Here is a 459957-nt window from a genome sequence, read left to right on the forward strand (position 1 = left end):
TTACCCCCGGATCTTGGACACGGGGTGTGATTACGCGGCGGTTGGCAGCGTAGCGGCCCGGCGGGCCTCGTAGGTGGACGGGGAGAGGTAGCCGCACCAGCTGTGACGGCGGCGGGTGTTGTAGCGGACGAGCCATCTGAAGACCTGCCGGCGGCAGGTCAGCTCGTCGGGCCAGCAGGCGGTGTCTTGGAGGACCTCGCGCTTCATCGTGGCGTTGAACGACTCCGCGAGTGCGTTGTCGGCCGACGAGCCGACGGCGCCCATCGACTGGGTGACGCCGAACTTCTTGCAGAGCTGGGCGTAGGCCTTGGAGCAGTAGACCGACCCGTGGTCGCTGTGGAAGATCGCGCCCTTGAGGCTGTCTCGGGTCGCGGCCGCGACGTTCAACGCTTCCTCGACGAGTTCGGTGCGCATGTGGTCGGCGATCGCCCAGCCGGCGAGCCGTCGGGAGTAGCAGTCGATCACGGTCGCCAGGTACAGATTCGTCCCGTCCGCGAGCGGGAGGTAGGTGATGTCGCCGACGTAGCGCCGGTTGGGGCGCTCGGCGGTGAAGTCGCGCTGGAGCAGGTCGGGGTACTTCTGCCCCGACGGCTCGGGGATCGTGGTCCGCACCCGCCGCCTCTTCACATAGCCACGGATGCCCTCGGCCCGCATCACCCGCGCGACGCGCTTGTGGTTGACCCGCTCACCGGCAGGGGTGTTGTCGTTGAGCTCGGCGGTGACCCGCGGCGCACCGCAAGTGTTGTCCTCGGCGTGGACGGCCCTGATCCGCTCCGCGAGCTCGGCATCGGCCCGAGCTCGCTCTTCGCGTGCCGGGGCTGCCTTGAGCCAGGCGTAGTAGGAGGAGCGCTCGATCTCGACGAGCTCGCACAGTCGCTTCACCTCGAAGGTGGCGCGGAGTTGTCGGCGACGAACTGGAAGCGACTCACCAGCGCGTCTCCCCGGCGAAATACTTGGCCGCCCGCTGCAGGATCTCCCGCTCGGTGGTGAGCTTGGTGGTCTCGGCCCGCAGCGCCGCGTTCTCGGCCTCCAGTCGGTCGATCTTCTGCTCCGGCGTCTCACCTTCGGGCGCCGAGGAGTTCTTCCTCGACGGCCTGGACTGCAGTGGGCTGGAGGTCAACGTCCCGTCAGCAGCGGTCTTCTTGCCGGTCCCGTAGACCTCGAGCCAACCCCGCAGCGTGCCACGCACGATGCCGAGGTCCTCGGCGATGCCGCGGACCGTGGCACCCGGGGTGGACTCGTACAAGTCGACGGCCTGACGACGGAACTCCTCGGAATAGTTCTTCCTAGCCATGATTCTCGGATCATCTCGCTTCCCCAGCACCACGTGCTGGATTCAGCGTGTCCAAGAACCGGGGTCAGGCCCCGTCCCAGGCGAGCCCTGATCTGATGCGGCTGCTCACCACGTTCGTCAACGCACTGCTCTCCGCCCAGGCCGACGCGGTGTGCGGCGCCGGCTACAACGAGCGGAGCCCGGAGCGGGTCAACTCCCGCAACGGCTACCGCCACCGCGACCTCGACACCCGGGTCGGGACTCTCGACGTCGCAGTGCCCAAGCTCCGCCAGTCAAGCCTGTATCCGGAGTGGCTGCTCGAACGCAGGAAGCGTGCCGAACGAGCACTGACCAGTGTGGTGGCGACCTGCTACCTGCTCGGGGTCTCGACCCGGCGGATGGACAAGCTGGTGGCGACCCTCGGCATCACCGGGTTGTCGAAGTCCCAGGTCTCGGTGATGGCCAAGGAGCTCGACGAGCAGGTCGAGCAGTTCCGTACCCGTCGGCTCGAAGAGGCCGGGCCGTTCACGTTCGTCGCCGCCGACGCGCTCGTGCTCAAGGTCCGCGAAGGTGGGCGGGTGGTGCCGGTGCACGTGCTGGTAGCCACCGGCGTGAACGCTGGTGGGCACCGCGAGATCCTTGGCGTGCAGGTCACCACCAGCGAGGACGGCGCCGGCTGGCTCGCGTTCTTCCGCGACCTCACAGCCCGCGGCCTGGCCGGCGTCAAGCTCGTCACGTCCGACGCGCACGCCGGGCTCGTGAGCGCGATCGCCGCGACCATCCCGGGCGCTGCCTGGCAGCGCTGCCGCACCCACTACGCAGCGAACCTGATGTCCGCGACCCCAAAGTCGTCCTGGCCATGGGTCAAGGCGTTGCTGCACTCGATCTACGACCAGCCCGACGCCGACGCCGTCCACGCCCAGTTCGACCGTGTCGTCGACGCCCTGGCCGAGAAGCTTCCCGACGTCGCCGAACATCTCGAGGACGCTCGTGCCGACATCCTCGCGTTCACGCCGTTCCCAAAGGAGGTCTGGCGTCAGATCTGGTCGAACAACCCCAACGAACGGCTCAACCGCGAGATCCGCCGACGCACCGACGTGGTCGGGATCTTCCCCGACCGCGCATCCATCATCCGGCTCGTCGGCGCCGTCCTGGCCGAGCAGCACGACGAGTGGGCCGAAGGCCGCCGCTACCTCGGGCTCGACGTCCTCGCCCGCGCCCAAGCCATCGACACCGATCACGCCGAGGAGGTGAGCACCGACCTCGAACTTCAGGCCCTCACGGACTGACCGACACGCCCAACCGAGGGATCAACCTCGTACACCACCCCAGCGGACTTGACCCCCAGGTGGGCTGGTTTGACCTCACTGAACCGGTTCGGTCATCGCAAGCAAGAATGCACTGAACCGGTTCGGTTGGCAAGAGGTCCGGATCGGTTGCTGGCTCAGCCCACCGTCGTGGCGCGCGGGACGAGCACGCTCGGGGCGGTCCGGCGGTGCGGGAGCACCACGCCAGGCTGCGCGATCTGGTCGAGGATCGTCCGGGCCGCCAGGGCGCCCAGCGCGCCAGGTGCGCGGTCCAGGGCGGTGACCGGGGGGTCTACGAGCTGGCAGAGGAAGGAGTCGTCCCAGGCCGCGATCGCGAGGTCCCCCGGGGAGGTGAGCCGGCGGGCGCGCACGGCGTGCACGGCCCCTACCGCCATGAGGTCGTTGCCGGTGATGATCGCGGTCGGGGCGTCGGGTCGATCGAGCAGCTCGCCGACGGCGCGCTGGCCGTCCGCCTTGGAGTAGTCGGCGCCGACGTAGGTCAGCCGCAGGCCGCGACGACGCGCGGCAGCGGCCACGGTGTCGTGACGAATTCGCTCGTGGGAGAGCGCGATCGGCCCGCCGACGTGCCCGAGGTGGCGGTGGCCGAGGTCGGCCAGGTGGCCCACCAGCGTCTCGGAGTCCTCGGCCTCGGGCGAGAGGACGTGTGGCTGGGAGGGGTCCGTGGACGGGGCGCCGACGAACACCGCGGGGGCGCCGAGCGACGTCAGCAGCCGCGGCCGGGGGTCGTCGACGTGCTGGTCGAGGCAGATGAACCCCGCGACCCGGTCCGAGCGCCACCACTGCCGGTAGATCGCCCGCTCGCGCTCGGGGTCGTCGGTGATCCGCAGCAGCAGCGCTCCGTCGGCGCGCTCCAGCTCGGCCTCCATGCCGGCGAGGACCCGCACGAAAAACGGCTCGGTGGAAAGCATCTCGGGGTCGCGCCGCACCACGAGGCCGATCGTGTCGGACCGCTTGTTGGAGAGCGCGCGGGCCGAGCTGCTGGGGTGCCAGTCGAGCTCGTCGGCGAGGTCGAGCACGCGGCGGCGCGTCTCGTCGCTCACGCCGGGGCGGTCGTTGAGGGCGTAGGACACCGACGACTTCGACAGCCCCAGGCGGTCCGCGAGGTCGGCGATGGTCACGCGTTTCACGGTGGGTCTCTTCTGTTGCTGGCTGTAGTCATCGCAGGATACGCAGCGCGACCGTCGCTCTGGATCGGGTTCCGCACTTCACCGCGGCAGGCCGCAAAGGTCGGAGTCGAGGGCGGCGCGGGTGCTGCCCGGCCGGCTGCGGCCGCACCTCTGGTCGTTGGTCGACGGGTCCTCGAGCCCAGCTCGATCCGGGTGCACGATGAGACATGCGGCCGCCGGGCGCCTGAGGAATGGATGGCTCCCCTTCCACATGGACTGTTGAGCATCCATACGGCGACGTGGATCTCTCGCACTCCCTGAGCACGCACGCCCCACTCCAAGAACGTCCAGGGGTTCGACACCGAGTCCGCTCATGGCCGCGTGGACGGGAGTCGACGTACACCTACCGCCCACCCAGAGCAACGCGGGTGCCGCGACCCGGGTGGCGACCCGACAAGACCGACTACTCGACGGTGTGGCCGAAGCTTCGGCCGCACCGACAAAACAGAAGATCCGGACCAGATGGGATGTGGTGGCGATGCCGACGAGTGACGGTAGCGCCAACACTATTGACTCTCCGCATCGGGACCACCACAGTGTGTGCATGTCAGCGGAGACCACCTCGCCTGCCGTCCGCCTCCCGCAGAGCCTGCTCCCGGGCGGCGAGGAACGAGTGGAGTCCAGCAGAGTGGTGTACGACGGACCTGAGTGAGCGCGTGCCTCCAACGTAGGCGCGGCCACCAGGTGGATCCTTCGAGTGATCTCTCACAACCGACTCGAAGAAGGACACCTTGATGACCGCTGTGCCCAGTATCGACCCTGCCCAGTTCCTGAACGAGCAGCTGTCCCAGGCGAGCCCCGACCTGATGCGGGACTTGCTCACCACTTTCGTCAACGCGTTGCTGTCCGCGCAGGCCGACGCGGTGTGCGGCGCGGGCTTCAACCAGCGAAGCCCGGAGCGGGTCAACTCCCGCAACGGCTACCGCCACCGTGACCTCGACACCCGGGTCGGCACCCTCGACGTCGCTGTCCCGAAGCTGCGTCAGGGCAGCCTGTACCCGGAGTGGCTGCTCGAACGAAGGAAGCGGGCTGAGAGGGCCCTGACCTCGGTGGTGGCGACCTGCTACCTGCTCGGGGTCAGCACGCGCCGGATGGACAAGCTGGTCCAGACCCTCGGCATCACCGGACTGTCCAAGAGCCAGGTCTCGGTGATGGCCAAGGAACTCGACGAGCACGTCGAACAGTTCCGCACCCGGCGCCTGGAGGACGGCGGACCGTTCACATTCGTCGCTGCCGACGCGCTCGTGCTCAAGGTCCGCGAAGGCGGCCGGGTGGTGCCCGTGCATGCGCTGGTCGCGACCGGCGTCAACGCCGATGGGCACCGCGAGATCCTCGGCGTGCAGGTCACCACCAGCGAGGACGGCGCCGGCTGGCTCGCCTTCTTCCGCGACCTGACTGCCCGCGGCTTGTCCGGGGTCAAGCTGGTCACCAGCGATGCTCACGCTGGCCTAGTGAACGCGATCGCGGCCACCATCCCCGGCGCCGCGTGGCAGCGCTGCCGCACCCACTACGCGGCGAACCTCATGTCCGCGACACCGAAGTCGTCGTGGCCATGGGTCAAGGCGCTGCTGCACTCGATCTACGACCAGCCCGACGCCGAAGCGGTACACGCCCAGTTCGACAGGGTCATCCACGCCCTTCACGAGAAGCTCCCCGCCGTGGCCGAGCACCTCGAGATCGCTCGCGCCGACATCCTCGCGTTCACGCCGTTCCCGAAGGAGGTCTGGCGCCAGATCTGGTCGAACAACCCCAACGAGCGGCTCAACCGCGAGATCCGCAGGCGCACCGACGTTGTTGGGATCTTCCCCGACCGGGCCAGCATCATCCGGCTCGTCGGTGCCGTGCTGGCCGAGCAGCACGACGAGTGGGCCGAAGGCCGCCGCTACCTCGGACTCGACGTCCTCGCCCGAGCCCAGGCCGTCGACACCAACCACGTCGAGGAGGTGACCGACCTAGAACCCCAGGCCCTCACAGCCTGACCGACACACCCAACCGAGGGATCAACCTCGTACACCACCCCAGCGGACTTGACCGAGGAACGCGCCGTGAGGGTACTGCAGGCCTACTTCACCCCTCTGTCGGGACGTGACACCGGGTTCACGGGCGGAGCATGGGACACCTTCGACCCGTCGGGCACCCGGGCCACCAGCCGCGACGTGTTCACGGCCGACGATCTGCTGTCGTGCTCACTCCTATCGACCCCGATCCCCGGTCGGGCGGCGATGGAGCTCCTGGTCCGGCAGCCCGCCACGTTCACTCAGATGCTGAGCGCGATTCCGGACGACCGCGAATTCGCGGATGTCCCTGACACGCATGGTCCGGAGTTCCAGCCGGTCCGCGTGCTGTATGCAGCACTGAGAGAGCTGCCGAGGCTCGGTCCGACCCGGGCCACCAAGCTTCTCGCGCGCAAGCGCCCGCGACTCGTCCCGATCGTCGACAGCGTGGTGCGATCGGCCATGCCGCCACGCACTACTTCCCACTGGGCACTGCTGCATGCGGCGCTCACCAACGACGGTGGCGCACTCCAGGAGCGCCTCCTCGACCTGCGGAGCAAAGCCGGCCTCTCCGACGATGTCAGCGCCCTGCGCGTCTTCGATGTGCTGGTCTGGATGGATGGGTCAGGCAACGCCGACAGAGTGCTGCGGGGACAGGAGATCCGGTCAGTCGAGTCGAACACTGACGAGTAGCCCACCCCACTCCACAGAAGGGGGCGTCGACGTTGACCCGTGTCAGCGGTCGCTCATCGCCGATCCCGAGAGCCGATCTGGTGCTTGTCGGCGGCTCGGGTTAGTTTCGGTTCAGGCCGAACTGAAGTGATAGGAGCTTGTTCTTCCAGTAGGACTCGCTCTTCTCGATGGTTTCATCGGGCGTGTTTTGGTCGACCACTTCCAGGACCGAGACATGGTAGTTCCTATATCCGCTTCGAGCTGCAGCCTTGAGAGCGACATCCCCGCCGTCACCGCCGTTCGCGTAGTCGGCCCAGCGCCCGAAGAGGCCGCCAGCGCCCTTGGCTGAGCCCACGAGTTGCTTCCCCGAGTCGCGGTCGACCAGCAGGTATATACCCTTGACGCTGCGGAGCACTTGTTGCCACGAGTTGGGCAGGGTCGGGATTTCGTCAATCGGACGGAGGAAGGTGCGGAACCCTGGGAAGGGCGGTTCGTACTGCTGTGTGATCTCGATGACCGGCTTCGGCTGATTCGCTGCGAGCTGGACCCAAGTCCGCGTCCCGCGGCCCCAGTCGATCACGACCTTGTCCTGGTAGTTCGCCAACGCATCGAGCAGCCGCAGCTCGTATTTGTAATGACCAGAGACGTCCTCGTTCAACAGCAGGTCAGTGCTCCCCGGCGGGCAGGTTCCCAGCCCGTCGACCTGGTACATGCCTACGAACACCGTCTTGCGGTTCTCGGTGACGACGAAGCTGGCCAACAGGCCGCCGACCCCCGGGAAGGCTTCCCCGCGCTGAACACTCTGATACTACTCGAAAGCAGCGCGATCGTTGCGCCAGGCCTCATATAAACGTCCCGATCCAAGCCGGCCGTCCTGGTGCCGGACCAGTCGAACCTGAGCGGTGTCGATCCCCTCAATGGTCACCAGATCGTTGAACGTCAGCATCACTAGCTCCCAGACAGCGCGGTCGGATCGGTGGCAGCGAGGCTATCGACAGAAGAACACTTGGAGGGATCGGTTGACGAAACGCAACAATTATCCCAAATGTCGATGCGCTGCGAATCTGGGACGCGCAACCGCTCGCCGGACTTACACCAGTCAGCCACTCAGCGTGATGCGCTCCGCTACAGTGAGTGAATGGTCGAGCACGAGCAGCACCTGGAGACAGACCCCGAGGGGCATGTGGCACAAACGGCGAAGGCTGTGACGGACAAGATCCTCACCGCCGGCATCGGGGGTGCCGGTCCCTTCAAGGGCGCCATTCCTCTCGCCGAGGAGTACGCAGGACAGCACATCGACACCGAGAAGGCGATCGAGCGGCTCATCGCCGCACACGTCTACACCACGGCAGCGAGCGGCTTCGTGAGCGGTCTTGGCGGGCTGGCCACGTTGCCCATTGCGCTACCGGCGGACCTGACCACACTGTGGATTCAACAGGCGCGGCTGGTGGCGGCCATCGCGCATCTGCGCGGCTACAACGTCAGGTCGGACGAGGTGCGCAGCGTTGTCCTGCTGACTCTCCTCGGCTCCAGCGGTACGGAAGCCATGGCCAAGGCGGGCGTGACCGTCGGTCAGAAGGGCTTCGTGTCGGCGATCGGCAAGGTGTCGGGCAAGACCCTGCAGGCGATCAACAAGGCGGTCGGCTTCCGTCTCGTCACCAAGGCCGGCACCAAGGGCGTGGTCAACCTAACGAAGTTCGTGCCAGTCGCCGGCGGGCTGGTCGGTGGCGGCGTCAACGGAGTCAGCACCAAGACGGTGGGCGCTTGGGCGAAGAAGAACTTCCCAGTCGTCGAACTCACCATGCCCGCAGCCTCACCCAGCTGAGGCTGCGGCAAGCGCGACTGGGACGCCGCCCGGGGGCCTCAACAGATGTCTCGCCGGGCGCCACCACGTCCAAGACAGGGGGTAAGGTTCACGCTCGATTTCACAGCCATCGATTTCGAGACCGCGAACTCGTACAGGGGGTCGCCCTGCGCCGTCGGACTCGTCCGCGTACGTGACGGTGAGCCTGTCGATGAGCGTCTCTGGTTGATTCGACCGCCCGAAGCGGTTGACCATTTCGACCGCTTTAATACGAGGCTCCACGGTCTCGACTCCGCGGCCGTCGTAGACGCACCGAGGTGGCGTGAGGTTCTGCCCGCGATCCTGGACTACGTCGGCGAGGACGTAGTCGTGGCACACAATGCCGGTTTCGACATCGGGGTTGTGCGCTACGCATGTGCAGCGGACAACATCGCGTGGCCCGAGATGCACTTCCTGTGCACGATGGTGATGGCTCGACGCGCGCTCAGCCTCCCCTCCTACCGGCTGCCGTACGTCGTGGAGTCGCTTGGTGCCGAGATGGGAGCCCATCACGATCCGCTCTCCGACGCCCACGGTGTCGTAGCAGTTGTGAGGGCTCTAGCCGACAGAGCTGGGGTCTGCACCCTCGCCGACCTGGCGGCCAGCCAGGGCCTGTCCATCGGACACATGAGCAGCGACCACTACATCGGCACCGTTACCAACGGCTCGGGGGGCCGAAACTTCACACCCATCGAAGTCAACATGGACGCCGACCCCAGCGGGTATCTCTACGGAAGAGTCGTTGTTTTCACCGGCGCCCTGATGTCCATGACGCGGGACACTGCCCGGCAGGAGTGCGCACGTGTGGGTGCTACGCCGGACCCGAACACCACCCAGCGGACCAACGTGCTTGTGGTGGGGGACATCAACCCGGCAAGCCTGCGTCCCGGCAGCAAGGTGACCGGCAAGGCTCGCAAGGCATTCGCACTACAAGGCAAGGGCCAAGCCATCGAAGTTATGACTGAAGACGACTTCGTGCGTTGCCTGGCGGGCCAACGCCTCGATGCTTCGGTCGGTTACTGACCATGCTCCACCGGTTTACTCACCGTGCCTACATCTCCGCCACAACGCAAGGCCTCGTGGGATGTCGTCACTCGCGGCGGCGAGCAGGCCGGGGTCCACGCCCTCGTCGGCCAGGACGTCCACGAGTTGCTGAAGTGCCAGCGGCGGCGCTGGGCTGTTGGGCTGGCGTCATGCCCGGCTGGTGGAGCAGCTGATACGCGGTGATCTCCACCTGCGCTCCGCGCTCGGCCAGTGACTCGATCAGCGCGAGCGGCATGTCTGGGACCGTGTAGGACGGGTGAGTGAGCAGGAACCGGCCGATGCCCCTGGTCTGCGCCTCGTCGAGGAGCCAGCGGCACTCGTCCAGACTCACGTGACCGGTGCAGAGCAACGCGTCATAGTCGGCGATCAGGTCCAGCACCAGACGCGCTCGGTGCGTCGCGTCGAGAGTTCGGTCGACTGGGGGGACGGCGTAGGTCGTGCGGGGCAGTCGCGCGTCCTGGTCACTGAGCCGTGGCAGACAGGCCGCGGCCTGGGTGTGCGAGTCGGCAGTGGGGAACCACACGACTCGACCGCCGCTGGCCAGCGCGCTGCGAACGGTAGCCGGATTCACCCCGCCTGTGTGCTGATTGAGCGCGATGCCGCCGATGACGTCGAGGGGGGTCGCTCGACTGCCTGATCCTGGACGAGGCCCACCGCTTCGCGAGACGTCTGCCAACCGCTTCACCCGCAAGGAGAAGAGGACGGGACGTCCCCAGATCGACGAACTCCTGAGCACCGCACGGGTCCCCGTGTTCCTGCTGGACCAGGACCAAGTGGTGCGCCCTGGCGAGCTCGGCACCGTGGCAGACATCGAGGTCGCCGCTCGTGAGCGCGGGATCGACGTGATGAAGATCAACCTCGACGCTCAGTTTCGCTGCGGTAGGTCTCTCGCCTTCGTGCACTGGACACAAAGCCTGCTCGGTCTGACGGACGGCCCGGTAGAGCACTGGGGTGGCGACGACGACTTCGAGGTCAATGTCATGGCGTCCCCGACCGAGCTCGAGCAGTGGCTCGTGGCTCACCAGGAGGGCGGGTACACGGCACGCATGGCCGCGGGCTACTGCTGGTCGTGGAGCGACCCGCGTCCGGACGGCACGCTCGTCGACGACGTGCAGATCGGCTCGTGGTCGCGCCCCTGGAACCTCAAGGCTGACCGCGGCGTGGGCGGTGCGCCGCCGTCAGCGCTGTGAGCAACTGATCCCGCCGGCTGCAACCAGGTCGGGTGCGTCTACACGGCCCAAGGATTCGAGTACGACTACGCCGGCGTCATCATGGGGCCCGACCTCGTGTGGCGCACCGACCGCTGGGTGACCGACCGTGCGGGAAGCAAGGACCCGAAGCTCAAGTCTCGTCAGATCAGCGACGTCGGCTTCGACCGCCTGGTGCGCAACGTCTACAAGGTGCTGTTTACGCGCGGCATGCGGGGGCTCGGCATCTATTCCACAGACACCGAGACTCGCGAGTACTTGGCGGCGCTGGTCTGACACAGATCACCGGGACCAAACTCAACGATCGATGTCCTTGGGACGCAGGCGCTCGAAGCTGTCGGCTTAAAACGCCACCTACACCCTTGATTGCGAAGATCCACTACTTTCCACCTTGCTGTACACTCGCGAGAAAGGCGAGCACTGCCTGCGACGGTTCGTGTTGAAGATCGTTCAGCCCGAATCCAAGACTGCCAAGGCGGCTCAACTCGAGGCGATATATCTGACCATCGCGAACAACTGCTCCGCGTTCAATCAGCGCGGACAGGATTGCTTGCCTCCCCGTACGACCACGAACGATTAGAAGATCCATTTTATCTGCGTGGCAAGCCTGACCGCTGGCAACGCTTGAACGAAAGTTCCGCAAGATTGCGCGAAGGTCCATAAATGAATCAAAAGGTATGTGAGTCAGGCCGGGTTCTATGCGAACTACGTGTCTGTGCAAAATAGGAGAGTATGCTGCGGATATGATTTTAAGTCCGTCAGGATCGCCCGAGACCCTCTTGAGAGTATCTGCAGCAACTTGATTGGATAAGAGGATTACTGCAGTTCTTGCATTCGCCCGGACTTCTAATGTCGCACCACGCATATCGATGCTGTCCGCCGCAATCATGACACGTGGGCCGAAGCGCATATGGCCGGTCGCTGGTATCACCGCCTGGCCGTCGATGGACAGCATGCAGTCGCGAAGCTCAGACGGCAACGCGACTGGCTGATCTCCCGATCCAAACTGAACCCTGAGGTGGTCCCCGGTCTTCGAGTCAACTTCTAGGAATGAGCCATTCGAACCGATGTCCGCAAAAAGAAGATCGTCATAAGCCGAGAGCCAGTCACGCTCCAAGAGAAGTGAGTCCATGACATTCATAATGATCGACCGCGGGAGGTCTTCATCTGACCCATCTTCCTCTGATTCATTTGACTCACCTGAACGCGGAATAATGCTCAGGAATCTGCCAAAGAACGGACCGGGCCGCGCGGTTTTTTGCTGCACCTCACCTAACAACATGAGATCGTCAGGATCTAGAATAGCCAGCGATGCCTTTATATAATCCTCGAATACGAGGCTGGCGAACCCACCTTCTTGGTAAAAAGGATGGTCGTCGAAAAATTCTTGAACCTTACGCTCATATTCCTCCCGCACCGCACCGGGAAGTCCAGCGGGGAGCGCTTCGTACATCGGAGTATTTAATGACCGCTCCGCCAGGCGGAAAATCTGTTCTTGCGGGCTGTAGATCTGTTCCAATGAACCGAGGTCTAGCTGAGCAGGAACCTTCGCTTTCAATTGCGCTAGAAGCGAATCCCGGACCTTCCGTGCCTCTCGGTCGAGGATTGACGAGCAGATTGCGAGCAGGACGCCCGCGCGACCATTGGCGGTGAGTCGCCCTGCCGTAGACGGGTTTGGAACCGCCACAAGAGGTGCAAGTGCGCTCAAGACGGGCGGGTAGCCCAACATACCCTTGAGCTGTGCCCAATCCACGGACACATCCGCCTGCTCTCCGATGAGGCTCTGGGCCGCTTCAGCGAGCCGATGGTCTAGGAGTTCCTTGTAGGGGGAGGTGAAAGGGGTTGGAACCTTTGCATATCGTCGACCCTTTTTGTCGTGCTCCACTACCTTTTCGACGAATTCTCGAGCCTTGTCAAGAGAGAAGAAGTCTAAAGTCGCGCGCCCAAAGGGGACCCCTTCTCCCTCTAGGAAGTTGCATATGACTTCTGCGCAATCGCGTCTGGCGAGTGCGATCACCCTTACACCTTGGGGGCCAGAACTCTGGCGATAGATTTCTTTGAGATCGTTTAAGCATGACAGAAAGTTGTCCTGACCTGCCCGCAACTGAGCCTCGTCCAGCGCATCGATAATCAATCCGCTTACGCCGTCTACGACTGCTTTCATGGGGGCATTGTCAAAGCCAGCAGCAGAGGTTATCAACCCCTGGATCGAGTAGACGCCGACCTGCATGGTATGACCATTAACGAGTGGCCATTTGAGATCAGCCGCCAGCGCCCGCGCGAGCGCCGATTTTCCTGTAGCTGCTGAGGCCTCGATGACCAGCGTGCTGGCATCCTGCGGCCAAGAAGAGATCGTGAGTGTCGGCTCGACGTAACCCGGAGCCCGAGAGCAAACGGGAACCAAGTCATCTCTGTCGGCTCTGAGTGCGTGCATATACGACTTCGCATGGGTGAGATCATCCAGAAGGGCCGCATACTCCATCTGCTCCATGCTGACCAGCATGCCACAGAAGCACCTTCTTAGCTGACCGACGCGCTTGGGGCGAGGTGCTGGAGGGGCTTTCGCTCAGAGGTGGAGTTGAGTCCCCGATAGTGGTGTAGCGCGGTCGCCGTGATCGTCGCCGGCGTGTACGCCGGACGTAGACGCGGCCACCGCGTGATCCTTCGAGTTCACCTCCTACAGCTCACTCGAACGGAGTCATCACGATGACCGCACCACACATTGTCGACCCTGCACGCCTGCTCGGCGAAGCTCTCGCCGAAGCGTCGCCGGATCTGATGCGCCAGTTGTTGCAGACGATGATCAATGCCCTGCTGTCCGCGGATGCCGATGCTGTCGTGGGCGCTGAGTACGGCCGCCCCGCCCGGGCCGGACCGCGCAGCGCAACGGCTACCGCCACCGCGACCTGGACACCCGCGTCGGGACCCTCGAGGTGGCGATCCCCAAGCTGCGCAAGGGCACCTACTTCCCCGAGTGGCTCCTCGAGCGCCGCAAGCGTGCCGAGACCGCTCTCATCACCGTCGTGGCCGACTGCTACCTCGCCGGCGTGTCCACGCGGCGGATGGACAAGCTGGTCAAGACCCTCGGCATCGACTCACTGTCCAAGTCGCAGGTCTCAAGGATGGCCGCTGAGCTCGACGAGCACGTCGAGCAGTTCCGCCACCGGCCGTTGGACGCAGCTGGGCCGTTCACGTTCGTCGCCGCGGACGCGTTGACCATGAAGCTCCGCGAAGGCGGGCGGGTGATCAACGCCGTCGTGCTGCTGGCCACCGGCGTGAACGGCGACGGGCACCGCGAGGTCCTCGGTATGCGAGTGGCCACCGCTGAGACCGGCCCAGTCTGGAACGAGTTCTTCGCCGACCTGGTTGCCCGCGGCCTGACCGGGGTCCGTCTGGTCACCAGCGATGCGCACGCCGGCCTGGTCGAGGCGATCGCAGCCAACCTACCCGGAGCCTCGTGGCAGCGCTGCCGCACCCACTACGCCGCCAACCTCATGTCGGTGACCCCGAAGTCGATGTGGCCCGCGGTCAAGGCGATGCTGCACAGCGTGTACGACCAGCCCGACCGACCCGCGGTCCACGCCCAGTTCGACCGACTCCTGGACTACGTCGCCGACAAGCTGCCCGAGGTCCACGACCACCTCGACGGCGCCCGCGCCGACATCTTGGCCTTCACCGGCTTCCCCAAAGACGTGTGGACCCAGATCTGGTCCAACAACCCCGCTGAACGCCTCAACCGCGAGATCCGGCGCCGCACCGACGCCGTCGGGATCTTCCCGACCCGCCCAGCGATCGTGCGGCTCGTCGGAGCCGTCCTGGCCGAGCAGACCGACGAATGGGCCGAAGGCCGCCGCTACCTCGGACTTGAGGCACTCGCCCGCTGCCGCGTCAACATCGTTCCCACCACCCAACCCGAGATCGGAGCCGATGACCTACCAGCCTTGACCGCCTGACCAATCCAGAGGGAGAACGCAGCGCTACACCACTACCCGGGACTTGACCAGAGGTGGTCGTCCGGGATGAGGCCGTGGGACGCGGTCGAGTCTGGAAAGTTGGGGGTGCAACCGAGCGGCTGGCGACGCGGATCGTTCACGCCGCGGCGGTCTGAGCTGGGAGTAGATGAATGGAAATGCTGTCCGGCTACGAGACGCTTGGATCACCACCTCTCAAGTCCTCGGGCGGGAAGGCACTCCGTAGTCCGTAGGTCACTCATAGCGCGTGGTCGGCTGGCCTCGTGGTGCTGGGGTGGTCGTCTACGCGGGCGCGGTCTCCGCGCGCATGCTGGTGGACAAGGTCGGCTTAGCCGGGCACCTTTCGACAGCGCTGGTCCGACGGAACTTCGTCCCGGTCCACGACCGCGGGAAGGTCATCGTGGTTTTCGGGACGGTGCCTTCGATGGAGGTGAGACGATCGACGATGGCAACGTCCTGCGCCAACAGGACGGGGTGCTGCTGCCGGTAGCATCGGCGCCGACGGCGCGTCGGCGCCTGCATGCGGTCAGGGGTGGCCAGCTGGAAGATCGTCGCCTCCGAGCATCAACCTCAATGAGGTTTCGCCGGCAGACCGACTCATCTCCGCAGGGCTGCTGCTCTCCATGACGTTGTTGTTCACACTCTCGTCCGGATCGACGCATGGCACATTTTTGCAGACGACCCGAGCCGTGGCGGATCCACCTCGGCCAGACCGTTGGCGACCGACGGCACACAAGCACCCAGACTGGGAGTCGGGGCAAACGAAGCAGCGAGTTACCAGCTTCGCCATCGCCGCCCGCACAGCGCTGAACCCGGCCCGGGCTGCTTGGAAACGGCCACTGGACGGCGCCGCGGGCCATCGGCGCACGAAGTGCAAACACACTATCGGCAACGCTTGAAAGTGAGGCCGTTCCGACGCTCGAAAACGGGCTCTTCCGGGACTATCCGATTATCGGTGTAAGTGGCATTTTCGTTACTGGTGGGTGCTGGCCGCGGGCATGCGGTCAGCGAAGGTGACGGCGAACGCGTTCAACGCTGGCTTCCAGCGCATCCCCCAGCGGGTCTGGCCGGTGCCCTTGGGGTCCAACGATCTCACGGTCAGGTAGAGCGTCTTCAACGCGGCCTGCTCGTTCGGGAAGTGACCGCGGGCCCTCACCGCCCTGCGGAACCTGGCATTGAGACTCTCGATCGCGTTCGTGGAACAGAGGACTTTGCGGATCTCGACGTCGTAGTCCAGGAACGGGATGAACTCGGTCCAGGCGTTGCGCCAGAGCCTGATCATCGCGGGGTAGGCCTTGCCCCACTTCTCGGCGAACTGTTCGAACGCCCGCTCCGCATCGGCCGGGGTGGATGCTTCGTAAACGGGCCTGAGGTTGGCGGCGATCTCGGGCCAGTGCCGCTTCGAGGCATAGCTGAAGCTGTTGCGCAGCAGGTGGATGATGCAGGTCTGGACCTTCGCGGCGGGGAACACGGACCCGATGCTGTCGGGCAGGCCCTTCAACCCGTCGCAGACCATGAAGAACACGTCCTTGACGCCTCGGTTCTTCAACTCGGTCAGGCAGGCAAACCAGAACTTCGCCGACTCCCCATCGCCCTGCCCGGGCCAGATCCCCAGAATGTCCTTGTGCCCGTCGAGGTCGACACCGATCGCGGCGTAGTAGGGCTGGTTACGGACCTGCCCATCCCTGACCTTGACCACGATCGCGTCGATGAAGACCGCCGCGTAGATCGGCTCCAACGGGCGGGCCATCCACGTGTTCATCTCGTCGACGACGCGGTCGGTGATCCGGCTGATCGTGTCCTTCGACACCGAGGTCCCGTAGACCTCCGCGAAGTGGGCAGCGATCTCCCCAGTCGTCAGGCCCTTCGCGAACAGCGACAGCACCATGGCGTCCATGTCCGACAACCGGCGTTGGCGCTTGGTGACCAACTGTGGCTCGAACGTGCCATTGCGATCCCGCGGCACCCGGATGTTGACGGCACCGACGTTGTCGGTGATCACCGTCTTCGAGCGGGTGCCGTTGCGGGAGTTGCCCGACCCGCGACCGACGGGATCATGCTTGTCATAGCCCAGGTGCTCGTTGAGTTCTTCGTCGAGGGCTGCTTCGACGATCTGCGCCGTGAGGGTCTTGAGGAGGCCGTCGGGGCCGGTCAGGGCGATACCGGCGTCCTTGGCCTGGCGCACCATCTGCGCGACGGCTTCACGCTGAGCCTTGTCCAGCTCGGCCGGCTCATCCTGCGGTGGTGGTGGGTTTGGGGTCACAGTCTCCAGTCTGGCCGACTCCACGGCCTCCGCACTGCTGCTGGTGGTGGTTGTCTCGGTCATCATGACTCCTCCTGCCCTTGCGGGCGATGGAGCCACTTACACCGTTTCTCGGATACTCCCGCTCTTCCTACCTGAGCGTGGGTTGAGCAGGGCGGCGCGCTGATCGGGGCTGGTGGTTGGTAGGGGTCGAGGTCCACCTGTCCCAGGCGGGCACTCACCTACGGCGTGTCCGAAGCGACCGTGTCCAGTTGAGGCTCAGTCGACGACGTCGGGAAGTGCGGCCCTGGGAAGTCATCCACCCGCACGACGTGGTCGAGGATGTCCGGGACGGCGCCCGGGATGGTTGCCTCTACAACCGCAGCGTCTGCCTTGCGACGCTTGGCCCGCCAAGCGTCGTATTCAAAGTCGTCGAGCCGCTGAGACACCGACTTCCCCCTACGAGGGGCTGAGGGGACATGCGCCGATCCCGTGTTGTACGGAGAGACCTCGATGACCTCCCCGTACGCCTCGACCAGCGACCGAGTGTCGACCGTGAGCACCACCTGGGGTGTAGTTCGGTACATCCGCCCTCGCAGCAAGCGCCCGAGTCGCTCTGCGGTCGCCCAAAAGAAGACTCGACTATCGAGCAGGTGCAGGAACTCCTCGCGGGTGGTGCCTTCCTCCAGAACGTCATCGAGGAACTTCAACGGCTTCTGGTCGCGGATGACAACGACGTGACCGTCCGCCCCCTCCGTGGTCAGGACTTGCGAGCGGAGGCGTCGCTCTCCTGGCCCGGAGCCCGAACCGCCGACAGCGTCCACCAGCAGGTCCTTCGCTGGTAGAAGCCCGCGAGACTGGATCGATGCCCACGCCCGGGCATCCGCCGTGTGAAACACCTGTGGGTGGTAGGCGATCAGTTCATCGGCTTTCATAGGCAGGATCGTAGGCGTCAGGTGGCAGCACCGCCTGTGCGATGGCAGACCTGGCGCGTGCTGCCAGGACAGTCCAGCATCGACTCCCCAGAGGTGGACCCCGTCCTCTCGTTGGAACGCAGGCGGTCGACACCAGCCCCGACAACGGCGAAGCTCCCGGCCGGATCGCCTCAGGCCGGGAGTTTCGGGAAACCGAAACGGGTAGTTCAGGGAACTACCCCACGGTTGGTAGTTCCCGAAACCCGTTGACCTGCAGAGACACGTACGCGAGTCAGGGGCCAGGCACAGCAGGGTGCACCCAGCAGGCACACACCCAGCGCCATCGGGAGTGGGTGCCGACGAGCGTCATGGGCTTCCACCGTTGCCTATCGTCGGCCCGCTGCCTTCTTGGCTGCACGACGAGGGGCCCCCGCTCCAAGGACCTTTCTCGCCATAGATTCCCAGGCTGGCTGATCGACGCCGCTGCTGTCGTCGCTCCACATCAAGACACCACGATCACCCGGGGCCTCGGGATCGTCGTACGGCCGGTATCCCTGCGCTATGTACCAGACCTTCTTGGCTTCCCAGTCGGCCGCGTACTTGGGGTTGCTCATCATGCCCAGGTGCTCCCAGATCACCTCATCCCCTGAGGGAGTCTCAATCATGAAGTCGGGATACTTCGTCACCCCGTCGATCGACAGCGGGCGCTCATAGGACCATCGGTCAGGTGCCAGACTTTGCAGGATCGAAGCGACGATCACCTCGTTCTTGCTGCGTACGAGCACCCCTCCGGGAGCCACGTGGATGAGGTTCGCGTCGAACTTCCGCATCGCGTCACCGACCGTAAGTTCCCGGGGTGCGGGCTTGCGGAACAGATCAGTCATGCGGCGAGCCGTTTCGGACAGCGCCGGCGAGGCGAGCTCAAACAGCTGATCGACGGTGCCTTCGTGGAGGATGACCACCTTGCGTGTTTGACGCGTCAGTGCGGTGTAGAGGAGCTCCCGGCTCACTACGACTCCCGCGGGCAGGACCAGGAAGGTGACTCCAAACTCTGAGCCTTGGGACTTGTGGACTGTCACGGCCCAAGCCAGTTCCAGCGGCGGGTCATCGGACGTGGATGGCCGGTAGCCGTAAGTAGCGCCCACTTGGGATGAGAACTCGACGTTGGCAAAGTTTGGCGATTTGCTTGCACGTCCGACAACGACACCGATCTCGCCGTTCGCCACGTAGTTCATTCCAGCGCCGTCGGGGTACGCCTTGGCACGGCTGTCGTTGCGCGTCTGCATGACCTTGTCGCCCATCACGATGCGCTCTGGACCGATCGGCTTCGGCGGACGATAGTTCCAGCGGTTTTCAGCCCACTGAAGATCACTGGACCGGTACCGCTGCTTGATCATCCGGTTCAGCTCGACGGTCCCGAAAACCCTCGACCTGGTCGGCGAAAGGACCTGCCAGTCTTCGCAGCGGTCGCCAGCGCCGCCGTCTCCGGTGCTCCAGTTGACCCACTTTCCATCATCGGAAAGGTGAGCTCCGTAGGTCAGCTTGAAGGCTGGCTCCAGGTCGGCCGCATCCTCGAGTCCCAGTTCCGCCTCGATCGCCTGGATGAGCGTCGGCACGACACCCTCGTCCATCCACGTCCGATAGGCGAGGGTTTCCGACGGGGTTCCGAGTCGGAGCTTCTGCCAGATCTCGTCGGCGGCACTGGGGAGGTCCTCGCCGCCGAACCATCGCGCGAGCGCAAGGTCATCTCGCTCCCCCTCCTCGCCCTTCTGACGCCGGAACACCGTCAGCTCCACATACCCGGCGGCAACGCGCGCTGCGCCGGTGAACGCATCGGGTTTCAGCCATTCGACGAGGTCGACGAACGGCCGACCGGGGCCGATTGGCGGCAGTTGCCGATGGTCGCCGACCAGAATCAAGCGCTTCACACCTTCGAGTCCGCTGAGTGTCGCCGCGAGCATCTCCTCGGTCAGCATCGAGGCTTCGTCGATGACGACGAGTCCAACCTTGGAGCGCTTGGCGCGGTCGACCCTTTGATAGCGGCCAGTGTCGGGATCGTAGCCGCCCTTCTTCACCAAGAAGCTTGCGAGGGTCTGTGCCTCGAAGTTGACCTTCGATTGCAGTTGCACACGGGCCTTTCCGGTGGGCGCGAGCAGCAGCACTCCGTCCTGCTGGATGTCCGGCCGGGCCACAAGGGTCTGCAGCAGGGTTGTCTTACCCGTTCCGGCCGGCCCCACGAGGACAGACAGCCGCGAGGCAAACAATTCGCCGAGGCCGGCCGCCTTCTCGGTGCGCGCTAGTTCTTCTTCTGCGTCGCTGGGGTCCGCGGGCCCGAACGCAGCCTCGATGGCGGCACGGGGATCGAATGGAACGTTGAATCTGCGGGCATTGCGCCGCTCGTTCATGTGATCGGTGATATCGAGCCCGACCTCCCGCAGATGCGCGAGTTTGTACGCGGGCTCGCCACCGGCCAGCTCCGCGGCCGTGAGCGGTGTCCATCGCCCGTAGTCGTCCAGGTCATTTGCGTTCAACCGGTACGTGTTGAGCAGTGGTCGCGATATCGGGCACGGGCGGGTTGCGGTGATGCTCGACGCAGCGCTGAGGACATCGCTCTCGCCGGCGACGGTGTCGCCATCCTCCGCCATGCGCTCCAGAGCGTCGACCATGAAGGCTTCAAGCCGACGTGGGTCTCCCGGATCACTGAGCGCGCTGATTGGTTCGATCAGGTTCACCCACTGAACATGTGCGGCCGGGAAGCATGCCTGGTCAACGGTGGAGAGAGGAATCGGGTGGCGAGACCTGTAGGAGCAGGTGGCCGCGTAATACGGGTTGTCGACGAGTTCAGGCGGTGTCACCTCCCATGTCGTCCGACCACTCATCAGGGCAGTCACCTGCTCACGCTGGACATCCATCGCGGAGAGGACCTTGAGGGCGTGCTGCTCGTCCGCTCCGAGCCCCCTCCATGTGTGGCCGATGGACGGCGGCAGCGCGTGTACTAGCTCGTCGGCGAGGGGACTCTTCGGATCAAGCGCACATTCAACGACGTCCCAGGGCGCGCCCTGCCAGTCGGGCTCTGTGATGAACCGGCGCACCACGGCATGCGCGGACTCCACTCCGAGGTACCCGAGAACCGCACTGAGCCCGGGTGCCGGGCCACGCAACTGCCAGAGGCGCTCGATCTGATCGTCCCCCCAGTCTGTGGCCGACTTGGCGACCTCGACTCCGAGTAGTCGCAGCCCATCGGCTGCTGAACGGAGTGAGCTGAGGGCAGCGATCGCCGTGTCGTCGGAAACATGCTCCGTCACGTACGAGAACTCAACGTCCGCACCCTCGGGCGCCCAGGCAAGCGCACCTGTCAGGTCGGCGCCAGCTTCAAGCAGCGGAACAAGCTCCTGGTAGGGCAGCAGGATCCCTTGCTTCTGGTCCGGCCGCAGCGAGTGCCCCACGACGGTCTCCCACATGGACGAGTCGAACGGCTGGCCGCCCGACTGATTCCACATGGGTGGCGGAACCACAGCCGTTACGGCCGCGGCCCCAACCAGCAATCGCCGGGTCGATTCCTCTTGGAAGGGCGAGTGCTTGAGGTAAACCAGCACCAGGCTCTGCTCGGGAATGACATCAACAAAGAAGCGGTCCATCACCGCGCGTTGGTTGCGGCCGTCCATCAGCCAGCCCGGCTTGAACCCCAGCACTCTGTGGGCGTCGTCCTCACGCTCCGGCCTGTAATCGTCGACTTCGAGCCACAACTCCTGATCAACCGTCTCCCGACTCAGCCAGCGGAAGGGCACGGCTTCGAAGGCGTACGCGGGTACAGACACCGTCGTGGGACTAAGGTGCCCTTTCAACGCCTTGTTGAAGCGGTATGGGTGCTCCTTGACCAAGGCATAACCGTGCGGCGACATGAAGGCCCCACGTTCGGACAGGCATGGCAGCCGACCTAGATCGTTGAGCTCCGTGAACGATCGGCCGGCCACCTCGGCCTCCCATGCGTCGTCGCGCTTGTCGCCGATGTTCTTGAGTAGCAGGCATGAACTGTTGTCGAGCGGGCTCCCGCAGACCTTGTCGTTCCAGGGTTGGTCTCGCCATGGAACTCGCATGGAGATGTGCTGCACGACTGCCATGTGTCTATCCCGTCACTAGGTCCATCAGTTCGGAGTAGTTGGTCACCACGTCGTACTTGACGTCGCTCTTGCCTAGCGAGCTAAAGAACTTTCGGGCGCACTCGATCTTGGCGTTCTCGACCCCCTTGAGCTGCAGGGTCGACATCGAGCCCTTGGTCTCGGCGACGAAGTAGACGTGCTTGATCTTGGTGGTGTCGTCGCGGAAGGCAATGACCCAGTCGGGGTTGTAGTCGCCGACGGGAGTGGGGATGGAGAACCCGCGCGGTAGCTTCGAGTAGACGACGACCTCGTCGCTGACGTCGAGCTTCTCCACGAACTTCCGTTCCACCTTGGAGTCGGTCACGACATACTCGTAGACGCTCTTCTTCAGCTTCTCGCCAGCCTTCGACAGGTCCTGAGCGGTCTGGTTCTCGGTGAAGATCGAGGAGTCGTAGCGGTTGTCGAGTGGGTCGTATGTCAAGTGCTCGACGATGACTGTCGCCTTCTGTTCGTTGATGAGGCGGGCAGCCTCCGTGATGAACTGCTCGGGGTTCTGCTTGAACTTGGCGAACGTGCCCGGATTGATGCCGGTGAGGATCGCCGCACACGTCCGGCGCGTGAGTTGCGTCTTCTCCGCGATCTCGCCGAGCAGGTCGTACTTGACCGTCGAGCCTGCCGAGACGGCCGAGTGCTCGACCTTCGTTTCTGACACCTTGAAGCCGGTGCCGGCTTCGAGCTGTTGCACCTCCAGTCCGACGACCTGCTTGCCGGCTTCAACGAGGTACTGCATGACGGTCACGTTGAGCGACTTGTCGAGGGTGCGGATGCAGTTCTTGATCAGCTCTTCGGAGTCGAACTCGACCTGGTAGACGGCCTTGTGGTTGATGCGGCTCCAGAGCTCCTGGAACTCCCGCTTCTTGAAGTTCGCCTCGTTGAACGGGATCTTCTTCGGCTTGCGGCCATCGGTTGGCTTGGGCAGGTCGAGGTACAACGCATCGACCAACGGCCACACGAAGTCGATCACCGGTTTGAGCATCTCGGCTGTCGGGGCGGCGAGAGTCCCGTCTGCGCGGCCGTCCTTGTACGCCTGGGTCACCAGGCCGTCGTCGTCGATGTAGTCGTGACGGATCAGGTGGTTGTAAAGGGCCTGAGCGATCGACTTTTCCAGGACGCTCGTCGTGCCGTCCGCGAGCTTGATCTGCTTGCCGGTGAAATAGTCGACGCTGGCCTTGCGTGGACGGGCCGACAGGGACTCGATGATCTCCTTCTGCAGGGCTGTGACGAAGTCGGTGTACGACTCGTCGGTGACGACGGTCAGTTCGTTGATGTCATGGACCGTGACCGGGTTGTCCATTCGCTCCCCGTGCTGGTCGACCGACAGGCGCAGGCCGCGGCCGATCTCCTGCCGCCGGGTGGTGGTGTTGTCGCTCTTCTTGAGCATGCCCATCACGAACACGTTCGGGTTGTCCCACCCCTCACGCAGCGCCGAGTGCGACCAGATGAATCGCACGGGCTCCTCGAACGACAGCAGCCGCTCCTTGTCCTTCAGGATCAGGTCGTACGCGTCGACGTCATCCGACTGCCCCGCGAAGTCACCGCGCGCAGCGATCTTGCCGTCGACGGATCGGCCGGTCCTCTTGTCGATCGAGAAGTATCCCTCGTGCGTCGAGCGCACAGGAATGGCTTCGACATGCTTGCGATAGCGCTCGGCCGCGTCGTCGAGGTCCAACTGGCCGAGGAAGTCGGCGAGCACTGCCTCGTACTCCTCCTCAAATACGCGGGCGTACTCGCCGAGAGTGTCTTCGCGGTCGTAGTCGCGGTAATTGGCGACTTCGTCGATGAAGAAGAGCGACAGTGCCTTGATGCCCTGCGCGAACAGCTGGCGCTCCTTGTCGAGGTGGGCGCGGATGACCTCGCGGATCTGGATTCGGCGCTTCTGGTCCTCGGCAACGTCCTGGGTCACCTCGCCGGCGCCAATCATGTCGCCGTTGCTCAGCTCGACGATGTCGCGGTTCGCGTCGACATCGCGGATGAAGAGGCCCTTGTATGCCTCGATGCCGCCGGAGATGTCGTGCAGGTTCATCCCCTGGCTCAGCCGCTTCACCTGCCGCTTGATGCCCTGAGCGGTTTGCACCTCAAGTTCGACGCGTGCCTTCGGGAAGTCCGCACCCTTGCCTATCTCCAGTCCGTCGACATACAGGTACGCCGAGCTCCCGGCCAAGTGCTTCACGGTGATGCCGCGCACGGCGATCTTCTTGACGAGCTTCTGGTTGTAGGCATCGATCGCGTCGAGACGGTGCACCTTGGTGCGCTCGATCTTGTGGGTGGCCGAGTAGCGCAGCGCGAACAACGCGTTGAACCCCCCAAGGGCCTCCAGCGACTTGGACGGCTTCTTCGCGTCACCTTCGATCTTCTGCGGCTCGTCGATGATGAGGATCGGCCGGTTCGCGGCGATGACGTCGATGGGCTTCCGCGACTGGAAGTCGTCCAGAACCTGGCCGATGCGGCGGGCGTCCTTGCCGGTGGCGTTGAAGGCCTGAATGTTGATGATCATCACCTGCACGCCGGCGTCGGACGAGAAGCGCTCCACTTCGTGCAGACGCGATGAGTTGTAGATGAACGTCCGCGGCTTCGTGCCGTACAACTGCTGGAAGTGCTCCGCGGTAACGTCGAAGGACTTCTTCACGCCCTCGCGGATCGCGATGGACGGCACGACCACGATGTACTTCGACCAACCGTACCGCTTGTGCAGCTCCATGATCGTCTTGATGTAGACGTAGGTCTTCCCTGTGCCGGTCTCCATCTCGATGTCGAGGTTGATCGGCGCCGCCGATTTCTTGACGGGATCCTTGAGGTCCTTCACGGGCTTCAGTCCCCGCGTCCGCTGAACCGCGTGCACGTTCGTCAGGAGTTGCGCCGGCGTCAGCGCGATCTCGGCGTTGCGGAGACCAGCGTCATCCAACAACGTCGGAGCGGCGTTCTTGCCCGGGTCGATGCGGTACTTCACACCGTCCGCATAGGGCTGACCAGAGAAGGCCTCGACCACCGCATCGACCGCGTCGGTCTGATACGGCTGGACCTTGAACTGAAGCTTCATGGGTCAGATCGCCCTAACCTCGGTCTCGGGCGACTCCTCGCGGAAGATCTGCTCGGCATTGATTCGAGCGGCGTCGCTCGCGAAGCCCGCGTCGAGGAACACGGCGCGCAGTGGCTGTCGGCTCGCGATCTCCTTCACGACCGCTTCCGTGACCTCGCCAGAGAAGCACGCAACGAGCGAGCCGTCCGCAACCGAGAGTATTCGGCGGTCTGCAACCTCCTCGACCGCGAGTGGCTCTGCGAGATCCAATCCCCAGTCGAGCATCACCTGGAACAGCAAGTCTTCGTCGGTGCCGTCGGGCTTCACGCTGGCGACTGCGTCAGGGAGCGCGAGCTGCTCGAGATCATCAGCGGTCACTAGCGTATCGGCCATGTTGGTCGTGGCAACCTGCAGCGAACGGAAGCCAACGTCGAGCTCAGCGCTTAGCAGTCCGGCCGACTGTCGTGCTTGTACTCCGGCCCTCCGAAGCCGCTCTCGGGCCATGCTGGCAATGGTGTCGTATTGCGGATGATCAACTGGCTCGTCTAGCTGGATGAGGATGTAGCGGCGATGTCCGCCGTCTGTCGAGTTGAGATCCATGACGGCGTGAGCAGTCGAACCAGAACCCGCGAAGAAGTCGAGAATGATAGCGTCCTTCGCTGCCTCGGTGACCAGACGGATCCAACGCGCCAGGACGCGCCGGTCCTTCGGGCTTTCGAAGACGATCTCGCCCATGAGGTTGCGCATATCCGTGCTCGCGGCCTTGCGGTCCTGCTCGAAAACCGAGATCGCGACCTGCTCGCTGGTCTCGTCGAGAAACGAGATCCCGCGAGGAATCGCGGTCTCATATTGGCCGAACCAGATTTGGCCAGCCGTGATCCGGCGATCCATCTCGTCCTCTTGAAATCGCCAGCCGGTCTTCGGAAGCGTTACGGGTTTGCGCGTGACCGGATGGAGAACCTCGTACGTGGGCCCCCCTCGGCCGGGCCAGGTGATGTTGCCGTAGGTGTTCATCGGCCGCCCAGTTGCGGGCTGAAGCTGGTCATACCGCGCCACTGAGTCCGTGATTTCTCCCGCAGCCTTCATGCTCTTGAGCCAAGCCTTCCAGCGGGCGGACGCATCGTCGTCGCTCTGTCGGGTCGACCAAATCGACGCGGCCTTCGCCATCGCCGTTTCCAGGCCAACCTTCGGTTCTCGCCACCGCACACCGAGTTCACTCAGGCGCGTTTCGTTCTTCGCATAGATCAGCATGTAATCCGCCCCGTTGGAGACGTAGCGGGAGTCGTTCTTCCGACCGCCCTGCCAGACGACATCGGAGATGAAGTTCTCGGCGCCGAAGACCTGATCGAGTAGCCGGCGGATGTTGGCATGCTCATCGTCGCCGATCGCGACGATGATCACGCCGTCGTCGGTCAGTAGACCTCGCGCCAACTTGAGACGCGGGTACATCATGCTCAGCCAGTCGGAGTGGAAGCGGCCGTTCGCCTCGGTGTTGGCAACGAGACGGGCGCCGGTCTCCGAGTGCTGCCCTGAGCGGGTGAGATAGTCGGCAGCCGATTCGGCGAAGTCGTCTTCATAGACGAAGTCGTTACCCGTGTTGTAGGGCGGGTCGATGTAGATCAGCTTGACCTTGCCAAGGTAGGACTCCTGGAGCAGCTTGAGCGCGTCGAGGTTGTCGCCCTCGATGAAGAGGTTCTTGGTCGTGTCGAAGTCGACTGACTCCTCACGGACGGGTCGCAGCGTTTTGGCGATGGGTGCGTTCGCCGCGAAGGCTGCAGCGCGCTTCCCGGGCCAGTCAAGCTGATAGCGCTCTTGAGGGCCCTCGACGACGTGGTCGGACAACTCCTGGCGGAGGAGGTCGAAGTCCACGGCGCGCACCGGGTTCCCGTCGGCGTCTACCGACTCGGTGATCACAGTGGGGAACAGATCTGCAAGCTTCTCGACATTGGCTGCCGTCAGGTCGGGTGAGGTCATGCGCAACTTTTCCACTAGGAGTTCCTCAGCTCTTCGTCGTGGGTCGAGGCGTGTGCCGGGTTCGTCAGGTCAGCGAGGCTGGCCTGCTGTGTCTTGAGAGCCTGGCGCAACAGCACCTTGCGATTGAGTTGCGGCTCTGCCTTGAGCTTTCGGGTCAACGCGGAGATGTCGCGCTCGAGGCGCGACATCTCCGCAAGCCGAGCAGCTATGTCGGACACCTGCTCATCGGGACGTATCGCGTTGGGCAGCAGCGGGTCGAGCAGCGCGGCATACAGATTGGGGAGTGTGATGCTGGGAGGCAACGGTTGTCGACGGTCGCCTTGGCCCCACTCGGTGGAGTAGTACCGCCCACCGGGGACCCCCGCTTTGAGGGTCGCGGTCATGCGGGTCCCTTGAGTGGATACGACCTCGAAGATGACGGGCTGCTTGATGGCCTTGTCGATCGTCGTCAACACCGAGTTGTCAACGTCCGCCCCCTTGGCCTTGACGACGAACACCTGAATCTCCGGGACTTCTTCGCTCGGCGGCAGGTTGATAGTCGACTCCGCCAGCTTGTAGGCCCATGTGATGCCGTCGACCTCGGCGACGAACCGCGCACGAACGGCCGGAGTCACCACTACTCGTTCGTAGAACTTAGTCTTGGGGATGGACTTTCCGAACCTTGCAGCTTCAGGCCAGCGATAAAGGACGTCCGTCATGCCATGCCCCCCGCAGGGTCAACGACGGCGATGAAGGCCGTTAGTTCGAAGTCCTCGAGACCCGCGATCGACTGGGTCAGTGCCGTGGTGGGTCCATCGGTGAAGAGGCTGTCGACGTCCTGCTCGTCCGTGACGTCGATCATGGTGCGGATGGCGGTGGTGAGGAGGGCGGAGTATTTCCCCATCTTTGCGCCGTCCTTGGTGTCCGCGTTGAAGGTGCGCGCGACGTCGCTGACCGGCTCGTCGTAAGGGCGGCACCCGGCACGCAGCAGGTCGAGGAGTTGCTTGGCTTCCGTATGGTCAGCAACGAGATTGCCGGCGTCGTCGAGGTAGATGAGGTAGTGCGGGTGGAGCCGGTTGCCCCGGTTGATGTGCTCATCGGCGTTGACGTTCCGGAGGGCAAAGATGACGCCAGGAACGAGGCCCTTGGCCCGGTCGGCTGGGACGACTGCGTGGAGTCCCTTGGGCGATGCGGCGATGCCGTCGTTCACCTTCATGTAGCCGAGGAGGTCCATGCGGAAGTCGTTGAGGCCGAGGTCGGTGATGGAGACGCCAGTCCGCACGTCTTCCAGTTCGATGACCTCGTCCTGGAGCTTGCGGAGCTGCTCCTTGCGGAAGGCGGCCTCGCTTCCTTCGAGGGTGAGCACGTTGTCGTCGGCTGTGCCGGCAAGGTCGGCGATGACCATGCGGTTCTCGACGCGTTCCTTGAGGTTGATGTATTCGTCCAGGCTGATGTCGGGCCAAAAGTTGACCATCTGGATCTGTGCGTTGGTTGACCCGATGCGATCGATGCGCCCGAAGCGCTGGATGATGCGGACCGGGTTCCAGTGGATGTCGTAGTTGACGAGGAAGTCGCCGTCCTGGAGGTTCTGGCCCTCGCTGATGACGTCCGTGCCGATGAGGATGTCCAGCTCGGCGGTCTCCTTGGGCATGGTCAGATGTCGCTGCTTGGACTTCGGTGAGAACAGCGTCAGCACCTGTTGGAAGTCGTAGCCGGTTCCGAGCGTCGTCTTGGATGCATGGCTGCCGCCGGTGACAATCGCGCTGGCCAACCCTTTTCGCTCGAAGTCTGGGGCGAGCTCGCGGTAGAGGTAGTTGGCGGTGTCTGCGAACGCAGAGAAGATCAGAGACTTCTTATTGCCGGGGTTGATCGGCTGGGCCACCTTGGCGAGTACCAGGCGCTTCAGTTCCTGGAGCTTCTGGTCGTGCTCGGGGGTGATCTTGCGCATTTCGTCGAGCAGCTCGCGGAGCGTCTCGCGGTCGTGCCAGAGGTCGCGCTGCCAGGACTCGATGTCGACGTCCGCCAGGTCGACCTTGATCTTCGCACCGAAGGAGAGTGCCTCGACGTTGGCGTCTTCCGCGTCGTCGACGTCGAAGTCCATGTCAGTCAGGTAGACGTCGATCTCGGACAGGGCGCCGGAATGCATCTCGAGCCGCGTCAGCGTGTGGTTGACGGCCCCTTCGATCTTGTCGAGCGTGATCCGGAAGGCCTCGACTGAGCTCTCCAGTCGCTTGAGCAGGTTGACCGTCATCAGCTTCTTCAGGCCCTGCTCGCGTCCGAACTGGCCGAGGTTGTCCCGCGCGGTGCCGCCCTTGACGTTGTAGAGGTCTTCGTACTTCTCCCGGCGGCTCGGAAAGACGTAGGCCAGTGGCGTGTACACAGCAAGGGTGAGCACTTGGAGTTGCGCGAAAATCTCGTTAAAGCTCGGCACGCTCGGCAAGTCCGACAACGGCATACGCACCGACAGCGGGGCAAGCCGCTCGGGAAAGGCGCCGATCTCCGAAGTGTCGTAGAAGGCCTGGATGTGCTTGCGGGAGCGGGCGATAGTGACCGAGTCGAGCAGCTCGAAGAAGTCGAAGTCGAGCATCTTCAGGATGCGGTCGGTGGTGCGTTCCTCTGGGTCGAGCTTAGACCACTCGTTGAAGACCTTCTGCGCATCACGGAAGACCTGTTCGACAGTGCTCGAGATGTTTAGGTGCTGCGCAAGGTTCTCGGACTCGCCCTCGTAGGCGAGTTGCAGCTGGTTCTTCAGGTCGTTGAAGCGGTTGTTGACCGGTGTGGCCGAGAGCATCAGAACCTTGGTCTTGACCCCTTCCTTGATGACCTGGCGCATGAGTCGCTGGTAGCGCGACTCCTTCTCCTCGGCGTAGTCGGCGTTGCGGAAGTTGTGGGACTCGTCGATGACGACGAGGTCGTAGTTGCCCCAGTTGATGCGGTCGAGGCGAAGGCCCATTGACTCTCCTCGCGTGCGTGAGAGGTCGGTGTGGGCGAGGACGTCGTAGTTGAACCGGTCACTGGCGAAGATGTTCGTGGTCAGGTTGGCGTTGTAGTTCGTCCAGTTCTCCGCCAGCTTCTTCGGCGTGAGGACCAAGACCGCCTTGTTGCGCAGCTCGTAGTACTTGATCACGGCCAGTGCCGTAAAGGTCTTTCCGAGGCCGACGCTGTCGGCGAGGATGCAGCCGCTGTATGTCTCCAGCTTGTTGATGATGCCGACGGCGGCGTCGCGCTGGAAGTTGTACAGGCTCTGCCAGACCTTGGTCTCCTGGTAGCCCGTCCGGTCGTTGGGCAGCACGTCCTCGCTGATGTCCTCGAGGAACTCGCTGAACAGGTTATAGAGGATCAGGAAGTAGATGCGGGCCGGAGAGTTCTCCGCGTAGATGCTGGCGATGTGGTCGTGAACTGCCTGGGTCACGTCCTGGACCTGCGCAGAGTTATCCCATATCTGGTCGAACAGTACGAGGAACTGCGATGCCATGGGTGCGTCGATCTTCTGCACCACGTTGGAGACGGCATTCCCCGGCTCGTGGCCAAGGTCGGCCGTCGTGAAACCCTGCAGCGGAATGTACGCGGCGCGGTCGTCGACGACGGCGAACTGCTGCATCGGATTGCCGGTCGCATTGGATCGGAAGGTGACCTTGTCACGGATCCACGCAGCGCACTCCCTAGCGATGGCGCGCTGAGTGAGCTTGTTGCGGAGCCGGATCTCGAACTCCGAGCCGTACAGGCTCGACTCGGCGCGAGCACCAGCGGCAATGAAGAACTGTCGACGTTCCTTGCGGAGCCTATCCGTTGACTGCCCGTTGACGAAAGAGGGAGCCGTGAAGAGAAACTCTAATTCGTCTACCTGCTCCAACTCCCTGCGCAGGGCCTCGAAGGCGAAGATCGAGAAGGTGGACGCTGCGATGCGAACCTTGACGCCTGGGCTCAGCTCGTCCCTGATGTCGTCTCCGAGAGTGTCATTGACGTTGTCGATGATCTTCACGAGGCGCTGTCCCGCGTCGGCTTCGCCTCGTGCCCCCGCGGCAGGCGGCCAGAGAGGACGAACGCATCCTCTTCGGCGGTCAGCTGCGGGTGGGACATCAAAGGCTCCTGGCTCCTGGTTGCGGCCGAGCCTAACCCGGTAGTCCACAGCTGGCCTGTTAAGAGCGAAGCTCTGGGGTTGTGTCGCGCAGTCCGGGTCAGGTGGACAATCTGCAGATATCACGACACTGCAGCACCACACAGAAGGCCTCGGTCAGAGTTCTCTGACCGAGGCCTTTGTGGTGCAGGGCCCGAGACTCGGGACCGTCGCCATGGTGCGCAAGGGGGGACTTGAACCCCCACGTCCTTGCGGACACTGGCACCTGAAGCCAGCGCGTCTGCCGTTCCGCCACTTGCGCGTGGACTGCCTAGTGTGCCGCATCCGGCCACGAGACACCAAACCGAGACCTGAGCTGCCAGGCGGCCTCCACCAGGGGCCCAGGGTGCGCCGCTACCATCGGACTCGACCGAAGCCAGGAGGGAGGCCCCGTGGGACTGTTCGACCGTCTCGAGCGCAAGATCGAGACCGCCGTCAACGGCGCCTTCGCCAAGGCGTTCAAGTCCAGCGTGCAGCCGGTCGAGATCGCGAGCGCGATCCGGCGGGCCATGGACGACAAGGCCGCGGTGGCGAGCGCGGGGCGCACGCTCGTGCCCAACCTCTACACGGTCGAGCTCAGCACCACCGACTACGACTCCCTCACGCAGTACTCCGACGACCTCACCGACGAGATCATCGCGAGCGCGGAGGAGCACGCCGACTCTCAGCGCTACTCGCCGGCGGGTCCGCTGCGGGTCATCTTCTCCGAGAACACCGAGCTCGAGACGGGCGTCTTCGCCCTCCGTCCGGCCAGCGCCAAGGACCCCTACGCCGTCGGCCCCCGCGCTCGCGTAGACCGTGCTGCACGCCCGCGCGGCTCCGTCGAGTTCGCGCCCGCGGCCCACGCACCGCACGAGCTGCCCGTGCCGGGCAGCCGGCCACATCGCGGCGGAGGCCGCCAGCAGGACCAGGTCGAGGGCTACCGCGCACGCCGTGGCCTGGCGCCGGGCGAGGTCGAGCCGGGCCAGTACGACGAGCCTGACCACGACGACCGGCACGACGAGCTCGACGACCCGCGCCGCAGCGACGCGCGACCCCTGCCGGTCGCGGAGCGGGACGAGCCCCGCCACAACGGCAACGCCAACCAGCCAGCCGACGACCCGGACGCAGCCACGGCGGCCTACGTCCCGCCGCACGTCGACGAGCCCGTCGTCCGCACCAGCCCGATCCGCCGGCCCTGGCTGGACATCGACGGCGACCGGTATCCCTTGCTCGGGGCGATCACGACCATCGGCCGCGACGCGACGGCCGACATCGTGCTCGACGACCCGGGCATCAGCCGCACCCACGCCGAGATCCGGGTGACCAACGACGGCCCGCGCTACGTCGCGACGATCCGCGACCTCGGGTCGACCAACGGCACCTTCGTCAACGGCGACCGCGCCACCAGCAACCGCATCGACGACGGCGACCGCGTCACGATCGGTCGCACCTCCTTCCTCTTCCGGATCGGCAAGCGCTAGCGAGCAGCGCTGAAAGGGGATCTGCATGAGCGAGCTCACCCTCACGGTCCTTCGGCTCGGGCTGCTGGCCCTGCTGTGGTTCTTCGTCATCAGCGTCGTCGGCGTGCTCCGCGGCGACCTCTACGGCACCCGGCTGACCTCGCGCGCCTCCCGCAAGGAGCGCGGCCGCGGTCGCGCCTGGCGGTCGGCTGCCCCGGCCCCGGCCCCGGCAGCGGCCGGCAACGGCAACGGCGCGGGCGGCGTCGGCGGATCAGGAGCCGGCGCAGCAGCAGCGGGCGGTGCGGCGGCCGCGGGCGCCGCCGGGGGGTCTACCGGAAACACGCCGCCGCAGGGCATGCGACGCCTCGGCCGGGGCAACCGCAACGCCCCCACCAAGCTCGTGGTCACCGAGGGGTCGCTGCGCGGCACCAGCCTCAACCTGCGCCCCGGCACCCAGGTGCTGATCGGCCGCAACCCCGAGTGCACGCTGATCCTCGAGGACGACTTCGCGAGCGGCCGGCACGCGCGCATCGTCTACGACGACGGCCAGTGGACCATCGAGGACCTCGGCTCGACCAACGGCACCTACCTCGACGACTTCCGGCTCACCGCCCCCGCGCCGCTCGAGCCCGATTCCCGCCTGCGCATCGGTCGCACCGTCCTCGAGCCTCGAAAGTAGCCGATGCCCCTCGCGTTCCGCTTCGCCGCCCGGTCTCACGTAGGCCTGGTGCGCACCTCCAACCAGGACTCCGGCTACGCCGGTCCGCACCTGCTCGTGGTCGCCGACGGGATGGGCGGGCACGCGGGCGGTGACATCGCGAGCAGCCTCGCGATCGGCGCGATGGTGCACCTCGACGACGACACCGTCGGGTCGCGCGCGCTCGAGGGCCTCGAGGACGCCATCGCCGACGCCAACCTGCGGATCCGCCAGGCCGCCGAGGCCGACCCGGCGCTCGAAGGCATGGGCACGACGGTCACCGCGCTGCTGCGCACCGACCGGCGCCTCGCGCTCGCGCACATCGGCGACTCCCGCGCCTACCTGCTGCGCGGCGGCACCATGCAGCACCTCACGACCGACCACACCTTCGTGCAGAGCCTGGTCGACGAAGGCCGGATCACCCCCGACGAGGCCGAGTCGCACCCGCAGCGGCACATGGTCACCCGCGTCCTCACCGGCCAGCCCAGCGACGAGCCCGACCTCGCCTGGCGCGAGATCCAGCACGGCGACCGCTACCTGCTGTGCTCCGACGGCATCAGCGGCTTCGTCGCCCAGGACACCATCGCCGAGGTCCTCGCCGACGTCGACAGCCCCGGCCTCGCCGCCGACCGGCTCATCGACCTCGCCCTGCGCAGCGGCGGCCCCGACAACGCCACCGCGATCGTCGCCCACGCCGTGCGCCTCGGCGACGGGCCCGACCCCAACGTCGCCCCCCAGGTCGTCGGCGCCGCCGCAGTCCGTAGACCTCGTGGCGCGGTCCCCGAGCCCCGCACCCCCGCCGAGAAGGCGGCTGCCCTCACCCGCAGCGCCACCGGCCAGGGAGCCGGCGACGACGACCTGCAGCTGGCCGAGGAGGGCCCGCCGTCCCTGCTCGGCAAGGTCGGTCGCTGGGTCGGCGCGCTCGCCGTGCTGGCCGTGCTGCTCGCCGGACTGGGCTACGCGGGGTGGCAGTGGACCCAGCGCCAGTTCTACGTGGGCGTCGACGGGGCCAACGTCGCGATCTACCGCGGGATCCACCAGACCCTCGGGCCGGTCGTGCTCAACTCCGTCCTCGAGCCCACCGACGTGCCGATCGCCGACCTGCCCGACTTCTACCGCAGCAAGGTCGACTCCACCGTCACCACCCGCTCGCTCGGCGACGCTCGCTCGGTCGTCGCCGACCTGCGCACCCAGGCCGACGCGTGCAAGGCCGCCAAGGCCGCCGGGCGCACCTGCGGCACGCCCGCCACCGCGCCGACCCCGACGCCCACGGCCCCGACCACCAACCCCACGCTGACGCCGACCACGCCCGGCGCCACGCCGCCCGCAGCAACCACCAACCCCACGGGAGGCACAGCGTGACGACCGTGTCGAGCTACCGTCCGAACACCGGGCGCACCGTCGAGCTGCTGCTGCTCGTCCTCGTGACCGGCATCATCATGCTGGCCTACGCCAACGTCGGGCTCGCCCAGACGGGGGCGCTGCCGACCGACATGGTGACCTACGCGGCGGGGCTGCTCGGGATCGGTCTGGCGTTCCACATCGCGCTGCGCTGGCGGGCGAAGTACGCCGACCCGCTGCTGCTGCCCATCGCGCTGCTGCTCAACGGCCTCGGCCTGGTGATGATCCACCGGATCGACTTCGAGAACACCTACGAAGGCGTCCAGGCCCCCCGCCAGCTGGTGTGGTCGGCCCTGTCGGTCGTCTTCGCGATCGTCGTGCTGGTCGTGCTGCGCGACCACCGCCGGCTGCGGCGCTACACCTACACCTTCATGGTCGGCGGTGTGGTGCTCCTGCTGCTGCCCCTGCTGCCGTTCATCGGCGACCCGCACTACGGCTCGCGGATCTGGATCAAGCTCGGGCCGTTCAGCTTCCAGCCCGGTGAGATCGCCAAGATCCTGCTCGCCGTGTTCTTCGCCGGCTACCTCGTGCAGAAGCGCGACGTGCTCTCCCTCGTCGGCCGGCGCTTCCTCGGCTTCCCGCTGCCGCGGATGCGCGACCTCGGGCCGATCCTCGTGGCCTGGGCGTTCAGCCTCGCCGTCCTCGTCTTCGAGAAGGACCTCGGCTCCTCGCTGCTGTTCTTCGGCCTGTTCGTCGCGATGCTCTACGTCGCCACCGAGCGGGTCTCCTGGATCGCCATCGGCCTGCTGATGTTCGTCGGCGGCGCGTACGTCGCCTGGCTGCTCTTCCCCCACCTGCAGCAGCGCGTGCAGCTGTGGCTCGACCCGTTCGCCACGGGCATCAACCAGGTCAGCATGGGGCTGATGGGCATGGCGTCCGGCGGCCTGTTCGGCACCGGGCTGGGCTCTGGCCACCCCGAGATCACGCCGTTCGCGAAGTCCGACTACATCGTCGCCAGCCTCGCCGAGGAGCTCGGCCTGTTCGGCCTGTTCGCAATCCTGCTGATGTTCGTGCTGATCGTAGAGCGGGGGCTGCGGACCGCGATCGGCGTCCGGGACGGCTTCGGCAAGCTGCTCGCCGCGGGCCTCGCGTTCTCGGTGGCGCTGCAGGTCTTCGTCGTCGCCGGCGGCATCACCCGAGTCATCCCGCTCACCGGTCTGACCACGCCGTTCATGTCCGCCGGTGGGTCCAGCCTGATCGCCAACTGGACCGTCATCGCGCTGCTGCTGCGCATCTCCGACCAGGCCCGCCGCCCGCTCGCCGAGGTCGACGAGGAGGAGCAGGCCGCCGCCGGCGCGGCCGCCACCCAGGTGGTGAAGCTGCGATGAACAGCCCCATCCGTCGCCTCGGCCTGGTCGCCGCGCTGCTGTTCTTCAGCGTGTTCGCGTCGTCGACCTACATCATGTTCTTCCAGGCCAAGGAGCTCTACAACCACCAGGGCAACCGGCGCACGCTGCTCGCGTCCTACGACCGCGAGCGCGGCCAGATCCTCGTCGGTGGGGACGCGGTAGCCCGGTCCACGGCCACCAAGGACGACCTCAAGTGGGAGCGCACGTATCCCCAGGGCGAGCTCTACGCACCGCTGACGGGGTACTTCTCGTTCATCTACGGCGCCGGTGGGGGTCTGGAGTCCGCCGACGACGACCTGCTGTCGGGCACCTCGGACAAATTGTTCTACCGCAGGATCAGCGAGCTGATCAGCGGCCGGCAGCCCGCGGGCGCGAGCCTGGACCTGACCATCAACCCGGACGCGCAGAAGGCCGCCTACGACGCCCTCGGCGACCAGAAGGGCGCGGTCGTCGCGCTCGACCCGCGCACCGGCGCGATCCTCGCGATGGTGAGCAAGCCGAGCTACGACCCCAACACGCTGACCAGCCACAACCTCAACTCGGTCACCGCCGCCTGGAAGCAGCTCAACGCCGACGCCAACAAGCCGATGGTCAACCGCGCGATCGCGGGGAACCTGTATCCCCCCGGCTCCGTCTTCAAGATCGTGACCTCCGCCGCCGCCCTGGAGTCGGGCAAGTACACCGCCGACGGGCTCGTGGACGCACCCCGTGAGCTGCCGCTCCCGCTGTCGAGCAAGGCGCTCACCAACTGGCAGAACGGCGCCTGCGTCTCCGGCAAGACCCGGATCACGCTCACCCAGGCGCTCGAGACGTCGTGCAACTCGGCGTTCGGCGGCATCGGCATCGCGCTTGGCGGAGACGCGCTGAAGAGCCAGGCCGAGAAGTTCGGCTTCGGCGACACGCTGCGGATCCCGATGCGCGCCACCGCGTCCTCGGTGCCCGCCGGCATGGACAAGGCGCAGTCGGCGCAGGCCGCGATCGGTCAGTACGACGTGCGCGTCACCCCGCTGCAGGTGGCGATGACCAGCGCCGCGATCGCCAACAACGGCATCGTGATGCGGCCCTACCTGGTCAGCCGGGTCCTCGACGACTCGCTCGGCGTGCTCGACCAGACCCAGCCCGAGCAGCTGTCGAAGGCCACCTCGTCCGAGACCGCGAGCACCGTCGCGCGGATGATGCAGTCCGTCGTCGAGAACGGCACCGGCTCCAACGCGCGGATTTCCGGGGTCGCCGTCGCCGGCAAGACCGGCACCGCCCAGCAGGGCAACGGCCGGCCGCCGCACGCCTGGTTCACCGCGTTCGCGCCCGTCGGGGCGAGCGCCGACCAGAAGCAGGTCGCCGTCGCGGTCGTCGTCGAGGACGGCGGCTCCGCAGGTCAGGAGGCTGGCGGCAACAAGACCGCGGCGCCCATCGCGCGCAAGGTGATCCAGGCGGTGCTGGGCTGATGGGCCGGCTGATGGGTGGCCGGTACGAGATCGGCGAGGAGATCGGGCGGGGCGGCATGGCCCGCGTCCACCGCGGCTACGACAACCGGCTCGGGCGGCCGGTCGCCATCAAGGTGCTGCACTCGACCCGGGTCGGCGACCGCACCTTCCAGAGCCGATTCCGTAGAGAGGCCACGGCGGCTGCGTCGCTCACGCACCCCAACATCGTGGCCGTCTTCGACAGCGGCGAGGACATCGTCACCGCCGGGCTGGACCACCAGGAGTCCATCCCCTACATCGTCATGGAGCTGATCGAGGGCGACACCCTCAGCCAGCGGCTGCACGACAACGGGCCGTTCGAGATGCACACCGCCGCCAAGATCGCGGCCTGCGTGCTGTCGGCGCTGGAGTACAGCCACGAGCACGGCGTCGTCCACCGCGACATCAAGCCCGGCAACGTGATGATCACCGACGACGGCGACGTGAAGGTCATGGACTTCGGCATCGCCCGCGGCGGCGCCGGCGACTCGACCGCCACGATGACCCAGACCCAGGCCGTCGTCGGCACCGCGCAGTACCTCTCGCCCGAGCAGGCTCGCGGGCTCGAGGTCGACGGCCGGTCCGACATCTACTCCACCGGCTGTCTGCTGTTCGAGCTGGTCACCGGCCGGCCACCGTTCGTCGGCGACTCGCCCTTGGCGATCGCCTATCAGCACGTCGGTGAGGACCCGTCGACCCCCTCGACGTTCAACCCCGACGTGCCTGCTGACCTCGACGCCGTCGTCCTGCACGCGCTGATCAAGGACCGCGAGCGGCGGTATCAGCGGGCCGAGGACATGGCCGACGACCTGACGGCGCTGGTCGACGGCCGGGAGATCTCTGCCGCTGCTCGTGGCACCGCGGCTGCTGCTTTCGCGCCGACCGAGACGTTGCCGGTGCGTGGGGGCGTGACGGCTTCGGGAGCCGCTGCTGGGGCTGCCGGGCTGGTGGGGGCCGGCGTGGGCGGGCCTGGGGCTTCGGGTGGTGTCGCGTCCGGTGGCGCTGCCGATGGTGGCGCTGCAGGGCGTGGCGGTGCGGGTGGCGCATCGGGCGGGCCTTCTGCCGGAGCCACGGCTGGTGGTTCGGGCGCTGCGGGAGCTGTCGCCGCGGGAGGCGACGCGGGCCGCTCCGGTGGGGGTGGGTCTACGGGATCGCGGGGGACGACGACGCTGGAGGACGGGCCGGGGCGCGACGGCCACCACACGTCGAGCCTGCCGCCCGTCGGGGAGCGGGCGCGCGGGAGCCGGTGGTTCCGGGGCTTCGTGGTGCTGGCGATGCTGGTGCTGCTGGGGCTGGTGGGGTGGGGGACCTACAAGCTGACGCTGCCGCCGCCGCAGTCGACCGTGCCGCAGCTCGTCGGGATGAACGAAGCCACCGCGCGGGCCGCACTGGACTCGGCGCACCTGCAGGGTGACTTCCACAGCCAGAACAACGACAAGCCGGCCGGGACGGTGTTCGGGCAGTTCCCGCAGGCAGGGACGCTGCAGGACCGCGACACGTCGGTGACCGTGCAGGTGTCGCTCGGGCCGACGTCGGTGAAGGTGCCGCAGCTGGCGCGCTTCAGCCTGCTGACCGCCCAGGGCAAGCTGCGCAGCGGCTCGCTGGTGCCGGGCGACGTGCTGAACGTCGACACGACCGACGTGCCCAAGGGCAACGTCGTGCGCACCGACCCCGCCGCCGGCACGACGGTCGACGTGAACACGCGGGTCAACCTCTACGTCTCGACCGGCAAGGTGAAGGTGCCCGACCTGACCGGCCAGCAGAGCCGCGACGTCCAGGACCAGCTGACCGCGCTCGGGCTGGTGCCGGAGGTGACGTACGTGTACTCGTCGCAGCCGCGCGGCACGGTGCTCTCGATGGACCCGGTCAATGTCGCCGTCGACCCGGGCAGCAAGGTGACCCTGACGGTGGTGGCGCGGCGGCCCACACCGACCGCCACGTCGACCACTCCGCCGTCCACGACGACGCCGCAGTCGCCCAACACCAGCAGCCCGAGCCCGTCGACGCCGGCGCCCTCGGCTCCGCCGACCACCCCTGCCCCCGCGCCCAGCACGCCCGCCCCCGTTGCGCCGTCCACGCCTGCGCCCGCCACGCCAGCCGGGCCCTGACCTGACCTGGGCTGGGTGCCCTGGCCGGCCCCGACTGTCCACGCCAGGACAGGCCAGCCGTCAGTGCGCGGCGACCCGGGCCAGGCCGTCCTGGTCGCGGACGAGCGGCGACAGGCCTTCGCTGCGCTGGACGGCGCCCTCGAGGCCGCAGACCTCGAGCCAGTTGGCGAGGATGCGGTGGCCACCGACGGTGAGCACCGACTCGGGGTGGAACTGCACGCCGTAGAGCGGCTGGTCGCGGTGCTGCGCCGCCATGATCAGCCCCGACTCGGTCCGGCCGGTCGCCACGAGCTCGCTCGGCACGGTGTCGGGCTCGATGGTCAGCGAGTGGTAGCGGGTCGCCGTGAACGGCGACGGCACCCCGGCCAGCACACCGGTGCCGTCGTGGAAGACCTGCGAGGTCTTGCCGTGCAGCAGCTCGGGCGCTCGCGACACGGTGGCACCGACGACGACGCCGAGCGCCTGGTGGCCGAGGCACACGCCGAGCATCGGGCGACCCTGCTCGCCGCACGCCCGGATCATCTCGACCGAGACGCCGGCCTCCTCTGGCGTGCCGGGGCCGGGGCTGATCAGCACACCGTCGTAGCCCTCGGCGTCCGCCACGGTCACCTCGTCGTTGCGCACCACGTCGCACTCGGCGCCCAGCTGCTCGAGGTAGCCGACGATCGTGAACACGAAGCTGTCGTAGTTGTCCACGACGAGGATGCGCGTCGGGCGCGAGGTGGCTGGGGAGGTCATCGAACGACCCCTTTCGAGGCGAGGCGGAGCCTCAGCCTACTGAGCGCACCGAGCTGGGCGCCTCGACCGTCTGCTCGTTGAACGGCACGACGTCGGCCACCCATGGAAACAGCCACTGCACGCACACGGCCAGCACGAGCACCACCAGCACCAGCATGAGCAGCGCACGCACCCACGTCGGGCCAGGCAGGTGGCGCCACAAGGCGGCATACATCAGCGGCCCGCCTTGGTGGTCGGGGTCGTGGTCGGGGCGGTGGTCGCCTTGCCGGACGCTGTCGGACCGGCCGGCAGCCCGAGCTGACGGGCGAGGTCGGCGGGCAGCCCCTGCGAGCGCGGATACGTGTGCGCCAGGGTGCCGTGGACGATCATCCGGTAGGTCGAGGCGTACTTGGGGTGGCAGGCCGTGAGGGTGATGGAAGCCTTCGTCGGCGCGACGCCGGGCTGCTCGGGAGTCGGCTCGAGGGCTACGAAATGGTCTGGGCTGGTGATGTAGGACGGGCCCAGCCGATACACCGCGTAACCGGCCACCGTCTCGACGACGGCGAGGTCGCCGGCGCGCAGCTCCTCCATCATCCGGAACGGCCCGCCGTAGGTCATCCGGTGGCCCGCGACCGCGAAGTTGCCGATCTCGCCGGGGAGCGCCGTCCCGCGGTAGTGCCCGACCCCCTGGGTGAGCGTGCGCTTGTCCGTGCCCTCGTAGACCGGGGTGGCGTAGCCCGTGCCGAGCCGCGGCAGGCGCAGGACGGCGAACGCCTCACCCGGCTTCGGCGTGGGGATGCGCGCGAGCGGCTGATCGGCGGGCTGGTCGGCGAAGGTGCGCTCGAGCCCGGTCACCGCCTCGCGCTGGGACGCGTTGGCCGCGACGTCGGTCCACCAGAGCTGCCACGCCACGAAGGCGAGCACCAAGGCACCGAGGGTGAGCAGCAGCTCACCGAAGACGCCGACCAGGCGACTGAGTGGGGTCACTTCACCACTGTGGCATGACGGAGCGTGATCGACCCGGCGTACGCGGGGAACGTCGTCTGCGTCGCCTGCGCCACATCGAGGCCGAGCCCGACGGCGGCGACGTACTCACGGAAGACCGCGACCTGCGAGTCCGCGTCGAGGGCCGCCTGCAGCTTGGTCGGGTCGCCCATCGCGGTGATCGTGAACGGCGGCGAGTAGACCCGTCCCTGCAGGTAGAGCGTGTTGCCGACGCAGCGCACCGCGCTGGTGGAGATGACCCGCTGGTCCTGGATCATCATCGCCTCGGCACCCCCGGCCCACAACGCGTTGACGAAGGCCTGCACGTCCTGCTGGTGGATCACCAGGTCGTTGGCCGTGTAGGCGCCGTTGAACGAGCTGACCGGGCGATCGGAGTCGCGCAGCGTGACTTTCACGGCGGGGCCCTGGACCGCCTCGAGGCCGGCCGCCGGAGCCATGGCGTCGATCTTCGTCTGCAAGGCCTGGACCTGCGCACGGGCCGGACCCTGCTGCGGCGTGAGGGTGGCTACCTCGTTCTGCAGGCGCGTGAGCGCTGCCTCCCGCTCGGACAGGGTGCGCTCCTGCTCGCGCACCAGGCCGACGAGGTCGCCGCCGCTCGAGCGGATGTTGCGGCCCTGGGCCACGTTGGCGCTGGTCGCGAAGATCAGCCCCGCAAGCACGAAGGTCAGCGGCACCAGCACGTGCCACAGGGTCGGCCGGCCACCGAAGAGCAGGCGCATCCAGCGCGGACTCTCCTTGGGGGCGTCCTGGTCAACCACGGGGTGTCCGCCTTCTCGAGGGTGCTGGCCTACGCTGGGGTCAACTCGAACGTTTCCCCGACAGCGAGCATAGAGGAGTCTCCAGTGCCCGAGTCCAAGGGCCGGGCCAAGCCCGCCTACACCCCGCCCGCCAAGACCGGCACGACCAAGGTCACGCCGAGCCCCAGCTGGTGGGCGCCCACGATGGTCACCCTGATGGTCATCGGGCTGGTGTGGGTCGTCGTCTACTACCTGTCGCAGGCGGCCTACCCGATCCCGGGCATCACCTGGTGGAACCTCGTCATCGGCTTCGCGGTCATGCTGGCCGGCTTCTTGATGACCACCCGCTGGCGGTAGGCCTCTCTGGGGTCGTGGCTGTGGGTGGTCGCGCGGCCGGCTGACGTCCCCCACCCCCACCGCCGAGACGGCAGTTGCCGACCGACACGGCGGTTGCGCACACCTAGACCGCCGACACGGCACTTCGCCACCGAGACGGCTGGTACAGCGGACATCCCAGTGCCTCACCGCCATCTCGACGCGCCGGGCGAGCCTAACTGCCGTCTCGGCGCTCGTCGTCCACAACAGGGGCGCGGCGATCCACCGCCCGTCCACGCGTTCTCCACATGTCGAGGGCCAGTTGTCCACATTTTCTGTGGATAACTAGGTCGATCTGGGTCTTACACGGATGTAATTCATCCCCAGCTGGGGACATCCCTGTGGATAACTGACGGGGCTGGTGGGGACGGCCTCCAGGGGTGCCGAACGCAGCAGACCCCGCGCGCCGGGGTGGGCGAGCGGGGTCTTGGGGCGGCAGATCCATGTGCCGGATGGGCGACGCGGGTCGAGGCTCAGGCCCCGAGCACCGGCACCGAGGAGACGGATGCGTACTTCACGACGGTGGCGGCCACGAGCAGCGCCGCAATGGCGGCCAGGCCGAGCCATTGCAGGCTTCGACCACGGGCGGCGCCGCGGTCGGCGAGCAGGACGACACCGGCACAGGCGGCACCGGTGATCAGGCCACCGAGATGGGCCTGCCAGGCGACGTTGGGCAGGATGAAGCCGAGCGCGCCGTTGAGGGCGAGAAACACCAGCAGCCCGCGGATGTCGGAGCCCGCCTTGAGGGCCAGCACGATCATCGCACCGAACAACCCGAAAACCGCGCCGGAGGCACCGACGACGGGGGTGTACCAGCTCGACGTGGGTTGCGAGGCCGTCACCACGGGCGACGACAGCAGCAGGTAGCCGACCGAGCCGCCCAGCGCACTGATGAGGTAGACCGTGAGGTAGCGCCAGTGACCGAGGGCACGTTCGAGCGCATCACCGAACTGGTAGAGGCACAGCATGTTGAAGCCGATGTGCACCAACGAGCCGTGCGCGAAGGCGGCGGTGATGAACCGCCACGGCTGCGACTCGCCGATCACCGGGGCGAAGAGCACCTGGCGGTCCAGCCCTGGCACCAGCATCTGCCCGAGGTAGACCACCACACAGGTGGCGATGAGCGCGTAGGTGACGGTGGGGCGCTCTACGACCGCACCGCCGTAGGGCGACTGCGGCCGGCGGACGTTCTTGGCGCTCTCGCGCACGCAGTCGACGCACTGGATGCCTACTGGCGCCTGGCGCTGGCAGGTGGGGCAGGTGGGTCGTCCGCAACGGGCGCAGCGGACGTAGGAGATGACGTCGGGGTGCCGCGGACAGGTGGGGACGACCTGGTCGTCCCCACCTGGCGCGGTGAGATCACTCATGCAAACGGGTCCGGCAACGTCACTTGGTGACGGTGACCGACTCGATCGTGACGGGCTCTACGGGCTTGTCGTTGGCGCCGGTGCGGACCGCGGCGATCTTGTCGACGACCTCGCGCGAGGGCTGGTCGGAGACCTCGCCGAAGATGGTGTGCTTGCCCTGCAGCCAGGTGGTCGGGCCCACCGTGATGAAGAACTGCGAACCGTTGGTGCCGCGACCCATCCGCTTGCCGGCGTTGGCCATGGCGAGCATGTAGGGCTTGGTGAAGTCCTTGTCAGGGCTGATCTCGTCGTCGAACGCGAACCCGGGGCCGCCCATGCCGACGCCCAGCGGGCAGCCGCCCTGGATCATGAAGCCCGGGATGATGCGGTGGAAGCTCAGGCCGTCGTAGAACGGGGTGGGGTTCGTGCGACCGGCATCGTCCTTGTAGTCCTTGGTGCCCTCGGCCAGGCCGACGAAGTTGTCGACGGTCTTGGGAGCGGCGTTGGGGAACAGCTCGAGGTTGATGTCTCCGTAGTTGGTGTGCAGCGTGACGTTCATGGGCGACAGTCTGGCACGGGGCACTGACAGACACCTGCGCGAGCGCCGTGCAGCCTGGGCGTGGGCCGGTCGCAGGCTGAGAATCATCGTGGCATTCGTCCCACCCTGGGGGAAGGCGTGCATGGGCACCGCGTTTAAGGGCAAGATGAGGGGGAAAGCAGCGCATGAGCGTCGTCTGTGCCCCCCACACCTTGGGCCGCACGGACGGACCCGCCCCAGGCTTGGCCCGCAGGTCCTGGCGACGCAAGACGGCGCCCAGATGCTCTCTACGAGGAGGACGCGTGATCCGCACGAAGTACAAGATCGTCAAGAAGAGCCCAGTCGAGCTCGCCACGGAGGACGCGTCGGCCAAGGTCAGCGCATTCGCTGACGACGCCAAGACCAAGGCTGCCGGGTTCGTCGCCTCGGCCCAGGAGGCTGTCGCGTCGGCGCAGGAGCAGGCCGGCCCGCGCCTCGAGGCCGCTCGCGAGGAGGCCTCGCACCGGGTCGAGGCTGCCAAGGACGCCGCGGCGCCCAAGGTCGAGTCCGCCCGCCAGACCATCAGCGACGAGGTCCTGCCCCGCGTGCTGCAGGCCATCTCCGGAGTTGCTGCCGCCGGTGCCGCGGCCAAGGCCACCGCCTCGGCCAACGCCGAGGACCGGACCGCCGAGCTGCAGGGTCAGGCCGCGAAGTTCGCCGACCAGTTCGAGGACGCCTCGAAGGACTACCGCAAGAAGGCCAAGAAGGTCTCCAAGAAGGCGGCCAAGAAGGCCGACGCGCGCAAGCACCAGCTGCTGGTCAAGGCCGGCGTCGAGCAGGAGAAGAAGGGCGGCAAGGGTCTGATCTTCCTCGGGCTCGTGGCCGCCGCTGCGGCTGTCGCGCTCACGGTCTACAAGCGGACGGCGCCGAAGGACGACCCGTGGGCGACCCCGCTGGCCGACCCCTACGTCGGCACCACCGGCACCACGGGTGCGGCCTACGTCGAGACCCCCGTGGAGGCTGCCGAGGGTGGCACCACGCCGGTCGTGATGGAGCCGGTCGACAACACCTACGCCGCGTCGACGCCGACCACGTCGGACAAGGACGGCTACGACGAGGTCGGTGACGGCCAGGGCGCGCTGCTCGAGGACGAGACCGACCCCTCGCGCGACCACCGCACGATCACCCCGGACACCAAGAACGACCCCATCAACTGATGGCTCATCTCTGAGTCCACCGAGGGCGCCCCTGGCCGGTTGGTCAGGGGCGCCCTCGTGTCTCGGGCGTTGGGGATGCGCCCAGGCGGGTGTGCCAGGGTGGGAGCACCGACCTCGACCGAAAGGGCACACATGCTCACCCGGCTCTACTGGATGGCCGTCGCCTACACCACGCTCGGGCTGCTCGCCGGCCTCGGCTACCGCGAGCTCACCAAGGCCCACGACTTCACCGGCAAGACCCAGCTGTCGGTGCTGCACACGCACCTCCTGGCGCTCGGCCTGCTCATGGCGCTGATCCTGCTCGCGCTCGAGCACACGCTGCGGCTGAGCCGGGACAACCGGTTCTGGACCGCCGTGGTGGTCTACAACGTCGGGGTGCTGCTGTCGTCGATCATGATGACGATCATCGGCACCCAGCAGGTCCTGCACGCCGGGTGGCAGACCCCCGCGTCGATCGCCGGCATCGCGGGGCTCGGGCACATCACCCTCACGCTCGGCCTGGTCCTGCTGCTGATGTCGTTGAAGAAGGCGGTCAACCGAGCCGAGGCTGATCGGGCCGAGACCGGGGAGCTCACGGCGCAGGGTACGTGACCTGGCCATCGCGCACCGACGCGCCAGGCGTCAGTGTCGCGGGCACGATCGTCTCCATGATGTGCTCTACCGGATCGCCTTGTGCGAGAAGGTGATCCGCGATGATCCGACGGTGGCACCGCCACCAGACGGCTTCGGAGCACAGGAGGGCCGGGGCCGCGGCGGCGGCTTCGCGGACCCGGGCGAGCCCCGCCGCGAACTCGTCCGACAGCGCATAGTCCGCGTAGTTGTGGAAGCTCTGGTTGCGCCACAACGCGTTGACCTCCGCCGGCACGTCGGGCTGGCGGGGGCGCCGGCCGGTGAGGGCGACCTCGTGGACGTAGTCGATCCCCACCTCCCGCAGCGCCGGCGCCAGCTGCTCCTGGTCGAACCACGGGCACGCGCGCGACCCCGGCAGCCGCCGCACGTCGACCACCAGCCCGACCCCCGCGTCCCCCAGCATCGTGAGGAACTCCTCGAGGGGGCGGTTCGAGTGCCCCACGGTGTAGAACGTCACGCGGCCTCCTCGTGTCATGTCTCCCAGCAGGCGCTCGTGGCGATCCTCCCGGTCTCTGGCGAGACTGGCCACCGGAGCGGCCCTGGGTCAAATGCCGCGCACCGAGCTCCCGCCGGCTTGCTAGGCGTACCGTTCGGACTGACTCACGGGCGTTTGAACGATCCATTGCCGGTCGATCGGGTATGAATCAGTCCGAACGGTACGCCGTGGGGTGCCCAGAGGGCGGGACGGCGCGAGAGCTCTACTGGCACAGGCACCAGGGACGAGACCAGCCCCTCTCCGCACGGGGAGATGGGCTGGACGAAGCGGTGGTGGAGCCTAGGGGACTCGAACCCCTAACCCCCTGCTTGCAAAGCAGGTGCGCTACCAATTGCGCCAAGGCCCCGTGCAGGTTGCCCTGCTGGGAGTGTCGTGCCCGGTCAGCGAGTGACCTGGTCGGTGGCCTCTGCCCACAGGTCCTGCTCGGCCTGCTTGGCTCGGATCCGCTGGGCGGCCGCGACGAGGGCGGCAGCGAGGACTCCGGAGACAATCGCGCGCTTGATCATGGGATCTCCCTCGAGCGATGGGGGTGCGGATGGTGGGCCTAGGAGGACTTGAACCTCCGACCTCTTCCTTATCAGGGAAGCGCTCTAACCGCCTGAGCTATAGGCCCGCTGCCCTGCCGGGCGCGAGGCACAACGTTACCGTAGACCCCGGCCCGCGACCAAAATGGCCGCGGGCCGGGATCGGGTCGGCTGGGCCGACGCCCTGACAACCGCCGTCAGTCGTCGGTCAGCGTCGTGTGCATCCCGCCCACCAGGCTGGCGCAGACGTTGTAGAGGAATGCGGCGAGCGTGGCGAGGGCGGTGAGGAACAGGGTGTTGAGGATGGCCAGCATGACGCCCATCGAGATGACCCGGGTGAAGCCGACGTAGTCCATCAGGTTGAACTTCTTGCCGGCGTCGCCGAGCAGGTCCGGGATGGTGTCCTGGATGGTCGAGAAGACGCCCATGCCGTTGAGGATCATCCAGAGCACTGCGACCATGACCACCCAGGCGATGCCGAGGGCTACCGAGACGAGGAACGACAGCTTCAGCACCGACAGCGGGTCGACGCGCTGCACCCGCAGCTTGACCCGACGCACCGGCGCGGTCGAGGCGGCCGACGAGGCGGCAGCGGCCCTCGAGGACGTGGCGGACGTGCTCCTGTCGCTCGCCACCGCACCGGACGAGCCCTGGCCACGGTTGTCGGTCGTGGCCACGGGTGAGGTGCTGTCCGCGCTACTCACTGTCGGTCTCCTCGGAAGGCTGGTCGGTGCTCTCGGCGGTGTCGTCGCCATCGGAGTCCACGCTAACGCCATCGGGCTCGGAGGGGTCGCTAGCAGCGCCGGAGACCTCGCGTGCCGCGTCGTCAACCGTCTGCTCAGCCGCGCCGTTCTCAGCCGCGCCTTCCTCGACCCCGCCCTCAGCCGCGCCCTCCACCGCCTCGTCCTCGATCTCGCGCTCGACGTTGCGGGCGACGGCGACGATCGTGTCGTTCTTGCCCGGGTTGGCGAACAGGACGCCCTGGGTGTTGCGCCCGCTGTAGCGGACCTCGTCGACGCGGCTGCGCACGATCCGGCCCTTCTCCATGACGATCATGACCTCGTCGTCGGGGCTCACCACGAGCGCACCGGCGAGGTCGCCACCGCGCTCGGACTGCTTGGCGACCAGGACGCCGAGGGTCGCGCGCCCCTTGACGGGGTACTCCGAGGCGAGCGTGCGCTTGGCCAGGCCGTTCTCGAACACCACGAACACGTCGGGGTCGGTCTCGTCCTGGACGACGTTCATCGCGAGGAGCCGGTCGTCGCCGCGGAACTTCATGCCTGTCACGCCACTCGTAGACCGTCCGGTCGGCCGCAGCACGTCGTCGCCGGCCGTGAACCGCACCGACTGGCCGTGCAGCGACACGAGCAGCAGGTCGTCGGCCGACGAGGCGAGCGAGGCGCCGACGAGCTCGTCACCGTCGCGCAGGTTGATCGCGATCAGACCACCGGACCGGTTGGAGTCGTACTCGTCCAGCCGTGTCTTCTTGACCAGCCCGTTGCGGGTCGCGAGCACGAGGTAGGGCACGTGGATGTAGTCGCGGATCGCCAGCACCTGCGCGATCTGCTCCCCGGGCTGGAAGGCCATCAGGTTCGCTACGTGCTGGCCCTTGCTGTCGCGGCTGCCCTCGGGCAGCTCGTAGGCCTTCGCGCGGTAGACCCTGCCGAGGTTGGTGAAGAAGAGCAGCCAGTGGTGGGTCGTGGTCGTGAAGAAGTGCTCGACGATGTCGTCGCCGCGCAGCTGGGCGCCCTTGACGCCCTTGCCGCCGCGGTGCTGGCTGCGGTAGGCGTCGGTGCGGGTGCGCTTGGCGTAGCCCCCGCGCGTGATCGTGACGACCACGTCCTCCTCGGGGATCAGGTCCTCCATCGACATGTCGCCGTCGAACGCCACGATGTCGGTGCGGCGGTCGTCACCGAACCGGTCCACCAGCTCGGCCAGCTCGGTCGAGATGATGTCCCGCTGCCGCTCGGGGCGGGCCAGGATGTCGTTGTAGTCATCGATCTTGGCCTGCAGCTCGTCGTGCTCGTCGATGAGCTTCTGCCGCTCCAGGGCGGCGAGCCGGCGCAGCTGCATGTCGAGGATCGCGCGGGCCTGGATCTCGTCGATCTGGAGCAGCTCGATCAGCCCGTCGCGCGCGACCTCCACGGTGGCGCTGCGGCGGATCAGGGCGATGACCTCGTCGAGCGCGTCGAGGGCCTTCAGCAGACCGCGCAGGATGTGGATGCGCTCCTCGGCCTGACGCAGGCGGAACTTCGTGCGCCGCACGATGACGTCGATCTGGTGCTCGACCCAGTAGCGGATGAACGCGCTCACCGGCAGCGTGCGCGGCACCCCATCGACCAGGGCGAGCATGTTGGCGCCGAAGCTCTGCTGCAGCTGGGTGTGCTTGTAGAGGTTGTTGAGCACGACCTTCGCGACAGCGTCGCGCTTGAGCACGATGACCAGGCGCTGACCGGTGCGACCCGAGGTCTCGTCGCGGATGTCCGCGATCCCCTGGATCCGGCCCTCCTTGACCAGCTCGGCGATCTTCTGCGCGAGCGAGTCGGGGTTGACCTGGTAGGGCAGCTCGGTCACGACCAGGCACTGCCGGCCGAGGATCTCCTCGACCTCGACGACCGCGCGCATGACGATCGAGCCGCGCCCGGTGCGGTAGGCGTCCTCAATGCCCTTGCGGCCCATGATGAGCGCACCGGTGGGGAAGTCCGGGCCCTTGATGATGCCGAGGCACGCCTCGAGCAGCTGGTCCTTGTCGGCCTCGGGGTGCGCGAGCAACCACTGCACCGCCTCGGAGACCTCGCGCAGGTTGTGCGGCGGGATCTGAGTGGCCATGCCGACGGCGATGCCGGCGGAGCCGTTGACGAGCAGGTTCGGGAAGCGAGCCGGCAGCACCTCGGGCTCGAGGTTCTTGCCGTCGTAGTTGGGCCGGAAGTCCACGGTCTCCTCGTGGATGTCGCGGACCATCTCCATCGCGAGCGGCGCCATCCGGCACTCGGTGTATCGCGGTGCGGCGGCGGGGTCGTCACCCGGGGAGCCGAAGTTGCCCTGGCCCTGCACCAGCGGGTAGCGAAGCGACCAGTCCTGCACCAGGCGCACCAGGGCGTCGTAGATCGCCGAGTCACCGTGCGGGTGGTACTGACCCATGACGTCACCGACGACGCGCGAGCACTTGTTGAAGCCGCGATCGGGCCGGTAGCCCCCGTCGTACATCGCGTAGAGGATGCGCCGGTGCACCGGCTTCAGGCCGTCGCGCACGTCGGGCAGCGCGCGGCTCACGATGACGCTCATGGCGTACTCGATGTAGCTGCGCTGCATCTCGGTGTTGAGGTCGACGGCCTCGACTCGGTCGGTCTGCGCCAGCAGACCCTCGGGGTCGGTAGACCCGATGGTCAGCTCGACGTCGTTGCCGTCGGTGGCGTCACCGCCATCGGTGGCTTCGGTGCCGTCGGTGGCTTCGGTGCCGTCGGTGGCCGGCGTCTCGGGGTCGAGGCCTTCGGGGTCGACGCCCTCGGGGTTCTGGCCGTCATTGGTGGGTGGCTGCTCGCTCACGAATATCCCTAACTAGTCGAGCACTTCACGCTGGTGGTGCACTGTGGAAGCGGCCGGTCTACGCAATCGTGCGCGGAGCCAACCGAACTCGCGGATCAGATGTCGAGGAACCGCACGTCGCGGGCGTTGCGCTGGATGAATCCCCTTCGGGACTCGACGTCTTCGCCCATCAGGATCGCGAAGATCTGGTCCGCGGCGGCCGCGTCGGCGAGCGTGACCTGCAGCAGGGTGCGCTGGTCGGGATCCATCGTGGTCTCCCACAGCTCGCTGTAGTCCATCTCGCCCAGACCCTTGTAGCGCTGGATCGGGTTGTCCTTGGGCAGCCGCTTGCCGTGGGCCTGCCCGTCGGCGATCATCGCGTCGCGCTCGCGGTCACTGAACGAGAACTCGTGGGTCGCGTTCGACCACTTCAACCGGTAGAGCGGGGGCTGGGCGAGGTAGACGTAGCCCGCCTCGATCAGCGGCCGCATGAACCGGAAGAGCAGGGTCAGCAGCAGGGTGCGGATGTGCATGCCGTCGACGTCGGCGTCGGCCATCAGCACGATCTTGTGGTAGCGCGCCTTGCTGATATCGAACTCCTCGCCGACGCCCGTGCCGAACGCGGAGATGAGCGCCTGGACCTCGGTGTTGGCGAGGACCTTGTCGATGCGGGCCTTCTCGACGTTGAGGATCTTGCCGCGGATCGGCAGGATCGCCTGGGTCTGCGGGTTGCGACCGCGCACGGCCGAGCCGCCCGCCGAGTCGCCCTCGACGATGAAGACCTCGCTCAGCTCGGGGTTGCGGGACTGGCAGTCGCGCAGCTTGCCGGGCAGCGAGCCGGAGTCGAGCAGGCCCTTGCGGCGGGTGGCCTCGCGAGCCTTGCGGGCCGCCATGCGCGCGGCCGCGGCCTGGATCGACTTGCGGACGATCTCCTTGCCCGAGGAGGGGTTGCGGTCGAGCCAGTCGTTGAGCTCCTCGGTCATCGCGCGCTGCACGAAGCCCTTGACCTCGGAGTTGCCGAGCTTGGTCTTGGTCTGACCCTCGAACTGCGGGTCGGCGAGCTTGACCGAGATGACGGCGGTGAGACCCTCACGGACGTCGTCGCCGGTGAGGTTCTCGTCCTTGTCCTTGAGCAGGTTCTGCCGGCGCGCGAAGTCGTTGATCAGCTTGGTGAGCGCCGCGCGGAAGCCCTCCTCGTGGGTGCCGCCCTCGTGGGTGTTGATGGTGTTGGCGTAGGTGTGCACCGACTCGGAGTAGGCGGTGGTCCACTGCATCGCCACCTCGAGCGAGAGCCCCTTGCCCTCGTCCTCCAGCTCGAAGCTGATGATGTCGTCGTTGACCTTCTCGGCGCGCTTGGTCGCGTTGAGGTGGTTGACGTAGTCGACCAGGCCGCCGTCGTAGCGGTAGGTGATGGTCTTGCCCTTGACCTTGCCGGCGGCGTCCTTAGCGACCGACTCCTTGCCGTCGGTCGTCTCGCCTGGGGTGCTGGCGTCGGCGTCGGTGTCGGTGCTCGCGTCGTCGCGAGCCTGGCCCGGCTCGTCGACCGCGCCGGCCTCCTCGGCCTCGACGTCGGCGTCGGCCTGCGCCTGCGGGCGCTCGTCGGTCAGCGAGATGGTCAGGCCCTTGTTGAGGAAGGCCATCTGCTGGAACCGGGCGCGGATCGTCTCGAAGTCGTAGACCGTGGTCTCGAAGATCTCGGGGCTGGCCCAGAACGTGATGGTCGTGCCGGTGTCGTCGGCCGCCTCCTCCTGGCGCAGCGGCCCGGTCGGCACACCGTGCTCGAACTCCATCCGGAAGACGTGGCCCTTCTGGTGGACCTCGGCCTCGAGGCGCGTGGACAGCGCGTTGACCACCGAGGAGCCCACGCCGTGCAGGCCGCCGGACACCTTGTAGCCCCCGCCGCCGAACTTGCCGCCGGCGTGCAGCTGGGTGAGCACGAGCTCTACGGCAGAGACCTGCTCGATCGGGTGGATGTCGGTGGGGATGCCGCGACCGTTGTCGGTGACCCGGACGCCGCCGTCGGCGAGGAGGGTGACCTGGACGTGGTCGGCGTAGCCCGCGAGCGCCTCGTCGACCGAGTTGTCCACGATCTCCCAGACCAGGTGGTGCAGGCCGCGCTCACCCGTCGAGCCGATGTACATACCCGGGCGCTTGCGGACCGCCTCGAGACCCTCGAGCACCGTGATCGCTGCGGCGTCGTACTCCGGCAGGTCGGGACGGGGTGCTGCAGGGGGCTGAGCTGCCGGCTGAGCCGGCGTGGTCGCGTCGGGCGGGGTGGGCTGGTCGACGTCGGACACAGGTCTCCTCAAGAGGTCGCGCGCGCGTGGTCGACGACGCCGCTCCGCGAAGGGGCACGTGCTGTCCGCTCCGGTAGGCCGATGGGCCTCGCCGCCACGATCCCGGACAAGCGCCGGAACCCTCCTAGTCTACCGGTCCGCGAGGGGTGAGCTCGGCCATTGAGGGCCCCGAACGGCCCGTTTCGCGGTTTCCAGCGGCCGCTCTGGTGTCCCCCCATGCACCTCGGTCTGAAAGTGGCGCAGACGGGCGCCGCCGGGTCCCCCGGGACGAACGCCTCGACGGGTGACAAGAAGGGGGACAAAACGACGCAACCGCCCCCGGTAGGCAGTCGTCCAGGAGGGTCGCATACTAAGGAAACCTGTCAATCAACCTCCGCCCCACCGTCTCGCCCCCTGAGGAGTGTCATGACCAGCAACGCCGCTCGCCGCCTGACCACCCAGCTCACGATGACCGCGCTCGCCCTGCCCCTCGGCGTGGCGTCGCTGGCCGGGGTCGCCTCCGCCGCACCCGCGCCGGCGCAGTCCATCTCGGCACCCGCCACGTCCACGTCCGCCCGCACCTTCGCGGCCACCACCAGCACGAACCCCGTAGACCGTCACCTCACCGGCACGCTGCCGGACGGCTCGACCTGGCAGATCGACGTGCCCGCCGGCTGGAACGGCAAGCTCGTGCTGTTCAGCCACGGGTTCCGCACCGGCACCGACAACCCCTCGTTCGACGCGGGCTGGGCGCCGACCTCGGCGGCGCTGCAGGAGCGAGGCTGGGCGGTCGCGCAGTCGTCCTACGCACGGACCGGATGGGCTCTCGGCTCCGCGGTCGACGACCAGATCGGCACGCTGAGCGAGTTCAAGCGCCTGGTGGGGGAGCCGACCCGCACCGTCGCGGTGGGCCGGTCGATGGGTGGTCTGGTCTCGAGCCTGCTGGCCGAGCGACCCGACGCGGACATCGACGGCGCCGTCTCGACCTGCGGCCTGCTCGGCGGCGGTCTGAACCTCAACAACTACCAGCTCGACGGCGCCCAGGCGATCGCCTCGCTGCTGCTGCCGGGCGAGCCGATCAAGCTCACCAAGTTCAGCTCCGTGAGCGAGGCCGCGGCGAGCGCCCAGCGTCTCGGCGACGCCGTCACGGCCGCCATGGCGACCCCCGCCGGCCGAGCCCGGGTCTCGCTGGCGGCGACCTTGATGAACATGGCGCGCTGGGCCACCGGTGACATGCCGCCGGCGCCGCGGGACGCCGAGGCCATCCTCAAGGCGCAGGTCAGCTACCTGCCCGGGACGCTCATAATGGCCATGACCCGCCGGGTCGACATCCAGCAGGTGTCGGGCGGGGACAGCGGGTGGACCAAGGGCGTCGACTACGCCCGGTTGCTGGCGCGGTCCGGGCAGCGCGCGAACGTCGCCACGCTCTACCGTGCTGCGGGGCTGGACCTGCGCAAGGACCTGGACACGATCACCGCGACGGCCGACGTGACCGCCGACCGGGCGGCGATCCGCTGGATGCTGCGCACGTCCGTCCCGACCGGCAAGCTGCGGGTCCCCGTGCTGACCACGCACACGCTGGCGGACCCGGCCGCGCCGGTGGAGTACCAGTCGGAGTACGCCGCGAAGGTCAAGCGCGCGGGACGGTCGTCGCTGCTCAAGCAGGCCTACGTCCAGCGCGTCGGGCACTGCACGTTCACCGTCGCCGAGAACCTCGCTGCCGTGGGCGCCATGGATGCCCGCCTGACGACCGGTCGGTGGGGCCGCGTGGCCACCACCCGGGGCCTGCAGGAAGCCGCGCTCGCGACCGGCACGACCACCGCGGCCTTCGTGGACGACCGGCCCGAGCCCTTCGTCAACGACCGGGCCGACCGGATGACCCGCTGGGGTGGCCGGCACGGGCACTGATCGCCCTCGTCACCGGTCCCGCGCCCGCCACCAGCTGATCACCGACCGGATCGCCAGCACGTCCGCGGTGATCTCCCCGGCCGGGCGCGGGGAGGTGACGGGGGTGGCCGTGATGCGGCGCAGCGGCACCTGGGCCTGCTCGAACAGCTCGCGCGAGGCCCGCGCGGTCGGGTGCCAGCAGGCGCCGAGGACGAGGTACCCGAGGGTCATCACCTCCTGCTCCATCGCCTGGTAGGGGGTGACGGCCCTCGGCTCGTCGGCGGCCGCGCGACGGGTGACCTGGTCGGCCTCGAGCAGCTCGTAGTAGAGGTGGCGGCGGTTCGCCCGGGCGGCCGCGGTGAACACCCGGCCGCTGGCGAGGTCCTGCAGCACCGCACCGATGCCCTCGATCACGCGCCGCCCGTGCGAGCGCACGTGCAGCACCGAGCGACCCCAGCCGGTCGCCCAGAGCACCGCGAGGGACACGACGACCGCGACCACGGTGTCTACGGCACGGTCGGTGACGTTGTGCCACGGGTCGAGACCGGGCGCGGCGGCCGAGGCGATGCTGAGCGCGAGCGGCGTGATGAACAGGACGGCGGCGGCGTAGTTGCGCACGACCAGCAGCTCGATCAGCAGCTGCAGCACCACCAGGATGACGACCACGGCCCAGCCGGTCGGGTGGACCTGGACGAGCACGGCGAAGAGCAGCAGACCACCGAGCGTGCCGACCAGGCGCTGCAGGCCGCGGGTCGTCTGCGCGGCGCGGGTCCCGCCCTGGTGCAGCACGAGGGCGCTGAACGCCACGGCCCAGTAGCCATGCCCGAGCCCGAGTGCCACGCTCAGCGCTCCGGCGATCGCCGTCGCCAGGCCGACGCGGAGCACCGACAGCAGGATCTCGCTCGGGCGCCGGGCAGCGGCCCGCAGCAGGTAGCCCGCGTCCGGGCGGCCGAGGGAGGACTCGCGCAGCTGCTCGAGGTCCACCTCGTCCTCGCGCCGCTCCGAGAGCTGGCGAGCCTGGGCGACGCTGGTGAGCTCGAGCCGGCGCGCGTCGGTGGTCTGCACCGACCCCCACGGCTCGGGGTCGATCCCGAGGGCGTGGGCGGACACCCGCGCCGACACGGCGGCGTAGCGCTCGGCCACCTCGCCCAGCCGGCGGGTCAGCAGCTGCAGCTCCGGGCCGCCGCCACCGCGTCCGCCGCCGTCGCGCAGGGCGGTCCAGGCGGCGTGGAGCGCGGTCGACGCCGCACCCCGCGCGGCGACGGCCTGCTGGGGTCCGCGGGTCGCCTCGAAGGTGTCGACCGCACGTTCGGCCTGGTCCACGGCTCGTCGCTCCGGTCCGTGCCGGTCGAGCGTCAGGTCGCTGAGCCCCACCACGAAGGCGATCGCGGCACCGGCCGCGACGAGCGCCATGATCTTTGCGACGGGGGCGCCGTGCTGGGCCATGAGGTTGGCCACGCCGACCACCAGGATGAAGAAGAAGGCCCCCGGCGGCCCGATCTTGAGCGCCTGGCACGCGAACGTCGCCACCATCGCCACCAGCACCATGGCGGCGATCCCCAGCACGGGCTGCCCCGCGGTGAGGGCGCCGAGGGTGGCGGCGGCGACCAGACCGACGCCCACGACGGCCATCAGTCGCGCCCGGAAGCGGCCTGGGCTGCTCGGCGCGTAGAGCGCGGTGAACGCACCCAGGGTCGAGATCAGCCCGAGCGACTGCTCACCGAGCGCGGTGGCGACCGACAGCGGGATCGCCAGGCTGATCGCGGCCTTCAGCGCGACCGGCCAGCGTCGGACTCCTCGGTTGACCGCAAAGACGTCTCGCACCACACCCACGGGTCCTACTGTGCCGCAGTGTCCCCGGCACTGTTCGGACTGTCCGGGTGTGGGTCAGGCGGTGCGGGTGCGGGTCAGGCGGAGCGGCCGGTCCGCGCGAGCACCCGCGCCTGTCGACCGGCCTCGGCCGGGACCTCGACGGGTCGCGCGAAGATGCCCGGGGCGTACGCGTGCTCGCCGAAACCGTCCACCGCGTGGTCGATCTCGTCGATCTCGGCGTCGGTGAGGACCTCGTCCCGACCCTGCGAGCGCGCCAGGTCCCAGCGGTGCACCAGCAGGTCGAACCCGTAGAACCGGGCGAGGGTCGCGCCGATCGTCGTGCGTCCGAAGGCCCCGTCGTACTCCCGGGCCCCGACGCTCGGGTCGGCCAGCGCCGCTCGGACGGTCGCCTCGTGGGAGCGCCACCGCTCGGCCGGGTCGGACCCGGTGGCGTCGTCGCGCAGCTCGACGTCCTGCCCGGCGAGGAAGTCCCGCTCGGTCGAGATGACGTGCTCGACGACGTCCGCGGCGGTCCACCCCGCGCAGGGGCTGGCGGCGCTCCAGTCGCCGACCTGGTCGACGACGGCGGTGAACGGGTCCGCGTGCCGGCCCCAGGACTCCAGGTCGGTGCTGATCTCGGACTGGGAGCTGGGCTGAGCGGTGTCGTGGGCGGTGTCGTGGGCGGTGTCGTGGGTCGCCATGGTTCCTCCTCGGGTGGGGGTGCGCCGACCGGTCGACGGCCGGCGCCGGGTGAGGATCTCGACACTAGGCTCGGCCAGGTGGCGGGTCTTGAGGATTCCCGACAGGTCCGGCCGAGCACGGCTCGCGCCCGGGACGACATCGAGCGCGCCCACCTGCGCGACCCCGCGGACCGCACGTTCGAGATCTACCGCTATGCGCCGCCGGAGGAGCTGAGCTGCTGGATCCGGCGCTACTGGATCCCCGTGTGGGACGTGCCGGAGCCGGCAGGCCGCGAGCAGAAGGTGCTGCAGTATCCCGTGACGCTCGCGGTGGTGTCCTCGACGTACGCGCACTTCATCGGGCCGCAGCGGGGCCTGTCGACGAACGTGCTGGCGGGCCGCGGCTGGGCGTTCGGCGTCATGCTCGCGCCCGCCGCCGGTGCGCTGCTGCTCGGGACGTCGGTGTCCGAGCTGACCGATCGGCGGGTGCCGCTCGAGACGATCGCGGCGCTGGCCGAGCTGCCGGATCGACTCCGGCAGATCATGAGCGAGGACCCATCCGCGGTGGCCGCGCACGAGGCCGGCCGCCGGCTCGTCGAGGAGCGGCTGCGCACGCTGGGGGACCCCGATCAGGAGTCGCGGCTGGTCAACGCGCTGGTCACGGCCGTCGAGGACGACCCGGGGCTGACGTCGGTGGGTCAGCTGTGCGAGCGGTTCGGCCTGACCGAGCGGACGGTGCAGCGGCTGACCGCTCGCCGGCTGGGGCTCAGCCCGCTGTGGTTGATCCGGCGTCGACGGCTGCACGAGGCGGCCGAGCGCCTGCGCGAGCGACCCCGCAACCTCGCCGACGTCGCCGCCGAGCTGGGATATGCCGACCAGGCGCACTTCTCCCGCGACTTCCGGACGGCGACGGGGATGACGCCGGGGGAGTTCGCCCGGCTGCAGGCCGCAGGGTCAGCGACCTGACCCGACGGTGCGGTCCAGGAAGGCGAGGATCTCGGCCGTCACCTCGTCGCGGTTGGTCTCGTTGAGCAGCTCGTGCCGGGCCTCGGGGTAGATCGTCACGGTCACGTCGGTGAGCCCCGCCTCGCGGTAGCGCTCGCCGACGACCTCGATCGCGCGCCCGCCGTCCGCCAGCGGGTCGGCGTCGCCCGAGACGAGCAGGATCGGCAGGTCGGGGCGCAGCTCGCGCAGCCGCTCGGGGTCGGCCGCGGCCGCCAGCGTCCCCATCCCGCGGAAGGCCTCCGACTCGAAGCCGCACCCCTCGTCGGCGACGTAGCGGTCGACCTCGGCCTCGTCCCGGCTCAGCCACTCGAAACCGGTGCGCTGCTCGAACCCGGCGTTGAAGGCGCTGAGGTCGGCGGGCTCGGGCGAGTCCAGCATGCCCGAGATGGACCCGGCCTCGGCCGTGCCGGAGAGCACCACGGCGTCGACGTCGGCGCTGTGGTCGAGCAGGTACTGCTGGGTCGCGAACGACCCCAGGCTGTGCCCGAACAGCGCCAGCGGCAGATCCGGCTCGTCCTCGCGGATGCGCTGCCGCACCCGGTCCACGTCGTCGATCCACCCCAGCCACGAGTCCGGCCCCCACTGTCCGTAGCGCCCCTGCGCGGTGCGGCCCGAGCCGCGCGCATCGGGCGCGTAGACCAGGTAGCCGGCACCGGCCAGCGCTCCGGCGAAGCGCCGGTAGCGCCCCGCGTGCTCGCCGAGACCGTGCTGCACCTGCACGACCGCTCGCGGCCGGCCCTGCGGGGCGAAGCGATAGACCTGCAGCTCGATGCCGTCGGCGGTGGGGACAGTGATGGTCGACTCGTCCATGACCACACCTTCGCAGCAGCGCGTCGTTGCTGCACCCCGAGAGGGCCGGTGAACTGGTGGTCGTGTTGGCTGGCTGGTCGTGTGTGGGCTGGTCGTCGTGGGTGGAGGGAAAGCCCGGCGGCTGGTCTAGCCGTAGGTGTCGCGCGGCCCCCGACCCTGGGCGGCCCGTCGGCCGTAGCGCCAGGTCGGGGTCGCCGGTCCTACGACGCGCAGCTCGACCACCGTGTCGGCACCGAGCTCGGCATTCATCCGGCCGAGGACCTGGCTGGTGAGGTAGCGGATCTGGGTGGCCCACGCGGTCGAGCTGGCGCGCACGGTGAGCACCCCGTCGATGAACGACACCGGCTCGCTGTGCTGCGCGACGTCCCCACCCACGATCTGGTCCCAGCGTCCGAGCACCGAGCCGACCGCCACCTCGGTCTGCCAGCCCCGCTCACCGAGCAGGTGGTCCAGCGAGTCGGCGATGGCGAGCGGGTCGCGGTCGTCCTTGCCCGCGCCGGTGCGGCGCACCTCGTTGACCTCGTTGCGGAGACGCGGCTTGGGCTTCATCCCGGGACGAAGTCCCTTGGCCTTGGCCGCTGCTCGCGCCCGCGCGAGGGCGGCCGCAGCCGCGGTCGCCGCGTTGTCGGGGTCGGCCCGCGGGTCGGGCTTGGCCGCCAGCCGGTCGCGCTCGAGGTCGGCCACGGGCACGTCGCTGGGCGCAGGGTCCGTAAGGTCGGTGCCGTCAGGCGGATTCGTCGCCGGGCTCATGGCTCACCTCCCCACGTTTCACGTGGAACGTCGTAGCCCCCGGGCCTCGCAGCGCCGCTGGCACGTCCTCGCCGACGGCCGCGGTGACGATCACCTGCTCGGCATCACCGATCCGGGCGGCGAGCCGCTCCCGCCGAACGGAGTCGAGCTCGGCGAACACGTCGTCGAGGATGAGCACGGGGTCGTCACGCAGGTCGACACGCAGCAGCGCGAAGGCGGCGAGGCGCAGCCCGAGCGCGAACGACCAGGACTCGCCGTGCGACGCGTAGCCCTTGGCGGGCAGCTCGCCGAGCCCCAGCACCACGTCGTCGCGATGCGGTCCGACGAGGGTGAGCCCGCGCTCTACCTCCTGCTGGCGCACGAGCGCGAGCGAGCTGCGCATCGCCTCGGCGAGCTCCGCGATCTCGGGGACCTCGCCGTCGGCGAGCGCGGTGGCTACCTCCTCGCGCAGCGACGAGCGGTAGGTGAGCCGCGCGTCCGACTGCGAGTCGCTGACCGCGTCGTAGGCCTCCGCGAGGTGCGGACCGAGGTCGCGCAGCAGCCGCAGCCGGGCGTAGAGCAGGTGCGAGCCGACCTCGGACAGGTGGCTGTCCCACACGTCGAGGGTGTGCAGGGCGGCGTCGCGCTGCTCCTCCAGCGACGGCCCGCCCGCAGCACCGGCCGACGCCGACGAGCGACCACGGCGGGCGCCTGCGGGCCGCAGGATCGCCGCACCCTGTTTGAGCAGGGCGTTGCGCTGCTTGAGGATCCGGTCGTAGTCGGCCCGCACCCCGGCCCAGCGCGGCTGCCGGGCGACGAGCAGGTCGTCGACGAACCGGCGCCGCTCGCTCGGGTCACCCTTGACCAGCGCCAGGTCCTCGGGGGCGAACAGCACGGTGCGCAGCGTGCCCAGGATCTCGCGCGGTCGGGGGACCGGCGTGCGGTTGAGCTGGGCCCGGTTGGAGCGCCCGGGGATGATCTCGAGCTCGACCAGGGTCTCGCGGCCGTCGCGCACGACGACCCCGCGCACGACCGCGCTCTCGGCGCCGAAGCGCACGAGCGGGGCGTCCTGGGCGACGCGGTGCGAGCCCAGGGTGGCGAGGTAGCCGATCGCCTCGACGAGGTTGGTCTTGCCCTGGCCGTTCAGCCCGACGAGCGTCGTCACCCCAGGCCCGAGCGGCAGCTCCGCGGTCTCATAGCTGCGGAAGTTGCCGACCGAGAGGTGACGGACGTGCACCTGGCTCGGTCAGGCCTGGCCGGACGACTTCGCGTCGGCCTTGGCCGCCGACTCCTTGGCACCGGTCGTGTCCTCCTTGGGCTCGGCGCCCTGGTGGACGTCGGCCATGGGGGTGCCCTCGAGCATCTTGACGGCGTGCCCGCCGAACTGGCCGCGCAGCGCGGCGACCGCCTGCATCGCGGGCGAGTTCTCCTGGCGGGAGGCGAACCGGGCGAAGAGCGAGGCGGCGAGGACGGGCATCGGCACGGCGTTCTCGATGCCCTCCTCGAGGGTCCAACGGCCCTCGCCGGAGTCGGTGGTGAACTCGCTGATGCCCTCGAGGTCGGGGTGCTCGTCGAGCGCCTTCACCATCAGGTCGAGCAGCCAGGAGCGCACGACGGTGCCCCGGGTCCAGGCCTTGAAGCAGCCGTGCACGTCCTCGACGATGTCCTTGGCGAGCAGCAGCTCGAAGCCCTCGGCGTAGGCGTGCATCAGGCCGTACTCGATGCCGTTGTGCACCATCTTGGCGTAGTGGCCCGCACCGAGCTTGCCCGCGTGGACGAAGCCCTCGTCGCGGGGACCCTCGGGCCGCAGCGCGTCGAAGATCGGCATCGCCCGCTCGACGTCGGCTTCCTGCCCGCCGCACATCAGGCCGTAGCCGTACTCCTTGCCCCAGATGCCCCCGGACACGCCCACGTCCATGTAGTGCACACCCTTGGGCTCCAGCAGCGCGCCGTTGACGATGTCGTCGGTCCACTTGCTGTTGCCGCCGTCGATGACCAGGTCACCCTCCTCGAGGAGGTCGCCGAGGGCCGTGACGGTCTCGCGGGTCGGGTCGCCGGCGGGGACCATCACCCACACGACGCGGGGTGCCGACAGCTTGCCGACGAGGTCCTCGAGCGAGCTGGCGTCGCTCAGGTCGGGGTTGCGGTCGTAACCGACGACGTCGTGACCGGCCGCGCGCAACCGGTCCCGCATGTTGCCGCCCATCTTGCCGAGGCCGATGAGTCCGAGCTGCATGGTGGGTGCCTTTCGGTGGGGTGATGGTGCGTCAGGCCGGGAAACGCACCGGCATGAGGACGTAGCGGTAACGCAGGTCAGGCGCAGCGCCGGGCTCCGACTGCCCACAGAGTACGGCGGGACGGCTCGGCTGGGTGAACTGCAGCCGGGTCAGTGGCGTGCCGACCGCGCCGAGACCGTCCAGCAGGAAGTGCGGGTTGAAGCCGATCTCGATCTCCGGACCGGTGAGCGTGCACTCGACGGCCTCGCTGGCCTGGGCGTCGTCACCGGCGCCGGCCTCGATGGAGACCTGGCCGTCGGTGAAGCGCAGCCGGACCGGGGTGTTGCGCTCGGCGACCAGGGAGACGCGCTTGACCGCCTCGACCAGCGCCGCGGTGTCGACCACGGCTTCGGTCTCGACCGACGTCGGGAAGATGGAGGTGACCTTGGGGTACTCGCCGTCGAGCAGGCGGGTGGTCGTGCGCCGCGAGCCGGCCTCGAAGCCGACCAGACCGTCACCGCCGGCCGCCGAGCCGAGGGCGATCTCGACCGAGCCGGAGGCACCGAGCGACTTGGCGGTGTCGGAGAGCAGTCGGGCGGGGACCAGCGCGACGTGGTTGGCGTCGGTGGCCTGCGGCGACCAGGTCAGCTCGCGCATCGCCAGCCGGTAGCGGTCGGTGGCCAGCAGCGTCATGGTGTCGCCCTCGATCTCGACCCGGACGCCGGTGAGGATCGGCAGGGTGTCACCGCGGTCCGCAGCCACCGCCACCTGGGCGACGGCCTGGGTGAACGTCGTGCCGTCGATGGTGCCGCTGCCCTCGGGCGAGATCGGCAGCGTGGGGTAGTCGTCGGCGGGCATCTGCAGCAGCGCGAACCGGCTCGACCCGCAGGTGACCTGGACCTTGTGCCCGTCGGCCGCCAGCTCGATCGGGCGGTTGGGCAGGTTGCGGCAGATGTCGGCGAGCAGCCGGCCGAGGACGAGCACGGTGCCGGCCTCGCTCACCTCGGCGGCGATGGTCAGCCGGGCCGAGATCTCGTAGTCATAGGCCGACAAGGTCACGGTGTCGTCGTCACCGGCCTCGATGAGCAGTCCGGCAAGGACCGGGACCGGAGCCCTGTTGGGCAGCGCACGCGCCACCCACGTCACGGCCTCGGCGAGGACCTCACGCTCGACACGGAACTTCACCGTTGCCCACCTTTCGTGCTTGCTCGTGGCTCGACAGTAGTGCACCACGAGCGGGTGTCGTAGCCCAGTCCGGTAGTTCGTGCAGCCGTCATCCCCAGCCCTCGTCCCCAAGTTCGTGGGGCGGATCAGATCCAGGTGGTGGAACTCATCGTTGTCATAGGTCCTGTGCATCCTGTGGAGGACCATCATCGCCGCTGGTGAGGTCGGCGTGGCCGGTGTTGACGGGGTGTGGACGGCGCTGGGGTCGCGCTACCCCTCCTTGTGGACGACGAGGAGTTGTCCACAGGCCGAAGCATTCATCCCCACCCCATCCCCAGCATTGAACGGTCAAATTGTCCGCTAGTCCACGAGTTGCCCACATGCGTGCGGCGGGCTGGAAGCAGGAAAAGGGGCCCAAAACGCCCCGTCGGTCGAGGTGGAGCGCTGTCCACACGGTTATCCACAACTGGGGACACACCCAGGCAGGTGAAACTCTCCGTAGTTAGTATTGACTGAAAGTAGCCACCTGTGGGAATGGCGTCACGGCGACGAGAGCGGTGGAGATGGGATCAGTCTCGTGACGCTCTGGAGCCGGCGCCCGCAGGTGCTGGAGCGAGTCAGGCGGGGTTGGACTTGATCCGGTTGGTCAGCTCGGTGACCTGGTTGTAGATCGCCCGGCGCTCGCCCATCAGCTCGCGGATCTTGCGGTCGGCGTGCATCACGGTGGTGTGGTCCCGACCGCCGAACTGCTGACCGATCTTCGGCAGCGACAGGTCGGTCAGCTCGCGGCACAGGTACATCGCGATCTGGCGGGCCTGGACGAGCACCCGCGAGCGCGACGAGCCGCACAGGTCGTCGATGGTCAGCCCGAAGTACGCAGCGGTCTGGCCCATGATCGTGGCGGCCGTGATCTGGGTGGGCTGGTCGGCCGGGATCAGGTCCTTGAGGACGATCTCGGTCAGCCCCATGTCGACGCCCTGGTGGTTGAGGCTGGCGAAGGCCGTGACGCGGATCAGCGCGCCCTCGAGCTCGCGGATGTTGGTCGAGATCTTGCTGGCGATGAACTCCAGCACGTCGTCGGGCGCGGTCATCCGCTCCTGGACGGCCTTCTTGCGCAGGATCGCGATGCGGGTCTCGAGGTCGGGCGGCTGCACATCGGTGAGCAGGCCCCACTCGAACCGGCTGCGCATCCGCTCCTCGAAGCCGGACAGCGCCTTCGGCGGCACGTCGCTCGTGATGACGACCTGCTTGTTGGCGTTGTGCAAGGTGTTGAAGGTGTGGAAGAACTCCTCCTGCGTCTGCACCTTGCCCTGCAGGAACTGGATGTCGTCGATGAGCAGGAAGTCGACGTCGCGATACCGGCGCTGGAAGTTCGTCGCCTGGTCGTCGCGGATCGAGTTGATGAAGTCGTTGGTGAACTCCTCGGAGTTCACGTACTTCACCCGGGTGTTCGGGTAGATCTGCCGGGCATAGTGCCCGATGGCGTGCAGCAGGTGGGTCTTGCCCAGCCCGGACCCGCCGTAGATGAACAGCGGGTTGTAGGCCTTCGCCGGCGCCTCGGCCACGGCGACCGCCGCCGCGTGGGCGAACCGGTTGCTCGAGCCGATGACGAACGTGTCGAAGGTGTACTTCGGGTTGAGCGCGCTGTCCGTGGACTCCTGCGGCACCGACCTGCGGTAGCCCCCGACCCCGGACCCGGTGCCCAGCTCGGTCGGACCCGACACGGGGACGCCGGCGCGGATGCCTGCCTCGCCCCCGAGGTCGAGGCGGTGGTCGGGATGGTGGTCAGGACGATGATCGGCGCGGTGGTCGGGGATGCGGTCTGCGAGGTGCGTGCTGGGCTCGGCGGGAGCGGGCGACTCGGCGCCGTCGATCGGCTCGGCCGCACTCTCCTCGAGGCTCGGGTCGACGGTGACCGCCAGGCGGATGTCGCGACCCAGCTGCTCGGTGAGGGAGTCGATCAGCTCGGCTCGGACGCGCTTCTCGACGATGTCCCGGGTGTAGTCGTTGGGGACGGCGATCAAGGCGGTGCCCTCGAGGACGCCCATCAGCCGGGCGAGCCGCAGGAAGCCTCGCGTGCCGGGGGCGACCCCGCGCTGCTCGAGGGAGCGCAACGTGTCGCGCCACACCCGCGCCACATCTACCTGGGCGTCCATCACGTGCTCTCCCGATCGCATCGTCGACCCTGCGGGGTCCTTGCTCTGTCGTCGCTGTCGTCGTCCGGGGTCCAGGCGGCCTCCGGCCCCACGGTTCGTAGCCCACCGCACGCGGCCGGATGAGCCATCCTGGTGAAGAGTTCTACGAAACGTGGTCAAGTGTGACCCGAAATGCCCTCAATGCACACCATTATCCACAGGCTGTGGAGGATGAGGGTCCATTCGCAACCATCGGCCGGTCCGAAAACGATCCAGCGTCGACCGGCGTGTCGGTGGGCACCCGGCTCCAGGGTCAGCGAATATACGCTGCGCGTCGGGCGCGTGGTCAATTGGGCTGCCCAGGTTTGACCCGTGCGAGCGGGTGCCAGTACCGTGGAGGGTGGTCGGTTCGCGCCGACCCGTTTTGCGTGCCTGCTGATCAACGCGCGTGCGTCGCCGGCCCCTCCCGAGTCCCGCTGCTCGACTGGCCCTGCGTGCGCGGTGCGGTGTTCTGCAGGTGCAGCAGCACCGCCGCCCGCCCGGACACCGCTCGGTGTCCACGATGTCCCCGGAGAATGCCGTGAGCAAGCGCACCTTCCAGCCCAACAACCGTCGCCGTGCCAAGGTGCACGGGTTCCGCGCCCGCATGCGCACCCGCGCCGGCCGCGCGATCCTCGCCGCCCGTCGCACCAAGGGCCGCACCGAGCTGTCGGCCTGAGGCCACGCCGTGCTGCCGGCCCGGCACCGTCTGCGTGAGAGCGCGGACTTTGCTGCGGCTGTGCGCGGCAGCGGCCGAGCCCGCAGCGGCTCCGGCCTGCTGGTGGTCCACGCCCGCCGAGCCGACGCGAGGTCGGAGCACCCGACCCGCGTCGGCTTCGTCGTGTCCAAGGCCGTGGGCAACGCGGTGATCCGCAACCGCACCAAGCGGCGGCTGCGCCACCTGATGGCCGACCGCCTGCCCGCTCTGCAGCCCGGGACCGACGTGGTCGTGCGCGCCAACCCGGCGGCGGCGACGGCCACCTACGCAGCCCTCGGCGCCGAGCTCGACCGGTTGCTTGCCCGGGTGAAGGCCCTCGCATGAGCGAGACCGGCCGCACCTGGCGCACCGAGCTGCGACGACGCCCGCTGGCGGGGATCGCGATGGCCCTCATCCGGTTCTACCAGATGTGGATCTCGCCGGCGTTCCCGCCCAGCTGCCGGTTCTATCCCAGCTGTTCGGCCTACGCGATGACCGCGGTGCAGCGCTTCGGACCGCTCAAGGGGATCCGGCTCGCGGCCTGGCGGCTGCTGCGCTGCAACCCGTGGAACCCTGGCGGTGTCGACCACGTTCCTGCCGTGGTGGGCTCTCGCTCTCCCCAGACTCTGTAGAACCCCGCACCGCCCGGTCTGCTCCGACCCGGCGATGACCCGAAGGACGAGATGGACTTCCTCAACACGCTGCTCAGCCCGATCGAGTTCGTGGTCGCCTGGATCATGTACGGCTGGCACCAGGCGTTCACCGCGATCGGCATGGACCCCGAGGGAGGTCTCACCTGGGGCCTGTCCGTCGTCGGCCTCGTGTGCGTCATCCGCGCGCTGATCACGCCGCTGTTCATCCGTCAGCTGCACGCCTCGCGCAAGATGCAGATGCTGCAGCCCGAGCTGCAGAAGATCCAGGCCAAGTACAAGGGCAAGACCGACCCGGACTCCCGTCAGGCGATGACGCAGGAGACGATGGAGCTCTACAAGGCCCACGGGACGAACCCGCTGTCGTCGTGCATGCCGATCCTGCTCCAGATGCCGATCTTCTTCGCGCTGTTCAACGTGCTCAACGGCGTGGGCAACATCGCGAACGCCAGACGCGGTGCGGTGGGCCCGATCACCCAGTCCGTGGCCCAGCAGATCGAGGCGTCCACCCTGTTCGGCGTGCGGATGTCCGACACCTTCATGAACGCGTGGCGCACGGGACACGCGGCGCCGATCGTCGTGACCCTCGCCCTGATCGTGATCATGTCCATCTCGACGTTCACGTCGCAGCACATGGCGATGACCAAGAACATGCCGGCGTCCGCGCTGGACAACCCGATGTTCAAGCAGCAGCGGATCCTGCTCTACATCACGCCGTTCTTCTTCTTCATCTCCGGGCCTAACTTCCCCATCGGTGTGCTGATCTACTGGGTTGTCTCGAACATCTGGTCGATGCTGCAGCAGTTCTACACGATTCGTCAGATGCCGACCCCGGGGTCGCCGGCCTACGCCGAGTACGAGAAGCGTCAGCGGGCCAAGGGCAAGGCGGTCGTCGACCCGCGCGGCACCGTGGTGGGCGAGCTCGCTGGTGACGGGGCTCCGGCCGTGCGTCAGTCCGGTCAGCGCCAGCAGCCCAAGCGCAAGGGACGTAAGGGCAGCGGTAGCCCGTCCGCAGGCTCGGGCGGTGCGTCCAGCTCACGTCCTGCATCCTCGGACGACGACGTAGACCACTCCGGCGGGGGCAGCAGCACCCGTTCGTGATCTTTCGGTCGCCGGACTCCCGTCCGGCGACCGACCCCTATCCCGGCGCCTGCGGGAACGACTCGAGATCCCAGCGCCCCCACCCCAGGAAGGATGCACATGAGCGAGCAGCACACGACCGAGGCCGACGCGGGCCAGGCCGGCGCCGGCGAGGTCACGACCGTCGAGGTCACCACCGAGCCGGGCGTCGACGGGCTCGTCGACGCGGTCCACAGCACGAACGGTGAGGTCAACGAGAGCGACCTGGCCGGCCAGGGCGAGCACGATCACGGCGCCGCTGCCGAGGGCGAGGTCGACGGTGCCGTCGATGGCTCGCTGGACGGTGCCGGTGCCGGCGACGACGATGGCGATGGCGATGGCGACCCTGAGGGCGACGACGACGCGGACGGCGTCGAGTCCGAGGAGGACGACGACGACACCGCCGACGGTGCGGCCCAGGCCAAGCCAGCCGGCCGCAGCGCCCGGATGGACCTGCTCGAGCGCGAGGGTGAGGTCGCCGCGGACTTCCTCGAGACGCTGCTGGACATCGCCGACCTCGACGGTGACCTGGACGTGGACGTCGACGGCGACCGGGCGTCGGTGTCGCTGGTGGACTCCGACGAGGGTCGCGTGCCGCGTCGGCTCGTCGGCCCCGGCGGCAAGGTGCTCGACGCGCTCCAGGAGCTGACCCGGCTGGCCGTGCAGGCCGAGACCGGTGAGCGCAGCCGGCTGATGCTGGACATCGCGGGCCACCGCGCCGAGCGGCGTGCCGCGCTCGTGGCGGAGGCGCGCACCGTCATCGCCTCCGTGAAGCAGAGCGGCCAGTCGCAGGCGATGGACCCGATGACCGCCTTCGAGCGCAAGGTCGTCCACGACGAGGTGCTGGCCGCCGGGCTGGCCTCGGAGTCCGAGGGCGCCGACCCGCACCGCCACGTCGTGGTGCTGCCGGGCGCCAACGCGTAGTGAACGCACCAGAGCACGACCCACGCGAGGACGTTCAGGTGCCCGCCGCCCCGGAGGCGGCGGGCACCGTCTTTGGTGACCGCCTGCCGTTGGCCGTGGCCTTCTGCGAGCAGCTCGCCACGACGGGTGTGTCGCACGGCTTGATCGGCCCCCGCGAGGTGCCGCGACTGTGGGAGCGGCACATCCTCAACTGCGCGGTCGTGGCCGAGCTCATCCCTGCTGCCACCGGCGACGGTGGGGTGGGCGCCGGGGCGAGCTCCGGCGAGACGCGTCTCTCGGTGATCGACGTGGGTTCCGGCGCCGGGCTTCCCGGCCTCGCGCTGGCCATCGCGCGGCCCGACCTGCACCTGCACCTGGTGGAGCCGATGCTGCGGCGCACCACCTGGCTGCAGAGCGTCGTCGACGAGCTGGCGCTGGACAACGTCACCGTCCACCGCGGACGCGCCGAGGAATTCGCGGGACGGCTGAGTGCGCCCGTCGTCACCGCGCGCGCGGTAGCCCGGATCGATCGGCTGGCTGCCTGGTGCCTGCCGCTGCTGGACCCGGCGGGGGTCCTGCTCGCGCTGAAGGGATCGAGCGCCCAGGAGGAGCTCGACGAGGAAGCCGGTGCGCTTGCTCGCCTCGGCGCCACCTCGTTCGACGTGGTGGGGTGTGGCGACGGCCTGGTCGAGCCTGCGACGGTCGTGGCGCGCGTTGCCGTGAGTCCCGAGCATCGACCTGGAGTCGTTTCTGGAGGCGCAGGGGCGGGTTCGGCTGGTGGCCGCGCGCGCGACGCGCGCAAGGCTCGGTCCGGGAAGTCTGCGAAGTCCGGACGTGCTGAGCGACCTGGGCAGGGACGCCGACGTTCCACGTGAAACACGCAGTTCTGCTGCGGGGGCTCGAGCGGCATGATGGGTCTACCCGAGCAGGAGGACGTCATGAGGCTGACGCTTGAGCTGGACCTGTCCACGGCCGCCGAAGATCCCGCCGGTGAACCTGGCCGCATTCTGCGCTACTGGGCCGGTACCCTGCGGCAGATCGACCTCACCGCGCCGGCGGAGTTTCCCGTGATGGACTCGTCCTACAGCACCCGGGTGGGGACGTTGCGGGTGGAGTCGGCGGACGACTGAGGGGCCCCCGAGGGCCCTCGGCGGGGTTTGCGGTGATCTGTTCCCACGTTTCACGTGAAACGCGCTCTCACAGTCGTGGAGAGGGCCGCGTGCTGCGCTGGGAAGTTGCCCATCGTCGCGTCCACGCTGAGCCGGGCAGCGGCGAGGTGCTCGACGGACTGTTCGGTGACGGCGCTAGGTGGCGAGCCAAGGGCGACGACCACGTCAGACGGGCTCATCATGGACAGACCCTTGTCGGCCTGGCGGGTCCGCCACCACTCGCCCAGCGGGAAGGCTTCGACGGGCTGCCATCCCGATCGTTGTGTGGCGAGGGCCGGCCCGGACCACAGCTGAATGGCGATCGCTTGGTGGGTGACAGGCAGCGTGGGTGTGACGACATCCTGAATTCGTCGCAGGTTCTCGGCTCCGCAATCGTGACCGATCGTCAGGTGGGGGTGGATGTCTTCGAACTGGCCACCGTAGATGGGGTATTCGGGAAGGCCGCTTCCACCTGTCGGGTCAGGTCGATGATCGGTGCCGAGTCCTCCGGCACGAGGAAGAGCACGTCGTCGCCGAACCAGCCCGTGGTGCGCAGCTCGACGGTGAAGCGGATAGCTGAGCGGAACACCGTGCGCAGTCGGCCTAGGTCATCGGCGCTGAGAGCGTCGACCGGCTCGATGGGGTAGATCACGGTGAGGTGGGCTGGGACACCGACACGGGCAGCACGCTCGAACTGGGCCCGGTGCTCGTGAACGATTGGCTCAGCCTCGGGTACGACCAGCAGCAGCGCTGACTCCATCGGGGTCGCAGTATCGATGGCCCGACTAGACCGGAGCAGACGGGTGGGGTCAAGCCCGGGTGCGACGTGTTTCACGTGAAACACGTCGCTCACCCCAGGTTTCACGTGAAACGGCGCTGTGCCTGCGCCGGTGTGTCAGTGCCGACCTCTAGGGTGGCGGTGAGATTCTTGGAGGTACGGAAATGAGAACCAGCGGCCTTGGATGGCCTGCCTACCCAGGCACCGGCGCATCGGTCGGCACCGGCCTGGGGTGGCCCAGTGACGGGCGTTCCGGCGCGGTGGCGATGGCGGAGCGAGTCGGCCCGGCCGATGTGTCGATCACGGACGCGCTTGCGACCGATGGGAACGTCGCCACCGACGGAATGGCCACTGGGGCCGCCGAGGTGGCGACCCCCACGGAGGTCGACTCGGTGTCACCGGCCCGCATCGGCGATGACTCGCGGCAACAGCTCGAGCCCAGCCCAGCGCACCCTGCGGGGAGGGCTGACGAGGATTCTGCCCCAGCTCCACGTGTCGCGGGGAGTCCCGCCGGCGACACCATCGAGCGCGCGCCGGGTGCGCCGGTGGACGTCGACGGCGAAGCCCACACCGAATCCGTGACGGCAGGTCACCCCGAGGCTGAGAGCCACGACCACGACGGGTCCGGCTCCCCGGTAGAACCGCGAGACGAGCTGCGTGTTTCACGTGAAACGCTGCTGGCCCAGTCCGGCGTGCCCGGACCGGTACTTGAGATCACCCTTCCCCGAGCCGATGGGCCCGAGGTGACCGAACGACCCACCACACCGCCCCGGTCGGATGACGGCCGCGCTCACGAGGCGGCTCCGCCGAGCGTCCAGTCGCCACCGACGACGAGCGGGGCAGCTCCCCAGGCCCAGGCTGTTGCTTCACCCCAGCCGAGCGTCACGGGCGCCCCGATCGGAGTCCTGGAGCGGGGGAGCCTGACCGAGCCGGCGTCGGCAGGACAGGTCGACACCGACGATCAGGCCCTCGACGGGCGGGGTATCGACGAGCAGCGCACCGGCGGGCAGGACCCGGACGAAACGCCACTGGCCGACCAGGATGACCCGACACCGGTGGCTGCCGGCGCCAAGGCCGGGGCGTCACCGCTGCCAGCCCCGGTCCGCACCCGCGTGCTGACGGTGGCCAATCAGAAGGGTGGCGTCGGCAAGACCACCACGGCCGTCAACATCGCGGCCGCGCTGGCCCAGTCCGGTCTACGGGTGCTGGTGCTCGACCTCGACCCTCAGGGGAACGCGTCGACGGCGCTCGGAATCCCGCACCACGCCGAGGTGCCCAGCATCTACGACGTGCTGGTGGACGGGAAGCCACTGGGCGAGGTCGTCCAGGAGTGCCCGGACCTGCCTGGACTGCTTTGCGCGCCGGCCACCATCGACCTTGCCGGTGCGGAGATCGAGCTGGTCTCCCTTGTCGCACGGGAGATGCGTCTCGGCCGGGCGGTGACGAGCTACCTGCGTGAGCGGGAGGACGCGGGCGAGCGGATCGACTACGTGCTGATCGACTGCCCGCCCAGCCTGGGCCTGCTCACGATCAATGCGTTCGTCGCAGCCGACGAGGTGTTCATCCCGATCCAGTGCGAGTACTACGCGCTCGAGGGACTGTCGCAGCTTCTCAAGAACATCGAGCTGATCAAGGCGCACCTCAACCCGGCGCTGCACGTCTCGACCATCTTGCTCACCATGTACGACGGGCGGACCCGCCTGTCGGCACAGGTCGCCGACGAGGTGCGGCGCCACTTCGGCCAGCAGGTCATCCGCTCGATGGTCCCGCGCTCGGTCCGCATCTCCGAGGCGCCGAGCCACGGCCAGACCGTCATCACCTACGACCCGAACAGCAGCGGGGCGCTGTCCTACACGGCCGCCGCCGCAGAGATCGCCCACGCGGGCAGTGTGCAAGGAGGCACCCGATGAGTGACAAGCGCCGAGGACTGGGTCGAGGACTGGGAGCACTCATCCCGACCGGGCCGAGCCCGGCCACTTCTCGTCCGGTTGACGTCTTCTTCCCGGGGGGTGGTACGGCGACCGCGGTCGTCGACGACGTCCCCAGTGCGTTCCGCGCGGCCCCCGGTCCCGACGAGGAGCGCGCCGACCACGGCCACCGCTCCTCGACGCACAAGACGGACGAGCGCCAGAGCTTCGATGAGACGGCGAATCTCATGGATCGTGTTTCGGAGGGACGTGAGGTCGCGCCCGGGGACACCGGTTCCGAGGACCTCGATGCCGCAGACGTCGCCTCGCGAGAAGGCGCTTCCACCGACATCGGGTCCGACGGCACCGGGTCGCACGACGTGGGGTCGAGCGGTGTCGGGTCGGGCGTCGCGCAGCCCGTCGACGCCGTGCCGCAAGATGCCCAGCCCGGTTCAACGGGGCCGGCTCAGGGTCAGGACGTCGACGGTCTACGGGTCGTGCCCGGCGCGAGCTATGCAGAGCTCCCGGTCGCCGAGATCGCCCCTAATGCCCGGCAGCCGCGGTCGGTGTTCGACGACGACGACATGGCCGAGCTGGTCGGAAGCATCAGCGCGCTCGGTGTCCTGCAGCCGATCGTCGTGCGCCCTATCGCCCCCAGCTCCGGCCACACGGACGCGCAGGACGGCGTGCGTTACGAGCTCATCATGGGCGAGCGGCGCTGGCGGGCGACCCAACAGGCGGGTCTAACGGTCATCCCGGCAATCATCCGTGAGACCGACGACGACGACATGTTGCGTCAGGCCCTGATGGAGAATCTGCACCGCAGCCAGCTCAACCCCCTCGAGGAGGCGGCGGCCTACCAGCAGCTGCTCGACGACTTCGGCTGCACGCATGACGAGCTCGCCACGCGTTTGAGCCGCTCGCGCCCGCAGATCTCCAACACCCTTCGGCTACTGCGCCTGCCCCCGCTCGTCGGGCGTCGCGTCGCCGCCGGTGTGCTCTCCGCCGGTCACGCCCGCGCCCTGCTCGGTCTCTCGGACGCGGCAGCGATGGAGCGGCTGGCCCAGCGGATCGTGGCCGAGGGATTGTCGGTGCGCTCGGTCGAGGAGATCGTGGCCCTCGGCGAGGACGAGCGTCCCGGCCGCACCCGTGCGACGCGACGGGGAGCCACCGCAGTGGGATTCGAGGACGTCGCCGCGTCGCTGGCGGACCGGCTCGACACACGCGTCCAGATCACGATGGGCGCGCGCAAGGGCAAGATGACGGTGGAGTTCGCAACGCCCGAGGACCTCCAGCGGATCCTTGGCCTGCTCGGTCAGCAGTAGCGCGGGTGCGCCTTCGGCTGGCCTCAACCGGCCCACAGTCGTCGGACCTCTGAGCGCGTAGCATCCGAGCATGGGCCGATCGGTGGAGCTGCTCGACGTCGAAAACCTCGTCGAGCTGCCCCTGCCGTGCGGTCGCTGCGTCCAGTGGCTGATGGACCCGGTCGAGGCGGTTCTGCCCGGCTCGGACCCGTGCGGTCACACCGCTGCGGCCCAGGAACGCAAGGCCGACTGGGTCCGCGACGTCACCCGCGAGTGGGGACCACCAGGAGTCGTGCTCCGGGAGGACGGTGTGGTGGTCGGGCACCTGGGCTACGCCCCGCCTGCCCACGTAGAGCGTGCCGCAGCGTTCCCGACCGCGCCCATCTCTCGCGACGCGGTGCTCCTGCTCGGCACGGTGGCGCCTGAGGCGCCTCAGGCGCGGAGACTGATCCAGGGCGCCGCGGCCGATCTGGTGAGACGCCGCGTGCCGGCCATCGAGGCGTTCGGCGGTCCCGACGGGGTGCCTGGCTGTCGCACCCAGCCTGGTGAGCACCTGGACGCTGCCTGCCGACTGCCCACCCACTGGCTCGAGGAGCTCGGTTTCCGCGTGGTTCGGACTCACCAGACCACGCCGCGGCTGCGGCTGGACCTGAGCACCGCGCTCCGCCTGCACCAACGCGTCCTGCTAGGGGTGCTGGGTCAGGTCCGACGCAAGGTCCGGGTGGTCGAGCCGGCCCCGGCTCCCGGACTGGGCTCTCGCCTCGGGACTGTCGTGGACCAACCGCCGCGAAAGCGGTAGATCCCATCGGCGAGGACGCCTGCGCAGCCTGTCCGTGTCGTGGCGCGATCGGTGGGTGGCCGCCCACATCAGGGTTCACTGGCCCCATGTCAGCCAACCTCGAGGTCCCCCGAGCGCCCGAGGACGCCGTGTGGCGGTTCCGGTCCCTGACCATCCACGACGGCCCTGCTCTCGCCGAGGTTCGTGCGGCCGCGATGCGTCCGTCGCTGGAGCGGCTGGGGCGGTACGACGATACCCGGGTCCGGCAGCGATTCCTCGATGCCTTCGACCCCACCTGCGCCTGGGGTATGGAGCGGGATGGCCGGCTCATCGGCTGCGTGGCGCTGCGGCCCGAGGGTGACGAGTACTGGCTGGAGCACTTTCTGCTGCTCCCGGAGCACCAAGGGCAGGGGATCGGTAGCCAGGTGTTGGCCATCATGCTGCAGCGGGCCGGGGGTGCGACCGTGCGCCTCGACGTCCTGCAGCGCAGTGAGGCTCGGGCGCTCTACGACCGCTTCGGTTTCGAGGTCGATCACGAGGACCCGGTCGACGTCTTCATGGTCCGAGCTGCAGCCGTAGGTGGAGGTCACCCAACCCCTCGCAGACGATGTCGGCATCCATAGCACCGCCGACGGCGGCGACGATCGTGTCTGCAGCTCACGCGGCCTGAAGGCCGGGGCGGGCGAGGGCGCCCCCGGCGGAAACGCGGCCGGGCCGGGGCCGCAGCAGTCGAGACCGGGCCGAGGCCGGGGCTCCGCGCAGCAGAACGCCGGGCCGCAGCGTGATGCTGCGACCCGGCGTTCGTTGAGCTGAGCGAAAACCCTTGATGAGTCGAGTGATTCAGCCGATGTAGTCGGCCAGCTCCTTGAGCAGGCGCGGCTTGGGCTGGGCGCCCACGATGGTCTTGACGACCTCGCCGTTGACGTAGACGTTGAGCGTCGGCAGACCGGTCACGCCGTAGCGCGCGGTGACAGCCGGGTTCTCGTCCGCGTTCAGCTTCACGACATCGATCTTGTCGGCGTACTTGCCGGCGATCTCGTCGAGGACCGGGGCGATCTGGCGGCACGGACCGCACCAGGAGGCCCAGAAGTCCACGATGACCGGCTTGTCGGCCTCGAGCACGTCCTGCTGGAACGTCGCGTCGGTGGTGTCCTTGGTGTTCGCGCCCATGAGGGCTCCTTTCGATCGGTGCGGTGCCGTCGGGGTGACGGCCGGTGCGCCAGGGGGTAGGTGGGATGGAGGGTCAGTGGCCAATCGTGTCGGCCAGGTAGCGCTCGGCGTCCAGCGAGGCCGCACAGCCGGAGCCGGCCGCGGTGATCGCCTGCCGGTAGGTGTGGTCGACCAGGTCGCCGCAGGCAAAGACGCCCGGCACGTTGGTGCGCGTAGACCGACCCTGGACCAGGACGTAACCCTCGGCGTCCAGCTCGACCTGGTCCCCGTCGGCGGTGCGCAGCAGCTCGTTGCGCGGCTCGTGGCCGATGGCGACGAAGACGGCGGACGTCTCGAGCAGTCGCTCCTCGCCGGTCTGGGTGTCGCGCAGGGTGACCGACTCGACCTTGTCGGTGCCGTTGATGGCGACGACCTGGCTGTTCCACGCGAAGTCGATCTTGTCGTTGGCGAACGCGCGCTCGGCCATGATCTTGGAGGCGCGCAGCTCGTCGCGGCGGTGCACGATGGTGACGCGGTCGCCGAACCGGGTGAGGAAGGTCGCCTCCTCGACGGCCGAGTCACCGCCGCCGACGACCACGATCGGCTTGTTGCGGAAGAACGCGCCGTCGCAGGTGGCGCACCAGGAGACGCCGCGGCCGGACAGCCGCTTCTCGTCGGGCAGCCCGATCTCGCGGTAGGCCGACCCCATCGCGAGGATGACGGCGTGGGCGCGGTGCTCGTTGCCCTCGCCATCCGTGACCACCTTGAGGTCGCCCGACAGGTCGAGGGCGGTGACGTCGTCGTAGAGCAGCTCGGCCCCGAAGCGCTCGGCCTGCTCCCGCATCTGGTCCATCAGCTCGGGGCCCATGATGCCGTCGCGGAAGCCGGGGAAGTTCTCGACCTCGGTCGTGTTCATCAGCGCGCCGCCGGCCGTGACCGATCCCATGAACACCATCGGCGACAGGTTGGCTCGGGCGGCATAGATCGCCGCGGTGTAGCCGGCGGGGCCGGAGCCGATGATGATGACGTTGCGCACGTCGGCGGTCATGAAGGGTCCTTCGCAGCTGGTGACGGCTAGGTCGCGAGCTCCACTGTCCCAGATCGCGACGGATCAGCGTCAACGGCGTCCGCGGCGTGTTTGTTCCGGCCGTCCGAGGCCCGGGTGGGGGGTCCCGACCGGGACCCCAGCAGGGAGGGCTACGGGGTGAGGACGGCGACGGGCGCGAGCAGCCGGTAGGAGTCGGCGGTGCACGCGCGATCCAGGGCGAAGACCCGCTTGGTGCCGTCGGTGTAACCCACGGCAGCGACCAGCGCGGGCTTGCTGTCGTAGCGCGCCAGCTCGGCCGCGACCTTGGTGACCGTCGGTGCGTCCTGGACCTCCTTGGCGCTGACCGCGCGCAGGCAGTCGGTCAGCCCGCGCACCGTGGCGAGCGGACCGGCGGCAGCAGCCTCGGCGTTGTGCGGGAGCGGTGGCGTCCAGGTCGCGGCCAGGTTGGCGGAGCCGCGCGACCCGAGCGTGGCGGCGCTGTAGTCGGCGTCGGAGAGATGGATCTGGACGCTGGAGTCCGCGGGCCCGGCGAAGGCCAGGGCGGAGGGCTTGAACTGGGCGGCGATGCTCGAGTTGCCACCGTCGGTGCGGTGCAGGGCGGTGTCGGCGATGACGGCGAACGCACTCACCGCGGCCGCAGCGCCGACGACCAGGCCGAAGACCGCTCGACCGCGCGGTTTGGGGCGCACCGCGCGGGAGATGGGGATCACCAGACCCCCTTGCTGGGCACCGGTCCGGGCCTGTTGCTCGGCGGCGAGGCTGGCCTGGATGCGAGCGACCAGGTCGTCGGGCATGGGGCCCGGCTCCGGGAGGCCACCAAGCAGGGCCCGCATGCCCGTGGGGTCGTCGCCGTCCCGTGGTGGGTCGGTCAGCCACGACGGCTTGGTCATCGTGCGGTCACCTCATCGGTCGAGCGAGCAGGGCAGTGCGGTACAGCGGTGGCGAGTGGTCGGCCCTGCAGCAGATCCTCCGAGAGGAGATCCTGCAGGCGGTGCGAGACCCGGGAGGTGGTCGGCACACCGGCCGCTGCCATCACGCTTAGGACGAGCGCGGTGGCGAGTTGGTTCCCTCGGTGTCACCGCCGAGGATGGCGGCGAGGGCGCTACGACCTCGGGCGCAGCGGGACTTGATGGTGCCTTCAGCGCAGTCCAGGATCTGCGCCGCCTCGGCCACGCTCACGCCGTGCATGTCGACGAGCACGAGCGCGAGTCGCTGGCCCTCGGGCAGCTGTTGCAGCGCCGCGTGGACCGCCATCCGGGTGACCACGTCGGAGTGCTCGTCGCGGCCGTCGGCGAGGTCGAGCTCAGGCAGCTCCGCCGTCGGCCGCGTGCGGCGCAGCCGGTCCAGGCAGGCGTTGACGACGATCCGGTGCAGCCAGGTCGTCACGGCGGACTCGCCGCGGAACGATCCCGCCCGGCGGAACGCCGCGATGAACGCCTCCTGCACCGCGTCCGCGGCCATCTCGCGGTCGCCGCAGGTGCGCATCGCCACCGCCCACAGCCGGTCGCGGTGACGGCGGTAGATCTCGCCGAACGCGTCCGGGTCACCGGCCAGGTGAGCGGCCAGCAGCTCGGCGTCGGACGCGGACGGGTGACCGCTCTCGTCGACGGCGAGCGGCCCGCGCTCCTTGGACATCATGGGTCGATGGTGTCAGACGCACCGGCGCGGGTGGCGTCCAGCGAGGTCACGAGAGCGAGACCTCGTTGAGGCCGACCCGGTAGGCACCGTCGAACTGGGCGAGCGAGGTGAACCACACGATGACGTACTGGTGCGCCCCCTTGCCGGCCGGCACGGTCACGCTGACCGGTCCGGAGCCTCCCTTGACCGTGCCGAGGACCGTCGCCCCGTCGATCGAGGCCGAGTCCGCACCGTAGACCGTGAGGTCGATCCCGCTGGACTGCGGCAGCACCAGGTCGACCTTGTGGACCTCGGTGGCCGAGCCGAGGTCGAGCAGGATGCCGACCCCCTGCTTGTTGTAGGCCGCGAAGGTGGGGTTCTTGTACTGCACCGAGCGCCAGTAGGTGGCCGGGTCCTTGTCGAACGCCTTGCTGGCCTCGCCGTCGTTCTCGTTGCCGTTGCCCTGCGGGTCCAGGGCCTGACCGCCGACGATCGGGATCGGGGCGGCGGAGGTGGGGGCAGCGGCGGCGGGGGTGCTGGCGGTCGGCGAGGGCGTGGCTCCCGAGGTGACGGTGACCGGCGGTGCGGTGACCGTCACGGTGTTGGCGACGGCCGGGGAGTTCACGGTGTCCTGGATGTTGTTGATCATCGACAGCACGCCCAGGACGCCCGCGACCAGCGCGATCGTCATGAAGGCCACCATGAAGGAGAGCACGAAGCGCACCTGGGCGGGCCCGGGCGTCCCGGTGGGCACGTCCTTGGCGAGGATCGGCACGACCGGCTCGTCGGGCTCGTCCTCCTGACGGCGCGCGACCTCGGGCAGGGAGGTGCGCGACCGCTGCTCGGCCTCCTTGCGGGCGGCCTGCTGCTCGCGCAGGTCGGCAGCCACGACGCTGGCACGCTCGGCGGCTCGACCCGCCGCGGTGCGTGCGGCTCCTGCAGCGGCGGCGCCGAGGGCGGTGGCCTTGCTGGCCGCGGCGGCTGCGGCAGCGCCGGTGGCGCCCACAGCTCCGGCAGCGCCGGCGGCAACCCCCGCCGCGACAGCCCCGGCGGTGGCTCCGGTGGCCCCGGTGGAGCGGGACCCCTTGGCCGGCTTCCGAGCCGCACCCCGGTCCTGCTCGGCGGTCGGGTCCACCGTCGGCTCGATCGGGTCGGCGGTCGGGTCGGCGTGCTCGACGACCGGCTCCGAGACGGGCTCGACCGGCTCAGGCACCGGCTCAGGCTCGGGCGGCGCGACCAGGTCCGCCGGCACGACGTTGGCGCCTGCCCCTGCGCCTGCCCCGGCACCCGCACCGGTGCCCACCCCGGTGCCCACCCCGGCGGCTGCGCCGGCGCTGAACGGACGCGGCTCCCACGGCGCCAGCCGCTCGGCGACGGCACCGGGGGTGCGCGGGCCGGAGGCCTGGTCGAGGCTGCGGGTCAGCTGGTCGAGGTCGGTGGGGACGGCCGGCACCAGCTCGGAGGGTGGCGCGAAGCCGTGGCCGATCCGGGGCGCCCGCGCGAGTCCGGAGGCGCTGCCCAGCGGCCAGAGCCCGGTGAGCCCGGCGTACAGCAGGGCGGTGAGGGCGTTGGCGTCGGCCTTGGAGGCGGCCTTGGACGGGGTGTGGTCGAGGCCGGCGAGGGCGGCGGCGACGGCGAGCCCGCGGACCTTGACGGTGCCGTCGGGCGCCCGCACGACCGAGCTCGGCGTGAGCGCCTGGTGGTGCAGCCCGCGCTGGCGGGCCCGCTCGAGCGCGGTGGCCGTCTCACCCACGAGGCGGCGGGCCTCGGCGGCGCGGAGCGGCCCGTCGTCGAGGAGCTGCTCGAGGGTCTGGCCACCCTCGACCTGCTCCTCGACGACGTACGACTGACCGTCCTGGGTGCCGACGTCGACGACCCGCACCAGGCGGGGGTCCTCGATGACGCTGGCCTGACGGGCGGCGTCGAGCAGGGCCTTGGCCTGCGGGTCGGTCGAGGGCAGCAACGTGACGAGCACCCGCCGCCCGAGCGAACGGTCTTCGGCCTCCCACCACTCGCTGCGGTCCGTGTGCCCGCCCCTGGTGCGCAGGACGTACCGTCCGCCCAGGGAGGTGCCGGGTCCTACCCGCGGCAGCCAGTCTCCTCATCGTCGGTCCGGGACCATCCAGGGCAGCCTCGCCACCCGAGGTCCCGTCCGCATCCTAGGCGTCCGGGGCGGCCGGAGACCGGCGACGCAGCCGACGAACGAGCGGAGAAAGCAGGTCGTCGACCTCGGTGATGCGGAACACCCGCGCTAGGGCAACGAAGCACAGCAGGAACGCCGTGCCCGCGACCGCGAGCACCAGCACGTGCACGATCCAGCGCGGCGCGAGGAACCCGTAGAGCACGTGGGCGAGGATCCCGGCCACGACCGCGCCGCCGACGGAGGCGATCGCGAGGCGGACGTAGAGCCGGGTGACGTGATAGAGCGAGAGGCCACCGACGCGCCGGTGCGCGTTCGCGACGAAGGCGAGCGCCGCGACGGTGTTGGCGAGGGTCTGGGCGAAGGCCACGATGGCTACCGCGTAGTGCGGGGTCCCCACGAGGGCTACCAGACAGACGACGATCTGCACCCCGGTGAGCAGGACCTGCAGCTTCAGGTTGGTGCGACCGTCCTCGACCGCGAAGTAGAACCGCTGCTGCAAGGTGGTGATGCCGAAGGCCAGGAGACCGATCGACATGATGGCCGTGACCAGCGCGATGTCCCGCACGACCCCGAGCGGCTGGCCCGGGAACATGGCCCCGACCGTCGGCACCGCCAGCACGACCAGCGCGAAGGTGGCCGGGATGATCGCGACGGCGGGCAGGGTGAGGCCCTGCACGAGGTTGCGGCGCAGCTCGGGGACGTCGTGGTCGTTGGCGGCCCGGGCCATCCGCGGGAACAGCGCGGTGATGATCGAGGTCGTGATCAGGCCGTGCGGCAGCATGAAGATCATGAACGCCAGCTGCTGGGTCGTGAGGCCGGGGACGTCCGGGTGGTTCGCACGCACCGCGAACATCACCTGCGTCGCGGCGATGCCGCCGATCTGGGAGACGACCAGGGCGGCGAACGCCCAGCCCGCCATCTTGGAGGCGGCGCGCAGGCCGTAGCCGCGCAGACCCAGCTTGGGGCGGTAGTGGAAGCCGCCGCGCAGCAGCGGGATGAACAGCACCAGCCCCTGCGCCGCCACGCCGAGGGTGTAGGCCCCGCCGAACAGCCAGACCATCGGCTGGGTCCACGAGGCTGGGTCGGGCTGGCGGTGGTAGACCAGCACGAAGACGCCCATGCCGATGATCTGCACGACGTTGGCGAGCACCGGGCTCCACATGAACGCGGCGAACTGGTCCCGCGCGTTCAGCACCTGGCCGAGCACGGCGTTGATGCCGTAGAAGAACAGCTGCGGCACGCAGACGTAGGCGAACAGCAGCGCCAGGTCGTAGCTGCGGCCCGACAGGCTGGCGGCGAAGACCCGCAGCAGCAGGGGCGAGGCGATGGTCGCGACGGCGGTCGCGAGCGCCAGCATGCCGAAGCAGGCGGTGAGCAGCCGGTCGACGAACTCCTGGCCGCCGTCGGCGTGCTGCTTCATCGCCTTGGTGATCTGCGGGACGAGGATCGCGTTGAGCAACCCCGCGGACAGCAGCAGGTAGATGTAGTTGGGCACGGTGTTGGCGACGTTGAACGCGTCGGCGGCCAGGGCGGTGCCGATGACGTAGGCCATCAGCATGTTGCGGACCAGGCCGAGGACGCGGGACACCATGGACCCGGACGCCATGAGCAGGCTCGAGCGGGCCAGGCTGGGAGCCTGCCGCGGAGCGGGGGTGGTGCTAGACATGCGGGTCCTTCGCGGCGGCGTCGGTGCTGGGGTCTGGTCTGGGGCCAGTGCTGGGGGCTGGGCTGGGAGGTGCGCTGGTAGCCGGGCCGGGCTCGGTGGCGGGGTGGTAGCCCAGGTCGCGCTCGGCGCGGGTGGGCTGGCGTCGGACCGAGCGGATCAGGCCGAGGACGACGACCAGGGCGAGGACCGCGGCGATGCCGACGAACACCCCCACGCCGGTGGGGCGGACGTTCATTGACACGGTGGCCGGTTGTCCGAGGGGGGCGCCCGACGGGGTCGCGAGCCGGGCGACGACGGGCACGGTACCCGACCCGTAGGCCTCGACGTTGACCGTGACGGTGGCCTGGCTGTTGCCGGCGACGGTCACCGAGGGCGGGTCCTCGACGCGGAGCTTGGCGCTGGACGTCTCGAGCAGCACGTCGATCCCGCTGAGCGTGTAGGGCAGCCGGTTGACGATGGTCAGCTGGATGGCACCCCGGTCGGTGAGGAAGTTGATGGTGCTCGGGGCGACCTGCACCCCGTCGCGCAGAGCGGTGAGAGACCTGCTGAGCGCGCTCCGGGTGGCGTCCCAGGCGCCGGGGTGACCCCGCCACCGGGTCGAGGCCAGCTGGGTGACCACGCTGGTCCAGGTGGGGGCGTAGGCCGGGTTGCTGCGGCTCAGCACCTCGGCCATGCCGTGCACGGTCTGCTGCGCGCGGTCGAGGTCGGCGACCGCGTCCCCGGTCAGCAGGGCCGGGTCGGAGCCGGCCGGCGGGGTGCTGGCGAGCGGGGTCTGCGGGGCGTTCGCGGTGAGCAGCGGCTGCGTGGATCCCACGGTCAACCACGGGGTGGTGGACACGGCGGTGAGCAGCTGGCCGAGGGTCGCAGGGTCCGTGCGCATCGCTCGGTCGAACGCCACCAGCACGGTGCGCCGCGTGCCCTCGCGCTGCCCGAGCAGCACCAGGGACTCGCCGAGGAACTCCTGCACGAGCGCCTGGCCGCTGCGCCCCCGGCTGCCGCTGGCGATGGCGCTGAGGTTGGCGTCGTAGGCGAGCAGCCGGTTGCCCGCCGTCGAGGCCACGGCCTGGGCGGTCAACCCGTTGGCGGGGGCGAGCGAGTCGGTCGACACGAGGGCGTCGTGGCTCGGGTAGCCCCCTGAGGCGGCGCGCAGGTCCTCGGCCCGCTCGGCGCTCCACCGGCCGTCGGCCGGCCAGGTGACCCCACGGTCTACGGAGGTGCCGAGGGCGGAGTCGAGCGGCGAGGGGTCCGTGGCGAACAGCTGGGTGGCGAGGGCCATGCTCGGGCGGTGCGTCGCGAGCGCCGCGACGTCGGGGTCCGCCGTCGGCAGCGCCCACACGGGGTGCTGGGAGCCACGGTTCTTCAGCCGCTCGGCGAGGGAGTCGGTGAGCCCTTGGATCTCGGTGAGGTTGGGGTCCGGCGCAGCGTTCGTCGGTGCCGGCGCCGGCGGGCTGGCCGTGGCGGCACCGGTGCCAGGGCTCGTTGCCGGGTTGGGGGTGGCTGCCGGCGAGGCGGCGGCCCCGGGCGTCGTCGTGCCGGTGGGAGTCGGCAGGGTGGGGGTGGTGGTCGGCGAGCTGGAGGCGTCCTGGCGGGCCCGGTTGCCGGCCGTCTGCGGACCGCCGAGGACCGCGGGATCCACCATCCAGGTGACCGGGTGGCCGGTGGTGGCGCCCAGGCGTTGGACCAGCTCGGAATCGGGGCCGATGGCGCTGGTCCAGGCCTTCGCCTGCTCCGCCGTCGTGCCCGTGAAGAGGGTCGGTGTGGCCGGCAGGGTGACCGGCAGCACCATCGAGAGGTCGAGCTTTTCGTACTGCTGGTCCCGCGCGACCCAGGGCAGGATCGTGCGCTGCCCGGCACGGGGGGTGCCTGCGACGAGGGTCTCGATCGTGAGCGGCAGCGCGGCGAACGGCCGTCCGCTGTCGAGCTGCCCGTGCGGGATGGTCAGGCTGAGGGTGGTCGAGGCCTTGGGGGCGATGGTCAGTCCGGTCGCCGCCGGCGTGGCCCCTGGGGTAGACCCTGGGCTGGACGCAGGGGTAGACCCTGGAGCCGGTTGCGTGGCCGGCTGCGGGGCGGTGGCCACGACCCGTCCGGCGGCGGGGACGGTGGGTGACGCGCCGAGCCACTGGGAGATGGCGCCGCGCTCGCTGAACCGCTTGGTCCCGAGGACCGCCTGGACCGTCACGCCGGTGATCGGGGTGCTGGCGGCGGAGGTGATGGTGACGGACACGGTGGTGTCAGCGGCCGGGGAGGCGACGGCGGGGGCTACCGACTGGAGCGAGACCACGAGCTGCACGGGAGCCGCGCCCGGGGCACTCCCAGTGCTCACCCCGGCCGCTGCGGCGGCAGGCACGCGCGGCCCAGCCGCCGCGACGGTCGGGGCCAGCCCGGGAGCGAGGAGCGCCGTCAGCAGCACCAGGGCGGCCGAGCAGGCGCGCGCGAGCTCGATCACGGGTCCCCCGCCAGGCGTTGCCAGGCCGCCTGGGCGATGCGTCTCTCGTTGGGGAAGGTGAGCTCGGACGTGTGCGCGCACAGCGGCACCCAGGCGACGTCGATGGCCTCGTGGTCGGGGTCGTTCTCGATGGTGAGCTCGCCCCCCGTCGCCTCGAGCAGGTAGTGGTGCACGACCTTGTGCACGCGGGCGCTGGACGTAGTGAACCAGTAGTCGATCGAGCCCAGCCGGGTGAGCACCCGGCCCTCGATGCCGGTCTCCTCGGCGACCTCGCGCACGGCGGTCTGCTCCAAGGTCTCGGTGCCCTCGATGTGACCCTTGGGCAGGCACCACTCGACCCGGCCGGCCCGGTTGTGGCGGGCGATGATGGCCAGCTCGGCCCGGCCCTGCTCGACCCGGATGATGACACCCCCGGCCGACACCTCCTCCACCGCAGGCAGCCGACGCGCGGAGCGCGGCGGCGGCATGGAGGGCAGGGGCATGGTCATTGCGTCACTCTAACGATCACGGCTGGAAGCTGCCGCCCGCCACTCCCGCACCACCGGTCCCCTACCCGTCCCCTACCCTGGAGGATCGAGCGACCGCACCCGCAGACCCGAAGGAACTCCCGCGTGACCACCGCACCCGACCAGGCCGAGCTCCTCGCGACCGCGGCCCGCCAGCTCGCGCCGGTGATCCCTCTGCTCACCGAGCTCGGCGAGCGGTTCGCCGCCGCCGGCCACGAGCTGGCCCTCGTCGGCGGCCCGGTCCGCGACGCCTTCCTCGCCCGCACGTCGCCGGATCTCGACCTCACCACCGACGCTCGGCCTGAGCAGACCGAAGCGCTGCTGCGCGGTTGGGCCGACGGCATCTGGGACGTGGGTCGGGCGTTCGGCACCATCGGTGCCCGCAAGGGCGAGCTGACGCTGGAGCTCACGACCTACCGCACCGACGCCTACGACCGCACCAGCCGCAAGCCCGAGGTCGCGTTCGGCGAGACGCTCGAGGACGACCTGGTGCGCCGCGACTTCACCATCAACGCGATCGCCCTGCGCCTCCCGGTGCTCGAGCTCGTCGACCCGCACCACGGCGTCGAGGATCTCGCCGCTCGGCTGCTGCGGACCCCGTCCACGCCCGAGGAGTCCTTCGCGGACGACCCGTTGCGGATGATGCGGGCGGCCCGGTTCGTCGCCCAGCTCGGCGTCGACCTCGCCCCAGAGGTAGAGCACGCCATGACCGAGCGCGCGGCCTCCATCACGATGGTCTCGGCCGAGCGGGTGCGCGACGAGCTGATCAAGATGCTGCTCGCGCCCGACCCCCGAGCCGGCCTGTCCGTGCTGGTGCGCACCGGGCTGGCGGAGCACGTGCTGCCCGAGCTGCCCGCTCTACGGCTGGAGCGCGACGAGCACCACCACCACAAGGACGTCTACGAGCACACCCTGACGGTGCTGGAGCAGGCGATCGACCTGGAGACCGACGGGCCGGACCTGGTGCTGCGCCTCGCGGCGCTGCTGCACGACATCGGCAAGCCGGCGACCCGCCGCTTCGAGGACGGCGGCGGCGTGTCGTTCCACCACCACGAGCTCGTCGGTGCGCGGCTCGCCGCGAAGCGGCTCAAGGCGCTGCGCTTCGACAACGACACCGTCAAGGCGGTCTCCCGGCTCACCGAGCTGCACCTGCGCTTCCACGGCTACGGCGACGGGGAGTGGACCGACTCGGCGGTGCGGCGCTACGTCACCGACGCCGGCCCGCTGCTCACCCGGCTGCACCGGCTGACCCGGGCCGACTGCACGACCCGCAACCGCAAGAAGGCCGCCCGGCTGTCCCGCGCCTACGACTCGCTCGAGGAGCGGATCGCGCGGCTGCAGGAGCAGGAGGAGCTCGACGCGGTGCGCCCCGAGCTCGACGGCAACGAGATCGGCGCGGTCCTCGGCATCAAGCCCGGGCCGGTCCTCGGCCGCGCCTACAAGCACCTGCTCGCCGTGCGCCTCGACGAGGGCCCGGTCGGCAAGGAGCGGGCCGCCGATCTGCTCCGGGCGTGGTGGGCCGAGCAGCCCGAGTCGGCCGACGACTAGCCTGCCCTTCAACGCCCGACACCAGCCGACCTCCGGAAGGATCACCCATGGCCGACGCCACGAAGCCGAGCAGCACACAGACCACGATGGACGCCGACGCGAAGGCCGAGGTCAAGAAGGCGCTGCTCGCCGCGGCGCGGGCCCAGCTGCGCGCGTCCGAGGGTGGTGCGGACGCCGAGGAGTCGGCCGCCGAGCTCGACCAGGACTCGTCGTTCTCGGTCGACGAACAGTCGCAGGCCGACGAGGCCGGAGCGGTGACGCGCCTGTTCGAGGCCGTGAGCGACCGGCAGCAGGACGACGTCGTCGCCATCGAGACCCTGGACGTGGCGCCGACCGACGTCGTGCGGCCGGGTGCCATCGTGGGCTTCGGCGGGGCGCGCTACGTCGTCGGCGTGGTCTCGACCGCGGTCCGGTGCGGCGGCGAGAGCTACGAGGGATTGTCGACCGACTCCCCGATCTACGCCGAGATCGAGGGCCTGCACCTGGGCGACTCGTTCACCTTCCGGGACACGAAGCAGACCATCGACTTCCTCGCCTGAGCTGCCGTCCGGCCGTCGTGCTCAGCGGGTGACCAGGGTGTCGACCGCGGCGAGCACAGCCCCGCACGGACCGTCCGGGTCGGTGAGGGCACGGACCTCGCGGGCCCGTGCCAGCACCGTGTCCTCGGCGGCGGTGTGCTCGGACGCTGCGTCGGACCCAGAGTCGGGCACCACCTCGGGCATCGCGACGAACAGCGTCCGGGTCGCCTCCAGCAGGCCGATCAGGTGCCGCGCGCGGTCGTCGGGCGCCGCGCCGTGCAGCAGCACGTCGGCGATGTGCGAGCGCACGGCCTTCTCGTGGCTGGCGTCGACGGTCTTCCAGGTGGTCTGGGGGAACATCGAGCTCTGCGGGGCCGGCGCGTCCCGCGTGACGACGCCGGCCGACTGCAGGGTGCGGTGCAGCGTCGGGTAGAGCGCCCGCCCCATGATCGGGAGCACGTTCGTCAGCTTGCGGCCCTGCATGCCGCGGAAGACCTCGAGGGTCTGGTCCAGCACCGCGCTCTTGGGCGGGGTCACGTCGGGATCGATGGCCAGCCGTCCTGGCGCGACCGGCTCCCCGAAGGAGCCCGGGATGGTCTCGCCGTCCTTGACCACCCGCACGACCTCGTAGGCGCCGAGCTCGCTGAGCGCTCCACCGGCGACCGCGATGTCGAGCAGCCGCTCGGGCACGCTCATCCGGCCCGTCTGGTCGTCGGTGAGCAGGAGCAGGAGTTCCTCGGCGAGCTGCATGGCTCTACGGTAGGGCCCCGCCGGTCAGCGTGAGAAGGCGCGGTCCCCCGAGCGGACCGCGGTCGCCGTCAGCGCGGCTCGTCGCCCGCGATGAAGGCCTCCAGCCTGGCGCGGCCGATGTCGTCGGGGCGCTGCTCGGGCGGGGACTTCATCAGGTAGGCGGCGGGCGACAGCAGCGGGCCGCCGATGCCCCGGTCGAGGGCGATCTTGGCCGCGCGGATGGCGTCGATGATGATGCCGGCGGAGTTGGGGGAGTCCCAGACCTCGAGCTTGTACTCCAGGTTCAGCGGCACGTCACCGAACGCGCGACCCTCGAGGCGCACGTAGGCCCACTTGCGGTCGTCGAGCCACTGCACGTAGTCCGACGGGCCGATGTGAACGTTGCGGTCGGAGATCTTGCCGGCCAGCTCGCCTTGAAGGTTGGAGGTGACGGCCTGGGTCTTCGACACCTTCTTGGACTCGAGGCGATCGCGCTCGAGCATGTTCTTGAAGTCCATGTTGCCGCCGACGTTGAGCTGGTAGGTGCGGTCCAGCGCGACGCCGCGGTCCTCGAACAGCTTGGCCATCACGCGGTGCGTGATCGTGGCGCCCACCTGGGACTTGATGTCGTCACCGATGATCGGCACGCCCGCGGCCTCGAACTTCGCGGCCCACTCGGGGTCGGAGGCGATGAAGACCGGCAGTGCGTTGACGAAGGCCACGCCCGCGTCGATCGCGCACTGCGCGTAGAACGTGGCGGCCTCCTCCGAGCCCACCGGCAGGTAGCAGACCAGCACGTCGGCCTGTGCCTCCCGCAGCGCGGCCACCACGTCGACCGGCTCCTTGGCCGACTCGTGGATCGTCTCGCGGTAGTAGCGGCCGAGGCCGTCAAGGGTGTGCCCGCGCTGCACCTCGACGCCGAGGGTGGGCACCTCGCAGATCGTGATGGTGTTGTTCTCGGAGGCGTTGATGGCCTCCGACAGGTCCTTGCCGACCTTCACGTCGTCGACGTCGAACGCCGCCACGAACTCCACGTCGTCCACGTGGTAGGGCCCGAGCTCGACGTGCATCAGGCCGGGCACGGTCGTCGTCGGGTCGGCGTCGGCGTAGTAGTGCACGCCCTGCACGAGCGAGCTGGCGCAGTTGCCGACGCCGACGATCGCCACGCGGATCGGGTGGGTGCCGCGCTGGTCGCTCCGGCGCCCCTGCGGGCGTGAGGTGGTGGTCGTCATCGCGGGTCTCCTGTGGGTGGGGGCGCACGAGCGAGCGATGCCGTGCCTGACAAAATCCGTCTTTGTTCTACAGGACAAAGGCGGGTCTTGTCACCTCACCCCGGGGCGTGAGGGGCCCGAGCAGGGGGATCGAACGGGAGTACTCAGGCGACGATGAGCGACAGGGCCAGAACGAGCTGGTGATCGAACAGCGCCGCACCGACCAGCTGAGGGCCCTGCTGCTCGAACACCTCGGAGCTGACCGCCCCGACCAGCAGGGTCCAGGCCGCGAGGCCGGCGAGCACCAGGGCGGGCGGCAGTTGCTGCTCGTCGAGGCCCAGCTGGCCCAGCACGGTCCGCGCCAGCTGCTCCGCCTCGTCGGCGGGCTCGGCCCGGTGTGGGGTCGCCGCGCGGCCGGACCCGGCGATGTCCACGAGCAGACCGATCAGCAGCGAGGTGACGCGGGTCCCCGCGGGGCCGGTCTTCTCCGCCGGTGCGTCGTAGCCCGGCACCGGCGTCCCGTAGAGCAGGGCCCAGTCGTGCGGGTGGGCCAGCGCCCAGCGGCGCAGGGTCGTCCCGACCGCGTGCCACCGACCCGCGAGGTCGCTGCGGTCGACCACGGCCTCGGCCTCCTCGACGGCCTGCCCGAGCGAGTCGTAGGACTCGACGATCAGCCGGGTGAGCAGGGCGTCCCGGCTCGGCACGTAGCGGTAGACCGCACTCGAGGCCATGCCGAGCTCGCGGGCGACCGCGCGCAGCGACAGGGCGGCGGGGCCCACCTCGGCCAGCTGGGCCCGCCCGAGCCGGACGATCTCGGCCTCCAGGCGCTCACGGTTCTCGGCGCGGACGCCGCGCGTGGTCGACATGGCGTGATCGTTACACAACCCGATCGTCGACTCATCAGCCCGATGTCAGACGGCACCGTCATAATCAGCAGGGGATCATCACGATGGGCACGACCGGAGCGGACAAGAGGATCGACGAGTGAGCGCAGCGAGCAGCGGGCGGGGCGGTGTCTCGGCAGCACGAGGGCGAGGAGCAACCGGTCGAGGGGTCGGCACACCACCGCGACGGCGTCGCCGCTGGTGGCTGATCATCCTGCTCACCCTGCTGGGTCTGCTCGTCCTGCTGGCAGCGGCGATCGGGATCGCCTACGCGCGCACCGAGATCCCGGACCCCAAGGCGGCCGCCGAGGCGCAGGTCTCGATCGTCTACTTCAGTGACGGCAAGACCGAGATGGGTCGCATCAACAGCGCGTCCAACCGCGAGTCGGTGCCGCTCTCGAAGGTCCCCAAGAAGGTCCAGCAGGCCTTCCTCGCGGCCGAGGACCGCACGTTCTACACCAACAACGGGGTGTCGGTCAGCGGCATCGCGCGCGCCATCAAGGTCTCCCTCGAGGGCGGTGAGACCCAGGGCGGCTCGACGATCACCCAGCAGTACGTCAAGAACACCTTCCTCACCTCCGACCAGACGATGACCCGCAAGATCAAGGAGATCCTCATCTCCATCAAGCTGGACCAGCAGGAGAGCAAGGACCAGATCCTCGAGAACTACCTCAACACGATCTACTTCGGGCGCGGCGCGTTCGGCATCCAGACGGCGGCGCACGCCTACTTCGACAAGGACGTCTCCGCCCTCACGCCCTCCGAGGGCGCGGTCCTCGCGTCGGTCATCCGCGGGCCGAGCATCTACGATCCGGCCGAGGGCAAGAACAACGCCGCGCGGCTGACCCAGCGCATCGACTACATCCGCGACGGGATGGTCAAGATGGGCTGGCTCACCACGGCCGAGGCCGCCCAGATCAAGCTGCCGACCTTCACGACCAAGAAGCTCCAGTCCACCGTCGGCGGCACCAACGGCTATCTCGTAGCCATGGCCAAGGCCGAGATCTCGTCCTCCCTCGGGCTCGACGAGGGTCAGCTCGCCGTCGGCGGCCTGCGGGTCACCACGACGATCGACCAGAGCGACCAGGCGGCCATGGTCCGAGCGGTGCAGCGCTATCTGCCCGACGTCAGCGGCGTGCAGGTCGGTCTCGCGGCCGTCGAGCCCGGCACCGGTGCGATCAAGGCGATCTACGGCGGCGAGGACTACCTCAAGCGGCAGCTCAACAACGCCTCGCAGGCCACCATGCAGGGCGGCTCGACGTTCAAGGCGTTCACGCTCGCGGCCGCCGTCGAGCAGGGGATCAGCACCAAGAGCTACATCAGCGGGGCGTCCCCCGTCGAGGCCGGCGGGGCGACGATCCCCAACGAGTTCGACCAGCAGTTCGGCATGATCCCGCTGCGCTACGCGCTCGCGAAGTCGGTCAACACCGCCTTCGTCCGGCTCAACGAGCGGATCGGTCCGGAGGCCACCAAGAAGGCTGCGATCGCCGCGGGCATCCCCGACACCAAGGCGGTCAACCTCGAGGACAACGTCGCCAACACGCTGGGCACCGCGACCCCACACGTGCTGGACGAGGCCAACGCCTACGCCACCTTCGCCGCGGAGGGCAAGCGCGCGACGCCGCACATCGTCGCCAAGGCCACCAGCGTCGACGGCGCCGTCGACTACATCGCCAGCACCAAGACCACGCAGGCGTTCTCCGCCGACGTCGCGGCCGACGTGACCGAGGCGCTCACCCACGTCGTGACCGAGGGCACCGGCACCCGGGCGCAGCGGCTCGGTCGGCCGGTCGCGGGCAAGACGGGCACCACCGACGAGAACAAGTCGGTGTGGTTCACCGGCTTCGTCCCGCAGCTGGCGACGTCCTGCGGCATGTACCGCGAGGACGACAAGGGCAACCCGATCCAGATCGCCTCGGGCGCCGCGGGCAGCACCTACTGCCTGCCCATCTGGACGAACTTCATGATCAACGCCCTGGAGAACGTCGAGGTCAAGGACTTCCCGCAGCGCGCAGGCATCGGTGACAACTCGGTCTACGTCCCCCGCAGCGCGCGCACGCAGACCGCGGCGCCCACCGGCGGCGGGACCGCAGGCACCGGCAGCACGTCGAGTCCGACGAGCGGGGGCGGCACCCCGACCGGCGGCGCCACGACCACCACCTCGGCCCCGGCGCCGACGACCCCGCCCGCCCAGACCCAGCAGCCCACGCCGACCCAGCAGGGCAACGGGGGCGGCGCCGGCAACGGGGGCACGTCCAACGCTCTCGCCCCGGCCGCGAAGGCCACCGATCAGGCCAAGGCCGCCGCCCAGGGCAACACTCAGCCCACCGGCAACGGCACCGGCTGATGAGCTCGTCGACCCGTGCACCCCGGCGCGTCGTCGACCCGACCCGCCCCCGGGTGCCCTCGCGCGAGGACGGCGTGGTCGCCTGGATGTCCGAGGTCGCCGGTGGCCGGGTGGGGGACTACGCCGCGATCGGCCGGGCCTCGCTGCCGACGATCCTGTGGTTCCTCAGCACCGCGGTCACCGCCATGGTCGCCGGCTCGGTGCTGCTTCGCGGCCACTGCGTCAACCAGGGGTGGACCTCGCCGGACCAGTTCTGGCACGCCTGCTACTCCGACGTCCCGGTCGTCTACCAGTCGTCCGGGCTGGCCGCCGGGGGCTGGCCCTACGGCGCGGACGTCTCGCTGAACCAGCCCGTGGTCACCGGTCTCGCGGCCTGGGCGGTGGGGCAGCTGGTGCCGCCCACGTCGCCGGCGACCGCGGCGACCGCCTACTTCGGCCTCTGGTCGGGGCTGACCGTCGTGCTGCTCGTCGTCCTGGTCTGCGCGCTCGCGACCACCCGCCCCCGCACCCCGTGGGTCACGGCCCACCTCGCCCTGTCGCCGGTCCTGCTGCCGGCGGCGCTCGCGTCCTTCGAGATCGTCGCGGTGGCGCTGGCCGGCTTCGGTCTGGTCGCGTGGGCCCGGCGCCGGCCCATGCTCGCGGGGGTGCTCTTCGGGCTCGCGACGCTGGGGCGGCTCTACGCGCTGTTCCTGGTGCTCGCCATCATCGCGACGTCGCTGCGCACCGGCCGCACCCAGGCGCTCACGCGGATGCTGCTCGCCCTCACGCTCACTGCGGTCGTGGTGCTGGGCGCCTCGATGCTGCTCGCCGGCGGTAGCCCCCTCCAGGCCTACGCGTCCTGGCTCGACAGCGGCGCGGGCTACGGCTCGCTGTGGCAGCTGCTGTCGATCATCGGGGTGAACCCGCCCGCGCTGGTCTGGACCGTGGTGGCCGTCATCGGCTGGCTCGCCGCCGTCGTCGTCGGCACCCTGTTCGCGCTGTCGACCGACCGGCGGCCCGCGATCGCCGAGGTCGCCCTCGTGATGCTGGTCGTCTCGAGCCTGCTCGCCAAGGCGCTGCCCATCCAGACCTCGCTGTGGCTGTGCCTGCTGCTCGGACTGGTCGGTGTGCGGTGGCGCTACCACCTGATCTGGGCGGCCACCGAGCTGGCCTACTACGTGGGCGTGTGGCTCTACATCGGTCTGCAGTCCGACGCCAACCGCGGGCTGCCCGGGCCGTGGTACGCCGTGCTCGTGCTCGCCCGGCTCGCCGCCTGGGCCATGCTCGCCGTCGTCGTGGTCCGCACCGCCCGCGCTCGGCCCCCCGTGCGGGCCGTCGCACCCGACCCGATCGTCGCCCTCACGACCGTGGGGGCGCGGCCGGCGCCGGGTCTCGACGCCTCGACGGTCGACCCCGACGAGCTCGCCGGTCCGCTGCGCGGGGCCCCCGACCACGTGGTCGTGCGCCTCGTCTGAGGCGTCCGCAGGGCTGTGGACACGGCCGGTCGGCCCGGCCCCGGCTGGTAGACTCGACGGGTTCGTGCCCACTCGCCCCGGCCCTCGAGCCGACCAACGATCGGGCACGCGACGTCTGCAACCCTCCTGTCACGGAGAGACCGTGACCGCCAAGACCGAAGGAGGTGGGTTATCGCATGCGTCAGTACGAACTGATGATCATCCTCGACCCCGAGCTCGAGGAGCGCACGATCGTCCCGTCGCTCGAGAAGTTCCTCACCGTCGTCACCAAGGACGGCGGCAGCGTGGACAACCTCGACTTCTGGGGCCGTCGTCGCCTGGCCTACGACATCAAGAAGAAGTCCGAGGGCTACTACGCCGTCGTGACCCTGAACGCCGAGCCGGCCACCGCCGCCGAGCTCGACCGTCAGCTGGGCCTCAACGAGTCCATCCTGCGGACCAAGCTCCTGCGCCCCGGCGCCTGAGCCAGCACGGCACCTAACGAGATCGAGGAGCAGTCATGGCCGGCGAGACCGTCATCACCGTCATCGGCAACCTGACCCAGGACCCCGAGCTTCGCTTCACCCCCTCCGGTGCGGCCGTCGCCAACTTCACGGTGGCGAGCACCCCGCGCACCTTCGACCGTCAGTCCAACGAGTGGAAGGACGGCGAGACGCTGTTCCTGCGCTGCTCGGTGTGGCGCGAGGCGGCCGAGAACGTCGCGGAGTCGCTCACGCGCGGCACCCGGGTCATCGTGTCCGGGCGACTGAAGTCGCGCAGCTACGAGACAAAGGAGGGCGAAAAGCGCACCGTCATCGAGATGGACGTCGATGAGGTGGGTCCCTCGCTCCGCTACGCCACGGCCAAGGTCACCCGCACCCAGCGTGGGGGCGGCGGCGGTTTCGGTGGTCAGCAGGGCGGCCAGGGTGGCAACTCCGGCTTCGGCTCCGGCGGCAACTCGGGCGGCTTCGGCGGCCAGGGCGGCTCCGGCCAGAACCAGGACGACCCGTGGGCCACGCCCGCCGGTGGTCAGGGCGGCAACGCCGGCGGTGGCAACACCGGTGGCGGCCAGGGTGGCTGGGGCGGCGGCGCGCCGTCCTACGACGAGCCCCCCTTCTGACCGACCTCGATCCCACACCGCGGTCACCGTGCCGCTCGGTCGCTCGCGACCGGCAGCCGGTGAGCCGCATCCCTCGAAAGCAAGACCCCGCTATCCCGGCCACCCGGCCGGGCTCTCAACCCAAAGGAGAGCACCACGATGGCCAAGCCCGTTGTGCGCAAGCCCAAGAAGAAGGCGAACCCGCTCAAGGTCGCCAAGATCGAGAACATCGACTACAAGGACACCGCGCTGCTGCGCAAGTTCATCTCCGACCGCGGCAAGATCCGCGCCCGCCGCGTGACCGGCGTCTCCGTCCAGGAGCAGCGCCTCATCGCCAAGGCCGTCAAGAACGCCCGTGAGATGGCGCTGCTGCCCTACTCCAGCTCGGCTCGCTGAGCCGCTGGCGTCACGAGAAGGAGATAGTCCATGAAGTCCATGAAGCTCATCCTCACGCACGAGGTCACCGGTCTCGGTGAGCCCGGCGACGTCGTCGAGGTCAAGCCCGGCTACGGCCGCAACTACCTCGTCCCCCGCGACCTGGCCACCCCCTGGAGCAAGGGCGGCGAGAAGCAGGTCGAGGCGATCAAGAAGGCCCGTGAGGCCCGCGCGGTGAAGTCTCTCGACGAGGCCAAGAACATCAAGGCCCAGCTCGAGAACAAGCCGGTCAAGGTCAAGGTCAAGTCCGGTGCGGGCGGCCGCCTGTTCGGCTCGGTCAGCACCACCACGATCGTCGACGCGTTCGACAAGGCGGGTCTGCCGTCGGTCGACCGTCGCCGCATCGAGGTCACCAGCCCGATCAAGGCGCTCGGCGCCCACTCGGTCGTCGTGCGCGTGCACCCCGAGGTGGCCGCCACGGTCCGCCTCGACGTCATCGCCGACTGACGACTCCTCGGTCGAGACGCGTCTCGCACCACACCGCAGGGCCGGTTCACGTTCTCGTGGGCCGGCCCTGTCGTCGTGCGGGGGCCAGGGTCAGACCGTGACCGAGAAGGTGTACTGGTCGCCGCGGTAGCAGTGCTCGCCGTACTCCACTGGGGTGCCGGCGGCGTCCACGGTGTGCCGCAGCATCAGCAGGACCGCGTCGGCGCGGGTGATGTGCAGCAGGCGCCGCTGCTCACCGGTGGGGATCCGGGCGCGGATCAGCTGGCGGCCGCGGACCGGCTCGTGGCCGCGGGCCCGCAGGCTGTCGTAGAGCCCCCGCTCGCCGAGCTCGGTGTCCGTCAGGTCCGCGAACTGCGGCGGCAGCCAGTTGACCAGGTGCGCGAGGGGGTCACCGTCGGCGTAGCGGATCCGCTCGAGGTAGACCAGCCTGGTGGTCGCCGGGAGGCCGAGCGTCTCCGCGGCCCGAGGGTGGGTCACGCCGGTCTCGTGCCGCAGGACGGCCGTCCGCGGTGAACGGCCGGCGCGCGCCAGGTCGTCCCAGAGACTCGTCACCTCGTCACCGGGCTGCATCACCTGGTTGGCGACCCGGGTGCCGACACCGCGACGACGCACGAGGAGCCCCTGCGCGGTGAGGTCGCCGATGGCTCGACGCACTGTCGGGCGGGAGACGCGCAGCCGGGTGGCGAGGGCCAGCTCGTTCTCGACCGGGTCACCCGGACGCAGCGCACCGGTGGTGATCGCCTCGCGCAGCTGGTCGGCCAGCTGCTGGTAGAGCGGCCGGTCGTCGGTGCGGTCGAGGACCACGGGCAGGGGTGCGGCAACCGGCATGGGCTCAGCCTACGATGCCGACGGCCGGGCCTCATGGCAAAATGTTAGGACAATACGTTGACAGGGCTTCCGCGGTCCCCCAAGAATGGGAGGAGAAGCCCGATCCACCCCTTGACGCGGAGGCCAGCATGACGACCACGACCACCCCGACGCCGCTGTCCACCATGACGGCTCTCGGCACGACGGCGCTGTGGAACGACTCGGCCGACCCCAAGGAGCTCACCCAGTCGATCGCCTGGGGCGCCGTCGGTGCGACCTGCAACCCGGTGATCGCGGTGACCTGCATCAAGGCCGACCTGCCGCGCTGGACCGCGCGGATCCGGGAGCTTGCCGAGGAGATGCCCGACGCGAGTGAGTCCGAGATCGGCTGGAAGGTCGTCGAGGAGCTCAGCCTCGAGGCCGCGGAGCTGCTCAAGCCCGCGTTCGAGGCTCATCACGGCCGCAACGGCCGGCTGTCGATGCAGACCGACCCCCGCCTCGCGCGCAGCGCCAAGGCGCTCGCCGACCAGGCCGAGCACTTCGCCGGTCTCGCGGACAACATCATCGTCAAGATCCCGGCCACCAAGAAGGGGATCCAGGCGATCGAGGAGGCGACCTACCGCGGCGTCACCATGAACGTCACCGTGTCGTTCACCGTCTCGCAGGCCGTCGCCGCCGGCGAGGCGATCGAGCGCGGCCTCAAGCGCCGCGAGGCCGAGGGCAAGGACGTCTCGGACATGGGTCCGGTGGTCACCCTCATGTGCGGCCGGCTCGACGACTGGCTCAAGGAGACGGTGCAGCGCGACGACATCGACATCGACCCGGAGTACCTCGAGTGGGCCGGCATCGCGGCCTTCAAGAAGGCCTACGCCATCTTCCGCGAGCGCGGGCTGCGCTCGCGGATGTTGTCCGCGGCGTTCCGCAACACCAAGCAGGCGACCGAGCTCATTGGCGGTGACGTCGTCATCTCCCCGCCGTTCGCGTGGCAGGAGAAGATCCAGGCGCTCGCCGCCGAGCTGACCCCGCGCATGGATGCGCCGGTCGACCCCGCGATCGTCGACGAGCTCTACGCGAAGCTGCCGGACTTCCGTCGCGCCTACGACGTGGACGGCATGACCCCTGACGAGTTCGACAGCTTCGGTGCGACCCGCAAGACGTTGCGTCAGTTCCTCGCGGCCGACGAGGAGCTCGACCAGATGGTCCGTGACATCCTCGTCCCAGCCCCGTAGAACCACCCACACCTGACCGCACCGCAGCCCGATCGAGCGAGGAGAGACGATGACGTCGACGTACCCCTATGGCAACGCCGAGACCGTGCGGCTGACCGTGGGACAGGCGGTGGTGCGGTTCCTGGCCAACCAGTGGTCCGAGCGCGACGGTGTCGAGCAGCGGCTGATCGCAGGCTGTTTCGGCATCTTCGGGCACGGCAACGTCGCCGGCATCGGTCAGGCGCTGCTGCAGAACGACGTCGACGTGGATGCCGACCCCTCGACGCCGGACCTGCCCTACTTCCTCGCGCGCAACGAGCAGGGCGCGGTGCACGCCGCGGCCGGTTACGCCAAGACGACCAACCGGCTGCAGACCCTCGCGGTCACCACGTCGATCGGCCCGGGCGCCCTCAACATGGTGACCGGCGCTGCGCTCGCGACGACGAATCGCCTTCCGGTGCTGCTGTTTCCGTCCGACCAGTTCGCCACGCGCTACCCCGACCCGGTGCTGCAGCAGCTCGAGGACCCACGCAGCCTGGACGTGTCGGTCAACGACGCGTTCAAGCCGGTCTCACGTTTCTGGGACCGGATCAACCGGCCCGAGCAGCTGATCCCCAGCCTGATCGCCGCGATGCGGGTGCTGACCGACCCCGCCGAGACCGGTGCGGTCACGATCTGCCTGCCGCAGGACGTGCAGGCCGAGGCGTTCGACTGGCCGGTCGAGCTCTTCGCCAAGCGGGTCTGGCATGTAGCCCGTCCGGTGCCGGAGCCCGTCGCCCTGCGTCGTGTGGTGGACGCCATCAAGGCGGCGAAGCGCCCGCTCATCGTCGCCGGTGGCGGTGTGATCTACTCCGGCGCCTCGGCGGCGCTGCGTGAGTTCGCCACGGCCACAGGCATTCCCGTCGCGGACACGCAGGCAGGCAAGGGCGCGATCAACTGGGACCACCCGCTCGCCGTCGGCGGCGTGGGCTCGACCGGCAACTCGGCGGCCAACACGCTGGCCGCGGAGGCCGACCTGGTGATCGGCATCGGCACCCGCTACTCGGACTTCACCACGGCCTCGCACACGGTGTTCGCCGCGCCGGACGTCGCCTTCGCCAACATCAACGTCCTGGCGTTCGACGCCGCCAAGCACTCCGCGACCATGCTCGTGGCAGACGCCCGGGAGGCCCTCGAGGCGCTGCGCGGTGAGCTGGCCGGCTGGAGCACCGACGAGGGCTACCAGCAGCGCGCCGGGCAGCTGTGGGACGAGTGGAACGCCGTCATCGACGAGTGCTTCCACCGCGACAACCAGCCGCTGCCGGCCCAGACCGAGGTCTTCGGCGCGCTCAACGAGCTCATGGGTGACCAGGACGTCGTCATCAACGCCGCCGGCTCCATGCCCGGTGACCTCCAGGCCCTCTGGCGCGCCCGCACCCCGGAGCAGTACCACCTCGAGTACGCCTTCTCCTGCATGGGATACGAGATCCCGGCCGCCATGGGCGTGCGGATGGCGCTCGACGCGGAGGGTCACGCTGACCGTCAGGTGGTCGCCATCGTCGGTGACGGCACCTACCAGATGCTCCCGATGGAGCTCGCCACGATCGTGTCCGAGGGGCTCAAGGTCATCATCGTGCTGCTGCAGAACCACGGCTACGCCTCGATCGGCGCGCTGTCGGAGTCGCGCGGCTCCCAGCGCTTCGGCACCCGCTACCGCATGCGCGACGCGGAGTCCGGGCGGCTCGACGGCGAGCTGGTCCCGTTCGACCTCGCCGCCAACGCTGCGAGCTGGGGCGCAGACGTGCTGCGCTGCAACGGGATCGAGGAGTTCCGCGACAACTACGCGAAGGCCGCCGCCTCGCCCCGGGCCACCGTGCTCTACATCGAGACCAACCTCTACGGCCCCAACCCGCCCGGCTGCGCCTGGTGGGACGTGCCGGTCAGCGAGGCCTCGACGCTCGAGTCGACCCAGCAGGCCTTCGAGGAGTACGCCACCGAGAAGCGCGGCCAGCGCCACTACCTCTGAGGTGGGCGACAGCATCGGGGCCTGGCTCCTGCTCGCGCTCGGCGGCGTCTGCGCGGGATTCTCCAAGACGGCCGTCGCCGGCGCCGCGACGCTGGCCGTCGCGATCTTCGCGCTGATCCTGCCCGCGCGCGAGTCGACCGGGGTGCTGCTCCTGCTGCTGATCGTCGGCGACCTGGTGTCCATCAGCATCTATCGCCGCGACGCCCGGTGGGACATCATCGTCCGGCTCATCGGGCCGGTGCTCGTCGGCATCGGCCTGGGGGCTGTCTTCCTGTCGCGCGTCGACGGTGTCGTCATGCGGCGCACCATCGGGTGGATCCTGCTGGCACTCACCGGGTTCCAGCTCTACCTCGGGTGGCGGCAACGTCGGTCGTTGCGCCGGCGTCGTGACGTGCCGACCGAGCCCGAGGGGTCCGACGGGTCTGATGTGCGCGACGTCTCCGGCGCAACCGCACACTCGGGCCGCGTCTTCGGGTTCCTCGCCGGGTTCACCACCATGGTCGCCAACGCGGGCGGCCCGCCGATGAGCCTCTACCTGCTGCGCAGCAACCTGTCGGTCATCAACTTCGTCGGCACCCTGTCCTGGTTCTTCTTCGCGGTCAACCTCACCAAGCTGCCCATCAGCGTCGGCCTCGGCCTCGTCCGGCCGGCGCGAATCACGTTGTGCCTCACGCTGATCCCCGCCGTGCTGCTGGGGGCCTATCTCGGCCACCAGCTCGAGCGGCGCATCGACCGCGTCGCCTTCGACCGCCTGGTCATCGGGTTCGTGGTGGTCTCCAGCGCCTACCTGGCGTTGCGTTGAGGCGCCCCGGGCTCGACGGCCCGGGGCGACCCGTGCCGGTGCCTGAGCTCTGGTGGCCTCCAGTCAGCCGTCCGTGCCGTCGACGCGTGCCGCGGCCGCGAGCAGCGTCTGGGCCGCGAGGGTCAGGCCCTCCATCGTGGACATGGCCGCGTCCTCGTGCTCGATGTTGATCGCGCAGTCGGGGTTGACCTCCTGGAGCGCGGTGAGCACCTCGACCCAGTAGTCCACGTCGTGGCCGACCCCCACCGCGACGAAGCGCCACGCCGGGTCGTCCGGCCACTGCGCGCACCAGTGCTGGTAGCCGACCGGCACCTTGCCCGCGGCATCGGCGGGGACGGGCACGAAGTCGACGTCGAGCACGCCCTTGGTCCTGACCCCGTCGAACAGCGCGACGTCCTTCGCCGCGGCGATGTAGACCCGGTCGCCCAGGGCCCGGATCACGGTCGGGACGTCCATCTGCTGCCACATCAGGTGCGAGGTGTCCATCTCCACACCGATGTTCGTCGCTCCGGTCTCCTCGATCAGGCGCTGGAAGGTGGTGGTGTTGAAGACCAGGTTGCGGGGGTGCAGCTCGAGCGCGACGCGCACGTCGTTGTCCCGGGCCACCCGGTCGATCTCCTTCCAGAACCGCACGGCGACCGGCCACTGGTAGGCGAGAATCTCCTGGTCCTGGCCGTGCCAGGCGTTGACGACCCACGTCGGGAGGGTCGCGGCCGCGTCCGCCCCCGGGAGGCCGGACATCGTGATGACGTTCTTGACGCCGAGCAGGCCGGCGAGCTCGATGCTCGTGCGCACGTCGTGCGCATGCTTGGGTCCGTCGGAGGCGTTGGGGGACAACGGGTTCCCGTTGCAGTTGAGGGCGGTGAGCGTCATCCCGCGGTCCTCGTAGAGCGCGAGGTAGTCCGCGCGGGCGGCCTCGCTCGCGAGCAGCGAGTCCACCGGCAGGTGCGGCGCCGGGATGAAGCCACCGGAGTTCACCTCCACGGAGGTGAGGCCGAGCCCCTTGAGCGTGTCGAGCATCTGGGGGATGGACCGGTCGCTGAGGCACGCCGTGTAGGCGCCGTACTGGAGAGCCATGGTGTTCCTTTCGGGGAGTGCGGGATTCGCAGGCTCAGGCCTGCGCCGGAGCGGGGATCTCGACGGCCGCGCCGCCCTGGGCTTCGGAGCGCACCACGGCGTCCATGACGAGCATCACGCGGTAGGCGTCGGTGAAGGTCGCGTTGGGCGGGATCTTGCCCTTGACACCGCAGACCTGGTCGAGGAAGGCGCGACACTGGTAGGCGAACATCTCGGCGTTCCCGCCACCGTTGCCGGGCGCCTGCATCGGGTAGCCGCCGGTGAGGTAGGGCAGGTTCGGGCCGGCGATGATCCGGCGCTCGCCGCGGGTGATCGCGGGGCGAGCGCGTCGTCGTAGAGGTACTCGGCCGGCCGGTGCCAGTCGACCGACGCGCGACCCTGCAACCCGTAGACGTCGAACGCCAGGCCGTTGGGCATGCCGAACGCCGTGCGGGAGACGGCGAAGGTGCCGCTGGAGCCGTTGGCGAAGCGGACCGTCCACGCCGCGGTGTCCTCGTTGGTCACCTCTCCGGTCTCGTCGCTGACCGGGGCCGCGCCGTGCCCGACGACGAAGCCGAGCGGCTTGGGCCGCTGCGCGATCGAGATGGTGAGCTGACCGCCGGCGACGGAGGCGATCGGGCCGTTGACGAACTCGGCCAGGTCGATCAGGTGCGCCCCGATGTCGGCGAGGGCTCCGCTGCCCTTGGGGCCGGTGTAGCGCCATGCCAGCGCGCCGCCCGGGTCGCACGCGTAGTCGCAGTTGTAGCGCCCCTGGAACAGCGTGACCGGGCCGAGGTCGCCGGCGGTGACGTGCTGGGACACGGCCGCCATGGCGGGGTTGCGCCGGTAGGTGAAGCCGACGCCGGTCACGACCGACGCGTCCTGCTCGAGGTCGGCCATCGCCTTGCCGTCCTCGAGCGTGCCGGCCAGCGGCTTCTCGCACAGGACGTGCTTGCCGGCCTTGACCAGCGCCTCGGCGATCGGGCGGTGCAGGTCGTTGCCGACGACGATGCTGACGACGTGGATGTCGGGGTCGTCGACGATCTCCTCCCAGGACGTCACGGCCTTGTCGTAGCCGTAGCGCTTCGCGGCGTCATCGGCGAGCGGTCCGTTGGCATCGGCGACAGCCGCGAGCCGGACCGGCGGGAGATCCTCGACGTCGAACATGGTGGTGGCCATCCGCCACCCGTTGGCGTGGCTGCGACCGGCCATGCCGGCTCCGATGACCGCGACGGACAGGGGTGTCGTCATGACGGATGCCTCTCTGCATCGTGGGGTGGGGACGGATCTACCGGAACGTTCCGGTATTATCAAACCTAGAACGTTCCGGTTAGGGTGTCAATGGCCCATCGACAGTGCAGCGACAGGTATCGACCCAGACAGGAGCACCGTGGCGGACGGACGCGTGACCATCGTCGACCTAGCCCGCGAGACGGGGGTGTCGGTGTCGTCGGTGTCGGTGGCGCTGCGCGGTGACCCGGGTGTCTCGGAGGCGACCCGCAGCAGGGTGCTCGCGGCGGCCGAGCGGCTGGGCTACCGGGCGGACCGGCGCGCCCGGGGGTTGCGCGAGCAGCGGCCGCGAGTGATCGGCGTGACCTTCTGGCTGCACCAGACGTTCCACGCGGCGCTCGTCGACGAGCTCTACGCCGCGGCGCGGCCCAGTGGCTACGATTTGGTGCTGAGCGGCACGACGGCGGACCGCCCGGTGGCCGAGGCCGTCGAGAGCCTGCAGCACGAGCGCTGCGGCGCAATGATCCTCATCAGCCCTGACATCACGCGAAACCGCTTGGCGCGGCTAAGAGGTCACCTGCCCACCGTGGTCGTCGGTTCCGACGTCAAGGCCCGAGGCGTCGACCTGGTCCGCGCCGACGACGACCTCGGCATGGACCTGCTGGTGCGCCACCTGGTCGAGCTGGGCCACGAGCGCATCGCGTTCGTCGACGGCGGGGACGCCGTGATGAGCGGGTCCCGGCGGACGGGCTACGAGCGCGCGATGGCGGCGCACGGGCTCACCGACGGCATCGACCTGGTCGGGGGCTACCCGACCGAGGACGCCGGGGTGCGCGCCGCGCACGAGCTGGTCGCCCGCCCGAGGCGCCGCCGACCCACCGCAGTCCTGATGCACAACGACATGGCCGCGGTCGGCATGCTGCTCACCCTGCGTGGGCTGGGGGTGGACGTGCCGGGCGAGATGTCCGTGGCGGGCTACGACGACACGCGCATCGCGGGCCTCGCCACCATCGCCCTCACGACCGTGTCGCAGGACCCAAGGACGCTCGCCACCGAGTCGCTGGGCCGGGCCGTCGCCCGGATCGAGGGATCGGCCGCGGACCCGCGCCCGCTGGTCGTCGCGCCACGGCTCGTGGTGCGATCGACGACGGGTCCTAGCCCTCGTGGACGGTGATGTCGAAGGCGTACTGGTCGGCGCGGTAGCAGTGGTCGCCGAACTCGACCGGCGTGCCGGCCGAGTCGAACGCGCGGCGGGTCATCGTGAGCAGCGGGTCGCCGGTCGCCATGCCGAGCAGCTTGCGCTCCTGCGCCGTCGGCCGGCGTGCGCCGATCGTCTGGTGCGCCACGACCGGGTGCAGGCCGCGCGCCCGCAGCAGCGCGTAGAGCCCCTCCTCGGCGAGGTCGTCGGTCGTCAGGTCGGCGAAGGTCGGGGACAGCCAGTTGTGCAGGATCGCCATGGGCGCGGCGTCGGCGAGCCGCAGCCGGCGGATCGAGACGAGCGGGGTGTCCGAGGGCACGCCGAAGAACTCGGCCGCGCGGTCGTCGTAGGCCTCGGTGTCGAGCCCCAGCACCTCGGTGCGCGGCGTGCGCCCGCTCCGCTCGAGATCCTCGTAGAGGCTGGTCAGCTCGTCGCGCCGGTGGATGACCTCGTTGGCCACCGTGGTGCCGATGCCGCGGCGCCGCACCAGCAGGCCGCGCTGCACCAGCTCGGCGATCGCGCGGCGCACGGTGGGGCGGGAGAGGTCAAGCCGCTCGGCGAGGGCCAGCTCGTTCTCGAACGGGTCACCCGGCTTGAGCGTGCCGTCCTTGATGGCGGCGGTGAGCTGCTCGGACAGCTGGTGGTAGAGCGGCACGGGGGAGTTCCGGTCGATCACCACAGGGAGCGTCACAGCCATGGACCGACTATAGGCCCACTTTGACTCATTGTGGCGAAGATCAAATGTACTTACAAAGTCTTGACACCCGACTCGCGCTGGGGCAGGCTGGACAGGTCGGTGACCCGCCGAGCTGATGAGTGAGGAGCGCAGTGGCCCAGCACAACCCGGACCCGCAGACCGGCCCCCCGGTCGACGTGGTGAGCATCGGTCGCGTCGGCGTCGACATCTACCCCATGCAGTCCGGGGTCGGCCTCGAGGACGTCGAGACGTTCGGCAAGTTCCTCGGCGGCAGCGCCGGCAACGTGGCGGTGGCCTGCGCGCGCTACGGGCACTCCGTCGCGATGGTGTCGCGGACCGGTGACGACCCGTTCGGTCGGTTCGTGCGTCGCAGCCTCGGCGAGTTCGGGGTGGACGCCACCCACGTGACGACGACCGACGAGCTGCCCACCCCGGTCACCTTCTGCGAGATCTTCCCGCCCGACGACTTCCCGCTCTACTTCTACCGGTTCCCGCAGGCGCCGGACCTCACGCTCGACGTCGAGCAGCTGCCGCTGGACCTGATCCGCGACGCCCGGGTCTACTGGTCCACCGTCACGGGGCTCTCCCACGAGCCCAGCCGAGTCGCGCACCAGGCGGCGTGGCAGGCGCGCGGTCGGCGGCGGCACACCATCCTCGACCTCGACTACCGCCCCATGTTCTGGGACTCGCCGCAGGAGGCCACCGAGCAGGTCGGCGCAGCGCTGGAGCACGTCACGGTCGCCGTCGGCAACCGTGAGGAGTGCGAGATCGCCGTGGGCGAGACCGAGCCGCAGCGCGCGGCCGACGCGCTGCTCGACCGGGGTGTCGAGCTGGCCATCGTGAAGCAGGGTCCGCGTGGGGTCCTCGCGGTCACCCGCGACGAGCGCGTCGAGGTGCCACCGGTTTTCGTTGACGTGGTCAACGGCCTCGGTGCCGGCGACGCCTTCGGCGGGGCTCTCGTGCACGGTCTGCTCGAGGGATGGCCGCTCGAGCGGGTGGTCCGCTTCGCCAACGGTGCCGGCGCGTATGTCGCTGCGCGACTGGAGTGCTCGAGCGCCATGCCCGACCAGGCCGCCGTCGAGGCCCTGCTCGCCGAGAAGGGGCAGGCATGAGTGCCATCGGCGTTCGTGACCTCACCCGGGTGCGGCGCGAGTCCCCCGAGTCCGTAGACCGTGCCTGGGCGGAGCGGGGCCGCCGCACCCTTGGCACGGGGCAGCTGCTCGTCGTCGCGGCCGACCACCCGGCCCGGGGCGCGCTCGGGGTGCGCCAGGACGCGATGGCGATGGCGTCGCGGAGCGACCTGCTCGAGCGGATGGCCGTCGCCCTCTCGCGGCCCGGCGTGGACGGCGTGCTCGGCACGGCCGACATCCTCGAGGACCTGCTCCTGATGGGGCTGCTGGAGGACAAGCTCGTCTTCGGCTCGATGAATCGTGGTGGCCTGCAAGGCGCTTCGTTCGAGCTGGACGACCGCTTCACGGGCTACGACCCCGACCAGATCGTCGCCAAGGGGCTCGACGGGGGCAAGATGCTCACCCGCATCGGGCTCGACGACGACGGCACCGCCGAGACGCTGGAGGCGTCGGCGCAGGCGATCAGCGCGCTCAACGACGCCCGGCTGGTCGCGATGTGCGAGCCGTTCTGGTCGGTGCGGTCAGGGTCGGGCCGGGTCGCGAACCTGCTCGACCCGGACTCGGTGATCAAGTCGATCCACGTGGCCGCCGGGCTCGGCAGCTCGAGCGCCTACACCTGGCTGAAGCTGCCCGTCGTCGAGGAGATGGAGCGCGTCCTCGACGCCACCACCTTGCCGTGCCTGCTCCTCGGCGGTGACCCCCGGGTCAGCCCCGAGGAGACCTACGCCTCGTGGGGTGCGGCGCTGGCCGCCCCCGCAGCCGCCGGGCTCGTCGTCGGGCGCGCCCTGCTCTACCCGCAGGACGGGGACGTCGCCGCAGCGGTCGACGTCGCCGCCGACCTCGTGCGAAGGAGTCGCTGATGAACGACTGGATCAAGCCCGCCGGGTCCACCGGTGACGACGACTACGACGTCCGCATCACGCCGGGCGAGACGGCCGGCTGGGCGCACACCGGGCTGCTCGTGACCGACCTCGACGCGGGGGAGAGCCGCACCGTCGCCACGGGTGACTGCGAGTGGATCGTGCTGCCGCTCAGCGGTGCAGACCTCACGGTCCGCTCCGGCGACGACGAGGTCACCCTCGGCGGCCGGGCCAGCGTCTTCGACGGGGCCACCGACATCGCCTACGTCGGGCGGGACAGCGAGTTCACCATCACGGCGACCTCCCCGGTGCGCGTCGCGCTGCCGTCGGCCAAGGCCGCGACCGCGAAGCCGTTCGCGGTAGTGCGGGCCGCCGACGTGCCGGTCGAGATGCGCGGCGCCGGCTCCTGCTCGCGCCAGGTGCAGAACTTCGGCACCCCCGACACGCTCGACGCCGACTCGATCATCGCGTGCGAGGTCATCACCCCCGCCGGCAACTGGTCGTCCTACCCGCCGCACAAGCACGACGTCGACCGGCCGGGCGAGGAGACCAGCCTCGAGGAGATCTACTACTTCGAGGTGCGCACCCAGCCGGGCGGCGCCGGCACCGACCCGGTCGCGTGGCAGGCCGCCTACGGCACCGAGGACCGACCGCTGGAGATCAACACCGCCGTCCGCCCTGGCGACACGGTGCTGATCCCGCACGGTTGGCACGGACCGTCGATGGCCGCCCCGGGCTACGACCTGTACTACCTCAACGTCATGGCCGGTCCGGGCGACGAGCGGATCTGGCTGATCTGCGACGACCCCGCCCACACCTGGGTGCGCAGCACCTGGGAGGACCAGCCCGTCGACGCTCGACTTCCCTTCCCCGCCAAGTGATCTCGCCCGTCCCACCTTCGACCCACCTCGCCCACCTCTGAAAGGCACACCGACGTGAGCACACCCACCCGCATCACCCACCTGATCGGCCACACCTCGTGGGACGGCACCGCCGAGCGCACGAGCGAGGTCTACAACCCTGCGACCGGTGAGGTCACCGGCACCCTCGACCTCGCGAGCAAGGAGCTCGTCGACGAGGTCGTCGCGAAAGCCGCTGCCGCGCAGAAGGAGTGGGGCCAGACCTCCATCGCCAAGCGCACCCGCATCCTGTTCGCGTTCCGTGAGCTGCTCGAGGCGCGCAAGGGCGAGATCGCCAAGACCATCGTCGCCGAGCACGGCAAGACCTACCCCGACGCGGTCGGCGAGATCAACCGCGGTCTCGAGGTCGCCGAATTCGCTTGCGGCATCGGCACTCTCCTCAAGGGCGGCTTCTCCGAGAACGTCTCGACCAACATCGACGCGTACTCCATCCTGCAGCCGCTCGGCGTCGTCGGCGTCATCAGCCCCTTCAACTTCCCCGCGATGGTGCCGCTGTGGTTCGTGCCCGTCGCCATCGCGACCGGCAACGCCGTCGTCATCAAGCCGTCCGAGAAGGACCCGACCGCCGTCAACCTGATCGCCGACCTGTGGCGCGAGGCGGGCCTGCCCGACCACGTCATGAACGTCGTGCACGGCGACAAGGAGGCCGTCGACGCCCTCCTCGACAACCCCGAGGTCAAGTCGATCTCGTTCGTCGGCTCCACCCCGATCGCCCGCTACGTCTACGAGCGCGGCGTCACCGCCGGCAAGCGGGTGCAGGCCCTCGGTGGCGCGAAGAACCACATGCTCGTCCTCCCCGACGCCGACCTCGACCTCGCCGCCGACGCGGCCGTCAACGCCGGCTTCGGCGCGGCCGGCGAGCGCTGCATGGCCATCTCCGCCCTGCTCGTGGTCGACTCCGTCGCCGACGAGCTGGTCGCCAAGATCAAGGAGCGGATGGCCACGCTCACCACTGGCGAGGGCAACGTCGACGGGGTGGACATGGGCCCCCTCGTCACGAAGGCCCACCTGGAGAAGGTGACCGGCTACGTCGACGCCGGCGAGTCCGAGGGCGCCGACCTGGTCGTCGACGGCCGCGGCCAGGAGTGGGTCGGTGGCACCAAGGACGGCTTCTTCCTGCTGCCCACCCTGTTCGACAAGGTCGACCCGCAGATGTCGATCTACCGCGACGAGATCTTCGGCCCGGTGCTGTCGGTCGTCCGCGTCAAGACCTACGACGAGGGCCTGCAGCTGATCAACGACAACCCGTTCGGCAACGGCACCACGATCTTCACCAACGACGGCGGCGCCGCCCGGCGCTTCCAGAACGAGGTGCAGGTCGGCATGGTCGGCATCAACGTCCCGATCCCGACCCCCATGGCCTACTACTCGTTCGGCGGCTGGAAGAACTCGCTCTTCGGCGACACCCACGCCCATGGCATGGAGGGCGTGCACTTCTTCACCAAGACCAAGGCCGTCACCGCCCGCTGGCTCGACCCCTCGCACGGCGGCCTCAACCTGGGCTTCCCCCAGAACGACTGACCCGTAGAGCCACTCGGCCGGGCCGCTCCCTCTGGGCGGGGGACTGTCGCAGGAACGGTGTAAGCGGCCCGTTGCCCGGTAGGGCAGGAAGGGGCCGATGATGGCCGAGACACTGGTGGGCGTGAGCCCGACCGAACCGCAGATGCAGGACCCGCAGGAGCCGGGACTGGACGCCGTCGCCGACAGCGAGGACGCGACTTCGCCTGACGAGCCGGCGCAGCCGGTGGCGCCGGTGTCGGGGCGTGCTGCGTCGAAGCAGGACCTGGCCGCGTTGCAGCGTCTGGTCCGTCAGGCCCAGGAGGACGGCGTCGCGTTGACCGGCCCGGACGGGCTGTTGAAGATGCTGACCAAGACGGTGATCGAGGTCGCCTTGGATGAGGAGATGTCCTCCCACCTGGGGTACGACAAGCACGCCGTCGAAGGACGCGGGAGCGGGAACTCGCGCAACGGGGTCCGCTCGAAGACCGTGATCACCGACAACGCGGGCCCGGTCGAGATCGACGTGCCGCGAGACCGGGCGGGCACGTTCGAGCCGCAGCTGGTGAAGAAGCGTCAGCGCCGGTTGACGGACCTGGACGCGATGGTGCTGTCGTTGTACGCCAAGGGCCTGACGACCGGGGAGATCTCTGCTCACCTGGGCGAGGTATACGGGGCGTCGGTGTCCAAGGACACGATCAGCCGGATCACCGACCGGGTGGTCGAGGAGATGCAGGCCTGGTGGGCGCGGCCGTTGGAGAAGGTCTACGCCGCGATCTTCATCGATGCGATCGTCGTGAAGGTCCGTGACGGACAGGTCCGTAACCGGCCGTTCTACGCCGCGATCGGCGTGGACCTGGACGGGCACAAGGACGTGCTGGGGATGTGGGCCGGGGACGGTGACGGGGAGTCCGCGAAGTACTGGCTCGCGGTGCTGACCGAGCTGCGCAACCGGGGCGTCAAGGACGTGTTCTTCGTCGTGTGCGACGGGCTCAAGGGCCTGCCGGACAGCGTGAGCGCGGCGTTCCCGCAGGCCATCGTGCAGACGTGCATCATCCACCTGATCCGTAACACCTTCCGGTACGCGAGCAGGAAGTACTGGGACCAGATCGCCAAGGACCTCAAGCCGATCTACACCGCACCGACCCCCGCGGCGGCGCGGGAGCGGTACGAGGAGTTCGCCGCGAAGTGGGGCAAGGCCTACCCGGCGATCACGACGCTGTGGGACAACGCCTGGGAGGACTTCATCCCGTTCCTGGACTACGACGTCGAGATCCGCCGGGTGATCTGCTCGACGAACGCGATCGAGAGCCTGAACGCCCGCTACCGGCGCGCCGTCCGCGCGCGTGGGCACTTCCCGAACGAGCAGGCCGCGCTGAAGGTGCTGTACCTCGTCACGAGGAGCCTGGACCCCAAGGGCACCGGTCAGACACGATGGGTCACACGCTGGAAGCCCGCGCTGAACGCGTTCGCCATCACCTTCGCCGACCGCATGCCGGCCGCCGAGGACCGCTGAAAATGAAACCGCCGCTTACACCGTTCATCGGACAGTCCCCTGGGCGGCCCGGCCGAGTGGTTGTCCTCGCCTGGCGAGGGCGGCGGGGCGATGGGTGCCGGTTTCTACGGGCGTGGCTGCCCTGGTGCTGTGGTGGGTGGGGCTGGTGGTGTTGGAGGGGTCTACGGGGTGGCGCTTGGGGTGTGAGTACGCGCAGGAACTCGGGTGGCGCCTAGGAAGCCGTGGTTTGCCGGGGCCCGGACCCTGCGCGTGACACGGGTTCGGCGGCGGATTACGGGTTCGTGCGCGGCGCCGCGGGGGTCAGCGCTGCTCGTCGGAGCGGGCGGTGAGGAACAGCGTGGTGAAGGTGATGACGCCCAGGGCCCAGACCGGCTGGTTCAGGTTGGCGGCGACGTCGCCGCCCTGGACGAACGTGGTGGCCACCGAGGCGACGAGGGCGATGGCCCAGGTGAGCAGGACGGCCCAGGCGAGGCGGGTCTTGGCGTCGGCGGTCAGGGAGAGGGTGGCGGTGCGGGTGGTGGCCTTGGCGGACATCTGCGTCTCCTTCGTTCTTCCGAATTCTCCCGGACCTTCCGCCGGCCCTGGTGGCCGGCTCGTTGAGACCACTCTGCTCCCGCGCCGTCTCATCGCAGATCAGTCGTGCGACGGATCTTTGCGGCTCCCCCGCCAGGAGGAGGTCGGCGGCACGTGACGGCGAGGCTCGATCGACCGGAGAGCGCGGACCCCGGCCCGAAGGGGCCGTGGGGGGCCTGGCGGGAGGCGCGAGCGTGCGAGTGCCGGATGGTAGGCCCCGCAGGGCCGGGGCCCGCGCGACGCGACCGGCTCGCAACGCACCCGGCCGACACCACGGGCTTTGACCTATTGACAGGACATATTCGACTTACTAGCGTTGAGCGCGGCGCCTCGGCGCCTCCTGTCACCGCAGACATCGGGCCGCCCCCGGAGAGGAATCCCCATGGCCGACAACGCCGCCGCCACCTTGACCGTCGACAAGTCGCGCAACACCGACGACGAGCGCTACAGCAAGCTGACCATCGGCGTGTGTCCGGACCAGTGGGGGGTGTGGTTCCCGGGGGACCCGGTGCAGGTGCCGTGGCGGACGGCGCTGAGGGAGATGCAGCAGGCGGGGTTCTCGGTGATGGAGACCGGCCCGTTCGGCTACTTCCCGACCGACCCGAAGCAGCTCAAGGACGTGATGGACGAGCACGGTTTCCGGGTCGTGGCCGGCACCGGCTGGGGCATCCTGCACAAGGCGGAGGCGTGGGCCGAGACCGAGGCGTTCTTCCGTCGGATCGGTGAGACGCACGCGGCTGTCGGCGCCGAGTACGTCGTGCACCTGCCCCCGATGTTCCGCGACGAGAAGTCCGGCGAGTACACCGACGACCGGGTGCTGTCGACGGAGGCGTGGAATCTCTACATCAAGAACGCCGACAAGCTCGGCCGGATCATGAAGCAGGACTACGGCCTGACGATGGTCCTGCACCCGCACGGCGACTCGCACATCGAGACCCCGCAGGACATCGACCGGATCTTCCAGGCGACCGACCCCGACTACGTCGGCTTCTGTCTCGACACCGGCCACATCGTCTACGGCGACGGCGACCCGATGGAGCTATGTCGCAAGTACCCCGAGCGGATCTCCTACGTGCACATCAAGGCGATGGACCCGGGGCTGGTCAAGCAGGCGCACGACGAGGACTGGCCGTTCGTGAAGGCGGTCAAGGCCGGCTGCTCCGTAGCCCCGCCGGCCGGCCTTCCCGACATGCACGACCTCATCGAGGCGCTCGCGGACCTCGACAAGGAGCTCTACGTGGTGTGCGAGCAGGACATGTACGGCTGCCCGAAGGACGCGCCGCTGCCCATCGCCATCCAGACTCGAGAGTTCCTGGCGAGCCAGGGTCTCGGCCTCGCCTGACGTCGCCTGAACGCGTTCTACCGCAAAGGAACTCACCATGACTGTACGCATCGGCATGATCGGCCCCGGCGGCATGGGCCAGGCGCACCTCGACCGGATCCGCACCGTGATCGCCGGCGGCGAGCTCGTCGGCGTCAGCGACATCGACCCGGGCAACGCGAAGAGGGTCGCCGAGAAGTACGGCGTCACGGCCTTCGACTCCTCGGCCGACCTGATCAACGATCCCGACGTCGACGCCGTGATGATCTGCAGCTACGGCCCGGCGCACGAGGCGGACGTGATCGCCAGCATCAAGGCGGGCAAGCGCGTCTTCTGCGAGAAGCCGCTCGCGCCGACGGCGGACGCGTGCGAGCGGATCATGGCCGCCGAGCAGGAGGCCGGACGCAAGTTGGTGACGGTCGGCTTCATGCGCCGCTTCGACGAGTCCTACCGGCAGATGAAGGCCATCCTCGACAGCGGCGAGATCGGTGAGGCCCTGATGGTCCACTGCGCCCACCGCAACCCGACCGTGCCCGAGCACTACACCTGGGACGCGGCGATCAACGACACCGCGATCCACGAGATCGACACGATGCGCTGGCTGCTCGGCGAAGAGTTCGTGTCGGCGCGAGTCGACAAGCCCAAAAAGACGTCTCAGCGGTTCGAGCACCTGCAGGACCCGCTCGTCCTGGTCCTCACGACGCAGTCCGGCACGCGGGTGGACGACGAGGTGTTCGTCAACTGCCAGTACGGCTACGACATCCGGTGCGAGCTCGTGGGGGAGACGGGTGTCGTGTCGCTCGGCGACCAGAACCAGGTGGTCCGGCGTGACTCGGTCGGGCAGCACAACAAGATCACGATGGACCACAACGAGCGCTTCTGGGGCGCGTTCGTCGCCGAGGTCCAGCAGTGGCTTGACGCCGTCGCGCGCGACGAGCACACCGGGCCGTCGGCGTGGGACGGCTACGCCGCCGCGTGCGTCTGCGACGCCGGCGTCAGGGCGCTGAGTGCCGACGGTGTCGTGGCCGTCGAGATGATGGACAAGCCCGCGCTCTACGCCTGAGCGAGGCCGCCTGATCCCACCCGACACCGTCCGACCGCACGGAAGAAGCAGCCCATGGTGAAGATCCTGCTCGACCCCTCCATGTACCACCCCCACCTCAGCGTGGCCAAGGAGTGCCGCAAGGCCGCCGACCTGGGCTACGAATACATCGAGCTGTCACCGCGATTCGACTTCCACGAGTGGCACCACTACCCGAAGGTCGACGACGCCGAGATCGCCACGGTCAAGAAGGCCATGGCCGAGACCGGCGTGAAGATCTGGACCTTCAACCCGGTGTTCAACTGGGCCTCGCCGGACGAGCAGGAGCGGCAGGCGCAGGTCCGCAACTTCCGCCGGCTGCTGCAGATCGCCGAGGAGCTGGAGGTGCCGCTGATCGCGACCGAGCTCTCCGGGGACCCGAACGAGCCGCTCAAGAGCGAGCACCAGTTCTACCGCTCGATCGAGGAGCTGACCCCGGACTTCGAGAAGCGGGGGATCGAGTGCACCATCGAGGCGCACCCCTACGACTTCGTCGAGACGAACGAGCGCGCGGTCGGCATCGTGCGAGGCGTCAACAAGGCGTGGTTCAACTACGAGTTCTGCCTCCCGCACATGTTCCACCTGTCCGAGGGCAAGGGTGACCCTCGGGCGATGATGGAGTACGCCGGGCCGCGCCTCAAGCACCTGCACCTCGCCGACGTCTACAACCACCTCGCCAACGTGGGGAACCGCTACATCATCAACCCCCCTGGGGTCGACGCGCGGATCCACCAGCACAACGAGATCGGCAACGGTGAGGTCCCCTGGGACGACGTGTTCGGCTACCTTCGGGAGATCGACTACGACGGGCCGGTGTCGGTCTGCGTGTTCGGCTGGGAGGAAGACATGGACGCCATCCACGTGCGGATGCGGGAGCGGATCGAGCGGGAGCTCGGCGCGTGAGCAACGGTGCAGCACAACGGAAGTCGCTCGGAGTCGGCGTCATCAGCCTCGGCTGGATGGGTCGGCTCCACACGCGGTCCTACAAGTCGTTGGCGGAGCGCTACCCGGACCTTGCCGCCGATCTGCGTCTGGTGGCCGCCGCTGATCCTGTAGACAGTGCGCGCGAGTTCGCCACGACGGCAGCCGGTTTCGAGCGGGCCTACGCGGACTATCGCGACCTGCTTGCCGATCCGGACGTCGACATCGTCTCGATCTGCTCGCCGAACTTCCTGCACCGTGAGATCGCGCTCGCCGCGGTCGAGGCGGGCAAGCCGTTCTGGATCGAGAAGCCCATGGGCGTCGGCGCCCACGAGTCTCGCGAGATCGCCGAGGCCGCTGAGCGAGCCGGTCTGGTGACGGGGGTGGGCTTCAACTACCGGCACGCGCCGGCCGTCGCGCACCTGCGTCAGCTCGCGCGCTCCGGTGCGCTCGGGCGGGTGACGAACGTGCGCGTCTGGCTCATCGCGGACTACGCCTCGTCGCCGCAGGGTCCGCTCACCTGGCGCTACGACCGCGCCCGCGCTGGTGCCGGCGTGGTCGGGGACCTCATGTCGCACGGGGTTGACCTCGCGCAGTACGTCGTGGGTCGGATCAGCGAGGTCACGGCACTGACCAGCACGTTCATCGCTGACCGGCCCTACCCGCTCGGTCAGGGCGTGGGCCACGCAGCCGTCGCGGTGTCCGACGAGCGCGGTCCGGTGGAGAACGAGGACTACGTCAGCGTGCTCGCTCGGTTCGACTCCGGTGTCGTCGGGACGCTGGAGTCCTCGCGCGTCAGCGTCGGCCCGCGCTCGGAGTACGTCATCGAGGTCTACGGGACCTTGGGGTCGGCCCGCTGGAACTTCGAGGACCTGTCCCGGCTCGAGGTGTGCCTCGGCGACGGAGGTCTCAACCATGGCTACACGACCGTGCTGGCGGGGCCTGGGCACGGTGAGTTCTCGCGTTTCCAGCCCGGGCCCGGGATCCCGATGAGCTTCGACGACCTCAAGGCGGTCGAGGCCAAGCTCTTCGTCGAGTCTGTTCTCACGGGCGAGCAGCTCGCCCCGTCCGCCGCGGACGGGTGGTGCGCGGCCGAGATCGACGAGGCGATCGTCGCCTCCGCCGAGGATGGCCGCTGGCACACCGTAGAGCCGGTGGCCGGTCGCACGACGTTCGACGCCTGAGCGACGGGGTCCGTCCGCACGAACGACGGCTATCACGGTTGTGCAAATGTTCTGACAATCCATTGACACGCGGCTGTCTGGTCGGGCAGGCTCTCCCCAGAGATCCCAGTGCCGGGGTCCACCTTTGTGAGGAAGGGGCTGACATGACACATACTCACCCTTTGTCACCATCCACCGCCGCTCAACGTCGAGAGCGGGATCGAAAGGGAAACACCATGAACCGCACCCGCACCCTCTCTGGGGCCGCGGCCCTGGCCGCCGTCGCCGTCGTCGGACTGAGCGCTTGCAGCTCCTCCGGTGGCAAGCCGACCGAGACCGCTGCCGGGGGTGGTGGCGGTGCCGTCGCCAACACCCCGAAGATGACCGTCGCGATGATCACCCACGCGGCTCCGGGCGACACCTTCTGGGACCAGGTCCGCAAGGGCGCTGAGGACGCGGCGGCCAAGGACAACGTCACGCTGCAGTACACCGCCGACCCCGACGGGGCCAAGCAGGCCACCCTGGTGAAGCAGGCCGTCGACAAGAAGGTGGACGGCATCGCGGTCACGCTGGCCAAGCCCGACGCGATGAAGTCCGACGTCGAGGCGGCCCTGAAGGCCGGCGTCCCGGTGGTGGCCCTCAACGGCGGCCTCGAGGACTGGAAGGCCATGGGCGTCCTCGCCTACTTCGGGCAGGACGAGAAGATCGCCGGAGAGGCGGCCGGTGAGCAGCTCACCAAGGACGGTGCCAAGAAGACGCTGTGCGTGATCCAGGAGCAGGGTCACGTCGGGCTCGAGGCGCGCTGTGCGGGCACCGCCGAGAAGTTCCCCGCCACCGAGAAGATCTACGTCAAGGGCACGGACATGACCAACGTGCAGTCGACGATCACGGCAAAGCTCCAGCAGGACAAGACGATCGACCGCGTGCTCACGCTCGGTGCCCCCTTCGCCATGACCGCGCTCAAGTCCGTCTCCGAGGCGGGGAGCGCCGCCAAGGTGGTCACCTTCGACCTCAACACCGAGGCCAAGGCCGCTATCAAGGACGGGAAGATCGAGTGGGCTGTCGACCAGCAGCCCTACGTGCAGGGCTACATGGCGGTCGATTCGCTGTGGCTCAACGTCCAGAAGGGCGCCTCCATCGGTGGCGGTCAGGCGGTGCTGACCGGGCCCGCGTTCGTGACCAAGGCCAACGTCGACAAGCTGAAGTGACGTCATGAGCTTCGTAGACACCTCGGCCGCACCACCCGCGACCCCGCCGGCTCAGGCCAAGGACGACCGGGTCCAGCAACGATCGTTCACCGGGCTGCTGTTCAGCCGCCCGGAAATCGGTGCCCTCGTGGGTGCGATCGTCGTCGCCGCGCTGTTCTTGGCGGTGGCCCCGGCGTTCCGCAGCGTCAACAACGTCGGCACGATCCTCTACTCCTCGGCAGCGATCGGCATCGTCGCCGTTGCCGTGTCGATGCTCATGATCGGTGGAGAGTTCGACCTCTCGGCGGGTGTGGCGGCGACGACGTCAGGCATCACGGCTGCGCTGTCCGCGTGGAACCTGGGCCTCAACGTCTGGGTGGGCGTGCTGATCGCGCTGATCGTCTCGCTCGCCATCGGTGCCTTCAACGGGTGGTTGCTGATGCGCACCGGGCTGCCGAGCTTCCTCGTCACCCTGGGCACCTTCTTCGTGCTGCAGGGCGTCAACCTCGGCGTGACCCGGCTCATCACCGGCACCGTCGCCACCGCGAGGATCAACGACATGGACGGGTTCAACTCTGCGGCAGCCGTCTTCGGGTCGGAGTTCACCATCGACTTCCGCATGTTGTCGCTCCACATCGGTCCGATCCAGGTCAAGTCGCTGGTCATCTTCTGGATCGTCCTGACGATCATCACGGCCTACGTGCTGCAGCGGACCAAGATCGGCAACTGGGTCTACGCGGTCGGTGGCGACGCCGACGCGGCCCGCGCCGTCGGTGTCCCCGTCAAGGCGACGAAGATCGGCCTGTTCATGTTCGTCGGGTTCTGCTGCTGGGTGCTCGGCATGCACCTGCTGTTCGAGTACTCCGTCGTGCAGTCCGGCGAGGGCGTCGGCAAGGAGTTCATCTTCATCATCGCGGCCGTCGTCGGTGGCTGCCTGATGACGGGTGGTTACGGCTCGGTGATCGGTGCCGCACTCGGTGCGCTGATCTTCGGCATGACTCAGCTCGGCATCAACTACGCCGGCTGGAACGTCGACTGGTTCTACAGCTTCCTCGGCGTGATGCTGATCGGCGCCGTCCTGGTCAACATGTACGTCAAGAAGAAGGCGGATGCGCGATGAGTACCGCAGTGGCACACGAGCACGGTCAGGCCGCCGGCGACCAGCCCGCCCTGCTCCAGCTCGTTGACGTCGGCAAGTCCTACGGCAACGTCCACGCCCTGCGCGGGGTGAGCCTGCACGTCCGTCAGGGCGAGGTCACCTGCGTCCTCGGGGACAACGGCGCGGGCAAGTCCACCCTGATCAAGATCATGGCGGGCCTGCATAAGCACACCGACGGAGTCATGACGATCGGCGGCCAGGAGACCGTGTTCGGCTCTCCCCGCGAGGCGCAGGCGGCGGGCATCGCGACGGTCTATCAGCACCTGGCCCTCGCTCCGCTCATGTCGGTGTGGCGAAACTTCTTCCTGGGCAACGAGATCACCCGAGGCTTCGGCACGATGGACATCGCCTCGATGAAGCGCATCGCCGACGAGGAGCTGCGCAAGATGGGCATCGAGATCGGCGATCTCGACCGCCCGGTCGGAGGCCTGTCGGGTGGCCAGCGTCAGTGCATCGCGATCGCCCGCGCGATCTACTTCGGTGCGAAGGTGATCATCCTCGACGAGCCGACAGCAGCCCTCGGCGTCAAGCAGTCCGGTGTCGTGCTGAAGTACATCATCAAGGCCCGCGACGCCGGCCTCGGCGTCATCTTCATCACGCACAACCCGCACCACGCGTTCCTCGTCGGCAACCACTTCGTCATCCTCAAGCTCGGTCGAGTCGTCCTCGACGCGCACCGGGACGAGCTGACGCTGGACGAGCTGACCGGGCAGATGGCTGGTGGGCAGGAGCTCGAGGAGCTGTCGCACGAGCTGCGCTCCGCCGACCCCGGCAAGGTCGTCGACGCCCACACCGTCGAGCACGGCGAGATCGAGGCGCCGACGCTCGACCATCCGGCCGTGAAGCCGTAGCTCGTGCCGTCACCCGAGCTGTCACACGAGTTGTCTCACAACCGATCTCGATGAGGTAGGGCGAGGACGCCATGCAGACGCGCACGCTGGGCCGCACCGGCCTCGATGTCACCACGGTGTCGTTCGGCACCGCACCGATCGGCGGCCTGTTCGGCGACGTGAGCGAGGCCGACGCCATCCGGGTCGTGCACGAGGCCATCGACGCCGGCGTCACCTTCATCGACACCTCGCCGTACTACGGGTCCGCCGAGGAGCGCCTCGGGAAGGCGCTCACCGGCGGACTCCGCGACCGGATCGTGCTGGGCACCAAGGCCGGTCGTTATGGCGTGGACAGCTTCGACTTCTCCGCGAAGGGGATTCGGGCCAGCGTAGAGCGCAGCTTGCGTCTGCTCGGCACCGATCACGTCGACATCCTGCAGCTCCACGACATCGAGTTCGTCGACCTGCAGCCGGTGATCGACGAGGGCTACCCCGAGCTGCTGCGGCTGCGCGACGAAGGCAAGTGCCGCTTCATCGGCATGACGGGCTATCCGATCTCGGTGTTCGAGCGGGTCGTGCGCGAGTGCGACCTGGACGTGGTGCTGACCTACGCCCACGGCACCCTGCTCGACGACTCGATCGCCACCCGCCTCGGGCCGATCGCGGACGAGCGCGGGACGGGTCTGATCAACGCGGCCGCCGTAGCGCTCGGGCTGCTGACACCGCGTGGCCCCGCCGCCGGCGACGGCCACCCCGCCACGCCGGTCATCCGGGAGGCGGCGGATCGGATGCGGGCCGTCTGCGCCGAGGCGGGAGTCGACATCGCCTTCCTCGCCAACCAGTACGCCATCCAGCGCGCCGGCTGCCCGACCACCCTTGTGGGCACCGCCAAGTCGGCTCACCTGCGCTCCGCCCTCGAGGCGGCGGACGCGCCCATCGACGAGGATCTGCTCGCTGCGGTGCTCGCCTGCCGCCCCGACCCCGCCGAGGCGTCCTGGCCGTCGGGCCTGGTCGACTGATCGTCAGCGGCCTGCCAGCGGATAGGCCTCAGCGGACCCGTGATCAGCGGGTCTGCTGACGGTCCTCCAGGCCGGCGAGCGTCTTGCCGAGCTGCTCGGAGGTCATCCGCTGGGCAAGCGCGTCGCGCACGAGATCGGCCTGGGTAGGCGGAGCCATCCCGTCGACCGGCTGGTCGCGGTCCAGGTTGGTCGGGAAGGCGTAGCCCTCCGCGCTCGCGGCGACCACCCGGTCTACGCGCTCCTGGGTGAGGCCGGACTCGAGCCGGTCCAGCAGCGTGGGGTAGAGCGCCTCGGACATGCGCCGACGGTCTACGGTCTCCATCGCGCGACCGAAGGGTGAGGACACCTGCAGCAGGTTCGCCATGCGACGAATGTCGTTGGTGCGGTTGGTGCCCGCCGCGTGGAAGAGCGCGGGGTTGAAGAAGACGGCGTCGCCCTTGGCCAGCGGCAGCTGGATGTGGTGGGCGACGAAGTAGTCCTGGAACTCCGGCCGCCAGTAGGCGAGGTAACCCAGCTCGTACTTCTGCGAGTGCGGGAGGTAGAGCGTGGGGCCGGACTCCACGGGCATGTCGACGTGCGCGACCGCTCCCTGCAGCGTGAGCATGGCGCTCATCTTGTGGATCGGCGACGCGAACTGCGAGGACACATCAGGGGATTGGAAGCCCAGGTGGTAGTCGCGGTGCACGGTCTGGCCGGCGCCCCCGGGGTTGACGACGTTGAGCTGGCTGGTGACCTGGTAACCGGGGCCGAGCCAGGACGTGGCGGCCAGCGCAAGCATGTCGTTGTCGTAGTAGTCGACGAACACGTCGGGGTGCTCGACAGCGAGCTTCTCGAGCGCGTTCCACACGCGGTCGTTGGCGCCCGGCTTGGCGAAGTGGTCGCCGCTCTTGATGCCGTCCTCGCGCTGCTGGAGGATCAGGTCGTTGAACGCATCCGTCGCGCGATCGACCACGTCGTCCTCGAATGCACCGGTGAGCACGACGATCCCGGGGCCGTCCGCCAAGGCGCGGTAGATCTCCTCCTGGATCTCGCCCCCACGGCCGGCCGCGAGTGCCTCACGGACAGAGCCGGAGTCGTAGACCACGACCTCCTGCTCGATGCGCGCGGCGGTCGGGTAGTCGGAGGGATCGGTGTGATCGTCCAGCACCCGGAGCAGGTCGTCCAGGTTGCAGTCCTCAGTCTTCAGCCAGTGCTGACGGGTCATCGCACACCTCTCGCCACATCGCGGAATTTGTGCTGTCATTCTGTCATGACCTTTCCCACGACGCTACCCCCGGCGCGCACCCCGGATCGACGGTCGGCTCCCGCTCTGCGGTGGGGTCTGCTGGGCACCGGGTGGATCGCCGACAAGTTCGCCACCGCCCTGCACGAGCACACCGATCAGGTGGTGCAGGCCGTGGGTTCGCGCTCGCAGGGCAGCGCCGACCGGTTCGCGAGCGGCTATGGCGTGACCACGGCGCATGGCAGCTACGAGGCGCTGGTCGACGACCCGGACGTGGACGTCGTCTATGTCGCGACACCGCACCCGCAGCACGTCGAGCACGCGCTGCTGGCCATCGAGGCGGGCAAGCCCGTGCTGGTCGAGAAGCCGATGGCGATCAACGCGGCGGGAGCCGAGCAGATTGCGGCCGCCGCGCGCGCCCAGGGCGTCTTCGCGATGGAGGCCATGTGGACCTTGGCCCTGCCCAAGATGGACGTCGTGCGTCAGCTCCTCGACGACGGCGCCCTGGGTGAGCTCTACCTCGCCACAGCGGATCTCGGGGAGTACTTCGACCCGTCCCATCGGATCTACGACCCTCAGCTGGCGGGCGGGGCGATGCTCGATCTCGCGACCTACCCGATCACCTTCGCCACCTGGGCGCTGGGCGAGGTGACCGACGTCAGCGCGTCGGGGATGCGGGCCCCCACCGGAGTCATGGGTCAGGTGGGCGTGACCCTGACGCACCGCGTTGGCGGGCCGGGCGGGCAGAGCGGCCAGGGCGCATACGGCGGACACCCGGCCCAGTCCGTGCTCTACGCCAGCATGCTCGCGCAGACGCCCACCACGGCCACGGTCGCCGGCGCAGATGGCTACCTGGCGATCGACGGATTCTTCTTCAAGCCAGGGGGATTCACGCTGACCTCCCGCGGGGGACAAGTCCTGCGCTACGACGAGCCGACGATCGGCAACGGTGGGCTCTCGTTCGAGGGGTGCGACGCCTCTCGCTGCATCGGGGAGGGGCTGCTCGAGTCGCCGCGGCGACCGCTGGACGCCACCATCGACACGCTACGCGTGATGGACCGGGTGCGCGCAGCCACCGGAGACCGCTTCGTCATGGAGGCCTAGCCGACCGGCTGGGCAGCGCACGTCCTAGGTGCGGGGAGCACTCGCTTCATCGAAGCAGGCGAGGGCCGTGTCCCGGGCGCGAATCAGCGCGTCGCGCAACGGGAGAGCGCGGTGCTCGATCGAGAGGATCTCGACCCCCCACGGTCCGCCGAAGCCGACCTCGCGCATGGTGCGGATGAAGCCGGCCACGTCCTGATCGCCCTCGCCGCAGTACCGCCGGTGGTCGCGGGTGTCAGGGAAGAGCTCGGTGCCCTGCATCTCGCGGTCTGCGTCGCACAGCTCGACCGCGACGACGATCTCCGGGCTCAGACACGCGGCGAGCTCGGTCAGAGAGGTGTTGGCGCGAAACACGTGCCAGTAGTCGACCGCCAGCCCGCAGGCCGGGTGATCGACCGCCCGCACCAGCTCGGCACCCTGCGGCATCGAGGCGATGTGCGCAAACGGCAACGGCTCCAAGGCAACTCGCGTGCCCACCGCCGCGGCCCGCTCGGCCAGCCGTCGCAGGGGCGCGACGAGGGGGCCGATGTCGTCGACAGCCGGACCGATGCCCGGACCCACCTTGATGAACGGCGCACCCAGCGCGGCGGTCGCCTCGAGCAGCAGCTCGGCGCGGCGACCCGCGTCGGTCTGGCCGTCCTCGAAGCCGGGCAGCCACCAGTCCTGCACGAGCTCTACCTCGATGTGGTGAAGGCCGTTGTCCTGCAGCAGGGCTCGCAGACCGTCGAAGCCAATGGTGTCGCGGCCCGCGACCAGGTCGTCCGCTACGAGACCCATGCCGACCCATCCGGTCTGCGCCACCTCGCGCACCCGGTCCTCGAGCGTGAACGTGCTGCGCTGGTCCGCTGCACCCGGGACGGCCCCGCCCGCGCTCGTCCAGCACGTGGCGACGAGCTCCGGCATCAGACCGACAGGTCGACGTCGATGACCCGCCGCTCCTTGGCGGACCGGGCGGCGGCATCGGCGAGCACCAGTGCGGCCCAGCCGTCGTGGAAGGTCGGGCTCGTGGACGGCTCGCCGCGCACGGCGTGCAGGAAGGCGACGAGCTCGAGCTGATACGCCACGGCGTAGCGCTCGAGGAAGGAGTTCTGGTAGGGCTCGCGAGCCTCCACCTGGTCGGCGCCCCACCGTCGGACCAGGGTGTCGGTCACGTTGCTGACCTCCAGCAGACCCTCGGAGCCGAACGCCTCGGCGCGCTGGTCGTAGCCGTAGGCGGCGTGCCGCGAGTTGGTGACGACGACCTGCTGCCCCGAGCTCGAGGTCATGGTCACGATCACGGAGTCGTAGTCGTCGATGCTCTTGATCTCGTCGCTGAACTGGGCCACGCCGCAGGCGGATACGGAGACGATGTCGGGGACGAAGTTCCGCGCCATGTCGAAGTCGTGGATCGTCATGTCGCGGAAGATGCCGCCGGACGACGCGAGGTACTCGATGGGCGCCGGCGCGGGGTCGCGGCTGACGATGCTCAGCTGCTCGAGGGTGCCGATCTCTCCCGCCTGCACCCGACGGTGCAGCTCGGCGAAGTGCGGGTCGAAGCGGCGGTTGAAGCCGAGGACGATCGGGATGGACGCTGCGGTTGCCTTGGGACGCAACGACTCCACTCGCTCGATGTCCAGATCGATGGGCTTCTCGCAGAGCACCGGCTTGTCCGCGTCGATGCAGGCGTCGATGAGGTCGACGTGCGTGGGGGTGGGGGAGGCGATGATCACCGCGTCGACCTGGTCGGAGGTGATCAGCTCCTCCGGCGTCCCGTAGACCGTGCTGCCGAACCGCGCGGCAGTCGCCTCCGCGGCGGTCGGGACGGCGTCGACGACGCCGGCGAGCTCGGCACCGGGCGTCGCGACGATGCTGAGGGCGTGGACCTGGCCGATGCGGCCGCAGCCGATCAGGCCGATGCGGACCGGGGCGGGGGACATGGCGACTCCTTCGTGCGCTGGCTGTGGGGTGCTGACCTCTCATTTGTCAGAACGATCTGACAATAGCGGTCGCGGTCCCGACCCGCCAGAGGCGACACCCCGCCAGAGCCGAGCCGTAGGCTGGGCCCATGCGGCACCACGACCTGGTCATCATCGGCACGGGCTCCGGCAACTCCGTCATCACTCCTGAGCTGGCCCACCTCGACATCGCGATCATCGAGCGGGGACGCTTCGGGGGTACCTGCCTCAACGTCGGATGCATCCCGACCAAGATGTTCGTCTACCCCGCCGACGTCATCGTCTCGGCGCTGGCGCTGGACCGGCTCGGGGCGCACTTCGAGAGCCCGAGCGCTCGCTGGCGCGAGGCGCGGGACCGCGTGTTCGCGCGCGTCGACGCGATCGCCGACGGGGGCGAGGCCTACCGTCGCAGCGATCCCAACGTCACGGTCTACGACGAGACGGCGCGGTTCGTGGGGGAGCGCACCCTGGACACGGGGACCGGAGAGATCGTGACCGGCGACCAGGTCGTCGTCGCCGCCGGCGGGCGACCGCGGATGCCCGACGTGGACGGGCTCCGCGAGGCCGACCCGGGGCGCGGCGTGCACACGTCCGACACGATCATGCGCATCGACGAGGTGCCGGCGCGGATCGCGATCGTGGGTGGCGGGTTCATCGCCAGCGAGTTCGCCCACGTGCTGGGCGCATTCGGGTCCGACGTCACGTGGATCCAGCGCAGCCCGACGCTGCTCACCAAGGACGACGAGGACATCCAGATCGCCTTCACCCGCGAGCAGGCCAAGCGGTTCGACCTGCGGCTGTCGACGATCGTCACCGGCGCCACGCGGGAGGGCGGCGTCTGGTCGCTGGATCTGCAAGGGCCGCAAGGCCACTCACGAGTCGAGGTCGACGCGGTGCTGGTGGCGTTGGGCCGCATCCCCAACACCGACATCCTGGACGTGGCGGCCGGCGGGCTCGCGACGCACCACGACGGACGACTGGTGGTCGACGACTACCAGCGGGCGACGGTCGAGGGCGTCTGGGGGCTTGGCGACATCAGCAGCCCCTACCAGCTCAAGCACGTCGCCAACCACGAAGCCCGTGTCGTGGCACACAATCTCGCGTTCCCCGACGACCTGATCAAGAGCGACCACCGGTTCGTCCCCGCGGCGACGTTCGGCTACCCGCAGGTCGCCTCGTTCGGTCCGACCGAGCGGCAGCTGAAGGTCGAGGGCCGTGACTACGTTGTGAAGGTGCAGCAGTACGGCGACACCGCGTACGGCTGGGCGATGGAGGACACCGTCGGGTTCGTCAAGGTGCTCGCCGACCCGCACTCCAAGCGCCTGATCGCCGCGCACCTCATGGGCTACCAGGCCTCGAACCTGATCCAGCCGCTGATCCAGATGGCCTCGCTCGGCAACACCGTCCCGGAGGTCGCCCGCGGTCAGTACTGGATCCACCCGGCGTCGATGGAGGTCGTCGAGAACGCGCTCCTGGGGCTGGAGCTGACATGAGCGATCCCCTCGAGACCCGTGAGCCGCGCGGTCCGTGGCTGGGCCTGTCGCCGTGGGCGTGGCTCGGTCGCGTCGGCGTCGCCATCCTGTTCCTGGTGCTGGCTTCTCGGCTGAATCGCAGCGGTCTCAGCCTGCTGCTGGCGGTGCTGCTCGTGCTGTCCGCGGCGATCCTCGTCGTGCAACCGGTGGTGGACCACATCACCCGGACACAGGGTCTACGCCTGCGCCGGTGACCATCCAGCGTGACGTGTGCGAGCGCAGCCAGAGCAGCGCACCGCGCCCGATCATGAACGTGGAGAACGCGATCCACAGCCACACCGCACCGTGCACCGCGGCTTCGACGGGGCTCGCCCCGACCCAGGACGGTGGCCCCAGCCACCGCACGAGCGCGATGACCGGCAGATAGCCGACGAGCACCGCGAGCTGCGCGCGGGCGAGCCAGGGTCCGTCCCCCGCGCCGATCAGCACGCCGTCGAGGACGAAGACGATCCCGGCGACCGGCTGGATGATCGCCACGACGACCAACGCGCCCGAGATCGCGGCGCGCGTCGCCTCGTCCCCGGTGAAAAGCGTTGGCAGCACGGTGTGCACGGCCAGCACCAGCACCCCCACGACAAATCCGTAGACCGCACCCCACCGCACCATGAGGCTGGTCGTGGCGCGCGTGGCGGCTCGGTCGCCGGCACCGAGGGAGCGACCGGTGAGTGCCTGCGCGGCGATAGCGAGGGCGTCGAGGGAGAACGCGAGGAAGGTCCAGACGGTCGAAGTCACTTGGTATGCAGCGAGAGTCGCGTCGCCGAAGCCGGCCGCCGTCCACGTGGTGAGGAGCAGCACGGCGCGCAGCGCCAGGGTGCGCACCAGCAGCGGCACCCCCTCGCGACCGGCCGCGAGCACGCGCGTGGGGTGCGGGTGCAGCGAGGCGTTCTTGCGCCGGGCCTCACCCACCACGACGACCAGGAGGGCTACCGCCATCAGCCACTGGGCGATGACGGTGCCGAGCGCGGAGCCGGCGACGCCGAGGTGCACGCCGTAGACCAGGACGTAGTTGAGCGCGACGTTGAGGGTGAAGCCGGCCACCGAGACGACGAGCGGGGTGCGCGTGTCGAGCATGCCGCGCAGGATGCCGGTCGCGGCCAGCACCACGAGCATGGCCGGTAGACCGATGGCCGAGAACCGCAGGTAGCTCACCGCGTGCGGCAGCGCGTCCGCGCTCGCCCCGAGGGCGCGACAGATGTCGGTGGCGCCCACCGCGACCACGACCGCGGTGAGCGCGCCGAGGACGACCGAGAGCCAGACGCCATCGATGCCGACGGCCAACGCCTGGTCCTCGCGGCCCGCGCCGAGGCGTCGGGCGACCGCGCTGGTCGTGCCGTATGCGAGGAAGACGAAGACGTTCGCGGCCGTCAGCAGGGCCGCGCTGGCCACGCCGAGGCCGGCGAGCTGGGCGACGCCGAGGTGACCGACGATGGCGGAGTCGGCGAGCAGGAAGAGAGGCTCGGCCACGAGGGCCAGGAAGGCCGGGACGGCGAGGCGCAGGACCTCGCGCGCGGGGTTCTCCGGGAGTGTTGCGCTGGTGCGGGGAGACGTGTCGGGCACCCGGCCACCCTAGGCCCGAGCGCGTTCGTGCAGGCGAGGGGCGTAGATCGGTCCATCGACCTGCGTCGATCACGGTGCGTGATATTCACCCTCCTTCGGCCGAACGGCCGCGTAGCACGGATCCGTCGCGGAGAGAGACTCATGGTCCATCTTTTCCACACCGCCGCAGACTTGACCCGAATGGGCTAATGAGGACAACTTTCTTGCCGTACACATGGCGTTCACCTCGTTCGCGCAGGTCAGCGGCCTGGGGAAGCGTAGATCACGGGAAAGTCACACCCTGTCCCCAGGGTTATCCACAGGTTCCACCGGCGACGCGCCGCCGTTGTCCCCACGTTATCCACAGGGGGATAATTCGGACGTTTGATGGGGCCGGGCTGGCGACTTAGCGTGTCCGTGTTGCCTCCGTCGGAGTGCGCGGCCCGGCCCCTCACCAGGGCGGGGAGCCGAGCGCTGACCTGGGCGGCGGGCTCGTCGATCTCGTGCACGCGCGCCCGCGCCCTGGCCAACGCCCGGAGCCGTCCGGCCTCTCGGCCCGACACCCGGTCCCCCTTGGGGGGGTCTGTCAGTGGTCGGTGCTGTAGTGGTCGGAGCAGTTGATGAACGTGTTCCGGAAGGGGGCCTGCGGTGACGATCTCCGAGCTCAGTGGTCGGCGAGGTCGCTCTGGCGGCGACAGCTACGACGACGGCTATGGCGAGGAGTCGCAGCTCGACCGCACCCCACCCCAGGACGTCGACGCCGAGCGTTCGGTCCTCGGGTCGATGATGCTCAGCAAGGACGCCATCGCCGACTGTGTCGAGGCGCTGCGCGGCAAGGACTTCTACCGCCCCGCCCACGAGTCGATCTTCGAGGCGATCCTCGACCTCTACGGCCGCGGCGAGCCCGCCGACGCGATCACCGTGGCCGACGAGCTCACCAAGCGTGGCGACATCCAGCGCATCGGCGGTCAGGCCTACCTCCACCAGCTGATCCAGGCGGTCCCCACGGCCGCCAACGCGGGCTACTACGCCGAGATCGTCCAGGAGCGCGCCGTCCTGCGTCGCCTGGTCGAGGCCGGCACGCGTATCGTGCAGATGGGCTACGGCCATGCCGGCGACGTCGAGGACATCGTCAACCAGGCCCAGGCCGAGGTCTACGGTGTCGCCGACAAGCGAGCCGCCGAGGACTACGTCATCATCGGCGACATCCTTGAGGCTACCGTCGACGAGATCGAGCACGCTGCCGGCTCCACCGGCGAGATGCTCGGCGTCCCCACCGGCTTCACCGAGCTGGATTCTTTGACCAACGGTCTGCACCCCGGACAGATGATTGTCATTGCGGCGCGGCCGGCAATGGGCAAATCGACCCTGGCACTTGATATTGCCCGTTCTGCGGCTATTCATCACAACAAGGCGACCGTCTTCTTCAGCCTCGAGATGAGCAAGAACGAGATCACCACCCGCCTGCTCTCGGCCGAGGCGTCGCTGCAGCTGCAGAAGCTCCGCAAGGGCCAGGTGGACGACCAGGACTGGACTAAGATCGCGCGCACCGTCGGCCGGCTCTCGGACGCGCCGCTGTTCATCGACGACAGCCCCAACATGTCGCTCATGGAGATCCGGGCGAAGTGTCGGCGCCTCAAGATGAGCCACAACCTCAAGCTCGTCGTCATCGACTACCTGCAGCTGATGAGCTCCGGCAAGCGCGTCGAGTCGCGCCAGCAGGAGGTCTCGGAGTTCTCCCGAGCCCTCAAGCTCTTGGCCAAGGAGATCGAGGTCCCGGTCATCGCGCTCTCTCAGCTGAACCGTGGTCCTGAGCAGCGAACGGACAAGAAGCCCCAGGTCAGCGACCTTCGTGAGTCTGGCTGCCTGACAGCCGACTCGCGGGTGCTGCGCGCCGACACGGGTGCCGAGACCACGATGGGCGAGCTCTTCGAGTCCGGCGCTCGCGACGTCCCGGTGTGGTCGCTCGACGAGTCGCTGCGGTACGTGACGCGTCACCTGACCCACGTCTTCTCCACCGGGATCAAGCCCGTGTTCCGGCTGACTCTCGCCTCGGGCAAGACGATCCGAGCGACCGAGAACCACCCATTCCTCACCTATGGCGGCTGGCGGGCCCTGGGCGACATTCATGCGGGGGACGCGGTCGCTGTGCCTCAGCACGTGCCGGCCCCTCGTGAGTGCCAGCCTGTGACTCAGGACGCGATCGACAACTGGATCGCGGCGGCGTCCCGGGGAGTTGAACTGCCTGACGAGGTCTTCTACGCACCAAAGCAGACGATCCGTGATGTGGTAGCGACGCTCTGGACTACTCACCACAGAGTGGAGTTGGACGAGGACGGATGTCGTGCGGTGCTGCGGACGGCGCTGACGGGGGACGCCGTTGCGCAGCAGGTCAGCCGCCTGCTTCTGCGGTTTGGCATCTCGGTCAGGTCGGTCGCCGGGGACGGTCGCCTGGTCATCGCAGACCCGGACAGCCAGCGTCGTTTCCTGCAGGAGGTGTGGTGTGAGGGTGAAGCCGCCGCCAATCTCCTAGCCATGGTGCGCAACCGCTCGACGCCCGAGATACCGACGGCATCGTCTGAGGCCTGGGGCGCTGTGTCGGAGGTGCTCGCAGAATCTGACAGCGAGGAGGGAAGCCTCGGCACGCTGACTCACGTCCTTGACGAGATCGACCTCGAGCTGATGGCCGTCAACGATGTGCTCTGGGACGAGGTGAGTGAGATCGAGTTGGTCGGAATGGAAGAGGTCTTCGACGCCACCGTGCTCGGCGGTCACAACTTCATCGCCAATGGCATCGCCGTCCACAACAGCATCGAGCAGGACGCGGATATGGTGATGCTTTTGCATCGCGAATCGGTCTACGAGAAAGAATCGCCCCGCGAAGGTGAGGCCGACATCATCGTTGCCAAGCACCGTAACGGACCAACTGGCACGATCGTGGTTGCCTTCCAGGGGCACTACAGCCGCTTCACGAACATGGCGAACAACTTCTAGGCACCTGTCGAGAGGCGGCGAACCCTCCACGAAGGGCTGTCGAGATGCAGCTGTCGAGATGCAGTGAGTCTTGTAAGAACGGCCCTTCATTCTAAGAATTAGCTGACGTTATGCATCTCGGGCGCGTCTCGCGCTCTGGGTTATGGGGCTGGCTCGGAGTGAGCGCGCCGAGACGAGCGGTCAACGGCTTGCGCGAGCGGCCTCCCACTCGCGGCGTAGCAGGCCGAACGTCCAGTCGTGGGATACCTCCCCGTCGACGATGACATTCTCCCGCAGGGTGCCTTCAAGGGTGAACCCAAGCTTCTCAAGGACCCGCCCGGACGCGCGGTTGCGCGTGTCCGCCTGCGCCGAGACGCGATTGAGGTTCATGGCCGGGAAGGCCCAGTCGAGCAGCGCCTGGCCGGCCTCGGTGGCATACCCGTGCCCCCACGCGTCCTCGGCTAGTACGTAGCCCAAGTTGGCCTTGCGGCTGACTGGGTCCCACCGCTGCAAGCCAATCCACCCGAGAAAGGCGGCATCCTCTCGACGGTCCACGGCAACGCGGGCGCCGGAGGCTTCTTCGGCGAGGGCACGGCACCGAGCGAGGAAGCGATCGGCCTGGGCCATCTCGGTCCACGGGCTCGAGTCCCAGTACTGCATCACCGGCGCACTCGCGTGCAAGAGGTAAACCGCGTTACGGTCGTCATCCCTGAAGGGGCGCAGGACGAGGCGGGCTGTCGTCAGGGTCGGGGTTGGAAGCACCACGAACGTCATCATGGTGGCATTAGGCGGGTGCCGCCACAGCAATAGGCGCCACTAGGGGATCGACGCCGTCCAAGCCAGGTGCGAGTGGACTTCGAACGGCCCAAGCCGGAGGCCGCGATCCGTTGGCGGATCGTCCAGCGTGCCCTCACGTATCTTGCGCGACTCCTCGCTATCCGGCCGACCGCGCAAGATGCAACGCCTGCGGTCGCGCAGTCTTGGCTGCATCTCGACAAACGGCTGGCGATTCTAAGAATTAGCCGATGTTATGCATCTCGGGCGTGTCCGCCGGCCCGTGTTATGGACGGGTCTGCAAGCGGTTAACGCGGGTCTTGCCCGTTCCGCGGGCTGGGCTTCTCAACGTGTGTGTCGATAAGGAACCCCGCCACGGCGAAGCCCGAGTTCACGGCAAGCTTGGCGTGGCGTGGAGCCGGTCGAACGGCTCCTTTCCCCCGGCCGTGTGCGTCGCTGAGTGAGTTCCGCAGGGACCCGATGCCGGCGACGACCGTCGTGACTCCAGACAAGATCTGTTTGATCACTTGTTCACTGTGCTGATCGGGGGCGATCTCCATGGCAGCGGCAGCGGCCTTATAGAGCCGACTCAGATCCCAGCCATTCTCGTAGGGCACTCCACGCTCGTCGCAGATGTGCTTGCAGGTGCTCTCCAGAAGAGTCCGGGTCGCCGTGATCGCGCCCTCAGGATCGGAGTGGATCTTGTCGAGAGCCTGGCGCCAGGAGTCCTGAACCGCTTTCCAGTCGGGAAGCGCCGCAAGTCGAATGGCAGCGGCATCCGCTCCAGGTGCACTCTGGCCCAGAAGGAGTCCGCGCAGCTTCGCGATGTCCTCGTCCGCCGGTCGGCCATGCTTGATGTAGCCGTCGTACTCACAGAGGTCGAGGAGGAAGCGCACCTGCTGGTCGCGAGTGAGGAGCCGAAGACCACGCTGGAATGTCTGCCAGCGTGACTCGGCTCCTCCTCCCCACCCGGTGTACTCGCCAAGATCGTCGGTGTACTCGGCGTATAGACGGTGAAGCTCGGGTCCGGAGAATCCCGTTTCCCGGGCGAACATGGTGGTCGCTAGCTCGACCACCCGGACGGGTAATTGGTCTCTAGCTTTGGGGGGGCACTGCCGCCGCCCTTTCTCGGGCCGTTTGAGAACAGGCCCGAGTTGGCGGCGGCAAACCACTCGAAGAGAACCTCCTGCCTTTCCACTTCTGAGGCTCTGGGCGCCTCGTTGGAACAGGCGATCGAGCGATATGTCCGAACCGGAGAACTGCGGACCTTCTTCAACCAGATCGACGACATCGAGCCATACGGACCCTCCGACCGCACCGGACCTGGCGTTGCCGACCTCGACGGCAGCACCAGCGGCCAGCACACGGTCGACGTCCTCATCTGGCCGAGCGGCACGTACGGCGAAGCTCAACGGCGAACCAGCATCGTCGAGCAGATCGTGGGCCAAAATGGCGGCCGGGTGCTACTTCGATCAGTCTCGGCCAGGCGTAGCTATTTGAGGGTAAGCGTCTCTTCCGCCGGGCTCGACGACCTTCTGAACAACTCAGTGGTCGAGTTGGCGCGGACGCCACCGGTCCCGTTCTTGGACTTCCGAGACTGGAGGGATCTCGACATTTCGACGATCTCTCGGTCGGAGGTCGCGAGCGAGGTAGTTGGAGTGCTTGACGACTCGCCCGAGTCAGCACATCCGCTGCTCCGCGGACTGGTTGTGTCGGACGAGTCACTAGGGCCGCCTACCTACCCATGGCAGCAGCGCGGAACCCACGGCACGGAAGTCGTCGGACGCGTCCTCTTCCCAGCACTCCACGAAGAGCTTCGGGACGCCCTGCCGATTTCGGCAATCGGGAGTGTCCGGGTCGTTCGGATCCTTGAGCCCGACCCCGCGCGCCCAGACGGCGCGCCACGGTTCGCGACCTACGCTCCTCCGCACGTTCTGGTCGAGGAAGCCATCCGTCACCTCCACGGCACTCATGGGGTGAGGATCTTCAACCTGTCCATCGGCTACGCAGAGCCGTTCAACGACCTCCACCTCGGGCCACTCACGGAGACTATCGACGACCTGGTTCGTGAGCTAGGCCTCGTCGTCGTTCTGCCGACGGGGAACGCTCCTGCCGACCTCTCGGCCCGAACTCCAAGCGGGCACCACATCATCGCTGACAAGCCGGACTTCTTCTTCGCCCACGAGCATCGACTGTCGGAACCCGGTCCGGCTGCTCTGGCCGTGACCGTCGGAGCGCTCGCTCTGAGCGGCGCACCCGCCGAACTTCCTGGCCGTGTCGGTTGGCAGGCGGCTGCCGACGCCGACGAGGCTGCACCTTTTAGCAGAACTGGGCCTGGCCTAGGGACCAATTCGAGACGCGCCAACAAGCCCGACGTTACGCACTATGGCGGCAACCTCGTGGTATCCGACACCGGAAACGTCGTGCATAACGATCTAGGTGCCTCGCTCATCAGCACATCTACACGCGGTTCCGGTGGCCAGATTTTCGCGACGGTGAACGGGACCAGCTATGCCGCCCCAGCCGTGGCCAGAGTGGCGGCCGACATCGCGTACGCCTATCCCGACGCCTCAGGAAACCTCGTCAGGGCTCTCTTGGCTGCGGGTTCAGCGCCGACCCCTCCCGCGGCCGCCCTGGCCGAACTGCACCGCCGAAACCGCGTCTACGGCTTGGGCCTCCCCGACGTCGACAGGGCGACGACAAGCGATGCCAGACGAGTGACCATGACTTACGACGGCGAAATGCCAGTCGACACCGTCCAGATTCACCCCCTGCCGATCCCCGAAGCCTTCCGTCAAGGGAGCCGACGTGATCGCGTTGTCAGCATCGCCCTCGCGTTCGACCCACCTGTTCGGCGCCAGCGACGGGAGTACCTCGCCGGGACCATGAAGTTCAACGTGTATCGGGACATCGATCCTGACGAACTTGCCGAGATTCTGAAGCGACAAGACCCCGACGATCCGGCTGATCTGATCAACGACCGGCGGAAGCTCAAGCTGCAGCCGGGCGTCAACACTTACACGCACAGCACATTGCAACTTCGCAGTTGGGTCGGGCGGGACTCGTTCGTGAACGATGACGAGACCTTCCTCATCGCCGTCACTCACAAGGCGCAGACATGGGCCCGGAATGACCCGACCTATGAGCATCAGGGCTATGCCCTCGCAGCAACGCTGGAAGACCGTGAACTGGCGACTGCTGATCTGCACCAGACCTTGCGGCAACAGCTACGTTTGCCGAGCCGCGTGCGCCTCCGCGCATAATCCGGTGCTCGCCAGGAAGGCCGGTCTCGCGCTGGGTCGCGAGACCCAGCCGTGCCATCGTCGCGGCGTCTGGACAACATGCTGATCACCCATGCCCACGACGACCGCGACCCACAGCAGAGCCACGGGATCATGCATCGGCCCCAGAACAACGAGGACCTCGTCGACACGGATAGCTCAGGAGCCCGGCGCTTCCTCCTCGAGAGTGCCACAATCGCGTATGCCATCCCTGCCTCCCGGAGCCTTCCGTGCTGTGCCCGCTGCTCTGTTCGGCGTCGGCACTGTGGCCGGCGCGGTGGGCTCAGGTCTGGGAGCCATGGGTGCGCGGGACCTCGTTGCTGCACATGAGCGGCAGGCCGCGGCGAAGCAACAGTATGAGTCCCGGGCTGCCGTGTCTGAGGATCTGCGCGAGGTCGCCAACCAGCGCCTGATCGACTTTTCGGCTCTGCAGCGAGAAGCGTTCACTGGAGTCGTGCAGCGCATGGTTGTTTGGCTTCGCTCCCACGCCAAGCAAGTGCGGGAGAGCGACAGGCTCCTCGTCGACGGACTCGAGGTTTCACTTTCCCTGATGCCCCCCACTGTCGGCCGCGAAGAGGCCGTCGCCGGCTGGCTGACGGGAGCCTCGAACACGGCACTCGCTGGCTTGGGCACTGCCGGTGCCGTCACCACGGCAGTGGAGAAGTACGGCGTGGCTGGGACTGGGTCAAAGGTCTCCGATCTTGCGGGCGCCGCGAAACAGAAGGCTGCAGCGGCCTTTCGTGGCGGCGGACCGCTCAAGAACGGCGGCGGTGGGATCGCCTTGGGCAACCTGGCAACCAAGACTGCTGTCGGTGGGATCACCTTGCTTGCAGCCGGCTCTACCTGCAAGGTCCAAGGCATCAAGGCACTGACCCGTGCCGAGGAGTTCGCGACCCACATCCAGGTTGCGTGCGCTGAAATGGACCTTCAGGACGCGAAACTGCGCGCGGTTGTCCAGCGCGCCGACGAGCTCACGGACGTGCTGACGCGACTCGAACGACAGGCCACAGTCGCCATGGACAGGCTAGAAGCCCTCACGTTCGACCCGACCGAGCATATGGCTGCCCTCAGCGAGACGATCGAGTTGGTGAGGGGCGTGCAGGGCGTCGCACAAGCTCGGCTGATCAACGAGCGGGGGGACTTGTCCGAGCAATCTGAGATCCTCAGGGTCCGGTACCGAGAGATGAACGAGGACAACAGCGATGGCTGACGAGATGCCGATCCAGGGGAAGGTGATGGACATGAAGACTGTCGTCGCCGCTCCTGAGGCGTTCGATGCGCTCACGCGCCTGGTGGACACGGCGGGAAAGTACGTCGCGATCCACGCGGAGGAGTCGCGCAAGCGTGAGGCGCTCCGCACCTATCGTGATACCGAGATCGCCACCATTAGAGCCGCGGAGGTGACACTGCAGCGCTACTTCGACGAGGCGTTCCTTGAGCGTCGTGAGGTCTTCCAGAGCCTCTTTCGGGCGATGGATCATGCCCTGGAGACCGGAGACACTCAAGGGCTGAACACCGTCGTGAGCGGGATAGTCGATGTAGCGAAGGACTCGCCGCTAGCCGCTGCAGGGGATCTGGCAAAGTTGCGGGCCGCCTTCGATGACCCCAATCAAGTCTGGTCGTTCTAGGGAGTCGTCCGAGGTGAACTGAAGTTTTCAGTCGGTCCACCTGGAGGGTCATTCGTGCAATCTCCGGCGCACGTCGTCGTGCAGTCTTGAATGCATCTCGACATCATTGCAGCAATAACGCAGGTTGAGGGTGGAGGTACTGATCCCAACGCGCAGTTATGTGAAGTACGGCGGTGTGGGGCAGTGCGTCGCCTGCGGCCCAGGCCTCGGTAAGGGCGACTTCCTCGGCCTCGCTTCCGCTGCCGGACCACCGGTGATCGGCAGAGGGTCACTCGCCGAGGTGTGTCAGCTCGGGGGTGCTGGTCGCGTCGCCAGGCTATGCGTGGCGTCGGGGCAGGGTGACCACGAAGCTCGACCCTTGTCCGGGGCCGGGGCTCGCCGCCTTGATGGTCCCTTGGTGGGCGTCGATGATGGCTTTGCTGATGGTCAGTCCGATGCCGGATCCGGAGTTGTCGCGGCTTCGCGCGGCGTCGCCGCGATAGAACCGTTCGAAGACGTGGGGTAGGTGCTCTGGCGCGATGCCTTCCCCCGTGTCGGTGACGGTGATGTCGATCTCGTCGTCCACCTGACGGGCGGAGACGGTGACGATGCCACCGGCGGGCGTGTGCCGCAGCGCGTTGGTGAGGAGGTTGCTCAGGACCTGCCCGAGGCGTTGCCGGTCGACGGTGACAGTGAGTCCCGCTGCGCCGTCGGTGTCGACGGCGAGGTTGACGCCGGCGTCGCGGTAGCGGTCCCTGACGGCTTCGCCAGCGTTCCACAACAGGTCCGAGACCGCGACCGCTTCGGGCAGCAGGCTGAGGCGTCCTTCTTCGGCGGTGGAGACCTCGTCGATGTCCTCGGCGAGGCGGGCGAGGCGGTCGGTCTGTTCGGTGAGGGCGGCCTGGGAGTCGGCACCGAGCTGGACGACCCCGTCATGCAGACCGTCGTGGTACGCGGTCAGGGTGGTGATGGGGGTGCGCAGCTCGTGGGCGAGGTCAGCGAGCATGCGACGCCGGGTGTCTTCGATCCCTTCGAGGCGGGCGGCCATGACGTTGAAGGCGCCGGCGAGGGTCTCGAGCTCGGTCCCTGTCCCGACATCTGGGACCCTGGCGGCGTAGTGGCCGCGGGAGAGCTCGCGGGCGGCGATCGTGAGCTCTCCCAGCGGTCGGCGCAGGCGGCGGGAGAGGAACCAGGTGACCCCGAGGGCCGAGAGGAGGGCGATGAGAAGGCCCAGCCCGAGGGATATCAGCGAGGCGTCCCGGTAGGCCATCTCGATGTGGACCATCTCGGGGGAGTTCTCGCTGTGCCCGGCCTCGAGCAGGTGCTGGTGGAAGATCGACGGACCGAGCAGGGTTGCCACCAACGCAGCCGTCAGGGCGCCGGCGAGCAGGACGATGCTCTGCCCGGCGAGCAACCGCGTCGCCAGCCCGCGAGGTCGCCCGAGCCCGGCCGTCTGCGCGTTCATCCCTTGCCCATCCGGTAGCCGACGCCCCGCACGGTGGTGACGTAGCGGGCGGTGTCGGGGTCGTCGCCGAGCTTGCGACGCAGGTGCGCGACGTGGACATCGACGAGGTGCTCGTCACCGACCCAGCCGCCCCCCCACACCTCGTCGATGAGCTGGCGGCGGCTGAAGGCCATCGCGGGCCGGGCCGCGAGGGTGATGAGCAGGTCCCGCTCGGTCGGCGTCAAGGCGACCGGCTCGCCGTCGAGGTGGACCTCGTGGCCGACGGGGTCCACCCGCAGGCTCCCGAAACTCCACGTGGCCGTCTCTTGGTGGGCGCGGGCCCGGTCCCCCGTGCGCGGCCGACGGAGCACCGCCTGAACTCGGGCGGTGAGCTCGCGGACGCTGAACGGTTTGGTCAGGTAGTCATCGGCGCCCACCGAGAGCCCGATGAGGGTGTCGACCTCCTCCTTGCGGGCGGTGGTGATGATGACGTAGCAGTCGGAGAAGGTGCGGACCTGGCGGCATACCTCGATGCCGTCCATCCCGGGAAGGCCCAGGTCGAGGATGACGACGTCGGGATGGCCTTCCCGGACGGCGGCGACGGCGGCGGTGCCGGTGTGGACCACGTCGGTCTCGAACCCGGCCCGGGACAGGTATGCCGCGACCATGCCGGCCAGGGTGCGCTCGTCCTCCACGACGAGGACCCGGCCCAACGGTCCAGTTGCCTCAGCTGTGCTCACCGGCCCAGTGTCCCTGCCAGGACGGTGCGAGGCGCCATGTCCCCGGCCTTCCGGGCCCGATCTTCGTCAAACCTCAACGTGACCATGACGACATGCACAGCCACCGCGACGAGCGTGGAAGGTGCCGGGCCGTCCTGGCCCGGCCAGAGGTCTGCGAGAGAAGGAGTTCACGATGATGGGAAACGGCTACGGCATGGGTTGGGCGATGTGGCTGCTCATGGGTGGCGCGGCGCTGGCGTTCTGGATCGTGGTGGTCCTCCAGTGGAGTCCAGCAGAGTGGTGTACGACGGACCTGAGTGAGCGCGTGCCTCCAACGTAGGCGCGGCCACCAGGTGGATCCTTCGAGTGATCTCTCACAACCGACTCGAAGAAGGACACCTTGATGACCGCTGTGCCCAGTATCGACCCTGCCCAGTTCCTGAACGAGCAGCTGTCCCAGGCGAGCCCCGACCTGATGCGGGACTTGCTCACCACTTTCGTCAACGCGTTGCTGTCCGCGCAGGCCGACGCGGTGTGCGGCGCGGGCTTCAACCAGCGAAGCCCGGAGCGGGTCAACTCCCGCAACGGCTACCGCCACCGTGACCTCGACACCCGGGTCGGCACCCTCGACGTCGCTGTCCCGAAGCTGCGTCAGGGCAGCCTGTACCCGGAGTGGCTGCTCGAACGAAGGAAGCGGGCTGAGAGGGCCCTGACCTCGGTGGTGGCGACCTGCTACCTGCTCGGGGTCAGCACGCGCCGGATGGACAAGCTGGTCCAGACCCTCGGCATCACCGGACTGTCCAAGAGCCAGGTCTCGGTGATGGCCAAGGAACTCGACGAGCACGTCGAACAGTTCCGCACCCGGCGCCTGGAGGACGGCGGACCGTTCACATTCGTCGCTGCCGACGCGCTCGTGCTCAAGGTCCGCGAAGGCGGCCGGGTGGTGCCCGTGCATGCGCTGGTCGCGACCGGCGTCAACGCCGATGGGCACCGCGAGATCCTCGGCGTGCAGGTCACCACCAGCGAGGACGGCGCCGGCTGGCTCGCCTTCTTCCGCGACCTGACTGCCCGCGGCTTGTCCGGGGTCAAGCTGGTCACCAGCGATGCTCACGCTGGCCTAGTGAACGCGATCGCGGCCACCATCCCCGGCGCCGCGTGGCAGCGCTGCCGCACCCACTACGCGGCGAACCTCATGTCCGCGACACCGAAGTCGTCGTGGCCATGGGTCAAGGCGCTGCTGCACTCGATCTACGACCAGCCCGACGCCGAAGCGGTACACGCCCAGTTCGACAGGGTCATCCACGCCCTTCACGAGAAGCTCCCCGCCGTGGCCGAGCACCTCGAGATCGCTCGCGCCGACATCCTCGCGTTCACGCCGTTCCCGAAGGAGGTCTGGCGCCAGATCTGGTCGAACAACCCCAACGAGCGGCTCAACCGCGAGATCCGCAGGCGCACCGACGTTGTTGGGATCTTCCCCGACCGGGCCAGCATCATCCGGCTCGTCGGTGCCGTGCTGGCCGAGCAGCACGACGAGTGGGCCGAAGGCCGCCGCTACCTCGGACTCGACGTCCTCGCCCGAGCCCAGGCCGTCGACACCAACCACGTCGAGGAGGTGACCGACCTAGAACCCCAGGCCCTCACAGCCTGACCGACACACCCAACCGAGGGATCAACCTCGTACACCACCCCAGCGGACTTGACCGGTCCTCCTGGTCCGCTCCCTACTGCCGAGTCGCCGCACTCAGGGACCCATCGACTCCCGGCCGGACCCGTTGACGTTGCTCAAGGAGGGCTTGGCCCGCGGTGAGCTCTCCCTCGAGGAGTTCGAGCAGCGCCGTCGCCTCATCGCCGAAACCCATTGACCCCGATCGATCCACAGGGAGACCCTCTCGTGACCGACTCTGCCCTGACCCGCCGGACCCTGCTGCTCGGGGGCCTTGGCGTGGCCTCCGTCGCCACCCTCGCCGCGTGCAGCGGCGCCTCTGGCACGACAGGCGGGCGTATGCCGTCCCGCACCTTCGGTGCGCCCGTCCCGGTCTCGCCGTCGCCGGGTCAGAAGACCGTGACAGCGACGTTGACCGCCAAGCCGGCCACCCTCGACCTGGGCGGCCGCACCGTGAGCACATGGGCCTACGGCGACACCGCGCCCGGGCCCGTCGTGCGTGCCACGGCCGGTGACTTCCTGCGCCTCACCCTGGACAACCAGCTGCCCGCGGACACCACGGTCCACTGGCACGGCATCCGGCTGCGCAACGCAGCCGACGGCGTCCCCGGCATGACGCAGGACCCGGTCAAGCCCGGCACGAGGTTCGTCTACGAGTTCACCGCCCCCGACCCCGGCACCTACTTCTTCCACCCGCACGTCGGTGTCCAGCTCGACCGCGGCCTGTACGCACCGCTGGTCATCCAGGACCCCGACGAGCCGGGAGGCTACGACGCCGAGTGGATCGTCGTCCTCGATGACTGGGTCGACGGCACCGGCACCACCCCCGACGACGTGCTCAAGAAGCTCATCGCCGACGGCGGTCCCGCCAGCTCCGGTGGCATGGGCGGCATGGGTGGCATGGGCGGCATGGACCACGGCTCGATGGGCGGCATGGGCGGGATGTCGATGGGCAGCCCCCCGTGGGGCGACGCCGGCGACGTCACCTACCCCTTCTTCCTCATCAACGGAAAACCCCCGACCGACCCCGACGTCCTGACCGCCAAACCCGGCCAGAAGGTGCGGCTGCGGGTCATCAACGCCGCCTCCGACACCATCTTCACCCTCGCCCTCGGCGGACACCGGATGACGATCACCCACACGGACGGGCACGCCGTGCAACCCACCGAGGTCGACGCCTTCTACATCGGCATGGGCGAACGCTACGACGCCGTGGTCACCCTCGCCGATGGCGTCTTCCCCCTCGTCGCCCGCCCGTTCGGTAAGACCAGCGGAGGTCAGGCCATGGCGCTGATCCGCACCGGGCCGGGTGCCGCACCCACGGCCGGGGTCAACCCCGCCGAGCTGTCCGGGCAGGTGCTCATCGGCTCCCAACTGCAGCCCGCCGCGTCCGCCCGCCTGCCGGACAGGAAGCCCGACGCCACTGCACGCCTTGATCTTCAAGGCTCGATGAAGCCCTACCAGTGGGGCATCAACGGCGCCCCCTTCGGCAGCAACGAGCCGCTGACCGTCAAGGCCGGGCAGCGGCTGCGGATCACCGCGACGAACATGACGATGATGACCCACCCCCTCCACCTGCACGGGCACACCTTCGCGCTGCCCTCCGGGCTGCGCAAGGACACCGTCCTGATGGCCCCGATGGAATCCCTCTCGATCGACCTGGACGCCGACAATGCCGGCGACTGGATGATCCACTGCCACAACATCTACCACGCGGAGGCCGGCATGATGATCGCCCTCAACTACGTCGCATGAGCACGCCACGACGCAAGGTGCTCCTCGCCAGCACCGCCCTCGCTGCAAGCGCGGTCCTGGCAGCCTGTGGGACAGCGGCGACCCCCGCCGGCTCCGCCTCCCCGGCCGGCCAAGCTGCCTCGTCGTCCACCGTGACACCGCCCAGCACGTCGGCGACTGCCGCGCCGAGCGACAGCCCGGCACCCGTGGCCATCACCCACATCCACGCCATCGCCCGCGACCCCAGCGACAGGACGCTGCTCCTGGCCACCCACGAAGGGCTCTACGCCAAGGAAGCCGGCGGCCTGACCCTGCGCGGACCCGTCATGGACCTCATGGGGTTCACCGTCAGCCGCGACGGGACCTTCTACGCCTCCGGGCACCCGGGCGTCGCGGTCCGCGACCTTCCGCAGCCGCTCGGGCTGATCCGCTCGACTGACCGGGGCCGGACCTGGCAGGTCATCTCCCGCGGCGGACAATCGGACTTCCACGCCCTGACTGCCGGCCCCCAGCTGGTCGTCGGCTTCGACGGCGCCCTGCGCACCACGAGCGACGCCACGCAATGGGCTGATCGCGGCATACCCGCTCCACCTCGGTCCCTGGCCGCCTCACCCACCACCGGCACCCTGGTCGCCACCACCGAGAAGGGACTGCTCCGCAGCACCGACCACGGCGCCACTTGGCAGACCCTGGACACTCCGGCTCTGTCCGTCCTGGCGGCGTGGGCCGACGAGTCCACCCTCGTCGTCGCCACGACCGACGGAAGGCTCGCCACCAGCACCGACCGGGGAGCCACCTGGACCCTCGGCACTCGCGTCGTGGGACCCGTCGAAGCACTCTGGGCCGGGCGCACCAGCAGTGGCGAGGTCGAGGTGGTCATCGCGCTGCACGACCAGGTCCTGCGCACCACCGACAACGGCGCGACCACCAGCGACGCCCTTGCCTGACCGGGAGTCTTGACCAGATCGACACGGGACCAAACCGTCACCGCCACACCCGCGCTCAACGCTGAAGACACGGAAACGAACCCGCGTCTCCGCCACCCACCCAAGGAGCCGACGATGACCCAGCACCCCACCAACCACGACTACGCGGACTTCACAAACCAGGAGCCCTCGGCACCAACAGCGCACCCCGCAGCCCACGACCACGGACGTGGCCACGGCTGGCTCATGTGGCTGATGTGCCTACCCATGCTCATCCTCGTCGGCGTCCTGATCGCCACCGGCACCCTCAGGACTGGCGCCGTCCTGTATGCCGTGGGCTGCCTGGCCATGATGGCCGCCATGATGGCCTGGATGAACCACGCCGACCGCTCCCGCTGATCGACCTTGACCAAACCTCAACACAAGGACAGTCTCGCGACAACCCGGGGACCGAAGGCTGCGTAGGAGGTGTCCGCCGACACCTCGACGCACGCCACATCCCAGGAGCCTGTTATGCGCCAGCCCGTCCGACGCACCCTCGCCGTGGTCGCCGCCGCACTGACCGCCGCCACCCTTGCCGCCTGCTCGAGCACTTCGAACGACTCAGGCATGACCGGCATGGACCACAGCGCGAGTCCGATGCCCAGCGGGAGTTCGCCCACGGTCGCGGGTAGTTCCGACGCGCGCACGGGCGACGTCATGTTCGCGCAAATGATGATCCCGCACCACCAGCAGGCCATCGAGATGGCCGACCTGGCCCTGAAGAACTCCACGACCTCTGCCGAGGTCCGCACGCTGGCCACCGACATCAAGAACGCCCAAGACCCTGAGATCGCGACCATGCGCGGCTGGCTGTCCAGCTGGGGCACGGCCCCGAGCGCAAGCGGCCACATGGACCACGGCACCGGCATGATGAGCGACGCGGACATGAACAAACTCGAGACCGCCCAAGGGGCCGAGTTCGACCGGATGTGGCTGACCATGATGGTCGAGCACCACCGAGGCGCCGTCACCATGGCCCAGCAGGTCCTCACCACGACCAAGGACCCCGAGGTGAAACAACTCGCCGAGGCGATCATCAAGGCCCAGAACGCCGAGATCACCACCATGCAGGGACTGCTCTGACCCGCTCTGCCCCCTGAGCATCCCTCGCCACCGCCGAGACCTCCGACACCGGAAGGCTGCCATGTCGACCCACGAACACCCACCAACATCTGCCCCCACCGCGGCCGTGACCGACCCCGTCTGCGGGATGACCGTCGACCCGTTCACGGCACTCACCCTCAAGCAGGATGGGCATCAGGTCCACTTCTGCTCCGAGCATTGCCGCGACCGGTTCATCGCCGACCCGGCGAAGTTCCTCCACAGCGATGCCAAGGGCGACTCCCACGTGGTCGACGAGGGCACCCATGACGAGGGCACCCATGATGAGTCGATCGCCAGTGAGTGGACCTGCCCGATGCATCCGGAGATCCGCCGGCCGGGCCCCGGATCGTGCCCCATCTGTGGCATGGCCCTCGAACCGGTGGACGTCAGCGCACAGACCGGTCCCAGCCCCGAGCTGACCGACATGACGCGGCGCTTCTGGGTCGGCGTCGCGCTCACCATCCCCATCGTCATCCTCGAGATGGGCCGTCACTTCATCCCGTGGCTGCACGACGCCATCCCTGGCCCGGTCGCCATCTGGGCCCAGCTCGTGCTTGCCACGCCGGTGGTGTTGTGGGCAGGCTGGCCCTTCTTCGTCCGCGGCTGGGAGTCGGTCCGCAGCCGCAACCTCAACATGTTCACCCTCATCGCGATGGGCACCGGCGTCGCCTGGCTCTTCAGCGTCGTCGCCACCCTCGCCCCCGGCATCTTCCCCGACTCGTTCCGGGCCGCCGACGGCACGGTGGACGTCTACTTTGAAGCAGCCGCCGTCATCACCACGCTCGTCCTGCTCGGCCAGGTCCTCGAGCTCCGTGCCCGCGAGCAAACCTCCGGCGCCATCAAGGCACTCCTCGACCTCAGCCCCAAGACCGCACGACGGCTGGCCGCGGACGGGACCGAAGAGGGTCCCGCTCGAGGACGTCCACCTGGGAGACCGGCTCCGGGTCCGGCCCGGCGAAGCCGTCCCCGTTGACGGCACCGTGGAGGAAGGACGCTCCGCCGTCGACGAGTCACTGGTCACCGGCGAGTCCATGCCCGTAACCAAGACGACCGGCGACCCCGTCATCGGCGGCACCATCAACGGCAGCGGCGGGCTGGTCATGCGCGCCGAGAAGGTCGGCCGCGACACGATGCTGGCGCGCATCGTCGCCATGGTCGCCGACGCTCAACGCTCCCGCGCACCCATCCAGCGCATGGCCGACAAGGTCTCGGGCATCTTCGTCCCGATCGTCATCGTCGTGGCCATCGTCGCGTTCATCGTCTGGGCCCTGGTCGGACCCGACCCCAAGCTTGCTCACGCACTCGTCGTCGCGGTCGCCGTCCTCATCATCGCCTGCCCCTGCGCCCTCGGACTCGCCACGCCCATGTCGATCATGGTCGGCGTCGGCCGCGGCGCCGGCCTCGGCGTCCTGATCAAGAACGCCGAAGCCCTCGAACGGATGGAGAAGGTCGACACCATCGTCCTCGACAAGACCGGCACCCTCACCGAAGGCCGACCCACCGTCACCGCCACCGAACCGGTCGGCAACCGCACCCCCGACGAGCTGCTCCGTATCGCGGCCGCAGTCGAACGGGCCTCCGAGCATCCCCTGGCGCATGCCATTGTCGAGGCCGCCACGGACAAGGGCCTGGAGATCCCCCCGGTCGCCGATTTCGACTCCCCGGTCGGCAAGGGCGTCACCGGCACGGTGGACGGGCACCCGGTCACCCTCGGCAGCGCCGACTTCCTCACCTCCCAAGGCATCGACACCACCGCCTCCCACGCTCGCGCCGACGAGTTGCGCGGCGACGGAGCGACCGTCATCCACATCGGCATCGACGGCCAGGCCGCCGGCCTGTTCGCCATCGCCGACCCGATCAAGGAATCCACCCCAGCCGCGCTGAAGGCGCTGCGCGAGGACGGCATACGAGTCGTCATGCTCACCGGGGACAACCGCGTCACCGCCCAGGCCGTCGCCCGCACCCTCGGCATCGACCAGGTCGAGGCCGAGGTCCTGCCCGACCACAAGGCCGACGTCGTCACCCGACTGCGCAGCCAGGGATGCGTCGTGGCCATGGCCGGCGACGGCATCAACGACGCACCGGCACTCGCCGCTGCCGACGTCGGCATCGCCATGGGCTCCGGCACGGACGTCGCCATGGAAAGCGCCGGCATTACTCTCGTCAAGGGCGACCTCACCGGCATCGTGCGCGCCCGCCGCCTGTCCGAGAAGACGATGCGCAACATCCGCCAGAACTTGGTCTTCGCCTTCATGTACAACGCCGCCGGTATCCCCATCGCCGCGGGCGTCCTCTACCCCTTCTTTGGGTTGCTTCTCTCGCCGATCATCGCCGCCGCCGCCATGGCCCTCTCCAGCGTCAGCGTCATCGGCAACGCACTACGCCTCCGCACCCAAGACATCGCGTGACTGTTGGGGCGCTGCATGTCCGCCGGGTTCGACGTCCGACTGTGAAGGCAGACTCGCGGGTGATGGATGTAGGCGCCGAACCTCTGCAAGTCAGTGATCGGGTGCCAGGAGGGCGCGCACGACCTCGGGGGCGTGGAAGCGACGGTCGTAGCTGCGGTGCCCGTACTCAGTGAGGACGCCCAGCTCTAATAGGTTGTCGACGAGCTTCTTTGCGCCCGCGCGTTGCATGCCGAGGGATTCGGCGACTTGGCGGACGGTGAAGGTGGGGTGGGCAACGGCCAGGTCGACCAGGAGCGGGGCGTTCGTTGTGCGTAGACGAGACGCGCGGACCTGTTCCTTGAGGGTGTCCTGGATCTCGGTGAGCCTCAGCATCAGCGCCCGGGCGTTTGTCGCGGACGTGGCCAACCCCTCGGCAAACATCGCCACCCAGGTCGACCAGTCCCCGGTCGTGGAGACGCCCAGCAGCGCGTCGTAGTAGCGCTGCCTCCGCGTCTCGAACCAGGGGGACACGGTGATGGAGGGCTCGGTGAGCAGGCCGAGCCGGTGAAGCTGCATCACGAGCTGCGCGTCGGGCTGCCCGCGCCCCGATCGGTGGCCGAATCGCAGGAGCGGCACGTGCGCATGATGCGGCTCATCGGCTCCACGGAGTCCCGTTCGACGAGGTCGCCGAGCGCGCGTGGGCCGAGCGTGCCTGGGAGCGTGGCGGCGGGCGCTCGCGGTTCGCCGGGGTCTCCCGGCAGATCGACGCCATCGCGCGGTCGGGGGACCGGACCGCGTCGTTGTCCCGAATCACCGCACCGACGCTCGTCGTCCATGGCGATGTAGACCTCATGGTCCACCCCTCCGGTGGGCGAGCCACGGTCGACGCCATCCCGGGGGCGCACCAGGTGACCATCGACGGCATGCGGCACCACCTCGCGCCCGGCCTGACCGAACGGCTCGTGAGCCTGATCGCCGAGAATGCCCTGAAAACCACTGACAGCAAAGGACTTTCCCGATGACTACTCGTCAACCCATCGTAGCGGCGATCACCGGTGCGGGCTCCGGCATCGGCCGGGCCGTGGCTCTCGAGCTCGCCGGCAAGGGCGTGCGGCTCGCCCTCAGTGACGTGGACGAGGCGTCCCTCGACACGACCCGGGTGCGCGCCGAGGCCCGTGGCGCCGAGACTCGCACCCGCGTCGTCGACGTCGCCGACCGCGCGTCGGTCGCTGCCTGGGCGCAGGACACCGTCGGTCACTTCGGGGTGGTGAATCAGCTCTACAACATCGCGGGCGTCGCGGGTGGCGGACGCCGGCTCGTCGACGTCACCTACGAGGACATTGAGCGGGTCCTCGACATCAACCTGTGGGGAGTCATCCACGGCACGAAGGAGTTCCTGCCGCACCTCATCGCGTCGTGCAAGGGCACGCTCGTCAACGTCAGCAGCCTCAACGGCTTCCTCGCCCAGCCGAGTCTCGCGCCCTACTGCGCCTCGAAGTTCGCGGTGCGGACGAGGTTCTACAACGAGAAGCTGTTTCGCACGACGGCCGAGCAGGCGGCGCGGACGATCGTCGACGGGGTGGCGGCGGGCCAGGCCCGCATCCTCGTCGGCTCCGACGCTAAGCAGGTCGACGCCATCGTGCGGCTTGCACCCGCCCGCGCGATCCGACGGGCCGTCTCGTTCGAGCGGTTGATGACCCAACGACGAGGGTGACGTCATCTGGTTGACCCGGGTCACTTAGGGTCCTAAGGTTTTGTCGTGGCTGACCTGGCTGCCCTGCTCCACCGTGTCGTCCACGAGCTCGACCGCGCGGCCGACGTGGCCCTGCGACGGGAGCTCGGCCTGTCGAACCGCCGGGCTGTCCTGCTGCAGGTCCTCGCGGAGAACCCGGGGGTCGCCCAGCGCCAGCTGGCGACACTGCTGGGCCACACGGAAGCGTCGGTCAGCGCGCTCGTCCGCTCGCTGGCCGACGACGGTCTGGTCGAGATCGGCTCCGCGGACGGCCGGACCAAGTCGCTGCGCGTCAGCGGTGAGGGCGCCCGCCTCCTGAGGCGGGCCCGCGCCCTGATGGACCCCAGGTTCGCTCGCCTCCTCGAGCAGGCGGACGTCGACGGCGACGAGCTCGAGCAGGCGTTGACTCGCCTGCTCGCCCACCTCGAGGCGCGGGCATGACCTCGCCGCTCGTCGCGCTGGCCCAGCGGCTGGTCCGACGCCGACGCAACGCCAAGGTTCTCGCGGCGCCCTACCCCCACGGCGTCAACGAGTCTCGCTGGGTCACGCTCGGCGGGCAGGAGCAGTGGGTGACCGTGCGCGGGGCCGACGTCGCCACCCGGTCCTCGTCGTCGTTCACGGCGGTCCGGCCTCCTCGTCCATCCCCTTCAACCCCCAGCTGCGGGACTGGGAGGCTCACTTCATCGTCGTCCAGTGGGACCAGCGCGGTGCCGGGGTGACCTACTTGCGTCATGGGGCCGACGACCGGCTGACCGTAGACCGGTTGGTCGCCGACGGGCAGGACCTGCTCGCCTGGACAGCCTCGCGATTCTCCCAGTGCCCGGTCGTCCTGCTCGGCAGCTCGGTCGGCTCGGTCGTCGCGACCCGGATGGCCGATCGGTCTCCGGACCTCGTCGACGGGCTCGTCCTGGCCAACGCCCTCGGGCCCGGGGCCCGGGCCGAGAGCTGGCGGCTGACCCGCGACGCTCTCCTCGCGCGCGGACGGACCAAGGACGTCGCCACCCTCGACGGCGTCGGCCCCGACCCCGCCGGGTGGTTCCCCGAGCAGGCCGAGACCGTCAGCAAGCTGGCGATCGAGGCGAATCCCGCTGTGCCACACATGATCTACGACCTGATGCTGCCGGCGCTGATGTACTGCCCGGACTACTCGCTGTCGGACCTGCGGGCCTTGGAGGCGAGCATGGCGCTGGCCCGCGACCGGCTCTACCCCGAGCTGTGTGATCCCGACCTGTGCGACGCCGCGCTCGTCATGCCGGTCCTCGTCGTCCAGGGGGAGGGTGACCTGGTCAACCCCGTCCCGAGCGCACGTCGGCTCGCCGAGAGTCTCGACGCCCAGCTCGTGACCGTCCCCGACGTCGGCCACCTCGTGGAGCTCGCCCAGCCCCGGGCCGTACTCGACGCGTTGCTCGCCTTCCGGAGCAGCAGCCCCAACCGCGGCTGAACGGGCGGCGGGGGCTGGGACGGACCGGGACCGTCCCAGCCTTGGCATACTCGGCGACGTGATCGGGGACAACTGGGGCACCAGTGCCGAGGAGCGATCGCTGGTGTATGCCTGCGACACCTTCGTGGCAAACCCGCGCCTCGAGGCGTGGCGCGCCGCGACCGTGGCGGCGCCCCTGGCAGCCACCTGGGCGTGGGTCGGGCAGATCCGCGCCGCCCCGTACTCCTACGACCGGATCGACAACGCGGGGAAGCGATCCCCGCGTCAGCTGCTCGAGTGGCCCGAACCCGTCGTGGGGGAGCCGTTCACCAGGGTGGGTGGACGCCCCTGCGGCCGCATCGTCGACGTGCGGCCGCTGAGCTCTCTCACCGGCACGATCATGGGTGGCTACCTGACCTATGCGCTGACCGCGGAGTCGCCCACGACGGCTCGTCTGGTCCTGAAGGTCGTCGCCGATCCGCCCCCGCTGGTGGCTGGGCTCCACTGCCTGGGAGACCCCGTCATGGCCCGCCGTCAGCTGCTGAATCTGCAGGCTCACGCGGAGGGCTCCTCATCAGCGCAGGACTGACGCTGGGCCTCCCCGGCTTTGGGCTGTCGGGCAGAGGATGGGTGACATGAACGCGAGCTATGAGACGCAGATCGTGCTGCCGATGGGCGGCAACAACACGGGCATCGAGGTGCCCGCCGAGGTCCTCGCTGAGCTGGGGCCGAGCAAGAAGCCCCGGGTGCGGGTCACGCTGAACGGGGACTACTCGTTCGAGACGACGGTCGCGAGCCGGGGAGAGAAGTACCTCATCGCCTTCTCCAAGGCGCGACGCGACGAGACCGGCCTGCAGGCTGGTGTGACGTGAGCGTGCAGCTCGACGTCACGTAGCCGCCGCGCGCGATGGCACGTAGGGCCACAGGGCAGGCCAGTCGGCTCACCCGGTGGACGCGGAGGTGCCGTCGACGGTGAGGTCACCACCCTGGGCGACCCGGGCCAGCGGGCCGGAGCAGAGCGTGACGACGGCGACCGTCACGAGGGCGCCGAGGAGGAGGGCCGTGTCCTCACCGCCACCGAGCACGCCCAGCTGGGTGCCCATCGTCGCGGCGGCCACGGGCACGCCGAGCTGCGCACTCGTGGCGACCGCCACCGGCCACGGCTGGCGGGTCAGGGTGCCGAGCGCGTGCAACGCGACCGCGCAGACGCCGAGGGCGAGCCCCAGACCGATCGCGGACGGGTGGGCGAGCAGGTCGCGCAGGTCGAGCGACGAGCCGAGCCACACGAAGAAGATCGGCCCGAAGAAGCCTTCGGTCAGCGCGAACACCTGGCGCGCCAGTCGCCGTGGCTCGCCTACCGCGGCGTAGGCGAGCCCCATCGTGAAGCCGGCCAGCATGATCGAGACGTGCGTGGCGACCGCGAGCGCGGCGAGTCCGAAGAGGATCGAGAGCGAGACGCGCAGCTCGATCGCGAGGTCACGGTCCTCCGACACGTGATGCACCCGTTTGCGCCACCCGCTGGACTCCGCCCAGCGCAACGCCAGGAAGACGACGAACGCGGCCGCGATCACGGCGAGGGCGCCGAGCGCGGTCCTCGTGACCCTGGACGGGTCGATGGCCAGCGGCAGCAGCACGATGCAGGCCGCGTCCGCAACCGCGAGCTGCGGCAGCATGGCGACGATCGAGGGCGCGGTGAGAGGTAGACCGGCCAGCGCGGGCATCACGAGCGACGCCGACGACGAGGCCAGCAGCACCGCGTAGAGCACACCGTGGCCAGTCCCGAAGACGTGCGCGATGCCGAGCCCAGCCGGCACGGCGAGCACGCCGATGGCTACGGCTCGGGCCAGTCCGACCGGCGCCCTCGACCGCAGCGCGGGCTCACGCATCGGCACGTGGCTGCCGGCCACGAACATGATGAGCCCGAACCCGATCTGGGCCAGGAAGGCGAACGTCGGGTCGCCGGGGTGGAACAGTCGCGCGCCGGTGTCACCGAGGACCAGACCGACCAGCAGCTCGCCGATGATGACCGGCACGTGCACCCCGCGCGGCAGCGACAGCAGCGGGCCGCTGATGGCGACGAGGCAGATGAGCGCGAGGGCGCCGAACCCCACCACTCACCGCCTGTCCGCTGGGACGGCGCTCGCCGGCACGACGCCCGCCGACAGCGCCACGATCCGCACCGGCACGTCGGTGTTCTCGTCGGTGTGATAGCTCGCGCACACCCGGTGGTAGCCGTCGGCGATCAGCGCTGGGCGTCCCGCCGCGGCGTCGCCGCGCACCAGCAGGACCGGTGACAGGGCGACGCCGCGGTGGACCTTGCGCAGGCCCGAGGCGACGTGCGGGTTGTCGATCGGCAGCAGGGCCAGTCCCGCCGCCCGCAGGATGTCCTTGGCCTTGAAGTGGGCCGACTGGGCCACCCGGAAGGCGGCCACGGTCGCCTCGACGACGCCGTCGTCCGCCAGCAGGGACAGATACGACGCCGCCGCCGGGTAGTCGTGCTCCTCCGGGGTGTCCTGCCAGTCGACGCGGGCCGCGTCGGCGTCGTCCGGCGTCGCGTCGGACGACGCCTTCTTGTCGGGATCGGGATTCTTCTTCGGGCTCATGGCTCGCCCCTCTCGGTGCTCGGACCGGCTCGATGAGCCGGGCACCGGCGCATCATAGGTCCCGGGCGCTGAGCGCGCCCGGGACCCGAAGCCGTCCCGTCTCCCGTCACCCGGCCAGCGACGTGAGCGGGTGGTTCTGGCGAGCCCCGAGAGCGGCCTCGGCACCGAAGTTGAAGGTCACGCCGGCGTCGGGGTCCCGGCGGTAGCCGAACGGCGTCGGGTCGTAGCCCGCCACCGCGTCGTTCAGCAGGTCGATGACGCGGGCGAAGTCGTCCTCGTTGCCGAACGGCTGGGTGACGAAGTGCGCCGAGGTCTGCGCGGGGAGCTCGACGAGCTCGTAGCCGTCCGGGACCGGACCGGACCAGCCGGCGGGGAGCTCTACCCCGGCCGCGGTCGCGGACGTCCCGGGGCGGCGCAGGGCCGGCGGCAAGGTGACCAGGGCCGGGTCGCTGAGCCGCTCGGGGATGCTGGCCAGCAGCCCCTCCCAGTCGCAGCCCTTCTCCTCGCAGTAGCTCCAGTACTCCGTGGCGTGCTGGGAGCGCTGCACGAGCAGGCGTCCGGCCGGGTGGTCGACGATGGTGACGGTGCAGGTGATGGTGGACATGGTCGTCTCCTGGTTCTGGTCGAGATAGCTGTAGTAGTGCCGCACCGGGCTGGCGACGAACCACGCGATCGGGGTCCGCTCCCGCCGGTACCGGGAGGGGTTGATGCCGAACTGCCGAGCGAAGGCGCGGGTGAACCCGTCGGGGGTGTCGTAGCCCGCGCCGATGGCGGCGTCGAGCACCGAACCCTCGCGCTCGGCGAGCGCCTGCGCCGCGCTGGTCAGCCGCAGCCGCCGCAGGTAGTCACTCGGCGTGACTCCCACGAGCGCCAGGAACAGCCGGCGCCCGTGCCGCTCGGAGTAGCCCAGTGCGGCGCACATGGTGGTGGCGTCGTACTCGGGCTCGTCGCGGTGAGCGTGCAGGTGGTCCTGCATCCGTTGCACCGCATTGATCTGGTCCCAGCTCGGCATCTCGTCCTCCTGAGATCCACGATGGCGTAGACCCCTTGCCCCGCTCTCGACCTTTCCGGACAGGTTCCACAGGGGTTGCGTGTGGCGACGGCGAGGCGCCGCGCGGGTACCGCACCCCGCCTCGAGGGAATGAAGTGAACGCCGTCAACATTGTCCAGGGTGTCGCCGTGATCGCGATCAGCGGTCAACCGCGGCAGCAGGACTCACGCCACTGACCACCTCTTGGGTCTTGGAGAACCCCATGCAGACCATCCTCGGCGCCAACGGCCCCATCGGTGAGGAGCTCGCGCGAGAGCTCTACCGGCACTTCACGCACGACATCCGCATCGTCAGCCGCGCGCCGGCGAAGGTGAACGACACGGACGAGCTCGTCGCTGCGGACCTGACCGATCCGGAGGCGACCGACCGCGCGGTTGCGGGCAGCGACATCGCCTACCTCACGGTGGGTCTGCCGATGGACTCCGACCTGTGGGAGCGCCAGTTCCCGACGATGATGCGCAACGTCATCGACGCCTGCGCCACGCACGGCACCCGGCTGGTGTTCTTCGACAACACCTACATGTATCCCGGCACCACCGCCCCGCAGACCGAGGCGACCCGGTTCGCCCCGAACGGCCGCAAGGGGCGGGTGCGGGCGCAGCTCGCGACGATGCTGCAGGAGGCGATGGACCAGGGTCGGGTCGAGGCGATGATCTGCCGCGCGCCGGAGTTCTACGGCCCGGGCAAGACCAAGAGCCTGACGAACTCGCTGGTCTTCGACCGCATCAAGGCCGGCAAGCGGCCGCTGGTGCCGATCAGCGACCGCGTCGTGCGCTCGCTGATCTGGACGCCGGACGCGAGCCGGGCGATGGCGCTGCTCGGCAACACGCCGGACGCCTACGGCCGCACCTGGCACCTGCCGATCGACCCTCAGCGGTTCCCCGACTTCCCGATCACGTCCTACCGCGATGGCATCGCCGAGATCCTGCGCGGCTGAACCACTTTGACCAACAAGCTGCGCGAGACCGGCGTTGACGTCATCGACGTCATCAGACGTCCTCATCTGCCGATGGGGTCATCGCGAGGATGTGGGCAGCCGCTTCGGTGGACAGCGGCGCCGACCAGACCACTTGGCCAAGTCCAGGCTGGAGGTCCGCGATCCCGCCGGGCTCTGGCGCCCAGTCCCCAGGGTCTACGCCGGGTAGCGAAGCCATCATGACGGCGAGGACCTTGGGGTCGTAGACGCCCTCGGCTATGAAGGCGACGAACTGCTCGGGACCGTCCGCTCGGATGACGACGCCCATTGAGAACCGTGAAAACTGGGCGGTCGCAACCTTCCCGCACCTAAGACTTCGGGCGGCGGCCTCCACCATCACGTTCTCGAAGATTCTTACCTGCGCGAATGTCTGTTCCGCCTGGAGCCGGCGATGGTCCCAGGTCTGGGGGAGCAGGCGGCGACTGTCTATCCGATCAGGGGTGGCCGGAGACCATGTGGAGGTGCAGATCGTCACGAGATTCGCATAGAAGTCGTCGCCGCTGCCGTCCTCACGCCTGCCCACCGCGCCGAGCCACCACCGGTTCGCGGCCAGAAGGGTCAGGTGTGCCTGTGAGTCGGCGCGGGGTTCGCAACTACAGGGCTGCTCGGCCAAGTCCCGATCTGTGAGGCGGGTGACCGCTCCGCGCCAACGCCCCGTTTTCAACTTGAACCAAACACGGTCCTTGATGCTGACGATGCGAGACAGTCCCCCGGCGTCGTACACCTCCGGGAACGATTGAGCCGCCGGGATGGGGTCCGCCTCCAGTCGATGCAGAGGTTCATCCAACGCAGGTGGTGAAATGCCGAGATCGTCCAGGCACCTCTTCGTTGGCCGTACCCCCTGGGTCCCTGTCATGCGCGTGATCGTAGACACCGGCACCGACAGACCCCTGTGCACCGGAGATCGTTAGGAGGGAAGTCCTCCGAGGTCGTCCAGCTCGGCTGGCGTCATCCCGGTGAGGGCGGCCACGGCTGTCGCGGTCGACCCGTCGAGGGTCGCCAGAGCCTGGCGGACGCCGGCGTTGATCTCATCGCGGTGCCGGTCGATGTACTCGAGCACGGCGAGCTCCACCACGTCCTTCTTGGACGACCCGGTGAAGTGCGCAACATGGGAGATGAGTTCGTCTGTCGCTGCGGAAACCTTGATGGGTGCGACGGTGGTAGCCATTGCGTTCAGCCTCCGTGGTCGGGGTCGGCGGTCACCGATCGAGGTCGTGGTTGCCCTCGTGCGAGAGTGACCAACTCTACCAGCAAAGGATAGAAGTACCAAAGGATACCAGCGGCCGCTCTCCGGGCCGCCTGAGGGTCAGGCCGTGGGAGACAGTGCCTCGACGATGGTCGTCGCCAGCTCGCAGGCCGACTGCGGGTTCTGGCCGGTGTGGAGGTTGCCGTCGACGACGACGTGCGAGCGCAAGGGGATGAGCGCCTTGTCGTAGTCGACGCCGACCTCCTCCATCTCGTCCTGCAGCAGCCACTTCGCCTTGCGGGCGAATGTGTTGAGGTGCTCCTCGACGTTCGACAGGCCGGTCATCGTGCGACCCGCGAAGGGGTTGCTGCCGTCGGGCTCGCGGGGTGCCAGGATCGCGGCGGGCGCGTGGCAGAGCAGGGCGAGCGGCCGGTCGGCGTGCACACGCCGGGTCAGCAGCGCCCCGGACACCTCGTCGACGGCGAGGTCCTCCATCGGGCCGTGGCCGCCGGGGTAGAACACCAGGTCGTAGTCGTCCTCGTCGACCTCGTCCAGCCGCAGCGGGTGGTTCAACCGGTCGGCAATCGAGTCCAGGTAGGCGCGAATCTTCTTGCGGGTGCTGGGCATTCCACCCATCACGCCCAGGCTCAGCTCGTCGACCGTCGGGGTGACGCCGCCCGGGGTGGCGATGTCGATGTCCCACCCGGCCTCGCTGAAGATCCGGTGCGGCTCGGCCAGCTCCTCGGCCCAGTAGCCCGTCGGGTGGACCGTGCCGTCGTCGAGCGTCCATCCCTTCGCCGCCGAGACCACGAACAGCACCCGCGTCATGTCAGACCTCCTGGAATCGCTTGGTATCGCTTGGTTTAACTGGTAGCCCGCGATGTCGAGGACGTCATGCCCCGTCCGGTCGTGCGCCAGTGGGGTCGTGCACAGTCGACTCAGCGCGGCCTGGCCGCCAGCGTGGTCAGGGTGATCGTCCGGACCTGTTCCTCGAGGCCCTCGGGGTCCTCCGGCTCCCACGCGAGCTTGCCGTCGAGGTAGAGGAACGCCAGGCCGTGGACCAGCGCCCACAGGCCGGTCGCGGTCGTCGCGAGGTCGTCGGTCGCCAAGGTCCGCTCCACCGCGGCGCCGAGGTAGTCGTGGATGGCCGCCACCGCGTCGACCCGCTCCGGGCTCGCGCGGTCGCACCCCTCGACGAACATCACCCGGAACAGGCCCGGTCTACGCACCGCGAACTGGACGTAGCCCACGGCCACGTCCGCGAGGTCTACGGCGGTCGACGGCTCGGGCTGGCGGGCGACCAGATCGTTCAGCAGCTCGCGATAGCCCACGGCGGCGATCGCCGACATCAGCGAGGCCCGGTTGGGGAAGTGCCGGTAGGGCGCGGCGGGGGAGACGCCCGTGGCCCGGGCGATGGCGCGCAGGGACAGGTCGGCGTCGGGGTCGTCCTGGAGCAGGTCCACGGCCGACCGCACCAGCGCTGCCGGGAGGTCTCCGTGGTGGTAGCTCGGCTCGCTCACGGTCCATCTCTCTCTTGTGGCCATCGCCCTCGGGTGCTGCGGCCGTGGTGAGCCCAGTGTGCCCCTGCGGCGCCGCCGGCCACGAACAAGAGCGCTGCTCTTGGCAAAGCGAGAGCAGCGCTCTATCTTTGAGTGAAGCGAGAGCGCCGCTCTCACATCTCGATGGAAGGACTGTCATGCGCACGCTCAACCGGCACCTCGACTCGACCTCCACCTCTCCCATCTCTCCCACCGCTGTGGTGGCACCGCTGGTCGCGACCGGGGTGCTGATGGCGGCCTACCTCGTGCTGCGGCCCTACGGCGACGTGAACGGCGGCGCCACGCCGGTGGCAGCGCAGGCCTTCGCCTCGTGGCAGTGGATCGCCGCGCACCTGTGCGGGGCGGCGTCGCTGGCGTCCTTCGGCCGGTTCACACTGCGCCTGAAAGAGCTGCTGCCTGGCCTGCGCACCCGCATCGCGCGGACCACGGGCTTGCTGGGCTCCGTGGCCGTGTTGCCGTACTACGGGGCAGAGATGTTCGGTCTGCACGCGTTGGGCCGTGCCGCGCTCAAGGGCGACCCGGGCGTGCTGCGGCTGGTCGAGCAGATCCGCAACCAGCCCGTCGCGCTCGCCACCTTCGGGGCCGGGCTGATCCTGCTGGCCATCAGCGGCATCGCTGCTGCTCTCGCGTGGTCAGCCGAGCGCGGGTCGGCGGCGGCCTGGCCCCTCGGCGTCCTGGTCGCGCTGGTGCTGCCGCAGTACTACCTGCCTCCGGTCGGTCGTATGGCCTTCGGCGTGGCCTACGCGCTGGCCGCGTTCTACCTCGCCTGGGACGTGCTGCGGTCGCGGCGCTGAGCGGCCTGTCCGTAGATCGTGGGTCGGGTCTTCCGTGGGCGGACCGGATGGCGTGGGCGGACCAGATGGGGTGCGATAGGTCCATGGCACCGCCGCGACCACCCCGACCGATCGCCACGACACTCGTGCTGGCGGCCTGTCTGGCCGTCGCCGGGTGTGCGGAGTCCGGCGCCCCGGGGGGCGATCGGTCCACCGGGCATCCGCGCCGACCGGGGGGTCTACGACATCCGACGCGGCTGCAACAACGACGCCGGCCACGACGACAACCGCCACGACAACGCCGCCCTCGGCCGCACCAGGAGCCTCGATGCCCACCCTCCAGCTGACCGTCGCGGGCCAAGACCTGCGGGCCGAGCTCACGGCCAGCGCGCCCGCGCGGGACCTGGTCCAGCAGCCGCTGACGTTGTCGTTCCGGGACTTCGGCGGCCAGGAGAAGGTGGCGCCGCTGCCCCAGCCGCTCTCCATGACGGGTGTGCCCGCTCGATCGGGTGCCCAGGCTGGTGACCTCGGGTACTACCAACCCGACAACGTGCGCTCTCGCGACGCTCGGGACTACTCATTCGTCGACTGGATCTTCGGCCCCACGGCACTGACCCCCGACGAGGAGCGGGCGATGTTCCAGCCGATCCCGCTCGAGCAGGTCCCTACCCCGGCCTAGACCCACACGAGAGGCGCTCCGCCGCAACACTGTTGCGGTCGGAGCGCCTCTCGCTGTCTGGATGGTCAGTGGTTAGTTCGCCACGGTGAACCGGACGCCGCGGTGAGCAGGCTTCTCCAGCTCGTCCACCAGGGCCACGGCGAAGTCCTCGGCGCTGATCGAGTCGCCGGCGGGGGTGTCCAGCTCGACCTGGTACTTCCCGGTGCGCTCGCCGGGGGCGATGACCGGGGCCGGAGCCAGCATCGTCCAGTCCAGCCCGTCGGCGGCCCGGTAGAGCTCGAGCACGTCAGCGAACGTGTCGGACTCGGCCTTGTACTCGGCGGGGAACCCCGGCGTGTTGCGCAGCTGGGTGTCCCCGGCCTGGAGTGCGCCCGCGCCGCCGACGACGAGGAGGCGGCCCTCGGGCTGGGCCGCGATGAGGGCGCGGTGCGCGGCCAGCGTCGGCTCGTGACTGCTGCCGTCGCGGGCCGGGGGCACCGAGAGGACGGTCGCGTCGCTGCTCGCCATCTGGTCGGCGACCGCGGCGGTGTCGGCCAGGTCGATGGCGAGGGACTGAGCGCCCTCGACGGGGGTGCCGCGACGGGAGCCGGCGACGACCTCGTGGCCGCGCGAGAGGGCCTCGGCCACGACGCGCTGTCCGACCATGCCCGTGGCACCGATGACGGTGATCTTCATGTCTGCCTCCTGTGATGTGGTCCGGTATCTCCGATAGTATGCATTGGAAACCGAGTACCTCAAGGTAACCGAAAGAGAGGATGAGCCGGTGGACGGCATGCAGCCTTTCGACGTCCTGAACCCAGCCTGCCCGTCGCGCACCGTGCTGCGGCACCTGACCGATCGGTGGACCCCGCTCGTGGTCGGGGTGCTCGCCGCCGGACCAGCGCGGTTCGGCGAGCTGCGCGACCAGGTGGGCGGCGTGACCGCGAAGGTGCTGACCCAGACGCTCCGCTCGATGGAGCGCGACGGTCTCGTCGTCCGCCGGGCCCTGGCCACCATGCCGCCGCGGGTGGACTACGAGCTCACTGCGCTCGGGCGCACGCTGGTCGAGCCGCTCGACGCGTTGCGCGGCTGGGCCGAGCAGCACGCCGGTGAGGTGCTGGAGGCGCGCTCGTCCTACGACGAGGCAACGCTGTGACGCCAGCTGGGCGGCAGGTTTGCCGGGGTCTCGCGTGTCGGCGTGGCAAGCTCGCGTCATGTCGAGGGGACTGCCGGAGGGCATCTACGAGCACCTGATCACGGGTGACGTGCAGGAGCGCATCGAGCAGGCCGTCGCGACTGGCCTGCTGGCCGAGACGGGGGATCTCGACGCGGCCGAGCTGCCTGACGTCCTGTCCTGGCACGTGCGCGAGCGGCTCCGACCGGTGCTGGGGAGCCTGAAGCCGGCAGATCAGCTGAGTCTCGTGAGCGCCCTTCTCGCCCGCGCCGACGACGCCTCCGGCGAGGTCGTAGACCCACCCCGCCAGCTCCGATCCATCTCGTCCCCGTCGGAGCGTGGCGCACCGCCTTCCTGGACCCGGCCGAGCTCGCCGCTCAGCGCCGCGGACCTGATGACCAATGCTCCAGGGGAGCCGTCGCTCGGGGCGGAGATCAGGGCGGAGGTCGCGTCGGCCGATCGGATCGACCTGCTGTGCGCGTTCGTGAAGTGGCACGGCTTGCGCTTCCTGGACGAGTCGTTGGGCCTGGCCGCCGCACGCGGTGTGCCCATCCGCGTGATCACCACGACCTATGTGGGGGCGACCGAGCGCAAGGCCCTCGACATCCTGGTCCGCAAGTTCGGAGCCGACGTGCGCGTCCACTACGACACGCTGCGCACCCGTCTCCACGCGAAAGCGTGGATGTTTCACCGCGCCAGTGGATTCCACACGGGCTACGTCGGCTCGTCGAACCTGTCGGTGGCCGCCCTGCTCGACGGCGTCGAGTGGAACGTGCGGCTGTCGCAGGTCGCGACGCCGGCCCTGCTGGAGAAGTTCCGAGCCACGTTCGACGCCTACTGGAGCGACCCGTCGTACGAACCGTACGACCCCGCTCGAGACGCAGACCGGTTGGACGACGCACTGATCGCAGCGCGCGGCGGTGTCCGTGATCGGGTCACGCTCACGCTGTCCGGGCTCGAGGTCCGACCCTATCCCTACCAGCAGGCGATGCTGGAGGACCTGCAGGTCGCCCGTGAGGTGCATGGGCGCCACCGCAATCTCGTGGTGGCGGCGACGGGGACGGGCAAGACGGTCCTCGCCGCACTCGACTACCGCAGCCTTGTCACGGACGGCGTCCGGCCCCGTCTGCTCTTCGTGGCTCATCGCCAGGAGATCCTCGAGCAGTCTCTGCGCACGTACCGAGAGGTGCTGGCGGACGGCAACTTTGGCGAGCTCTACGTCGGCGGGGCGAGGCCCGAGCGCTGGGAGCACGTCTTCGCCTCGGTCCAGTCGCTCACGAGCTACGGCATCGACCGGATCCCGGCGGAGCACTTCGACATCGTTGTGGTGGACGAGTTTCACCACGCGGAGGCCTCGTCCTACATCAAGCTCCTCACCCACCTGCGACCGACGGAGCTCCTCGGGCTGACCGCCACTCCTGAGCGCTCCGACGGCTTCGACGTGCGGCGTCACTTCGGCGACCGCGCCGCGACCGAGCTGCGTCTGTGGCACGCGCTGGAGGCCGAGCTGCTGACACCATTCCACTACTTCGGAATCGCGGACAACACCGATCTCGCGAGCCTGACCTGGAAGCGCGGGCAGTACGACACCGCCGAGCTCGAGAATGTCTACACCGGCAACGACGCACGAGTCCTGCTGATCCTCAAGGAGCTTCGGGCCAGAGTCCTCGACCTCGGCGCCATCCGGGCGCTGGGCTTCTGTGTCTCGGTGAAGCACGCGGAATACATGGCTGACGCGTTCAACCGCGCGGGGATCCCAGCCCGCGCGGTGACCGGCCGGACGCCGGACGCAGCCCGCAGGCAGGCCGTGGCCGACCTCAGGTCGAGGCAGATCAACGTCCTCTTCACCGTCGACCTGTTCAATGAGGGGGTCGACATCCCCGAGGTCGACACCGTGCTCTTCCTGCGTCCGACGGAGAGTGCCACCGTGTTCCTCCAGCAGCTCGGGCGTGGCCTGCGGCGGATCCAGGACAAGGCCGTGCTCACGGTGCTGGACCTCGTCGGGCACCAGCACAGCGAGTTCCGCTTCGACGCCAAGTACCGCGCGTTGACGGGTGCCACGCGCAAGGGGCTGCTCAAGGCGATCGCGGACGGTTTCCCCTTCCTGCCCTCCGGGTGCCAGATCGACCTGGACCGGGTGACCCAGCAGACGGTGACCAGCAGCATCCGGGCACAGCTCAACCGGCTCCAGTGGAAGAACCTCGTGGCCGACCTGCGGGCCCACCCCACCGACGACCTCGCGACCTTCCTCGACGAGAGCGGCGCTGACCTCGGCGCCGTGTATGCCGTCTCGCACCGAGGGTGGACGGTGCTTCGCCGCGAGGCGGGGCTACCCACGCTCACCGGTGGCGCGCACGAGGCGGCGCTCCTCAAGCGAGCCCGCGCCTTCGCGCACGTCGACGACCCCGACCGGTTCCAGGCCTACCGCGAGCTGCTCGCAGGCTCGGTCGACTACGACCGGCTCCCACCCAGAGCAGCATCGTTTGCCCGCATGCTCTTCTTCACGTTGTGGCCCGACGGCGGTGGATTCCGCTCCTATCAAGAGGGATTCGACGCACTGGCGCAGGAAGCAGCCGTGCGCGACGAGCTGGACCAGGTCATCGCCTGGGCGTTCGAGCACGCCCCGCAGGTGACCCATCGGCTGGAGGGCAACCTCGACTGGTGCCCACTGCGCACGCACGCGCGCTACTCGCGCGAAGAGCTCTTGGCCGCAACGGACTACGCCAACCTGTCGCGCACACCGCGCTCGGTGATGCAGGGCGTCGCCTTCGCCGCGGACCGAGGGGTCGACAACCTCATGGTGACGCTGCACAAGTCGGAGCGGGACTACTCCCCGACGACGATGTACCAGGACTACGCCCTGAGCCCCACGCTCTTCCACTGGGAGACCCAGTCGAGCACCACGACCGAGTCTCCGACCGGTCGGCGCTATCTCGGGCACGAGGCGGCCGGCGGGCACCTGCTTCTCTACGCGCGCGAGCGCAAGGCCTCGGACCTGGGCGCGGCGCCCTACGTCTTCCTCGGCCCCGCGCACTACGTGAGCCACCGCGGTGAGCGGCCGGTCAGGATCACCATGCGCCTCGACCACCCCATGCCGTCTGACACGTTCACCGCCGCTCGCGCGGTGGCCGGCTGAGCGATCGCCGGAGTCAGCGGCGAAGCGCGACGCCCGTGTGCGCGGCCAGCTGGTCGATCAGCTCGTCCTGGAACGGCGCGTCCTCGACGGCCGGAGCGGGGCGCTGCACCCGCTGGTGGTGCCAGTAGCGACCGCTGACCTGGGCCTGCGGATCGTCGCTCGTGGTGAGCCAGCACTGCGTGACGTGCGCCAGCGCGAGGTCGTCGCTCGCGCCCGGGCCGCCCATCCTCGTCGGCACCCAGCCCGGGTCCACCGCGTTGGCCAGCACGTCCGGCCACCTGCGTGCCACCGCGGCCATGAGCGCGGTGACGTAGAGCTTGCTGTCGGAGTACGACCGCGAGCCGCCGCTCCAGTCGATGCCGGAGAGATCGGCCGACCCGCCGCGGTGCATGCCGCTGCTCAGGTAGACCACCCGCGCGGCCGGGATGCCTGCGGTGAGCACGTAGGGAGCGACCACGTTGACGGGCAGCACGGCGCTGCCGTCCATCGTCCCCGCGTTGTGGATGACCGCGTCGAACGGTCCGAGGGCGTTGGCCTGCTCGACCAGGTCATGGACCTCGTCGAGGATCCCGAGATCTCCGACGACCGCTTCAGCACCACCGTCGAGCAGCTCCTGCACGGCAGCGAGCCGCGACTGCGTGCGAGCGTGCACCACGACGTGATGACCGGAGTCGAGCAGCTCCCGTGCGGTCGCCAGCCCGACACCGTCCGTCGAGCCAGTGACCAGGATCTTCCCCGTGTCCGCGTTCTTCGCCATGTTCGTGTTCCTCCTAGCGTGTGGGCACCGAGCCGACCGCGTCGACGACGGCCGCGGTGAAGTCGGCGGTGCCGAGCGTGCCGCCGAGGTCGCGGGTGCGCGTGGCGGGGTCGTCGAGCACCCGCTCGACGGCACGGTCTACGAGATCTGCTGCGGTGGTGAGGGTTTCGTCGGCTCGACGCTCGCCGAGCCAGCGCAGCAGCATCGCGGTCGACAGGATCAGCGAGGTGGGGTTGGCGATGCCTTGGCCCGCGATGTCCGGCGCCGAGCCGTGCTGCGCCTGGGCGACCGCGACGTCGTCACCGGCGTTGAGCGAGCCGCCGAGACCGAGGCTGCCGGAGAGCTCGGCCGCCTCGTCGGAGAGGATGTCACCAAACATGTTGGTCGTGACGATGACGTCGAACGAGTCCGGCCGGCGCACCAGGGCAGCGGCGGCCGCGTCCACGATGAGCTCCTCCAGCTCGACGTCGGGGTAGTCGGCGGCGACCTCGCGGACGCACCGCAGGAAGAGGCCCTCGGACACCTTCACGACGTTGGCCTTGTGCACCGCCGTGACCTTCTGGCGCCGCCCCTGCGCCAGCGCGAACGCCGTGCGCGCGACCCGGCGCGACGCCCTCGCGGTGATCTTGCGCAGGCTGATCGCGGTCTCGGGGTCCGGCATGAACTCGCCCGGACCGAGGAACATGTTGCGGTCCGAGTAGAACCCCTCGGTGTTCTCCCGGACGATGACGAGGTCCATGTCCGTGCGCAGGATGGACAGGTCGCGACGCGAGCGGCACGGGCGGATGTTGGACCCCAGCTCGAACTGCACGCGCAGCTCGGCTGACGGGTTCAGCCCGCCCTCGGCCCGCGGTGGGTAGTCGTAGTGCGACACCGGCCCGAGGATCACCCCGTCGACCTCGGGGACCCGGCGCAGGACCGCGTCGGGCAGCGTGGTGCCCTGCGTGGCGAGGCTCGCGAGACCGATGTCGGCGATCTCGACCTCGATCGGCTCGAGGCCGAGCCGCTCCTCGACGGCCCGCAGCACCTCCAGCGTCGCCGGGGTGATCTCGGGGCCGATGCCGTCACCGGGCAGGACGAGCAGGGTGAGGGTCATAGCAGGTCCTCTCTCGCTCCGACCACAGTAGCAACGCGGCGGTCAGGGGGTCGGTGGGCCGGGCGGCGGCCGCGTCAGTACTCGCCCTTGATGACGAAGTACGACCCCCGGATCGTGCCCGCCAGCTTGGACCTCTGCCGGGCGAACTTGAACGCGCCGAGCTCCTCGGGGACCTCCATCCCGTCCGACAGCTTGAACCCCACCGCGCGCTTGCCGCCCGCCTCGAGCGTGTAGAGCACGTTGATCGCCAGCCCCGACTCGTAGAACACGTGCACCCAGTGGATGCCCTCGACGTCGCAGACGGCGACCTCGAGCGGGCGGGAGCCGATGACGATCCCACGCTCCTCGCGCAGGATCCGGGCCACCCACTCCACCGTCTCGATGGCCTGCTCGGCGGGCTCCACCGTGAAGACGTGGTCGTACTTGTTCTTGAAGTAGCGAGCCTCGTTGGCCCGCAGCCCCGCGAGCGCGTCCGCGACCGGTGAGCTCTCGACCCCCTCGGTGGAGACGTTGACGAAATCGACAACCTGACCCATGAGACCTCCCGGCTGGGCTGCACGACGGCACGCCCGCGAACGACAGCGTTGGTCCGCACGCTACCGGTCGAGCCGAGCCCCGTGTCTGACCTTGCTCAACCTTGCTTGACCTTGACCCCGGGTGAAGGCTGCACGCTCGTGCCATGACCAGCACAGAAGCCATCCGCGTCGCGGGGCTGACCAGGTCCTACGGCGATCATCGCGTGCTCACCGGCGTCGACCTGAGCGTGCCAGCAGGGGCTCTCGTGGCGCTGCTCGGCTCCAACGGTGCGGGGAAGACCACGGTCGTCCGCATCCTCGCCACCCTCCTCAAGCCCGACGGCGGCACGGCCACCGTCAACGGTTACGACGTGGTGTCGCAGCCCGGCGAGGTGCGCGAATCCATCAGCCTGACAAGACAGTTCGCCGCCGTCGACGAGATCCTCACCGGTCGCGAGAACCTGGTGCTGGTGGCCCGGCTGCGTCGCCTGAAGCGCCCCGGTGACGTCGCCGACGAGCTGCTCGCGCGGTTCGACCTCACCGACGCGGGCGGCCGTCGCGCCGCGACCTACTCGGGCGGCATGCGGCGTCGTCTCGACATCGCCATGAGCCTGATCGGCGACCCGCCGGTGCTCTTCCTCGACGAGCCCACGACGGGACTGGACCCGCAGTCTCGACGCGAGGTGTGGTCTACGGTCCGAGAGCTCGCGGGTCGGGGCACCACCGTGCTGCTGACAACGCAGTACCTCGAGGAGGCCGAGCACCTCGCCGACCGGATCGCGATCCTGCACGAGGGGCGAATCCTGGTCGACGGCACCCTCGCCGAGCTCACCCAGCTCTTCCCACCCACCACCCGCGAGCTCGTAGAGCGCCAGCCGAGTCTCGAGGAGATCTTCCTCGCGCTCGTGAGCCCGGCTCGCACCACCGCCTGAGGACCCACCATGCGCACCCACGTCCTGGACGACACATCCACCCTCTTCGCCCGGTCGATGCGCCACATCCTGCGCAGCCCCGACACCATCATCACGACGGCGGTCACGCCGATCGCGATGCTGCTGCTGTTCGTCTACGTCTTCGGCGGGGCGATCAGCGCGGGCGGGGGCAGCTACGTCAACCATCTGCTGCCGGGGATTCTGCTCATCACCGTGGCGTCGGGCATCGCCTACACAGCGTTCCGGCTGTTCACCGATGTCTCGACGGGCATCTTCGAGCGCTTCCAGTCGATGCCGATCGCCCGCTCCGCGCTGCTGTGGAGCCACGTGCTCACCTCGCTCGTCGCGAACCTCGCCGTCGTCGGACTCGTGGTCCTCGTAGCCTTCGCGATGGGATTCCGCTCGGGCGCAGGGCTGCTCGCGTGGCTGGCCGTGCTCGGGATCCTCGTGCTGTTCACCCTCGCGCGACCTGGCTCGCGGTGATCCCGGGTCTCACGGCCAAGACCGTCGACGGCGTCTCGGGGTTCTCCTACCCGCTGATCTTCCTGCCCTTCATCAGCTCGGCGTTCGTCCCCACCGCCGGGATGCCAGCCCCGGTGCGGTGGTTCGCCGAGCACCAGCCGGTCACCTCGATCGTGGACGTCATCCGCCGGCTCTACGCCCAGGAGCCCGTGGGCAGCGCCGGGTGGGTGTCCGTGACCTGGTGCGTCGGGTTGCTGCTCGTCGCCTACGCCCTCGCGATGCGGACGTACCGCGCCAAGATGGGCTGACCGGGCGGGGGCCACAATGGGGAGCATGCTGACGATCAGCCAGCTCGCGGCCTACGCGGGGGTGACCGTGCGGGCGGTGCGTCACTACCACCGCGTCGGGCTGCTGGCCGAGCCGGAGCGCGACCACTCGGGCTACCGGGTCTACGGAGCGGGGGACGTGGTGCGGCTCATCCGGATCCGCACCCTCGCCGAGGCCGGCGTGCCGCTGGCGCGGGTCCGCGAGCTGCTGGATGCCGACCCGGAGACGTTCGCCACGGCGTTGGACGAGATCGACCGGCGGCTGCGGGTGCAGATCCGAGCGCTGCAGCAGCACCGGCGGCAGATCCGGTTGCTCGAGTCCAGCGAGACGCTGGTGGACGCGTTCGCCGAGGACGCGCACCCGGTCGTCGGCCGGTTGCGCGACAGGTTGGCCGAGCGGGGCTGGAGCGGGTGGACCCGCGTCAAGAAGCGTTCTCCCCGAACCCTGGTCAGGGAGGCGGATCAGCCGACGGTGGTCAGCTGTCCGACTCGATGTCCACGTCGTGCTTGCGTGCGGCGGCCTTGATGCGGTCGCGGATCCGCTCGACCTCCGTAGCGGTGTACTTCGCCGCGTTCGCCTTCTTGCTGATGTAGCTCCAGGCGGCCCGAACGTGCTCCGCGGTGTCGATGGGGTACTTGTTGTTGACCGGGTCGGCGAACTCGACGTCGCCGTACTTGCGTTCGCCCTCGTCGGGGTTGACGTCGTCACGGTGGTGGATCGGCTTGCTCATGGCTCATCCTCACACGGGCTCGCCGGCTGCGGTAGAGCTCGCGCGTCCCGCGTGGCAACCGGCGGCAATTGCCAGGAACCGGGTCTAGCGTCGATCAGGTGGAGACCACGCAGGTCAGGGCGCAGGGCACGCCAAGCGGTCGGCTCGAGCCGGCCGGACTGGGTGCGGTCGTCGGCCTGGCGACCGGGGCCGTCACGGTGGGAGCAGCTGAGCTCCTCGCCGGGCTGGGGCAGCGAGCCGGCTGGGCGAGTGGCACGCCGTCGCCGATCGACGCCGTTGGTGCTGCGTTCATCGATCGAGCTCCACCGTGGCTCAAGGACTTTGCGGTCTCTACGTTCGGGACGAACGACAAGATGGCTCTCTACGTCGGCATCACTCTGGTCCTCGTCCTGCTGAGCTGTGCCATGGGCGTAACTGCCGTCCGCTCGAGGCGTGCCGGCGTGGCCGTCCTGCTGCTGCTCGGGACTGTTGCGGCCGCCGCCGTGCTGTCGCGGCCGCACGCGTCATCGACCGACCTGGTGCCGCTGCTCATCGGTGTGGTCGCCGGATGGTGGCTGCTGACTCGCTGGACCGGCCGGTTCGTCCAGCGGCCTGCGCGGACTGGCTCCTCCGGATCGACCGTTGCGAGCAGAGAGGTTGCGGCACAAGGCCGTTCGCCGCGGGAGGCTCGCTCCGTGTCGTCGGTGTCGTCGGTGTCGCGTCGCGTGGTGCTGGGCTCCGGCCTGGCCGCGGTGGCGGCCGGCGCGGTCGGCGTCCTCGTCGGTCGGGTGGTCGCCGGGAGCGTGCGCGCCGCGTCGGTGGCCCGCGACGCGTTCCGCGTGCCGCCGGTGGCCAGGCGCGTCACGGTGCCCGCGGGGGCCGACCTCGGGATCCGCGGGGTGACGCCGTTCATCGTGCCCAACGCCGAGTTCTACCGCATCGACACCGCTCTCGTGGTGCCGCAGGTCGACCCCGCGACCTGGTCGCTGCGGGTGACCGGGATGGTCGAGCGGGAGATCACTCTCGACTGGGCAACCCTGCTGAGCAAGCCGATGCAGGAGGCGATGGTCACCCTGATGTGCGTCTCGAACGAGGTCGGCGGGACGCTCAACGGCAACGCGGTGTGGACCGGGTGGCCGGTACGAGAGCTGTTGAAGGAAGCGGGAGTTCGCCCGGGTGCGGACATGGTGCTGTCGACCAGCGTGGACGGCTTCACCGCCGGGACGCCGCTCGAGGCGATGACCGACGACCGCAGCACGCTGCTCGTGGTGGCGCAGAACGGTGAGGCGTTGTTGCCCGAGCACGGCTTCCCGGTGCGGCTGGTCGTGCCCGGCCTGTACGGCTACGTGAGCGCCACCAAGTGGGTGAGCGAGCTGAAGGTGACGACGTTCGCCGACGACATGGGCTACTGGACCCCGCGCGGCTGGTCGGCGCTCGGGCCGGTCAAGACCCAGTCGCGCATCGACGTGCCGCGCGACGGTGACACCGTGGCCGCGGGCACCGTCGCGGTGGCCGGGGTCGCCTGGGCGCAGCACCGTGGCATCAGCGGCGTGCAGGTGCGCGTCGACTCCGGGCCGTGGGAGCAGGCCCGACTGGGCACGGACGCGACGATCGACGCCTGGCGCCAATGGGTCTACGAGTGGCCGGCGACGAGCGGACGGCACACCCTCACCATCCGCGCGATCGACGCCGACGGCCGACCCGAGACCGACAAGGTCGCGCCGCCCGCCCCCGACGGGGCCAGCGGCTACCACTCGATCCAGGTGACGGTCTCGTAGCGTCGGGATCTGGCGGCTCCAGATCGTGTGGCTTCGGCGCCGTTTGGGCGCCGGAGAGGGGTGTCGTACGCGTCCGTTCATGTCCGGATGGCGGTGAGATGCGGGCGAACCGAGGCAACTCTGAGACAACTGCCCCAGAACCCGCCGGCCAACAGGTTCGCGCGGCACTGGTGACGCCATCAGCGGTCACCCTCTCTCGGAACCTCACGAAAGGTGGACATCATCTTGGGCTGGGGCATTCTCGGTTGGATCATCTTCGGCGGCATCGCCGGATGGATCGCCAGCAAGATCATGAGCACGGACGCGCAGCAGGGCATCGGCCTGAACATCGTGGTCGGCATCATCGGCGGTCTGCTCGGCGGCTGGGTGCTGTCGTTGCTCGGCGTCGACGTGGCCGGCGGCGGGCTCATCTTCAGCATGCTGACCGCCATCCTGGGCGCATGCATCCTGCTCTTCGCCGTCAAGGCGATCAGCGGCCGCCGCTGACCCGGCGCGCCACTCCCAGGAAGGGGAGGTCACCGTTGCGGTGACCTCCCCTTCCTGCGTCTGAGCCTGGTGGGAGGGGGTTGCGGCCGGGTCGAGACGGGGGTTGGCGACTGAGACGGCGGTTGGTGACGTCGGCGGGGTGGGGGTGACTAACTGCCGTCTCGGTGTCGGGACGCCGTCTCGCCATCGGTGGTCGGGCGGTCGGTGAGCTCACGTGACTCGGCGGGGTCACGGTCTACGGAGTGCTGGTCCTTGGCGGCCGGAGCGCCCTCGACCTCGGCGCCCGCAGCATCGGCGGGCTCGGACGCGTCCTCGTCATCCGCACCCTCGACCGCAGCGGCGTCACCCGCACCGGCGTGCCAGCCCTTGACGGCTGCGGTGACGATCCCGGCGAGCGGCACGGCGAGGAACAGGCCGACGATGCCGTAGGCCGTGCCACCGACGGCGGCGAGCAGCAGGGTGACGATCGGGTTGAACTCCATCGCCCGCGACAGCAGCAGCGGCGACAGGACGTTGCCCTCGATCTGCTGCACGGCCAGCACGATCAGCAGGGCCCAGAGGGCGGTGATCGGGCCGCCGAAGAAGAGCGCCACGATCACGGCGACCGCCCCGGCGAGGGTGGCGCCGACCATGGGGACGTACCCGAGGACGAAGGTCAGCGCACCGATCGGCAGGGCGAGCGGGACGCCGAGGATCCACAGGCCGAGGCCGATGAACAGGCCGTCGACCAGGCCGGTCACGGTCGAGGCGAACATCCAGCCCCGGGCCGTGCGGACGGTCCCGCGGAAGGCCGAGTCGGTCTGGCTGCGGCGCTGGACAGGCACGACCGAGCGGATCGAGTTCCACAGCTTGTCGCCGGAGGTCAGCCCGAAGATCGTGAGGAAGATCGCGAGCACCACCACCGTCAGCAGCGTCCCGAGGCTGGTCAGGGTCGTGACCGCGGCCGTGCCCACGCCGGAGGCGATGCCACCGATCCGCTCACGCAGATGCGTCTCGAGCGAGTCGAGCAGCCCGGACGGCAGCTCGATGCCGCTGCGGGTCGCCCAGTCGCCGGCGGCCTGGATGCCGCCGAGGGCGGCGGAGGCGAGCTCGTCCCAGTCGCCCAGGACCCGCACGCCGATGAACCAGAACAGGGCGAGGAACGCTCCGAGGTAGACCGTGACGCACAGCAGCGCGGCCACGACGCTCGGCATCACCCGTCGCAGGCGCCGCGCGACCGGCCACAGCAGCGCGGTCTGGGTGAAACCCAGGAAGGCGCCGACGAAGACGGTCGTCACCTGCATCAGCAGGTAGATCGCGCCAAGCCCGACCAGCGTCAGCACGGCGAGCCGGCCGGCGATGGCTGCTTCCTTGGCGAGCCACTCGTCGCGGTCCTGCCGGGGAGGGTCGGGGACGGGTGCGGTGCGGCTCACAAGATGACCTCTCGAGGGGCTGGACCGGCGGGCTACCGGGGCAGTGTCGCTGCGGGGGACGTGATCGTGCAGTCACTCTGTCACCTGGCCGGTCGGCGGCCGGGGGACGTGACCGACTGATGGTCCCGCCAGGCGCCACGCCGACCCGGTGTCTCTGCGTCCAGCGTCGTGTGCGAGGGTCGAGGGACCACCCGAACGAAGGAGACAGTGCCATGACCCCCTTGCGGCTCCGCAGCTCGATGCTGGTCGCCACCGCTCTCGTGGTGGGCGGCCTCACCGCCTGCGCGAGCGACTCCGACAGCTCGCACGACGGGGCGCACGGCTCCGCCCATGCCACGACCTCGCCGAGCACCACCTCGTCGCCGGCAACCACGAACACCATGGGATCCACAAGCACCCCGAGCGCGGCCGGCAGCGCCGACGCCTCCCGGGAGGGTGACATCAGCTTCGCGCAGATGATGATCCCGCACCACGAGCAGGCCGTGGAGATGTCCGACCTCGCCCTGGCCAAGCCCGGCGCGTCCGCTCAGGTGCGCGACCTCGCTACCCAGATCAAGAAGGCGCAGGACCCAGAGATCGCCACGATGCGTGGGTGGCTCGCGAGCTGGGGAGCGCCGAGCGCCGCGCCGACCGGGATGGGTCACGACCACGGGGACGGGATGATGAGCGCGAGGGAGATGGCCCAGCTCGAGGCCGCCACCGGCGCCGACTTCGACCGACGCTGGTTGAGCATGATGATCGCCCATCACGAGGGTGCCGTCACCATGTCGGAGCAGGTGCTCGGCACCACGAAGGATCCGGCCGTCCGCACGCTCGCCGAGTCGATCATCTCGGGTCAGAAGGCGGAGATCTCCACGATGCGTGGTCTGCTCTGACGCGTCACAGACCGACGGCGCTCATCCCGGCGTCGTTGTAGCGGTTGCCCTGCACGCCGATCCGCGCGGCGAGGGCGTCCAGGTCCGACATCTCGTCCGCCGACAGAGCCACGGTCGTCGACCCGGCGTTCTCGTCCAGGCGCTCGCGGCGCCGGGTGCCGGGGATCGGGACGATCCACGGCTGCTGGGCGAGCAGCCACGCAAGGACGACCTGGCCCGGGCTGCACCCCTCACGAGCTCACCGACGGTCCCGGCGACCTCCTCGATCGGCACGTCGGGGTCGACGCGGTGCTGGTAGAAGAGGTCGATCACGTCGATGCCCAACCGCTTGACCGACTCGTCGGCGACCCGGCGGATCTGCTCGGGGCGCGAGTTGGTGCCGACGGAGCGGTTGTCCTGGATGTGTCGAAGAAGGTGATGCCGGCCTCCTCGACGGCGTACCGCAGGACGGCGATCATGTCGTCGCGATCGCCCGGGTTCGGGCCGTAGCTCTGCGACATCCCCATGCAGCCGAGGCCGATCGCGGAGACCTCGAGTCCCTGTCCAAGCGTGCGAGTGTGCATGTGAGTCCGCCTGTGGTCGAACGGATTTCGTGGGTGCGGGTGATCAGGGGTGCGCGTGATCAGGGCCTCAGCGGCCCGTAGAACCAGGACGCGGTGACGCCGCCGTCCATGAGGATGTCGGACCCGGTGATGAAGGCGCCCGCCGGGCTCATGAGCAGCTCGCCGACCGTCGCCACCTCGTCAGGAGTTCCGGCGCGACCCACGGGGCAGCCCTCGAGCATGGCGCGGTAGCCCTCACCGCGTGGGCCGGTCAGCTCGTCGCGGGCGAGCGGCGTGATGATGATCCCCGGGCTGATGCAGTTGTTCCGCGCACCCCGCTCACCCCAGGTGACGGCAGCAGCCTTGACCCGCAACGCATTTGCGCGCTTCGACACCTGATAAGCGTGCAGGGGGTCGCTCACGTCGGCGAGCAGTGGCAGGTCGAGCAGCTCGTCGGTCGGCGTCATCGCGAGGGCCTCGTCCTCCTCGGTGGTGAGTGCCGGGAGGCGGTGCCCCGACTGCGACGCGATGACGACACCGGAGCCACCGGGGGCGATCAGCTCACCGAAGACCTCCAGCACCAACGCCGTCCCGTAGAGGTCTACGCGCAGGATGGTGTCCGGGCTCGCCTGCGAGGGCGACACGCCCGCGGCGTGGATGACCCCGACGATCGGACCGTGCGCGGCCGCTCGCTGGGCCAGATCGGTCACCGACTCGCGCGACGAGACGTCGACGACCGCAGTCGACACGTCGAAGCCGGCGTCCAGCAGGGGTCTGCGCGGCCGCCTCGGCGTTCGCCTCGACCAGGTCAGCGACGATCACGTGCCGGCCGGCACTCACCCGCCGGGTGATGGCCTGACCGATCGAGCCGCTGCCGATCACCACGACGACGTCGGTCTGGTCGTCCGCGCTGGTAGGGGCCGCGCTGGTGGGGGGCGACGGGGTGGTCATGGGGCGGTCCCTCCAGGTCTCGGGGTTGGCGGGGTTGACGGGGGTGGCCAGCGCGGTGGCCGGCCGGGGTCCACACCCACCACGCTACGAGCCCGGTGGAGAGCGAGGGAGGGTCTGGCATTGCCACCCGACGCGATCGACGGTCGCCGTCGTCCGGGTGGATTGCCACCCGAGGTCTGGACCGCACCTGCCTGCGGTGCGAGCCTGGACCCCATGCAGGAGCGGCGGCTGCACCCGGGACTGGCCGGGCTGGTCCACCGCGTCGTGGGTTACGACTACCGGGTCGATCCACGGGCGGTGCACCACGGCGTGCCGGGGCCGGGCGTGACGGTCATCATCAGCTTCGACGAGCCGCTGGACCTCCAGTGGCACGGTGAGCCGTCGACCCGCGAGCAGCACTGGTTGCTGGCCAGCGGGCTGCACACGCGACCGGTCCTGATCTACACCCATGGTGTGCAGCGCGGGGTGCAGCTGGACCTCACCCCAGCCGGCTGCCGAGCGCTGCTCGGGGTGCCCGCTGCCGCCATCGCCCGCGGGTTGGCTCCGCACGCCGAGCTGCCCCGCGGCGTCACCCCCGAGCTGCACGAGCGGCTCTGGGCCTCGACGTGGCACGAGCGGTTCCGGCTGCTGGAGGAGCACCTCCTCGCCCTGCGGGCCGACGCCGGCGACGCCGGCGGCGAGGTCCCAGCCGACCTGGCGCGCGCCTGGCGGCTGCTGGAGCGCCACCACGGTCGGCTGGGCGTGGCCGAGCTCGCGCGCGAGGTGGGGTGGTCGCGGCGGCACCTGTCGACCCGTTTCGCGGCGGAGTTCGGCATGACCCCGCAGGACGTGCGGCGGCTGCACCGCTTCGGCGCCGCCATAGCGCTCGCGCGGACCGGCCGGGCCTGGGCCGACGTGGCGAGCGCGGCGGGCTACGCGGACCAGGCGCACCTGAGCCGCGACTTCCACGAGCTGTCCGGGCAGACGCCGACCCAGTGGCGGCGCGAGGTGTTCCCCATCCTTCAAGACGAACCCGCTTGAGGCGCAGGAGGCTTGAGCCATGACTACACCAACTCTGTTTCACAGCATCCACTTCGACGACGCGGACGCCGGGCTCGCCTTCCTGCGCGCGATCGGCTTCGAGGAGCGGGGGGTTCATCGGGACCCGGCGGACCCCAGCGTCGTCGTGCACGCCCAGCTCTCCTGGGGTGGCGCCGGTGGGGTGATGTGCGGCTCGGCGCAGCGCTCTGCTCCGGCCGCCGCCGGCAGCTACCAGCGGCGCGTCGGCGTCGGCTCGTGCTACCTGGTCGTCCCCTCGGACGAGGCCGTCGACGAGGTCTACGAGAAGGCGCTGGCCGCGGGCGGCAGCTCGGTGATGGAGCCGGAGGACCAGGACTACGGCGGACGCTCTGCGACGGTGCGCGACGCTGAGGGCAACCAGTACTCGATCGGTTCCTACGCGGGGGAGTAGCCCCTCGCTCGACCCGCCGGGTCCCGCCGAGACGGCAGATCCCGGACAGGTCTGCGGCGTGTCGTGTCCGACATCTGCAGGTTCGGTGGCTCGGACGCGTTGTCAGGGGCTGTGGAGGCTGGCCGGATAGCCTGCCGGCATGAGCCAAGACCGGATCCGCCAGCTCGTCGTGACCGTCAGCGGGGTGGTCTGTGTCTTCGGCACGCTGCTCGGGACGGGGGTGATCGGGACCCGGGTCGCCGAGTCGTCCGGAGGGACGCTGGCCGCCGACGCCACCTTGATCGCGCCGGCGAGCACGGCGTTCTCGATCTGGTCGGTGATCTATCTCGGGCTGCTCGCCTACGTGATCTGGCAGTGGCTGCCGGCGCATCGCCGTGACGATCGGCTGCGCGCCACCGGCTATCTCGGGGCGGCGAGCATGGTCCTCAACGCCGCCTGGTTGATGGTGACCCAGGTGGGCTGGCTCTGGGTCAGCGTCGCCGTGATGATCGCGCTGCTGGTCACGCTGGGTCGGCTGGTGGATCACCTGGCCCGGCGGCCGGCCACGTCGACCGTAGAGCGAGTGGCCGTGGACGGGACGTTCGGGCTCTACCTCGGGTGGGTCTGCGTCGCCACCTGCGCCAACATCGCCGCGACCTTGGTGGCCTCGGGGGTGCCCGCCACCGGTGGGCCGTCCGAGGGGGCGACGGTGGTCGTGATCGCGGTGGTCGTCGGCCTCGCCGCGTTCCTCGCGCGCCGGCTGCCGGCTCAGTACGCCGTCGGCGTCGGCATCACCTGGGGGCTCGTGTGGGTGGCGGTCGCCCGGTTCACCGACCAGCCGCAGTCGACCGCCGTGGGGGTCGTTGCCGCCGCGGCTGCGCTCGCCACGGTTGCGCTCTATCTCCGATCCCGCGCCGCCACCACCGCCACCTCTGCCACCGCCCGGGAGCTCCCGGCACGCTGACCGATCACCCGCTCGACCATCCATCAGGCACGACCGATCGAAGGAGAATCCGATGTCCACGATCTACACCGCCGAAGCCATCTCCACCGGCGCCGGCCGCAACGGCCGCACCCGCACGGACGACGGGCGCATCGACCTGCAGCTCGCCATGCCCAAGGAGATGGGTGGGTCCGGCGACGGCACCAACCCCGAGCAGCTGTTCGCCGCGGGCTACGCCGCCTGCTTCCACTCGGCGCTGCAGGCCGTCGCGCGGGCCGCGAAGGCGGACCTCGGTGACTCCAGCGTGGGCGCCCGGGTGGGCATCGGCCCCAACGACTCCGGTGGCTTCGCGCTCGAGGTGGCCCTCGAGGTCGTCATCCCCAACCTGCCGCACGACGAGGCGCAGCAGCTCGCCGACAAGGCTCACCAGATGTGCCCCTACAGCAACGCCACCCGCGGCAACATCCCCGTCACCGTCACGGTCACCGACGACTGACGGCGATCGCCTGATCTCCTCCGCTGCCGGCGGCTCGGGCCCAGGCTCTCGCCGGGGTCTGCTTGACCGAGGTCTACTTGTCCGAGGACTTGGCCCACAGGTTGATGCCGGAGTCGACGGCGTGCTCGTCGATGCGGGCCAGCTCGGCGTCGGTGAAGTCGAGGTTGCGCACCGCGCCGACGTTGTCCTCGAGCTGCTTGACCGAGGAGGCTCCGGCGACCACGGAGGTGACCCGCTTGTCCCGCAGCACCCAGGCGAGCGCCATCTGCGCGAGCGACTGACCGCGCTCCTCGGCGATCTCGTTGAGCGCGCGGATGTGGCTCAGCGCCTCGTCGGTGATCAGGTCCTTGTCCAGCGACTTGCCTTGTGCCGCACGGGAGTCGGCAGGCACGCCTTTGAGGTACTTGTTGGTCAGCATCCCCTGCGCGAGCGGTGAGAACGCGATGCAGCCGATGCCCTCCTCGCCAAGCACGTCGAGCAGACCCTCGTTCTCGACCCAGCGGTTGAGCATGGAGTAGGACGGCTGGTGGATCACCAGCGGGGTGCCCATCGAGCGCAGGATGTCGTGGGCCTCCTTGGTGCGCTCTGCGGAGTACGACGACACCCCCACGTAGAGCGCGCGGCCGGATCGCACGGCCGTGTCCAGCGCGCCCATGGTCTCCTCGAGCGGTGTCGTCTCGTCGAAGCGGTGCGAGTAGAAGATGTCGACGTAGTCGAGACCCATCCGCTCCAGCGACTGGTCCAGCGAGGCGAGGACGTACTTGCGCGAGCCCCCACCCTGGCCGTAGGGACCCGGCCACATGTCGTAGCCCGCCTTGGACGAGATGATCAGCTCGTCCCGGTAGCGCCCGAGGTCGCGCTTGAGGTGGCGGCCGAAGTTGCGCTCGGCGGAGCCGTACTCCGGGCCGTAGTTGTTGGCCAGGTCGAAGTGCGTGACCCCGAGATCGAAGGCGCGGCAGAGGATCTCGCGCTGGCGCTCGAGCGGGGTGTCGTCGCCGAAGTTGTGCCACAGGCCGAGCGAGACGGCGGGCAGGTCGAGCCCGCTGCGCCCCGAGCGGCGGTAGGGCATCGACTCGTAGCGGTCGCTCGCGGCCTGGTAGTGGTCTACCTCGAAGGTCATGGCTGGGTCCTCTCGCGACGGGGCTGGGTCGGTGTCGGTATGCCACCGACGATAGCGAGCACCGGCCGGGCGAGCGCAAGCAGAGGACCGGCCGATGCAACCACGTCTGCGGGCGCGGAGTACGGGTAGGGGGTGAGAAGGACACTCACCGCTTCCTCAACCGCTAAGGAGAGTCATGTCCTCCCAGGACAAGAAGCAGAACGGCGCGACGCAGAACGCCGACCAGACCACGACCGACCAGCTCGTCTTCCAGGACCCCACCAAGCGCTACCCGGTCATCAGCCCGCCGGCGAAGGCGTTGCCGGGCACCGGGCTCGACTCCGAGATGACTCCGAAGGCCGACCTCGGCGAGAAGTCCTACCGCGGCACGGGCCGGCTCGAGGGCCGCAAGGCGCTCATCACCGGCGGTGACTCCGGCATCGGTGCCGCCACGGCGATCGCCTTCTCGCGCGAGGGCGCCGACGTCGTGATCACCTACCTCCCCGAGGAGGAGAGCGACGCCCAGGAGGTGGCCGAGGTCATCCGCGCCGACGGCCGCACCGTCGAGACGATCGCTGGTGACCTGCGCGACAAGGCGTTCGCCAAGAGTCTGGTCGAGCAGGCCGTGAAGGCGCTCGGCGGCCTCGACATCCTCGTCAACAACGGTGGCAAGCAGGTGGCGACCGAGTCGTTCGACGACATCGACGACGAGCAGCTGGAAGCCACCTACGACATCAACATCCTGGCGATGTTCCGCCTGGTGCGCGCCGCCCTGCCGCACCTGAAGCCCGGCTCGACGATCATCAACACCACGTCGATCCAGGCCTACTCGCCGTCCCCGACCCTCATCGACTACGCGTCGACGAAGGCGGCCATCAACAACTTCACCAAGGGCCTGTCGGAGGCGCTCGCGGAGAAGGGCATCCGCGTGAATGCCGTTGCGCCGGGACCGATCTGGACGCCGCTGCAGCCGTCGGGCGGGCAGCTGCCGGAGGCCCTTCCCGAGTTCGGGCAGAGCACGGCGCTCGGTCGTGCGGGGCAGCCGACCGAGCTGGCACCCGCCTACGTGTTCCTCGCGTCGCCCGAGTCCAGCTACGTCGTCGGCGAGACGCTCAACGTCAACGGCGGCATGCCGACCCCGTAGACCGTCCCCTGCTGGGAGGTCTACGCTCGGACGATGGGCGGTGGCTCCCCACGCGGGAGCCAGCAGCGGGTCCGGTTCTGTCGGTCCATCGACGGCACCACGATCGCCTATGCCGTGCACGGCGCCGGTCCGCCGCTGGTGCTGGACAGCTGTTGGCTCAGCCACCTGGAATTCGACTGGCAGTCACCGGTGTGGCGGCACTACCTCGTCGAGCTCGGGCGCGACCACACGGTCGTGCGGTTCGACGAGCGCGGCCACGGTCTGTCCCAGCGGGACGTGACGGACTTCAGCCTCGAGCGACGCATCGATGACCTGACGCAGGTGGTCGACGACCTCGGGCTCGGCCGGTTCGCCCTGATGGCCATGGCGCAGGGCGGGCCGGTCGCGCTTCACTACACGGTGCGGCACCCCGAGCGGGTGTCGCACCTGGTGTGTGCCAGCACCTACGCGGGGGTGGGCAACCACGTCACCGACGACGACCGGGAGCTCGAAGCGGCCTTCGAGGCGATGATCCGGGCGGGCTGGGACCGCAAGGACCCGCTGTTCCGACGCGTCTTCACCACCATGATGATTCCCGGAGCGACCGAGCAGCAGATGCGCTGGGTCGACGACCTGCAGCAGCGTGCGGTCTCGGCGCGCACGGCCTACGCGGCCCGGCGCCAGCGCGGCGAGGCAGACGCCCTCGACGTGCTGGCGCAGGTCACCGCGCCGACACTGATCCTGCACTCGCGCCACGAGCGGATGAATGCGTTCGAGCACTCTCTCCTGCTCGCGCACGGCATCCCGGGCGCCCGGCTGGTCGTCCTCGACAGCGCCAACCACATCCTGCTGGCGGACGAGCCCGCGTGGCAGGTCTTCATCACCGAGGTTCGTGCCTTCCTTGCCACGCCCGACGTCGACGGGCGACCGGCCACCGAGGGTGGCCAGGACGGGGGGCGGCCGCTGGACGAGGTGCTGAGCCGGCGCGAGGCGGAGGTGCTGGGCCTCGCCGCGCAAGGTCTCACCAACGGCGCCATCGCGACGGCCCTCACCCTGAGCGTGCGCACCGTGGAGCGGCACCTGCAGAACGTCTACACCAAGCTCGGTGTCGGCGGGCCGACCGCTCGGGCCGTCGCCGTCGTGCGGTGGGTCCGCGACCGCTGAGTCGGCTCGTCCCTTGCTCGTCGGGTGGGTGGCGGCGACTACGTAGCCGGTCCAACGGTGGGTCGAACGTTGGGTGGCCACGCGGATGTGGTCGCAGACCCGACTTCGTAGCGTCGAGGTGTCGGGTCGCCCGGACCCGTCAGTGCGAGGGGAGTCGCCATGAGCAAGGCCGCCATCAGTCTCACCACCGGTCTGGAGGACCCGGAGAAGGTCACCGTCGCGTTCCTGGTTGCCGTCGCCGCAGCCGAGGCCGGCCGGGAGACGACGATGTTTCTCACCAAGGAGGCCGTCCGCCTCGCCGTCTCCGGCGTAGCCCGTGGGGTCGCTTGTGAGGGCTGCCCACCGTTGCCGACCCTGCTGTCCCGCTACGCAGCGGCTGGTGGCTCGATGCTCGTCTGCGGCATCTGCGTGGACGCCAAGGGCCTCGATCCGTCGACCTTCGTCGACAACGCCACCAAGGGCGGGACCGTCCAGCTGTGGCAGTGGATCGGTGACGACAGCTGCACGACCTTTAGCTACTGAGGGCGCCCGAAGGATGGTGGCAGTCTGCTGGTCAGATCTGACGTGCAGACTGCCACTGTGTTGGGCGGGGGCGCTGAGGGCGCGGGCCCTACGCCCCGACGTAGGCGGCCAGGTGCTGGCCGGTGAGCGTGGAGCGGTCGGCGACCAGGTCGGCGGGGGTGCCCTCGAAGACGACCGTGCCGCCGTCGTGGCCCGCGCCCGGGCCGAGGTCGATGATCCAGTCGGCGTGTGCCATGACCGCCTGGTGGTGCTCGATGACGATGACCGACGTGCCGGAGTCGACGAGCCGGTCCAGCAGGGCGAGGAGCTGCTCGACGTCGGCGAGGTGCAGGCCGGTGGTCGGCTCGTCGAGGATGTAGATCCCACCCTTCTCGGCCATGCGCGTGGCCAGCTTCAGCCGCTGCCGCTCGCCGCCGGACAGCGTGGTGAGGGGCTGACCGAGGCTGAGGTAGCCCAGCCCGACGTCGGAGAGCCGGCGCAGGATCTTGTGCGCCGCCGGAACTCGTGACTCGCCGGCCTCGAAGAACGCCGTCGCCTCGTCGACCGACATCGCGAGCACCTCGCTGATGTCCTTGCCGCCGAGGGTGTAGTCGAGCACGGCCGCCTGGAACCGCTTGCCCTGGCACTCCTCGCACACGGTGGTCACCGTGTCCATGAACCCCAGCTCGGTGTAGATCACGCCGGCACCGTTGCAGGTGGGGCAGGCGCCCTCCGAGTTGGCGCTGAACAGAGCGGGTTTGACGCCGTTGGCCTTCGCGAACGCCTTGCGGATCGGCTCGAGCAGACCGGTATAGGTGGCCGGGTTGCTGCGCCGCGACCCCTTGATGGCGCCCTGGTCGATCGCCACGACGCCCTCGCGCTTGGCGACCGAGCCGTGGATGAGCGAGCTCTTGCCCGACCCTGCGACCCCGGTGACGACGACGAGGACCCCGAGCGGGAGGTCTACGTCGACGTCCTGGAGGTTGTTCTCGTCCGCCCCGCGGATCTCCAGCGCCTCGGTCGAGGTGCGCACCTCGTCCTTGAGCCGGGCGCGGTCGTCCAGGTGCCGCCCGGTGAGGGTGCCGCTCGCCCGCAGGCCGTCGACCGTCCCCTCGAAGACGATCTCGCCGCCGGCCGTGCCGGCGCCCGGGCCGAGGTCGACGACGTGGTCGGCGATCGCGATGGCTTCCGGCTTGTGCTCGACGACGAGGACGGTGTTGCCCTTGTCGCGCAGCCGCAGCAGCAGCTCGTTCATCCGCTGGATGTCGTGCGGGTGTAGCCCGATCGTCGGCTCGTCGAAGACGTAGGTGACGTCGGTCAGCGAGGACCCCAGGTGGCGAATCATCTTGACCCGCTGGGACTCTCCACCGGACAGCGTGCCGGAGGGTCGCTCGAGCGACAGGTAGCCGAGGCCGATCTCGACGAACGAGTCGAGCAGGTGCTGCAGCCCGACGAGCAGCGGTGCGACCGAGGGCTCCTCGAGCCCGCGCACCCACTCGGCGAGGTCGCTGATCTGCATGGCGCAGGCGTCGGCGATGCTCACGCCGTCGATCTTCGACGAGCGCGCCTCGGCGGTGAGCCGGGTGCCGTCGCACTCGGGGCAGGTCGTGAAGGTGATCGCCCGCTCGACGAAGGCGCGGATGTGCGGCTGCAGCGCCTCGACGTCCTTGGACAGCATGGACTTCGAGATCTTGGGGATCAGCCCCTCGTAGGTGAGGTTGATGCCCTCGACCTTGATCTTGGTGGGCTCCTTGTAGAGCAGGTCGTGCAGCTGCCGCTTGGTGAACTTCTTGATCGGCTTGTCCGGGTCGAAAAAGCCTGAGCCAGGGTAGATCCGGCCGTACCACCCGTCCATCGAGTAGCCCGGGATCGTCAGCGCTCCCTCGTTGAGCGAGAGGTCCTCGTCGTAGAGCGCGGTGAGGTCGAAGTCGCTGACCGAGCCCCGGCCCTCGCAGCGCGGGCACATGCCGCCGAGCTGGTGGTAGGTGGCCTTCTGGGCGATCGTCTTGTCGCCGCGCTGCACGGTGAACGCGCCACCGCCCGACACGGTGGGGACGTTGAAGGAGTACGCGTTCGGCGAGCCGACGTGCGGGTCGCCGAGCCGGCTGAACAGCATGCGCAGCATCGCGTTGGCGTCGGTGACCGTGCCGACCGTCGAGCGCGGGTTGGCGCCCATCCGCTCCTGGCCGACGATGATCGCCGTGGTCAGCCCGTCGAGCAGGTCCACGTCCGGTCGCGACAGGCTGGGCATGAACCCTTGGAGGAAGGTGCTGTAGGTCTCGTTGATCATCCGCCGCGACTCGGCGGCGATGGTCGCGAACACCAGCGAGCTCTTGCCCGACCCGGACACGCCGGTGAACGCCGTCAGCCGGCGCTTGGGCAGGTCCAGGCTGACGTCCTTGAGGTTGTTCTCCCGGGCCCCCTGCACCCGGATCAGGTCGTGCGTGTCGGCGACGTGCGCGTCTCCGCGGTCGGTCGCGGCGGCTGGGGCAGCTGGTGCGGCTGGTGCGGCGGCCTTCGGTCGCGTCGCCATCAGGGTCTCCCGTGCTGTCCGGACGATGGGGTCGTGCCTACCGTAGACCCCCCGCGGCCGGATCAGACCGCGTCCAGCAACCGCTCGCGAGCCAGTGCGACGGCTCGCGCCCGTGCGCCGAGGAACGGCGCGTCCCGCCGCACGACGGCGGACTCGAGGCGCACCGGGTAGGGGGCGAGCGGGTCGAGGGCCTCGGTCAGTGCGTCGACCAGCCCGGGTGCGTCGGACCACGGCCCGCCGAGCACCACCAGGCCGGGGTCGAGCAGGCTGACGCAGGACGCGAGGGCGCCCCCGACGGCCTCGCCCACGCGCCGTCGGGTGGCCTCGTCGACCAGGCGCTCGCGCAGCAGCACGGGGTCGAGGCTCGTCGTGCCGGGCAGCGCGACGTCGAGTTCACAAAGGGCGTCGAGCAGTCGGGTCGCCCGACCGTCGGCGCCCTGGGTGAGGACGTAGGCGATCTCGCCCCCCAGCCCACGCCGGCCGGTCACGAGCCGCCCCTCGTCGACGACTGCCGCCCCCAGCCCCGCACCGAGGTAGACGTAGAGGAAGTTGTCCACCGGATCGCCCGCGTCGGCTCGAGCTGCCCTCTCCGCCAACGCAGCCCAGTGCACGTCGTTGTCGAGGACGCCGGCGTCACCGATCACGTCACGCAGCGATCCCTCGTCCAGGACGAAGGGCGAGCCCTCGAGCAGGACGAGGCGCCCGTGCGCGGAGTCCACCGGGTCCGCGACGCTGAGCACCCGGTCTACGGGGAGGGGGCCGTGGGCGGCCTCGACCTCGCCGAGCAGCGTGTGCAGGGCCGTCGTCAGCTCGGCCACGGTGGTCGTGGACCCGATCGGGTGCCGGTGCACCCGGTCCGCGGCGGGGCTCTCGTCGGGTCCCGCGGCCGCGTCGACGACCTCGGCCACGACCTCGCCGGGGCCCGCGTGCGCGACGAGGGCCCGACCGGCACCGGGCACCACCCGGCAGTAGGTCCCGGACCGGCCACGGGCTCCCTGCTGACGTCCCGCCTCCTCGACCAGGCCGGCGTCGGCGAGCCGCCGCACGCTCTCCGACGCGGTCGGCCGGGAGATCCCGACCCGCTGGGCGAGCTCGGCGCGGGTCAGCTGCCCGGCGTCGAGCAGGGCCGCGAGCACCAGGCGATCGGTCGTGCGGCGGAGCAGATCGGCGTCCATGAGGTTCTTTCGTTAAGCCTCTTTACAAAAACGCGAGAGGCGAGGCACCATTGGTTAGGAGAACTTACCAAACCAGCCCGGCCCGCGACCGAAGGAGCTCGTCATGACCACCAGCACCACGACGGCCAGCACCACCACGGCCACCACCACGGCCACCACCACGGCCACCAGCGCGACCACCAGCGCGACCACCACGACGACCCCGCCGCTCCCGCACTGGGAGGAGGCACCGGAGGACCTCGGCACCGCCATCCGCGAGATCAAGGCAGCCATCCGCACCCGCATCGAGGCGTCCGGGTCGACCGTCGAGGAGGTCTTCGCGAAGGTGGAGGCCAAGGTCCGTGCCGAGGTCGAGGACATCAAGGCCGCCAAGGCGCGGGGCGAGTCCGTCTGGCCCGAGGTCGATTTCGCCGACGTCGAGGCGGGCACGGTCTCCTACGAGACGCTCGCCCTGCTGCGCCGACGGGGCTGCGTCGTCATCCGCGGGCACTTCCCCCGGGAGCAGGCGCAGGGGTGGGACCGCGACATCCTCGACTACGTCGAGCGCAACCACTTCTTCGAGAGCTACCGGGGGCCCGGTGACGACTTCTTCGGGACGGTCGGCTCCAAGCCCGAGATCTACCCGGTCTACTGGTCGCCGACGCAGATGGAGGCGCGTCAGCACCCGCGGATGGCCAGGGCGCAGGCGTTCCTCAACGGGCTGTGGAAGAGCGAGTCCGAGGGTGTCCGGTGGTTCGACCCCGAGCGCGACTCGCTCTACCCCGACCGGATCCGGCGGCGCCCGCCGGGCGCGACCTCCGCCGGGCTCGGCTCGCACCTGGACCCCGGCACGCTGGACCTGTGGATGACCCAGGGCTACCAGCAGCACTTCCGGCACCTGTTCGACGGCAACGTCGACGCGTACGACCCCTGGGACGCGGCCTACCGCACCGACGCTGCGCAGTACCCCGGCTCCACGATGTGCTCGGTCTTCCGCACCTTCCAAGGCTGGACGGCGCTGTCGGAGATGGACCACGACCAGGGCGTGCTCTACACCGTGCCGATCCCGCACGCCATGGCCTACCTGATGCTGCGCCCGCTCCTGCCGGACGTGCCCGAGGACGAGATGTGCGGGGTGACCGTCAACCAGGTCTTCCCGGCCAACGAGCAGTGGCACCCGTTGCTCCTCGAGGCGACCGCAGGCATCCCCGACGTCCAGCCGGGGGACTCGGTGTGGTGGCACTGCGACATGATCCACGGCGTGGAACCCGTTGAGGATCAGAAGGGTTGGGGCAACGTGATGTACATCCCGGCCGCCCCCTGGTGCGCCAAGAACGCCGCCTACGCCGAGCTGGTCCTCAAGGCCTTCCGCGCCGGTGAGAGCCCGGCGGACTTCCCCGAGGAGCACTACGAGGTCGAGTGGGCCGACCGCTACCGCGAGGACCAGCTGAACGACACCGGTCGCCGCGGTCTCGGGCTCACCGGCTGAGGCTCGCGTCGATCACGGCGTCGGTCACCGCCACGATCACAGCCTCGATGAGCGACGATGACCTGACGACGCCCGCGACGACGACAGGAGGGGCGCATGGCGCCGAGGTCTGGACCCAAGCTGCCGATGAGTGCCGCCAACCGGTTCACCGTGGCCGTGCTGGTGGGCCTCATCGCGGGGGCCATCAGCGTCCCGTTGTCCGACCTGCCGCTCGGCGCGCTCATCGGGATCACGGCGCTGCACGCGGTGTTCGTCGCGTCCGGCTGGATCAGCCTGTGGCCGCTGGACGCGACGCTCACCAGTGACAACGCTCGACGCGAGGACTTCAACCCTGCGGTCGAGGAGCTGTTGGTCGTCGCCATCTCGCTGTGCGGGCTGTTCGGCATCGGCATCCTCGTGGTGCTGGGCGGCTCGGCGGAGGGCAAGACCGCGGCGGCGCTGGCGCTGCTCGCCGTGTTCCTCGCCTGGGGCAGCGTCCACCTGATGTACGCCGGCCGCTACGCCTACCTCTACTACCACGAGGGCACCGGTGGCGGGATCGACTTCAACTCCAAGCAGCCGCCCGCCTATCGCGACTTCTTCTACTTCAGCTACAACCTCGGCATGACCTATCAGGTCTCGGACACCTCGGTGTCCAGCACCGAGATCCGCTCGGTCGCGCTGCGGCACTGCCTGCTCGCCTACGTCTTCGGCGTCGTCGTGCTGGCCAGCACGATCAACCTCGTCACCAGCATCGCGACCGGTTGAGCTGGGTGCGATGAGCGACGGTGCGATGGGCGAGGGCGCGATGAGCGACGCGGACCACCGGGCGCGGCTGCTCGCCGACCGGGCCGAGGCGGTCGAGCGGATGCGCGACCTCGGCACCAGCTTCGACGACATCGTCGACGCCGCGCGGGACAGCAACCTGGACGACGAGCACGATCCCGAGGGCAGCACGATCGCGGCCGAGCGCTCGCTGGTCAGCTCGCTCGCGCGCGGCACGGCCCGCCAGGTCGCGCAGATCGACGCGGCGCTCGCGCGCCTCGACGCCGGCACCTACGGCGTCTGCACGAGCTGCGGTAGACCCATCGGGGCCGCCCGGCTCGAGGCCCGTGCCGCTGCGGCCCGGTGCATCGACTGCGCCTGACCCGCCGGTGCGCCCCGCGTCGGCCGCGTCGGCCGCGTCGGGAAGGATGGGGTGGGCGTGCTGATCTGGGCCGAGCTGATCGGCCCCAGTCGACCAGAGAGGGTGAACGATGCCGGAGCTCGTGGCACTGGTGCAGTCGTTGGTGGACGGCCACACCGCCGAGGGCGAGGAGCGCGAGCTCCTCGCGCTGCTGGAGGCGGCGAGCCCCGAGGAGCTGAACGACGCGCTGACCGGCGGCGTCGCACGCCCGCTCATGACCAGCGTCGACAACCGCGTCTTCGGCCCAGACCTGCGCAGCGAGCTGATCGACCTGCTCGCCCGGCGGCGGCGTGCGGACCTGTCGATCGAGGCCCAGGCCGCCCTGATCCACGCCATGCAGGAGGGCCACACCACCGCAGAGATGGAGCGGGCGATCCTCGACCTCTTCCTGGCGCTGCGCGGGGACGAGCTGACGGCGCTGAAGAACCAGGTCAACCAGCGCACGGACCACCACGACCTCGAGGGCCTGGTGTTCGTCGACATCGACGACGACGAGGTGCGCACCCGGCTGGTCGAGCACTTCCAGTCGCAGGCCGGTGCGGCGACGGTGCGCGAGGCCAAGGTGCTCTCGGACATCGACGACACGGCGTTCTCCCGGATCCACGAGACGCGGTATCCCAAGGGCACGCTCATCCCGGGGGTACTCGCGCTCTACGAGGCGCTGGACCAGGGACCCGACGACGCGCCTCGGTCCACGGGTGACCTGACGTTCGTGACCGCGCGACCGATGGACGCGCTCGGGCTGATCGAGAACCACACGCGAGACTCGTTGCGCAAGGCCGGGATCGGCACCTCGTCGGTGCTCTCCGGGGGCTTCCTCAGCCTGCACGCCAAGGATGCGATGGCCGGCAAGAAGCTGCAGAACATCGAGCACTACAACGCGATCTACCCGGAGTACGACCTGGTCTTCATCGGCGACTCCGGGCAGGGTGACGTGCTCGTCGGCGAGCGGATGTACGAGGCGCACGGGCGGGTCGTCAAGGCCGTCTTCATCCACGACGTCGTCGCCACACCTCCCGAGGAGCGCGCCCGGCACACCGAGGGCGGCATCCACTTCGTCGACACCTACGTGGGCGCGGGCGTGATCGCGCGCCGCCTCGGCCTGATCTCTGCCGCCGGACTCGAGCGGATCGTCGCGGAGTCGCGCTCGGGGTTCGACCAGGTGCCGTGGGACTCACCCGAGCAGGAGGCCGCCATGCGGGAGCTGCTGGACCGGGACGTCGCGCTCGCCGAGGGACAGCCGGTGTCGCCCAAATCCCGGTGAGCGGTCACGCTCTGTAGCACACTGGACCCCGGGGACAGGGGGAGTGCCATGGGGTGTGGTCGAGGACGGGTCGTGACAGGGCTGCTGGCCCTGGCGGTCGGGGTGAGCGCCTGCGGGCCGCAGAGCGAGGCGTTGGCGCCGCAGCCGCCGACCTCGTCTCGGTCGATCGTGGCGGAGGCGGGGACCGAGGGCACCCCGTGTCGCGGCTACGTCGCGCTGACCTTCGACGACGGTCCGAGCGTGGACACCCCGCGACTGCTCAGGACGCTGGACGAGCTCCACCTCAGGGCGACGTTCTTCACCATGGGCTACATGGTGAAGACGTTCCCGGACCACGTGCGGCAGATGGTGGCGGACGGGCACGAGGTCGGCAACCACACGGCCAACCACCCGCACCTGACGACGAAGTCCGAGGCGGAGGTGCGCAGCGAGATCGTCGGCCAGCGGGACATCGAGCGGTCGCTGGGCATCACCGACGTGCGCCTCTTCCGGCCGCCGCACGGTGAGACCAACCCGACCGTGGGCCGGGTCGCCAAGGAGCTCGGGCTGCTCGAGGTGCTCTGGTCCACGGACACCAAGGACTGGACCAAGAACAGCGCCCACGAGATCACGGACCTGGCCCTGCAGGTGCAGGCGGGCGGGATCATCGACCTGCACGACCAGGGTGGGCTGCATGCGATCGAGGCGCTCCCGGCCATCGCTGCCGGGTTGAAGGCGCGGGGACTGTGTGCCGGCCGAGTGGTCGCCACGAGCCAGGTGCAGACCTCGCAGTATCTCCGGCTCCCCTACCGCGCGGTCGCCGGTCCCTGGTGAGTCGAGGCGGCCAGGCGCGCTAGTCGCCCGACCCCGGCGAGGGCGGTGTCGCGGGCGCGCTGACCGCGAGCAGCGAGTGCCAGAGCCATGACTCGCCCCGCCAGGACCCGGGCGCCCTGGGTGAGCGGGAGCCGCCGAGCCTGCCAGGCGAGCAGCGAGCCGCCGGCGTTGAGGGTCTCGCCGAGCGTCACCGCGTCGAGGATCGCGTCGCACGCGCCGCGACCGAGGTTGGGCAGGGACGCATGCGCGGCGTCACCCATCACCACGTACCGGCCGTGCACGTAGCGGCGCATCGGCGGCGCCACCCACAGCCGGGTCGCGAGCGTGCCGGCCGCGCTCCCCGCAGACTGCAGGGTGGTGCGGGCGATGGGCGCCGCGTCCGCGAACACCGCCTGCGCCTCGGCCACGACGGCGTCCACGTCCAGCGGCTCCGGGCCGAGGGCGCTGCGATGCGTCGCGAACCAGTAGCACCGTTCGCCCGCCAGCGGCACCAGGCCGAAAAGCCTTCCCGGGCCCCAGTACTCGCCGAACGGCAGCGTGTCGAACGGCTGCGTGTCGGAGGGCATCGTGTCGAACGGCTGCGTGTCGAGCGGCCCGAGGCGCGCGGCGGGCACGATGCCACGCAACGCGACGTAGGGCGTCTCCACCCGGTCTACGGCGTGGGGGGCGACGAGACCGCGCACCCGACTGCGCACGCCGTCGGCGCCGACCACGAGGTCCCCCGGGAGCGCAGCGGCGTCGACGACCTCACGGGTCTCCAGCGCGACCGAGTCGGGCACGGCTGCGCGCAGCGCCGCCATCAGCCGACCGCGCTCCACGAGCTGCAGGTCGGGTCCCGGGGCGGCGACGAGCTCGCGCCCCGCACTGTCGTAGAGCGATCCCACCGCAGGGGTCGGCGGCGCAGCGTCGTCGAGCATCTCGGCAACCCCGATGCGCCGCAACGCCTTTCGCGCTGCGGGCCACATGCCGAGAGCACTGCCGGAGGCGTGCCGACCCGGCTGGCCCTCGAGCAGCGAGACGTCGAAGCGGCGCGGGTCCAGCGTGGCGGCCAGCGCCAGCCCGGCAATGCCGCCCCCGACGATGGTGACCTCTCGACCCATGACCTCTCGGCGCGTGTCCACAGGCCCGAGTCTAGGATCGGCGCAGGAGCGCCGCAGGCGACGGCGGGGGAGGCGGAGACAGTCATGAGCACGGGGACGACGGGCCGGCCGCCGCGCAAGGTGATCGCGCCGGGCCACCGACACCTGCTGCGGCTGAGCGTCGTCGAGAACGCGTTCTTCGTCGCGGCCACGGCGTTCGCGTTCTACTTCGCCTACGTCATCGTGCGGTCCGGCGGCAACCTCCTCCAGCACGTCCTGGCGCTGCTGCTCTTCTGGGCCGTGCTCGCCTATCTGGCGCTGCCTCGGCTCAACCAGATCCTCAGCGCGATCTACGTGCCCGACTACTTCATGGGGCGCACGCGAGCCGGGGACGGGGTGCTGGGCGACGCGGTCAACGTCGCGCTGCGCGGCACCGAGGACCAGGTGCACACCACGATGCGGCAGGCCGGGTGGTCGATGGCCGACCCGGTGACGCTGCGCTCCAGCTGGGACATCATCGTGAGCGCGGTGGCCAAGCGCAGCTATCCCACGGCACCGGTCAGCCCGCTGTTCCTCTTCGGCGCGATGGAGACCTTCGCCTACGAGCAACAGGTCGGTGGCAACGCCTCGCAGCGCCACCACGTGCGCTTCTGGCGCACGCCGACCGGGTGGCTGCTGCCCGGCGGGCACCAGGTCGACTGGCTGGCGGCCGCGAGCTTTGATCGCGCTGTAGGACTTTCGTTGTTCACCCTGCAGGTCACGCACAAGATCGACGGCGACATCGACGTCGAGCGCGACCACGTCGTCGACACCGTCACCACGGCGGAGCCGGCCGTCTCCGTCCACGTCATCGAGGACTTCTCCACCGGCTACCACTCGCGCAACGGCGGCGGCGACGTCATCCACACCGACGGCAACCTGCCCGTGCTCGACCTCGCCGCCGTGACCGCCACCGCTCCCGTAGACCCCTCGCAGCCAGACGTCTCGGGTCCGGATCGCTCGCGGACAGACGGCTCACGGCCGGGCTCCTCCAGTCGTCGAGGCGGCGACGTCGCGTCTCGGCCCCCGACGGTCCTGCTCGCCGCCGTCCTGGCGCTCGTGTCCACGCTCGCTGGGAGCGGCCGACGGCTCTACGACCTGCTGACGCTGGACCCCCGCGTGTCGACGGGCCTCGCGGACGCGGCGCAGGCGGCGACTGCCCGCACGGTCTCCGCGACGCTGCTCACCGCGCTCGGCGTCGGCATGCTGGTCCTCGCGTTCGAGACCTACCGCGGCCGCTCCTGGGCGCGCGTCGGGCTGCTCGGCGTCGCCGCCGCCACCCTCGCGAGCCACGTCGGCATCGGCTCGCAGGGCATCGGCACGCTCGCCGACTTCGCCGTCGACCTGGCCATCATGTACACCCTCACCACCACCACGGCCCGCAGCTGGACCGGGGACGTGCGCCGGCGGCCGGTGTCGTAGCCGCTCAGTCGTCGAGCGAGCGGGTGACCTCGGCGGTGGTGACCCGGAGCATCCGCAGCACCGCCGCATCGAGGTCGGCCAGCGCCTCCCACGCGGCGTCCTCGCCGGCGACCGGCGGCGTGACCGCGTCGGCCCGGTCGGCCAGGACCGTCTCCACGTCCTGCGCCCCCTCACCGCGGTAGTAGGCGTCCAGGCGGTGCGCCCGCTCCAACGCCTCCTCGAGCCAGGCCACCGTCTCGTCGAGGCGGGTGGTGTCGGCCTCGACCTGCTCCAGCAGGGCCTGGGCCTCGGCCAGGGACTTCTGCGCTTGCTCGACGCTCGTCATGGTTCGGAGCCTAGCCGGGGGTGCTGCGTGCCGGCTGGGCCGGCTGACACCTCCCGCCAGCCGTTCTACGGGCTGCTCGACGACCGCTCCCGGACCCTTCGACGACCGAGCATGGCGCCGCAGCGGGTAGAATTGGTGCCGGAGCCTGCTTCGTTCTGCCTCTGGCTCCCTTTTCTCTTGTCGACGCCGTTGCGCCGCGAACACGGGGAACTCAGATCCCGTCGCGCCGGGCAGAACCGACAGCACCCCTTCCTTACGGAGCCTCTCATCTCTGTGTCCACCGACACCTTCGGCACGCTCGGCGTGCCCGCCAACCTCGTGAATCTCCTTGCTGCGCAGGGCATCACGACCCCTACTCCCATCCAGGCCGCCACGTTGCCGGACTCCCTCGCCGGGCGCGACGTGCTCGGCCGCGGCCGCACCGGCTCGGGCAAGACCTACGCGTTCCTGCTGCCCATGGTGGCGCGCCTCGCGCAGCGCAAGGCACCCCGCCGCGCCGGTCACCCGCGTGCCCTGATCCTCGCGCCGACGCGTGAGCTGGTCACCCAGATCGACACCGCGCTCGCCCCGCTCGCGCAGGCGGCCGGCCTGACCTCGCGCACCGTCTTCGGTGGCGTGGGTCAGGGCCCGCAGGTCACCGCGCTGCGCCATGGCGTAGACATCGTGGTCGCCTGCCCCGGACGTCTCGAGGACCTCATCGGGCAGGGGCACGTGAGCCTGGCCGACATCGAGATCACCATCCTCGACGAGGCCGACCACATGGCCGACCTCGGCTTCCTGCCCGGCGTGAAGCGGCTGCTCGACAAGACCCCGCGGGGCGGTCAGCGGATGCTCTTCAGCGCCACCCTCGACTCCGGCATCGACCAGCTGGTCCGTCGCTACCTCGTGAAGCCCGTGAAGCACGAAGCGGACTCGCCCCAGTCGCCCGTCGCGACGATGAGCCACCACGTGCTCCACGTCACCGACGACGCGTACCTCCCGGTGCTGCTGGATCTCGCCGCGGCCCCTGGGCGCACGGTGATCTTCACCCGCACCAAGCACCGCGCGAAGAAGCTGGCCCGCCAGCTGACGGCCTCGCACGTGCCGGCCGTGGAGCTGCACGGCAACCTCAGCCAGAGCGCGCGCACCCGCACGATGGAGGCGTTCCACTCCGGCGAGGTGGAGACCCTGGTCGCCACCGACATCGCCGCGCGTGGCATCCACGTCGACGACGTGGGCCTGGTCATCCACGCCGACCCGCCGGTCGAGCACAAGGCATACCTGCACCGCTCGGGTCGCACGGCCCGCGCCGGCGCGTCGGGCACCGTCGTCACGATGATGACCGACGACCAGGTGCGCGACGTGCGCGACCTCACCCGCAAGGCCGGCATCCGGCCGACCACGACGCGCGTCACCGCCGAGCACCCGCTGCTGCGCGAGCTCGCCCCCGGTGAGCGCGAGTTCCGCGCGCCCGCGCCGGTCTCGGCCCAGGTGGCCTCGGGTGGCAACGGTCGCTCCGGTGGGCAGGGTCGCTCTGGCGGCAGCGGCCGCTCGGGCGGTCAGGGTCGCTCCGGTGGTCAGGGTCGCTCCGGCGGCAACGGCCGCTCGGGTGGTCAGGCCGGCGGTCGGTCCGGCGGTCAGGCCGGCGCCCGCTCGGGTGGCAGCGGTCGCTCGGGTGGCCAGCCCGGCGGTCGCTCCAGATCGCCTCGCCGCACCGAGGGCGGTCGTCCCCGCAGTGGCGGCGCCGCCGCGTTCTCGGCCGGCACCCGCGCCGGCCGGCGCGGCTGACCGTCCCCGAACGGAGCGGCTGACCGAACCGCCGCGGACGGTCTACGACCGTCTGCAGGAAATCTCCACCGCGGACGCATTCTTCGGCCCCGGAACGTGCAAGCATCAGGTGCAAGCATGAGGTGACGGCGGTGGGCTCTACCAGCCCGCCGCCCTCACCTCAGCAACCCACCGACGAAGGAGACCCAGCGTGGACATCTGCGAGATCATCCAGCACCAGCACGACGAGCAGCGGCGCCAGTTCGCCGAGCTGGAGCAGTGGCCGCGCGACGACACCGAGGGCCTGAGCGCGGTCTGGGACCGGCTGGCCATCCTGCTGGAGACGCACGCAGAGGCCGAGGAGCGCTTCTTCTACCCGCCGCTGCTGGCGCTCGGCACGGGCGCCGCGGACGCCCCGAGCGCCGACGAAGAGGTCGAGGACGCCGTGGGCGACCACAACAAGATTCGCGACGCCGTGCGCCGCGCGGGCGAGGAGAAGGTCGGCACCGACGCGTGGTGGACCGCCGTCGTCGACGCCAACGTCGCCAACAGCAAGCACATGGGCGAGGAGGAGCGCCAGGACCTGGCCGACTTCAGGCAGCAGGCCTCGCTCGAGCTGCGCCACGAGGTGGCGATCGACTTCCAGCGGTTCATGGCGCAGAAGGCCGCCGAGGGGATCACCCCGCGCAACAAGAACCCCGAGAAGTACGTCGACCGTGAGTCCGGTGAGAAGGTCACGGCCGCCGACCGCTCCGCCGGTCCCAAGGAGCCCTCGCACACTGCTTCCGAGCAGGAATGACCCAGGGGCGCGCATGACCCAGGGGCAGGAATGACCTTGGGGCGCAACGAGTCCCGGGCCGGCGTCGGTCCCGATCCCGAGCGCGACGCCGGCCCCGTGGGCGAGCACCGGCTGCCACCCGTCATCGCGACGCTGGTGGCAGTCGTGCTCTATGCCCTGCTGCCCGATTCGTTGCTGCTCGGTCCGCGGGTGGTCATCCCCGTCATCGAGGTAGCCCTCCTGGTCGCCCTGGTCGCGACGAACCCCTGGCGGATGGCCCGGCAGAGCCGCTGGTCCCGGATCGCAGCCCTCGCGCTCGCCGTGCTCGTCATCGTCAGCAACCTCGTGTCCCTCGGCCTGCTGGTCACCCAGCTGGGCAGCGACGCCGACGGCATGGCGATGCTGCGTGGGGCGATGCAGGTGTGGGGCACCAACGTGATCGGCTTCGCCCTGGTCTACTGGGAGCTCGACCGCGGTGGGCCTGTGGCGCGAAGGATGTTGCCGCGCAACAAGATTCCGCGGGCCGATTGGCGCTTCTCGCAGGACGAGAACCACGGCGCCGTGGACGAGGTGCGCGCCAGCTCGAGCGAGGACTCCGACTGGAGGCCGGTGTTCGCCGACTACCTCTATCTGTCGGTGACCAACTCCAGCGCGTTCAGCCCCACCGACACCATGCCGCTCAGCTCGCGCGCGAAGCTCCTGATGGCGACCCAGGCCACCGCAGCCCTGCTCACCTCGCTGCTCGTGGTGGCGCGGGCCGTGGGCTCGCTCACGGGCGGGTGACGTGGGGCAGACTGGCGCCATGGACGCCGAGAACGCTGCTGCCGAGTCCGCCACCACCGAGTCCGTCACCACCGAGTCCGACACCACCGTTGACGTCGTCGTCATCGGTGGTGGTCCCGCGGGGGAGAACGCCGCGCAGTACGCCATCGAGGGCAGCGACCGGACGGCCCTGATCGTGGAGGGCGAGCTGCTCGGCGGCGAGTGCTCCTACTACGCCTGTATGCCGAGCAAGGCGCTGCTGCGGCCGCTCGAGGTGGCCGACGTCGCCGCGCACCTGCCGGGGCTGGCTCGTCCCACGCTCGACCGCGACGCGCTCCTCGCACGGCGGGACACCTGGGTGTCGCACTACGACGACGCCGGCCAGGTGAGCTGGGCGCAGTCGGCGGGCATCGAGGTGATGCGCGGGCACGGCCGGCTGGTGGGTGAGCGCCGCGTCACCGTGAGCGGGCCCGAGGGCGAGCACACGGTCTACGCGCGCGAGGCGGTGGTGCTGGCGGGAGGCAGCAGCGCGACCGTGCCCGAGGTCTACGCGAATGCCTGTCCGTGGGGCTCGCGCGACGCCACCGGGGTGGTCGACGTGCCGGGCCGGCTGGCCATCGTCGGCGGTGGCGTGGTCGCGTGCGAGGCAGCGACATGGATGGCCGGGCTCGGCTCTGCGGTGACCCTGATCGTGCGCGGGAAGCGGCTGCTGCCGAAGCTCGAGGCGTTCGCCGCCGACCTGGTCCTGGACTCGCTGAGGGACGCCGGCGTCACGGTGCTGCTCGAGACGACCGTCACCGAGGTGGTCCGTCCCGACGCCGAGGACACCGGGCTCGGCCGCGTGCACGGCGGTCCCGTAGAGCTCACCACCTCCGGCGGCACGATCCGGGCCGACGAGGTCCTGGTGGCCGTCGGCCGGCATCCCCGCCTAGGCGACGTGGGCCTCGACGCCGTGGGCTTGACCGAGGATGACGTGCTCCAGCGTCCCGATGCGCTGCCGGTCTGGCTGCACGCCGTCGGCGACGCGAGCGGGGAGGCGCCGCTGACGCACTGGGGGAAGTACCGCGCCCGCGTCGTCGGCGAGGCCATCGCCGCCCGCGCCGAGGGGCGTGAGCCGCTGCCCAGCCCGCCCGTGGTGCCGGTGCCGCAGGCCGTCTTCACCAACCCGCAGATCGGCAGCGTCGGCCAGACCGAGCAGCAGGCGCGCGACGCCGGTGTCGAGGTCGTCGTCGCGAGCGTGCCCTTCTCGGCCGCGGCCGGCGCGGGCCTGCTGCGCGACGACCTGGTGGGCGAGGCCCGGCTGGTCGTGGATCGGCGTGCCGGGACGCTGGTGGGGGCGACCTTCGTCGGGCCCGAGGCCGGGGAGCTCGTCCACGCCGCCACCATCGCCATCGTCGGCCAGGTGCCGGTGTCGGTGCTGCGCCACGCCGTGCCCAGCTATCCGACCGCCAGCGAGCTGTGGCTACGGCTGCTCGAGTCGCTCCCGCGCGAGCTGCGCTGAGTTTTTGCGCACGAACCCGGGAGAACTCACCGAACCCGAGATCCGCGCAGGGTCGGGAGGGCGGCGCCTCACGGGTTCGTGTGCGCCTCACGCGTTCCTGCGCGGATTCGGGCCGTCGGCGGCCTCAGTCGGCGCTCGGGTGGGTCATGTCCATCGGGACCACCCACCGGTCGAAGTCCTCGGCGGTCACGTCGCCCGAGGCCACCGCGGCCTCCTTGAGGGTCGAGCCGCTGTGGTGTGCCGCCTTGGCGATCTTGGCCGCCTTGTCGTAGCCGATGTGCCGGTTGAGCGCCGTGACGAGCATCAGGTTGCTGGCCAGGTTCGCCTCGATCCGCTCGTGGTTGGGCTCGATGCCCTCGGCGCAGTGGTGGGTGAAGGACAGGCAGCCGTCGTGCAGCAGCCGGATGCTCTCGAGCACCGCGTGCGCCATCACCGGCTTGTAGACGTTGAGCTCGAAGTTGCCCTGGCTGCCGGCGAACCCGACGGTGACGTCGTTGCCGTAGACCCGGGTGACGACCATCGTCAGCGCCTCGCACTGGGTCGGGTTGACCTTGCCCGGCATGATGCTCGAACCCGGCTCGTTCTCCGGGATGGTGATCTCGCCGATGCCGTTGCGGGGGCCCGAGGCGAGCCACCGCACGTCGTTGGCGATCTTCATCAGCGCGGCGGCGAGGGTGCGCAGCGACCCGCTCAGCGCGACCAGCGCGTCGTGGGCGGCCAGCGCGGCGAAGGTGTTGTCAGCCGGGCGGAACGCCAGCCCGGTCTCCTTCGCGATGTGCTCCGCGGCCTTGGCGCCGAAGTCGGGGTGGGCGTTGAGGCCGGTACCGACGGCGGTGCCGCCGATGGCGAGCTGCAGGACGCCCTGCTGCGCGTGCTCCACGTCGGCGAGGGCGAAGTCGAGCTGGGCGACCCAGCCACCGATCTCCTGCCCGAGGGTGATGGGGGTGGCGTCCTGCAGGTGGGTGCGCCCGACCTTGACGACGTCCGCGAACGCCTCGGCCTTGGCGTGCAGCGCGTCGCGCAGGGTCGTGACGGCGGGCACCAGCTGCTCGGACACCTCGAGGCCGACGGCGATGTGCATGGCGGTCGGGAAGGTGTCGTTGCTCGACTGGCCGCGGTTGACGTGGTCGTTGGGGTGGATCGGCTTCTTGGTGCCCATCGTGCCGCCGAGGATCTCGATGGCGCGGTTGGCGATGACCTCGTTGGCGTTCATGTTGGACTGCGTGCCGCTACCGGTCTGGAAGACGACCAGCGGGAAGTGCTCGTCGAGAGCGCCGGACTCGACCTCGTCGGCGGCCTGCACGATCGCCTTGACCTGGTCGTCGTCGAGCGCCAGCTGACCGAGGTCGGCGTTGGCGAGCGCGGCCGACTTCTTCAAGATGCCGAGGGCCCGGATGATCGGCCGTCCCCACACGAAGGTGTCGCGCCCGATGTCGAAGTGCTCGATGCTGCGGGCGGTCTGCGCGCCCCAGTAGCGGTCGGCGGGCACCTCCATGGTGCCCATGCTGTCGGTCTCGGTGCGTGTCGTCGGCGTCATGCCTGTCACGCTAGGCCGATCCGGTGGGGTGGACAAGGCCACCCGCCTCCCCACCCGGCTCACCTCCGGCCTCGGGCAGCGGGACCGTGCCGGTGCCCATGGCGTGACGGTGCCGCTTGCGGCGATACATCCGCTGGTCGGCAGTCGAGATCGCGGCGACCAGCTCCTCGTCGACCGGGCGCCAGTGCGCGGTCCCGACGCTCGCACCGGCGTGCGCGATGCGAGTGTCGCTGCAGCCGGCGAGCGCCTGGTCCAGGCTCTCGCCGATGGTGATGGTGCGGTCCATCGCGGTGGTGCCGTCGGCGGGGGCGATGACGACGAACTCGTCGCCGGAAACGCGTCCCAGCGACCAGTCCGTGGCGGCCAGCGCCTGCAGCCCGCGGGCCACGGCGTCCAGCAGCGCGTCCCCGGCCGGGTGGCCGAAGGAGTCGTTGACCCCCTTGAGGCCGTCGACGTCGAGCACCGTCACGAGCCAGTCCTCGTCGGCGCGGGCGCCGGTGGCGACCCGGTCGGCGACCTCGAACAGCCCACGGCGGTTCATCAGGCCCGTCAGCGAGTCCTGCCGGGCCGAGGCGCTCAGCGCCTGAATCGCCTCGTGCTCGTGCGTCCAGTCCTCGATGACGACCATCACCAGCCGGTCACCGTCGAGGTCTACGGCAGCCTTGCGGACGCGCGCGTGGATGAGGGAGCCGTCGCGGTGCACGAGCCGACGCTCGACGCTGAGCGCGGACGTCTGGCCGGAGACCAGTCGCGCCGCGTCACGGTCCCGCTCGGCCTGGTCAGCAGGGTGGATGACGTCCGTCGAGCTGAGCCCGCGGGTCTCGGCGAGGTCGTATCCCAGCATGTCCGCGAACTGCTGGTTGGCCTCGACGACGTAGCCGTCGGCACCGTGGACGACGATCCCGAGCGGCAGGGTGTCGAGGAGCAGTCGGTAGGTCGCAGCGTCGTAGACCGGGGTCGCCTTCTGCGTCGCCCCGTGGTCCGGCGTCCCTGCTACCTGCTCCATCACGCCTAGGAGTATGCGCCAGCGATCGGTCTGCGGAAGCGTTACGGTCCGGCATTCACTCTCGCTCACCTGCTCGATCATCCGCGGGCCACACCGGGGAGCGCCCGGATCGCCACGCGCGGGTAGAACCCGCCGGAGCCGTTCCCGGGGTAGATCCAGGTGCGGCCCGTGCGCGCCTCCCGGGCCCCGAGGTCTACCTTGCCGTCGCCGTCGCAGACGCCCTGGACGACGTTCATGACGTTCCAGCCCGCGCCGATGCGTACGCTGCCGGTCCAGCCTCCCGCGCCGTTGCCGCGGTAGAGCCAGAGGGAGCCGTCCGGGCGTCGACCCACCAGGTCCTGGCGTCCGTCGCGGTCGAAGTCACCGACCGCCGTCACGGCCGTCATGCCGTGCCAGCCGGAGCCGGTGCGCACGGGGCGAGCAGTCCGCCCACGCCGTTGCTGCGGTAGTACCACGAGCTGCCGTCCTTCTTGGTCACCATCAGGTCGGTGACCCCGTCGCTGCCGAAGTCGTTGGTGCCGATCAGCCGGGTGACATCGCGCATCGTCGTGACCGTGCGCTCGTCGTAGACCGTCGACCTCCACCGCAGCGTCCCGCCCGCGTCGAGCGTCCAGAACTGGGGGTGGCTGAAGTCGGTGGTCGTGACCGCGTTGCCGGCCGAGGTCGAGAGGCCGGGCGCGGTCCGGAGCGCCGACACCGTGAGGCCCCAGCCCTGGCCCGGCCAGCAGTTGCCGTTCAGGCAGCTCTTCCCGCCGGGCCCGTAGACGATCGAGGTGGCGCCCCGCCAGGTGATGAAACCTCCGATGCGCTGCCACAGCTGGGGGTAGTACGGCTGCGCGCGCACCGCCGCCATGGTCCCCGCGGTGGTGCGACAGCGCGGTGCCGAGGCCGTGACCTTGAGGGAGATGTCGTGTATCAGGTCGTCCAGACCGATCCGGTAGGGCGTGCCGGTCGCGCCGGCGACCGGTCGCCCGTCACGCAACCACTGGCGGGTCGTGGTCGGGCTGGTGCCGGCCTCGCAGGAGACGTAGACCGTGGGGCTGAGGACCGCACCGAGCGGTATCCCGCCGCCGTAGCCTCCGGCCGGGGCGTTGCTGTAGATCGAGATCGGCATCGCCCCGAGCGGGACGGCGTAGGACGCTGGTGAGGTCGGCACGTCGACGACGAACCGCAGACCCCCCGTCCGCGGTGATCGCACGCTACGCCGCGGTGTGCGGCCGTCACCGTCGGTCGAGGTCCCGGTCACCCGCTTGGTCCTGGCGACACCCGGACGGCATGCTGGGGCGATGGTCGCCGACGAGCTGGTCAACGCGCCGGCGCAGCACCGGCCTGTCGTCCTCATCCACGGCACCAACGACCGGCCGAGCACCCTGGTGCCGCTCGCCGAGGCGTTGCGCGCGACCGGTCGGCCGGTGCACCTGCTGCACTACGGGCGCGACCGGGTGAGCGTGCGCGGGCGGCTGCTCGGCACCGGTGGGCTGGGTGATCTCGCGGCCTCGACCGCCGAGATCCTCGCCGCGGTCGACGACCTGTGCGCCGCCACCCCCCTGCGGGTAGACCTCGTGGGCCACTCCCAGGGCGGCCTCCACGCGCTGGCGGTCGCCCGAGCCCGACCCGAACGGGTCGCTCACGTGGTGCTGCTCGGCGCCCCGGTGCTCGGGGTCGCTCCGCTCGGTGCTGCGTCGGTGGTTGCGCACGGCCGAGGGGTGCGCACGGCGCTCGACCTGATCCTCGGCGCGGCCGCCCGGGGGCAGGTGGTGGGCAGCGGGCAGCTGCCCGACCTCGGTGCCGGCGGGGCGCTCGCGGAGGGGGTGCGCTACCTGCTCGTGGCCAGCCGCGGTGACCGGATGATCCGGCCGGCCGACCTCGCGCGGGCGCCGCTGCCGCCGGGTCTGCAGGTGACCTGGGTGCAGACCCACGAACCGCGGGCCCGGGTCACCCACGCGGGCCTGCCGGCGAGCCCTGTGGTGCAGCGGCTGGTGCTCGCGGAGCTGGCGACCGAGCCCGAGGATCGCTGACAACCGGTGCCGCGCACCGGGTCTACCGGATGCTCTGCTACTTGCGCCCGACGGCGTCGATGATCTTGTCGAGCTGGGCGGGGGTGCGGTCGGTGATGTCGAGGACCGCCGCCCAGGTCGGCACCATCTCGGCGCCGTAGTACCGGTGCCCGAACCCGCCGGGCACGTTGTTGGACACCAGCATGTCGGCGGTCACCTGCCAGAAGGTCACGAGCGGGGTCCAGCTCATCTGCGCCATCGGGGTGCCCTCGCGCGACTCGTTGAGCCACTTCGGCGAGGAGAAGAGCAGGTCGGGTGACCAGAACGAGACCGGGTCCGACGGGTGTTGCAGGTAGACGATCCGCGGGAACGCCCAGGTGCCGAGCGGCCGGTCGTACTCGTCGGCCGTGAGCTCGGCCGGGTTGCCGGCGAAGCGCACGTGCTGGCCGCGGTCGATGACCGGGACGATCGTGGTGGACCCCGGATCGCGGCCGGCGGTCAGCTCGGCCCGGTTGGTGGCGAAGGTCGGGGTGCCGCTCCAGACGGCGCCGTCGACCTCGCGCAGCGCGTCGGCGATCGAGGCGAACCCGCTGTCGCTGCCGTAGGCACCGAGCGACTCACCCGAGACGTAGAGCCCCGCGCGCTGGGCCGCGGGGATGGTGTCGAGCCGAGCCCGCACCGCGTCGAGCAGCGCCCGCGCTGCCTTCGGCGGGTCCTCGCGGGCGGTGAGCAGGCCGAAGGCGGACGGCAGGTCCGAGTACGCCATCGAGGCGATCGCGGTGTCGCCGTCGAGGAGATACTCGAACGACGCTGCGCCCCAACGGTTCAGGTAGCCCGTGCTGGTGGCCGTGTCGACCATGATCGCCTTGCGCTCGAAGGCCTTGGTGCGCTCCAGCTCGCCCATGACCTTCGTGACCGTCGTGGCGATGGGATCGCCCACACCGACGAAGACGCGGATCGGCTCCTGGGCCGGGCGGCCGGTCGCGGCCGTGATCGCCTGTGCGTCCGGGCCGCTCGCGACGAAGGTGGCTCCGTCCTGGCCGAGGCTCTTCCACGAGTAGGGCGAGCCGGGGCCACCGCTGCGCAGCGGGGACGTCGGCGCGTCCCGACCCGACGGCGTGGTGCGGTTGACCCGGTCGGCGCTGCGGTCGACGGCGGCGAGCACCGCCGGACGGACGGCGTAGCTGATGACCAGCACGACGACGAGGACGGTGAGGACGGAGGCGACCAGCCGGGCTACCGTCTCGCGGACGATGCGCGAGCTGACCTTCGCGAGGATCCAGTCCGCGAGGTCGGCGACCAGGCGCCACAACGTGATCCAGGCAGCGAAGACGACGACCGCGACCGCCGAGGACCCGAGCGGATAACCCAGGCCCGGGGGCTCCTGACCGACGTAGGTGGAGATCCAGCGCTGCCAGTCGATGGTCATGAAGGGGAACGCCAGCGCCAGCAGCACGATCGCCGCGATCAGTAGACCCTGCAGCAGTCGGGCCCGGCTGTGGTCGACGGTCACCCGCAGCCCGAGCCAGCGGCGCACGAGGTTGCCGATCCCACCGAGGGTGAGGCCGACGACGTAGCCGCAGATGGCGCAGATCGCCGCGATCAGGCCCTGCAGCCACCACGGCCGGGGGAGCAGCGAGGGCGTGTTGGCGGCGATGAGCCACAGCGATGCCACGAACAGGCCCGTCCGCGACAGGCCACCCAGCCGGTCGCGCCAGGTCAGGACCCGATCGAGCACACGGGGGGTCATCGGCGCAGCGCCGGGATCAGCCCCATCAGGCCCGCCAGGACCATCTGGACGGCGATGGCGGCGAGGATCATGCCCATCAGCCGCGTCATCATGACCCGCAACGTCTCCGACAGGTGCCGGCCGATTTTGGGGGCGAACCACAGCACGAGCAGCAGCAGCGCGATGACGACGAGCAGGCTGAGGACGACGGCCAGGTTGCCGCTCACACCCTGGGCCTGCCCGGCGAAGACGATGATGGTGGTGATCGTCCCCGGCCCGAGGATCATCGGGAAGGTCAGCGGATAGAACGACACGTCGGACTCGGCGGCCTGCTTGCTCTGCTGGGCCTGCTCGCTCTTGGTGCCGGTGTGGGACGAGCTGCCGCCGTGCAGCATCCCGAGCGCGATGGACATGAGCACGATGCCGCCCGCGACCCGGAAGTCGTTGACCCCGACGCCGAAGAAGGTCAGGATCGCCGTCCCGCTCACCATGATCACCAGCCCCATCACGGTGCTGTAGAGCGCCACCCGCAGGGCCGTGGTCCGCTGCCGCTTCAGGTCGTAGCCCGCCGTGAGGGTGAGGAACATCGGGAGGGCGACGAACGGGTTCATGATGGCGAAGAAGCCGCCGAACGCCTTGACGAGCAGCGCGGTGTCCATGCGTCGATTATCTCTATCGTCGAGGGCGACCGCGAAGGCGCTAGATCCGTTGAGGAGGGCTCATGGCCGTCACGGTCAGCAAAGCACGCAAGAACCTGTTCCGGCTGATCCAGCAGGTCAATGAGGACCGCGCACCCGTCGATATCACGTCCCGCAACGGCGACGCGGTCCTCATGTCCCGCGCCGACTATGACGCTCTGGAGGAGACCGCACACCTGCTGCGGGTCCCCGCGAACGCACGGCACCTGCTCGAGAGCCTGCAGCAGGCCCGAGCCGGGAAGCGCGCCGAGCACGACCTGATGCAATGAGGCTCGCCTTCACCCCGATCGGGTGGGCGGACTACACCTACTGGCTGGCCGCAGACCGGCAGAACCTCAAGCGCATCAACCGGCTCATCGACGATTCCCTACGCGATCCCACGCTGGGGATTGGGAAGCCCGAACCGTTGCCCGTCAGCGACTTGCGCCTGGGGACCCACTGGTGAGCCGTCTCCGGGGTCGTGACACCGGAGTCTCCGGCCATCCCGGGGCTGTTCAGGAAGTCTCAGGGCCGCTGATGTGGAACAGTGTCAAGATGCCCATGGCCGTGAGTCGTCGATGCGAGATCCCTGGGTCCGGCACCTGGAATCGGCGACGCGTGTGAGGGTAGTCCTGGTCGCGGTCGGCAGCCGCGGCGACGCGGTCCCGTTCAGGGCGTTGGCGAGGCGTCTCGTCCGCGATGGCCACGAGGCCGTCCTGGTCACCCACGCACGGTTCATCGGTGAGGTCTCGGACGGCGTCGTCGAGGTTCCCGTCCACAGTGACCCGGACGAGCTTCTGCAGGGCCCCGCTGCGCAGGCTCTGCGTCGCGGTGACTTGCGAGGGCTCAACCGCAGCCGCGACCTCTTCGCGGCCTTCCTCGAGGCGTGCGCCGCACCGGCGACGGCCGTACTGCCCGGGGCGGACGTGCTGGTGGCATCAACGTTCGCGATGGCGGCTGCCGACGAGGCGTTGAGACGGTCGGTGCCAGTGGTGCGCGCACACTTGTGGCCGGAAGGCTCAGGTGCCACCGGGACGCTGCCACTGCTGCCCTACAGTTGGGTACTCCCTGGGGCGGGGCGTCGGGTCGGACGGCGCGCCCAGTCGTTCATCGAGCCTCTGCTGGCCGGAATGGACGGGTGGTGGGAGCGGGGCCGGCTTCACGTGGTGCCGCGTCGCCGGGTCGGCTTCACGACTAACACGGCCGGCACGATGCTTGCCGTTAGTCCCACCGTAGTGGCGTGGCAGGGGAGCGATGCGGCTGTCACCGGCTGGTGGGTCGATGCGGATCGCCGGACGGTCACCGCCCCCGTGGCGGCAACGATGGCAGATGGGCACGACTGGCTGTACGTCGGTTTCGGGTCGATGCCCCAAGCCAGCCAGGAGCGCTTGGCAGAGATGGTGGACTGGGTGTGCTCACGGCTCGGGGTCAAAGCGGTGCTGCAGATCCCCGGTGCCAGGTTGTCGAGCTCTGAGTCGGTGATGCTGATCGGACATGAGCCGCACCAAGATCTGTTCCCGCGGGTCCGCGCTGCCGTGCATCACGGCGGTTCCGGCACGACGGCTGCGGTCGTACGGGCCGGCGTGCCGTCGGTGGTCGTGCCGCATGTCGCTGACCAATTCTACTGGGGTCATCGTCTGCACGTGCTTGGGGCGGCGCCGCGGCCACTCCCGCGGCCGGTGCTGACGAGACTATCCCTGTTGCGGGCGCTACAGCAGGCGCTGACGTCCCAGATGGCAACCTGCGCTGGCCGGCTCGGGGCCCAGGTCCGCGACGAGGACGGCACGGGTGCGGCGGTCTCCTTCGTCGAGCGGGCGGTTCGTGGATGACGGGGTGCCCGCGAGCAGGGGAGGCCCGCGGCCTCCTGCGAGTTTCCTGGTTGCCCGCGGCGATGGTGCTCGTCGTGCTGTTGCTCGCCTCCCCCTGGTGGGGACCTCACGGCGACGAGCTGTATTTCCGGATGCTGCCGGCGCAGTGGTGGTATGAGGATCAGCCGCCGCTGACTGTGTGGCTATCCGGGCTGGCGGCCCACGCCAGCGATCAGTTGTGGGTGCAACGCATCCCGGCCGCCGTGTCGGCGTCGCTCGGGGCGGTCGTTGGCGCGTGGGGTGCGCAGACGTTGGGAGGCTCGTCGCGAAGTCAGCGACTGGCAGCCTGGTCCAGTGCCTTCACAGTATATCCGCTTCTGATCGGCCACGTTTTCGTGACGGCCACCCTCGACCTGTTGGCCTGGCAGGTGGTCATCGTCCTGTCTTTGCGGGCGCTACGGGAGAGTCCGACCTGGTGGGTCGCGGTCGGTGCTGTGGCGGGTGTCTCGTGCTGGAACAAGCTCTTGGTCCTGGTCCTGCTCGCCGCCGTCGCCATCGCTGCGGTCCTGATCAGCCCGCGGGCCCTCATGAACAGGTGGGCGTTGTCCGGGGCGGCGGTGGTGGGCCTCATTGGGGGCCCGCAACTGCTGGCCCAGGCGGTTCATGGGTTCCCGATGTCCGTGGTCGCCAGGACTTTGGCCGGCGAACATGCGGCATCGGTCCGGCTTTTGGTGCTACCCATGCTGGTGGTGCTGGTCGGGCCCGGGTTGTTCGCCGTCTGGCGCACGGGATTGGTGCAACCGTGGTCGCGTCCAGGTAATGAGGAGATGCGTCTGGTCAGTCTCGTCGTGATCGTGATGCTCGTGTGGACCGTCGTCATTCCCTCCCAGCTGTACTACCCAGCCGGAGCAGCACTGCCGGGCCTATGGGTGGGGTGGGTGCTCCTGGATCGTGCGTGGCAGCAGGGCGCGAAGCCGTGGCGTCCCCGTCGTACCCGGGCCCGGGTGGTGGCCAACGGCGTTGCCTCGGTCATGATCTGTCTCCCCGTGCTCCCGACATCGGCGGTGGTGACGCGATTGGTTTCCCGGGTCAACCCGATGGTGTCCGACCAGCTCGGGTGGGCCGATACCGCGCAGATTGTCGACCTTGCTCGGGGATCGGAGACGACGGTGGTCACCGACTCCTACCCGGTCGCCGGAGCCGTCGACTACTACCTGCGTGGCAAAGGGGTCCGCGTCTATTCAGGGCACAACGCGTTGTGGTCCCTCGGTCCGCCGGCCTCGCAGCGCGTGGTGCTGGTGGGGCCGATTGCGCGAACGATGACGGATTGGTTCGTCAGTTGCCAGCCGGTCTCGGCGCCGCCTGCGATGTCCGGGCGATCGCCGGTGATGATGGCCATCTGCGACACCCCACGCCGAGGCTGGGCCCGAACATGGCCACAGTTTCGCCGCTTGGGGTGATCAGCCGGCGCGGTCGCGGCCCGTGGACCGGGGCAGTGTGGCCGTGACCATGGCGTGCAAGACGGCGATGTCGCAGGCTAGGGCGAGCAGCAGCAGGAGCACGGCCATCATCTCGGCGGGACCGTAGGCGATGACCTCACCGCCTGGGACAAGATGTTCGGCGCATAGCACGAGGCACCCGCTGGTCAGGATGACGCGGGGCCATCGGCCACGTTGTTCGGCGTGCGTCCGCGGGCGGATGCCGGTGATCAGCAGCCCCAGCGCTGGGACGGGCAGCGCGACGACAGCGGCCATCATGTGCAGCGGGTGGTTGAGGTTGTTCGGGGTGACGCCGAGAAGGATCAGTCCGAGTCCGAGGACGGCCACCCCCCCGGCCAAACGGCGTCCCCAGCCATCACGGAGGGTCCAGGCGGCGGTGATGGTGGCCGACCCGGCCACGATGCATCCCATGTTGAAGACGAGCCATCCCGGTGAGCAAACCCATCGCTCGTTCCAGGTGCGGCAGGACCCATCCCCTAGGTCGCTGATCATGTTGGTGCCCCACACGAAGGTTGCGCCGGGTTGCCGGATGCCGTAGACGAAAGAACCGATCAGCGCGAGGAGCGCGACGAGCAGCAGGGCGGATCCGGTGTTGACGGCGGCTCGAGCCGGCTGTGCCGACCTTGCTGCGGGGTCGTCGATCACGGCGTCCGGTAGGCCGACAAGGCCTGGGCTTGGTGTTGCAAGGCCGGGCCGAGGTGGCCGGTGACGGATCGTTCGATGGCCCCAGCGAGGATCGGCACGTCCGCGACGACGGTGATGGTGTAGCTCAGCGTGCTCGTCCGTGGACCGGTCGGTGTCAAAGCGGCGTCGCCCCAGGCGCGACCCGGGGCGAGGTGCAGCTGCACCGATTGGGTGCCGGCGGCCTTGTCAAGATCCCAGGTTTCGACGCGGTCGATGCGCACCGGCGAGCTGATGAGTGCGGACTGGACGACCGCCGGCAGCCATGCCGCCGGTAGGACGCTGCGGTTGCGGATGATGAGGGTGGACCGGTCCAGGCAGTGGGAGATCAGTCGTTCGCTCAGACCGGGCGTGAATTGCCCTCGCCACCGAATGAATTCAGGGTCGGCCAGGAGCGCCAGGGCCTGCGGGACGCCCACGGCGACGTCCAGGTCAACGGCGAGGCGAGCGGTCACGACGTCGAGCCTGCGCGGGCCGGAGGCGACGGACCGCCGCCAGGATGTTGTGTCCGAGCCGGGTCGCCCCGGCGGGGGCCCGGTCCTGGTAGTGACCGCCGACACCGATGGGCGTGTCGGGTACCGCCAGTTGGAGCTCGGCGACAGTGGTGGCCACGGGGTCTATGTCGGCTTCGGTCGGCATGGCGATGATGACCCACATCGGGCGCCGTGACAGGGCGGCATCGACGTAGGACGCCGGCGGGGTGTCGGCGCCCAGATAAGTCGTCGTAAACCCCGCGCGGCGCGCGAGTACCGCGAACGACAGCAGGCCCATCTCGTGGAAACAGCCTGAAGGCAGGCCGAGCACGAGCTCACCGATGGGGTCAATCGGAGAAGCGTCGATGTAGGCCGCTGCCAGGCGTTGCCGCACCCCGGTCGAGACGAGATTCGCTGCGGCGACCCCGATCGTGCCGTCCTTGCATTCGTCCCCGATGCGAAGCACCGCAGGCATCAGCCAGGAGTCGATGCTGTCCTCCAGACTGCTGGGGCGCAGCGCGTGGTCAAGGCAGCGTTCGACGGTCATCACGTCCATCCCACGGGCCGCCTCGAGCAGGTCCTCGACCGACGGGCGGTCCGTGCCTCGGTGGTGCAATGCCAGGATCTCCGATTCGAGGGACGCGGCCGCGTTCGACGGGCTCCAGCCCGTGTCGAGCAGATGCGCCATGCGACGCAGGATGTCGATCGCGGCGGGGCTGTAGAGCCGGTAGCCCTTGGGGGTCCGGGTCGTCAGGATCATGCCGTACCGCTTCTCCCAGGCGCGCAGAGTAGCTGCCGGGATGCCGGTCATCTGAGCGGCTTTGCTGATCGTGAACATGTCTGACCCCTGACCGAGCTGGCGTCTCACGCCAAGGCTTCGCGGCGTCTCTTGACCGTTGTCGCACGCCAGTCTAGGGTTTAGACAATCCTTCGACAAGGGTAGCGCGCGATTGCTTGTGCGCCTTGCAGCGGATCGACGTCATTCCGATGACCCGCTTGAGTGAGTGTCGCTGGGTGCTGAATGTGCTGACCGACAACGGTATTGAGGACGTGCTGTCCATGTGCAGCAGAGACGAGTCGCCGACCATGACGCAGGGATCCGTACAGCACGACGGGAGTGCCATCATCTGCGATACGGCGGACGTCGTGGTCCTGGTCGACGACTTCGCGCAACCCGTCGGGACCGCCCCGCGCGCCGGCGTGCACACCACGACAACACCGCTGCACCTGGCGTTCTCGGTCTATTTGATCGACGGCGACGGGCGCGTACTGCTGACGCGTCGAGCCCTGTCGAAGGCGACCTGGCCTGGGGTGTGGACGAATTCGTGTTGTGGGCACCTTCGCCCCGGGGAATCGGCGGTCGAGGCCATTCATCGTCGAGTCCCTGAAGAGCTCGGCGTCGACGTGACCGGGCTGCGTCCCCTGCTGCCGGACTTCCGGTATCGCGCCATCGACGCCAGTGGGGTCGTCGAGAACGAGATCTGTCCGGTCTTCATCGGGCAGATCAATGGGACCGTGACGGTGGACCCCGACGAGGTGATGGAGACGACGTGGGTCACCTGGGAGGAGTTGGCGACGATCGCTGCCTCCACACCCAGGCTGCTCAGCCCGTGGTGTGCCGCCCAGGTGGCCTCCTTGGGGGACCTCCGGTCGGTGACGGCATCGTGGGATCCCAAGGTGGGCGTGCCGATGCTGGCTGACACCTTGAGCGCGGTCGACGACCAGTTGCGTGAGGCTTGCGCGCAGGTCGAGCAGACCTGGAGCGCGGTCCTGGCCGGGCACAGCGACCCGATCTTGCAGGGGGAGGACCTGCCGTCCTGGCTGGGTCGTCTGGTGATCGGTCACGGCAAGCGGATCCGTCCCAGCATGTGCCACTGGGGGTTTGTGGCCGGCGGCGGTCGTGCAGGCACCCGGGGCGCCGGCGACATGGTGTCAGCGGCGGCCGCGTTGGAGACGTTGCACTGCTTCGCGCTGATCCATGACGACATCATGGATGAGTCGGATCTGCGCCGCGGTGAGCCCAGCGTCCACGCTCTGGCCGGTCGCCGGCACCGACAGAACTCAGGAGTCGGTTCGTCGGATCAATACGGTCTGAGCATCGCCATCCTGCTCGGCGACCTCGCCCACCATGTCAGCGAGCACCTTGCGGCCACGCTGCCGCCGGCGCTGCGCGCCGTCTGGCAGGACCTGACCATCGAGCTGATCGCCGGTCAGCGCGAGGATATCTGCGCATCTGCCAGCACCGATCTGGACGCCCGACGGGCCGCCCGGATCGCGGCCATCAAATCCGGGGCGTACACGATCGCCCGGCCCCTGCAGCTTGGCGCAACCGCCGCCGGCGCGTCCGAGGAGGTCCACCGCGCGCTGGCTTCGTACGGCCATCAACTGGGGCTGGCGTTCGCCCTGCGAGACGATGTCCTGGGGCTGTGGGGTGACCCTATGCTGACCGGTAAGCCGGTCGGCATCGACTTGGCGCAACGCAAGCCGACGGTGCTGTGGGAGTACGCCACCGAGAACCTGACCGGCACCCCGGCTGATCTGCTTCGTCTCGTCGGTTCCCCTGAGTCCACCCAGGCCGACCGTGACGAATTGCTGGTCAGATTCGACGACATCGGGGTTCGTGCGTGGGCGGAGAACCAGATCGCCGAGCACGTCGATCAGGCGTTGGCCAAGCTGGACGCCGTCCCGTTGCCGGGTGACGCCCATCGGGGTCTGGTCGACATGGCGGGTGTCATCGCGTGGCGGCAGGCATGAGTCGGGTCATCGTCATCGGGGCCGGGCTGTCCGGGTTAGCAGCTGCCTGCCATCTGACCAAGGCCGGACACCAGGTCACAGTGATCGAACGGGAGGCCCATCCTGGGGGCAGGTGCGCCCACGCCCGCATCGACGGCTTCAGCTTCGACACCGGCGCCACCGTCCTGACGATGCCGGATCTGATCGACGAGCCGCTGCGCGCCGTGGGCAGCAGCGTCGCTGAGGCGCTGACGCTGACCCGGCTTGACCCGGCCTACCGTGCCGTCTTCGCGGACGGGTCGCAGCTGATGGTCCGCCACGGTCGCGACGCCATGCGCGAGGAGATCGCGCGCGAGTGCGGCCCCGCAGACGCGGCGTCCTTCGACGACTTCGTCGACTGGCTCGCTGCGTTGTACCGCACCGAGATGCCGAACTTCGTCGATGTGAACTACGACTCGGTGATCGGGTTGGCCCGGCACCCGGCCGCCATGGCGAATCTTGTTCGTCTGCGAGGGTTCTCACGGTTGGGTACCCAGGTCAGGCGGTGGTTCTCCGACGACCGGCTGCACCGGTTGTTCTCTTTCCAGGCCATGTACGCCGGGTTGGCCCCCTCCGATGCGCTGGCCATCTACGCCGTCATCACCTACATGGACAGCATCGAGGGCGTCTGGGCGCCGGCGGGCGGGATGACGGCCGTCCCGGCAGCACTCGCCGACGCCGCGGCTGCGGCGGGCGCATCGTTCCATTACGGACAGACCGTCACCGGGTTGGTGCGCCGCAGCGACGGCCGGGTGGCTGGTGTCCGGATCGACGACGACCGCCAGCTCATGGCCGATGCCGTGGTGTGCACGATGGACCTACCTGAGGCCTACCGCATCCTTCTGCCAGACGCCCAGCCGCCACGGGCGTTGACGCACGGACTGTTCTCCCCGTCGGCGGTGGTCTGGCACGTCGGGGTGCGCGGAGTCCCGCGGCAGGCGCACCATCACAACATCCACTTCGGTCAGGCCTGGGATGAGTCGTTCGACGACCTGCTGCGGCACGGCACGCTGATGCGTGACCCGTCGCGACTGGTCAGCGTCCCGTCACTGACCGATCCCTCGGTCGCCCCGCAAGGGTCATCGAGCCTGTACGTTCTGGAGCCGGTGCCGAACCTGCAGGTCGGCACCATCGATTGGGAGCGACACACTGACGTCATGCGCGAGGGGCTCTTGGCCTTCCTCGACCAGGCCGGGTATCCGACCGACATCGTCACCGAGTCCCTGGACACGCCGGAGACGTGGCGAGACCTCGGCCTCGAATACGGCACCCCTTTCGCGCTGGCCCACACCTTCACCCAGTCGGGTCCGTTCCGGCCCGCCAACCACACCCCGTCGGCCCCCGGGCTGTTCTTCGCCGGCTCCTCAACGGTCCCTGGCGTCGGGGTGCCGATGGTGCTCATCAGCGGCAAGCTCGCCGCCCAACGCGTCGGAGGCTACCTGTCATGACCGCTGAAACCGCGTCGAATGATGTTCTGGCCCAAGGTTATCGGCGGGCTCGAGCGATCACACGTCAGCATGCCACCACCTACTTCTGGGGTACGCAGCTACTGGACAGTGCCAAGCGTCCTCACGTCTACGCCGTCTACGCCTTGTGTCGTCTGGCCGACGACATCGTGGACAACCCGCCGACGCCGGGCATCGACGCCGCCACGGCTTTACGTGACTTCCACGAACGGTTCATGGAGCATGTGCGGGGGCAGGACGCCACCGACCCGGTCCTGGCGGCCGCCGCGAACACGGTTGATGTGACCGGCATTCCGCTGGCCTGCTTTGATCGCTTCTTCGCGGCGATGACGCTGGACCTGACTCAGACGACGTGGGACTCCTGGGAGCATCTGCGCGATGAGTACATGGAGGGATCGGCCGCGGTCATCGGGGAGATGATGCTGCCCGTCCTGCGGCCGCTGACACCGCAGGCGCTGCACCCGGCGCGCAACCTCGGGCTTGCTTTCCAGCTGACCAATTTCCTGCGGGACGTCGGTGAGGACCTCGACCGCGGCCGGTTGTACCTGCCGGCTGACGAGCTCGCCGCGTTCGGCGTTGACCCCTGGGCTCGGTCCGTTACGCCGCAATGGAAAGCCTTCCTCGCCAAACAGATTCAGCGCAACCGCGCCCTCTACGCCGACGCCGAGACCGGAGTGGCGATGCTGCCGCCGGACGCCGCCCGCTGCGTCGGTGCCGCGATCGCCATGTATCGACGGATCCTCGTGGAGATCGAAGACGCCGACTACGACGTGTTCACCCGCCGCGTTCGAGTCCCCGGTGCCCGAAAGACCGCGCTGGTCACGACGAGGCTGGCCCGCAGCGCCCTACCCGACATCGACTCCCCGCTACGAGTCAGTCACCAGCCCCCGCCACAGCAACTGGAGTCGACGTGGCGTGAGGCGATGATCCCCCGGATCGAGGAGGCGCTGCGCCGAAGCCAGCAACGCGATCCCGGCGGCTGGCACGTCATCGGCGCCAGCACCGACATCGGCCGAGCTCGTAGTGAGCTGCGCGTCATCTCCGGGCGGGAGATCACCGTGTGGCGCGACGGCGCCGGCGCGCTGCGCGCGGGCCCGGGCGCCTGTCCGCACATGGGTGCCGCGCTGCAGCACTGCCCGGTCGCCGGGGATCAGATCCTGTGCCGCTGGCACGGGCTCGCGCTGCCCCATCGGGGGTTGGGCTGGCAACCGATCCCGGCCTACGACGACGGGGTGCTGGTCTGGGTGAACCTGCCGACGCCCGGCGAGGTGACGACCTCGGCCCCGGTGGTGGCGGCACGGCCGCCCCTGGACAGGTCGGTGATCGCTGTGGTGGCTCGGCCCGCCGTGTGCGAGCCCCAGGACATCGTGGCCAACCGGCTCGACCCCTGGCACGGGTCCTGGCTGCACCCGCAGGCCTTCAGCCACCTGCGGGTCGACGAAGCGGCCAGCACCCCCGACCGGCTGGTGACCGAGGTAACCTTCCGGCTCGGGCATCGCTTCGGTGTGCCGGTCGTCGCGGAGTTCTCCTGCCCCGACGCGCGGACGATCGCCATGCATATCACCGACGGCGAAGGCACCGGCAGCGTCGTCGAGACCCACGCCACGGCGCTGGGAACGGCCCACGACGGGCTGCCGCGGACCATGATGACCGAGGCGACGATCGCGTATTCGCCGCGCCGCGGATTCCAGGCGTCCCGGCCGGCAGCGCCGCTCATCGCCGCTGGGATGCGGCAGGTGGCGCGTCGTCTGTGGGACGACGACCTGGCCTACGCGCAGCGCCGGTATCTCATCCGACGCTCAGCCGATTTCTGAGGCGGGGCAGGACGCCCGTCAGCGGCACCGTCCACAGGTCGTGACCGGCCAGCCCCCACTGGCTCAACAGTTCGTTCGCAGCCATGAAGCCGGTCGTCGCGGCCCGCTCCATGAGGGCGACCGGCAGCTCACAGCGCACCCAATCCCCGGCCAGGACGATCCGTCGGTCGGGGGTGCGGACACCGGGCCGGTCCCGCCACGGCGACGGGTCGATCAACGGGCAGTCGGCTGCGATGATGAGCTCGCGGTCGAGCACCGTCATCGACGACGTCTCGGGAAAAACCTGTTCGAGATCGCGACGCAGCAGCGCCGCCACGTTGTCGGGGTCGCCCGCCTCGGGGCGGCGCGCGCTGTCCAAGGCGTAGGCGTGAAGCTCAAGCACCGACCCGCCGTGGTCGGCGGCCCACCTGGCCGCCCCGGCTTCGAACCGCTCGAGGACGGTGACGTTGTCCAGGACCTGGAAACCGCCGGTCCCGGTGAAGGCGGGCCGGTCGGGGTGAACCGGCTGATCGCACCACAGCCGGAGCACGGCGAACGGTGGGGAGGTGCGCAAACGGTCGACGCGCTGTGCCCACGGGGTGTCGGCGGCCGGGGTGGTGGTGACCAATCGGCGGGTCGTGGCCGGGTCGGCAGCCAGGACCACGGCGTCACCGACGAGGTCCTGCCCGTGATCGAGGTGGATGGTGACCGGTCCCTCGACGTCGATCCCGGTCACTGACTCACCGGTCCTGATCGTGACGCCCAACCCGCTCAGGTAGGACCCCAGCGGCGCCCACAGGGTCCTGTCGTAGTCGTCGATCGGCACGTCGAACAGCAGGCCTTCGGCGGACCCGGTGAAGTACGTGTGGAACATCGCCACCAGTTCACCGGCGGCGAAGTCGTCGGGGTGGGCGAAGAACGACCGAGAGAACACCTCCAGAGCCAGGTGCCTGGCGCCGGGCGGGAAATTGAGCCGGTCAAGGTAGCCGGCGGCGCTCTGCCCGTCATACCGGGACCAGGTCTGCGGAAAGTCACAATCAACGAGATCCAACGCGGCACGCAGGTCGACCGCCGTCAACGCGGTGAGGGGGAAGGACGGGCTGCGCCGGACGAAGTCGATGATGCTCCACGGCGGAGTCGCCGCAATCTTGGAGAAGGAGTCCACGGTGCCGTCCGCGTGCACGAGGGGGTAGTCGGCGACAGCCCGGAGCCGGTGCAGCCCGGGGTCGGTCCGTCGCAGCAAGGACCTGAGGTTGTAGTACTGGCGGAAGAACGCGTGGAAGCCGCGGCTCATCGTCCGCGCGCCGTCGATGGGCCAGGACCGGACACGACCGCCGAGCTGGTGCTCACGCTCGACAATGGTGACCTGCACCCCGCGCTCGGCGAGTCCGCACGCGGCGGCCAAGCCCGCGATGCCGCCACCGACCACGATCACACGCCGGGGCGCCTCATCACTCCAGTGACCCGGGCTGCCGGGCAGGCGGCGGGCGGCGTGATCCCGGCCGGGCCGCCACGGCCGACTCATCGAGGCCGCCGGGCGACGACGGTGTGCAGCACCCCGCGGGTCCACCCCCGCGTCGGGTAGATCTGCACCTCGACGAAGCGGGCCTGGTGCAGCCGCCAGGTAACGGTGTCCAGGGTGTCGAAGTCCAGCACGCTGCGCCAGAGGTAGCGGTACAACCCGAAACCGCCTCCGGTCAGAGTCCCCAACGGGATGACGACCAGCCAACACACGATGCCCCAGATCGCGATCGCGGCGGGACGACCGGCCACCGAGTACTCATGCAGCACGCACCACCCGCCCGGGCGCAGCTGATCGAACACACTGCGCAGCAGCGAATCCCGCTCACTGTCAGGCACATTTCGCAGCAGGTAGGCCATGAACACTCCGTCGACCTCCTGGGTGGCACCGGTCAGCGCAGGCAGGTCCTGTGCTCGCCCCTGCCGGAACCGCACCCCCGCCGGCCAGGTCTTGGACACCGCCCGATCGAGCATGCCCTGGGAGGCGTCAATGCCGGTGATCGTGCCGATCCCCGGCCCCAAAGCCTGCACCAGCGCCTTGGTCGACGCGCCGGTCCCGCATCCGAGGTCGATGACGTCGGGGCCGGCGCCCAGGCCGCGCAGCCGGTTGGCCAGCTGCCGCGCGGCCGCGGCCAGGCTCGCGTGATAGCCGGGGTTCGAGGCGACCAGGACGTCGTAGCGGCCCGCCCCCGCATCGAAAGCGCGTGTCACATCGATGTGGTCAGCCACGGTCCGACGTCCTTTCGTCCTGCCGAGGGTCAGCGGGTGCCGTCAGGTGCACCCAGAGCACAATCGTGGCGGTCACCATGGAAAATCCGAAGGCGAAGTCCTCCACCGGGATGTCCCATGGTGCTCGAAGGCCGAGCATGTGGGACGGGGAGTATTCGACGATCGGGGCGGTCAGCTTCGTCAACCAGCCGTCGACGAGGCATTGGAAGAACGCGACGATCGCCATGGCCGACCAGAACTGTCGTCGGGAGGTGACTCGGGTCCGCAGGATCCGCCGGTCCAGCACCAGCACGACGCCGACGCTGAGGATTGACAGCACGGTGTATTCAGGCATGTGGGCGTCGCTCCCGGCGTCGGGCGAGCCGGCGACCGACCGAGCCCACAGCCTCGTAGGTCAGCAGACCGCAGATCGGGATGACGATGAAGAAGACCAGCTCCTCCACCGGCATCAGGCCGATCCGCCATCCGGTCACGAATTGCGGGTTGTACGACCAGTGCTGGCGGATGATGCCGACGACGTCCCAGACAACGAAGACGATGACGACCGGTGTTAGGGCGGCGAGCAGCGCCACCGGACGTCGGTAGACCCGGGCGCCGAGCACCCACTCCAGGGGCAACGTGATCAGGACGCAACCGCCCATGAGCAGCAGGTATTGGAAACGGTCATCCATAGGACAGTCTCCGCACGTCCGGGGTCCTCTGACAATCGCAGGCCCAGGGCACAAGCTCCGCAACGACTCGCACGGACCCGACCACGCGCCTCCCGACAGAGCCAGAGCAGGGCGCCCAGACACCTAACGTGACGGTATGCCAGTGCGAGTCATGTGGTTCTGGCGAGATCTTCGGCTGCGCGATCTCCCGGCATTGATACGTGCCGGCGAAAACGCTGACGTGGTGCCGTTGTTCGTGCTCGACCCTCGGCTGCTGCGCAACGGCGAACCGACAAGCGTGGTGGCCGAGCTCGTGCGCGAGGTTCGTGCCGACGAGGTGCACATCAGCACGGAGACGACCCCGTACGGACGCCGACGTGACGACGCCGTCGCCGCGTCGTTGTCGGCGGCCGGGGCGCGCCTCATCGCCACCGGATCTCCGTACGCCATCGGCCCGGGCACCTTGTCGACCAAGGCCGGCCCCTATCGGGTCTTCACCCCGTTCTCCCGGTCCTGGCGAGACCACGGGTGGCCGGCCCCGGCGCACGGGGCACAGCCGACATGGTTCACCGGCCCACGCAGCGACGCCCTGCCGACGCCGCCGGCGACCGAGGTCCCCGTGCCGGAGTGCTCGGAGTCGGCTGCACTGCACCGCTGGGCCGGCTTCCTCGAGGGCGGACCACGTTTGATGCTGGCCTCCTACGGCACCGCGCGGAATCGTCCGGACCGGCCGGGCGCCTCCCATATGTCGACGGGCCTGAAGTACGGGACAATCCATCCGCGCACGATGCTGTTCGACATCGCACGCCACGAGGCCGCCCACAGTGCCGGCGCCGAGCGCTACATCACAGAGTTGTGCTGGCGGGAGTTCTACGCCGATGTCCAGTGGCACCACCCGGCGTCCGCGGGGAGCGACTACCGGCCGTTGCCGGGGATGCAGTACGACGACCTGACCGGTGACACCGCGGTCCTGGTCGAGGCGTGGTGGGCGGGCCGCACCCGGTTCCCCCTCGTGGACGCGGGCATGCGACAGCTGCTGACCGAAGGGTGGATGCACTACCGAGTCCGCATGGTCACCGCGTCCTTCCTGGTCAAAGACCTGCACGTATGGTGGCCCGCCGGGGCACGCCACTTCCTGGCTCACCTGCGTGACGGCGACATCGCTTCGAACAACCACGGGTGGCAGTGGTGCGCCGGCACCGGCACGGACGCCGCGCCGTACTTCCGCTTCTTCAACCCGGTCGCCCAGGGCAAACGCTTTGACCCGAACGGGGATTACGTGCGCCGGTACATCCCCGAACTGAGGCACGTGCCCGGTGCCGCGGTGCACGAACCGTGGGCGATCCTCGACGGCTGCCCGCACGTTTACCCCGAACCAATCGTCGACCGCGCCAAACAACGACGCGAAACCCTGGCCCGCTTTGAGGAGGGCGGCGGCCGGTGACACCGGGGCACCGTCACCGGCGCCCGGCATTACGCCGCCAGACCTCGGCGCTCAATGCGGTGGAGAAGACGCACCACGCGGCGTACGGCGTCAACGCGCGACGGTGGCTGGGGCCCGCTTTCCCCGCCGCTCGGGCCAGGTCGATCGAGCTACCGGCGAGGGCAGTGGCCCAGCCGGTCGCGGCAGGCAGGCTCTTGGCCCGGAAGAACACCCAACTCCACCCGGTGTTCAACGCCAGATTGACCCCCAACCGGGTCCAGTAGTCCGTCGCACGGTGTGAGTCCTCCGGCGTGTCGCGATCGATAAAGGTGGTCACCGCCGAGGCGGACGTCCCAGCGATCGAGGCGTACAACCCGGTCCACACGACCGGAAACACCACGCCCGGCGGTTGCCACGACGGCAGGTCCAACGACCGATACCAGCGCGATGTCGGGTCTGAAGCGATCGACCCCGCGACGGCAGCGGCCGCAACCGCGGCACCGGCGACGGCAAGGTTTCCCGGCCCGGTGGACGGCTCGGCCGTCGCCATGGCCCGGTGGACGGCATCGTCGAAACCGGTTGGCCCGCCCGGCAGTTCAGGGACAAACCGATCGATGTCGTGTTCCTTGCACACCACCTCATGGACCAGGCTCCCGACCAGCGGGCGGGCCACACCCGCCGACACCGGCGTGACCAGGCCGATCCAGAGCCCGGCCAGCCCGGGCGTCAGAACCGGCACGGTAACCACGACACGGGGTCGCATCTCCATGACCGTCGCGAAGCGCTTGATCATCTGGGCGTAGGTCAGTACGTCCGGGCCGCCGATGTCGAAGGTGCGATTCACCTCGCGGGGCAGCGTGGCCGCCCCGACCAGGTAGTGAAGGGCGTCGTCGATCGCGATCGGCTGGATGCGGTTGTTCAACCACGCCGGGGCGATCATCGCCGGGAGCCGCTCGGTGAGGAAGCGCAGCATCCGGAAGGACACCGATCCCTCGCCGAGGACGACTGCCGCCTGCAGCACCGCGGACGGCACCTCCGACGCCAAGAAGATCTCGCCGACCTCCACACGTGAGGCCAGGTGCTCGGACAGTTCACCGGAGGGGTGCAGGCCGGACAGGTAGACCAGTCGGGACGCGTCGGCCCGCTCAGCGGCGCTGGCGAAACGGGCGGCCAAATCACGATCGCGGGCCCGGAAGTCCCCCTTGCCGTCCATCGAGTGCAGCAGGTAGTAGGCGACATCCACACCGTCCAGGGCGCGGTAGAGGTCGTCGTCCTCACCGGCGTCGCCCGTGACGATGTCGACAGCGTCGTGCCAGGGCCGGTTCTCCAGTTTGCTGGCGTCGCGGGTGAGCACCCGCACCCGCCAGCCCGCGTCGAGCAACGGCTGCACCAGCAGGCCCCCGATGTAACCGGTGACCCCGGTCACGAGAGCCAGCCCGTGCTCGGGCATAGAAGACGGATCGGTCATGCGACTCACCTCAGTGCGTCAAGGATGGCGGGCAGAAGGAACAACATGGACCCCGACCAGCCGATGTGCAGCACGATCGGGCCGAGGATGCCGCCGGTGACGCGGCGCTGCAGGCCGGTCAGCAGTCCGAGCACGGCAGCGGCGAGCACCAGCAGCGGGACACCCGCCCCGATGGTGGTCAGGGTGTAGATGATCGTCGACAGGATGACGGCGTAGCGGCGCCCCAAGGCGGCGAACAGCGCCCCTCGAAAGTACAACTCTTCACCGATCCCGTTGACGACGACGATCAGGAAGACGACCAGCAGCGAACCGTAGCGCGCATGGTTGAGCAAGCTATCAACCGGCTCACGCAGGGCCGGGATTCGTGAGATCGCGACAGCGCCCGCGCAGAACACGACGACCAGTAGGGTCGCCAGGGCCAACGCCTGAACGACGGGTCGGGCATTGGAGCGACCCGACCGGGTCCAGGCGCTGCCTAGGTGCAGCGGCCCTGAGATAAGAGCCCCGCAGATCCACACCCCGGCCAGCCCGAACGTTGCCCAGTAGAACAATGGATCACCGGCGGGAATGGGGCCTTACCCCCGGATCTTGGACACGGGGTGTGATTACGCGGCGGTTGGCAGCGTAGCGGCCCGGCGGGCCTCGTAGGTGGACGGGGAGAGGTAGCCGCACCAGCTGTGACGGCGGCGGGTGTTGTAGCGGACGAGCCATCTGAAGACCTGCCGGCGGCAGGTCAGCTCGTCGGGCCAGCAGGCGGTGTCTTGGAGGACCTCGCGCTTCATCGTGGCGTTGAACGACTCCGCGAGTGCGTTGTCGGCCGACGAGCCGACGGCGCCCATCGACTGGGTGACGCCGAACTTCTTGCAGAGCTGGGCGTAGGCCTTGGAGCAGTAGACCGACCCGTGGTCGCTGTGGAAGATCGCGCCCTTGAGGCTGTCTCGGGTCGCGGCCGCGACGTTCAACGCTTCCTCGACGAGTTCGGTGCGCATGTGGTCGGCGATCGCCCAGCCGGCGAGCCGTCGGGAGTAGCAGTCGATCACGGTCGCCAGGTACAGATTCGTCCCGTCCGCGAGCGGGAGGTAGGTGATGTCGCCGACGTAGCGCCGGTTGGGGCGCTCGGCGGTGAAGTCGCGCTGGAGCAGGTCGGGGTACTTCTGCCCCGACGGCTCGGGGATCGTGGTCCGCACCCGCCGCCTCTTCACATAGCCACGGATGCCCTCGGCCCGCATCACCCGCGCGACGCGCTTGTGGTTGACCCGCTCACCGGCAGGGGTGTTGTCGTTGAGCTCGGCGGTGACCCGCGGCGCACCGCAAGTGTTGTCCTCGGCGTGGACGGCCCTGATCCGCTCCGCGAGCTCGGCATCGGCCCGAGCTCGCTCTTCGCGTGCCGGGGCTGCCTTGAGCCAGGCGTAGTAGGAGGAGCGCTCGATCTCGACGAGCTCGCACAGTCGCTTCACCTCGAAGGTGGCGGAGTTGTCGGCGACGAACTGGAAGCGACTCACCAGCGCGTCTCCCCGGCGAAATACTTGGCCGCCCGCTGCAGGATCTCCCGCTCGGTGGTGAGCTTGGTGGTCTCGGCCCGCAGCGCCGCGTTCTCGGCCTCCAGTCGGTCGATCTTCTGCTCCGGCGTCTCACCTTCGGGCGCCGAGGAGTTCTTCCTCGACGGCCTGGACTGCAGTGGGCTGGAGGTCAACGTCCCGTCAGCAGCGGTCTTCTTGCCGGTCCCGTAGACCTCGAGCCAACCCCGCAGCGTGCCACGCACGATGCCGAGGTCCTCGGCGATGCCGCGGACCGTGGCACCCGGGGTGGACTCGTACAAGTCGACGGCCTGACGACGGAACTCCTCGGAATAGTTCTTCCTAGCCATGATTCTCGGATCATCTCGCTTCCCCAGCACCACGTGCTGGATTCAGCGTGTCCAAGAACCGGGGTCAGGCCCCGTCGCCGTCCTCGGCATCGGCGACCGGCTCGGTCACCGCCCGAGCGAGCTCTCCGGCGGCCAGCAGCAGCGGGTCGCCGTGGCGCGGGCACTGGTGACCCGGCCGGACGTGATCTTCGCGGACGAGCCGACGGGTGCGCTCGACTCGGTCTCGGGCCAAGAGCTGCTCTCCTTCTTGCGGCGGTGCGTGGACGAGCTCGGTCAGACCGTCGTCATGGTCACCCACGACCCGGCCGCCGCGGCGCACGCCGACCGGGTGGTCCTGCTGGCGGACGGCCAGGTGGCGGGCGAGCTGGCCGACCCCACCGTCGACTCGGTGCTCGAAGCCCTGCGCGGACTGGGAGCCTGACCATGGGTTCTACTGTGCAGCTTGCTGTTTCGTCCGTCCGCGGGCAGGGCCGGCGGCTCGTGAGCGCGCTCGTGGCCGTCGTCCTCGCCGTGGCCTTCGTGGCTGTCACCCTGCTGACCGGGGCCACGCTGGAGCACAGCCTCACCCGGGTGGTCACCGACGAGGTGGGTGACGCGTCCGTCGTGGTCACTGCCGCTGACGGATCCCGAGGCGCCGGTGCGCGGGTCCCGCTGTCCTCCGTAGACCGCATCGACGCACTGCCCGGGGTCGAGACCGTCTCGGGGGCGGTCGCGTCGCTCGTGCAGGCGCGCCTGTCGGGGCAGGACGTCGTGATCATGGCGCGCACCCCGCGCCCCGACGACGGAGCGCTGACCTCCGGTCGTCGTCCCGCGGCCACCGGTGAGGTCGCCGTCTCGAGCCGGCTGGCCGAGGAGGGCAAGCTCTCGGTCGGCAGCACCCTGACCCTCGTGCCACCCGCGCCGGACCAGCCCGCACCCACCGCCCGCGTGGTCGGCGTGATCGAGCCGTCGGGTCTGGTAGCGATGCCGCAGACGGTGTACGCCGGTGCGGTGGACATCGGTCGGTGGACGGGGCAGCCGGGCTACAGCGAGCTCCTGGTCAAGGGGACCGGCGACCCGGGGGCGCTGCGCGAGCAGGTCAGGGCGCTGCCCGGGCTCATCGGCAACGGCACCACCGTGCGCACCGGGTCCGACGAGATCGCTTCGCGCATCAGCGATCTCGGGGCGAGTACCCGCGTCCTCACGCTGCTGCTGCTGGGCTTCGCGGGGATCGCGGTGCTCGTGTCGAGCATGGTCATCGCCAACACGTTCGGCATCCTGCTCGCCCAGCGCACCCGTGAGCTGGCCCTGCTGCGCTGCGTCGGCGCGCGTCGACGCCAGGTGTTCGGCTCCGTCGTCGTCGAGGCGCTGTTGCTCGGGCTGCTCGGATCGCTCGTGGGGCTGGCCGCCGGCCTGGGACTGGCCCAGGTGCTGATCCGGTCGACGCGCGGGACGGCCGTCGAGCTGGGCTCGCTGCACGTCACCCCCACCGCGCTGCTCGTCCCCGTGCTCGTGGGCGTGGTGGTGACCGTGCTGGCCTCGGTCGTCCCGGCTCGTCGGGCCACCCGGGTGGCACCGCTGGCTGCGTTGCGGCCCACGGGTGCGGTCGCTGCCCGGCGGCTCGGGCGGGTGCGGCTCGGCGTCGGGCTGGTCCTGGCGGCGGTCGGGGGAGCCCTGCTGGTGCTCGGCGCGTCGGGCCCCTCGCTCCCGCTCGGCCTGGCCGGAGGCGTGCTCAGCTTCGTCGGCGTGCTGCTGCTGTCGGTGGTGCTCGTGCCCGCGCTGGCCCGTGCGGTCGGCGGGGTGGCCGGCCGGTTGACCGGGGTGCCGGGCGAGCTCGCGGCGGACAACACGGCGCGCAACCCGCAGCGGGCCGCGACCACGGCGTCGGCCCTGCTCGTGGGCGTCGCCCTGATCACGATGATGAGCGTGGGCGCGGCCACGGCCCAGCGCGGGGTCGACGACGAGATCGACCGCCGGTCCCCGGTCGACGTCGCGCTGCACCTCGACACGGCGTCCGTGCCGCCGGCCCTCACGAGCGCGCTCGCCGCCGACCGGGACGTGCGCGCCTCCGGCACCGTCTGGTCGCCCCGGGCGGAGGTGCCCCTCACCCTCGCGGGCTCGGCGGGTGGCTCGACTGGTGGCTCGGCCGCTGGTTCGTCGGACGGCTCGGCCGCCGACGCCGGTCGCCCCCTGTCGATGTCGGTGCAGGCGGTGAGCCCGGAGGCGGCGCGCGCGAGCCGCTACCCGGCCTACTTCGTCGGCCTGGCGCCGGGGACCGTGCTGCTGCCGGCGTCGCTGGACGTCGCGGACGGTGCGTCGGTCGTCGTCGGGCAGGGCGCGAAGGCCGTGACCCTGCGGGCCTCGGTGTCGCCGGACCGGATGGACGCCGCCGTCGTCACGCCGGAGACGCTGCGCCGCCTCGACCCCGCTGCCACCAGCGCGGTCTGGGTGCGCCTCGCCGACGGCGTCGACACCTCCGCCGCGGTCGGCCGGGTCGGCGAGACGGCCCAGCGGGTCGTCCCCGGCGTCCAGGTCGACCCCCTCGCCCTGTCCCGCCAGGAGGTGCAGGACCAGGTGCAGATCGTGCTGCTCGTCGTCACCGGGCTGCTCGCCGTCGCCGTGCTCATCTCGCTGGTGGGCATCGGCAACACCGTCAGCCTGTCCGTGCTCGAGCGCAACCAGGAGTCCGGCCTGCTGCGCGCCCTCGGGCTCACGCGGCGTCAGCTGCGGCGGACGTTCGGCCTCGAGGCGATCCTGCTCGCGCTGGTGGGGGTGCTGCTCGGGCTCGGTCTTGGGTTGGTCTACGGGTGGGCGGGGGCGCACGCGCTGCTGAGCGGCGAGGTGACCCACGTCGGTCTCGTCGTCCCCTGGGAGCGGCTGGCGCTGGTCGCGGTGATCGCCGTCGGTGCCGGCTGGCTCGCGTCGGTGCTGCCCGCCCGACGGGCCGCACGGGTCAGCCCGGCAGCAGCGCTGGCAGCGGAGTAGCCCACGGCTCGTGGCAGTGCTCCGTAGTCCCGCAGCACGGCCGAGACGGCGGTCGCGGACCGAGGTGGCTGGTCTACCAGCCGGTTTCGGTCACCGACCGCCGTCTCGGCGAGTGGTGCTGCTGTGGTGGTGCTGTGTGAGGTGGGGTGGTGCTGCTCAGTCGGCCTTGTTCGACATGGCGTCGAGCTTCTGGTCGAAGTGGTCGGTCACGTGCTCGTCACGCTCGAGGGCGTGCATGTAGTAGCCCGCGGCCTTGCGCTGGGTGAGCAGCTTGGCGATGCCGACGACGAGCCCGGAGAGCGCGGCGAAGGCGATCGCCTCCTTCCAGTCGACCTCGGGGTTTGTCGGGTCGGAGGGGGCCTCCTTGCCGGTGGCCTTCTGCCAGCCCTGCGTGACGACCTTGTTGGCCACCGTTCCGACGAGCACCGCCGCGGCGGTGCCGATGATCTTCCACACTTGCGGTCCCATGACTGGAGTCTCACACGATTTCCGGTGTAGCGTCACGTTTTGCACGACAGGGGAGCGCAGCGAGCGCTGAGAGTGTGGCAGGACGCCACAGACCCTCGAACCTGATCCGGTTAGTACCGGCGAAGGGAGTCGGGATCTTCTGCATCCATCCGGATGCCCCCTCTGTGAACGGGTCGGCACCGTGCCGCCCCGCATGGAGACAGGACACGCATCATGAATCCTCGGACGGACACCAGCACGCGCTCCGGGCGCACTGCCTCCGGGCGCTCGCTCTTCGCCTGGCGCGGCATCGACTTCGTGGTCGGTGCGATGCTCGCCGTAGGCCTCGGGGTCGCGTTCTGGGGCTTCGACACCTTTCTCTACCCCGTGCTCAACGGCGCCACGGCGGGCTACCCCCCGATCGGGGGCCTGATGCTCGGCATCTGGCTGCTCCCCGCCGTCGCGGGAGCCCTGCTGATCCGCCGCCCCGGTGCCGCGATCTACGTCGAGATCATCGCCGCCGTGGTGGAGGCGCTGCTCGGAAACCGTTGGGGCGCAGCGGTCCTCGTGTCCGGCTTCCTGCAGGGGCTGGGCGTGTCGGTGGCCTTCGGGCTGCTGCGGTGGCGCCGCTTCGACGTGTCCGCCGCGATGCTCGGTGGTGTGCTGGCCGCGGTCTTCGAGATCGCGGCGTACGAGTGGTGGTCCTACTACCCCGACTTCAGCTGGACGCAGAAGCTCGTCTACCTCGGCTGCGGCATGCTCTCCGGCGCCGTGATCGCCGGCCTCGGCGGGTTCGCGCTGGTGCGTGCCCTCGCCCGCGCCGGTGCCGTCAACGCCTTCCCGGTCGCCCAGGAGGCCCGCGAGAACGCGCTGCGGTGAGTCTCGACCGCACGCAGGGGGCTGCTGCTGGTGGCGTGGGAGTGGGCGTGGGCGTTGGTGTGGGCCTGACGGCGGGCGCGGGTGTGTCGGCTGGCGCGCGCTCCTCGGGGGCCCTGGAGGGCGACCACGAGCTCGTCGTCCGTGACCTCACCTGGCGCCCGTTCGGCCGGCGCGACCCGATCCTGGACCACCTCGACCTGGACCTCGCGCCGGGGGAGCGGGTGCTCCTCGCGGGACCGTCGGGATCGGGCAAGTCGACCCTGCTGCGCGCGCTCGCGGGGGTGCTGACGAGCACCGACTCGGGCGAGCTGAGCGGCTCGGTCGCCCTGGGTGGCCACCCGGTGCTGGACCACCCGACCGGTGAGGTCGGTCTGCTGCTGCAGGACCCTGCCGACGCCATGGTGGCCGGCACGGTCGGGCGCGAGGTCGCGTTCGGCCCCGAGAACGCCGGACTGGCGCGCGAGCAGATCTGGGAGCGGGTCGAGGAGTCGCTGCGGCTCGTCGGGTTCCCCTACGGCATCGACCACGAGGTGCGCGCGCTCTCCGGCGGGGAGGCGCAACGGCTCGCGCTGGCCGGGGTGCTCGCGCTGCGTCCGGCCGTCCTGCTGCTGGACGAGCCGTGCTCGATGCTCGACCCGGCCTCGGCCGCCACCGTGCGCGACGCGGTCGCCGGCGCCGTGGCCCAGAGCGGTGCCACCCTCGTCGTCGTCGAGCACCAGCTCTCGCACTGGACCGACCTCGTCGACCGCCTCGTCGTGCTGGACTATCAGGGCCACGTCGTCGCCGACGGTCCGGTCGCCGACGTGCTCACCGCCGAGCGTGACCGCCTGCTCGAGCTCGGTGTCTGGGTCCCGGGCGCCGAGGCGCCCGCCCCGCTCCCGGTAGACCCCTCCCTCGCCGAGCCTGCCCCCGGAGCCGGTGGCGTCTTGGTCCGCGCCGAGGACGTCGGCGTGGTGCGCACGGTGCCGCCGGGCCTGTCCTCGTGGCAGGTCGTGCACGACCCCGTCGTCGCGCTGGCCGGCGCTGACGCCGAGGTCAGGGCCGGGTCCGTGCTCGCGCTGCGCGGCGCGAGCGGTGCCGGCAAGTCGACCCTCGCCGCCGTGCTCGCGGGCCTGCTCGAGCCGACGTCGGGGATGGTGACCCGCATGCGCGTGGGTGACGCTGGTGCTGGTGCTGGTGCTGGTGCTGGTGCTGGTGGGGGTTCTGGCGGCGCGGCAGGTGCTGGCGGCGCCTCGGGCGACTCGGCGGGACTGGCTGCGGGGACCGGGTGGTGCCCGCAGAATCCCGAGATCGGGATGGTCGGGCGCACGGTCCGCGACGACGTATGCACCACCGGGCGAGCGCTCGGCCTGGACGAGGCCTGGCTCGAACGCCGCGCGCAGGGGTTGCTCGGGGCGCTCGGGCTGGGCCCGGAGCTGTGGGAGCGCGACCCGCACACCCTCTCGGGGGGCGAGCAGCGCCGCCTCGCCCTGGCGTCCTCGATCGCCCACGGCCCCGGCCTGCTGGCCCTCGACGAGCCCACCGTCGGGCAGGACCGATCGACCTGGAGCGCGGTGCGCGGGGTCATCACGGCCGCGCGGGACGGTGGCACGGCGGTCGTGCTGGCCACCCACGACGCGCAGCTCGCGGAGGTCGCCGACGACCAGGTGGTGCTGGAGCGGCAGCCGGCCGGTGGGTCTACGCGAGCCGGGGGGGCTACCGACGCAGAGGGACGTGCCCCGCGGGAGCCGGCCGGGGGGTCTACCCGGCCAGGGAGGCGCGTGACCTCGGGGCTCGCAGCGCGCAGCGGACCGCTCGCCGTCCTGCTGGCGAGCGTGATCCCGATGGCCGGGGCGCCGTTCCTGCGCGACTGGCGGACGGCGGCGTTCGGGCTGGTGGCGTTCCTGGTCGTGTCGCCACTCGTCCTGGGGCGCCGCTGGCCGCAGCCGCTCCACCGCCTCACGCCCGTGCTGATCGGGGTGCTGTCGCTGCTGTTCTCCAACTGTTGGCTCTCGCCCGACCGTGATCTCGCGTCGGCGGCGCTGCCGGCGTTGCGGCTGGGCTTCTTCGCGGCACCCGCGGTGCTGCTGATGGCGTATCTCGAGCCGTTTCCGCTCGGCGACCACCTGGGGCAACGGCTGCGGGTGCCCGGACGTCCGCTGCTCGCGGGGGTAGCGGCCCTGCAGCGGTTCGACTCGCTGGTGGCGACCTACGCCGAGCTGCGGGTGGTGCGACGGGTGCGCGGCATCGCACCGCCGCGCCGATCAGTGGTCGGTCAGGTCCGCGAAGCCGCGTCGCTGACCTTTGCGCTCCTGGTCCACGGGTTGCGGCAGGCCGCACGGATGGCGGTGGCGATGGAGGCGCGGGGATTCTCGATGCCGGTCGCCACCGGCCGCCGCCGCACGTGGGCCCAGCCGGCACCTTGGCGCGGCACTGACACCGCCCTCGTCGGCGTGATTCTCCTGGTCACCGCCCTCACGATCGGTGTCGGAGTGGCACCATGGTGATCGTCGCCGAGGTGGGCGACCGGGGCCGCAGGAGGGGGCATGACCAGCGAGTTGCAGGGCGGATCGGCGACCTCTCAGGACGCCCGGCGCCCGCTTCTCGCCTCGTCGATGCGGCGCCGCATCCTCGACGCCCTGCTTGCCGTGCAGGACGAGAGCGACGCCCTCACGGACCTGCGCCGCGGGGTCGGCCCCGCGGGACGGCACGGGCTGTCGGCGCCTGAGCTGGCGGAGACCTTCGACCTGCACGTCACCACCGTGCGCCACCACCTGGACGCGCTCGAGGCGGCAGGGGTGGTGGTCGGATTCGCCGAGCAGCGGCGTTCGGTCGGGCGTCCGCGCAAGCTCTACGCCGTCCAGCGCCGGGCCATCCCACCCGGCCGCGACACCGCGTCGTTCCAATCCCTCTCAGAGCTCGTCAGCGGATTGTGGCGGGCCGAGTCCCCCGACGTGCTCGCCGCCGAGTCGGCAGCCCAGGCCTGGGCCCGTGCGGAGCTCGCCCGGGAGGGTGTCGCGCCGCTCGTCACCGGGCTGCCGGTCACGGTGGGCGCCTTCCTCGACACGGTCGTGCGGCTGGAGAGCCAGCTGGAGGCGTGGGGCTTCGTCGGCCGGATCCACCTGGTCGACGGCGGCCGCCAGATCGACCTGGACGCCGTCGAGTGCCCGTTCCGAGCGATCGCCCGCAGCCACCCCGACCTGGTCGCCGCGGTCTACCGAGGTCTGGTCGCCGGCACCCTCGCCACCCTCGGTCTGCACGAGGCCATGATCGACGCCGCCCCGCCCCTCGAGGACCGCCCCGGTTCCATGCGCATCACCGCAGCCCTCGACCCCGACGTCTGGATCGGCGTGCGCTCCCTGCGGTAGATCCGTCTGGTTCAGCGCCGGGTCGGTGGCGAGGTGCCGTGTCGGCCGGCGCCGGGTGTGGGCGAGCGCCGTCTCGGTGGGTAACCCGCGTCTCGGCACCGACGCGATGCCCCCAGCCGGCTTGGGGACTCCGTGCGGCGGGCGGGAAGGCTTCGGCTGCAGGGTTTGCGGGGTCCGGCGCGTTGAGTCTGCAGATGTCGGACACGACACGCCGTGATCGTGTCCGACATCTGCAGGTTCGATGGGTCTGGGGTCGCTGGGTGACGTCGGCGATGGGGTCCGGGGTGTGGTGCTGGCCGCCGAGATGGCGGTTGGTGACCGAGACGGTGGTTGGAGACGCCAGGCGTGTCGAGATGGCTGTCGGGCACCGAGATGTCTGTTGTGCCAGCCGTTTCGGTGGCTAGGTGCCGTGTCGACGGTGGGGGCGTGGCTAGGTGCCGTCTCGGTGGCCAACAGCCGTCTGGGCGGTAGAGCCGTCTGGTTCAGCGCCGGGTCGGCGGCCAACTGCCGTGTCGACGGTGGGGGCGTGGGGGGTGTGGCTAGCTGCCGTCTCGGTGGCTGACTGCCGTGTCGCCGGCGGTCGACGGGGGAGCCGGAGGGGTGGTCTCCGCCGCGGCTACGCCAGTCTCGACGGCAGACCCAGTGCCCACCGCGGGCCCGGTCGAGGCCCCGGTGTCTACAGCAGGCCCACCGTCTACAGCAGGCACAGTGTCTACAGCGTCCCCAGTCTCGACAGCAGTCTCAGCCTCGGCCTCGTCGTCGGCAGGGCGCTCGAGGCCGACCACGATCTGGGCGACCTGCCAGACGGCGAGGCAGACGAGCGGGCCGGCGAGGACCCACAGGGCCAGCGCCAGCTTCTGCGGCGTCAGGCCAAGACTCAAGCCATCACCCAAGCCACCCAGCCCACGACCCAGCAGGACCGAGGCGACAGGGAGGGCAGGCGAGCCAGGCACGGGTGCTTCCTTCACGGGGCGCAGAGGGGTGTCGCGACCGGTGCCGGCGGCCGGTCGTCCGGGAGGCGGACGGGCCGACGACGGCTACGCGGTGCGACGTGCTGACACCATGTGTAACGAAGGCCCGGGTCGCTGGTTACGGGAACCAGTCGACCCGGGCCTGTTGTCACCCGGATGGTCTGCTCAGCTGGGCTTGGGGGCTCCGGGGCGGGCGTAGCGCATCCAGACGATGACCGCGCACATGACGGCCCAGGCGACGCCGACCCAGTAGAACAGGGTCGCGCCGAGCATGCCGACACCGAGGCTGAAGAAGAACGGACCGAAGGCCGCGATGGCCGCCGTCCACCCGATCACGCCGCCGGCCTGGCGCCGCTCGAAGATCATCGGCATCTGCTTGAAGGTCGAGGCGTTGCCGATGCCGGAGAACAAGAAGATCGCGAGCATGCCCCAGAGGAACCGGGTGAAGCCGCCCTGGAGCGCCGCGGCCGAGGAGGTGTCCGGCGTCAGCGCCGGGATCGTGTAGATGATCGAGGCGATCAGTCCCAGCGCCGAGACGAGCGACCACCTGGCGCCACCCATCCGGTCGGTGAGCGGCGAGAACAGCACGCGCGCACCGGCGCCGACGAGCGGGCCGAGGAAGACGAAGGCCGCCGGGTCGGGGATGGAATAGCCGCTGACCAGGATCCGCGCGGAGGCGCCGGACCCGGCGACGATGTCGGTGTTGCCGGACCCGTAGAGGTTGCCCATCAGCAGGCCGAACTGGGCGGACAGGCCCGAGAAGGTGCCGAAGGTCATGATGTAGATGAGCGTCATCCACCAGGTGTCCTGGTTGGAGAAGATGTCGAACTGCTGGCGGATGTTGGCCTTGACCGGCACCGACTTCAGCGCGAACCACGCCCAGGCGGCGCCGATGAGGATCAGCGGGATCCAGACGAACGCGGCGTTCTGGTACCACACCTCCTTGGGGGCCTTGCCGGCGATCTTCATCGACTGGCTGTGCCCGAGGAAGCCGAGCATCGAGAAGCCGATCAGCCACGGCGTGAGCAGCTGCACCAGCGAGACGCCGAAGTTGCCGATGCCGGCCTGCAGGCCGAGCGCAGTGCCCTGCATCTTGCGCGGGAAGAAGTAGGACGTCGACGGCATGAAGCCCGAGAACGCGCCACCACCGATGCCGGCGAGGAACGCGAGGACCATGAGCTCCCAGTAGGGCGCGGTCGGGTTGATGACCCGCACGCCCCAGCCGAGGACGGGGAAGACGAGCAGCAGCGTGGTGAGGGACACCATCTTGCGGGTCCCCATGATGGGCGGCAGCACCATCCACACGATGCGCAGCAGGCCGGCGGCGAGGCCGGGCATCGCCGCCATCCAGTAGAGCTGGTCCTTGGTGAACGTGTAGCCCAGGGCGTTGAGCTTGGGGATGATCGCGCTCGGCAGGAACCATGCGACGAAGCACATGGTGAGCGTGAACGTGGTGATCCACAGGGTCTTCCAGGCCAAGGCCTTGTCCCAGGTCTCCTCGTTCTCGGGGTCCCAGGACTGGAGCCACTCCCCGCCGGAGCGGGGTGTCGTAGTGGTGCTCATGCGGTTGCCTCCACGGCGGGTTCGGTGCGGGTGGGGATCGAGGCGTTCGGCGCCTCGAAGTGGTCGGACAGCTCCGGGGAGCTGCGGTGCAGCATGTGGACGACGGTCCAGTGCATCCAGGCGAAGCAGACGAGGGTGAGCAGGAACAGGACGAAGAACGTGCTGGACGGGAAGCCCGACCAGACCTTCGTGTAGGCGAACAGCGGCGGCAGGAAGAAGCCGCCGAGGCCGCCGAGCATCCCGACGAGACCGCCGACGGAGCCGACGTTGTCGGGGAAGTACTCCGGGATGTGCTTGTAGACCGCGGCCTTGCCGACGCCCATCGCGCACCCGAGCAGGAACAGCACGATGGTGAACGGCACGACGCCCATCGAGTAGGCGAGGTGCTCGCTCTGCGACCCGTCGGGCTGGTGGATGACGACGTGCCCGTTGGGCATCATCAGGATGCCGGAGGTGACGGCCATGACGACGAACGTGCCGTACATCGCCTTGCGCGCGCCGAAGCGGTCGGAGAACCAGCCGCCCACCGGCCGCAGCAGCGACGCCGGGAAGATGAACAGGGCGGTGAGCAGCCCGGCCTCGGTGAGCGAGACGCCGAAGTTGTCCTGGTAGTACGTGGGCAGGGTGCCGGACAGCGCGACGTAGGCGCCGAACACGGCGACGTAGTAGAGGCTGAAGCGCCAGACCCGCAGCTCGCGCAGCGGGGCGAGCATCTCGCTCATCGGCTTGCTCGAGCCGGGCTTGCGGTCGTGGCGCGGGGTGATCAGCAGGGTGAGGACGGCGAGCAGCACGAGCAGCGCGGCGTAGATCACGGGGACCAGTCGCCAGCCGCCCTGCAGGAAACCGAAGTAGGACGCCCCGGTGGTGCCGACGATCAGCGGCGGCCCGATGAACTTGGTGACCGAGGCGCCGACGTTGCCGGCGCCGAACACGCCGAGGGCGAAGCCCTGCTGGCGGCGGGCGGTCCAGGCGGCGTTCCACGCGATGCCCACGCTGAACGAGTTGCCGGCGAAGCCGACGAGGAATGCGAGGACCAGGAGGGCTGCGTAGGAGTGGGCCACCGACACGAGGTAGGCCGGGACGGCGGTCGCCGCCAGCATCACCACCATGACCTTGCGGCCACCGATCCGGTCGGTGAGCATGCCGGCCGGCAGCCGCCACATCGATCCGTTGAGGATCGCGGCGGCGAGGATCCAGCTGTACTCGGCCTCCGACAGGTGCAGCTCGGCACGGATCGGCTTGGCGAGGATCCCGAACATCGTCCACACCGCGAACATCACGGTGAAGGCGATCGTCGAGACCGTGAGGACGCGCCCGGCACCAGGGGGTGACTGGTCGGACGCGGTGGCCTGGTGGGCCATGAGGTCTCCTCGGAGGTTTTAAAGGACGAATGTTGAGATTGGCAGTGTAGAACCCACCATCCGACCACGCAGCAGCGGGTCGGGTAAAACGACCCTCGGCGTGTCGGATCCGCATCCATGCAGGTCCAAGCCTTGGCAAAGATCGTAGAGCGCGACCCGGCCACCCCTTCGTGGCGCGCCGGGCGACTGCATGGTTAGATGGGCCAAGTCCTCTAAATAGGGGATCGAGACCTCTTCCGCCAGGGGGTCCGGACCGTTGTGCCGAGTCGAGTCGAGGTGAGTCCCGTGAGCGTCGCTGCTGTGGGCGGCCCGCTGCTCGCGTCGTCGATGCGGCGCCAGATCCTGGAGGTCCTGCTCGACCGTGGCACGCCGCTGTCGGCCGCCGAGGTCGGCGACCTGGTGGACCTGCACGTCACCACGGCGCGCTTCCACCTGGACACGCTGGTCGCCGCAGGGGTGGTGGAGGCGAGCCGCGAGGACCGCCACCGCGTCGGGCGCCCGCGCAAGCTCTACGGCGTGGTGCCGCAGGCCGTGCTGGGACAGGCGGGCCGCCGACCGCGAGCCGCCCACGCCCTCGACGACCTCCCCGGGCGGGTCTGGCGCCACCGGGCCGCCCTGGACCCGCGCACCAAGGTGACCCGGCTCAACGCGTTCGACCGCACCGACGAGCCAGACAGCACAGACCCGCCAGACCGCACAGACCGCACCGTCCCGTCCGCACCCCACGAGGAGCACCCATGAGCACCGCTGCCGGTCATACGCACCGCCGATCCGGGCTCGACGGCCCGTTGAGCGAGGCCCTCGTGGGCACCCGGCGCTTCTTCACCAAGGGCACGGTGTCACCCGACCGGCGCACGCTCACCGAGGTGGGTGGCCGCTCGGGCGACGCGTTCTACCGTGACCGTTGGGCGCACGACAAGGTGGTGCGCTCGACGCACGGCGTCAACTGCACCGGGTCCTGCTCGTGGAAGGTCTACGTCAAGGACGGGATCATCACCTGGGAGGCGCAGCAGACCGACTACCCGAGCCCGGGGGCGGACCGGCCGGACTACGAGCCCCGCGGCTGCCCGCGCGGCGCGGCCTTCTCGTGGTACACCTACTCGCCCACGCGCGTGCGCTACCCCTACATCCGCGGGGTGCTGCTCGAGATGTTCCGCGAGGCCAAGCGGCGCTACGGCGGCGACCCCGTGCTCGCCTGGGCGTCGATCGTGCAGGATCCCGAGCTGCGCGAGCGCTACCAGTCCGCGCGCGGCAAGGGCGGTCTCGTGCGCGCGTCGTGGGGCGAGGCGTGCGAGATCGTCGCTGCCGCAAACGTCTACACCATCAAGCGCTGGGGCCCGGACCGGATCGCGGGCTTCTCGCCGATCCCCGCGATGTCGATGGTGTCGTACGCGTCCGGCGCGCGCTTCACCGAGCTCATCGGCGGGGCCATGCTCTCGTTCTACGACTGGTACGCCGACCTGCCCGTCGCGTCGCCGCAGATGTTCGGCGACCAGACCGACGTGCCGGAGTCCGGCGACTGGTGGGACGCGGCCTACCTGATGATGTGGGGCTCCAACGTCCCGCTGACGCGCACCCCCGACGCGCACTGGATGACCGAGGCCCGCTACCGCGGCCAGAAGGTCGTCGTCGTGTCGCCCGACTACGCCGAGAACGTCAAGTTCGCCGACGAGTGGCTCGCGGCCGCGCCCGGCACCGACGCGGCGCTCGCGATGGCGATGGGTCACGTCATCCTCAAGGAGTTCTTCGTAGACCGTGAGGTCGAGTTCTTCCGCGACTACGTCACCACGTTCACGGACCTTCCGTACCTCATCACGCTGGACCGTCAGGACGACGGGACCTACACCCCTGGCAAGAACCTCGTGGCCGGCGACTTCGACTGTGCCGAGAAGGAATCCGAGAACGCCATGTGGAAGCCCGCGCTCGTCGACGACGTGACCGGGGAGGTGGTCATCCCGCGCGGCTCGCTCGGCCACCGCTTCGGCGAGGAGGGCGTCGGGCAGTGGAACCTCGACCTCGGCGACGTCCGTCCGCGGCTGTCCCTGCACGGCGACGGGGTGGCGTCGGTCGAGGTGCGGCTGCCGCGCTTCGACGCGCTCGACGGCAAGGCGGTCATGACGCCGCGCGGCGTGCCCGTCGCGCAGATCGGGGACCAGCTCGTGACCACGGTCTTCGACCTGCTGCTCGCGCAGTACGGCGTGGCGCGACCGGGCCTTCCGGGCCAGTGGCCGACCGGCTACGACGATGTCGACGCGCCCTACACGCCGGCGTGGCAGGAGGACATCACGTCCGTGCCGGCCGAGGCGGTGGCCCGCATCGCGCGCGAGTTCGCGCAGAACGCCGCTGACACGCAAGGGCGTTCGATGATCCTGATGGGTGCCGGCACCAACCACTGGTACCACTCGGACCTCATCTACCGCGCCATGCTGATGCTGACGACGATCACCGGGTGCCAGGGCCGCAACGGCGGCGGCTGGGCGCACTACGTCGGCCAGGAGAAGATCCGGCCGCTGACCGGCTTCCAGCACACGGCGTTCGCGCTCGACTGGCAGCGGCCGCCGCGGCACATGGCGCAGACGGCCTACTGGTACCTCAACACCAGCCAGTACCGCTACGACACCTACGACACCGACGACATCGGTGCCGGGCTCGGTGCGTTCGAGGGGCGCGCGGTCGCCGACCTCGTCGCGCAGTCCGCCCGGCTCGGCTGGCTGCCGTCCTACCCGACCTTCAACCGCAGCTCGATCGCGCTGCCGGACGAGGCCGCGCAGGCCGGCATGGAGGTGCCCGCCTACGTCGTCGACCAGCTCAAGAAGGGCGAGCTGCGTTTTGCTGCAGAGGATCCCGAGGCCGAGGAGAACTGGCCGCGCATCCTGATGATGTGGCGCGCCAACCTGTTCGGGTCGTCCGCCAAGGGTGACGAGTACTTCCTCAAGCACCTGCTCGGCACCGACAACGCCGTGCACGCCGAGCAGGCGCCCGAGAGCAAGCGCCCCCGCGACGTCGTCTGGCGCGAGCAGATCCCCGAGGGCAAGCTCGACCTGCTGATGACGATCGACTTCCGGATGACGAGCTCCACGATCCTGTCCGACGTCGTGCTGCCGGCCGCCACCTGGTACGAGAAGCACGACATCAACACGACCGACATGCACCCGTTCATCCACTCGTTCAACCCGGCGATCTCCCCGCCGTGGCAGTCCAAGACCGACTGGGACGCGTTCAAGGAGATCGCCAAGGTCTTCAGCCGGCTGGCCGAGGACCACCTCGGGACGCGCACGGACGTCGTCGCCAAGCCGCTGTGGCACGACACCCCCGAGGCGATGGCCACGGTGCACGGGCGGGTCCTGGACTGGAAGGCCGGCGAGTGCGAGCCGGTGCCGGGCAAGACCTTGCCGGTGCTGGCGGTCGTCCAGCGCGACTACACCGCGGTCTACGACAAGATGACGGCGATCGGGCCGCTGTTCGACACCCTCGGCACGACGACCAAGGGCATCACCTGCGATGTCAAGCGCGAGATCGACTACCTCAAGACGCGCAACGGCGTCGTCCACGGCGGGGTCGCCGACGGCCGGCCCAAGCTCGAGACCGACATCCAGGTCGCCGAGACGATCATGACGCTGTCCGGCACGACCAACGGGCACCTGGCGACCCAGGGGTTCAAGGTCCTCGAGAAGCGCACGGGCACCGAGCTGCACGACCTGTCCGCCGAGCACGAGGGCAAGCTGGTCACCTTCCCCGACACCCAGGCGGCGCCCGTCCCGGTCATCACCTCGCCGGAGTGGTCCGGCTCGGAGACCGGGGGCCGGCGCTACAGCCCGTTCACGATCAACATCGAGCGGCTCAAGCCCTTCCACACGCTGACCGGGCGCCAGCACCTCTACCTCGACCACGACTGGATGCAGAAGATGGGCGAGTCGCTGCCCACCTACCGGCCGCCGCTCAACATGACCCGCCTGTTCGGCGAGAAGCCGCTCGGCGAGACCGGCGAGCTGGGCGTGTCCGTGCGGTATCTCACGCCGCACAACAAGTGGTCGATCCACTCGGAGTACCAGGACAACCTGTTCATGCTGTCGCTGTCCCGCGGTGGTCAGGGCATCTGGATGAGCGACCAGGACGCCGCGAAGATCGGTGTGCGAGACAACGACTGGGTCGAGGCGGTCAACCGCAACGGCGTCGTCGTCGCGCGCGCGGTGGTGAGCCACCGGATGCCGGAGGGCACGGTCTACATGCACCACGCGCAGGACCGGCTCATCGACGTGCCCCTCACCGAGACCGACGGCAAGCGCGGCGGGATCCACAACTCGATGACGCGCATCATGGTCAAGCCGAGCCACGTCATCGGGGGCTACGCCCAGCTCGCCTACTTCTTCAACTACATCGGCCCGACGGGCAACAACCGCGACGAGGTGACGATGATCCGCAAGCGTTCCCAGACCGTCGAGTACTGAACAAGCCGAGAGAGGAAGGAGATTCGCTATGCGTGTCATGGCTCAGATGGCGATGGTCATGAACCTCGACAAGTGCATCGGGTGCCACACCTGCTCGGTCACCTGCAAGCAGGCGTGGACCAACCGTCCCGGCACGGAGTACGTCTGGTTCAACAACGTGGAGACCCGGCCCGGCCTCGGCTACCCGCGCCGCTACGAGGACCAGGACGAGTGGGAGGGCGGCTGGGTGCTCAACCGGCGCGGCAACCTCACGCTGCGCGCCGGCGGCCGGCTGAAGAAGCTCGCCAACATCTTCGTCAACCCCAAGATGCCGTCGATCCAGGACTACTACGAGCCCTGGACCTACGACTACGAGACGCTGCTGAACGCCCCTGCGCAGCAACACTTCCCGGTCGCCCGGCCCTTCTCGCTCATCAGCGGCAAGCAGATGAACGTCTCCTGGTCGGCCAACTGGGACGACGACCTCGGCGGCTCCAAGGAGACCGCTCACCAGGACGTCATGCTCAAGGGGATCTCGGACAAGGTGAAGTTCGAGTTCGAGCAGACCTTCATGTTCTACCTGCCGCGCATCTGCGAGCACTGCCTCAACCCGTCGTGCGCCGCGTCCTGCCCGTCGGGGGCGATCTACAAGCGCAGCGAGGACGGCATCGTCCTGGTCGACCAGGACAAGTGCCGGGGCTGGCGGATGTGCATCAGCGGCTGCCCCTACAAGAAGGTCTACTTCAACCACAAGACCGGCAAGGCCGAGAAGTGCACCTTCTGCTTCCCGCGCATCGAGGTCGGCATCCCCACGGTCTGCTCCGAGACCTGCGTCGGCCGGCTGCGCTACATCGGGCTCATGCTCTACGACGCAGACCGGGTGCTCGAGGCCGCGTCGACGCCGGACGACGAGGACCTCTACGAGGCCCAGCGGTCGGTCTTCCTCGACCCGCACGACCCGGCGGTCGTCCGCGAGGCCGAGCGGGCCGGCATCCCCGGTGACTGGATCACGGCCGCGCAGCGCTCCCCGGTCTACAAGCTCATCAACGACTACCGCGTCGCGCTGCCGCTGCACCCGGAGTACCGCACCATGCCGATGGTCTGGTACATCCCGCCGCTCTCGCCGGTGGTCGACATCATCAAGGACACCGGTCACGACGGCGAGGACCGCGACAACCTGTTCGCGGCCATCGACACGCTCCGGATCCCGGTCGAGTACCTCGCGAACCTGTTCACCGCAGGCGACCCGAAGCCGGTCACCGGGGTGCTGCGCAAGCTCGCCGCGATGCGGTCCTACATGCGCGACATCAACCTCGGCCGCGACCCCGACGAGTCGATCCCCGAGGGCGTCGGCATGGACCCGGAGGCGATGTACGAGATGTATCGCCTGCTGGCGCTCGCGAAGTACGCCGAGCGCTATGTCATCCCGACCGCGCACAGCGAGGACGCGCACCGGCTCGAGGAGCTCGCCACCGACTGCGCGGTCGGCGACTACTCCGACGACATGGGCGCGTTCGGCGAAGGCTCCGGGGTGCTGCCGACAGTGGCGCAGGAGAACTTCGCGATGCTGAAGGCCCGCCAGACCGCCGACACCCTCGTCGGTGGCGGCTCGAAGTCCGGCCGGGTCAACCTGCTGAACTGGGACGGCAAGGGCATGCCCGAGGGCATGTTCCCCGGCGCCGGCTCCGCCGACGTGTCGCCCACGGACGAGGCGGCCCAGATCCGCGACCCGCAGCCCGGGGCCGACCTCGGTGACCCGCGATGATCTCGCTCCCGCTGCTGCGGCGGCACAGGTCGGCGGCCCTGCCGCTCACGACCGACCAGACCCAGGCCGCGTGGCAGTGCGTGTCGCTGCTGCTCGGCTATCCGGACGACGAGCTGCATGGTCGGCTGCCGGCGATCCGGTCGGTCGCCGAGCAGCTGCCCGAGGCCGTGGGGGCACCCATCCTGCGGCTCGTGGGGGCGCTCGAGGAGGAGGACCCGGAGCGGCTGCGGGTGGTCTACGTGGAGACGTTCGACTACACCCGCCGGTGCGCGCCCTACCTGACCTACTTCGCGCACGGCGACACCCGCAAGCGCGGGCTGGCGCTGGTGCAGATCAAGCAGGCCTACCGGCGCGCAGGGGTAGAGCTCGCGGACGGTGAGCTGCCCGACCACCTCAGCGTCGTGCTCGAGTTCGGCGCCACCGCCAGCCTCGAGGGCGGGATGCGCCTCCTCCTCGACCACCGAGCCGGGGTCGAGGTGCTGCGGATGGCCCTGCAGGACAAGGGTTCTCGCTGGGCTGACGCCTTGGTCGCCCTGTCAGCCACGCTGCCCCCGCTCGACGGTGACGAGAAGGAAGCAGTCGCCCGACTGATCGCCGCCGGGCCGCCGGAGGAAGAGGTCGGTCTCGACCCCTACTCCATCGACCCGACGCTCGACGCCCACCTCAACCCCCGGCCCTCGGCCGACGCCGACCTCGACGAGCTCCTCTCGAGACAAGGAAACCGCTCATGAACATGTTGCTGTGGGTCGTCTTCCCCTACATCTGCCTCACGATCTTCGTCGTCGGCCACTACTGGCGCTACAAGTACGACAAGTTCGGCTGGACCACCCGCTCGTCCCAGCTCTACGAGGACCGGCTGCTGCGGTGGGGGAGCCCGATGTTCCACTTCGGCATCCTGTTCGTCGTGCTCGGGCACGTCATGGGTCTGCTGGTGCCGAAGTCGTGGACCGACGCCGTAGGGATCAGCCAGGAGGCCTACCACTTCATGGCGATCTCGGTCGGTCTGCTGGCCGGCTTCCTCACCCTCGCCGGCATCGCGATCCTGATCTACCGCCGGCGCACCACGGGCCCGGTCTTCTCGGCGACCACGCCGATGGACAAGGTGATGTATGCCCTGCTCGTCGTCGTCATCCTGCTCGGGCTGGCCAACACCCTCGGGTGGCACGCCGCCGGCATCGGCAACACCGGGCCGGTCCCCGAGCACTACAACTACCGCGAGGGCGTGTCGATCTGGTTCCGCCAGTTCCTCACCTTCCACCCCGACGCCGACCTGATGGCGCAGGCGCCGCTCGGCTTCCAGCTGCACCTGCTGTCGGCCTGCGTGCTGTTCGCGCTGTGGCCGTTCACCCGGCTGGTGCACGTCTTCAGCGCGCCGGTCGGCTACGTCACCCGGCCGTACGTGGTCTACCGCAGCCGCGACGAGCGCCCCGGAGCCGGCGTCGGCAGCCGGGCCCCGCAGCGCGGCTGGGAGCGCTGACCCGGGCGGTCAGTCGCCGGAGAGCCGGGCGAGCAGCCAGGCCACGCCACCGACGAAGAACAGGCAGAACCCGACGGTCGCGATGCCCTGCCAGTGCAGCAGGGTGCCGACCAGGCAGATCAGCGCGCCACCGAGGATCAGGATGAGGTGGTCACGGGTCGTGCCGAGGTGCTTCTTCACCGGGCCACCGTATCCCGCTCGGCTGCACGCGCTTTGTCGGTCGGCTCGGTCCGCTCGTCCGCCGTGCACTGCGCGCAGGTTCCGAACACCTCGAGCGTGTGCGTCACCTGGCTGAAGCCGTGCTCCGCGGCCACCCGGTCGGCCCACGTCTCGACGGTCGGACCCTCGATCTCGAGGGTGCGTCCGCAGCTGCGGCACACCAGGTGGTGGTGATGGCCGCTCGACGCGCACAGCCGGTAGCGCGCCTCACCGTCGTCGGTGCGCAGCACGTCCACGACACCGTCGTCGGCCATCGCGTTGAGATTCCGGTAGACCGTGGCCAGCCCGATGCTGTCCCCGTCGGCCCGCAGCCGGGCGTGCAGGGTTTGCGCCGACGTGAAGTCGTCGGTCTCGGCGAGCAGCTCGTGCACCGCCCGACGCTGCCGCGTCGTCCTGCGCTCGACCTCAGCCACCCTGGCCCCCCGTGCTCGTTGCCGTCGTCGCCGAGCTCTGCTCGTCGTGCTCGTCAAAACCGTCCTTGTCGGGCTCGGCTCCTTGGTCCTCCGGGCCTCCCTCGCCAGGGCTCGGTCGTGTCCTCGGACGCATCGTCGCCGAGCCGTGCTCGTGGTAGTGACCCCCATGCGCCGCATGCCGGTGCCCGTCGTGCAGGTAGTCCACGTGGTCGCCGTGGGGGAGGGCGGGGTGGCCGCAGTCGCGACCGTGCTCGTGCTCGTGCGCCTCGGTGAGGCGACTGCGGCGCGCGGTGGCGCGGTGGCAGACGGCGACCAGGATGGCTACCAGGATGAAGACCGCGATCGCGAGCAGCACGATCGTGCCGCCGGACGGGGTGTCCAGCCAGAAGCTGGTGGTGACGCCGCCCACGCTGCAGAGGATCCCGATGGCGACGGCCAGTCCCATCGCGGCCTTGAAGCTGCGGCAGACGAGCTGGCTGGTGGCGTTGGGCACGATCATGAGCGCGCTGATCAGCAGCAGGCCGACGACCCGCATCGACACGACCACGGTGGTGGCCGTGAGGACGGCGAGGGTGATGTTGAGCGCCATCACGGGCAGGCCCGCCGCGCGGGCGTACTCCTCGTCGTTGGCGACCGCGAACAGGCGCGGCCGCAGCACCAGCGTCGTCGCCATGACGATGCCGGCGAGCACCGCGAACGCGACGATGTCCTGAGAGGTCGTCGTGGTGATCGACCCGAACAGGTAGGAGTTGAGGGAGCGTCCGCCCGACGTCGACCGGGACATCAGGACCACGCCGAGCGCGATCCCGCCGTAGAACATGACGGCGAGGGCTACGTCCGCGCTGGTGCGCCCCCGGGCGCGGACCACCTCGATGACGACCGCGGCGATCACGGCGAGGACGAGCGCGGTGAGCACCGGGGCCTGACCGGTGAGGACGCCGATCGCCACACCGGCGAGGGCCATGTGCCCCATGCCGTCACCGATCAGCGCGAGCCGGCGCTGCACGAGGAAGACGCCGACCATGGGCGCAGCGGCCCCGACGAGCAGGGCGGCCAGCAGGGCCCGTTGCATGAAGTCGTAGCTCAGCAGGTCAAGCACGGTGGCCTCCTCGACCGAGCGGCTCGTCGAGCCCGAGGTGCCGGTGCCCCAGGGCGTGGGCATGGGGGTCGGGGTCGTCGTCGTGGTGGTGGTCGTGGCCGGTCAGCAGCGCGACGGCGCGGGCGTCGTAGGCGGCGAGCGACCCGTCGAAGGTCACCGTGCCGCCACTCATCGCGACGACCCGGGTGAGGGCGGGGCGCAGCGCGTCGATCTCGTGGGTGACGATCAGCTGGGCGACGCCCTGGTCGCGCAACCCGATGATCACGTCGGTGAGCAACCGCTGGTTGGTCAGGTCCACCCCGGCGGTCGGCTCGTCCATGACCAGGACCCGCGGCTCGGCGGCGAGGGCCCGCGCGACGAGGACGCGTCGCTGCTGCCCGCCCGAGAGGGTGCTGACCTCCTCGCGCGCGTGGCCCTCGAGACCGACGACCTCGAGCGACGAGGCGATGATCTGCCGGTCGACGGGACGCAACCGCGCGAGCAGGCCCTGGTGGGGCAGCCGACCGATGGCGACCACCTCCTGGACCGTGGAGGCTACCGAGGTGGAGAGGGTGTGCCGCTGGGGGACGTAGCCGACGAGCGAGCGGTCCTTGAACGACGCGAGGGGGGTGCCGAACAGCTCGACCGACCCGCCGAGCTGGTCGTTGAGGCCGAGCAGGCCCTTGACGAGGGTGGACTTGCCGCAGCCGTTCGCGCCGACGATGGCGATCGTCTCGCCGGGGCGCACGGTCAGCGAGACGTCGTGGACGACCACGCGGTCGGCGTACCCGAAGGCCGCCGACCTCAGTGCGATGACGGGGCTGTCGTTCACGAGCATCCTTGTCCCTGGCGCAAGGTCGCGAGGTTGGCCTTCATGATGCCAACGTAGTCCTGCGCCGCGGAGGACTTCGAGAGCCCCTCGATCGGGTCGAGCACGGCGGTCTTGGCGCCCGTCTCGGAGGCGATGGTCTGCGCGACCGCGGGGCTCGCGAGCGTCTCGGTGTAGATCGTCGTCACGTGGTGCGTGCGGGTGTAGTCCGCGAGGGCCGCGAGCTTGGCGGCGTCCGGCTCCTCGTCCGGGGAGATGCCCGCGATGCCGACCTGGGTGAGGCCGTAGCGGTTCGCGAGATAGCCGAACGCGCTGTGCGAGGTGACCATGGTGCGGTTCGCGCAGGTCTTCAGGCCGGCCGCCAGCTGGGTGTCCAGGGTGTGCAGCGTGCTGGTGAACCTCGCCAGGTTGGCCTCGTAGGTGGACGCGTGGTCGGGGTCGATGCTCTTGAGCTGGCCCGCGATGGCCTTGGCCACCTCGGCGTAGCGCACCGGGTCGAGCCAGAAGTGCGGGTCCGTCGTGCCGTGGGCGTCGCCCTGGGCCTCGCTCGACTCCCCGCCGATCGTGCTGCCCACCTTGAGGGTGAGGTCGGCCGACCCGGTCACGTCGAGCACGTGCGGCGGCGGCTGGTCAGCGACGGCGTCGTCCACGGCCGGCTGCAGGCCCTTCTCGTAGACCGCCAGCTGGGACTTGCTCACGGTGGCCACGTCGGCGGGCGTCAGCTCCACGTCGTGCGGCTCGGCCCCGGACTTCGTCAGGTTGGTGACCTGGACGTGGTCCCCGCCGATCTGCTGCGTGGCGTAGGCCAGCGGGTAGAACCCCACGACGACGTCCAGCGCCCCGTCCTTCCCGCCGGTGCCGCTCGCGCCTTGGCCGCAGCCCGCGAGCGCGGTGCCGAGCAGCAGTGCTGCGGTGGTGACAGCGGCGGCCGGGGTGAGCGGGCGGAGAGAGCGGTGTTTGCGGTCGCGGGACGAGGCTGACATGGCCGTCACGGTAGATCTAAACGGGAATCATTGTCAAAAACTCACATGCCGACGACGCCGGGGTCGTCCGCCTTGGGCTCGAGCAGGCTCGGGATCCGGCGCAGCACCAGCGCGAGCACCAGGGCCAGGGCCACCAGGGTCACGGTCAGGGCGTCGACGAGCGGCCACCGGCCGCGGGACCACGCCATCCCGGCGACCGTGCCGGCGACCGAGGAGCCGAGGTAGTAGCCGAACAGGTAGAGCGAGCCCGCCTGCCCGGCCCCCGGCCCGCCCACGGCCGCTCGGGCGGCCACCCAGCCGCTCGCCACCCCGTGGCAGGCGAAGAAGCCGGTCGTCAGCACGGCCAGCCCGAGAACGACCACGGGGAGCGGGGTCGCGAGGGTGAGCAGCAGGCCGACCAGCATCACGACGATCGCCACCGGCACCACCGTCCGATAGCCCACCCGGTCGGCCTGCCGACCGGCGTAGGTCGAGCTCACCGAACCGAGCGCATAGACGACGAACACCAGCCCGGCCACGCCCACCGACAGGTGGTAGGGGTCGCCGGCCAGGCGAAAGCCCATGGCGTTGTACGTCCCGACGAACGCACCCATGGTCAGGAAGGCGATGGCGTAGAGCGCGAGCAGGGCAGGGTCTACGAGGACGCGACGGGTCATGGCGGTGAGGTCCGCGGGCCGCAGCGGCACCGGCTCGAAGTGCCGCGACGCCGGCACCAGCACCCGCACTGCGAGCGCGCAGGCGAGGGCGAGAGCGCCGATCCCGCCCACCGCGAGCCGCCAGCCGCCGACGTCGGCGAGCACCCCTGACACCAGCCGGCCGAGCATCCCGCCGATCGCGGTGCCACCGATGTAGAGCCCGGTGGCCTGGGCGCGGGCGCCGGGCGCGATCTCCTCGCGCAGGTAGGCGACCGCCACGGCCGGCAGCCCGGCGACGGTCAGGCCGAGCAGCGCGCGCAGGACGAGCAGCACGGTCCAGGTGGGCGCGACCGCGGTGAGCAGCGTCACCACGGCCGAGCCGAACAGGGAGACGTGCATGATCGTCACCCGGCCATACGCCTCCGAGAGGGGCCCGAGCAGCAGCAGCGCGGCCCCGAGCGCCAGCGTCGTCGCCGACACCGACAGCGCGCTCGTCGCCGGGCTGACCGCGAACGTGTCGGCGAGCAGCGGCAGCAACGGCTGGGTGCAGTAGATCGTCGCGAAGGTCGCGAGCCCGGCGAGGAACAGCGCCCGCGACACCCGTCGATACTCGGCACTGCCGGGCAGGTAGCCCGCGTCGGACGGGCTGGCGCTGGCGGGGTTCGGCACGCCGCCCAGGGTAGTCGCCCTTCCGCGCGGACCTGTGCGGGCGGTCTGCGGGTGGTCTACGGGGTCGGCATGAGGGCGGGGACGTGAGGGCGGGGACACGACAGCGGGGGCCCGCCCGGCGTGCCGGACGAGCCCCCGCAAGGTGCGGTGGAGCGGGACTAGTGGTCGATCGCGCCGCCGGCGCCGTGGCCGGAGAGCGAGCGGACCTCCATCTCGGCCCACTTGGCCTCGTTCGGCTTCTCCTTGTCGAGCTTGGAGCCGAGGAAGCCGAGCAGGAACGCGAGGGGGATCGAGATGATGCCCGGGTTCTCCAGCGGGAACCAGTGGAAGTTGATCGACGGGTCGGTGATCATCGACGGCGACAGGCCGGTCTTGGGGTCGGCCGGCTTGCCGGAAACCACCGGGCTGAAGATGATCAGCACCAGCGACGAGATCAGACCGCCGTAGATCGACCAGAGGGCACCGCGGGTGGTGAAGTTCTTCCAGAACAGCGAGTAGAGGATGGTCGGCAGGTTCGCCGAGGCGGCCACCGCGAACGCCAGCGCCACGAGGAACGCGATGTTCTGACCGTTGGCGAGGATGCCACCGAGGATCGCGATGATCGATCCGCCGACGGCGGCGAACCGGGCCATCTTGACCTCCTCCTCCTGGGTCGCCGTGCCCCGCTTGATCACCATGTTGTAGATGTCGTGGGCGAAGGTCGCCGACGTGGTGATGGTGAGGCCGGCGACCACCGCGAGGATGGTCGCGAACGCGATGGCGGCGATGATGCCGAGCATGACCGAGCCACCGAGGTGGAAGGCCAGCAGCGGTGCCGCGGCGTTGGCCTTGCCCGGGGCGCTGTTGATGGCGGTCGGGCCGACGAGGGCGCCCGCGCCGTAACCGATGACCAGGGTGAACAGGTAGAACAGCCCGATCAGCCAGATAGCCCACTCCACCGACTTGCGTGCCTCTTTGGAGGTGGGGACGGTGTAGAAGCGCATCAGCACGTGCGGCAGGCCCGCGGTGCCGAGGACGAGTGCCATCGACAGCGAGATGAAGTCGATCTTGGTGGTGAGGTCCTTGCCGTAGCGCAGGCCCGGGTCGAGGAGCTTCTGGGGGTCGAACTTCACCTTCTCGGCGGCCGCGGTGTCCACGGCGCCCTGCATGACCGAGGAAAGATTGAAGCCGAACTTCCCGAGCGTCCACAGCGTGATGAGGCCGGCGCCGGTGATGAGCAGGCACGCCTTGATGATCTGCACCCAGGTGGTGCCCTTCATGCCACCGATGAGCACGTAGAGCATCATCAGCAGACCGACGACCGCAATGACGATCGACTGGCCGAACTGCGAGTTGATGCCGAGCAGCAGGGCGACCAGGCCACCCGCGCCGGCCATCTGGGCGAGCAGGTAGAAGAACGAGACGGCGAGCGTGGAGGTGGCCGCCGCAAGGCGCACCGGGCGCTGGCGCAGGCGGAACGACAGCACGTCGGCCATCGTGAACCGGCCGGTGTTGCGCAGCAGCTCGGCGACGAGCAGCAGCGCAACGAGCCACGCGACGAGGAAGCCGATGGAGTAGAGGAAGCCGTCGTAGCCCTGCAGGGCGATGGCCCCGGCGATGCCCAGGAAGGACGCCGCCGACAGGTAGTCGCCGGCGATGGCGATGCCGTTCTGCTTGCCGGAGAACGCGGCACCGCCGGTGTAGTACTCGCCGGCGGACTTCTTGCCGTGGGCGGAGACGCGGATGACGACGATGAGCGTCACGACGACGAAGGCCGCGAAGATGCCGATGTTGATGAGCGGGTTGCCGACGTTGGACGCGGCGGGGAGCACGGGGAGTGCCGGCACGAGAGTCTGGGGGAGAGCCATCAGTAGTCGCCGCCGATCTCACGCTCGACCATGGTGTGGATCTCGGCCGCCCGCGGGTCGAACTGGCGGTCGGCCCACCGGATGTAGGCGATGGTGATCGCGAACGTCGTGACGAACTGCAGCAGCCCGAAGATCAGACCGATGTTGATGTTGCCCACCACGCGGGTGCTCATGAAGCCGGGCGCGAAGGCGGCCAGCAGGACGTAGAGGAAGTACCACGCCAGGAAGAAGGCAGTGGTGGGGAACACGAAGCGGTGCAGCTTGGACCGCAGCTCGGTGAACTCGGGTGACCGTTGCACCGCGGCGTACGCGGCGGCCCGGTCGGCCGGTGGTCGGGTGGCGCTCACAGGGATCTCCTTCGAATCGGGGGCGTCGTCGGCCCCAATCGGCTGGGAAGACTCTCGCGACCTCCGGGCGCACCGGCAAGGAGGCGCGGGTGCGTCCTTCGCTCAAAGGTAGAAAGGGCGCGGCGAGCGGTCGTGTCGGCACGCGTGAACGGTCTACTCGTGACCGGATCGGTACATTCGCGCAGGTCAGGAGGGATTGACCAGGAGCTCCTCGGGGGTGTGCAGGCGCACCATGGTGCGGGCGGTGTCGCGGGGCACCGACCCGGGCGTCGCCAGGCTCGCCACGATCATCGTGGCCGCCGCCAGCGGGGCGCTCCAGAGGGCGGGCTGGCTGAGCAGGACCCCCGGCCAGCCGGTGAGCGTGGGCCCGAGGACGGTCCATGCGGCCGCCGCGCCCGAGGTCAGGGCCCCGACCGCCAGCCCGGCCAGTGCACCGGTCGTGGACAGCCTCGGCCACCAGCAGCCGAGGACGAGCAGCGGGGCGAAGGTCGACGCGGTGACCGAGAAGGCGAGCCCGACCTGGGTGGCGATGCTGACGCCGTGGAACAGCTGGGCGGCGACGAGCGGGACGAGTACGGCCAGGGCGACGCCGACCCGGAAGCGCCCGGCGACGGCCAGCCGCTGGCGCCGGGCGCGGGGGACGATGCGCGGCACCGTGTCCTGGTCGAGGACGCCGGCGACCGACATCACCAGGCCGCTGGACGTCGACAGGAACGCGATGAACGCGCCGAGCGTGATGGTCGCGGTGAGCAGGTCCGCGCCCGTCGCAGCCCCGGCGCCGACCACGGCCGCGGGCAGGTGCAGCATCATCGTGTCCGGCGCCGCCCCGGCCGGCAGCTCCTGCAGGTAGATCCGGCCGAGCACGCCGTAGGTCGGCACCAGCACGTAGAACGCGGCGAGCAGGACGACGACGAGCACCGTCGTGCGGCGGGCGGCTCTGCCGTCGCGGTTGGTGTAGTAGCGCACCACCACGTGCGGCAGGCCCATCGTCCCGAGGGACAGCGCGAGCATCGTGGAGTACGTCCAGTAGAGCGAGTGCTCGCGTCCGCCGAAGCCGGCCAGCGGGGTGGCCCACTCGCGCAGCCGGTCGGGCGGCATGGGGGAGGGGCGGGCGCCGTCGTGCAGGAGCCACCAGCCGAGCAGCACGAGGGCCGGCACGGCCAGGGCGATGTACTTGACCCAGAACTGGGTGGCCTGCACCGAGGTCACCGACCGCATCCCACCCGCGCCGACGACCGTCGCGACCACGGCGGCGACCAGCGCGCCCCCGACGAGCGGCGGCGCCCCGGTCATGGTGCGCAGGACGAGACCGGCCCCCTGCATCTGGGGCACGAGATACATCCAGCCTACGGCGACCACGAGCACCGAGCAGAGCGCTCGCACCCGGCGGCTCTCGAGCCGGCTCTCGGCGAAGTCGGCGAGCGTGTAGGCGCCCGACCGCCGCATCGGCGCCGCGACCAGCACGAGCAGCATGACGAACCCGACGGTGTAGCCGACGGGCAGCCACAGCATGTCGGCGCCGTTGGCCCAGAGCATGGCGGCCACTCCGAGGAACGAAGCGGCAGAGAGGTATTCGCCGCCGATCGCGGCTGCGTTGCGCCGCGGGCTGACGGTCCGCGAGGCGACGAAGAAGTCGCTGGTGGTCCGGGTGCCGGGCGGCCCGTGCAGCCCGAGGAGCACCGTGGCGAGGCACGCGATCGCGACGGCTGCGATGACCAAGGCCGTCGTCAACGGCCCTCCTCGAGCGGCTGGCGCTCGTCCACCTCGCGACCGAGCTGCGCCTCCAGGCGCTCGCTCGCGCGGACGAAGTAGACGCAGGCGCCCACGATCATCGGGTAGGTGAGGCCGCCCACGATGATCCACGTCGCCGCGAACCCGGCGAGGTGCAGCTCGCGCAGCCCGGGGAGGGCCCAGAGCAGCAGCGGCACGCTGCCGGGGAACAGCGCCATCGCGAGCAGCACCTGGGCGAGCAGCCGACGCTGGGCGGACACCAGCTCGTGCACGTAGACCTCGCCGAGGCCCGATCCCTGCTCGATCTCGCGCATCGTGCTGCGCGACGGGATCCGTTGTGCTGCATCGGTGTACGGCGACGTGATGCGCACCTTCGCGGGAAGTGCGGTGGGTGGGGGCTCGGGGTGCTGCGGGTGCTCCGGGTGGTCCTGGTGCTCCGCCTGCTCCGGGGGGTTGTGGGAGTCGTGGGGCGGCCGCGGTGGGACGGAGGACGACATGGTGGCTACAGCTCGCCGCGTCGACGACCGGCGGGTGCGAGCCCGGTGCGACCCAGCCGGTCGCGCAGGGCGCGGGTGTGCCGGCGACTCACCTGCAGCTCCACGTCATCGAGCAGGACCGAGCAGTGGCCCTGGTGGACGCGGACGTGCGTGACCCGAGCGAGATTGACCAGGGTCGAGCGGTGGATGCGCGCGAATCCCGCCTCCTGCCAACGCTCTTCGAGCAGCGTGAGCGAGACGCGCACGAGGTGGGCGCCGTCGTCGGTGTGCAGCCGCGCATAGTCTCCCTGAGCCTGCGCATAGATCACCTGGGACCGCCGCACGAAGGTCGTGACCCCGCCGAGCTCTACCGCGATCGTCTCGTCCTCGGGCTCGGGTGCCGTTGTGGGAGAGGCAGACTCGGCGGCGCGGGCCCCCACGACCCGTCGCACCGCCTCGCTCAGCCGCTCGGCCCGGACCGGCTTCAGGACGTAGTCGAGCGCACGCACCTCGAAGGCGTCGACCGCGTGCTGCTCGTGCGCCGTGATGAAGACCAGCGGACGGCGGGGACGGCATCCGCGCGAGGGTGCGCGCGACGTCCATCCCGCTGAGGCCAGGCATGTTGATGTCGCAGAAGACCACGTCGAACGGCTGCTGGGCGAGCGCCGACAGCGCCTCGGCACCGCTGCCGACGGGCGTGACCTCGGTGATGCGGGCGTCGAGGCGCAGCAGGTACGCGAGCTCGGCCAGAGCCGGGAGCTCGTCGTCCACGAGGAGCGCACGCATGGGTCAGAGACTACTTTCCGCGGGGTGCCGCGTGGACGCCGGGCGCGTACCGAGGGACGCGGAAGGTCACCGTGGTGCCCGCCCCGACCTGGGTCTCCACGACCAGACCGTGGGCGTCTCCGTAGACCTGTCGCAGACGCGCGTCGACGTTGCCGAGGCCGACGTTGTCCCCGCCATGGTCCCCGGACAGGACGCTCCGCACGCGCGCCGGGTCGGCGCCCACGCCGTCGTCCTCGACCGTGATCTCCACCTCGTTGCCACGGCTGCGCGCCGTCAGGGTCACCAGACCGGGACCGACCTTGGGCTCCAGGCCGTGCCGCACGGCGTTCTCCACGAGCGGCTGGATCGCGAGGTAGGGGACGACGACCGACAGCACCTCCTGCTCGATGTCCAGGGTCAGCGCGAGCCGCGGCCCGAACCTGGCCTGCTCCAGCGCGAGGTAGCGCTCGACGTTGGTCAGCTCTTCGGCGAGAGTCGTGAACGCACCCCCGCGACGGAAGGAGTAGCGGGTGAAGTCCGCGAACTCCAGCAGCAGCTCGCGGGCTCGGTCGGGATCGGTGCGCACGAACGACGCGATCGCCGCGAGGGAGTTGTAGACGAAGTGCGGCGAGATCTGAGCCCGTAGAGCGCGCAGCTCGGCCTCCATGGTGCGCGTGCGCTGGCGGCCCAGCTCGGCGAGCTCAACGTGCGTGGACACCCAGCCGGCCAGCTCACGGGTGGCGCGCACCAGCCCGACGCCGGCTCGAGGGGCGTAGGCCGTGAGCGTGCCGACCACCCGGTCACCCGACACGATGGGTGCGCACACGGCCCCGCGGATCGGGCAGCCGTCGTCGGCGCAGCGCACGTCGCGGGCGCGCAGCACGACCACTCGACCGGTGTGGAGCACCTCGCTGACCTGCTCCATCGTCGCGTCCTGGTGGTGGTCGGCGGGGCCGTCCCAGGCCAGCACCACGCTGGTGTCGGTGAGGGCGAGCGCCGGCACCCCGAGGAGCTGGCGCAGCGGACGGGCCGCGCGGGGTGCGCCCTCAGGCGTGAGCCCGTCCCGCAGGTGCGGGGTCGCGAGACCGGCGGTGTGCAGGGCCCGGTAGGTCGCCTGCTCCTCGATCGACCCGAGCCCGCGCCGGGGCCGCAGCGCGCGCAGCACCACCGTGGCGGCGACGGCCAGCGCGGCGAGCAGGCCCACGAGCGCGAGCATCGTGGTCTGGTCGCCGGTGGAGAGCACGGCGTCAGCCTAGCGATCGGGTGCCTCTACGCTGGGCCGCATGACTGCCTGCGACCTGTCGAGCCCGCTGCTCGACCTCCTCGATCTGCCCGGGGTGCGCGAGGGGGTGGAGCAGGCTCGCGAGGCGTGCACCCAGCTGCGCTGGCACCAGGCGCTGCGCCGACGCATCCCCGAGGCCGCCGCCGAGTCCCGCGTGCGCGGTGCCTGGTCGTCGGCGGACCTGGACGGCGCCCGGCTGCCCGTCGCCTCGGTGCGCGACGTCGTCCGCGGGGCGCTGAGCTGGCCGGAGCAGCCGGACCCGGCCGAGCGGGTCGCCCGGTCGGCCGTGCTGGCCACCCTCGAGGCCGAGCACCTCGTGCGCTCCGGGGTGCCCGCTCGCCAGCTGCTCGCCCGGCTGCACACGGCTGCGGCGGGCGCGGGCGGTGGTGCTGGCGGTGCTGCGGCTGGTGCTGGTGCTGGTGATGCCCGTGCAGACGCCCAGGACGGTGTGGGGCGGCCGCGCAGCGGCGACCAGGCGTGCCTGGAGCTGACCGACCTCGGGCCGGTGCCGACCGGCCCTGGAGACCCGGCTGGCGGGTCTGGTCGAGCTGATGGAGGCGCCGCCGGAGGTGCCCGCGGCCCTGGTCAGCGCCCTGGTCCATGCCGAGGTCGCGGTGCTGCGCCCGTTCGGGTCCGGCAACGCTCTGGTGGCGCGCGCCGCCGAGCGGGTCCTCGTGCAGCGCCGCGGACTCGACGCGACCGGGGTGGCGGTGCCCGAGGTGGGCCACCGGGCCGTCGGCCCCGCTGCCTACGTGGGCGCGCTGGCCGGCTACGCCCAGGGGTCGGCGGACGGTGTCGCGCTGTGGTTGCGGCACGCGACCGCCGCCTACGTCGCGGGCGCCGCCGAAGGGACCCGCATCGCCGACGCCGTCCTGGCAGGCCGGTTGTCGTAGACCGGCCGCGCCGTCCCAGGTCTGGTCACGCTGCGTGCCGGACTCACCCGTTCGGGCCCTGTCGGAGCACCGAACCGAGGAGTACAACTGAGGGGTCGGCCCGGTCTACCGGTCACCCCACCCACCATCGGTGACGGGGCCGCTGCAGAGTTCCTGACGTACCCACGCGCGGGCAGTCCACTGATGGACGGCTCGTCGCTCGAGGATCCCAGCCTCCCGAGCGACGACGACGCGAGGATGCACGCCTGGTCGCGTCGGCGCTCTGTCCGGTGAAGGCACCGTCCCCAGCGGGCGGTGCCTTCACTGCGTCGGGGGTCTGCCTGGGTCGGGGTTCTGCGCAGCGGTCAAGTCCCGGGTAGTGGTGTAGCGCTGCGTTCTCCTTCGTGATGGGTCAGGCGGTCAGTGCGTGCACGTCATCAGCTCCGATCTCGGGTTCGGTGGTGGGGACGATGTTGACGCGGCAGCGGGCGAGGAGGTCGAGTCCGAGGTAGCGGCGGCCCTCGGCCCATTCGTCGGTTTGCTCGGCCAGGACGGCGCCGACGAGGCGGATGATGGCGGCGCGGGTGGGGAAGATGCCGACGGCGTCGGTGCGGCGGCGGATCTCGCGGTTGAGTCGTTCGGCGGGGTTGTTGGACCAGATCTGGGTCCACACGTCTTTGGGGAAGTCGGTGAAGGCGAGGATGTCGGCGCGGGCGCCGTCGAGGTGGTCGTGGACCTCGGGCAGCTTGCCGTCGACGTAGTCCAGGAGCCGGTCGAACTGTGCGTGAACCGCCGGACGGTCGGGCTGGTCGTAGACCGAGTGCAGCATCGCTTTGACCGCGGGCCACATGCTCTTGGGTGTCACGCCCATGAGGTTCGCTGCGTAGTGGGTGCGGCATCGCTGCCACGAGGCTCCGGGCAGGTTGGCTGCGATCGCCTCGACCAGGCCGGCATGGGCATCTGAGGTGACCAGCCGGACCCCGGTCAGGCCACGGGCAACCAGGTCGGCGAAGAACTCGTTCCACACCGGGCCGGTCTCAGCGGTGGCCACGCGCATGCCGAGGACCTCGCGGTGCCCGTCGCCGTTGACGCCGGTGGCCAGCAGCACGGCGGCGTTGATCACCCGCCCACCTTCGCGGAGCTTCATGGTCAGCGCGTCCGCGGCGACGAACGTGAACGGCCCCGCTGCGTCCAACGGCCGGTGGCGGAACTGCTCGACGTGCTCGTCGAGCTCGGCGGCCATCCGCGAGACCTGGGACTTGGACAGCGAGTCGATCCCGAGGGTCTTGACCAGCTTGTCCATCCGCCGCGTGGACACCCCGGCCAGGTAGCAGTCGGCCACGACCGTGATGAGAGCGGCCTCGGCACGCTTGCGGCGCTCGAGGAGCCACTCGGGGAAGTAGGTGCCCTTGCGCAGCTTGGGGATCGCGACGTCGATGGTCCCGACCCGGGTGTCCAGGTCGCGGTGGCGGTAGCCGTTGCGCTGCGCGACCCGTCCCGGCGTGGGGCGGCCGTACTCGGCGCCGACCACCGCATCGGCATCGGCACACAGCAGGGCGTTGATCATCGTCTGCAACAGCTCGCGCATCAGATCGGGTGAGGCTTCGGCGAGTGCTTCGCCCAGCAGACGTGCAGGGTCAACAATGTGGGGAGCGGTCATCGTGATGGTCCTCGAGGATTCGGTAGAAGGTTGACTCGAAGGATCACGCGGTGGCCGCGCCCACGTCTTCCGTACACGCCGGTGACGATCTCGGCGACCGCGCTACACCACTATCAGGGACTCAACTTGCGCAGCGGGCTGTCGCTGGAGGGGGCGAGCCGGGCCGGACATGGGACGACCCCCGCCGGGGGGGCAGCGGGGGTCGTCATCACCAGGCTCTGGGGGGAGAGCCGGTGCGAGCGCTCAACCTCAACGGGAGCGCTGCATGTCTATCTTGGACCAGACGGGCTCGAAATAACTAGTCCATCCTGGCCACCCGGGTTGGTTTTCACCCGATTGGGCTAGATAGATCCCATTTTCGTATCTTGTGCCCGACTATCGGCGCCCGAAATGACCAGGCGCAGCCCGCCCGTCCCTGGACTGCGGGTTGTGACCCCTGCGCCGTCCACAGGCGGCGCCTCGACCTGTCGCGACGGCTCGAATGCGGCCAGGCTCCGGCCATGACTCGAACCATCGTCCCCGCGTCCCCCGACCCGTTCGCCGCCGTCGCCCCGGCCGCGGGTGGCCCGCCCGCCGCCGTGGTGGGGGTGTTCGGCGCGACCGGCGGGCTCGGGGTGTCCTGTCTGGCCGTCGCGCTCGCCGTCCGGCTGACTCATGCGCTCTCCGGCGAGGTAGCCCTCGTGGACGCCGACCCGTCCGGCGGTGGGCTGGACCTGCTGCTCGGCTGCGAGCACGAGCCGGGGTTGCGGTGGTCCGCCCTGGCCGGGGTGAGCGGCACCGTCGACGGAGCGGGTCTGGTCGCCCAGCTGCCCCGAGCCCATGGGGTGGCGGTCCTCTCGCACGAGGTCCTCGACCCGCTCGCGGCTGCGCAGGCGCCGACGGCCGACCAGCTCGGGGCGGTCGTCCGGGGCCTCGCGACCGGCGCCTCGGCCGTGGTGGTCGGCGGGTCCCGCTGGCCCGGCCCTCCGGGGCTGGTCGACCACCTCGACGAGTCCGTGCTCCTCGTCGGCTCCGGTGTCCATCAGCTGGCGGCCGCCGCCGGCCTGGCCGTCCACGCGTCGCTGCCCGGCTTCTCCGGGGAGCCACCCGGCCTGGTCCTGCGGACGGCCGGCCGCAACGCCGCCGCGCCGGAGCGGGTGGCGGAGCACCTCGACCTCCCTCTCCTCGGCACCCTGGGCGAGGATCGCGGGCTCGACGCAGATCTCACCAACGGGCTCCCGCCGGGTCATCGGGCGCGGGGTGCGCTCAGCAGCACGGCCACCCAGGTCATCGACGCCCTCGCGCTCGGCCCCGCTCGACGCCGACGCGCCGGTGGCCGACGATGACCGCCGCGACCGAAGGTGGCTCCCTGTGGGCCCTCGTCCGAGCCGGTGTGCCGCCGGACCCGGCCAGCGTGCGACGGGTCGCTGCCGACCAGGAGGCGGTCCTCGGCGCGGGCGGTGCCAGCCGTCGGGCCACGGAGATCGCGGGGGCCGTCCTCGGCGCCGGTCCGCTCGAGCGCCTGCTCGCTCTGCCGGGCGTGACCGATGTGCTCGTCAACGGGGACGGCTCGGTGTGGATCGACCGGGGCGGCGGCCTGGAGCGCACGGAGGTCGTCGTCGGTGGCGCCGACGACGCACGGGCGCTCGCGGTGCGCCTCGCCGGGCTGGCCGGTCGCCGGCTCGACGACGCGGCGCCCTACGTGGACGGCACGCTCCCGTCCGGGGTGCGGCTGCACGCCCTGCTCCCGCCGATCGCGCACGGCGCGGCTCATCTCAGCCTGCGCATCCCGCGCCGCGAACCCTTGACGATCGCCCGGCTGCAGGAGCTGGGCGCGGTCGACGACCTGCTCGCCCGCACCCTCGTCGCGCTGGTCGAGCGTCGGCTGGCCTACCTCGTGACGGGTGGCACCGGCACCGGGAAGACGACGGTGCTCGGCGCCCTGCTGTCGGCGGTCGCACCCGACGAGCGGCTCGTGGTCGTCGAGGACGTCCGCGAGCTGGCGGTGGCTCACCCCCACGTCGTGTCGTTGCAGGGTCGGGCCCGCAACGTCGAGGGTCGCGGCGAGGTGACGCTGACCGACCTGGTGCGCCAGGCGCTCCGCATGCGACCCGACCGCCTCGTGGTCGGGGAGGTCCGCGGCGCCGAGGTCCGCGAGCTGCTCACCGCGCTCAACACGGGCCACGAGGGTGGCTGCGGCACGGTCCACGCGAACTCCGCCGGCGACGTCCTGGCCCGGCTGGAGGCGCTGGGCGCGCTCGCCGGGATGTCGCGCGAAGCCGTCTGGAGCCAGGCCTGCTCAGGACTGGACGTGATCGTCCACTGCCAGCGCTCCCCGCGCGGTCGCCACGTGGCCGAGGTGGCGGTGATCGAGCCGGCGGATGGTCCACCACGGGTGGTGACCGCGCTGCGGGCCCGCCCGGGCGGTGCAGGCCTGCAGGTCGAGCACGGTGCCGGGTGGGACGTGCTCGCGGCTCGGTTGGACGGGGTGGGTGCGTCGTGATCCCCGGTGTCGTGGTTCCCGCAGTTGCCGTCCCCGCGGTTGCCGGGCTCCTGGTGCTCCTCGCCGTCCTTGTCCTCCCGGTGGGACACGCGAGCCGTCTCCCACCGCAGCGGTTCGGGTCGCAGGAGAGCCACCACGAGGGTGCAGGTGGTGGGGTCTACGGGCTCCGGCGTAGAGCTCTCGGCCGGCTCCGCACCGAGGACGAGCCATCGGTCGACGCGCAGGTGGCGGTGCTGGTGGGTCTCGTCGCACCCGGGCTGGCCGCAGGGCTCGATCCCTGGCGAGCCTGGGCGGCAGCGGCCCGTGCCTCCCCAGGCCCCGTCTCGGACGTGGTCGGCCAGGCGCTCGCCCGGCACGGCGAGGTGGGAGCCGCGCTTCGGACCTCGGCCGTGCACGACCAGAGCGCGCTGCTGCGCCGGGTGGTGCAGATGATCGAGCTGGGTGAGCAGCTGGGGACACCCCTCGGCGGTGTCCTGGAGCGTGCGGTGCAGACCTTCCAGGCCGAGGAGGGTGCTCGGGCCTCGGTGGCCGCCGCGGCGGCAGGTGCGCGGAGCACGGGTCGGCTGCTGCTGGCGCTCACGGTTGCCGGCCCGGTGATCGCCGCGGTCCTCGGCCTGGACGTCCTCGACGTCTACCTCGGTCGTCCCTGGGTGGCCGCTGCTGCGCTGCTCGGCGTCCTTCTCGCCCTCGCGGGGCGCTGGTGGCTCGGGCTGCTGGCCGCCGCGGCCGCCCGGCCGAGGCGGTGGGCATGACCGCCCCCAGCGGCGCGTGGCTGGCTGCGATCCTCGTCGGCGTGGCCACCCTGCTGTGGACCCGACCCGGTGCAGCGTTGCCCGTGCGACCGGGTGCTGGTGCCACAGGGTCTAGGCCCGGCCGGCGCGGGTCGACCCGGGCCCGACGTCACCGTCCCAGCGGGCTGACGCGTGCCGACCTGGCTCACGTGGCCGAGCTGCTGGCCGCCTGCCTGCGCTCCGGAGCAGGAGTGGTGGAGTCGGTCGAGGCGGTCGCCACCGCCGCCGACGGCGAGGTGGCCGGCCGCCTGCGAGCGGTCGCAGCCGCGCTGCGGTGGGGGATCCCGCCCCTCACGGCCTGGCGGGCTGCCGGCGGGGGTCTCGACCAGGTGGGTCGGCCGCTGGTCCTCGCCGAGGAGACCGGCCTGGCGCCGGCCGACCTGCTGGTGAGCGCGGCCCAGGAGCTGAGGCAGGCCGAGGCGCACGACGCTCGGCTGCGGGCCACGCGGTTGGAGGTGTCGGCGACGCTGCCGATGGGGCTGGCCTTCCTGCCGGGCTTCGCCCTCACCGCCATCCTGCCGCTCGTCGTGGCCCTCGCCGGGTCGCTCGGCTGAGCAGCGTGCGGATCGGCGCTCGCACCAGGCGACACGCGCTCGCCCTGGCTGACGTCGGTCAGCGGCACCTAGCGCGCGAGGCGACGGGCCAGCTTGTCGGCCCCCTGGGCCTGATCAGCCTGCGCGAATGCGGTCCAGCAGCACCGTGACTCGCGCGTCGACGCCTCGCCGCAGGAGGCGGACAGCGGGACCGGTCCGGGGGCGGTCGCTGTGGCCAGGGCAGCGCGGAGCCGGTCGGACAGGGGCTCGGCGTGCTCGTGCTGGGCCTGCGGTGGACCGACCACCAGCACGCCGAACTCGTCCCCGCCGAGCCGCGCCACCATCGCCCCGTCGGGCATGCAGCCCTCCAGCAGCCGGGCGAAGGCGATCAGGAGCCGGTCCCCCTCGGGGTGCCCGTAGCAGTCGTTCGCCACCTTGAGCTGATCGAGATCGGCCACCAGCACGGTCGCGCTGGCGCCACCGGCCTGGACCAGCGGCGTGGCACCGGCGAGGGCTTCGTCCCAGGCGCGCCGGTTCGACAGACCGGTCAGACCGTCGTGCCGGGCCTCTTCGCTCGCCTCGGAGTAGGCATGGTGCAACGACAACGCCTGCTCCAGGTGGACCTCCCGGTCACGCCCGAGGAGGCCGACCAGCAGCACGGGGAGCCCGATGAGGAGCAGCCAGGGCAGGGTGCCCCCCGTGGCCTGCACGATGCACCACCCGATGGCGCTGAGGAGCAGGTCGATGGTGCTGGCCCACACCAGCTGAGGGGCGAGGACGCCCCATCGGACCCCACCGATCCGGGCGCGCACCGACACCACGGCGACCTCGGTCAGCACCTGTGCGAGGACGGCGAGGCCCAGCGCCAGAGGGCCGCCGACCCCCTGCGTGGCGAGCGCCTGCAAGGTGGCGACCGGGGCGGCCACGTGCAGCCCGGAGGCGAGGACCAGCAGCGTCGCGTGGCCCCGCGCCTGCGAGTGTGGCCACGTGGACGAGCTGGCGACCAGGATGGCCGCGAGCGCGACGAGGGGAGTCCAGCCGGAAGGCAGCGTGAGCAGCATGGCGACCAGCACCGGCTGGGTGGCGACCGTCGACCCGTTGCTTGACGTGAACTCGGTCCGGAACGCGAGGACGTAGATCACCCCGAGCAGTGCGGCGGTGAGCATCTGGTGTGGGGTGGGGACCCCGGTGCTGCCGAGGGCGCGTCCGGCCTCCGCCACGGCGAAGCCCGCGGCGCCACCGCCGAAGAGCAGGGCGGTGGCGCGGTCCGTCCGACTCGGTCGGGACGGCTCGTCGTCCCGGCGCGCGAGGTCGCTCACCGGCGTCACCGGGGCGACTGAGCGGCGACGGGCTGCCTTGTCGGCGTGCGCCGACGACTCGGCCTGGGCCGCGGCCATCAGAAGATCCGCCACGGGTCGATCAGGACGTCATCGACCAGGAACGTGCCAGGACCCCTGGTGGAGAGCGAGATCCGCAACAGCTGGACGCCGCTGCCAGCCGTGGTGTCCGGGATCTTGACCGGGGGTGTGAGCAGCCACCCTGCGCGAGAGCCGTCGATCAGGGTGGTCGTGGTGCGCGTGCCCCGGGCGCTCTGGGTGGTGGTGGTGACGGCCAGGCGAGACCCGGGACGTCCCGGCGCCTTGACGAACAGACGCATCGACTCCTCACCCTGCTCGAGGCACAGCTGCGGCGAGGTCGTCCTGCCGCCGGGGCCGACGGCGAGGGAGCGGGTGCCGGGCTCGATCTGCCAGGGCTCGTTCTCCGCCACGAGCCGCACGCCGCTCGCGGCCATCCACGAGGTCGACCCGCCCTCGAAGCTGCCGCCGGGTGCGACGTAGTACAGGCTCGGGTCGTCGAAGGCGGCGAGCAGCGGCTCTACGGCACGCCGGGGGCAGGTGGTCGGCTCGGTGGTCCCGACACGAGGAGCGGTCCCGACGCCGGGCGCGGCCGCGGCTGCCGGGGTGAGCGCGCCGGTCACGCCGCCGAGCACCACGAGAGCAACGAGCACGGCCGAGAGGGTCCGGAGGGCAGCGCGAGCAGCCGAGGCGGCGGTGCGGAGAGTGGGATCGTGCGACATGCTCTTACTCCTGAGGCGACTCGCCACCTGGCGGTGGACTCCCTCCAGAAGACGACGATGCGTAGTGGTTTGATTCGCCTGCGTAGTGGGTAGCACCCGGGTGGACCGGGGGTTCCCACCCCGGTAGCAATGTGGCACCCGATGTATTTACGCAACGTGACGAAAGCGGTACGTCTCGTGCGGTGTTGGTGACAGATCTGCTGTCCTGGCTCGGGCGAGCCGCCCGTCCGGTGGGCAGCCCGGCTCACGCCCGCTCGACACCCCCTGCGCGCGCTGACCCCTCCCGTGTCCACAGGCGCAGCCTCTGCCTTCCCCGGCCACCGACGCTGCGGCAGCGTGGTTGGTGGCGGGCCGAGGGCGCCCGACCGGGAAGGCGGGGAGTCATGTCGATCATGATGGTGCACAAGCAGATTCAGCGACACCGGCGCGAGCTGGCCACGCGATGGGAGCGGCTGGTCGAGGCCGCGGACGCGGGCATGACGACCGCGGAGTACGCCGTCGGCACGATCGCTGCCGCGGCCTTCGCGGCGGTGCTGATCGTCATCGTCCGCTCGGACGCGGTGCGTTCGGCCCTCACGGGGATCATCACGACCGCGCTGGGCATGGGCGGGTGAGGTCGGTGCTCCCGACCTCCGCCCGCGACGCCGGCATGGTCACGGTCGAAGCTGCCCTGGCGCTGCCGACCGTGCTGGTGATGGCGGCCGTCGGGGTGGGCGCGGTGGGCCTCGGGATCGACCACGCGCGCTGCGTCGACGCCGCGGCCGCTGCCGCGCGGCACGCGGCCCGCGGCGAGTCCGCGGGTGACGCCGTCGCCTGGGCCGCTCGCGCCGCCCCCGAGGGGAGTGCCGTGGCGGTGAGCGTGGCCGGCGGCATCGCGCGCGCGGAGGTCCGAGCGCCTCCCCGGGCCGTCCTGGCCTGGCTGCCGGGAGTCCCGGTCGCCTCCGGGTCCGCCAGCGTGCGGGTCGAGCAATGACGGTCGTCGCGCGGGCGTCGGCGAGGGGTGCACCGTTCGCGGAGGTCGAGCGCGGGTCCGGCACGGTGCTGGTGGTCGGTGCGGCGGCGCTGGTGCTCGTCCTGGTCACCGGGGCGCTCGCGGTCGTGACCAGCGTCGTGACGGGGCACCGCGCTGCCGCAGCGGCGGACCTCGTCGCGCTGAGCGCAGCCACCGCCTACGCCGGTCTCGCGGGAGCGACCGGGGCCGGGGCGTCGGCCTGCGCCTTGGCGGGCGCGGCTGCGGCCATGAATCACGTTGTGCTGGTGTCCTGCTCGCCCAGCGCCTCCGCGACGGGACCCCGCGTCACGGTCGTCGTCTCGGTGCCGTGCCCGCTGCGGTGGTGCCCCGCAACGGCCAGGGCCACCGCCGGCGTTGCCGAGGGTGGCCCTGGTGGTGCGGGTGGCTAGGGGTCGTTCGGGTGGCTGAGGGACGTTCGGGTGGTCCCGCTGGCGTCGGTGCAGCCGCCGACGGGACACCTCAGCGCAGGCTGCTGGACCCGCCGTCGTCGGTGCGACCGGTGGTGCGGTCCTCGGGACGCAGGTCCGCGGTGCGGTCGGTGTAGCCGGTCCGGGTGTCGACGGGACGCTGCGTCTCGAGCTTGTCGCGCTGCTTCTGCTCCTTGCGCAGCGCTCGCAGCTCGCTGTGCTGCCGGGCCTTGCGCTTGCTCCCGATCGACATGGACCACAGGCCGAGCATCAGGGCCAGCATGGCCGCGGCGCCGGCGAAGAAGATCGTCACGGGGCTGATGGAGACGGTGTTGCCGAGGAAGGTCCAGGCGACGGCGGTCCCGGTGGGGAGTCCGAAGAGGGCCACGACGCCGAGGACGACCGCGAGCAGGACGAGGAGCAGGCCGATGACGATCATGAGGGAGCCTCTCAGTGGGGGGCGGGGGGTGGTGCTGTCGTCATCCTAGGTCGAGCTAGGCCGTGGCTGTGCGTAGTTCGTCCAGCATTGCCTGAAGCACCCGCAACGCCCCGGCCTTGTCCAACGGCTCGTTCCCGTTGCCGCACTTGGGTGACTGGACGCAGGACGGGCACCCCGTCGAGCACGCGCACGTCAGCACCGCGTCGTGGGTGGCCCGGAGCCAGCGCTCGAGCTGATCGTGGCCGCGCTCGGCGAACCCGGCCCCTCCGCGGTGTCCGTCGTAGACCAGGATGGTCGGCTCGCCGGTGTGCGGGTGCAGGTCGGTGGAGACGCCGCCGATGTCCCAGCGGTCGGCGGTGGCGACCAGCGGCAGCAGGCCGATGGCGGCGTGCTCGGCCGCGTGCAAGGCCCCGGGGACGGCCATCTCGTCTACCCCATGGTCACGCAGCCACCAGCCAGGCATGGTCCACCACACCCCGCGGGTGTGGAGGGTCGACTCGGGCAGGTCCAGCGGGTGCTCCCCGAGCACCTCACCGGTGGGGAGGCGGCGCAGGAAGGAGGTGACCTGGGAGCGCACCGCGGTCTCGCCGTAGGCGACGGTCAGCGGCCCGACCTGTCGGCTCGTGTGCACCCGGCCGAGGTCGAAGGCCGTCGTGGTGCGCGCGGAGGTCTTCCACCCCGGGTCGCCGGCCACGACCGTGGCGCTCCCGTCCTCGAGGTCGAGGGCGGTGACGACGAAGGTGCGCCCCTGATGCACGTAGACCGCGCCGGTGTGCGCCTGGCGCTGGGCCGACGCCCAGTCGACGGTGCCGAGCACTCGGCCGGTGCCGCGCTCGACGATGCGCACCGTGGGGTCGGTCGTGCTGCGCAAGGTGATCTGCCCGTGGGGTCCGTCCGGTCGTGGCCAGTGCCAGGCGCCGTTGGGCCGCCGGCGGAGCACGCCGGCCGACACCAGGGTGTCCAGCGTGGGGCGCATCGACGGACCGAAGTAGCTCTCGTCGGCGGCCGTGATCGGCAGCTCCGCGGCGGCCGCGGCCAGGTGGTCGGCGAGCACGTACGGGTTGTCGGGGTCCACGACGACGGCCTCGACCGGCCGCCCGAACAGCGTCTCGGGGTGATGCACGAGGTAGTGGTCGAGCGGGTCGTCGTCCGCGACGAGGACGGCCAGCGCGTCCCCGCCGGCGCGCCCGGCCCGACCGGCCTGCTGCCACAGCGACGCCGTCGTGCCCGGCCACCCGGCCATCAGCACGGCGTCGAGACCGAGGATGTCGATGCCGAGCTCGAGGGCATTGGTGGCTGCCAGGCCGAGGAGCCGGCGCTCGCGCAGATCCCGCTCGAGCTCGCGCCGCTCGTCCGGCAGGTAGCCCCCACGGTAGGCCGCGACGAGCCGAGCGAGCCGTCCGTCGTGCACGAACGCGCGGGTGGCCTCTGCCAGGGTCTCCACCCCCTTGCGGGACCTGGCGAACGCCACCGTCTGCACGTCCTGGTCGACCAGCTGGGCCAGCAGGTGGGCGGTCTCGGTGAGGGTGGAGCGGCGACCGGACTCCGGCGTCGCCCCGGTGTCGTCGTCGACCGGTCGTCCGTCGGCGTCGACCAGTGGCGGCTCCCAGAGCGCAAAGGTGAGTCGGCCCGAGGGGGACCCGTCATCGGTGACCTCGACGAACGGCAGCCCGGTCAAGCGCTCGCCGAGGTCTGCCGCGGCCGCCACCGTCGCCGACGAGAGGATGAACGTCGGCGACGAGCCATATCGAGCGGCCAGCCGTCGCAGCCGGCGCAGCACCCCGGCGAGGTGTGCGCCGAACACGCCGCGGTAGACGTGGCACTCGTCGATGACGACGTAGCGCAGCGCACGCAGGAACGGCGCCCACCGGGCATGGCCGGACAGCAGCGAGTGGTGCACGAGGTCGGGGTTCGTGAGGACCAGCTGGGCGTGCTCGCGGATCCAGCGCCGCTCGTCCGTGGCCGTGTCGCCGTCGTAGACCGCCGCGCGCAGCCCCGGGAGCGCCAGCCTGTGGATGCTCGCGAGCTGGTCGGCGGCCAACGCCTTCGTCGGTGAGAGGTAGAGCGCGGTGGCACCTCGACCGGTCGGGGCGCCGGCGCCGTCGAGCAGGTCGGTGAGCACGGGCAGCAGGTAGCCGAGGGACTTGCCCGAGGCGGTGCCCGTCGCCACGACGACGTGATCACCGCGGTGCGCCGCCTCGGCGGTGGTCTCCTGGTGGATCCACGGCGTGGTGATGCCGCGACCGGCGAGGGCCGCCACGAGCGCGGGGTGCGTCCAGGTCGGCCACGCGCCCAGCCGGGCCGACCGCGCCTCGAAGCGCTCGGTGTGCACCAGCCGCGCGGTGCGCGAGCCGGCAGCGAGGCCGGCCAGGAGGTGGTCGTCCCGGCGCACCTCCGCCAGTCCCGTCGTCCGGTCGTCGCGCACTGTCGTGGTCACCTGACCAGGGTAGGCGCGGGGTCTGACAACCCCGCCCCACCAGGGGCCGACGCACCGGCGACGACCGACCCGGGCTCGGGGTCTACCGCTGGTGCTCCAGCGCGATCTCGACCCAGGAGGCGAGCTGCACGTCGTCCGCGTGGCCGGGCCCGGAGACGGCGAGCCATCCCGGGCCCATCTCTCGGTCCTTGCCCATGGTGGCGGGGCGGGCGCCAGGCCGGGCGAGCAGCTCGTCCTGCCGCTGCGGGTCCACCCGCACCAGCAGCTCACCCTCGCCCCGGGCGGCGACGACCAGCTGCTCGTCGACCATGAACGACAGCCCACCGAACATCCGGACCTCGCGCACCATGCGGCCGGCCAGCAGCGCACGCACCCGCTCGACGAGGGCATCGCGGGTCGCAGACGTGGCAGGGGTAGACACGGTGTTCGCCATGGGGGCCTCCTTGCTCTGCTGCAGCCACTGTCGCGCTGCAGCCACTGTCGCGCTGCAGCCACTATCGCGCGCAGCGCCCGATCGGACCCGCCGAGGCGCGCCGCCGAGGCACCTGGTCACCCCACTGCGGCGAGGAGACACCGTCACGCGCGATGTAACCCCCACGGCCGAAAGGGTGGATGTTGGCAACTGATCGTCACCGATCGACCCCCGCGGCGGAGAACTCGGGTACGCCGGGTGACGCTAGGGGCAGAATCCAGACGGTCCGGGCGAAACGGCCACGCAACGAGAAGACGCACGAGAGGATGGAACCGAGCCCGCGTCCGCTTCGTCGGAGCTGTGACGGTTCGATCGTTCAAAGCCTCGGCTGACCCCATCCGGTCGGTCGCGACGCGATCGAGTGCCAGTGGCCACCGTCATGTTGCTCGGAGCCCCACCTGACGACTCAACGATGCCAGGATGCCTGTGACCCCGGCAGGCGATGACCACGGACCACCCCTACGACGGTGCGACAGCACGACACCACCGCACCACCCTCGGCCCCCGGGCCGGTGGCGACAAGACTGGCTCTCCCTCGGAGCCAGGGAACGAGGAGTACCCCCCAGTGAAGTTGCAGATCACCACCGCTGACCACGAACACCTGGCGGTGCTCGCGGTGACGGGTGAGATCGACATCGCGACCTCTACCCAGCTCCGCCAGGCGATCGACGAGGTGGTGCGCGCCGGTGCCATCGATGTCGTGCTGGACCTGCGCCAGGTGACCTTCATGGACTCGAGCGGCCTGTCGGTCGTGGTCGGACGGCTCAAGATGCTGCGCCGCGTCGACGGACGGCTGAGCGTCGTCGGTGCCGATGCGAAGATCCGCCGCATCTTCGAGGTCACCGGCCTCGACCAGGTGGTGCCGCTCTACGACACCGTCGAGGAGGTCCCCGAGCTGGGGGGCCACCGGCCAGCCCCTGCGTCCCGAGCTGGGCGAGATGCCGGCTTGATCGTCGAGCCCTAGGGTGGTCGCCATGCAGAGCACACTGTTCGAGCAGCGCAACCTCGAGGTCGAGGGCGAGCACCGGTTCGCCCTGCAGAACCCGCAGATGCTGCGGGTCCACCTCGGCGCGGACGTCCTCGCCCTGAAGGGCTCGATGATCGCCTTCCAGGGGCAGGTCACCTTCAACCACGAGGGTGCCGGCAGCATGGGCAAGCTCATGCGCAAGATCCTCACCAGCGAGGACGTGCCCCTCATGCGGGTCGCGGGCGACGGCGACGTCTTCTTCGCCGCCGAGGCCGGGCACGTCTACCTCGTGGAGCTGCAGGGCGACGCCCTCAGCATCAACGGGCGCAACCTGCTGGCCTTCGATGCCGCACTGACCTGGGACATCCAGCGGGTCAAGGGCGCGGGCATGATCTCGGCGGGCGCGTTCAACACCGTCCTCAGCGGCTCCGGCACCGTGGCGATGTGCTCGGTCGGCCAGCCCGTCGTGCTGGACTGCAGCCAGCAGCCCACCTATGTGGACTCCCAGGCCGCGGTCGCCTGGTCCGCCGGCCTCACGCCCCAGGTGGTCTCGAGCATGAACATGCGCTCGCTGCTGCGCGGCGGCACGGGTGAGGCCTTCCAGTTCGCCTTCCACGGGCCCGGCTTCGTGGTCGTGCAGCCGAGCGAGTGGACCCCCGCCTCCGCCGGCGCCCAGCACGGGCAGCAGCAGGGCGGCGGGCTGCTGGGCGAGCTCTTCCGCTGATGCCCGTAGACCCCTCGCCGGGCCGCGGTCCCTCTGACGCCCGCGGGGAGTCGCCCCTCGATCGAGAGCTGGTGGCCCGGATGCGCGCCGACCTGCTGGCGGCCGGTTTCACCGTCGACGCGGTCGCGGACCGGATCGGTCCGGCCGCGGCCGCAGCGCTGCACCGCGAGCAGGCGCTCCCCGCCGAGCGGGTTACCCGCGGCGCCGGCGACCCGGTGGCGACGCTGGTGCGCCTGTTCGTGCTCGGCCGCGAGACCGCCGGCGACGACGTCGAGCGGGCCCTGCCCTCGCTCGGTGTGAGCGGCGCCCGCGCCCTCGGCCTGCTGCAGGACGGCGAGACCGCGGACTCGGTGCGCGCGGCCCTGGACCTGCGGCCCTACGGCGACGGCACCCACGACTGGTGGCTCGCCTCCGACCTCGGCGAGCTGGTCACCCAGGCCCCGCTGCGCGAGGACCACGTCCTCGGGGTGGGCGGGGCGTCGATGACGCTGGCGGCCTGGACCCCTCGGCCGGGTGCGCGCCGGGTGCTCGACCTGGGCACCGGGTGCGGTGTGCAGGCGCTGCACGCGTCGACGCACGCCGGTGAGGTCGTGGCCACGGACCTCTCGGCCCGGGCCGTCGAGCTGGCCCGACTCAACGCCGCCCTCAACGGGGTCGAGTGGGACGTGCGCCAGGGCAGCCTCTTCGAACCCGTCGCGGGGGAGCGGTTCGACCTGATCGTCTCGAACCCGCCGTTCGTCATCACCCCACGGATCGAGGGCGTGCCGGTCTACGAGTATCGCGACGGTGGGCTGGCCGCAGACTCGTTGGTGCGCAGCGTGGTCCGCGACGTCGGGCAGCACCTCGAGCCCGGCGGCATCGCCTGCTTCCTCGGCAACTGGGAGATCACGGCCACCCGCGACTGGCGCGACGTCTGGACCGACTGGCTGGACGGCACGGGTCTGGACGCCTGGGTGGTGCAGCGTGAGACCCAGGACCCCGCCGAGTACGCCGAGCTCTGGATCCGCGACGGCGGGACCTCTGCTGCGACAGCGGACTTCGACCGGCTCTACGAGGCCTGGCTCGACGACTTCGCCGCGCGCGAGGTGACCGAGATCGGCTTCGGGGTATGCGTGCTGCAGCGCCCGGCCACCGAGCGGCAGCCCTTCCGCGATCTCGTAGAACACTCCGGTCCGGTGGCGTCGCCGATGGGTCCCGCTGTGCTGCAAGGGATTCGAGCGCGCACCTACCTGGCTGAGCACACCGACGAGGAGATCCTCGACGTGGCCTGGCAGGTGGCGGACGACGTGACCGAGGAGCGCTACGGCAGGCCGGGCGCCGAGGACCCGCAGGTGATCCAGGTGCGCCAGGGCGGCGGCCTCGGCGTCACCCACCGGCTCGGCACCGCCCAGGCGGCCTACCTCTCGGTGTGCGACGGGAGCCTGACGGCGAGGCAGGCGCTCACCGCGATTGCCGCACTGCTGCAACGAGACTCGGCCGACGTCCAGGCCGAGACCCTGCCGCTGCTGCGCGCGCTCGTCGCCGACGGGCTGCTGCGCTGAGCCGACCCTAGGGGGTCAGGCGAACGTCCAGGACCGCTTCGACAAGGAGTGCCAGAAGCCGTCGACGGTGCTCGGCGCCGCGACCGAGGCGCCGCTGGCGGAGGCTGCGCCGAGGGCTACGAACAGGGGTGCCCAGTGCTCGGTGCGGGGGTGTGCGAGCCGTGCCGCGGGGGCTACCCGCTCGAAGTCCAGCAGCGCGTCCACGTCGCCCGCGGCCACGGACTCGGCCGCCCAGTGGTCGAACTCGCGCGACGCGGCGGGCGGCGGGGTGTCGGCGTCGGGGCTGAACCAGCGCAGGTTGTGGGTGGTGAAGCCGGAGCCGACGATCATCGTGCCGGTGTCGCGCAGGGGAGCGAGGCGCTGCCCGAGGGCGAACAGCTCCCGGGGGTCGAGCGTCGGCATCGACAGCTGCAGCACCGGGATGTCGGCTTCGGGATACATCTCGACGAGCGGCACGTAGGCGCCGTGATCGAGCCCGCGGTCCTGGTCCTGGTGCACGGAGCCGCCGAGGGCGCTCGCGACCTGACGGGCCAGCTCGGGGGCCGCCGGCGCGTCGTAGGTCACCTCGTAGTACTTCTGCGGGAAGCCCCAGAAGTCGTAGACCAGGGGCGCACCGCTCGTCGACGACACGCTCACCGGCGCGGCCTCCCAGTGCGCGGACACCATGAGGATCTGCTCGGGCCGGGGCAGGTCCGCCGACCACGCCGCCAGCTCAGCCGTCCAGCGGGCGTCGTCGGCGAGCGGGGGTGCCCCGTGGCTGAGGTAGAGCACGGGCGGCGCGCTGGTGGCTGACATGGCGGAGGTGGTGGTGGTAGGGGTCGACGGCTGGGACATGCCACCAGGCTACGACAAGAAAGTTGAAGCGTCAATTAAATGAGTGGTCAGGTGGGTCCCGCGTGCCGGACCGGGCCCCGCTGGGCTACGGTCTAGGCCCGAGGCCCTTCCTCGTCGCGACGACGAATCCGTCGCACTGGGACCTCGAGATCAAGGAGAAGGCATGGCACCCTCGGCCACCAGTGGTCGCAAGCTCGTCATCGTGGAGTCCCCCGGCAAGGTGAAGAGCATCGCCGGGTATCTCGGCGCCGGCTACGACGTCGAGGCGTCCATCGGGCACATCCGCGACCTGCCGAATCCGAGCGAGCTCCCGGCCGACATGAAGAAGGGCCCCTACGGCAAGTTCGCCGTCGACGTCGACAACGGCTTCGACGCCTACTACGTCGTGGACGCGGACAAGCGCAAGAAGGTCGCCGAGCTCAAGCGCCTGCTCAAGGACGCCGACGAGCTGCTGCTCGCCACCGATGAGGACCGCGAGGGCGAAGCCATCGCGTGGCACCTGCTCGAGGTGCTCAAGCCCAAGGTGCCGGTCAAGCGGATGGTCTTCCACGAGATCACCAAGGAGGCGATCCAGCGCGCGGTCAACGAGACTCGCGACCTCGACAAGGACCTCGTCGACGCGCAGGAGACCCGCCGCATCCTCGACCGGCTCTATGGCTACGAGGTCTCGCCGGTCCTGTGGCGCAAGGTGCGCCAGGGCCTGTCGGCCGGGCGCGTGCAGTCGGTCGCGACCCGCATGGTCGTCGAGCGGGAGCGCGAGCGGATGGCGTTCGTCAAGGCCGGCTACTGGGACGTCACTGGCAACTTCCAGCCGCAAGCCGTTGCGGGACAAGCCTTCTCGGCGCGCCTCACCCAGGTGGACGGCAAGCGGGTAGCCACCGGTCGCGACTTCTCCGACCGCGGCGAGCTCGTAACCCGCAGCGCTGTCGCGCTGGACAAGTCGGTAGCCCGGGCCATTGCCTCCGCGGTCGTCGAGACCACGGCGCGCGTCGTCGACGTCCAGGAAAAGCCTTACACCAGAAGGCCTTCGGCCCCCTTCATCACCTCGACGCTGCAGCAGGAGGCCTCCCGCAAGCTGCGGATGTCCAGCCGCAACGCCATGCGGGTCGCCCAGCGGCTCTACGAGGGTGGCTACATCACCTATATGCGCACCGACTCGACGACCCTGTCCGAGCAGGCGCTGACCGCTGCGCGCAGCCAGGCCCGCGACCTCTACGGCGCGGAGTACGTCCCGGACGCCCCCCGTCGCTACGCGAGCAAGGTCAAGAACGCCCAGGAGGCGCACGAGGCCATCCGCCCGGCGGGCGACCGCTTCCGCACGCCGGCCCAGGTGGCTGGTGCCCTGCGCGGCGAGGACTTCGCGCTCTACGAGCTGATCTGGAAGCGCACCGTCGCCTCGCAGATGGCCGACGCGCGCGGCTCCACCGCGACCGTCGAGCTCGGCTCCGAGCTGGCCGACGGTCGGCAGGTGCGCTTTACCGCGAGCGGCACCGTCATCACCTTCCGCGGCTTCTTGGCCGCCTACGAGGAGGGGCGCGACGACGTCGCGGAGTCTGGCTCGGACGAGCAGGAGCGCCGGCTGCCCAAGCTGTCGGTGGGTGCCGACCTCGCCGTCCTCGACGCCGAGGCCGACGGTCACGAGACCAAGCCTCCGGCCCGCTACACGGAGGCCACCCTGGTGAAAGCCATGGAGGAGAAGGAGATTGGTCGGCCGTCGACCTATGCGGCGACGGTGGCGACCATCCAGGACCGCGGCTACGTCCGCAACCGGGGCAACGCGCTGATCCCCACCTGGCTCGCCTTCGCCGTGACGCGCCTGCTCGAGGAGCACTTCTCCGAGCTGGTCGACTACGACTTCACCGCCGGCATGGAGCAGGACCTCGACCGCATCGCCAACGGCGACCTGCGGCGCGTGGAGTGGTTGCGCCGCTTCTACTTCGGCGACGAGACCCGCTCGGCCGAGGGCCTCAAGGAACTCGTCGACGACCTCGGCGAGATCGACGCCCGCGAGATCTCCACCATCGAGATCGGTGACGGCGTCGTCGTGCGGGTCGGACGCTACGGCCCCTACATCGAGGACACCAAGACCGCCGCCGACGACCCCGAGCAGACGCCCCGGCGCGCGACCGTCTCCGACGACATCGCGCCGGACGAGCTCACGCCCGAGATGGCCCGCGAGCTGCTCGAGGTCGCGGCCGACGACGGCAAGGTCCTGGGTCGAGACCCGTTGTCCGGCAACGAGATCGTGGCGCGAGCCGGTCGCTATGGCCCCTACGTCACCGAGGTCCTCCCGGACGAGGAGGCGCCCGCAGCGGGGGCCAAGAAGAAGGCCAAGGTCAAGCCCCGGACCGCGAGTCTCTTCAAGGACATGGACCTCGCCTCGCTGGACCTCGAGACCGCGCTGCGGCTGCTGTCGCTGCCCCGCGTCGTCGGGGTAGACCCCGCGGACGGTGCCGAGATCACCGCCCAGAACGGCCGCTACGGGCCCTACCTCAAGAAGGGCACCGACTCCCGGTCGCTGGCCACCGAGGCGCAGCTGTTCGACCTGACCCTGGAGGAGGCGCTGGCGATCTACGCCCAGCCCAAGACCCGGGGCCGGGCCGCGGCCAAGCCGCCGCTCAAGGAGCTCGGGGCCGACCCGGTGTCCGGCAAGGCGGTCACGGTCAAGGATGGTCGCTTCGGTCCGTATGTCACCGACGGCGAGACCAACGCGACCCTGCGCAAGGACGACGACCCCGAATCCATCACTGCTGAGCGGGGATTCGAGTTGCTGGCCGAGAAGCGTGCCAAGGGCCCGACGACTCGCAAGCGCGCTGCCAAGAAGGCTCCGGCCAAGAAGACGGCTGCCAAGAAGACCACCGCCAAGAAGGCGACGGCCAAGAAGGCGACGGCCAAGCGCACGACCGCGACGGCCGAGTGATGCTGGGCTCGGCCACGCAGGCGCACCTGGATCGCAGGTTGCGGGCCGAGCAGAGCGAGCAGCGACTGCCGTCCGTCGCAGCAGCCGTCGTGCGGGACGGCCGCCTGGCGTGGTCTGCGGCTGCGGGGACGCTCGACGGACGGGCCGACGGGCCGGCCGCGACGCCGGGCACGCAGTATCGGATCGGGTCGATCACCAAGACGTTCGTCGCCGTGCAGGTGATGCGGTTGCGGGACGCCGGTCGGCTCGACCTGGCCGACCGGCTCGCCGCCCACGTCCCTGACACCCCGGTCGGTGACGTCACGATCGGGCAGCTGCTGTCGCACACGGCGGGGCTGCAGGCCGAGACGCTCGGGCCGTGGTGGGAGCGCAGCCCAGGCCTCGACTGGGAGACCCTCGTCTCGGGTCGGCTCCGCACCGTGGGTCGGCCTGGTGGCTCGCACCACTACTCCAACCTCGGCTATGCCTTCCTCGGGCGGGTGGTCGAGTCGTGCTGTGGCACAGGGTGGTTCGCCGCCGTGAAGGGTGAGCTGCTCGATCCGCTGGGGATGACGCACACGGTCTACGAGGCGGGGGAGGGGGCAGCGCCGGGGCTCGCGGTGCACCCACAGGCGGACCTGGTCCATGTCGAGCCGACGCACGACGCCCGCGCGATGGCCCCGGCGGGGCAGCTCTGGTCGACCGTCGAGGACCTGGCCGTCTGGGCGGCCTTCCTCGGTGGGCGCACCCAGGACCTGCTCGACCCGGCGACGCTGGTGGAGATGGCCCGTCCGCTCACGCTCTGGGACGAGCCGGGCGACCCCTGGGACCTGGCGCACGGCCTCGGCCTGATGATCTGGAACGACGGTGGTCGACGCACGGTCGGCCACGGCGGCTCGATGCCCGGCTTCCGCGCGTCGCTGCGGGTGCGACCGTCCGGTGGCGACGGCGCCGTCGTGCTGTGCAACGCGACGTCCGGCCTGACCGGCCTCGCCGAGGACCTGCTCGACCTGCTGGCCCAGCACGAGCCTGCGGCCCAGGAGCCCTGGTCGGTAGACCCTGGCGAGCGTTCACTGCTCGACCTCACCGGCGAGTGGTACTGGGGCCCCGAGCAGCACGTGCTGTCGCTGGTCTCCACCGACGAGCTGGAGCTGCGCCCGCTGTCGATGACGCGCGGCGCCCGCTTCCGGGCGACCGGTCCTGACCGGTTCGTCGGCGTGGACAGCGGCTTCGTGGGGGAGACCCTCGAGGTCGTGCGCGCTGCCGACGGGTCGATCAGCCACCTGGACCTGGCGACCTACTGCTTCACCCGCACGCCGTACGCCCTCGGCGCGCCGGTGCCCGGTGGGCACGACGACAGGGCTGGCACTGAGCGGCCGGCAGCCGCGCGATCAGCACCAGGTGACGATTTGTCACTCTTGGCACGATCTGTCCGGTCTGCCCGTATGGTGGACGTCTAGGCAACATCGGCGCCGGGGGCTGAGGCGCCGGAAGGAGACTCCACCATGGCTGTGCACCTGCAGCACCCGCACGTCCGTCGTCGTCCTCTCGGGAGTCGCGGCACCCTGGCCGGCTCGCTCGCGAGTGGACCGTTCGCACCTCGACGGGGCGCCGCTCGACCGAGCCTGACTCGGACGGCCACGCTCGGTGGCGCCGCGCTGCTGGTGGCAGCTGGCACGGCCGTGCTCGGCGCGCCGGCGGCAGGGGCGTCCGCCCTCCCGGCCGGCGCGACCCTGTCCAGCTCAGCCCAGGTCTCCTCGGCCGCAGCCGTGTCCGTGCTGCCCGCGCCTGACACGAACCCGGGCCGCGGCCGCGACGGCGCTCCTGGCCAGATCAAGAAGGGGCAGCGCCCCACGCCGACGACGCCTGGCACCGGCTCGTCGACCGGCACGACCACCCCGACCTCGCCGGCGACACCCACGCGCCCGGACACGCCGACCACGCCCGCCGGGCCGTCCACCCCGACGCAGACCCGCACCGCGACGGCGCCCACGAGCCCCGCCAGCCCCACGAGCAGGCCGACGAGCAGGCCCACGAGCACGGCGCCGGCGCCGACCACGACCAGTGCGAGCCGTCCGACCAGCCCGCCGCATCCGGCCACCTCCACGGCAGCCGTGCCTGCCCGCCCCGCGCCTGCGAGCACGCAGCCCGCCCAGCGGTCGGCTGCCCCCGGCACCGCGAGCCCCGGCGCCGCCACCGCTCCCGGCGCCGCCACCGCTCCCGCCGCCACCACCGCTCCAGCCACCACCGCCCCCGGCGGCACGGCCACCGCCACGACGAACCCCTCGTCCGCCGGTGCGCCCCGGTCGGGTGGCGCAACGTCCTCCCGGCCCGCCGCGAGCACAGCCGGTGCCACGGCCGCCGACCCGGCCGGCGGCGACCCGTCGAGCGCGGTCCTCGCCCCGACGTCCCCGGCTCCCACCGCGACCGAGGCGCCGGCCGCTGTCGCCGTGGTGTCATCCGTGAAGGACGCCACCGTGGCCGCCTGGCGCGACCCCGCCGACAACCTCGGTCGCGTCGTCGGGCTCTGGGGTCTGGTGATGGCCCTCGTGGGCGGCGTGGTGCTCTACCTGCGGTTCAGCAGCGGCAAGCCACGCTCGCGCTGAGGTCGGGGCGCGGATCTGGACAACACCTACCCGCAAACCGGACAAATCAGGCACACTCGTCGTGTGGTCGGTGCCCTCACACCCGCCACCGGTCCCAGCGTCGGGACGACTGATCCTGTTGCCGTTGCCCCGTGCGGAAGGCCCTACCCGTGCCCTCGGACCTGCTCACCAAGCCAGCTGTCGCCTCGTCCGCGTCCCCTCGCGCACGCGCGTCCTACGCGGGTTCGCACCGCGTCAGCGCGTCGACCCACGCGTTGTCCTCGTTCGCCGCGCCCGCCTCGAGCGGTTCCCAGGTCACCGCGGTCGACGCCTCCGCGCCCGTAGCCCGTGTCGCCGGTCCGGGGCTGCGTAGCGACGAAGACGCAGCCCGGGCGGCGTGCCCGGCCTGCAGGGCGCGCCATCGCCGTCAGCGGTGGCAGCGCGTGGCCACCCCCTTCGGCATCGTGGCCGTCGGTGCCGTCACCCTCTCGGCCCTGGCCCCCGCGGTCGTGGCGGTGAGCGAGTCGGAGGACGGGCCGCGGACCAGCACCAACGCTCGTCTCACGGCCGCCCCTGCCGTAGCCCGCACCGCTCCCGCCCTGCTCGCCGCCACGCCGGGCCGCACGGTCGTCGGCACCAGCGTGGTCCTGCCCGCGCTCGCGGCGCCGGCCCTCAAGGCTGCCGCGACCCCCGTCGCGCGCACTGCCGCGGCGGCGACGCCCCTGGCGGTCGTGGCCGTCCCGACGCGCCGCACGGTCACCCTCGCGGCCGACGGCACCCTGGCCATCGGGGCGGGCGTGGTCGCGGCCAAGGCGGCTGCTCCCGAGGTCGTTCCCAAGACTGCCGCCAAGGCGGCTCCCAAGCTCGCGGCCAAGGCACCCGCCAAGACGTCTGCCAAGTCGCCAGCCAAGGCACCCGCCACGACCCCGGCGACGTCGGTGCCCGCCACCGTCGTGGCCAAGGCCAAGAGCGCCGGTCATCAGGCCGCGCAGGTGGCCTGGGTGGACCCGGCGGACGACCCGCGCCGCCGGCTCGGCCTGCTCGGTCTGGTGGTCGCGCTCACGGCCGCGGCGGTGGGCTGGGTGTTCTACAGCGGTCGCGAGCGCCGGGTCTAGGCGCTCGCGACCGGCTGAAGGTCAGTCGCGCTTGTCGTGGCTCGAGCTGCCTGAGGGCCCCGAGTCGGCCGCGTCGTCCGACTCGGCGTCTCGCTCGGCGGCGGCCCGCTCGCCCTCGCGCTGCAGGTCCTGGGCCTCGACGACGAGCTCGTCCATGGTCTGCTCCCGCTTCTTGATGCCCTTGTCGTCGCGGGTCGGCAGCAGGATCTGCTTCTCGGCGGGCAGGCCCGCCGCGAGCTGGCGGCTGCGCTCGATCTCGGAGTCCAGCTCGGCGCCGAAGAGCAGCACCGTGTTGGTCAGCCAGAGCCAGAGCAGGAAGATGATCACACCGGCCAGGGCGCCGTAGGTCTTGTTGTAGGACCCGAAGTTGCTGACGTAGAAGCCGAACGCCGCCGACGCGATCACCCACACCCCGAAGGCGACGGCCGCGCCGGGGCTCATCCAGGTGAACTTCGGCTGCTTGACGTTGGGCGTGGCCCAGTAGAGCAGCGCGATGACGATGATGACGATCAAGGCGATGACCGGCCACTTGGCCCAGTTCCACACCGTCACGGCCTGGTCGCCGAGACCGATCAGGTCACCGACGAACTGCGCGATCGGGCCGGAGATCACCATGGCGAGACCGGCGATCGCGACCAGGGTGAGCACGACGAACGTGACGAGCAGCTGCCACAGACGCAGCTTCCACACCGGCCGGCCCTCGGTGACGTCGTAGATCCGGTTCATCGCCCGCCCGAAGGCACCGACGTAGCCCGACGCGGACCAGAGGGCGCTCAGCAGACCGCTCACGAGGGCTACCCCGGTGGCGTTGGACTGGGTCAGCGCCTTGAGCGGACCCTCGATCGCCGTGGTGGCGCCCGGGGCGATCTGCTGCACCTGGGCGAGCATCTTGTCGACCGTCTGAGGGTCCTGACCGAAGATCGCGAGCAGCGACACCAGGGCCAGCACGGCCGGGAAGATCGACTGGACCGAGTAGTACGTCAGGGCAGCCGCGAGGTCGGTGCACTGGTCGGCGCTGAACTCCTTCGTGGCCCGCTTGAACGCGTACTTCCAGTGGGGCGAGGGGAGGTCGGTGAGGTCGTCCGGCTTCGGCACGTCCTCCGCGTCATCACCGCTGCGCGTGCCGGGAGGACGGTTCTCGTCGGTCGTGGGGGTCTCTTGCTCTGGGGCGTCCTTCTTGCGCCGAAACACGGCGGGCTCCTCCTGGTAGATCCTGCTGTCGGACCCATCCTTACCCAGAACCGGTCAGATCACTGCGTCCTTCGCCGGCCATGGCGTGGGCTGGCCGAAGTAGTAGCCCTGCACGGCGTCGGCGCCGAGGGCCTGCACGTGCGCCAGCTGCTCGCTGGTCTCGACCCCCTCGGCGATCGTCTTGATGTGCAGCGCCTGCGCGACCTCGATGGTGGAGCGCATCATCGCGCGGTCCACGGTGGAGGTGAGGGCGCCGCGCGTGAGGGTGCCGTCGATCTTGAGGACGTCGACGGGCAGCTCGCGCAGGTTCCCGTAGCTCGTGGTGCCGGCCCCGAAGTCGTCGAGCGCGAACTTCACGCCTCCGGCACGCAGCTGGTGCATCCCGTCGCGCACGGTCGGCACCCGACCGATGGGCAGCCGCTCGGTCAGCTCGAGGACCAGGCGCTGGCCCTGCTTGGAGACCGAGATGAGGTCGCTCGCCCAGTCCACGAAGCTCGGGTCCAGCAGTGAGTGCGGGCTGACGTTGCACGAGACCCGACCCGGCATGGCGGTGCGGTTGAGCGTGCCGACGACGCGCTTGATCACGGCCCGGTCGAGGGCGTTGACGACGTCGTACTGCTCGGCGAGGGCGACGAAGTCGTCCGGCAGCAGCGTGTGCCCGGCCTCGTCGTAGAGCCGCACCAGCACCTCGGCGTTCATCGGCGGCTGCAGCCCGGCGCGGATCGCGCGGACCGGCTGCGCGACCATCGACAGGCGGCCGTCGTTGATGGCCGAGCGCATGACGTCGATCTGACGCATCTCTTCGTGCGTGGCCTGGTGACCGGGATCGCCGAGGGTGTGCACGATGACGCGGTTCCGGCCGGCGCGCTTGGCCTGGTAGGCCGCGCCCTCGGCGCGCGAGACGATCTCCTCGATGCCGTGGCCGTGCCCGTCGATCCGGAACACCCCGGCCGAGAAGGTGGTGGGGACGGGCTCGTCGAACGCCACGAGGGGGTGGCTGGTCAGCTCGGCGCCGAGCCGGTCGAGCAGGGCCTTGAGGTCCTCGGCCTCGCCGTAGTAGAGCGCACCGAACTCGTCGCCACCGACGCGCCCGAACGCGACCGGCGCCTCGCCGGACAGCCCGCGCAGCCGGTCGGCGAGGGACTGCAGCACGATGTCGCCCGTCTTGTGGCCGTGCTTGTCGTTGGTGATCTTGTAGTGGTCGAGGTCGATGAAGGCGAACGCCGAGTGGGTGCCGAGGGCGGCCGCCGCCCGCGCCTCGTCGATGGCCTCGAACACGGCCACGCGGTTCGGCAGCCGGGTCAGCGGGTCGGTGCGCTCGAGGGCGTGGGCCGCGTGCCGCAGCTGGGCGATCTGGGTCTCGAGGGTGCGCGCGTCGTCGCTGGGCTCGGGCACGCCGAACCGGTGCGACCGGGTGGAGACGATGGCGGCGGCGAGCCGGGCCACGGTCACCGTCTCCTCGGTGATCGGGGCTCGGGTCGACAGCGACAGGATGCCGATCGTCGCGTCACCGAAGCGCAGCGGCAGGACCAGGCGCTCGCGGTAGCCCCGGTTGGCCAGGGCGACGTCCTGGGGCACCGGGCTCTGGTCGAGATCCGTGAGGTGCAGCACCCCGATGTCGCGGGCGCGCTGCAGGCTGGAGCCGGCGGTCGGCCGCAGGTAGGTCTCGTCGGTGTCGTCGCCGTCGCCGACCAGCACGGTCATCTCGACCTGTGAGGCGTCCGCGCTCTGCAGCCCGAGCGTGATCCGGTCGGCGAGGAGCAGACCCGGCAGGTGGGTCCTCAGCTCGTCGACGAGCTCGGCCCGGCTGCCGGTGGTCGCGAGGACGTCGTCGAGCTCGGCCAGCGCGGTCAGGGCGCCGGCGTCGCGGACGGCGGACAGCTCGCGAGGGTGCACGCACTCAGGTTACGGCGGTGCGGGGGCCATTGCGGCGCCCGCGACCGCCATCCCGAGCCAGTGGCCCCGCAGGTCCATCCGGTCACCTCCGGGAGGTCACGCACGGTAGCCACTGACACCCTGCCCGGGTGATGGTCCGGTCCCGCGGTGGTTGGGTCGGAACAGGGTGTGTCAGCCCCCTCCTCTAGGCTGGCGCCGTGCTCCCACCGACCGCTCCGCACCCCGACGACGCACCCTCGCGCGGACTGTTCCTCGCCCTCGAGGGTGGCGACGGCGCCGGCAAGAGCACCCAGGGTCGGCTGCTGCGCGACTGGTTCCGCGAGCGGGGGCGCGAGGTCGTCATGACGCACGAGCCGGGTGGCAGCGCGCTCGGCACCCAGATCCGCCAGCTGCTCCTGCACGGGGACCACGTCGCCCCTCGGGCCGAGGCCCTGCTCTTCGCGGCGGACCGGGCCCATCACGTCGAGACGGTGATCCGGCCGGCCCTCCACCGGGGTGACGTGGTGATCACGGACCGCTACCTCGACTCCTCCGTGGCCTACCAGGGGGCCGGCCGGGACCTGGACGCCGACGACGAGGTCCGGTCGCTGTCCCTGTGGGCCGTGCAGGGTCTGGTCCCCGACCTCACGATCGTCCTCGACATCTCCCCGGAGCTCGGCCGGGCCCGCCGCGGTGCCGTCCACGACCGGCTGGAGGCCGAGCCGGACGGCTTCCACGCCCGAGTGCGTGCGCGGTTCCTCGCCCTGGCGGCGGCCACCCCTGAGCGCTACCTCGTGGTGGACGCGACCGAGGACCCCGACCAGATCCACGACCAGGTCGTGGCCCGGCTCGAGACCCTGGTGGGGGTGACCCCATGAGTGCCCAGCCACCGTCCGGCGTGTGGGAGCAGGTCATCGGCCAGCCGCAGGCCGTCGCCACGCTCTCCGCCGCGGCGTCGGAGCCCGACGCGATGACCCACGCGTGGCTGCTGACCGGCCCGCCCGGGTCCGGGCGCTCGGTCGCGGCTCGCGCCTTCGCCGCCGCGCTGCAGTGCCCCGAGCACGGGTGCGGGCACTGCCGCGAGTGCCGCACCGCGCTGGACGGGAGCCACGCCGACGTCGAGGTGGTGGCCACGTCCGGGCTGTCGCTGACCGTCGAGCGGGCCCGCGAGCTGGTCGCGCTCGGGTCGCTGCGCCCGAGCGTCGGGCGGTGGCGGGTCATCATCGTCGAGGACGCCGACCGCTTGACGGAGCAGGGTGCCAACGCGCTGCTGAAGGTCATCGAGGAGCCCGTGTCGCGCACCGTGTGGCTGCTGTGCGCGCCCTCGCTCGACGACGTCATCGTCACCATCCGCTCCCGGTCCCGGCACGTGCGCCTGCGCACCCCACCGGTCGAGGCGGTCGCCGAGCTGCTGACCCGCCGCGACGGCATCGACCCGGCGATGGCCCGCTACGCCGCGCGCGCCGCCCAGTCGCACGTCGGCATCGCCAAGCGGCTCGCCACCGACGAGGGGGCGCGCATCCGCCGGCGCGACACCCTCGCGCTCGCCGGCAAGATCCGCGGCGTGGGGGACGCCCTCGACGCGGCGGCCGACCTGGCGTCGATCGCGACCGACGAGTCCGGCTCCTCGACGGGGGAGCGGGACGCGCGCGAGCGCGAGGAGCTGCTGACCCGCCTCGGCGCCGACCCCTCGGCCCGCACCCAGCCGCCGGCCGTCCGGGCCGCCCTTGCCGCGCAGGAGAAGGAGCAGAAGCAGCGCGCCACCCGGTTCGCCCGGGACGTGGTCGACCGTTGCCTGGTCGACCTGATGAGCATCTATCGAGACGCACTCGTGCTCTCCCTCGGCACGCCCGTGCCCCTGGTCAACGAGGACCAGCTGACCCTGGTGCAGCAGCTGGCGCGCACGCTGCCCCGCGAGCGGCTGCTGCTCTGCGTCGAGGCCATCGGCGAGGCCCGCGAGCGCATCGACCGCAACGTCGCCCCGCTGCTGGCGCTCGAGGCGATGTGCCTGTCGCTCCGGCTGCCGCGATGAGCGGGTTCGGTGCCGACCGCAGGCGGCCGTTACCGTGGTGGGAGGACCCGCGACCACGGGGGCTACGGCCTCGTCGCCCGACCAGCAGAAGGACACCCGGCACCGCGATGAAGACCCTCAACTCCCTTGCCTCCGCAGCCGCGGTGCTGCTCGTCGCCGCCACCGCCGCGTGCACGCCGTCGCCGCAGGAGTCCCCGACGAACTCGGCCACCGGCTCCGCGGCCGGCACGGGTTCGGTGGGTGGCGTGACCGCAGCTCCCGCTGCCAACCTGCAAAGGTTCTACGACCAGAAGATCAGCTGGCAGCCGTGCGGTGACGACCAGTGCGGCAAGCTCGAGGTGCCGATCGACTACGCCAAGCCCGAGGCCGGGTCCATCAAGCTCGCCCTGCTGCGGCACAAGTCCCCGTCGAAGAACCGCCAGGGCTCGCTCGTCATCAACCCGGGCGGCCCGGGTGGCTCCGGCGTGCAGTACGCGCAGTACGCCTCGGCGATCTTCCCCGGCGAGGTGACCCGCGCCTACGACGTCGTGGGCTTCGACCCCCGCGGTGTCGCCGCCTCGCAACCGATCGTCTGCTACGACGGACCGCAGTTCGACGCCTTCCTCAGCGTTGACCCCACCCCGGACGACCCGGCCGAGGAGCAGCAGCTCGCCACGGCCGACCGGGACTTCGGCCAGGCCTGCGAGCAGCGCAACAAGGCGCTCCTCGGACACGTGTCGACGGTCGAGGCCGCGAAGGACATGGACGTGCTGCGCGCGGCGCTCGGCGACCAGAAGCTGAACTTCTTCGGCGCGTCCTACGGCACCTTCCTCGGCGCCACCTTCGCCGACCAGTTCCCCAAGCGCGTCGGGCGGTTCATCCTGGACGGCGCGATCGACCCGTCGCTCGACGGCAAGGCGCAGGCGCTCGGCCAGGCCGAGGGCTTCGAGCGGGCGACCCAGGCCTACATCGCGGACTGCATCACCAAGTCCGACTGCCCGCTCGGCAACGAGCAGAAGGCTGCGACCAAGCGGCTGCAGGACTTCCTCACCGAGCTGGACCAGAAGCCGATCCCCGCGGGCGAGGGCGCGCCCGGCAAGCTGAACGAGGCGTGGGCGTCCTACGGCGTCGCGGCCTCGATGTACGACCCCGGCCGCTGGGCCGGCCTGACCCAGTCCCTCAGCGAGGCCTTCCGTGGTGACGGGACCGATCTCATGCTGTCGGCCGAGGAGTACGTCGAGCGCACCGACAACGGCACCTACTCGGGCAACATGCTGCAGGTCATCAACGCCGTCTCGTGCCTGGACAACCAGGGCGACCCCAACCTCGCCAGCTACCCCAAGACCGCGGCCGAGTTCGCGGCCAAGGCCCCGACGTTCGGCAAGTACATGGCGTGGGGCGGCCTGGTCTGCGGCGAGTGGCCGATCAAGGCGACCGGCAAGGCCCACCGCATCACCGCACCCGGCGCCGACCCGATCGTCGTGATCGGCACCACGCGCGACCCCGCCACCCCCTACGAGGGCGCGGTCGCGCTGGCCGGCATGCTCGACTCGGGCGTGCTCGTGTCGCGCGACGGTGACGGTCACACGGGCTACGGCCGCGGCAACAATTGCGTCGACAAGGCCGTCAACGACTACCTCGTGCGCGGCAAGGCCCCCGCCGACGGCATCAAGTGCTGACCCGTCCCTGACCGATCCGCTGGCCGGCGTCTGACCGGTACCTGACCGGCCTCGCCGCCCTCGCGTGGTTTGAGGTCCGTGCAGGTCACCTCGTATACTCAACCGGTGCCCTCCGCGGGCGCGTGCCGCTTTAGCTCAGTCGGCCAGAGCGATTCACTCGTAATGAATAGGTCGTCGGTTCGATTCCGACAAGCGGCTCAGGTGCGGCCCCTCGCTTCGGCGGGGGGCCTTCCTGTTGGCGCCGTGGTCACGCCGGCGGCCGGGCGCGTGGGCTGGCGGGACTGTCGGATTATCGGTGGGCGGGGTGCCCGGCGTTCTTAGGTGGTAGAGGGGGTGATGCGTCCCTCGAAGGTGATGGCGAAGGCGTTCAGGGGTGCCTTCCACCGCATGACCCATCGTGCCCTGCCTCTCCCGGTGGGGTCCAGGGAACGGGTCACCAGGTAGAGACACTTCAACGCGGCGGCGTCGTTCGGGAAGTGCCCTCGCGCACGGACGGCGCGCCGGTAGCGGGCGTTCAACGACTCGATCGCGTTGGTCGTGCAGATGACCTTGCGGATCTCGACGTCGTAGTCGAGGAAGGGCACGAACTCGCTCCACGCGTTGCGCCACATGCGGATCGCGGCGGGACAGACGGGCTCCCACGTGGCAGCGAAGTCCTCGAACCGTGCGGCGGCCTGCTCGGCGTTGACGGCCGTGTACACGGGCCGCAGGTCCTTGGCCATCGCGTCCCAGTGCTGGCGGGCCGCGTACCGGAACGTGTTCCGGATCAAGTGCACGACGCACGTCTGTACGGCTGCGAGCTCCCATGTCGTGGTGATCGCCTCGGGCAGTCCTTTCAGCCCGTCGCACACGGCGATGCAGACGTCCTCGACACCGCGGTTCTTGATCTCGGTGAGCACGTTCAGCCAAAACTTTGCGCCCTCCCCGCCGTCGCCGGCCCAGATCCCGAGGATGTCGCGCTCCCCGGCGGTCGTCACGCCGATGACGATGTAGAAGGGCTTGTTGGTGACCTGCCCGTCACGGACCTTCACCCCGAGAGCATCGATGAAGATCACCGGGTACACGCGGTCCAGGGGCCGGTGCTGCCACTCAGACATCTCCGCGGCGACCTTCTCGGTGATCCGACTGATCGTGTCCTTGGACACCGACGCGCCATACACCTCGGCGAAGTGCGCCGCGATCTCACCGGTGGTCAGCCCGCGCGCCGACAAGGACAGGACGAGTTGATCGACGCCGTCCAGACGGCGTTGCCGCTTCCGGACGATCTTCGGGTCGAATGTGCCGTCCCGGTCCCGCGGAACGTCGATCGTGACCGGCCCGATCTGCGTGAGCACCGTCTTCGATCGGGTGCCGTTCCGCTCGTTCCCGCCCCCGTCGACCGGCGCCGGCTTCGCGTGCCGATCCGAGTGCTCGTAGCCGAGGTGCTCGGTCAGCTCTTCCTCCAGAGCGGTCTCCAGCACCTGCTTGGTCAGGCCCGTCAGCACACCGTCGGGGCCGACCAGGTCGACTCCTTCAGCGCGGGCCTGGTCCACCAGACGCTGCGCCAGCGCCTGCCTGTCGTCATCGTTGAGGTCCACGACCCCAATCGTGTTCGTCATGCTGCCTGCTCTCCCGCCGAGCACCGCTCAGCGCGTCAGGCCGAACCCCCACCCACCGTTGTTCTGACACTCCCGGGGAGTATCCGAGAAACGGTGTAAGTGGCTCCATCGCCCGCAAGGGCAGGAGGAGTCATGATGACCGAGACAACCACCACCAGCAGCAGTGCGGAGGCCGTGGAGTCGGCCAGACTGGAGACTGTGACCCCAAACCCACCACCACCGCAGGATGAGCCGGCCGAGCTGGACAAGGCTCAGCGTGAAGCCGTCGCGCAGATGGTGCGCCAGGCCAAGGACGCCGGTATCGCCCTGACCGGCCCCGACGGCCTCCTCAAGACCCTCACGGCGCAGATCGTCGAAGCAGCCCTCGACGAAGAACTCAACGAGCACCTGGGCTATGACAAGCATGATCCCGTCGGTCGCGGGTCGGGCAACTCCCGCAACGGCACCCGCTCGAAGACGGTGATCACCGACAACGTCGGTGCCGTCAACATCCGGGTGCCGCGGGATCGCAATGGCACGTTCGAGCCACAGTTGGTCACCAAGCGCCAACGCCGGTTGTCGGACATGGACGCCATGGTGCTGTCGCTGTTCGCGAAGGGCCTGACGACTGGGGAGATCGCTGCCCACTTCGCGGAGGTCTACGGGACCTCGGTGTCGAAGGACACGATCAGCCGGATCACCGACCGCGTCGTCGACGAGATGAACACGTGGATGGCCCGCCCGTTGGAGCCGATCTACGCGGCGGTCTTCATCGACGCGATCGTGGTCAAGGTCAGGGATGGGCAGGTCCGTAACCAGCCCTACTACGCCGCGATCGGTGTCGACCTCGACGGGCACAAGGACATTCTGGGGATCTGGCCCGGGCAGGGCGATGGGGAGTCGGCGAAGTTCTGGTTTGCCTGCCTGACCGAGTTGAAGAACCGAGGCGTCAAGGACGTGTTCTTCATGGTCTGCGACGGGTTGAAGGGCCTGCCCGACAGCATCGGGTCCGTGTTCCCCGCCGCGAAGGTCCAGACCTGCATCATCCACCTGCTGCGCAACAGCTTCAGCTATGCCTCGAAGCGGCACTGGCCCGAGATCGCCGCCAACCTCAGGCCCGTTTACGAAGCATCCACCCCGGCCGATGCGGAGCGGGCGTTCGAACAGTTCGCCGAGAAGTGGGGCAAGGCCTACCCCGCGATGATCAGGCTCTGGCGCAACGCCTGGACCGAGTTCATCCCGTTCCTGGACTACGACGTCGAGATCCGCAAAGTCCTCTGTTCCACGAACGCGATCGAGAGTCTCAATGCCAGGTTCCGCAGGGCGGAGGGCCCGCGGTCACTTCCCGAACGAGCAGGCCGCGTTGAAGACGCTCTACCTGACCGTGAGATCGTTGGACCCCAAGGGCACCGGCCAGACCCGCTGGGGGATGCGCTGGAAGCCAGCGTTGAACGCGTTCGCCGTCACCTTCGCTGACCGCATGCCCGCGGCCAGCACCCACCAGTAACGAAAATGCCACTTACACCGATAATCGGATAGTCCCCACTCCCGGGCTGGCCGGTCGCCTGCGCGCACGTTGACGTGATCTGCGCACGTTTCCGTGTGGTGCGCAGGGTCGGGAGGGCTGCGGCTCACGGTTCCGTGCGGACATTCACGGGGTCGGCGTTGGACGTGACCGGGTAGACCGTGGCGGGCGAGGGCAGCTGGCGGTCGGGGGGCGCCGTGGCGGGGTCGGCATCTACCGCGTCGGGGGGGGCAAGCGCCGGTGGGTCCCCGGTGCAGTAGATCGAGGCGCGGGCCGCGCGCCGTTGCGCGTCGGGCTGCCCGATCTACTGGGCTACTTGTTCGTAGCTGCCCGAGCTGTTCTGCACTGGGTGCAGTGGCCCATCGCAGGACAGGTTGCCCATCGCAGAACCGGTTGCCCAGTGGATCCGGGCGTCCGAGAGGCTGATCGTCCGCCTCGAGACCGGCGCCGCGGCTGGCGGGGGCGTTTGTGCGTAGGTTGCCGTGATCTGCGCACGTTTCCGTGAGGTGCGCAGGGTCGGGAGGGCGGCGTCTCACGGTTTCCCGCGCATCACACGGATTCGTGCGCACATTCGCGGTCGGGTCGGGCCGGACGAGGTAGACCCGGGCGGCGGCGGCGGCTGGTGGCAACGCGGGACCCGGTAGACCGAAGGGCGCGGGCAGCGGGGGAAGGGGACGGGGGCGCCGTGGCGGGGCCGGGGTCTACGGCGTCGGTGGGTCAGTGGTGCGAGCGGTCGGGGGCAGACCGAGCTGGTCGCGGTAGGCCGCGGGGGACTGGCCGACGATCGAGCGGAAGTCGCGGGTGAAGTGGGACTGGTCGAACCAGCCGAGGCGCGCGGCGAGGTCGTCGAGGGGTTCGGCGCTGCTCGGGTCGGCGGCTGCGGCGTGCAGCGCCTCGAGGGCGTCGTGCACGCGGGCGCGCATGATCAGCCACTTGGGGCTCACGCCGATGTAGCGCCGGGTCAATCGCTGCAGCGCCCGCACCGACAGGTGCGCGATGTCGGCGAACTGATCGACTCGCGTGATCGACGGGTCGGTCGCGGCCTGGGCCAGGACGCGGGCCAGTGCGTAGTCCTCATCAGCCGCTCCGTCGACGCCTGTCACCCCGTCGACCCCCGACACCCCGCTGACCCCCGACACCTCGTCGACCCCCGACACCGCGCTGACCCCCGACACGTCACCGACCGACACCACGTCCACCCCCGACGCCACGACGGCGCACAGCGCCTCGCGGGACGCGTGGGCCGACAACGGCAGCTCGGCCAGGCCGGGCGGCAACGCCAGATAGGGCGCGGCGCGCACCACCTGGTCGGTGAGGTCGCTGGCCGCCACACCGGTCAGGGCGGTGAACGCCCCGGGATGGAGCTTGAGGCCGACCGCTCCGCCGGATCCGGCCAGGGTCACGTCGAAGCGCCTGGTCCAGACGCCGGTGAGCCAGACGCCGGGACCGGAGCGGTCCGAGCGGGAGCCGTCGCCGCGCTCTACGGTCAGGTCGAGGCAGGGGTGCGGCACGACCGAGCTGACGTAGGTCACCCCCGGCGGCAGCTCCCAGGTGACCGACCAGACCCGCTCGACGAAGGGCGCGGCGGCGTCGGTCGGAGGGCAGTCCTCGAAGTGCGCGTGCTGCAGGAACTGCTCGGGCCGCAGGACCGCGGGCGACGCGGGTCGCTGGCTGGTCGCGTTTGTCCTATCGGCCACGTCTGGAGGCTACAAGTCTGGGCCAGACCGGGTGAGCGACACCCGGTCCGATCCGATGGGAGATGACGATGGCGACGAAGCAGACGCACGCGACGCTCGCGATGACGACGATCGACTGTGCCGACCCCAAGGCGGAGGGGGAGTTCTGGGCGGCAGCCCTGGGCTGGGAGCTGGTGGCCGCCGAGGAGAGCTACGCGCTGGTGGCGGACGGCGAGCGACGGCTCGGCTTCGGCAAGGTGGAGGGCTGGCGGGCGCCGGGCTGGCCGAACACGTCCGGCACCAAGCAGTTCCACCTGGACCTCGCCGTCGAGGACCCCGAGGCGGCCGTAGAACACTTCGTCAGTCTCGGGGCGATGCGCCCAGACCACCAGCCGGGCGAGGGCTGGGTCGTGCTGCTCGACCCGGCCGGGCACCCGTTCTGCCTCACCCGCGCGGAGAACTGGCAGGGCAGGTGAGCCGGGCACAGCCGCCACCCTGGTGGCGTTCAGCGGGCCGTCCTACGCTGAGGTGTTCCGTGCACACGCCACCCTCCGGGTGATCCGAGCCCTCGGGAGGGCCCATGACGCAGGTCGAGACGGCTCCGGACGGCGCCCCGAGGCGCCGACGGCGCTGGGTGCGCTGGCTCGTCGCCGGTGTGCTGGTGGTGGTGCTGGCCCTCGGTGGCGTGGCGGCGTTCCTGCTGCAGCGCACTGGTTCGGCCCTGTCGAGGTCCTCGACCGGGGGCAGCGTGACGGATCTGCTGAAGAGCGACCCGCTCAACGGGCAGTCGACCGGGCGGGTCAACATCTTGCTGGCGGGCAACTCGGCCGACGACCCGGGCCACGAGGGCGCCGAGCTGACCGACAGCATCATGGTCGCGAGCTTCAACACCACGACCCACGCGCTCACCCTGGTGAGCGTGCCGCGCGACCTGTGGGTCGTGCACAACGGCACCGGCCAGAAGATCAACTCGGTCGTCACCCAGGGCGGTATGGCCGCCCTCGCGGGCGTGGTCGAGCAGGTGACCGGCCTGCACATCGATCAACAGGTGCTGGTGGACTACCAGGCGCTCAAGCAGGCGGTCGATGCCGTCGGCGGCGTGGACGTGACGATCGCGAGCAACGACAAGCGGGGGATCTACGACGCCAACACGGGGCTGCGGCTCGCGAACGGCGTGCAGCACCTCAACGGCGACCAGGGCCCTGCAGCTGGCCAGGTCGCGCAACGACCCGGTGCCGGGGAAGGTGTCCTACGGGTTGCCGAACGGCGACTTCGACCGCACGAAGTACCAGCGCGCGATCGTCGAGGCGATCCTGCGTCAGGCGTCGTCCACCTCGACGCTCACCAACCCGCAGCGGCTCGCCGAGCTGATCGACACGGTGGGTGCCAACGTGCGCACGGATCTCAAGGCATCCCAGATGAACACCGCGATCCAGCTCGGGCGGGCGTCCTCCACGGTCACCGGCGTGTCCATCCTCGGCGACGCCGACGCGCCGCTGCTGGTCGACTACACCGGCACGGGCGGGCAGTCCGCGCTCGCCCCGGCGGCCGGGGTCGGCGTGTACTCAGGCATCAAGGCGTACGTCGCCGCTAAGGTCGGATTGACCTAGCAACCAACGGGGGGCGCTGCGGCGTCTGGAGGCCATGGGAAGATCACGCGCGTACGCGCTGGCAGGGGTAGTCGCGATCGTCGGGCTCGCGGCCGGGTGCTCGCAGGCCACGACCGGTGAGCCGGGAGCGGCGGCCCGATCGTCCGGCGTGGCGACGAGCTCGGGTAGCACCATCGGTGGCTCCGAGACCGGCACGCCGTCGTCGTCGCCCACCACGGTCGGGTCGACGAAACCGCTGGTCAGGTGGCCGGACAACGCGACGATCCCGCACCTGTTCTACCACTCCCTGATCGTCGACCCGGCGCGTGCGTTCCACGCCCCGCAGGGCAAGGGGCCGGGCTACGCGGACTACATGGTGACGCTGACGGAGTTCAAGGCCCAGCTCGCGCAGATGTACGCCCGGGGCTACGTGCTCGTGCACCCGGAGCGGATCGCGGCGAAGAACGCCGACGGCGTGATGACCTACCAGCCGATCATGCTGCCGGCTGGCAAGAAGCCGATGGTGCTCTCGATCGACGACGTCAGCTACTACGAGTACATGACGGGCGACGGCTTCGCCACCAACCTGACCATCGGCGCGGAGGGTCGGGTGACCAACACCTACACCGATGCCGCGGGCGTCACGAAGCAGGGCAGCTACGACGTCCCGACCGTCGTCGACGACTTCGTCCGCGACCACCCCGACTTCTCCTACCACGGCGACAAGGGGTCGATCGGGCTCACGGGCTACAACGGGGTGCTGGGCTACCGCACGTCGGTGCGCAAGTACGGCGACACCCCGGCCACGAAGGCCGCGCAGGAGCAGGCCAAGAAGGTCGCCGACGCGATGAAGAAGGACGGGTGGAACTTCGCATCCCACTCGTGGGGGCACTTGAACTTCACCAAGACCGGGGTCAGCGGGATCACCGCGGACGCCAACCGCTGGGACGCCGAGGTCCGCCCCATCGTCGGCGACACCCCCGAGCTGATCTTCCCGTTCGGTGCCGACATCTCCGGCATCGAGCCCTACAGCAACAGCAACGCGAAGTTCCGATTCCTGCACGGCACAGAGAAGTTCGACTACTTCTTCCCCGTAGACGCCTCCACCACCCACTGGATGCAGCTCACGCCCGGCGCGCTGCGGCAGGCCCGGATCAACGTCGACGGCATCTCGCTGAGTCGCGCGCTGTCCGGGCACAAGACCCCGCTCAGCGCGTTCTTCGACCCCAGGACTACGGTCGATCCCTTGCGCCCCAAGCGCTGAGTGCTCGGGCGGCGGACCAGGTGGACGCGTAGGGTCGGGACCGTGCACGTCGTTATCGCCCCGGACTCCTTCAAGGAGTCGTTGACCGCGATCGAGGCCGCCGAGGCCATGGCCGCGGGCGTGCGGGACGTCGTCCCCGACGCACAGTGCGTGCTCGTGCCGATGGCGGACGGCGGCGAGGGGTTCGCCGAGACCGTTGCCGCTGCGCTCGGGGCCGACCTGCACGAGGTGGGGGTGACCGGGCCGCTCGGCGACCCCGTCACCGCCACCTACGCCGTAGACCTCTCGCGCCGGCTCGCGGTCGTCGACGTCGCGCAGGCGGTCGGGCTGGACCTGGTGGCGCGAGCGGATCGGGACGTGATGCGGGCCGACACGTTCGGTGTCGGTGAGCTGGTGCTCGCAGCGGTGGAGCACGACGTCGACGAGCTGATCATCGGGCTCGGTGGGTCGGCGACGAACGACGGGGGTGCGGGGCTGCTGCGGGCGCTCGGCGCCGACCTCCTCGACGACCGCGGCGCGTCGGTGCAGCCGGGTCCCGCTGGGCTGCAGTCGATCTCGTCGGTCGACCTGTCGGGTGTCTCGGCGCGTGCCCGCGAGGTGCGCGTCCGGCTGGCGAGCGACGTGACGAATCCGCTGCTGGGCGAGCAGGGTGCGTCAGCCGTCTTCGGCCCGCAGAAGGGCGCCTCCGACGACCAGGTCGACGAGCTCGACGCGCTGCTGGGCAGACTCGCAGAGCTGGTCGATCCGGAGGGGCGCACGCAGCAGTCCCCGGGTGCGGGGGCTGCGGGCGGGCTCGGGTTCGCGCTCCAGCACGCCTTGGGCGCCACGTCCACGCCGGGGGTGGAGATCGTCGCCGAGCTGACCGGGCTCGCCGCCCACCTGGACGGCGCCGACCTCGTGCTCACGGGGGAGGGGTCGATGGACGGTCAGACGCTGGCGGGCAAGACGCCGTTCGGGGTGGCCAGGCTGGCTGCGGAGCGCGGGGTGCCGGTGGTGGGCCTTGCGGGGCGACTCGGACCCGGCGCCGACAAGCTGCTCGACCACGGCTTCGTGGCGCTCGTCCCCATCGTCCAGGGCATCACCGACCTGCCGACGGCCCTGGCCGAGGGCGGCGCCAACCTCCGGCGGGCGGTGGCCACCAGCGTGCGCTTGCTGCGCACCACGCTCTGACTGCTCAGGAACCGACGAGCATCCGCGTCTCGGTCGACCGCGACGCTGTTGCGGACGACCCAGCCGCCCTCCGGTAGACCGTGCGCTCGGCCCGGTCGGTCGCCCACAGCCCCGCGGCGCCCCAGGCCAGGGCGACGAGCGCCGACGCGGCGACGTCGCTCGGCCGATGCCATTGCAGCGCAACCACACTCACGCCGGCAGCCCCGATCAACAGCACGCCCGCGTCGCGCACGAACCGACGCGCGCGGTGCGGCGCCACGATGACCGCCGCCGCCACGAGGGCGGCGACCCCGGCGACGTGACCGCTGGGGAAGGAGTTGTCCATCGTGTGGCCGGCGATCTCCGGCCGAGTGAGCACCTCCTTGAGCAGCTCCGCGGTGAGCACCGAACCCACCACGGCGCCAAGGGCGCCCAGCGCCGCGACCGGTCGGCGCTGCGCCAGGGCGAGGAGCGCCAGCACGGCGAGAGCGGCGCCGAAGGTGACCGGCGTGATGGGAGAGAGGAACTCGGCGGCCAGCACGCGAACTCGTGGTGACAGCGCGGCGATCCGCGTCATGGCGGCCTGGTCGAACGCCTGGCCGGCGAGGGTGCGCACCATGGCCTGATAGAGCCCGGCGATCCCGGCCACGCTGACCACGACGGTGGCCGCGGCCTGAGTGCCGCTGAGGCGAACGTGCGGTCGGGTCAACATGGTTCGACGCTACCGGCCTCACCTGGGTGCAGGTCCGGGAGTTCCTGTGAGGCGGCTAAGCGCGGTCTACGGGGGCGGAGCGGGTTCACAGCGGGGTGCCAGGGTCTGCACGGCGCAGGTCCAGACGCCTTCGGCACCGTAGTGGTCGTGAGCTTCTCTCCTTGGAGCCTCGGCTCGACGCGGGCACGTCGAGCCGTCCCCGCACCGGTGTGAGCGACCGGTGCTCAAGTCGGAGGCCGCGCTGACCATCCCCCCTGGGTCGGCGCGGCCTTCGCACGTCCGGGCTGCTTCAGCGAGGCATGATGGGCCCATGCTCGCGATGCCCTCGTTGGTCGACGCACGCGCCTGGCGGGACGGCCGGCCCGCCCCGCTGCCGGAGGACCCGCAGTCCCTCAGGGCGGCGCTGCAGGACCCCCACCTGCTGGTGTGGCTGGACCTGCTGCGGCCGTCGGTGGCGGAGCTGACCCAGCTCGCGGACTACTGCGACCTCGGGCCGACGGTGGTGGAGGACGCGCTGGAGCCGCACGAGCGGCCCAAGGTCACCCGGCACGGCGGCCATCTGTTCTTCTCGACCTATCTGACGGATCTCGTCGAGCTGCCCCCGGACGCCAACCGCGGTCGCCTGGTGACCCACCGCGTCTCCGGGATCGTGCTGCCGATGGCGCTGATCACGGTGCGGCTGGACGAGGCCTCCACGCTCGACGCGGTCGTCGCGCGCTGGGAGGACGACCCCGACCTGCTCCGGCTCGGGTCGGGTGCGCTCGTGCACGGCCTGCTCGACTACGCGGTGGACGGCCATTTCGAGACCATCCAGGAGCTCGACGACGAGATCGAGGCGCTCGCCGACGTCCTGTTCGAGGAGCGGCGCACCGGGGCGGACTTCCTGCGGCGGGTCTACGGACTGCGGCGTGACCTGGTGGCGCTGCGTCGGATGGTGCTGCCCATGCGCGAGGTGGTCAGCGCCCTGCTGCGGCACCGCACGCGGGACGCGACCGCCCTCGACAGCTGGTACGACGACCTCTACGACCACGTGCTGCGCGCGGCGGAGTGGACCGAGTCGCTGCGCGACATGATGACGTCCGTCTTCGAGACCAACCTGTCGCTGCAGGACGCGCGGCTCAACACGATCATGAAGCAGCTGTCAGGCTGGGCCGCGATCATCGCCGTGCCCACCGCGATCACGGGATGGTTCGGGCAGAACATCCCGTTCCCGGGCTACAACCAGCCGCTCGGCCTGCTGGTCAGCGCGTCGCTGGTGCTCGTCGGCTCGTTGGTGCTCTACCTCGTGTTCCGCGCCCGGGACTGGCTGTAGCGCGGCCTCGGCTCAGCTGCGCTCGCGCGCGGAGAGGTTGCGCCGGGTCCGGGACAGGCCGGAGCGTAGGGCGTCCAGCTCGTCGGCGTCCAAGCCGGAGAACGCGTCTCGCTCGACCGCGGCCACCGCGGGAGCGCACCGCTCCAGCAGAGCGTGGCCCTCGGGCGTCAGCTCGATGAGCAGCCGACGGCGCTGCTGCGGGTCGCGCCGGCGGGTGATGTAGCCACCCCGCTCCAGCGCCGCGACGATGTCGGCCGCGGACTGCGCCCGCACGAACGACAGACGCGCCAGGTCGGCCGCGGTGATCGACTCCTCGCGCTCCAGGACGGTGAGCGCGGTGTACTGGAGCATGGTGACGCCGAACGGCTTCACCGCGTCCTCGAGATGGGCGCGGATGGCCAGCTCCACGGCTTTCACGACGTAGAGCAGGGACGGAGCCTTGCGGGTCGCGCTCGCCGTCTGCCGGGGGATGGTCGCCTCGCTCACCTCGCCATTCAATCAGGCGTTCCCTGGACGTTCGCCGAGGGCACCCCCTTGCGGGCCGGCCTGGTGCGTGCTTGAATAGCAGGAAACCTGTCAATGAGGAGAGCGCCCGATGACTGCCGAGCCGTCCGTTCCGACCACGACCGACGACCTGCGGGTCGAGCAGGACGGGCCTGTCCTCGTCGTCACGCTGGCTCGGCCGGCCAAGCGCAACGCCCTGAGCGACGCGATGGTGCTGCGCCTGCAGGCGATCTTCGACGCGATCCCGTCGGCGCAGGAGCCGGTCCGGGCCGTGGTGATCGCGGCGGAGGGTGACCACTTCTGCGCCGGCCTCGACCTCGCGAGCCTCGGCGAGAAGGACACCTTCGAGGGCATCCTCCACTCCCGCATGTGGCACCGCGCGTTCGAGGCGATCGAGTCCGGGCCGGTCCCGGTCATCTGCGCGCTCCAGGGTGCGGTGGTCGGCGGCGGGCTGGAGCTGGCCGCGGCCACGCACGTGCGGGTGGCCGAGCCGTCCACCTTCTTCGCTCTGCCCGAGGGCTCGCGCGGGCTCTTCGTCGGCGGGGGTGGGTCGGTGCGGGTCCCCCGGCTCGTCGGCACCCACCGGATGGCCGACATGATGCTGACCGGGCGGGTCTACGAGGCTGCTGACGGGGTGGCGGCCGGCTTCGCGCAGTACCTCGTCGGCGAGGGGGAGGCCAAGGCCGAGGCGCTGCGCCTCGCTCACCGCGTCGCGCAGAACGCACCGGCGTCGAACTTCGCTGTCGTGCAAGCGCTCCCGCGCATCGCCGAGGTCGGCCCGACCGAGGGGCTGCTGATGGAGTCGCTCATGGCGGCCATCGCCCAGGGCACCCCGGACGCGAAGGCGCGGATGGCGGCCTTCCTCGAGGGCCGCGCCAACAAGGTGAAGGAGGCCTGACGTGAGCGACCGGACCATCGAGCGCGGCGAGGTGCTGTGGACGCCACCCGCGGACGCGCTGGACACCACCCGTGAGGGCCGATTCCTGCAGTGGGTCAACGAGACTCGCGGCCTCGCGCTCGGCACCCATGAGGACCTGTGGGCCTGGTCGGTCGCCGACCTCGGCGCCTTCTGGCAGGCCGTGTGGGACTACTTCGAGGTGCAGTCGCACAGCCCCCACACCACGGCGCTCGCCTCGCGGGAGATGCCGGGCGCCTCCTGGTTCCCGGGCGCCACCCTCAACTACGCCGAGCACATGCTCGGCACCAGCGAGGACACCGATCGCGTTGCGGTCGTAGGCGTCTCGCAGACACGCGCGGACGTCGAGCTCACCTTCGGCGAGCTCCGGGACCAGGTAGCCCGGGCGCGGACGGTGCTCGCCGGCATGGGTGTCGGTCGCGGGGACCGGGTCGTCGCCTACCTGCCCAACATCCCCGAGACCCTCGTCGCGTTCCTCGCCACTGCGTCGCTCGGTGCCGTGTGGGCGTCCTGCGCCACCGAGCTCGGGCCGCGCTCGGTGGTCGACCGGTTCGCCCAGGTCGAGCCGACGGTGCTGCTCGTGACGGGTGGTTATGTCTACGGGAAGAAGGTCATCGACCGACGCGACGAGGTCGCTGCCGTGCGCGCCGAGCTCCCGGGGGTCGCGCACGTGGTGGACGTGGGCTACGGGCCCTACGCCGTGCCGGACGCCGAGGACTGGCAGGCCCTGCTGCGCGAGGTCACGCCCGAGCCGATGGCGTTCGAGGCCGTGCCGTTCGACCACCCGCTGTTCGTGCTCTTCTCCTCCGGCACCACCGGCCAGCCGAAGGCGATCGTCCACGGCCACGGCGGCATCCTGCTCGAGCACCTGAAGAACCACGCGCTGTCGTGGGACATGGGACCGGACGACCGGATGCTGTGGTTCTCCACCACCGCCTGGATGATGTGGAACGCGCTGGTCAGCTCGCTGCTCGTCCGCGCCTCGATCGTCATGGTCGACGGCAACCCGATGTGGCCCGACGTGGCCTGGCAGTGGTCCCTCGCCGAGCGCACCGGGGCGACGATCATGGGCGCGAGCCCGGGCTGGGTGATGGCCTGTCGCAAGGCGGGCATCGTGCCGCGCAGCGACTACGACCTGGCCGTGCGGCTCGTCGGCTCGGCCGGGGCGCCGTTGCCGCCCGAGGGCTACGCCTGGGTGCTCGACGCGGTGGGTGAGCACGTGATGCTCAACGTGGGCAGCGGTGGCACCGACGTCTGCTCCGGGATCGTGCAGAACCACCCGCTGCTGCCGGTCTACGCCGGCGAGATCTCCGGTCGGGCGCTGGGGGTCGACGTGCACGCCTTCGACGAGGCGGGGCAGGAGGTCGTCGGTGAGCTCGGCGAGCTCGTCATCACCTCACCCATGCCGTCCATGCCGATCGGCTTCTGGGGTGACCCGGACGGCGCGCGCTATCGCGACGCCTACTTCGACCACTACCCGGGAGTGTGGCGACACGGCGACTGGATCGTCTTCAACGACAACGGTTCCTGTCACGTCGCCGGCCGCTCCGACGCCACCCTCAACCGCGGCGGGGTGCGGCTCGGCACCGCCGAGTTCTACCGCGTGGTCGAGGAGCTCGACGGGGTCGCCGACTCGCTCGTGGTCCACCTCGAGGACCCGGCGGGTGGCAACGGCGAGCTGATCCTGTTCGTCGCGCTCGACACCGGCGTAGAGCTGGACGACGCGCTGCGGCGCACCATCGCCGGCGCGCTGCGCGGCTCGCTCTCCCCCCGCCACGTACCGGACCGGATCGTCGAGCTGCCGGTCGTGCCACGCAATCTCACCGGCAAGAAGCTCGAGCTGCCGGTCAAGCGCATCCTCGGCGGGGCCCCGCTCGAGCAGGTCGCCAGCCGCGACGCGCTCGCCGTCCCCACCTCGCTCGACCCGGTGGTCGACCTCGCCAAGGAGCTGGGTCGATGACCTCGGGCGCGGGTACCGTCCGGACCGTGGGTGTCGTCGGCGCCGGCGCGATCGGCGCCAGCTGGGCCGCCCACCTGCTGGCGCAGGGCCGCCACGTGGTCGTCACCGACCCGGCGGACGATGCGCAGGAGCGACTGCTCGCCTTCGTGGAGCCGCTCGTCGACGCGGAATCCCTGGACCGACTGACCTTCTCGCCGGAGATCACCGCGCTGCGCGACGTCGACCTCGTCATCGAGGCGGGCCCGGAGCGGCTCGACGTCAAGCGGTCCGTCTTCGCCGCCCTCGACGCGGTGGTGCGCCCCGACGTGCTGCTCACCAGCTCGTCGTCCGGCCTGCTGCCCAGCGACTTCCAGGACGCGTGCGAACACCCCGAGCGGGTGCTCGTCGCCCACCCGTTCAACCCGCCGCACCTCGTGCCGCTCGTCGAGGTCGTCGGTGGCCGGCTCACCTCGCCGGCGGCGGTAGACCAGGCGATGACCCAGCTCGCGGCGCTCGGCAAGGTGCCGGTGCGCCTGCAGCAGGAGCTCCCGGGCCACGTGGTCAACCGGCTGCAGGCGGCCCTGTGGCGCGAGGCCTACGCCCTCGTCACACGTGGCGCCATCTCGGTCGCCGACCTCGACCTCGCGGTCGCCAACGGTCCCGGGCTCCGCTGGGCCCTGCTGGGTCCCTTTGCCACCCAACACCTTTCGGGAGGTGGTGGGCAGGGCATCGCCCACATCCTTGCGCACCTCGGGCCACCCATGGAGGCGTGGTGGGCCGACCTCAGCCCGGCCACCACCCTCGACCCGAAGATGGTCGACGCGGTCGTGCAGGGCACCGACGCCGAGCTCGCCGACGTCGACGAGGCCGACCTGCTCGCCCGACGCGACGCCGCGCTCGCCCAGCTCATCGCCGACAAGGCCGCCCGGGGTCTGTGACCCTGGCCCACCACCAACCACCAGTCATCACCAACCACCGCACCAGCGACAGCAGCCGACGGAGGCACCCATGCAGGATCGTGGACTCGGATCGTGGCCGACGCGTCGTGCCCGGATGAGCCCGGCCAAGACGGCGCTCGTCGACCGTGGCACGCGAACGTCCTACGGCGAGCTGGATGCTCGTGCCGTGCGGCTCGCCCACGGTCTACGCGGGCTGGGGGTGGAGCGGGGTGATCGGGTGGCCTACCTCGGGCTCAACTCGGCCACCTTCGTCGAGACGATGTTCGCCGTCGCCAAGCTCGGTGCCGTGATGGTGCCCCTCAACACGCGGCTGGCCGCCCCCGAGACGGCGTTCGTGCTCGCCGACAGCGAGCCGCGCATGCTGGTGTGGGACGACCCGTTCGAGCAGGTCGTGACGTCACCGGAGGTGGCCGAGCTCGGCCTCCAGACGGTTCAGGTGGGTGCCGCGCTCGACGCGGTGCGTGACGCCGGTTCGGACGAGCCGCTCGACGAGTCCGTCTCGCTCGACGACCTGTTCATGATCCAGTACACCTCCGGCACCAGCGGGCGACCCAAGGGCGTCATGCTGACGCACGGCAACGTGACGTGGAACGTCTACAACATCCTCGTGGACGTCGACGTGACCAGCGAGGAGGTCGCTCTGGTCACCGCACCGCTGTTCCACACCGCGGCGCCCAACCAGCTGCTCTTCCCCACGATCCTCAAGGGCGGCACCGCCCTCATCGAGGCGCGCTGGGACGCCGAGCGGGCGATCGACCTGATCGAGTCCGAGGGCGTGACCTTCCTGTTCGGCGTCACGACCATGTACTACGCATTGCTGCACTCGCCGCGGTTCGCGAGCGCCGACCTGTCGACGCTGCGCCTCGCGCTCTCCGGTGGCGCGCCGCTGCCCGAGGCGCTGCTCGCGGCCTATCTCGACCGCGGCCTGATGATCGTGCAGGGCTACGGCCTCACCGAGTCCTCGCCCGGGGCAACGATGTTGCGGCCCGCGGACGGCATGCGCAAGATCGGCTCGGCCGGGACGTCCTGCTTCTTCACCGACGTGCGCGTCGTAGACCCCGTGGGCGAGGACGTCGGTCGGGGCGGCACCGGCGAGGTGCTCGTGCAGGGCCCGAACGTCACGCCGGGCTACTGGCGCAGCCCGGACGCGACCGCGGGGGCCCTCGACGAGGACGGCTGGCTGCGCACCGGTGACGTGGCGCGCGTCGACGAGGAGGGCTATCTCTACATCGTCGACCGGCTCAAGGACATGATCATCAGCGGGGGCGAGAACATCTATCCGGCCGAGGTCGAGCAGGCGATCTACGAGCACCCGGGGGTGGCTGAGGTGGCCGTCATCGGGATGCCGGACGAGCGGTGGGGCGAGGTGGGTCGCGCCGTCGTCGTTGCGAAACCTGGTGCGGCACTGAGCGAGTCGGACATCCTGGACCACCTCGACGGTCGGCTCGCGCGCTACAAGATCCCTCGGCGCGTCGACCTCGTCGAAGAGCTGCCGCACAACGCCTCCGGCAAGCTGGTGAAGACCCGGCTCCGGGCGATCCTCGAGGAAGGAACCAGCGCATGAGCATCGACCTGGACGCGGTGACCGCCATCGACGTGCACGTGCACATCGAGAGCGACGACCACGGTCACCACAGCCTGGACGACGAGCTGATGGACGCCTCGGCGGCCTACTTCAAGGCCCAGCACAATCGCACGCCGGGGGTCGAGGAGATCGCGCAGACCTACCGCGAGCAGTCCATGGCCGCAGTGGTGTTCACCGTCGACGCGCACACCGCCACCGGTCACCCGGCCCTGTCGTCGGCCGAGATCTGCGACCGCGCAAGGGACTTCGACGACGTGCTCATCCCGTTCGGCTCGGTCGACCCGCTCGACCCCGGCGCCGTCGCCCTGGCCCGCGAGCTCGTGATCGACCACGGTGCAAAGGGATTCAAGTTCCACCCGAGCCTGCAGGCGTTCGCGCCGAACGACACCACGTTCTACCCGCTGTGGGAGGCGCTGGAGGAGCTGGGGGTGCCGGCCCTCTTCCACACCGGGCAGAACGGCATCGGTGCGGGCCTGCCCGGCGGGCGCGGCATCAAGCTGCGCTACTCCAACCCGCTGCTGCTGGACGACGTCGCGGCCGACTTCCCCGGCCTGACCGTGATCCTCGCGCACCCGTCCGTGCCCTGGCAGGGCGAGGCGATCTCGATGGCCACCCACAAGGCCAACGTCTACATCGACCTGTCCGGCTGGCGGCCCAAGTACTTCCCGCCGGAGCTGGTGCGGGCCGCGGGCGGCCTGCTGCGCCGCAAGGTGCTCTTCGGGACGGACTACCCGCTCATCACGGCCGAGCAGTGGCTCGCGGACGTCGAGGAGCTGGGGCTCAAGCCCGAGGTGCTCCCCGGCATCCTGAAGGACAACGCCGCTCGAGTGCTCCGCCTCGACCGGTCCGATGGAGCTGAGCGGGATTGAGCACCAGGCTGTTTCGTCGTGACGAGGACCACGAGGAGATCCGCGGGCTGGCTCGTGAGGTCGCTCTCGGCCGGGTGGCGCCACACGCCGCGCGGGTCGACGAGGAGCACGCGTTCCCCGTCGAGTCGGTCCAGGCGCTGGTCGAGTCCGACCTGCACGCCGTCGGGATCCCCGAGGCCTACGGCGGGCCGGGCGCCGACCTGCTGGCCTCCGTGGTGGTTGCTGAAGAGGTCGCACGCGTGTGCACCACCACGCAGCAGGTGGTCGGCGCCAACGAGCTCTTCGCCTGGCCGCTGCTGCTCGGCGGGTCCGAGGACCTCAAGACGCAATACCTGCCGCGCGTCGCGTCGGGGGAGACCCTCGGCGCGTTCGCGCTGTCCGAGCCGGAGGCGGGGTCCGACGTCGCCGCCATGACCACGCGAGCTCGCGAGGTGGCCGACGGCTGGGAGCTGAAGGGCACCAAGCGCTGGATCACGAACGCCGGCGTGGCCGGGGTCTACGTCCTCTTCGCCGTGACCGACCCGGACGCGGGCTCGCGGGGGATCTCGGCGTTCGTGGTGGAGCCGGGCGACGGGCTGACCTTCGGCGCACCCGAGCGCAAGATGGGGCTGCGCGGCTCGCCCACCTGCGAGGTCATGCTCGACCGGGTCGTGATCCCGCGCGACCGGATCGTCGGCGAGCCCGGCCAGGGCCTGTCGCTCGCGCTCGGCACGCTGGACCGCACCCGCGCCGTCGTCGCCGGTCAGGCCGTGGGGCTCGCGCAGGGTGCGCTCGACGTCGCCACGGTCTACCTCAAGGAGCGGCGCCAGTTCGGCAAACGCCTTGCGGACCTGCAGGGCCTGCAGTTCATGCTCGCGGACATGGCCGTGCGGGTGCGGGCTGCGCGGCTGCTGGCCTACGCCGCCGCCGAGGAGGCCGAGGAGGGCACGACGACGATGTCCCTGGCCGGCGCGGCCGCCAAGTGCTTCGCCTCCGACACCGCCATGTCCGTCACCACCGACGCCGTCCAGCTGCTCGGCGGCGCCGGTTACGTTCGCGACTACCCCGTCGAGCGGATGATGCGCGACGCCAAGATCACCCAGATCTACGAGGGCACCAACCAGATCCAGCGGATCGTGATCGCGCGCGCCCTGCTCGCGGGGTAGCGGTCCTGCGCCGGCTCGAGGAGCTCGGCAACCCGCTCGGCGCCCCGACCGGCTAGGACCACCACCCGGAGCGCGAGACACTGGGGGCCATGAGCGAGGCGCCGACCATCGAGGGACCGCACTATCTGGTCGGCGGTCGACGGGCGTGGCTCATCTTCGCGGTCGGTGTGCTCGCCTACGCGCTGGCCATCTTCAACCGCACCTCGCTCGGGGTGGCGGGGCTGGTGGCCGCGCAGCGGTTCGGGATCTCCGCGTCGCAGCTGGCGACGTTCACGGTGCTGCAGCTCCTGGTCTACGCGGCGATGCAGGTGCCCGTGGGAGCGATGCTGGACCGCTACGGCTCCCGCGTGCTGCTGCTCGTCGGGACCCTGCTGATGACCGTCGCCCAGCTGGCGTTCGCGCTGGTCCCCGGCTTCTGGGGCGCGCTTGCGGCCCGGTTCGTGCTCGGCATGGGCGACGCCATGATGTTCGTGAGCGTGCTGCGTCTCGTGGCGCTGTGGTTCCCGTCGCGACGGGTCCCGCTGCTGTCCCAGCTCACCGGCCAGATCGGTCAGCTGGGTGTCGTAGCGTCCTCGGTCCCGCTCTCGCTGGCGCTGCGCCACGTCGGGTGGGAGCGAGCGTTCCTCGGGGCGGCTGCGGCCGGGATCGTGTCGGCCGTAGCCATCGTGCTGGTCGTGAAGAACACGCCCGTCCTCACCCCGACCGAGCGTGCACCGCTGGACCCGCGGGTCATTGGGCGGCTCGTGCGCGAGGCGTGGCGCGAGCCCGGCACCCGGCTGGGGCTGTGGACCCACTTCACGACCATGTTCGCTGCCAACGTGTTCTCGCTGCTGTGGGGCTTCCCGTTCCTGGTGCGCGCGCAGGGGTTGTCCGAGGAGGTGGCAGGCACGATGCTCGTGGTCATGAGCGCCACCATGCTCGTGACCGGGCCGGTCGTCGGACTGCTGACCTCGCGCTGGCCCTACCGACGCTCCGACGTCGTGCTGATCGACATCGCGGCCATCGCGACCATCTGGTCGATCGTCCTGCTCTGGCCCGGCCGCGCCCCGCTGTGGCTGCTCGTGCTGCTGGCCGTCGTGACCGCGACGGGTGGACCCACGTCCGCCGTCGGGTTCGACTTCGCCCGCACGATGAACCCGGCCGCGCGGTTCGGCACCTCCAACGGCATCGTCAACGTGGGCGGGTTCGTCGCCTCGCTGGTCGTCATGGGGCTCGTGGGCTTCACGCTGGACCTGCTGACGCCACAGGGCGGGCCGGGCTTCGGCCTCACGGAGTTCCGCTGGGCGTTCGCCACGATGTATCTCGCCTGGGCGCTCGGCGCCTTCCAGATCCTGAGGCTGCGCGGTCAGGTGCGTCACCTCAAGGTGGACGAGCCCGCCCACTATGCCGGACTCATCGAGGGCGAGCTGCCCCGCTATCCCCGCAGGAGTCGCGACCCGAGAACGGCTCGAACCCCCAGAAGGAGAAGGCGATCATGAGCGAGAACCCGGCGGAGCTGCCGCTGCACCTGGATATCGACGTCCCGGCCGACAAGGCGGTGGGGTGTTATGCCGACTTCGTCTCGGTCTGGCACACCAAGGACGTCTTCGTCCTCGACTTCGCCGCTCTCGTCGCGTCGCCCACGCACGGTGAGGGGCCGAACGGCGAGCCGATGTCGGTGGCAAAGTCGATCATCACCTCGCGCGTGCGCGTTCCCCCAGGTCAGGTCTTCGAGGTGATGAAGGCGCTGGAGGCTCAGCTGACGGCCTGGGAGCAGGAGAGCGGTGCCCGGCCGTCCTGAGCGGGTGGTGCTGGTGGCTCTCCGCTCATCTTGGTTGGCCCATCCGGGTGGTCCCGTTATCGAATCGTGATCTGATCGAGCGGCTGTCCGGGGAGCATTCTCCGGCCTGCAAAAATACAACGGTGTTATTCGTGACCGTCGATTCGGGTGTGTCTGATTTGTCTGATGCGCCAATTGTTTATGGTGTGACTCATGTTCTTTGAGTGACCGCATTTCCCTACCCTCGTTGAGGATCAGCCGCACCCCACTCCCGTATCCCGGGTCCCGGCGGCTCGAACGAGAGGGACATCGTGGTCACCACCACCAGTCGGTCTGTCCGGCCCACCCGGTCTACCCGGTCCAGCCGTGTTGCCGCGGTCGCAGTCGCGGGGGCGCTCGCCCTGGCCGCGCTCGACCCGGGTGCTGCCGTCGGCGCGCCGTCACCGAACCCCAGCCCCGGTGCTGGATCGGGTGCGGCCTCGGGTGCGGCCTCAGGTGCCGCTGGTGCCGCCGTGCCGACCTTCCCGTCGGCCGCCGAGGTCCTCGCCGCTCGCGCGGCTGCCGGGGACAAGGCCGGCCAGGTGCGGCAGGCGCAGGCGTCCTACGCCGCCGCGGCCGACGCGGTCTCGGCCGCCCGCGACGCCGCCGAGCTCGCGGCCGAGGAGTACAACGGGGCCCGGGTGCGGCTGGACGCCTCGACCAAGGCCCTGGCCACGGCCGAGCAGTCGGCCCGCGCCGCCCAGGCCTCGGCCACCGTCGCCGATCGTGACCTCGGCCGGGTCGCCGCCGACACCTACAGCACGTCCTCGCAGAGCCTCGCCGATCTCGAGGCGATCGTCTCCGCCGAGGGGACCGACGAGGTCGTCCAGCGGCTGAGCGGCCTGCAGACGCTCGCCGACCTGCAGAACCAGCGGCTGCAGCAGGCCTCCGCCGTCGCCGCTACCACGTCGTTCACCGCGTCCGCACTGCAGCGGGCTCGCGACCAGCGGGCCGCCGATGCCGCGGCTGCTGAGATGGCCCGCTCCCGTGCCGCCTCGTCGGCGGAGCAGGCCGAGGCCGTCGCGGTGCGAGCGCAGCAGACCCAGCAGGTCCTGCTGGACCAGCTCGCCCAGCTGCAGGCCACGTCGGTGGCCGTCGAGCAGCAGCGCCAGGACGGCCTGCGCGCCGAGGCCGCCCGCCGCGCCGCCGAGGAGCGGGCTCGCATCGAGGCCGCCCGCCAGGCCGAGATCGCCCGCAAGGCCGCAGCCGCAGAGGCCGCCGCCAAGGCGGCAGCCCAGGCGCGCGCGGAGGCAGCTCGGGTCGCCGCGGCGCGTGAGGCCGCCGCCGCAGCCGCCCAGGCCCGCGCGGCCGCCCGAGCGCGCGCTGCTGACGCGGCAGCCAAGACCCGGGCAGCCCAGCGCGCCCAGGCTCGCGCCGACGCCGCTGCCGCTGCGGCACGCAGGTCCACCCCGGCCCCAGCGGCACGGAACGCCACCGCGGCGCCGTCGGTACGGTCTACCAGACCGGTGCGGAGCACCCGCAGCGGTGCGGCCGCCGCCATCGCGTTCGCAAAGGCCCAGCTGGGCGAGTGGTACCTGTGGGGCGGCAGCGGCCCGGACCGCTGGGACTGCTCGGGCCTGACCCAGGGCGCGTGGGCCGCCGCGGGCGTGCAGCTCGACCACTACACCGGCTCGCAGTGGGCGCAGACCGACCGGGTGCCGCTGTCGGAGCTGCGGCCCGGCGACCTGGTCTTCTTCGGCGGCAGCGCGTCGAGCATCCACCACGTCGGCATGTACCTCGGCGGCGGCATGATGATCAACGCCCCGCACACCGGCGCGCAGGTCCGGATCGAGTCGATGTACTGGAGCGACCTGCTGCCCTACGGCGGGCGGGTGCGCTGACCGCTGGTCTGGTGGTCTGCGCGGGGTGCCGCGAGGGGCCCGTGCCGGGTGGTGACGAGGTGGTTGGCGACCGAGATGGTGGTTGGCCACGGTCTAGGGCGTGTCTGACAATTCGGCGGGCTGCAGGTCGTGGTCTTCGTAGCGGAGTAGGTCGCCGGGTTGGCAGTCGAGGACTCGGCATATCGCGTCGAGTGTTGCGAAGCGAACGGCTTTCGCGCGTCCGTTCTTGAGGACTGCGACGTTCGCTGGGGTGATACCGATGGCGTCTGCGAAGTCGCCGACGCTCATTCCGCGTTCGGTGAGCATGCGGTCGATCGTGATGCGGATGGTCATCACACGACCTCGTCCAGTTCGGCGCGCATCGCGATGGCGTTTCGTAGGAGGGAGCGCAGAACGAGGGTGATGCAAGCGATCGCGATGAGGGTGAGGCAGGCCATCGCCTGGACGAGGGCGAGGAACGGGCTCCCGGCCTGGCCGGTGCTGATCACGACGAATCCCGTGACGATCAGCACGACGGCGCACCCGACGGTGACCACGAGCACATCGACCCAGAGCAAGGACGGACGTGTGAGCATGGTGCCGCTGTAGATGCGGTGCACCAGGAGCGCGACCATGGCGAGGGCGATGAGGCCGAGGAGGGTGAGGGTGATCGCGATTGCGAGGAGCGGTTCGCGGAGGTCTGCGTACTCGGGAAGGCTGGTCGCGACGTTCGCGGAGAAGCTGGGTAGGAGCGCGATCGCGCCGAGGCCGACGAGGAACAGGATCCCAAGGAGTGCTTCGGTGGCGATGACGAGAGCGAGTGGCGGGCGAGGGAGGTCGAGATTCATGTATCGAGTCTCGATAGATACCTATCGAAAGTCAATAGATGCATTGATCATGATGCAGCAGGCCCTTGCGGAGTCGCCGCGATGAGCAGTCGAGACCACGCGATGACCGCGTTCAGGACGACGGCACCGCGGTAGACCACGGCGTGCTTGTCGTAGCGGGTCGCAAGACCGCGCCACTGTTTGAGGTGACAGTAGCTGCGTTCGATAACATTCCGGTTCTTGTAGTCCGCGGCGTCGAGCCCGACCGGGCGCCCGCCACGTGACCCGCGCCGCTTGCGATGACCCTTCTGGTCGTCGGGCTCAGGGATCACAGCCTTGACCTTGCGGGAGCGGAGATGGCTGCGTATCGCGCGGGAGGAGTACGCCTTGTCGCCGCGGACCGCGTCAGGGCGGGTCCGCGGCCGGCCCGTATCACGGCCGACCCGCAGCTGCGCCATCAGCGGCAAGAACATCGGCGAATCGCCCGCTTGCCCCGGCGTGATCAGCGTCACCAGCGGGAGCCCGTTGCCGTCCACGAGCTGGTGGATCTTCGTCGACAGCCCACCGCGGGAGCGGCCGATGCCATGGTCGGGCGGCTCGACCCGTGGATTCGTGTAATTCGATCCAGCCCCCTGTGAGGCGGGTCGTGTTCGTCGCGTGCTGATGCGCACGCGCGATCGTGGAATCCACCGACAGCGACCAGTCGATCAAACCCGCCGCGTCCGCGGCTGCGGCGAGCTTGTCGAGCACCTTGTCCCAGGTTCCGTCCGATGCCATCCGGTGATGCCATGTCCACACCGTCTGCCACGGACCGAACACCTCAGGCAGGTCACGCCAGGCGATCCCAGTCCGATACCGGTAGACGATCCCCTCAACCATCTGGCGGGCATCCGCGAACGGCCTGCCCTTCCGGCCCGTCGGCCGCGGCAACATCCCCTCGATCAACGACCACTGGGCATCCGACAGGATCTGAAACCGCGACACCGAACCAGCCTCTCAGCGCGTCCCCGACCTATTTGTCAGACACGCCCTAGGCGTCGAGATGGTGGTTGGCCACTGAGATGGCTGGTGTAGCAGCCGTCTCGGTGCCGAAGTGCCATGTCGGCGGAGTGGGGGTGACCAACCACCATGTCGACGCGGCGGGTTACCCGGCGAGGACGCCGATCTGGAAGCCGGCGAGGCGCTGGTGCGGCTTGGCGTCGCTGCCGTGTTGGGCGGTGAAGGCGGCCGACCCGTCGGTGCCGCACAGGCCCTCGATGGGCGCCGGACCGCCCGGGTGGTCGTTGATCCAGCTGGTCAGGTCGTAGACCTTGCGGTCGATCGTCGTCCAGCACGAGCTCGCGGTCTTGTGGGTCGCGACCTGGGCGAGGGTGTAGCTGGTGGTCGACGCGGCGGCCGTGGGGGAGGCGGTGCCGGTCGGCGTCGACGTCGAACCGCTGGTCGGCGTGGCGGAGGAGCCCGAGCCGCCGGAAGACGCAGCGGCGGTGTCACCCCAGACGGCCTGCGCGCCGCTGTGGCCGACGAGGCCGACCAGGACGGTCGCGGCGAGGGCCAGGATGGTCATCACGACGCCGCTCACCAGGGCCACCGTGCCGTGGTCGGTGCGCTGAGCGGCGTACCAGAGCAGCGCGACGAGCATCAGGATGCCGGCGACGGGCACGAGTCGATCGGCCCATTCGGCGTGCTCGAACGGCACGCCCTGGTGGCGGGCCAGCGCCTCGCCGGACTCCTTGGCGATCAGGGTGCTCGCCGCAGCGACGACCACGCCGATCACGGTGGGCCCGGCAGCGCGGCGGCGCCAGGCCGGGACGAGGAAGGCCGCCACCAGCGACAGGGCGCTCAGCGGCAGCAGGACGACGGCCGCGTGCACCACGAGAGGGTGCAGCGGCAGCCCGAGGAAGGTGTCGAAGAGGGATTCCATGTCTGCCTCGCCTCAGCCGGAGAAGGTGCCGATCTTGAACTGGGCGAGCCGCTGGTGCGGCACGGCGTCGTTCGCGTGCTGGGTGTTGAACGCCTGCGTCGCGTCCGTGCCGCAGATGGCCCGGATCTTGTCCGGGCCACCCGGGTGGTCGCCGATCCACTTCGTGAGGTCGTAGACCGTCTTGTCGATGGCGACCCAGCACGAGGAGCTGTTGTTGTGGTCGGCGACCACGGCCATCGAGTAGCTCTTGGTGGTCCCGTTCGCGGTCCCGGTGGCCGTCGGGCTGCTGGTCGCCGTGCCCGCCGCCGTGCTCGTCGTCGTGCCGGTGCCGGCGGGGCTGGAGGTGGCCGCGTCGGTGGTGGTCGCGCTGGTCGTGGTGGTCGGGCCGGCCGGCGCGGGCTCGGTCGTGCCGGCGGTGGTGCTGCTGCCCGAGCAGGCGGACGTCCCGAGAGCGAGCAACGTGCCGACGACGCTCACGGCGAGCAGGTGGGTGGGGGTGCGCATGTTGTCCGTGGTGTCCTTCCTGGAGCCTGGAGCCTGGCGCGTCGGCGGGGAGGGCTCTCGCGCTGAGAGGTGACGCGCCACGTTCAAACAACCACATGCGGGCTGGGTATGGTCAGACCGCCACCTGTGAATAGGTCGGCTCTCAATCCCACGTCAGGTCCACGCCAGGTCGCGGTGGGCATGTCAGACCGCTGTCAGGAGGCACGCAGTGAACCCGGACGACGTCCCTACCGGCTCTGGTCCCGCCCCGCGGGAGGTTGCCGGCCCCCGACTGCCCCACCCCGGGGAGCAGCACGAGGGCTCGACGAGCGGCACGCTCAACTGGCTGCGCGCCGGCGTGCTCGGCGCCAACGACGGCATCGTGTCGGTGTCCGGCCTGGTCATCGGCGTCGCCGCGTCCGGCGCGAGCCACGAGGCGTTGCTCACGGCGGGCATCGCCGCCGTGGCCGCCGGCGCGTTGTCGATGGCGGTGGGGGAGTACGTCTCGGTCTCCACGCAGCGCGACACCGAGTCGGCGCTGCTCGCCAAGGAGCGGCGCGAGCTGGCCGAGGAGCCGGAGGCCGAGCTCGCGGAGCTCACCGCGATCTACGAGGACAAGGGTCTGGAGCCGGCGCTCGCCGCGCAGGTCGCGGAGGCCCTCACCGCGAAGGACGCGCTGGCGGCGCACGCCGAGAGCGAGCTGAAGATCGACCACGAGGCGCTGACCAGCCCGTGGCAGGCGGCGTTCGCCTCGTTGGGGTCGTTCGTCGTCGGTGCCGTCCTGCCGCTGATCACCATCGTGCTGCTCAGCCCGGCCTGGCGGGTGCCCGGCACGGTCGTGGCGGCGGCCCTGGCGCTGGGACTCACGGGCTACACGTCGGCCCGGCTCGGGGGAGCGGCCATCGGCCGACCGATGGCGCGCAACGTCCTCGGTGGACTCGCGGCCATGGCCGTCACCTATGCGATCGGATCCCTGGTCGGGACCTCGATCGGCTGAGGCTCAGTGCGCGTTGGGCAGCGGCCAGCGCAGGGTGTTCATGTTGGCATCCTTGGCGCGCTGGAAGGCCTCCAGGACGATCTCCTCGGCCCGCTGCCGACCCGCCCAGTGGGCTCCCTCGACGGACTTGCCGGGCTCGAGGTCCTTGTAGGTCTCGAAGAAGTGCTGGATCTCGAGCCGGTCGAAGTCGGAGATGTGGTCGAGCTCGGTGATGTGGTCCTTGCGGGGGTCACCGGCGGGGATGCACAGGAGCTTGTCGTCGCCACCGGCCTCGTCGCGCATGTGGAACAGGCCGATCGGTCGGGCCAGCACCACGCAGCCGGGGAAGGTCGGCTCGTCGAGCAGCACGAGCGCGTCGAGCGGGTCGCCGTCCTCACCCAGGGAGTCCTCGACGTATCCGTAATCGGCCGGGTAGCGGGTCGAGGTGAAGAGCATGCGGTCCAGCCGGATGCGCCCCGTCTCGTGGTCCACCTCGTACTTGTTGCGGTTTCCCGAGGGAATCTCGATGGTGACGTCCAGCTCCACGGTGTGGCCCCTTTGCGGTGTGATCACGGCGGCGTGTCCTACGCTGCCGACAGTCTTCCAAATGCCATGGTCGTCCGCACCACCAGAGAGGCTGCCCCCTGTGCGTCGTTCGTCACTCACGGCTGCGGGTGTCGCGCTCGCGGTGGCGGCCTACGGCACGCTCGACGCCTTCGACATGGTCCCGGGTGTGCTGACGATCGACCACGACCCTAGTGCACCGGCCATCGCCCGGACGGTCCAACCCTCGGATTCGGCGGCCGGCGGCGCGGGCGGGAGCGGTTCGTCGCCCGGCTCGTCACCGAGCGCTGTCGCACCCCAACCCCCCGTCGTAGACCCCTCTGCGGCTGCGCTGCCCGCGGCCCGGACCAGCGGGGTCACCACGGCCGGCCTCGCCCGGGCGCTCGGCGGCCCGCTGGCCGACCCCGCGCTTGGCCCCTCCGTGGGACTGGCCGTGCGCACGGGTGCCGGCGGCGCGGTCTACGGGAAGGGGGAGGGGGTGGAGCACACCCCCGCGTCGTCGCTGAAGCTGCTGACCGCGAGCGTCGTCGTGGACACGCTCGGCGCCGACACCCGCCTGCCCACCACCGTCGTGCGCTCTGCGCCGGCTGCGGGGACCGGCGGAGCGACGGCCACGCCGACCCTCACCCTGGTCGCGGGCGGCGACACCCTGCTCGGGACGGGGGCGTCGGCGCCGGGTCGGATCGCCGGCCACGCCGGCCTGCAGACGCTCGCCGACCAGGTGGCGAAGGCGCTCGGGACGACCAAGAGGGTCACCCTCGCCGTCGACACCTCGCTGGCTGCCGGGCCGGACTACGCGCCGACGTGGGACCCGGCCTTCCTGGCCGAGGGGATCGTCGGCAAGGTCGCCCCGATCGGGCTCGGCACGGACCTGGTCGCCGTCGGCACACCTGGCGTGTCCGACCCGGTGGACCGGGCCTCGGAGGCCTTCGTGGCGGCGCTCGCGAGACGCGGCGTCACCGTGATCGGTGAGGTGCGCCGCGCCACCGCGCCCGCCGGGGCGACGACGGTCGGCTCGGTCGAGTCCGCGCCGGTGGCCGACCAGCTGGCGGTGGCCCTGCAGCGCAGCGACAACGCGCTCACCGAGGCCCTCGCGCGGCTGGCCTACCGCAGGGTCACCCCGGCGCCGGGGCGCGCGACGAGCTTCGCCGAGGTGGCCACGTGGGTGCGGGGCCGGCTGGCGGCCCAGGGCTACGACCTCGCCGACGCCCGGATGGCCGACGTATGCGGGCTCTCGCCGGGCTCTCGGGTCAGCGCCCGGCTGCTCGCGGACGCGCTGGTGCGGGGCAGCACCGGGGCGTCGCCGGGGCTCGCGCGGGTGGTGGCCGACCTGCCCGTCGCCGGGCTGAGCGGCACCCTGGCCGAGCGGTTCGTCTCCGGCGGGTCGGTGGCGGCCGCGGGGGTCGCCCGGGCCAAGACGGGCACCCTCACCGGGGTCAGCTCGCTCGCCGGGACGGTCGTGACCGCGGACGGCGAGCTCCTGGTCTACGCGCTGCTGGCGGACCAGGTGCCGAGCGCGACCGGCACCCTCGCCGCCCGCTCGGCCCTCGACGACGTCGTGGCGACGCTCGCCCGGTGCGGGTGCCGAGGCTGACCACCCGAGGCTGACCACCAGAGGCTGACCGTTGCGCCACGGCCGGCGCCGATCCGTGCGAGGGTGGCCGGGAACGCTTCGGACGATCGCGAGGTTGAGGTGCACATGAGCGACCACACGGACGGCCAGGGAGCCGTCGACTGGGACTTCGCGATCGCGACGGGCAAGCGCCTGGTGCCGGCCGGCCCGGAGGTGACCCGCACCGAGGCGACCGAGGTCGTCGCCGAGCTGCGGCGCTGCGCGATCGAGGCCAACCACCACGTCGAGGCCACCTCGGGTCTGCACGCCCCCGCGAGCACCGAGCCGGCGCTCGTCGTCGACCGCAAGGGCTGGATCGAGGCCAACGCCCGCTCCATGGAGGCGATGCTCGAGCCGGTCCAGGCCAAGCTCGCCGCCGCCCGCAGCCAGGACGCGTCGTCGCTCGCGCTGGCCGCCGGGGCCAAGGTCACCGGCGCGGAGTCCGGGGCGCTGCTGGCGTTCATGGCCAGCAAGGTGCTGGGGCAGTACGACCTCGCGCCCGACGGCGACCCGCGCCTGCTGCTCGTCGCCCCCAACGTCGTCGAGGTGGAGCGCGAGCTCGACGTCGACCCGCACGACTTCCGGATGTGGGTGTGCCTGCACGAGGAGACCCACCGGGTGCAGTTCACCGCGGTGCCGTGGCTGCGCGACCACATGATCGACGAGGCCCGCTCGCTCGCCGTCGACATGGTGCCCGAGCCGGACCAGCTGGCCGACCGGCTGGCCAAGATCGCGCGCTCGCTGCCCGCCGCCGTCCGCGAGGGCGGCAACGGCCTCTCCGACCTCGTCACCACCCCTGAGCAGCGCGAACGCATCGCCCGGCTGACCGCCGTGATGTCCCTGCTCGAGGGCCACGCCGACGTGATCATGGACGACGTGGGTCCCGCCGTCATCCCGTCGGTCGAGGACATCCGGGCGAAGTTCGACCACCGTCGCGGCGGTCTCGGCCAGCTCGACCGGCTGGTGCGCCGGCTGCTCGGGCTGGAGGCCAAGATGCGGCAGTACCGCGAGGGCGCGCTCTTCGTCCGCGGGGTCGTCGACCAGGTCGGCATGGACGGCTTCAACCAGGTCTGGACGTCCCCCGAGACGTTGCCCACCCCCGCCGAGATCGGTGACCCGAAGCTGTGGGTCGCCCGGATGGGCTGACCGGCGCGTCGTGACCACAGCCCGACATGACGAGAGGCTGAGCATGGAGGGCACACCGACCGGTGCGAGGCTGCCGCGGCGCTGGGGTCGACCACCGGCGCCGGTGGCCCGGGTGCGCCTCGGCGTGCGCGCGGTCCTCGACGCCTTGCCCCCCGGGCCGGTGCTCGTGGCCTGCAGCGGCGGAGCGGACTCGCTCGCGCTCGCGGCGGCCGTCGCCTTCGAGTGCGCCGGATCCGGTAGACCGGCCGGTGCCGTCGTCGTCGACCACGACCTCCAGCCCGGGAGCGCCGCGGTCGCTGCCCGCACCGCCGACACCTGTCGAACGATCGGCCTGGACCCCGTCCTGGTGCGGCGGGTGCGGGTCGGCGACGACGGCGCGGGGTCCGCACCCGGTGGGCCGGAGGCGGCCGCGCGGGCGGCGCGCTATACCGCGCTGGAGGCGGCGGCGACCGAGACCCAGGCGGTGGCGGTGCTGCTCGGGCACACCCGGGACGACCAGGCCGAGCAGGTGCTGCTCGGGCTGGCCCGCGGGTCGGGCGCTCGATCGTTGGCCGGGATGCCGCGGGCGCGGGGGGTCTACCACCGGCCGCTGCTGGCGGTCGGACGCGCCGACACGGCCGCCGCCTGCGCGCACGACGGGCTGGTGCCGTGGGCGGACCCGCACAACACCGACCCCACCTACGCGCGGGTGCGGGCGCGCCGGCTGCTCGTCGACCTGGAGCGCGAGCTCGGCCCGGGGGTGGTCGAGGCGCTGGCGCGCTCGGCCGACCAGCTGCGCGACGACGCCGACGCCCTGGACGCGTGGGCCACCGACTGGCTGGCCGCCCGCGCCGCCACCGACCCACGCCCGGGCGCGCCGCTCGACGTGGCCGCCCTGGCCGCGCTGCCCCGCGCGGTGCGCACCCGGGTGCTGCGGCTCGCGGCGCTGCGGGTTGCACCCGGCGCCGGCGCACCCGCCGCCGGCGCACCCACTGCCGGCGCACCCTCCGCCACCCAGGTCGCGGCGATGGACCGGCTGGTGACGGGCTACCACGGTCAGGGCCCGGTCGCCCTGCCGGGCGGCGTGCGGGTGGCCCGGGTCCGCGCCGGGACGCCAGGGATCGTCTTCACCCGGGTCGATCCCCCACAATGAGGGGACACGTGAACGACTGACGAGAGGGAGGCCCGGTGGACGCCGAGCACATGGGAGACGACCTCGCCGAGGTGCTCTTCACCGAGGAGCAGATCCAGGCGCGGCTGGCCGAGCTGGCCGAGCAGATCTGGACCGACTACCAGGGCAAGGACGTCCTGCTGGTGGGGGTGCTCAAGGGCGCCGTGATGGTGATGGCCGACCTCATGCGCCACCTGCCGGGCAGCGTCGAGATGGACTGGATGGCCATCTCGTCCTACGGATCGGGCACCAAGTCGAGCGGGGTCGTGCGGATCCTCAAGGACCTCGACACCGACATCTCGGGCCGGCACGTGCTGATCGTCGAGGACATCATCGACTCCGGGCTGACCCTGTCGTGGACCCGGGCCAACCTCGAGTCGCGCGGTCCGGCGTCGGTCGAGATCTGCACGCTGCTGCGCAAGCCCGACGTCGTGAAGGTGCCGATCGACGTGCGCTACGTCGGCTTCGACATCCCCAACGAGTTCGTCGTGGGCTACGGCCTGGACTACGCCGAGCGGTTCCGCAACCTGCGCTCGATCGGCACCCTCGCGCCCAAGGTCTACAGCTGAGCGGACCTTCCGGACTGTGAGCGGACCGGGCCGGGGAACACCCCGTGTGTGACGCTCGTTCCGTCCAATGCCTTTCGGATCGATCCCGAAGGCGAGCGCAGCCCCGTACGGTAGGGGACCACAGGTGCCGAAGGACGTCGTGCTGCCGGTCACCACAAGGCAGTGCCAGTGAGCAGGAAGGACGCGGCTAGGACCCGCGGATACATGAATCTCAAGCGCTTCGGCCGGAACCCCTTCGTCTGGGCAGCGGTCGTCATCGTCGCCCTCGCGGCCTTCTTCTCGGTCTTCGACACCAGCGACTACAAGCAGGTAGACACCTCGGTCGCGATGCAGCTGATCAAGGAGAAGAAGGTCGAGTCGGCCAAGATCGTCGACAACGACCGCATCGACCTGACGTTGACCAGCCCCTACACGGGCGGGGACGTCAAGGACGCCAGCCGCGTGCGCGCCTACTACGTCGAGCCGCGCGGTCCGGAGCTGGTCAAGGCGCTGGACGCCAACGTGCCGACGAAGGGCTACGACGAGGAGCCGCCGAGCACGTCCTGGGGCATGGCCCTGCTCGGCACCCTGCTGCCGATCCTGCTGCTCGCGCTGCTCTTCTGGTTCCTCATGGGCCAGATGCAGGGCGGCGGCTCGCGGGTCATGCAGTTCGGCAAGTCCCGCGCCAAGCTGGCGACCAAGGACATGCCGACGGTCACCTTCGCCGACGTGGCGGGCGCCGACGAGGCCGTCGAGGAGCTGCAGGAGATCAAGGAGTTCCTCGCCGAGCCCGAGAAGTTCCTCGCGGTCGGCGCCAAGATCCCCAAGGGCGTCCGCTCTACGGCCAGCCGGGCACCGGCAAGACCCTGCTCGCCCGCGCCGTGGCAGGCGAGGCCGGGGTCCCGTTCTACTCGATCTCCGGCTCGGACTTCGTCGAGATGTTCGTCGGTGTCGGTGCCTCGCGCGTCCGTGACCTGTTCGAGCAGGCCAAGGCCAACGCCCCGGCCATCATCTTCGTCGACGAGATCGACGCCGTCGGCCGGCATCGCGGCGCGGGCCTCGGCGGCGGTCACGACGAGCGCGAGCAGACGCTGAACCAGCTGCTCGTCGAGATGGACGGCTTCGACGTCAAGACCAACGTCATCCTGATCGCGGCCACGAACCGCCCCGACATCCTCGACCCGGCGCTGCTGCGCCCCGGCCGGTTCGACCGGCAGATCGCGGTGGAGGCCCCCGACATGATCGGGCGCCACCGGATCCTGCAGGTGCACGGCCAGTCCAAGCCGCTCGCCCCCGACGTCGACCTGCTCGCCGTCGCGCGCCGCACGCCTGGCATGACCGGTGCCGACCTGGCCAACGTGCTCAACGAGGCCGCGCTGCTCACCGCCCGCTCGGACCAGCGCCAGATCACCAACGAGATCGTCGACGAGGCGATCGACCGCGTCATCGCCGGCCCGCAGAAGCGCACCCGCATCATGTCGGCCAAGGAGAAGAAGATCACCGCCTACCACGAGGGCGGCCACGCCCTGGTCGCGGCGGCGATGCGCAACACCGACCCGGTCAGCAAGATCACGATCCTGCCGCGCGGCCGCGCCCTCGGCTACACGATGGTGCTGCCCAACGACGACAAGTACTCCAGCACCCGCAACGAGATGCTGGACCAGCTGGCCTACGCCCTCGGCGGCCGGGTCGCCGAGGAGCTGATCTTCCACGACCCGACGAGCGGCGCCTCCAACGACATCGAGAAGGCCACCGCCGTGGCCCGCAAGATGGTCACCCAGTTCGGCATGAGCGAGCGGGTCGGCGCGGTCAAGCTCGGCCAGGAGCAGGGCGAGGTCTTCCTCGGCCGCGACTACGGCCACCAGCGCGACTACTCCGAGGGCGTCGCGGAGGTCATCGACTCCGAGATCCGCCGGCTCATCGAGTCCGCGCACGACGAGGCGTGGAACGCCCTGGTCACCAACCGCGACGTCCTCGACCGGCTGGTCCTCGAGCTCCTCGAGAAGGAGACGCTCGGCCGCGAGCAGCTCGAGGTGATCTTCGCCGACGTGCAGAAGCGCGCCGAGCGCCCGGTGTGGCTGTCCGGCGACCACCGGCCGGTCAGCGACCGCGGCCCGGTCCTCACGCCGGCCGAGCGCCGGGCCCTCGAGGAGGGTGACGGCTTCAGCGCCGAGCAGCTGATCGGCGACAACCCCGACCCCGAGCGCGAGCACCCGGCCTCCGAGGTCGTCGAGATCCCCGAGGGCGGGTCGGTCGACCCCGGCCAGGGCTGAGCGCGATGACCGAGGCCCGGGGCGTCGACGAGCCGCGGATCGAGGCCGCTGTCCGCGAGATCCTGCTCGCCATCGGCGAGGACCCGGACCGGGAGGGCCTGGTCAAGACGCCGACGCGGGTGGCCCGCGCCTACACCGAGATGTTCGCGGGCCTGCGTCAGGACCCGACCGAGGTCCTCAACGCGGTCTTCGAGATCGGGCACGAGGAGCTGATCCTGGTGCGCGACATCGAGGTCTACTCGACCTGCGAGCACCACCTCGTGCCCTTCCACGGGGTGGCGCACGTGGGCTACATCCCCGGCCGGGACGGCCGGGTGACCGGGCTGTCCAAGCTGGCCCGCCTGGTCGACGTCTTCGCCAAGCGCCCCCAGGTGCAGGAGCGGCTGACGACCCAGATCGCCGACGCGCTCGTCGACACCCTGGCGCCCCGGGGCGTCATCGTCGTGCTGGAGTGCGAGCACCTGTGCATGTCGATGCGCGGCGTCCGCAAGCCCGGCTCCCGCACCATCACCTCGGCGGTCCGCGGCCAGCTGCGCGACCCCGCGACCCGCTCGGAGGCCATGCTCCTCGCGCTCGGTGGGCGGCGATGATCCCGATCGTCATGGGGGTCGTCAACGTCACCCCCGACTCGTTCAGCGACGGCGGTCGCTACCTCGCGGCGGAGCGGGCGATCCAGCACGGCCTGCAGCTCGCCGACGCCGGTGCCCAGGTCGTCGACGTCGGCGGTGAGTCGACCCGCCCCGGCGCCACCCGGCCGCTCGCCGCCGAGGAGCTCGGGCGGGTCGTCCCGGTCGTGCGCGAGCTGACCGCCGCGGGCGTGGCGGTGTCCGTCGACACGATGCGGGCGGTCGTCGCCGAGGCCGCCGTCGAGGCCGGTGCGGTCATCGTCAACGACGTGAGCGGCGGGCTCGCCGACCCCGACCTGCGCCGGCTCGTCGCCCACACGGGGGTGCGCGCCGTCGTGCAGCACTGGCGTGCGCACGGTGCGGTGATGCAGGAGTCCGACCGGTTGGTCTACGGCGACGTGGTGGATGACGTGTGCCGCGAGCTCGGCGAGCGGCTCGACGAGTGGCGCGCCGACGGCGTGTCCGACGAGCAGCTGATCATCGACCCTGGCCTCGGCTTCTCCAAGACGGCGGCGCACAACTGGGCGCTGCTGCAGCGGATGGAGCGGATCGTCGCGCTCGGGCCGCCCGTGCTCGTCGGCACCTCCCGCAAGGCCTTCCTCGGCAGGGCCCTCGCCGAGAGCGACGGCAGCCCGCGCCACCCCGTGGCCCGCGACACCGCGACCGCAGTCACCACGGCGCTGCTCGCCGACAAGGGGGTCTGGGGCGTGCGCGTGCACGACGTGCAGGCGAGCGTCGACGCGCTGACGATGTGGGCCTCCATGCGCGCCGGCCACCTGGTGCGGCCGCACGGGACCGAGGTCAACGCATGAGGGGCGACCGGATCGTCGTGACCGGCATCCGCGGCCGGGGCCGGCACGGGGTGCTGGCCGCGGAGCGCGAGCTGGGTCAGGACTTCCTCGTCGACGTCGTGCTGCACCTGGACACCCGCGCGGCCGGACGCTCCGACGCCCTCGACGACACTGTCAGCTATGCCGAGGTGGCGACCGACATCCACCGCCTCGTCGAGGGGGATCCGGTAGACCTCGTGGAGACGCTCGCGGCCCGCTGCGCCGACGCGGCGCTCGCCCACGACCTGGTCGACGCCGTCGAGATCACCGTGCACAAGCCGGCCGCGCCGGTCGGGGTGCCGTTCGACGACGTGCAGGTCCACGTGACACGGCGCCGCGACGCCCGCGCCGTGATCGCTCTGGGGGCCAACCTGCCCTCCGGCGCGGGGGAGCCGGCCGACGCGCTGGCCGACGCCGTCGCCCGGCTGGCGCGCACCCGCGGGGTGCGCGTGACGGCCCGCTCCGCGCTCTACGAGACCGAGCCGGTGGGCGGACCCGACCAGCCGGTCTACGTCAATGCCGTGGTGGTCGTGCACACCTCGCTGGCACCGGCCCGGCTGCTCGCGACCCTGCACGAGATCGAGGCCGACGCCGGCCGCACTCGCGAGATCCGTTGGGGCCCAAGGACGTTGGACCTCGACCTGATCGACTACCGACTGCGCGCCGCCGCCGCGACGGACCCCGCACCGGTGACGAGCGACGACCCGGCGCTGCTGCTGCCGCACCCGCGGGCCCACGAGCGAGCCTTCGTGGTCGTGCCGTGGCTCGACGCCGATCCCGACGCGCTGATCACGCTCGACGGCGCCGACCGCCCGGTCGCGGACCTCGAGGTCGACCGCAGCGGCGTGCGGCCCGGGCCCGACTGGCCCGGCCGGGACCGGCACGAGCACGGTCGGCACCACCGGCACCGGCCAGAGCACCACGCACCCCGAGGAGGACCAGCATGCTGAGGGACGGACGTGGGCTCGGCCCGGGACCGGCCGTCCTCGCCGGTGCGCTGGCGCTCGGGGTGTCCTGGCTGGGGCTGCGCTGGTGGTCCGAGACGGGGCACGCGCTGCCGCCGGTCGCGCTGCTGACCCTGGTGCCGCTGCTGGGCGTCCTGGTCGCCGAGCTGGTCGCCGCCTGGCAGGTGCGCACCATGCGCAGGGGACCGGTCGAGCCCGCCCGCGCGCTGCGTGCCGCGCGGGTGCTGGTGCTGGCCCAGGCGTGCGCGCTGACCGGTGCGATCGTCGCCGGGTGGTATCTCGGTCACGCGGCCACCCTCGCCCCCGCGAGCACGATCACCGGCCGGCGCACCCAGCTGGTGCTCGCCCTGGTCCTGGCGGCTGCCGGGGTGGCGCTGTCCGTCGCCGGCTACGTCGCGCAGGCCTGGTGCCGGCGCCCGGGCGGCGACCCCGACCAGCGCGACGAGCGCGAGGAGCGCGACGACCGGGGCAACGCCGGCCGGTCAGCCGCAGACGGGGTCTGAGGTGATGTTGGTGACCCAGCCGCTCGGGTTGAGGGTGAGCTGGACGATGGCGGCCCGACCGGTGAGGGCCCGGATGCCGGCGAGGTCGGTGCGCTCGCTCTTCGCGGCCTGACCCACCGCCACGCAGGTCTGCTTGGTGAAGGTCGCGTTCACGTCGACCGGGATCTTGAAGCTGATGGCGTTGCGGTTGCTGAACCGCTCGCTGGTGTGCGGCGTCAGGCTCGTCCCCTCGCGGGCGAGCCGCGAGTCGGACACCCCGCGCACGGTCCACCGGTCGAAGACCAGGACCGGCGTCTGCTGCACCATCTCGACCCCCGTGATCGTGCCGACGTCGTAGCCCCGCCCGACGACCTGCGAGGTCACCGGCGCGTTCGTGCGCGCGGGGGTCGGCGTCGGCGAGGGGGCGGCCTTCGCGGTGACCGTGACCGTCGGGGTCACCGTGACGGTCACCGGCGGGGCGTAGCCGTTGCTCACCAGCGTGCAGCCGCCGAGCGTCGCCACGAGCGCCAGTGCCGCCAGCGCCGGCCACCGGGAGCGGCGGCCGTGCGACGAGCCCGTCGAGCCCTCCTGCGGCGAGCCCGCCTGCGACGAGCCCGTCGAGCGGGGCGAGGGACGGGGCTGGCAGCGGGAGCGCGACGTCATGACTTCCTTTCGGGGCGATTCGTCTCAGTCTGTCACTGCGGTGTCACCCGGCGGGCCCTGTCCCCCCGCACGCAGGAGCGGTTTCGTCGGTAGCAGGGCGTGAGCCCTACCCTGGACCTCATGACCACCCCGCAGGCTCCCGCCGACCAGGAGCGCACCGATCCCGACGTCCCCGAGCAGATGCGGGTCCGTCGCGACAAGCGGGCCCGGCTGCTGGCCGAGGGGGTGGAGCCCTACCCCGTGAGCGTCCCGCGCACGCACGCGCTGAGCGACGTCCACGCCGGGTGGGAGCACCTCGAGACCGGCGAGGAGACGACCGACGAGGTCGGCGTCGCGGGCCGCGTCGTCTTCCTGCGCAACACCGGCAAGCTGTGCTTCGCCACCCTCCAGGAGGGTGTCGGCACCCGCCTGCAGGTCATGCTCAGCCTGGCCGAGGTGGGCGCGGACTCCCTCGCCGCCTGGAAGGCCGACGTCGACCTCGGTGACCACGTGTTCGTCCGGGGCCGGGTGATCCGCAGCCGGCGCGGTGAGCTGTCGGTGATGGCCGACGAGTGGCGGATCGTCTCCAAGGCGCTGCGCCCGTTGCCGACCCTGCACAAGGACCTTTCCGAGGAGACCCGGGTCCGCCAGCGTTATGCCGATCTGATCGTGCGTCAGGAAGCCCGTGACATGGTGCGCACCCGCGCCACGGTGCTGCGGTCCATCCGCGCGACGCTCGACGGCCTGGGATTCATCGAGGTCGAGACGCCCATCCTCAATCTCAGCCACGGTGGCGCGGCCGCGCCGTTCACCACCCATCTCAATGCTTTCGACGTCGACGTGACGTTGCGGTCCTATACCGAGCTGTGGCTCAAGCGAGCCGTCGTCGGGGGCGTCGACAAGGTCTACGAGATCGGCAAGGTGTTTCGCAACGAGGGGGTGGACTCGACCCACTCCCCGGAGTTCACCGAGCTGGAATTCTACGAAGCCTATGGTGACCAGCACACCGCGGCGCAGCGCACCCGCCAGATCATCGTCGACGCCGCCGAGAATGCCGGTGTCGGCACCAGCCTGGTCGACTACAAGGGGCGCGAGATCGACCTGGCCGGCGAGTGGCGCTGGCTGCCGATCCTCGACGGCGTGAGTGAGGCCCTCGGCGAGCAGGTCAGTGGCGAGGAGACCCCCGAGAACGCCGAGCGGCTGCGCCGGCTCGCCACGGCGCGCGACATCGCCCTCAAGCCCGGCTGGGGAGCCGGCGAGATCATCCTCGAGGTCCACGAGCAGCTGGTCGAGGAGTCCCTCGTGCAGCCCACGTTCGTGTGCGACTACCCGGAGTCCGTGCGCCCGCTCGCCCGTCCGCACCGCTCCCAGCCGGGGCTGGTCGAGGCCTGGGACCTGATCATCGGTGGCGTCGAGCTCGCCCCGAGCTACTCCGAGCTGGTCGACCCGGTGCTGCAGCGGGAGCGCCTCACCGCGCAGGCGGCGCTCGCGGCCGGCGGCAACGCCGAGGCGATGGAGCTCGACGAGGACTTCCTGCGGGCGCTGGAGTACGGCGCGCCGCCCATGGGTGGCACCGGCCTCGGCGTCGACCGGCTGATCATGCTGCTCACGGGCACCGGCATTCGCGAGACCATCCTCTTCCCCCACCTGAAGCCGGAGAACTGATCATGGGGAATTCCGCCTGGCAGATCTTTATCGCACTGGCCCCCACGGCGGGCCTGCTGTTCATCTTCTACCTCGTCATCAAGGGGATCCTCGAGGGGGATCGGCGCGAGCGTCTCGCCCATGCCCAATGGGAGCGCGAGCGGGCGGCCCGGTCCGGTGATGGTGCCGAACAGGCCGACCGCCCTGATCGTTCGGACCGTTTGGATCGCTCAGATCGCTCGGACGAGCAAACGCCGTAGCGTCCCCAGCGTTCCACCCGACGAGTTCGTGGCAAAACTCTGACAATGCGGTGCCGTCATTGGTCAAGCAGGTTTGTTTGTGAGTAGATTTATCCGCACAGCTGCATCTGCTCGCCGGGACTCCCGCCCGCGAGACACCTGATCATGAAGCGGAGACACCATGGCACAGAAGGTTCAAGTTCTGCTGGTCGACGACGTCGATGGCGGTGACGCCGAGCAGACCATCACCTTTGCGCTCGACGGCGTGACCTACGAGATCGACCTCAGCGACTCCAACGCCGCCAAGCTGCGTGACGACCTGGCCCCGTGGGTGGGCGCGGCCCGACGCTCCGGCGGGCGCAAGGCCGCCGCCGGCGGTCGCAAGAGCGGCTCCGGTGGCCGCAACCTCAACGACGTGCGCCAGTGGGGCCGCGACAACGGCTTCAAGGTCTCCGACCGCGGCCGTGTCTCGGTGGAGCTGCAGCGCGCCTACGACGACGCGCACTGACCCCCACGCACTGACCCTTAAGCACTGACCCCCACGCACGACGGCGCAGGACCACCATGCGTCACGGTGCTATCTCGTTCGGTGGGCCCGATCCGGTGATCGGGCCCACAGCGCGTGGTGGGTGGCTCCGCAGCTCCCCGGCGACTGGTTAAATCGGGCCAGCGGGTGCGCAGGCACCCCAGGCCCCACCTCGTTGCCAAGGAGATCCATGTCCGACCTCGAGCTCGTCGTCGAGCAGGAGCTCCGGCTCCTGGACCCCGAGCAGGCCGAGCATCCCGAGCGGGTGCGCGACCTCTTCCACCCCTACTTCTCCGACTTCGCGGTCACCGGCAACGTCTTCGACCGCGACACGGTCCTCACCCTCGCGCTGGACGAGTCCAACGCTGCCCTCACGGTCGACAACATCGAGGCCGAGCAGCTGGCCGACACGGTGATCCTGGTGACCTACCGCTCGCACCGCAGCGACCGGCAGGCGCTGCGGTCGTCGGTGTGGGTGCTCGAGGACGGGCGCTGGCTGCTGCGCCACCACCAGGCGACGCCGACCCAGCAGCGCTCCGCCTGACGGCCCTGTGCTCCGCGTCCGCACCGCCCCGCGCTTCCCCGTCCGCCTTCCCGTAGACCACTTCCTCCTCGCGATCCTCGCTGCGGTCGCGGTGGCCGCGGTCCTGCCGGCGCAGGGCGTGGCGGCGACGGTGGTCGAGCACGCGGTGACCGCGCTGATCGTCGTGCTGTTCTTCCTCTACGGCGCGCGGCTGCACCCCGACGAGGCGCTGCAGGGGCTGCGCCACTGGCGGCTGCACCTGACGATCCTGGGGTTCACCTACGTCGCCTTCCCGCTGCTCGGGCTGGCGCTGCGGGGCGTCGTGCCCTGGCTGCTCCCGGCGTCGCTCTACCCGGGACTGCTCTACGTGACGCTGGTGCCGTCCACCGTGCAGTCGTCGGTGACCTTCACCTCGATCGCTCGGGGCAACGTCGCCGGCGCGATCGTCAGCGCCTCGGCGTCGAACCTGCTCGGGGTGCTGCTCACGCCGCTGCTGGTCATGGCCGTGATGCGCACGAGCGGGTCGGCGCACGGTGACGCCTCGGCGATCGGCTCGATCGTGCTGCAGCTGCTCGTGCCCTTCCTCGTGGGCCAGCTCGCCCGGCGGTGGATCGGCGACTGGGTCAGCGAGCACCGCAAGCCGCTCAAGCTGGTCGACCAGGGCGTGATCGTCCTCGTGGTCTACGCCGCGTTCTCCGAGGGGATGCGCGAGCAGATCTGGAGCCGGGTCGACGTCCTGGACGTGCTGCGCCTGGTCCTCGTGGTGCTCGTGGTCATCGCCGTCATGCTCGCGCTGACCTGGGTCGTGGCACGCCGGCTCGGGTTCGACTACGGCGACTGCGTCGCGATCCAGATGTGCGGGACCAAGAAGTCGCTGGCCACGGGTCTACCGATGGCGAGCGTGCTGTTCGCCGGCCAGAGCGTCGGCCTGCTGGTGCTGCCGCTGATGATCTTCCACCAGCTCCAGCTGATGGCCTGCGCGACCCTCGCCCAGCGCTACGCGGCCCGTCAGGATCGCGCTGCGAGCGCGTCCGCTCTGGGCGAAAACTGAGCCGGATGGACTCAAGGTGGTGTCGTTCGTGGAACAGAGCGCCGTAACCTCGCGTTGAGGCTGTCGAGGAAGACGGGAGTCGGGACCGGTCCCAGACCGGCCGCCACGCGAGCAGGTCGTGGCCCGACCCCGTCGCGCAGATAGCATCGAGGCAGCTCGATAGCGAGGAGAAGACGATGTTCGAACGGTTCACCGACCGTGCTCGACGCGTGGTGGTGCTGGCCCAGGAAGAGGCCCGCATGCTCAACCACAACTACATCGGGACCGAGCACATCCTGCTCGGCCTCATCCACGAGGGCGAAGGCGTCGCGGCGAAGGCCCTGGAGAGCCTCGGCATCTCGCTGGACGCCGTCCGCGAGCAGGTCCAAGACATCATCGGCCAGGGCCAGCAGGCCCCGTCCGGCCACATCCCGTTCACGCCGCGGGCCAAGAAGGTGCTGGAGCTGTCGCTGCGCGAGGCGCTGCAGCTCGGGCACTCCTACATCGGCACCGAGCACATCCTGCTCGGCCTGATCCGCGAGGGCGAGGGCGTCGCAGCCCAGGTCCTCGTCAAGCTGGGTGCCGACCTGCCGCGCGTGCGCCAGCAGGTCATCCAGCTGCTGTCCGGATACCAGGGCAAGGAGCAGGCCGCTGCGGGCGTCGGCGGGTCCCAGGCCGGCCCCGAGCAGGGCACCCCGGCGGGGTCGCTCGTGCTCGACCAGTTCGGCCGCAACCTGACCCAGGCCGCCCGTGAGGGCAAGCTCGACCCGGTCATCGGGCGCGAGAAGGAGATCGAGCGGGTCATGCAGGTGCTGTCCCGCCGCACCAAGAACAACCCCGTCCTGATCGGCGAGCCCGGCGTCGGCAAGACCGCCGTCGTCGAGGGCCTGTCCCAGGACATCGTGCGCGGAGACGTGCCCGAGACGCTCAAGGACAAGCAGCTCTACACCCTCGACCTCGGCGCTCTGGTCGCCGGCAGCCGCTACCGCGGTGACTTCGAGGAGCGGCTGAAGAAGGTCCTCAAGGAGATCCGCACCCGCGGCGACATCATCTTGTTCATCGACGAGATCCACACCCTCGTCGGTGCCGGTGCTGCCGAGGGCGCCATCGACGCAGCGAGCATCCTCAAGCCGATGCTGGCCCGCGGCGAGCTGCAGACGATCGGCGCGACCACGCTCGACGAGTACCGCAAGTACATCGAGAAGGACTCCGCCCTGGAGCGGCGCTTCCAGCCCATCCAGGTCGCCGAGCCGTCGCTGTCGCACGCCATCGAGATCCTGAAGGGCCTGCGCGACCGCTACGAGGCGCACCACCGCGTCTCGATCACCGACTCGGCGCTGGTCGCGGCCGCCAACATGGCCGACCGCTACATCAACGACCGGTTCCTGCCGGACAAGGCCATCGACCTGATCGACGAGGCCGGTGCTCGGCTGCGCATCCGCCGGATGACCGCGCCGTCGGACCTGCGCGAGTTCGACGACAAGATCGCCGACGTGCGCCGCGAGAAGGAGGCCGCGATCGACGGCCAGGACTTCGAGAAGGCCGCGTCCCTGCGCGACGACGAGCGCAAGCTCGTCGAGGCCAAGAGCGAGCGCGAGAAGCAGTGGAAGGCCGGTGACATGGACGTCGTCGCCGAGGTGGACGAGGACCTGATCGCTGAGGTCCTCGCGGCCTCGACCGGCATCCCGGTCTTCAAGCTCACCGAGGAGGAGTCCTCGCGGCTGCTCAACATGGAGGCCGAGCTGCACAAGCGCATCGTCGGCATGGACGACGCCATCAAGGCGCTGTCGCAGTCGATCCGGCGCACCCGTGCGGGTCTGAAGGACCCCCGCCGTCCCGGCGGGTCGTTCATCTTCGCCGGCCCCACCGGCGTCGGCAAGACCGAGCTCGCCAAGGCGCTCGCGGAGTTCCTGTTCGGCGACGAGGACTCCCTCATCCAGCTCGACATGTCCGAGTTCGGCGAGAAGCACACGGCCTCGCGGCTGTTCGGCTCGCCCCCCGGCTACGTCGGCTACGAGGAGGGTGGCCAGCTGACCGAGAAGGTCCGCCGCAAGCCGTTCTCGGTCGTGCTGTTCGACGAGGTCGAGAAGGCCCACCCGGACATCTTCAACAGCCTGCTGCAGATCCTGGAGGACGGTCGACTGACCGACAGCCAGGGCCGGATGGTCGACTTCAAGAACACCGTCATCATCATGACGACCAACCTCGGCACCCGCGACATCGCCAAGGGCCTGTCGACCGGCTTCTCCGCCGGCACCGACACCCAGAGCGGCTACGAGCGGATGAAGAACAAGGTGTCGGACGAGCTCAAGCAGCACTTCCGCCCCGAGTTCCTCAACCGCGTGGACGACGTCATCGTCTTCCCGCAGCTGAGCAAGGACGAGATCGTCCAGATCGTCGACCTGTTCATCGCTCGCCTGGACGGCCGCCTCAAGGACCGCGACATGGGCATCGAGCTCACGACCGCGGCCAAGGAGCTGCTGGCCAAGGAGGGCTACGACCCGGTCCTCGGTGCCCGTCCGCTGCGCCGCACCATCCAGCGCAAGATCGAGGACGTGCTGTCCGAGAAGATCCTCTACGGCGAGATCGGTGCCGGTGAGATCGTCCTGGTCGACACCGACGGCGCCGAGAAGAACCCGGAGTTCACCTTCCGGGGGACCCGCGGTGGCCAGGTGCCGGACGCCCCGCCCGTCGAGGGCGCGGCCGCCGGCGGCCCGGGCGACCCCGGCGCCTCGGGCGAGGCCCAGGGTGAGACAGCCTGACCGAGCCACATCGGTAGGAGGGTCCCGTGACGTCACGCGTCGCGGGGCCCTCCTCGGCGTGGGGTCGGCCCTCACCCTCGGTGCGCTGACGCTCACCGGCTGCGGTAGATCCGGCAGCACCTCCCCGGGCACGTCACCCGGCACGGGGGTGGCGAGCCGGGCCCCGCTGCCCGCGCCGGTCCCGCCGATCCCGGGGGTGACGACGCACGGTCTACGGGTGGTGGAGGTGGCGCACCCCGACCCGCGGCTCACCGACGTCACCCTGACCACGGCCGACCTGCCGACGCCGTTCACCGTGCGGATCTGCACCCCGACGGACTACGCGACGAGCGGCCGGCGCTACCCGGTGCTGTGGCTGCTGCACGGCTCGTCCGGCGACCACACCTCCTGGACCCAGTCCGGCGGGGTGCTCGAGACCACCCGAGACCGGGAGGTCATCGTCGTCATGCCCGACGGCGGGGTCGGTGGGTGGTACACCGACTGGGTCGCGCCCGCGCACGGCCCGCGCCGCTGGGAGACCGTGCATCTGGACCGGCTGCTGCCGGCCATCGACGACTTCCTGCCCACCGTCCCGGACCGCGGGGCGCGCGCGATCGCCGGTCTGTCGATGGGCGGCTTCGGCGCGCTGGCCTACGCCGGCCGGCACCCGGACCTGTTCGCCGCCGTCGCGTCGTTCTCCGGGCCCGCCGACATCGCGTCGGTCGAGGCCAGCTGGCTGATCGCCAACGAGGCCGTCTCGGACGGCGAGGTCCAGGGCGCGATCTTCGGTCCCGGTGGGATGATCACCGCGGCCATGCACCAGCACAACCCGGTAGAGCTCCTGGCCGGGCTCGGACGCGCGCAGCGGGTGGCGCTCTACTGCGGCACCGGAGCGGCCACTGCGACGGCCCCGGCCGACCAGCTCGAGGCCTGGATCCACCAGACCAACGTGGCGCTCGCCGCGAAGATCGCCCGGCCGGACCGCACCCGGCCGTTCGTCAGCTATCCGGGCAACCACAGCTGGGAGTTCTGGGCGCGCAACCTGCGCACCGAGCTCCCGGCGCTGCTCGACTCGATCGCCCCCTCGGAGGTGGCATGAGCTCCGCACCGACCCGTTCCCTGCCGGTGAGCCGCCGGGCGCTGCTCGGTGGGGGAGCGGCGGCGCTGGTCGCGGCCGGTGGCGGCGCGCTCGGCCTGCAGTGGTGGCGCGAGGACCGGCGCCGGTTCGCCATCCCCGCCCCCTCGCCCGTGCCGATCGGCACGCTCGACACGACCCCGCTGCCCGGGCTCTCGGTCGGCGGCCGGTCCGCCGTGGGCGAGCGCGCCACCCGTCACGTCCTGCACACGGCGCTGGTCCAGCGGCAGACCGACGTCATCGTGCGGCTCCCCGCGAGCTACGCGTCGGCGCCCGCGCGCCGCTACCCGGTGCTCTACCTGCTCCACGGCACCGGTGCCGACTGCACGAGCTGGTGGACCGACGGGCAGGCGGCGCAGCTGGTGGGCGACCGTGAGGTCATCCTGGTGATCCCCGACTGCGGCGGGGCCGGCTGGTTCACCGACTGGCCGCACCCGAGCGCGGGCCGCCAGGACTGGGAGAGCTTCCACATCCGTCAGCTGGTGCCCTGGGTCGACCAGACCTTCCGCACCCTCGCCGAGCCCGGTGGTCGGGCGCTCGCCGGCAACTCGATGGGTGGCTACGGCGCGGTCGTCTACGCCGCCCGGTATCGCCAGCTCTTCGACGTCGCCGCAGCCTTCTCCGGGGTGGGCGACCTGGGCACCGACTACGCCGCCACCGAGGTCTACGACGGGCCTGCGGACTTCGGCGGCGACCGGCTCGGGGCGATCTACGGGACCGACCCGGAGGCCGTCAGCCGGGCGATCGCGCCGCACGACCCGGTGCTGCTGGCCGACCGGATGCGGGGGCTGCGCCGGCTCGCGCTCTACTGCGGCGACGGCACCCCCGACGCCCTCGGGGGCGCCGCCGGCGGGGAGGAGGCGCAGATCCGGGTCACCAACGACCACCTCGTGCGGGCGTTGCGCGCCCAGGGCGTGGCCTTCCAGTGGCACCCCCAGCGCGGGGTGCACGCCTGGCCCTACTGGCGCCGGCACCTGGCCGCCGAGATCGGCCCGCTCACCGCCGCGCTCGCCCCTGCGCGGGGGTGACCCGGGAGGGCATTTTCGGGTCAATGCACAGATCAGTGACGCGGCGGAAACCGCGAGGTAACGCCCGCGCCGTAGGGTGTGCCACGTGACCCAGTTGTTCGAGGACTACGCGAGCGCTCCGGGCGTGTTCGACGAGATGTTCGGCGAGGACGGGCTGCGCCCGACCTATGCCGCCCTGCATCAGCGGTTGTGCGCGCTCGGGAGCGACGAGGTGCGCACGCGCTCCGACTATCTGAGCAGTGCCTACATCGATCAGGGCGTGACCTTCGACATCGGCGGCGAGGAGCGTCCGTTCCCGCTCGACATCGTCCCGCGCGTCATCGCTGCGCAGCAGTGGGCCACCGTCGAGGCGGGGGTCAAGCAGCGGGTCACCGCCATCGAGCACTTCCTCGCCGACGTCTACGGCGAGGGCAAGGTCTTCAGCGACGGGGTCATCCCGCGGCGGGTGGTCACCAGCTCGCCGCACTTCCACCGCATCGTCGCGCGCCTCGAGCCGGCCAACGGCGTGCGGGTGCACGTCTCCGGCATCGACCTGATCCGCGACGCCGAGGGCACCTTCCGCGTCCTCGAGGACAACGTGCGCATCCCCTCGGGCGTCTCGTACGTCCTCACCAACCGCCGCGCCGTCACCTCGGCGCTGCCCGAGACGCTCACCGGCCAGACGATCGAGGCGGTCAACGTCTATCCGCAGCGGCTGCTCGCCGCCCTGCGCGCGGCCGCCCCGAGCGGCACCTCCGACCCCACGGTCGTCGTCCTCACCCCGGGCGTCTACAACAGCGCGTACTTCGAGCACGCCCTGCTCGCCCGCATGATGGGCGTAGAGCTCGTCGAGGGTCGCGACCTCGTCGTCCAGTCCGGACGGGTGCGGATGCGCACGACGCGAGGGCTGCGGCCGGTCCACGTGATCTACCGCCGCGTCGACGACGACTTCCTCGACCCGGTGCACTTCCGCAACGACTCGCTGCTCGGCTGCGCCGGGCTGATCGACGCCGCCCGCGCCGGCAACGTGACGATCGCCAACGCGGTCGGCAACGGCGTGGGGGACGACAAGCTCGTCTACACCTACGTGCCCGACCTGATCCGCTACTACCTCAACGAGGAGCCGATCGTGCCGGGCGTCGACACCTGGCGGCTGGAGGACCCGAGCCACCGCGAGGAGGTCTTCGACCGGCTGCACGAGCTCGTGGTCAAGCCGGTCGACGGCTCCGGCGGCAAGGGCATCGTCATCGGTCCGCGGGCCAGCGCGGAGCAGCTCGACACGCTGCGCGCGACGGTCTCGGCCGACCCACGCGGGTGGATCGCCCAGCCCGTGGTCCAGCTCTCCACGGTGCCGACGATGATCGACGGCGTCATGAAGCCCCGGCACGTCGACCTGCGGCCGTTCGCGGTCAACAGCGGCGACGACATCTGGGTGCTGCCCGGCGGGCTGACCCGCGTGGCGCTGCCCGAGGGCGAGCTGATCGTCAACTCCAGCCAGGGCGGCGGCTCCAAGGACACCTGGGTGCTGGCCGAGACCGGCCCGACCCAGGCGCAGTCGCAGAGCCAGTCGGGTGGCGGCTCGCAGAGCCAGAGTCAGTCGCAGTCGGGTGGTGGCTCGCAGAGCCAGTCCCAGTCGCAGTCGCACGACGGGGAAGGTGCCTGATGCTCAGCCGGATCGCCGAGTCGCTCTTCTGGATCGGCCGCTACGTCGAGCGCGCCGAGGACACCGCGCGGCTCATCGACGTCAACCTGCAGCTGCGGGTCGAGGACCCGACGACCGACCCCACCGCGTCGGCCCGGTCGCTGCTGTCCGTGATGGGCGTGCAGACCGACGAGCACACCTCGCCCGCCGACGTCCTGCCGATGCTGATGCACGACCCGGCCGCCCCCACCTCGATCGTCTCGGCCATCGCCGGGGCGCGGGAGTCGGCGCGTCGGGCCCGCGAGACGCTCTCGGTCGAGATGTGGGAGTCGATCAACACCACCCACAACAGCGTCCAGCGTGGTCAGCTCAAGCGGCTGCGGCTGCCGGCCGCGTGCACGTATGTCCGCGAACGGTCTACGGTCATCGCGGGGACGGCCGACAACACCATGGTCCAGGACGAGGGCTGGCAGTTCCTCGTGCTCGGCCGCTGCATCGAGCGGGTCGACATGAGCGCCCGGCTGGTCACCCTCGCCGCGACCAGCCCGACCCAGAAGTCGGCCTGGAGCAACGTGCTTCGCGCCTGCGGGGCGCACCACGCGTTCCTGCGGACCTACGGCGCGATGACCACCGACCAGAAGGCCGCCGAGTTCCTGCTGCTGGACCGGCTCTTCCCGCGCTCCCTGGTCTACACGCTGAACCAGGCCGAGAAGGCGCTCGCCTCGCTCGACCAGCGCGAGCACCGCATCGGCCAGTCCGGTGACGCCTCGCGGCTGCTCGGTCGAGAGCGGGCCGGGCTGGAGTTCCGCGACCCCGACGACGTGCTGATGGCGCTGCCGGAGCGGATGACCCAGCTCCAGCAGGCCTGCAGCACCGCGTCCGCGGCCGTCGCCGAGCGCTACTTCGAGGGCTCGACCGCCGCCCTCTGGCAGGGAGGAGAGTGGTGAGCACCCAGCTGCGCATCGTCCACAAGACGGGCTACACCTATCGCGGTGGCGCGACCGCGTCGTTCAACGAGGTGCGGATGACGCCGCGCTCGACGCACGAGCAGTTCGTGCTGCACTCGCGCCTCGAGGTCTCGCCCACGCCGTGGCTGCACACCAACGTCGACTACTGGGGCAACGACGTCACGACCTTCGAGATCCACGAGCGGCACGACCAGCTGCGCGTCGTCGCGACGAGCACCGTCGACATCGAGCGCTCGCCCGCGCCGGTGGACTCGGTCGGGTGGGACGGCCTGCAGGTCAACGAGGTCACCGACGGTCTGTGCGAGTATCTCGAGCTCGAGGGCCTGGTCGACCCCGGCCCCGACCTGATCGCCCGGGTGGCCGAGCTGCGCACCGGGTGCGAGACCCCGCGCGAGCTGGTCGACGCCGTGCGCTCGCTGGTCAACGCCGAGGTCCGCTTCGTCGCCGGCTCCACCAGCGTCAAGGCGCCGGCCTCGACGGCCTGGGCGCAGCGCTCGGGCGTCGCCCGCGACTTCGCGCACATCATGATCGGGGCGCTGCGCTCGGCGGGTGTGCCCGCTCGCTACGTCTCCGGCTACTACCTGCCCGAACCCGAGCCGGGCGTGCCCACCCGGGGCTACTCCCACTCCTGGGTCGACTACTGGGACGGCGGCTGGTCCGGTGCGGACCCCACCTACGACATGGCGCCGGGCAACTTCCACGTCGACGTCGCCCACGGCCGCGACTACAACGACACCGCCCCCTTGCGCGGCATCTTCACCGGCACGGGCACCAGCCAGATGTTCGTCGACGTCGAGATCACCCAGGTGCGGTCGCGGCGGTGAGCGAACCTTCGACGCCGGGCGTGCTCGTCATCCGGCCGGCGCGGACCCAGGACGTGCCGGCGATCCGCGCCCTCGTCGCGCCGTACGCCGAGGCGCGGATCCTGGTGGCCAAGGAAGCCGTCGCCTACTACGAGGGGCTGCAGCAGTTCCGGGTCGCCGAGCTCGACGGGAGGATCGTCGGGTGCGGTGCGCTGCACGTCTTCTGGGAGGACATCGCCGAGGTCCGCACGCTCGCCGTAGACCCCACCGTCGTCGGTCACGGGGTCGGCGGCCGCCTGGTCGAGACGCTGATCGCGGACGCCCGCACCATCGGGGTGCAACGCGTGTTCTGCCTGACCTTCGAGGTCGACTTCTTCACCCGGCACGGCTTCTCGGTGATCGAGGGCGCACCCGTGGATCCCGGCGTCTTCGTCGAGCTGTTGCGCTCCTACGACGAGGGCACCGCCGAGCTGCTGGACCTCGAGCGGGTCAAGCCCAACACCCTCGGCAACACGCGAATGTTGTTGACGCTGTAGGCGTTTCAGGTTCTGGCGACCGCGCGCCGTCAGCTCCCCGACGGCAGGGCGAACCGCCCGTCGGCGAGCGGCTCGACCAGCCCGTCGGCGACGAGCGAGTCCAGGCACCGCAGCCGCTGCTGCTCGTCGCGGGTCCAGGCCCGGCGGAGATCGGCGTCGCTCACGGGGTCGGGCGTCTCACGAAGCACGGTGAGCAGGGTGCCGCGGCACTGCCGGTCGGTGCCCGCCCATGCCTGGCCGCGATGCGCCGGCCCCTCGTAGACCGGCCGGCCGGCAGCGACCCACGCGCACCGGTGCTCGATCGGGCAGTCCCCGCACCGCGGGGCACGAGCCGTGCAGACCAGGGCGCCGAGCTCCATGACGGCGACGTTCCAGACGGCGGCGTCGGCACGATCGGCCGGCACCTGCGCCGTGGCCCGCTCGCGGTCGGCCCGGTCGAGCGAGGGCGCGGGCAGCGCGACGCCGCCGACGGCGCGGGCGAGCACCCGGCGCACGTTGGTGTCGATGACGACCGTCCGCTCGCCATGGGCGAAGCAGACCACCGCCGCCGCCGTGTAGACCCCGATGCCGGGCAGGGTGAGCAGCTCGGCCTCGGTGCGGGGCACCTCGCCGCCGTGCTCGGCGGTGATGGCCACGGCGGCCTCGCGCAGGCGCAGCGCCCGGCGTGGATAGCCGAGGCGCCCCCAGGCACGCACCACGTCACCCGGGCTCACCGCGGCGAGGTGCGCCGGCGTGGGCCAGCGCTCGAGCCACTCGCGCCAGACCGGCTCCACCCGGGCGACCGGGGTCTGCTGGAGCATGATCTCGGAGACCAGGACCTCCCAGGCGCTCGCCGTGGGGGTCCGCCAGGGCAGGTCGCGGCCGTGGCGCAGATACCACGCGTTGACCTCGACCCAGAGCGGCTCGGGATCGGCCGGCACTAGACGTAGCGCTCGAGGATGCTCGACTCGGCGAGGCGCGACATGCCCTCGCGGACCGTGCGGGCGCGGGACTCGCCGACGCCCTCGACCGCCATGAGCTCCTCGAGCGAGGCGCCGAGCAGCCGCTGCAGCGAGTCGAAGTGCTCGACCAGGCGCTCGATGATGGTGCTCGGCAGCCGCGGGATCTTGTTGAGCAGGCGGTAGCCGATCGGGCTGACGGCCTGGTCCAGGGTGTCGGGGTGGCTCGAGAAGCCGAGCGCACGGGCGACCAGCTGCAGGTCGAGCAGCTCGGGTGAGGTGAGCTCGGCGAGGTCACCGAGCACCTGCTGCACGGTGGCCTCGCTGTCGCCGGTGGTGCGCAGGTAGTCCCGGATGACCAGCTCGCGGTCGCTGCTCACGCCGCCGGTGAGCTCGTCGAGCTGCAGCGACAACAGTCGGCCGTCGGTGCCGAGCTCGTTGACGTAGCCGTCGACCTCGTCGCTGATCCGGCGCACCATCTCGAGGCGCTGCAGGACCGCCGTGATGTCGCGGACCGTCACGAGGTCCTCGATCTCGAGTGCCGACAGGGTGCCGGTGACCTCGTCGAGGCGCGCCTTGTAGCGCTCGAGGGTCGCCAGCGCCTGGTTGGCGTGGGACAGGATCGCGGTGGAGTTCTCGATGACGCGGCGCTGGTTGCCGACGTAGAGCGCGATGATCTGCATCGACTGGCTGACCGAGATGACCGGGAAGCCGGTCTGCTTGGCGACCCGCTCGGCGGTGCGGTGCCGGGTGCCGGACTCGCTGGTCTCGATGGAGGCGTCGGGCAGCAGCTGGGTCGCCGCCCGGACGAAGCGCGACACGTCGCCGGTGACGACGATGGCCCCGTCCATCTTGGCCAGCTCACGCAGCCGGGTGGCGGCGAACTCGATGTCGAGTGGGAAGCCGCCGGTCGCGATGTCCTCCACGACCTTGTCGGTGCCGAGCACGATGAGCGCGCCGGTGCGGCCCCGCAGGATCCGCTCGAGCCCGTCACGCAGCTCGGTGCCAGGTGCGACTGCGGCCAGCGACGCGCGCATCAGATCGTCGTCGGACCGGTCCACACATGCCTCCCCGAGGGTCTACTGCTCGTCCTGGCAGTGTAGTCGGATGGCTTCGTAGACGCCGGACACCTCCACGAGTGTGATGCCGGCCGGGACCGGGCCCGAGGCGATGGTGCCGGGCGGGACCAGGGCGCGGGTGAAGCCCAGCCGAGCAGCCTCGGCGAGGCGCCGCTGGATGCCGGTCACCGGGCGGACCTCGCCGGCGAGGCCCACCTCGCCGAACGCGACCGTGCCCGAGTCGGGGGTGGCGTCGGCGGTGGAGCTGGCCGCGGCGAGGGCGATCGCGAGGTCGGCGGCGGGCTCGGTCAGCCGGATGCCGCCGACGGTCGACAGGTAGGCGTCGCGGTCGTCGAGCTTGATCCGGGCGTGCTTGGCGATGACGGCGAGGACCGTCGTCACCCGGTTGAAGTCGAGCCCGGTGGCGACCCGGCGCGGCGTGCCCGGGCGCGGGTGCTCGGCGACCAGCGCCTGGACCTCGGTGACCAGTGGCCGCCGCCCCTCCAGCGTGACCGACACGCAGGTGCCGGTCTGGGCCTTGTCACGGCTACCGAGGAACAGCCCGGACGGGTCGCTCAGCCCGTCGATGCCGGTGTCGTGCAGGTCGAAGCAGCCGACCTCGTCGGTGGCGCCGAACCTGTTCTTGGCCGCGCGGACCAGGCGCAGCCGGGAGTGTCGGTCGCCCTCGAACTGGACGACGACGTCGACGAGGTGCTCGAGCACGCGGGGGCCGGCGATCGACCCCTCCTTGGTCACGTGACCGACCAGCAGGGTGGCCATGTTGCGGGACTTGGCCTCGGCGATCAGGGCCGCGCTGACCTCGCGGATCTGGGCGACGTTGCCTGCGCTGCCCTCGATCTCGGCGCTGGCGAAGGTCTGCACGCTGTCGACGACGAGCAGCTGGGGCTCGACCTCCTCGATGTGCCCGAGCGCGCGCCCGAGGTCGGTCTCGGCCGCGAGGTAGAGCGTGTCGGCCAGCGCCCCGATGCGCTCGGCCCGCAGCCGCACCTGCGCGGCCGACTCCTCGCCGCTGAGGTAGAGCACGGGGGCGCCGAGGCGGGCCACCCGGGCCGCCACGTCGAGCAGCAAAGTCGACTTGCCGATGCCGGGCTCGCCCGCGACGAGGATCACCGAACCAGGCACGACACCGCCACCGAGCACCCGGTCGAACTCACCCACGCCGGTGGCCCGCGCCTGGGCCCGGGTCGCGTCGACCGCCGAGATCGGACGGGCCGGCGCGTCGACCGGCCGGGTCGGCGCGGTGCGCACGCGCTGGGTGCCGACCTCGGCCACCGAGCCCCAGGCGTGGCACTCGCCGCAGCGCCCGACCCACTTGACCGTCGTCCACCCACACTCGGTGCAGCGGAAGCTGCTCTGGGCCCGTGGGGCCGCCTTGATCGCGGTGGTCTTTGCCATGGTGCTGAATGTAGGCGGAGGGTCTGACAGACCCCTCCCGCGACACCCCGTCGGCCCGGCCGAAGGACCCACCACAGAGGGCGAGGGGGTGCGGTCTACTCTGTGTCGGCGGCGGGCTCGCCCTGCTCAAGGACCATCTCGGCGAAGCGAGCCGCGCGCTCGCGCAGCGTGGCGATGCGCCGCTGGACGATGCGCTCGCGGTCCTCGGCGGAGTCGCTGCCGACCTCGGACAGGACCGGGGGACGCCGGACGTTCTGGGAGCAGCTGAAGTCGGTGCAGATCAGCGTGCCGATCGTGTTGCCGCGACGACCGGCGGCCCCGGCCCGGCGAGCGACGTGCATCGAGACGTCGTCCATCACCACGACGTCCTGGCACCAGGCGCACATCACCTTGCGGCTCTGCTTCGAGCTGGTGCCGGCGCGCAGCATGATCCCGACCGGCTCGTCACCGACCTGCGCGACGACGTAGGCCGCGTGCTCCCGCTTGGCGTCCCGCCACCCGAGGTAGTCGAGCCGCTCCCAGTCGATCGCATCCATGTCGGGCACCGACGCCTGGCTGACCTCGCGCTTGGAGGCGTTGCAGAAGGACGCGCGGATCTGCCTCTCGGTCAACGGGTTCATGGGTCCGATCCCACCACCTGCGACCTGACCGGGTCCACCGGGTTACCGATCACCGTGGGGTAGGCGGATACTGGACGGGTGACCGGTTCCGTGCAGCTGAAGCCCCTGACGAACCCCGGCACCGACCCCAGCGACCCGCCCCGGGTCCCGATCTACTCCCTGTGGACCGGCACCGACGGGCTGAGCCACATCGACACCTCCGAGCTCGCCGGCTTCGGCCTGCGCAGCATCGGTGGCGGCGCCGACCCGCAGTGGTTGCGCCCCTTCCCGGGGCAGGTCAAGGGGGTGTCGTTCGCGGTGCTCCCGGTGGGCTGGGTGGGGGAGTGGCACGAGAGCCCCGCACAGCAGTGGGTGGTGCCGCTGAGCGGCCGCTGGTTCATCGAGACCCAGGACGGCGCACGCGTCGAGATGGGTCCCGGAGACGTCCACTTCGGCCAGGACCAGGGCACCAAGGACCAGGACGGCACCACTGGCCACCGCTCCGGTCAGCTCGGCGAGGAGCCCTGCGTCCAGCTGCTCGTCCAGTTCGAGGAGCCGGTGGCCGCCTCGACCCAGCACCCGTTCGGATGACCCGCGAGCTGCCGCTGCTGCGCCCGCCCGGGCCGCCGCTGGACGACACCGCGGCGGACTGGGTGGACCTGGCCGAGCCGCTGCGCCCCCTGGTGGCGGACAGCCGGCTGCTCACGCTCTACGACCAGGCGATCTGGGCCGAAGGTCCCGTGTGGTGGCCGCAGCGTTCGGTGCTCGCCTTCAGCGACGTCCGAGGCCGACGTCTGCTCGGGTGGCACGAGGACGGTTCGGTCGAGATCCTTTGTGACGTCACCGAGTTCGGCAACGGCAACGCCGTAGACCAGGAGGGCCGGCTCGTGCACTGCGAGCACGGCCGGCGCGCGATCAGCCGCACCGAGCCGGACGGCTCGACGCACGTGCTGACCGATCGGGTCGGCGGGCGCCGCCTGAACTCGCCCAACGACGTGGCCGTCGGGCCGGACGGGGCGATCTGGTTCACCGACCCCACCTTCGGGCTGCAGGACCCGCGCGAGGGCTACCCGGCAACGCCTGAGCTGGACGTCACCGGGGTCTACCGGTGGGCCGGCGGTGAGCCGCAGCTGATGGCCGCCTTCGACCAGCCGAACGGGCTCGCGTTCGCGCCGTCCGGCCGCACGCTCTACGTCACGCAGACGCCGACGGACGGCCCGGTCGGCATCCATGAGCTGACCCTCGACCAGGGGCGCGTGCTGCGTCGACGGCTCTTCGCGACCGTGCCGCGCGGCATCCCCGACGGCCTCACCGTCGACTCGCGCGGCTGGGTGTGGAGCACCTCGGGCGACGGGATCTGGGTCTTCGACGAGGCGGGCGCCGTGCTGGGGCTGCTGCGCACCCCGCACCTGACCAGCAACTGCACCTTCTCACCCGACGGCGACCGGCTGTTCATCACCGCCGCGTCGACGCTGTGGTGCCTGCGGCTGCCGGCGATCTCCACCTCCGGCTGAGCTAGGCGCGCCACGACCTGTCTATCTCGATCGACGCGCGGTGCGCCCCGCGGCACTCGGCTGAATCCGCGCAGGAAGGCGTGAGGTGCCGCCTTCGTGGACGTGCGCATCTCACGGGAAGGTGCGCATCTCACGCGAACGTGCGCGCCTTCCCACCTGTAGAGCGCCCGGCGCGGTGGGCCGCCCGAGCGCGCGCATCCGCGCACGAACCGGTGAGACGCGCAGGAACCCGTGAGGCACCGCCTTCCCGGACGTGCGTGTGTCACGGGAAGGTGGGCATCTCACGCGAACGTGCGCGCCTTCCCACATGTAGAGCGTCGGGCGTAACCGTGGGCGTTGGGAACGGCGGGCCGCCCGGGTGGCCACATCCGCGCACGAGGCGGTGACATGCGCAGGAGCCGGTGAGACGCCGCCTTCCCGGACCTGCGCGTCTCACGCGAAGGTGCGCGTGTCACGGGAAGGTGCGCGCCTTCTCACCTGTAGAGCGGCCGGCGCGGAATGGGCGGATCCCTCGGCAGACCCGACGCCGCTCGCCAGCTGACCCGCAGCTAACCCCGGCGGTGCCACCACAGGTTGACGGCGTAGTCGACCTCGGTGCCCTCGTGCTCGGCCAGGATGGCGTCGGCCGCCGCGGGCGCGAACTCCAGGCGCACGACGCGCTCGAGGTCGGCGCGGGTGCGGTGCGACCAACGGATGTCCACCTCGGTGCGCTCCCACCCGCGCCGGCGCCAAAAGCGTTGCACCGCAAGGGGATCGTAGGTCGGCCAGGCGCGGCGGAACCAGCCGCCGAAGGTGGACCGGGTGGCGTCGTTGTCGATGACGAACGCCACCCCGCCGGGTCGCAGGACGCGCTCGACCTCGTCGAGGCCCGGCTCGCTCCCGGCGCCGAAGAAGTAGGCCCACCGGGCGTGCACGACGTCGACGGACGCGTCCGCCAGCGGCAGCTGTTGGGCACCGGCCTCGACGACCTCGATGCGCTGTCGAACCTCGCTGGGCAGCAACGTAACTCGCTCCCGAGCCCGGTGCGCGAGCGGCGGGTGCGGCTCGACCCCGACGACGTGACCGGCCGTCTGCGCGAAGCGCGGGAGGTGGTAGCCCGTCCCGCAGCCGACGTCCAGGACCGCAAGGCCCGACCAGTCCTGCACGGCGCGCATCGCGGCCTCGATCGCCCGCTCGGGGTCTACGCCGTCGTTCTCGAGCTCGTAGGTGTCTGGGTCGTCCCAGATGTTGGGGCTCGGGATGGCGAGGCGATGCAGGTCGCCTACGTCGCCCATGTTGACTACGTCGCCCACGTCACCCACAGGTCAGCGCCGCTTCTTGGTGGCACTCTTGCGCGGAGCCGCCGCCTCGGGGGTGCGAGCGGCCGGGCGCTGCTCGGCCGCGAGGGTCGCCGGGTGGACGAAAAGCGGTAGCAGCTCACGCTTTCCGGTGGAGCGCAGCGTCTTGACCGCCCGCATGTAGGCCTCGCAGTGCACCACGAGCTGTTCGTACGCCTCGTCGCCCATCAGCTCGCGCAGCTCGTGCTCGCTGGAGCGGTAGACCGGCTCGCGCGCCACGTGCGCGTCGGAGCTCGCGGAGCAGTACCAGTCGAGGTCGTGGCCACCGGGTCCCCAGCCGCGGCGGTCGAACTCGCCGATCGTGACCTCCAGGTAGGACGTGCCGTCCGGCTGCTCGACCGTGCGGTAGGACCGCCGGATCGGCAGCTGCCAGCAGACGTCGGGCTTGACCGTGTGCGGCAGCCGACCCGTCTCGATGGCGTACGTGTGCAGCGAACACCCTGTGCCACCAGAGAAACCCGGGCGGTTGAGGAAGACGCACGCGCCGTCGACGACGCTCGTCTTCAGCGCCCCGTCCTCGTCGCGCTCCAGCCAGCCGTCGTCCTTGCGACCGACGGACCGGTGCTGCCACTGCTCGGGGGTGAGCCGCTCCATGTGCTCGCGCACCCGGGCTACGTCGTCGTCGTCGGTGAAGTGCGCACCCAGGGTGCAGCACCCGTCGTCCGGCCGGTCGGCGTAGACCCCGTGGCAGCCCGACCCGAAGATGCACGTCCAGCGGGACGTGAGCCAGGTCAGGTCGCAGCGCAGCCGCTGGTCGGCGTCGGCCGGGTCGGTGAACTCCACGTAGGAGCGGGGGATGTCGAGGTCGCTCTCGGGCACGTCCCTACCGTAAGCGCGTTCGGGGCGTGCGCGTGCCAGGGCGACCAGGTCGACCCCGGACGGTTAGGTTCGAGTCATGCGCCTCGGAGTCATCGACGTCGGATCCAACACCGTCCACCTGCTCGTGGTGGACGCCCACTGGGGAGCGCACCCGCTGCCCGCCGTGTCGCACAAGGTCGAGCTGCGGCTCGCGGAGTACACCAAAGACGACGGCACGATCGCCGAGGAGGGTGCCGCGGCGCTGGAGCAGTTCACCCAGGAGTGCCTCGTCGTCGCCGAGGACCAGGGCGTAGAGCGACTGATGGGGTTCGTGACCAGCGCCCTGCGTGAGGCCGGCAACGGCGAGCAGGTGCTCGAGCGGGTGCGGGTCAGCACGGGCGTGGACCTCACGGTGCTGAGCGGTGAGGACGAGGCGCGGATCACCTTCCTCGCCGTCCGTCGCTGGTTCGGCTGGTCGAGCGGTCGGCTGCTGGTGCTCGACATCGGCGGGGGGTCTCTGGAGATGGCGTCCGGCATCGACGAGGACCCGGAGGCGGCCGTCTCGGTGCCGCTCGGTGCCGGCCGGGTGACCCGCAACCTGCTGCCGGGCAACCCGCCGTCCCGCGAGGACATCCGGGCGGCCCGCAAGGAGATCCGGCTGACCATCGCCCAGCGGCTGCGCGACCTCACCAAGGTGGGTGCCCCCGACCGGAGCGTGGGCACCAGCAAGACGATGCGATCGCTGGCCCGCGTCACCGGTGCCGCGCCGCGCGAGGACGGTCCCTACGTGCGCCGGGTCCTCGAGCGGGAGGCGCTGCACGACCTGGTGCCCCGGCTCGCCACCATGACCAACAACCAGCGCGCGGGCCTGCCGGGCGTGTCGGCGAGCCGGGCCCCGCAGCTGCTCGCCGGCGCCCTGGTCGCGGAGGGCGCGATGGACCTGCTCGGGGTCGAGTCCCTCGACATCTGCCCCTGGGCGTTGCGCGAGGGCGTCATCCTCGACGAGCTCGACGCGCTTCGTCGGACGCCCACGCCGTCGTAGGCTGACCACGATGTCCTCCAACGGCTCCGTCACCCCACGCGAGGAACGCCCCGCCACCGTCGCGCTCTCGAGCTCCTCGGTCTATCCCGATCTGACCGAGGACGCCTTCCGGCTCGCGGTCGAGCTGGGCTACGACGGCGTCGAGGTCATGGTCTACACCGATCCGGTGTCGCAGAGCGCGACGGACCTGCTGCGTCTGGTCGAGCGCTACCAGATGCCGATCGTGTCCATCCACGCGCCGACCCTGCTGCTCACCCAGCGCGTCATGCACGCCGAGCCGTGGCCCAAGATCGACCTGTCCATCGACCTCGCGCACGCCGTGGGAGCCCCGACCGTGGTCGCCCATCCGCCGTTCCGGTGGCAGCGGGTCTACGCGCGCGAGTTCGTCGACGGGGTGGCCATGCGCGAGGACGAGCACGACATCACCATCGCCGTCGAGAACATGTATCCCTGGCGCGCCGGCCAGCGCGCCGTGCAGGCCTACCTGCCGCACTGGGACCCGGTCTACCAGCCCTATGACCACGTCACCCTCGACGTGTCGCACGCCGCGACCGCGCAGGCCGACAGCCTCGAGATGGCCCGCGCGCTCGGGTCGCGCCTGTCGCACGTCCACCTGACCGACGGCACGGGCTCCTCGCTCGACGAGCACCTGGTGCCGGGGCGTGGCGGACAACCGGTCGCGGAGCTGGTCGGCCACCTCGCCGAGACCGGCTTCGGCGGGGCGATCGTCATCGAGGTGAGCACCCGCAAGGGCACGCCGGCCTCGCGTCGCGCCGACCTCGCGGAGTCGCTGCGCTTCACCCGGGAGGCGTGGGCCGCGTCGCCGGTCAACGGGGTGGCCTCCTAGCGCGTGTCCCGCCCCCGCGCCGCCACCGTGCGCCCGGCAGCGGTAGCGTCGGAGCATGCGCAGCCATGGGCGCCACGAGCGCGGTCGGGTCCCCGACGGGCCGTCCGGTGAGCAGTTCGACCAGCAGCTCGACCAGCAAGGGGTCGTGGTGCGCCGGCTGGTGGTCAGCCGCGGGGGTCGCGAGGTCCTGCACGGTGTCGACCTCGACGTGCCGGCCGGCCAGGTCGTCGGGCTGCTCGGGCCGAGCGGAGGCGGCAAGTCGACCCTGCTGCGGTCCGTCGTCGGTGTGCAGGTCGTGGCGTCCGGCGAGGTCACGGTGCTCGGGCTGCCCGCTGGTTCGCCGGCGCTGCGGGACCTCGTCGGCTACACGACCCAGGCCCCGAGCGTCTACCCCGACCTCACGGTGCGCGACAACGTCGACTACTTCGCGCGGCTGCACGGGGTTCACGGGCGCGAGGAGCGCCGCGAGGTCGTCGAGCGCACCATCGAGCGGGTAGACCTCGCGTCGCACGCCACGGCGTCGGTCGCCACCTTGTCCGGCGGTCAGCGCAGCCGGGCGTCGCTCGCCTGCTGCCTGGTCGGGTCGCCACGGGTGCTGGTGCTCGACGAGCCGACGGTCGGGCTGGACCCGCTGCTGCGCCGCGACCTGTGGCAGATGTTCCACGAGCTGGCCGCCGCCGGAGCGACGGTGCTGGTGTCCAGCCACGTCATGGACGAGGCGACCCGCTGCGACCGGCTGGTGCTGCTGCGCGACGGCCGGATCGTCTTCGACGGCACCCTCCCCGAGCTGCTCGAGCGCACCGGGGCGGCCGACGCCGAGGGCGCTTTCCTGGTCCTCGTCGAGAGCGCCGAGCCGACGACTGCTGAGCCGACGAGCACCGAGCCGGGGGAGGAGTCGTGAAGCCCGCCCTGACCCTGGCGACGACCCGCCGGATCCTGCAGCAGGTGCGGGCCGACCCGCGCACCATCGCGCTGCTCGTGGTCGTGCCGTGCGTGCTGCTCGGCCTGATGGCATGGATCTTCTCGGGCACGCCCGTCTTCGACCGGGTCGGGCCGGCGCTGCTGGGCGTCTTCCCGTTCGTCGTGATGTTCATCGTCACCAGCATCACGACCCTGCGCGAGCGGGCCAGCGGCACCATGGAGCGGCTGTTCACCACCCCGCTCGGCAAGGGCGACCTGCTGGCCGGCTACGCGCTCGCGTTCGCCCTGCTCGCCACGGTCCAGGCGCTCGTCGCGACGGCGTTCGCGGTCTACGTGTGCGGGTTGAGCGTGGCGGGGTCGCTCGGCCTGCTCATCCTCGTCGCCGTGGTCGACGCGGTGCTGGGGGCCGCCTTCGGACTGTTCGTCTCGGCGTTCGCCCGCACCGAGTTCCAGGCCGTGCAGTTCATGCCGGCCCTGGTGCTGCCGCAGTTCCTGCTCTGCGGGCTGCTCGTGCCGCGCGACCAGCTCGACACCCCGCTGCGCCTGCTCTCGGACGTGCTGCCGCTCTCCTACGCCGTGGACGCGATGTCCTCCATCGCGACCGACGCCTCAGGGGCCGGTGACGTGTGGCGCGACGTCGCGATCATGGCCGCCTTCGCGGTCGGCGCGATCGTGCTCGGAGCAGCGACGTTGCGCCGTCGGACGCCCTGAGACCACCCCTGTCGGTGGGTGCGGCTAACCTGACGCTCATGAGCGACAGCCTGCGTCGACGCATCATCGATCTCGCGGCGCACGACCGTGTCCGCTCGCTGATCGAGAGCTCGCCGGGCAGCCGCGAGCTGCTGGGGCGGTTCATCGTCGGCGACACGCTCTACGACGCGCTGGAGGCGGTGCGCGACCTGCGCGTCACCGGGCGGGCTGCGACCGTGTGCTACCTCGGGCCGGACGGCGTGGACGCCGAGCACCGGGCCGAGACGGTCCGCGAATACCAGGCGCTCGTGCAGAGCGCCGCCAAGGAGGGACTGACCGCCTCCGGTGACCTCGACGTCTCGCTGCGGCTGTCCGCCCTCGGGGTGGTCGGCCGGGTGTTCGACCGCGAGGCGATCCTCGAGGCCGCGCGTCTCATCGCCCGCAGCGCGGCCAACGCCGGTGTGACGCTCACCCTCGACGTCGAGGGGCCGCAGACCGTCGCCGAGATGCTGCGCGTGCACGCCGAGCTGCGCGCCGACGTCCCCGACGTCGGCATCACCATCGCCTCCTGCCTGCGCCGCAGCGAGGAGGACTGCCGCCGACTGGCCGCGCAGGCGGCCCGGGTGCGCCTGTGCAAGGGCGCGTTCTCGGTCAGCGAGGTCGAGGGCTGGCGCGGCGCCGACGTCGACCTCGCGTTCGTCCGCTGCCTGCGCATCCTGCTCGCCGGCAGCGGCCAGGTCCTGATCGCCACGCACGACCCGCGGCTGCTCGAGATCGCGGCGGCGCTCGTGCGTGAGACCGGCCGCGACCCCGCCACGGTCGAGTACCAGATGTATCTCGGGGTCCGCCCGCTCGGCCAGACCTCCATCGCCGACCGCGGCGACCGGTGCCGCGTCTACATCCCCTACGGCTCGGCGTGGTACTCCTACCTCATGCAGCGGGTGGCCGATCGACCTGCGTCGGCCGGCTTCCTGGCCCGATCCGTTCTGACCCAGCGCTGAGGAGTCGCCCGTGCCCGACCAGCAGCCCGACCAGCAGGCCCACCAGCAGGCCGATGCGCTCGCCGACCGCGTCGTCGCCTTCCACGGCGTCGGGGTGATGGGGGCGGCCGTGCTCGCGGCGCTGGTGGCGTCGGGACACCCCCCGGAGCAGGTCCTGGCGATCGACACCTACCAGGCGGGCGTGGACGCCGTGGTCGAGCAGCACGGGGTGCGGGCGGCCACCGCGGCCGAGGCCGCGCAGCAGGCCGACGTGCACGTGCTCGCGGTCAAGCCGGCCGACGTGCCGGCCGTGCTGGCCACCCTGTCCGAGGCCGCCGGTCACGAGGGCCGCGACGCCGTCGTCGTGAGCGTGGCCGCAGGCGTCACCACGGCGGCGCTGGAGGCGGGGCTGCCGGACGGCATGGCCGTGGTGCGGGTCATGCCCAACACGCCGGCTGTGCTCGGGGCCGGGATGTCCGTCGTCAGTCGCGGCAGCGCGGCCGACGACGAATCCGTGCGCCTCGCCTGCGCGCTCCTCGGCACTGCGGGCGAGGTGCTCGAGCTCCCCGAGAAGCAGCTCGACGCGGTCACGGCGACCAGCGGCTCGGGCCCCGCCTACGTCTTCTATCTCGCTGAGGCGATGATCGAAGGCGCTGTCCTGCAAGGACTTTCACGCCCCGTAGCCCGTCAGCTCACCTTGCAGACGATCCTCGGGTCCGCGCGCATGCTGGTCGAGGGCGAGGACTCGCCGACCGTCCTGCGCGAGCGGGTGTCCTCGCCCGGCGGCACCACCATGGCTGCCGTGGCGACCCTCGACGCGCACGCCACCCGTGCGGCCGTGGTCGACGCGATCCGCGCTGCGACCGAGCGCTCGGTCGAGCTGGGCGCGTGACCAAGGTTCGACCAACTTTCGACGCTACTACTCGTCCGCGAGGACGCCCGGAAACTCTCCAGGATCCCCTCGGCGCCGGACCCGTTCTCACCCGGTAGCCTCCCCGCAGGACCCATGAAAGGATGACCGCATGAGCGACATCTCGGTGCGCGTGCTCACGGCTGACGACTGGCAGCTCTACAAGGCTCGCCGGCGCGGCCCTGGCCGACTCCCCTGAAGCGTTCGCCGCCAAGTACGACGACGAGGTCGCTTTCGACGACGAGGTGTGGCAGGACCGGATGGTGCGCGCCGCCCGGCTGCTCGCGGAGCGGGACGGCGAGGCCGTCGGGATCGCCAGCGTCCGCCCCCTCGAGGAGCGCCCGCTGGACGACGAGACCTACGCCGAGTTCTTCGGCATGTGGGTCGACCCCGCTCACCGCGGCGGTGGCGTGGGGGCCGCGCTCGTGCGGGCGGGGGCCGACCAGGCTCGGCACGAGCGCTGCACGCACCTGGCCTACTGGGTCGGCACCGACAACGGCCCGGCCGTCGCGTTCGCCAGCGCCTACGGCTTCCGCCCCACCGACTCGCGACGCCCGATGACCGTGCGTGGGGTGACCCCCTCGGACGAGAGCGAGGAGGAGACCATGATGGTGCTCTCGCTCGCGGAGGACCCGGGCGTGGTCGCCACCTCGGCCCTGCTGCACTGACCGGCGCACCGCATGCCGGACCCCTCGCCGTCGACCCCCGCAGCGGGGGTGCTGCCCCAGGACCAGAGCCAGGACCAGAACGGGGCCCAGACGCAGGACCAGACCACGAGCGTGGTGTGGGACCCGGCGTTCACGCGCTACAACTTCGGGCCCGGGCACCCCATGAGTCCGGTGCGGCTGGACCTCACGGCGCGGTTGTGCGAGGAGCTCGGTCTGTTCGCCCAGGACGACGTCGTGGTGGTGAACCCGCCGGTGGCCTCCGACGAGGAGCTCGCCACGGTCCACGACATGGGCTACGTCCAGGCGGTGCGGCACGCCGGTGAGCACCCCGACGACGCCGACCAGCGCTTCGGCATCGGCACCGAGGACGACCCGGCGTTCGTGGGCATGCACGAGGCGTCGGCCCGCATCGTCGGTGGCACCCTCGCGGTGACGAAGGACGTGTGGACCGGCCGCGCGCGGCACGGCGTGAACTTCTGCGGCGGCATGCACCACGCGATGCCCGACCGGGCGGCCGGGTTCTGCATCTACAACGACGCCTCGGTGGCGATCGAGTGGCTGCTCGCCCAGGGCGTCGAGCGGATCGCCTACATCGACATCGACGTCCACCACGGCGACGGGGTCGAGCGGTGCCACTGGAACGACCCACGTGTCATGACCTGCTCGATCCACGAGACCGGCCGGGTGCTGTTCCCCGGCACCGGCTTCCCCGGTGACATCGGCGGCCCGGACGCGATGGGCACGGCCGTCAACGTCGCGCTGCCCCCGGGCACCGGCGACGCCGCCTGGCTGCGGGCCCTGCACGCCTCGATCGTCCCGCTCGTGCGGGCGTTCAACCCGCAGGTGCTGATCACCCAGCAGGGCTGCGACAGCCACTTCCAGGACCCGCTCGCGCACCTGGCCATCTCCGTCGATGCCCAGCGCCAGGCGATGGAGGCCCTGCACCGGCTCTCGCACGAGCTGTGCGACGGCCGGTGGATCGCGCTCGGGGGAGGGGGCTACGAGGTCGTCGAGGTCGTGCCGCGCAGCTGGACCCACCTCACCGGCATCGCCAGCCACCACCCGATCCGGCTCGACACCGAGATCCCGCTGGCGTGGAACGCCTATGTCCGGGAGCGCTACGACGTGCCTGGTCCCACCGTGATGAACGACGGTGTCGCCGAGGGTGGCGTCGTGTGGTGGCGCGGGTGGGAGTCCGGCTACAACCCCGAGGACCCGGTCGACCGGGCGGTGATGGCGACCCGCGAGGCGCTGTTCCCGCTCTACGGGCTGGACGTGTGGTTCGACTGACGGATACCGCCAGTCGGGTGATCCTGCGGCGTGTCGCGTGGACAACCGGGTCGGAATTGCCTGAGTGACTGTTCAGGAGTCACACCGACCTCTACCGTTGCTCCAGACGCACGAAGGGCATCCGCTCGCCGCTCGGTGGGACACCGGCGAATCGACAGCGTCGGGACGAGCAGGAAGGCTCAGTGGCGATGGCGACGAACAAGGGGCTCGGTGACGTGCGGTTCTGCACCGTGGCCGAGGTGGCGGACCTCATGCGAGTGTCCAAGATGACGGTCTACCGGCTGGTGCACAGCGGTGAGCTGCCCGCCGTGCGGGTGGGCCGGTCCTACCGCGTCCCCGAGGACGCCGTGCACGACTACCTGCAGGGGTCGTTCGTCGAGACCGCTTGACCGCTTCTGGCCGGCCGAGCGACGGTGCAGCGGCCCGACCGAGTTGGGGGCCGGGCGACCCGGACGGTAGGCTGGGCGGGATTGACGGTTTGACCTCCACCAGAAGGAACACCCATGGGTTCTGTGATCAAGAAGCGCCGCAAGCGGATGGCGAAGAAGAAGCACCGCAAGTTGCTGCGCAAGACGCGTCACCAGCGTCGTAACAAGAAGTAGCCTCGGTAGGCCGTCGCGGCCACCGATCCGCTGCGCCGAGCCTCGGGCCCCGATGGGGTGCGGGGCTCGAGTCGTCCAGCACCCTGCACCACCTCTGCACACCGGAAGGGGCGCCCGTGGCGAACGTCGTGCTGGTCACCGGGGTGTCCCGCCTGCTCGGTGGCCTGGTCGCCCGGGAGCTCGCGCGCCGCGAGGACGTCGGGCGGGTCATCGGCATCGACGTCGTGCCCCCGCGGCGTGACCTGTCGCCGATGGAGTTCGTGCGCGCCGACATCCGCAACCCGGTGATCGCCAAGATCGTCGACCGCTACGGCGTCGACACCGTCGTGCACGCCGGCGTTATCGCCACCCCGGTCGCCGCTGGCGGACGCTCCTCGCAGAAGGAGATCAACGTCATCGGCACCATGCAGCTGCTCGCTGCCTGCCAGAAGTCCGAGACGGTGCAGCGGCTGGTCGTGAAGTCCACAGGGGCGATCTACGGGGCAGCGGCGGCGGACCCCGCCGCCTTCGTCGAGACGCACGCGCCCACCCGTCACCCCGAGGTCGGTTTCGCCCGCGACTCGATCGAGGTCGAGGGCTACGTGCGCGGGCTCGCCCGGCGCCGGCCCGACCTGGAGGTCAGCGTGCTGCGACTGGCCAACGTCGTCGGGCCGACGATCTCGACCGCGCTGACCGACTACTTCAGCCTGCCGGTCCTGCCGGTCCCACTGGGCTACGACGGCCGCCTGCAGTTCCTGCACGAGCAGGATGCGGTCGCCTCGATCGTGCACGCCGCCGTCGGCGACCGCGCCCAGATCGTCGGCGTCACCAACGTCGCCGGCGACGGGGTGATCACCGTCGCGCAGGCCGGCCGGTTCGTGCGCCGTCCGCTGCTGCCGGTGCCGCTCGGCAGCGAGGGTCTGTGGGTGCGCGGCTACCACCTGAGCGGGATGGCGGAGCTGCACAGCGGCACCTTCAAGCAGCTCGCCTACGGCCGGGTCCTCGACACCGACCGGATGCGCACGGTGCTCGGTTTCGAGCCCCGCTGGACGACCCGCGAGGCGTTCCGGTCGTTCGCGGCCACCGCCGGTCTCACCCTCCCGGGGGTGGACCTGGCCGGCTCTGGCCTGCGCCGACTGCGCACCACCACGAGCGCGATGGGCCTCGGGTCCGACGTCACCACCACCCCAGGAGGCCGCGGATGAGCGACGCCGCCCCGACCCCGCGGCACCGCCCACGCCCGGTCGTCGTGCCCATGACCCCGAGCCGGCTCGAGGTGCCCTCGCAGCCGGGGGACGTGGAGCAGCTCGAGGCGGTGGAGCAGCTGGAGGACACCACGTCGACGACCTCGGGCGGGGTCGAGGACGGCCTCGAGGACGTCGTCGACGCCCTCGTCGACGTGCTGCGGGCGACCGCCCGGCTCGCCGGCCTCTCCGGCGAGCAGCTCGAGGAGCAGGTCGCGGCGACGCTCGGTTTCCTCACCCGGCGCGTCAGCGGCGACTACGAGGTCGACCTGTTCGGCTTCGACGCGGACTTCACCGAGCACGTCTACCTCCCGCTGGTGCGGCCGCTCTACCGGCGCTGGTTCCGGGTCGACGTGACGGGGATCGAGCACATCCCCGCCGAGGGCGGCGCGCTGATCGTGTCGAACCACTCGGGGACGATGCCGTGGGACTCGCTGATGACCCTGGTCGCCGTGCACGACGAGCACCCCCAGCGACGGCACCTGCGCATGCTCGGGGCCGACCTGGTGTTCCGCACCCCGATCCTCGCCGACCTCTCCCGCAAGGTCGGCACGACGGTGGCGGCCACCTACGACGCCGAGCAGCTCCTCGGGCGCGGGGAGATCGTCGGCGTCTGGCCCGAGGGTTTCAAGGGCGTCGGCAAGCCGTTCAGCGAGCGCTATCGGCTGCAGCGGTTCGGCCGTGGCGGGTTCGTGTCGGCCGCGCTGCGGGCCGGTGTGCCGATCATCCCGTGCTCGGTCGTCGGCGCCGAGGAGATCCACCCCATGCTCGGGAACGCCGGCGCGATCGCCAAGCTGCTCGGCTTCCCCTACTTCCCCCTGACCCCCACGTTCCCGTGGCTCGGCCTGCTCGGCGCGGTGCCCCTGCCCACCAAGTGGACGATCGAGTTCGGCGCACCCATCCCCACCGACGGCTACCCGCAGGGAGCGGCCGAGGACCCGATGCTCGTGATGGACCTGACCGACCAGGTGCGCGAGACCATCCAGCAGACGCTGCACCAGATGCTCATGCGGCGCCGCTCCGTCTTCCTCGGGTAGACCCCTCGCCGCCGAGCGGGCCCGGTCACCGAGCGTGCCTGGTCACCGACCGGGGGTCGGCCTGGGCGCGGTCGTCGGCTTGGCCGTCGGCTTGGTCGTTCCGGCGCGGACGGCTGCCACGGCTGGGTGCGGGACGGCTCGACGGGCCGCAGGGCGACCCGGGTCGTCGCAGGTGCCGTGCTCGTTGCACCACTTCGTCGCTGTCGGCGAGGGCGTGGGCGTCACGCTGGGGGATGTCGGCGTGGGCGTGGGGCTGGACGACGTCGACGTCGGCTCGGGCACCCGCTCCGGGTCGGAGCCCTCGACACCGATGACCACCGACCCGCCGCCGGGCAGCGGCACCACGACAGGCGGCATGGTGGGTGGCGGCGGGACCGGCGTCGGTGACGACGGCCTGGGCAGCACCCAGGTCGGGTCGGGCCAGCGCGTGATGGGTCCGGTGCGCGTGGGCCGGCTGCGGGTGGGGGCGGTGGGCTCGGGTGACCGAGCCTCGGTCGTGGTTGCCGACGTCGGGAGCGTGGTCGGGCGCGGCCTCGTGGGGGTGCGCGTCTGCTCCGGGGCGCGCGGCACCGTCGGACGCGGCACGCGGGACGTGGCCGCTGGTGCCGGTGCTGGTGGCAGCGCCGCCGTGGTTGGCGCCGCCGGAGGCGTCTGGCTGGGCGCCGGCGCGCTGGAGACGCTCGCGGTAGGCGTGGCTGTGGGGTTGGCGGGGCTGGTCGCGCTCGGCGTGGGCGTGCCGAGCGGTGCCACGCCCGCGCACCCCGCCCCGCACGCGACCAGCTTGGCGTTCAGTGTGGTCCTGCCTGCGGCGACCGTGGCGGCGAGCTGGTTCAGCGACGAGAGCGTGTCGGCTGGGAGTCTTGTGCGCAGCGTGGCGAGCTGAGGCTCTACCCAGACGGTGAAGTCGCGCACCGGAGCGAGGTCGTCCGGCGAGCGAGACTCCTCGAACGCCTCGAAGAGCTTGCTCTCACCGACGGACACGGCGGAGGCGGCATTCTGCAGGGACTCCCGGATGGCGTCGGTGTCGAGCTGCGAGCGGTCCGCCAGCGTGCCGGTGTCGGTGACGTGCTCGCGGGCCTGGCCGAGCAGGACGCGGCCCTGCGCGGCGGTGGACCCGGCCAGCTGCACCTGAGCCCCGTCGACGACCTGGCGCACGCCGTAGAGCGCGTCGCCGGGCAGCGCGCTCTGCGAGGCCACCCCCACGGCGGTCGTCGCGACGACGACGCCCGCGGCGGCGCCGAGCAGCGATCGGGGCACGCGGCGCGGGAACGCGATGACCTTGGCACCCGATGCAGGGGCCGGCGTGGACCCGGGCGCAGGGGGCGGGTCAGCGGGGTCGACGCGGTCAGCCGACGGCTGCTCGGCGGTCGGGCGGTCCGCGTGCCGCTGCGGCGGGGTGGGCACCTGGCCGGCGGCGAGCTGCGCGGCCATGGTCTTCAGGGCCGAGCCGAGCGAGGCGACGAAGCCGGGGTCGGGAGCGGGGACGGGCAGCGTCTCGACCGACCGCGCCGTGTTCATCAGCGCGGTCATCTCGGGGGTCGGGGCAGGGCTGACCGGCCCGCCGGCGAGGGCAGCCTCGAAGGCTTCTGCCTCTCCAGGGGTCACCAGATCGAGGTCAGGCAAGGGCACACCCCCCTTCGTGCAGTCGACCGATCCACAGACATGTCACCGTGCTCAACGAGCCAGGCCGGCTCGGGTTACGGCTCCGTAGCCACGTTCTTGAGCAGCGGTCACAAGGTCTCTCCCTCGAGGGCCCGCTGCAGCGACCGGACCGCGCGCAGCTGCAGCTGCTTGACGGCGTTCTCCTTCTTGCCGAGGACCACCGCGGTCTCGGCGATCGAGAGGCCGTCGATGAAGCGCAGCACCACGCACTCGGCCTGCTCGGGCTTCAGCGCCTTGACCGCCTCGAGGAGGCGCTCGTCGCGGATCCGGTCCAGGACCTCGCCCTCGGGGGCGTCGACCTGCTGGTCGGCGTCGAGCATGTCCGCCGTCGTGACCTCCATGCGGAACTTCGCCGACTTGGTGTGGTCGTTGACGACGTTGCGCGCGATGGTGACGAACCAGGCGGCGATGTCCTTGCCCTGCCAGGTGAAGGTCCCGATGTTGCGCAGCGCCTTGACGAAGGTGTCGCTGGTCAGGTCCTGGGCCGTGTGGACCTGCCCGACCCGCACGAAGATGTAGCGGTAGACCACCTCGACATAGCGCTCGTAGAGCTGGCCGAACGCCTCCGGGTCGCCGCGCTGGGCGAGGGTGATCAGGGCCTGCAGGCGTGCTGCCTCGTCGGGGGAGAGCGACCCGCGAGGGCCGTCGGGGGAGGCCCCCGCCGGGCCTCCGGACACCGCGGACCACAGCACCGTCAGGTCGAGACGGGGCGGTCCGTGCAGCCCGCCAGGCAGCCCTGGCCGGGCGAGTCCCGCCGGGACCGGGTGGGCCGCGGCGAGGTCCCAGGACGACGACATGGCGCCCCGTCGAGCCGACGTGGCGCCACTGACGAACCGGGCGAGGAGAGCGCTCGCCCAGGTTGAGGGCCGACTGATGAGGAGTGCTCCTCCCAGGATGGTTCGGAACCGTCATTATCAACCGTTGTCCATACTTTTCGCGACAGCGGCGGGGCGTGTGAGCGCTACAGTCGCTGCGATGACCACTCCCGCACCGCTGGCCGCTCCGAGCGACGACGCGCTCGACCCCGACGCCCGGCTCGTGCTGGTGGGCAAGCCCGGCTGCCACCTGTGCGACGACGCCCGCGTCGTGGTCGAGCGCGTGTGCGGCGAGCTCGGGGTGCGCTGGCAGGAGCGCTCGACCCTAGAGGACATCACCCTCGAGATGGCGTACTGGGAGTACATCCCGGTCGTGTTCGTGGACGGCCGTGAGCACGCGCGCTGGTTCGTGGACGAGGCGGCTCTGCGCAAGGCGTTGACCCGGTCATGAGCACCTGTCGAGCACCTGACAGCCGCAGCAGAGGACTTTGTGCGGTTCTTCACGAGGACTTAACCTGGAGGAGGCCGCCGCACCCGGCGACGACCTCGGCTGACCCAGCCCCTCCCGGAGGTCCCGCCCCTGTGACGCACGAGCCCGACCGGCTGTCCGACGCGACGGTGCTGCGCCTGCCGACCTATCTGCGGGCGCTGGCCGAGCTCGAGGCGCGCGGCGTCACCTCGGTCTCCTCCGAGGAGCTCGCGGTCCGGTCCGGGGTCAACTCGGCCAAGCTGCGCAAGGACCTGTCCCACCTCGGCTCCTACGGCGTGCGGGGCGTGGGCTACGACGTCCGGGTGCTGGCCGACGAGGTCTCCAAGGTGCTCGGGCTGGCCCAGGTGCGCCCCGTGGTGATCGTCGGCATGGGGCACCTCGGGCACGCCTTGGCCGACTTCGGGGGCTTCGCCACCAAGGGATTCGACGTCGTGGCCTGCTTCGACCGCGACCCCGACATCGTCGGGCGACGCATCGGCGGCCTCGACGTGCACTCGATGGCCGAGCTGCCGCAGGTGCTTGCGCGGGTGGCGCCACGCGGCGACGCCATCGCCGTGATCGCCACGCCGGCCGCGTCCGCCCAGGGGGCGGCCGACGACCTGGTCCTGGCGGGGGTGCGCTCCGTCCTCAACTTCGCCCCCGTCCACCTGGCTGTCCCCCAGGGCACCGACGTGCGTAAGGTCGACCTGTCGACCGAGCTGCAGCTGCTCGCCTTCCACGCCATGCATCGTGACGCCCTGCCCGGTGGTGCCTCCTCCGCCGGCTCCGACCTCTCGACCTCCGAGGTGCCCTCGTGACCCTGCTCGTCCTCGGGCTTTCCCACCGCAGCGCGCCCATCAGTGCGCTGGAGCAGGTGAGCCTGCGCCCCGACCAGATCGACGACCTGCGCGGCCGGCTCGTCCTGGGTCAGCACGTGCGCGAGGCCGTCGTCGTCGGCACGTGCAACCGCCTCGAGGTCTACGCCGAGGCCGAGACCTTCCACGGTGCCGTCACCGAGATCACCACCGCGCTGGCCGAGGTGTCCGGCGCCGACCTCACCGGTCTGCGTCCGCATCTCTACGTCCACCACGACGAGCGCGCCGTCTCGCACACGTTCCACGTCGCCTGCGGCCTGGACTCGATGGCCCTCGGCGAGGGGCAGATCCTCGGCCAGCTGCGCGGCGGGCTGCGCGCGGCCCAGCACGGCGGCGAGGTGGGGCCGCAGCTCAACTCGCTGTTCCAGCGGGCGCTTCGGGTCGGCAAGGCCGCGCACAGCGAGACGGGCATCGACGACGTCGCCGTCGGCCTGGTCGAGGCCGGCCTGCTCGCCGGCGAGGAGGTGGTCGGCCCGCTGCCTGGCCGGCACGTGCTCGTCGTCGGAGCCGGTGCGATGAGCTCGCTCGCCGCCGCCACCTCCACCCGCCTCGGCGCCGGCACGCTCACCATCACCAACCGCACCCCGCACAAGTCCGAGCACCTGGCTGCCAGCTACGACGCGGACTCCGTGCCGTTCGAGGAGCTGGGCGGGGCCCTCGTCGCCGCCGACGTCGTGGTGACGTGCACCGGCGCGTCGGCGCAGGTCATCAGCGCAGAGCAGGTGCAGCAGGCCCTGGCCCAGCGCCCGGACCGGCCGCTGGTGCTCATCGACCTGGCCCTGCCGCACGACGTCGACCGAGACGTGCTCCAGATCCCCGGTGTCACGCTCGTCGGGCTCGAGGAGCTCGGACTGCTGCTCGCCGGCGACGGCCAGGTGCCGGCGCAGGTCGAGGCCGTGCGCGAGCTCGTGGCCGAGGAGGTCGCCAGCTTCCTCGCCGACCGGCGCCGCCAGGCCGTCGCTCCCACCGTGGCGGCTCTGCGCAGCCGCGCCGCCGCCGTCGTCGAGGCTGAGCTGGAGCGCCTGCGGGCCCGGATGCCGGACCTCGACGAGGCCACCGACCGGCAGGTGGCCCTCACCGTGCATCGCGTCGTCGAGAAGCTGCTCCACGCGCCGTCGGTGCGGGTCAAGGAGCTCGCGGGCGCCGGCGGCAGCGGCGACTACGCCGACGCCCTGCGCGAGCTGTTCGACCTGGACCCCCAGACGGTGGCCGCAGTCTCCACGGCGGACGACGACGCGGCCTACCCACCCGACGCGACCCGCGGGCTCGCCGACCTGGCCGACCTGGCGGATCTGGGCCCCGGGCTGCCGACCACCCTGGCCGAGGCGGTCCGCCGCCAGGCGGCGTCCTGATGGCTCTGCGCCTCGGCACCCGACGCAGCACCCTCGCGACCACCCAGAGCGGTCTCGTGGCCGATCGGCTGCGCGCGCTCGGCCACCAGGTCGAGCTGGTCGAGATCACCACCGAGGGCGACGTCAACACCGGCCCGCTCGCCTCGATCGGCGGCACCGGCGTCTTCGCGTCGGCGATCCGGGCTGCCTTGCTGGCGGGTGAGATCGACCTCGCCGTCCACTCCCTCAAGGATCTGCCGGTCGCCCCGCACGCCGGCCTGGTCGTCGCGGCGATCCCGCCACGGGAGGATCCGCGCGACGCGCTCGTGGCCCGCGACGGACACACGTTGGGGGAGCTGCCGGCGGGATCCGTGATCGGCACCGGCTCCCCGCGCCGGGCTGCGCAGCTCGAGGCGCTGGGCCTGGGCCTGGAGATCACCGCCATCCGGGGCAACGTGGACACCCGGATCCGGCACGTCCACGACGGTCGGTGCGACGCCGTCGTGCTGGCACGCGCCGGGCTGGCCCGGCTCGGGCGCACCGACGAGGTCACCGAGACGCTGGACCCCCTCGTCATGCTGCCCGCTGCCGGCCAGGGCGCGCTGGCCGTCGAGTGCCGCGAGGACGACCCGGTGCGTGAGCTGCTCGCGCAGCTGGACGACGCCGACACCCGCGCCTGCGTCACCGCCGAGCGTGAGCTCCTCTCGGTCCTCGAGGCCGGCTGCACCGCGCCGCTCGGTGCGCTGGCCGAGGTCGTGGAGGACCTCGACGGTGTCGAGCTCTCGCTGCGGGCGTTCGTCGGGGCACCCGACGGGTCTGGCTCGCTGCGTCGCTCGCTGACCGGGCCGGTCGACGATCCGCGGTCGCTCGGCGCCCGGCTCGCTAGGCTGCTGCTAGAGGACGGCGCCGCCGACCTCGTCTCGCCGCCCGTCTCGCCGCCTCGGCCGACCATCCAGGAGCCGCCTGCATGACGACCGCCAAGAGTCGGCGCCGCCGCCGCAGCACCCCCGCACCCACACCTCGCCCGCCCGCCGGCGCAGGGGCGCGCGTCGTGTTCGTGGGCGCAGGACCCGGCGACCCGCGGCTGCTGACGGTCGAGGGTGCCTCGCTCCTCGAGCGGGCGGACGTGCTCGCCGTCGGACCGGGCGCGGGCGACCAGGCTCGTGCCCTCGTGCCCGAGAGCACCCGCGTCGTCGAGGTCGCCGCCGCCGCGGACCTGGTCGACGCGATCGACTCGCTGCAGGACACCCCGGGGGGGCTCGTCGTGCGCCTGCTGAGCGGTGACGGCAGCGCGCTCTCCGATGAAGCGACCACGGTGGCACGCCTCGGCCGGTCGTTCGAGGTCGTGCCGGGCGTGTCGCCGACGACGGCTGTGCCCCTCTACGCGGGGATGCCGGTGCCCGAGCACCTGCGCTCCACCAGCCCGGTGCTCGCCGGTGTGGGGCCCGAGCTCCTCACGCAGCTCGACGCGCTGCTGGCCGACGGGCTCGACCCAAGCACCCCTGTCGCCATCACCGAGCACGGCACGACCACGCGCCAGCGCACCCAGGTGGGCACCCTCGGTGACGCCCCCGGGATGCTCGACGACCTGCTCGGCGACCCGGCCGTCGGGGCGGACGCCGGCGCGCTGCCGCTCGTCGCCGTCGTCGGTCCGGCGGTCGAGCAGCGCCTGGAGCTGTCCTGGTTCGAGACCCTGCCGCTCTTCGGGTGGGACGTGCTCGTGCCCCGCACCAAGGACCAGTCGGGCACGGCGATCGCGGCGCTGGAGGGCTATGGCGCCACGGCCCACGTCGTGCCGACGATCGCCGTCGAGCCGCCCCGGATGCCCCAGCTCGTGGACAAGGCCGTCCAAGGGATGGTGAGCGGGCGCTACGAGTGGGTGGGGTTCACCTCGGCCAATGCCGTGCGGGCCATTCGTGAGAAGTTCGAGTCCTACGGGCTGGATGCCCGCTCCTTCTCCGGCCTGAAGATCGCCGCGGTCGGGGGTGCGACCGCGCGCGCCCTGCAGGAGTGGGGCCTCGCGGCCGACCTCGTCCCGTCCGGCGAGCAGTCGGCCGCCGGCCTGCTGGAGGAGTGGCCGCCGTTCGACGACCTGCTGGACCCCATCAACCGGGTCCTGCTGCCGCGCGCCGACATCGCCACCGAGCCGCTGGTCATCGGCCTGACCGAGCTGGGGTGGGAGGTCGACGACGTCACGGCCTACCGCACGGTGCGCGCGGCGCCGCCGCCCGCGCCGGTGCGCGAGGCGATCAAGTCCGGTGACTTCGACGCCGTCGTCTTCACCTCGTCGTCGACGGTGCGCAACCTCGTGGGCATCGCGGGCAAGCCGCACAAGGTCACCGTCGTGGCGTGCATCGGTCAGGCCACCGCACGCACGGCCGAGGAGCACGGGCTCACCGTGCACGTGATCGCCCAGGAGTCGTCGGCCCAGTCGCTCGTCGACGGGCTCGCGGAGTACGGCTACGGCCTCGCCCTCGAGGCCTACGAGCGCGGCGAGCAGGTGCGCCGGCCGAGCCAGCGGCGCCGACGCCGGCGCGAGACGACCGCCTAGCCGAGCCCCCCAGCCGACCGTCCCACCCACTGCCCAGCCGACCGTCGTCGTCCAAGGAGCCCCCATGAGCTTTCCGGTAGAACGTCCGCGTCGCCTGCGACAGAGCCCCGCCCTGCGCCGGCTCGTCGCCGAGACCCGCCTGCACCCGGCCGACCTCATCCTGCCGGTCTTCGTGCGCGAGGGGATCCACCAGCCCCAGCCGATCGGGTCGATGCCCGGGGTCGTGCAGCACAGCATGGACTCGCTGCTGGACGTCGCGCGTGAGGTGGTGGCCGAAGGCCTCGGCGGCATCATGATCTTCGGGGTGCCCCGTGACAAGGACGCCGTCGGCTCGGGTGCCGACGACCCCGACGGCATCCTCAACCAGGCGCTGGCGCAGGTCAGGGACGTCGTGGGGGACGACACCGTCGTCATGGCCGACCTGTGCCTGGACGAGTTTACCGATCACGGTCACTGCGGTGTCCTCGACGACCGCGGTGCCGTCGACAACGACGCGACCTTGGAGCGCTACGCCGCGATGGCGCTGGCGCAGGCCGATGCCGGGGCCCACGTCCTGGGCCTGTCGGGGATGATGGACGGGCAGATCGGCTACGTCCGCGAGGCGCTGGACGCCGCCGGCCACGTCGACACGGTGCTCCTGGCCTACGCCGCGAAGTACGCGTCGGCGTTCTACGGGCCGTTCCGTGAGGCGGTCGACTCCTCGCTGGTGGGGGACCGCAAGACCTATCAGCAGGACCCGGCCAACCTGACCGAGTCGCTGCGCGAGGTGCGGCTGGACCTCGCCGAGGGCGCCGACCTGGTGATGGTCAAGCCGGCCCTGCCCTACCTGGACGTGGTGCGTGCGGTGGCCGAGGTCAGCGACGTGCCCGTTTCGGCCTACCAGGTGTCGGGGGAGTACGCGCAGATCGAGGCGGCTGCGGCGCACGGCTGGATCGAGCGGGAGCGCGCGGCCCTGGAGGCGCTCACCTCGATCCGGCGGGCCGGTGCCCAGCAGGTCCTCACGTACTACGCGCTCGACGTGCCGCGCTGGCTGTCCTGAGCGGCGCCACCGCTCAGATTCCCCGGCGAATCTCACGCTCCGGACGCCCGCGGAGTTGTACGGTTCGTGATGAACCGTCGTCTGGTCCCGACACCGTCGGGACCAGACGTGGTGGCCCACGACCACCCGCACCACACCTGTGAAGAGGCCCCCGAAGACACCATGACCGGATCGACGACCGGATCGAGCGACGAGGTGCGCTGGCTGACGGCGACCGAGCAGCAGGCCTGGCGGGCCTACCTGCGGGGTCAGCGGCTGCTCGAGGCTGCGCTCGACCGGGACCTGCAGGAGTTCGGGGTGTCGCTGCCGGAGTACGAGATCATCTCGATGCTGTCCGAGCAGCCGGGGCAGCGGCTGCGCATGTCGGAGCTGGCGGGACTGGTCGTGCAGTCGCGCAGCCGGCTCACCCACACGGCCACCCGGCTCGAGCGGCGCGGCTGGGTCGCGCGCCAGCCGGTGCCGGACGACGGCCGGGGGGTCGAGCTGCTGCTGACCGCGCACGGGCTGGAGATGTTGACCGAGCTGGCGCCGCGGCACGTGCGCTCGGTGCGGGAGCACTGGCTGGACTACCTGGACGACGACCTGGTCCGCTCGCTCGCGCAGGCCATGGCTCGGGTCCGCGACGCCAACCACCCCCCGAGCGGGGTGACCTCGGAGGCGGCCGAGCACCGCAGCGCGCAGGGCGCTCCCTGAGGCGAGCCTGATCCTCGTCATCACCCTCGTCATCGCCGGCCCCACTCCCACGTCGGGGTGGTGAGCAGGCCCTGCCCGGCGACGCGGGTCTCGCCGAGGTCCTTGACCAGGCGCACGCGTCGCACGGCCGGGGGCTCGCCGTCGGTGGTCGGCTCATCGTCGTCGTCGCCGCCGTCGTTGTCGGAGGCTGCGGCCAGCCGGTCCACCAGCTCGTCGCTGTGGGTGACCACGACCAGCTGGGTGCGCTGCGCGGCCTCGTGGATCAGGCGGGCGAGCGGGGCGAGCAGGCTGGGGTGCAGGCTGGTCTCCGGCTCGTTGAGCACCATCAGTGGCGGGGGCTCGACGGTGAGCAGCGCCGCGACCCACAGCAGGTAGCGCAGCGTGCCGTCGGACAGCTCGGCGGTGCGCAGCGGGCGCAGCATCCCTGGCTGGTGGAGCCCCGCGTCGAACACACCGTCCTGGGCGGTGATGTGCAGGCGAGCGCCCTCGAAGGCGTCCGCCACGGCCTCGTGCAGGGGCGACCGACCGTCCTCCGCGATCGTCTGCAGGGCCGCCGCGAGGTCCGCGCCGTCGTCGGCGAGCACCCGGGTGCGGGTGCCCACCTGCGGCCGTCGCACGGGGGCGTCGAGGTCGACCCGGAACCCGTCGTAGAACCGCCAGGACGCCAACGAGCGCCGCAGCGCCCACAGCTCAGGGGTGACGACGGGGTCGGCCACCTCGGTGAGCATCGAGCGGTCCGTCGTGAGGGCGAGCGGTGCCCGCTCGAACGTGCCGTCCTCGGCCCGCAGATCGACCCGTGACCAGGCGCGTCGGGCGCAGACGGTGCCGCGTCGCTGCACCGGGCCGGACCAGGCGAGCTCACGCTTGATCTCGGGGTCGCGGTTGAACGCGGTGTCACCCTGCTGGGGGATCCCGAGGTCCACGAGGTAGCCGACGTCGGACCCGGCCACGCCGAGGCGCAGGCTCACCGGCCCGGCGCGCGTGGTGCCCTGGACGGAGCCACCCGTCCGCCGCGCCCCCGCCAGGCTCTCCGGCCCGGCCCAGAGTGCCGAGGACAGCCCGCCCTCGCGGGCGAGCGAGCCGATGACCCGCCCCTGCCCGCAGTCCGCGAGCAGCCGCATCGACCGGTAGAGGCTGGACTTGCCCGTGCCGTTGGCACCCGTGACCACGGTGAGCCGACCGAGAGGCAGCACGACGTCTCGCAGGGACCGGTAGCCGCTCACGGCCAGCACGCTGAACATGGCCGGGACGCTAGCCCGGCCCTCTGACAGACCCCGGCCACGTGGGACGGGTTCGGGTGTGTCAGAGGTCTTTGGCAGGATGGGCCCATGTCCGAGCAGCTGCCGTCCTACCGCTTCGACGCTCCCGCGTCCCAAGCGCTCTTCGACCGCGCCTCCGCGGTGATCCCCGGTGGCGTCAACAGCCCCGTGCGCGCGTTCCGGGCGGTCGGCGGGACGCCGCGGTTCATGGTGTCGGCGCAGGGGCCCTACCTCACGGACGCCGACGGTCGGGTCTACGTCGACCTCGTGGGGAGCTGGGGCCCGATGATCCTCGGGCACGCCCACCCCGAGGTGCTCGCGGCGGTGCAGGACGCCGCGACCCGCGGCTTCTCCTTCGGCACGCCGAGCGAGAACGAGGTGGCGCTCGCCGAGGCCATCGTGGCGCGGGTCGAGCCGGTCGAGCAGGTGCGCCTGGTCTCGAGCGGCACCGAGGCGACCATGTCGGCCCTGCGTCTCGCGCGCGGCGTCACCGGGCGCAGCGTCGTCGTGAAGTTCGCCGGCTGCTACCACGGGCACGTCGACGCGCTGCTCGCGCACGCCGGGTCGGGCGTCGCCACCCTCGCGCTGCCCGACTCCGCCGGCGTGCCCCGCAGCGCCGCGGCAGAGACGATCGTGCTGCCCTACAACGACATCGCGGCCCTCGAGACCGCCTTCGCCGAGCGCGGTGGCGAGATCGCGGCGGTCATCACCGAGGCCGCGGCCGGCAACATGGGCCTGGTCCCGCCGGCGCCCGGCTGGACCGCAGCCATCCGCCGCCTTACCAAGGAGCACGGCGCGATGTTCATCACCGACGAGGTGATGACCGGCTTCCGCGCGAGCGCCGCCGGCTGGTTCGGCGTCGAGGGGGCGACCGAGCACGGAGCCCCCGACCTGTTCACCTTCGGCAAGGTCATGGGGGGTGGCTTCCCGGCGGCGGCCTTCGGTGGCACGGCCGAGGTCATGGGCCAGCTCGCCCCGACCGGCCCGGTCTACCAGGCCGGCACCCTCTCGGGGAACCCGGTCGCGACCGCCGCGGGCCTCGCCACCCTCGAGCGGTGCACGCCCGAGGTCTACGCCACCTTGGACCGGGTCGCCCACACCATCGCCGACGGCGTGGCCACCGAGCTCGACCGGGCGGGTGTCCCGCACTGCATCCAGTGGGCGGGGCCGATGTTCTCCGTCTTCTTCCGCGAGGGGCCGGTGCTCAGCTACGCCGACGCCCAGGGGCAGGACACCGCCGCCTTCACCGCCTTCTTCCAGGCGATGCTGGCCCAGGGCGTGCACCTGCCGCCCAGCGCGTTCGAGTGCTGGTTCGTCTCCGCGGCGCACGACGACCGCGCCGTCGACCACGTCCTGGCGGCGCTGCCCGCGGCGGTCAGGGCGATCACAGACTCGTCTGCAAGGGTGCGCGCATGAGCTCGCGCGTCCGCACCGTGGTCCACCTGATGCGGCACGGCGAGGTGCACAACCCGACCAAGGTGCTCTACGGCCGGCTCCCCGAGTTCCACCTCTCCGAGCTCGGCGTCCAGATGGCCGAGCTGGTGGGCGAGCACCTGAGCGGGCACGACGTCCGGCTGGTGGTGGCCTCCCCGCTGGAGCGGGCGCAGGAGACCGCGGCGCCCACCGCCCGCGCGCACGGGGTGCCCATCCGCACCGACAGCCGGATCATCGAGGCCGGCAACTACTTCGAGGGCGTGCAGTTCGGCGTCGGCGAGGGGTCGCTGCGCAACCCCCGCAACTGGTGGCTGGTCCGCAACCCGCTGCGGCCGTCCTGGGGCGAGCCCTACACGCGCATCGCGGCGCGCATGGTCGCGGCGATCGACGCAGCCCGGGCGCACGCCCCCGGCGGCGACATCGTCCTGGTGTCGCACCAGCTGCCCGTGTGGACGGTACGACGCCACCTGCAGGGCGAGCGCCTCTGGCACGACCCGCGCGACCGCGAGTGCACCCTCGCCTCCCTCACCAGCTTGACCTACGACGGCGACGAGCTGGTGTCCATCGACTACACCGAGCCCGCGGCGTCCCTGCTCCCGGGCGCCAACGCGACGGTGGGCGCATGACCATCCAGAAGGCTTCCGCAGCCCTGCTCGCCCTCGGTGTGGCCGTCGTGCTCACCGGCTGCTCGGAGGACCCCAACTCGGTGTCCGCCCAGGCCAAGTCCGGGGACGAGAAGGGTTACATCACCACCGACGGCACGATCGAGACCCTGCCGGTCGACAAGCGAGGTGCTCCGGTAGACCTCGCCGGCACCACGCTGGACGGCAAGACCTGGTCCCTCGCGGACCAGCGCGGCACCGTCGTGGTGCTCAACGCGTGGGCGTCGTGGTGCCCGCCGTGCGAGGCCGAGCAGCCCGACCTCACCAAGGTCTGGGACCAGGTGCAGGCGGCCAAGAAGCCGGTGCAGTTCATGGGCGTGGTCTGGCGCGGCGAGTCCACCGAGAACGCCCTGACCTGGTCGAAGGAGAAGAAGGTGACCTACCCCTCCCTCGCCAACGACGGCCGCACCATCCTCGCGCTCGGGGGCAAGGTGCCCTCGCCCCCGACGACGATCGTCGTCGACAAGCAGGGCCGGATGGCCGCGCGCATCCTCGGCCGCACGACCGCGACGACCCTCTCCGACGTCATCGACGACGTCATCAAGAGCAGCTAGTGCTCCTGTCTGCCGGCCAAGACGTGGTCGCGAACGGCACCTTGCCGGTCGCGGTCCTGCTCGCCCTGCTCGCCGGGGCGATCTCGTTCGTCTCGCCGTGCGTGCTGCCGCTCGTGCCCGGCTTCCTCGGCTACGTCACGGGGATCTCGGAGGTGTCGCTGCAGGAGCGGCGCCGCTCCCGGCTGGTGCTGGGGTCGGTGGGCTTCGTCCTCGGTTTCACCGCCATCTTCGTGCCGGTCGTCGTCCTGTTCACCGCGCTCGGCAACCTGGTCGAGGAGCGGCACTCGCTGCTGCTGCGGCTGGCCGGAGTGTTCGTCATGGTGTTCGCGCTGGTCTTCGCCGGCTGGGGCGGGCGCCTCGGCGCGCAGCGGGAGGTCACCGTGCGGTGGCGCCCCTCCGCAGGCCTCGCTGGGTCGCCCCTGCTCGGCATGGCATTCGCGCTCGGCTGGACGCCCTGCATCGGCCCGACGCTCGCCGCGGTCATCGCGGTCGCGCGCCCGTTCGACGGGTCCTCGGTGCCGCTGGCCCGGGCGATCACCCTGGGCATCGCCTACTGCCTCGGGCTGGGGGTGCCGTTCGTGGTGATGGCGCTCGCCTACGCCCGCGCGCTGCGCGCCTGGTCGGCGCTGCGCCGGCACCAGCGCACCCTGCAGCTCGTCGGCGCCGGGCTGCTGTTCGTCCTCGGACTCCTCATGGCCCTCGGGGTCTGGGAGCAGCTCATGACCGCGGTGCAGACCCGGTTCGGCGGAACGGAGTGGATCTTGTGAGGCGGCACGGCTCGAGCACGAAGGACCCGGCGGCTCACGAGACTCCCGCGGCTTCCGGGACCACGGAGACCCGCCGCCCCGACGACGTCCAGCAGCCCGACATCGGGGTGCTCGGCCTGCTGCGGTGGGCCTGGCGCCAGCTGACCAGCATGCGCACGGCGCTGTTCCTGCTGCTGCTCCTCGCGGTGGCCGCCGTCCCCGGCTCGGTGTGGCCGCAGCGCTCGGTCGACCCGGTGCGGGTGCGCACCTACCTGCAGGAGCACACGACGGCCGGGCCGTGGATGGACCGGTTGCGGCTGTTCGACGTCTACTCCTCGCCGTGGTTCGCCGCGATCTATCTGCTGCTGTTCATCTCCCTCATCGGCTGCGTGCTGCCGCGCTGCCGGGTCCTCTGGCGCGAGACCCGCGGCGGCCCGGTGCGCGCCCCGCTGCGCCTCGCTCGGCTGCCCGAGCACCGCGAGGTCGAGGTCGCCGCCACCCCCGAGCATGCCCTCGAGACCGCGCGTCGGGTCCTCGGCCGGCAGCGCTTCCGGCTGCGGCCGGCCGACACCTCCGTGGACGCGACCGGGGCTCCCGGTCAGGCGACGGCGTACGTGTCGGCCGAGAAGGGCTTCCTGCGCGAGCTCGGCAACCTGGTCTTCCACCTGGCCCTCATCGGGGTGCTGATCGGTGTCGCCGTCGGCCACCTGTGGGGCTGGAAGGGGGACGTCATCGTGCCCGCGACTCGCACCTTCGCCAACTCGATCTTCTCCGACACCCAGGGCTCGTTCGACACTCTCGCGGCCGGCCCGCTGGTTGACCTCGAGGACCTGCCGCCGTTCATCGTGCGGGTCAACGAGGTCAATGTGGCCTTCGAGACCGGCGCGGGCGGCTCGCAGTTCGGGCAGCCGCGCTTCTTCGACGCCAGCGTGACGACCCAGGACTCGCCGACGGCAGCCCCGCGCAACCAGGTCATGTCGGTCAACAACCCGCTGCACTTCGGCTCGACCTCGGTGTTCCTGCTCGGCAACGGCTACGCGCCGGTCATCACGGTGCGCGACAAGACCGGCAAGGTCGTCATGCGTGAGCCGGTCGTCTTCCGGCCGCAGGACAACAACTACACCTCGACCGGGGCGGTGAAGGTGCGCGCCACCTCCCCGCAGCTCGGTTTCGAGGGCATCTTCGCCCCCACCATCAGCGACCAGAACCTGCGCGCCAACCCGGTCTCGGACTTCCCTGGGCCGGCCCTGCCGGGTCTGCTGCTCACGCTGTGGCAGGGCGAGCTGTTCCCCGACGGAGCCCCGCAGTCGGTCTACGCGCTGGACACCTCGAAGATGACCCAGCCCAAGACCGCGGCCGGGCTGCCCGTCCGCATCGCGCTGCGGCTCGGCGAGACCAAGGCCATCGCGGGGGACCGGGGCACCGTCACGTTCGAGTCGCTGCCCCGCTTCGCGGGCCTGAGCGTGCGCTACGACCCGGGCAAGGAGCTCACCCTGGCGTGCTCCCTGCTCGCCCTCGCGGGACTCATCGCGTCGCTGACGATTCGGCGTCGCCGAGTCTTCGTGCGCGTCCGAGAGCAAGACGGACGTACCCTGCTGATGGTCGGTGGTCTCGCCAAGGGCGAGGACGTGCGTCTCGGCGACGCCGTGGACCGCGTGACCGAGTCGATCCTTGAGGAGCTGCCGCGCCATGAATCCTGAGACTCTCGCGTCCTATTCGAACCTCTCCGTGTACGCCGCGATGCTCGTGGTGATGCTCGCCATGCTCGCGTTCGTCGTAGACCTCGCGCAGACTCGCGTGCGCACCCTCCACGACGCGTCCGTGGCCGACGCGACCGCGGCCGACGCGTCCGAGGCACCCGCGCCGGTGCTGGCCAACGCCTCGAGCGGCGCGAGCGTCGGGGCTCGCCCGAGCTCGGCCCGCGCTGCATCCGACGCGACCAACCCGGCCGACCCGTTCTACCCAGCCGGTCCGGTCGACGACGGGACGGCGGCGCCGGTCCGACGCCAGTGGGCCGGCATGGGACTCTCGCTGTTCTCCCTCGGCACCTTGCTGATGCTCGCAGCGGTCGTGCTGCGCGGCCTGTCGGTCATGCGCGCCCCCTGGGGCAACATGTACGAGTTCCTGCTCACCGGCACCATGGTGATCGCGCTCGTCTTCACGATCCTCGCGATGACCCGCGACCTGCGCTGGATGGGCAGCTTCGTGTCCGCGGTCGTGCTGCTCATGCTGGGCATGTGCCTCGTGGTCTACACCGACGCCTCGCAGCTGATGCCCGCCCTCAAGTCCTACTGGCTGGTCATCCACGTGTCCGTCGCGTTCGTGTCCACCGCCCTGTTCACCATCGGCGCGATCGCGGCGGCGCTGTTCCTCTTCAAGGACGCGTCCGAGTCGCTCGGTGTGGTGCCGACGAAGGGCCTCAAGGGCAAGCTCTACGCCGCGACGCCGTCGGCCAAGGCGCTGGACCGGTTCTCCTACTCACTGCACATCGCGAGCTTCCCGCTGTGGACCTTCACCCTGATCGCCGGCGCCATCTGGGCCGAGAACGCCTGGGGGCGCTACTGGGGCTGGGACCCCAAGGAGGTCTGGACGTTCGTGATCTGGGTGGTCTACGCGGCCTACCTGCACGCGCGCGCGACGACCGGCTGGAAGATCCGCTCCGCGACCTGGATCGCGCTCGCCGGCTACGCGTGCATCCTGATCAACTTCTTCGTCGTCAACAAGTTCTTCGTCGGCAAGCACTCGTACTCGGGAATGTGATCCAGATGGCCCCTGCCCTGCGCTACACCCTGCTGCGGTTCGCCCTGTTCATCGGCTGCTGCGGACTCTTCTGGCTGCTCGGCCTGCGGGGTCTGGCGCTGATCGTCGTGGGTGGCGTGGCCTCGATGGGGCTGTCGCTTTGGCTGCTGCAACGCCCTCGGGACGAGCTGTCGGCGCGCATCGACGAGCGCGTCCAGCACCGCACGGCGGTCAAGCGGTCGCGCTGGGCCGCCCAGATCGACGCCGACGCGGACGCCGAGGACGCCGAGGTCGGCCGCGACGACCGGGGGCCGCGCGAGTCGCGGTCCTGAGGACGGCGGTCCTGAGCGTCGCGGTCGTTCCCCAAGGAGTGGCCGCGCTCAGCCCAGCGCCAGGCCGATCGCCAGCAGGAAGCCGTAGGCCAGGCAGGTGATCCCCGTCCCGGCCAGCACCGGGATCAGTTCTCGACCGATCGCGCCGGACAGCACCGTGCGCGTCGGCGGCACCGCCGCCAGCAGCCCGACCAGACCGAGCAGCGCGTACGGGTGGCCACCCACCGCCGCGAGGACCGCGGCCAGACCGGCCACCGCGACCAGCCCCACGTAGAGCATCCGGGTGCCTCGGTCGCCGAGCCGCACCGCGAGGGTGTGCTTGCCGGACACGGAGTCGCCCGGGATGTCGCGCAGGTTGTTGGCGACCAGCACGGCCGTGATCAGCGAGCCGATGCCGACCGCGCCCATCCAGGTGCCGAGGTCGGCGCGGTGCACCTGGGTGGCGGTGGTGCACACGACCGCCACCAGGCCGAAGAACACGAAGACGAAGACCTCGCCGAGCCCGGCGTAGCCGTAGGGGTGCTTGCCGCCGGTGTAGTACCACGCGGCCAGCACGGCCGCGATGCCGATCGGGAACAGCCAGAAGAACGCCGACAGCGCCATCAGCGCGAGCCCGGCGACCGCTGCCAGCCCGAAGCAGGCGAACGCAGCAGCCTTGACCTGGCCCGGCTGCGCCAGCCGCTGCCCGACCAGCCGCACCGGCCCGACCCGGCGCTCGTCGGTGCCTCGGATCCCGTCGGAGTAGTCGTTGGCGTAGTTCACGCCCACCTGGAGGAACAGCGCCACCAGCAGCGCGAGCAGGGCCAGCGCCGCATCGGCGTGACCGAGACCGTAGGCCGAGCCGGTGCCGATCACGACGGGCGAGACGGCGGCTGGCAGGGTCCTGGGGCGCGCGCCCTCGATCCATTCCGAAAGCGTGGCCATGCCGGTCATTGTGGCTGATCGGAGGCTCGGGACGACGCAGCCGCCCACGTCGGCGGGGGCGTGTCCGGGGGTCTGCTGCCTGTCCGGGCTGCAGCGTCGGGCAGCAGCGTCGGGCTGCAGGGTCGGGCCGGTGCGGGTCAGCCGAAGCGCCGCGCCAGCGCCGCCCGGTCCGGCTTGCCCGGCCCCCGCAGCGGCAGCTCGTCCAGCACCAGCAGCCGTTGCGGCAGCGCGTGAGGCGGGAGCGCCTCCCGCAGGAGCTCGCGCAGCTCGGCCAGGTCCGTCGCTCCCTCGGCCGTCGGGTCCACAGCTGTCGCGTCCACAGCCGTCGCACCCTCGGTCGGTTGCTGCAGCACCACGGCTGCGGCCACGGCCTCACCCCACTGCGGGTCGGGCAGGCCGACCACGACCACGTCGCGGACCGCGGGCCAGGCTGCGGTGATCGCCTCCTCGACCACGGACGGCGCCACCTTGTAGCCCCCGGTGTTGATCAGGTCGTCCGCGCGCCCGAGGATGCGCAGCCGACCGTCGGCCTCGATCGAGCCGAGGTCGGACGTCCGGAACCAGCGTCGCCCTGCCCCGTCGACGCGGAACGCCTCGTCGCTCAGCTGCGGCAGCCCCAGGTAGCCGTGCGCCACGCACGGGCCACCCAGGCTGACCCGGCCCTGCTCGTCCAGCGCGATCTCCATGTCCGGCAACGGGATCCCGTCGTAGACGCACCCGCCGGCGGTCTCGGTCATCCCGTAGGTCTGGACCACCCGAAGGCCTTCGCGCAGCGCCCGGGCGCAAAGGTCCGGGCGCAGCGCCGCACCGCCCACGAGGATCGCGTCGTAGCGCGCACCGGCCGCCCGGCCCACCGGCGAGTCGAGCAGGCGCACCAGCTGGGTCGGCACCACCGAGGTGTAGAGCCGGTGGCAGCCCCCAGCGCGATCGGTGGCCGCCGCGAAGGCCGCGGCGGTGAACGGACCCTCGGGGAGGGCTACCGGATCGGTTCCGGCGAGCACCGAGCGAGCGAGGACCTGCAGGCCGGCGATGTGGGAGGCGCCGAGCGCGAGCACCCAGGTGCCGTGCCCACCGAGAGCCTGCGCGGTCGCCTCGCCGGAGGCCCGGAGCGCAGCCGCGGACAGCAGGGCGCGCTTGGGCGACCCGGTCGAGCCCGACGTCCCGACCACGAGAGCCAGGTCGTCGGGCGCGCTCGGCACGGACGCGGGTGGTTCGTCGCCCGAGCCCGGCGGGCAGAGCGCCGGTCCGGCGCCGCTCAGCGCGTCCCGCAGCGGACCGAGGTCGGCCACGACCTCGGCGAGGGTGGCGTGGGCGGGCGGCCAGGCGCGTAGCTTCACCGCGCCAGGGTAGTGCGCCGGCCGTCGAAGCCAGCCTGGCCGACCGGCCCGACCTCGTCGAGACGACAGATCCCGGACACCGTCTCGGCGTGTCGTGTCCGACATGTGCACTCTCGATGACTGCCCTGGCCTGCGGCGGGGAGGCTGTGATCGGATGGAGCCATGAGCGAGCAGACGGGTCAGCACACCGACGGGACCACCCAGGGCGACCGGCGACCGGTGGCCGTGGTGACCGGGGCGAGCAGCGGCATCGGCGAGGCGTCGGCGCGGCAGCTGGCGGCGGCGGGGTTCGACGTGGTCTGCGCCGCTCGGCGCACCGAGCGGATCGAGGCGTTGGCGGCCGAGATCGGCGGCCGCGCGGTGACCTGCGACGTCACCCAGGTCGAGGACGTCGAGCGGCTGGCCCGCGAGGCCGGCGACCAGGTGGACGTGCTGTTCAACAATGCCGGGGGTGCTCTGGGCACCGAGACGATCGCCGAGGCCGACCTCGAGCACTGGCGCTCGATGTACGAGACCAACGTCCTCGGTGCCCTCGCGGTGACCAAGGCCCTGCTGCCGGCGGTCAAGGCGGCGCCGGCCGGGCTCGTGGTGTTCCTGACCTCGACGGCGGCGCTCAGCACCTACGAGGGTGGCGGTGGCTACGTGGCGGCCAAGCACGCCGAGCGGGTCATCGCGGACACGCTGCGCCTCGAGGCGGTGGCCGACGGGGTGCGGGTCAGTCACATCGCGCCCGGCATGGTCAAGACCGAGGAGTTCTCCCTGGTCCGCCTCGGCGGCGACGCCGAGGCCGCCGAGAAGGTCTACGCCGGAGTGCCCAACCCCCTCACGGCCGACGACATCGCCGACGTCGTGACCTGGATCGCGACCCGCCCGCCGCACGTCAACATCGACCAGGTGACGATCCGCCCCCAGCCGCAGGCGTCGAACTACAAGGTCCACCGCGTGTGAGCGGCGCGGGCCCGCCTCGACGGGCGCGGACCCGCCCAGACGGGCGGCGTCCGACGCGACCAAGGCCCGCGGCGTCAGGCCTCGAGCGCAGCCGGCCCGGTGGACTCCTCGGCGAGCTTCTTGACGGCGAGCAGCATGTCGCGGCTCATCATGAAGGACACCGGCTCGACGACGTACGGCCCACCAGCGAGCTTCTTGACCAGGCTGTCCCCGTGCAGGAACGCTGTCCGCTCGATGAGCCTGGTGCGCCCGTGGGGGAGAGCCCGCAGGTGGTAGGACCACACCGTCTGCGCCAGCGGGTTGTCCTCGGGGATGCCGACCAGCACCAGGCGCTCGTCGCTGACCAGCTCGGCGACCTGCAGCGGCGGCAGCTGGTTGTGCAGCCAGACGTCGGCACCCACGGCGACCTCGTCCCGGTCGGTCCGCATGACCTGGTAGCCCTGACCGTGCTCGGCCACCAGCCCCGTCATGAGCTCGTGCGCCGAGAACCCCTTGCGACCGTGCCCGATCTGCAGCACCCACGGCCAGACCTGGTCGGGCGTCGCCCAGATGGTCACCGCGCGGGTCGACTGCCAGGAGATCTCCAGCAGCAGGTCGTCGCCGGGCAGCTGCTCCTCCACCTCGCGCGCGGTCGCTCCCCAGGTCCGGCGCTCCTGGCTGTGCAGCGGGCCGGTCGCCAGGTGGGCCGCCAGCCGTGCCGCCCCCGCGATGTTGCCCTTGATGTCCCCGAGGCCCATGGGCACAGACTACGTCGGGTGGCTGGACGTCGCCTCCACGTCAGCGGTGACCGTCCTCACGCTCGTGGTGGGTGCGAGGTGCTGGCTGGGTGCTGCCTCTCTGAGGTGCTGTCGCTGGGCTTCCGGCCACCTGCGCGAACGCCGCCAGCTCGGCGCTGGTCGGTGCGGTGGCCGAACCCCGGCGGGTCACCGACCAGGCCGCGGCGAGCCCGGCACGGTCTACGGCAACCTCGGCCGGTAGCCCCTGCGCCAGCAGCGCGATCAGCGCACCGGTGTGGGTGTCGCCTGCGCCGGTCGTGTCGACCGCCTCGACAGGCGGCACCGGCGCGTGGTGGGTCGCGTCCGCTCCGCCCACGGACGAGGTGGCCCGGTGCAGCCAGGCGCCTCGGGCCCCGTCCCGGGCGATGACCATGGCCTGGCGAAGGGGACGCTCGGCGCCCGCCAGCCGCGCCAGCAGCGGCTGGTCCGGGTCGTCGGGGGTCCGGTCGGCGAGCAGCGCCAGCTCGCGCGCGTTGGCGGTGAGCACGGTGGTGCGACGCAGCACGCGGTCGAGCAGGTCGGGGTCGATCTGGTCCACCAGGGGTCCGGGGTCGAGCACCAGGTGGGTGGGCGCCACCCGGTCCAGCCAGTCCGCGATCGTCGGCCCGCTGACCGGGTAGAGCAGGTCGTAGCCGCTGAGGTAGACCCAGTCCGTGGCCCGCACGTCCACGGCACCCAGGTCGGTGGGCCGCAGCAGGCTCTCGACCCCCGGGCTCGTGACGAAGGTGCGCTCGCCGTCCGGCTCCACGAACCCCACACAGCTGCCCGAGTCGGTCGGCTGGTAAACCTTCCGCACCATGACGTCGGCGACCTCGACCAGGACCTCCGCCCCGATCTCGGCCAGGGCCGCCCGGATCCGTGAGCCCGTCGGGCCGGAGCCGACGCGGCCGGCGAGGGCTACGGCCAGGCCGAGCCGGTGGGCGGCCACCAGCACGTTGTAGCCCCCACCGGCCTGCGCCACGAGCGGTCCGGCCAGCACGTCGGCACCCTTGGTCGGCAGGTGCGGCACCTCGGTCATCAGGTCCACGATCACGCTGCCCACGAGCACGAGCCGGGCCGGCTGCTCGGGCGGCTGGTCGGCCGGCTGGGCGAGGGGCTTCGTGAGGCGCTGGGGGAGCGGTTGGTCGGCCGCCCGGTCCCGCAGGGTCAGCAGCTGCTGGGCGAGCCGGTCGAGGTGCAGCTCGGGATTGGCGGCGGCGAGCTCGCGCACCGCCTCGACGGGGAAGGCACCCGCCCCGTGGGTCGCCCCGAGGATGGCGCCGGCCATCGCGGCGATGGTGTCGCAGTCGCCGCCGAGAGCCGCCGCCGCGCAGACGCCACCCCAGGGGTCGTCCGCGTAGAGCAGGGCCACGGCGCAGGCCGCGGGCACCGCCTCCTGGGTCGCGACGCCGGTGCCGACGAGCCGTGCGACGGTGTCCAGCACCTCCTCGCGCACGTCCTCGCCATCCGCGCGTCCACCGGCGGCAGAGTCGGCCACCGAGTCGCCCACCGAGTCGCCCAGCCTGGCGCGCACCAGGTCGAGCGCCCACGCTATCCGGGCGGCCACGTCGGCGCCGGCCGTCGCGTGCCCGTGCTCGGCCCCCGCCTCGGCCGCAGCCATGGCCAGGTCCAGCGCCTGCTCCACCGACGCGCCGTCGATGCCGGCGCTGACCGCCGCGGCGATCGCGCCTGCACCCGCGTTGGCGATCTGGGTGTCGTGGGTGAGCCGGTCGACGTCGGCCACGGCGGCCACGAGCGTCTCCAGCGGGGCCGGGGGACAGGCGATCCCCACCGGCGCGACGCGCATGGCCGCGCCGTTGGTGTCACCCCACCGACCGGTCTGCTCGACCGGCGTCCCGGCGGCGAGGGCCTGCACCGCCCGCATGGTCGACGGTCCGAGCAGGTCCAGCGAACCCTGGGCCTGCATCGACGCGTGCCAGGCCAGCAGCCGCCGGCCGAGCTCGGCCGGGTCCACCAGCCCGCCGCCCGCCACCAGCAGCTCACCCACGATGACCGCCTGGTCGGTGTCGTCGGTCACCCGCCCCGCGGGGGTCCCGCGGCTCACCGGGTTGTCGTCCGGGGCCGGGTAGAACCGGTCGATCCGGCCCCAGCGCTCGCGCACCAGGGCGCGGGGCAGCAGCTGGGTAGGCATCCCCAGGGCGTCGCCGAGGGCGAGCCCGAGCAGTGCCCCGTGCGCCCGATCGGCTCGGCCGGCGGGCTCGACGCCGAAGGGGTCCGTCGGTGCGGTCACGAGGGCAGCCCATCGCATCGGGGGGTCGGGGTCAAGGCTCAGGGTCAAGGCCGGCGCTCCGGAGCAGCAGGCCGACATCACGGACCGGCGTCACGCACCGGCGTCAGACACCGGCAGCAGACGCCTGCGTCACGTTCTGGTGATGCCTGGGCGGAGTGGGGTCGACGGCCGCACCCGGGCTGTTAGCGTCGGACCCACCATTGGTGCGGGGACCCCCGCATGCTGTCAAGGAGCACCCTGTGCCGCACTCCCACGACGCCGCCGCCTCGCCCGGTTCGCCCACCCCGCCCGGCTCGAGCTCGGCCACCACGACGACGGGCCAGACCTCGGCCCGCCAGGTCGAGATGAACGGCATCAACGTCATCGCCGAGAGCGAGCGCAAGGGCCGGCCGCGCGACCTCTTCTGGCCGTGGTTCGCGGCGAACGTGTCGGTGCTGGCGATGTCCTACGGCGCCTGGCTGCTGGCCTTCGGCATCTCGGTCTCGCAGGCGCTGCTCGCCGGCATCGTCGGGATCATCGCCTCCTTCCTGCTGGTCGGGTTCGCGTCCCTGGCGGGCAAGCGCGGGTCGGCGCCGACGATGATCCTGTCCCGGGCCACCTTCGGGGTGCGCGGCAACATCGTCCCCACCGTGGTCAGCTACCTCATCCTCGTGGGCTGGGAGATCGTCCTGGTCTCGCTCGCGACGCTCGCGACCGACACGGTGCTCACCCGGCTCGGCCTCGACGTGGGCAACGGGGGCAAGGTGCTGGCGTTCCTCATCGTCGTCGCGATCATCATGGCGGCGGGGGTCCTCGGCTTCGACGCGATTATGAAGGTCCAGGGCTACATCACCTGGGCCACGGGCCTGCTCACCGTGGTCTACGTCGCCCTCACCTGGAGCCACATCAACTGGTCCGCGGTGTCGGCGAGCCAGGCCGGGCCCGCGCAGGCGGTGATCGGTGCCCTGGTGTTCGCGATCACGGCGTTCGGGCTGAGCTGGGCGAACTCCGCCTCCGACTACTCGCGCTACCTGCCCCGCACCGCCTCGGGCACGGCGGTTGTCTGGTGGACCACGTTCGGTGCCAGCATCGCGCCGATCGTCCTGGTGATCTTCGGTCTGCTGCTCGCCGCGTCGGACCCGGAGCTCTCCAAAGCTATCGGCCTGGACCCGATCGGTGCGCTGACCACGCTGCTGCCGACCTGGTTCCTCGTGCCCTTCGCGGTCGTCGCGATCCTCGGCCTCATCGGTGGTGCCGTGCTCGACATCTACTCCTCGGGGCTGACCCTGCTGGCCATGGGGCTGCGGATCCCGCGCTGGACCGCGGTCGTCATCGACGGCGTGCTCATGGTGCTCGGCACGATCTACGTGGTGTGGATCGCGCCGGACTTCCTCGGCCCGTTCCAGGGCTTCCTGATCACCCTCGGCGTCCCGCTCGCGGTCTGGGTCGGCTGCTTCCTCGCCGACCTGCTCGTGCGTCGCCAGGGCTACCGCGACGCCTCCCTCTACGACGCCGGCGGCCGCTACGGCAGCTGGAACCTCGACACCGTCGTCTTCATGGTCCTCGGCACCTTCCTCGGCTGGGGGCTGGTGACCTCGTCCGCGCCCGGCTTCCAGTGGCAGGGCTACCTGCTCGGTCCGCTCGGGCTCGGCGGCAAGGAGGGCGCCTGGGCGTTCGCCAACCTCGGCGTCCTGGTAGCCATTGCGGTCGGGTTCGTCGGCTACCTCATCACCTGCCGCCGTCGGGTCGACTGGCAGGAGTCCCTCGCCGAGGGCGACTTCCGGTAGCCCGACCCCGCCCGATCCCCGGCCCAACGCCCGCCCAACCCCAGCCCGATCACGGAAAAGTCACGGATCGGGCACGGCTCGATGACACCTCGGCGACGTCACCCCCGAGGCCCGTCGGGCCGTCGGCGGGCTGGCTAGCGTTGTCGGCAGGTAGCCAGGACGTCACCCGGACGCCTGACCTCGAGCCGCCAGGGGGCACTCGTGTCGTTCACCGACGCCGTCAAGATCTGTTTCAACAAGTACGTCGACTTCACCGGGCGCGCTCGCCGCTCCGAGTACTGGTGGTGGGTCCTGTTCACCACCGTGCTCGGCATCGTCGCCGGCCTCCTGGACCAGCTGCTCGGCACCGACTACTCCAACAGCAGCGGCGGCGGGATCGTGCAGACGATCACCTCGCTCGCCGTCCTGCTGCCGTCGCTGGCCGTGCTGGCCCGGCGGCTGCACGACACCGGTCGCTCCGGCTGGTGGATGCTGATCGGCCTGATCCCGGTCATCGGCTGGATCGTGCTGCTGGTCTTCACCGTCAGCGACAGCAACCCGCAGGCCAACCAGTACGGCCCCAACCCCAAGGGCATCGGCTACGTCGACACCCCGGGGGTGCCGCAGGGCTACTGAGCCGCGCCGTAGACTCTGCCCTCGTGGCGGACACCGCGCTGGACCAGCGCCCAGAGCACCAGCGGCAGGCCGCACGCCCCTCCTGGGTCGTGCGGCCTGCCGCTGCCTTCGTCGGCCCGCTCTGCGTCGTGCTGGTCCTCGCCGCGCTGGTGGCGCTGTGGACGGCCGGTGCCGTCCCGGCCCTGACCCAGCCGATCGTGCTCGGCTACCTGGTGCTCGGGGTGCTGCTGCCGGGCATCGCCGTCCACCGGAGCCTGCGCGGGGTGCAACGCACCTGGGCCGCCGACCTCACCCTCGGCGGCGTGACCGGCCTGGCCCTGCAGCTGGCGGCGTGGCTGCTCTACAGCCTGGCGCACGCGCAGTCGCTGCTGTGGACCTGGCCGATCGTCGTGCTCGCCGTCGTCGCGGTCCTCCCGACCCGCCGGCGGGTGCTCGCCCGCCCGCCCGAGCGCTGGTCGGCCCTGATGACCGCGTCGGTCACGGTGGCGATCGGGATGCAGCTGCTGCACCTGTTCCGCAGCACGGTGGCGCGCTACCCGCTCACGGACCCGGCGGCACAGGTCTACATGGACCTCTTCTGGCACATGGGGCTGATCCACGAGGCCAAGCGGGAGTTCCCGCTCATCGCGCCACAGGCGATCGACTCCGGCCCGGTGCTCTACCACTGGTTCTCCGACGCGGACATGGCCGCCACCTCGCTCGTCACCGGCGCCACCGTCCCGGACCTCGTGATCACCCTCTGGCCGGCCTACCTGTCGGTCCTCGCGATCGTGTCGATCGCGGCGCTGGCCCAGCACGTCTCGCGCCGGCGCAGCTCGGTGCCGGTCGCCGCCGCCCTCGCCGCCGTGACCATCACCATCGGCCCGATGACGGACTGGGCGCGCACCCACGACTACCTCACCGCCCTGTCGCCGTCCCAGGTCTACTCCGTGCCGATCCTCGTCGGCGTCGTCATGGTGCTCACCTCGATCCTGCGGGGGGAGCGTCGCCCGGGGACGTGGGCGGCCCTGGTGCTGGTCTCGCTGGCCATGGCCGGCGCCAAGGCCAGCGCCCCCGGCACGGTCGCGGCCGGGCTCGCGCTGGCGCTGCTCGCGACGCTGTTCCTGCGCCGCCAGCGGCTGCTCGTCGGCGGGCTGCTGCTCGGCTACCTCGCCGAGTCCTACCTCGCGAGCAAGCTCGTCGCCGGTGGGTCCGGCGGCTCAGGTCTGCAGCTGCTCTCGGTCGTCTCGCTCACCGGCTCCTACCGCGCGGTCAATCCTGGCTACCACTTCTCTGACTCCACCGGCCCGGTGCTCGACCTGCTGGTGAGCGGCACGCCGGTCGGGCCGTTGTTCCTGCTCGGCGCGCTCACCCTCGTGGTGCTCATCCTCTGCCGGGTGCTGCTCGGGGTGGCGCCGCTGGTCGAGCCGCGGCTGCGACGCGACCCGGTCGCCTGGCTGCTCTGCGGCATCTGCGGGTCGGCGACCGCGGCGGTGCTGCTCATCGCTCACGCGGGCTACAGCGAGCTCTACTTCGCTTATGGCGCAACGCCGTTCGGCATCGTGGCCGGTGCGTGGTGGCTGGGTGAGCTGATCGACGGGGACGCCCGGGCGGCGCGGTTCGCGGGTGCGTGGGCGCTCGTGGGCGCGGCGCTCGCGGGCGCCTTCGACTGGGTGCAGGTGCCGACCGGCGGGGAGTCGCCGGAGACCCGCGTGCTCACCGCCTACGTGGCGCTGGCGGTGGCGGGGCTGCTGCTCGCGCTGTGGTTCGCCGTCGTCGCCTGGCGGCGCAACCGCCGGTCGGCGCGCCATCGGGACGCCGGTCGACGCGCCGCCCTGATCGCGCTGTCGATCTGGGTCGGCTCGATCGCCGTCAGCGGCCCGTGGATGGCGGTGACCGAGCCGGTCGCCCAGCCCACGCGCACCGACACCACGGCGGCCGTCGCCACCGCGTCCGCGTGGATCCGCGACAACACCCCGCGCGACGCGCTGTTCACGAGCAACTGGCACTGCGAGACCTACGAGGCCGTCCAGTGCCCGTCCCGGGTCTGGTGGGCGTCCGGCCTCGCCGGTCGGCGGATGCTCATCGAGGGGTGGAGCTACACCCCGCAGTCCGCGCACGCGCCGTTCTTCGACCCCGCGCTGCTCGAGATCAACCAGCGCGCCTACATCCTGCCCAACGAGGCCGACCTCGACGTCCTGCGGGGGCGGGGCGTGGAGTACCTCGTCGCCATCAAGAACCCCACGCACTACGTGTCGCCCCAGCTCGCGACCCTCACCGACAAGGTCTACGACAACGGCGTGATCGCGGTCTACCGGATCCGCTGATCGTCCTCGAGCAGCTCGAGCAGGTACTGCCCGTAGCCGGACTTGAGCAGGGCCTGGCCCCGCTCGCGCAGCTGGTCGTCGGTGAGGAAGCCCATCCGCCACGCCGCTTCCTCGGGAGCTCCGACGGCCAGCCCCTGGCGGGCCTGCAGCGTGCGCACGAAGTTGGACGCGTCGTTGAGCGAGTCGAAGGTGCCGGTGTCCAGCCAGGCGGCGCCGCGCGGCAGCACCGAGACGTCGAGGCGGCCCTGCTCGAGGTAGACCCGGTGCACGTCGGTGATCTCGTACTCCCCGCGGGCCGACGGCTGCAGCGCCGCAGCGATCTCGACCACGTCGTTGTCGTAGAAGTACAGACCCGGGACCGCGTGGTGCGAGCGCGGGTGGGCGGGCTTCTCCTCGATGGAGATGGCGTGGCCCTGATCGTCGAACTCCACGACGCCGTAGGCCGTGGGGTCGGCGACCCGGTAGCCGAAGATCCGCGCGCCGCGGTGCGGGGGCTGGCTCGCCAGCTCGGTGCCGAGCCCGGGCCCGTAGAAGATGTTGTCGCCGAGCACGAGCGCCACCTCGTCGTCGCCGATGAACTCCCGACCGATGGTGAAGGCGCGGGCGAGGCCGTCCGGCTTGGCCTGCACGGCGTACTGCAGCGAGAGGCCGAGGGCGGAGCCGTCGCCGAGCAGACGGTGGAAGGCCGACGCATCCGCCGGGGTCGTGATCACCAGGATGTCGCGGATCCCCGCGCACACCAGCGTCGACAACGGGTAGTAGATCATCGGCTTGTCGTAGACCGGCACGAGCTGCTTGCTGACCCCGATCGTGATCGGGTGCAACCGGGTGCCGGAGCCACCGGCCAGGATGATTCCGCGCATGCTCCCGAGACTACTGAGTCCCCCGCCCAGACGCTGCGCGATAGGCTCGGCGCGTGAGCAGGCTTCTCGTGACCGGTGGCGCCGGATTCATCGGATCGAACTTTGTCCGCTACGTCCTCGAGCACACCGAGCACAGCGTCGTCGTGCTCGACGCCCTGACCTACGCCGCCAACCCGGCCTCCCTGGAGGACCTCCCGGCCGACCGGTGCCGGCTGGTCGTCGGCAACATCTGCGACGGCCCGTTGGTGGACCGGCTGGTGGGCGAGGCCGACGTCGTGGTCCACCTCGCAGCCGAGTCGCACAACGACAACTCGCTCGCCGACCCGATGCCGTTCGTGCACACCAACCTCGTCGGCACCTACACCATCCTCGAGGCGGTCCGCCGCCACGGCGTGCGGCTGCACCACGTCTCGACCGACGAGGTGTTCGGCGACCTCGAGCTCGACGACCTGGCGCGGTTCACCGAGAGCACGCCCTACCAGCCGTCGTCGCCCTACTCCGCGACCAAGGCCGGGTCGGACCTGCTGGTGCGCGCCTGGGTCCGCAGCTACGGCATCACGGCCACCTTGTCGAACTGCTCCAACAACTACGGCCCGCGCCAGCACGTCGAGAAGTTCATCCCGCGCCAGATCACCCAGGTGCTGTCCGGGGCCCGGCCGCGGCTCTACGGCACCGGCGCCAACGTGCGCGACTGGATCCACGTCGACGACCACTCCAGCGGCGTGCTGGCGGTCATCGACGGCGGGCGCAGCGGCGAGACCTACCTGATCGGCGCGGACGGCGAGCGGGACAACCGCACCGTCGTCGAGACCATCCTGCGCCTGATGGACCGGCCCGAGGACGGCTACGACCTCGTCCCGGACCGGCCCGGGCACGACCTGCGCTACGCGATCGACTCGACCCGGCTGCGCACCGAGCTGGGCTGGGCGCCGCGCTTCACCAGCTTCGAGGACGGCCTCGCCGACACCATCGCGTGGTACCGCGCGAACGAGCCGTGGTGGCGGGCGCAGAAGGCCGAGGCCGAGGCGAGGTACGCGAGGACGGGGCAGTAGCCATGGCGGCCGAGCTGAGCCTTCGTCCCACCTCGATCCCCGGTCTGGTCGTCCTCACCCTCCCGGTGCACGGCGACGACCGCGGCTTCTTCAAGGAGAACTGGCAGCGCGCCAAGATGGTGGCGCTCGGGCTGCCCGACCTCGAGCCGGTGCAGAACAACGTGTCGTTCAACGCCACGGTCGGCGTGACCCGCGGCTTCCACGCCGAGCCGTGGAACAAGCTCGTGTCGGTCGCCACCGGCAAGGTGTTCGGGGCGTGGGTCGACCTGCGCGAGGGCGAGACGTTCGGCCGGGTCGAGACGGTCGAGATCGACGAGCGCACCACGGTCTTCGTGCCCGCCGGGGTGGCCAACGCGTTCCAGACCCTCGAGCCTGGCACCGCCTACTCCTACCTCGTCGACGACCACTGGAGCCCCGCGGCCCGCGACGCCTACACCTACGTCAACCTCGCCGACCCGACCCTCGGGGTCGGCTGGCCGGTCCCGCTCGACCAGGCCGAGCTGAGCGACGCCGACCGCACGCACCCGATGCTCGCCGACGTGACACCCATGCGCGGCGGCCGGGTCGTGGTCGTCGGGTCCGGCGGGCAGGTCGGTCAGGCGTTCGCCGCCGCGTTCCCGCACGCCGAGCTCACCACCCGGGCCGAGCTCGACCTCGCCGACCCGGCGTCGGTGGCCGAGTTCGACTGGACCGGAGTGCGACTCGTCCTGAACGCGGCCGCCTACACCAAGGTCGACGCCGCCGAGACCCCTGAGGGCCGGCGCGACGCGTGGGCCGCCAACGCGACCGGCGTCGCCGCACTCGCCCGGGTGGCCCGCGAGCGGCACGCCGTCCTGGTGCACGTCTCCTCCGACTACGTCTTCGACGGCACCGCCGACGAGCACACCGAGGACGAATCCCTCTCTCCGCTGGGCGTCTACGGCCAGTCCAAGGCGGCGGGCGATCTCGCCGCGCTCGAGGCGGGGCGTGTCTACATCCTGCGCAGCAGCTGGGTCGTGGGCGCCGGCGGCAACTTCGTGCGGACGATGGTGTCGTTGGCGGACAAGGGAGTTCGCCCGAGCGTCGTCTCCGACCAGCTCGGCCGGCTGACGTTCGCCGACGAGATCGCCCGGGCGGCAAAGCATCTCGTGGACGTGGAGGCGCCGTTCGGGGTCTACAACCTCAGCGGGGCGGGCCCCGTGCAGAGCTGGGCCGACATCGCCGCCGACGTCTTCGAGCTGCGCGGCGTCGACCGCTCCGCGATCACGCCGGTCAGCACCGAGGTCTACGGCGCGGGCAAGCAGATGGCGCCTCGACCGTTGCGAAGTGCGTTGAGCCTGAGCAAGATCGAGGCCACCGGGTTCGAGCCGCGGCCGGTCGCCGACAGCCTGCGCGACTACGTCGGCGAGCTGCCGGCGTAGCGGGCGCGCACCCAGAACTCGTTGTAGATGAACAGCTTCCCCGCCCAGGTGGGGAAGGGAAAGCTCGTGCTGCTCACGAGCTCCAGACCCAGGCGGCGGCAGAGCGCCTCCAGCTCGCCGGCGTCGAAGTAGTGCACGTGGGTGGGGTCGCTGGCGTAGCCGCGCTGCTGCGGGCAGACGATCTGAACCTCCCCCCCGGGACGCAGGTGGCGCAGGTAGCCGCGCACCAGCTCCTCGGCGGCGGACGCCGGCAGGTGCTCGAGCAGGTGCGCCAGGAGCAGCGCGTCGAACTGCTCGTCGTCGGCGAGGTCCTCGGGCAGCACCGCGACCAGCCCGCGGCGGCGGGCGACCTCCACAGACGTGGGGTTGGTGTCGGTGCCGACGGACCCGGGCGGCAGCACCTGCAGGTTGCGGCCGATGCCGCAGCCGACGTCGAGGGTGCGGCCGAGCTGCTGCTGCCGCAGCTTCTCCTGGTAGGGCCACTGCACCTTGAGCACCCTTTTCCACCAGACCTGCTGGCTCGCCACCAGCCACTCGGTGTAGGTCTGGTCCCCGGACGAGGAGGTGCGGTCGGGCCGGTGCGCCATGCGAGGGAGCTACCTGTTCACTCGTCCTTGGAGAAGGAACCGGACGTCGCCGTCGCCGGCGGGTTGAGCTTGTTGCCGACCCGCAGGTAGTAGAGCCGCCGCGCGATGGCCATGCCCCGCGCGCGGGTGTCGGCGCGCAGCAGCTCGCGCTTGGTCAGCAGGCCGGGGGTCTCCTCGGCCACCTTGTGGTGGAAGCCGACGACCTGCTCGGACTGCTGCTGGGACAGCGCGATGGTCCACTGCGAGGCGTTCAGCCGGAACGCCGCCAGCACCTCGTCGACCGCGACGAACGAGCCGTGCTGGAGGACGTTGCAGTAGGTGTGCAGGTCGAGCACGTAGGGGAACCGGTCGTCCCAGCCGCCGGTCGCCTGGAGCGCCTCGCGGCGCAGCAGCACGCAGCCGGGCTCGCCGAAGATGTTGGTGCCGGCGAGGATCGCCGCGCGGACGGCCTGCGGCCCAGACACCTCGCCGCGCAGGTGGCCGAGCCCGCGCGAGGCCATCAGCACCTCGCCGTGGGAGTTGACGATGCGTCGCTTGGACGCGCACACGACCGCGTTCGGTGCGGCGAGCATGGCGTCCACCTGCCGCTCGACGCACGTCGGGTCGATGGTGTCGTCACCGCACACCAGCTTGAGGAACTCGCCGGTGGCGCGCTCGGTCGCGGCGGTCCAGTTGGCCGGCGCGCCACCGCCGCGGGGCTGCTCGAACAGCTGCACGCGCGGGTCCTGCGCGTAGGGCTGCAGCAGCTCCCAGGTGCCGTCGGGGCTCGAGTGGTCGCTGACGATCACCTCGAGGTTCTCGTAGGTCTGCCCGAGAATGCTGTCCATCGTCTCCTTGATGTAGGCGACGGTCTTGTAGCTCGGGACGACGATCGAGACGAGCGGCCTCACGAAGACTCCTCGTGGCGGTGGAAGGAGAAGCGGCTGTGACCGAACCAGCTCACGGTCGCCGTGACGATGACGATGAACAGTTGGGCCACGACCGGGTCGAGGTGCAACAGCTCGACGCAGATCGGCAGCAGCACGGCGTTGACCCCGAGCGAGGCGAGGTTGACCGTCTCGAACCGCCACAGGTCACGCAGCAGGTGGCCGTGCACCCGGAAGACCAGCTTGCGGTGCAGGGTGAACGCGATGATCACGGACACCACGTGCGCGCAGAGCAGGGTCGCCATGTAGCCGAACCGGGGACCCACCAGGTGGTGGAACGCGACGAAGCACAAGAACCCGACCGCGGTGTTGATGGCGCCGACGACGAGGAAGGCGACGCGCTGGTCGCGGATGATCGTCAGCAGCAGGCCCGGCTCCGTGTCCTTGTCGAGCTCGGGATCGAAGTCGGACAGCGGGTCCATGGTCACCACCCGAGACTACCTGCTCGGTGGCGGCTCAGGCGTCGATCGCCGCGCGCTCCTGCGCCCGCTTGGAGGCGATCAGGCTGGTCACGGTGGTGATCGCGAGGACGCCGACGATGACCAGCAGCGACGCGAGCGTCGGCACGGTCGGGACGCCCGGCCACACGTCGTGCGCCCAGTGCAGGACCAGCTTCACGCCGATGAAGGCGAGGATGACGGCAAGGCCGTAGCCCAGGTGGACGAGCTTGGAGAGCAGGCCCTCGAGCACGAAGTAGAGCGCCCGCAGGCCGAGCAGCGCGAACGCGTTGGTCACGAACACGAGGTAGGGGTCGCCGGTGATGCCGTAGACCGCGGGCACCGAGTCGATCGCGAACATCACGTCCGTCGCGAGGACGGTCAAGGTCACGACGGCCAGCGGGGTGAGCGCCCAGCGCCCGCCCTCACGGACCCGCATCTTGGTGCCGTGGTACTGGTCCGTGACGGGGAAGAAGCGCCGGATGAAGCGCACGACCGCCATGTCGGAGACGTCCTGGTCGTGGTCCTCCTCGGCGCGGGCGTCTCGGAACACCTTGACGGCCGTGACCAGCAGGATCAGACCGAAGAACAAGAAGGTGATGGCGAACTTCGCGATGAGGGTGGCGCCGATGGCGATGAAGATCGCGCGCAGCACCAGGGCGCCGGCGACACCGATCAGCAGCACCCGCTGCTGCAGCTCGCGCGGCACGAGGAAGCCGGACAGCAGCAGGATGAAGACGAAGAGGTTGTCGATCGACAGCGACTTCTCGACCAGGTAGCCGGTGAGGTACTCCAGGCCCTCGACCCGGCCGTAGACCGACCACAGCCACGCGCCGAAGCCGAGCGGCAGCGCGATGTAGAACACCGACCAGCCGACGGCCTCACGCATCGAGACCTCGTGCGGGCGGCGGGTGATGAGGAAGTCGAGGACGAACAGCGCCACGATGCCGACGATGGTCCAGGTCCACAGGGTGGGGGAGCCGATCGTGGACAAGGCGGTGGTGGAGGCGTCGGCGGCCGACGGCGCGGACAGCGTCAGGGCAGACTGTGGTGGGATCACGAGGGTCTCCTGGGAGGGTCAGGTGGCCTGAGGTCTCCTTCACCCGGTGAGGTGCTCGCCCGGAGCGTCTGCTGAGACGCCGTACTGACCGGGTCGAGGCTTGGGAAGTACTCCCCTCGTACCCACCACGGTACCTGAGGATCCGCTCAGGTCCCAACCCCCCGTCGGCGGCGGGGGTGCGTGGTGGCAAGGCCGAGCGTGAGCGAGGTCACTGCTCGAGAGGGCAAGGTTAGGCTACCCTTCATCGCATGATCCTCTGCCACTGCGCCATCGTGACCGATCGCCAGGTGACCAACGCGATGGACGATGGCCAGGTCGGCCTCGGCGCGATCTGTCGAGCGACGGGAGCGGGCAGCGGGTGCGGGCAGTGCGTCCCCTCGGTGCGGTCGGTGATGCGTCGGTATGCTCTCGCACGAGCAGCGGTGCTTGCCGAGTCTGCGGTCACCTCGCTCGCCCAGTTCGCCACCAGCCAGGCCGCCCTGGAAGGGGATTCCCATGCAGCCGCGTAGCCCTCGAGTCGTCGAGCTCCTCAACGAGGCCCTCACCTTTGAGCTCACCGTCGTCAACACCTACTTCCTGCACGCCCGGATGCTCGACAACTGGGGTCTCCCGAAGCTCGGGCACGTGTTCTACGACCTCTCGATCGACGAGATGAGGGACTCCGACGCCCTGATCAACCGGATCCTGTTCTTCGAGGGCCACCCGAACGTGCAGCGGCTCAACCCCATCACCATCGGCGAGACCCCGGCCGAGATGCTTGAGCTCGCGCTCAGCTCCGAGCTCACCGCGATCGAGCAGTTCAACGCCTCGGCCGCCGAGTGCCACGACCTCGGCGACCACGCCACGGCGGCGATCTTCGAGGAGATGGCCCAGGACGAGGAGAAGCACGCCGACTGGTTCGAGGCCCAGCGCGACGCCATCGCCCGGGTGGGGGTCGAGAACTACCTGGCCCAGCACGTGGCCGCCGGCGAGGGCCCCTCCTGATGGCGATCCGCTGGTACTCCCTGGTCATCGACTCCGCCGACCCGCACGCGCTCGCGACCTGGTGGGCGAAGGCGCTCGGTTGGACCATGACGACCGACGAGCCGGACGAGGTCTGGCTCGAGCCGCCGGTGCAGCTCGACGGTCCGGTGCGCATCCCCGAGCTGTGCTTCGTGCCCGTCCCCGAGGGCAAGACGGTCAAGAACCGGCTGCACCTGGACCTTGCTCCCGAGTCCGACGACGACCACGCCGCGATGGTGCAGCGCCTGCTCGACCTCGGCGCCACCCGGGCCGAGGTCGGCCAGCGCCGCGGCGAGGTGACCTGGGAGGTCTTCACCGACCCCGAGGGCAACGAGCTCTGCCTGCTGTCCGCGCGCGAGTAGCCCTGGCGGCTTCCCTGCCGCCGCGACACGGCACCGTGGCTGGTGCCCGTCAAGGCGTTTGATGTGCTGGGCTCTTCACGAGCCAGCGGCATCGATGCGTCGGACGAAGTCAGCGACCCATCGGATCGCGTCGTCGATGGTCGGCAGTACGTCGAGCCCCTCGGCCGCCGCGGCGTAGAGCGTGTCCCACGTAGGGCCCCCAATAATCGTCGGCGGCCACGCCTGCTGGCGCCGGTAGTCGAAGAGACGAACGCAGGTTGCACGCGCCTGACGGAGGTCGAGAGGGCCGCCGTCGACGAGTAGCTGGAGATCGACGAGGTCTCGGGCGCGTTCGGCACGTCTACCGGGATGGCTCCATCAAGCGGATGTGGCCGTAGCCCGTGGCCCGATCTCGATCGGCAGTTCGTGGGTTTCGTTGATTTCTAGCGGACCTGTTGCGGGACCAGACGCGGACCTCCCAGCCCTACACCCCGTCTGACCTGCGCAACACACGAACTTAGAAGTACCAGGGGAAGGGCGACCAGTCGGGGTCGCGCTTCTGCAGGAAGGAGTCGCGGCCCTCGACGGCCTCGTCGGTCATGTAGGCGAGCCGGGTGGCCTCGCCGGCGAAGACCTGCTGGCCCATCAGGCCGTCGTCGGTGAGGTTGAACGCGAACTTCAGCATCCGCTGGGCCTGCGGCGACTTGCCCATGATCTCGGTCGCCACCTGCAGCGCCTCGCGTTCGAGGTCGGCATGGTCGGCCACGATGTTGACGGCGCCCATCCGGTGCATGTCCTCGGCGGTGTAGGCCCGGCCGAGGAAGAAGATCTCACGGGCGAACTTCTGGCCCACCTGCTTGGCGAGGTAGGCCGACCCGTAGCCCGCGTCGAACGAACCCACGTCGGCGTCGGTCTGCTTGAACCGGGCGTGCTCCCGCGAGGCGATGGTGAGGTCGCAGACGACGTGCAGGCTGTGCCCACCGCCGGCCGCCCAGCCGTTGACCACGGCGATGACGACCTTGGGCATGGTGCGGATGAGGCGCTGCACCTCGAGGATGTGCAGCCGCCCGCCCTGGGCCTTCACCCGCGCCTCGTCGACGCCGGCGGCCGTCTCGTCGGCACCCTCCTTGGCGTACTGGTAGCCGCTGCGGCCGCGGATCCGCTGGTCACCGCCGGTGCAGAAGGCCCAGCCCCCGGTCGTCGCGGACTGGCCGGTGCGCGGCGTGGGTCCGTTGCCGGTGAGCAGCACGACCCCCACGTCGGGAGACATGCGGGCGTGGTCCAGGACCCGGTAGAGCTCGTCGACGGTGTGCGGTCGGAACGCGTTGAGCACCTCGGGGCGGTCGAACGCGATGCGCACCACGCCGTTCGCGGCGGCGGCGCCCGGACCGGAGGCGCCGACCCGCCGGTGGTAGGTGATGTCGGTGAGCTCGAAGCCGGCCACGGGCTCCCACTCGGTCGGGTCGAAGGTCTCGCTCACGTGCTCCAGTGCGCTCACCGCCCCAGGGTAGGACAGCTGCTCGCCGCCGGAGAATCGGCAACTTTCTGTCACTAAACATCACTATGAGTAACAATGTCGTCATGAAGAGGTTGTTCAGGCGATATGTCCGGGTCGGCTCCCTCGTCACCTGCTCGGTGCTCGGCGGCACGGGCCTGGGTGCCCTCGCCGCAGCGGACGCGGCGCCCGGTCCGACGCCGGGGCCCACCTCGACGGCGACGCGAGCACCCGCCCCGCCGCCCGGTGCGCGCTTCGTGCCGACGCCCTCCGCCTCGACCACCTCGCCGACACCCACGCCGACGCCCGCGACCGGGCCGGTCGTGCTGCAGTCGATCGACGCGGGTGCGGAGGCGCCGACGGGCTCGTGGTCGGCGGACGACGCCTACACGTCGGGGGAGGCGGACGGCTCGTACGCCACGAAGGACCTGAGCCGTGTCCCGGGAGTGCCGAGCACGGTCTACCAGAACGTGCGGTTCGGCTCCTCGTTCTCCTACCTGCTGTGCCACCTGCACCCGGGCGCGACCTACGTCGTGCGGCTGCACCTCGTGGACGACCGCTCGACCGCCCGCGGGCAGAACGTCTTCGCGATCAGCGTGAACGACGCCAACGCGGCCTACGGCGTGGACACGTTCGCGCTCGCCGGCGGCGCCAACATCGCGGTGACCAAGGACCTCACGATCAAGGCGCGGGCCGACGGCACCGCCGACGTAGGTTTCCTCGCGACGACCGGCAACGTGCAGCTGGCGGGGCTGGAGGTCATCAACCCCGCAGCGACGCTGCCGCTCGCAGCCCCAACCCTGCCGAAGGGCCTGCTGGCCAGGGCGACCTCGCCGACGACGGCCCTCGTGTCGTGGGGACTCGACGTCGACGCCCGCAGCTACCGGGTCTATCGCGACGGCGCGCTGGTGGCGACGACCAGCGAGCAGGCCTACGTGGACAAGGGACTCGCGCTCGGCAGCCGCCACACCTACGCCGTGGCGGCGGTCGGCACCCAGGGGGCCGCGAGTGCGCTGGTGACGGCCGGGACCGTGACGCAGCCGACCACGGCGGCGCTGACGGCCACGGGCGCGTACCACGTCCAGGGGAGCGTGATCGTCGACCCCGCGGGCAAGCCCTTCGTGCCGCTCGGCGCGAGCCTCGGCACCTGGTCGGCGTGGAACTCGAACGGGGTCGCGTTCGGGCACGCCGCCCACGCGAAGGCCTGGGGGTGGAACTCGATCCGCGCGCTCCTGCTCACCACCGACGAGATCGGCAGGTCCTACCGGGCCCAGCACGGCTACCCCGCGCTGCTCGCCGAGATGGACCAGGTGGTCAAGGAGTACACCGACGCCGGCATGGTCGTCATGATCGATGCGCACGACACCCCCAACGGGCCGCGCGAGGCGACGAATCTGGCTCAGATCCAACAGTCATGGGTAGACATGGCGGCCCGCTACAAGGGGAACAGCCGGGTCTGGTTCAACATCCTCAACGAGCCGTCCTATCTCAACGAGGGCTGGCTCGAGGTCAACGATCGGATGGTCAAGGCGATCCGTGGGCAGGGCGCCAACAACATCGTGCTCGTGACGGCGCCGGCCTGGGGGCAGGACCTCGGCTCGATCGCGCCCTACTTCGCCGGGTCGCGCTACGCCTACCAGCCCTCGATGGCGCCGCTGCTCGCCGCGCGCTACGGCAACGTCGCGCTCGACCAGCACAACTACGGCGCCTACGACCGCTACACCTCGTTGAGCAGCTACGGCGCGTACGTCGACACGGTCCGGTCCAACGGGATCCCGCTGGTGTCAGGCGAGTTCGGCTACACCTACGACTCGTCCACCACCGCCGGCTCGTACTACGCCAACAAGGCCGGTGCCGACCAGGTGTTCGCGGTCAACCCGGGCAAGGGCGTCGGGATCCTCTGGTGGAACGGCACGCACAACGACAAGTACAGCCTCAAGGCCGACGGCTCCGCGTTCTACAGCGGCTCGTCGGTCGGCACGAACCTGTCCGGCGCCGGCCAGATCATGTGGCGGCTCGGCCACCCGTGACGCGTCCGCGGGCCGGGGCTCGCGAGAGCAGCGGCGTAGGGTGACGACATGCCGATCCCGCCGTTCGTCGTCGCGCTGCGCCGTCATGTCGGCCACGCCCCGCTCTGGCTGGCGGGGGTGACCGCCGTCGTGCTGCGTGGGCAGCCCGAGTCGGACCTCGAGGTGCTGCTGGTGCAGCGCTCGGACACGGGGGAGTGGGGCCCGGTCACCGGCATCATCGAGCCGGGTGAGGAGGCGCACGTCTCGGCCGAGCGCGAGGTGCTGGAGGAGGCCGGCGTGGTGGCCGAGGTCGAGCGCCTCGTCTGGGTGTCGTCCGGCCCGCTCGAGCAGCACCCGAACGGCGACCAGGCGCAGTATCTCGACCACACCTTCCGGATGCGTGCCGTGGGTGGCGAGCCGCGTCGGGACGGGGACGAGACGCTGGCTGCCCGGTGGTTCTCGGTCTACGAGATGCCGCCGCTGCGTGCGTCGTTCAGGTCGCGGATCATCTGCGCGGTGGCGGACGAGCCGGAGTGCCGACTTGGTCACTGACGGCCCGACGGAGCACCTCCCGGCGATCGACGAGCTGGTCGAGCGGTCCCGGGTCGTGTCGATCCCGCTCGCTGTCCGCTTCCGAGGGGTAGACCGTCGCGAGGCCCTGCTGATCGAAGGGCCGTGCGGTTGGGGCGAGTTCGCCCCCTTCCTCGAGTACCCGCCAGCCGAGGCGAGCCGTTGGCTCGCCGGTGCCCTCGAGGCCGCCTTCACCGGATGGCCTGAGCCGCAACGGGACTCGATCGCCGTCAACGCGACCGTCCCTGCGGTCGGGCCCGAGCGGGTGGCCGAGGTGCTCGCGCGCTACGACGGCTGCGGCACCGTGAAGGTCAAGGTCGCCGAGCACGGGCAGACGCTCCGCGACGACCTGGCCCGGGTGGCCGAGGTGCGCCGCGTCGCGGGTCGCGGCGCACGCGTGCGCGTCGACGCGAACGGCGGCTGGTCGGTCGGTGACGCCAGGGCCGCCATCGACGCGCTGCGCCGCTACGACCTGGAGTACGCCGAGCAGCCCTGCGCCACGGTGGAGGAGCTCGCCGAGCTGCGGATCACCTTGGCGCGCAACGGGATCGACGTCCCGATCGCGGCGGACGAGTCGATCCGCAAGGCGTCCGACCCGCTGCGCGTCGCCCGGTTGGGGGCGGCCGACCTGGTGGTGGTCAAGGTCGCCCCGCTCGGTGGCGTGCGCGCAGCCCTGCGCATCGTCGAGCAGTGCGGGCTGCCGGCGGTCGTCTCGTCCGCCCTCGACACGTCCGTCGGTATCGCGGCCGGGGTGGCGCTCGCCGCCGGCCTGCCGCGGCTGGACCACGCCTGCGGCCTCGGCACCGTGGCCCTGCTGACGGGGGACGTGGCCGCCCCGTCGCTGCAGCCACGCTCCGGCGCGCTCCCGGTCGGGCCCGTCGCGGTGGATCGGGAGCTGGTCGAGCGCTGGGCCGCGACATCCGACCGGGTGGCCTGGTGGCACCGGCGGTTGCGAGACGCCCACGCCGCGCTGGTCGGCTGAGGGACAATCGGCCCATGCACCCCTCCCAGGCCCTCGCGAGCGTCGTGGTGGACGAGCTCGTCCGGCACGGTGTCACCGACGTCGTGCTGTGCCCGGGGTCGCGCTCGGCGCCGTTCGCCTATGCCGTGCAGGAGGCGGACCGCCACGGCCGGCTGCGGCTGCACGTGCGCGTCGACGAGCGGTCGGCCGGGTTCTTGGCGCTCGGCCTGGCCAAGGGGTCCGGCACGCCGACCCCCGTGATCACCACGTCCGGCACGGCCGTCGCCAACCTCCACCCCGCCGTCCTCGAGGCGCACCACGCCAACGTGCCGCTGCTCGTGATCTCGTGCGACCGCCCGCCGGAGCTGCGTGGCACCGGCGCCAACCAGACCACCGTGCAGCCCGGCCTGTTTGCGGGTGCCGTGAGGTATGAGGTGGATCTCGGCGCGCCCGAGGCCGACGTGGGGGCGCCACCGGCGTCGGCCGCGTCCGCGGCGTCCCCGGCGGCCGACACGACGTCCGAGGCGGCGTCCCGAGCGGCCAACGCCTACTGGCGCTCGACCGTGTCTCGGGCGGTGGCTGCGTGTCGCGGCGTGCCGGCCGCCACGCCCGGTCCGGCGCACCTGAACGTGCCGCTGCGTGACCCGCTCGCTCCCGACCTCGAGACCCTCCACGACAGCGAGGACGCCTGGGCCACAGGGACGTTCGCCGGTCGGCCCGACGGCCGACCCTGGGTCGCCGTCGCACCCCCCGACCTCCCCGTGGCGGACGAGCCTCGCACGGCGGTGGTCGTCGGCGACCTGGCCACGCCTGGTGCGACTGCCCACGTCGTGCGGCTCGCCGAGATGCAGGGCTGGCCGTGCCTGGCCGAGCCCTACGGCGCGCCGGACCGGGCGCTCGTCGTCCCGCACGGGCCGCTGCTGCTGTCGACCCCGTGGTGGTCGGACCCGGCGAACCTGCCCGAGCGGGTGCTGGTCGTCGGACGAGTCACGTTGTCCCGTGCCGTCGCTCGCCTGCTCGCTGCCGTAGACCGGGTCGAGGTCGTCACCGAGACCCCGCAGTGGGCCGATCCGGGCAAGCGCGCCAGCCGGGTCTGGGGGCTGGCCGCTCTGCGCGCGCTCGAGACGACCGATCGGTCGGCGCCGGACCGGGCCTGGACCGAGCGCTGGCGGAACGCGGGCCGGGTCCTCGACGACGCCGTCCGCAGCAACGCGGACCACGAGTCCCCCCACCAGACAACGGGACTCGCCGTCGCGACCACCCTCCTCGAGCACCCGGCGGTGACCCACCTGTTCGTCGGGTCGTCCAACGCGATCCGCGACGTCGACCTCGCCATGTCGCCGCGCTCGCACGCCGAGGTCATCGCGAGCCGCGGCCTGGCGGGCATCGACGGCTGCGTCTCGACGGCCGTCGGTCTCGCACTGGCCGTGGGTCGCCCGTTGCACGCGCTCGTGGGGGACCTGACCTTCCTTCACGACGCCAACGGCCTGCTGATCGGCCCCGGCGAGCCCGTCCCCGATCTGACGATCGTTGTGGTCAACGACGACGGCGGTGGCATCTTCAGCACGCTCGAATACGGGGAGCCTTCGCGCGCAACGCAGTTCGAGCGCGTCTTCGGCACGCCCACGGGCACGTCGATCGGCCAGGTGTGTGCCGCCCACGGCGTCCGGCACGAGGTGGCGGCGACCGCCGCCGACCTGGAGGGGGCCCTGGCGGAGCCGCCGCACGGTCTACGAGTGGTGGAGGTGCCGGTGGATCGGACCCGGCATCGTGCGGTGCGGGACGAGCTCGTCGACCTCGCGACCCGCGCCCTGCAGCGACTGGACTTGCAGCGAGTGGATCAGCGAGACGCCTAGGACCCCAACGAGTCTCGCATCGGCACCAGCTTGGCGTCCGACTCGCTGAGCTCGGCCTCGGGGTCCGACCCGGCGACGATGCCGCACCCGGCATAGAGGGTGATCTGCGCGGGGTTGGTGGGGCTGATAGCGCCGCTGCGCAGGCCGATGCCCCACTCGCCGTCGCCGTCGGCGCTCAGCCACCCGACCGGCCCGGCGTAGCGGCCCCGGTCCATGTGCTCCAGCTCGGCGATCAGCTCGTCGGCCGCGATCTTCGGGGTGCCGCAGACGGCGGCGGAGGGGTGGAGCGCCTCGGCGAGCGCGAGCGACGTCGACTGGGCCGACAGGACACCGGCGACGTCGGTCGCGAGGTGCATCACGTTGGGCAGGTGCAGCACGAACGGCGACTCGGGGACGTTGATCGAGCTGCAGTGCGGCGCAAGGGCTTCCGCGACCGACGCCACGGCGTACTCGTGCTCCTCGAGGTCCTTCGAGGAGCGGGCGAGCGACCCCGCGAGCGCCAGGTCCTTGTCGTCGTCGCCGGTGCGGCGGATGGTGCCGGCGAGCACCCGGGAGGTGACCAGGTGCTTCTCGAGGCGCACGAGCATCTCAGGGGTGGCTCCGAGCAGCCGGTCGACGCTGAAGACCCAGGTGTTGGGGTAGCCGTCGGCGAGCCGGCGCAGCAGCCAGCGGGGATCCAGCGCCGAAGCACCCGTCGCGACGACGTCCCGGGCGAGCACCACCTTGTCGAGCTCGCCGGCCGCGATCCGCTGCACGGCCGCGGCGACCGCACCCATGTAGTCGGGCCCGGACATCGCCCCGTCCGAGAAGCGCAGGTCGCGCGGCGCGACCGGCGCGGCGCCCGCCGTCCCCGCGGCGCCCGCGACCCCCGCGCCCAGCGGCGTCACGCTCGCACCGCCACCACCCACCGGGGCAGCGAACGGCTGACCGGTGCGGCGCACGCGGGTGAGCCAGGCGCGCCCGTCGCGTCGGCCGACGATCACGGCGGGGACGACGAGCCGGCCGCCGGCGGGGGAGCGGGGGGAGTACGCCATCGAGCCGAAGCCCACCAGGCCGGTGCCCGGCAGGGCGACGTCGTCCTCGACCGTGGCGGTCAGGCAGACCTCGCGCCACCAGTCCTGGGCGTCGCGGAAGCGACGGTCGCCGCTGGTGTCGCACGACGCTGCGTGCCCCCAGCCGACCATGCCCTCGCCGCGGCGGACCCACGAAAACACCTGTGCGGCAGGCAGACCGGCCGGCAGCAGGGCGAGCAGGTCACCCGGGTCGTCGATCGGCGTGGTCACCGACACCAGGGCGGGGGCCGAGGTGCGGTGCGACGTCGTGGACAGGTCCGGCAGGCTCACGAGCGGACGTCGACCTCGTCGAAGCGCGTCACCGTGATCCGGATGTCGCAGGGCAGCTCGTCTCCGGGCCGGACGGCGTCGGCGGACGGCACGTGCACCATCGAGACCTGCATGTGCGGCACGTCGGCGTAGCTGAGGCGTCGACCGTCGAGGCGGAATGGCGACGGGGCGGCACCGACCGCGGAGGCGACGGTGCGGGCTGCCCGTCGAGCGGCGAGGCGCGGGGTCATGCGGGGCCGAGCGGTCTCGATGCCGACGCCGTGCGCGGTGCCGCCGCTCACGACGGCGAGGTAGCCGTCGGCGCGAGTCTTGCGCTGGGAGTAGCCGATCGGCTGGCCCTTGTGCACCGGGTGGACGTCGATGACGGTGCCGTAGGCCTGCAGCGCGGCGAGGTCTCCGAGCCACAGGTCGGTGCCCGTGCGCACCAGGATCTCGGTGCTGCCGGCGAGGCTGCTGAGCCGCCCCACCTCGTCGCTCGTCAGGTGCGAGGCGTAGATCCGCGGGACGGTGATCGACGCGTCGCGCAGCCGCTGCAGCAGCGACTCGACGAAGCCGACGCGGTCGCCGAACGGCGGGTTGTGCAGGGTCAGCCCCTGGCAGCGTGGGTTCTCGAGCGCGGTGCGCAGCTCGGGCAGGCGCGGCCACTCGATCCCGTGCCGCCCCATCGGGGAGTCGACCTCGACGACGTAGCGCTGCTCGCCCCAGGGGCCTGCGTCGTCGGCGACGGCCCGCAGGATCTCCTCGCCCGCGACGGTGCGCACGACCCGCGGGTCAGTCAGCTCGCCGTGGTCCGCGGCCGAGATGACCGGGAACAGCACCATCACCTCACCGGGGACGACGAGCAGCGCCTCGCGCGCCTCGGCCACGGTGCCGACGGCGACCAGCGGCGCCCGGACCCGCGCGCACTGCTCCAGCACGCGCTGGGCGCCGATGCCGTAGCCGTCGCCCTTGACCACCGGCACCACCCACGGGTGGTCGGCGAGGTAGCGGTCCAGGTGCGCCTGCCAGCGGGGCAGGTCGATGACGAGCCGGAAGGTCACCCGCGCCTCCGCAGGTAGGTGAGGAACGCGCGGTGCAGCAGCCGGTTGAGCGGCAGGTCCCACTCGCCGACGCGCTCGTGGACGGCGCAGCCGGCGGACTGCTTGAAGCGCACCAGCCCGGCGAGCGGGTTGTCCGCAGCGATGTCGGCGGTGATCCCGCGCATGTCGTAGACCGTGCAGCCCTCGGCGAGCGCCCGACGCATGCCGTACCACTGCACGGCGTTGGCGCCGCGGGCCTCGCGGCGGGCCGACGTCGACGCGCCGTAGAGGTACCAGCAGCGGTCGGCCAGGGTGACGCAGATCGAGGCGGCGAGCAGCTCGCCGTCGACCTCCGCGAGGTTGAGGTCGAGCCGGGCTGGGGAGCCCTCGGCGCCGATGGCGTCGACCATGGTGCGGAAGTAGCTCGCGGGCCGCGGGGTGAAGCCGTCGCGCTCGGCGGTCTCGACGTAGCAGCGGTGCCACGCCTCGAGGTCGGCGGCCATCGTCTCGGGGGTGGCCGTGCGCACGGTGACGCCGGCCTTGTCGGCGGCCTTGATGTTGCGCCGCCACTGCTGGTTCATGTCCTTGAGCAGGGACACCTCGTCCTGCCCGGTGAGATCGAGCCCGGCGGTGAGCCGGGGCTGGCCGGCGGCGAAGCCGGCACCACCGTCGGCGCGCTGGTAGCCGTGCGCCGTCAGCCAGCGGATCAGCGCGCTGCCGGCCGGGTCGACGCTGTCCGGCGGCAGGTCGTAGAGCGATCCGGCACTGTCGTCGGCGAGCCCCGCCTTCACGGTCGCGGGGGTCCACGAGCGGGCGGTGCTCGGGCAGCCCACCCGGAGCGCGAAGGCGCCCTGCGCCTTGGCGTGGGCGGCGAGCGGGTCGAACCAGCGGCCGGGGTCGAGGGCCACCTGGTCGTAGGGGAGCACCGGCCCCTCGGGCAGGTAGGCGAGCGAGCGCCCGATCCGCGGGAGGCGACGGTGCAGGATCAGGCCGACGCCCTGCTGCTCCCCGGCCTCGTCGATCCACGCGATGCGCTCGCTGGACCACTCGCTCTTCAGCCGTCCCCAGGAGGACAGCTGCAGGAAGCTTCCGCTGCGCGCGGCGACTCCCAGGTCGAGATCGGAAGGGGAGACGGAGACGATCCGTAGGGCGTTGGTCATGTGCCTCGTCCATGTCGTCGGGCCCGGACACCACAGGCTAGCACCGGCCCGCGGTCGATCCGGGGGTCGCCGACAGCCGCCGGCGATGGGGCAGGATGGGCCCATGAGCGACAGGACCGACAGCGCGGCCCGCACCCGGCCGACCCTGGAGAAGGCGCCGCGCGAGATCGCCGCGATGTTCGACGGGGTGGCCCGCAAGTACGACCTGACCAACGACGCCATGACGGCCGGCTACCACCGGCGCTGGCGCACGGCGACGGTCGCGGCGGTCGACGCCCAGCGCGGCGAGCGGGTGCTCGACATCGCGGCCGGCACCGGCTTCAGCAGCGAGCCGATGGCCGACGCGGGCGTCGACGTGGTGCCCGCGGACTTCTCGCTCGGCATGCTGCGGGAGGGCCGTCAGCGTCGCCCGGACCTCGCGTTCACGGCGGCCGACGCCACCGCGCTGCCGTTCGCGGACGACTCGTTCGACGCGGTGAGCATGTCGTACGGCCTGCGCAACGTCGCGGCCTACCCCGCCGCCCTGCGCGAGTTCTGGCGGGTGACCCGGCCCGGTGGCCGGCTCGTGGTGCTGGAGTTCTCCCAGCCGACCAACGCGCTGGCCCGGCGGGTCTACACCGAATACATCATGCGCGCGCTGCCCGCCGTGGCCCGCCGGGTGTCCTCGAGCCCGGACTCCTACGTCTACCTCGCCGAGTCGATCCGCGCCTGGCCGGACCAGCGGGCGCTCGCCGAGAAGGTGCGCGAGGCGGGCTGGAGCGAGGTCCGCTGGCGCAGCCTCACCGGTGGCATCGCGGCCATCCACCACGGCGTGAAGCCCCGTTAGGTCCACCTAACACGACAGGCACCAGGTGGCCTCCTAGACTCACGGGCGAGCTCGACGGCCCAGCCCGGACCCGACGGCGACAGCCCAGCACAGCCCACGACAGCCAAGGACGGAGCGCGAGCAGTGACCACGACCATGCCCTCGACGGCTGACGTGATCGTGGTCGGTGCAGGTCCCGGCGGCGCGGCCGCCGCCGCCCACCTGGCGCAGGCCGGCGTCGACGTCCTCCTGCTCGAGAAGGCCGCGTTCCCCCGCGACAAGATCTGTGGAGACGGGCTGACCCCTCGCGCCTGCCGCGAGCTGGTGGCGCTCGGCCTCGCCGCGCCGCAGACGCAGGGCTGGGCGCGCAACAAGGGGCTGCGCATCGTCGGTGCCGGGCAGACCTTCGAGCTCGACTGGCCGGGCAGTGCGGCCTTCCCCGACCACGGCTACGTCCGGGACCGGATGCGCCTGGACGAGACCCTCGCCCGCCACGCCGTAGACCGTGGGGCCACCTTGCTCGAGCGGCGCTCCGTGACCGGTCCGATCCTCGAGGACGGTCGGGTCGTCGGCGTCACGGCCAAGGTGCTGGGTGAGGACGGCCGCGCGACCGGCGCCGTCGAGGAGTTCCGCGCCCCGGTGGTCATCGCCGCCGACGGCGTCTCGAGCCGGATGGGCATCCGCACCGGCCGCGAGAAGCGCGAGGACCGCCCGATGGGGGTGGCCGTGCGCGCCTACTACGAGTCCGAGCTGCGCAGCGCCGACGACTACATGGAGTCGTGGCTGGAGCTGTGGGTGCCGGAGGACCCGACCGTCGACCCCGCGGCGATGGCGGACCCGGCGACCAAGAAGATCCTTCTCCCGGGCTACGGCTGGCTGTTCCCGCTCGGCGACGGCCGCGTCAACGTGGGCCTCGGCATGCTGGACACCTCCCCGGCCTTCGGCCACGTGGACTACAAGGACATCATGCGGCGCTGGGTGGCGACGCTGCCGCCGGAGTGGGGGATCAGCGAGCAGACCCGGGTCGGCGAGATCCGCGGCGCGGCGCTGCCGATGGCGTTCAACCGCCAGCCGCTCTACGCCGACGGCCTGCTGCTCGTCGGCGACGCCGGCGGCATGGTCAACCCGTTCAACGGCGAGGGCATCGACTACGCGATGGAGTCCGGGCGACACGCCGCCGAGATCATCGTGCAGGCGCTCGCCCGCCCCGAGGGGCCGGATCGCGAGCGGGTGCTGCGCTCCTACGAGCAGGTGATGAAGGCCTCGCTCGGCGGCTACTTCACGCTGGGCCGCGGATTCGCCTACCTGATCGGGAAGCCCGAGGTCATGCGCCTCGCGGTGAAGTACGGCCTGCCCCGCCGGACGCTCATGCGGCTGCTGCTCAAGGTGATGGCCAACCTGGCCGATCCGCACGGCCGCACCGCGGGTGACCGGCTCGTGAAGGCCCTCAGCAAGGTGGCCCCTGCGGCATGACGAGAGCTGTGACCCTAGGATGACGACGAGGAATACCGACCGAAAGGGGTGCGTGACGGGATGAGCATCAATCCGTATGTGCCGATCCTCTTCCTGTTCGTGCTCGGCATCGGCTTCGCGGCCACGTCCGTGCTCGTCTTCGCGAAGATCGGGCCGACCCGTTACAACCGGGCCAAGCTGGACTCCTACGAGTGCGGCATCGAGCCCAGCCCCCAGGCCGCCGGCGGCGGTCGCGTGCCGGTCAAGTACTACGTCACGGCCATGCTGTTCATCGTCTTCGACGTCGAGTCGATCTTCCTGTTCCCCTTCGCGGTCGCGTTCGACCAGCTGGGGCTGTTCGCGCTGATCGAGATGGTGCTGTTCGTGATCGCAGTGTTCATCGCCTACGCCTACGTGTGGCGCCGCGGCGGATTGGAGTGGGACTGACCATGGGTGTCGAGGACAAGATCCCGGCCGGGATCGCGCTGACCACGCTGGAGAAGGTCGCGGGTCAGATGCTGCACCGCTCGATGTGGCCTGCCACCTTCGGGCTGGCCTGCTGCGCGATCGAGATGATGGCCTCCGGCGGCCCCGACTTCGACATCGCCCGCTACGGCATGGAGCGCTTCTCGGCGACCCCGCGCCAGGCCGACCTGATGATCGTCGCCGGCCGCTGCAGCCAGAAGTTCGCGCCCGTCGTGCGCCAGGTGTGGGACCAGATGCCCGAGCCCAAGTGGTGCATCTCGATGGGCGTGTGCGCCTCCTCCGGCGGCATGTTCAACAACTACGCGATCGTCCAGGGCGTCGACCACATCGTGCCCGTCGACGTCTACCTGCCCGGGTGTCCGCCCCGCCCCGAGATGCTCTTCCACGCCATCCTCACCCTGCACGAGTACGTCAAGAACTCCCCGCAGGGCGTCAACCGCGAGGAAGCCGCCCGCGCCGCCGAGCAGGCCGCGATGACGGCCACCCCGCTCGAGCTGCAGAAGGGGCTGCTGGCATGAGCGACAACCCGCCCGCCAAGGACGTCCCTCCGCACCAGGACATCCCGACCGGCAAGGACGCACCCAGCAGCGGTGACACGCCGGTCAGCAGCGGCACCACCGCCGCCGGAGATCCCTCCGACAACGCGCTCGAGGCTCGCCCGGTCACCGGCGACCCGACCGTCGTCGGCACCCGGCACGGCATGTTCGGCATCGCGGGCAGCGGCGACACCTCGGGCTACGGCGGCCTGGTCTCGCCGATCCTGTTCCCCGGTCAGGCCGAGCGGCCCTACGGGTCGTACTTCGACCACGTCGCCGACCAGCTCGAGCAGGCCCTGGTCGGCACCAGCGCGTCGTTCCAGGAGGCCGTCGAGCAGACGGTCGTGCACCATGGCGAGCTGACCTTCCACGTGCGCCGCGAGCATCTGCCGGTGGTCGCGCAGGCGCTGCGCGACCACCCCAAGCTGCGCTTCGAGCAGTGCGTCAGCGTCTCGGGCGTGCACTACCCGAGCGAGACCGACCGCGAGCTGCACGTGGTCTACCACCTGCTGTCGCTCACGCACGCGGGGCGCCGGGTGCGCCTCGAGGTGAGCGTCCCGGACGCCGACCCGCACGTGCCCTCCGTCACCGCGACCTACCCCGGCGCCAACTGGCACGAGCGCGAGACGTGGGACTTCTTCGGCGTGGTCTTCGACGACCACCCGGCGCTCACGCGGATCATGATGCCCGACGACTGGCCGGGCCACCCCCAGCGCAAGGACTACCCCCTCGGCGGGGTGCCCGTGGAGTACAAGGGTGCCTCCATCCCGCCGCCGGACGAGCGGAGGTCGTACAACTGATGAGCACGAGCACCCACTACCAGGCCACCCGTGGTGCCGGCGACGCCGAGGAGGGCTACGTCCTCGACTCGGTCGGCGGCGACTGGGACGACATCGCCCGCGAGGCGGTCGAGCACTCCGACGAGCGCATCGTCGTCAACATGGGCCCTCAGCACCCGTCCACGCACGGCGTGCTGCGGCTCATCCTCGAGCTGGACGCCGAGACCGTGCACGACGCCCGCGTCGGCATCGGCTACCTGCACACCGGCATCGAGAAGAACATGGAGTTCCGCACCTGGACCCAGGGCGTGACCTTCTGCACCCGGATGGACTACCTCACGCCGCTGTTCAACGAGGCGGCCTACGTCCGCGGCGTCGAGCAGCTGCTCGGCATCACCGACCAGATCCCCGACCGGGCCAACGTCATCCGCGTGATGATGATGGAGCTCAACCGGATCGGCTCGCACCTGGTCTGCACCGGCACCGGCGGCATGGAGCTCGGCGCGACGACGGTCATGGAGTTCGGCTTCCGCGAGCGCGAGCGCACCCTGCGGGTCTTCGAGCTGGTCACCGGTCTGCGCATGAACCACGCGTACTTCCGCCCCGGCGGCGTCGCGCAGGACATCCCGCCCGGCACCATCGACCTGCTCAAGGAGGAGCTGCCGCTGCTCAAGCGCGGCATCCGCGAGCTCGAGGCGCTGATCCTGGAGAACCCCGTCCTCAAGGGGCGCATGGTCGACGTCGGCTACCTCGACCTGACCGGCTGCATGGCGCTCGGCGTCACCGGCCCGATGCTCAAGGCCACCGGCCTGCCGCACGACCTGCGCAAGGTAGACCCCTACTTCGGCTACGAGACCTACGACTTCGAGGTGCCGGTGCGCGACACCTGCGACGCCTACGGCCGCCTCGCCGTGCGGTTCGCCGAGATGTGGGAGTCCATCAAGATCGTCGAGCAGTGCATGGAGCGGCTCGAGCGCAATCCCGGCCCGGTCATGGTCGAGGACAAGAAGATCGCCTGGCCGGCGCAGCTCGCGATCGGCGGCGACGGCATGGGCAACAGCCTCGACCACATCCGCGAGATCATGGGCGAGTCGATGGAGTCGCTCATCCACCACTTCAAGCTGGTGACCGAGGGCTTCCGCGTGCCTCCGGGCCAGGTCTACTCCGTGGTCGAGTCGCCCAAGGGCGAGCTGGGCTGTCACCTGGTGTCGACCGGCGGCACCCGCCCGCACCGGGCCCACTTCCGGGACCCGGGCTTCAACAACCTGCAGACCGTCGCCGCCATGTGCGAGGGCGCCCAGGTCGCGGATGTCATCGTCGCGGTCGCCTCGGTCGACCCCGTCCTCGGAGGGGTGGACCGCTGATGTCGCAGACCCAGCAGAGCCAGCAGACCCAGTCGGTCCGGCACGCCGGCACCACGGACCCCGCCGGTCCGGCGTCGGCGCAGGCCGAGGTCTACCAGTTCCACCCGCACGGCTTCGACGCGCCCAACTACGGCACCCAGGAGCAGGTCGAGGTCGAGGGCTACGACGACGCGACCCTGGCCCGGCTGCGCCGCGAGGCCGCCCAGGTCGCCGGGCGCTACCCGCAGGCCCGGTCGGCGCTGCTGCCGCTGCTGCACCTGGTGCAGAGCTACGACGGCTACGTCACGACCCGCGGGCTCGAGCTCGCCGCCGAGTTCGCGCAGGTCTCCACCGCCGAGGCGGCCGGCGTGGCGACGTTCTACACGCAGTACAAGCGCCACCCCAACGGGCGCTACCTCGTCGGGGTCTGCACCAACACGCTGTGCGCCATCATGGGCGGCGACCAGATCTGGGACGAGCTGTCCGAGCACCTCGACGTGGGGCACGACGAGACCACCGAGGACGGCGTCATCACCCTCGAGCGGATCGAGTGCAACGCCGCGTGCGACTACGCGCCCGTGGTGATGGCCAACTGGGAGTTCTTCGACAACATGACGCCGGAGTCGGCGAAGGTGCTGGTCGACGACCTGCGCGCGGGCCGGCCGGTGCGTCCCACCCGCGGTCCGGACCGGCTGACGACGTTCACCGAGATGTCCCGCGTCCTCGCCGGCTTCACCGACGGCCTCGCCGACCAGGGCCCGAGCGCCGGCGCGCCGTCGCTGCTCGGCCTCGGGATCGCCCGCGAGCAGGGCTGGGACCAGAGCGCGACCGACGGGACCACCCAGGAGAGCGACGAGCAGGCCGGCACCACCGAGCGGTCCGGCGCGGGCGGCGAGGCCCACCCCGGCCCCGGCGAGAAGCACTCGTCCGCCGAGGCGCCCGCCGGCGGGCCGGCCTCGGCCGACGAGGTGCCGGACGCCGAGCCCGGCACCGCCGCCGACGACGCGCAGAAGGGGAACCCCCAGTGAGCACCCAGCTGACCCCGGTCCTCACCCGCACGTGGGGCCTGCCGCACTCGTGGAGCCTGGCGACGTACGAAGAGCACGCCGAGGGCTACCAGGCGCTGCGCAAGGCGCTGACCATGGACCCGGGCGACATCATCACCCAGGTCAAGGAGTCCAACATCCGCGGCCGCGGCGGTGCGGGTTTCCCCACCGGCATGAAGTGGTCCTTCATGGCCCCGCCCGACGGGGGGCCGCGCTACATCGTCGTCAACGCCGACGAGTCCGAGCCGGGCACCTGCAAGGACGTGCCGCTGATGATGGCGGCGCCGCACCACCTGATCGAGGGGCTCGCCATCGCGACCCTCGCGATCGGTGGCGACACCGGATTCATCTACCTGCGCGGCGAGGTCGTGCACGTCTACCGCCGACTGCTGCACGCGGTCGAGGAGGCGAAGGCCGCCGGTTACCTCGGCGACGACGTCCTCGGCACCGGCAAGAAGATCGACATCATCGTCCACGCGGGCGCGGGCGCCTACATCTGTGGCGAGGAGACCGCGCTGCTCGACTCGCTCGAGGGCCGTCGCGGCCAGCCCCGGCTGAAGCCGCCGTTCCCCGGTGCCGCCGGTCTCTACGCGCGGCCGACCTCGGTCAACAACGTCGAGTCGATCGCGTCGGTGCCCTACATCCTGCTCAAGGGCCCGGAGTGGTTCAAGGACATGGGCACCGAGAAGTCCGCCGGTCACGGCATCTTCTCGGTGTCGGGTCACGTCGTGAGCCCAGGCCAGTTCGAGGCGCCGTTCGGCATCACCATGCGTGAGCTGATCGAGATGTGCGGCGGCATCCGCCCCGGGCACCGGCTGAAGTTCTGGACCCCGGGTGGCTCGTCCACGCCGATCTTCACCGAGGAGCACCTCGACGTGCCGCTCGACTTCGACTCGGTCGCCGCGGCCGGCTCGATGCTCGGCACCCGCGCGCTGCAGGTCTTCGACGAGACCGTCTCGGTGGTGCGGGCTATCTCGCGCTGGACCGACTTCTACCGGCACGAGTCCTGCGGCAAGTGCACGCCGTGCCGTGAGGGCACCTGGTGGCTCGGCCAGATCATGGAGCGGCTGGAGGCCGGCGTCGGCCAGGAGGGCGACATCGAGAAGCTCCAGGACATCTGCAGCAACATCGCCGGCCGCTCCTTCTGCGCCCTCGGCGACGCGGCGACGAGCCCGATCCTGTCGGGCATCACCCACTTCCGGGAGGAGTTCGAGACCGGGATGCACACCCCCTGGCACGTGGCCTTCCCGCCGCAGGCATCGACCGTTTCGCGAAGGAGAGCGTGGCCCGATGACCGCGACCACCAACGCCACCAGCAAGGCCCCCTCGGCCGCCGACCTCGTCGAGGTCACCATCGACGGGGTGGTCGTCAAGGTGCCCAAGGGCACCATGATCATCCGCGCGGCCGAGCAGATCGGCATCCAGGTGCCGCGGTTCTGCGACCACCCGCTGCTGGACCCGGTCGGCGCCTGCCGCCAGTGCCTGGTCGAGGTCGCCATGCCCGGCAAGGACGGCTCGCTGTCCTGGATGCCCAAGCCGCAGCCGGCCTGCGCCATGGCCGTCGGCCCCGGCATGCACGTCAAGACCCAGCAGAGCTCGGCCGTCGCCGACAAGGCCCAGCACGGCGTCATGGAGCTGCTGCTCATCAACCACCCGCTCGACTGCCCGGTGTGCGACAAGGGCGGCGAGTGCCCGCTGCAGAACCAGGCGATGTCCAACGGCCGGGTCGCGACCCGCTTCACCGACGTCAAGCGCACCTACGCCAAGCCGGTCAACATCTCGACCGAGGTGCTGCTCGACCGCGAGCGCTGCATCCTCTGCCAGCGGTGCACCCGCTTCTCCGAGCAGATCGCGGGCGACCCGTTCATCTCCCTCACCGAGCGCGGTGCGGTCTCCCAGATCGGCATCTACCAACACGCCGAGTTCCAGTCCTACTTCTCCGGCAACACCGTGCAGATCTGCCCGGTGGGCGCGCTGACCGGCGCCGCCTACCGGTTCCGGTCGCGCCCGTTCGACCTGGTCTCCACCCCGAGCACCTGCGAGCACTGCGCCTCCGGCTGCTCGCTGCGCACCGACCACCGCCGCGGCGTCGTGCTGCGCCGGCTCGCGGGAAACGACCCCGAGGTCAACGAGGAGTGGAGCTGCGACAAGGGCCGCTGGGCCTTCATGTACGCCACCACCCCCACGCGCGTGCGGATGCCGCTGGTCCGCAAGGACGGCGAGCTGGTCGTCGCGTCCTGGCCCGAGGCCCTCGCGGCCGCCACGGCCGGCCTCGAGGCAGCGGCCGGTCGGGCCGGCGTGCTCGTGGGCGGTCGGGTGAGCGCGCAGGACTCCTACGCCTACGCCAAGTTCGCCCGCACGGTCCTGCACACCAACTCGGTGGACTTCCGGGCCCGCCCGCACTCGGCCGAGGAGGCCGCGTTCCTCGCGGAGCACGTCGCCACCACGGCGCCCGGCTACGGCGGCGTCACCTACACCGACCTCGAGCAGGCCGGCACGGTCGTCCTCGCCGGCTTCGAGCCCGAGGACGAGTCGCCCATCGTCTTCCTGCGCCTGCGCAAGGCCGCCCGCAAGAGCGGCACCACGGTCTACGCCATCGCGCCGTTCGCGTCCGCCGGCACCACCAAGATGCGCGGCACCGTGCTGCCGTGCCTGCCCGGTGAGGAGGCCGCAGCGCTGCGCGGGCTCGCGGCCGGCACCGGTGACTTCGAGCAGGCCGCCGCCGGCCTGAAGGAGGGTGGCGTCATCCTCGTGGGGGAGCGGCTCGTCTCCTCACCCGGCGGCTTCCAGGCTGCGGTAGAGGCCGCCCAGGCCACCGGCGCCCGGCTCGCTTGGGTGCCCCGCCGGGCCGGCGAGCGCGCGGCCCTCGAGACCGGGGCGCTGCCCACGGTCTACCCGGGTGGCCGGCCGATCGACGCCTCCACCGCGGCCGAGCTGGCCGCGCTGTGGCAGGTCGACCGGCTCCCGACCGAGCCGGGTCTCGACACCTCTGCCATGCTGCGCGCAGCCTCCTCCGGTGAGCTCGCCGCGCTGGTCGTCGGTGGCGTCGAGCTCGCCGACCTGCCCGACCAGCGGACCGCCCGCGCCGGGCTCGAGCGCGCGTTCGTGGTCTCGCTCGAGACGCACGAGTCGCCGATCGCCGGCATCGCCGACGTGGTGCTGCCGGTCGCGTCGTTCTCCGAGAAGGCCGGGGCGTTCGTCGACTGGGAGGGCCGGATCCGCCCCTTCGAGCTGGCCCTCGACTCCGAGCTGATGAGCGACTACCGGGTCCTGGACCTGCTGGCCTCCGAGCTGGGCGAGTTCCTCGGCACCCGCTCGGTGCGTCAGGTCGACGCCGAGATGACCCGCGTCGGTCCCTACCAGGGGGCGCGCGGCACAGCCGGCACGTCCGCGCGGGCTTCCTCGACCCCCAGCACCCACGACGGGCACGCCGACCGGTCCGGCCAGGCGATCGACCTCAAGGCCGGCCGGTTCCGGCTCGCCACCTGGCGCCAGCTGATCGACGACGGTGCGCTGCAGGAGGGCGAGCCCTACCTCGCCGGCACCGCCCGTCCGGCCGTCGCCCGGATGTCCGCCGCGAGCGCCGACGCCGTCGGCCTCGCCCCTGGTGACACCGTCGTCGTCTCCACCGCAGTCGGGTCGATGACCCTGCCGCTGGAGCTGACCGCGATGGTCGACGGCGTCGTCTGGGTCCCGACCAAGAGCGCGGGCCAGGGGGTCCGCACGCTCCTCGACGCCGACCACGGCTCCCTGGTGACCGTGACGAAGGGTGGGCAGTCCTCGTGAGCCTCATCGCCTCGGTGGCCGGGCTCGGCCAGTTGTTGACCTCAGGTCTGACGGCGGCGGCCGACCTCCCGCCCGGTGACCCCTACCGCGCCGACTTCAGCGACACCCCCGTGTGGCTCACGCTGGTCAAGGCGCTGTTCGTCTTCGTCTACCTGATGCTCAGCGTCGTCATCGTCATCTGGTTCGAGCGGCGCGTGGTGGGCTTCATGCAGCAGCGCCCCGGCCCCAACCGGTTCGGCCCCGGCGGCGTCTTCCAGACCCTCGCCGACGGCTTCAAGCTGGTGTGGAAGGAAACCTTCACGCCCAAGAACGCCGACGCGTTCATGTACAACCTCGCGCCGATCATCGCCGGCTCGACGGCGTTCATCTCCTTCGCGATCATCCCGATGGCCGGCGAGGTCAACCTGTTCGGGCACCGCACGCCGCTGCAGATCACCGACGTGCCGGTCAGCGCGCTGCTGGTGCTGGCGGTCGCCTCGGTCGCCGCCTACTCGTTCGTGCTGGCCGGCTGGTCCTCCGGCTCGACCTACCCGCTGCTCGGTGGGTTGCGCTCGACGGCGCAGGTGGTCTCCTACGAGATCGCCATGGGCCTGTCGCTCGTCGCGGTGTTCATCTACGCCGGGTCGATGCAGACGTCCGAGATCGTCGCCGCCCAGCGCAGCCTCTGGTTCGTGCTGCCGGCCTTCTTCTCCTTCATCGTCTTCGTCATCTGCATGTTCGGTGAGACCAACCGCCTGCCGTTCGACCTCGCCGAGGGCGAGGGCGAGATCGTCGGCGGCTACCACACCGAGTACTCCGGCATGAAGTTCGGCATGTTCTTCCTTGGCGAGTACGTCAACATGTTCACCGTGTCGGCACTCGCCACCACCTTGTTCTTCGGCGGCTGGCAGGCCCCGCCGCCGCTCACCCTGATCAACGACGGCATGCTCAACCACGGCTGGTGGGGGCTGCTCTGGTTCACCATCAAGCTGTGGCTGTTCATGTTTTTCTTCGTCTGGGTCCGCGGCACCCTGCCCCGCACGCGCTACGACCAGTTCATGGCGTTCGGGTGGAAGATGCTCATCCCGGCCACGCTGCTGTGGGTCATGATCGTCGCCTTCGTGCGGGCGGCCATGCTTGGCTGGCTCGGTAGCGCGACGATCGGCCTCGGTGGACGAGCGCTGCCCGTGGCCGTCCTCATCGTCATGGGGCTGGTGCTCGTGCTCGCGCTGATCGCCGCCACGCTCTACGAGCGCCGTCGGGACCGCATCGAGGCGGCCCGCGCGCAGGACCGTCCGACCGACGTAGACCCCTTCGCCGGCGGTCACCCGGTGCCGCCGCTGCCGGGCCAGACCCTGGTCGAGCCCGGCTCCGGCCGCCGGCCCATCGCCCGCACGTCCGCGACGTCATCGCAGGAGGACACCCGTGGCTGACGACAAGAGCACGACCGAGCAGAGCGGCTTCTTCGCCGACATGTTCGCGCCCATCGCCGGCTTCGGTGTGAGCTTCCGGACCATGTTCCGCAAGCGCGAGACCGAGGAGTACCCCGAGGTCAAGCGTCCGACCGCGCCGCGCTTCCACGGCCGCCACCAGCTCAACCGGCACCCCGACGGGCTCGAGAAGTGCGTCGGCTGCGAGCTGTGCGCCTGGGCCTGCCCGGCCGACGCGATCCTCGTCGAGGGCGCCGACAACGACGACACCCCGAGCGAGCTGGGCGGCACCGGGCGGTTCTCGCCCGGCGAGCGCTACGGCCGCGTCTACCAGATCAACTACCTGCGCTGCATCTTCTGCGGGCTGTGCATCGAGGCCTGCCCGACCCGGGCGCTCACGATGACCAACGAGTACGAGCTGGCCGACCACACCCGGGGTGCGCTGATCTTCACCAAGGACCAGCTGCTCGCCCCCGTCCAGGAGGGCATGCTCGCGCCGCCGCACCCGATGGTGGCCGGCATGGAGGAGCGCGACTACTTCCTTGGCAGGGTCTCGCGGGCGACGCCCGACCAGGTCGCCTGGGTCGACGAGCACGCCGACGAGCACGCCTACGAGCAGTCCGACGCACGGGCCGACGAGCGGGCCGACGCACGCACTCGGCAGCAGACGGCGCAGCGGAAGGGAGCCCGGGCATGACCGGCACCGGTGAGGCCGTCGTCTTCTGGGTCCTCGGCACGGTCAGCGTGCTGGCCGCCCTCGGCCTGATCTTCGCGCGCCGAGCGGTCTACGCGGCGATGTGCATGGCCGTCATCATGATCAACCTGGGCGTGCTCTACCTCGCCCAGCACGCCGACTTCCTCGGCGTCGTGCAGGTGTTCGTCTACACCGGCGCCGTGATGATGCTGTTCCTCTTCGTGCTGATGATGATCGGTGTCGACTCCGCCGACTCGACCGTCGAGACCCACCGCGGCGTCCGCGTCGGCGGCATCCTGCTCGGTCTCGGGCTCGGCGCCCTGCTGTGTGCGGTCATCGGCCAGGTCGGCACCCCGGCGATCGTCGGGCTCGACGCGGCCAACGCCGGCGGCAACGTTCAGGGGCTCGGCAAGCTCATCTTCGGGCCCTACGTCTGGGTGTTCGAGCTGACCTCCGCGCTGCTCATCACCGCGGCCCTGGCGGCCATGGTGCTCGCCCACAAGAAGCGCCTGGTGCCCAAGGTCACCCAGCGGGTCTACTCCGAGCGGCGGTTCCGCGAGGGCCACTACCCGGCCGGCCTGCCCGCCCCCGGTGTCTACGCCCGGCACAACGCGGTCGACACCCCGGCCCTGCTGCCGGACGGCACCCCGAGCGAGCTGTCCGTCTCGCCCGTCCTCGAGGCCCGCAACCAGGTCGCCCAGCCCGGCCAGTTCGAGGAGATCGAGGAAGCCATCACCCACGAGATCGAGGAGGGTCGGGCCCGATGAGCCTGATGAACTACATCTACCTCTCGGTGGTGCTCTTCTCGCTCGGCGCGGTCACCGTGCTGGTGCGCCGCAACGCGATCATCGTCTTCATGGGCGTCGAGCTGATGCTCAACGCCGCCAACCTCGCCTTCGTCACCTTCGCCCGGATGCACGGCTCCCTGGACGGGCAGGCCATCGCGCTGTTCGTCATGATCGTCGCGGCCGCCGAGGTCGTCGTGGGCCTGGCGATCATCATGGCGATCTTCCGGGCCCGCCGCTCGGCCTCGGTCGACGACGCGAACCTGCTGAAGCTGTAGAAGGAGCGACTGGCGTGACACTTCCCACCACCGCCCTTGCGGCCCTCGGCACCGAGGGTGCCGCGACCGTGCACCAGGCGGACGGCATCGCCGGCCTCGGCTGGCTGCTCATCGCGCTGCCGGCGCTCGGTGCCGCCCTGCTGCTGCTCGGCGGCCGCCGCACCAACTCCTTCGGCCCGGCGCTCGCGACCGGTCTGTCCTGGGCCAGCTTCGGCGTCGGCGCGGCGATCTTCGTCGAGATGCTGGCCAAGCCGGCCGACGAGCGCGCGGTGACGCGCACGCTCTACTCGTGGGTGCCGGCGGGATCCTTCCACGTCGACGCGGGGATCCGGCTGGACCAGCTGTCCATCGCGTTCGTGCTGCTGATCACCTTCGTCGGCTCGCTGATCCACGTCTACTCGCTCGGCTACATGGCGCACGACCCGGACAAGCGCCGGTTCTTCGCCTACCTCAACCTGTTCATCGCCGCCATGCTCACGCTCGTGGTCGCGGACTCCTACCTGATGCTCTACGTCGGCTGGGAGGGCGTCGGTCTGGCGTCCTACCTGCTGATCGGCTTCTGGAACTGGAACCCGCCCTACGCGTCCGCCGCCAACAAGGCGTTCTTCGCCAACCGTGTCGGTGACGTCGGCATGTCGCTCGCGATCATGGCGATGTTCGCCTGCTTCGGCACCGTGACGTTCACCGGGGTGGATGCGGCGGCGCACAACGCGCCCACCGGCTGGGTCACCTTCATCGCGCTGATGCTGCTGCTGGCCGCCTGCGGCAAGTCCGCGCAGTTCCCGCTGCAGAGCTGGCTCGGCGACGCGATGGCCGGCCCGACCCCCGTGTCGGCGCTCATCCACGCGGCCACCATGGTGACCGCGGGGGTCTACCTCGTCGTGCGCTCGTCGTCGCTGTTCAACCTGGCGCCGACCGCCCAGCTGGCCGTGACCATCGTCGGTGCCATCACCCTCACGATGGGCGCGATCATCGGCTGCGCCAAGGACGACATCAAGAAGGCGCTCGCGGCCTCCACGATGTCCCAGATCGGCTACATGATGCTCGCCGCGGGCCTCGGCCCGGTCGGCTACGCCTTCGCGATCTTCCACCTGCTCACCCACGGCTTCTTCAAGGCCGGCATGTTCCTCGGCGCCGGCTCGGTCATGCACGCCATGGGGGACCGGGTCGACATGCGGACCTTCGGTGCCCTCTCGGGCAAGATGAAGACCACCTGGATTACCTTCTTGTGCGGCTGGCTCGCGATCATCGGCTTCCCGCTGCTGTCCGGCTTCTGGTCCAAGGACAAGATCATCGAGGCGGCGTTCATCGGTGAGGGCTGGCGCCCCTGGGTGTTCGGCCTGACGACCATGCTCGTCGCGGGTCTCACCGCGTTCTACATGTCGCGGCTGTTCTTCCTCACCTTCCACGGTCGGCGCCGCTGGCTCGAGGGCGACCACCCGCACGAGGCGCCGTCGACCATGACGATCCCGATGATCGTGCTGGCCGTGGGCTCGGTCGCGCTCGGCGCGGTCCTCAACTTCGCCGGCTTCCCCGGCTGGCTGGAGCCCGTGGTCGGCGGGCACGGCGAGGAGCACCCGGTGCTGCCGGTGCTCGTCATCACGCTGCTCACCCAGCTGCTGATGGTGATCGGGGTGGCCGTCGCCTGGATGAAGTACTGGCGCGACGAGGTGCCTCAGGTGGCACCGCGCGGGTCCGCCGTGACCCGGCTGGCCGCCAACGACTTCTACCAGGACGCGTTCAACGACGGGCTGTTCGTGCAGCCCGGCAACGCGCTTGCCAACGGCCTCGCGGCCGGTGACGACACGGTCGTCGACGGTGGGGCGCGCGGCCTCGGCGTCGGCCTGATGGACGCCGCCCAGAGCCTGCGCAAGCTCCAGAACGGCTATGTCCGGTCCTATGCCCTGACGATGCTCGCGGGCATCGTCGTGATCCTCGGCACGATGTGGGTGATGCAGTGATGTCCAACGTCCCCTGGTTGACCGTGCTGTGCGTGCTGCCGCTCGTCGGCGCCGCCATCACGGCCGTCCTGCCGGACTCCGCTGCGTGGCGCGCCAAGCAGGTGGCTCTCGGGACCACCCTGCTCACCCTGCTCGTCGGGGTGGTCGCGGCGACGCAGTACCGCATCGGTGGTGCGCAGTTCCAGCTCGTCGAGCAGCACTCGTGGATCCCCGCGTTCGGCACGTCCTGGGCCCTCGGTGTCGACGGCATGTCGCTCACCCTGATCTTGATGTCGCTCGTCCTCGCCCCGGTCTGCATCCTGGCGGCCTGGCACGAGGTCCCGGTCGGTGGGCGGCGCGAGCAGAACTACTTTGCGCTGCTGCTCGTCCTCATCACCTGCATCGTCGGCGTCTTCGCCGCGACCGACGTGTTCTTGTTCTACGTCTTCTTCGAGGCGCTGCTCTTCCCGGTCTACTTCCTCGTCGGCAGCTATGGCGGGCCCGATCGGCGCCGCGCCGCCCTGAAGTTCCTGATCTTCGGCTTCGTCGGCGGGCTGGTCATGCTCGCGGCGCTCATCGGTCTGTTCGCCCAGAGCACCGGCGGCCCGACCGCCATGCTGGTCACCAACCTCACCGGCCTGCAGATGGGCGAGACGGCCGAGCGGCTGATGTTCCTCGGCTTCTTCTTCGCCTTCGCCGTGAAGGCGCCGATGTGGCCGGTGCACACCTGGCTGCCGGACACCGCCCAGCAGGCCACCCCGGCCACGGCCACGCTGCTCGTCGGCATCCTCGACAAGGTCGGCACCTTCGGGATGCTGCGCTTCTGCCTGCCGCTGTTCCCCGACGCCAGCCGCTGGGCCGCCCCAGTGATCATCGTGCTGGCGCTGATCTCGGTGTTCTACGGCGCCTTCCTCGCGATCGCGTCGAAGGACATCATGCGACTCATCGCCTGCACCTCGATCAGCCACTTCGGCTTCATCGTGCTCGGCATCTTCGCGTTCACCACCACCGCGGCCAACGGCTCCGCGCTCTACATGATCAACCACGGGTTCACGACCGCCGCGCTGTTCCTCGTCGCCGCCATGCTGATCCGGCGCCGCGGCAGCCAGCTGATCCCCGACTTCGGCGGCTGGCAGCGGGTCACCCCGGTGCTCGCGGGCGTGTTCCTCTTCGCGGGGCTCGCCGGCCTGGCGCTGCCCGGCATGGGGTCGTTCGTCTCGGAGTTCCTCGTCCTCGTGGGCACCTTCCAGCGGCACCCGGTCGCGGGCGGGATCGCCGCGCTGGCGATCATCTTGGCCGCGCTCTACATCCTGCTCATGTACCAGCGGATGATGACCGGGCCCAAGCCCGAGCTGGCCACCCCCGTGCGTGACCTCACGGCTCGCGAGAAGTGGGTCGTCGCGCCCCTGATCGTGGCGCTGCTCGGCCTCGGCTTCTACCCCAAGCCGGCCCTGGACGTCATCAACCCGGCGATGACCACGGTCCTGCAGCAGGTCGGCGTCACCGACCCGCCGCCCATCGCCGGCATCGGCGTCGACACCGCCAAGGAGAGTGCCAAGTGACCTCGCTCGTGCCGAGTGCCGACTTCGTCCCGGCGACGATCAACGTCGCCGCGGTCGCTCCGTTGCTCATCGTGACCGTCGCCGCACTCCTCGGCGTGCTGGTCGAGGCCTTCGTCCCGCGCGACAAGCGCTACGTCGTGCAGCTGACCATCGCCGTCCTCGGGCTGCTCGGCGCGCTCGCCGCGGTGCTGACCGGCGCACGCACCAACCAGACCACCACGGTCGCCGGCGCCATCGTCATCGACGGGCCGGCCCTGCTGGTGCAGGGCTCGCTGTGCGTCCTCGCGCTGATCGGGCTGCTCGCCATGTCGGAGCGGCTCGGCTCGGACCACATGGACGCGTTCACCCGCGACGGCGCCTCGGCCCCCGGCTCGCACGCCGAGGGTCTGGCCCAGCGGCTCGGCGCGACCACCACCGAGATCTACCCGCTCACGATGTTCTCGGTCCTTGGCATGCTGATCTTCCCCGCCGCGGGTGACCTGCTGACCCTGTTCGTGGCGCTCGAGGTGCTCTCGCTGCCGCTCTACGTCCTCACCGGCCTGGCCCGTCGGCGCCGGCTGCTGTCGCAGGAGGCCTCGCTCAAGTACTTCCTGCTCGGCGCCTTCTCCTCGGCGTTCTACCTGTTCGGCGCCGCGCTCCTCTACGGCTACGCCGGGTCGGTGCGCCTGCACGACATCGCCACGGCGATCGGCACGGTCAACGGCCTCGACGGCCTGCTGCTGCCCGGTGTCTTCTTCGTCCTCATCGGGCTGCTGTTCAAGATCGGCGCGGTGCCGTTCCACGCCTGGACGCCGGACGTCTACCAGGGCGCGCCGACCGCGGTCAGCGGCTTCATGGCCGCCTGCACCAAGCTCGCCGCGATGGCCGCCCTGCTGCGGGTGCTCTACGTCGGTGTGGCAGGGGACCGCTGGTCCTTCCAGGTGGCGCTGTGGATCGTCGCCGTCCTCACGATGGTGGTCGGATCCGTCGTCACGATCGCGCAGTCCGACATCAAGCGGATGCTCGCCTACAGCTCGATCGCGCACGCCGGCTTCATCCTGGTCGCGGTGCTCTCGTTCGACCGGGCCGGTGTGGCGAGCGCCCTGTTCTACGCGATCGCCTACGGCTTCAGCGTCATCGCCGCCTTCACCATCGTCGCGCTGCTGCGCGACGCCGACGGCTCCGAGGCGACCGCCATCTCGCAGTGGGCCGGCCTCGGCCGACGCGCGCCGGTCGTCGCCGCGCTGTTCACCCTGCTCATGCTGGCCTTCGCGGGCATCCCGCTGACGTCGGGCTTCACCTCCAAGTTCGGCGTCTTCAACGCCGCGATCGCGCACGGCGGGACGATGGGCATCTGGCTCGCCGTCATCGGCGTGCTGTGCTCTGCCATCACCGCGTGGGCGTACTTCCGGGTCATCCTGGTCATGTACTTCGCCGAGCCGGCCCCGCAGGACGCCGCCGGTGCGGCCCGGGTGGTCCTGCCGTCCGCGGCCAGCACCATCGCGATCGCGACCGGCGTCGCCATGACCGTGATCCTCGGCGTCGTCCCTGCTCGCCTGCTTGAGCTGGCGACGCAGAACTCGCAGTTCCTCCCATGAGCGGGACCCCTGCCGCCGACGCGCCCTCGGTCATCCCCGGTGCCTCGGCCGAGCTGACCGGGCGCCTGCTTGCTGGGCTCGCGGAGGTCAACACGCTGTTCGAGGGCGTCCTGCAGAGCGAGGACGGCTTCATCACCGAGGCGAGCGGTCACCTGGCGGGCTCGGGGAAGCGGTTCCGACCGCTGCTCACCCTGCTCGCCGCCGAGCTCGGGACCGGTCGCGACGACCAGGTCGTCAAGGCCGCGACGGCCGTCGAGCTGATCCACATGGCCTCGCTCTACCACGACGACGTCATGGACGAGGCCGAACTGCGCCGGGCGGTCGTCTCCGCCAACGCGCGCTACGGCAACTCCACGGCCATCCTCATCGGCGACCTGCTCTTCGGCCGTGCCTCGGCGCTGGTCGCCGACCTCGGTCCGGAGGCCGTGCGGATCCAGGCCGACACCTTCGTGCGCCTGTGCAGCGGGCAGATCCGCGACGACCGGCCGTGTCCGGACGGGGTGGAGCCGGTCGGCTACTACCTCGACGTCCTCGCCGACAAGACCGGTGGCCTGATCGCCACCGCGGCGCGCTACGGCGCGATGTTCGCGGGCTGCGAGCCGCACGTCGTCGAGATCATGCGTCGCTACGGCGAGCAGCTGGGCATCGCCTTCCAGCTCGCCGACGACCTGCTCGACATCGCCGCCGAGTCCGAGCAGTCCGGCAAGACGCCGGGCACCGACCTGCGCGAGGGCGTGCGGACCCTGCCCGTGCTCTACGCGCTCGCGTCGAGCGACCCCGCTGACGCCCGGCTGCAGGAGCTGTTGCGCTCCGACCTGTCAGAGGACGACGCCGGCGTCGAGGAGGCGCTCACCCTGCTGCGCGCGCACCCGGCGCTGGAGGAGGCCCGTCGCTACACCCACGCGGTGGCCCAGGAGGCGCAGGACCTGCTGACTCCGCTCGGTGACAACGAGGTCACCCAGGCGCTGCGCACCGTCGCCGCAGGCGTGGTAGATCGCGTGGTCTGACCCCAGCGAGACTGGCCGTCGCATTACAGTGAGGGCATGTCGAGCACGGTGGCCTTCGACCCAGGGCTGGAGAGCGCTCTGGCCGCGACCGTGCGCGACGGGCTCGACGTCCCGCTGCCGTGCGCCGTCGTCGACCTGGACGCGTTCGACGCCAACGCCGCCTCGATGGTGACGGCCGCCGCGGGCCGCCCGATCCGCGTCGTGACCAAGTCGGTCCGGTGCCGGCCGCTGCTGGAGCGGGTCGTCCGCCACCCGGGGTACGTCGGCGTGATGTGCTACTCCCTGCGCGAGGCGCTGTGGCTCGCGGACCAGGGGCACGACGACCTGCTCGTTGCCTACCCGAGCACCGACCGGCCGGCGCTCGAGCGGCTGGCCCGCGACGAGTCGGCGCGGGCTGCCATCGCCGTCACGATCGACGACCCCGCCCACCTGGAGCTGGTGGCCGACGCGCTCGGCGCCGGCGGCGGCGCGCGCGTGCGGGTGGTCATCGACGTCGACGCGTCGCTGCGCATCGGCCGCCAGCACCTCGGGGCCCGGCGGTCCCCGCTGCACGACGTCGAGGAGGTCCTGGCGCTGGCCCGGGCGGTGCTCGGCAGCCACCACGCCGAGCTCGACGGCCTGCTCTTCTACGAGGCCCAGATCGCGGGTGTCGACGACCGCGGCCCCGCCATCCGGCTGGTCAAGCGCCGCTCGGCCGCCGAGCTCGCCCGGCGGCGCAGCGACATCATCGAGGCGGTCGAGCAGGCGGCCGGCCGCTCGCTCGAGCTGGTCAACGGCGGCGGCACCGGCAGCCTGCACATCACCGGTCGCACCGAGCCGGGTCGGCGCGGGGTGACCGAGCTGGCCGCCGGCTCGGGGCTCTACGCACCCACCCTGTTCGACGGCTACCGCGACCTGGCGCTGCAGGCGGCGCTGTTCCTCGTCACCTGCGTGACCCGCATCCCCGCACCGCACATCGTCACGGTGGCCGGTGGTGGCATCATCGCCTCGGGGCGCACCGGGCCCGACCACGCGCCGACCCCGGTGGCCCCGGCCGGTCTACGACTGCTCTCGCGGGAGGGTGCCGGCGAGGTGCAGACGCCGCTGCGACGGACCGAGCGCCTCGGGCGACGGGACGGCGAGCCGGTGCGGATCGGTGACCGGGTGTGGCTGCGCCCGGCGAAGGCGGGGGAGACGTGCGAGCGCTTCGATCGGCTCTACCTGATCGCCGGCGGCCAGGTGGTCGACGAGGTGCCCACCTATCGAGGGGAAGGACGAAACTTCGGATGAGCCAGGCAGCAGAGCGAGCCGAGGGGGCAGCGCCGGGTCACGAGTGGCGCAACTGGAGCGGCAACGTCACGGCCCGGCCGAGCGCTGTTGCCCGGCCGACGCGGGTCGCCGAGCTCGCCGAGCTGGTCGCGGGAGCGACCGCCGCAGGTCGCGCGGTCAAGGCCGTGGGTGCCGGGCACTCGTTCACGCCGATCGCGGCGACCGACGGCCTCCAGATCACCCTCGACGGCTTGACCGGGGTGCTGCGCGCCGACCGGAACACCGGGCTGGTGACGGTCGCGGCGGGCACCCGGCTCCGGGCGCTCAACCGCACCCTGGCCCTGCTCGGCCTGGCGCTGCCGAACCTCGGTGACATCGACAGCCAGAGCATCGCGGGCGCGCTCGCCACCGGCACCCACGGCACCGGCGGCCGCTACCAGGGGATCACCGCGGACGTCCGCGGGCTCCAGCTCGTGCTGGCCGACGGGTCGGTGGTCGACCTGCAGGCCGGCGGCGACGATCCGGAGCTGTTCGAGGCGGCCCGCCTCGGGCTGGGCGCCCTCGGCGTCATCTCGGCCGTGACGCTGCAGTGCGTCCCGGCGTTCGACATCGTCGCCCATGAGTACCCCGCGCCCCTCTCGGACGTCCTCGCCGACCTGCCAGGGCTCGTCGACGCCCACGACCACGCCGAGCTGTTCTGGTTCCCCTGGACGGACCGCGCCCTGGTCAAGGCCAACCGGCGGCTGGCCCCGGGTGCCGACGAGGGTCGGCCGCTGCCGCGGTGGCGGGGCGTGCTGGAGGACGAGATCCTCGCCAACGGCCTGTTCGAGGCGGTCTGTCGGGTCGGCGCGCAGCGGCCCGCGCTGGTCCCGCAGCTCAACGCGGTCGCCGCGCGGGCGCTGGGCGAGCGCACCTACACCGCGCCGTCCGACCGGGTCTTCGTGAGCCCGCGCCGCGTGCGCTTCGTCGAGAGCGAGTACGCCGTGCCGCGGGCTGCCGTGGCCGAGATCCTCGAAGGGCTCGACACGTTCGTCCGCCGCACCCGCGCGCCGATCCTCTTCCCCGTCGAGGTCCGCTTCCTCGCCGCCGACGACGTGTGGCTCTCGACCGCCTACCAGCAGGACGTCGCCTACGTGGCCGTCCACCAGTTCCGCGGCATGCCGGCCGACCACTATCTCGCCGAGCTCGAGTCGCTCGCCGCCGCCCACGGCGGGCGGCCGCACTGGGGCAAGGTGCACAGCCTCGCAGCGGACCGGTTGCGGGAGCTCTACCCGCGGTTCGAGGACTTCCGCGCCGTCCGGGACCGGGTAGACCCCTCGCGGACGTTCGCGAACGAGCACCTGCGTCGGGTCCTCGGCGACTGAGCGGCCCGGGGCTTCGACCGGAGGCCGCCGACACGGCATGATGCTCGGGTGAGCGAGGCGCGGGAGAGTCGGGTCGTGGCCTTGTCGGCCCTGGCGCTGCTCTGCTGGATGGTCGTGCGCCTGGTGTCCGGGGCAGACCTCTACGACGGCTCGCACATCGTCGCCCTGGCCCAACGGATCGCCCAGGGCGACCTGCTGTTCGTCGACGAGATGAACGCCCAGGCCGTGGGGTCGGCGTTCGGGGCGCCGTTCGTGTGGGTGTGGACGCACCTGTTCGGGCAGAACTTCCTCGTCCTCGCCTACCGCTGGTTCTACCTGCTCGTGGCTGCCGGGGTGGGTCTGTTCAGCTACCGCGCCCTGCGTGCGGGCGGGATCCGGCCGCTCATCGCCTTCACCGCACTGGCCTGGGCGCTGGTCATCACGAGCTATCACGTGTGGGGGATCAGCTACAACACCGTGCCGACGCTGGCGATGGTCCTCGCGACCTGCTGCGGCTACGCCGCCGTGCGCGGACCCCGCGAGCGGGCGGCCCGCTGGCTGGTGCCGGTCGGCGTCGCCCTGCCCTGCGGGGCGATCAGCCTGCAGTCGCTCGCGCCGAGCATGGTGGTGACCGCGATGGTGCTGCTCGTGCTGACCTGGCGCCGCGGGGTGTGGCTGCCGCTGCTGGTCAGCCTGGCCGTCACCAGCGCCGTCATCCTCAGCTACTTCCTCGGCGTCATCGGCTGGTCGGCGATCAAGGCCACCATCGACTACACGGTGGACTACCAGGCACCCCGCTCCACCCCCGGCGAGCGGTTGAGCTTCACGACGGTCTCCTGGCTCTACGAGCTCATCCGACCCGTCCGCCTGCCGGCCGTGCTCGTGGCGCTCGTCGCGGTCGTGCCCGTCGTCCCGCGGGCCTGGCGGGTGCGGGCCGCCGTGTGGTTCCCGGTCGTCCTTGGCCTCACCAGCCTGCTCGCCCTGCAGGTCGACGGCATCAACTGGATGCGCTACGGCGGCTCGATCCAGCTCTACACCGTGTGGTGCCTCCTGCCGCTCGCCCTGTGGTGGACCTGGCGGCACGACCGCGCCCTCGCGCCGCTGCTGCTGATCGCGGCCCCCACGGTCGTCCTCGGACTGCCGATGGTGGCCGCGACGACCTACGCCGGACCGTGGTACGGCGAGTTCCCGCCGGCCTCGGTGGCGATGAGCATCGCGGTCTCCGTCGCCGTGCTGCGCTTCGTCGCGGCCCAGGGCCTCGGGGCGAAGGTCCGGGCCGGCAGCCTGCGGCTCGCTGTGATCGCGAGCGTCGGGGTCCTGCTGATCACCCAGCTGGCCACCAACTTCTACGGCAACGGGGCGTTCGTCTCGCTCGTGCCGGCGCCCTCGCCCGGCCCCTATGCCGGGCTGCTCTCCGGCGGGCGCGAGCTGTGGCACCTGCGCGAGGTCGACCAGACCGTCCGGCAGTGGGTGAAGCCGGGTCAGAGCCTGATGGTCTACGGGGCGGTGACCGGCGCCTTCCTCATCACCGGCGCCCGCGCCGACACCAACATCGTCTGGCTCGAGGACTTCGCCGACATCGGCCAGGTGAGCGTCGACTGGTATCGCCGGACCGACCGGCTGCCCGACGTCATCCTGGTCTCGACCGACGCGGTCCAAGGTGACGGCTTCGAGGCGTTCGCCCGACGCGACCCCGTGCTGTCCTACCTGCTGCCGCACTACCGGCGAGCCGCCGGCCTGGAGACCTTCGCGCCGGGGCAGTACCGCTCGCAGGCCGGGCTGATCGTCCTGGTGAAGCAGTAGCCGATCCTGCGGCGCGGCCAGGGTCGCACGACTACCGTGACCCTCATGGACGACGCCTCGGCCGCGGCCCGCGGAGACGGGGTCCCCACGCGACGCATGAGCGAGTGGGTCGCCGACGTCCTGGACCGCCCGCAGGTGATCCTCGCGATCGTGCCGCTGGGGGCGCTCTACGTCGGGATCGTCGACCTGCTCGTGTCCCGAGGCTTCGCCGGGACGTGGGGGTTGATCGGGTTCTTGCTGGTCGCGATCGCCTACCTGGCGCAGAGCCTGCTGGTCCTGCTCGTCCCGCGCTGGGTACAACCCGGTTACGCGACCGTCGTCATCTCGTTGTCCTCCTTCTCGACACTGATGTTCCAGCCGTTCCTGGTCGAGCCGCGCTCCGCGCTCTACTGGTTCTGGCTGCTCGGCCCGGTGATCATGATCGGCGGCTACCTCTGCCGGGCGTGGCAGCTCGGGCTGGTGACCTGCGTCTGCACCGTGAGCGCGCTGGTCTTCCTGGCCCGCGACGGGCGGGTCGGCGTGGCCGACGCGGGGCTGGTGCTGCTGGCTCTCGGGGTGCTCTACCTCCCGGCCCTGCTCACCGTGCAGGTGCTCGGCAGCCTGCGCGCCATGGAGCGGATGGTGCAGGAGCAGAGCTGGCAGGACCCGCTGACCTCGGTGCTCAACCGACACGGGCTGGACCAGGAGTTCAACGCGCTCGTCGGCTCCCTCGACCACACCGAGACGATCTCGGTGCTCACCGTCGACATCGACAACCTCAAGGAGATCAACGACTCCCTCGGGCACTTCGTCGGCGACCAGGTGCTGGTCCGGGTGGCCTCGGTGATCAGCCGCGCCTACCGCCGCGACCACCTGGTCGGCCGGGTGACCGGCAACGGTTTCGTCGTCGTGACCCACCACGACCCGCGTCAGCTGGCGGCAGCGATCCTGCAGGCCGTCCGGACCGCGCAGCCGGGGGAGCGGCGGCTCGACCCGCCCGCCGAGCGCTGGGGCGACCGCCGGATCGAGGTCAGCGTCGGTGCGCTGCGCGGGATCCCCCGGTCGGCTGCCGCCCCCGGCCGGTTGAGCGGTGCCGTCATGCTCGCCGAGCGGGCGGCCCAGCGGGCGCGCTCGCTCGGCAGCGACCGCTCGGTGATCGAGGACTACGACGCCGACGTCGGCCTGCCCGGGCCGGTCGGTCTGCAGCGCCGCGCCGGCAGCGAGCGCCCGCGCGCGGCCCGGGACGTCCCGCGCCAGGTCGCGGACACCCGCATCCTCGGGCTGTCGCTGGTCGCGATGGGCCTCGCCTTCGTCCTCGTGCCGCGCCACCCGGCCGCGTCGGAGACCGCCCTGACCGGGCTGGTCCTCGGGTGCGTGCTCCTGGCCGGTGTCGGCTCCTGGATCGCGCTCACCCCGCGCCCGGCGACCTGGCTCGCGATCCCGTCGCTGCTCGTGGCCGTGCTCTGCGCCCAGCTGACCCTGGTGACGTCCGCCGGCGTCCCGGCCACCCTGCTCCTGCTGCTGCTCGCCGCCTACCCCACGTTCGCGGCCGCGCTGCTGCTCGAGACGCCCGTGGCGGTGGGCTTCACCGCCCTGCTGCCGGTCGCGATCTACGTGTCGCTGACCTTCGGTCCCGCCCATGTCCCCGGGCGGGACGTCCTCGCGGTCACCGCCATCGGGCTGCTGCTGCTCACCTCCTTCCTCGCCCTGTGGGTGCGACGCCAGCGCGACGTCGCCGCCGACGAGCTGCAGCGGCTCAGCCTGCTGGACCCGCTCACCGGGCTCGCGACCCGGCGCGGGCTGCTCTCGAGCTACCGCGCGCTCGCTCCCGGCACCGAGGTCGTCGTGATGTTCCTCGACGTCGACCACCTCAAGGAGGTCAACGAGCGCTACGGGCACTCCGGTGGTGACGTCGCCCTGCGCAACGTGGCGACGATCCTCGCCGACCTGGCCGGTCGCACCGGCACGGCGGCCCGGGTCGGCAGCGACGAGTTCGTGCTGCTGCTGCCGGGGAACGTCCGCGTGTCCACGGTGCGTCGTTCGCTCACGCTGCGCCTCGCCGTCACCGACCCGCAGGTCACGGTCTCAGCGGGTCAGGCCCACGGGGTCTGCGACACCGACGGCAGCCTGTGGCGGATGATGTCCATGGCCGACGAGTCGCTGCTGCTGCGGCGCAGCAGGGAACGTGCTGCACCCGGATCGCGTTAGGAATGACATGCATCGCCATTTCAACGGTCTGAAGACCGTGCTGCTGTTCGGCGCCATCTGGGCGCTGCTGCTCGGGCTGGGCTCGGTCATCGGCTCCGGGCGCTACCTGTGGTTGTTCGCGCTCATCGGCGTCGGCACCACGTTCTACTCGTACTGGAACAGCGCCACCCTCGCCCTCAAGGCGATGCAGGCCTACCCGGTCACCCGCGAGCAGCAGCCGCAGATGTATCGCATCGTCGAGGAGCTGTCCCAGCGCGCCGGCCAGCCGATGCCGGCGCTCTACGTCTCGCCGACGGCTGCCCCCAACGCCTTCGCCACCGGCCGCAACCCCGCCAACGCGGCCGTCTGCTGCACCGAGGGGATCCTCTCGATGCTCGACGAGCGAGAGCTGCGCGGCGTGCTCGGGCACGAGCTGATGCACGTCTACAACCGTGACATCCTCACCTCATCGGTCGCCGCGGCGATCGGTGGCGTCATCACCAGCATCGCGCAGATGGCCATGTGGTTCGGGGTGGGCGGGTCCAACGACGACGACCGCCCCAACCCGATCGTGCTGCTGCTCATGTCGCTGCTGGCACCGCTCGCCGCCACGATCATCCAGCTGGCGATCAGCCGCACCCGCGAGTACGACGCCGACGAGGACGGCTCGAAGCTCACCGGCGACCCGCTCGCCCTCGCCTCGGCGCTGCGCAAGCTCGAGCTCGGCACCCAGCAACGCCCGCTCGCCCCGGAGCCGCGGGTCGTCAACGTCAGCCACATGATGATCGCCAACCCGTTCCGCGCCCAGGACGTGTCCGCGCTGTTCGCCACGCACCCGCCGATGGCCGACCGGATCGCCCGCCTGCAGGACATGTCGACCCGCTGAGCCGCCGATCAGACCACCAACGGCGCCAGCAGGAAGCCGAGCGCGATGGTGACCACGATGGCTACCGTGCCGGGGACGACGAACGGGTGGTGCAGCACGATCCGGCCGACCCGGGTGGAGCCGGTGTCGTCCATCTGCATGGCCGCGACCGTCGTCGGGTAGTTCGGCAGCAGGTAGTAGTTGGCCACGGCCGGGTAGCTCGCGAGCAGCGCCACCGCCGGCAGGCCGAGCTTGACCAGCAGCGGCATGAAGGCCGTCGTGGTGGCGGCGTGCGAGAACATCAGCGGCGCGGCGAAGTAGAAGAAGACACCCGCCAGCCACGGCTGGGCCTGCAGCGGCCCGGAGAGGGCCGCGCGGATGGTCTCCATGTAGTTGGTGACGAAGACGTTGCCCAGCCACGCCAGCCCCATGATGCAGATGGCGGCGGTCATGCCGGCGCTGAACGTCGAGGTCTTGGTGATCTCTCCTGCGGGCTTCTTCGCGACGACGATGATGATCGCCGCGGTCGTCAGCATGATCGCCATGATCGCCGAGGTGGAGTCCATCGGCGGGGTCTTGACCAGACCGAGCTCCTTGGACGTCACGGTGGCGTAGGCGACGACGACGACCAGCGCCGCCAGGAAGATCAGCAGGCTCGGGACGGCGCTGCGCGCAGGCACGTAGCTCGAGTCGCCCGCGACGCCGCGGCGCACCAGACCCTTGGCCATCCGCTCCTGGTAGACCGGGTCGTCCTTCAGCTCGCAGCCCTGCCGCGAGGCCACCAGGGCGCCGACGAAGCAGCCGACGAATGTGGTCGGGATGACGACGGCGAGGCACTGCAGGTAGCCGACGTGCAGCGGGGTGAGCGAGGCGGCGAGCGCGACCATGGCGGCCGAGATGGGGGAGGCGGCGACCGCCACCTGGGAGGACACCACGGCGATCGACAGCGGCCGGGAGGGCCGGATGCCGTGCTCCTTGGCGACGTCGACGATGACCGGGATGACCGAGTAGGCCGTGTGCCCGGTGCCGCAGAGCAACGACATCATGTAGGTCACGAAGGGCGCCAGGAAGGTGATCTGGCGCGGATGCCGCCGCAGCAGCACCTCGGTCAGGTGGACGAGATGGTCGATCCCGCCGGCCACCTGCAGGGCGGCGACCGTGCAGATGACCGGCATGATGATGCCGATCACCGACCAGGGCACGTCCTTGGACGCCTGGGTGGTCAGGCCGGTCGCCACGAGGACGACGACACCGGCGCCGCCGGCCAGACCGATGCCGATGCCGCCGAGGCGGGCACCGATGACGATGAAGATCAGCACGACCGCGAGATGGAACCAGATCACGTCGACTCCCCTGAAGGCCTCCCGCTGGCGCGGGCGCGCCACCGACATCTGTGATGTAGACCGTTCATCCAGGCTAGGAGCAAGGTCGCGGTGGGCTGTCGGCGGGGTCCCCCTACGAGGGCGCGGGCTTCGGTTTCCCCTGCTCGATGCGATAGACCTAGACCCATGACGAGCCTGACCCGCACCGAGGCCCGCGACCGCGCGGCGGTGGTGAGCGACCTGGCCTACGCCATCGACCTCGATCTCACCCAGGGCGCGGAGGTATTCGGCTCGGTGACCCGGCTGACCTTCGCCGCGTCGCCGGCCGGGGCGACGACCTTCCTCGACCTCAAGGCCCGCGAGGTGCACGAGGTGACGCTCAACGGCGTGCCGCTCGACCTCGCCACCTGGTCCGACGGGCGGCTCCCGCTGCCCGGGCTGGCGGAGCACAACGAGCTCGTCGTGCGCGCCACCATGCCGTTCCGGCACGACGGCTCAGGCCTGCACCGCTCGACCGATCCCGCGGACGGCGAGGACTATGTCTACGGGCACTCGTTCATGGATGCCGCCCCGAGCATCTACGCCTGCTTCGACCAGCCGGACCTGAAGGCGCCGCACACGGTGACCGTGCGCGTTCCCGAGCACTGGGTCGTGATCGGCAACGGTGCCGCTACCGTCGACGACACCGACACCGACACCAACGCCAACGACACCCACCCGGGCAGCCGGCTGTGGCGACTGGCCACGACCCAGCCGATCGCGACCTACTTCTTCTCGGTGTGCGCGGGGCCCTACGTCTCGGTGACCGAGGAGCACGACGGCATCCCGCTCGGACTGTTCGCCCGCGCCTCGCTGCGACCCCAGCTCGAGCGCAACGCCCCGCAGATGCTGGAGGTGACGCGCCGCTGCTTCGACTACTACCACCGGCTGTTCGGCATCCGGTATCCCTTCGGGCGCTACGACCAGGTGTTCGTGCCCGACTTCAACGCCGGCGCGATGGAGAACCCGGGCTGCGTCGTCATCCGCGACGAGTACCTCTACCGCGGAGCCGTCGCCCCCGCCGAGCTACTGACGCGCGACAACACCATCGCGCACGAGATGGCGCACATGTGGTTCGGCGACCTGGTCACCCTCGACTGGTGGGACGACCTGTGGCTGAACGAGTCGTTCGCCGAGTTCCTGGCCTCGCGCGCGGTGGTGGGCACCGGGCTCTACCCGGACGCGTGGGCGCACCAGTCGATCGTGCGCAAGGCCTGGGGCTACGCCGCGGAGCGTTCGCCGTCGACCCACCCGGTCGCGAGCAACGGCAGCGCCGACGCGCTTTCGGCGCTGCAGAACTTCGACGGCATCTCCTACGCCAAGGGGTGCGCGGTGCTGCGTCAGCTGATCGCCTACATCGGCGACGACGTGTTCGACGCGGGTGTGCGCGACTACCTGCAGGCGCACGCGTTCGCCAACGCGACGCTGACCGACTTCGTCGGTGCGCTCGAGGCGCGGCACGGGGCTTCGCTGGACGCCTGGCGGGACAGCTGGCTGACCACCGCCGGCGTCGACTCCATCGCCTGCGAGACCGACGCAACCGGCTCCATCCTCACCGGCGCCCGCCTGACCCGCACCGCGCCGCCCGAGCACCCGGCCGACCGCAGCCACGTCCTCGACGTCGCCGGGTTCACCGACGGCGCCGAGCGCTGGCGCGAGCCGCTGGTGCTCGACGCGGCCTCGGTGCCGATGCCGTCCCTGACCGGTCGTCCGCGCGCGGCCCTCGTGCTGCCGAACGCCTCCGACCTCACCTGGGCGACGGTCCGGCTCGACGACGCCTCGCTCGCGGACCTGCCCCGTCAGCTCAGTGCGCTGGAGGACCTGGATGCGCGGTGCGTCGTCTGGAACGCACTCTTCGACGGGCTCGCGCTCGCCACCGTCGACCCCCGGCTGTTCCTCGCCTGCGTCGAGGCCGCCTGGCCGCTGGAGACGCATGACTCGGTGCGCATGGCCGTGGCGACCCGCACCGTCGACCGCGTGATCGCCCTGAACCTCCCCGCCGACGAGCGTCCCGGTGCGCTGGCGCGGGTCGCCGCGATGGCCGCGAACGTGCTCGCGGTAGCCCCACCCGCCTCCGGTGCCGCGCTCGCCGCCGCACGCCTGCTGGCGCGCACCAGCGCGGACGAGTCGCTGCTGCGCCGCTGGCTCGATGGGGTAGACCTCCCCAGTGGTCTCGAGGGCGACGCGGACTTCCGGTGGGGCGTGCTCCGCACGATGGCCCGTGCGGGACTCGTGGACGCCGCCCGGATCGACGAGGTGCGCGAGAGCGACCGCACGGTCACGGGCACCCTGGCCTGGTTGGCGGCTCGCGGCGCGTTGCCGGACTCCGACGCGAAGGCGTGGGCGTGGGAGCAGCTGACCGGTCAGCACGGACTGACCAACCACGAGATGAACAACCTCGCGCTCGGCTTCTGGTCGTCCGGCAGCGAGGAGCTGCTGCGCGGCTACCGCGACCGTTACCTCGTCGACGTCCCGGCCATGAAGGCCTGGGTCGGCGACGACGCGCTGGCCCGGGTCGCGCGGTTCGCGTTCCCGCTGCCGGTGGTCGAGCAGGCCACCGACGACGCCGTCACCGCGGCGCTGGACAGCGGTGACCTCACCGCGGCGGTCAGCCGCGCGATGGTGGACCAACGCGCGATCCTGCGCGAGGTCCTGGCCAGTCGCGCGGCCTTCCCGGCGCGGGCCTGACGCCTCAGGCCTGACGCCTCAGGCCTGACGCCGCGAGCCTGACGCCGAGGGTCAGCGCAGCAGGCCGCGGCCGACGCGGCGGCCCCACCACCGCCCGAGACCGAGCGTGTCACCGGCGAGCGTGGCGGCTACGACGATCAGGCCGAGCGCCTCGATCCAGTGCGAGTCGGTGATCGGGTTGGTGAAGGTCGCGTCCGGTCCGTGTCGCCGAGCGGGAACTCCGCCAGGTACATCAGGAACAGCAGCAGGGTGCCGGTCCACGCGGCGATCTTGAGGCCGCAACCGGTGATGAGCGCGATGCCGATGCCGAGCAGCCCGAGCATGAACAGCCAGTCGTTGGCCGCGCCGAAGGTGCGCACCAGCGAGTGGAAGAACTCGGCGAACGGCCCGGTGGCGGCCCTTCATGAAGCCTTGCGCCGGCGTGCCCCCGTCGATCCAGGCCCGCGCCGACGGCGTGGCGAAGCCGAGGCCGAAGAGCTTGTCGATGAACGCCCACAGGAACGTCCAGCCGAGGACCAGTCGCAGCCCGGCCAGCGCCAGGCGGGCGCCGCGGCTGTGCACGATGTCGGTCTGGAAGATGCCCCGTGCGGAACGCTCGACCTGGGTGTTGTCGATGTTCGAGGTTGACATGATGACCCCTCCCGTCGGATCTGACCCTTCCAAAGTAGGAAACCCACCCGCCGGCTCAGACACCGGGGGTGGGCTTCTACGCAGGTCAGCGGCAGGACGAGGCCACGGGACTCGTCCCGCGAGGCGCCCGACGGCGGGCGCGTGTGGCCAGGCGGCCTCAGCGGTAGTTCGTGAACGAGAGGGCGACGTCCAGGTCGGCCTCCCGCAGCATCTTCTGGATCGCCTGCAGGTCGTCGCGGCTCTTGCTGGTGACGCGCAGCTCGTCGCCCTGGATCTGGGACTTGACGTTCTTGGGCCCCTCGTCGCGGATCATCTTGGAGATCTTCTTGGCGTTCTCCGAGCTGATGCCCTCCTTGAGGGGCACGTCCAGGCGGTACTCCTTGCCCGAGGCGCGCGGCGCGTCCGGCACGTCCAGGTGCTTGAGCGAGACCTTGCGCTTGACCAGCCACGTCTTCACGACGTCGAGAACGGCGAGCACGCGCTCCTCGCTGTTGGCCTTCATCGCGATCGAGTCGCCGGACAGCTCGACGGTGGCCCCGACGTTCTTGAAGTCGTAGCGCGTGGCGATCTCCTTGGCCGCGGTGTTGACGGCGTTGGCCACCTCCTGGCGGTCGATCTTGCTGACGATGTCGAACGAGCTGTCGGCCACGATGGCTCCTTGCGTGAGTCGTGAGTAGATCGTGAGTCTGGATCGCGGGGGCGTGCGGCGGGGCTGTCGACCGGTGCACGCGAACCGGCCTCCATTGTGGCCCATCCCGCACGGTTTCGAGGTAGCCCGTGGGGCTTGCTATGCTGGCTCGCGCACCACGGCAGGTTGCCCGAGCGGCCAATGGGAGCGGACTGTAAATCCGTCGCGAAAGCTACGAAGGTTCGAATCCTTCACCTGCCACCACGTGCCCCCAAGGCCCCTGACCAGCGGAGACGCTGGCCAGGGGCCTTCTGCATGGGCGCGATCCGGACCGCCCCCCTGATGCTCATAGACGATCCGCTATAGGATGGCGGCATGAGTGCGACGCGGCCCACACCCCTGGCGGGGACGGTTCTGCGCGAGGCCCGACTGGTCGCCGGTCTCTCGCAGAGCGAGCTCGCTCGCCGCGCGGGTGTGACGCAGAGCGTCATCAGCACCTACGAGTCGGGTGGGCGAGACCCGAGCCTGACGACCTTGGCGCGGCTGGTGGCTGCCACCGGCCAACGTCTGTCGGTCGTGGTCGAACCAGGTCCCGAGGGTGCGCACCAGGGCATCCCGGACACGCGGCTGGGCCGGCGGCTGCGTCGCCGACGCGCCGCGTTGATGGCTGCCGCGCAGCGCCGAGGCGCCACGAACCTGCGCGTGTTCGGCAGCGTCGCCCGCGGTGAGGACGGGCCGGACAGCGACGTCGACCTCCTGGTCGACCTGGCGCCCGGCGGGGGGCTGTTCGCTCTGGCCGGTCTCGAGCGCGAGCTGGCCGAGATTCTCGGCGTCGAGGTCGACGTCTCGCCGGTCGACAGCCTCAAGCCCCGGGTTCGCGACCGCGCCGAGCGAGAGGCGATCGCGCTGTGAGCCGCCCCCAGCCGGCCACCCGGGCTACGGCAGCAGCAGGTCGAGCAACGGGCTGCGGTAGATCCGGTGCGGGTCGAGCGCTGCCAGCGTCGCGCGGGCGGACGCGAAGTCGGCGCCGGCGGGTTGCCCGGTGGTCAGCGAGCGGGGGATGGTCCCGGTGATGGTCTCGCGGTCCGCCCAGCCGGCCGTGGGCGTGTAGGCCCACCCCTTCGACCACTCCACGCGCACGTCGATGTCGCCGGCACCCGCCCGGCCGAACAGCCACTGCTCCAGCTCGGTGTAGAACTCCTCAGCCGCCGGGGTGCCCGGCAGGGTGAGCACGTCGATCCAGATCGCCGTGTCGAGGTCGGGGCGGTCGGGCCGGCGGCGCACGGCGGACAGCAGCGGCTCGACCGCGCCGGGGATGGCGACGTCGCCGGGCTGGTCGAGGCCGGTGACACGCAGCTCGAGCGGGCCGTTCATGGGATACCGCCCACCGGCGGCGTACCGGTCCACGAGCGTGGTGTAGGTCGTGTAGATCTCGTGCAGCACCCCCTGCACGTCCGCGCGCCGGTACAGCACGGCGTACCCGTTGGCGGTGACCCGCAGCGTGGTCGGCCGGACGTAGAGGAGCAGGTCCTTCGCCGAGCCCCAGAGGTCGCTCGTCAGCGAGCTCAGCAGACCGCCCTGCACGATGCTCAGCTGGGTGGCACCGAAGGTGGGCGCGAGGGAGACGTTCCCGCGCTGGATGCCCTCCACCAGGTCCGTGATCGGCTTGGGCAGCAGGTCGGCGAAGGCGTAGTTGTAGGGGAGGACCGTCGGGCGGCTCCCGAGCGGCGGCCACGGTGGCACCGTCCACACCTTGAGCCAGGGCGTCTTGGTGAACGGGAAGAGGATGATCTCCATCCGCCCGGACTGGTCGAGGAAGCTCGCGACCGTGCGACCGTGCGACCGCCCGACCCCGGCGCGGCCAGCAGCTCGCTCGCGGGGATCGTCGTGTCGCTGCGGCAGCGCAGCTTCTGCAGGACGGTGGTGCACAGCCGCACCCGGGTGACGAAGGCGCGCCCGAGGTGCACGAGCAGCGCACCGATCTGGGGGTCGGTGCGCTGGAAGGTCCGCAGCACGTACGCCCCGCGCGCCGCGTCCCACACGACGGCGTCGAGGTCGACGACGAGGTTGGATAGCGAGCCGTAGGTCGCCCCTGCGGGCCGCTGCTCGCCGGTCGCCGGCACCCACCGACACCGTGCGCGCGGCCCGGTCGACCTGGGTGCCGAGGAGCCCGGTAGTGGTGTCGACGAGCAGCACGCGCGAGCTGCCGTCCTCGCCGCCGGTGACGGTCAGCGGCGACCAGTTGTGGCTGAACCCGCGCGGCCGGATCGTCCAACCGTTGGCGTGCGCCCAGTTCGCGAGCGCCACGATCGCGTCGGTGCCGAGCGGCGTCACCGCCCACAGCGCATCCGTCGTGATCGCACCGGACCAGTTCCGGTAGACCGTGAGGTAGGGCACGAGGCCCGCCGGCAGTCCCGGCGGGGGCAGGAGCGTCGGGGCGAGGGCGGCCGCCTCGGCCGGGGTGGCCCGGCCGACGACCGACCAGCCGGTCAGGGCGGCCACCGACCCGGCGGCACCCGCCGCGAGCACGGCTCGGCGGGACGGCGTGCGGCCTGCGGAGGGCGGCGGGGTGGGCCGAGAGGTGGGGCGTGCAGAGGGCAGCGAGGAGGGGCGTGCGGAGGGCAGGGAGACGTTCGGGAGGTCATGGGGGAGGGCCATGGCCGGACCGGAACCACTAGCCCGGACGAGTGACGAGCGGGGCAGCGTCCTGTCCGCCGCTCGGCGCATACTCATCGCGATGGGTCCATGACCAGCGCCGTTGCGTAGCCGCACCGTCCGAGGCAGCCCCTATCCTGTGACCACCTTCGGCACTCACCTGGGAGGCCACGTGCCTGCGTCGTCGACTCCACCCGTCCCGCTGACCCGCACCGAGCGGCTCGACCGGCTGCCCTTCACCCGCAAGCACGGCCAGCTCCTCGGTGGCGCCGGAGGCGGGTGGGCGCTGGACGCGATGGACGTCGGCCTCATCTCCTTCGTGATGGCCGCCCTGGCCAAGCAGTGGTCGCTCGACGCCACGACGGTCTCGTGGATCGGGTCGATCGGCTTCGTCGGGATGGCCCTCGGTGCGAGTCTTGGCGGGCTGCTCGCCGACCGGGTGGGGCGTCGGCAGGTGTTCGCCCTGACCCTGCTCGTCTACGGCGTGGCGACCGGCGCCTCCGCCCTGGTCGGCAGCGTGGCGGCGCTCATGGTGCTGCGCTTCCTCGTGGGGGTCGGGCTCGGCGCCGAGCTGCCGGTCGCCTCGACCCTCGTCTCGGAGTACGCCCCGCGCGCGATCCGGGGCCGGGTCGTCGTGGCGCTGGAGTCGTTCTGGGCCCTCGGCTGGATCCTCGCCGCCCTGATCGGCTACCTGGTGATCCCGCGCAGCCCCGACGGGTGGCGCTGGGCGCTCGCGGTCGGCATCGTCCCCGCGCTCTACTCGGTGGCCGTGCGGTTCGGGCTGCCCGAGTCGGTCCGCTTCCTCGAGGGGCGCGGGCGGCACGACGAGGCCGAGGCCGCCGTCCGGGTCTACGAGCAGGCCGCCGGCATCGACCCACCCGCCGACGCCACGGCGGTGCCCGTCGAGATCCCGGTCGAGACGGCGTCGCCGGGTGAGCTCTGGTCGGCGCGCTACCGCGTGCGCACGGCGGCGCTGTGGCTGGTGTGGTTCTTCGTCAACTTCAGCTACTACGGCGCCTTCATCTGGCTGCCGTCCCTGCTGGTCAAGGCCGGGTTCCCGATGGTGAAGTCGTTCGAGTTCACGCTCTGGATCACGCTGGCCCAGCTGCCGGGCTACGCCGTCTCCGCGTACCTGATCGAGCGCTGGGGTCGGCGCCCGACCCTCGCGACCTTCCTCGCGGGCTCCGCGCTGGCCGCGCTCGCGTTCGGGCAGGCGGGCACAGAGGCGATGATCATCACCGCCGGCTGCGCGCTGTCGTTCTTCAACCTCGGGGCGTGGGGCGCGCTCTACGCCGTGACGCCCGAGATCTACCCGACCCGGCTGCGGGGCACCGGATCCGGTGGCGCCGCAGGGTTCGGGCGGATCGCCTCGATCATCGCCCCGCTGGCGGTGCCGCCGTTGCAGTCGCTCGGCGGCACCGGCCTGCTCTTCGCGGTGTTCGCGGTGGCGTTCCTGCTGGCCGCGGGGGCGGCGCTGCTGCTGCCCGAGAAGCGCGGGCAGCAGCTCGAGGAGTCCGTGGTCGCCGAGGAGCCGGTGGCCACCGGCTGAGCCGGCCCGCTGAGCGAGCGGAGCCGGGTCAGCCGGTCGGGCTCAGCCCGCCTGGCCCCAGCGCCCCCGCAGGTCGCTGACGTAGGCATCGAACGCCGGCACCATGTCGAACGTCGGGTCCAGCAGCCACTGGGTCTGCAGCCCGTCCATCAGCGCGATGGTGTTGCGCGCGATGGCCTCCACCGGGGCGTCCTGGCGGACGGTCCCCATGGCCTGTCCGCGCCGCAGCGCGGTGGTCGCCCGGGCGATGGTGTCGGCGTAGTGCCGCTCCACCCAGCCGTGCGCGGGGTGCTGCTCGTCCAGCGCCTCGGCGGTGACGGTGCTGAACAGGCGCACCAGCGCCGCGCGGTCGCTGTTGAGCGCCACGAGGCGCAGCAGCGCCTCGAAGTACGGCCACCCGTCGGCCGTCCCGCCCAGCGCCGCGTCGATGTCGGCGTGGTCGATGGCGTCGCGCCGGTCGAGCACCGCCGCCAGCAGCACGTCCTTGGTCCGGAAGTGATGAGCGAGACCGGTCTGGCTCAGGCAGGCCGTCTCGGCGACCGTCGCCATCGACGTGCCGCGGTAGCCGCGCGTCGCGATGAGGTCGAAGGCGCACTGGAGGATGTGCTCGCGGGTGGCGGCACTGTCTCCACCCTTGGGTCGTCCCGGGCGTCGTCGCACGGGGTTCTTGCTGATGGTCATCCGCGTAACATACTGCGGCTTCCTGGTCAATGACGGAGAACGGTCATTGAGACTTCAACCGCATCCTGAGCGTCTCTCAGCGGAGCTCTCGCTCCTGAGAGGATGACCGGGTGAGCGCCTACCGCACCCTGGCTTCGCCCGTCGAGGCCGAGATCGAGGTGCGCCGGTCCCGCTTCCTGGCCCGGGTCGAGCGGGTCGAGGACGAGGAGTCCGCCCGCGCCGTCGTAGACCGTGCGCGTCGCCGACACCACGACGCCCGGCACCACTGCAGCGCCTTTCTGCTTGGCGACCCCGCCGGCCCCGAGCTCGTCGCCCGCAGCTCGGACGACGGCGAGCCGTCCGGCACGGCCGGCGCGCCGATCCTCGAGGTCCTGCGCGGACGGGGGGACTCGGCGGGTCAAGTCGGTGCCGCGGGCACCTCCGGCACCACCGGCACCGCGGGCGCCACGGGCATCGCCACCCCGCTGAGCGACGTCGTCGCCGTGGTGACCCGGTGGTTCGGTGGCACCCTGCTCGGCACCGGCGGTCTGGTGCGCGCCTACGGCGGCGCGGTGCGCGCGGCGCTCGACCAGGCGGCCACCGTGCAGCGCACGCTCGTGTGGGACGTGGTCGTCGAGAGCGCCGTCGCCGAAGCCGGCCGCCTCGACAACGACCTGCGCTCGCGCGGTTTCGCCGTCGTCGGGGTCGACTATCGCGGCGATGCGGTGCTCCTGCACCTGGGCGTCCCGGACGATCGACTGGAGCGACTCCACGAGGCCGTGGCCCAGGCGACCGCGGGGCGGGGCGCCGTCACCACCGGGGGAGAGCGCTGGGTCGACGAGGAGCCCGCGTGGCACTGACCCGCACCGACGTCGTGGCCGAGGCGCTGCGGATCCTCGACAGCTACGGCTTCACCGATCTGTCGATGCGCCGGCTGGCGACCTCGCTCGGCGTGCAGCCCTCCGCGCTCTACTGGCACATCCCCAACAAGCAGTCGCTGCTCGCCGAGATGGCGCAGACCATCCTGGCCGAGCCGATCGACTCGGCGCAGGCACCCGGCGCCGACTCGGCGAGCCGGCTCCACCAGCAGGAGGCGAGCTGGCCGGACCAGGTCCGCGCCTGGGCCACCCGTCTGCGCGCGGCGCTCCGGGCGCACCGCGACGGCGCCGAGCTGGTCGCCTCCGTGCTCGCCGTGCGCAGCGCCGACGTCGACCCCGCGGCCCCGGTGGTCGACATCCTGCGCCGGGCGGGTCTCGCCGAGGCCGACGCCGCGCAGGCCGGCGCCACGCTGCTCGTCTTCGTCCTCGGGGCGGTGGCGGACGAGCAGGGCCACGAGCAGATGCAGCAGTTCGGGGTGGCCGCCCGGGCCGACTCCTCGGCACCCGAGCGCTTCGCCTTCGGTCTGGACCTGCTCGTCGCCGGCCTGGCCACCCGCCTGCCCGAGGGTGTGGCCCCCGCCACCCCCGAGCACCGCCCCTGAACGGTGTTCAGGTAGCATCCCTGCATGGCTTCCACGCACACCTCCACCCCGTCCGCGCCGGCCCGCGCGAGCGCCGGTCTCACCGCGCGCGACCTCGCCCTGATCGCCGCCTTCACCGCCCTGATGGTGGCGCTCTTCCCGGTCAAGCTGGCGGTGGCCGGCCCGACGCCGATCGTCCTGCAGAACCTCGCCCTGATGCTCGCCGGCGCGGTGCTGGGGGCCAAGCGGGGGTTCTACGCCGCGCTGCTGTTCGTGCTGCTCGCCGTCGTCGGTCTGCCGGTCCTCGCCTCCGGGGTGCGCGGCCTGGCCGTCTTCACCAGCCCGTCGGTCGGGTTCGTCGTCGCCTACCCGCTGGTGGCCTGGGTCATCGGCCGGCTCGTCGAGCTGCGCGCCCCGCGCGTGTCGACCTGGTGGGTCATCGTGGCCTGTCTCGTCGGTGGCATCCTGGTCTCCTACGCCCTCGGGGTCCCCGGGATGGCTTGGCGCTCACCGAAGCTCACGCTCGCCACCGCCGCGACCTACTCCCTGCAGTTCATCCCCGGCGACCTCGTCAAGGCGGTCATCGCCGGTGTCGTCGCCGCCGGCGTGCACCGCGCCGTCCCCGGCCTCCTCCCCGCCCCGCGCCCCCGTCGCACCCCCACGTCCGCGTAGACCCAACCACCAGCAACTCTGCGAGTCCCGTTGCCACACATCGAGTTCCGCGGTGTCAGCCATGCCTACGGCGAGCGCCGCGTGCTGGAGGGCATCGACCTCGAGCTGACCCAGCAACGCATCGGGGTGGTGGGCGCCAACGGCTCGGGCAAGTCGACGCTGGCGAGGATGGTCAACGGCCTGGTCGTCCCCACCGACGGCACCGTCCTGGTCGACGGTCTCGACACGGGCAAGCAGGGAGCGGCGATCCGCCGCCGGGTCGGCTTCGTGTTCCCGGACCCGGAGGCTCAGATCGTCATGCCGACCGTGGCAGAGGACGTCGAGTTTTCTTTGCGGCGAACCGATCTCACGCAACCGCAGAAGTCGGAGCGGGTCAGGGAGGTCCTTGAGAGGTTCAGCCTGGGAGACCACCACGACCACCCGGCCCACCAGCTCTCGTCGGGCCAGAAGCAGCTCCTCGCGCTGGCCTCGATCCTTGTCACGGAGCCGGCGATCCTGGTGTGCGACGAGCCGACGACGCTGCTCGACCTGCGCCACTCCCGCAAGGTCACCCAGCTCCTCGAGTCCCTCGACCAGCAGGTCCTGCTCGTCACCCACCACCTCGACCTCCTCGCCGGCTGGGAGCGGGTGGTTGTCATCGATGAGGGCCGCGTCGTCGCGGATGGCGCTGCGGCAGAGGCGATCTCGTTCTACCGGCGACTGATGGGGGCCTGACGTGCTGACCGGCACCTACGTCCCGGGGCGATCGCTCGTGCATCGCGCCACCCCAGGTCTCAAGCTGGTCCTGCTCGCGGTCTTCCTCGTCCCCATCTCGATCTGGCAGACGCCTCTCCTGGCCGGTGTGTCGGCAGCCGTCGTCCTGGTCGGCTTCGCCGTGGCGCGAATCCCGTTGCGCTACCTGCTCGCTGAGCTGAAGCCGTTGCGCTGGTTCCTCGCGGTCCTGGTGCCCTACCAGTGGTGGGCGCTCGGTCTCGAGGCGGCGCTGCAGCTGCTGGTCGGGTTGGTCATCTCCGTCGCCGCCGCCAGCCTGGTCACCCTCTCGACCCGCGTCTCGGACCTGCTGGACACGGTGCAACGAGGGCTGCAGCCGCTGCGCCGCCTCGGCGTCGATCCCGACAAGGTCGCGCTGACCGTCTCGTTGGCGTTGCGGGCCATCCCGGTCGTGCGGGACCTGCTGCACCAGACCCTCGAGGCCCGGCGGGCGCGAGGCCTCGAGCGCAGCCCGCGCGCGCTCGCCACGCCGCTCGTGATCCGCACCGTCCGCCACGCCGAGCGCGTCGGTGAGGCGCTCGCCGCGCGGGGCTACGACGACTGAGCCACCCGTTCTACCCACGTCCCACCCTTGACCTGCGCGCCCGCCGCCCTGACCGCCGCCCTGACCGCCGTCCTGACCGCCACCCGGGGTGCAGCCACGTCGACCGGGGCAGCGATGGCCCCTGCCAGTGCGTCTCGATAGGCTGAGGCCAAGGTCCGTCGCCCGAGGTCACGCCACGGCCACCACGCATGGCACCACGGCCACCCGGCCATGGCAACGGACCGTCCGCACCCACGAGACCGTCGCCTGCGACGGTGGAAGGACCCGTGATGACCATTCGTCGCGTCGCCATGCTCACCGCTGGCGGCTACGCCCCCTGCCTGTCCGCTGCGGTGGGCGACCTCATCGAGCGCTACACCGAGGTCCTCCCCGACGTCGAGCTGATCGGCTACCGCCACGGCTACCACGGCGTCCTGACCGGCAGCTACACCGTGTTCGACGAGGAGACCCGCAAGAACGCCGGCATCCTGCGCAACTTCGGGGGCAGCCCCATCGGCAACTCCCGCGTCAAGCTCACCAACGCCAAGAACCTCGTCGAGCGCGGCCTCGTCAAGGAGGGTGAGAACCCCCTCGAGGTCGCCGCGAACCGCCTCAAGGAGGACGGCGTCGACGTCCTGCACACCATCGGCGGGGACGACACCAACACCACCGCGGCCGACCTCGCCGCCTACCTGCACGAGCAGGGTTACGAGCTGATCGTCGTCGGCCTCCCGAAGACGATCGACAACGACATCGTCCCGATCCGCCAGTCCCTCGGCGCCCAGACCGCAGCCGAGCAGGCGTCGATCTTCGGCCAGAACATCATCGCCGAGCACGGCTCGAACCCGCGGATGCTCATCGTCCACGAGGTCATGGGCCGCAACTGTGGCTGGCTCACCGCCGCCGCGGCGCGTGACTACATGGCCTGGCACGCCGAGCAGACCTTCCTGCCGTCCGCGGGCCTCACGCCCGAGCGCTGGGCCATCCACGGGGTCTACGTGCCCGAGCTGCACATCGACCTGGACCGTGAGGCCGCCCGCCTCAAGAAGGTCATGGACGAGATCGGCTGCGTCAACATCTTCCTGTCCGAGGGCGCCGGCGTCGACGACATCGTCAAGGAGCTGGAGGCCTCCGGCCAGGAGGTCGCGCGCGACCCGTTCGGCCACGTGAAGCTCGACACGATCAACCCCGGTGCCTACTTCGCCAAGGAGTTCGGCGCCAAGATCGACGCCGAGAAGACCATGGTCCAGAAGTCCGGCTACTTCTCCCGCTCCGCCAAGGCCAACGACACCGACCTCGCGCTCATCAAGTCCATGTGCGACGTCGCCGTCGAGGCGGCGCAGGCCGGCACCCCCGGCGTCGTCGGTCACGACGAGGAGCGCGGTGACGAGCTTCGGGTCATCGAGTTCCCGCGCATCGCGGGCCACAAGGCCTTCGACGCCTCCCAACCGTGGTTCCAGGACCTGCTCAAGCAGATCGGGCAGATCTGACCGTAGACCTCCCGCACCGTCCGCGGCCCGGCTCACCTCGCAGGTGACGCCGGGCCGCGGCGCGTCCGGGACGCGGAGGAAACTAGTCAGGCTCTCTAGGTAGACAGTCTGACTATGTAGGCGTACTGTCTAGCGCATGACAGCAACCACCTGGCCCAGCGAGTGGCTTCGCGGAGTCCTCGAGCTGGCCGTCCTGCGGGTCCTGGCGGACGGGCCGACCTACGGCTACGCCATCGGCGTCCGACTCGACGAGAGCGGCTTCGGCGCCCTCAAAGGCGGCACGCTCTACCCGCTCCTCAGCCGGCTCGAGCAGGCCGGCTCGGTGGCCGTCGAGTGGCGCCAGGGCGACGGCGGCCCCGCCCGCAAGTACTTCGCGCTGACCGACTCCGGCCGCGCCACCTTCGAGCGCACGGCGGCCGACTGGGCCCAGTTCGCTTCTCTCGTCACCACGTTCACCTCGTCCGCGGCCAGCGCCGCCTGATCTCTGGAGCATGCGATGAACCTCAAGGACAACCAGTTCGGCGCCATCTTGCCCAAGCGGTGGGTCGACGACTTCACCATCGCCCTGCGCGCTCGCGAGGTGCCGGGAGCGGCCATCGGCGACGCCATCAAGTCGGTCGAGGACTACTGCGCGCAGTCCGGCGAGACTCCGAAGGAGGCGTTCGGCGCCCCGGGTGACTACGCGGCGGCGCTGGAGCTGCCGACCGACCCGACCGTCGACTCGCTCAAGCACACGGTGATCGCCGCCGCTCCTGCCGCGATCGGGCTCCTCGGGCTGGCGGTCCCGCCGTCCATCGACAGCATGCAGGCGGGACGCCCCTTGACGATCACGGTCGGCGTGGCCGTGAGCGCCGCGCTCATCGCCGTGTTCGCGGTGGTGCTCTGGCGCTGGTTGGAGCCGCTGCTCACCCGTCGGTGGCTCGGCATGGTCGTGATCACGGTGGCCTTCATGGCGACCGCCTTTGCCGCGATCCTGTTGCAGCAGAGGCTGTTCGACATCCCCGCGATGGTCGGGCTCGTCGGCGGGACGATCGCTCTGGTCGTCTCGGTCGTCACGTCGTTCCTCACCTGGCGGGAGGACCCGATCGTCGATCCCTCGGTCCCCGCTGGTCCGCGCCGACGGGTCTCCGGTGCCGGCGTGGCGGCCATCGTCGTCTTCCCGGTGGTCGTGGCCATCATGGCTCTGGTCGCCTGGCTCACCTGAGCCTCAGTCGGACTCGTAGGCCGCCGGTCGCGCCTGGACGGCCCGCACCCGGTCCACGTCGAGCTTGCGGGTGCGGTCGAACCGATAGATGCCGTTCTGCTCCTGGAAGACGTCGGTCAGCTGGGTGTAGCAGTAGCCGAACATGAGCGGGTTCTCCAGCAGCACCCGGGTCAGCCCCTCGAACCGCTGGTGGAACTCCTCCTCCGACCGCACGCGCTGGCCGTATCCCCAGGAGGCGGAGCGGTCCTCGCCGTCGGCGTCGCCCGTGGGCGGGTTCGGGTCCCACCAGATGCCGCCGTACTCGGAGACGAAGTAGGGCTGGCCGGCGTAGGGCACCGACCACTGCCGGCCCGGCAGGTCGACGAGCGGGTCGCCCTCGGCCAGCCCGGCCATCAGCACCCGGAACCGCAGCGGGTCCTGCGAATAGCTGTGTGCGTCATAGACATCGGTCTCGGGCACCCGGTGCGACCAGCCGGACGCGTCGATGACCGGACGGGTGGGGTCGGCGATCTTGGTGGCCTGGAAGAGCGCTCGCGTCACCTCGTCGAGGGTGGTGAGCTCCGACGTCAGCTCCTGCGCCGTCTCGTTGAGCGGGCACCAGCCGATGATCGACGGGTGGTTGTAGTCCCGCGCCAGCACCTCGGTCCACTGGGTGACGAACGAGGCCGTCGGCCGTTGCAGCGCCGGCGGCTCGTCCTGGTCGTAGACCGATCCCTCCGGCGCGACCGTCGCACCCCAGTCGCCGAACTCGCCCCACACCAGATAGCCCAGCCGGTCGGCGTGGAAGAGGAAGCGCTCCTCGAAGACCTTCTCGTGCAACCGTGCTCCGTTGAAGCCCGCGTCGAGCGCCAGCCGGATGTCCTCGACCAGTGCGGCATCCGAGGGCGCCGTCATCAAGGTGTCGGGGTAGTAGCCCTGATCGAGCACCAGCCGCTGGAACACCTTCCGACCGTTGATCCGGATCTCCTTGCCGCTCAACGAGATCGAGCGGAGCCCGGCGTAGGAGGTGACCTCGTCGAGCAGGGTGCCGGAGGGGTCCTCGAGGCGGACCGTCAGCCCATAGAGGTGCGGCGACCCCGGCTCCCACAGCCGCAGCTCGTCGGCGGGGACCTGCAGGTGCACCGCGGGCGCGAGGTCCAGATCGGCGGCGATGGTGGCCGTGGCGACCACCGTGTCGTCCGCCCCGCCTCCGTCACCGTGTCCGGCGTCTCGGGTCAGCTCGGCGACCAACCTTGTGCCAGAAGGATTCTCGGAGAGCACCGCCTCGACCGTGAACGACGACGACGCCACCGACGGGGTGATGCGCAGCCGCCGCACGTGCACGGTGGGCACCGACTCCAGCCACACCGACTGCCAGATCCCGGTGGTGCGTGGATAGAAGCACCCGGACGGTGCGTAGGCCCGCGACTGCTTGCCCCGCGCCTGCACCGCGGTGCGCGAGTCCTCCGCCCGCACGACGACGAGCACGTCGGCGCCGGGGATCACCTGGTCGGTCAGGTCGACGGTGAACGGCGTGAATCCGCCTCGGTGGCGCCCCATCTCGACGCCGTTGGCCCACACGGTGGCGTCGTGATCGACGGCCCCCAGGTGCAGCAGCACGCGCGTCCCGGCCCAGTCGGCGGGGATGTTGACGACCCGTCGATACCAGACGGTCTCCATGAAGTCGCGGTTCCCGACGCCGCTCGCCTCGGACTCGGGGCAGAACGGCACGAGGATGCTGGACGACAGGGGAGCGGTGGTCAGCCCCCGCTCGAACCCTGAACCGCCCGAGTCGATCTCGAAGTCCCACCGGCCGTTGAGGCTCCGCCAGGTGGGGCGGGTCAGCTGGGGTCGTGGGTGCTCCGGCCGCGGCACCGCGCCGTCCGCCTCACCGAGGCCGACCCCAGCACCAGCACCAGCACCAGGCGCGGCTCCGACGACCCGCCCGTCACCGGACGCACCCTCCGTCCACGCCCGTGCGGCGGGCCGGACGGGGGCGAGAGTGCCACGACGCCGCCAGAGCCACTGCTGGCCACGCCAGGCGGCTCGGACAGCCGTCCGAGCCGCTACGGCACCGACGGAACCCACAGCGCCCACAGCACCTCTCGCGCGGGCGCCGGCACCGCTGCCCACGCCGCTCGCCCTCGACGCCACGTCAGCCGATGGTCCAGCTGTCCTTGCCGCGCAGCAGCGCGCCCAGGGCGTCGTCGTCAGCGGGACCGCCGGCGAGGTCCTCGGCCTCGGCGATCTGGGCGCGCACGCCGTCGTCGTAGGTGGGCCGCGAGACGGACCGGAAGATGCCCATGGGCACGACGTCCTGGTCTACGGCGTCCAGGCGCGACAGCGCGAACGCCTGCGACGGGTCCTCGGTGTCGACGTGGTGCACCACGATCGACTCGGGGTCGGCCTCGGCCTCGGGCACGACTGCGACAGAACCGAGTTCGGTGCGCACGACGACCCGGTCCGACCCGACGCGGACGGGCTGGCCGTCCTCGAGGTGGGCCATCCGGGTGGCCGCCTCACCGCGGTCCTTGAGCAGCTGGAACGCGCCGTCGTTGAAGATCGGGCAGTTCTGGTAGATCTCCACCATGGCCGTGCCGCGGTGCTCGGCCGCCGCGCGCAGCACCTCCATGAGGTGCTTGCGGTTGGAGTCCATCGTGCGCGCGACGAAGGTCGCCTCAGCACCCAGCGCCAGGGAGATCGGGTTGAACGGCGCGTCCACCGACCCGGCCGGGCTGGACTTGGTGACCTTGCCGACCTCGGAGGTGGGGGAGTACTGCCCCTTGGTCAGCCCGTAGATCCGGTTGTTGAACAACAGGATGGTCATGTTGACGTTGCGGCGCATCGCGTGGATCAGGTGGTTGCCGCCGATCGACAGCGCGTCCCCGTCACCGGTGACGACCCACACCGACAGGTCCGGGCGAGCCGTGACGAGGCCGGTCGCGATCGCCGGCGCCCGTCCGTGGATCGAGTGCATGCCGTAGGTGTCGAGGTAGTACGGGAAGCGCGACGAGCAGCCGATGCCGGAGATGAACGCGATGTTCTCGCGGCGCAGCCCGAGGTCGGGCAGGAACGACTGGACGGCCGCCAGCACGGCGTAGTCACCGCAGCCGGGGCACCAGCGCACCTCCTGGTCGGAGGTGAAGTCCTTCTTGGTCAACGGGTCCGAGCCCTCGGGGACCGCCGGCACACCGTGCAGCCCGCCGGGCCGGCCGGCGGTGCTGGGGTCGACGACCACGGGAAGGCCGAGGTCGATGCTCATCGCGTGCTCTCCTGCTCGTTGCTCTCGGGGGACTGCTGGGTCTGCTCGGCCTGCTGGGTGGGGTTGGCCGGGATGGTGGCGGGGCCGGCGCCGTGCAGCTCGTGCACGGCGTTGCGGATGACGTCGGCGAGATCCGTTGCGGTGAAAGGAAGTCCGCGCACCTGGGTGTGGGCTCGCACGTCCACGAGGTAGCGCGCCCGCAACAGCTGGGTCAGCTGGCCCATGTTCATCTCGGGCACGATCACCCGCTTGTAGCGGCGCAGCACGTCACCGGTGTTGTCGGGGAACGGGTTGAGGTGGCGCAGGTGGGCCTGCGCGACCTTGAGCCCCGACCGCCGGGCGAACCGCACGCCCGCCGAGATCGGCCCGTAGGTCGACCCCCACCCGAGCACCAGCACCTCGGCGGTGCCGGTCGGGTCGTCGACCTCGAGGTCGTCGATGGTGGCGACGACGCCGTCGACCTTGGCCTGGCGCAGCCGGGTCATCAGGTCGTGGTTGTCCGGGTCGTAGGAGATGTTGCCGGTGATGTCGGCCTTCTCGATGCCCCCGATGCGGTGCTCGAGGCCGGGGGTGCCGGGCACGGCCCACGGGCGGGCCAGCGTCTCGGGGTCGCGCAGGTACGGCTGGAAGACGGGGTTGCCGTCGCCGTCCACGCCGTTCGGCCCGGTCGCCAGGTCGACGCGCAGGTCGGGGAGGGCGTCTACGTCCGGGATCGCCCACGGCTCGGAGCCGTTCGCGAGGTAGCCGTCCGACAGCAGGAACACCGGCGTGCGGTAGGTCGTCGCGATCCGCACGGCCTCCAGGGCCGCGTCGAAGCAGTCGGACGGCCAGCGCGGCGCGACGATCGGCACGGGCGCCTCACCGTTGCGGCCGTACATCGCCTGCAGCAGGTCGGCCTGCTCGGTCTTGGTGGGCAGCCCGGTCGACGGACCGCCGCGCTGCACGTCGACGATGACGAGCGGCAGCTCGAGCGACACGGCCAGACCGATGGTCTCGCTCTTCAGCGCGACACCCGGGCCGGAGGTGCTGGTCACCCCGAGCGCGCCACCGAAGGACGCACCGAGGGCGGCGCCGATACCGGCGATCTCGTCCTCGGCCTGGATGGTCGTGACGCCGAACCGCTTGAGCCCCGACAGGGTGTGCAGGATGTCCGAGGCCGGGGTGATCGGGTAGGCCCCGAGCACCAGCGGCAGCCCGGAGCGCTGCGCCGCGGCGACCAGCCCGTAGGCGAGGGCGGTGTTGCCGGTGATGTTGCGGTACTCGCCCGACCGCATGTCCGCCGCCGGCACCTCGAAGGAGACGGCGAAGTCCTCGGTCGTCTCGCCGAAGGCGTGCCCGGCGTGCAGCGCGGTGAGGTTGGCCGCCAGGACGTCCGGCTTCTTGGCGAACTTCGCGGTGAGGAAGTCCTCGGTGCCCTGGAGCGGCCGGCTGTAGAGCCAGGACAGCAGCCCGAGGGTGAACATGTTCTTCGCGCGTTCCTTGTCCTTGCGGGACAGGTCGTGGTCGGCGAGCGCGTCCACGGTGATCGAGGTCAGCGGCAGCGCGTGCAGGTGGTAGGACTCCAGCGTCCCGTCCTCGAGCGGGTTGGAGGCGTAGCCCACCTTGCCCAGGTTGCGCTTCGAGAACTCGTCGCTGTCGGCGATGATCGTCGCCCCGCGCGGCAGGTCGCGCAGGTTGGCCTTGAGCGCGGCGGGGTTCATCGCGACCAGCACGTCGGGGGAGTCGCCCGGGGTGAGCACCTCGTGGTCGGCGAAGTGCAGCTGGAACGACGAGACGCCGTGCACGGTCCCCTGAGGTGCGCGGATCTCCGCCGGGAAGTTCGGCAGGGTCGACAGGTCGTTGCCCAAGATGGCGGTCTGGGAGGTGAAGCGGTCCCCGGTCAGCTGCATCCCGTCGCCGGAGTCGCCGGCGAACCGGATGACGACGCGGTCGAGGCGGTGCACGTCCTTGGTCGTGGGCACGTTCGGGAGCGTGGTCATGGAGCGAGGGTCTTCTTTCGTCGACTGGAACCCGCCTGGTGGGAGCCCTTCCCATAGGCGCGAGTTATGGGCAATATAACGCGGTCTTGGGGTAGTCCGGATCCGTGTTCACCCATCGGTCCAGGGTAGGCCGTCCAGCGCCCTGACGGCGCCGCCTGATTTCCCACCCAGCCTGCCGACCGTGTATCTTCGTCAGGCACCACAGCGCAGCTCACTGCTGGCTGTCCGCCCCCTTAGCTCAGTCGGCAGAGCGTTTCCATGGTAAGGAAAAGGTCGTCGGTTCGATTCCGACAGGGGGCTCGCATCGCCCAGGGCCGAAGGCTCTCGGCAGATCACCTGGCGGGGTAGCTCAGCTGGTTAGAGCGCACGACTCATAATCGTGAGGTCGCGGGATCGAGCCCCGCTCCCGCTACGACGCACGCGGTGGACCCGACGATCCGGACCGGATTTCTCGGATCCCCCGCGTGTCGCGTATGCTGGTGCGTCGCTGTGTGCTCGCGATGCGCGGCACCGTGTAGAGCGAGCACCACCCACTTGCGGCGACGAGCCTCCTCGTCCCGCGTCGTCCGTTTCTTTGTCCGAGAGCAGGTTGCCCCGTGGCCAGCAAGTCCGCTGACGTCCGTCCCAAGATCACGATGGCGTGCACCGAGTGCAAGGAGCGCAACTACATCACCAAGAAGAACCGTCGGAACCACCCCGACCGGCTCGAGCTGGCGAAGTTCTGCCCCCGCTGCAACAAGCACACCGCGCACCGCGAGACGCGCTGACGCGCAGTCGTCCGCCCAGCGCCACCCCACGGCGTCGCCCCTGCCCCGGCAGGAGGCGGCGCCAACTCGTTTGCGGCTAGGGTTTGCTCCATGGCCGTGAACCCCGAGATCGCCGGGCGTGCGTACCCGCCCGCCGGTCCCTACGTCGTCAGCCGCGCCAAGATTGCCGAGTTCGCCGAGGCCGTGGGCGCTGTCGACCCGGTCCACACCAGCGTCGAGGTCGCCCGCGAGCGCGGCTACGCCGACGTCATCGCCCCGCCGACCTTCGCGGTCGTGATCGACATGTTCGTCGGCAAGACGCTCTACGACGACCCCGAGAGCGGCATCGACTTCTCCCGCGTCGTCCACGGCGAGCAGCGGTTCACCCACCACGCACCGCTGACCGCCGGCGACGAGATCTACACGACCCTGCACGTGGACCAGGTGCGCCTGGTCGGCGGGCACGCGATGGTCACCACGCGCACCGAGCTGGCCACCGCCGACGGTGCGCCGCGGTGCACCGCCGTGTCGACGCTCGTCGTGCGCGGCGAGGACGAAGGAGAGCGATGAGCGAGCAGACGACCGACCTTCGTGCCGTCGCCGTGGGCGACCAGCTGCCGGGGCGCACCATCCACCTGACCCGCGAGGACCTGGTCCGCTACGCCGGGGCCTCGTTGGACCGCAACCGCATCCACTGGGACGAGCCGTTCGCCAAGCAGGTCGGCCTGCCCGACGTCATCGCGCACGGGATGCTCACCATGGGCTCGGCCGTGCAGGTCGTCGTCGACTGGGTCGGTGACGCCGGCCGGGTCGTCGAGTACGCCACGAAGTTCACCGCGCCGGTCGTCGTCGACTACGACGACGGTGCCGACGTCGAGGTCTCCGGCACGGTCAAGAAGGTCGAGGGGGATCGCGCCACCGTAGAGCTCACCGCGACCTGCCGCGGCCAGAAGGTCCTGGGCCGCGCCCTCGCGACGGTGCGCCTCGACGGATGAGCACGCCCTCCACCTCGCCGGCGACCCCGGCGGCCGAGACCGCCCGCCTCGCCGACCTCACGACCATGCACGTCGGCGGCCCCGCCACCCGCCTGGTCACCGCCACCAGCTCCGACGAGCTCGTCGCCGCGGTGCGCGCCGCCGACGACGCGGGGGAGCCGCTGCTCGTCGTCTCGGGGGGCTCCAACCTCGTCGTCAGCGACGACGGCTTCCCCGGCACGGTCGTCCTGGTGCGCTCGGAAGGCATCGCGGTCGAGTCCGCCGACTACTGCGGTGGCGCGTTCGTGCGGGTGCAGGCCGGCACCCCGTGGGACGACTTCGTCGCCGAGGCGGTGCGCTCCGGCTGGGCCGGCATCGAGGCGCTCTCCGGCATCCCGGGCGCGGTCGGGGCGACGCCGGTGCAGAACGTCGGTGCCTACGGCCAGGAGGTGTCCCAGACGATCGCGCAGGTCAGGGTCTACGACCGGGAGCAGCAGCGGATCCGCACCTTCTTCCCCGTGGACTGCCGGTTCAGCTACCGGCACTCGCTCTTCAAGGAGACCTCGCACCGGGGGACCGGGCGCTACGTCGTGCTCGAGGTGGCCTTCCAGCTCGAGATCGCCGACCTGTCGCGACCGATCGCCTACGCCGACCTCGCCGCCGGTCTCGGCGTCGAGCAGGGCGCCCGCGTCCCGCTCGCCGACGCCCGTGAGGCGGTGCTCGAGCAGCGTCGTCGCCGCGGCATGGTCCTCGACCCCGCCGACCACGACACCTGGAGCTGCGGGTCGTTCTTCACGAACCCGCTGCTTCGTCCCGCCGAGCACGACGCCCTCGTCGCCCGGGCCGCCGCGCTGCTCGGGCCGGACGGGCCGGTCCCGCCGCGCTTCCCCGGGGGCACCGACGACAGCGGCGCCGAGCTCGTCAAGACCAGCGCCGCCTGGCTGATCGACAAGGCCGGCTTCGGCAAGGGCTACGGCCTGCCCGGCCCGGCCGCCCTGTCGACCAAGCACACCCTCGCCCTCACCAACCGCGGCCACGCCACCGCCGCCGACGTCGTCGCCCTCGCTCGCGAGGTCCGCGACGGCGTCCAGCAGGCCTTCGGCGTCACGCTCGTCAACGAGCCCGTCTTCGTCGGCCACGAGCTGTAGCCCCGGCGGCCCGTCGCGCTCCCGCCCAACCCGGTCTTCGCTCTACCCGCCTGCGCTGGCCGAGCTGTCCACGGTCGAGCTGTCCTCCGCTGGGCCACCTGTTCTCCGATGGGCGGACTGTCCTGCGCTGGCCAATGTCACCCAGTGCAGAACAGTTGGGGCATCTACGAACAAGTAACCAGTAGATCGGCCGCCCCCGCCCGGCCACCCGCCTGCGCACGGGCTGGGCATCCGCGCACGAACCCGTGATCCGCGCACGAACCCGTGACACGCCGCCCTCCCGATCCTGCGCATCTCTCGGGAACGTGCGCGTCTCACGGCAACCTGCGCACATCCACCCCTCGCCGGCCCCAGGTAGACCCCCACCCACCTCGCCGTCCACCGGCCGACCGTCCTGGCCCATCTGTCTTGTGCTGGCCGAGCCGTTCTCCACTGGGCGACCTGGTCTGCGATGGGCGGACTGTCCTGCGCTGGCCAATGTCACCCAGTGCAGAACAGCTCGGCCATCCACGAACAAGTAACCGAGTAGATCGGCCGGCCCCCGCCCGGCCACGCGGCTGCGCACGAGCTGGGCATCCGCGCAGGAACCCGTGATCCGCGCAGGAAACGTGAGACGCCGCCCTCCCGACCCTGCGCGTGTCACGGGAACGTGCGCGTGCCACGGCAACCTGCGCGGATGCGCACCCACCTACCCACGCACCCACCTGCACGGAGCGCGGCCCGGCGCAGCCGGCGATCACCGGGACCACCGCGAGCACCGCGCCGGTCACCACGACCGAGTCGAGCGCCTACTCGGGCAGACGCAGCCACGCGTCGACGTCGGCGAGGGCGCGGTCGCGGATGGCGGGGGGAGCGGTGGAGGCGCGCAGCGAGGACCGGGCCAGCTCGGCGAGGGCCTCGTCGTCGAGGCCCCACTCCTCGCGGGCGATGCGGTACTGCTCGACCAGGCGGCTGCCGAACAGCAGCGGGTCGTCGGCACCCAGAGCGACGGTGACGCCGTGGTCCAGCAGCCGGCGCGCGGGCACGTCGGCCGGATCCGGGTAGACCCCGAGCGCCACGTTGGACGCGGGGCACACCTCGAGGGCGACGCCGTCGCGGGCCAGCCGGTCCAGCACGCGCGGGTCCTCTGCGGCGCGCACACCGTGACCGATGCGGGTCGGGTGCAGCGAGTCCAGGGTGCGGGTCACGGCGTCGGCGCCGAGCAGCTCGCCACCGTGCGGCATCCGGCCGAGGCCCGCCCGCTCGGCGATCTTGAACGCCGGAGCGAAGTCCTCGGTGCGACCACGGTGCTCGTCGTTGGACAGCCCGAAGCCCACCACCGGTCCGGCGTGGTGCGCGGCCAGCCGCGCCAGGGTGCGAGCGTCCAGCGGGTGCCGGATCCGGCTCGCGGCGACGATCACGCCCGCGCCGATCCCCGACTCGGCGGAGGCGGCCTCGACCTCGTCCAGCACGATCTCCAGCGCCGGGGTCAACCCGCCGACGAACGGCGCGTAGGACGTGGGGTCGACCTGCAGCTCGAGCCAGCGCGACCCCTCGGCCGCGTCGTCGAGCACGGCCTCGCGCACGATCCGCCGCATGTCCGCCTCGCTGCGCACGCACGCCCGGGCCGCGTCGTAGAGCCGCTGGAACCGGAACCAGCCCCGGGACTCCGTCGAGGTCAGCTGGGGTGGCCAGGCCCCCACGAGGGATCGGGGGAGCCGGATGCCGTGGTGATCGGCCATGTCGACCAGCGTCTCGAGGCGCATCGACCCGGTGAAGTGCAGGTGCAGGTGCGCCTTCGGCAGCTGGTCGAGGGGGCGTGCCACCTAGCGGTCGCCCTCGACGTCGTCGTCGTCGCCGAGCCCGTCCTCGCCGAGCCCGTCCTCGCCGAGCCCGTCCTCGCCGAGCCCGTCCTCGCCGAGCCCGTCCTCGCCGACCCGTCCTCGTCGTCGACCACGTGCACGGCCGCCTCCTCGGCGGAGGCACCGGCACCGTCGATGCCGACGTCCGCACCGACCAGGTCGGACTCGGCGTCCTCGCGGGCGCCCTCGTCGGGCGCGACCAGGCGGCCGGCGCGTCGGTCACCCACCTCGGCGTCGGCGAGGAAGTCGTCCTCGGCATCGATCGACTCGGGCTCGTCACCGCCCACTCGCAGGTCCTCGGGACGCACGTGGGCGCGCGGGTCGTGCTCGTCGCTGGCGTCGTCCGGCAGCTCCTGCTCGAGGCGCATGTCCAAGGTCTCGCCCTGCTCCTGCTCCTCGGCGGTCATCCCGTAGCTCTCCACCGCGCGAGGCCGCTCCGGCGGGGAGTAGCCCTCGTCGAGCATGTCGTCCACCCCGCGCTGGTCCAGCGTGTCCTCGGGCTGCAGCTGGTCCTCGTCGTCGGCGCTGAAGGCGCCCTGCTCGTCGCCGGGCACCTCGTCGTTGAGCTCGCTCATGGCGTCCTCTCCTTCACCTCGTCTGACCTGCTCGGACCTGCGTGGACCTGCTCGGTGGCTCCGCGGGGTGCCGGTGCCGCCTCGCCGGCTCCAGGGGTAGAGCCCCTGGCCGGCGCCGCGCCGCAGCGTCACCCCTGCCTCGCCCATCTTGGCACCCCACCGACGGGTTCGCGTGCCACCCGAGCGGTGGCGTATGCTGGACTCTTGGTTGGCTGACACCCGTTGCTGCGCGCTGCGCCGGACGGGCCCGGCCACCGAAGGGTAGTAGCTCAATTGGCAGAGCAGCGGTCTCCAAAACCGCAGGTTGGGGGTTCGAGTCCCTCCTGCCCTGCACAGTCCCACGACCTCGCCAGGGTCGAAGCTCGACAGGAAGGCACCACGTGTCGGAGGTCAATGCGACGAGTCGGCTGCGGCAGCAGCCTGACCGGCGCAACGTCTTCGCGCGCCTCGCGCTGTTCCTCAGCCAGATCATCGACGAGCTGCGCAAGGTGGTGCGGCCGACCCGTCAGGAGCTGCTGACCTACACGGCTGTGGTCCTGGTCTTCGTGATCGCGATCATGCTCTACGTCGCCGGCCTCGACTTCGGGATCAGCCGCCTCGTCTTCTGGGCCTTCGCGGACTGAGAGCCTGAGAGCACGACCTGGCCATCGCCGGGGACAGTCGTCCGTCACCAGGAAAGATCCAAGGAAGTAGGTCTCGCTGTGTCCGACCAGCACCTCACCGAGTCGTCGACCGACGACGCTGCCGATGCTGAGCTGCACGACGCCGTCGAGAGTGTCGAGATCACCGAGTCCACCGACGCCGACCCCGACGTCGACGCCATCGCGGACGTCGACGAGGCTCTGAGCGAGCCCTCCGACGACACCGACGCGGACACCGACGCCGACGCCCAGCCCGAGGTCGCGGTCGACCCGCTGGAGGAGTTCAAGACCAGCCTGCGCATCGCCGAGGGCGACTGGTACGTCGTGCACTCCTACGCGGGCTACGAGAACCGCGTGAAGGTCAACCTCGAGACCCGCATCACGAGCCTCAACATGGAGCCCTACATCTTCCAGGTGGAGGTCCCGATGGAGGAGGTCACCGAGATCAAGAACGGCCAGCGCAAGCTGGTGCGTCGGGTCCGGATGCCCGGCTATGTCCTGGTCCGGATGGACCTCACCGACGAGTCGTGGGGCGCCGTGCGGCACACGCCCGGTGTCACCGGGTTCGTCGGCCACACCCACCAGCCGGTCCCGCTCTCGCTGGACGAGGTCGTGACGATGCTCGCCCCCAACCTCGAGAAGGCCGAGGCCCCCGCCGCCGCGGGTGGCGCCGCCGCCTCGACCGCCGCGTCCAGCGGCCGCAAGGTCGAGTCGCAGGTCGAGTTCGTGCCGGGCGAGTCGGTCACCGTCATGGAGGGCCCGTTCGAGACCCTCGACGCGACGGTCTCCGAGATCAACACCGAGACCCAGAAGCTCAAGGTTCTCGTCTCCATCTTCGGCCGGGAGACCCCGGTCGAGCTGTCGTTCAACCAGGTCGCCAAGATCTGAGGACAGCACGCCGCCATCGGCGGCACCCCCTTCGCGTCGATCCGCACGCGGAGCATGCAACCGGGTCATCGCCCACGGCGTAGGCCCACGAAGGACAAGGAAGCACCATGCCTCCCAAGAAGAAGGTCGCCGGCCTCATCAAGCTCCAGATCCAGGCTGGCGCCGCGACCCCGGCCCCGCCCGTCGGCCCGGCCCTCGGTCAGCACGGCGTCAACATCATGGAGTTCGTCAAGGCGTACAACGCCGCGACGGAGGCCCAGCGCGGCAACGTCATCCCGGTCGAGATCACGGTCTACGAGGACCGCTCGTTCACCTTCATCACCAAGACGCCCCCGGCCGCCGAGCTGATCAAGAAGGCTGCCGGCGTCCCCAAGGGCTCGGGCACCCCGCACACCGTCAAGGTCGCCAAGCTGACCGCCGACCAGGTGCGCGAGATCGCCACGCAGAAGATGGAGGACCTCAACGCCAACGACGTCGAGGCCGCCGCCAAGGTCATCGCCGGCACCGCCCGGTCGATGGGCATCACCACCGAGGGCTACTGATCCTCGGGACGGTCCGGGCCACTCGGCCCGGACCCGTGGGAGGGCCACGCGCTGGCCCGCCAACCACACCTTCACCAGTCACCATCATCAGGAGAAGCACATGAAGCGCAGCAAGGCCTACCGCGCCGCGGAGGAGAAGATCTCCGAGGACACGCTCTACGCGCCCCTGGAGGCCGTCCGCCTCGCGAAGGACACCGCCACCACCAAGTACGACTCGACCGTCGAGGTCGCGTTCCGTCTCGGTGTGGACCCCCGCAAGGCCGACCAGATGGTCCGCGGCACGGTCAACCTGCCCCACGGCACCGGCAAGACCGCCCGCGTCCTCGTGTTCGCCAACGGCGAGCGCGCGGAGCAGGCCAAGGCCGCCGGTGCTGACTTCGTCGGCTCCGACGACCTGCTCGAGAAGGTCCAGGGCGGCTGGCTCGACTTCGACGCAGTCGTCGCCACCCCGGACCTCATGGGCAAGGTCGGTCGTCTCGGCAAGGTGCTCGGCCCGCGTGGCCTCATGCCCAACCCGAAGACCGGCACCGTCACCATGGACGTCGCCAAGGCCGTGTCCGACATCAAGGGCGGCAAGATCGAGTTCCGCGTCGACAAGCACGCCAACCTTCACTTCATCATCGGCAAGGTCTCGTTCGACGAGAAGTCGCTGGTGGAGAACTACGGCGCCGCTCTCGACGAGATCCTGCGGCTGAAGCCGTCGGCGTCCAAGGGCCGCTACATCTCCAAGGCGACCATGACGACGACGATGGGCCCCGGCATCCCGCTGGACCCCAACCGCACCCGCAACCTGCTGGAGGACGAGGCCACCGCCTGACCTCGCCCCCTTCGGGACGCCTTCGGACGGGCTCGCTGCGCACCTGCGCGGCGGGCCCGTCCTGCTGCTCCGGTAGACCCCTGGGCCGGCTGTTGCGGTAGACCCCTGGGCAGCAGGTCGCGACAGTGCCTAGGCTGAGGGGGCGCGCCAGGGGAGCGTGCACCACACGATCGGCGGCGCTGCCGCCGAGGGGGAGACGACCATGACCGCTGTCCGAACGACCCGAACGACCCGCGCGCCCTTCGGCCCCGCCACCCGAGCCCTGGGGCTCACCGGTGCGGCCACCGTGCTGGCGCTGGGCCTGAGCGCCTGCGGCGGCTCGACCCAGCCGAGCGGAGGCGGCACGAGCGCCACCACCTCCTCGACCCCGGCAGCGACGACAGACGCAGCAGCCACCACCGCCGCGGTGGGGTCCACGGTGGACGGCGGGACGCTGGCCCGGGAGATCCAGGCCGCCGCGACCGCGAAGAACACCGTGGCCGGCAAGGTCACCCTCATGGGGATGACCTCCACCTCCGTGGCCGACTACGCCAAGAAGGCGTCCAAGGGCTCGATGACGATGGCCGGCAAGACCCTCGAGTACGTCGTGATCGGCGACCAGTACTACATCAAGGACTTCCCCTCGTTGCCCGCCGGCTGGGTGAAGGTGGACAAGAATTCGACCAACCCGGCCGCGAAGTCGCTCGCCACCCAGCTCGGGGCGGCGTCCCACGCGGACCTGACCGCGCTGACCAGGGTGCTCAGCGGCCAGCAGGCCACGGTGAAGGGCCAGGAGAAGGTCGGCCCCACCGACACCACGCACTACGCGATGACCATCTCGCCCGCGGACTACGCGAAGGGCCTCGGCGGGTCCCAGGCGGAGGCGATCAAGGCGACCCTCAAGGACCCGGTGGCTGTGGACTACTGGCTGAGCGCCGACCACCTGCCGCAGAAGATGACGACCGGCGTCAAGGTCAATGGTCAGCAGCAGGTGACGACGATGACGTTCTCCGACTGGGGCAAGCCGGTGACCATCGAGGCGCCTGCGGGGGCCAAGAGCGTCTGAGCGCGTGCCGGTGCCCGGGGAGCAGCTGGGCGCCGCCTATCGTGGGTGACGCCATGCCGTCCTCCCGCCGCCTGCTCGCCCTCGCCACCCTCGTGACCCTCCCGCTCGCCGGGTGCGTCGCGGGGTCGGCCACGGTCACCTCCAACATGACGCCCGCCACCCAGGGGGAGGCCGCGTCGTCGGCTGCCGCCAGCGTGACCAAGGCGCCGGCGACCCTCGCCGGTCGGGCGGGTGCGTCGGCCTCGCCGTCCCTGTCGGGGGAGGGGGTGCCCGGCGCCGAGCTCGCGACGGCGCTCACCGCGGCGATCAACGACCGGTCGAGCGTCCGCCTCGACCTGGCCGGCGCCGCCGGGACGGGCACGATGCTGGTCGACACCAAGGCCCAGGCCGCCAAGCTGACGCTCAAGATCCCCTCGGGGCGCACCTACGTGCTGGTCCGCAAGGACAGCGCCACCTGGATCAAGGGAGTGAGCAAGGACCCGGCGAAGCCGTGGACCGCGCTCGCGGCCGACGGCTCCGACCCGGTCAGCAAGCAGCTCGGCGGCAGCGCCGTCTTCCCCCAGCTGAACCTCACGAAGTTCACCGGTCTGTTCGCCGGCCTGCTCGGCGACAAGACCCGGAGCGGCGACGGCTCGCAGGTCCGCTTCGAGGTGCCCGCAGCGACGTACTTCCAGGTCATGGGCGGTCCCTCAGAGCTCCGCTCGGCCGTCACCAAGCCGATCGACGTCGTCCTCAAGACCGACGCCGACGGGTTGCCCACCTCGTTGGTCTCCACCATGGTCGTGAAGGCCTCCCCGGTCGTCGACACCACGACCTACTCCGGCTGGGGCAAGCCGGTGGACGTCCAGGCCCCCGACGCAGCGCTCGTCGCGCCGTAGCGCCCCGTCGAGCCGTAGCGCCCGCGATTTGGTCGCGTGCACCTGCGGGCCCTACCCTTGAGGGGACCAATGACCGCCGGTCTGTCGCCCATCTCGTGTGGGACGACACGAAGGCCCCGCCACAGGTGGGCGTCCAGCGCAGGTGACACGCCTCTTTCTCGTAGCCCTCGGGCTGCGCCTTCGAGCCCCGTGCGCCCTGCGCCGGGGCTCTCCTCGTGCCTGGAGCCGCTCGGGCCGGCATCAACGCCACGGAAGGAGGCCACATGGCAACGCCTGCCAAGCAGGAGGCCATCGCCGAGATCGCGGACAAGTTCCGGACCTCCAGCGCGGCCGTGCTGACGGAGTACCGCGGACTGAGCGTGAAGCAGCTCACCGAGCTGCGCACCAAGATCCGTGAGCACGCCACCTACGCCGTGGTGAAGAACACGCTGACCGAGATCGCCGCCAAGGAGGCCGGAGTCTCGGCCTTCGACGGCCAGCTCTCCGGCCCGACCGCAATCGCCTTCGTCACCGGTGACCCGGTGGAGACGGCCAAGGGTCTGCGTGACTTCGCCAAGGCCAACCCGGCCTTCGTGATCAAGGCCGGTGTGCTCGACGGGAAGCCGTTGACCGCCGAGGAGATCACCAAGCTCGCGGACCTCGAGTCGCGCGAGGTGCTCCTGGCCAAGCTGGCCGGCGCCATGAACGCGTCGCTCAGCAAGGCTGTCTACCTCTTCGCCGCTCCCTTGTCGCAGGCCGCTCGCACCGTCGACGCGCTGCGTGCCAAGGTCGAGGCGGAGGGCCCCGCGTCGGCTCCGGCCGACGCCCCTGCCGAGGCCGCTCCGGCCGAGGCGTCCGAAGATGTCGCCACGGGTGGCGACGAGGCCTGAGCGCGCAGCGCTCGGCCATCCATCAAATCGCCACTCACGGCACTGATCAGGAAGGAAGCCACCATGGCTAAGCTCAGCACCGACGAGCTCCTTGACGCCTTCAAGGAAATGACCCTCATCGAGCTCTCCGAGTTCGTCTCGCAGTTCGAGGAGACCTTCGGCGTGACCGCCGCTGCTCCGGTTGCCGTTGCGGCCGCCGGCGGCGCCGGTGGCGCTGCCCCCGCCGAGGCCGAGGAGGAGAAGGACGAGTTCGACGTCATCCTCACCGCGGCGGGCGACAAGAAGATCCAGGTCATCAAGGAGGTCCGCGCCCTCACGTCGCTCGGCCTCAAGGAGGCCAAGGACCTCGTCGACGGCGCCCCCAAGCCCGTTCTCGAGGGTGTCAACAAGGAGGCCGCGGAGAAGGCCAAGGCTGCCCTCGAGGGCGCCGGCGCTTCCGTCGACCTCAAGTGATCTCGGGCCGGCTCGCGGCCGGTCACTGATCTCGCAGCTCCGCAAGCGGGCCGCACCCTCGGGTGCGGCCCGCTTCGGCGTGCTGCGACCGTGCTGAGATCGGTTGCCCCGCCGTGACGGGAACGCTGCGCGACGGCCAACTCGATGTGGACGGGCACACCGCTATGCCGTCACCGGTCCTGGGACGAGTCGTCGACATCACGTACTTCATCGAGCGACCGTCCCGCTCGGGAGCGGCCCACTTCCGTTCGTAGCGCCTGGGTCGCCTCGGCGTGTCGCTGACACCGGGCGGCACGGGACGCTAGGGTTTCTCGGGTCGAGCGGCTGGGGCCCCGCAGCGCGCACTCTCGGGGCGCGGTGAGCACCGTGAGCACCCGGAACGCCGCAGGTCCAGGGCATCTCGCCTGTTCCTCTTGACGGGCCACCGGCCCGGCCCCATAGTGATTGCGTGCCGTAGCGCGAGGTCGAGGAGTCTCCCTCGCGGGTGCGGATTGGACGCGCGTGTCTCGTTTCGGGTATGCTGGCGCTTTGCGCTGCTCCATGCCCCCTGCCCCCTCAAGCCTCCGGTCGTGCTCCCACGGGTGTCTGACCGACCTCGAGAAGGTTCGCGGGATCGAAGCTGACGCTGACTCATAGCTCCAGGCCCGTGGAAGGACCATCCTTGGCTGCCTCGCGAATCGCGACCCAGACTGTGTCCACTGCTCGTACGGCTTCCGGCCGTCTGTCATTCGCCAAGATCAAGGAGCCTCTCGAGGTTCCCGATCTGCTGGCGCTGCAGACCGAAAGCTTCGACTGGCTGCTCGGCAACGAGCGGTGGCAGGCCCGTGTGGCCGCCGCTAAGGCCGCCGGTCGCAGCGATGTTCCGGAGCGTTCGGGCCTCGAGGAGATCTTCGAGGAGATCTCCCCGATCGAGGACTTCTCGGGGTCGATGTCTCTGTCGTTCCGTAACCACCGCTTCGAGGAGCAGAAGCACTCCATCGAGGAGTGCAAGGAACGCGACATGACCTACTCGGCGCCGCTCTTCGTGACGGCCGAGTTCATGAACACCAACACCGGTGAGATCAAGTCCCAGACCGTCTTCATGGGCGACTTCCCGCTCATGACCGACCGGGGCACCTTCATCATCAACGGCACCGAGCGTGTCGTCGTCTCCCAGCTGGTCCGTAGCCCGGGCGTCTACTTCGAGCGTCAGCTCGACAAGACCTCGGACAAGGACATCTACTCCGCGAAGGTCATCCCGAGCCGTGGTGCGTGGCTCGAGTTCGAGATCGACAAGCGCGACATGGTCGGCGTGCGCGTCGACCGCAAGCGCAAGCAGTCGGTCACGGTGCTCCTCAAGGCGCTCGGCTGGACCGAGGCCCAGATCCTCGAGGAGTTCGGCGAGTACGAGTCGATGCGCCTCACCCTGGAGAAGGACCACACGGCCGGCCAGGACGACGCGCTGCTCGACATCTACCGCAAGCTGCGCCCGGGCGAGCCGCCGACCCGCGAGGCTGCCCAGAACCTCCTGGACAACCTGTACTTCAACCCCAAGCGCTACGACCTGGCCAAGGTCGGTCGCTACAAGATCGACAAGAAGCTCGGCATCGAGGCCGGTCTGGACGAGTCGGTGCTGCGCATCGAGGACATCGTCGCGACCATCAAGTACCTCGTCGCCCTGCACAACGGCGACACGACCCTCCCGGGTCGGCGCAACGGCGAGGACCACGAGATCCGCGTCGAGATCGACGACATCGACCACTTCGGCAACCGTCGCCTGCGCAACGTCGGTGAGCTCATCCAGAACCAGGTCCGCACGGGCCTGTCCCGGATGGAGCGCGTCGTGCGCGAGCGGATGACGACCCAGGACGTCGAGGCCATCACGCCGCAGACCCTGATCAACATCCGCCCGGTCGTCGCCTCGATCCGTGAGTTCTTCGGCACCTCGCAGCTGTCGCAGTTCATGGACCAGAACAACCCGCTCGCCGGGCTGACGCACAAGCGTCGCCTGTCCGCGCTCGGCCCGGGTGGTCTGTCCCGTGACCGCGCCGGCATGGAGGTCCGTGACGTCCACCCGTCGCACTACGGCCGCATGTGCCCGATCGAGACGCCGGAAGGGCCGAACATCGGTCTGATCGGCTCGCTCGCGTCCTACGGTCGGATCAACGCGTTCGGCTTCGTCGAGACGCCGTACCGCAAGGTCAAGGACGGCACCGTCAGCGACGAGGTCGAGTACCTCTCCGCCGACGAGGAGGACGAGTTCGTCATCGCCCAGGCCAACGCGCCGCTGACCGCGGAGGGCCACTTCGCCGAGGAGCGCGTCCTGGTCCGCACCAAGGGCGGCGAGGTCGAGTTCGTCCCCGCGGCCGAGGTCGACTACATGGACGTCTCGGCGCGGCAGATGGTGTCCGCCGCGACCGCGCTCATCCCGTTCCTCGAGCACGACGACGCCAACCGCGCCCTGATGGGCTCGAACATGATGCGTCAGGCCGTGCCGCTGGTGCGCTCGCAGGCGCCGCTCGTCGGCACCGGCATGGAGTACCGCGCCGCGCTCGACTCCGGTGACGTGGTGCTGGCCGAGAAGGCCGGTGTCGTCACCGAGGTCTCCGCGGACCTGGTCACGGTCGCCAACGACGACTCGAGCTACACGACCTACCGCATCGCCAAGTTCACCCGCTCCAACCAGGGCAACTGCTACAACCAGCGCGTCCTGGTCAACTCGGGCGACCGGGTCGAGGCCGGTGGCGTGATCGCCGACGGTCCCGCGACCGACGGTGGCGAGATGGCGCTCGGCAAGAACCTGCTCGTGGCGTTCATGCCGTGGGAGGGCCACAACTACGAGGACGCGATCATCCTCTCCCAACGTCTGGTGCAGGACGACGTCCTCTCCTCGATCCACATCGAGGAGCACGAGGTCGACGCCCGCGACACCAAGCTGGGTGCCGAGGAGATCACGCGCGACATCCCCAACGTCTCCGAGGAGGTCCTGGCGGACCTCGACGAGCGCGGGATCATCCGCATCGGTGCCGAGGTCCGCGACGGCGACCTGCTCGTCGGCAAGGTCACGCCCAAGGGTGAGACCGAGCTGACCCCGGAGGAGCGGCTGCTGCGCGCGATCTTCGGCGAGAAGGCGCGCGAGGTCCGCGACACCTCCCTGAAGGTGCCGCACGGCGAGACCGGCACGGTCATCGGTGTCAAGGTCTTCGACCGCGAGGAGGGCGACGAGCTGCCCCCGGGCGTGAACCAGCTCGTGCGGGTCTACGTCGCCAACAAGCGCAAGATCACCGACGGTGACAAGCTCGCCGGCCGCCACGGCAACAAGGGCGTCATCTCCAAGATCCTGCCGATCGAGGACATGCCCTTCCTCGAGGACGGCACGCCGGTCGACGTCGTGCTCAACCCGCTCGGTGTCCCTGGTCGGATGAACGTCGGTCAGATCCTCGAGATCCACCTCGGCTGGGCTGCGGCCCAGGGCTGGAACATCCCGCCCGAGGCCGAGTGGGCCCAGCTCATCCCGGCGGACGCCCGCGAGGCGGTCCCGGGGCAGCGGGTCGCGACCCCCGTCTTCGACGGTGCGCGCGAGAACGAGATCACCGGTCTGCTCGAGTCCACCAACGTCACCCGTGACGGCGACCGCCTGATCGGCGAGTCCGGCAAGGCTCGGCTCTTCGACGGCCGCTCCGGCGAGCCGTTCCCGGAGCCGGTGTCGGTGGGCTACATGTACATCCTCAAGCTCCACCACCTGGTCGACGACAAGATCCACGCCCGCTCGACCGGCCCGTACTCCATGATCACCCAGCAGCCGCTCGGCGGTAAGGCCCAGTTCGGTGGCCAGCGCTTCGGTGAGATGGAGGTCTGGGCCCTGGAGGCCTACGGCGCCGCCTACACCCTCCAGGAGCTGCTGACGATCAAGTCGGACGACGTCCCCGGCCGGGTGAAGGTCTACGAGGCCATCGTCAAGGGCGAGA

Annotated in this window: 416 protein-coding genes, 8 tRNA genes, 11 pseudogenes and 1 riboswitch (1 of these 436 running past the window's edge); of the genes and pseudogenes, 269 read left to right on the plus strand and 166 right to left on the minus strand. The window is 70.6% G+C overall.

From position 1 onward, the window contains the following. Positions 1–30: 30 nt before the first annotated feature. A pseudogene (locus MM440_RS06115) lies at positions 31–1294 on the minus strand (IS3-like element ISTesp3 family transposase). 47 nt (positions 1295–1341) lie between these two features. On the opposite strand from MM440_RS06115, the gene MM440_RS06120 reads away from it, so the two are divergent. Further along, positions 1342–2562, plus strand: a complete 1221-nt coding sequence (locus MM440_RS06120; RefSeq protein WP_241443452.1) for an IS256 family transposase — start codon at positions 1342–1344, stop codon at positions 2560–2562. Between the two features lie 155 nt (positions 2563–2717). Here MM440_RS06120 and MM440_RS06125 read toward each other — a convergent pair whose 3' ends face one another. Then, entirely contained in the window at positions 2718–3719 is a 1002-nt protein-coding gene (locus tag MM440_RS06125) for a LacI family DNA-binding transcriptional regulator (RefSeq protein ID WP_241443453.1), read from the minus strand. 782 nt (positions 3720–4501) lie between these two features. On the opposite strand from MM440_RS06125, the gene MM440_RS06130 reads away from it, so the two are divergent. Beyond that, positions 4502–5746 carry an IS256 family transposase gene (locus MM440_RS06130; protein ID WP_241441595.1) on the plus strand — a complete coding sequence of 415 codons (1245 nt, stop codon included), beginning with the start codon at positions 4502–4504 and terminating at the stop codon, positions 5744–5746. Between the two features lie 66 nt (positions 5747–5812). Next, entirely contained in the window at positions 5813–6454 is a 642-nt protein-coding gene (locus MM440_RS06135; RefSeq protein ID WP_241443454.1) for a DUF6308 family protein, read from the plus strand. Between the two features lie 100 nt (positions 6455–6554). Here the strand turns inward: MM440_RS06135 and MM440_RS06140 are convergent, their stop codons facing one another. Continuing rightward, complete coding sequence (locus tag MM440_RS06140) at positions 6555–7193, minus strand: GIY-YIG nuclease family protein (protein ID WP_241443455.1); 639 nt, start codon at positions 7191–7193, stop codon at positions 6555–6557. 48 nt (positions 7194–7241) lie between these two features. After that, complete coding sequence (locus MM440_RS06145) at positions 7242–7379, minus strand: hypothetical protein (RefSeq protein WP_241443456.1); 138 nt, start codon at positions 7377–7379, stop codon at positions 7242–7244. A 192-nt stretch (positions 7380–7571) separates the two neighbouring features. Between MM440_RS06145 and MM440_RS06150 the strand changes: the two genes are divergently transcribed. Then, entirely contained in the window at positions 7572–8258 is a 687-nt protein-coding gene (locus tag MM440_RS06150; protein WP_241443457.1) for an EcsC family protein, read from the plus strand. A 45-nt stretch (positions 8259–8303) separates the two neighbouring features. Beyond that, positions 8304–9299, plus strand: coding sequence for an exonuclease domain-containing protein (locus tag MM440_RS06155; protein WP_241443458.1), 996 nt, complete (start codon positions 8304–8306; stop codon positions 9297–9299). A gap of 67 nt (positions 9300–9366) precedes the next feature. On the opposite strand, the gene MM440_RS06160 is transcribed toward MM440_RS06155, so the two are convergent. Further along, positions 9367–10005, minus strand: coding sequence for a DUF6282 family protein (locus MM440_RS06160; protein ID WP_241443912.1), 639 nt, complete (start codon positions 10003–10005; stop codon positions 9367–9369). On the opposite strand from MM440_RS06160, the pseudogene MM440_RS06165 reads away from it, so the two are divergent. Beyond that, a pseudogene (locus MM440_RS06165) lies at positions 9926–10804 on the plus strand (DNA/RNA helicase domain-containing protein). The gene MM440_RS06160 and the pseudogene MM440_RS06165 sit on opposite strands and share 80 nt — an antisense overlap. Positions 10805–10907: 103 nt before the next feature. Here MM440_RS06165 and MM440_RS06170 read toward each other — a convergent pair. Next, positions 10908–13031 carry a hypothetical protein gene (locus tag MM440_RS06170; protein ID WP_241443459.1) on the minus strand — a complete coding sequence of 708 codons (2124 nt, stop codon included), beginning with the start codon at positions 13029–13031 and terminating at the stop codon, positions 10908–10910. 203 nt (positions 13032–13234) lie between these two features. On the opposite strand from MM440_RS06170, the pseudogene MM440_RS06175 reads away from it, so the two are divergent. Continuing rightward, a pseudogene (locus MM440_RS06175) lies at positions 13235–14481 on the plus strand (IS256 family transposase). 991 nt (positions 14482–15472) lie between these two features. Here MM440_RS06175 and MM440_RS06180 read toward each other — a convergent pair. The 8 genes from MM440_RS06180 to MM440_RS06215 form a co-directional block, all read right to left on the minus strand. Continuing rightward, positions 15473–16828, minus strand: coding sequence for an IS256 family transposase (locus tag MM440_RS06180; protein ID WP_277626176.1), 1356 nt, complete (start codon positions 16826–16828; stop codon positions 15473–15475). 155 nt (positions 16829–16983) lie between these two features. After that, the gene (locus MM440_RS06185) at positions 16984–17676 is read right to left on the minus strand and encodes a DUF7002 family protein (RefSeq protein ID WP_241443460.1); all 693 of its coding nucleotides are present in this window, start codon (positions 17674–17676) and stop codon (positions 16984–16986) included. Positions 17677–18041: 365 nt separating this feature from the next. Then, positions 18042–21776 (minus strand): ATP-dependent DNA helicase, encoded by a 3735-nt coding sequence (locus MM440_RS06190; RefSeq protein WP_241443461.1) that lies wholly within the window; start codon positions 21774–21776, stop codon positions 18042–18044. Between the two features lie 4 nt (positions 21777–21780). Further along, on the minus strand, positions 21781–24852 hold the full coding sequence (locus MM440_RS06195; RefSeq protein ID WP_241443462.1) for a type III restriction-modification system endonuclease: 3072 nt from the start codon (positions 24850–24852) through the stop codon (positions 21781–21783). Between the two features lie 3 nt (positions 24853–24855). Then, on the minus strand, positions 24856–26820 hold the full coding sequence (locus MM440_RS06200) for a site-specific DNA-methyltransferase (protein ID WP_241443463.1): 1965 nt from the start codon (positions 26818–26820) through the stop codon (positions 24856–24858). Continuing rightward, entirely contained in the window at positions 26820–27503 is a 684-nt protein-coding gene (locus tag MM440_RS06205; protein ID WP_241443464.1) for a DUF4391 domain-containing protein, read from the minus strand. The genes MM440_RS06200 and MM440_RS06205 overlap by 1 nt, the downstream gene beginning before the upstream one ends. Further along, the gene (locus MM440_RS06210; RefSeq protein WP_241443465.1) at positions 27500–30766 is read right to left on the minus strand and encodes a helicase-related protein; all 3267 of its coding nucleotides are present in this window, start codon (positions 30764–30766) and stop codon (positions 27500–27502) included. The genes MM440_RS06205 and MM440_RS06210 overlap by 4 nt, the downstream gene beginning before the upstream one ends. Before the next feature lie 311 nt (positions 30767–31077). After that, positions 31078–31163 (minus strand) — tRNA-Leu (locus MM440_RS06215). Between the two features lie 130 nt (positions 31164–31293). On the opposite strand from MM440_RS06215, the gene MM440_RS06220 reads away from it, so the two are divergent. The 6 genes from MM440_RS06220 to MM440_RS06245 are packed head-to-tail and all read left to right on the plus strand — an operon-like array spanning position 31294 to position 39361. After that, a complete protein-coding gene (locus MM440_RS06220; RefSeq protein WP_241443466.1) occupies positions 31294–32364 on the plus strand; it encodes an FhaA domain-containing protein in 1071 nt (356 codons plus the stop codon). A 25-nt stretch (positions 32365–32389) separates the two neighbouring features. Continuing rightward, on the plus strand, positions 32390–33022 hold the full coding sequence (locus MM440_RS06225; protein ID WP_241443467.1) for an FHA domain-containing protein FhaB/FipA: 633 nt from the start codon (positions 32390–32392) through the stop codon (positions 33020–33022). Positions 33023–33025: 3 nt separating this feature from the next. After that, a complete protein-coding gene (locus MM440_RS06230) occupies positions 33026–34402 on the plus strand; it encodes a PP2C family protein-serine/threonine phosphatase (RefSeq protein ID WP_241443468.1) in 1377 nt (458 codons plus the stop codon). Beyond that, positions 34399–35769, plus strand: a complete 1371-nt coding sequence (locus tag MM440_RS06235; RefSeq protein WP_241443469.1) for an FtsW/RodA/SpoVE family cell cycle protein — start codon at positions 34399–34401, stop codon at positions 35767–35769. Before MM440_RS06230 ends, MM440_RS06235 begins: the two co-directional genes overlap by 4 nt. After that, the gene (locus MM440_RS06240; RefSeq protein WP_241443470.1) at positions 35766–37235 is read left to right on the plus strand and encodes a peptidoglycan D,D-transpeptidase FtsI family protein; all 1470 of its coding nucleotides are present in this window, start codon (positions 35766–35768) and stop codon (positions 37233–37235) included. The genes MM440_RS06235 and MM440_RS06240 overlap by 4 nt, the downstream gene beginning before the upstream one ends. Before the next feature lie 11 nt (positions 37236–37246). Continuing rightward, positions 37247–39361 (plus strand): protein kinase domain-containing protein, encoded by a 2115-nt coding sequence (locus tag MM440_RS06245; protein ID WP_241443471.1) that lies wholly within the window; start codon positions 37247–37249, stop codon positions 39359–39361. A 60-nt stretch (positions 39362–39421) separates the two neighbouring features. Here MM440_RS06245 and MM440_RS06250 read toward each other — a convergent pair whose 3' ends face one another. The 4 genes from MM440_RS06250 to MM440_RS06265 are packed head-to-tail and all read right to left on the minus strand — an operon-like array spanning position 39422 to position 41841. Further along, on the minus strand, positions 39422–40099 hold the full coding sequence (locus tag MM440_RS06250; protein ID WP_241443472.1) for an aminodeoxychorismate/anthranilate synthase component II: 678 nt from the start codon (positions 40097–40099) through the stop codon (positions 39422–39424). Positions 40100–40130: 31 nt separating this feature from the next. Next, on the minus strand, positions 40131–40313 hold the full coding sequence (locus tag MM440_RS06255; protein WP_241443473.1) for a hypothetical protein: 183 nt from the start codon (positions 40311–40313) through the stop codon (positions 40131–40133). Next, on the minus strand, positions 40313–41065 hold the full coding sequence (locus MM440_RS06260; protein ID WP_241443474.1) for a class E sortase: 753 nt from the start codon (positions 41063–41065) through the stop codon (positions 40313–40315). Before MM440_RS06260 ends, MM440_RS06255 begins: the two co-directional genes overlap by 1 nt. Further along, entirely contained in the window at positions 41062–41841 is a 780-nt protein-coding gene (locus tag MM440_RS06265; RefSeq protein ID WP_241443475.1) for a DUF881 domain-containing protein, read from the minus strand. The genes MM440_RS06260 and MM440_RS06265 overlap by 4 nt, the downstream gene beginning before the upstream one ends. A gap of 84 nt (positions 41842–41925) precedes the next feature. On the opposite strand from MM440_RS06265, the gene MM440_RS06270 reads away from it, so the two are divergent. Continuing rightward, positions 41926–42177, plus strand: coding sequence for a cell division protein CrgA (locus MM440_RS06270; protein WP_241443476.1), 252 nt, complete (start codon positions 41926–41928; stop codon positions 42175–42177). Positions 42178–42668: 491 nt separating this feature from the next. On the opposite strand, the gene MM440_RS06275 is transcribed toward MM440_RS06270, so the two are convergent. Together MM440_RS06275 and MM440_RS06280 are read right to left on the minus strand one after the other, a co-directional pair. Next, positions 42669–43562, minus strand: coding sequence for a rhomboid family protein (locus MM440_RS06275; protein ID WP_241443477.1), 894 nt, complete (start codon positions 43560–43562; stop codon positions 42669–42671). Positions 43563–43581: 19 nt separating this feature from the next. Further along, positions 43582–44100, minus strand: coding sequence for a peptidylprolyl isomerase (locus tag MM440_RS06280; RefSeq protein WP_241443478.1), 519 nt, complete (start codon positions 44098–44100; stop codon positions 43582–43584). Positions 44101–44381: 281 nt separating this feature from the next. Here MM440_RS06280 and MM440_RS06285 point away from each other — a divergent pair, with 281 nt between their 5' ends. Together MM440_RS06285 and MM440_RS06290 are read left to right on the plus strand one after the other, a co-directional pair. Further along, positions 44382–45275 carry a hypothetical protein gene (locus MM440_RS06285; RefSeq protein ID WP_241443479.1) on the plus strand — a complete coding sequence of 298 codons (894 nt, stop codon included), beginning with the start codon at positions 44382–44384 and terminating at the stop codon, positions 45273–45275. Positions 45276–45407: 132 nt separating this feature from the next. After that, on the plus strand, positions 45408–45866 hold the full coding sequence (locus tag MM440_RS06290) for a DUF2871 family protein (RefSeq protein ID WP_241443480.1): 459 nt from the start codon (positions 45408–45410) through the stop codon (positions 45864–45866). On the opposite strand, the gene MM440_RS06295 is transcribed toward MM440_RS06290, so the two are convergent. From MM440_RS06295 to gyrB, 7 genes are all read right to left on the minus strand, one after another. Then, positions 45847–46362, minus strand: coding sequence for a DUF488 domain-containing protein (locus tag MM440_RS06295; RefSeq protein ID WP_241443481.1), 516 nt, complete (start codon positions 46360–46362; stop codon positions 45847–45849). The genes MM440_RS06290 and MM440_RS06295 overlap by 20 nt on opposite strands. Positions 46363–46671: 309 nt before the next feature. Beyond that, positions 46672–46747: transfer RNA gene (locus MM440_RS06300), tRNA-Ala, on the minus strand. Positions 46748–46781: 34 nt separating this feature from the next. Further along, the gene (locus MM440_RS06305; RefSeq protein WP_241443482.1) at positions 46782–46907 is read right to left on the minus strand and encodes a DLW-39 family protein; all 126 of its coding nucleotides are present in this window, start codon (positions 46905–46907) and stop codon (positions 46782–46784) included. Positions 46908–46937: 30 nt separating this feature from the next. Continuing rightward, positions 46938–47014, minus strand: a tRNA-Ile gene (locus MM440_RS06310). A gap of 108 nt (positions 47015–47122) precedes the next feature. Next, positions 47123–47629: a DUF3566 domain-containing protein gene (locus MM440_RS06315; protein ID WP_241443483.1), complete on the minus strand. Its 507-nt coding sequence runs from the start codon at positions 47627–47629 to the stop codon at positions 47123–47125. Continuing rightward, positions 47622–50237, minus strand: a complete 2616-nt coding sequence (gene gyrA / locus MM440_RS06320) for a DNA gyrase subunit A (RefSeq protein ID WP_241443913.1) — start codon at positions 50235–50237, stop codon at positions 47622–47624. The genes MM440_RS06315 and gyrA overlap by 8 nt, the downstream gene beginning before the upstream one ends. Before the next feature lie 329 nt (positions 50238–50566). Further along, entirely contained in the window at positions 50567–52747 is a 2181-nt protein-coding gene (gyrB, locus tag MM440_RS06325) for a DNA topoisomerase (ATP-hydrolyzing) subunit B (RefSeq protein WP_420914134.1), read from the minus strand. Positions 52748–53152: 405 nt separating this feature from the next. Here gyrB and MM440_RS06330 point away from each other — a divergent pair, with 405 nt between their 5' ends. Continuing rightward, positions 53153–54634 carry an alpha/beta fold hydrolase gene (locus MM440_RS06330; protein ID WP_241443484.1) on the plus strand — a complete coding sequence of 494 codons (1482 nt, stop codon included), beginning with the start codon at positions 53153–53155 and terminating at the stop codon, positions 54632–54634. 9 nt (positions 54635–54643) lie between these two features. Here MM440_RS06330 and MM440_RS06335 read toward each other — a convergent pair whose 3' ends face one another. Both MM440_RS06335 and MM440_RS06340 read right to left on the minus strand, forming a co-directional pair. Then, positions 54644–56446: an FUSC family protein gene (locus tag MM440_RS06335; RefSeq protein WP_241443485.1), complete on the minus strand. Its 1803-nt coding sequence runs from the start codon at positions 56444–56446 to the stop codon at positions 54644–54646. A 74-nt stretch (positions 56447–56520) separates the two neighbouring features. Continuing rightward, entirely contained in the window at positions 56521–57126 is a 606-nt protein-coding gene (locus tag MM440_RS06340) for a TIGR03086 family metal-binding protein (RefSeq protein WP_241443486.1), read from the minus strand. A gap of 78 nt (positions 57127–57204) precedes the next feature. On the opposite strand from MM440_RS06340, the gene MM440_RS06345 reads away from it, so the two are divergent. Further along, positions 57205–58071 carry a helix-turn-helix domain-containing protein gene (locus MM440_RS06345; RefSeq protein ID WP_241443487.1) on the plus strand — a complete coding sequence of 289 codons (867 nt, stop codon included), beginning with the start codon at positions 57205–57207 and terminating at the stop codon, positions 58069–58071. Here MM440_RS06345 and MM440_RS06350 read toward each other — a convergent pair. From MM440_RS06350 to dnaA, 6 genes are all read right to left on the minus strand, one after another. Next, complete coding sequence (locus MM440_RS06350; protein WP_241443488.1) at positions 58060–58920, minus strand: alpha/beta hydrolase; 861 nt, start codon at positions 58918–58920, stop codon at positions 58060–58062. The two genes, MM440_RS06345 and MM440_RS06350, sit on opposite strands and share 12 nt — an antisense overlap. Positions 58921–59046: 126 nt before the next feature. After that, positions 59047–59670, minus strand: a complete 624-nt coding sequence (locus MM440_RS06355; RefSeq protein ID WP_241443489.1) for a DciA family protein — start codon at positions 59668–59670, stop codon at positions 59047–59049. Continuing rightward, positions 59645–60886 (minus strand): DNA replication/repair protein RecF, encoded by a 1242-nt coding sequence (locus MM440_RS06360; RefSeq protein WP_241443490.1) that lies wholly within the window; start codon positions 60884–60886, stop codon positions 59645–59647. The genes MM440_RS06355 and MM440_RS06360 overlap by 26 nt, the downstream gene beginning before the upstream one ends. 9 nt (positions 60887–60895) lie before the next feature. Then, entirely contained in the window at positions 60896–61885 is a 990-nt protein-coding gene (gnd, locus tag MM440_RS06365; protein ID WP_241443491.1) for a phosphogluconate dehydrogenase (NAD(+)-dependent, decarboxylating), read from the minus strand. Positions 61886–61916: 31 nt separating this feature from the next. Then, the gene (gene dnaN / locus MM440_RS06370; RefSeq protein ID WP_241443492.1) at positions 61917–63050 is read right to left on the minus strand and encodes a DNA polymerase III subunit beta; all 1134 of its coding nucleotides are present in this window, start codon (positions 63048–63050) and stop codon (positions 61917–61919) included. A gap of 596 nt (positions 63051–63646) precedes the next feature. Continuing rightward, positions 63647–65206 carry a chromosomal replication initiator protein DnaA gene (gene dnaA / locus MM440_RS06375; protein WP_241443493.1) on the minus strand — a complete coding sequence of 520 codons (1560 nt, stop codon included), beginning with the start codon at positions 65204–65206 and terminating at the stop codon, positions 63647–63649. A 538-nt stretch (positions 65207–65744) separates the two neighbouring features. Here dnaA and rpmH point away from each other — a divergent pair. The 7 genes from rpmH to MM440_RS06410 all read left to right on the plus strand — a co-directional run bounded on the left by rpmH (position 65745) and on the right by MM440_RS06410 (position 69702). After that, positions 65745–65882 carry a 50S ribosomal protein L34 gene (rpmH, locus tag MM440_RS06380; RefSeq protein WP_241443494.1) on the plus strand — a complete coding sequence of 46 codons (138 nt, stop codon included), beginning with the start codon at positions 65745–65747 and terminating at the stop codon, positions 65880–65882. A 60-nt stretch (positions 65883–65942) separates the two neighbouring features. Then, on the plus strand, positions 65943–66245 hold the full coding sequence (gene rnpA / locus MM440_RS06385; RefSeq protein WP_420914135.1) for a ribonuclease P protein component: 303 nt from the start codon (positions 65943–65945) through the stop codon (positions 66243–66245). Then, positions 66242–66532, plus strand: coding sequence for a membrane protein insertion efficiency factor YidD (gene yidD / locus MM440_RS06390; protein WP_241443496.1), 291 nt, complete (start codon positions 66242–66244; stop codon positions 66530–66532). Before rnpA ends, yidD begins: the two co-directional genes overlap by 4 nt. A gap of 51 nt (positions 66533–66583) precedes the next feature. Beyond that, positions 66584–67651: a membrane protein insertase YidC gene (gene yidC, locus MM440_RS06395; RefSeq protein WP_241443497.1), complete on the plus strand. Its 1068-nt coding sequence runs from the start codon at positions 66584–66586 to the stop codon at positions 67649–67651. A gap of 315 nt (positions 67652–67966) precedes the next feature. Then, positions 67967–68593, plus strand: a complete 627-nt coding sequence (locus tag MM440_RS06400) for a Jag family protein (RefSeq protein ID WP_241443915.1) — start codon at positions 67967–67969, stop codon at positions 68591–68593. A gap of 38 nt (positions 68594–68631) precedes the next feature. Further along, the gene (gene rsmG, locus MM440_RS06405; protein ID WP_338155612.1) at positions 68632–69447 is read left to right on the plus strand and encodes a 16S rRNA (guanine(527)-N(7))-methyltransferase RsmG; all 816 of its coding nucleotides are present in this window, start codon (positions 68632–68634) and stop codon (positions 69445–69447) included. A gap of 63 nt (positions 69448–69510) precedes the next feature. Next, entirely contained in the window at positions 69511–69702 is a 192-nt protein-coding gene (locus MM440_RS06410; protein WP_241443499.1) for a hypothetical protein, read from the plus strand. Between the two features lie 50 nt (positions 69703–69752). Here MM440_RS06410 and MM440_RS06415 read toward each other — a convergent pair whose 3' ends face one another. Both MM440_RS06415 and MM440_RS06420 read right to left on the minus strand, forming a co-directional pair. Then, positions 69753–69923, minus strand: coding sequence for a hypothetical protein (locus MM440_RS06415; RefSeq protein ID WP_241443500.1), 171 nt, complete (start codon positions 69921–69923; stop codon positions 69753–69755). A gap of 203 nt (positions 69924–70126) precedes the next feature. Further along, the gene (locus MM440_RS06420) at positions 70127–70480 is read right to left on the minus strand and encodes a 2'-5' RNA ligase family protein (protein WP_241443501.1); all 354 of its coding nucleotides are present in this window, start codon (positions 70478–70480) and stop codon (positions 70127–70129) included. A gap of 1073 nt (positions 70481–71553) precedes the next feature. Between MM440_RS06420 and MM440_RS06425 the strand changes: the two genes are divergently transcribed. The 4 genes from MM440_RS06425 to MM440_RS06440 all read left to right on the plus strand — a co-directional run bounded on the left by MM440_RS06425 (position 71554) and on the right by MM440_RS06440 (position 75110). Continuing rightward, positions 71554–72408, plus strand: a complete 855-nt coding sequence (locus MM440_RS06425; RefSeq protein WP_241443916.1) for a ParA family protein — start codon at positions 71554–71556, stop codon at positions 72406–72408. Then, on the plus strand, positions 72405–73730 hold the full coding sequence (locus MM440_RS06430) for a ParB/RepB/Spo0J family partition protein (protein ID WP_241443502.1): 1326 nt from the start codon (positions 72405–72407) through the stop codon (positions 73728–73730). Before MM440_RS06425 ends, MM440_RS06430 begins: the two co-directional genes overlap by 4 nt. Positions 73731–73800: 70 nt before the next feature. Then, positions 73801–74508, plus strand: coding sequence for a hypothetical protein (locus MM440_RS06435; RefSeq protein WP_241443503.1), 708 nt, complete (start codon positions 73801–73803; stop codon positions 74506–74508). Between the two features lie 86 nt (positions 74509–74594). Further along, on the plus strand, positions 74595–75110 hold the full coding sequence (locus MM440_RS06440) for a GNAT family N-acetyltransferase (RefSeq protein WP_241443504.1): 516 nt from the start codon (positions 74595–74597) through the stop codon (positions 75108–75110). 217 nt (positions 75111–75327) lie between these two features. Here the strand turns inward: MM440_RS06440 and trxA are convergent, their stop codons facing one another. From trxA to MM440_RS06480, 8 genes are all read right to left on the minus strand, one after another. Then, positions 75328–75657 carry a thioredoxin gene (gene trxA, locus MM440_RS06445; protein WP_241443505.1) on the minus strand — a complete coding sequence of 110 codons (330 nt, stop codon included), beginning with the start codon at positions 75655–75657 and terminating at the stop codon, positions 75328–75330. A 73-nt stretch (positions 75658–75730) separates the two neighbouring features. Next, positions 75731–76684, minus strand: a complete 954-nt coding sequence (trxB, locus tag MM440_RS06450; protein ID WP_241443506.1) for a thioredoxin-disulfide reductase — start codon at positions 76682–76684, stop codon at positions 75731–75733. A gap of 149 nt (positions 76685–76833) precedes the next feature. After that, a complete protein-coding gene (locus tag MM440_RS06455) occupies positions 76834–77574 on the minus strand; it encodes a hypothetical protein (RefSeq protein WP_241443507.1) in 741 nt (246 codons plus the stop codon). A 148-nt stretch (positions 77575–77722) separates the two neighbouring features. Continuing rightward, positions 77723–78322, minus strand: coding sequence for an RNA polymerase sigma factor SigM (gene sigM / locus MM440_RS06460; RefSeq protein ID WP_241443508.1), 600 nt, complete (start codon positions 78320–78322; stop codon positions 77723–77725). A gap of 46 nt (positions 78323–78368) precedes the next feature. Further along, complete coding sequence (locus MM440_RS06465; RefSeq protein ID WP_241443509.1) at positions 78369–80276, minus strand: protein kinase family protein; 1908 nt, start codon at positions 80274–80276, stop codon at positions 78369–78371. 184 nt (positions 80277–80460) lie between these two features. Continuing rightward, complete coding sequence (murJ, locus tag MM440_RS06470; RefSeq protein ID WP_241443510.1) at positions 80461–82110, minus strand: murein biosynthesis integral membrane protein MurJ; 1650 nt, start codon at positions 82108–82110, stop codon at positions 80461–80463. Beyond that, on the minus strand, positions 82103–84556 hold the full coding sequence (locus MM440_RS06475; protein WP_241443511.1) for a DUF6049 family protein: 2454 nt from the start codon (positions 84554–84556) through the stop codon (positions 82103–82105). The genes murJ and MM440_RS06475 overlap by 8 nt, the downstream gene beginning before the upstream one ends. Next, positions 84553–85038 carry an NUDIX hydrolase gene (locus MM440_RS06480; RefSeq protein ID WP_420914143.1) on the minus strand — a complete coding sequence of 162 codons (486 nt, stop codon included), beginning with the start codon at positions 85036–85038 and terminating at the stop codon, positions 84553–84555. The genes MM440_RS06475 and MM440_RS06480 overlap by 4 nt, the downstream gene beginning before the upstream one ends. A gap of 129 nt (positions 85039–85167) precedes the next feature. Between MM440_RS06480 and MM440_RS06485 the strand changes: the two genes are divergently transcribed. Continuing rightward, a complete protein-coding gene (locus MM440_RS06485) occupies positions 85168–86610 on the plus strand; it encodes a CCA tRNA nucleotidyltransferase (protein WP_241443513.1) in 1443 nt (480 codons plus the stop codon). A 47-nt stretch (positions 86611–86657) separates the two neighbouring features. Continuing rightward, entirely contained in the window at positions 86658–87149 is a 492-nt protein-coding gene (locus MM440_RS06490) for a hypothetical protein (RefSeq protein ID WP_241443514.1), read from the plus strand. A 21-nt stretch (positions 87150–87170) separates the two neighbouring features. On the opposite strand, the gene MM440_RS06495 is transcribed toward MM440_RS06490, so the two are convergent. The 3 genes from MM440_RS06495 to MM440_RS06505 form a co-directional block, all read right to left on the minus strand. After that, a complete protein-coding gene (locus MM440_RS06495; RefSeq protein WP_241443515.1) occupies positions 87171–87878 on the minus strand; it encodes a GOLPH3/VPS74 family protein in 708 nt (235 codons plus the stop codon). A gap of 68 nt (positions 87879–87946) precedes the next feature. Continuing rightward, the gene (locus MM440_RS06500) at positions 87947–89089 is read right to left on the minus strand and encodes an inositol-3-phosphate synthase (protein WP_241443516.1); all 1143 of its coding nucleotides are present in this window, start codon (positions 89087–89089) and stop codon (positions 87947–87949) included. Positions 89090–89232: 143 nt separating this feature from the next. Next, on the minus strand, positions 89233–89934 hold the full coding sequence (locus tag MM440_RS06505) for a TetR/AcrR family transcriptional regulator (protein ID WP_241443517.1): 702 nt from the start codon (positions 89932–89934) through the stop codon (positions 89233–89235). A 118-nt stretch (positions 89935–90052) separates the two neighbouring features. Between MM440_RS06505 and MM440_RS06510 the strand changes: the two genes are divergently transcribed. The 6 genes from MM440_RS06510 to rplI all read left to right on the plus strand — a co-directional run bounded on the left by MM440_RS06510 (position 90053) and on the right by rplI (position 95713). Then, positions 90053–92299, plus strand: a complete 2247-nt coding sequence (locus tag MM440_RS06510) for a transglycosylase domain-containing protein (RefSeq protein ID WP_241443518.1) — start codon at positions 90053–90055, stop codon at positions 92297–92299. Then, on the plus strand, positions 92299–93753 hold the full coding sequence (locus tag MM440_RS06515) for a glycosyltransferase 87 family protein (protein ID WP_241443519.1): 1455 nt from the start codon (positions 92299–92301) through the stop codon (positions 93751–93753). The genes MM440_RS06510 and MM440_RS06515 overlap by 1 nt, the downstream gene beginning before the upstream one ends. Before the next feature lie 176 nt (positions 93754–93929). Beyond that, positions 93930–94217, plus strand: a complete 288-nt coding sequence (gene rpsF, locus MM440_RS06520) for a 30S ribosomal protein S6 (RefSeq protein ID WP_241443520.1) — start codon at positions 93930–93932, stop codon at positions 94215–94217. A 35-nt stretch (positions 94218–94252) separates the two neighbouring features. Next, complete coding sequence (locus MM440_RS06525; RefSeq protein ID WP_241443521.1) at positions 94253–94852, plus strand: single-stranded DNA-binding protein; 600 nt, start codon at positions 94253–94255, stop codon at positions 94850–94852. Positions 94853–94990: 138 nt separating this feature from the next. Then, positions 94991–95227, plus strand: coding sequence for a 30S ribosomal protein S18 (gene rpsR, locus MM440_RS06530; RefSeq protein WP_006503798.1), 237 nt, complete (start codon positions 94991–94993; stop codon positions 95225–95227). Between the two features lie 39 nt (positions 95228–95266). Further along, positions 95267–95713, plus strand: a complete 447-nt coding sequence (rplI, locus tag MM440_RS06535) for a 50S ribosomal protein L9 (RefSeq protein WP_241443917.1) — start codon at positions 95267–95269, stop codon at positions 95711–95713. A gap of 90 nt (positions 95714–95803) precedes the next feature. Here the strand turns inward: rplI and MM440_RS06540 are convergent, their stop codons facing one another. Then, a complete protein-coding gene (locus MM440_RS06540; RefSeq protein ID WP_241443522.1) occupies positions 95804–96541 on the minus strand; it encodes a GntR family transcriptional regulator in 738 nt (245 codons plus the stop codon). Between the two features lie 128 nt (positions 96542–96669). On the opposite strand from MM440_RS06540, the gene MM440_RS06545 reads away from it, so the two are divergent. From MM440_RS06545 to MM440_RS06555, 3 genes are read left to right on the plus strand one after another with little or no spacing between them, the layout of a single operon-like run. Next, the gene (locus tag MM440_RS06545) at positions 96670–97749 is read left to right on the plus strand and encodes a transaldolase family protein (RefSeq protein ID WP_241443523.1); all 1080 of its coding nucleotides are present in this window, start codon (positions 96670–96672) and stop codon (positions 97747–97749) included. Between the two features lie 49 nt (positions 97750–97798). Continuing rightward, entirely contained in the window at positions 97799–99733 is a 1935-nt protein-coding gene (gene iolD, locus MM440_RS06550) for a 3D-(3,5/4)-trihydroxycyclohexane-1,2-dione acylhydrolase (decyclizing) (RefSeq protein WP_241443524.1), read from the plus strand. 1 nt (position 99734) lies between these two features. Continuing rightward, complete coding sequence (locus tag MM440_RS06555) at positions 99735–100535, plus strand: sulfite exporter TauE/SafE family protein (RefSeq protein WP_241443525.1); 801 nt, start codon at positions 99735–99737, stop codon at positions 100533–100535. Positions 100536–100598: 63 nt separating this feature from the next. On the opposite strand, the gene MM440_RS06560 is transcribed toward MM440_RS06555, so the two are convergent. Together MM440_RS06560 and MM440_RS06565 are read right to left on the minus strand one after the other, a co-directional pair. After that, the gene (locus MM440_RS06560; RefSeq protein WP_241443526.1) at positions 100599–101612 is read right to left on the minus strand and encodes a sugar phosphate isomerase/epimerase family protein; all 1014 of its coding nucleotides are present in this window, start codon (positions 101610–101612) and stop codon (positions 100599–100601) included. Between the two features lie 114 nt (positions 101613–101726). After that, positions 101727–102842 carry a Gfo/Idh/MocA family protein gene (locus tag MM440_RS06565; protein ID WP_241443527.1) on the minus strand — a complete coding sequence of 372 codons (1116 nt, stop codon included), beginning with the start codon at positions 102840–102842 and terminating at the stop codon, positions 101727–101729. Between the two features lie 139 nt (positions 102843–102981). Between MM440_RS06565 and MM440_RS06570 the strand changes: the two genes are divergently transcribed. Continuing rightward, positions 102982–103995 carry a LacI family DNA-binding transcriptional regulator gene (locus tag MM440_RS06570; RefSeq protein WP_241443528.1) on the plus strand — a complete coding sequence of 338 codons (1014 nt, stop codon included), beginning with the start codon at positions 102982–102984 and terminating at the stop codon, positions 103993–103995. On the opposite strand, the gene MM440_RS06575 is transcribed toward MM440_RS06570, so the two are convergent. After that, a complete protein-coding gene (locus MM440_RS06575; protein WP_277626393.1) occupies positions 103976–104716 on the minus strand; it encodes a GntR family transcriptional regulator in 741 nt (246 codons plus the stop codon). The two genes, MM440_RS06570 and MM440_RS06575, sit on opposite strands and share 20 nt — an antisense overlap. Positions 104717–104847: 131 nt before the next feature. Here MM440_RS06575 and iolC point away from each other — a divergent pair, with 131 nt between their 5' ends. The 5 genes from iolC to MM440_RS06600 all read left to right on the plus strand — a co-directional run bounded on the left by iolC (position 104848) and on the right by MM440_RS06600 (position 110639). Then, on the plus strand, positions 104848–105828 hold the full coding sequence (gene iolC, locus MM440_RS06580; RefSeq protein WP_338155614.1) for a 5-dehydro-2-deoxygluconokinase: 981 nt from the start codon (positions 104848–104850) through the stop codon (positions 105826–105828). Beyond that, a complete protein-coding gene (locus tag MM440_RS06585; RefSeq protein WP_241443529.1) occupies positions 105825–106706 on the plus strand; it encodes a Cgl0159 family (beta/alpha)8-fold protein in 882 nt (293 codons plus the stop codon). Before iolC ends, MM440_RS06585 begins: the two co-directional genes overlap by 4 nt. Then, a complete protein-coding gene (gene iolB / locus MM440_RS06590) occupies positions 106706–107587 on the plus strand; it encodes a 5-deoxy-glucuronate isomerase (RefSeq protein ID WP_241443530.1) in 882 nt (293 codons plus the stop codon). Before MM440_RS06585 ends, iolB begins: the two co-directional genes overlap by 1 nt. A 54-nt stretch (positions 107588–107641) precedes the next feature. Continuing rightward, positions 107642–109147 carry a CoA-acylating methylmalonate-semialdehyde dehydrogenase gene (locus MM440_RS06595; RefSeq protein WP_241443531.1) on the plus strand — a complete coding sequence of 502 codons (1506 nt, stop codon included), beginning with the start codon at positions 107642–107644 and terminating at the stop codon, positions 109145–109147. A 97-nt stretch (positions 109148–109244) separates the two neighbouring features. Continuing rightward, a complete protein-coding gene (locus tag MM440_RS06600; protein ID WP_420914136.1) occupies positions 109245–110639 on the plus strand; it encodes an IS256 family transposase in 1395 nt (464 codons plus the stop codon). Positions 110640–110939: 300 nt separating this feature from the next. Here the strand turns inward: MM440_RS06600 and MM440_RS06605 are convergent, their stop codons facing one another. Then, entirely contained in the window at positions 110940–111173 is a 234-nt protein-coding gene (locus MM440_RS06605; protein ID WP_241443944.1) for a hypothetical protein, read from the minus strand. Between the two features lie 421 nt (positions 111174–111594). On the opposite strand from MM440_RS06605, the gene MM440_RS06610 reads away from it, so the two are divergent. The 8 genes from MM440_RS06610 (at position 111595) to MM440_RS06645 (ending at position 119893) form a co-directional block, all read left to right on the plus strand. Further along, complete coding sequence (locus MM440_RS06610) at positions 111595–112554, plus strand: TIM barrel protein (protein WP_241443533.1); 960 nt, start codon at positions 111595–111597, stop codon at positions 112552–112554. A 37-nt stretch (positions 112555–112591) separates the two neighbouring features. Next, positions 112592–113596, plus strand: coding sequence for a Gfo/Idh/MocA family protein (locus MM440_RS06615; protein ID WP_241443534.1), 1005 nt, complete (start codon positions 112592–112594; stop codon positions 113594–113596). A gap of 54 nt (positions 113597–113650) precedes the next feature. Next, positions 113651–114517: a sugar phosphate isomerase/epimerase family protein gene (locus MM440_RS06620; protein WP_241443535.1), complete on the plus strand. Its 867-nt coding sequence runs from the start codon at positions 113651–113653 to the stop codon at positions 114515–114517. Next, positions 114514–115719, plus strand: a complete 1206-nt coding sequence (locus MM440_RS06625; RefSeq protein WP_284284941.1) for a Gfo/Idh/MocA family protein — start codon at positions 114514–114516, stop codon at positions 115717–115719. The genes MM440_RS06620 and MM440_RS06625 overlap by 4 nt, the downstream gene beginning before the upstream one ends. 215 nt (positions 115720–115934) lie before the next feature. Further along, positions 115935–116906, plus strand: coding sequence for a sugar ABC transporter substrate-binding protein (locus tag MM440_RS06630; RefSeq protein WP_241443536.1), 972 nt, complete (start codon positions 115935–115937; stop codon positions 116904–116906). A 4-nt stretch (positions 116907–116910) separates the two neighbouring features. Next, a complete protein-coding gene (locus tag MM440_RS06635; RefSeq protein ID WP_241443537.1) occupies positions 116911–118005 on the plus strand; it encodes an ABC transporter permease in 1095 nt (364 codons plus the stop codon). Beyond that, positions 118002–118895, plus strand: coding sequence for an ATP-binding cassette domain-containing protein (locus tag MM440_RS06640; RefSeq protein ID WP_241443538.1), 894 nt, complete (start codon positions 118002–118004; stop codon positions 118893–118895). The genes MM440_RS06635 and MM440_RS06640 overlap by 4 nt, the downstream gene beginning before the upstream one ends. A 71-nt stretch (positions 118896–118966) precedes the next feature. Continuing rightward, the gene (locus MM440_RS06645) at positions 118967–119893 is read left to right on the plus strand and encodes an aldo/keto reductase (RefSeq protein WP_241443539.1); all 927 of its coding nucleotides are present in this window, start codon (positions 118967–118969) and stop codon (positions 119891–119893) included. A gap of 43 nt (positions 119894–119936) precedes the next feature. Here the strand turns inward: MM440_RS06645 and MM440_RS06650 are convergent, their stop codons facing one another. Continuing rightward, positions 119937–121097 (minus strand): phytanoyl-CoA dioxygenase family protein, encoded by a 1161-nt coding sequence (locus tag MM440_RS06650; RefSeq protein WP_241443540.1) that lies wholly within the window; start codon positions 121095–121097, stop codon positions 119937–119939. A 45-nt stretch (positions 121098–121142) separates the two neighbouring features. Here MM440_RS06650 and MM440_RS06655 point away from each other — a divergent pair, with 45 nt between their 5' ends. Continuing rightward, the gene (locus MM440_RS06655) at positions 121143–122219 is read left to right on the plus strand and encodes a Gfo/Idh/MocA family protein (RefSeq protein ID WP_241443541.1); all 1077 of its coding nucleotides are present in this window, start codon (positions 121143–121145) and stop codon (positions 122217–122219) included. 24 nt (positions 122220–122243) lie between these two features. On the opposite strand, the gene MM440_RS06660 is transcribed toward MM440_RS06655, so the two are convergent. Further along, positions 122244–123119 carry a sugar phosphate isomerase/epimerase family protein gene (locus tag MM440_RS06660; RefSeq protein ID WP_241443542.1) on the minus strand — a complete coding sequence of 292 codons (876 nt, stop codon included), beginning with the start codon at positions 123117–123119 and terminating at the stop codon, positions 122244–122246. Next, positions 123119–124132: an inositol 2-dehydrogenase gene (gene iolG, locus MM440_RS06665; protein WP_241443543.1), complete on the minus strand. Its 1014-nt coding sequence runs from the start codon at positions 124130–124132 to the stop codon at positions 123119–123121. The genes MM440_RS06660 and iolG overlap by 1 nt, the downstream gene beginning before the upstream one ends. Positions 124133–124260: 128 nt before the next feature. Between iolG and MM440_RS06670 the strand changes: the two genes are divergently transcribed. Together MM440_RS06670 and MM440_RS06675 are read left to right on the plus strand one after the other, a co-directional pair. Further along, complete coding sequence (locus MM440_RS06670; protein WP_241443544.1) at positions 124261–125643, plus strand: mycothione reductase; 1383 nt, start codon at positions 124261–124263, stop codon at positions 125641–125643. Beyond that, entirely contained in the window at positions 125640–125876 is a 237-nt protein-coding gene (locus MM440_RS06675) for a hypothetical protein (protein WP_241443545.1), read from the plus strand. The genes MM440_RS06670 and MM440_RS06675 overlap by 4 nt, the downstream gene beginning before the upstream one ends. On the opposite strand, the gene MM440_RS06680 is transcribed toward MM440_RS06675, so the two are convergent. Continuing rightward, on the minus strand, positions 125842–127239 hold the full coding sequence (locus tag MM440_RS06680) for an MATE family efflux transporter (protein WP_241443546.1): 1398 nt from the start codon (positions 127237–127239) through the stop codon (positions 125842–125844). The genes MM440_RS06675 and MM440_RS06680 overlap by 35 nt on opposite strands. Before the next feature lie 627 nt (positions 127240–127866). Between MM440_RS06680 and dnaB the strand changes: the two genes are divergently transcribed. Next, complete coding sequence (dnaB, locus tag MM440_RS06685) at positions 127867–130212, plus strand: replicative DNA helicase (RefSeq protein WP_241443547.1); 2346 nt, start codon at positions 127867–127869, stop codon at positions 130210–130212. Between the two features lie 180 nt (positions 130213–130392). Here dnaB and MM440_RS06690 read toward each other — a convergent pair whose 3' ends face one another. Both MM440_RS06690 and MM440_RS06695 read right to left on the minus strand, forming a co-directional pair. Then, entirely contained in the window at positions 130393–130968 is a 576-nt protein-coding gene (locus tag MM440_RS06690; RefSeq protein WP_241443548.1) for a GNAT family N-acetyltransferase, read from the minus strand. A gap of 305 nt (positions 130969–131273) precedes the next feature. Continuing rightward, positions 131274–132041, minus strand: a complete 768-nt coding sequence (locus MM440_RS06695; RefSeq protein WP_241443549.1) for an abortive infection family protein — start codon at positions 132039–132041, stop codon at positions 131274–131276. Between the two features lie 144 nt (positions 132042–132185). On the opposite strand from MM440_RS06695, the gene MM440_RS06700 reads away from it, so the two are divergent. From MM440_RS06700 to MM440_RS06710, 3 genes are all read left to right on the plus strand, one after another. Continuing rightward, positions 132186–134228: a S8 family serine peptidase gene (locus MM440_RS06700; RefSeq protein WP_241443550.1), complete on the plus strand. Its 2043-nt coding sequence runs from the start codon at positions 132186–132188 to the stop codon at positions 134226–134228. A 253-nt stretch (positions 134229–134481) separates the two neighbouring features. Beyond that, on the plus strand, positions 134482–135456 hold the full coding sequence (locus MM440_RS06705) for a hypothetical protein (protein ID WP_241443551.1): 975 nt from the start codon (positions 134482–134484) through the stop codon (positions 135454–135456). Beyond that, positions 135449–135874, plus strand: a complete 426-nt coding sequence (locus MM440_RS06710) for a hypothetical protein (protein WP_241443552.1) — start codon at positions 135449–135451, stop codon at positions 135872–135874. The genes MM440_RS06705 and MM440_RS06710 overlap by 8 nt, the downstream gene beginning before the upstream one ends. A 316-nt stretch (positions 135875–136190) precedes the next feature. On the opposite strand, the gene MM440_RS06715 is transcribed toward MM440_RS06710, so the two are convergent. Next, on the minus strand, positions 136191–137318 hold the full coding sequence (locus MM440_RS06715; RefSeq protein WP_241443553.1) for a sensor histidine kinase: 1128 nt from the start codon (positions 137316–137318) through the stop codon (positions 136191–136193). Further along, positions 137315–138037 carry a response regulator gene (locus MM440_RS06720; RefSeq protein ID WP_338155615.1) on the minus strand — a complete coding sequence of 241 codons (723 nt, stop codon included), beginning with the start codon at positions 138035–138037 and terminating at the stop codon, positions 137315–137317. Before MM440_RS06720 ends, MM440_RS06715 begins: the two co-directional genes overlap by 4 nt. Before the next feature lie 382 nt (positions 138038–138419). Between MM440_RS06720 and MM440_RS06725 the strand changes: the two genes are divergently transcribed. The 7 genes from MM440_RS06725 to MM440_RS17700 all read left to right on the plus strand — a co-directional run bounded on the left by MM440_RS06725 (position 138420) and on the right by MM440_RS17700 (position 145893). Next, positions 138420–139664 (plus strand): IS256 family transposase, encoded by a 1245-nt coding sequence (locus MM440_RS06725; protein WP_241441595.1) that lies wholly within the window; start codon positions 138420–138422, stop codon positions 139662–139664. A gap of 243 nt (positions 139665–139907) precedes the next feature. Next, entirely contained in the window at positions 139908–141434 is a 1527-nt protein-coding gene (locus MM440_RS06730) for a multicopper oxidase family protein (RefSeq protein WP_241443554.1), read from the plus strand. Positions 141435–141619: 185 nt separating this feature from the next. Beyond that, positions 141620–142360 (plus strand): F510_1955 family glycosylhydrolase, encoded by a 741-nt coding sequence (locus MM440_RS06735; RefSeq protein WP_241443555.1) that lies wholly within the window; start codon positions 141620–141622, stop codon positions 142358–142360. 114 nt (positions 142361–142474) lie between these two features. Beyond that, positions 142475–142738 carry a hypothetical protein gene (locus tag MM440_RS06740; protein ID WP_241443556.1) on the plus strand — a complete coding sequence of 88 codons (264 nt, stop codon included), beginning with the start codon at positions 142475–142477 and terminating at the stop codon, positions 142736–142738. Between the two features lie 114 nt (positions 142739–142852). Continuing rightward, entirely contained in the window at positions 142853–143464 is a 612-nt protein-coding gene (locus MM440_RS06745; RefSeq protein WP_241443557.1) for a DUF305 domain-containing protein, read from the plus strand. A 61-nt stretch (positions 143465–143525) separates the two neighbouring features. Beyond that, positions 143526–144458, plus strand: a complete 933-nt coding sequence (locus MM440_RS17695; protein ID WP_277626394.1) for a heavy metal-binding domain-containing protein — start codon at positions 143526–143528, stop codon at positions 144456–144458. Further along, positions 144412–145893 carry a copper-translocating P-type ATPase gene (locus MM440_RS17700; protein ID WP_277626433.1) on the plus strand — a complete coding sequence of 494 codons (1482 nt, stop codon included), beginning with the start codon at positions 144412–144414 and terminating at the stop codon, positions 145891–145893. The genes MM440_RS17695 and MM440_RS17700 overlap by 47 nt, the downstream gene beginning before the upstream one ends. Before the next feature lie 90 nt (positions 145894–145983). Here MM440_RS17700 and MM440_RS06755 read toward each other — a convergent pair whose 3' ends face one another. Next, positions 145984–146508, minus strand: coding sequence for a Fic family protein (locus MM440_RS06755; protein ID WP_241443558.1), 525 nt, complete (start codon positions 146506–146508; stop codon positions 145984–145986). 215 nt (positions 146509–146723) lie between these two features. Between MM440_RS06755 and MM440_RS06760 the strand changes: the two genes are divergently transcribed. The 6 genes from MM440_RS06760 to MM440_RS06785 all read left to right on the plus strand — a co-directional run bounded on the left by MM440_RS06760 (position 146724) and on the right by MM440_RS06785 (position 149896). Continuing rightward, positions 146724–146894, plus strand: a complete 171-nt coding sequence (locus MM440_RS06760) for a hypothetical protein (protein WP_241443559.1) — start codon at positions 146724–146726, stop codon at positions 146892–146894. After that, on the plus strand, positions 146891–147586 hold the full coding sequence (locus tag MM440_RS06765; protein ID WP_241443560.1) for an SDR family NAD(P)-dependent oxidoreductase: 696 nt from the start codon (positions 146891–146893) through the stop codon (positions 147584–147586). Before MM440_RS06760 ends, MM440_RS06765 begins: the two co-directional genes overlap by 4 nt. Before the next feature lie 45 nt (positions 147587–147631). Next, positions 147632–148045, plus strand: coding sequence for a MarR family winged helix-turn-helix transcriptional regulator (locus MM440_RS06770; RefSeq protein ID WP_241443561.1), 414 nt, complete (start codon positions 147632–147634; stop codon positions 148043–148045). Positions 148046–148169: 124 nt separating this feature from the next. Further along, the gene (locus tag MM440_RS06775; protein ID WP_241443562.1) at positions 148170–149045 is read left to right on the plus strand and encodes an alpha/beta fold hydrolase; all 876 of its coding nucleotides are present in this window, start codon (positions 148170–148172) and stop codon (positions 149043–149045) included. 58 nt (positions 149046–149103) lie between these two features. Beyond that, complete coding sequence (locus tag MM440_RS06780; protein WP_241443563.1) at positions 149104–149613, plus strand: hypothetical protein; 510 nt, start codon at positions 149104–149106, stop codon at positions 149611–149613. A gap of 46 nt (positions 149614–149659) precedes the next feature. Then, the gene (locus MM440_RS06785) at positions 149660–149896 is read left to right on the plus strand and encodes a DUF1905 domain-containing protein (RefSeq protein ID WP_241443564.1); all 237 of its coding nucleotides are present in this window, start codon (positions 149660–149662) and stop codon (positions 149894–149896) included. 69 nt (positions 149897–149965) lie between these two features. On the opposite strand, the gene MM440_RS06790 is transcribed toward MM440_RS06785, so the two are convergent. The 3 genes from MM440_RS06790 to MM440_RS06800 form a co-directional block, all read right to left on the minus strand. Continuing rightward, positions 149966–151135, minus strand: a complete 1170-nt coding sequence (locus MM440_RS06790) for a cation:proton antiporter (protein WP_241443565.1) — start codon at positions 151133–151135, stop codon at positions 149966–149968. A 3-nt stretch (positions 151136–151138) separates the two neighbouring features. After that, positions 151139–151627 (minus strand): hypothetical protein, encoded by a 489-nt coding sequence (locus MM440_RS06795; RefSeq protein WP_241443566.1) that lies wholly within the window; start codon positions 151625–151627, stop codon positions 151139–151141. 106 nt (positions 151628–151733) lie between these two features. Then, positions 151734–152639, minus strand: a complete 906-nt coding sequence (locus MM440_RS06800) for a helix-turn-helix transcriptional regulator (RefSeq protein WP_241443567.1) — start codon at positions 152637–152639, stop codon at positions 151734–151736. Positions 152640–152880: 241 nt separating this feature from the next. On the opposite strand from MM440_RS06800, the gene MM440_RS06805 reads away from it, so the two are divergent. After that, positions 152881–153615 (plus strand): NAD-dependent epimerase/dehydratase family protein, encoded by a 735-nt coding sequence (locus tag MM440_RS06805; RefSeq protein WP_241443568.1) that lies wholly within the window; start codon positions 152881–152883, stop codon positions 153613–153615. Positions 153616–153667: 52 nt separating this feature from the next. Here MM440_RS06805 and MM440_RS06810 read toward each other — a convergent pair whose 3' ends face one another. The 4 genes from MM440_RS06810 to MM440_RS06825 form a co-directional block, all read right to left on the minus strand. Then, on the minus strand, positions 153668–154510 hold the full coding sequence (locus MM440_RS06810) for a hypothetical protein (RefSeq protein ID WP_241443569.1): 843 nt from the start codon (positions 154508–154510) through the stop codon (positions 153668–153670). A 51-nt stretch (positions 154511–154561) separates the two neighbouring features. After that, positions 154562–154822 (minus strand): hypothetical protein, encoded by a 261-nt coding sequence (locus MM440_RS06815; protein WP_241443570.1) that lies wholly within the window; start codon positions 154820–154822, stop codon positions 154562–154564. Positions 154823–154960: 138 nt separating this feature from the next. Beyond that, positions 154961–155668 (minus strand): type 1 glutamine amidotransferase domain-containing protein, encoded by a 708-nt coding sequence (locus MM440_RS06820; RefSeq protein ID WP_241443571.1) that lies wholly within the window; start codon positions 155666–155668, stop codon positions 154961–154963. 110 nt (positions 155669–155778) lie between these two features. Further along, complete coding sequence (locus MM440_RS06825; RefSeq protein ID WP_241443572.1) at positions 155779–156360, minus strand: TetR/AcrR family transcriptional regulator; 582 nt, start codon at positions 156358–156360, stop codon at positions 155779–155781. A 176-nt stretch (positions 156361–156536) separates the two neighbouring features. On the opposite strand from MM440_RS06825, the gene MM440_RS06830 reads away from it, so the two are divergent. After that, a complete protein-coding gene (locus MM440_RS06830) occupies positions 156537–157193 on the plus strand; it encodes a hypothetical protein (RefSeq protein ID WP_241443573.1) in 657 nt (218 codons plus the stop codon). A gap of 307 nt (positions 157194–157500) precedes the next feature. After that, positions 157501–157851: a cyclophilin-like fold protein gene (locus tag MM440_RS06835; RefSeq protein ID WP_241443574.1), complete on the plus strand. Its 351-nt coding sequence runs from the start codon at positions 157501–157503 to the stop codon at positions 157849–157851. Between the two features lie 72 nt (positions 157852–157923). Here MM440_RS06835 and MM440_RS06840 read toward each other — a convergent pair whose 3' ends face one another. Beyond that, a complete protein-coding gene (locus tag MM440_RS06840; RefSeq protein WP_241443575.1) occupies positions 157924–158526 on the minus strand; it encodes an NAD(P)-dependent oxidoreductase in 603 nt (200 codons plus the stop codon). A 97-nt stretch (positions 158527–158623) separates the two neighbouring features. Between MM440_RS06840 and MM440_RS06845 the strand changes: the two genes are divergently transcribed. Both MM440_RS06845 and MM440_RS06850 read left to right on the plus strand, forming a co-directional pair. Further along, positions 158624–158986, plus strand: coding sequence for a winged helix-turn-helix transcriptional regulator (locus MM440_RS06845; protein WP_241443922.1), 363 nt, complete (start codon positions 158624–158626; stop codon positions 158984–158986). A 70-nt stretch (positions 158987–159056) separates the two neighbouring features. After that, entirely contained in the window at positions 159057–162140 is a 3084-nt protein-coding gene (locus MM440_RS06850) for a DEAD/DEAH box helicase (protein WP_277626436.1), read from the plus strand. A 13-nt stretch (positions 162141–162153) separates the two neighbouring features. On the opposite strand, the gene MM440_RS06855 is transcribed toward MM440_RS06850, so the two are convergent. The 3 genes from MM440_RS06855 to MM440_RS06865 all read right to left on the minus strand — a co-directional run bounded on the left by MM440_RS06855 (position 162154) and on the right by MM440_RS06865 (position 164529). Further along, positions 162154–162897: an SDR family NAD(P)-dependent oxidoreductase gene (locus MM440_RS06855; RefSeq protein ID WP_241443577.1), complete on the minus strand. Its 744-nt coding sequence runs from the start codon at positions 162895–162897 to the stop codon at positions 162154–162156. A 13-nt stretch (positions 162898–162910) separates the two neighbouring features. Then, positions 162911–163993 (minus strand): isocitrate/isopropylmalate dehydrogenase family protein, encoded by a 1083-nt coding sequence (locus tag MM440_RS06860; RefSeq protein WP_241443578.1) that lies wholly within the window; start codon positions 163991–163993, stop codon positions 162911–162913. Positions 163994–164067: 74 nt separating this feature from the next. Then, positions 164068–164529, minus strand: coding sequence for a phage tail protein (locus tag MM440_RS06865; RefSeq protein WP_241443579.1), 462 nt, complete (start codon positions 164527–164529; stop codon positions 164068–164070). A 143-nt stretch (positions 164530–164672) separates the two neighbouring features. Here MM440_RS06865 and MM440_RS06870 point away from each other — a divergent pair, with 143 nt between their 5' ends. The 3 genes and pseudogenes from MM440_RS06870 to MM440_RS06880 all read left to right on the plus strand — a co-directional run bounded on the left by MM440_RS06870 (position 164673) and on the right by MM440_RS06880 (position 166754). Continuing rightward, complete coding sequence (locus MM440_RS06870) at positions 164673–165440, plus strand: ABC transporter ATP-binding protein (protein ID WP_241443580.1); 768 nt, start codon at positions 164673–164675, stop codon at positions 165438–165440. 9 nt (positions 165441–165449) lie between these two features. Further along, positions 165450–166210, plus strand: a pseudogene (locus MM440_RS06875) (ABC transporter permease). Positions 166211–166235: 25 nt separating this feature from the next. Then, positions 166236–166754, plus strand: coding sequence for a MerR family transcriptional regulator (locus MM440_RS06880; RefSeq protein ID WP_241443581.1), 519 nt, complete (start codon positions 166236–166238; stop codon positions 166752–166754). On the opposite strand, the gene MM440_RS06885 is transcribed toward MM440_RS06880, so the two are convergent. Next, positions 166705–166959 carry a DUF6582 domain-containing protein gene (locus MM440_RS06885; protein WP_241443582.1) on the minus strand — a complete coding sequence of 85 codons (255 nt, stop codon included), beginning with the start codon at positions 166957–166959 and terminating at the stop codon, positions 166705–166707. The genes MM440_RS06880 and MM440_RS06885 overlap by 50 nt on opposite strands. Before the next feature lie 98 nt (positions 166960–167057). Between MM440_RS06885 and MM440_RS06890 the strand changes: the two genes are divergently transcribed. Further along, positions 167058–168716 (plus strand): molybdopterin-dependent oxidoreductase, encoded by a 1659-nt coding sequence (locus tag MM440_RS06890; RefSeq protein WP_241443583.1) that lies wholly within the window; start codon positions 167058–167060, stop codon positions 168714–168716. Between the two features lie 213 nt (positions 168717–168929). Continuing rightward, positions 168930–169202 carry a GlsB/YeaQ/YmgE family stress response membrane protein gene (locus MM440_RS06895; protein ID WP_241443584.1) on the plus strand — a complete coding sequence of 91 codons (273 nt, stop codon included), beginning with the start codon at positions 168930–168932 and terminating at the stop codon, positions 169200–169202. A gap of 149 nt (positions 169203–169351) precedes the next feature. Here the strand turns inward: MM440_RS06895 and MM440_RS06900 are convergent, their stop codons facing one another. After that, positions 169352–170614 (minus strand): AI-2E family transporter, encoded by a 1263-nt coding sequence (locus tag MM440_RS06900; protein WP_241443585.1) that lies wholly within the window; start codon positions 170612–170614, stop codon positions 169352–169354. A 212-nt stretch (positions 170615–170826) separates the two neighbouring features. On the opposite strand from MM440_RS06900, the gene MM440_RS06905 reads away from it, so the two are divergent. After that, entirely contained in the window at positions 170827–171489 is a 663-nt protein-coding gene (locus tag MM440_RS06905) for a DUF305 domain-containing protein (protein ID WP_241443586.1), read from the plus strand. Between the two features lie 4 nt (positions 171490–171493). Here MM440_RS06905 and MM440_RS06910 read toward each other — a convergent pair. Together MM440_RS06910 and MM440_RS06915 are read right to left on the minus strand one after the other, a co-directional pair. Further along, positions 171494–172052, minus strand: a pseudogene (locus MM440_RS06910) (aldo/keto reductase). A 59-nt stretch (positions 172053–172111) separates the two neighbouring features. Next, the gene (locus MM440_RS06915) at positions 172112–172843 is read right to left on the minus strand and encodes an SDR family oxidoreductase (RefSeq protein ID WP_338155624.1); all 732 of its coding nucleotides are present in this window, start codon (positions 172841–172843) and stop codon (positions 172112–172114) included. Between the two features lie 352 nt (positions 172844–173195). Here MM440_RS06915 and MM440_RS06920 point away from each other — a divergent pair, with 352 nt between their 5' ends. From MM440_RS06920 to MM440_RS06935, 4 genes are all read left to right on the plus strand, one after another. Beyond that, positions 173196–174002, plus strand: a complete 807-nt coding sequence (locus MM440_RS06920; protein WP_241443588.1) for a helix-turn-helix domain-containing protein — start codon at positions 173196–173198, stop codon at positions 174000–174002. A 19-nt stretch (positions 174003–174021) separates the two neighbouring features. Then, the gene (locus MM440_RS06925; RefSeq protein ID WP_241443589.1) at positions 174022–174432 is read left to right on the plus strand and encodes a VOC family protein; all 411 of its coding nucleotides are present in this window, start codon (positions 174022–174024) and stop codon (positions 174430–174432) included. Positions 174433–174571: 139 nt separating this feature from the next. Then, a complete protein-coding gene (locus MM440_RS06930; protein ID WP_241443590.1) occupies positions 174572–175375 on the plus strand; it encodes a TspO/MBR family protein in 804 nt (267 codons plus the stop codon). Positions 175376–175427: 52 nt separating this feature from the next. Next, on the plus strand, positions 175428–175850 hold the full coding sequence (locus tag MM440_RS06935; RefSeq protein WP_241443591.1) for an organic hydroperoxide resistance protein: 423 nt from the start codon (positions 175428–175430) through the stop codon (positions 175848–175850). Between the two features lie 73 nt (positions 175851–175923). Here the strand turns inward: MM440_RS06935 and mgrA are convergent, their stop codons facing one another. After that, positions 175924–176970, minus strand: coding sequence for an L-glyceraldehyde 3-phosphate reductase (mgrA, locus tag MM440_RS06940; protein ID WP_241443592.1), 1047 nt, complete (start codon positions 176968–176970; stop codon positions 175924–175926). 175 nt (positions 176971–177145) lie between these two features. Here mgrA and MM440_RS06945 point away from each other — a divergent pair, with 175 nt between their 5' ends. From MM440_RS06945 to MM440_RS06955, 3 genes are all read left to right on the plus strand, one after another. Beyond that, complete coding sequence (locus MM440_RS06945) at positions 177146–178093, plus strand: SDR family oxidoreductase (RefSeq protein WP_241443593.1); 948 nt, start codon at positions 177146–177148, stop codon at positions 178091–178093. A gap of 33 nt (positions 178094–178126) precedes the next feature. After that, positions 178127–179236, plus strand: coding sequence for an alpha/beta fold hydrolase (locus MM440_RS06950; RefSeq protein WP_241443594.1), 1110 nt, complete (start codon positions 178127–178129; stop codon positions 179234–179236). A 159-nt stretch (positions 179237–179395) separates the two neighbouring features. Next, on the plus strand, positions 179396–179758 hold the full coding sequence (locus MM440_RS06955; RefSeq protein WP_241443595.1) for a DsrE family protein: 363 nt from the start codon (positions 179396–179398) through the stop codon (positions 179756–179758). Positions 179759–179846: 88 nt separating this feature from the next. Here the strand turns inward: MM440_RS06955 and MM440_RS06960 are convergent, their stop codons facing one another. Together MM440_RS06960 and MM440_RS06965 are read right to left on the minus strand one after the other, a co-directional pair. After that, on the minus strand, positions 179847–182270 hold the full coding sequence (locus MM440_RS06960) for an ATP-binding cassette domain-containing protein (protein ID WP_241443596.1): 2424 nt from the start codon (positions 182268–182270) through the stop codon (positions 179847–179849). Positions 182271–182332: 62 nt separating this feature from the next. Next, on the minus strand, positions 182333–183445 hold the full coding sequence (locus MM440_RS06965) for an ROK family transcriptional regulator (RefSeq protein ID WP_241443597.1): 1113 nt from the start codon (positions 183443–183445) through the stop codon (positions 182333–182335). A gap of 103 nt (positions 183446–183548) precedes the next feature. Between MM440_RS06965 and MM440_RS06970 the strand changes: the two genes are divergently transcribed. The 5 genes from MM440_RS06970 to MM440_RS06990 all read left to right on the plus strand — a co-directional run bounded on the left by MM440_RS06970 (position 183549) and on the right by MM440_RS06990 (position 188155). Continuing rightward, a complete protein-coding gene (locus MM440_RS06970; protein ID WP_241443598.1) occupies positions 183549–184913 on the plus strand; it encodes a DUF1479 domain-containing protein in 1365 nt (454 codons plus the stop codon). A gap of 96 nt (positions 184914–185009) precedes the next feature. Beyond that, positions 185010–185660, plus strand: coding sequence for a DUF1345 domain-containing protein (locus MM440_RS06975; protein ID WP_241443599.1), 651 nt, complete (start codon positions 185010–185012; stop codon positions 185658–185660). 10 nt (positions 185661–185670) lie between these two features. Next, on the plus strand, positions 185671–186039 hold the full coding sequence (locus MM440_RS06980) for a TraR/DksA family transcriptional regulator (protein ID WP_241443600.1): 369 nt from the start codon (positions 185671–185673) through the stop codon (positions 186037–186039). Positions 186040–186148: 109 nt separating this feature from the next. Further along, on the plus strand, positions 186149–187342 hold the full coding sequence (locus MM440_RS06985; protein ID WP_241443601.1) for a phosphatase domain-containing protein: 1194 nt from the start codon (positions 186149–186151) through the stop codon (positions 187340–187342). A gap of 72 nt (positions 187343–187414) precedes the next feature. Then, positions 187415–188155: a polysaccharide deacetylase family protein gene (locus MM440_RS06990; protein WP_241443602.1), complete on the plus strand. Its 741-nt coding sequence runs from the start codon at positions 187415–187417 to the stop codon at positions 188153–188155. On the opposite strand, the gene MM440_RS06995 is transcribed toward MM440_RS06990, so the two are convergent. Next, positions 188128–189276: an FAD-dependent oxidoreductase gene (locus MM440_RS06995; protein ID WP_241443603.1), complete on the minus strand. Its 1149-nt coding sequence runs from the start codon at positions 189274–189276 to the stop codon at positions 188128–188130. The genes MM440_RS06990 and MM440_RS06995 overlap by 28 nt on opposite strands. Positions 189277–189339: 63 nt before the next feature. On the opposite strand from MM440_RS06995, the gene MM440_RS07000 reads away from it, so the two are divergent. Beyond that, positions 189340–190695: an LssY C-terminal domain-containing protein gene (locus MM440_RS07000; RefSeq protein WP_241443604.1), complete on the plus strand. Its 1356-nt coding sequence runs from the start codon at positions 189340–189342 to the stop codon at positions 190693–190695. Between the two features lie 4 nt (positions 190696–190699). Here the strand turns inward: MM440_RS07000 and MM440_RS07005 are convergent, their stop codons facing one another. Beyond that, complete coding sequence (locus MM440_RS07005) at positions 190700–191020, minus strand: hypothetical protein (RefSeq protein WP_241443605.1); 321 nt, start codon at positions 191018–191020, stop codon at positions 190700–190702. A 273-nt stretch (positions 191021–191293) separates the two neighbouring features. On the opposite strand from MM440_RS07005, the gene MM440_RS07010 reads away from it, so the two are divergent. The 4 genes from MM440_RS07010 (at position 191294) to MM440_RS07025 (ending at position 195807) form a co-directional block, all read left to right on the plus strand. Further along, positions 191294–192787 (plus strand): DEAD/DEAH box helicase, encoded by a 1494-nt coding sequence (locus MM440_RS07010; RefSeq protein WP_241443606.1) that lies wholly within the window; start codon positions 191294–191296, stop codon positions 192785–192787. 190 nt (positions 192788–192977) lie between these two features. Next, entirely contained in the window at positions 192978–193565 is a 588-nt protein-coding gene (locus MM440_RS07015; protein ID WP_241443607.1) for a hemerythrin domain-containing protein, read from the plus strand. A 30-nt stretch (positions 193566–193595) separates the two neighbouring features. Next, positions 193596–194327, plus strand: a complete 732-nt coding sequence (locus MM440_RS07020) for a hypothetical protein (RefSeq protein WP_241443608.1) — start codon at positions 193596–193598, stop codon at positions 194325–194327. 19 nt (positions 194328–194346) lie between these two features. Then, positions 194347–195807, plus strand: a complete 1461-nt coding sequence (locus MM440_RS07025) for a dihydrolipoyl dehydrogenase family protein (protein ID WP_241443609.1) — start codon at positions 194347–194349, stop codon at positions 195805–195807. Between the two features lie 124 nt (positions 195808–195931). Here the strand turns inward: MM440_RS07025 and fumC are convergent, their stop codons facing one another. The 4 genes from fumC to MM440_RS07045 form a co-directional block, all read right to left on the minus strand. Then, positions 195932–197344, minus strand: a complete 1413-nt coding sequence (gene fumC / locus MM440_RS07030; protein WP_241443610.1) for a class II fumarate hydratase — start codon at positions 197342–197344, stop codon at positions 195932–195934. Between the two features lie 10 nt (positions 197345–197354). Beyond that, on the minus strand, positions 197355–198350 hold the full coding sequence (locus MM440_RS07035) for a GGDEF domain-containing protein (RefSeq protein WP_241443923.1): 996 nt from the start codon (positions 198348–198350) through the stop codon (positions 197355–197357). Between the two features lie 77 nt (positions 198351–198427). Continuing rightward, the gene (locus MM440_RS07040) at positions 198428–198763 is read right to left on the minus strand and encodes an FG-GAP repeat domain-containing protein (protein ID WP_241443611.1); all 336 of its coding nucleotides are present in this window, start codon (positions 198761–198763) and stop codon (positions 198428–198430) included. Beyond that, entirely contained in the window at positions 198733–199506 is a 774-nt protein-coding gene (locus MM440_RS07045; RefSeq protein WP_241443612.1) for a hypothetical protein, read from the minus strand. The genes MM440_RS07040 and MM440_RS07045 overlap by 31 nt, the downstream gene beginning before the upstream one ends. 130 nt (positions 199507–199636) lie before the next feature. Between MM440_RS07045 and MM440_RS07050 the strand changes: the two genes are divergently transcribed. Then, complete coding sequence (locus MM440_RS07050; protein WP_241443613.1) at positions 199637–200368, plus strand: esterase/lipase family protein; 732 nt, start codon at positions 199637–199639, stop codon at positions 200366–200368. A gap of 37 nt (positions 200369–200405) precedes the next feature. On the opposite strand, the gene MM440_RS07055 is transcribed toward MM440_RS07050, so the two are convergent. Together MM440_RS07055 and MM440_RS07060 are read right to left on the minus strand one after the other, a co-directional pair. Further along, positions 200406–202097 carry an alpha/beta-hydrolase family protein gene (locus MM440_RS07055; RefSeq protein ID WP_241443614.1) on the minus strand — a complete coding sequence of 564 codons (1692 nt, stop codon included), beginning with the start codon at positions 202095–202097 and terminating at the stop codon, positions 200406–200408. Next, positions 202094–202735 carry a MarC family protein gene (locus MM440_RS07060; RefSeq protein WP_241443615.1) on the minus strand — a complete coding sequence of 214 codons (642 nt, stop codon included), beginning with the start codon at positions 202733–202735 and terminating at the stop codon, positions 202094–202096. Before MM440_RS07060 ends, MM440_RS07055 begins: the two co-directional genes overlap by 4 nt. 62 nt (positions 202736–202797) lie before the next feature. On the opposite strand from MM440_RS07060, the gene MM440_RS07065 reads away from it, so the two are divergent. The 4 genes from MM440_RS07065 (at position 202798) to MM440_RS07080 (ending at position 206021) form a co-directional block, all read left to right on the plus strand. Beyond that, positions 202798–203043, plus strand: a complete 246-nt coding sequence (locus MM440_RS07065) for a type II toxin-antitoxin system Phd/YefM family antitoxin (RefSeq protein ID WP_241443616.1) — start codon at positions 202798–202800, stop codon at positions 203041–203043. Next, positions 203040–203219 carry a type II toxin-antitoxin system YoeB family toxin gene (locus tag MM440_RS07070; RefSeq protein WP_241443617.1) on the plus strand — a complete coding sequence of 60 codons (180 nt, stop codon included), beginning with the start codon at positions 203040–203042 and terminating at the stop codon, positions 203217–203219. The genes MM440_RS07065 and MM440_RS07070 overlap by 4 nt, the downstream gene beginning before the upstream one ends. A 154-nt stretch (positions 203220–203373) precedes the next feature. Beyond that, on the plus strand, positions 203374–204582 hold the full coding sequence (locus MM440_RS07075) for a glycosyltransferase (protein WP_241443618.1): 1209 nt from the start codon (positions 203374–203376) through the stop codon (positions 204580–204582). Positions 204583–204644: 62 nt separating this feature from the next. Next, on the plus strand, positions 204645–206021 hold the full coding sequence (locus MM440_RS07080; RefSeq protein ID WP_241443619.1) for an ArnT family glycosyltransferase: 1377 nt from the start codon (positions 204645–204647) through the stop codon (positions 206019–206021). Here the strand turns inward: MM440_RS07080 and MM440_RS07085 are convergent, their stop codons facing one another. The 3 genes from MM440_RS07085 to MM440_RS07095 are packed head-to-tail and all read right to left on the minus strand — an operon-like array spanning position 206022 to position 208052. Then, entirely contained in the window at positions 206022–206705 is a 684-nt protein-coding gene (locus MM440_RS07085) for a hypothetical protein (RefSeq protein ID WP_241443620.1), read from the minus strand. Beyond that, positions 206702–207196 (minus strand): DUF2505 domain-containing protein, encoded by a 495-nt coding sequence (locus MM440_RS07090; protein WP_241443621.1) that lies wholly within the window; start codon positions 207194–207196, stop codon positions 206702–206704. The genes MM440_RS07085 and MM440_RS07090 overlap by 4 nt, the downstream gene beginning before the upstream one ends. Continuing rightward, positions 207174–208052 (minus strand): MerR family transcriptional regulator, encoded by an 879-nt coding sequence (locus MM440_RS07095; RefSeq protein ID WP_241443622.1) that lies wholly within the window; start codon positions 208050–208052, stop codon positions 207174–207176. The genes MM440_RS07090 and MM440_RS07095 overlap by 23 nt, the downstream gene beginning before the upstream one ends. 125 nt (positions 208053–208177) lie before the next feature. Between MM440_RS07095 and idi the strand changes: the two genes are divergently transcribed. From idi to MM440_RS07115, 3 genes are read left to right on the plus strand one after another with little or no spacing between them, the layout of a single operon-like run. Further along, positions 208178–209968: an isopentenyl-diphosphate Delta-isomerase gene (gene idi / locus MM440_RS17280; protein WP_338155616.1), complete on the plus strand. Its 1791-nt coding sequence runs from the start codon at positions 208178–208180 to the stop codon at positions 209966–209968. Beyond that, complete coding sequence (locus MM440_RS07110; protein ID WP_241443623.1) at positions 209953–211434, plus strand: phytoene desaturase family protein; 1482 nt, start codon at positions 209953–209955, stop codon at positions 211432–211434. Before idi ends, MM440_RS07110 begins: the two co-directional genes overlap by 16 nt. Further along, positions 211431–213266 (plus strand): DUF5914 domain-containing protein, encoded by a 1836-nt coding sequence (locus tag MM440_RS07115; protein ID WP_241443624.1) that lies wholly within the window; start codon positions 211431–211433, stop codon positions 213264–213266. The genes MM440_RS07110 and MM440_RS07115 overlap by 4 nt, the downstream gene beginning before the upstream one ends. Here MM440_RS07115 and MM440_RS07120 read toward each other — a convergent pair. From MM440_RS07120 to MM440_RS07135, 4 genes are all read right to left on the minus strand, one after another. Next, the gene (locus MM440_RS07120; protein WP_338155617.1) at positions 213241–214680 is read right to left on the minus strand and encodes an FAD-dependent oxidoreductase; all 1440 of its coding nucleotides are present in this window, start codon (positions 214678–214680) and stop codon (positions 213241–213243) included. The genes MM440_RS07115 and MM440_RS07120 overlap by 26 nt on opposite strands. Positions 214681–214766: 86 nt before the next feature. Continuing rightward, positions 214767–215495 carry a class I SAM-dependent methyltransferase gene (locus tag MM440_RS07125; protein WP_241443626.1) on the minus strand — a complete coding sequence of 243 codons (729 nt, stop codon included), beginning with the start codon at positions 215493–215495 and terminating at the stop codon, positions 214767–214769. Continuing rightward, positions 215488–215829, minus strand: a complete 342-nt coding sequence (locus MM440_RS07130; RefSeq protein WP_241443627.1) for a lycopene cyclase domain-containing protein — start codon at positions 215827–215829, stop codon at positions 215488–215490. The genes MM440_RS07125 and MM440_RS07130 overlap by 8 nt, the downstream gene beginning before the upstream one ends. Continuing rightward, the gene (locus tag MM440_RS07135) at positions 215822–216166 is read right to left on the minus strand and encodes a lycopene cyclase domain-containing protein (protein WP_241443628.1); all 345 of its coding nucleotides are present in this window, start codon (positions 216164–216166) and stop codon (positions 215822–215824) included. The genes MM440_RS07130 and MM440_RS07135 overlap by 8 nt, the downstream gene beginning before the upstream one ends. Positions 216167–216317: 151 nt before the next feature. Here MM440_RS07135 and MM440_RS07140 point away from each other — a divergent pair, with 151 nt between their 5' ends. Then, positions 216318–217589 carry a cryptochrome/photolyase family protein gene (locus tag MM440_RS07140; RefSeq protein WP_338155625.1) on the plus strand — a complete coding sequence of 424 codons (1272 nt, stop codon included), beginning with the start codon at positions 216318–216320 and terminating at the stop codon, positions 217587–217589. A 13-nt stretch (positions 217590–217602) separates the two neighbouring features. Here MM440_RS07140 and MM440_RS07145 read toward each other — a convergent pair whose 3' ends face one another. The 3 genes from MM440_RS07145 to MM440_RS07155 form a co-directional block, all read right to left on the minus strand. Then, positions 217603–219036: a tryptophan-rich sensory protein gene (locus MM440_RS07145; RefSeq protein WP_241443630.1), complete on the minus strand. Its 1434-nt coding sequence runs from the start codon at positions 219034–219036 to the stop codon at positions 217603–217605. A gap of 5 nt (positions 219037–219041) precedes the next feature. Further along, positions 219042–219458, minus strand: coding sequence for a CPBP family intramembrane glutamic endopeptidase (locus tag MM440_RS07150; RefSeq protein WP_241443631.1), 417 nt, complete (start codon positions 219456–219458; stop codon positions 219042–219044). A gap of 183 nt (positions 219459–219641) precedes the next feature. Then, positions 219642–220903, minus strand: a protein-coding gene (locus tag MM440_RS07155; protein ID WP_241441902.1) for an IS3-like element ISTesp3 family transposase whose coding sequence is annotated in 2 segments (ribosomal slippage) — positions 219642–220555 and positions 220555–220903 — 1263 coding nt in all. Because the reading frame shifts where the segments join, the coding sequence is not laid out codon by codon here. An 82-nt stretch (positions 220904–220985) separates the two neighbouring features. On the opposite strand from MM440_RS07155, the pseudogene MM440_RS07160 reads away from it, so the two are divergent. After that, positions 220986–221324, plus strand: a pseudogene (locus tag MM440_RS07160) (ATP-binding cassette domain-containing protein); the annotation flags it as partial. A gap of 2 nt (positions 221325–221326) precedes the next feature. Next, positions 221327–223867: an FtsX-like permease family protein gene (locus MM440_RS07165; RefSeq protein ID WP_241443632.1), complete on the plus strand. Its 2541-nt coding sequence runs from the start codon at positions 221327–221329 to the stop codon at positions 223865–223867. A gap of 156 nt (positions 223868–224023) precedes the next feature. On the opposite strand, the gene MM440_RS07170 is transcribed toward MM440_RS07165, so the two are convergent. Further along, the gene (locus tag MM440_RS07170) at positions 224024–224335 is read right to left on the minus strand and encodes a DUF4235 domain-containing protein (RefSeq protein WP_241443633.1); all 312 of its coding nucleotides are present in this window, start codon (positions 224333–224335) and stop codon (positions 224024–224026) included. 38 nt (positions 224336–224373) lie between these two features. Then, positions 224374–224480: riboswitch (TPP riboswitch) on the plus strand. Positions 224481–224548: 68 nt separating this feature from the next. Between MM440_RS07170 and MM440_RS07175 the strand changes: the two genes are divergently transcribed. Genes MM440_RS07175 through MM440_RS07185 form a run of 3 tightly spaced genes read left to right on the plus strand, consistent with a single transcriptional unit; the run spans position 224549 to position 228540 of the window. Beyond that, positions 224549–225193, plus strand: a complete 645-nt coding sequence (locus tag MM440_RS07175) for an ECF transporter S component (RefSeq protein ID WP_241443634.1) — start codon at positions 224549–224551, stop codon at positions 225191–225193. Continuing rightward, entirely contained in the window at positions 225190–227679 is a 2490-nt protein-coding gene (locus MM440_RS07180; RefSeq protein WP_338155618.1) for an ATP-binding cassette domain-containing protein, read from the plus strand. The genes MM440_RS07175 and MM440_RS07180 overlap by 4 nt, the downstream gene beginning before the upstream one ends. A gap of 39 nt (positions 227680–227718) precedes the next feature. Further along, entirely contained in the window at positions 227719–228540 is an 822-nt protein-coding gene (locus MM440_RS07185; RefSeq protein ID WP_241443635.1) for a helix-turn-helix transcriptional regulator, read from the plus strand. A gap of 1136 nt (positions 228541–229676) precedes the next feature. Here the strand turns inward: MM440_RS07185 and MM440_RS07190 are convergent. Then, a complete protein-coding gene (locus MM440_RS07190) occupies positions 229677–231074 on the minus strand; it encodes an MFS transporter (protein WP_241443636.1) in 1398 nt (465 codons plus the stop codon). After that, the gene (locus tag MM440_RS07195) at positions 231071–232435 is read right to left on the minus strand and encodes an MFS transporter (protein WP_241443637.1); all 1365 of its coding nucleotides are present in this window, start codon (positions 232433–232435) and stop codon (positions 231071–231073) included. The genes MM440_RS07190 and MM440_RS07195 overlap by 4 nt, the downstream gene beginning before the upstream one ends. Positions 232436–232720: 285 nt before the next feature. On the opposite strand from MM440_RS07195, the gene MM440_RS07200 reads away from it, so the two are divergent. From MM440_RS07200 to narI, 5 genes are read left to right on the plus strand one after another with little or no spacing between them, the layout of a single operon-like run. After that, the gene (locus MM440_RS07200) at positions 232721–233176 is read left to right on the plus strand and encodes a helix-turn-helix domain-containing protein (RefSeq protein ID WP_241443638.1); all 456 of its coding nucleotides are present in this window, start codon (positions 232721–232723) and stop codon (positions 233174–233176) included. Then, positions 233173–236883, plus strand: a complete 3711-nt coding sequence (locus MM440_RS07205) for a nitrate reductase subunit alpha (RefSeq protein WP_241443639.1) — start codon at positions 233173–233175, stop codon at positions 236881–236883. Before MM440_RS07200 ends, MM440_RS07205 begins: the two co-directional genes overlap by 4 nt. A gap of 28 nt (positions 236884–236911) precedes the next feature. Next, positions 236912–238627: a nitrate reductase subunit beta gene (narH, locus tag MM440_RS07210; RefSeq protein WP_241443640.1), complete on the plus strand. Its 1716-nt coding sequence runs from the start codon at positions 236912–236914 to the stop codon at positions 238625–238627. Continuing rightward, the gene (gene narJ / locus MM440_RS07215; protein ID WP_241443641.1) at positions 238624–239358 is read left to right on the plus strand and encodes a nitrate reductase molybdenum cofactor assembly chaperone; all 735 of its coding nucleotides are present in this window, start codon (positions 238624–238626) and stop codon (positions 239356–239358) included. Before narH ends, narJ begins: the two co-directional genes overlap by 4 nt. After that, entirely contained in the window at positions 239355–240104 is a 750-nt protein-coding gene (gene narI / locus MM440_RS07220) for a respiratory nitrate reductase subunit gamma (protein ID WP_241443642.1), read from the plus strand. The genes narJ and narI overlap by 4 nt, the downstream gene beginning before the upstream one ends. Positions 240105–240113: 9 nt before the next feature. Here the strand turns inward: narI and MM440_RS07225 are convergent, their stop codons facing one another. The 13 genes and pseudogenes from MM440_RS07225 to MM440_RS07280 form a co-directional block, all read right to left on the minus strand. Then, positions 240114–240284, minus strand: a complete 171-nt coding sequence (locus MM440_RS07225) for a hypothetical protein (protein WP_241443643.1) — start codon at positions 240282–240284, stop codon at positions 240114–240116. Beyond that, positions 240281–240736, minus strand: a complete 456-nt coding sequence (locus MM440_RS07230; protein ID WP_241443644.1) for a Fur family transcriptional regulator — start codon at positions 240734–240736, stop codon at positions 240281–240283. Before MM440_RS07230 ends, MM440_RS07225 begins: the two co-directional genes overlap by 4 nt. Further along, a complete protein-coding gene (locus tag MM440_RS07235; RefSeq protein ID WP_241443926.1) occupies positions 240729–241835 on the minus strand; it encodes a metal ABC transporter permease in 1107 nt (368 codons plus the stop codon). The genes MM440_RS07230 and MM440_RS07235 overlap by 8 nt, the downstream gene beginning before the upstream one ends. Further along, the gene (locus MM440_RS07240) at positions 241828–242652 is read right to left on the minus strand and encodes a metal ABC transporter ATP-binding protein (RefSeq protein WP_241443645.1); all 825 of its coding nucleotides are present in this window, start codon (positions 242650–242652) and stop codon (positions 241828–241830) included. Before MM440_RS07240 ends, MM440_RS07235 begins: the two co-directional genes overlap by 8 nt. Next, positions 242643–243626: a metal ABC transporter substrate-binding protein gene (locus MM440_RS07245; protein ID WP_241443646.1), complete on the minus strand. Its 984-nt coding sequence runs from the start codon at positions 243624–243626 to the stop codon at positions 242643–242645. Before MM440_RS07245 ends, MM440_RS07240 begins: the two co-directional genes overlap by 10 nt. Positions 243627–243667: 41 nt before the next feature. Continuing rightward, positions 243668–244930, minus strand: a complete 1263-nt coding sequence (locus MM440_RS07250; protein WP_241443647.1) for an MFS transporter — start codon at positions 244928–244930, stop codon at positions 243668–243670. Positions 244931–245088: 158 nt separating this feature from the next. Beyond that, positions 245089–246777 (minus strand): solute symporter family protein, encoded by a 1689-nt coding sequence (locus tag MM440_RS07255; protein ID WP_241443648.1) that lies wholly within the window; start codon positions 246775–246777, stop codon positions 245089–245091. Then, entirely contained in the window at positions 246777–247124 is a 348-nt protein-coding gene (locus MM440_RS07260; RefSeq protein ID WP_241443649.1) for a DUF485 domain-containing protein, read from the minus strand. Before MM440_RS07260 ends, MM440_RS07255 begins: the two co-directional genes overlap by 1 nt. A gap of 186 nt (positions 247125–247310) precedes the next feature. Then, a complete protein-coding gene (locus MM440_RS07265; protein WP_241443650.1) occupies positions 247311–248855 on the minus strand; it encodes a sodium/solute symporter in 1545 nt (514 codons plus the stop codon). Continuing rightward, positions 248852–249352 carry a hypothetical protein gene (locus tag MM440_RS07270; protein ID WP_241443651.1) on the minus strand — a complete coding sequence of 167 codons (501 nt, stop codon included), beginning with the start codon at positions 249350–249352 and terminating at the stop codon, positions 248852–248854. The genes MM440_RS07265 and MM440_RS07270 overlap by 4 nt, the downstream gene beginning before the upstream one ends. Positions 249353–249357: 5 nt before the next feature. After that, positions 249358–249840, minus strand: a complete 483-nt coding sequence (locus MM440_RS17285; RefSeq protein ID WP_338155619.1) for a LytR/AlgR family response regulator transcription factor — start codon at positions 249838–249840, stop codon at positions 249358–249360. 121 nt (positions 249841–249961) lie between these two features. Next, positions 249962–250117: pseudogene (locus tag MM440_RS17290) on the minus strand (DNA-binding response regulator); the annotation flags it as partial. Positions 250118–250127: 10 nt separating this feature from the next. Further along, complete coding sequence (locus MM440_RS07280) at positions 250128–251339, minus strand: histidine kinase (RefSeq protein ID WP_241443652.1); 1212 nt, start codon at positions 251337–251339, stop codon at positions 250128–250130. A gap of 590 nt (positions 251340–251929) precedes the next feature. On the opposite strand from MM440_RS07280, the gene MM440_RS17295 reads away from it, so the two are divergent. Then, the gene (locus tag MM440_RS17295) at positions 251930–252271 is read left to right on the plus strand and encodes a hypothetical protein (RefSeq protein WP_338155620.1); all 342 of its coding nucleotides are present in this window, start codon (positions 251930–251932) and stop codon (positions 252269–252271) included. A gap of 391 nt (positions 252272–252662) precedes the next feature. Here the strand turns inward: MM440_RS17295 and MM440_RS07290 are convergent, their stop codons facing one another. After that, a complete protein-coding gene (locus MM440_RS07290; RefSeq protein WP_241443653.1) occupies positions 252663–253910 on the minus strand; it encodes an IS256 family transposase in 1248 nt (415 codons plus the stop codon). A gap of 500 nt (positions 253911–254410) precedes the next feature. On the opposite strand from MM440_RS07290, the gene MM440_RS07295 reads away from it, so the two are divergent. Genes MM440_RS07295 through MM440_RS07310 form a run of 4 tightly spaced genes read left to right on the plus strand, consistent with a single transcriptional unit; the run spans position 254411 to position 257737 of the window. Continuing rightward, entirely contained in the window at positions 254411–255235 is an 825-nt protein-coding gene (locus tag MM440_RS07295; RefSeq protein ID WP_241443654.1) for a CpaE-like family protein, read from the plus strand. After that, on the plus strand, positions 255232–256392 hold the full coding sequence (locus MM440_RS07300; protein WP_241443655.1) for a TadA family conjugal transfer-associated ATPase: 1161 nt from the start codon (positions 255232–255234) through the stop codon (positions 256390–256392). Before MM440_RS07295 ends, MM440_RS07300 begins: the two co-directional genes overlap by 4 nt. 11 nt (positions 256393–256403) lie before the next feature. Further along, positions 256404–257144, plus strand: a complete 741-nt coding sequence (locus tag MM440_RS07305) for a hypothetical protein (protein ID WP_241443656.1) — start codon at positions 256404–256406, stop codon at positions 257142–257144. Next, on the plus strand, positions 257141–257737 hold the full coding sequence (locus tag MM440_RS07310) for a type II secretion system F family protein (RefSeq protein ID WP_241443657.1): 597 nt from the start codon (positions 257141–257143) through the stop codon (positions 257735–257737). Before MM440_RS07305 ends, MM440_RS07310 begins: the two co-directional genes overlap by 4 nt. Positions 257738–257805: 68 nt before the next feature. Here MM440_RS07310 and MM440_RS07315 read toward each other — a convergent pair whose 3' ends face one another. Together MM440_RS07315 and MM440_RS07320 are read right to left on the minus strand one after the other, a co-directional pair. Continuing rightward, positions 257806–259113, minus strand: a complete 1308-nt coding sequence (locus MM440_RS07315) for a GGDEF domain-containing protein (RefSeq protein WP_241443658.1) — start codon at positions 259111–259113, stop codon at positions 257806–257808. Next, positions 259113–259724, minus strand: coding sequence for a hypothetical protein (locus tag MM440_RS07320; protein WP_241443659.1), 612 nt, complete (start codon positions 259722–259724; stop codon positions 259113–259115). The genes MM440_RS07315 and MM440_RS07320 overlap by 1 nt, the downstream gene beginning before the upstream one ends. 452 nt (positions 259725–260176) lie before the next feature. Here MM440_RS07320 and MM440_RS07325 point away from each other — a divergent pair, with 452 nt between their 5' ends. The 3 genes from MM440_RS07325 to MM440_RS07335 are packed head-to-tail and all read left to right on the plus strand — an operon-like array spanning position 260177 to position 261194. Continuing rightward, positions 260177–260407, plus strand: a complete 231-nt coding sequence (locus MM440_RS07325; RefSeq protein WP_241443660.1) for a DUF4244 domain-containing protein — start codon at positions 260177–260179, stop codon at positions 260405–260407. 5 nt (positions 260408–260412) lie between these two features. Continuing rightward, entirely contained in the window at positions 260413–260766 is a 354-nt protein-coding gene (locus MM440_RS07330) for a TadE family type IV pilus minor pilin (RefSeq protein WP_241443661.1), read from the plus strand. Then, entirely contained in the window at positions 260763–261194 is a 432-nt protein-coding gene (locus MM440_RS07335) for an Rv3654c family TadE-like protein (RefSeq protein WP_241443662.1), read from the plus strand. The genes MM440_RS07330 and MM440_RS07335 overlap by 4 nt, the downstream gene beginning before the upstream one ends. Positions 261195–261264: 70 nt before the next feature. Here the strand turns inward: MM440_RS07335 and MM440_RS07340 are convergent, their stop codons facing one another. From MM440_RS07340 to MM440_RS07350, 3 genes are all read right to left on the minus strand, one after another. Further along, positions 261265–261651 (minus strand): hypothetical protein, encoded by a 387-nt coding sequence (locus tag MM440_RS07340; protein ID WP_241443663.1) that lies wholly within the window; start codon positions 261649–261651, stop codon positions 261265–261267. A 55-nt stretch (positions 261652–261706) separates the two neighbouring features. Beyond that, positions 261707–264052 carry a DEAD/DEAH box helicase gene (locus tag MM440_RS07345; RefSeq protein ID WP_420914145.1) on the minus strand — a complete coding sequence of 782 codons (2346 nt, stop codon included), beginning with the start codon at positions 264050–264052 and terminating at the stop codon, positions 261707–261709. Positions 264053–264170: 118 nt separating this feature from the next. After that, the gene (locus MM440_RS07350) at positions 264171–264521 is read right to left on the minus strand and encodes a TfoX/Sxy family protein (RefSeq protein WP_241443664.1); all 351 of its coding nucleotides are present in this window, start codon (positions 264519–264521) and stop codon (positions 264171–264173) included. Between the two features lie 604 nt (positions 264522–265125). Here MM440_RS07350 and MM440_RS07355 point away from each other — a divergent pair. Genes MM440_RS07355 through MM440_RS07365 form a run of 3 tightly spaced genes read left to right on the plus strand, consistent with a single transcriptional unit; the run spans position 265126 to position 267792 of the window. Then, positions 265126–265524 (plus strand): anti-sigma factor antagonist, encoded by a 399-nt coding sequence (locus MM440_RS07355; protein WP_241443665.1) that lies wholly within the window; start codon positions 265126–265128, stop codon positions 265522–265524. A 10-nt stretch (positions 265525–265534) separates the two neighbouring features. After that, positions 265535–266251: an AIM24 family protein gene (locus tag MM440_RS07360; protein ID WP_241443666.1), complete on the plus strand. Its 717-nt coding sequence runs from the start codon at positions 265535–265537 to the stop codon at positions 266249–266251. Then, a complete protein-coding gene (locus MM440_RS07365; RefSeq protein ID WP_241443667.1) occupies positions 266251–267792 on the plus strand; it encodes a DUF7059 domain-containing protein in 1542 nt (513 codons plus the stop codon). The genes MM440_RS07360 and MM440_RS07365 overlap by 1 nt, the downstream gene beginning before the upstream one ends. 15 nt (positions 267793–267807) lie before the next feature. Here the strand turns inward: MM440_RS07365 and MM440_RS07370 are convergent, their stop codons facing one another. Continuing rightward, positions 267808–268626, minus strand: a complete 819-nt coding sequence (locus MM440_RS07370; RefSeq protein ID WP_420914138.1) for a dioxygenase family protein — start codon at positions 268624–268626, stop codon at positions 267808–267810. Positions 268627–268789: 163 nt separating this feature from the next. On the opposite strand from MM440_RS07370, the gene topA reads away from it, so the two are divergent. The 4 genes from topA to MM440_RS07390 all read left to right on the plus strand — a co-directional run bounded on the left by topA (position 268790) and on the right by MM440_RS07390 (position 275225). Beyond that, positions 268790–271546, plus strand: coding sequence for a type I DNA topoisomerase (gene topA, locus MM440_RS07375; protein ID WP_241443668.1), 2757 nt, complete (start codon positions 268790–268792; stop codon positions 271544–271546). Continuing rightward, complete coding sequence (locus MM440_RS07380; protein WP_241443669.1) at positions 271546–272985, plus strand: serine hydrolase domain-containing protein; 1440 nt, start codon at positions 271546–271548, stop codon at positions 272983–272985. The genes topA and MM440_RS07380 overlap by 1 nt, the downstream gene beginning before the upstream one ends. 45 nt (positions 272986–273030) lie before the next feature. After that, positions 273031–274131: a hypothetical protein gene (locus MM440_RS07385; RefSeq protein ID WP_241443670.1), complete on the plus strand. Its 1101-nt coding sequence runs from the start codon at positions 273031–273033 to the stop codon at positions 274129–274131. A gap of 422 nt (positions 274132–274553) precedes the next feature. Beyond that, positions 274554–275225 carry a hypothetical protein gene (locus tag MM440_RS07390; RefSeq protein WP_241443671.1) on the plus strand — a complete coding sequence of 224 codons (672 nt, stop codon included), beginning with the start codon at positions 274554–274556 and terminating at the stop codon, positions 275223–275225. A gap of 21 nt (positions 275226–275246) precedes the next feature. Here MM440_RS07390 and MM440_RS07395 read toward each other — a convergent pair whose 3' ends face one another. Together MM440_RS07395 and MM440_RS07400 are read right to left on the minus strand one after the other, a co-directional pair. Next, the gene (locus MM440_RS07395) at positions 275247–276416 is read right to left on the minus strand and encodes a YihY/virulence factor BrkB family protein (RefSeq protein ID WP_241443672.1); all 1170 of its coding nucleotides are present in this window, start codon (positions 276414–276416) and stop codon (positions 275247–275249) included. A 54-nt stretch (positions 276417–276470) separates the two neighbouring features. After that, the gene (locus MM440_RS07400; RefSeq protein ID WP_241443673.1) at positions 276471–278312 is read right to left on the minus strand and encodes a putative bifunctional diguanylate cyclase/phosphodiesterase; all 1842 of its coding nucleotides are present in this window, start codon (positions 278310–278312) and stop codon (positions 276471–276473) included. A gap of 197 nt (positions 278313–278509) precedes the next feature. Here MM440_RS07400 and tmk point away from each other — a divergent pair, with 197 nt between their 5' ends. The 4 genes from tmk to MM440_RS07420 all read left to right on the plus strand — a co-directional run bounded on the left by tmk (position 278510) and on the right by MM440_RS07420 (position 282179). Beyond that, positions 278510–279169 (plus strand): dTMP kinase, encoded by a 660-nt coding sequence (gene tmk / locus MM440_RS07405; RefSeq protein ID WP_241443674.1) that lies wholly within the window; start codon positions 278510–278512, stop codon positions 279167–279169. Beyond that, complete coding sequence (locus tag MM440_RS07410; RefSeq protein WP_241443675.1) at positions 279166–280323, plus strand: DNA polymerase III subunit delta'; 1158 nt, start codon at positions 279166–279168, stop codon at positions 280321–280323. Before tmk ends, MM440_RS07410 begins: the two co-directional genes overlap by 4 nt. 107 nt (positions 280324–280430) lie before the next feature. Then, entirely contained in the window at positions 280431–281981 is a 1551-nt protein-coding gene (locus tag MM440_RS07415) for an alpha/beta hydrolase (RefSeq protein ID WP_241443676.1), read from the plus strand. Between the two features lie 124 nt (positions 281982–282105). After that, positions 282106–282179, plus strand: a tRNA-Thr gene (locus tag MM440_RS07420). Positions 282180–282298: 119 nt separating this feature from the next. Here MM440_RS07420 and MM440_RS07425 read toward each other — a convergent pair. Next, the gene (locus MM440_RS07425; RefSeq protein ID WP_241443677.1) at positions 282299–283579 is read right to left on the minus strand and encodes an IS256 family transposase; all 1281 of its coding nucleotides are present in this window, start codon (positions 283577–283579) and stop codon (positions 282299–282301) included. Between the two features lie 273 nt (positions 283580–283852). Between MM440_RS07425 and MM440_RS07430 the strand changes: the two are divergent. Further along, positions 283853–285065, plus strand: a pseudogene (locus MM440_RS07430) (IS256 family transposase). Positions 285066–285784: 719 nt separating this feature from the next. On the opposite strand, the gene MM440_RS17300 reads toward MM440_RS07430, so the two are convergent. Next, entirely contained in the window at positions 285785–286780 is a 996-nt protein-coding gene (locus MM440_RS17300; protein WP_241443678.1) for an AraC family transcriptional regulator, read from the minus strand. Positions 286781–286848: 68 nt separating this feature from the next. On the opposite strand from MM440_RS17300, the gene MM440_RS07440 reads away from it, so the two are divergent. The 5 genes and pseudogenes from MM440_RS07440 (at position 286849) to MM440_RS07455 (ending at position 290782) form a co-directional block, all read left to right on the plus strand. After that, positions 286849–287235 carry a VOC family protein gene (locus MM440_RS07440; protein ID WP_241443679.1) on the plus strand — a complete coding sequence of 129 codons (387 nt, stop codon included), beginning with the start codon at positions 286849–286851 and terminating at the stop codon, positions 287233–287235. A 395-nt stretch (positions 287236–287630) separates the two neighbouring features. Further along, positions 287631–287945, plus strand: a pseudogene (locus MM440_RS17600) (LCP family protein); the annotation flags it as partial. A 46-nt stretch (positions 287946–287991) separates the two neighbouring features. Continuing rightward, positions 287992–288369 carry an LCP family protein gene (locus tag MM440_RS07445; RefSeq protein ID WP_241443680.1) on the plus strand — a complete coding sequence of 126 codons (378 nt, stop codon included), beginning with the start codon at positions 287992–287994 and terminating at the stop codon, positions 288367–288369. Between the two features lie 34 nt (positions 288370–288403). Continuing rightward, positions 288404–289612 carry a polysaccharide deacetylase family protein gene (locus MM440_RS07450; RefSeq protein ID WP_241443681.1) on the plus strand — a complete coding sequence of 403 codons (1209 nt, stop codon included), beginning with the start codon at positions 288404–288406 and terminating at the stop codon, positions 289610–289612. Positions 289613–289654: 42 nt separating this feature from the next. Then, on the plus strand, positions 289655–290782 hold the full coding sequence (locus MM440_RS07455) for a glycerate kinase (RefSeq protein ID WP_241443682.1): 1128 nt from the start codon (positions 289655–289657) through the stop codon (positions 290780–290782). A 4-nt stretch (positions 290783–290786) separates the two neighbouring features. Here MM440_RS07455 and MM440_RS07460 read toward each other — a convergent pair whose 3' ends face one another. Further along, entirely contained in the window at positions 290787–291473 is a 687-nt protein-coding gene (locus MM440_RS07460; protein ID WP_241443683.1) for a phosphatase PAP2 family protein, read from the minus strand. 310 nt (positions 291474–291783) lie between these two features. On the opposite strand from MM440_RS07460, the gene MM440_RS07465 reads away from it, so the two are divergent. Beyond that, on the plus strand, positions 291784–292785 hold the full coding sequence (locus MM440_RS07465; protein ID WP_241443684.1) for a magnesium transporter CorA family protein: 1002 nt from the start codon (positions 291784–291786) through the stop codon (positions 292783–292785). A gap of 12 nt (positions 292786–292797) precedes the next feature. Here the strand turns inward: MM440_RS07465 and MM440_RS07470 are convergent, their stop codons facing one another. Continuing rightward, positions 292798–293271, minus strand: coding sequence for a MarR family winged helix-turn-helix transcriptional regulator (locus tag MM440_RS07470; RefSeq protein WP_241443685.1), 474 nt, complete (start codon positions 293269–293271; stop codon positions 292798–292800). A gap of 109 nt (positions 293272–293380) precedes the next feature. Here MM440_RS07470 and MM440_RS07475 point away from each other — a divergent pair, with 109 nt between their 5' ends. The 9 genes from MM440_RS07475 (at position 293381) to MM440_RS17305 (ending at position 304341) form a co-directional block, all read left to right on the plus strand. Then, complete coding sequence (locus MM440_RS07475) at positions 293381–294187, plus strand: crotonase/enoyl-CoA hydratase family protein (RefSeq protein ID WP_241443686.1); 807 nt, start codon at positions 293381–293383, stop codon at positions 294185–294187. A 1-nt stretch (position 294188) separates the two neighbouring features. Then, entirely contained in the window at positions 294189–296165 is a 1977-nt protein-coding gene (locus MM440_RS07480) for an acetoacetate--CoA ligase (protein WP_241443687.1), read from the plus strand. Continuing rightward, the gene (locus MM440_RS07485) at positions 296162–297082 is read left to right on the plus strand and encodes a 3-hydroxyacyl-CoA dehydrogenase NAD-binding domain-containing protein (protein WP_241443688.1); all 921 of its coding nucleotides are present in this window, start codon (positions 296162–296164) and stop codon (positions 297080–297082) included. The genes MM440_RS07480 and MM440_RS07485 overlap by 4 nt, the downstream gene beginning before the upstream one ends. A gap of 70 nt (positions 297083–297152) precedes the next feature. Beyond that, entirely contained in the window at positions 297153–298667 is a 1515-nt protein-coding gene (locus MM440_RS07490; protein ID WP_241443689.1) for an acyl-CoA synthetase, read from the plus strand. Next, entirely contained in the window at positions 298664–299557 is an 894-nt protein-coding gene (locus MM440_RS07495) for an amidohydrolase family protein (RefSeq protein WP_241443690.1), read from the plus strand. Before MM440_RS07490 ends, MM440_RS07495 begins: the two co-directional genes overlap by 4 nt. Beyond that, the gene (locus MM440_RS07500) at positions 299554–300702 is read left to right on the plus strand and encodes an acyl-CoA dehydrogenase family protein (RefSeq protein WP_241443691.1); all 1149 of its coding nucleotides are present in this window, start codon (positions 299554–299556) and stop codon (positions 300700–300702) included. The genes MM440_RS07495 and MM440_RS07500 overlap by 4 nt, the downstream gene beginning before the upstream one ends. Before the next feature lie 89 nt (positions 300703–300791). Beyond that, on the plus strand, positions 300792–302180 hold the full coding sequence (locus MM440_RS07505; protein ID WP_241443692.1) for an MFS transporter: 1389 nt from the start codon (positions 300792–300794) through the stop codon (positions 302178–302180). Further along, a complete protein-coding gene (locus MM440_RS07510) occupies positions 302177–302482 on the plus strand; it encodes a DUF3467 domain-containing protein (protein WP_241443693.1) in 306 nt (101 codons plus the stop codon). Before MM440_RS07505 ends, MM440_RS07510 begins: the two co-directional genes overlap by 4 nt. 290 nt (positions 302483–302772) lie before the next feature. Next, positions 302773–304341, plus strand: a complete 1569-nt coding sequence (locus MM440_RS17305) for a C40 family peptidase (protein WP_241443694.1) — start codon at positions 302773–302775, stop codon at positions 304339–304341. A 93-nt stretch (positions 304342–304434) separates the two neighbouring features. On the opposite strand, the gene MM440_RS07520 is transcribed toward MM440_RS17305, so the two are convergent. The 5 genes from MM440_RS07520 to MM440_RS07540 form a co-directional block, all read right to left on the minus strand. Continuing rightward, complete coding sequence (locus tag MM440_RS07520; RefSeq protein ID WP_241443695.1) at positions 304435–304674, minus strand: helix-turn-helix domain-containing protein; 240 nt, start codon at positions 304672–304674, stop codon at positions 304435–304437. After that, on the minus strand, positions 304674–305168 hold the full coding sequence (locus MM440_RS07525) for a DUF2975 domain-containing protein (RefSeq protein ID WP_241443696.1): 495 nt from the start codon (positions 305166–305168) through the stop codon (positions 304674–304676). Before MM440_RS07525 ends, MM440_RS07520 begins: the two co-directional genes overlap by 1 nt. Before the next feature lie 47 nt (positions 305169–305215). Then, positions 305216–306131 (minus strand): IS5 family transposase gene (locus MM440_RS07530; protein WP_241443697.1). Its coding sequence is split into 2 segments (ribosomal slippage): positions 305216–305779 and positions 305781–306131, totalling 915 coding nucleotides; the frame shifts between segments, so codons are not numbered across the junction. A 160-nt stretch (positions 306132–306291) separates the two neighbouring features. After that, positions 306292–307068 carry a cytochrome b5 domain-containing protein gene (locus tag MM440_RS07535; RefSeq protein WP_241443698.1) on the minus strand — a complete coding sequence of 259 codons (777 nt, stop codon included), beginning with the start codon at positions 307066–307068 and terminating at the stop codon, positions 306292–306294. Between the two features lie 12 nt (positions 307069–307080). Further along, the gene (locus MM440_RS07540; protein WP_241443699.1) at positions 307081–307572 is read right to left on the minus strand and encodes a cytochrome b5 domain-containing protein; all 492 of its coding nucleotides are present in this window, start codon (positions 307570–307572) and stop codon (positions 307081–307083) included. Positions 307573–307780: 208 nt separating this feature from the next. On the opposite strand from MM440_RS07540, the gene MM440_RS07545 reads away from it, so the two are divergent. Further along, positions 307781–308548 carry a VIT1/CCC1 transporter family protein gene (locus MM440_RS07545; protein ID WP_241443700.1) on the plus strand — a complete coding sequence of 256 codons (768 nt, stop codon included), beginning with the start codon at positions 307781–307783 and terminating at the stop codon, positions 308546–308548. A 3-nt stretch (positions 308549–308551) separates the two neighbouring features. On the opposite strand, the gene MM440_RS07550 is transcribed toward MM440_RS07545, so the two are convergent. Then, positions 308552–309073, minus strand: coding sequence for an inorganic diphosphatase (locus MM440_RS07550; protein WP_241443701.1), 522 nt, complete (start codon positions 309071–309073; stop codon positions 308552–308554). Between the two features lie 100 nt (positions 309074–309173). On the opposite strand from MM440_RS07550, the gene MM440_RS07555 reads away from it, so the two are divergent. The 9 genes and pseudogenes from MM440_RS07555 to MM440_RS07595 all read left to right on the plus strand — a co-directional run bounded on the left by MM440_RS07555 (position 309174) and on the right by MM440_RS07595 (position 318744). After that, positions 309174–310685, plus strand: coding sequence for a D-alanyl-D-alanine carboxypeptidase/D-alanyl-D-alanine-endopeptidase (locus MM440_RS07555; RefSeq protein WP_241443702.1), 1512 nt, complete (start codon positions 309174–309176; stop codon positions 310683–310685). Between the two features lie 105 nt (positions 310686–310790). Beyond that, entirely contained in the window at positions 310791–311849 is a 1059-nt protein-coding gene (locus MM440_RS07560; protein WP_241443703.1) for a zinc-dependent metalloprotease, read from the plus strand. Positions 311850–311892: 43 nt separating this feature from the next. Next, a complete protein-coding gene (gene tilS / locus MM440_RS07565; protein ID WP_241443704.1) occupies positions 311893–312981 on the plus strand; it encodes a tRNA lysidine(34) synthetase TilS in 1089 nt (362 codons plus the stop codon). A gap of 35 nt (positions 312982–313016) precedes the next feature. Further along, entirely contained in the window at positions 313017–313568 is a 552-nt protein-coding gene (gene hpt / locus MM440_RS07570) for a hypoxanthine phosphoribosyltransferase (protein WP_241443705.1), read from the plus strand. A 204-nt stretch (positions 313569–313772) separates the two neighbouring features. Then, a pseudogene (gene ftsH, locus MM440_RS07575) lies at positions 313773–315820 on the plus strand (ATP-dependent zinc metalloprotease FtsH). Between the two features lie 5 nt (positions 315821–315825). After that, positions 315826–316410, plus strand: coding sequence for a GTP cyclohydrolase I FolE (gene folE / locus MM440_RS07580; protein ID WP_241443706.1), 585 nt, complete (start codon positions 315826–315828; stop codon positions 316408–316410). Next, positions 316407–317258, plus strand: a complete 852-nt coding sequence (gene folP / locus MM440_RS07585) for a dihydropteroate synthase (protein WP_241443707.1) — start codon at positions 316407–316409, stop codon at positions 317256–317258. The genes folE and folP overlap by 4 nt, the downstream gene beginning before the upstream one ends. Then, complete coding sequence (gene folK / locus MM440_RS07590; protein WP_241443708.1) at positions 317255–318226, plus strand: 2-amino-4-hydroxy-6-hydroxymethyldihydropteridine diphosphokinase; 972 nt, start codon at positions 317255–317257, stop codon at positions 318224–318226. Before folP ends, folK begins: the two co-directional genes overlap by 4 nt. Next, a complete protein-coding gene (locus tag MM440_RS07595; protein WP_241443709.1) occupies positions 318220–318744 on the plus strand; it encodes a DUF3180 domain-containing protein in 525 nt (174 codons plus the stop codon). The genes folK and MM440_RS07595 overlap by 7 nt, the downstream gene beginning before the upstream one ends. Here MM440_RS07595 and MM440_RS07600 read toward each other — a convergent pair. Then, positions 318724–319386, minus strand: coding sequence for a hypothetical protein (locus MM440_RS07600; protein ID WP_241443710.1), 663 nt, complete (start codon positions 319384–319386; stop codon positions 318724–318726). The genes MM440_RS07595 and MM440_RS07600 overlap by 21 nt on opposite strands. A gap of 120 nt (positions 319387–319506) precedes the next feature. Between MM440_RS07600 and lysS the strand changes: the two genes are divergently transcribed. From lysS to MM440_RS07660, 12 genes are all read left to right on the plus strand, one after another. Then, positions 319507–321030 carry a lysine--tRNA ligase gene (gene lysS, locus MM440_RS07605; RefSeq protein ID WP_241443711.1) on the plus strand — a complete coding sequence of 508 codons (1524 nt, stop codon included), beginning with the start codon at positions 319507–319509 and terminating at the stop codon, positions 321028–321030. 2 nt (positions 321031–321032) lie between these two features. Continuing rightward, positions 321033–321269, plus strand: a complete 237-nt coding sequence (locus tag MM440_RS07610) for a hypothetical protein (RefSeq protein ID WP_241443712.1) — start codon at positions 321033–321035, stop codon at positions 321267–321269. Between the two features lie 160 nt (positions 321270–321429). Further along, complete coding sequence (locus tag MM440_RS07615; protein ID WP_241443713.1) at positions 321430–321756, plus strand: histone-like nucleoid-structuring protein Lsr2; 327 nt, start codon at positions 321430–321432, stop codon at positions 321754–321756. Between the two features lie 208 nt (positions 321757–321964). Continuing rightward, complete coding sequence (locus MM440_RS07620) at positions 321965–322318, plus strand: nuclear transport factor 2 family protein (protein WP_241443714.1); 354 nt, start codon at positions 321965–321967, stop codon at positions 322316–322318. Between the two features lie 7 nt (positions 322319–322325). Further along, positions 322326–323348, plus strand: coding sequence for a bile acid:sodium symporter family protein (locus MM440_RS07625; protein ID WP_241443715.1), 1023 nt, complete (start codon positions 322326–322328; stop codon positions 323346–323348). 176 nt (positions 323349–323524) lie between these two features. Then, complete coding sequence (locus MM440_RS07630; protein WP_241443716.1) at positions 323525–326089, plus strand: ATP-dependent Clp protease ATP-binding subunit; 2565 nt, start codon at positions 323525–323527, stop codon at positions 326087–326089. Positions 326090–326147: 58 nt separating this feature from the next. Further along, positions 326148–327167, plus strand: a complete 1020-nt coding sequence (locus tag MM440_RS07635; protein WP_241443717.1) for an alpha/beta hydrolase — start codon at positions 326148–326150, stop codon at positions 327165–327167. Next, on the plus strand, positions 327164–328231 hold the full coding sequence (locus MM440_RS07640; protein WP_241443718.1) for an alpha/beta hydrolase: 1068 nt from the start codon (positions 327164–327166) through the stop codon (positions 328229–328231). The genes MM440_RS07635 and MM440_RS07640 overlap by 4 nt, the downstream gene beginning before the upstream one ends. Positions 328232–328316: 85 nt before the next feature. Then, complete coding sequence (locus MM440_RS07645) at positions 328317–329873, plus strand: circularly permuted type 2 ATP-grasp protein (RefSeq protein ID WP_241443719.1); 1557 nt, start codon at positions 328317–328319, stop codon at positions 329871–329873. After that, the gene (locus MM440_RS07650; protein ID WP_241443720.1) at positions 329873–330799 is read left to right on the plus strand and encodes an alpha-E domain-containing protein; all 927 of its coding nucleotides are present in this window, start codon (positions 329873–329875) and stop codon (positions 330797–330799) included. The genes MM440_RS07645 and MM440_RS07650 overlap by 1 nt, the downstream gene beginning before the upstream one ends. Beyond that, a complete protein-coding gene (locus tag MM440_RS07655; RefSeq protein WP_241443721.1) occupies positions 330796–331644 on the plus strand; it encodes a transglutaminase family protein in 849 nt (282 codons plus the stop codon). The genes MM440_RS07650 and MM440_RS07655 overlap by 4 nt, the downstream gene beginning before the upstream one ends. Further along, positions 331641–332159, plus strand: a complete 519-nt coding sequence (locus MM440_RS07660; protein WP_241443722.1) for an amino-acid N-acetyltransferase — start codon at positions 331641–331643, stop codon at positions 332157–332159. Before MM440_RS07655 ends, MM440_RS07660 begins: the two co-directional genes overlap by 4 nt. Before the next feature lie 29 nt (positions 332160–332188). Here MM440_RS07660 and MM440_RS07665 read toward each other — a convergent pair whose 3' ends face one another. The 4 genes from MM440_RS07665 to MM440_RS07680 form a co-directional block, all read right to left on the minus strand. Beyond that, positions 332189–333079, minus strand: coding sequence for an HhH-GPD family protein (locus MM440_RS07665; RefSeq protein WP_241443723.1), 891 nt, complete (start codon positions 333077–333079; stop codon positions 332189–332191). Next, positions 333079–334134, minus strand: coding sequence for a DNA integrity scanning diadenylate cyclase DisA (disA, locus tag MM440_RS07670; protein WP_241443724.1), 1056 nt, complete (start codon positions 334132–334134; stop codon positions 333079–333081). Before disA ends, MM440_RS07665 begins: the two co-directional genes overlap by 1 nt. Positions 334135–334176: 42 nt before the next feature. Further along, positions 334177–335571, minus strand: coding sequence for a DNA repair protein RadA (gene radA / locus MM440_RS07675; protein WP_241443725.1), 1395 nt, complete (start codon positions 335569–335571; stop codon positions 334177–334179). A gap of 95 nt (positions 335572–335666) precedes the next feature. Next, positions 335667–336191: an FBP domain-containing protein gene (locus tag MM440_RS07680; protein WP_241443726.1), complete on the minus strand. Its 525-nt coding sequence runs from the start codon at positions 336189–336191 to the stop codon at positions 335667–335669. A gap of 78 nt (positions 336192–336269) precedes the next feature. On the opposite strand from MM440_RS07680, the gene MM440_RS07685 reads away from it, so the two are divergent. After that, the gene (locus tag MM440_RS07685) at positions 336270–336761 is read left to right on the plus strand and encodes a cupin domain-containing protein (protein ID WP_241443727.1); all 492 of its coding nucleotides are present in this window, start codon (positions 336270–336272) and stop codon (positions 336759–336761) included. Next, a complete protein-coding gene (locus tag MM440_RS07690; RefSeq protein ID WP_241443728.1) occupies positions 336758–337684 on the plus strand; it encodes an SMP-30/gluconolactonase/LRE family protein in 927 nt (308 codons plus the stop codon). Before MM440_RS07685 ends, MM440_RS07690 begins: the two co-directional genes overlap by 4 nt. A gap of 548 nt (positions 337685–338232) precedes the next feature. On the opposite strand, the gene MM440_RS07695 is transcribed toward MM440_RS07690, so the two are convergent. Further along, positions 338233–338958 carry a class I SAM-dependent methyltransferase gene (locus MM440_RS07695; RefSeq protein WP_241443729.1) on the minus strand — a complete coding sequence of 242 codons (726 nt, stop codon included), beginning with the start codon at positions 338956–338958 and terminating at the stop codon, positions 338233–338235. Positions 338959–338988: 30 nt separating this feature from the next. Beyond that, entirely contained in the window at positions 338989–339840 is an 852-nt protein-coding gene (locus MM440_RS07700) for a DUF3109 family protein (protein WP_241443730.1), read from the minus strand. A gap of 76 nt (positions 339841–339916) precedes the next feature. On the opposite strand from MM440_RS07700, the gene MM440_RS07705 reads away from it, so the two are divergent. The 12 genes from MM440_RS07705 to MM440_RS07760 all read left to right on the plus strand — a co-directional run bounded on the left by MM440_RS07705 (position 339917) and on the right by MM440_RS07760 (position 350029). Then, positions 339917–340861, plus strand: a complete 945-nt coding sequence (locus tag MM440_RS07705) for a Ppx/GppA family phosphatase (RefSeq protein ID WP_241443731.1) — start codon at positions 339917–339919, stop codon at positions 340859–340861. A 10-nt stretch (positions 340862–340871) separates the two neighbouring features. Beyond that, positions 340872–341708, plus strand: a complete 837-nt coding sequence (locus MM440_RS07710; RefSeq protein WP_241443732.1) for a sugar phosphate isomerase/epimerase family protein — start codon at positions 340872–340874, stop codon at positions 341706–341708. 55 nt (positions 341709–341763) lie between these two features. Beyond that, positions 341764–342609, plus strand: a complete 846-nt coding sequence (locus MM440_RS07715) for an ABC transporter ATP-binding protein (RefSeq protein ID WP_241443733.1) — start codon at positions 341764–341766, stop codon at positions 342607–342609. Further along, a complete protein-coding gene (locus tag MM440_RS07720) occupies positions 342606–343340 on the plus strand; it encodes an ABC transporter permease (RefSeq protein ID WP_241443734.1) in 735 nt (244 codons plus the stop codon). Before MM440_RS07715 ends, MM440_RS07720 begins: the two co-directional genes overlap by 4 nt. Positions 343341–343378: 38 nt before the next feature. Continuing rightward, the gene (locus MM440_RS07725; RefSeq protein ID WP_241443735.1) at positions 343379–344320 is read left to right on the plus strand and encodes a proline dehydrogenase family protein; all 942 of its coding nucleotides are present in this window, start codon (positions 343379–343381) and stop codon (positions 344318–344320) included. Between the two features lie 10 nt (positions 344321–344330). Further along, a complete protein-coding gene (gene proC / locus MM440_RS07730) occupies positions 344331–345191 on the plus strand; it encodes a pyrroline-5-carboxylate reductase (RefSeq protein ID WP_241443736.1) in 861 nt (286 codons plus the stop codon). Between the two features lie 278 nt (positions 345192–345469). Then, positions 345470–345877, plus strand: a complete 408-nt coding sequence (locus MM440_RS07735) for a GNAT family N-acetyltransferase (protein ID WP_338155621.1) — start codon at positions 345470–345472, stop codon at positions 345875–345877. A gap of 162 nt (positions 345878–346039) precedes the next feature. After that, the gene (locus MM440_RS07740) at positions 346040–347167 is read left to right on the plus strand and encodes an acetoin utilization protein AcuC (RefSeq protein WP_241443929.1); all 1128 of its coding nucleotides are present in this window, start codon (positions 346040–346042) and stop codon (positions 347165–347167) included. Between the two features lie 188 nt (positions 347168–347355). Then, a complete protein-coding gene (locus tag MM440_RS07745; RefSeq protein ID WP_241443737.1) occupies positions 347356–347556 on the plus strand; it encodes a helix-turn-helix domain-containing protein in 201 nt (66 codons plus the stop codon). A gap of 114 nt (positions 347557–347670) precedes the next feature. Further along, complete coding sequence (locus MM440_RS07750) at positions 347671–347769, plus strand: 30S ribosomal protein bS22 (RefSeq protein ID WP_003792170.1); 99 nt, start codon at positions 347671–347673, stop codon at positions 347767–347769. 116 nt (positions 347770–347885) lie between these two features. Next, positions 347886–348953 carry an NAD-dependent epimerase/dehydratase family protein gene (locus tag MM440_RS07755; protein WP_241443738.1) on the plus strand — a complete coding sequence of 356 codons (1068 nt, stop codon included), beginning with the start codon at positions 347886–347888 and terminating at the stop codon, positions 348951–348953. Next, complete coding sequence (locus MM440_RS07760) at positions 348950–350029, plus strand: lysophospholipid acyltransferase family protein (RefSeq protein WP_241443739.1); 1080 nt, start codon at positions 348950–348952, stop codon at positions 350027–350029. The genes MM440_RS07755 and MM440_RS07760 overlap by 4 nt, the downstream gene beginning before the upstream one ends. A gap of 42 nt (positions 350030–350071) precedes the next feature. Here the strand turns inward: MM440_RS07760 and MM440_RS07765 are convergent, their stop codons facing one another. Both MM440_RS07765 and MM440_RS07770 read right to left on the minus strand, forming a co-directional pair. Then, positions 350072–351652 carry a hypothetical protein gene (locus MM440_RS07765; RefSeq protein ID WP_241443740.1) on the minus strand — a complete coding sequence of 527 codons (1581 nt, stop codon included), beginning with the start codon at positions 351650–351652 and terminating at the stop codon, positions 350072–350074. A 107-nt stretch (positions 351653–351759) separates the two neighbouring features. Continuing rightward, positions 351760–352488 carry an RNA polymerase sigma factor gene (locus tag MM440_RS07770; RefSeq protein WP_241443741.1) on the minus strand — a complete coding sequence of 243 codons (729 nt, stop codon included), beginning with the start codon at positions 352486–352488 and terminating at the stop codon, positions 351760–351762. A gap of 178 nt (positions 352489–352666) precedes the next feature. Here MM440_RS07770 and MM440_RS07775 point away from each other — a divergent pair, with 178 nt between their 5' ends. The 7 genes from MM440_RS07775 to MM440_RS07805 all read left to right on the plus strand — a co-directional run bounded on the left by MM440_RS07775 (position 352667) and on the right by MM440_RS07805 (position 359464). Beyond that, on the plus strand, positions 352667–352957 hold the full coding sequence (locus MM440_RS07775) for a glutaredoxin family protein (protein WP_241443742.1): 291 nt from the start codon (positions 352667–352669) through the stop codon (positions 352955–352957). Positions 352958–353088: 131 nt separating this feature from the next. Beyond that, the gene (locus MM440_RS07780; RefSeq protein WP_241443743.1) at positions 353089–353793 is read left to right on the plus strand and encodes a redox-sensing transcriptional repressor Rex; all 705 of its coding nucleotides are present in this window, start codon (positions 353089–353091) and stop codon (positions 353791–353793) included. Further along, positions 353790–355202: a glutamyl-tRNA reductase gene (locus tag MM440_RS07785; RefSeq protein WP_241443744.1), complete on the plus strand. Its 1413-nt coding sequence runs from the start codon at positions 353790–353792 to the stop codon at positions 355200–355202. Before MM440_RS07780 ends, MM440_RS07785 begins: the two co-directional genes overlap by 4 nt. Continuing rightward, positions 355202–356152, plus strand: coding sequence for a hydroxymethylbilane synthase (gene hemC, locus MM440_RS07790; RefSeq protein WP_241443745.1), 951 nt, complete (start codon positions 355202–355204; stop codon positions 356150–356152). Before MM440_RS07785 ends, hemC begins: the two co-directional genes overlap by 1 nt. Next, a complete protein-coding gene (locus MM440_RS07795; protein ID WP_241443746.1) occupies positions 356149–357732 on the plus strand; it encodes a bifunctional uroporphyrinogen-III C-methyltransferase/uroporphyrinogen-III synthase in 1584 nt (527 codons plus the stop codon). Before hemC ends, MM440_RS07795 begins: the two co-directional genes overlap by 4 nt. A gap of 64 nt (positions 357733–357796) precedes the next feature. Further along, positions 357797–358771, plus strand: coding sequence for a porphobilinogen synthase (gene hemB, locus MM440_RS07800; protein ID WP_241443747.1), 975 nt, complete (start codon positions 357797–357799; stop codon positions 358769–358771). A gap of 162 nt (positions 358772–358933) precedes the next feature. Next, on the plus strand, positions 358934–359464 hold the full coding sequence (locus tag MM440_RS07805) for a MarR family winged helix-turn-helix transcriptional regulator (protein WP_241443748.1): 531 nt from the start codon (positions 358934–358936) through the stop codon (positions 359462–359464). Between the two features lie 29 nt (positions 359465–359493). Here MM440_RS07805 and MM440_RS07810 read toward each other — a convergent pair whose 3' ends face one another. Beyond that, positions 359494–360705: an AAA family ATPase gene (locus tag MM440_RS07810; RefSeq protein ID WP_241443749.1), complete on the minus strand. Its 1212-nt coding sequence runs from the start codon at positions 360703–360705 to the stop codon at positions 359494–359496. A gap of 87 nt (positions 360706–360792) precedes the next feature. Here MM440_RS07810 and hemL point away from each other — a divergent pair, with 87 nt between their 5' ends. From hemL to MM440_RS07845, 7 genes are read left to right on the plus strand one after another with little or no spacing between them, the layout of a single operon-like run. After that, a complete protein-coding gene (gene hemL, locus MM440_RS07815; RefSeq protein WP_241443750.1) occupies positions 360793–362139 on the plus strand; it encodes a glutamate-1-semialdehyde 2,1-aminomutase in 1347 nt (448 codons plus the stop codon). Then, a complete protein-coding gene (locus tag MM440_RS07820; protein ID WP_241443751.1) occupies positions 362136–362783 on the plus strand; it encodes a histidine phosphatase family protein in 648 nt (215 codons plus the stop codon). Before hemL ends, MM440_RS07820 begins: the two co-directional genes overlap by 4 nt. Then, on the plus strand, positions 362780–363373 hold the full coding sequence (locus MM440_RS07825; RefSeq protein ID WP_241443752.1) for a TlpA family protein disulfide reductase: 594 nt from the start codon (positions 362780–362782) through the stop codon (positions 363371–363373). The genes MM440_RS07820 and MM440_RS07825 overlap by 4 nt, the downstream gene beginning before the upstream one ends. Next, the gene (locus MM440_RS07830; RefSeq protein ID WP_241443753.1) at positions 363373–364140 is read left to right on the plus strand and encodes a cytochrome c biogenesis CcdA family protein; all 768 of its coding nucleotides are present in this window, start codon (positions 363373–363375) and stop codon (positions 364138–364140) included. Before MM440_RS07825 ends, MM440_RS07830 begins: the two co-directional genes overlap by 1 nt. Next, positions 364128–365819: a cytochrome c biogenesis protein ResB gene (gene resB / locus MM440_RS07835; protein ID WP_241443754.1), complete on the plus strand. Its 1692-nt coding sequence runs from the start codon at positions 364128–364130 to the stop codon at positions 365817–365819. Before MM440_RS07830 ends, resB begins: the two co-directional genes overlap by 13 nt. After that, positions 365809–366879, plus strand: a complete 1071-nt coding sequence (ccsB, locus tag MM440_RS07840) for a c-type cytochrome biogenesis protein CcsB (protein WP_241443755.1) — start codon at positions 365809–365811, stop codon at positions 366877–366879. Before resB ends, ccsB begins: the two co-directional genes overlap by 11 nt. A gap of 5 nt (positions 366880–366884) precedes the next feature. Further along, positions 366885–367190, plus strand: a complete 306-nt coding sequence (locus MM440_RS07845; protein WP_241443756.1) for a DUF4229 domain-containing protein — start codon at positions 366885–366887, stop codon at positions 367188–367190. Between the two features lie 48 nt (positions 367191–367238). Here MM440_RS07845 and MM440_RS07850 read toward each other — a convergent pair whose 3' ends face one another. Both MM440_RS07850 and MM440_RS07855 read right to left on the minus strand, forming a co-directional pair. Further along, on the minus strand, positions 367239–368114 hold the full coding sequence (locus tag MM440_RS07850; RefSeq protein WP_241443757.1) for a 1,4-dihydroxy-2-naphthoate polyprenyltransferase: 876 nt from the start codon (positions 368112–368114) through the stop codon (positions 367239–367241). Positions 368115–368251: 137 nt separating this feature from the next. Continuing rightward, positions 368252–369451: an AMP-binding protein gene (locus MM440_RS07855; RefSeq protein ID WP_241443758.1), complete on the minus strand. Its 1200-nt coding sequence runs from the start codon at positions 369449–369451 to the stop codon at positions 368252–368254. Positions 369452–369613: 162 nt separating this feature from the next. Here MM440_RS07855 and MM440_RS07860 point away from each other — a divergent pair, with 162 nt between their 5' ends. Next, complete coding sequence (locus tag MM440_RS07860) at positions 369614–370399, plus strand: SDR family oxidoreductase (protein ID WP_241443759.1); 786 nt, start codon at positions 369614–369616, stop codon at positions 370397–370399. Between the two features lie 74 nt (positions 370400–370473). Here MM440_RS07860 and MM440_RS07865 read toward each other — a convergent pair whose 3' ends face one another. Together MM440_RS07865 and MM440_RS07870 are read right to left on the minus strand one after the other, a co-directional pair. Beyond that, entirely contained in the window at positions 370474–371136 is a 663-nt protein-coding gene (locus MM440_RS07865) for a hypothetical protein (RefSeq protein ID WP_241443760.1), read from the minus strand. Between the two features lie 40 nt (positions 371137–371176). Continuing rightward, positions 371177–373405, minus strand: a complete 2229-nt coding sequence (locus MM440_RS07870) for a PfkB family carbohydrate kinase (protein WP_241443761.1) — start codon at positions 373403–373405, stop codon at positions 371177–371179. A gap of 239 nt (positions 373406–373644) precedes the next feature. Between MM440_RS07870 and MM440_RS07875 the strand changes: the two genes are divergently transcribed. The 3 genes from MM440_RS07875 to MM440_RS07885 all read left to right on the plus strand — a co-directional run bounded on the left by MM440_RS07875 (position 373645) and on the right by MM440_RS07885 (position 378092). After that, the gene (locus MM440_RS07875; protein ID WP_338155622.1) at positions 373645–375171 is read left to right on the plus strand and encodes a purine-cytosine permease family protein; all 1527 of its coding nucleotides are present in this window, start codon (positions 373645–373647) and stop codon (positions 375169–375171) included. A 201-nt stretch (positions 375172–375372) separates the two neighbouring features. After that, complete coding sequence (locus MM440_RS07880) at positions 375373–375786, plus strand: DUF805 domain-containing protein (protein WP_241443762.1); 414 nt, start codon at positions 375373–375375, stop codon at positions 375784–375786. Between the two features lie 23 nt (positions 375787–375809). Beyond that, entirely contained in the window at positions 375810–378092 is a 2283-nt protein-coding gene (locus tag MM440_RS07885) for a hypothetical protein (protein ID WP_241443763.1), read from the plus strand. On the opposite strand, the gene rfbA is transcribed toward MM440_RS07885, so the two are convergent. Beyond that, a complete protein-coding gene (gene rfbA / locus MM440_RS07890) occupies positions 378077–378955 on the minus strand; it encodes a glucose-1-phosphate thymidylyltransferase RfbA (RefSeq protein ID WP_241443764.1) in 879 nt (292 codons plus the stop codon). The genes MM440_RS07885 and rfbA overlap by 16 nt on opposite strands. Before the next feature lie 53 nt (positions 378956–379008). Between rfbA and rfbB the strand changes: the two genes are divergently transcribed. Then, positions 379009–380007, plus strand: a complete 999-nt coding sequence (gene rfbB / locus MM440_RS07895; protein ID WP_241443765.1) for a dTDP-glucose 4,6-dehydratase — start codon at positions 379009–379011, stop codon at positions 380005–380007. 2 nt (positions 380008–380009) lie between these two features. Next, complete coding sequence (locus tag MM440_RS07900) at positions 380010–381407, plus strand: sugar nucleotide-binding protein (protein WP_241443766.1); 1398 nt, start codon at positions 380010–380012, stop codon at positions 381405–381407. On the opposite strand, the gene MM440_RS07905 is transcribed toward MM440_RS07900, so the two are convergent. From MM440_RS07905 to MM440_RS07920, 4 genes are read right to left on the minus strand one after another with little or no spacing between them, the layout of a single operon-like run. Beyond that, a complete protein-coding gene (locus MM440_RS07905; RefSeq protein WP_241443767.1) occupies positions 381383–381994 on the minus strand; it encodes a class I SAM-dependent methyltransferase in 612 nt (203 codons plus the stop codon). The two genes, MM440_RS07900 and MM440_RS07905, sit on opposite strands and share 25 nt — an antisense overlap. 17 nt (positions 381995–382011) lie before the next feature. Then, a complete protein-coding gene (locus tag MM440_RS07910) occupies positions 382012–382884 on the minus strand; it encodes a glycosyltransferase family 2 protein (RefSeq protein ID WP_241443768.1) in 873 nt (290 codons plus the stop codon). Then, positions 382881–383342, minus strand: a complete 462-nt coding sequence (locus MM440_RS07915) for a GtrA family protein (protein WP_241443931.1) — start codon at positions 383340–383342, stop codon at positions 382881–382883. Before MM440_RS07915 ends, MM440_RS07910 begins: the two co-directional genes overlap by 4 nt. Positions 383343–383376: 34 nt before the next feature. Then, positions 383377–384417 (minus strand): TerC/Alx family metal homeostasis membrane protein, encoded by a 1041-nt coding sequence (locus tag MM440_RS07920; RefSeq protein ID WP_241443769.1) that lies wholly within the window; start codon positions 384415–384417, stop codon positions 383377–383379. 248 nt (positions 384418–384665) lie between these two features. Here MM440_RS07920 and MM440_RS07925 point away from each other — a divergent pair, with 248 nt between their 5' ends. Genes MM440_RS07925 through MM440_RS07935 form a run of 3 tightly spaced genes read left to right on the plus strand, consistent with a single transcriptional unit; the run spans position 384666 to position 385781 of the window. Then, entirely contained in the window at positions 384666–384926 is a 261-nt protein-coding gene (locus tag MM440_RS07925) for a (2Fe-2S)-binding protein (RefSeq protein ID WP_241443770.1), read from the plus strand. Beyond that, on the plus strand, positions 384913–385401 hold the full coding sequence (gene bfr, locus MM440_RS07930; protein WP_241443771.1) for a bacterioferritin: 489 nt from the start codon (positions 384913–384915) through the stop codon (positions 385399–385401). Before MM440_RS07925 ends, bfr begins: the two co-directional genes overlap by 14 nt. Then, positions 385401–385781 carry a VOC family protein gene (locus MM440_RS07935; RefSeq protein WP_241443772.1) on the plus strand — a complete coding sequence of 127 codons (381 nt, stop codon included), beginning with the start codon at positions 385401–385403 and terminating at the stop codon, positions 385779–385781. The genes bfr and MM440_RS07935 overlap by 1 nt, the downstream gene beginning before the upstream one ends. Before the next feature lie 496 nt (positions 385782–386277). Here MM440_RS07935 and MM440_RS07940 read toward each other — a convergent pair whose 3' ends face one another. Beyond that, positions 386278–387258 carry a 1,4-dihydroxy-2-naphthoyl-CoA synthase gene (locus tag MM440_RS07940; RefSeq protein WP_241443773.1) on the minus strand — a complete coding sequence of 327 codons (981 nt, stop codon included), beginning with the start codon at positions 387256–387258 and terminating at the stop codon, positions 386278–386280. 83 nt (positions 387259–387341) lie between these two features. Here MM440_RS07940 and MM440_RS07945 point away from each other — a divergent pair, with 83 nt between their 5' ends. Genes MM440_RS07945 through menD form a run of 4 tightly spaced genes read left to right on the plus strand, consistent with a single transcriptional unit; the run spans position 387342 to position 392651 of the window. Continuing rightward, positions 387342–389285 (plus strand): cellulase family glycosylhydrolase, encoded by a 1944-nt coding sequence (locus MM440_RS07945; protein WP_241443774.1) that lies wholly within the window; start codon positions 387342–387344, stop codon positions 389283–389285. A gap of 48 nt (positions 389286–389333) precedes the next feature. Then, complete coding sequence (locus MM440_RS07950; protein WP_241443775.1) at positions 389334–389816, plus strand: NUDIX hydrolase; 483 nt, start codon at positions 389334–389336, stop codon at positions 389814–389816. Beyond that, the gene (locus tag MM440_RS07955; RefSeq protein ID WP_241443776.1) at positions 389806–390816 is read left to right on the plus strand and encodes an o-succinylbenzoate synthase; all 1011 of its coding nucleotides are present in this window, start codon (positions 389806–389808) and stop codon (positions 390814–390816) included. The genes MM440_RS07950 and MM440_RS07955 overlap by 11 nt, the downstream gene beginning before the upstream one ends. Before the next feature lie 14 nt (positions 390817–390830). Then, positions 390831–392651, plus strand: coding sequence for a 2-succinyl-5-enolpyruvyl-6-hydroxy-3-cyclohexene-1-carboxylate synthase (gene menD, locus MM440_RS07960; protein ID WP_241443777.1), 1821 nt, complete (start codon positions 390831–390833; stop codon positions 392649–392651). On the opposite strand, the gene MM440_RS07965 is transcribed toward menD, so the two are convergent. The 3 genes from MM440_RS07965 to MM440_RS07975 are packed head-to-tail and all read right to left on the minus strand — an operon-like array spanning position 392648 to position 396173. Further along, on the minus strand, positions 392648–393994 hold the full coding sequence (locus MM440_RS07965; protein ID WP_420914139.1) for an isochorismate synthase: 1347 nt from the start codon (positions 393992–393994) through the stop codon (positions 392648–392650). The genes menD and MM440_RS07965 overlap by 4 nt on opposite strands. Beyond that, positions 393991–395034 carry an alanine racemase gene (locus MM440_RS07970; protein WP_241443778.1) on the minus strand — a complete coding sequence of 348 codons (1044 nt, stop codon included), beginning with the start codon at positions 395032–395034 and terminating at the stop codon, positions 393991–393993. Before MM440_RS07970 ends, MM440_RS07965 begins: the two co-directional genes overlap by 4 nt. Continuing rightward, a complete protein-coding gene (locus MM440_RS07975) occupies positions 395031–396173 on the minus strand; it encodes a lipid II:glycine glycyltransferase FemX (RefSeq protein ID WP_241443779.1) in 1143 nt (380 codons plus the stop codon). Before MM440_RS07975 ends, MM440_RS07970 begins: the two co-directional genes overlap by 4 nt. A 103-nt stretch (positions 396174–396276) precedes the next feature. On the opposite strand from MM440_RS07975, the gene MM440_RS07980 reads away from it, so the two are divergent. The 22 genes and pseudogenes from MM440_RS07980 (at position 396277) to htpX (ending at position 423104) form a co-directional block, all read left to right on the plus strand. Continuing rightward, positions 396277–396999 carry a demethylmenaquinone methyltransferase gene (locus tag MM440_RS07980; RefSeq protein ID WP_241443780.1) on the plus strand — a complete coding sequence of 241 codons (723 nt, stop codon included), beginning with the start codon at positions 396277–396279 and terminating at the stop codon, positions 396997–396999. Between the two features lie 123 nt (positions 397000–397122). Further along, positions 397123–398451: a geranylgeranyl reductase family protein gene (locus MM440_RS07985; RefSeq protein WP_420914140.1), complete on the plus strand. Its 1329-nt coding sequence runs from the start codon at positions 397123–397125 to the stop codon at positions 398449–398451. A 60-nt stretch (positions 398452–398511) separates the two neighbouring features. Then, positions 398512–398877 carry an NADH-quinone oxidoreductase subunit A gene (locus MM440_RS07990; RefSeq protein ID WP_277626398.1) on the plus strand — a complete coding sequence of 122 codons (366 nt, stop codon included), beginning with the start codon at positions 398512–398514 and terminating at the stop codon, positions 398875–398877. A 2-nt stretch (positions 398878–398879) separates the two neighbouring features. Then, the gene (locus MM440_RS07995) at positions 398880–399434 is read left to right on the plus strand and encodes an NADH-quinone oxidoreductase subunit B (protein ID WP_241443781.1); all 555 of its coding nucleotides are present in this window, start codon (positions 398880–398882) and stop codon (positions 399432–399434) included. Continuing rightward, on the plus strand, positions 399431–400252 hold the full coding sequence (locus tag MM440_RS08000; RefSeq protein WP_241443782.1) for an NADH-quinone oxidoreductase subunit C: 822 nt from the start codon (positions 399431–399433) through the stop codon (positions 400250–400252). The genes MM440_RS07995 and MM440_RS08000 overlap by 4 nt, the downstream gene beginning before the upstream one ends. After that, positions 400252–401595, plus strand: coding sequence for an NADH-quinone oxidoreductase subunit D (locus MM440_RS08005; RefSeq protein ID WP_241443783.1), 1344 nt, complete (start codon positions 400252–400254; stop codon positions 401593–401595). The genes MM440_RS08000 and MM440_RS08005 overlap by 1 nt, the downstream gene beginning before the upstream one ends. After that, a complete protein-coding gene (gene nuoE, locus MM440_RS08010; protein ID WP_241443784.1) occupies positions 401595–402602 on the plus strand; it encodes an NADH-quinone oxidoreductase subunit NuoE in 1008 nt (335 codons plus the stop codon). Before MM440_RS08005 ends, nuoE begins: the two co-directional genes overlap by 1 nt. Further along, positions 402599–403888 (plus strand): annotated as a pseudogene (gene nuoF, locus MM440_RS08015) (NADH-quinone oxidoreductase subunit NuoF); the annotation flags it as partial. The gene nuoE and the pseudogene nuoF, both read left to right, overlap by 4 nt. Before the next feature lie 22 nt (positions 403889–403910). Next, positions 403911–406406: an NADH-quinone oxidoreductase subunit G gene (locus MM440_RS08020; RefSeq protein ID WP_241443785.1), complete on the plus strand. Its 2496-nt coding sequence runs from the start codon at positions 403911–403913 to the stop codon at positions 406404–406406. Continuing rightward, positions 406403–407818, plus strand: coding sequence for an NADH-quinone oxidoreductase subunit NuoH (gene nuoH / locus MM440_RS08025; protein ID WP_420914141.1), 1416 nt, complete (start codon positions 406403–406405; stop codon positions 407816–407818). The genes MM440_RS08020 and nuoH overlap by 4 nt, the downstream gene beginning before the upstream one ends. Further along, on the plus strand, positions 407811–408512 hold the full coding sequence (nuoI, locus tag MM440_RS08030; RefSeq protein ID WP_284283402.1) for an NADH-quinone oxidoreductase subunit NuoI: 702 nt from the start codon (positions 407811–407813) through the stop codon (positions 408510–408512). The genes nuoH and nuoI overlap by 8 nt, the downstream gene beginning before the upstream one ends. Continuing rightward, positions 408509–409276 carry an NADH-quinone oxidoreductase subunit J gene (locus MM440_RS08035; protein ID WP_241443786.1) on the plus strand — a complete coding sequence of 256 codons (768 nt, stop codon included), beginning with the start codon at positions 408509–408511 and terminating at the stop codon, positions 409274–409276. The genes nuoI and MM440_RS08035 overlap by 4 nt, the downstream gene beginning before the upstream one ends. Beyond that, entirely contained in the window at positions 409273–409572 is a 300-nt protein-coding gene (gene nuoK, locus MM440_RS08040; RefSeq protein ID WP_241443787.1) for an NADH-quinone oxidoreductase subunit NuoK, read from the plus strand. Before MM440_RS08035 ends, nuoK begins: the two co-directional genes overlap by 4 nt. 14 nt (positions 409573–409586) lie before the next feature. After that, entirely contained in the window at positions 409587–411533 is a 1947-nt protein-coding gene (gene nuoL, locus MM440_RS08045) for an NADH-quinone oxidoreductase subunit L (protein ID WP_420914142.1), read from the plus strand. Next, entirely contained in the window at positions 411533–413074 is a 1542-nt protein-coding gene (locus MM440_RS08050) for an NADH-quinone oxidoreductase subunit M (RefSeq protein WP_241443788.1), read from the plus strand. The genes nuoL and MM440_RS08050 overlap by 1 nt, the downstream gene beginning before the upstream one ends. Further along, on the plus strand, positions 413071–414651 hold the full coding sequence (gene nuoN, locus MM440_RS08055; RefSeq protein ID WP_241443789.1) for an NADH-quinone oxidoreductase subunit NuoN: 1581 nt from the start codon (positions 413071–413073) through the stop codon (positions 414649–414651). The genes MM440_RS08050 and nuoN overlap by 4 nt, the downstream gene beginning before the upstream one ends. Continuing rightward, complete coding sequence (locus tag MM440_RS08060) at positions 414648–415658, plus strand: polyprenyl synthetase family protein (RefSeq protein ID WP_241443790.1); 1011 nt, start codon at positions 414648–414650, stop codon at positions 415656–415658. The genes nuoN and MM440_RS08060 overlap by 4 nt, the downstream gene beginning before the upstream one ends. Before the next feature lie 36 nt (positions 415659–415694). Then, the gene (locus MM440_RS08065) at positions 415695–416927 is read left to right on the plus strand and encodes an alanine racemase (RefSeq protein ID WP_241443791.1); all 1233 of its coding nucleotides are present in this window, start codon (positions 415695–415697) and stop codon (positions 416925–416927) included. Further along, positions 416924–418270 carry a D-arabinono-1,4-lactone oxidase gene (locus tag MM440_RS08070; RefSeq protein WP_241443792.1) on the plus strand — a complete coding sequence of 449 codons (1347 nt, stop codon included), beginning with the start codon at positions 416924–416926 and terminating at the stop codon, positions 418268–418270. Before MM440_RS08065 ends, MM440_RS08070 begins: the two co-directional genes overlap by 4 nt. Positions 418271–418318: 48 nt before the next feature. Beyond that, on the plus strand, positions 418319–420052 hold the full coding sequence (locus tag MM440_RS08075; protein WP_241443793.1) for a hypothetical protein: 1734 nt from the start codon (positions 418319–418321) through the stop codon (positions 420050–420052). A gap of 45 nt (positions 420053–420097) precedes the next feature. Then, positions 420098–422239: a GGDEF domain-containing protein gene (locus MM440_RS08080; protein ID WP_241443794.1), complete on the plus strand. Its 2142-nt coding sequence runs from the start codon at positions 420098–420100 to the stop codon at positions 422237–422239. A gap of 7 nt (positions 422240–422246) precedes the next feature. Next, positions 422247–423104, plus strand: coding sequence for a zinc metalloprotease HtpX (gene htpX, locus MM440_RS08085; protein ID WP_241443795.1), 858 nt, complete (start codon positions 422247–422249; stop codon positions 423102–423104). Positions 423105–423112: 8 nt separating this feature from the next. On the opposite strand, the gene MM440_RS08090 is transcribed toward htpX, so the two are convergent. Next, the gene (locus MM440_RS08090; protein WP_241443796.1) at positions 423113–424426 is read right to left on the minus strand and encodes an anaerobic C4-dicarboxylate transporter family protein; all 1314 of its coding nucleotides are present in this window, start codon (positions 424424–424426) and stop codon (positions 423113–423115) included. A 165-nt stretch (positions 424427–424591) separates the two neighbouring features. On the opposite strand from MM440_RS08090, the gene pepN reads away from it, so the two are divergent. Then, entirely contained in the window at positions 424592–427132 is a 2541-nt protein-coding gene (gene pepN / locus MM440_RS08095; protein WP_241443797.1) for an aminopeptidase N, read from the plus strand. Positions 427133–427183: 51 nt separating this feature from the next. On the opposite strand, the gene MM440_RS08100 is transcribed toward pepN, so the two are convergent. Next, a complete protein-coding gene (locus MM440_RS08100; protein ID WP_241443798.1) occupies positions 427184–427762 on the minus strand; it encodes a DoxX family protein in 579 nt (192 codons plus the stop codon). 157 nt (positions 427763–427919) lie between these two features. Next, positions 427920–428411, minus strand: a complete 492-nt coding sequence (locus MM440_RS08105; protein WP_241443799.1) for a YajQ family cyclic di-GMP-binding protein — start codon at positions 428409–428411, stop codon at positions 427920–427922. Positions 428412–428570: 159 nt separating this feature from the next. Between MM440_RS08105 and MM440_RS08110 the strand changes: the two genes are divergently transcribed. Next, a tRNA-Tyr gene (locus MM440_RS08110) sits at positions 428571–428654 on the plus strand. A gap of 111 nt (positions 428655–428765) precedes the next feature. Continuing rightward, a complete protein-coding gene (locus tag MM440_RS08115) occupies positions 428766–429302 on the plus strand; it encodes a helix-turn-helix domain-containing protein (protein ID WP_241443800.1) in 537 nt (178 codons plus the stop codon). Positions 429303–429326: 24 nt separating this feature from the next. Here MM440_RS08115 and MM440_RS08120 read toward each other — a convergent pair whose 3' ends face one another. Beyond that, a complete protein-coding gene (locus MM440_RS08120) occupies positions 429327–431048 on the minus strand; it encodes a cholesterol oxidase substrate-binding domain-containing protein (protein ID WP_241443801.1) in 1722 nt (573 codons plus the stop codon). 169 nt (positions 431049–431217) lie between these two features. Here MM440_RS08120 and MM440_RS08125 point away from each other — a divergent pair, with 169 nt between their 5' ends. Continuing rightward, positions 431218–432594, plus strand: coding sequence for an MFS transporter (locus tag MM440_RS08125; protein WP_241443802.1), 1377 nt, complete (start codon positions 431218–431220; stop codon positions 432592–432594). Positions 432595–432636: 42 nt separating this feature from the next. Here the strand turns inward: MM440_RS08125 and MM440_RS08130 are convergent, their stop codons facing one another. Next, a complete protein-coding gene (locus MM440_RS08130) occupies positions 432637–433275 on the minus strand; it encodes a TetR/AcrR family transcriptional regulator (RefSeq protein ID WP_241443803.1) in 639 nt (212 codons plus the stop codon). A 110-nt stretch (positions 433276–433385) separates the two neighbouring features. Between MM440_RS08130 and MM440_RS08135 the strand changes: the two genes are divergently transcribed. The 8 genes from MM440_RS08135 (at position 433386) to MM440_RS08170 (ending at position 439373) form a co-directional block, all read left to right on the plus strand. Further along, on the plus strand, positions 433386–434114 hold the full coding sequence (locus tag MM440_RS08135; protein WP_241443804.1) for an IMPACT family protein: 729 nt from the start codon (positions 433386–433388) through the stop codon (positions 434112–434114). Next, positions 434105–434734 (plus strand): TetR/AcrR family transcriptional regulator C-terminal domain-containing protein, encoded by a 630-nt coding sequence (locus MM440_RS08140; protein ID WP_241443805.1) that lies wholly within the window; start codon positions 434105–434107, stop codon positions 434732–434734. The genes MM440_RS08135 and MM440_RS08140 overlap by 10 nt, the downstream gene beginning before the upstream one ends. 24 nt (positions 434735–434758) lie before the next feature. Continuing rightward, positions 434759–435385: a biotin transporter BioY gene (locus MM440_RS08145; protein WP_241443806.1), complete on the plus strand. Its 627-nt coding sequence runs from the start codon at positions 434759–434761 to the stop codon at positions 435383–435385. A gap of 30 nt (positions 435386–435415) precedes the next feature. Beyond that, complete coding sequence (locus MM440_RS08150; protein ID WP_241443807.1) at positions 435416–436099, plus strand: energy-coupling factor ABC transporter ATP-binding protein; 684 nt, start codon at positions 435416–435418, stop codon at positions 436097–436099. Position 436100: 1 nt separating this feature from the next. Next, positions 436101–436700: an energy-coupling factor transporter transmembrane component T family protein gene (locus MM440_RS08155; protein ID WP_241443808.1), complete on the plus strand. Its 600-nt coding sequence runs from the start codon at positions 436101–436103 to the stop codon at positions 436698–436700. A gap of 269 nt (positions 436701–436969) precedes the next feature. Next, positions 436970–438169, plus strand: coding sequence for a pyrophosphate--fructose-6-phosphate 1-phosphotransferase (locus tag MM440_RS08160; RefSeq protein WP_241443809.1), 1200 nt, complete (start codon positions 436970–436972; stop codon positions 438167–438169). Between the two features lie 136 nt (positions 438170–438305). Continuing rightward, positions 438306–438650 carry a PadR family transcriptional regulator gene (locus MM440_RS08165; RefSeq protein WP_241443810.1) on the plus strand — a complete coding sequence of 115 codons (345 nt, stop codon included), beginning with the start codon at positions 438306–438308 and terminating at the stop codon, positions 438648–438650. Positions 438651–438665: 15 nt separating this feature from the next. After that, positions 438666–439373, plus strand: coding sequence for a hypothetical protein (locus MM440_RS08170; RefSeq protein ID WP_241443811.1), 708 nt, complete (start codon positions 438666–438668; stop codon positions 439371–439373). 3 nt (positions 439374–439376) lie between these two features. Here the strand turns inward: MM440_RS08170 and MM440_RS08175 are convergent, their stop codons facing one another. From MM440_RS08175 to MM440_RS08185, 3 genes are all read right to left on the minus strand, one after another. Next, a complete protein-coding gene (locus MM440_RS08175; RefSeq protein WP_241443938.1) occupies positions 439377–441227 on the minus strand; it encodes a glycoside hydrolase family 2 protein in 1851 nt (616 codons plus the stop codon). A 280-nt stretch (positions 441228–441507) separates the two neighbouring features. After that, positions 441508–442614: a 2-oxoacid:ferredoxin oxidoreductase subunit beta gene (locus MM440_RS08180; protein WP_241443812.1), complete on the minus strand. Its 1107-nt coding sequence runs from the start codon at positions 442612–442614 to the stop codon at positions 441508–441510. After that, a complete protein-coding gene (locus MM440_RS08185) occupies positions 442611–444593 on the minus strand; it encodes a 2-oxoacid:acceptor oxidoreductase subunit alpha (protein ID WP_241443813.1) in 1983 nt (660 codons plus the stop codon). Before MM440_RS08185 ends, MM440_RS08180 begins: the two co-directional genes overlap by 4 nt. A gap of 227 nt (positions 444594–444820) precedes the next feature. Here MM440_RS08185 and MM440_RS08190 point away from each other — a divergent pair. The 6 genes from MM440_RS08190 (at position 444821) to MM440_RS08215 (ending at position 447461) form a co-directional block, all read left to right on the plus strand. Beyond that, a tRNA-Thr gene (locus tag MM440_RS08190) sits at positions 444821–444893 on the plus strand. A gap of 38 nt (positions 444894–444931) precedes the next feature. After that, positions 444932–445005, plus strand: a tRNA-Met gene (locus tag MM440_RS08195). A gap of 184 nt (positions 445006–445189) precedes the next feature. Then, on the plus strand, positions 445190–445360 hold the full coding sequence (gene rpmG, locus MM440_RS08200) for a 50S ribosomal protein L33 (RefSeq protein WP_284283428.1): 171 nt from the start codon (positions 445190–445192) through the stop codon (positions 445358–445360). A gap of 90 nt (positions 445361–445450) precedes the next feature. Next, positions 445451–445909, plus strand: coding sequence for an FAS1-like dehydratase domain-containing protein (locus tag MM440_RS08205; RefSeq protein WP_241443814.1), 459 nt, complete (start codon positions 445451–445453; stop codon positions 445907–445909). Continuing rightward, complete coding sequence (locus MM440_RS08210; RefSeq protein WP_241443815.1) at positions 445906–446334, plus strand: MaoC/PaaZ C-terminal domain-containing protein; 429 nt, start codon at positions 445906–445908, stop codon at positions 446332–446334. The genes MM440_RS08205 and MM440_RS08210 overlap by 4 nt, the downstream gene beginning before the upstream one ends. Next, a complete protein-coding gene (locus MM440_RS08215) occupies positions 446331–447461 on the plus strand; it encodes a UDP-N-acetylmuramate dehydrogenase (RefSeq protein ID WP_241443816.1) in 1131 nt (376 codons plus the stop codon). The genes MM440_RS08210 and MM440_RS08215 overlap by 4 nt, the downstream gene beginning before the upstream one ends. A 788-nt stretch (positions 447462–448249) precedes the next feature. On the opposite strand, the gene MM440_RS08220 is transcribed toward MM440_RS08215, so the two are convergent. Next, positions 448250–449206, minus strand: a complete 957-nt coding sequence (locus MM440_RS08220) for an adenosine deaminase (RefSeq protein WP_241443817.1) — start codon at positions 449204–449206, stop codon at positions 448250–448252. Then, the gene (locus MM440_RS08225; protein ID WP_241443818.1) at positions 449119–449877 is read right to left on the minus strand and encodes a DUF5709 domain-containing protein; all 759 of its coding nucleotides are present in this window, start codon (positions 449875–449877) and stop codon (positions 449119–449121) included. The genes MM440_RS08220 and MM440_RS08225 overlap by 88 nt, the downstream gene beginning before the upstream one ends. A gap of 258 nt (positions 449878–450135) precedes the next feature. On the opposite strand from MM440_RS08225, the gene MM440_RS08230 reads away from it, so the two are divergent. The 10 genes from MM440_RS08230 to rpoB all read left to right on the plus strand — a co-directional run. After that, a tRNA-Trp gene (locus tag MM440_RS08230) sits at positions 450136–450208 on the plus strand. A gap of 49 nt (positions 450209–450257) precedes the next feature. Continuing rightward, positions 450258–450500 carry a preprotein translocase subunit SecE gene (gene secE / locus MM440_RS08235; RefSeq protein WP_241443819.1) on the plus strand — a complete coding sequence of 81 codons (243 nt, stop codon included), beginning with the start codon at positions 450258–450260 and terminating at the stop codon, positions 450498–450500. 78 nt (positions 450501–450578) lie between these two features. After that, positions 450579–451406 carry a transcription termination/antitermination protein NusG gene (gene nusG, locus MM440_RS08240; protein WP_241443820.1) on the plus strand — a complete coding sequence of 276 codons (828 nt, stop codon included), beginning with the start codon at positions 450579–450581 and terminating at the stop codon, positions 451404–451406. A gap of 107 nt (positions 451407–451513) precedes the next feature. After that, a complete protein-coding gene (gene rplK, locus MM440_RS08245; RefSeq protein WP_241443821.1) occupies positions 451514–451948 on the plus strand; it encodes a 50S ribosomal protein L11 in 435 nt (144 codons plus the stop codon). 100 nt (positions 451949–452048) lie between these two features. After that, complete coding sequence (gene rplA, locus MM440_RS08250; protein WP_241443822.1) at positions 452049–452765, plus strand: 50S ribosomal protein L1; 717 nt, start codon at positions 452049–452051, stop codon at positions 452763–452765. Positions 452766–452967: 202 nt separating this feature from the next. Then, positions 452968–453810, plus strand: coding sequence for an SCO4651 family lipoprotein (locus tag MM440_RS08255; protein WP_241443823.1), 843 nt, complete (start codon positions 452968–452970; stop codon positions 453808–453810). Positions 453811–453863: 53 nt separating this feature from the next. Further along, positions 453864–454688, plus strand: coding sequence for a hypothetical protein (locus MM440_RS08260; protein WP_241443824.1), 825 nt, complete (start codon positions 453864–453866; stop codon positions 454686–454688). 263 nt (positions 454689–454951) lie between these two features. Next, entirely contained in the window at positions 454952–455557 is a 606-nt protein-coding gene (gene rplJ / locus MM440_RS08265) for a 50S ribosomal protein L10 (RefSeq protein ID WP_241443825.1), read from the plus strand. 63 nt (positions 455558–455620) lie between these two features. Further along, positions 455621–456010, plus strand: coding sequence for a 50S ribosomal protein L7/L12 (gene rplL / locus MM440_RS08270; protein WP_241443826.1), 390 nt, complete (start codon positions 455621–455623; stop codon positions 456008–456010). A gap of 661 nt (positions 456011–456671) precedes the next feature. Then, positions 456672–459957, plus strand: partial view of a DNA-directed RNA polymerase subunit beta gene (gene rpoB / locus MM440_RS08275; RefSeq protein WP_241443827.1) — the 5' portion only. It continues 200 nt past the right edge of the window; the window shows 3286 of its 3486 coding nt (coding positions 1–3286); it begins with the start codon at positions 456672–456674; its stop codon lies beyond the right edge, outside the window.

The sequence above is a fragment of the Arsenicicoccus piscis genome, assembly GCF_022568835.1.
In the GTDB taxonomy this organism is placed as follows: Bacteria; Actinomycetota; Actinomycetes; order Actinomycetales; family Dermatophilaceae; genus Arsenicicoccus; species Arsenicicoccus piscis.

Bases quoted from the DNA above. Each gene is read 5' to 3' on its own strand.
- MM440_RS06130 (WP_241441595.1), top strand. From the start codon at position 4,502: ATGACCGCTGTGCCCAGTATCGACCCTGCCCAGTTCCTGAACGAGCAG.
- MM440_RS06145 (WP_241443456.1), bottom strand. From the start codon at position 7,379: ATGCTGACGTTCAACGATCTGGTGACCATTGAGGGGATCGACACCGCT.
- MM440_RS06150 (WP_241443457.1), top strand. From the start codon at position 7,572: ATGGTCGAGCACGAGCAGCACCTGGAGACAGACCCCGAGGGGCATGTG.
- MM440_RS06155 (WP_241443458.1), top strand. From the start codon at position 8,304: ATGTCTCGCCGGGCGCCACCACGTCCAAGACAGGGGGTAAGGTTCACG.
- MM440_RS06170 (WP_241443459.1), bottom strand. From the start codon at position 13,031: ATGCTGGTCAGCATGGAGCAGATGGAGTATGCGGCCCTTCTGGATGAT.
- MM440_RS06180 (WP_277626176.1), bottom strand. From the start codon at position 16,828: ATGATGACCGAGACAACCACCACCAGCAGCAGTGCGGAGGCCGTGGAG.
- MM440_RS06185 (WP_241443460.1), bottom strand. From the start codon at position 17,676: ATGAAAGCCGATGAACTGATCGCCTACCACCCACAGGTGTTTCACACG.
- MM440_RS06190 (WP_241443461.1), bottom strand. From the start codon at position 21,776: ATGGCAGTCGTGCAGCACATCTCCATGCGAGTTCCATGGCGAGACCAA.
- MM440_RS06195 (WP_241443462.1), bottom strand. From the start codon at position 24,852: ATGAAGCTTCAGTTCAAGGTCCAGCCGTATCAGACCGACGCGGTCGAT.
- MM440_RS06205 (WP_241443464.1), bottom strand. From the start codon at position 27,503: ATGACGGACGTCCTTTATCGCTGGCCTGAAGCTGCAAGGTTCGGAAAG.
- MM440_RS06225 (WP_241443467.1), top strand. From the start codon at position 32,390: ATGAGCGAGCTCACCCTCACGGTCCTTCGGCTCGGGCTGCTGGCCCTG.
- MM440_RS06230 (WP_241443468.1), top strand. From the start codon at position 33,026: ATGCCCCTCGCGTTCCGCTTCGCCGCCCGGTCTCACGTAGGCCTGGTG.
- MM440_RS06240 (WP_241443470.1), top strand. From the start codon at position 35,766: ATGAACAGCCCCATCCGTCGCCTCGGCCTGGTCGCCGCGCTGCTGTTC.
- MM440_RS06245 (WP_241443471.1), top strand. From the start codon at position 37,247: ATGGGTGGCCGGTACGAGATCGGCGAGGAGATCGGGCGGGGCGGCATG.
- MM440_RS06250 (WP_241443472.1), bottom strand. From the start codon at position 40,099: ATGACCTCCCCAGCCACCTCGCGCCCGACGCGCATCCTCGTCGTGGAC.
- MM440_RS06255 (WP_241443473.1), bottom strand. From the start codon at position 40,313: ATGTATGCCGCCTTGTGGCGCCACCTGCCTGGCCCGACGTGGGTGCGT.
- MM440_RS06275 (WP_241443477.1), bottom strand. From the start codon at position 43,562: ATGAGTGATCTCACCGCGCCAGGTGGGGACGACCAGGTCGTCCCCACC.
- MM440_RS06280 (WP_241443478.1), bottom strand. From the start codon at position 44,100: ATGAACGTCACGCTGCACACCAACTACGGAGACATCAACCTCGAGCTG.
- MM440_RS06290 (WP_241443480.1), top strand. From the start codon at position 45,408: ATGCTCACCCGGCTCTACTGGATGGCCGTCGCCTACACCACGCTCGGG.
- MM440_RS06305 (WP_241443482.1), bottom strand. From the start codon at position 46,907: ATGATCAAGCGCGCGATTGTCTCCGGAGTCCTCGCTGCCGCCCTCGTC.
- gyrA (WP_241443913.1), bottom strand. From the start codon at position 50,237: ATGCAGCGCAGCTACATCGAGTACGCCATGAGCGTCATCGTGAGCCGC.
- MM440_RS06330 (WP_241443484.1), top strand. From the start codon at position 53,153: ATGACCAGCAACGCCGCTCGCCGCCTGACCACCCAGCTCACGATGACC.
- MM440_RS06340 (WP_241443486.1), bottom strand. From the start codon at position 57,126: ATGGCGACCCACGACACCGCCCACGACACCGCCCACGACACCGCTCAG.
- MM440_RS06350 (WP_241443488.1), bottom strand. From the start codon at position 58,920: ATGGACGAGTCGACCATCACTGTCCCCACCGCCGACGGCATCGAGCTG.
- MM440_RS06355 (WP_241443489.1), bottom strand. From the start codon at position 59,670: ATGAGCCCGGCGACGAATCCGCCTGACGGCACCGACCTTACGGACCCT.
- gnd (WP_241443491.1), bottom strand. From the start codon at position 61,885: ATGCAGCTCGGACTCATCGGCCTCGGCAAGATGGGCGGCAACATGCGG.
- dnaA (WP_241443493.1), bottom strand. From the start codon at position 65,206: ATGCGATCGGGAGAGCACGTGATGGACGCCCAGGTAGATGTGGCGCGG.
- yidD (WP_241443496.1), top strand. From the start codon at position 66,242: ATGAGCGAGACCGGCCGCACCTGGCGCACCGAGCTGCGACGACGCCCG.
- yidC (WP_241443497.1), top strand. From the start codon at position 66,584: ATGGACTTCCTCAACACGCTGCTCAGCCCGATCGAGTTCGTGGTCGCC.
- MM440_RS06410 (WP_241443499.1), top strand. From the start codon at position 69,511: ATGAGGCTGACGCTTGAGCTGGACCTGTCCACGGCCGCCGAAGATCCC.
- MM440_RS06415 (WP_241443500.1), bottom strand. From the start codon at position 69,923: ATGATGAGCCCGTCTGACGTGGTCGTCGCCCTTGGCTCGCCACCTAGC.
- MM440_RS06420 (WP_241443501.1), bottom strand. From the start codon at position 70,480: ATGGAGTCAGCGCTGCTGCTGGTCGTACCCGAGGCTGAGCCAATCGTT.
- MM440_RS06430 (WP_241443502.1), top strand. From the start codon at position 72,405: ATGAGTGACAAGCGCCGAGGACTGGGTCGAGGACTGGGAGCACTCATC.
- MM440_RS06435 (WP_241443503.1), top strand. From the start codon at position 73,801: ATGGGCCGATCGGTGGAGCTGCTCGACGTCGAAAACCTCGTCGAGCTG.
- MM440_RS06440 (WP_241443504.1), top strand. From the start codon at position 74,595: ATGTCAGCCAACCTCGAGGTCCCCCGAGCGCCCGAGGACGCCGTGTGG.
- trxA (WP_241443505.1), bottom strand. From the start codon at position 75,657: ATGGGCGCGAACACCAAGGACACCACCGACGCGACGTTCCAGCAGGAC.
- trxB (WP_241443506.1), bottom strand. From the start codon at position 76,684: ATGACCGCCGACGTGCGCAACGTCATCATCATCGGCTCCGGCCCCGCC.
- MM440_RS06455 (WP_241443507.1), bottom strand. From the start codon at position 77,574: ATGACCAAGCCGTCGTGGCTGACCGACCCACCACGGGACGGCGACGAC.
- sigM (WP_241443508.1), bottom strand. From the start codon at position 78,322: ATGATGTCCAAGGAGCGCGGGCCGCTCGCCGTCGACGAGAGCGGTCAC.
- murJ (WP_241443510.1), bottom strand. From the start codon at position 82,110: ATGTCTAGCACCACCCCCGCTCCGCGGCAGGCTCCCAGCCTGGCCCGC.
- MM440_RS06480 (WP_420914143.1), bottom strand. From the start codon at position 85,038: ATGCCCCTGCCCTCCATGCCGCCGCCGCGCTCCGCGCGTCGGCTGCCT.
- MM440_RS06490 (WP_241443514.1), top strand. From the start codon at position 86,658: ATGGCCGACGCCACGAAGCCGAGCAGCACACAGACCACGATGGACGCC.
- MM440_RS06495 (WP_241443515.1), bottom strand. From the start codon at position 87,878: ATGCAGCTCGCCGAGGAACTCCTGCTCCTGCTCACCGACGACCAGACG.
- MM440_RS06500 (WP_241443516.1), bottom strand. From the start codon at position 89,089: ATGACGACCACCACCTCACGCCCGCAGGGGCGCCGGAGCGACCAGCGC.
- MM440_RS06505 (WP_241443517.1), bottom strand. From the start codon at position 89,934: ATGTCGACCACGCGCGGCGTCCGCGCCGAGAACCGTGAGCGCCTGGAG.
- MM440_RS06515 (WP_241443519.1), top strand. From the start codon at position 92,299: ATGAGCTCGTCGACCCGTGCACCCCGGCGCGTCGTCGACCCGACCCGC.
- rpsF (WP_241443520.1), top strand. From the start codon at position 93,930: ATGCGTCAGTACGAACTGATGATCATCCTCGACCCCGAGCTCGAGGAG.
- MM440_RS06525 (WP_241443521.1), top strand. From the start codon at position 94,253: ATGGCCGGCGAGACCGTCATCACCGTCATCGGCAACCTGACCCAGGAC.
- rpsR (WP_006503798.1), top strand. From the start codon at position 94,991: ATGGCCAAGCCCGTTGTGCGCAAGCCCAAGAAGAAGGCGAACCCGCTC.
- rplI (WP_241443917.1), top strand. From the start codon at position 95,267: ATGAAGCTCATCCTCACGCACGAGGTCACCGGTCTCGGTGAGCCCGGC.
- MM440_RS06540 (WP_241443522.1), bottom strand. From the start codon at position 96,541: ATGCCGGTTGCCGCACCCCTGCCCGTGGTCCTCGACCGCACCGACGAC.
- MM440_RS06545 (WP_241443523.1), top strand. From the start codon at position 96,670: ATGACGACCACGACCACCCCGACGCCGCTGTCCACCATGACGGCTCTC.
- iolD (WP_241443524.1), top strand. From the start codon at position 97,799: ATGACGTCGACGTACCCCTATGGCAACGCCGAGACCGTGCGGCTGACC.
- MM440_RS06560 (WP_241443526.1), bottom strand. From the start codon at position 101,612: ATGGCTCTCCAGTACGGCGCCTACACGGCGTGCCTCAGCGACCGGTCC.
- MM440_RS06565 (WP_241443527.1), bottom strand. From the start codon at position 102,842: ATGACGACACCCCTGTCCGTCGCGGTCATCGGAGCCGGCATGGCCGGT.
- MM440_RS06575 (WP_277626393.1), bottom strand. From the start codon at position 104,716: ATGGCTGTGACGCTCCCTGTGGTGATCGACCGGAACTCCCCCGTGCCG.
- MM440_RS06585 (WP_241443529.1), top strand. From the start codon at position 105,825: ATGAGTGCCATCGGCGTTCGTGACCTCACCCGGGTGCGGCGCGAGTCC.
- iolB (WP_241443530.1), top strand. From the start codon at position 106,706: ATGAACGACTGGATCAAGCCCGCCGGGTCCACCGGTGACGACGACTAC.
- MM440_RS06600 (WP_420914136.1), top strand. From the start codon at position 109,245: ATGATGGCCGAGACACTGGTGGGCGTGAGCCCGACCGAACCGCAGATG.
- MM440_RS06605 (WP_241443944.1), bottom strand. From the start codon at position 111,173: ATGTCCGCCAAGGCCACCACCCGCACCGCCACCCTCTCCCTGACCGCC.
- MM440_RS06610 (WP_241443533.1), top strand. From the start codon at position 111,595: ATGGCCGACAACGCCGCCGCCACCTTGACCGTCGACAAGTCGCGCAAC.
- MM440_RS06615 (WP_241443534.1), top strand. From the start codon at position 112,592: ATGACTGTACGCATCGGCATGATCGGCCCCGGCGGCATGGGCCAGGCG.
- MM440_RS06620 (WP_241443535.1), top strand. From the start codon at position 113,651: ATGGTGAAGATCCTGCTCGACCCCTCCATGTACCACCCCCACCTCAGC.
- MM440_RS06630 (WP_241443536.1), top strand. From the start codon at position 115,935: ATGAACCGCACCCGCACCCTCTCTGGGGCCGCGGCCCTGGCCGCCGTC.
- MM440_RS06635 (WP_241443537.1), top strand. From the start codon at position 116,911: ATGAGCTTCGTAGACACCTCGGCCGCACCACCCGCGACCCCGCCGGCT.
- MM440_RS06640 (WP_241443538.1), top strand. From the start codon at position 118,002: ATGAGTACCGCAGTGGCACACGAGCACGGTCAGGCCGCCGGCGACCAG.
- MM440_RS06645 (WP_241443539.1), top strand. From the start codon at position 118,967: ATGCAGACGCGCACGCTGGGCCGCACCGGCCTCGATGTCACCACGGTG.
- MM440_RS06650 (WP_241443540.1), bottom strand. From the start codon at position 121,097: ATGACCCGTCAGCACTGGCTGAAGACTGAGGACTGCAACCTGGACGAC.
- MM440_RS06655 (WP_241443541.1), top strand. From the start codon at position 121,143: ATGACCTTTCCCACGACGCTACCCCCGGCGCGCACCCCGGATCGACGG.
- MM440_RS06660 (WP_241443542.1), bottom strand. From the start codon at position 123,119: ATGCCGGAGCTCGTCGCCACGTGCTGGACGAGCGCGGGCGGGGCCGTC.
- iolG (WP_241443543.1), bottom strand. From the start codon at position 124,132: ATGTCCCCCGCCCCGGTCCGCATCGGCCTGATCGGCTGCGGCCGCATC.
- MM440_RS06670 (WP_241443544.1), top strand. From the start codon at position 124,261: ATGCGGCACCACGACCTGGTCATCATCGGCACGGGCTCCGGCAACTCC.
- MM440_RS06675 (WP_241443545.1), top strand. From the start codon at position 125,640: ATGAGCGATCCCCTCGAGACCCGTGAGCCGCGCGGTCCGTGGCTGGGC.
- MM440_RS06690 (WP_241443548.1), bottom strand. From the start codon at position 130,968: ATGATGACGTTCGTGGTGCTTCCAACCCCGACCCTGACGACAGCCCGC.
- MM440_RS06710 (WP_241443552.1), top strand. From the start codon at position 135,449: ATGGCTGACGAGATGCCGATCCAGGGGAAGGTGATGGACATGAAGACT.
- MM440_RS06715 (WP_241443553.1), bottom strand. From the start codon at position 137,318: ATGAACGCGCAGACGGCCGGGCTCGGGCGACCTCGCGGGCTGGCGACG.
- MM440_RS06725 (WP_241441595.1), top strand. From the start codon at position 138,420: ATGACCGCTGTGCCCAGTATCGACCCTGCCCAGTTCCTGAACGAGCAG.
- MM440_RS06740 (WP_241443556.1), top strand. From the start codon at position 142,475: ATGACCCAGCACCCCACCAACCACGACTACGCGGACTTCACAAACCAG.
- MM440_RS06745 (WP_241443557.1), top strand. From the start codon at position 142,853: ATGCGCCAGCCCGTCCGACGCACCCTCGCCGTGGTCGCCGCCGCACTG.
- MM440_RS17695 (WP_277626394.1), top strand. From the start codon at position 143,526: ATGTCGACCCACGAACACCCACCAACATCTGCCCCCACCGCGGCCGTG.
- MM440_RS06760 (WP_241443559.1), top strand. From the start codon at position 146,724: ATGGTCCACCCCTCCGGTGGGCGAGCCACGGTCGACGCCATCCCGGGG.
- MM440_RS06765 (WP_241443560.1), top strand. From the start codon at position 146,891: ATGACTACTCGTCAACCCATCGTAGCGGCGATCACCGGTGCGGGCTCC.
- MM440_RS06785 (WP_241443564.1), top strand. From the start codon at position 149,660: ATGAACGCGAGCTATGAGACGCAGATCGTGCTGCCGATGGGCGGCAAC.
- MM440_RS06795 (WP_241443566.1), bottom strand. From the start codon at position 151,627: ATGAGCCCGAAGAAGAATCCCGATCCCGACAAGAAGGCGTCGTCCGAC.
- MM440_RS06800 (WP_241443567.1), bottom strand. From the start codon at position 152,639: ATGCCGAGCTGGGACCAGATCAATGCGGTGCAACGGATGCAGGACCAC.
- MM440_RS06805 (WP_241443568.1), top strand. From the start codon at position 152,881: ATGCAGACCATCCTCGGCGCCAACGGCCCCATCGGTGAGGAGCTCGCG.
- MM440_RS06810 (WP_241443569.1), bottom strand. From the start codon at position 154,510: ATGACAGGGACCCAGGGGGTACGGCCAACGAAGAGGTGCCTGGACGAT.
- MM440_RS06815 (WP_241443570.1), bottom strand. From the start codon at position 154,822: ATGGCTACCACCGTCGCACCCATCAAGGTTTCCGCAGCGACAGACGAA.
- MM440_RS06820 (WP_241443571.1), bottom strand. From the start codon at position 155,668: ATGACGCGGGTGCTGTTCGTGGTCTCGGCGGCGAAGGGATGGACGCTC.
- MM440_RS06830 (WP_241443573.1), top strand. From the start codon at position 156,537: ATGCGCACGCTCAACCGGCACCTCGACTCGACCTCCACCTCTCCCATC.
- MM440_RS06835 (WP_241443574.1), top strand. From the start codon at position 157,501: ATGCCCACCCTCCAGCTGACCGTCGCGGGCCAAGACCTGCGGGCCGAG.
- MM440_RS06840 (WP_241443575.1), bottom strand. From the start codon at position 158,526: ATGAAGATCACCGTCATCGGTGCCACGGGCATGGTCGGACAGCGCGTC.
- MM440_RS06845 (WP_241443922.1), top strand. From the start codon at position 158,624: ATGCAGCCTTTCGACGTCCTGAACCCAGCCTGCCCGTCGCGCACCGTG.
- MM440_RS06855 (WP_241443577.1), bottom strand. From the start codon at position 162,897: ATGGCGAAGAACGCGGACACGGGGAAGATCCTGGTCACTGGCTCGACG.
- MM440_RS06860 (WP_241443578.1), bottom strand. From the start codon at position 163,993: ATGACCCTCACCCTGCTCGTCCTGCCCGGTGACGGCATCGGCCCCGAG.
- MM440_RS06865 (WP_241443579.1), bottom strand. From the start codon at position 164,529: ATGGGTCAGGTTGTCGATTTCGTCAACGTCTCCACCGAGGGGGTCGAG.
- MM440_RS06870 (WP_241443580.1), top strand. From the start codon at position 164,673: ATGACCAGCACAGAAGCCATCCGCGTCGCGGGGCTGACCAGGTCCTAC.
- MM440_RS06880 (WP_241443581.1), top strand. From the start codon at position 166,236: ATGCTGACGATCAGCCAGCTCGCGGCCTACGCGGGGGTGACCGTGCGG.
- MM440_RS06885 (WP_241443582.1), bottom strand. From the start codon at position 166,959: ATGAGCAAGCCGATCCACCACCGTGACGACGTCAACCCCGACGAGGGC.
- MM440_RS06905 (WP_241443586.1), top strand. From the start codon at position 170,827: ATGACCCCCTTGCGGCTCCGCAGCTCGATGCTGGTCGCCACCGCTCTC.
- MM440_RS06920 (WP_241443588.1), top strand. From the start codon at position 173,196: ATGCAGGAGCGGCGGCTGCACCCGGGACTGGCCGGGCTGGTCCACCGC.
- MM440_RS06925 (WP_241443589.1), top strand. From the start codon at position 174,022: ATGACTACACCAACTCTGTTTCACAGCATCCACTTCGACGACGCGGAC.
- MM440_RS06930 (WP_241443590.1), top strand. From the start codon at position 174,572: ATGAGCCAAGACCGGATCCGCCAGCTCGTCGTGACCGTCAGCGGGGTG.
- MM440_RS06935 (WP_241443591.1), top strand. From the start codon at position 175,428: ATGTCCACGATCTACACCGCCGAAGCCATCTCCACCGGCGCCGGCCGC.
- mgrA (WP_241443592.1), bottom strand. From the start codon at position 176,970: ATGACCTTCGAGGTAGACCACTACCAGGCCGCGAGCGACCGCTACGAG.
- MM440_RS06945 (WP_241443593.1), top strand. From the start codon at position 177,146: ATGTCCTCCCAGGACAAGAAGCAGAACGGCGCGACGCAGAACGCCGAC.
- MM440_RS06950 (WP_241443594.1), top strand. From the start codon at position 178,127: ATGGGCGGTGGCTCCCCACGCGGGAGCCAGCAGCGGGTCCGGTTCTGT.
- MM440_RS06955 (WP_241443595.1), top strand. From the start codon at position 179,396: ATGAGCAAGGCCGCCATCAGTCTCACCACCGGTCTGGAGGACCCGGAG.
- MM440_RS06960 (WP_241443596.1), bottom strand. From the start codon at position 182,270: ATGGCGACGCGACCGAAGGCCGCCGCACCAGCCGCACCAGCTGCCCCA.
- MM440_RS06965 (WP_241443597.1), bottom strand. From the start codon at position 183,445: ATGGACGCCGATCTGCTCCGCCGCACGACCGATCGCCTGGTGCTCGCG.
- MM440_RS06970 (WP_241443598.1), top strand. From the start codon at position 183,549: ATGACCACCAGCACCACGACGGCCAGCACCACCACGGCCACCACCACG.
- MM440_RS06975 (WP_241443599.1), top strand. From the start codon at position 185,010: ATGGCGCCGAGGTCTGGACCCAAGCTGCCGATGAGTGCCGCCAACCGG.
- MM440_RS06980 (WP_241443600.1), top strand. From the start codon at position 185,671: ATGAGCGACGGTGCGATGGGCGAGGGCGCGATGAGCGACGCGGACCAC.
- MM440_RS06985 (WP_241443601.1), top strand. From the start codon at position 186,149: ATGCCGGAGCTCGTGGCACTGGTGCAGTCGTTGGTGGACGGCCACACC.
- MM440_RS07000 (WP_241443604.1), top strand. From the start codon at position 189,340: ATGAGCACGGGGACGACGGGCCGGCCGCCGCGCAAGGTGATCGCGCCG.
- MM440_RS07005 (WP_241443605.1), bottom strand. From the start codon at position 191,020: ATGACGAGCGTCGAGCAAGCGCAGAAGTCCCTGGCCGAGGCCCAGGCC.
- MM440_RS07020 (WP_241443608.1), top strand. From the start codon at position 193,596: ATGACCTTGGGGCGCAACGAGTCCCGGGCCGGCGTCGGTCCCGATCCC.
- MM440_RS07025 (WP_241443609.1), top strand. From the start codon at position 194,347: ATGGACGCCGAGAACGCTGCTGCCGAGTCCGCCACCACCGAGTCCGTC.
- fumC (WP_241443610.1), bottom strand. From the start codon at position 197,344: ATGACGCCGACGACACGCACCGAGACCGACAGCATGGGCACCATGGAG.
- MM440_RS07035 (WP_241443923.1), bottom strand. From the start codon at position 198,350: ATGGAGCAGGTAGCAGGGACGCCGGACCACGGGGCGACGCAGAAGGCG.
- MM440_RS07050 (WP_241443613.1), top strand. From the start codon at position 199,637: ATGGTCGCCGACGAGCTGGTCAACGCGCCGGCGCAGCACCGGCCTGTC.
- MM440_RS07055 (WP_241443614.1), bottom strand. From the start codon at position 202,097: ATGACCCCCCGTGTGCTCGATCGGGTCCTGACCTGGCGCGACCGGCTG.
- MM440_RS07060 (WP_241443615.1), bottom strand. From the start codon at position 202,735: ATGGACACCGCGCTGCTCGTCAAGGCGTTCGGCGGCTTCTTCGCCATC.
- MM440_RS07065 (WP_241443616.1), top strand. From the start codon at position 202,798: ATGGCCGTCACGGTCAGCAAAGCACGCAAGAACCTGTTCCGGCTGATC.
- MM440_RS07070 (WP_241443617.1), top strand. From the start codon at position 203,040: ATGAGGCTCGCCTTCACCCCGATCGGGTGGGCGGACTACACCTACTGG.
- MM440_RS07080 (WP_241443619.1), top strand. From the start codon at position 204,645: ATGGTGCTCGTCGTGCTGTTGCTCGCCTCCCCCTGGTGGGGACCTCAC.
- MM440_RS07095 (WP_241443622.1), bottom strand. From the start codon at position 208,052: ATGTTCACGATCAGCAAAGCCGCTCAGATGACCGGCATCCCGGCAGCT.
- MM440_RS07115 (WP_241443624.1), top strand. From the start codon at position 211,431: ATGACCGCTGAAACCGCGTCGAATGATGTTCTGGCCCAAGGTTATCGG.
- MM440_RS07130 (WP_241443627.1), bottom strand. From the start codon at position 215,829: ATGCCTGAATACACCGTGCTGTCAATCCTCAGCGTCGGCGTCGTGCTG.
- MM440_RS07135 (WP_241443628.1), bottom strand. From the start codon at position 216,166: ATGGATGACCGTTTCCAATACCTGCTGCTCATGGGCGGTTGCGTCCTG.
- MM440_RS07140 (WP_338155625.1), top strand. From the start codon at position 216,318: ATGTGGTTCTGGCGAGATCTTCGGCTGCGCGATCTCCCGGCATTGATA.
- MM440_RS07145 (WP_241443630.1), bottom strand. From the start codon at position 219,036: ATGACCGATCCGTCTTCTATGCCCGAGCACGGGCTGGCTCTCGTGACC.
- MM440_RS07165 (WP_241443632.1), top strand. From the start codon at position 221,327: ATGGGTTCTACTGTGCAGCTTGCTGTTTCGTCCGTCCGCGGGCAGGGC.
- MM440_RS07170 (WP_241443633.1), bottom strand. From the start codon at position 224,335: ATGGGACCGCAAGTGTGGAAGATCATCGGCACCGCCGCGGCGGTGCTC.
- MM440_RS07175 (WP_241443634.1), top strand. From the start codon at position 224,549: ATGAATCCTCGGACGGACACCAGCACGCGCTCCGGGCGCACTGCCTCC.
- MM440_RS07185 (WP_241443635.1), top strand. From the start codon at position 227,719: ATGACCAGCGAGTTGCAGGGCGGATCGGCGACCTCTCAGGACGCCCGG.
- MM440_RS07190 (WP_241443636.1), bottom strand. From the start codon at position 231,074: ATGAGCACCACTACGACACCCCGCTCCGGCGGGGAGTGGCTCCAGTCC.
- MM440_RS07195 (WP_241443637.1), bottom strand. From the start codon at position 232,435: ATGGCCCACCAGGCCACCGCGTCCGACCAGTCACCCCCTGGTGCCGGG.
- MM440_RS07205 (WP_241443639.1), top strand. From the start codon at position 233,173: ATGAGCACCGCTGCCGGTCATACGCACCGCCGATCCGGGCTCGACGGC.
- narH (WP_241443640.1), top strand. From the start codon at position 236,912: ATGCGTGTCATGGCTCAGATGGCGATGGTCATGAACCTCGACAAGTGC.
- narJ (WP_241443641.1), top strand. From the start codon at position 238,624: ATGATCTCGCTCCCGCTGCTGCGGCGGCACAGGTCGGCGGCCCTGCCG.
- narI (WP_241443642.1), top strand. From the start codon at position 239,355: ATGAACATGTTGCTGTGGGTCGTCTTCCCCTACATCTGCCTCACGATC.
- MM440_RS07240 (WP_241443645.1), bottom strand. From the start codon at position 242,652: ATGCTCGTGAACGACAGCCCCGTCATCGCACTGAGGTCGGCGGCCTTC.
- MM440_RS07245 (WP_241443646.1), bottom strand. From the start codon at position 243,626: ATGTCAGCCTCGTCCCGCGACCGCAAACACCGCTCTCTCCGCCCGCTC.
- MM440_RS07255 (WP_241443648.1), bottom strand. From the start codon at position 246,777: ATGGCTCTCCCCCAGACTCTCGTGCCGGCACTCCCCGTGCTCCCCGCC.
- MM440_RS07270 (WP_241443651.1), bottom strand. From the start codon at position 249,352: ATGTCGTCCTCCGTCCCACCGCGGCCGCCCCACGACTCCCACAACCCC.
- MM440_RS17295 (WP_338155620.1), top strand. From the start codon at position 251,930: ATGGAGGCGCCGCCGGAGGTGCCCGCGGCCCTGGTCAGCGCCCTGGTC.
- MM440_RS07290 (WP_241443653.1), bottom strand. From the start codon at position 253,910: ATGACCGCTCCCCACATTGTTGACCCTGCACGTCTGCTGGGCGAAGCA.
- MM440_RS07295 (WP_241443654.1), top strand. From the start codon at position 254,411: ATGACTCGAACCATCGTCCCCGCGTCCCCCGACCCGTTCGCCGCCGTC.
- MM440_RS07300 (WP_241443655.1), top strand. From the start codon at position 255,232: ATGACCGCCGCGACCGAAGGTGGCTCCCTGTGGGCCCTCGTCCGAGCC.
- MM440_RS07310 (WP_241443657.1), top strand. From the start codon at position 257,141: ATGACCGCCCCCAGCGGCGCGTGGCTGGCTGCGATCCTCGTCGGCGTG.
- MM440_RS07315 (WP_241443658.1), bottom strand. From the start codon at position 259,113: ATGGCCGCGGCCCAGGCCGAGTCGTCGGCGCACGCCGACAAGGCAGCC.
- MM440_RS07325 (WP_241443660.1), top strand. From the start codon at position 260,177: ATGTCGATCATGATGGTGCACAAGCAGATTCAGCGACACCGGCGCGAG.
- MM440_RS07335 (WP_241443662.1), top strand. From the start codon at position 260,763: ATGACGGTCGTCGCGCGGGCGTCGGCGAGGGGTGCACCGTTCGCGGAG.
- MM440_RS07340 (WP_241443663.1), bottom strand. From the start codon at position 261,651: ATGATCGTCATCGGCCTGCTCCTCGTCCTGCTCGCGGTCGTCCTCGGC.
- MM440_RS07350 (WP_241443664.1), bottom strand. From the start codon at position 264,521: ATGGCGAACACCGTGTCTACCCCTGCCACGTCTGCGACCCGCGATGCC.
- MM440_RS07360 (WP_241443666.1), top strand. From the start codon at position 265,535: ATGCAGAGCACACTGTTCGAGCAGCGCAACCTCGAGGTCGAGGGCGAG.
- MM440_RS07365 (WP_241443667.1), top strand. From the start codon at position 266,251: ATGCCCGTAGACCCCTCGCCGGGCCGCGGTCCCTCTGACGCCCGCGGG.
- MM440_RS07370 (WP_420914138.1), bottom strand. From the start codon at position 268,626: ATGTCCCAGCCGTCGACCCCTACCACCACCACCTCCGCCATGTCAGCC.
- topA (WP_241443668.1), top strand. From the start codon at position 268,790: ATGGCACCCTCGGCCACCAGTGGTCGCAAGCTCGTCATCGTGGAGTCC.
- MM440_RS07380 (WP_241443669.1), top strand. From the start codon at position 271,546: ATGCTGGGCTCGGCCACGCAGGCGCACCTGGATCGCAGGTTGCGGGCC.
- MM440_RS07385 (WP_241443670.1), top strand. From the start codon at position 273,031: ATGGCTGTGCACCTGCAGCACCCGCACGTCCGTCGTCGTCCTCTCGGG.
- MM440_RS07410 (WP_241443675.1), top strand. From the start codon at position 279,166: ATGAGTGCCCAGCCACCGTCCGGCGTGTGGGAGCAGGTCATCGGCCAG.
- MM440_RS07415 (WP_241443676.1), top strand. From the start codon at position 280,431: ATGAAGACCCTCAACTCCCTTGCCTCCGCAGCCGCGGTGCTGCTCGTC.
- MM440_RS07425 (WP_241443677.1), bottom strand. From the start codon at position 283,579: ATGACGAACACGATTGGGGTCGTGGACCTCAACGATGACGACAGGCAG.
- MM440_RS07440 (WP_241443679.1), top strand. From the start codon at position 286,849: ATGGCGACGAAGCAGACGCACGCGACGCTCGCGATGACGACGATCGAC.
- MM440_RS07450 (WP_241443681.1), top strand. From the start codon at position 288,404: ATGGGAAGATCACGCGCGTACGCGCTGGCAGGGGTAGTCGCGATCGTC.
- MM440_RS07460 (WP_241443683.1), bottom strand. From the start codon at position 291,473: ATGTTGACCCGACCGCACGTTCGCCTCAGCGGCACTCAGGCCGCGGCC.
- MM440_RS07465 (WP_241443684.1), top strand. From the start codon at position 291,784: ATGCTCGCGATGCCCTCGTTGGTCGACGCACGCGCCTGGCGGGACGGC.
- MM440_RS07475 (WP_241443686.1), top strand. From the start codon at position 293,381: ATGACTGCCGAGCCGTCCGTTCCGACCACGACCGACGACCTGCGGGTC.
- MM440_RS07485 (WP_241443688.1), top strand. From the start codon at position 296,162: ATGACCTCGGGCGCGGGTACCGTCCGGACCGTGGGTGTCGTCGGCGCC.
- MM440_RS07490 (WP_241443689.1), top strand. From the start codon at position 297,153: ATGCAGGATCGTGGACTCGGATCGTGGCCGACGCGTCGTGCCCGGATG.
- MM440_RS07495 (WP_241443690.1), top strand. From the start codon at position 298,664: ATGAGCATCGACCTGGACGCGGTGACCGCCATCGACGTGCACGTGCAC.
- MM440_RS07505 (WP_241443692.1), top strand. From the start codon at position 300,792: ATGAGCGAGGCGCCGACCATCGAGGGACCGCACTATCTGGTCGGCGGT.
- MM440_RS07510 (WP_241443693.1), top strand. From the start codon at position 302,177: ATGAGCGAGAACCCGGCGGAGCTGCCGCTGCACCTGGATATCGACGTC.
- MM440_RS07520 (WP_241443695.1), bottom strand. From the start codon at position 304,674: ATGACCATCCGCATCACGATCGACCGCATGCTCACCGAACGCGGAATG.
- MM440_RS07525 (WP_241443696.1), bottom strand. From the start codon at position 305,168: ATGAATCTCGACCTCCCTCGCCCGCCACTCGCTCTCGTCATCGCCACC.
- MM440_RS07535 (WP_241443698.1), bottom strand. From the start codon at position 307,068: ATGGAATCCCTCTTCGACACCTTCCTCGGGCTGCCGCTGCACCCTCTC.
- MM440_RS07540 (WP_241443699.1), bottom strand. From the start codon at position 307,572: ATGCGCACCCCCACCCACCTGCTCGCCGTGAGCGTCGTCGGCACGTTG.
- MM440_RS07560 (WP_241443703.1), top strand. From the start codon at position 310,791: ATGAGCGACCACACGGACGGCCAGGGAGCCGTCGACTGGGACTTCGCG.
- tilS (WP_241443704.1), top strand. From the start codon at position 311,893: ATGGAGGGCACACCGACCGGTGCGAGGCTGCCGCGGCGCTGGGGTCGA.
- folE (WP_241443706.1), top strand. From the start codon at position 315,826: ATGACCGAGGCCCGGGGCGTCGACGAGCCGCGGATCGAGGCCGCTGTC.
- folP (WP_241443707.1), top strand. From the start codon at position 316,407: ATGATCCCGATCGTCATGGGGGTCGTCAACGTCACCCCCGACTCGTTC.
- folK (WP_241443708.1), top strand. From the start codon at position 317,255: ATGAGGGGCGACCGGATCGTCGTGACCGGCATCCGCGGCCGGGGCCGG.
- MM440_RS07595 (WP_241443709.1), top strand. From the start codon at position 318,220: ATGCTGAGGGACGGACGTGGGCTCGGCCCGGGACCGGCCGTCCTCGCC.
- MM440_RS07600 (WP_241443710.1), bottom strand. From the start codon at position 319,386: ATGACGTCGCGCTCCCGCTGCCAGCCCCGTCCCTCGCCCCGCTCGACG.
- lysS (WP_241443711.1), top strand. From the start codon at position 319,507: ATGACCACCCCGCAGGCTCCCGCCGACCAGGAGCGCACCGATCCCGAC.
- MM440_RS07610 (WP_241443712.1), top strand. From the start codon at position 321,033: ATGGGGAATTCCGCCTGGCAGATCTTTATCGCACTGGCCCCCACGGCG.
- MM440_RS07615 (WP_241443713.1), top strand. From the start codon at position 321,430: ATGGCACAGAAGGTTCAAGTTCTGCTGGTCGACGACGTCGATGGCGGT.
- MM440_RS07620 (WP_241443714.1), top strand. From the start codon at position 321,965: ATGTCCGACCTCGAGCTCGTCGTCGAGCAGGAGCTCCGGCTCCTGGAC.
- MM440_RS07630 (WP_241443716.1), top strand. From the start codon at position 323,525: ATGTTCGAACGGTTCACCGACCGTGCTCGACGCGTGGTGGTGCTGGCC.
- MM440_RS07640 (WP_241443718.1), top strand. From the start codon at position 327,164: ATGAGCTCCGCACCGACCCGTTCCCTGCCGGTGAGCCGCCGGGCGCTG.
- MM440_RS07650 (WP_241443720.1), top strand. From the start codon at position 329,873: ATGCTCAGCCGGATCGCCGAGTCGCTCTTCTGGATCGGCCGCTACGTC.
- disA (WP_241443724.1), bottom strand. From the start codon at position 334,134: ATGCGCGCGTCGCTGGCCGCAGTCGCACCTGGCACCGAGCTGCGTGAC.
- radA (WP_241443725.1), bottom strand. From the start codon at position 335,571: ATGGCAAAGACCACCGCGATCAAGGCGGCCCCACGGGCCCAGAGCAGC.
- MM440_RS07680 (WP_241443726.1), bottom strand. From the start codon at position 336,191: ATGAACCCGTTGACCGAGAGGCAGATCCGCGCGTCCTTCTGCAACGCC.
- MM440_RS07690 (WP_241443728.1), top strand. From the start codon at position 336,758: ATGACCCGCGAGCTGCCGCTGCTGCGCCCGCCCGGGCCGCCGCTGGAC.
- MM440_RS07695 (WP_241443729.1), bottom strand. From the start codon at position 338,958: ATGGGCGACGTAGGCGACCTGCATCGCCTCGCCATCCCGAGCCCCAAC.
- MM440_RS07705 (WP_241443731.1), top strand. From the start codon at position 339,917: ATGCGCCTCGGAGTCATCGACGTCGGATCCAACACCGTCCACCTGCTC.
- MM440_RS07710 (WP_241443732.1), top strand. From the start codon at position 340,872: ATGTCCTCCAACGGCTCCGTCACCCCACGCGAGGAACGCCCCGCCACC.
- MM440_RS07715 (WP_241443733.1), top strand. From the start codon at position 341,764: ATGCGCAGCCATGGGCGCCACGAGCGCGGTCGGGTCCCCGACGGGCCG.
- MM440_RS07725 (WP_241443735.1), top strand. From the start codon at position 343,379: ATGAGCGACAGCCTGCGTCGACGCATCATCGATCTCGCGGCGCACGAC.
- MM440_RS07735 (WP_338155621.1), top strand. From the start codon at position 345,470: ATGGTGCGCGCCGCCCGGCTGCTCGCGGAGCGGGACGGCGAGGCCGTC.
- MM440_RS07740 (WP_241443929.1), top strand. From the start codon at position 346,040: ATGAGTCCGGTGCGGCTGGACCTCACGGCGCGGTTGTGCGAGGAGCTC.
- MM440_RS07745 (WP_241443737.1), top strand. From the start codon at position 347,356: ATGGCGACGAACAAGGGGCTCGGTGACGTGCGGTTCTGCACCGTGGCC.
- MM440_RS07750 (WP_003792170.1), top strand. From the start codon at position 347,671: ATGGGTTCTGTGATCAAGAAGCGCCGCAAGCGGATGGCGAAGAAGAAG.
- MM440_RS07760 (WP_241443739.1), top strand. From the start codon at position 348,950: ATGAGCGACGCCGCCCCGACCCCGCGGCACCGCCCACGCCCGGTCGTC.
- MM440_RS07770 (WP_241443741.1), bottom strand. From the start codon at position 352,488: ATGTCGTCGTCCTGGGACCTCGCCGCGGCCCACCCGGTCCCGGCGGGA.
- MM440_RS07775 (WP_241443742.1), top strand. From the start codon at position 352,667: ATGACCACTCCCGCACCGCTGGCCGCTCCGAGCGACGACGCGCTCGAC.
- hemC (WP_241443745.1), top strand. From the start codon at position 355,202: ATGGCTCTGCGCCTCGGCACCCGACGCAGCACCCTCGCGACCACCCAG.
- MM440_RS07795 (WP_241443746.1), top strand. From the start codon at position 356,149: ATGACGACCGCCAAGAGTCGGCGCCGCCGCCGCAGCACCCCCGCACCC.
- hemB (WP_241443747.1), top strand. From the start codon at position 357,797: ATGAGCTTTCCGGTAGAACGTCCGCGTCGCCTGCGACAGAGCCCCGCC.
- MM440_RS07805 (WP_241443748.1), top strand. From the start codon at position 358,934: ATGACCGGATCGACGACCGGATCGAGCGACGAGGTGCGCTGGCTGACG.
- MM440_RS07810 (WP_241443749.1), bottom strand. From the start codon at position 360,705: ATGTTCAGCGTGCTGGCCGTGAGCGGCTACCGGTCCCTGCGAGACGTC.
- hemL (WP_241443750.1), top strand. From the start codon at position 360,793: ATGTCCGAGCAGCTGCCGTCCTACCGCTTCGACGCTCCCGCGTCCCAA.
- MM440_RS07820 (WP_241443751.1), top strand. From the start codon at position 362,136: ATGAGCTCGCGCGTCCGCACCGTGGTCCACCTGATGCGGCACGGCGAG.
- MM440_RS07825 (WP_241443752.1), top strand. From the start codon at position 362,780: ATGACCATCCAGAAGGCTTCCGCAGCCCTGCTCGCCCTCGGTGTGGCC.
- ccsB (WP_241443755.1), top strand. From the start codon at position 365,809: ATGAATCCTGAGACTCTCGCGTCCTATTCGAACCTCTCCGTGTACGCC.
- MM440_RS07845 (WP_241443756.1), top strand. From the start codon at position 366,885: ATGGCCCCTGCCCTGCGCTACACCCTGCTGCGGTTCGCCCTGTTCATC.
- MM440_RS07850 (WP_241443757.1), bottom strand. From the start codon at position 368,114: ATGGCCACGCTTTCGGAATGGATCGAGGGCGCGCGCCCCAGGACCCTG.
- MM440_RS07860 (WP_241443759.1), top strand. From the start codon at position 369,614: ATGAGCGAGCAGACGGGTCAGCACACCGACGGGACCACCCAGGGCGAC.
- MM440_RS07865 (WP_241443760.1), bottom strand. From the start codon at position 371,136: ATGGGCCTCGGGGACATCAAGGGCAACATCGCGGGGGCGGCACGGCTG.
- rfbA (WP_241443764.1), bottom strand. From the start codon at position 378,955: ATGCGCGGAATCATCCTGGCCGGTGGCTCCGGCACCCGGTTGCACCCG.
- MM440_RS07900 (WP_241443766.1), top strand. From the start codon at position 380,010: ATGGCGGCCGAGCTGAGCCTTCGTCCCACCTCGATCCCCGGTCTGGTC.
- MM440_RS07905 (WP_241443767.1), bottom strand. From the start codon at position 381,994: ATGGCGCACCGGCCCGACCGCACCTCCTCGTCCGGGGACCAGACCTAC.
- MM440_RS07915 (WP_241443931.1), bottom strand. From the start codon at position 383,342: ATGGACCCGCTGTCCGACTTCGATCCCGAGCTCGACAAGGACACGGAG.
- MM440_RS07925 (WP_241443770.1), top strand. From the start codon at position 384,666: ATGATCCTCTGCCACTGCGCCATCGTGACCGATCGCCAGGTGACCAAC.
- bfr (WP_241443771.1), top strand. From the start codon at position 384,913: ATGCAGCCGCGTAGCCCTCGAGTCGTCGAGCTCCTCAACGAGGCCCTC.
- MM440_RS07935 (WP_241443772.1), top strand. From the start codon at position 385,401: ATGGCGATCCGCTGGTACTCCCTGGTCATCGACTCCGCCGACCCGCAC.
- MM440_RS07945 (WP_241443774.1), top strand. From the start codon at position 387,342: ATGAAGAGGTTGTTCAGGCGATATGTCCGGGTCGGCTCCCTCGTCACC.
- MM440_RS07950 (WP_241443775.1), top strand. From the start codon at position 389,334: ATGCCGATCCCGCCGTTCGTCGTCGCGCTGCGCCGTCATGTCGGCCAC.
- menD (WP_241443777.1), top strand. From the start codon at position 390,831: ATGCACCCCTCCCAGGCCCTCGCGAGCGTCGTGGTGGACGAGCTCGTC.
- MM440_RS07975 (WP_241443779.1), bottom strand. From the start codon at position 396,173: ATGACCAACGCCCTACGGATCGTCTCCGTCTCCCCTTCCGATCTCGAC.
- MM440_RS07980 (WP_241443780.1), top strand. From the start codon at position 396,277: ATGAGCGACAGGACCGACAGCGCGGCCCGCACCCGGCCGACCCTGGAG.
- MM440_RS07990 (WP_277626398.1), top strand. From the start codon at position 398,512: ATGAGCATCAATCCGTATGTGCCGATCCTCTTCCTGTTCGTGCTCGGC.
- MM440_RS07995 (WP_241443781.1), top strand. From the start codon at position 398,880: ATGGGTGTCGAGGACAAGATCCCGGCCGGGATCGCGCTGACCACGCTG.
- MM440_RS08000 (WP_241443782.1), top strand. From the start codon at position 399,431: ATGAGCGACAACCCGCCCGCCAAGGACGTCCCTCCGCACCAGGACATC.
- MM440_RS08005 (WP_241443783.1), top strand. From the start codon at position 400,252: ATGAGCACGAGCACCCACTACCAGGCCACCCGTGGTGCCGGCGACGCC.
- nuoE (WP_241443784.1), top strand. From the start codon at position 401,595: ATGTCGCAGACCCAGCAGAGCCAGCAGACCCAGTCGGTCCGGCACGCC.
- MM440_RS08020 (WP_241443785.1), top strand. From the start codon at position 403,911: ATGACCGCGACCACCAACGCCACCAGCAAGGCCCCCTCGGCCGCCGAC.
- MM440_RS08035 (WP_241443786.1), top strand. From the start codon at position 408,509: ATGACCGGCACCGGTGAGGCCGTCGTCTTCTGGGTCCTCGGCACGGTC.
- nuoK (WP_241443787.1), top strand. From the start codon at position 409,273: ATGAGCCTGATGAACTACATCTACCTCTCGGTGGTGCTCTTCTCGCTC.
- MM440_RS08050 (WP_241443788.1), top strand. From the start codon at position 411,533: ATGTCCAACGTCCCCTGGTTGACCGTGCTGTGCGTGCTGCCGCTCGTC.
- MM440_RS08060 (WP_241443790.1), top strand. From the start codon at position 414,648: ATGAGCGGGACCCCTGCCGCCGACGCGCCCTCGGTCATCCCCGGTGCC.
- MM440_RS08065 (WP_241443791.1), top strand. From the start codon at position 415,695: ATGTCGAGCACGGTGGCCTTCGACCCAGGGCTGGAGAGCGCTCTGGCC.
- MM440_RS08070 (WP_241443792.1), top strand. From the start codon at position 416,924: ATGAGCCAGGCAGCAGAGCGAGCCGAGGGGGCAGCGCCGGGTCACGAG.
- MM440_RS08080 (WP_241443794.1), top strand. From the start codon at position 420,098: ATGGACGACGCCTCGGCCGCGGCCCGCGGAGACGGGGTCCCCACGCGA.
- htpX (WP_241443795.1), top strand. From the start codon at position 422,247: ATGCATCGCCATTTCAACGGTCTGAAGACCGTGCTGCTGTTCGGCGCC.
- pepN (WP_241443797.1), top strand. From the start codon at position 424,592: ATGACGAGCCTGACCCGCACCGAGGCCCGCGACCGCGCGGCGGTGGTG.
- MM440_RS08100 (WP_241443798.1), bottom strand. From the start codon at position 427,762: ATGTCAACCTCGAACATCGACAACACCCAGGTCGAGCGTTCCGCACGG.
- MM440_RS08115 (WP_241443800.1), top strand. From the start codon at position 428,766: ATGAGTGCGACGCGGCCCACACCCCTGGCGGGGACGGTTCTGCGCGAG.
- MM440_RS08120 (WP_241443801.1), bottom strand. From the start codon at position 431,048: ATGGCCCTCCCCCATGACCTCCCGAACGTCTCCCTGCCCTCCGCACGC.
- MM440_RS08130 (WP_241443803.1), bottom strand. From the start codon at position 433,275: ATGACCATCAGCAAGAACCCCGTGCGACGACGCCCGGGACGACCCAAG.
- MM440_RS08145 (WP_241443806.1), top strand. From the start codon at position 434,759: ATGGCTTCCACGCACACCTCCACCCCGTCCGCGCCGGCCCGCGCGAGC.
- MM440_RS08160 (WP_241443809.1), top strand. From the start codon at position 436,970: ATGACCATTCGTCGCGTCGCCATGCTCACCGCTGGCGGCTACGCCCCC.
- MM440_RS08165 (WP_241443810.1), top strand. From the start codon at position 438,306: ATGACAGCAACCACCTGGCCCAGCGAGTGGCTTCGCGGAGTCCTCGAG.
- MM440_RS08170 (WP_241443811.1), top strand. From the start codon at position 438,666: ATGAACCTCAAGGACAACCAGTTCGGCGCCATCTTGCCCAAGCGGTGG.
- MM440_RS08180 (WP_241443812.1), bottom strand. From the start codon at position 442,614: ATGAGCATCGACCTCGGCCTTCCCGTGGTCGTCGACCCCAGCACCGCC.
- MM440_RS08185 (WP_241443813.1), bottom strand. From the start codon at position 444,593: ATGACCACGCTCCCGAACGTGCCCACGACCAAGGACGTGCACCGCCTC.
- MM440_RS08205 (WP_241443814.1), top strand. From the start codon at position 445,451: ATGGCCGTGAACCCCGAGATCGCCGGGCGTGCGTACCCGCCCGCCGGT.
- MM440_RS08210 (WP_241443815.1), top strand. From the start codon at position 445,906: ATGAGCGAGCAGACGACCGACCTTCGTGCCGTCGCCGTGGGCGACCAG.
- MM440_RS08215 (WP_241443816.1), top strand. From the start codon at position 446,331: ATGAGCACGCCCTCCACCTCGCCGGCGACCCCGGCGGCCGAGACCGCC.
- MM440_RS08220 (WP_241443817.1), bottom strand. From the start codon at position 449,206: ATGCGCCTCGAGACGCTGGTCGACATGGCCGATCACCACGGCATCCGG.
- MM440_RS08225 (WP_241443818.1), bottom strand. From the start codon at position 449,877: ATGAGCGAGCTCAACGACGAGGTGCCCGGCGACGAGCAGGGCGCCTTC.
- rplK (WP_241443821.1), top strand. From the start codon at position 451,514: ATGCCTCCCAAGAAGAAGGTCGCCGGCCTCATCAAGCTCCAGATCCAG.
- rplA (WP_241443822.1), top strand. From the start codon at position 452,049: ATGAAGCGCAGCAAGGCCTACCGCGCCGCGGAGGAGAAGATCTCCGAG.
- MM440_RS08255 (WP_241443823.1), top strand. From the start codon at position 452,968: ATGACCGCTGTCCGAACGACCCGAACGACCCGCGCGCCCTTCGGCCCC.
- MM440_RS08260 (WP_241443824.1), top strand. From the start codon at position 453,864: ATGCCGTCCTCCCGCCGCCTGCTCGCCCTCGCCACCCTCGTGACCCTC.
- rplJ (WP_241443825.1), top strand. From the start codon at position 454,952: ATGGCAACGCCTGCCAAGCAGGAGGCCATCGCCGAGATCGCGGACAAG.
- rplL (WP_241443826.1), top strand. From the start codon at position 455,621: ATGGCTAAGCTCAGCACCGACGAGCTCCTTGACGCCTTCAAGGAAATG.